Here is a 461,373-nt window from a genome sequence, read left to right on the forward strand (position 1 = left end):
TTGTTCTTCTCTAGCAATCGCGTATCGTTTGGCGACATTTTCCGCCGCAATCCCCATATCGGGATCACCATAGGAACTTGGAGTGAAGTGGGCGCGTGAATACAGCTGTGGTACGCCCATTAGCGTTTGGGGTTTACTCATTTTCCATGGTGCCCGGCTTGTACTTTCAACACCACCTGCTAAATAAATCTCGCCTGCTCCACTTTGAATTAAGCGTGCGGCTATATTTATAGCCTCAAGGCCTGAACCGCATTGACGATCAACCGTCACGCCCGGTACCGTAACAGGTAAGCCTGCTTCCAGCGCAGCAACTCGTGCAATGTTACCACCCGGACCTACGACATTACCAATGATGACATCGTCAATTCTATCCTTTGGTAAATTGGTCTCTGCTACGATGTGCTTAATAAGCGGTGTTAACAAGGATTCAGGTTCAAGTGTGCTTAATTTACCACCAATTTTTCCAATAGGCGTACGTTTAGCCATAACGATGACTGCCTCAATCATATCATCACTCTTTTCGTGTAATCTTTCATCGCCTGCCGCGCTATCTTCCCACTGCTAGTATAGATGAATTCATCCACTGTAATGATCTGTTTCGGGGCTTTATACATGGCTAAATACTGGCGACAGTAGTTCTTGATATCCTCGGTAGTTAAACGTAGTTGTCCACTCCACTTCACAAGCGCTATCACCTGCTCACCCCAATAATCATCTGGAACTCCTAACACCATCACTTCCGAGATTTCGGGAATTTGCTGCAGCACAGACTCTACTTCCTCAGGAAAAATATTGAGGCCACCAGAAACCATCCTATTTTTGGATCGACCAGTCAAATATAAGTAACCCTCATGATCCATATACATAATGTCACCCGTTATAAGCCACCCATCTCGAAAAACGGCCTCGGTTTCTTCTGGTAATTGATAATAGCCCTTAAACATCATGTCACTGCGAATATAGAGCTGTCCAATACCCCCTAGGGGTACCTCCTGCCCAAACTCGTTCCGAATTGATATTTGTACACCAGAAAAGGGTTTGCCAACAGAATTGGGTTTGATTTCGGATTGAATATCAAAGTAACTAATATAACTGGCTTCGGATGAGCCGTAATATTCATATAGCTTCGCCCCGACAAATACATCCTTGCACCTACTCTTTGATATCTCCGACCATTTCCCCCCTGAGCTAATCAAAGCTTGAATCTGACTCTGACCGGGGATCGCGTGATGTAATAGTGCTTCAATCATCGTAGGTACGACAAATAAGATCATATCAGGAATTTGATCACACAGCTGTAGGAGCTTTCCAGCATTGAAATCTTTTAAGATATGAAAGGTTGCACCACGGTTTAGGCTCTGCATAATGGCGAATAAGGATAAAGAGTGAACAAAAGGACCGGGAGCTACTATATGTTCCATGCTGTTGAGCTGGAAGGCTTCACTTGTTGCTTCAAAACTCTTCATCCAAGATACATGTGTCCGCATATAGCCCTTTGGTACCCCCGTTGTTCCTGAGGTAAAGCCTATAAATAATAATTCGTTGGTATGATTCAATTCTGCTTCTGGTTTCAAAGTAGTTAGCCATTGATCATAGGTACCTATTCCATCATTTGCAAGGGTGAGAAGTTGAACTTGTTTATCTTGTATGGATAGCTTCTTGACTAATGCTGTCTCTGCAAAAATCATCTTCGGCTGACAATGTTGTATAATATCGTTCATTTCCTTCGAACTCCATTTTGGATCCAAAGGAACAGGGATACATCCCGCATAAATAACCCCAAGAAAAACCTCTACGAATTCAATACGATTTGTAGACAAAATAATAACCTTATCATGGATCAGGCCATTATGATTTAGCCCCTGTGCAATTTGTTTCATCTTCTGTACCAATGCTGAATAAGTAATTCTGTTTGTACCCTCGGATAAGGCAACTTTGTCAGGCTGCTGCATTGCGTAATGAAGTAATGGTTCTACTAGATTCATGGTTTCTCACCTATTCAAAAATTCATATAATAGCATGAACTATTAGTTATTCAAGTTTTTCTTCGATTGGACTGACGGATTTTAACTGTACCGCAATGATGGCTGCAAGTAAGGCTTTAATACAATCACCTGGTACAAAAGAGACAGCCCCCACAAGACCAGCCCAGATGGATGTATGCGTGATAAGTGCCATAACCGGAGCACCAATGAGACTAACAAGTAGAACTCCAAACACAACATTGACCACAAAGAGCTTCCATGTTTTTATCTTGGTCCATAACTTTTCTGTTGCTAGTCCTATACAGAATGTCGCTATTGGCCAGCTTAGTAAGTATCCTGCAGTAGGGGCTACAAATACAGAAAGTCCTCCTCGACCACCAGATAATAATGGTAAACCTAAAGCGACTAATACGATAAATAAAATGATGCTAAGCGTACCGGTTTTCTTTCCTAAAAAGCATCCTGCCAACATAACGCCAAGGGTTTGTGCGGTAATGGGTACGGGGATAAAACCTAGTGGAATCGGTGGGATCATCCCTAATACTCCTAAGAGTGCAGCAAATAATGCAGCAAATACCATATCTTTTGTCTTCATCTTGTAACCTCCGTTGTTATAATCAAAATTTAAATCCCTACAAGAGTCGACATCTATGTATTATCTAAATCATATCTTGAAATCTAACTATTGTAAACCACAAATATTATTTTAGGTTAACAATTAAAATAAGACTTTCTAAAAATAAAAGACCTGATTTCAATGAGAAAGAAAATCGAGACGACACAAAAGTCGACCACGGAATGTGATCGACCTTTTCACGAGTAGGATTTACTGGACTGGACATTTATTCATTTACTAGTACGGCATATACGATTCCGGGACCATGTACCCCAATAGTCAGATCGTTCTCGATATCTGCGGAGCGGCTTGGTCCGGAGATAAAATGAATTCCAGCGGGAAGTCTCTCTTCGCCCAAATGATCGAACTCTACTAATTTTTCACCCAATCTGGTTACCAACAAATGAACGGGAATGATAGCGATGAGGGCAGTAGGTAAAAGACTGACTGACCGTCCTTTCTGTTGCCCAGATAACAAGATAATTGACCCGGTGTAGGCAACAGCACAATCTGCTATTACAATTCCGATATCCGCCTCAGCAGCGTTTGCTTTCCCGTCCTGAGACTTGTCACGGTTCCACACTGTGATCTCAGCACTCAGTAATGATGATTCCAAGTCGAGTGCTTCCAATTCCTCTTGATCTTGCCGCAGAATATGGTGAGCCCCAAGCTCAGTCGCTGTCTGTGCAATCCATCGTCCGGTCTCCTCCATCTTCTCGAATTGGACCACATGTCCTCCTGCTGCCTCAAAATTGGCGGTGAACATTTTTACTTTGGCTTCAGTTGAGTAGTCGAAGTTATTCCAGAATTCAGGAGCGCCACGAAACGGTTGATCTGGCTTCTCTATTATACGTGATCGTCCTAACTTGGAAGCTATTTTTTGTAGAAAAATCTCCTGTTTGTCCTTAGATGATTGATCCAATTGATGGAGCGAACTTTCCTGGGCATCATTCATGGCCGCTACCTCCCTTACCATCCGTTCGTTGTTTGATCAGCTTCTCCATCCGCGCTTTCATCTCGGGAGTCATATGTTGAAGATCTTGGCTAAGGTCAGCTTCAATTGTCTGGAAGTGATCCCGGAACGATTTATCTGCCAAGCTTGGGGCAATTCTGTATCGATTCCACCCTTTCAATGGTCCTAACTTGAGAGAAATACCACCATCACGAACGATCAGTTTCTGTCCAATCCTCCCTAACTTTATCGCCCTATTAAAACGTTTGGAGTTAGACATGACCGAGCCAAACCCGCGCATCCCCACGGTTTCCCACTTATTTCCGTATCCGTGCTCAACCTTTCGACGCCTTAATGAAACTAGCATATCATGGAGAGGTATTTTGACTGGACAAGCCTCATAGCAAGCACCACAAATACTAGATGCGTTTGCAATATCGTCCCATTCTGCGACATTTCCTTTGAGTGCTGGAGTAAGCACGGCCCCAATAGGTCCACTATACGTTCCTCCGTACGCATGGCCACCAATATGTCGATATACTGGACAAGCGTTCAAACAAGCGCCGCAGCGAATACAATGAAGGAGTTCCTGGAATTCGGGATCCCCTAACTGTATGGATCTACCATTATCCAAGATGATAATATGCATTTCTTCAGGACCATCTCCGTCATCCGTTCGTTTCGGTCCGGTGATCCCTGACATATAGACGGTCAGCTTCTGCCCGGTTGCGGACCTGGGCAACAATGTTGCCATCACCTCTAAATCGACCCAGGACGGAATGATCCGCTCCATGCCCATGAACGTAATCTGGGTCTTGGGAAGTGTGCTCACCATTCGGGCGTTACCTTCATTTTCGAACACAACCATCGATCCCGTCTCCGCAATCGCAAAATTACAGCCGGTGATCCCAATGTCGGCTTCCAGAAACTTTTCCCGCAGTTTTTTACGTACGTAACCGGCTAATACACTTGTCTCAGGCGGAAGTGATTCCCCCGCATCAACCGACAACAGCTCCGCGATTTGATATCGGTTCTTGTGAATCGCCGGTATGATAATATGCGACGGTGTTTCTCCCGCCAATTGGATGATATATTCACCAAGATCGGTTTCGATCGACTCGATCCCAATGGACTCGAGTGCTTGATTAAGATGAAGCTCCTCCGTTACCATGGATTTCGACTTGACGGCTGTTTTCGCCGATTTTCTTTGAGCGATCTCCAGTGCAATATCTAAAGCTTCCGTAGAATTATCGGCAAAATGTACATGCACTCCGTTCTTACGAGCCTGGTCTGCAAACCGTTCCAGATAATAATCAAGGTGCGCGATCGTATGCAGACGAATCTGTCTTCCACGCTCACGCCACTCCTCCCAGTTGCCAAGCTCATCCATCGCCTGCTTCTTGCTATTGCGTAATCTTTCGGTCGTAAACTTGACTGCATTACGCAAGAATTCATTATTCAGCGCGATTTCAGCGCGCTTCTTCACTGGATTGTCCGATTTTGGGGTCGATCCGCTCACGCTTTCATCACTCCTTCATACAGCAGTTCAGCAAGATGCATCACCCTAACCGGTTCATTCCGGTAACGTAGATTTCCAGCGATATTCATCAAGCAGGCCATATCCAATCCGACAAGAACCTCTGCTTCCGACTCTTTGAGATGATCGACTTTTTCCGTGACCATTGCCCCTGATATATCTGGCATCTTGATCGCGAATGTTCCACCGAACCCACAACAATCCTCGGAGAACGGAAGTGGGACAAACTCCAATTCCTTAACATGATTCAGCAGATCCAAGGGCTCACTCTTAATACCAAGTAGACGGCTTCCATGACAAGAAGGATGATACGTAACCTTATGGGGAAATCTTGCGCCGACATCTTTTACCCCGAGAACATTCACCAAAAATTGACTAAATTCAAAAGTTTTCCTTTGCAATTCTTGAGCCTCTATAAGCCATTCCGGTTCATCTTTGAATAGTTCTGAATAATGATGGATCATATAAGTGCATGAACCAGAGGGTGAAACAACAAAATCGCTATCATTAAAAGCGGTTAAGATCGTCTTGGCCGCCGTTTTTGCTTCCTCCCAATATCCGCTGTTATAGGCCGGTTGCCCGCAACAGGTCTGAATGCTAGGAAACTCCAGAAGTATCCCATATCTAGCCAACAATCGCATCATCGTTTCCCCAACCCGGGGATAAATGGCATCGCTTACACAAGTAATGAACATGGATACCTTCAAATGAATGACCTACCTTTTCTCCATAAAATACCCCGCAAAGTGACATGATGCCTTCCAGCGTAATTCCAATGTCTTTGCGGGGCTCTTTAGTTGCTATATCATCATAAGAATTCTATGCCAAGGTAACGGTAAGACCCGTTGCTATCAAAGAATCCAGAGTCTCTGAGCTCAAGCTTTTATCACTAATAATTAAGTCTACTTGAGCTAAATCCGTCACCTGGCTGAATGCCTGTACGCCGAATTTGCTAGCATCCGCGAGTAGAATGATCTGATCGGCCATTCCCATCATTTGCTGCTTTAGCCGAGCTTGGAGTTCCCCCGATTCACTAATACCGCGGTCCAAATGCACGCCTTTGCAGGAAAAAAACAACTTATCGACATGAAAGGAAACTAGCGATTTCTCAGCGAGTGGACCAACGAATGAGAGCGAGCGCGGAGATAGTCGGCCTCCGATCGAGATGACATCGATTTTCTCCTTGGTGCTTAGTTCCGTTACCACCTTGACCGAATTGGTCAATACCGTCATCGGCATATCCGGCATAATCTTTGCCATATACCAAGCGGATGTGCTTGCATCAAGCAAAATCTTATCATTTTCGGAGATCAGCTTTACTGCTTCTTCCGCAATCCGTTTCTTTTCTTCCGAACGTGTAATCTCCCGTTCGAAATAAGGAACCTCGAGTTGGGTTTCCTTTATGCTCACAGCCCCGCCATGGGATCTCTTTAATCGCCCTGTATGTTCCAGGCGATCCAAATCCCTGCGGATCGTCTCTTCGGTGACCGAGCACAGCTCGCTAAGTTCGGTTACTCGAATGCTTCCCCGATCATTCACAAGTTGAACGATTTTTTCGTAACGTTCTGCAACTAGCATTTGTCATCCTCTTTTCGATAACGGTATTAGATGAATAAATTATACAGTATATAGTCCGAAACCATCAAAGAAATGAGGGACAATCATTGAAGCGATCTGACGTTATCGTGTAAATGCTGCGGGAACCCCTCCGTCGATGGTTAACATGCATCCTGTTGTTTTGGATGATTTGGAAGATGCAAGAAAAGCGATTCCTTCGGCAATATCCCTTGGATAAATATTGACCTGAAGTGTCGTCCGTTTGCGATAATATTCTTCCAACTGCTCCGGTTCAATCCCGTATGCTGCAGCACGCTCATTACGCCAGCCGGAGTTCCATATCGCGGATCCTTGTAGTATTGCATCTGGTAGCACTGTGTTTACCCGAATTCCGTATTCGCCGCCTTCGGCTGCAATGCAGCGGGCCAAATGCGCTTCCAAAGCTTTGGCGGCACTGTATGCAGAGGCATTTTTTCCAGCATAGATCGAATTTTTTGAACCAACGAATACCATACTTCCGCCAAAAGCTTGCTGCTTCATCACCTTAAAAGCTTCTCGTGCCACCAAAAAATATCCTGTGCCTAACACATTGATATTCAGGTTCCATTCGCTAAGCGAAGTTTCATCGAATGGACTAGATGTGGCGAGACCCGCGTTATTTACGATAATATCAACGCCCCCATAGGCAAGAGTTGCTTCCATATATGCTCCTTGTACCTCTGCTTCTTTAGTAACATCCATCTTGACGGCAGTCGCACGTACCTCACCGAACTTCTCGTTGATTTCATTTGCAACTTTTTGCGCACCTTCTAGATTCAAATCGGCCAGGATAACATGAGCGCCTTCGGACACGAGGCGGCGAGCTGTTTCACTACCGATCCCACCTGCCCCACCTGTTATGAACGCGATCTGACGTGAGAATTCCGCTTCCGCAGGGGCAAGGGATAACTTATAGAGCTCAAGTGGCCAATATTCCACGTTATAAGATTCATTTTCACTCAGCGATACGAAATTCCCCAGTGCGGTTGCTCCCTTTATTACCGCGATGGCTCGGTGGTACAATGTCCCGCTGACTTTGGACATCGCATGGTTTTTTCCGGTATTAATCATACCGAGACCGGGAATTAGAATGACGCGCGGGGCAGGTTCGAACATGATGTCTCCATCATTTTTGTTCCGCTCAAAATAGGCTTTATATTGTTCTTTATAACTCTTGATCCCTTCTTTCAGCTTGTTCTTCAAGCCTTCCACATCTTCGACATTTGGCGTCCAGTCAATAAATAGTGGAGTCACCTTCGTATGTACAAGATGATCTGGGCAAGCAGCTCCGACTTGGGAGAGCACGGAGGAATTTTTGCCACAGGCAAAAGCCAACACGTCTTCATCATCGTCAAAGGTAAGGATCAATTTCTTCTCGCTACTGACAGCACCTCGGATTGTCGGCATCACAAGAGCTGCAAGGTTTCGGCGGGCATCAGCTGATAGCGGGGTATGCTTTCTCCCTCCGAATAGTTTGTCGTTATCAACTATTGATTCGATATAAGATTCCGCTAGGTTAATGATTTTAATAGTCTGGGCGTAACAAGCTTCAGAGGTATCTCCCCAAGTTACTAGACCATGCTTCTCCATCAGTACCAATTCAGCATTCGGATTAGCAAGCACGCCTTCCGCAATCATTTTTGATAGCGTAAATCCGGGACGTATATAGGGCACCCATACAAATCGATCTCCAAAAATCCGTTCAGCAATCTCCTTTCCGTTATCCGCACAGCAAATGCTGATAATTGCATCCGGATGGGTATGATCAACATGAGGAAATGGAAGGAAAGCATGCAGTAGTGTCTCGATTGAAGCTCTCGGGTGCTTGGCATCGAACATGCAATGACCCAAATATGCAACCATGTCCTCATCGTTCATTTCATCCAACTGAAATAATTGCGAGATATCCTCCAGCTTGAGCCCAGTAAAATTGTTGGCTTTCATTGTTGCCAGGTCTGAGCCGCTGCCCTTAACATACATTACTTCTATATCCCGCCCACGAAAATCCGTTATCGTGGTTTTGGATGAGGTATTCCCTCCTCCCCAATTACAAACCCGTCGATCAGATCCGATCAGATTGGAGCGGTAAACGAGTTGATCTAGTCCGTCATGCTGCTGCGGGGATTGGGTCTGATCCCACAGGTTTTGTACCATGTTTATTTCCTCCTCATTTGTTTTTATTTATTTTTATTTGTATTTGTTTGTTATATTAACATGTTTGTTTATATTTGAATATAACAATTTCAAAAATAAACAAAAGAGATATTTAAAATTTATTTAGCTTTAATAATCATTATTTGTTCCAAAGTGCAACACGTTCTTTGATGAGTGTTTTATAGATGTTACTCATTTTAAGCGCAAAAAAAGAGCTGCCTTTTGGCAGCTCCTAACCCAATTCTATTGGAAGCAGGACTACAATATGTGTGGGTACCAGCCTTTCAGTGGTTAATGATATCAACACAGTTCATTGTTAAATTAACACCAATCTTGTATTCGCCATATCTGTGTGACCCAACCCTGATAGAACTCCGGCTCATGCGAGACAAGTAGAATGGTACCTTTATATTTCTTGAGTGCTTCTTGAAGTGCCACTTTGGCGTGAACATCTAAATGGTTAGTGGGTTCATCTAGTACCAGCATATTGCTATTGGTTAGCATAAGCTCACTTAAACGAACTTTGGTTTGTTCTCCCCCACTCAAGGTGTTTAGTGGCTGCCTAATATGCTTTTCAGTCAGACCGGATCTGGCCAATATTTGCCGTACTTCTTTTTGGGCAAGATTGGGATGGGCTGACCAAACCCGCTCCAGCGCACTTTGTGAAGAGGCAAAGTCCTCTTGAACAAAATAAGCCGCATTCAAACGTTCTCCGAATTGGACTGTACCGCTAATCGGTCTCATATAACCGAGCAACGTTTTGAGCATGGTGGATTTACCAATTCCATTATAGCCAATGATGGCAATTTTATCGCCGCGTTTCACCAGGAGATCCAAAGGTCCGAATAATGGTTCGGTATATCCGATACGGATATTTGATGCCTCAAGTACCTTACTTACGGGATCGGTATGCACTTCAAATGCGAATTGAGGTTTTGGATTTGTTGTCGGTTTATCAATTCGCTCCATTCTTCCCAGCACTTTCTCACGACTTTGCGCTTGTTTGGCATTTCGATTTCGGTTTTTCCGAATGAAGCTTTCAAGCTTGTCGATTTCTTTTTGCTGCCGTTCGTATGTCTCGTACAATTGTTTCTTGCCTAGCTCATAATTTCTTTGGAATTCCACGTAATTCCCAGTGTAACGTTGAATTGTTTGATGCTCGAGATGATAGATCACGTTAGTAATTTGGTTTAGAAAGTGCTCATCATGCGAAACAACCAAATAAGCATGTTTATAATTTTTTAAATAGTTGGCCAGCCATTCAATATGGATGTCATCCAAATAATTAGTCGGTTCATCAAGCAACAGTACGTCCGGTTCTTCCAGTAATAACTTACCTAATAATAATTTGGTACGCTGACCGCCACTAAGCTGTTCGACATCACGATCTTTGCCAAGTTCTAGAATGCCTAACCCAGCAGCAACCTCTTCGATTTTCATATCGAGTTGATAGAAACCGGTATCCTCTAATTGATTCTGTAGCTTACCATATTGCGCTAGCATCTGTTCCAGTTGTTCTTCGTCTGAATTTGACATTTGATTGGCAAGCTGCAGTATGTTTCTTTCGAGATCATACAAATGGGTAAAAGCGCTTTGAAAATACTGCATAATTGTTGTTCCGGCCTGTAGATCGATATGCTGTTGCAGAAAACCTACTTTGACACGGGACATCCATTCTATTTTGCCTGCATCAGGTAGTATTTCCCCGGTAAGTATGCGCAGGAGTGTCGATTTTCCTGCACCATTACTACCTACTAGACCTGCTCGTTCTCCTGGGAGCAAACAGAAATCTATATTTTGAAAAATATGTTTATCCCCATATGCATGGGTCACTTGTGATACGGATAATATACTCAATTTTGTTCTCTCCTTTTTGCTTGTGTTCCAAGCCAACAAGAGAGAACAGCTTGATAAAGCTTATATTCATTTAATTTCTTGGCTCATAGAAAATAAACGCAAAAAATGGGTACAGCGAACTTACGCCATACCCATGACAAATCCTAATTTGCATGAAAGGAATAGGTTCTTTATCTACTGTTCTTCGGTTGGCTTATCGTTAAAATGGACAGACTTCACCCGTCTTAAGCCAGCTACCGTTTTAGAACAGTTGATAAAAAAAACATTTCCTTCCACCTCATTTAAATTCATTATTGTTACTAAGTCGAAATATTATTATAAATTGTTTACCCTGTCAAGAAGCTATATTTAAGATTCAAACCCAACTAGGCCGAATCCACTACCCCGCAATAAGTTGTTGCAGCTGTTCTAGCGTAACACGATCAATGAATTTCTTGAATTTTTCTTTTCCTTTGGCATTGTCCTTATAGAATTGGATCAATGTTGTCACCACTGAAACGATTTGATCTTCGGTTAGACCAGATACAAGCGATTGTGCGATTGAAGTCTTAAGACCTTTAGGTTCTCCTCCAACAAAAATCTCATAGGTATTACGCATTTTGACAACGCTGATGTCTTTCAACAAAGGTTCACTCGTCCCGAGTGCACAACCCGCATAACCAATCTTAAGTGGCATAGGTGTTTCAATACCTGCAATGGACTGATTTAATCGCCTCGCTACTTCCAGACCTGCTTCCTCAGCCCCCTTGCAAAAATTACAGGCGATTAAGCTTTTGGTCACAAAACCAGCAGGGTGAACTTCCATACCTGAACGCCTCAGTTCTTCTGTAATCAGCATTTGTTGTTCAAGAGGGACTTCCAAATAAAGCTGTTTAAAAGGTGTCATTTCGATTTTGGCATCTGTACCTAGGGCAGCTCCTATTGTAGCAAGCTGCTCTGGCGTAAATAAACTCCCTCCCACCTGAATTGGTGGGGATACCGCAATTTTCATCGTTTCTCCCATCATCGTTCTCCTCCCAATAGATGATTAGTTACGGATCTGCACACGTTGTAAACGAAGTGCATTAAGAACGACGGAAACCGAGCTGAGTGCCATTGCTGCACCTGCTACCCATGGAGCCAATAAACCGAGGGCAGCAATCGGAATACCAAGTGTGTTGTAACCGAGTGCCCAGAAGAGATTTTGTTTGATATTGGTCATGGTTTTACGACTCATATAAATGGCGTCCGGTATACTGGATAGATCGCCACGCATCAAAGTTACATCTGCAGCTTCCATTGCCACATCCGTACCTGTGCCGATAGCCATACCAATGTCTGCTGTTGCAAGAGCTGGTGCATCGTTGATGCCATCGCCAACCATGGCAACCTTCTTACCTTGTGCTTGTAATTTTTTTACTTCGTCCGCTTTACCTTCTGGAAGAACCTCAGCAAGTATATGATCAATACCAACTTGAGCCGCGATCGCTTTTGCCGTCCGTTCGTTATCTCCGGTGATCATGATGACCTCTATACCCATTTCCTTCAACCGACTGACCGCAGCCTTCGAGGTCTCTTTGATGGTATCTGCTACTGCTACCATACCCGCGTACCCTTTATCTATGGCAACAAGCATCGCTGTTTTTCCCGATTCTTCTAATGTAGACATTGTGTTATATGCATGGTCTGCATCTACACCGTACTTATCCATGAGACGTCTTGTGCCAATCAACAACTCTTTGCCTTCAACAATCGCCTTGATCCCAAAGCCCGGAATAGCTTCAAAAGATTCTGTTCCTGGTAGATCTATATTTCTGTCCATAATACCAGTAACAATGGCTTCTGCGAGTGGATGTTCAGAGTTTTTTTCCGCCGCACCCACAAGTCTAAGAAATTCCGTTTCATTTCCATTGACTAAGATATCAGTAAGTTCAGGTTTTCCTTTCGTTACGGTGCCTGTTTTATCGAGAATGATCGTGTCAATCTTATGTGTCTGTTCTAAATGCTCCCCACCCTTGAACAGGATTCCCAGCTCAGCTGCACGTCCGGAACCCGCCATAATGGAGGTAGGTGTTGCCAGGCCCAAAGCACAAGGACATGCAATAACAAGAATTGCGATTGCTTTTTCTAAGGAACCTGCAAAGTCACCCGGTGTTACGAAGAAGTACCATATCAAAAATGCAACTACGGCGATCCCTACAACAATAGGTACAAAGATTCCAGAAATGACGTCGGCAACCCTTTGAATAGGTGCTTTGGAACCTTGTGCTTCTTCTACAACTTTAATGATTTGCGCGAGTGCGGTTTCTTTCCCTACTTTAGTTGCCTTAATCCGCAGCATGCCGTTTTTGTTAATCGTCGCACCAATAACGGTATCTCCTGCTTTTTTCTCAACAGGGAGGCTTTCGCCTGTCAGCATTGATTCATCTACCGACGATATACCTTCTAGAACTTCACCGTCTACAGGTACTTTATTACCTGGGCGAACAAGTACAATATCACCTGCAACAACTTCCTCTACAGGAATGCTTAGCTCTTGACCCTCGCGGACAACCAAAGCAGTCTTGGCTTGCAGTCCCATCAGGGATTTAATCGCTTCAGACGTCCGGCCCTTTGCCATAGATTCAAACAATTTCCCCATGAGTACGAGGGTAATCAGTACAGCACTTGTTTCATAATACATCTCTGGTCCGTGATGTGCGTTACCGCCATCAATCGCCCAAACTATGGTTAGATATAGGCTATAAAAATAAGCCGCGGAGGTTCCGAGTGAAACCAGTACATCCATGTTGGCACTGCCGTTACGTAATGCTTTATAGGCACCGATATAAAATTGTCTGCCGATATAAAATTGAACCGGTGTTGCCAATATCAATTGGAACCATGGATTCATAAAGAGGTCCGGTAACCAAATCCACGATGTGAACGAAAAGTGGCTCACCATAGCCCATAACAAAGGTAATGACAGAATCGCAGAGATCAGGAGTTTACGCTTTTGTTTGGACAATTCTTTGTTCCGCTGTTCTGATGGATCACCTTGTTCTTGCTTCAGAATGGCTTTATATCCGATCTTCTCCACTCGCTTCTGCATATCGGACACGGTCACTTCAACCGGGTTATATTCGACATGAGCGAGTTCCATGGCAAAGTTAACGTTGGCCGTACTTACGCCCGGTATTTTGTTCAGCGTTTTCTCAATTCTCGTAGCGCAGGCAGCACAGGTCATACCTTCGAGTTGTAAATCTACAGACTCTTTCGCCGTACTATAGCCAAGTTTCTGAATGCTCTCTTCCATCTTATTAACATCAACTTTACTTGGGTCATAAGTTACGGTCGCTCTCTCCATGGCAAAGTTAACATTGGCTTCTGTTACACCTTCTAGTTTGTTTAAGCCCTTTTCAATACGGTTTGCACAAGCAGCACAAGTCATTCCCGTGATCTGTAATGAAGTTTGTGATTTTCCCGCTTCAGCAGTTGCCATTATATAAACACCTCACTTTTATATTGCGAATCCTTGTTTTCGTAAATTTAGTATACCCCCCTACCCTATATTCGTCAAGATATATTTTCATTAGCTCGTCTTGATATCCACCGTTACTATCAGTAATTTAGGGCGGTCCTCTTTGTTTGTATACCCAAAAATGAACGAACTTATCATGTTATTATGAATTGAAACAAACAAAAAAGGAGTCTCGCGAACTCCTTTTGTCCTACCTTATTTCAATAATTTTTTTACGGTAACCAATAACTCATCTATAACTTCATCTTCACCATCCTGAATACGTTCGATGACACAGCTCTTCATGTGATGCTCTAACAGGAGTTTGCCGACACCGTTCAGTGCGGATTGGACTGAAGCGATTTGATTGAGCACGTCGTCACAATAAGTGTCTTTTTCAATTAATCCCTTAATTCCTCTCACTTGACCTTCAATTCGGTTAAGGCGACTAATCAAGCTGTTTTTCGTTTTTTCAGAATGATGACTTTTTCGCTTATCTGTGTGACATGATCCATTCTCGTGAGTTAAATCTTCTTCCATCCTCCGAACACTCCTTCCTTCATACTATTATTATACTATAGCCCCCTATGCTATACAAAATTAAAATTTAACAAAAGCTTATGCGATCGGAGTGCCATTTTCAACGGGTACATCTGGCTTTAATAGAACAACGTCTCCCTCCGCTGGAGTACCACCAATAACTAATACCTCAGATTTAAAACCTGCGATACGTCTTACTGGAAAGTTAACTACCGCTATGACTTGACGACCAATAAGAAGTTCTGGTTCATATCTTTGCGTTATTTGAGCCGAAGATTGTTTAATACCCATCTCACCAAAATCAATTTCTAATTTTATTGCAGGTTTTCTGGCTTCAGGAAATGGTTCAGCTTTGATTACAGTGCCGACACGAATATCTAATTTTAAAAAGTCCTCAATGGTTACCACTTAAGTTACCTCCAATATTTTAATCAATCAAAATTCCCCATGATCATCTGATCTAATGTCGTTCCAGCGAGAACCATAGGATATACATTCTCTTCTTTGGGTATTACAAACTCAACAAGTACGGGTCCAGGAATTTTCAGAGCTTCTTGCCATATATGAGCCGCCTCCGCTTTATTACTTGCACGAAAGCCCTTAATTCCGTAAGCTTCGGCTAGCTTCACGAAATTTGGACTACCTGCTAAGTCTATCTGGCTATAACGTTTGTCGTATACGATTTCCTGTTGTTGTTTGACCATTCCGAGTACTTGATTGTTGATCACGACAATTTTAACAGGAATCTGATGAATTGCACAAATTGCCATTTCTTGAGCACACATCTGCATACCCCCATCACCGTTGACAGAGATCACAAGTCGGTCAGGGTTTCCGATCTGAGCACCAATAGCAGAGGGAAATCCAAATCCCATGGTTCCAAGTCCTCCTGAGGTGATGAGTGAACGCGGATGATTAAATTTGTAAAATTGGGCAACCCACATTTGGTGCTGGCCAACATCAGTGGTAATAATCGCTTCTCCTCCAGTTGTTTCATGAATCATCTCAATTACAAACTGTGGCTTCAGCTTCGACTCAGAGTCTTTATATCGCAATGGATGCTTTGTTTTATTTTCCTGGATCGTATCGATCCAACGATTGGATTGAGAAGGTACTGCTTTTGTATTGGCATATTTGAGAACATCCTTAATATCGCCTATACAAGCTATATTCGCTTTGATGTTCTTGCCAATTTCAGCTGGATCAATGTCAATATGGACAATTTGTTTGGCACAAGGAGCAAAACCATCTACTTTCATCGTAACTCGATCATCAAATCGTGATCCCATAGAAATGATCAAGTCAGCTTGCTGGATAGCCATGTTCGCCGTATACGTACCATGATGGCCAAGCATTCCCAGCCAGAGGTCGTGACCGCTTAGGAAACCTCCTAAGCCAAGTAATGTAGATGTTACAGGAATTTTAGTTAGCTCGACGAACTCAAGCAATTCATTTGATGCATTCGAATAAACGACCCCACCCCCAGCAATAATGATCGGTTTTTCGGCTGCGGCAATTGCCTGAATCAATCGATCTATCTCCATCCGATTAATACTTGGATAAGGATTATACCCTCGTAAATTTATATCAGTAGTAGGTTGATATAGCATTTTATAATTGGATACATCTTTTGGAATGTCGATTAATACGGGACCTTTCCTTCCCGTGTTGGCAATGTAAAATGCTTCATGGATGATTCGCGGAAGGTCATGTACATCACGTACCAAGTAACTATGCTTCGTAATGGACATGGTAATACTCATGATATCTGCTTCCTGAAATGCATCCATACCCATAACGGTTGTTGGCACATTACCTGTAATGATCACAAGCGGTACAGAATCCATATAAGCCGTGGCAATTCCAGTCACTAAGTTTGTCGCTCCTGGACCAGAGGTAGCGATGCACACACCTACTTTTCCTGTCGACCTAGCGTAACCATCTGCAGCGTGAATAGCCCCTTGCTCATGCCGGGTCAACACGTGTTTGAACTCTGGATTGTTCACCATGGCATCATAAATGTAAAGGACGTTACCTCCTGGGTACCCAAATACACACTCAACACCTTCCTTTAACAATCCGCGTAAAAGAACCTCTGAACCGGTTATTAATTCCTCAGAATGCTGAAGCGATTGAGCTTTAGATATCGATATCTTTTCCATTTGATGACCTCCTATAATATAAATAACCCCTCTCATCCAAAGGTGACAGCAATCAACTGCCAACCTAGGGACGAAAGGGGTAAACTTTCGTGGTACCACCCTGATTCACTGAAACCTTTCGATTCCAGTCTCATGAGGTAAAGGTCACCCTATACCTACAGCACGATAACGTGTGCCAATCCGTTTGAGTCTACTCACTGAACCAAAAGCTATGCTAAGATTCTGTTTTCGAACAAAAGCTCCGAGATGACATCATACAAGGCTTAAGGCAAAGGTTTCAGCATTCCCTTTACTCTCTGAACATAAGAACCTCTGTATTTTATTCTCATCATTGCTTTTTTGTATTGAAAAATAACAAACCCCTCTCATCTCAAGGCGACAGCATGCATCTGTCAACCTAGGGACGAAAGGGGTAAATTTTCGTGGTACCACCCTGATTCACTGAAACCTTACGATTTCAGTCTCATGAGGTAAAGGTCTCCCTCTACCTACAGCACGATAACGTGTGCTAATCCGTTTGAGTCTACTCACTGAACCTAAAGCTATGCTAAATGCTAAGATTCAGATTTCGAACAAAAGCTCCGAGATGACATCATACAAGGTTTATGGCGAAGGTTCCAGCATTCCCTTAGCTCTCTGAACATAAAGACCATTGTATTTTATTCTCATCATTGCTTTTTTTTGATTATGATATCACAAATTTAGAATGTTTCAAGTCCATGAATTATATAATTTATGTTTTTAAATGTTCTAGTTGACCTTCTGTTTAATATCCGATAAAATCACTGTATATTATCGGGATAAAGGAGATGTATTCCATGCCTCGTGTTTGCCCTCAATGCCAACAAGCCACTTCTCTGAATGATTTCATTTGTTCCCATTGTGGCGTCGAGCTTATCGATAACGGGGAACTCCTTAACTCGCTTAATCTAAACGATAATCCTTCCAAGCAACGGATGATCCCTACCATATTTATATTAGTCGTCATAGCTATTTCCGTATTCCTGTTGAAATTCCTATTATAATGATTCCTAATGATAACCATTAGTTATTTGTATTTGCCTTTCTATCATTCTTCTCTTACGATGTAAATTGATCATTCATCCAATAATACATCATTTGTGAGAGGAACCAACAGCATGACTACGTTAAGAAAATTAGTCCCCGGACTACTCCTCGTTATCGTCATCTCTATCATTTCTGCCCAATTAGGTTCTATTCTTCCCTTAGTCGGTGGTCCAGTTTTCGGTCTATTGATTGGTATTCTATTGAATAATTCGGTTGGTAAACCTAAAAATACCCTTAGCGGTGTCCAATTTAGCTCCAAGAAAGTACTGCAATGGTCGATTATCGTCATTGGTTGTAATATGAGTCTAGCTAGTGTTTGGAGTACGGGGGTACAATCGTTAGCTGTGTTATTATCTAGCTTACTTGCAGCATTTCTAGCTGCTTATTTTTTTGGGAAGCTCCTTAAAATACCTACTCGATTGAAAATACTCATTGGTGTCGGTACGGCGATATGCGGTGGATCGGCGATCGCAGCCACTTCCCCGATTATCGAAGCTGAAGAAACCGAGATTGCTTATTCCATTTCAACCATTTTTATGTTCAATATCGCAGCTGTGCTATTGTTTCCGTGGATTGGACACTTCATCGGGTTATCAGATACAGGCTTTGGATTGTGGGCAGGAACTGCGATTAACGACACGTCATCGGTCGTCGCAGCTGGGTATATGTATAGTAATGCCGCAGGAGACTATGCTACCATTGTCAAACTTGTTCGAACGACGTTTATTATACCGATTACGTTCTGTCTTGCTATGATTTTTGCGAGAAAGAAAAGACAGCAACAACAGATGGACGGCTCCACTGAAACCTATAATCCGCTGAAGGTTTTTCCGTGGTTTATCGTTTGGTTTTTAGTGGCTTCTCTATTAAACACGATTGGACTATTCGGAGAGGAATTCTTAACTTTCACAGGACATGCCTCGAAGTTCATGATTATCATGGCCTTAACGGCGATAGGTCTCAGCGCAAATTTTAGATCCATGCTAAAAACCGGGGTTCGTCCCATTCTATTTGGCCTCATCGTATGGTTTTCTGTTGCTGCAGTAAGCTTATCAGTTCAATGGATAAGTGCACAGTTGTAGTGCAAGTTACAGTAATTTAAAAAGGAGCTGGATACGTCCAACTCCTTTTTTGTGTATCAATCAGTGTTTGTGCCAAACAATAAATCTAGAATCTTCTCGTCCGCTTTACGATTGCTCCCTTTATAAGGATAACAGTGAATATGGATCGCTGGGTTAAAGTTGATTTCAATAAAACTATAATTAGATTCCGTTGCTTCTACTTCAATATTATCAATCATCATATCCACACCGCATATCGTTGCACCCGCAGCTTTAGCGGCTTGAATGGCGAGGTTCTTATAGCTATCAGGAATCTCATCTGTAAAATCAATGCTATCTCCACCGGTACTAATATTCGAATTCTCCCGCAAGTATATAATCTCTCCAGACTGAGGTATATCACGCCAACTGTTGGAATGATTTTTTAGGAACATCTCTTCAGCTTCACCTAATTGAATTTGTTCAAGCGGCGTCTTATATCCACGACCTCTTAGCGGATCTTTATTCTTGTCACGAACTAGCTCCTCTATTGTGTGAACCCCATCTCCTACTACATTGGCAGGAACACGATGGAGAATCCCAACAACCTCATCACCCATGACAAGGAAGCGATATTCTTTACCTGCTATGAACTCCTCTAGAAGAACAGTTCGATCATATTCAAAGGCGATTTGGAAAGCTTTTTGATAGTCTTCTTTAGAAAATTCACGATTAAAAATGGTGATTCCTAATCCGAAATTTGTTGATTTGGGTTTGATCACAATGGATTTGTCCAGGTATGATGGATATGTGGACATCGCTTCCTCAAGACTCTGAAATGCTTCTCCTTTTGGAACACGTATTCCGTGTTGCTGAAGGACTTTTTTCGTCACAATTTTATTCTCCATAATCAAAACCGTGCTATAGGAATCTAGTGATGTTTTCGTGGCTTGTTTTACATATTCGTTGCGGTCCCCTTTTGTCAGAAGCACAAAGTTTTCATCCCTATCCAGCATTTTAAACCTTATACCTCGTTTGACAGCAGCCTTTAAAAGTAACTGCGTTGATAATTCAAGATCCTCATATCCAACGAAGCGGTAACCGTTTTGGGCACTTTCTTTGGCATACTGCTTTGCTTTATCCAAATGATAAGATAGAAAGGATGATTCTTGAATGTCAGACTTTACGATGGCAGCAAAGCTCAATTCGGAATGAAGAATTTTTTCTTTTTCTTTATCTAAAATGTGTAAATACGCTTCTTTCTCCATAGGCATCAAGAGTGACACCATTTCCTGCATCTCTTCGATACAAATCAATGCGGTCTTCTCCATCGTTGCGCCATCATCGTCATGATCATGAAGACAACCCTTTATACCTTCCATGATCAATTGATCATGATTCAAGTCTGCCAGCTTTTGATCCTCTACACTAAAGGGCTCATCTTTCTTAAGCAGCATAAATACGATAAACAAGTGAATGAATTGCATCGTCTCTTTGCTAATTCCAATTTTAAATAGTGGATTCAAATCGATAAACCGAAGCTCTAAATATGCAACTCCAACATGTACAAGCTCCTGTAATGGATGTTCACCTTTCACTGTCTTCACTCTAACCGGACTGTAAAATTCCTTGACACTTAGAAGTTGCTGGGCATGAATCAACTCAGTCAAGTCATGAACATATTCATCCATCGAATTATAGGATACATATAGAGGTTTTTCATTCCGATAACCACATTCACTATTACGAAGTGAATTCATATTAGGGAAATGAACGCTATTGGGGTCAAGCGGCTCTCCTTTTGCGACGCATCTTTCAATATAGGTCTTATCAAATACAGGACTTGCTCCTGTTAAATAGATAAGAAGCCAACGATATCTCAATAAATTGCGTGCTACTTTAAAATAAATAGCATTTTTAAATTCCTTGTACTCTTTATATTCTTTGTGCCCAATATCTGTTTCATATAATTGTCTTAGAAATCTTTCGTCAAAAGAGAAGTTATAATGGATTCCGCTCAGTAACTGTCTTTTGCGACCATATTTGTCTGCCAGTTCAGCCCTATAGTTGTCCTCAATGGGGTCATTCATTTGCGCGATTGGTATTTCATGATCTTCAGGTAGTTGAGGTGGATTGCTGCTCGGCCATAGGAATTCACCATCCAGTTCCATTGACACAATGTCTTGCAAAGCTTCCATGAAACGATAGGTCTCATCGATTGAATCGAAAGACGGAGTGATCATTTCAATTTGACTTTCTGAGAAATCGGTTTGGATATAAGGGTTATCCAGTTTATTACCGAAAGCTTTAGGATGTGGTGTTATTGCCAATCTCCCGTCACGATCAACTCTAACATTTTCTTTTTCTAGACCAAATTGCCCTTTCATGAGTTCTTTACTTAATTTATGATCGATTAATTGCTGTATCCATTTATGATTCAACGAAGGCATTTTAACTACCGTCCTTTGATTAAATATGAATTTGCGATAGGTTTATTCTACGTAAAGTTACCCTAAACCATAAGACTAGAATAACTCCCTTGAAAATACTAGTCAGCGCTATGGACATCCACACACCGTTTAACCCGTAAGGACCCGATAATAGTATGGCCAGTGGTATCCTTAATGCTGTTAACAAAATGCTGAATATCGGAGGGATATGGGTTTTACCAATACCATTAAAAGCCCCCACTGTCATCAGTTCCATACACATGAACAATTGCGAATAACCAATGATACGCATATAATTGGCACCTAACTCTAGACTGGTCTGATCGGAAAGAAACAGTGAGAAGAGTTGTGCCGGGAATATAATAAACACTAGAGAAATGATGATACCAAAGATTGTTGTCAACATTAGAGCTTTGCGATAACCTTGCTTAATACGATCTAATCGGCGAGCTCCATAATTCTGGCCAAAGAAAGCGGCAATCGCTCCTTGAAGACCTCCAATAGTCATATAGGAGATAGATTCAATTTGAATTCCCACTTTTTGCACTGCAATCGCATCAGAACCAAATCGGACAATGATTTTAGCAATGATAATGGAGATGATTGTAAATGTAACTCGTTGAATCGTTATCGGTAGACCAATTCGGATGACTTCTTTCATTTGACGACGATCCCAACCGGTACGAGGAGAGATCAACTCCATGTTTCTTGTTTTGATAATAAATAAACTTGTCACTACGATATTAGCCGTTAATGTTGCAATGGCTGCCCCTGCCACTCCCCAACCAGCAAAACTACCGAACCCAAAGATGAAGAGTGGATCAAGGACGATATTCAACACTAGTCCAATCGTAAAGATCTGAAACGGTTGCTTACTATTACCCATGGAATTTAAGATCGTAGCATATAAGGTGTTGAGAATTGAAAATACAGTTCCGATGGTCGATATCAATAGAAATTGCTTCGCCATCCCTGCTACTTCCGGACTGCTAAGATCAAAGAATCCAATGAGCTGATTATTAGTGAACATGATGAAGATCATATAGATAAGTCCCATTAAGATAGACATGATAAACCCGTTCTTTATATACGTTTTAGCTTTATCATCTTGACCGGAACCCATACTTTGAGAAACTTTGATTCCTGTACCGATTGTGATCATGGTGGCTAGAGCGATTGCTAAATTAATGAAAAAGCTTGCAGTGCCAATCGCTGCAACGGGGCCACTTCCTAATCTCCCAACCCAAATCATATCGACAAGACCATAGGTCGTGGAGATGAAGTTCGTTGCAATAATGGGAATCGTTAATTTCATTAGGGTGCTCATAATAGAGCCTTGAGTCAAATCATTTGTGCCTTTCATGTCAAGTTGTACTCCTTCATAACCTCATTTAAAAACCGACCACAAGGGTCGGTTACTGCATGGATTATTTCCCTTCAGTTAAGAATTGTTCAATTCTTACCTTAATGGCATCTCGGACATTACGAAATTGATCCATAATTTCTTCTTCTGTGCCTGTAGCTTTCGCTGGATCATCAAATCCCCAATGCCATTTAATTACCTTCTCGTTCGATATGACCGGACAATGATCGTCTGCATGACCACAAAGTGTAATAATGTAATCTGCTCTGTTTAAGATGTTAGAATCAATAACATCGGAGGTATGATGGGTAATATCTATACCTGCTTCTTGCATTACAAGAATGGCCCTAGGATTTAGTCCATGAGATTCTAAGCCAGCACTTTTCACTTCATATCGGTCTCCACCGAGCATTTGCAAAAACCCATCCGCAATCTGACTTCGACATGAGTTTCCTGTGCAAAGAAAATAAACTAGTGGTTTGTTCATTATTATCTCTCCCTTTTATTTACTTCATGATGGTTTGAAATACTTTCGTTGGATCCAAAGTGATACATTTACAAGACCAATTAATACTGGGACTTCAACTAACGGACCAATAACGGCAGCAAAGGCAACTCCTGATTCCAATCCAAATACACCGATAGCTACTGCAATCGCTAATTCAAAATTGTTACTAGCAGCTGTAAATGATAATGAGGTTGCCACAGGATAAGATGTTCCAGATCTTTTAGACAAGAAAAAAGAAAGAACGAACATCAACACAAAATAGATCACCATCGGAATTGCAATTCGCACGACATCCAGTGGAAGTTGAACGATTAATTCTGCTTTTAGCGTAAACATCAACACAATCGTGAAAAGTAAAGCTATTAAAGCTAATGGGCTGATTCTTGGAATAAAAACTTGCTGATACCAACCTTCTCCTTTGAGCTTAATCCCAATTACACGTGTTAATAAGCCGGCAGCAAAGGGTATACCCAGATAAATGAGCACACTCTCCGCAATTTGTCCCATGGAAATGTCCACTACCGTTCCGCTTGCACCAAACCATCCAGGTAATACGGTGATGAACACATAAGTAAATACAGAGTAGAACAATATCTGAAATATGGAGTTGAAAGCGACAAGACCAGCAGTGTATTCTGGGTCTCCTTTCGCTAAATCACTCCAAACGAGTACCATTGCGATACACCTTGCAAGTCCGATCATGATCAATCCGATCATATATTCTGGCATATCACTTAGAAAAAGAATGGCTAATAAAAACATAAGTATCGGCCCAATGATCCAGTTTTGCACCAGGGACAATAATAGAACTTTCCAATCTTTAAACACTCGTCCAAGTTTCTCATACTTCACTTTTGCAAGCGGTGGATACATCATGATAATTAGGCCTATGGCGATGGGGATTGAAGTTGTTCCGACCTGCATACTTGATAATTCATCTGAGAAATTGGGGACGATGTATCCAAGGCCGATTCCGATAGCCATCGCTCCAAAAATCCAAAACGTGAGATAACGGTCCAAAAAGGATAATCTCTTTGGCTTTCCTTGATTCATATGTAGTTCCCCTCCTTACTCACATACTTTTGCGTTTATCATCAATTGCACCTCTTCAGATAACTTAGGTAAATATTGAAGCACATCATGTAAGTGTGGTTTATCCTCAATATGGAGTGAATAATAAATCCATTGTCCTCTACGCTCTTCTCGAACTAAACCCGCATCCTTTAGTTTACGAAGATGTTGGCTCATATTGGGTTGGGTAGTCTCAAGCAACTCCACCAGATGGCAGACACACATTTCTTGCTGATATAGAATAGACACGATTTTCAGTCGAGTTTTATCTCCTAGTAACTTAAACTGCTCCGCCATTTCTTCTATAGTAATCGTCACCTTGTACTCACTCCTTTCTAATTTCAGATTCATTATATAACTACATGCTTATATAATCAACTATTTATATGTTAATTTAATGAGCTGGTCATGTCTACGAAATCAAATGTACACCAAGTGGGAGATTTTAGGTGGATTTGTTCATGGGCAAATGGTAGATTGATCTAAGGATAATACTTTTATACTCATATTATTTATATTTGAGGAGAGTGTCTGCATGGACAATAATTCTGTTAATAGAACAAACATTATGGGCGCTGGCGAGGTTGGCTGCGCCATCTCGGTCGATATGGACAGGGATTCTATTCATAATACAAACAAAACCTTATGGGATACAAAAGGAAATGAAATCATAGGAACAACCGCGCTTCCTTTCTATGGATCATTTGTCTCAGAAGAAAAATGCCAACTTTTTGGCGATGTTTCAGGGAAAAAGATGCTAGAGATAGGCTGTGGAAGTGGTCAATCTTTGCAATATCAGGGAGAACACAAGGCATCAGAACTATGGGGTATGGATATATCAGAAAACCAACTCGAAAAAACAAGGGAATATTTGACGACATGCGGTCTTTCAGCAAAATTAATCTGTTCTCCCATGGAAGAGGAATGTGGTATACCCGAGGATTATTTTGACTTTGTTTATTCGATTTATGCCATAGGCTGGACCACCGACCTTGAGGGTACTTTTTGCCGAATTGCTTCTTATCTAAAAAAAGACGGCGTATTTATTTTCAGTTGGTCTCACCCTATACATAAATGTGTTGTTGCAGAAAATGATATGCTTGTTTTTAAAAAATGTTATTTCGATGAATCTTGGTATTCGGTAAGTCTTGACGAAAGTACGCTAACATTATCAGACCGTAAACTATCAACCTATGTGAATGCGCTCTCAAAAGCTGGGTTTGTCATTGAACAAATGATTGAGGAATCTGATGATGAAATTATGCAATCCCGGGATGATAACTTTTCAAAAAAAGCAAAGATGCTTCCTGTAACTTTTATAATCAAAGCAAGAAAACTATAGTATCCAATCAGCGGTTCCTCAGTTATAAAACAAGTGATCCCAACAAAAAGACCGCGTATCTACGTGGTCAAGCCCCAATATTGTAGACAATGACAAAAGCCCTATAAACTGAACTATTTAATGACAAAGCGGCATACCAAGAAAAAATTCTGGTCTGCCGCTTCAATGATTCCACTATCGTTCCCGTTAGAGTAACGACCTAGCCTGAGAATACTTTATCAAACACATCTTGAAGGAATATCGCTTAAACGGTCTAAATGTACCTAAAAAATAGTCTAGATAAGAGAATAAACTGTTTTTTTTGATGAAGAGGCATCGGCGTATGCCCATTTCCAGTGTAATAATCGTTTACCCTGTGAACAGAGTGAATTATGTTCGCAGGAAATTTTTATCCCAACACTAACTCAAAACGAGCGAAAATATCTTCTTCATACCACATCGTAAAATTAGTTCCCCATGTTGTATTCAATAGTGTAAACGTAAATTTATTGTTGTCTTGATGGTATTTGTTGTTATAACTTAGATTGTTATTTGTTCCGATTCCCAATAGAGGGGCATCAATAGGTTTAATATTGATTTTTTTATCGCTACCATCGTAAATTAACTCTTCAATCATGTGTTGCAACTTGTTCCCGTGACCTACCACTTCAAAAGGTGAAATAACGGTATCAATTTTACGAATCTTAGTTAAGTATGGCGAATTTAAACGTGGTGTAATGTCAAAAGAATAAATTTCTGGATAACGAATTGCATCTTTATCCTTTAATAAAAGTGCAATTTCAACTTTATCTCCAAATTGATATTTAACCTTTACAACTCTTGGAGCACCATACTCCTCCACAGCTCTTTGGCTATACTTTAAAGTTACAATAATCGAATCATTTTCCTTAACTAATTTCACAACATGTGGTGTAAAATTTTCATTCAATTGAATGCGTTTTTGAATTTCCATTCCTGGCTTTAAGAAGTCAATTGCCCACCAATTATGTTGTAATTCACGCAAATAGTTGTAACGTAGGTTATCATAGTCGTTTTGCCCAGCAATTGTATAGCTCAGAACCCCGAGTTTGTTGTCCTGATCAAAGTAAAGTGTTCCATCCTTTTCTAAGTGGTTAATTGAACCATCGCTAGTAAACATAACTTGATACCCGTTTACCGAAATCAATTCTTCCAAACCACATTCAATACCTTGGTTTTCAAAGATATGATATGGAACTTCGATAAGTTTTTTAATGTTATTTTGATCTTTAGGCTCCAAACAAGCTATTGCACGATCAACGTTCTTGCGTTGTTCTTTCCATGAAGACTCATAAAATTTGTACGAACGATCAGTCCACTCATTATAAGTGAATTGCATTTCGCCAACAGTTGCATCTTTAACAATTCCATAAGCGTAGGTTAAATCAAGATCGGTAATTTGGTCTAAACTACGCGCTCGCTCAAAGTCTTTCTTTTCATAATTCATATAGTCACTAAAATAGCGTTTGATATCCATTCCCCAAGTATGCTCTGGAACTAACATCGCATAGAAATTAGCATCATCATTTTCTATTTTGTTATCAAGCATGTAATTAGTTAAAATCCGATAATCACGAATGATTTTCGGATCAGACATCATTCCGTGAATCCAAGTGTCCCCAATCTCCTCTGTAATAACTGGCAGTTGGTCACGTACTTCCCAAATTTCATTAGCAAACTGATCCATTGAAGTCATTTCAAGCTCATAGTCTGGATACTCATTCGCCATTTTTGACAAAAAGACGTTAATTTTCTCTTTTGTTCCTGGACCACTATTATCATGAGTATGCATAAACGCCAGCTTGTTATCCATGCAATCAATTCCGATTACGCCACCATAGTCGTCTGAATAAGAGACAATGATCTCACTTTCGCCATTCTTCCATAGAAATGTATCTGGAACTTCTGGAATTGAGCTCGAGCCATTTACACCAATGTGTAGGAATTTAATTCCTTGACGATATAACTCATCAACAATCCCGATCGTATGTCCTGGGACGTCAGTCATCTTTGCGCTTGTTGTTTTGTATCCATAACGAGCATCTAACTTCTTTGAGATTGAAGTCATGTAATGTAAAGTTTGAGGTGTCATAGTTTCAGATTCAAACGTACACGGGATTGCGTGCCAGCGAATGTAACCTTTCTTTATGGCGTCGTCTAGCTTTTTACAAGCTTCTTCATCCATGTTTTTGAAGTAATATTCAATAATAAAGCTACCTGTTGTCCAAACAAAGTCTTTGCCCTCTTTTCTTAAGTCTTCAGCTAAAGTGATTGCGTTTTGAATGTAATCATGGCAATACTTGTGCAAGACATTTTCTGCTAAATCGGTAAAACCAATGTCAAAATGAGTTTTGTTTACCACATAGATTTTTTTCATTTCTATAATCACGCCTTTCTTAGTCATAATACGTCGTGAAATAATTGCTTTCAGGATTTTACTCCACTTTTGTTTTTACAAGATTCGGCCATTCCAATTCGGACTCTGAATCATGATCTCTCATAAAACACCTCTTAATAATTAATTATTGGTATTTCACTTAACATCTCTCCGCATATTGTGGGGTATTCGAATTAATAATAGCTCATTCCATACGTCAAGTATTTATTATATACAGACACATCTTTATAAAATCCGGACATTTTAATGTGTCTACCACCTCTTTCATACGATAAAATCTGATATAACCAAATCAATCGCGAAAAAGTCATTAATACACTAATTGAATTGTTTAATTAAACTGCCTGTTAGCTTAATGAAGTTCAGTTCACGATTCAAGAGGTTTGGAGAAACTCTGCTATCTGATTGCGCGGCTTGATAATTATTGAAGTAGGGACGTTTAGCGCGAATGATAGATCTAATACCCATTTCTTGCTTTGCATCAGACGTAATACTTTCTTATGGTTCACCTTATCATCGTACTGTCGTTCTAACTCACCTTGGATTCTCCTTTAGCCTTGCTTCCTAAACTTATACACCCATTTACGAACTCTATCTTTATCTTGTATTCCATACTTCTCAGTAATTTGCCTGTACGTCCATTTATCCTCCTCATGTAAACGTACGGCCTCCTTCTTTACTTCCTATGTATATGATTTATTGGGTGCTCTCTTTTTCTCAAAAAAAATACACCCCTTAAGTATCATCGGTTTCCCATATGGATTGGGTTTTTCCAATGTCTACTATAAGGGGTGCACATCAACGCGGTCCCAATGTTTATATGTTCTTGTCCTTAACTTGTGCATTTGAATTAAAGTAATAAACGCACTAATTATACTTTTTGATAAGTGAGTACAACGACACCAGATTCTAACGTCTTCGTATCCACCAATTTCAATACAGTTGTGTCTAGCCCTGCATCAAATAGGCGTCTTCCGTTTCCTACCACAATGGGGAACACCATGAGCCGATATTCATCGATCAAGTTAAGCTTCATGAGACTCTGCACGAGCGTACAGCTTCCAAAAACAAGAATGTCTTTGCCAGGCTGTTTTTTGAGGTTGCTGATTTCGTCTTCCAGATTACCTTGGATCAGGCTTGAATTTTTCCACTCCACCTGATCCAAGGTCGTAGATACTACATGTTTTGGATAATCGTTCATCCATTGCCCATATTCCCCTGTTTGTTCAAGCATATTTGGCCATGCGGCTGCAAATCCTTCATAAGTTACTCGTCCCAACAGTAGCGCGTCGCTTGATTTGAGTTCTTCGTACTTGAACTTCTCCTGTCCTTCACAGGCAAACTGGAAAGTCCAGCTTGGATCCTCCATGACACCATCTAAGGTTACAAACTCCGATACAACAATTTTTCTCATTACCATTCTCCTTAGTCTTCTAGGAATATTGTTTGTTTTATGGCGATCCTTAGGTTAGTATTTTAACTCAAAAAGTGGTAGTTTAAAACTGAAACGTTTTAAACTACCACTTTTCTCAATGAAGGTTATTGTACTAAGTCAATTGCATTGTTGTAATACAAGTATTGTCTTGTTCGAACGTGGAAATTTCGGACTCTGCCGTTTTACCATCTTGTTCGATTGTTATGCGATATTTTGTGTCACGCGGGAGCCATAGATCGATAAATCCGTTAGATTGCGATTTCATGGCTTGTTCCAATACTACGTTGCCTTTCATATCTTCAATGGTTACATTAAACTCTTCTTCCGTCAGCTCTCCTTGGCAGCCAGTCAAGCTATGGATTGCACAAGGGTGAGTTTCCTCTTTAAATGGTCCGATAGAAAGAAAAAACTCATCTTTAGGTAAGTTATAGGTTACCTTCTTTACGTTACCCTCACTGACGATAAGTTCCGTCGATGTAATGGAAGCAGATTGATCTTTTATGTTACCAATGCTGTAATCATGTACTAATTTCTTAATGTCTTGTGCATTCAGATTATTGTTATTGGGTGCTTTATCTTTGGAGCTTCCAACAATCAAAAACGCTCCAATTGCAACGACAACCAATCCAGTAGTAGCTACCAAGATCTTTCTTCTCAACTTGTACTCATCCCCTTGTCTCATTCAATTTATTATTATCTGATAGCAGCGTACCCTACATTATCTCTCTTAGTATAACGAGTAGAACCGAGCTAGTACAATAAGCGAACCAGACATATATGTGAAATATTTGCAAATTATGTATTGTTAACTAATTATGAATTAGATCATTTTCCCTTTTCGCACAACGGAAGTTCAACTCGAATTTCAAGCATATTCCCTTGTAGAGTAGCGTTTGTATTACCACCCATTTGCTCTGTTAACAGTTTAACTATAGATAATCCTAGTCCTGTCGAGTTTCTTCTTGCAGTGTCAGCAGTATAGAAACGTTCAAACAGCCGAGTGACCTCAATATCAGCATTGTTATTCACTGGATTTTTAAAAGTAAGGACTGCGTTTTGCTTCGCGGAAAGATTCACTTCAATGTCACCTGCAGAATGTGTAATACCATTTCGTATTAGATTTTGAATAATTCTGATTGTGTATTCCCGGTCAACCATGATAAACACCGGAACGGTTTCTTTATAATGTAATGTTAAATTATTGTCTTCAAAACTATGAATGGATTCCGCAAGACACTCCGTTAATAGGTTGGATAGATTAAGTTGATTCATAGCTAGCTTCGGCTCTGCATTTACATGAAGCGAATACTCGAAAAAATGCTCGATCAAGTCACCTAACTTGTCAGCATATTTTTGCGCAACCCGAAGCTTCTCTTGTTGTTCTTCTGAGAGTGAACCTTTTGCTAGAAGTTGCTGATAACCTTTTATAGCAGTAAGTGGTGTCCTTAAATCATGAGATATATTGGCAACTTGCTCCTTAAAGCGCTTTTCCTCACGAATGCTATTCACACGTAGAGTTTCTTCTGCTTTCAAGCATTTATTGATATTAATAGCCAAAGCATTAAGTTCACTATTGAGTAGTTCCAGACTGATTGGCTGGCGTGTATTTTCATTCAAGCGTTTCGCCAACTGTCGGTTGATATTAGCCAATTGTAGTTGGAGAAAGACGATATATGCCATAAATAAAACAACTAGGATACTCAAAACTCCAACTACAATCGCCAATATATTCACCATCCTTTCTGCTACTTTACTTCTGTTCTTCTGAATGCGCTATATGTGATCGCAAGCATTACTATAATAAATAACAGACTTGCAGCTATTGCTTTGATGATGTCTCCCGCCGAGGTATCCAATGTCGTAAAGGCGTAGTTACCTCCAAATGGTGTACAGGAGAAAATAGTATCAAATATCGGTGAACTTTCGCTTATTCTAATCAATTGAGCACTAAGAATAGAAAATCCATAATAAATAGCAACCACGAGGACAGGCTTTTTAAGCACAAAAGCAAGTGGTATACAGATGCTTAATTGTGCTGCGTATACGATCAAGAGGGTCAACATGACAGCCAATAACTTCCATATCTCTGGTGCTGAAAAGGTTGTACTACCCTCTGTTGTCAATAGATTCAGGAATCCCACTCCAACGGAGCCCATGTCAAACTTGGAACCTATGCTAAGAGCAAATCCCGTTACAATGACATAAGGAAGCAAGATTAACGTTAAGGCACCGCCGAATACGATTGCCTTACTAACGATGATAGCCCCCCTGCTACTACCGCCTGAAATGGAAGCATGTATGGTCTTATTGTCAAAATCGCCACAAATAAAAATACCTGCGATCACAGCTCCGAGAATGCTAATCATGTTGATATCAGAGAACATGAACCCGATTCCGGTCATACTGGCATCGATCTTACCCTGTGGTATGAGATATGCCATCACTGCCATAATAACTGCACTTACCGTTGTGATGCTTAATATAATCTTAATTCCCATTGCTTTGCGCAATTTAAATAAGTCCGCTGTAATCAAATTAAGCATTCTGATCACCACCGATCATCGAGATAAAGTAGTTCTCAAGTGTATCTCCCTCATGAGAAAGGTTAGTAAGGACAATCCCATGTTCAAAGAGGACTCTGGATACCTGTTCTTTATCGTCTAGATAATCATAGAGCTTAACCGTTTTATCAGGCATTACCTTGTATTTCGTAGTATGTAATTCAATTTCCAGAACACTAACCAACTTTTCTGGCTGGTCGCAGCTTATCAGAAGATGATGCTGGCAACATTCATCAAGCTCAGCTAGGGTAAGCGTCTGCTTAATCTCTCCGTTATGAATGATGATATAATCAGTCGCCGTTTGATATAACTCTGGCAAGTTATGACTGGATATGAGGATTGTGATTTGTCGTTCCTCGCAAAGTTGTTTTAACAAATGACGGATTTCTACCACACCCAATGGGTCAAGCCCATTAATTGGCTCGTCCAATATCAATAATTCGGGACTGCTTAGGAGAGCGATGGCGATGCCCAAGCGCTGCTTCATGCCAAGCGAAAAGTTTTTGGCTTTCTTGTTACCTGTATTCGTAAGTCCAACAAGCTCTAGCAGTTCATCTTGGACTTCTTGATTAGGAATCCCGCGCATGATCCTGTGAAGTTTCAGGTTATCTTTGGCGGTCATGTTAGGAGTCAGACTGGGAGACTCAATCATGCATCCAATCCTTTTTCGTTCAACCTGTAAAGCTTTTTCACCGGTATGACCAAATAGTTCTATACTTCCACTTGTGGGGTAACTTAGACCGGATATCAGTTTCATTAGTGTACTCTTCCCAGCACCATTTTGTCCGATTAAGCCGTATATTTTACCAGCTTCTAAAGTCAATGAGACCTCATGTAGGGCATTGGCACCGTGATAACTCTTTGTTAGGTTATTTGTTTTCAAAATTGGTTTTATCACTGTTATTCACCTATCCTTTCTACATATAAGCGTAATGCCCAGAGGTTTAGAAAAGGTTAAGAGCAGCAAGATAAGTGTCTAGAAAGAGATAATTTATTCGTGGCATAAACGATACCCTAGCCCCCATACAGTCTCGATATATTCCTCATTTGGATTTGCTTTTTTAAGTTTGGTTCGTAGATTGCTGATGTGTGTTTTAATCGCATTATCATCACCAAGATACTCAGCCTGCCAAAGAGATTCATAGAGATTAGCTTTCGTAAACACTTTGCCACGGTGCTTGATCAATAGTTCCAATATCATATATTCTTTGGCCGTAAGCTCCATCTCGTTATCGTCAACTGTAACACGTTTCGCGTTATCATCCAGCGATAGATCCTTATATTGAAACAGTTTATTGATATGTATCTGTTTATGAGCACGTCGTAAATTGGATTCTATCCGCGCGACTACCTCACCTAAGTCAAACGGCTTTGTAATATAATCATCCGCACCAATCTTCAATAGATCAATTTTCGTACCAACCATATCCTTTGCAGAAATAATAATGACAGGAACGTCGGAAAATGATCGTACTTCTTTAAGTATCTCATCACCGCTTTTATAAGGAAGCATAATGTCTAGTAAGATCAAATCATAGGTATGGTTTTGAATTTCGCTCAAACCCTCTGTTCCTGTGTAAATGGATTTCACTTCATAACCTGCATCGATCAATGTTTCTGCCAGCATCAGATTTATATCTCTGTTATCTTCAACAATTAGTATAGTCTCCAACTATTTTCCACATCCTTTGTAATTACCAAAACCATCTTTATTATAAAACACAAACGGATGGTCATTAACAACAATTAATGAACATCCGTTGGTTAATTACGAACTTATCGCGAATAGTTCTCCATAGGAATAAAACAAATACAACCAGGAGATTATAAATCCGATAATACATTAATTTCATGGAATGTGGAGGTTCGCATATGAAGAAAATCATCGTACTTGCATTAGTTGTCCTTGTTACAGGCTGCGCTTCCAATAGTAATATGTCACAAAAGCAAATCACTCCAAAAGCAACAAGAATTCCAGCTCAGACTCAGGTAAATAAACACCCTACAGCACCAAATGCTATGAAAACACAGGCATCCTCGACAGCAACATTGAAATCTGGGAAATCAACATATCAAGCCAAAGGAATACCTTCGAATTGGTTGGATTTCATTCAATCACCTTCTAAAAATCCAGTAAATCAAACGCCGACTAATAATACGCCACAAAAAGCACCAACAAAGCCAGCGGAACAAGTGCAGAATGGAAAAACAGATTCTTCTGCATTTGCACAGCAGGTTCTGGATCTAGTTAATGACGAAAGGTACAAAGCTGGATTAAATTCATTAACGATGGATGAAGAATTATCAAATATGGCCATGGTCAAAGCACAGGATATGTATAATAACAACTACTTTGATCATAATTCTCCAACACATGGATCTCCTTTTGATATGATGAATGAATTCGGAATTTCGTACAATACAGCTGGAGAAAATATTGCAAATGGTCAAACGACGCCTACTCAAGTTATGAAAGATTGGATGAATAGCCCAGGGCACAAAGCGAACATTCTGAATAGTAGTTATACTCATATCGGTATAGCCTTCTATAATAATGAATGGGTTCAGGAATTTACGGGTTAAATAATGTAAAATTGCTGTTCGGTTGTCATCAAACGTTTACAAACAGAAAAGCACCTCCTCAAGCAGAAACTTGGAGAGATGCTTTTTTTTATGTTGCGTACGGAGGAAAAGTGTATTAATCGACATAAAAGTGGAATTTTCAACATAATATCGGTATGATTAGACAAGATCATATAAAGGAGTGGAACAAGGATTTATGAAAAAGAAGTATGTAGTATTACCGTTAATACTCCTATTATCTGCGGCTCTCATGATAGGTGGCTGCGGTAAGAAGTACAACACTGAAACAGACCAAACAGCGGGGAATACGACAGAACAGACAACACCTGTTGAACCAACGCCGACACCGACACCGGAACCAGCAACACCGACACCAACACCAACTCACATGAGCTGGGACAGTCCTCCAGCTATGGAAATCGACAGTACTAAGTCCTATGAAGCTGAAGTCACGACGTCTAAAGGAACCTTCACCATCGAACTGTACGCGAAAGACGCTCCAAAGACAGTCAATAACTTTGTCTTCTTATCTAAACAAGGTTTCTATAAAGATGTGATCTTTCACCGGATTATAGAAACCTTTATGATACAGACTGGGGATCCAGAAGGAACTGGCATGGGTGGTCCTGGATACTCCTTCGAAGATGAGAAGACAAGCTATCAATATGAGCCTGGAATTGTAGCTATGGCAAACGCTGGACCAGATACGAACGGAAGCCAGTTCTTCATCTGTACTGGTGACGATAGTACCTCATTGAATATGCAACCGAATTACACAATCTTCGGTAAGGTTACAGATGGAATGGATGTCGTGAAGGAAATTGCTGCTACCCCAGTGGAAGTAGGTATAAGTGGTGAAATGAGTTCACCAACTGAAACCATTCAGATTAAGGAAATTAAGATTACTGAGAAATAGTACCGGAATGTTTATTTGACTAACAAAAGACCTCGTTACCCTATTAAGGGTTCACGAGGTCTTTTGTTATAACCGTATATTATTGAATGAATTTAATCAATTCGATGGAATCGTTTGATGAAACTTCCCGATCTTAATAAGGGAAATCGTCCCAGTCAATCTGTGTGGTTGCTCCCTCCATCCAATCACTGCGAAGAATCGCATACCCTATGGAGTCGTGGATCCTCCCATCCTCCGAAGGCCAAGATTTACGGTGCACTGCTTCTTTCACAAAACTAGCGTTGTGAAACGTCTTGCGCATGGCGAAGTTGTCGGCCCGTGTATTGCCTTCTATGCGGATTTTGTCGTCGTAATTCGTGAAAATATACTCAACTAGCTTGTTAACAGCTTGTAAGCCGTATCCTTGGCCGCTATGCTGCTGTCCAACTCGAATATCAAACAAAGGTGTTGGATCTTCGAGATCGAAGACCCGAAGTAGGCCGACCTTCTCCGAGTCATCTTTGATGATCCAGAACGTCTTTTGCTCAGTACCTGAATCATATCGACCATTCTCGATCTGTTCGCGCACGATCGTTTCCGTCATTGTCGCGATTCCGTGGAAAGGCCATATCTGTCCCGTCAGGAACGTGATCAAATCATCAGTTTCGTCTTTGTATGGTTGTAAGCTTATAGTCATATCAAACCCTCCAACTTCATCTATTAAATATATTTATCACTAGACCGGGCTAGCCGAAACCCAAGATCATCTATGTAAAAGGTTGGGTGGCTGCGACGACGACAAGAAGCCCCACATCCCCTGGCCTCTTCTGCCCAGCTGCCACCACGAAATATCCGGTAGGAGCCATACACTTTCTCATCATATAGATCCCAGCACCACTCCCATACGTTCCCTAACATATCATAGAGCCCCCATGCATTCGGCTCCTTTCCTCCAACTTTATGTATTTCTCCTCCGGAATTTTCCTCATACCAGGCAATCTTATCAATCTCACCGTATCTATATCCAGTAGTACCTGCTTTGCATGCATATTGCCACTCTGCTTCTGAAGGAAGACGATAGCCGTCTGCATCCCAATCACAAAGGATTTCTTCACCATCATTACTTATGGAGTAACACTCTTGTAATCCAGCACTCCTAGAAAGTAAATTACAAAAAGAGATGGCCTCATTCCATGAAATATTCACAACCGGCTTTTGAATTCCGTCGGAAGAAATTGCTGTTTTTTTCGTAATTGCTAAATATAACTCCATGGTTACAGGGAACTGGGCAAGCAGGAACGGTTTTATTTCAACTTTCCATTTCTGCTTTGTTCTATCGTCCCTTAACTCTATCTCACCTCCAGGAATGGTTGCCATTGGGTAAACAATATCGTACTTTAAACCATCTGACACTCAACATCCCCCCTCATTTTCAGAGTTAACTAGTGCTCAATTTATCAAGAGCTTGTTGTTCATTCGATAAGAAAAAGATGTCCTTCCCTTTGTTGCTCTCATAGATAAAGTCTTTGAAATTCTTACTTGAATACTCAGAGAAATCACCAACGATCGCAATTTTCACGTGGTAAATTATAAACTTTTGTAATATTTCTCCTGCAAGGCGTGTTGTTAAGTTAAAAAAGTCCTCATGGACGGCTGCCTTTTCCAGAATAATTCGATCACAACCAGCTTCATAATTTACGGTTGCAATCAAATCTAATGCCGACTGAACATCCCTTATCAATATTTCACTGCTATTTATAACGGCAATTTTTACATCATTTAATTTGACCTTAGTTATTTTCATATTCAGCCTCCTATTAGTGTGAATTAATAATATAGTGTTTTTTATGGTCTCTATTTATAACCTAGGTCAAGAAAAACTAGATTAGATTAATGTCTATTATATATTAACAATTATATATACATTTTCAAAACAACTACTTTAAAGCCCCCATTCACCTCATTTCTTTTGTATATTTTCAAATATTTTCCGGAATTCTGTATTCAACATACTTGATTGATCGGGATCTGTGAAGTAATTGACTACGAGAATAACAATGATTGAGCAAATTAAAAAGCAGCTGGCAGCAAACAAAGACGTCGTATATCAGAACTTTCTCATTCATGGACATCCGCTTGTTCTTATTTATAAAGATTCCATCATTAATGTTCATCCAATGCAGGAACGGATTGCCTATGTCATAATCAAAGAATCGGTCTTAGAACAGCTTCGCTGCTTGAAGGAAGGGCTGGAATTTTACAGGATGGTACACCATTAGCACTTCTAGTTCCTGTGACTCTATTCTCTCTCATGCAATCATCAGAGGATTATTACCAAAGTTATTTGGCGGCCAGTTGGATTCGACTGATTAGAATGTTCTTTGCGGCTATCTCCATGCTTCTTCCATCGCTTTATGTAACGATTACAACCTTCCAGACGGAGATGATCCCGACTGATCTGCTCTTGACGATCGCGTCAGCTCGTGAGAACATTCCATTCTCTGCTTTAACCGAAGCTTTAATTATGAAACTGACCTTTGAAGGTCTACGCGAAGCAGGAACCCGTATCCCCAAGCTTGTAATTGGTGGTGACCTTAATATGATATTAGTCCTCTGTACTTACAAATTGGGTAATTTGATGTCGGGACAATCCTGGGTAGAATTCGGAGAGAAAATGGACGGTAAGTGGGGGCATCGAGTAGTTCTTCTCTTGTTGGTATTCTGGGGTGTTTATTACGTCTCATTTGACATCGAACAGTTTACTTTATTTTATGGGACAATCTATATGAGGGAGACTCCACCTTGGTTTCTACAATTCATAATTGGAATCGTGATTTGGGTAACGGTCCGTTGGGGATTCTCTACACTGGTATATATTGCCGACGGAGCATTTATAATAACCCTTCTTGGGATTATCTTCTTATTAGTTATATTCTCAAGAGATGCTAATCTTCAAATGCTGCCAGCATTGGTAACTCATCATGACTTTCGAAACGTATATAAAGATGCCTTAGGTGTAGTTTCCTGGATCGGGGAATGGTTCATATTCCTGTTCATTATGCCGCACTATCCATTTGATAAGAAGATACTTAGATATCTTATGTTGTCGAATCTACTCGTGACTTTTGCTGTCTTGTTGACCTGGTTACTCGTACTACTCAACTTTGGTCCTCATTACGGAAGTAAACTTAAGTACCCTATTCTTGAATTAATCCTGAGTACATCCTCTGAAGGACTTGTCGGCAATGCAGATCCCTTATTCATTGGATTATGGGCATCATCCTTGATCATTCATGATGCTTTTCTGATCTATGTTGCCGTCTCATGTTTAAGTCGCCTTCTCAAGATTAAGGAAAGGAAGCCACTGATTACTTTACTGGTAGGTACAGCCACTGTAGCTGCATTTCAGTTTTCCCGGAATATCACTAGCTTTCAGAGTCAAAGCAGTGAACTTGGTTTCATTGCTTTTTGGATAATAGTTAATTGTATTCCGGTGTATTATTTAATCATTCTCCTTTTCCGTGGTCGGTTGAGCAAAAAGAAACTTACATAGGACGCTTAAAGGGATTTGTTATTTTAAAAAGTCTCCCCCACTCGGTTATTAGCCGATGCAGGGGAGATTGTTAGTATATATACTATGGTCCACTCACAGTGAGCTTTATTTCACCAACCAAAGTGCAGGAACGTTAGAAGGTTCCCAGCCAAGTAGTGATGTATGCGGTTGACGACAAATGTAGGTTTTCCCACCATAAGTTACTTCATCATTTACCTTATAGCTGACATTGGCTGCCCATGCTGGTGCACCACTTGGTGCGTCAGTTGTAACGCTAATACTTGCACTTGAAGAGACATTACCAGCAGCATCTTGAGCTGTAATGAAGAACTGATAACTTGTATTTGCATTTAGACCATTTATTATTGCAGTCGGGTTATTCACATGAATTGTGTTTGTTCCATAAGTAACTGTATAACCAGTTACACCTACATTATCCGTAGATGCAGTCCAGGTCAAAGTAACACTAGTTGTTGATTTGGCTGTCACTTGTACGTTTCCCGGCGTGGAAGGAGGCGTTAAATCACTTCCCGTGTTGATGGGATCTGTTTTAACAGTGAGCGGTGTACTAGCTATAGATTGATTTCCTTTGGCATCTATGGCTTTGACAGTAAATACATAGGTGGTATCTGGAACTAGATTAGTTATCATTGCATTAGTTTCCGTTACATTAACAGATTGAGAGCCATAAAAGACCGTATAACCTGTTACACCAACATTATCCGTTGATGCAGTCCAATTCAAATTAACACTAGTTGTGGATTTAGAGACTACTCCTACATTCGTTGGAACTGTCGGAGCTTGCGTATCCGGAACCGGTGGACTCAGTGCATCTAAATAAGCACGGTGGCTGTTAGAGAATTCAAAATTATTGAACTTATCCCAGTTGATTGACCATGTCATTAATCCACGTAATTCGGGGTAACCGGTTGTACTACCTCGAGTTTTATAGCTCGACAACTGTATGCCTTTGATTAATGCATCGAGTGCTTTTTGCACTTCGGCTACAGATGTGAAACCACCACCTGCATTAACGTTAGCTGGCAAACCTATTACGACTTGGTCCGGACGAAGTGCTGGGAAGACATTGTTGGGATTCTTGGCTATCGGAAAGCCAGTCAGTAGCATATCAACCATTGCGACATGAAAGTCCGCCGTACCCATATTATGATACTGATCGTCAAGTCCAGTGATCGGACCAGAATTATAGTTCTGCACTTGCAACCAGTCAAGAATATCTCTAGTAGCATAAATAACAGGCAAATAGGCTCCAGCACGGTTATCACAGCTGATGCAGCTACCACCATAAAAGCTGTAGCCTAACTGAACAAAGAATGTTTCAGGCGCCATTGTCAGATAAAAATTATTTGTGCCAAAGTGATCATTAATTGTTCGTAATGCCGAGATCAAGTTCACGATAACTGGTGTTGTCGGGTTCTTGAAGTCACTGTCTCCTGAATTCAAAAAGAGCGAATGCCCCTCGAAATCGACGTCCAGCCCATCGAAGCCGTATTTCTCAATGATCGACGTTACGGAGTTTATGAAATTATCACGAGCTGCTGTGCTTGCAAGTTGAACTTGTCCATTCGCACCCCCAATAGAAATAATAACTTTTTTACCTAAGCTTTGTAAGTATGCAACATCTGCTTTAAAATCAGTATCCGAATAATTGTAAGGAGTGAATCCAATCGTTCCATTGGTGACGCCTGAGGAAGGTTCAGCAAAAGATACGTTGATTACATCAAATTTGGTTGAGACGTCGCGCAGCTTGATAAAACCAGAGCCATTATCGAAATTGTGCCAATAGCCAACAATCGTCTTACTTGATACGGCAGCATGAGCTTGGGGAATATTACTTGACAGAATCTGAGGAAGCGACAGAAGTAGCACTGTAATCAAAATGATAATCCATGACTTGCGAAACGCAACACGGTTAACGATCATTCTTGATTTTCCTCCTTTAATAAGAAAAAGATAGCGTTTGCAGAAATGTTGTTTCTAAGAAAAATAGAATCCTCCCTTCTAGTTAGTGAGCTTTTCCTGCACCTTCATTATCAAGAAAAAGAGTTCACTACATAAGGGATAAAATTTCTATATTATGGGATAAATTCCTCCTATTCCTTGCCTCGATGAAGGTAACCAAGACCGACCACATACCATATCTACCGACAAATCTCATAAAATTTCCACCACATTGCACATCCTTTTGCAATTTATGAATGAATTCGCTAGAATAAACATGATTAATTACTCACACATCAAATATCTTTGTAACTATATATCTTGATCATTGAGGTATTTTTATTTTAAGAGGAGGTATTCCCTTTGACAAGCGAACAACAAGACCAAACTACAGATCCCAAGGAACGTTTTGTCACACTAATGCGTGGACTTGGAACTCGAACGATACTGTACCAACAAAATGTAGCTGCCTCTCTTGGGTTATACAATAATGATTTTATCTCTGTGGATCTCCTGTACGAAAAAGGGCCAATTACGGCCGGTGAGCTGTCCAAATTAACCGGACTTGCTACGGGCAGCATTACTGCATTAGTTGATCGACTAGAAAAAATCGGTTATGTACGTCGGCAAAATGACCCCACTGATCGGCGCAGAGTCATTATAGTGCCCGAGTATGAATCAAAAGAAGAGATTCAAAATACGTATGAGCCGCTCAACAACTCTATGATGAATCTCATTTCCTCTTACACAGCGGATGAGCTTGAACTTATTACGCAGTTTTTAGGCAAAGCATGTACGGTCCTGGATGAGCAAATACATGATCTCAGCACCAAAACACGCAACAAATCTAATTCTTAAACGATATTTGCAAATTCAAAAGGACGGTATCCTAAGAGTCGAATGACTTCAAGGTACCGTCCTTTATCCTTATTGAATATATTTATCACTAACTAGATCTCCAGCAATCGCCTCGGTTGGAATAACAAATTCAACTGAACCCATATAACCTGGGGCCACATCATACTTATTGAACACGATCACGAGCTTGCCTTGGTTATTGATATAGAAGCTTTGATCCTCAGCAATCGTCTTAAATTCTTCTGTCGGTGGAACATCATCGTCGGTTTCCGAGATCCAGTATACTTTATCAGGGTCTGCTTTCATCTGAGCCTTCATTTGCTCTTTAATATTGTCACTAATCCGCTCGATATATTGATTGTTCTTAAACAGCATAGGTAGCGTAATAAGAATTTGGTTCTGTTTATCAATCGTATCAAATGTAACTTCCATGGATGATGAGCCCGCAGTTTCGACAACATATCTGCCGATGGAGAAAATACGGTCATTATCCGTCTTGACTTCATAGCCTGTATCCAGCCCCAAATGCCCTCCACCTTGTTTCTTCAATTCATTCATTTCTGCCTGAAATTTATCGTAGAGAGCCTTGTTCTCACTTAAGTACTTATTATTTAATCCAAGTTCAAGGGCTTTGTTATCCATATTCGTAACGGCTGGAACCTTGAGATTGGCATCATAGTTTGGTTCCTTTACAATGTATTCCTTGAAAGTAAGTACTTTGATGATCCGGTCAACACCCGGAATAGAGGACAATGCGTTCGCTACGGATGTACTGGCATTGATTGCAATTAGGAAAATCAAGGCCGCTGCACTAGCACTTGCTAACCATTTATATGTTGATCTTTTGCTTCTATTAAACTTGAGGGATTGCTCAATTGACTTATTAACAATCCTATCTAGCTCTTCTGGAATCGGGATCTCATGATACTCTCTTTGCAACTGCTCAAGTTTGTTATTCATATTGCGTTATCTCCTTTGAGGGTTCATCATTCATTTTCACTCGAAGTAGCTGGAGTGCTTGATATAATCTTGTTTTAATCGTATTTATGTTCTCGTTGAGCACTTCTGCTACTTCATCTATCTTTAAATCTTCAAAATATCTTAGTATGATCACACTTCTATATTTCAACGGCAAATCTTCGAGGTTCCTTGTTAGGTCCATATCTCTGTATACATCCTCAGTTCCCGGACTATAGATTTCAATCATTTCGTGATCCATCGTGTCGACCTTCTTATTCCTCCGCAAAAAATCTAGTGATGTGTTCACGACAATCCGGTAAAACCAACTTTTCATCGCATCAGGATTTTTCAATCGATCAATATGGGTCATGGCTTTAAAAATGGAGTCCTGTACGATATCTAGCGCATCGTCTTTATTCCTAACATAGCTGTAAGCGAGCCGATATACATTTTCTTTATTTTCGGTGATACAGTGCATAAGTAATTTCTCAGTTTTCCTATTCAACATGGTCGACAATCCTTCTCTATATAATCTCTGGTGTTGTAACAGGAGTATGACGTATAGTGTGCATGAAAAAGTTTTGTAACCTGAAAAAAAGTTATGGTTTCTTTTACTCCAAGGCTTTTACTAGAATCGAGGCGTAATAGTTGGCACCCTCTCGTTTCAGATGCACGCCATCTTGGTAGAAATAATCGCCTTTGCCTTTACTAGCTGAGTACCAGTCTACTATTGTTGTATTGCTAAATTCACTGGAAACTTCTGCGATATCAGCATTCACGATATCCTGCCATTTCCTTGGAACCCGCGTATTAACCACAATAACCTGCTTTGCATCACGAAGTGAATGAAGTACTTTTCTTAATTGTTTTTTATTAAATGCGCCGTTCGTTCCTAGCTCAATGATGATCCGGTTCCCCAGTCGACCTTGTTCTTTAAGCCGATCAATGACCTCTGGAGCCTGCGACATCTGTCGTCCAACCTTGCCGTCGATCACAATGCCGGGTAGCATTTTTTCTAGAAAAGGAGCCGCATCTAAGATGACGGAGTCTCCAATGGCTGTGATACCTTTTCCTGATTGGGTGTCCACGAATTCTGGTTGCTCGGCATTTGCATTTGTCGTGTCTTGTACTACCGGAGGTGTTGAAGGTTTTTCAGGTTCCTTCTCTTCTTTTATGTTAGGTTCAACAGCTTCATCTTGAGATGGTGTTTCTATTTGTTCTTTATTGTCATTTGGCAAATCGGCCGCTTCAATCGTTGCCGTCGGTTCAGGCTTTAATTGGTGATTGCTAAAAATTATAGGAAAAAGGATTAACGGAATCACTGCAATCAGAACTAGAGGCCGGACAACATGACGCCGAGTCGCAAGTTTTATTGGCCGCAAAGCTCTGAATGACCCATGCCGAAACGGCTCCTCTACATACTTATAGGATAATGCCGCTAGAAGAAAGCTCCCAGCCAACTGAAGTATGATGCGAAGAACGCTAACTCCGTCAGCATTCCCACTTGGACTGGTCAGAATGATGATGGGATAATGCCAAATGTACAAGCTGTAGGACCGAACACCAATCCATCGTAAAGGTTTGCAGCCCATAATCCTTCCCAACCGGCTGGCCGGGTGAGCGAGTACAGCAATGACTATCGCAGTAATGCAAGATAATAATACAAACCCACCACGGTAGAGTGAATCAGCAAATTCATTACTTTGGTAGATTAGCACGATCAATAGAAAGAGCCCCAGTCCGCCAAAAATATCAAGCAAATTACGTTCCGCTCCAGAAACAGTATCTTGAAGCCTATGACTTGGCCATAGCACAGCTAAAGCTGCTCCAATCAATAGTGCAAATACGCGGGTATCCGTACCATAATAGACTCTACTTGGATCCGTACCTGGTACGTAGATCAAAGCCATGGCTAAAGCTGAAGCAGCTGCACAAGCAAGAATCCATGTGATGAGTCTTCCTCGTCGAGGTGCGATTGTTAACCCTATCAAGAGAATCAAAGGCCATAGAATATAAAATTGTTCCTCTATGGCTAGGGACCACAGATGACCGATTGGAGATGGTGGCCCAAAGCTCTCGAAGTACGATACCTTATGGAATATAAGCCACCAATTATTCACATAGAATAATGAAGATATGTAATCCCCCTTTAATGCATTCAATCTAGAAGGATCCGTGATCAAGAGCCATAACGCGACGAACAGCAGCATAGCTAGCATGGCTGGAAGCAACCTACGCGCTCTGCGGATCCAAAAGTCTAGAAGTTTCAAACTCCGATATCGCTCCCAATGGTTAATGATTTGATCAGTAATGAGATAGCCGGAAATGACGAAGAAGATTCCGACTCCCAGTAGTCCACCTGGAGCCCATTTCAAATTCAGGTGATAAGCAATGACTGCGAGTACCGACAATGCCCTTAGTCCATCAATCCCGGGCATATACCGCTTGCCACCAGTTGATTGTATAGGAGACACCCTCCCTATCATGTGTTGATTTCTGAATAGCCTCTTGTTGTCACTCATTATGTTTCAGTCCTTACCCTTTATTTGTTGTTCATAGGCAGGACGTGGTGGAGACTGCGAAAAGTTCTAAGGATTTCAGTGGAAAATGATGTGAAAATAAAAAAGCATCCACGCAGGGATAACCCACGGGATGCCATTACTTTGTTCATAAGTGCAATTAGTGCAGTATTTGAATCTGTAAAATATCTGAGACAAATTGGACGGGCACATATAATTTGTTATTTTGAAGCTCAGGGGCAGCGCCTAATGCTGTTGGAGCCATTTTCGCAAAGAAATAGGAATCCTTGCCGATAGACACACTCGTCCATTGCGCTTCCTTGCTCATCTCTGCCGTTTTGGTCGACTGGTTCCATTTCAAATCATAATTTAGTTGCTGAGCTACATCTCGCAAGGACACCATCGCAATACCAGACTTATTGGTGTAATTCGCAACCTTCTGTAAATCTAGTTTGACGTCATTATTGGGTTTTGTTTCTTCCGGGTTCGTAATGGTAGTATCGCTATTCTTCAAGCTGAAACTGAACTCCGGTGAGCCCACATAACCTGGGGCAATGCTGTATTTAGGGAATACGACAACTAAATTGCCCTTTTCAATATAAAATGTCTGCTCCTCGGCAGTCCCTTTGTATTCATCTAAGAAGTACTTCTCAGGATCTTCCTTCATCTTAGTTAAGATCTTGGCATCGAGCTTCTCTTTGTAATTGTCTCCGAGTAGTTCAGAGAGTGTAACGCGCTCTGCCTCAGCTGTATTCTTCACATTATAAGTATCGATTCGCGGCATGCTGGTTCCACCTTCTGACCCTTCAGTAACAACCTCCAAGGAAATAACTCCAGCTGGATTACCTGAGCCGTCAGACTTTAAGTTGTAACTAATGTAGAGGTCGTACGGATGAAACTCTTGATGATTTGCTTGTGCCTTTTTCGCAGTTTCCGCAGCATCCTTTTCCCACTTAGTCAGATCTTTTTCAGCATGAGACAAAATGATATCATTCAACTCTTCTTGATATTTCGTATCTAGCATTCCCGATAACTGCGGCACTTTGATATTCGTTGTCAGGTACTTACTCGTGGTACTAAGTACTTTTTCTTGCACTTTTACACTAGCAATCTTTTGAGCAGTAGGTAGTGCAGTAGTGGTGATGCTTGTGACGGGTTGTGTAGATGCCATAGCATGTATTGGTAAGCTTACTGCACTCACTCCGATCATTGCTGCACATCCCACGGCACTCATTTTAAATAGATTCTTTGTTTTCTGGTTCATTTCGCTTCATCCTCCATCGCTTTATATAAGTGTCTCACGATCACACTCATCTGCTAGGACGATGCAGGACAACTAAAAAGTTTGATTTTTATGAAAAAAGTTTATCCCCGGCATTTTTTATTTTTCATAGATAAGGCATCAAGATCTTGTCTTTTGATTTAACAAGAACTTAACGCCATATTAGGGATATTCCTCGTTGTACTTTCTGAAACCAACTATCCGTCAACAATATTAGTACACTTTTCTAGAATGGTACTCAACAATTGAGCAGACTGCCCTTTTTTCTTCGAAGCTCTCAATTTATTACGAATCGACCGCAGCGACCTTTTATATGTTTCTGGGCGTTTTCCTTGTACTAATTGCTTGGCAGCAATTTGTAACGTTCTTCTCGTCAACAAAGAAGTGGTTCGTTCAGACCTTGACCTCATTCCTCGGCGTATAACTCGTAGTGTATGTTTGTATGTTTCAACATCATTCCATGCTGGCATGATGGCTAATAAGTTCAATTCAGGATCCTTGAAGCCATTAGATCTGAACAGGATTCTCAAGTTTTCTAGATTCCCATCTTCCCCTCTATAAATATGCGGATGTTCCTGATGATACCCAAGAACCTGTTTAATGCTGTGAAAACGAATTTTTTTTCGATGCAACCTATATCCTAGATCCCAATCTTCAAGCCCATATTTGACAAATTGTTCGTTGAACCCTCCAACGCGAGTTAAATAACTACGTTTGATGGAAACACAGCGAGTAATCAGTTTTAGCCAAGGGGCAACATCTCTCTTGGCGAATTGCTTACGAACGTTTGGATCAATTTTCTCGGGAATGAGAAGTTGCGACAATCGATCCGTCTGATTAATCAGATCATCCGGAGTGAGTAGTGGAATGATGTGATCACTTCTTTCGAATTCATCGTTCCACAAGCCAACCTTTGTAAGTACATCCCGACACATTTGTTTCTCATCACTTGAGAAATCCGGGTAAAAATGAGTATAAGCATCGTTCCACGAAAATGGAATACCGGATAACACGGTTCTCGGATAAGCACGATGACAATCATCCAGTACTTGAAAAAATTCAGGCAGTACGAGAAAATCAGCATCGCAAAATACTACATATAACCCCTTCGCATGTCGCAATCCCAAATTCCGGGTGACAGACCTCCCCCTCTGTACATCATTGCATAAATAGGAAAGCGGGACTGCTGTCTGGAAACCCTCGACCAATGCTTGGGTTCCATCGGTAGAACCGTCGTCAACTACAATGATTTCGAATTGATCTTTCGCATAAGTTACTCTGTCGAACGAAACGAGCGTAAGTAGCAGCTGCTCCGCACGATTAAAGGTTGGGACGATGACGCTGTATCGAATGGCCAACGTTATAATACCCCTTTCTTCCTTAGAATAGGAATATGCCTGGGAAACTTATGCTATTGTATTCAATTCTTAGATCCTAAGTTTAGACAAACACCCGTTTTGCTACAAATAAATGTGCGGATCTAAGGATTACAGTGGAGTATTATGTGAAATACAAAAGGCATCCACGCAGGGGTACCCCCACGGGATGCCATTACTTTACAGCTCATTGCAATATGGGTGCTATTTTACCGTATAGCGCTCTTCAATTTTGAAGTATTTCCATATAAAAACGGCTAAACCCCATATAACCAAAAAAGTTACGACTAAGAAATAACCTAAATTACCGAAGTCGATTAATGCAATAACATCCCATAACCCACCTGATAAGTGAAGTTTATCGGTTGTTATTTGTACCAATTCAACTACTCCAACGGCTAAGGCTGCAACGACTGAAATCGCTGTAACAATTAAGTTATAGTAAATTTTTCGAACTGGTCGATCATTTGCCCAAGCATAACTTTTTGTCATCATCATCCCATCGAGTGTATCAAATAAGCTCATACCTGCAGCAAATAATAAAGGTAGTGCAATGATCCCAAGGACAGGAAGATGGTTGCTCGCTGCCCCTGCTGACATGGTTAACAATGAGATTTCTGTTGCTGTATCGAACCCAAGACCAAATAAGAATCCGATCGGGTAAATATGCCAGCTTTTTGTAACCATGTTAAACAATTTCCTGAAATAACGTGTGAAAAAGCCCTTCGCCTCGAACATTTTTTCTATTTCTGCTTCGTGAAGTTTTTCTTCTTTCATTTTACGAAACGTAGTCCATAGTTGTATAAATAAAATGAAGTTCAAAATAGCTAGGAACACTAGAAAAACACCGGATACCGTAACCCCGATAATACCGCCTATATTTTGCATGCTAGACATGTATTTTGCAACAAATTTAACGGAAATGGCGGTTAATACCGCTAATAAAAGGACAACGGTTGAATGACCTAATGAGAAGTAGAACCCTACTCCCCTTGGATCTTTTTTCTGTGCAATTAATTTACGGATTGTATTATCTACTGCAGCAATATGATCAATATCAAATGCATGACGAAGCCCAAAGACATACGCCGCGATTCCCATCCCAATAAAGGATGGATGAGCAGGTATTACTGTAAATAAGGCAATGAATCCGAGGATATGAATGACGAATACACCTAACATATAACGATTCCATATAAATTTCATACATCACCCATTCGTTTTAGAATTGTGAATCTCGCTCAAGTAAATGAACTACATCTGATTTATATGAAGGGATTACGCAAAAATTCATAGAAAAAACTCAGCAACCATTTTGATTGCTGGGCTTCGGACATTAGTATTTTCTTAAAAAGCTTGGGGTTGTATTAAAAAATTGTCGGGTGATGATTTCGTGGTATGTATTATGTATTTTCTCTATCGTTTGCGTCGAGTTAGCTAAAATTCTAATCATCATCCCGGCAACAGGTAGTAACGATAACCCCAACCTATATTGTTGTGGGTCTTCATCCATCGCGTGATACAACTGATCTAGAAGATCATGATTCACTTGCTCTCCAACTACAATCATGGATCCCAAATGCGAATATTCCTCCATAAAACCAATAGCAGCCATATGATGAATAACAGGATTTAATTTAATATGATCATAAGCTACCAATTCATCATCCAAATAGATCTCAGTAAATAATTGAAGCAGATTAAAACTAAATGGTGTTCCTTCCGGTGACCATCCCGAAGTAATCATATCTGAATAAAGGAATGTAGCCCCCTTCTCCATTCTTATGACCGTTTTTTGTTTATACCGTGCATCTTGATAACCGATAAGCGGATCCGTAATATACTCCAGATAACTGCCCTTCTTAAGGGTTATTTCTGTTTCTTGATAAGCGGGTTGGTTCGGTGTCTTGTATATTTTTGTAGCCGATAGTGTGGTTAATGTTAGCCGGGCCTGTTCCTTTAATGAAATTTTCATTTGATAACGATCCCCGTCTAAATATCCACCGCCTGGATTTAGAATATAGTAACAAGCTTGTCCAGAATCGTCATGATAAATAGGACGCATGACCTTAAGCGCCCCTTGAAAATACACCTTATTGGCGACTGTCTTTCCGTTCCTATCTTCTGCCTCTAATTGCAGAATTCCTGTCCAATCCTTCATCTATTCCAATCCCTTTAAGAATACATGCTCTTTAATCCAGGTGATGACTTGATCAAGGCCTGTATTATCTTTCAAGTTAGTAAATACAAAGGGCTTATTTCCGCGAAATACCTTCGTGTCAGACTCCATAACTTCAAGGCTTGCTCCAACATAAGGGGCTAAATCTGTTTTATTAATAATGAATAAATCAGATTTAATCATCCCTTGACCACCTTTACGCGGAATCTTCTCCCCTTGTGCTACATCGATTATGTAGATAGAGAAATCAACCAATTCAGGACTGAAGGTAGCCGCAAGATTATCGCCGCCGCTCTCCACAAAAATAAGCTCAACATCGGGATGTCTTTCTTTCAACTCATCAATCGCAGCAAAATTCATAGAAGCATCTTCACGGATTGCGGTATGAGGGCATCCACCTGTTTCAACACCTATAATACGATCTGCAGGTAGAACTCCATTTTCCATCAGAAATTTGGCATCTTCTTTGGTATAGATATCATTCGTTACCACCGCCATGCTGATATCACCCTCTAAGTGCCGGGTTAATTTCTCAACGAGCAATGTTTTTCCTGCTCCAACAGGCCCACCAACTCCGATTTTGATCGGTTCCATCATCATCCCCTGCTTCCTTTGACTAATATTAAGACATGAAAATCCGAATATTCACACGTTCATGTCTCATTTGCGATAATTCCAGACCTGGCGATGTGATGCCAAAATCTTCTTCGTCTAGACTTTGAATCTTGTCCGTTGCTTCCAATATCACACCTTGAAATTGTTGAATCGTTATCTGACCAGCAGTCTGACCTAAAGGGATAGCACGTACTGCATTTTGCACTAGACTGGTTATAACGGAGTACAAATAGTATATAAGCGTAGTTTGCTTCGAAACTCCAAGATGGTGCCCGATCATCGTAAATACGATGGCCGGATGTCCAAAGCTTTGCTTCTTATTGATCCTTTCCCTATATAAGGACAACACAGGTGCTTCATACAATGATCCAACTAGATTTAACATACGATCACCCATTTTCTGCGTGCCTTCTCTGGTTTCACGCGGCAAGTTTTGAACCGTTAACAGCCGATCAAACTTCCATACCGTATCCAGATCATTATCCTGTAATGCATCGAATATAAAGCGGGAAGCTAGTCCGTCGGAATAGACAAGCTGTTCATTTACATACACAAGTAGCCATTCGGTTAAAGTTGCTTGATCATGTACTTTGTTTTCCTGAATGTAACTCTCAAGACCATACGAATGACTAAATGCCCCTGTTGGAAAGTTTGAATCACAAAGTTGGAACAATAAGAGACAGTTCTTATCCATGACTATGGCCGATGTGACGGAATGCCTGTTTTACCTTCCTTTTTTCCCGGCTATAAGGGATGTTAAGTTGTTTCAATAAATCTTCAACAAGATAATCGTATTGAACCAACATTTCATTTTCTTCAAATTGGGCTGGGAGATGGCGATTCCCTAATTGATGGGCGATCGAACCCATCTCCTGCAAATTTCGTGGGCTTATCACGATTAAGTCGTCAGAGAGGACGTCGATCACAATGATGTTCTTATCATCCATGAATAGAATATCCCCTGCCACAAGGTCGCGCTGATCCTTTAAGCGAATTCCAATTTCTTTACCATGATCTGTTGTAACCCTTTGGATTCGTTTGGTTAAATCAGTACTTTCGAGATAAACCTTTTCTATATGATGTTTTTGAATTGTCGCTTTATCTAAGTTTTCAATATTGGTTACAATACTTTCGATAATCATAGTCCTCACCTCAAAATAAGAAATAGCGTTGCCCCATCGGTACCTTATCGACTGGTTCGCATGTAATGAGTTCTCCGTTTACCCTAACCTCGTACGTTTGTGGATCAACCGTAATATCAGGTGTTTCGAAGTTCAGCTTCATATCTTTTTTAGTTAGTTTTCTAATCCCATGCACCGGGAGAATGATTTTCTCTAATCCTAATCGCTCATGCACTTTGAGATCATAGGCGGATTGTGAGATAAAAGTGACAGAGCTTTTCGAAAGAGCCTTCCCATAGTGGGCATACATCGGACGATAGATATAAGGTTGTGGTGTTGGAATGGATGCATTGGCATCCCCCATTAACCCTTGAACTACCATTCCATTCTTAAGGATCATTTCAGGCTTCGCCCCAAAAAATGCGGGTGACCAAATGACAAGGTCAGCGATTTTTCCAATTTCAATAGAACCTACATACTCAGAAATTCCATGTGTAATGGCTGGATTGATCGTGTATTTGGCAATATAGCGCTTTGCACGAACATTATCTGACAGCTCGCTATCCCCTTGCATGCTACCTCTTTGTTTTTTCATTTTGTCAGCTGTTTGCCATGTCCGAATAATTACTTCACCAATTCGTCCCATAGCTTGCGCATCCGAGCTAACCATACTAAATACACCCATATCTTGAAGGACATCCTCCGCAGCAATGGTTTCGCGTCGAATTCGTGAGTCTGCAAAGGCAAGATCCTCTGGAATTGAGGGATTCAAATGGTGACACACCATTAACATGTCTAAATGTTCATCTATTGTATTTACCGTATAGGGTAAAGTTGGACTTGTAGATGACGGTAGAACATTCATATAGCTGGCCGATCTTATTAAATCTGGAGCATGCCCTCCGCCAGCACCTTCCGTATGGTACATATGAATAACGCGGTCTTTGATAGCAGCCATTGTGTTCTCCATGAAGCCACCTTCATTTAAGGTATCCGCGTGAACCGCTACTTGTACATCATATTTATCAGCAACTCTTAACGAATGATCAATTGCTGATGCTGTAGCTCCCCAGTCCTCATGGACCTTCAGTCCAATCGCGCCGGCACGGATTTGTTCCGCAAGTGGCTCTTCAGCTGCAGCTTGTCCTTTTCCTGTGAAACCTACATTAATGGGCATCCCCTCTGCTGCCTCCAGCATGCGATGGATATTCCATTCTCCAGGGGTAGCGGTCGTAGCTTTTGAACCCGCTGCAGGACCTGTACCTCCACCAATGAGAGTCGTAAGTCCTGAAGATAATGCCGTTTCTATTTGCCCAGGATTTATAAAGTGAACGTGAGTGTCTATTCCACCTGCAGTGACAATCATACCTTCGCCTGCAATGATCTCTGTTGAAGCTCCGATGATAATGGTCACGCTATCCATCACTAATGGATTACCAGCTTTTCCAATTCCCGCAATCTTACCATCACGGATCCCAATATCTGCTTTATAGATCCCGGTGTAATCCAATATTATTGCATTAGTAATAACCACGTCTGGGATTCCATCTCCGCGTGTTACTAAAGGATGTTGACCCATACCATCCCGAATGACTTTCCCGCCGCCAAACACGACTTCGTCGCCATACGAGGTATAATCTTTCTCAATTTGAATGATTAAATCTGTATCTGCGAGACGTACTGAATCCCCTGTTGTTGGTCCATACAATTGATTGTATTGGGTTCTAGGCATTCTGAAACTCATTGTTGGCAACCACTTTCCACGGATCCATCCGTCTTGTTGTTAAATCCATAAACACGGCGTTCACCTGCGTAATTAACGAGTTCAACCTCTTTTTCATCACCTGGTTCAAAACGGACCGCCGTACCCGCTGGGATGTTCAAATGTTTACCAAAACCATCTTCACGATTAAACTCAAGGGCTTCATTTACTTCATAAAAGTGAAAGTGAGATCCGACTTGAACTGGCCGATCTCCCTTGTTTTTCACTCTAGTTCTCGAGGCAGTTCTTCCAACATTACAAATAATATCTTCTTCTTTCAAAAAACATTGGCCGGGTATCATTTGAGTATTCCTTCTTCCTTCTATCTAATTTCTTAGTTATGAAATTGGACTATGTACAGTTACCAGCTTTGTCCCATCTGGAAAAGTGGCTTCGACTTGGATATCGTAAAGGATTTCCGGTATCCCCTCCATAACATCTTCACGCTTTAATATGGATGCGCCATACTCCATTAATTGAGTAACTGTTTTGCCATCCCGCGCCCCTTCTAGTACTTCATAGGTTATATAAGCAATAGCCTCTGGAATGTTTAGTTTGAGTCCTCTCTCTTTTCTCCGTTTGGCAAGATCAGCGGCTACTACGATCATAAGCTTGTCAATCTCACGTGGTAATAAGTGCATGGTTTAGCCTCCTTCATTTTTATTTAAAAATCTTTAATTTCCCTCTTTTATGTGAATACTAAATCAACCGAAAAATACAGACTTGATGACATTACCATTTACATAAACGTGTTAATGTATGCAAATATTGTTAAATTAATCTTGAAGAATGGGGATCATTATGCAAATAGACAAACGAATTATATTACGTGAAGGAACGTTATCTTCTTTGATTTCTGTTACCTTCAAAGGCATCTCCCAAGTCATATTGATTGAGAATGCTGTCACTGGATTCATTATTCTAATAGCAATCATGCTATCCTCTATTTCGTTAGGTTCTATCGTATTTCTATCAGCAGTCATGGCCACTTTAATTGGACGATTTGGTGGAGCCGATAAAACCATTATTAACCAGGGTCTACTCGGTTATAACCCGGTGTTAGCCGGAATCGCTTTATTCTTGAATTTAGAGGGGGGGCTGCGATGGGTATTCGCTTTGGCGGGAGCCGCAGTTGCAACTCTTTTTACGGCTGCTATGATGCATTTGATGCGAAACACAAAGATTCCGGTTCTTACGTTTCCTTATATCATATTGACTTGGTTTCTGTTTCTCGCTTCTTACCAATTGGAAATGTTCCAGTTAAGTCCAAGCCTCGTCCCTCAAGATCTTTCCCACTGGTTGCTACATCCAGGAGGTACAATGGATTGGATTCATGGACTGGTTAATGGGATTGGACAGGTATATTTCCAAGATAGATTGTGGTCTGGCATTTTGATTTTATTTGGGGTGTTTTGGGCAGATTGGAAGCTTGGTTTATATGCTGTCATAGGATCCTTCGTTGCTTTACTTACCGCCTATGGATTAGGAGCAGAGGTTTCACTACTAAATTCAGGACTTTACGGATTTAATGCCGTATTAACCATTCTGGCCGTCGGTGCTGTTTTTAGTACGAAGAACATCTTAGTTCCTGTGACTGGAATTATAGCATCCGTATTAACAGTACTTATTACAGCCGGCGTAGACACCTGGCTTGTGCCATATGGACTCCCAACTCTAACGATGCCATTTGTTCTATGTACCTGGCTTTTTCTGGCCGCAAGGAAAGTCCTTCCCCGAATATAAGAATTGTTCGCGCAAAAAAAACAACACGCCCTATTTAATATTCGGCGTGTTGTTTATATTGTTCATTACTTTGAAATGAATTATCTCCAATATATAAATCTGTGCTTAATTCATTCCATGTTCTTCACGGATTTTGTACAATCCTTGAAGCAGTAATTCTGAAGGATCTCGATTTAGCATTAAATGCGTAAACAATAAATGAACCGGAAAAGCACACACATTGTTTCCTTCCCGGATGGACGGGAATCCAGCTTCAATTACTGGACCGTGTTCTTCGTTCAATTCAAGCCCCGCATGAACCTTCTCCGGTGCGAATTCTTCTTGCACTGCCTTTACGCATTGTGGAACCAGCACCTTGTCGATAAGAGCGATTGTCTCCTCTTCACTTTCAGGTGGTTTCGGAAGCAAGTTGCCTCCTTTGGTCTTCATCAATTCGACGAAAAATGATGCCATCCATTCAGCTGGATTTCTATCCGACTGGAATAGAGTGATCAATTCGCGAAGGAAAAAGCCACATGCATAAACGTCATTTGAATCATCCTTCACTTGATAAATAAAGACCGGACCATACATCTCCTGATTTAACACTTGAACCTCGACTTCGTCAAAATGCTTTTTCAATGACACGAGGCCATTATGACGAACAGCCCTGATTAGTTCATCCCATTTCTCTTTGGACATGGTTTCTTGCTCGTTATTGCTTTCTGCATTTGTTTTTTCATTAGTCGTCATTTTCTTCACCCATAACCCATCATATCATTCGGCGGTTTGAATAGTCTAGTCCATCGCGAACAAGCCGGGTAAGGGAAAGCGTGATTAACTTTCTAGCATGTTACGCGCAAAACTAAGGACATCTGACTTGGCACTCTCTGCCCAAATCGTATAACGCACCTGATTTTCCGTATCCGACCAATCCAAATGGTCTAGTCCCTTCTTATCGTTTGTGTAGATGCACTCTATTCCGCCAATTTTAATGGCTTCCTCTGTTATATTAGGATTAGTAAACGGTACAGGTGTTCCATCTAGTGGCGATGAAGGCTGTATACGCGTTGCAACAACAACTACTTCTACTTTACCTTTTATATACTTAAGGACTGAACTGAATACTTCATTTGCCTCAAACTTTGTGGAGTAGATTGATTTTCCTCCCTTTGCCGCTTGTGCCTTTAGTTCTTTCTCTAGCTTCTTGTACAAATCCGATGATTTATCGGGATCCTGAAGATACAATAGCCCATTTGTAAATTTGTATCCTTTTGGAAGGTCTGCGGGCTGTGTAAGAGCCGGGGCATTCGTTTTCTTCGCTTTGACGAGATACGTGTTGTAATCCTGATACACAAAGCCTTTTCCCATAAAAGAGATTTGATCGAGCGGATTTTGCTTTTTGTCTTTAACATAATAAGCAATCATTTGACCTGGCTTTAGCCCAGCACTCAGTTTGTTGATTTGATCCTGGATTGAAAGTGTTTTCTCCGATTTAGCTTGTGTAACAGCAGACACCTGATTTAGTTCCAATTGCGATACTGATTTAGGTTTGGCGTATGCACTGGATGTTCCGGCGATCATCATAACCGCGGTCAGTGATAATATGACTTTTACCTTATTTGCTTTAGTTACATACATGTTCATTTCTGCTCCCTTCGGCCAATTGGCCTGATAAATTTTAAGTTCATTAGGTATAACACCTCATTTACCATAAAAGGGACAGTTTGTTAAAATCATATGAAAAGAAGTCTTTAGTTTATTGGTAAATCATACCTTCAGCAATTTTTGCAAAGATATCCCTTGATAAGGGGTCCTTCGGATCGTCCAGGATCATAAATAATGCATGTTTGTTCTCGTCAAGCCATGTGAGTCTATGACCAACTTGCTGGGTTTTAGAGCCCGTTGAATTCGTATAAAAGAGCATTTCTGTTCCACCGACGATCAACTTTTCCGCATTATTAGTATAAATCTGAGCCGGCGAATCCGAAGACTTAGCAAAGGCAATGATCGTTAACTCATGTTCTCCCTTTTGATACTTTATTATCGTGGATACGGCTTTTGACCATGGGACTATTTTATAAAATAGTGCTTTATCTTCTTGAGAAGTTTCTGCCATTCCCTTCAACTCATCAAGAATATTTTGATATTCCGGTGTATTAGCAAAATAATCGAATTGGGTTGAAATATTACCGCTCTCAAAGATGTAACCTTCGGGTACAAAAGTAGGTTCCTGGATAAATGGAGCATCTGTCTCCTTCATTTCTTTCGCCAAATCATCATAATTTCGGTGTAGAATTGGCCTATAATAATATCGAAGGGGATTCCATTTATCCGCTTCATTAATCTGCTCATCTTTTATATAGTAGACAGCAAGCTCTCCCGGATCCAACTTCTTCTTCAGTTCATCTAGATATTTGTTAAGTAGCTGGGCAAAATACTCCCCAAATTGATTGTACTGCTGCTCTTTTGTCGAAATGACGATCTTACCTTCCTTATTTCTGATATGTATCCATTGTGAACTGGCATACGCTGTTAAAGATGAAAGAAGAAGAACTGCGGATATGATGGTAATGAATACAGGTCTCCGGCCTTTAAATTTCCGTTTTGGCGTTTTGAAATGATGTACTTGATGTATTTTGTCCATAATAATGGGAGATACGTTGAAATCTTCTTCTATTTCTCTTATCTCCATGCTTCTCAAAACTTGATCTTGATCAGATTCTCCTGTATCTCGCATTGCTCCGCTCCTTTCTTCTCTTCGATCAGCTTCATGGTTTTTTGCCTAAGCCGCAAATATTTTTTCTTCACTGCCTCCGTATTTTTACCCAGAATTTCAGCGATTTCAGCGAAAGGCTTCTCTTCAAAAATTCTTAATACAAGTAAATTCCGCTCATCTACCGACAACTTGGACATAGCATATTCTAATGGTGCGCTAAACCATTGCTTATCTAGCTTTTGCTCCGTACTTTCTGTTATATCTAATGGTTTGAACAACTGCATTACCCGCTGATGGATGCGACGCTTACGCAATAAGTTAAGACAATGATGATAAGCGATTTTATATAGCCATGACGAGAATGATGCTCTTGGCTCATACAATTCCAGCTTCGTATATGCTTTGAATAGGATATCTTGAACAGCGTCTTGTGCGTCTTGCCGGCAACCAAGCATTCGGCAGCAATAGACATAGATCTGTCTTTGATACATTTCAACAATCGGCTGAAAATATTCCACCTCTCCAGCTTTGACTCGTCTCACGTATTCTTCTATAGAATCCAACTCTACGCTACACCTCGATTCATCCTTTTATTTGGTTTAACACTTCATGACTCGGAAAAGGGACATCAAATAAGAGCAAATAAAAAAATATTAACTCAACAAAACAATAGATCACATCCTAATGGATGTGATCTATGAAACAGCCATTCTTACTTGGAAATCCAAGGACTATCGGCTAAACATGGTTATGCATGTTACTTACGTACCTCAACGTTTCCTTCCTTCATCGTAAAATAACCATTCCTTACAAAGGACAAAATTCGACTTACACTGATTCCAGTTTGGTTCGAAAGATCCAAAACTATTGTATCTGGGTGAACCTCAACAATACTACGTATTTTGTTATACATCTCTTCGCAGTCCGCGCACATTTTTATGTAGTTTTTCTCAGTTAAATTCCCACAAAAATCACAAATTTGATAATTCCCCATGATGTCTCCTTCTATTTTGAGTCTGTATGTACAACTTATGTACTATTTGATGAGTCCTATATGTTATTATACTTGTATTTATAACTCACCGCTATATGTTGATCTTCTAGACTTTACCCTATCTATCCCCTATAATATAAAGGATAATTTAACAAAAATACGAACAATAAGGTGTATATTATGACAAAATATTCGCAAATTTTTCTAGGAACTGCTTTTTCCGCTAAGTCACCTAAAGAAGTAAGCATTCTAAAAGATCATCTGTTCTGCATCAATGCAAACGGGATGATCGAACAAGTCGTTGCCCCAGAAGATGCTGACTATCAGACCTTACTAGATGCTTATCAAGGCCAAGAGAACTTTCATCGTTTAACTGAAGGTCAATATTTCTTGCCTGGTTTTATTGATTTGCATGTCCATGCACCGCAATGGGCCCAATCGGGAACGGCCTTAGATATCCCACTCTCCGATTGGTTAAACACCTACACGTTTCCACTTGAGTCGAAATTTTCAGATGTAGATTTTGCCCAAAAAGTCTACCAAGATGTAGTAAGCACCTTGCTTGCAAACGGTACTACTACAGCACTATACTTTGCTACGGTTCACAAAGAAGCAAGTATATTGCTTGCTAAGATTTGTGCAGAGCAAGGACAACGTGGTTTGGTTGGAAAAGTAGTTATGGATCATCCAGAGAATACCCCAGACTATTATCGAGACAGAGATACGCAAACTGCGTTAGCGGATACAGAGGAATTTATTGTTGCAGTCAAGGAGTTAGCCAAAACATCGAAGCAAGGGGTCTACCCTGTCGTTACTCCACGGTTCATTCCAAGCTGTACGGATGAGGCTCTGCAAGGGCTTGGAGCTCTAGCTGCCAAATATGATACTCACATACAATCACATTGCAGTGAAAGTGATTGGGCACATGGTTATGTGAAGGATCGTTTCGACAAGAATGATGCATTTGCTTTACATGATTTTGGCTTATTAAGCGACAAATCGGTTATGGCTCATTGTAATTTCATAGATGATGCCGATGCAGACTTATTTGCTAATACGGGTACGGCGATATGTCATTGCCCTATCTCAAATGCTTATTTCGCTAATAGCGTAATTCCAATCGCGCATTTACATGCCAAAGAGGTTGAAATTGGATTAGGATCTGATATTTCTGGTGGTTTCTCGCCAAGTCTTTTCGATAATGCTAGACAAGCTGTCATCTCATCTCGAATGCTAGAAGATGGTGTGAATACGAAGCTTCCTGCTGAAGAACGTGGTGTATCGAATTCACGCATCACCATTAACGAAGCTTTCTATCTAGCTACCGCTGGAGGCGGTGAAAGCCTCAGCTTACCCATCGGCCGTATTGAAGCGAACTACGCTTGGGACGTACAAATTATCGATACGACATTAGCCTCTGCAAAAATACCAGTTTTTCAGACTAACGAGGAACTTGGTGATGTTTTCCAAAAGATTATGTATCTTGCCAGACCGGAGAACATCCGTGAAGTTTGGGTACAGGGAGAAAGAGTTCATTCTCGTAAGTCATAACATCAATCTAATATGCGATAATCAAGAGGTGGCTTCTGAATTTATCAGAAGTCATCTTTTTTTGGTCGATTGTTCGGTGTACAACACAAATGACCCGTAAGAGGGTCACTTTTTTCAAAGTTTCCATCTTACGGGTCTCAGTTTAGGAAGATGGTCAAGGTATTCTTGATCATCTTTCACAAAAAATTATTTATTTGAAATTTTCAAAACGAGGTTCTCACTGTTAGAAGTTTTTTTTCTGTTCTTGATGGCATCAGGCAGTACCATAAGCGCTGGAAGCAGCATGGGCAGAAAGATAAAGCAGAGTACAATTAGACCTACAATCGTCGCCACCGCTAATTCAATAAGCAAGATCAGACCTGATGGTGCCAACGTCGCAAGGGTCCCCCCTAGAATAATCATAGCTGAGATAACGACTCCGCCCACATGTTTCGCTGCGTGGATTATCGCTTCACCTATTGGCAAATCTTCATGTTCCTTATATCGCATCATGAGGAAGATACTATAGTCCACCCCGACAGCCACGATTATGATGAAGGAGAAGAACGGCACGAAGGAGGATACCCCATCCGCATGGATGATATATTCCGCGACGATGTTCGAAGCCGCCATAGCAACATAATACGAAGCTAACAATGACAGGATAATATACACGGACGGCCAGAACTTCCGAATAACGAATAATAATACTAAGAATATACCCGCAATGATAATAATCGCTGTACTACTGAACGATTCTACCTGAGCTGCATTCATATCATATGTCGTTGAACTTGGTCCTGTGGCCCCGAATTTAGCTTCGGCCAGTACCGTCCCATTCAAACCACTTCTCATTGTGTCGTTGATTTTCTCGATTGTCTCCAGCGCTACCGGAGAATAAGGATCATAATCTAAAATGACAATCCATTTCGAAATGGTTCGATCTTTTGACATGAAATTATTCAATGAACTCTTGAAATCCTCATTCGTCAAAGCTTCACGTGGAATAAAGAAGGTTTTGGATGAATTTAATTCAGTGATGAAGTTTCCTGTCTTATCAAGACCATCCGAGATATCCCCTAAACCGTTTCCGCTTTTGCCTAGTCCGTCTTTTAATTGCGTCATGCCATCGGATAGTTGGGATAACCCGGTTGAGAGCTTCTGTTGTCCATCTTTAACACCAGCAAGACCTTCATTCAACTTCTTCATATTCATAGCAATCTCACGGTTGCCTGCAGCGCCCTCCTTCAAACCATTCACGAGTGCATCCGTACCAGAGGATAAGCTTGCAAGGCCTGTAGTTATTTGGGTCTGCGCCCCTGCGATCTGCTGAAGCCCTTCTGAAGCCTTGGCAAAATTATCGTTCAGTTGCGTATAATTATTGTTCAGCTCTTGGAAACCACCAATAATCTGCGCCATCCCAGATTCAAGTCCTGTACCCGTCTGCTTCAACGTCAGGTAATCTGGATCTTGGCTCAAATCGCTATACTTAGCGCCCAGCCCTCCGATTAATCCATTCATTCCGGCAAGACCCTGCTGAATCGCTGGCAATTTACTCTCCAATTGATCATAACCATCACCCAAGGCTTTGTAACCCTGATTCAATTGCGCCATGCCGTTACTTAATGTCGCGGTTTCAGTTGCAACGGTATTAAGACCAGCATGGAGTCGTTTAATGCCATCCCGAAGATCTGCAGCACCACCCGCCCCTTGGTCGATACCTTGCGCCACTTGATTGATTGCATCGGTAATTTGGGTATAACCTTGCTGTACTTGACCCGTACCCGAGACAAGTTGGTCTACGCTAGAAAAGTCAGGGCTAACCAATTTCTCTTGCATCTGCTGGATACCATCCTGAATCTGATCTACGCCGTCTTTCGTATCATGAATGCCATCCGCGACTGTCTCTGTCTGCGAACTAATATAGAAGTCATCAATCGGCTCCGATTGCGGTTGGGTCACGCTCGCGACTTTTTTCACGCCATCGATTTCCTTTAATTTATCTGTCAATTTATCGATGACACCCAAGGACTCGTTATTATCCATAGCTTTGTTGTTCTCTACGACGACTGTCGTCGGCAGAGCCTGCCCCCGGCTGAAATGCTCAGCTACGATATTAAAGCCATGCGTCGAATCGTAACCGTCTCCCAATTCCTTCAATTGGTCGAAGGACAACTTTTGTCCACTGGATAACAGAACTGGAATCATCATGATAACGATGATAGCTGTCGTCAATACTGGGTATTTGACCGCTGTCGATGTCATCTTCGCCCAGAATTTGTTCTCCTTATGCCCAGTCACTTTCTTCGTTGGCCAGAATAATTTTGCTCCGAGTGTCTTCATAATAAACGGTGTTAATGTCAAGATCTCAAGCAATAGTATGACTGCTCCGATCGCAACGACATTAGCCGATTGATAGATCCCGAAGGTTGAGAAACTCAATCCTGCGAATGCGATAAAGACCGTTAAAATACTGTAAACAATGGTCTTACCTGCGGTCTTATATGTCGCAATAATAGCCTCATCCGTCGATTTCCCATGTGCGAGCTCTTCCTTAAACCGATTAAACAAGAGAATGTTATAGTCGGTCCCAATCCCGAATAGAATTGCGATAAGCAGCATTTGTGTCAAGCTGGTCAACGGGAAATGAAATTTATCGATGAGCTGGGCTGCAATCCCCATCGAACAGAGATAAGTAATGCCTACTGCGAGTAGCGAAACGAATGGTATGATGATCGAGCGGAACATAATAATTAATACAGCAAGAATAAAGATAACGGTTAGAATTGCACTCTTCTCGACACCCTTCTCAGATGCCTTCAGATAATCATTCTGAATGAATTCCTCGCCTGTTAAATAAAATGGTACCTTTACGTCCTTCAACGTTTGGTTGAATTCTTCCTTGATATCATCGATTTCGCGCTCTTTCTTATCCAGGCTAAAGCTTACCATTAAAGTCGTCTGATCTTCAGATATGAGGGACGATTTCGCATCCGGTATGGAAAACGGATCTAACATATCGCCGATGCCTAGCTCAGCTTCATTAGCCTTGATACTGCCAATTCCCGTCTCAATCTGTTTCATATCCTGTTCCGTTAATTTCTCCGGCTTATGGAACACGATGATGTTGCTCGAACCGCCCTTCGGACTCATCTTATTCAAGATCGAAGCTGCGACCTTCGACGGGCTGTTCTCTTTCAGCGGATCTTGACCTCTTTGACGTAGTATGGCATTCACGTCCGGTTGGAACACAGCTAATACGATTGTGACTACCAGCCACAAAGCGAGAATAACCCAACGCCATTTAATAACCTTTTGCATTCTTGCTATCCCCTCCTCTACTTTTTCCTATCCATAAAATAGATAATGAACAAGCGTTCATTTTTATCCCAAAAAAATTTAATTCTATATTTTTAATCTTGAAATAATCCCTGCACAGTATACTCGCATCAATTCGTCTACCAATTGTCGAACCGTCTCTCCGTCCTCATGATCGCGCAAAATAATACATGCACCTTCAATTAAGGTTCCCGCTAACATATGAGCCAAATTGTATTTTTCAATCATTGCTTTATCCTGCTGATCTCCACCGGGAATGAAGACCTGCTCCAGAATAAGGGCTGCCAATTGAATCAATTCCTGCTTCACGGGTTCATACGAAGAGCCGTTGCTCAAATTCAACAGAATGCGAAGCTCTACATTCGATTCTTTGAATAGTTCAACGATCGTGCTTTCTACTTTACGGAGATAATCAAGAGGATTGTTGGTATCTATCGCACAGTTATCATCTAAATCATCCTTGATCTCTATCATGTATTGAACGAACTTCTCATACACCGGATGAATCAACTCATGGAATAGATCTTCTTTATTCTTAAAATAACGATAGATATTACCTGTCGTGATCCCCGCCGAATTAGCAATTTGCCGCATGGAGGCATTTGAATAACCATGCCGTTTGAACTCCGACAAGGCCGCTTGAAGAATGCTGTTTTTTACGTCATCTTTTAAATATTGCATCAATGAACACCCGTTTACTTTTGTTTTTTTCATTATACTGAGCTCCAACGAGAAATACAACTACGACATTGAAAAACCCCTTGAAGAAATATCTTCAAGGGGACTGTTCATTACTGTACTAAGCTTTACGCATATATGCGCGTACTGTAATAGGTGCAAAGATCGCTACAATGACGACAGCGCCGATGAGAGAAATAGCCAAATCCCAACCTACGGTCCCTGAGTTAGTAAGATCTCGAACAGCGGTGACAAGATGCGAAATCGGATTGAATTTCACAAACCATTGGAGCCAGTTAGGTAAAGTATCTGCCGGTACGAACGCATTGGATAGAAACGTGAGCGGAAATAACACAATCATGGATATCCCTTGTACGCTTGAAGCCGTGCGAGCTATTACACCAAAGAAAGCGAAGATCCAACTGATCGACCAAGCACAGAAAATGACGAGTACAGCGGCGATGGCGACGTGACCTAGACCTCCGGCAGGGCGATAACCCATAATATATCCCATCGTAAAAGTAAGTACAGTTGCTATGGTATACCGAATAGTATCAGCCAAGAGTGCTCCTGCCAGCGGTGCAATACGTGCGATAGGCAGTGACTTGAATCGGTCAAATACACCTTTATCCATATCCTCTCGCAATTGAACGCCAGTGACGACCGAAGTCGTGATCACGGTCTGAACGAGGATTCCAGGAATGATGAGGGGCAAATAACTGAGTACATCACCAGAGATGGCTCCACCAAAGATGTAAGTAAACATCAAGGTAAAGATAATTGGCTGGAGTGTAACATCAAATAATTGCTCTGGTGTACGCCGAATCTTCAGCAGACCACGATAAGCCATCGTAAATGAATTTCTTACCGACTGACCAAAGCCCGTGTGGTTTTTCAGTTTACGTTCAACGCCTGGCTTGATTGAAGTAGTATTCATACTCCCGCCACCTCAGCTTTGTTTGATTTTTTGGCCACACCTGAAGTGTCCTCTTGGGCGTTCTTCTCCACGCCATGACCAGTAATGGCTAGAAACACCTCGTCGAGGGTCGGTTTCTGCACACTCATCTCATTTAATTGAATTCCTGTCTCCCGAAGAGCGATTAACAAATCTGTGACCAGATCCACATTCGCCATCGGTGCAGTTACTTTTCCGGCTTCAGCCGACACATTAGATTGGACCTTAAGGACTCGTTCAATGATCTTACAAACACTCGAAATATCCTGTGAATTTTGCACACTCAGATGCAATGACGAGGTACCTACAGAGGCTTTCAGTTCATCCGATGTACCTTCGGCAACGACGTGTCCTCGATCTATAACTGCGATCCGGTCAGCCAGTTGATCTGCTTCATCAAGGTATTGAGTTGTTAATAGTACGGTTGACCCCGTCTTCACTAGACGACGGATCGTATCCCACATCTGAGCACGAGTACGTGGGTCTAACCCAGTAGTCGGTTCGTCTAGAAAAATTAGCGGCGGCTGGGCAATAAGACTTGCGGCCAGATCCAGTCGCCGACGCATACCACCTGAGAAATTTCTGAGCGGCCGTCTTGCAGCTTCCGTTAAACCAAATTCCTCAAGCAACTCCTCTGCTTTTTGTCGTGCTGCTGCACGTCCCAATCCGAGTAGCCGGGAGAAGATGATCAGGTTCTCGGTTGCGCTGAGTGACTCGTCGACCGAAGCATATTGACCGGTCACACCGATCAATTGACGGACGATTTGCGACTCCTTCGTCACATCGTGCCCGAAGATTCGCGCCGATCCAGCATCCGGACGAAGTAAAGTGGCCAGCATACTAATTGTGGTAGTCTTCCCTGCCCCATTAGGTCCTAGCACGCCATAGATCGAACCAGTTCGCACGTTCAAATCTACACCATCCACCGCTACATTGTCGCCAAATGCTTTGACGAGTCCTTTTGCTTCAACAGCCCAATCACCATGTTTTGGTTCTATTCTTTTTCTGTCTAATTGATTCAATTAAACTCCTCCTCCAATCAACATTGTTTCTTATAATCGGATAGTAACACCCCTATTTAAACTGAATATAAACAACAAAGAAGCCAAGTTTGGAGGAATCTAAGGAGATCAACTATGTACACAAGCAATAAAAAAAACGAAAGCAAGAACCCCATGAGCAGGCACTAGCTTCCGTTTGTTTAATTAACCTCATTACTTATTAAAAATCATATTCCGCATCTTTCGCTTCCCTTATCTTCACATAGGCATCGACCAGGAGAACAGTATCTTCCACTAATCGCTCCATTCGGAAGATAACATCATCATTAATAATTTCCTTCCGATGGAAATCCTTTTCTTCAATAAATACGTAAGTTGGGACGATATGAGCCTTCATATACGATAAAATCGGTTTTAGTTGCTGCTCCACCATCAAATAATGTTTGGCCGTACCAGCCGTGACAAGCATACTGACGACTTTATCTCGGAACGCATGGACTGGTAATAAGTCAAAAATGTTCTTTAATGTCGCTGGAATAGAGGCTTGGAATATGGGGGTACCGATGATTAAGGCATCTGCTGCCATAATGGTCTCAGCAACAAATTTTGTATCCCCTTCATATTCCCTGTAATCACGTCCATCACTGAAGACCATTTGATATTCCGCAAGATCAAGTAATATCATTTCTGCATCCGGGTATTTCTCACGTGCCATTTTGAGTGTGTAATCCATTGCTGTTCTTGTTTTGGTTCCTACGTTTGAGCCGGAAATTCCTACTATCTTCATCCTATTCGCCTCTTACTTCTTCGCCGTATGTTTCTTAATCGCAGGCATAATTTCTGTAGCAATCAGCTCGATATTTTTGGCAATCTTATCAAAAGGCACGCCGCCAAAATCAATTTGTGCCATGAAGCGCTGATGACCATATAATTCATACTGGTAGAGCATTTTTTCAATTATTTGCTGTGGGCTACCAATCATTAATGCATCACGGTAATCGACCGCCTGTGCAAATTGTTGTTTGGGATAGCCACCACCACGTAATGATTGCATCCCCGTATCTAGATGAGGATAGTACTCACGAAGTGCATCCTTTGTATTTTCAGCTGTATAGAATAAGCTTGTTGTCGCAACAGGTAATGTTGCTGGATCAAATCCATTTTGTTCTGCTGCCATTCGATAAGCATCAACTGAGGTCTTAAAGCTAGTTGCAGGTCCACCAAGCGTTGTCAGCATCATCGGCACACCAGCAAAACCAGCCTTAATCGCACTTGCGGGCGGTCCCCCTACTGCACGCCAGAGAGGCATATGACCGTTCTGGGGTTGTGGCAAAATAGATGCATTTTTCAAAGGTGCACGGAATTGACCTTCCCATGTAATGTTGGCCTCGTTATTTAGCTTAATCAGAAGTTCCATTTTTTCTTCAAATAGTTCTTCATAATCACGAACATCATATCCAAGCAAGCTATATGCCCCCACACGAGAACCACGCCCAGCAACGATTTCTGCTCGCCCACCTGAGATTAAATCAAGCGTAGCGAAATCCTCATATACACGAACCGGATCCGATGTACTTAAGACAGTTGCCGAACTTGCAATTTTAATATTCTTAGTTGCCTGAGCGATTGCCCCTAATATGACTGTATGAGCTTGGGTCGTAAAATGACTTTGATGGCTTTCACCGACTGCAAAAACATCGAGTCCAGCCTCATCAGCAAGCTTACTTGCTTCAATTAATTCTTTAATACGTTGTTCAGCACTTATCATTGTTCCTGTATGCGGATTAGGTAAATGATCTCCAATCGAATATAATCCGAATTCGATTCCTTTGTTAGTATCTATACGATATTGTTCCATTGTTCTCTCTCCCTTTTTGAACACGCATTAATAATTAGTCTAATGGTATTAAATTTGCTTCAATTTCGGCACGTCGTTCTTCTAAAAAAGGTGGTAAATCTAATTCTTTGCCCAGTGCCTCGATCGATGAATCTACTGTAAATCCAGGACCATCTGTTGCAATTTCGAACAATATACCATTGGATTCTCTGAAATATAAGCTTTGGAAGTAGAATCGATTTACGATACCTGAGGTGTGGAAGCCACGTTCTTTAACAACCGTTTCCCAATTACGCAACTCGTCTTCATTTTTAACTCGAATGGCCAAATGATGAATACTTCCTCTCCCGGGTTTCTCACGGGGTCCATCAAGCTGTTTGATGACAATTTCTCCAAATGACTGTCCGGCAACCGATTGGTAGATCGCTTCTTGATCTGAGCGGGCAACTTCCGTATAACCAAACATCTCCGTTAAGGTTTTACCTAAACGATCTAAGTGACGTACAGTGATCTCCACTGCGCCCATTCCCAAAATACGATGTTGTTGCTCTATAATGGAGTCTTCCCAAGCTGACCATTTCTTAGGGACCGCTTCCCCGTTATTATTTAGTAAGACCATGCGCAAACCCTCTGAATCTTCAAAATGAAGAGCGTCTCGCCCAGCATACGTCGTAATTTCACCATGCGTAACTTCTAATGTTTCAAACCGTTCTTTCCAATAGATCAAACTTTCATATGACGGAACGAGTAAACCTATTTGTGTGATGGCATTGGTTCCACGGATGGTATTACCTACAATTGGCATTTCAAAAAACGATAACTCTGTTCCTGCACTTCCTGTTAAGTCCCCATAAAACAAATGATACATGGAAGGATCGTCTTGATTAACCGTCTTCTTAACTCTACGTAAGCCCAATACTTTTTGATAAAAATGATTATTTATTTTGGCGTCTTTGGTAAGCATTGAGATATGATGATGTCCTAAAATTGTATGCACGATTTTTCCTCCTCTGTGCTGTTAATTGACTAGTCAATTGATATAGTAAAAAAATTTACTTCGGTGGTATTTCTTTTCTTTGGCTATGTTTATGGACACGGGTCATTAATGAATATAATGTTGCTTGTTCTTCTTCATTTAATACTTCATCAAAAAATGATGTTTGAAATGCCAACTGTTCAGGCATCGCTTGTTCTAAAATAGACTCCGCTTTCGCTGTAAGACTAATCGTCTTCGTCTTCCAATCTTGCTTCCGTACAATGTAGCCTTCATTCTCAAGACGTACTAGCATACGCGAAATACCACCTTGCGTAACCGTCGCCTTGTCTGCTAACTCCATTTGTGTGAGTGGCTGATAAATTTGAATTTGCACAAGTACATCAAATTGAGCCGTCGTTAAATCAAAACGTTTCAAAAACTCATTCGACATCTGGTTACTTTGGTTCGTAAAACGCATTAAGCGTAACCAGATTAACGAGCCTAACGTATTATTACGCATTTCGTTTTTCCCTCCCCATCGTTAACCTTAATATCACTTTACTACGCAATTGATAAAATTGCAAGTAACACAGCTCTTTAGATTAGTCTAAAGAGCCTCACGTACAGAACAGCGCTTATTAAAGTAACTAGTAAAATGAAGCCAAAAACCTGGGTGGGTCCGAGCCAAGAAGATAGTAGAATCGTTATTGGGGCGAAAAAGCGGCCGATAGAATACTGTAAATTCGATGCCCCCATATACTGCCCTCTCGCATCCTCAGGTGCATAATCACTAACAAAACTCTGAGTCACCGGAGAGCGAGATAACTCCCCTATCGTAAAAATAAAAGTAAATGCAAATAATAACCATATATTTGTTGTTAAGCCGATCAGAAACATGCCGATTCCAAACAATACTGAGGATAAGATAAATACGTTGCGATCACTCCAATGTTCAAACCACTTCGTAACGGGAATGACTAATAGAACGAACATAAGACCATTTAGGCCAAGCATCCAACCGAATATCTCCGAATTACTAAGTGAAAAGGACCAGTCTTTAAACGCGAACAACGTCTGAGTTGGTACGTATTCTTTGACATAGGTAGCCAAATACATATCAAGCTGCATAAAAGCAATCGTTACTAAGATGCCTGCAACAATATATATTGCAAAAACTTTATCACGTAAAATAAGTCCATAGTTATGCCATTGTTCTTTGAAGACTTTGGATATCGTATACGATTCATTCGGAAGCTTATTCGTTTGCTGCGGCAACGTCTCTCTTATCTTCCATAAGATTACAAGAGAATAGAGTAACGTAACGAGAGTACATGTCCACAATAGCTCAGTTCGATAATGAATGAAAAATATAGATCCAAGCAGTGGACCAAATACAGCACCAATATTTTTCCCTGTTACAAACGTAGCGAATACCATTCTTCGATCCTTCTCAGGTGTAATGTCGGCTACCATTGCTGAGCTGGCTGGCGTATATATTGACCCACCTAACCCAACACCGATATACGCGATATACTCGAGCCATTGCGAAGAAGAAATTGCAAATAAGGCAAACATAGCCGATTGCATGAATGCTCCAAGAAGCATGGCTGGACGACGGCCTAGTCGATCAGATAGGTAACCACCAAACAAACCTCCAAGGATACCTACAAGTGGGATCACTGTCATTAACATACTTGCGATCGTTTTGCCAAAAGCATCACTAAAAAACAAGGTCATGAAAGGGAAATACATCCAGAAAAGCATGTTGAATAGTGTTTCCCCCATCAGCCTAATCTTCAGATTCAAATCCCATTTGAACCAACTCAACTTAGGTAGACCTCCAGTTCTTAGCTTCATCAAGACAATTAACTAAGCTAAACATCTATACTCGCAAGATTTTCAAGGTTTGTATGTACAATTCTCTCTACTACATTACGATTGAAATCCGGACAAAATCTAGGATATGTGCGATCCAGTCCATATGACCATTTTTCTAATAGAGACTCGTCATAAACTACCATTTCATCGATGATGAACTGAGGAATATAAACATTTCGGGTATGTATACCTATGCCCCCATCATACAGTTCTCCCGTAGGAAGACAAATACACACATGATCACATTCGTCACGTGAGGGTGTCATTACAAAGCAAATATGAACTTTGTGATCAAAAAGTTCATTCCACTTCAGAACAAAGATTTGGGCAAACACACCACATGGTCCATAATTAATGCGTGGAATTTCATCTTGAAAGCCATATTCTGCATTAATTTCCTCTTTGATCTTCTCTAAAATTTCTCTTGTCTTTAGATTCCTCAACATACTATTCAAAGAATACACTCGGATATTCTACAACTCCAGAAACATTAGCAAGAGCATTATCTTGCAGCTCTAATGCCATAAATGCATCATCCGGTACTTCGAATGGAGCCTCTATCCCCCAATTGGATGCAGCTTTGAAGCCAAATTTAGGATAATATTCTGGATGTCCTAATACGACAACAGAACTAAATCCAAGTTCTTTGGCTTGTTGTAATGCTTTGAGAATTAACAGCTTACCTATGCCTTTGTTTTGATACTCTGGCAAGACAGCAAGAGGAGCAAGTGCAAGTGATTCAACACTTTGCATACCACTTACAATTGTAATTTTAGATAACAAAATATGCCCAACAATTTCGTTATCATTCGTTGTAGTAGCTACTAAGGATAGTTCTGGAATAAAGACGTCTGCTAGTCTGATTCGAGCAACTAACTCATGCTCCTTCTTATCGCTAAGCTCCATATTCGCAAAAGCACGCTGTACGACTTCTTCGGTCATTTTATAATCATGAGGTAGTTCTTTTCGGATCGAAATATTCATGTTAACATCTCCTAATTAGGTTTTTGAGCTATGATGTGTAATATTATTTTAGTACAGTAATGACAAAAAGCAATGAGGAGTTGATATCCATGATGAGATGTGTTGTTGCCAAAAAGCCTGGTGGCGCTGACCAACTTGAAGTTGTTGAGCTACCCAAACCCATACCAGCCAGTGGTGAATTACTGATTCGTGTCCACACTACGGCGTTAAATCGTACAGATATATTAATGCGTGAAGGTAAAACAGGTTATGTATCAAATCCGATTATTGGTGTTGAAATTGCGGGCACCGTAGTTGAAATAAATGGAGTCAGCCCGTTTTCTATCGGTGATAAAGTCATGGGACTTGTCAATGGTGGCGGTTATGCTGAATATGTCGTTATGCCCATCGATCGTGCCATGAAGATACCGGAATCTTTTACTTTTGAAGAGGCGGCCGCTATTCCAGAAGTGTATCTAACTGCATATCAGACTCTGATTTGGATTGGTAAGCTTCAAGAACATGAGACCGTCTTAATTCACGCAGGTGCTAGCGGAGTTGGGACAGCGGCTATTCAATTGGCAAAAAAGCTGTGTAAAGCCAAAGTTATCGTTACTGCTGGTGCCATAGAGAAGTTAGATTTCTGTCAATCACTCGGTGCCGATGTAATTATTAATTACAAAGAACAGGCCTTTGATCAAGAGGTGCTTCGTGCTACCAATGGGCAAGGTGTGGATCTGATTCTAGATTTTATCGGTGCAGACTTTTGGGCGAAAAACCTAACAAGTATAAAAGTAGATGGGCGTTGGGTACTTATTGGCGTTCTAGGTGGAGCACAAATTGAAAAGGTCAATTTATTTGAAATTATGATGAAAAGAATACAACTAACTGGAACATTATTAACCCCCAGAAGCGATGAATATAAATCCCGCATAACGAATGAGTTCATCAGCACCGTAACTCCTTATTTTGAGCGGGGCGAAGTCTTTTCGGTCGTTGACAAAATATATCCACTCGAACAAGTTGCTGAGGCTCATAAACGTATGGAAGATAATCTCAATATCGGAAAGATCATTCTTCAAGTGAAAAAATAGCTTTATGGCTATTTGTGATACGGTTCACCGTAATGTATCCAAGCACAAAGTACAGTTTGACCATAAATATTTATATTAGTAATTAGACAAGAAGCCACTCCTAGATGGAGTGGCTTCTTGTGATTTAACTTTTTCTCCCAAAAGAAAGAAAGGAAATTTTATGGTCGCATTTCATAAAAACCATACTTAATAGAACTAACGAGCCAGCGATCGCCCTTCGTCACAAATAGACTTTCCTCCGTGTCATATCCTGCCCGTTGAAAACTTCTCTTTTGATTTTCAAAGTGATGTCGCTCGGATAGAAATACATATGAGTAGCTGCGTCCTGAAAACGAGCCGTTGGCTTCAACCCGCCTTCTCTAATCAGCGAGTTAATCATCGTGTCCGAAAAATACGGCTTCGGGTAGGCTCTTCTTTTGAGAAACGTTAGACATCGCTTTGCTGATAGCCCCCATTCAGCAGTGCAAACCCTTCAGTATCAATGATCGGCTGTATATAGACAATGATATAAGGCGCAATGTCTTCTAGGGAGGCATTGCGCCTATTTTTGTACCAATTTACATTAATCATCCTTCGTCACGGTCGCCGTCTTGTTTTGACTGCTCCAAATAACCTTAGCCCCTAACTTCTCACCGGCGATCGAGGCGGATACTCTTCCATTCTGTAGCTTACCTACGTAGATATTACGATCTACAGCCGCCTCAAAGCAACTCATCCATTATCGTTTCCCGTTAGTTTGAGTACGAATAGAGCAGTTTGCCAACCTTAGAGCCACTGTTTTCGATCATTAGAATAAAATTGTGTAGCAAGAAGAATCATCAAGGTTCTATTTTGTGCATATGGAATGTGACTTGGTTTCACCTTCTCTTCCATCAATAAATCCACCACATCGTACGCATCTTGGGATTTTCGAAATATTATCTTCATACTTTCTTAAAATATTTTTCCCCTTAGTCGAAACATGTTTATTTTCCCTAAAATCTAGATAAGGAAATCTCAACTGAATATTCTTAAATTCTTCATTACTACAAGCTTCTAAAACAGCCTTATAATAATCTGCGACTTCATCATACGCTTTCTTTGCTTGTCTCTTCTTCCTAGCTATTTCTTGTATATGTCTTTCATTTTCTACCAAATAATCTTCAAATTCTCTCCGATTATTAACAAACTGACTTAGTAAATCCTGATTCTCGATTAATAAACTCATAAATCGCATAAAACCATAGAATGAATTAGTTTTAAATTTTTGTGTAGCTCCATAAAAGTAAACTTGCTGATTAATATTAAGTTCATCTTGAACAAAGCAAAGTAAATTGAGTGCTTTTTCTTCCAAATCTTTTATTCCCAATTTCTCACCACTATCAACAATCTTCACAAAATTATATATTCTTGATATTACGAAGTCTTCATTTAACGAACCAGCCAGTGGGAAGTTTTTTAAGTGGAAAGAAAAATAAGGTATAAAGAGCCTGTTAAAAAGTTCCAGACTTTTCTCGCTTTGATCTCTGGAAGTTTGTCCAAGTCCATGAGACAGAATTGCCCTACTTAATTTAGATGTATCTAAGCTATCATTTTCAATCAGCTCTTTTTCATCTTCTGAAATCACGACACCTTGCTCATTAATTCTTATAAATGATTCCTTAACCTTTTCATAATTCCCAGTTACCCATTGAACAGCTATTGATCTTTTGGCAATAATTTGTTTTACTTGCTTGTACTTTTCATTTTTTGAAGCTTTTATTTCGTTGTAGCTACCGATTTTATCATTAATATATTCTTCGATTGCATTATGGTTACTATCAGATAATTGATTCTCTTTTCCATAATCGGAATTAACCCATGCAATTAGAGAACTTATTCTATGTGAACCATCAATAACGTATATTTCTCCATCTGAACTCTCCCATAGTATTATTGCAGGTATTAAGCCATCATCTAAAAATGTTATTATCAATTTTTCTAAACGTTCTACTGTCCATTGATTGGTATCTCGTTGAAATACAGGTTTTCTCAATTGATCGTAGAAAAACTGACCTTTTTCTAAGTCTGTTAAATTAAATCCACTTCGTCTATCAGACTGTAAAGCTATCTGATTATTATCACTCGCTTCTATGTTTCTTCTTGGAATCAAGTGTTCTAAATTACACTTCATCGTTGATATAAACAATTTTACTTTCACCTCATTATATATTAGTTTCAAAAACTCTTGTTTAGTAAGCCTTTTCTCAAGATAAAGGATTTGAGCATCCTGAATCAACAATATATCTTTCAAATAATATTTGGTTAATTTATTAGTTAAATCAATTAATACATTTAATGCGGTTCTTTTATTACCATCTGCAAACCCATGGATATTATGATGTGAAATAAATAATTCAATAATAAATTCTAACTCAGAACTAAAATATACCTTCTTTGCATAAGAGGATTCATAGGCGCTCTTATCTACATATAATCCAGGGCGAAAGTCAGCGTGCCTAAAGTTTACTAATTGTGCATAATTTAAAAAATCATCAATTTCATCTTGATTGGTTTCCAGAACGCTATTTTGCATAATTTGATATTTATTGTCTTTCGATAATACTTCTGTAATCCTCTCTATACTTTTTACTTTATATTCTCCACCATCATAATCTTTTAAGTTTTTATAAGCCTGCCTTTCGTCAGGTGTCATAGTTCTGTTTATTACGATATTATTTATGCTTCCCACAAATTTCACTCCCATTATTGCACTCATTCAAACGAAATACGACACTTATTTTTGAGTTGCTCTCATATTGGTTTTCTTGCACAAGTCAAGAGATACTTCCACTTGTCCACGGAAATATCAAATACAAAAATTATTATTCGACAGAAACACTGGAAAAACCTGCTTAATTGAAATGATGAGCATACTCTGGAGCGGGGTAACTCACCATTTGAGACTTCTTTTTTTGATATTTCCTCAATTTAATCCTTATTCTTGAAGTTATTCGCGGAATTGTTGAACTATCCTTCCCTTTAGCTTTAAACTGGTTCAAGTAAATTTTTAGACATATATCATATTCGTGACCCAGTTCCAAGCCCCCTTCCCTACGGGGGTCTTATTTATTTTTCAGGAGGGAAAAAGATGAGGAGAATCATCAAGACACAGCAGGATATTGATGTCCTGCACCGCTTCGAAATACTTACGGTGGCAATCCTCGGTGAGATCGACCGATAAGGTGAACGGGGCTTTTTCTTTCTCCAGATACAAGTACCCCTCACCCTTCACAATCGTGATCTAGGGTTAACTTCCCTTTCTTCCAAGCGTAAGTACCGTCAGAAGCGAGATTTTCTGCCAGCATCGACACTTCTGACACTTTTATTTCCCGGCCTCGGGGAGCCTCCTCCGGTTCTCAATACCCTCTTCCTTCCATGGGATGTGACGAGGAAGTTCCACTCAAAAAACGATAGCCCTATGTACCTTTCCAGCGTTACCATAGCCCGAAACCCACACACATATATACAAATAAATGCCCTGCAAGGAATTACGAAAAAAAACTTGCCCTTATTTAGGTACGGTTCACAGCGCATGATATTAAAATATGTTGTCCGTTAGCATGAAAAAGGCAACCGATAATAACGGTTGCCTTTTCCTGTCCGATTCCCTTTTCGTATTTCAACAGTTACAAATATCTCCTCTTATACAGCGAGGTAATTTGGCCCGCCATGTATTCAGAGCTATATTGAATACCATCTTTAATCCACCACATAATAATCCCGAGTAGTGAAGATGCCATAATATCAACTGAAACTGCGTCCCTTGGGGTTTCCGTATTTCTCGCGTTTCTTCGTGCCTCTATCGTACTTTTGATTAGATTAAACAAATGATTTTTGAATCCTTTATGCTCAACCAATACAGCAAAAATCTCTCGGTATTCATAAATATAATTTAAAAATGTAACCAACTGCTCCTGCTTGATGCTACTCTTTCCATGTAATATCGGTTCAATTTTCTGCGATAGGTCGTCAAAGATTTCGTGCACGTTCTGGCGCAACAAGTCGTTAATATCCTCATAGTGCAAATAAAACGTTGCCCGATTTAGTTCTGCACGGTTAGCAATTTTTTGAACGGTCAACGAAGAAATATCGTGATTTTCGGCTAACAATGAAAAAACGGCATTCTTCAGCATCTTTTTTGAGCGAATGGCACGTGGATCAGCTTTCTTTTTTGTAGACATTTCTTCCCTCGATTATCGTTTATTTGTCACTTCATTGACGATTTAACCAAATCTGTTGATTAGTCAACAGATTCAAAGCAATTGTAAATGGGCATCTTTCTTAAATTCTGATATCATACATTTTATTGACACAATGTCTAAAAAGCAATGAGAGAGGACCTACTCCATGGGAAAAGACAATAAGAAAGTAAATAACGGGATATTATTAACCATTTTAATCTTTGGTTGTTTCTTATCCACATTGAATCAAACGCTATTAAATATCGCTTTAAGTAATTTAATGGATGTATTTCACGTAACGGCAACAACAGTACAATGGATTTCAACTGGCTTTATGCTGATCAATGGGATATTGATTCCGATTACAGCTTATCTAATGAAACGCTTTACAACACGTCAACTATTCCTAAGTGCCATGTTATTCTTGTTATTCGGTTCGATTATTTGTGCTGCAGCACCAAGCTTTAGTGTGCTATTGGCAGGTCGTATGATTCAAGCTGCCGGTGCAGGGATTATTATGCCGCTCATGATGGGTGTCGTGCTTGCCATTTTCCCAGTTGAAAAACGTGGTAGTGCTATGGGACTTCTTGGCCTGGCGATCATTTTCGCACCTGCCATTGGACCGACACTTTCGGGATTTGTCATTCAATATCACTCTTGGCGTTGGTTATTTATCGGTTTAATACCACTTGTCATCATTGTTATTTTATTGGCATTAAAATATTTAGTGAATGTATCCGAAACGTCGAAGTCGAAGCTCGACGTGGTAAGTGTGTTTTTATCAACAATTGGATTTGGCTTTATTTTATACGGCTTCAGTAGTGCAGGTAGTAAAGGTTGGGACGACTTCGTTGTGATACTTTCATTAGTGATTGGTATCGTAGTAACGGGCCTCTTCTGTATTCGACAACTGAAGTCCGATGACCCATTATTGAACCTTTCTGTCTTTAAACATAAAGTCTTTACGACAACGTCTATAATTAACGTATTGATCACGATGATGATGTACGCCGACATGATCTTATTGCCGATCTATTTACAAAAGAGTCGTGGATTCACAGCATTTGATGCCGGGCTGTTATTATTGCCGGGTGCACTCGTGAATGCGTTTATGTCACCCATTACGGGTAAATTATACGATCGTTTTGGTGCGAAGCCGCTGTTTATCATTGGTTTACTGTTCATTATCCCATCCATGTGGGCGGTAACGGATTTAACTGAATCGACTACGTATATGTATTTAATGATTCGGACGATTTTCCTGCGAATTGGATTAAGCTTCATTACAATGCCACTCAATACGGCCGGACTTAATGCGCTACCCAAACAACTCGGTATGCACGGTTCAGCAGTGAATAATACCATTCGGCAAATTGCTGGTGCGATTGGTACGGCTGTCGTGATTACGATTTACACAGCGCAGGCAACAAGTCATGCAGCGTCAGTGATGCAGAGCAATCCTTCTACAACACCTGAGCTCCTAAAAACCCTTGCTTCGATTTTGGGCGCAAGTGATGCCTATTACTTCATGATGATCTTAGCCGTTGTCGCACTTGTTATCACATTATTTATGCCTATGAAAAAGAAGACAACGATAAAAGAAAATAGCATGAATTAGTCAAGCTGGCATGAAAAAGGCAACCGAATTTATGGTTGCCTTTTTTCTATGGATATTGAATCCATAATTCCTTCGATATCATTATCACTTAGGTTCTGTATTCAGAACATTGCCAATTATAGCTCTTAATTCAAGTAGATCATCAATGACTACATCCGCTTGAGCAAGCTCATCTTCATGGGAAAAGTCGAAACGACAGCCAATCGACATCAAATCATTGTTCTTTCCAGCAAGGATATCAGATAATCTATCACCGACCATTACAGCATGTTCGATATGATATTTCTGTAGAATCACACTCACTAAATCTGTCTTACTTAGCGTTTGGATCTGCGAAATACTGAAAGTTTCAGTTACCCAAGAATCAAGTTTATAAAAACTTAAGATCGCATTCAAATACTCAACTTGTCCATTACTAGCAATAAAGATAGAAATGCCTTCTTGTTTCAAGTAATCAAAAAGCTCATAGACATGATCATATAAGGCACCATTTCCATGATTAATATTGGATATTAACCTTTCATGGAAGAAATCATTCGCCTTATGTCTCAGCTCATTTGAATGATTCGGCAACAACGTTTCCCATACTACGGGTACAGGCGCCCCCATGATCTCATGATATTTTTGAAGTGGTGCTTCGCCTGACCACTCATTAAGCGACGTCAAATAAGCAAAAGTGTCTTCGACAGACATTCCTAATATTTTATTCGTCTGAAACAGCGTTCCATCCATGTCGAAAATAATTGATAATGGCATGTTACCTTCTCCTTAATCACGTGATAGTTTCCAATACTTGTAATTCTATATGAAATTACAATTGATTCATAGGCTATTAAATGTAAAAAAATAGTGAGTCGTCTCTGAATGACTTCTCACTGTTTGTGTTATTCTCGGCTTTTTATTTGATAAGTACATCTTTGTCCGCCATCGGCGAGACACTCCGTCCTCTTAACTTCTGCTTCGCCTAGTAACGATTCAAATAATTGGATTTCACATCTACATGCTTGTTGATACTTCGTTGCAACTTGCTCTATTGGACAATGATGCTCCTGAAGCAAAAACTCGGCATCATTGAGCTTTTTCAATTCAACCATATATCCATTTTCGTTCTGGATTTCAGCAAGTCGGAGGATTCGATCAGCAAAATCTTGGTTCTGCATGTCTTCAGCATATTTCTGAGCCAGCTTATTCTTACGTCCTGCAAAGACTTTCTCGACGCCGAATTCACCAAAATGATCTTCAATTTCTCTTAATATTTCAAGCGATAATGTCTGATATTGAATTGGAAAAAAATCCTTAGCTTGCTCAGTTAACCCATAAACAGCAGTAGGTCTGCCCATAGATTGTCTGATCGTCTTGGATGTAATGTGATTATCCCGTTCTAAAGACTGAATATGACGGCTGACAGCCATAACCGTTATGCCAAGCGTTTCCGAGAGTTCCTTGATACTTAATTCACCTTTTGTTTTAAGTAGTTGTACGATATGTTCCCGTGTTGAAAGCTTACTTTGATCGATTGGCGTCATGAAGCATCACCATCCCCGTCCAACCTCAAATTTATCGTGAACCGCGCAGTGATTACATTTGCTGGAAAACACTCTTTGCTTCGGCCATATCTTTTGTCATTTGTGCAATGAGGGAATCCAGACCTGAAAACTTGATTTCTCCTCGCATGAACTTTAAAAAGGATACAGAGACGGTTGCTCCATACAAATCCCCTGAGAAATCGAGCAAATGAGCTTCGATCAAATAACCACTCCCATTTACGGTTGGACGATATCCGGCACTAATGAGAACATTCCAGTTCGTCTGCGCAAAGTTACCATCATGGATCTCCACAGATCCCATATAGACACCAGGCTTAGGAAAGACGTACGAGTCAGTCCCTCCAAGGTTAATGGTTGGAAAACCAAGTTCCCTTCCCAATTTTCTACCATGGATCACAGTTCCGGTAACAGTATAAGGACGACCTAATAAGGCCCAAGCTTCATCCATATTACCGTCCTCGACGAGAGAACGTACATCACTGCTACAGATAATGTTTCCTTCTTCCTTTAGTAAAGGAACTACCGTGACAGCCACATTGATTTGGGCACAGAGCGATACGAGCTCTTCTATACTTGATTCACTGCCTTTTCCAAAATGGAATCCCTCTCCTACGACGATCCGTTTCACATGTAATCTAGAAATATGGTCTAGTATGAATTCCCGAGCTGTAATGTTGGCATATTCTTTCGTAAATTGAACTCGATAATAGCGCTGAACTCCCAAATCCTTGAGAATTTGAAATTTTTCAGCATCGGGCGTTAGTTTTTTCTCAAATTTAGGATCTTGTCTTAAAATCCATTGCGGGTGATCAGAAAAACTATACACAGCGAGTTGATCTTCTTCTTCCATAAGCTCTCTAGCAGTATCAAAAATCAATTGATGACCTTTATGAACTCCATCAAATTTGCCAATAACTAATACAACGGGTTCAAGATCATTGGGTGGAGTTGAGGTAACTTCAATTATTTCCACGGTATTCTCACCACTTCCATATTCATTTGTCTATTCCTCTCCAATAACAATAACTTCTGTCTCTAAATCAACATCAAACTGCTGTTTTACTGTATTTTTAATGACTTCAATTAAGTCAATGTAATCCTGGGATGCCGCATGGTCCACATTCACAATGAATCCAGCATGCTTCATAGATACCTCTGCCCCGCCAATTCGTTTCCCTTGTAGGCCACAGTCTTGGATCAGTTTACCGGCAAAATATCCCGGAGGACGCTTGAAAACACTGCCACACGATGGATATTCCAAAGGTTGTTTACTTTCCCTGGCCTCTGTGAACTCATCCATTTTTTCTTTAATCGTCGCATAATTGGCTTGTTGTAGTTGAAATTCAGCTTCCAATACAATGTAGTTTTGTTCAGAAATGATACTCTTACGATATCCAAATAATAAGTCTTTATTAGATAGGGTTAGCAGTTCACCACCTGGGGTCATAACTAACGCTTTTACAAGCACATCTGAGATTTGTCCACCATAGGCTCCAGCATTCATGAATAAAGCACCACCAACTGTACCGGGGATACCACAAGCAAACTCAAGTCCAGAAAGTTCCTTATCTAGTGCCCACCTTGATACCTCTATAATAGAAGCGCCAGCTTGCGCATAAATGGTGCCATTTTCGCTGCGGATTTCATTCATTTTATTTAAATTCATCGTAATTCCACGAAGGCCACCATCTCGAACAATGAGATTAGCGCCATGTCCGAGTAGCGTTACGGGTATTTGTTCTTCTTTCGCTATTCGCAGAATTGTACTAACTTCCTCATATTGGGATGGAGTAATGAAGACATCTGCCTCCCCACCAAGTTTTGTATACGCATGATTTTTAATCGGCTCCGAGAGCTTGATATCTAGTGATGGTAATTGTTCCATTAAGTATTTATAAAGATTGGATTCAGAATTCATTGAGTTCTTTCCCTTCGATCGTTATCATCAAGTGCTTCTATACTAATTGTATTAAGAGTTAACGAAAAAGTAAGCAGAGACCTTCAAACGTTCAATGACTGCAGCCTTAAGTTCTTCGGATTCAATCGTTTCATCAAGTGCTCTTCTCATACAGGATAACCACGCATCTGCATGTTCCGGTTTGATCGTAAATGGCATATGACGAGCCCTCATTCGTGGATGTCCGAACTCCGCTGTGTACAAATCGGGACCACCAAAAAACTGGCTTAAAAACATCTCCTGTTTGTCCATAATCGTAGCGATATCATTCGTAAATAGTGGAGCTAATAAGGGATCTTTCTTTACCTTAGGATAAAAGGCTTCAACAACTTTTCGTATGCCCGGCTGTCCACCAAGCTCATCATATAATATCATGAGTACCCCCTATTAGTTCGTTTATATGTAGACATTATATACACTAATGTTTAAAAAGTATATAATATAAAACTTTGTCCAGACAATAACAAAAAGAGCCGACTAAACGGCTCTCAATTCATACGTTCGATTGAATGAAGATGAAGTAATTCTCTATGTTGTATATTCTTGAACAAGCTGCTGAAGTGCTTGTCTTACATCGCCTTGAAATAAGCCGCCATGATAGCATATGATCTGCTCTATATCATAGTCGAGCAGTCGCCTAACGGAGCGGATCGCTTCATCTAAATCATCTGCAAATTGCGGATTAGCGATACCGAGCTTCCCTTGCTCGATCACGACTACATCTCCTGCGATTAATGTTTTGCTCGAAGGCAGATACAACGAAATATGACCGGGAACATGTCCAGGGGTGTGGATAATTTCGATGCCACCACACCAAGGTAGTATTTCACCATTCTTAACCGCCTGGTCAACCCGAACGGTTTCGACTGCCTTTAAAGTGTCCATAAACTGTTGTACATAAGATTTTGCCTCTTCAGGAAGTTCATTAAACGTTGACTCCGCCTGCTCAAGCCGGATGACTTTTTTGTTTCCTTCGATATAAGGTACTTCCATTTCATATGCAATAATTTGAATATGCGGATACGCCCATTTTATGGCTGCAAGCGAACCGACATGATCAATATCATGATGCGTCACAATCAATTTTGTGATCGAATCTAGTGTGACGTCATATTTGTTAACTGCTTGTTCAATGAGTCCCGTAAAATTGGGATAACCGCAGTCTATGAGGATCTTATCGTACTCATCTTGAAGAAGCGTTGGCGTAATAATCTGTTGTTGTCCGTTATGTTCAAACTCGATATCGAGTAGACAATAGTTCATGTATGGATCCTCCTGATTAAATATTTATAGATTAAGCCTAATGTAGAGGTCCATTTTTGTAAATGGCTTCTCGGATTATCAATCTTTTTATTCCCCAAAAAGCTTCGCATATGGATTTTCGACCTTTTGTTCGCTGTTCAACTTACCTGTACTATTTATCACATAATATTGATAGAAATGGCTCGAAAATATCAATGATTCGGATACTTTTTCCATATATATATCTGCAGCCTGATCCCTTGGTCCGTCTCCAGTCCAGAAATAATGCAGCATGAGACGATTCTGATTATAAGGATGTTTGACGATATAAGCCCCTGACTGATTCGACTTATTCATGATTTCCCGCCATTTAAAACCTATCGAATCGGTTCGTTTGATGATGCCGGACTTCAGGGCCTGTACGAATCCATTGGTATCCTGTTTACCGATTACAATGACATTGCTATTTCCAAGCTCACTCTTAAGCTTTTCTTTTAATACTTGACGATCCGTTATAACTGTTGGTTTTATACCAGTGATCTGTAAGAATCCTTGAATCTGATTGAGTACTTGATCTTGCTGTTCTTTCGTCTTATCGGCCATCAGTCCGTCACTTAAAATGATAGTTAGTGGTTCGCCCTGTAGTGATTTATCGATAATTCGGCTCATCGTTTCACTTGGCAATTCAGGAAACTGAGTAAATACTGAATGGTACACGGATTTGAATTGTTCGAGCATATAAGCTTTCTCTTCGTCCTCTGTTAGTCTATATTCCTGCTTCAAAGTATAATTAGGCTTACGTAAAGCCTCTTCCCAACTATCCCTAATTTCTTTGCCTGCCTTGTTCTCAACAATTTGTAACAACCCATCGATCGTCGCATTCTTGTGCACATACTGTTCGAAATATGTCTGCATCAATTCATCAAACTTCTCCTCACCTAGCGTACGATATAATTCATAAATCGCTTGTCGACCCTTCTTGTAAAAAATGGCGTCAGGAGAATCTCCAACCTTATCGTTGGTCGAATCAATCGTTTGATCAAATGGTACATCGTCATATTGAATCACCTTAAATCCATTCAGCATATCTCCTTGTTTCTCATAGAAATAAACCATAGAGAAATCTGCAAACCCTTCATCAAGGAAGGATTCTCTCTCAGAATCATTTCCGATTAAAGAATGGAACCATTGATGGGCAATTTCATGGACGAATGCAGCATCGTTCGAAACATCAGGCTGACCCTGGATCAAGCCCATCTGTATGACTCGAGAAAATTCAACAGCAAGCCCCTCGACGTAAGATTCAATAATCGTAAACTCCGGATAAGGATATTCACCGTATTTTTCTTCGAAAAAGTTTATGACCTTAAATGCTTGGTCGATATATTGATCAACAATCTTCTTTTTATCTTTTTGATTATCAAAGTAATAATAATGAACGGTCAGATCATCTCGTGTAACGCTTTCTACTTTAAAATCCGGGCTTGCGAAAAAGACAAATTCTCTTGTATTATTCGCCGTGGCTGTTATTGCCTTACGGCCTGCTTCAGCATCCTTAATGGTCAATGTGCCTGGCATGGAAACTTGATAATCTGCCGGAACATTCATGGTTACTTGGTAATCGGCAGAATCATAATAATCAGTTTCAAATGAAGTGCTATAAGGCGTTTTATCCCACATATGACTAGTAGGATCATAGACCGAAAGCACTGGGAACCAATGAGCCCCATTGATAATATTTTTGTAGTAGGATAACCGCTGTGAACCAAAAGGAATTTTCACTTCAAATTCTAGGTCTAAGGTGATGGACTGCCCTGGTTGTATGGCTTGTCCCAATTCAACTGTTAGAGCCTGATTGGTATTATCGAACTTCAAGGATTTATCTGATGCCTTCACATTGCTAATGTCAATACCACCAAGGAAATCATCAGGCTTCTTATCCGCATTCTCCTTTTGGATTTGCTTATTTGAATTTCTGAACAGACTTGACTGGGTTTCCGTTGAACGGTTTGCATCTGCAAAAGTATGAAAAACAACATTGTTCAGAGTATCCTTCGAGTTATTTCGATAAGTCACAGTTTCCGTACCTTGAATCGTCATCTCCTTCTCATCGAGCTTGGCGTCTACCTGATAACGAGCAAGATTATGTACAGCTGCATTTGCTACCGTTGATGTCTCATTCTGAATTGTTGGCTGCGCTGCCAAGACGATCCCTGTTCCAGAAATTGGGATAGCGATTAATACGACTACAAGTACACCGGCTATGATTTTCTTCGACAAAATAGTATTCCAATGTTTATTCATGCTGATCCTCCTTATAATAATTCACAATTGATGACCCTAGACCTGAAGTTCTGTCTGAAGAACAGTATAAGGTCTGAATCTTACACGATTATAATTGGAACCTTACATGATCCTTAAAAGAGAATGTAAAAAGGAAACCATCGGGTTTCCTTTTATAATTAAAATTTGTTAAAATTGCTTTTATCCTATCATGAATTTGTTTTATAGTTAGTCTATAGAAATATAAGACTTGACGATATAATAAGGAGATCATGTTATATGTTTGAGAACCAAGAATTTATAGAGTCTTTACAAGATAAGAATCGTCTCACTTTACGTGCTGACTGTGAGAACTGCTTCGGATTGTGCTGTGTAGCATTGCCCTTCCAGGCTTCAGTAGACTTTGCAATCGATAAAGACGCTGGACAGCCCTGCGGTAACCTGCAAGGCAACTTCCGTTGCGGTATTCATACAAAGCTTAGGGATCAAGGTTTTCGAGGCTGTACCGTTTATGATTGCTTTGGTGCTGGGCAAAAGCTATCCCAAGTCACCTATGATGGACAAGATTGGAGGCAAGCTCCAGATTCTGCGAAGCAAATGTTTGAAGTGTTCCCGACCATGTGGCAGCTTCAAGAACTGCTCTGGTATCTGACCGAGGCGCTAACATTGCAAGCAACTGAGTCGATCCACAGTGAGCTAATCGCCGCGCTTGAAGAGACGGAGCGCCTCACGCTCCTTAGTCCCGATGCTCTTCGGGTATTGGATGTGGCAGCTCACCGAGCTGAAGTTAACGTCTGGCTTCTTCGGACAAGCGAACTGGTTCGAGAAGAAGCCCGTCGTCAGCATAAGAACATCTCAGGACGTCAGAAGTCCTACGGCCGAGGTGCCGATCTGATCGGGGCAAAACTGAAGGGCGCCGACCTTAGGGGGGCGAACTTACGAGGGGCATATCTTATTGCCGCTGATCTCAGAGGAGCAGATCTTAGGATGGCTGACCTGATCGGTGCTGATTTACGCGACACAGACCTAAGAGGTGCCGATCTCTCAAACTGTTTATTTCTCACACAATCCCAGATCAACGCGGCAAAGGGTGATGGGAATACCAAGTTTCCAAAGTCGCTCTCTCGCCCAGAACACTGGTCATGATAGCATTAAATATAGAGATACCATTTGTACTATCGATCACTTTCTACGAATCGAACGCTTTGGACCTTATCGTTAGATGGATCAAATTCAATATAGACAAATACGCCAAACTCCTTGCCCTCTTTACTTCTAAGCCATAGTTTGAATTGCTCTTCAGATTTTTGTGCGGTCAAGTCAGTACGGCCAATGTGCTTATAATCGACGATCTCAGCTTGATAACGTTTTTGAGTTTCTTTCACTGCAAGAGCACCCCATTTTACGTAATCAGGGGCGGCTCCCACGGTTACGGTTGAGGCTATGAACAGAGCTATCAAGAAAAGCATCACTTTTCTCATATCTTGCACCTACCTTGTAGAGAGTTTACTTTGATTATTCCCCATAAGTTCCGGTAGTACCCTAAAACAGGCGATTCATATAAAGAGAAAAAAGGTCAGCCACGTGGCTGACCTTTCGAATTTGCTATGGCGAGTACCTTGCAGTCAAAGAGGTTCCTAATGATATTACGAGAGTAGGCCCATCTCATGTAATTTGTCAAAAATGAGTTGGCTAGCTGGAGATAGATCGTCTCGAACACTATAGTTTAACCAAGCCAGTTCTGCGATTTCAGAAGCTGGGTTCAGTTCCCCTTCAAAATCAGCGAAATAACAAGTCATTTTTACTAAAACACCTTCCGATTTACCATGAGCCCCAGCTTCGAATGTTCCAAAATACGAGATGGATTCTGACTTGATCTGAACCGATAATTCTTCCTCTACTTCTCTCACAAGCGTCTCGCTATCCGTTTCACCAGGCTCCCTTTTGCCTCCAGGTATATAAAAAATATCCTTACCTTTGGAACGAGCGCATAATAATTGACCATTAACAATGTGAATCAATGCAATTTTATCGATTATGGCTGCCATTTTATTTCCTCCACCCTTTATTTTTTTTAGACGATAGCTTTAGATACCTTCTTCGATGAAGGTTTGGCCTTACGGGCACCACCAAATTTAAATACAATGACGCCTCCGATGATAACCAACACACCAACCAACTTGTTCAATGTAAATGGAACCTTTTCTACACCTAACCAACCTAAGGAGTCCCACAACAAAGCGCATCCGAGCTGTGCTGTTAGGGAGATAGAAATCGCATACGTAGGACCTAATAATTTAATCCCATTGACAATACAAACTACTACCCCTACTCCAATCAATCCACTGAACCAGAACCAGGGTTGCATATTGTGTAAGGCAAACATTCCTTTACCTTCAAAGATGAGGCCAAGCGTCAGTGAGGCAATAAATCCCAAACCCAGCACTAAGGTCGTTGTTGACCAAGAACCTGCATGTACATTTACTTTATTGTTGAAAATATTTTGAATGCCGACCAAAGAGCCCGCAATACACGCTAAGAACAGACCAAGAATCATAACCGTTATTCCTTTCTTGATGATCCATTTTATTTATAGATATGATGATTTGCCAAGGCACTTAACCCTTCCTTATTCTTAACAAGGATGAACTCCTTAGTACGTTCAATTAGACCTTCAGCACATAGTTTTTGGATGACCCGATTCAGATGCCGATAGCTGGTGCCAATTAAGTTCGATACATCCGTAAGACTTGATGTACTTAATTGTCCTCTAAATAAGATATTCGTCTCGTCATAGGTAACCGATAGTATATAACTAGCTAATCTCACTTCCACAGGGTGCATCAAATTGAGGCTAAAGGAATTGGATTTGATCAGAAATTTCCGAGTAATGATATCCAATAAAAAATTCAATAGCGGGGCATAGTCACTGCTGTATTGTCTCAACCACCGATAATGAACACCAATCATATAAACCGGCGATACCGCCTCAACTGTATTGATTATATCGATTCCCTGTATATATTCAATGTCTCCAATCACTTCAAGCGGCGTCTTAAATGAAACCACGAGTCTTCTGCCTTCAGCAGATTGGTTATAGATCTTTAATTTCCCCTTTACTAGTACATAAAGCTGATCTGAAGGTTCACCTTGGGAACAAATGAGTTCTCCTTGATCGAAGCTGTACAACGCCAAATGTGGAATTATTGGTTCATTAAAAGTGGGCTCAAGTTGATGCGATTGTAAATAAGAATGTAGCAACTTACGATCATGAATTTCCTTCATTGCTTGGTTCCGCCTCCTACCTAATTCACCTTCATTTGTGCCTCAAAATTTTAAAATCACTACACCAGCGATCATCATCGCAATCCCAATGAATTGCGGTAGCCGCATATTTTGCTTCACGAGGCCAAACCAACCTTTACTATCTATTAAAAATGTTATACATAGCTGGGAAATCATTACAAGGGAAACGGTTAAAGTAACGCCGACATGTTGAATGGATGTAACATTAGAGAAAATAATGACCGCCGCAAAAGCGCCTCCAGCCAGATACAAGGGTTTCACTTGTTTAAATCCTTGCCAATTTTTCTCTCTCACGAACATCAAGATTAGAAATGCCGCTACAAATCCGGTGAACTGGGTAAGTGCCGCTGCTTGCCAAGTACCGATATTTTGACTAATTCTGGCATTCGCAACACCTTGTAACGTAATAAAGGCTCCACCTAAAAACGCTAATATGATTCCTCTCATGACTTTTCTCTCCTCAAATTAACTGTGTCTTAATTAAATGATAAATCCAGTCGGATGGGAAGGACATATGTCCTGAACATGGTAACATACTAATGTACATAATAAAAAGCCTGAAATCTCAGGCTTTCGTGATCAGGTTAGGATTCAATTGATTCAATTAGGTTCCTTAACCTCAAAGTAAATTAATGATTTCCATTGGGGTTTCAAATTTATATTTTGCAGGTATACACTCGTGATTCTTGCAGCCCCAAAGTGCTAACCCAAAATCAATTCCCGCGTCTCGTGCGCACTCATAATCATAAATCGTATCGCCTATATAAATAGACGATGTAGGTGTAGCTCCAGACTTCTCCATAAATTTTAATAACGGTTCAGGATTCGGCTTGTGTTTCTCCGTGTCATCCGCGCATACAATATGCGTTAAATAGCTCATTAGACCAAAGGGGACAAAGTCATTATTAAACTCCTCATAGGTCCTTGATGTTACTAGTCCTTGAGTGATCTCCCTGCTCGAAATGCTATTAAAAACATCTTGGATACCATTAAATAATTTGATCGAATGTTTAAAGTCTCTTACAAAGTAATTCCATCGAGCTTCTGCCATCGGTATGCTCATTTCATGTATACCTAATTGCCGTAGCGCAACAGTTCCAGGGATTCCTAGCACAAAATCTAACTGATCCATTTGAATGTCTCTGTCGTAATCTACTTTTAACATCTTTTGTAGTGATTTTTTTATCGATAATTCTGTATCGATCAGAGTCCCATCCACATCATAAATGAAAGTGTTATACATACCATCCATTCCTCCCATGTATTGTTTGTGTTTAGCACATGGTAATGTATGAAATGGATTTCATGTCAACACTTAGATTGATGAACGATGAATAATACGATAAGGGATTTTAACCTTATCTTTTGATTTGTTGATAATCAGCTCAAAAGCTTGTTCACCGACTTTAATTAATTGATGATCAACTGAAGAAAGACTCAATGCTATGCCAATAGGTTGATTTTCTTGTCCTATAATAGCTAAGTCATCTGGAACTTGAATATGTACGGACCTTGCATACTGATAAATCCCGCCAGCAACTTCATCTCCGTTGGCGTAAATTGCAGTTGGCCTTGAGTGTAAGTTCAGAAGCTTCTCACCAGCAAGTATCCCGTCCTCCATACTATAGCAATCCGAAATATAATGTTCGGGACGTAGCTCACCGAAGGTTTCCTTATATGCTGCAATCGTTTGTTGGGTACTAACACTTTGCATTCCTCTGGCGGCAGTAAATGCCACAGTCGTATGACCTTTAAGCTTGAGATATTGGAATACTTCAAGGTAAGAGGCGTATCGATCTATATACGCGCATCCAACCTCAGGATGTTCTGTATATTCGCATGAAACTACTTGTCCATAATTCGCATAGGGTACGATCGTCTTCCAATCGTTTGAACGCGATGTAATGATAATTCCATCAAGCCATTTGTTCTTAAGCATAGAGAGATACTCAATCTCTTTTTCTTTGTTGTATTGAGTAGGAAGTACTGTTATTGAAAATCCCTTCTCTACGGACTTATTAAGGACCCCATGCAACATTTGATCAAACGCTTGATTATTGTTGTAAGGAATAATGATCCCTATTGTCTTTGTTTCCCCCCGAATTAAGTCAATGGCATTCCGGTTAGGCGTATAATTCATATCATTAATTACTTTTAGAACCGCTGCCCTTTTTTCTTCAGATACATACTTATGATGGTTAAGTACCCTAGATACAGTCGATACAGATACACCGGATAACTTTGCGATCTCGCTAATATTAGCCATACTGACCTTCTCCTAAAGTAATATTTGATGAATGTATTATATCTTATTTCCCGAGTTAACCTGGAGTATTATAAAAAAATAGAACCCGCCACGTGGGCGAATTCTATTGTTAATGGAGATCAAATATTTAAGCGCTTTAACTTATGGTCATGACTTAACCAATTATTTTTTATTCGCAATATTTATTTCATTTCCCAACTTGTAACCTTAACAATTGCTGCATCTGCATTCTTCAGATCAGTTTCACCTTGGCTCAGTAATGTACTCCACTGCTTAACACGATTCTTCCCATTCGGTGGTTCGTTATAATCATTTGTATCAACTATTAAAGTACGTTTTGCATAGAAATTAGTCATAAATGTCTTCTCGTCCGTGCTACTTCCGGATTTCGATAAAAGTCCTTGAAGACTATTAGCATCTCCCGTAGCTCCATGATTCAAGGCCGCATCTACAAATGAACCAATGGTTAGAGCCGTTTTAAAACCTCGTTTATTAGCTTGTTCTACACTATATTTAATATAGACATTGTAGAAAGTTTTCCACATCGCTTCTCTCCAGGCTGGATCATTTTGCAATGCATTAATTTTCTTAATGAATGTACTATCACTGTCTTTAATGACTAAGATTGATCCACTCATGGAGCCATTAACACCAATTCGCTTCAGTGCGCCACTTACCGATGGATTAGTTGCTCCTTTTACACGGTCATATTCTATGAAGAGAGCAGGTCCATCCGGTCCGGTATCATTTGCACCACCTGTTGTTGCCCCAAATATTCCGATGGTAAAGCCGCGTTTATCAGGTAGTTTCTCACAATATCCGTAATACTTGGTCCAATTAAGATCATCCTGCTCCGGTTTGTTAACCAGCTTCATGATATTGTTCCACTGTTCACCATCAAGCCCTGTTTTTGATTGTAAAAATTGGAGAGTTGCCGGAGAAAAATTATCATTTGGGTTCGTTGCTGCAAAGCTCTTCGTTTGGAGTGGACTGGAAAAAAGGCTACATGAAATACTAATTATAAAGCTCAGCACAACCAATAAAGAAAACTTTAATTTCTTAGAACCTAAAATCCGTTTTGTCTCGAACAATTGAATCACTCCTCCTCAAAATAAAAGCGCTTTAACTTTTTGACCTGCAGGTTACCTCCTCATTTAGAGATATTCTACACGAATACAAAAATTCCTTTTTATTTATATATGACATAAAAATTATTTTTTGTTCCATATTTTAGGATCAACAATTCCTAAGAACATAAAGAAACTCCTAACAGAAAAGAAGCTTTCTCTGATAGGAGTTATATGATACTCATAACACTCTGATAATTAAGTATACTGACTGGACAGATAATTGATTACGGCCGCTTCGGCTTCGTCCAAATTGTTTACCGTAAACGTCACTTTCTCTGCTTCCTCATATTGTTGGGAAGAAAAGTCGTATCTTGGATCGTAATAATACTGCAATATCATTTCAATTGCTTCCGCGAACAAATCCGCATGCAGACACCGCTCAATTTCTGCTGCAATTGGAACATGTATCCGAGATTTGATTAACTGAAACGCAGTAATATACTGCTCCTTATATAGTTCTGGTTGGTAGTCTTCTATGATTTGTTGCACCCTTGATTGAAGTGGCATATCAATCCAAATCTGTGTGCCCACTGCTTTCTTGTGAACCATGAAAGGTGGTATAACAACCTTACCAATCCGTGCGCTCTCTGCTTCAAATAAAACATAAGGAGAATGCTCTAATTTGATAAGATCCTCCAGTAGAAGACTATCAAAGGTTTTCTGGTTATTCGCTTTAAGTCCGATCTGTCCGAAGATAGATCCCCGGTGTCCTGCTAATCCTTCTAAATCTAATACGGGATGACCTTGACCCTTCAAACGATGTAGTAGGTTTGTTTTACCTGTACCTGTATTTCCATGAATCACATAAGGCTTTGGATTAAAGTTGAAGGAATCCAGCGTGTCTAATACCCATTTACGGTAGGCTTTATATCCTCCAGCCAATCGATAAGCATGAATATCCATTAATGAGAGTACCGTTGCCGCAGTTCGGCTTCGCATGCCACCACGCCAACAGAACACAACCTTCTCTCCAGGAATGCCTGCAAACTCTGTAATAAAGGCAGGTAGTTTCGCTGAGAAAATTTCCAAACCGCGGTCTTTCGCAGCTTGGACACTTGTCTGCTTATACAACGTACCAACTTCAGCCCGTTCTTGATCATCAAATACAGGTATATTCAGACTGTACGGGAGTGTTGAGTCCTTATATTCAGAAGGAGACCGCACATCAACAATCGTCAGGTCCTTCCTATCTTTTAGCTTTCTTAACTCATCAATCGTAATATCCTGAAACAAAGCGCTCTCTCCTCTAGTTACTAACTGCGACGAATAAAGTCGACTGACGCAGATTCGATTTATACTTGGTCCGCGATTACTGTGATCTGTCCAGGATGATCCTCCGTTACTTCACCGATCATAGCTGCTTCTACTCCGCCTTCCTTTAGTTCAGCAAGCAGTTGCTCACTTTGCTCTGCGGCAACAGAGATTAACAATCCGCCTGAAGTTACGGCATCACACAGTATGTAACGATTAATTTGATCCATCTCTTCAGGGAAAAGGATGCTTCCTTCTAAATGTGCAAAGTTGTTCTTGGTACCTCCAGGTATAAACCCAGCTTCAGCCAGCTCTCTTACTCTCGGAAGTAAAGGTACTGCACCTTGATGGATTAGAAGTCCAAGTCCGCTTCCTTTGGCCATTTCCGAAGCATGTCCAAGTAATCCAAAGCCGGTTACGTCAGTACATGCATGAACATCATATGGTTCCATGATTTCGGCAGCCGATTTATTCAGCTTAGACATTACATTTATTAGTCTTGTTGTTTCTTCGGGTGATAACTGGTCTTTCTTTATCGAAGTAGTTAAGATACCGACTCCGATCGGTTTGGTCAAAATCAGTTTGTCCCCCGCGCGAGCGGCTGCATTTGTTCTAATTTTGTCCGGATGTATTAGTCCTGTAACGGATAAGCCAAATTTCGGCTCTTTATCATCAATAGAATGACCGCCTACTAGCGTAGCGCCTGCTTCCTGTACTTTATCGGCCGCACCACGCAGAATATCCGCGAGAATACTTTTGTCGAGAACTGAAATTGGAAAGGCTACAATATTAAGCACCGTCAGAGGTTTGCCCCCCATTGCATATATATCACTTAATGCATTAGCAGCAGCAATTTGACCAAATGAGTACGGGTCATCAACAATCGGTGTGAAAAAATCTAGAGTTTGTACTAGGGCTAGTTCATCATTTAAGCGGTACACTCCCGCATCGTCACTAGTATCCGTTCCGACTAATAGATCAGGATTAGGGACTGCTGGTGGTAGACTACGCAGCACTTGCATAAGATCAGCAGGACCAATTTTACAGCCGCAACCCCCTTTAGATGATAATGAAGTCAGCTTTACTGTTCCATCTTGTGACATGTTTGACTCAGCTCCTATGGATTTATGAACTTGTGAACTACTTCTTTAATTTTACACGATGTATTTATCATTGTACAAAAATAAAAGACACATTAACTCAGCGAGTTCAGTGTCTTTTATTTATTGCTCACTATATTTAAGAGGTGCGAATTCCTCTGCGACCCCATACTTCTACTGTTTCGTCTTTTTCATGATGAACGGCATCAGAATCAAGTGGGATAATGGACAAATCAATAGGATTAGATAAGGCATAACATTTGCCTTTGCTCCTGTAACAACATTTACGAGAAGTATGATCGCAAACAATATGATAGGTAATACGCAACATATGAACATCATGTAGTTACTTTTTTTTGATCGCAATGGAGAAAGCTCATTTCTTTCCCCATGGTCCTTATCATCATGCCTATGATCTCCACAACAATTCATCTACCATCTACTCCTTTTGCGATGTTTGATTTTCTTGAGTACCTTTATGGCGTTGACCTCGCATTCCAAACATCATGAGTATCATCATTAACGGACATATTAACGCCATTAACCAGGACCAATTCATAGGTTGACCTCCTTAATTACATCATGCCTCGCGAATGCATCATGTTCTGTGCATTAGAATTCTGTTTCTTAACATCCGTGTTGTTATGACAGTTGTTATACATATCGTTTAACTGCTTCTCATTCAAATCCGGATGAACTTGTTGCATATGTGGAAGCATGTCCTCATAATTATTATAGTTCCCTTCATTGTTACCTGCTGCAATTACAGCTGTTCCGATACTCATTGTCAACGCAATAACACTCAAACTTACGATTAATTTCTTCTTCATTTGTATCTCCTCCTTATGTCTTTCTATCTTAACTTATAAATTTGTGGAAATTGTGTAGTTCACTTTACTTAAATTCTTTGTATTAGTAATTTGGGTTTGTTATAATTCACTAGAGGTTGTTAAAAGTTTAAATACATATTAAAGGGGAAATCCATATGATAATTCAGCCAAAAACACGCGGCTTTATTTGTACTACTGCCCATCCCGATGGATGCGCTAAGCAAGTAGAAAGTCAAATTCAATATGTACAAGCTCAGAAAAAAATCGATGGACCAGCTAATGTCCTTGTTATCGGGGCTTCTACTGGTTACGGACTAGCATCACGTATTGCAGCCGCTTTTGGTGCAGGCGCAAATACAATTGGTGTTTTCTTTGACAAGGCGGCAGAGGGTCAACGTACTGCATCTGCTGGATGGTACAATTCAGCTGCTTTTGAACAAGAAGCTAAGAAGAAAGGTCTAAAATCCCACAGCATTGTTGGCGATGCTTTCTCTGATAGCATCAAAGAAAAAACGATTGAATTAATCAAAGCTGAGTATGGCACGATCGATCTAGTTGTCTATAGTGTCGCTTCTCCGCGTCGGACTCACCCAGTTACTGGAGAAACTTTCTCTTCTGTCATCAAACCAGTTGCGGAAGCCTATTCGAACAAAACATTGAATTTCCACAGTGGCGAAGTTTCAATGACTACAATCGAACCAGCTACAGAAGAAGAAGTTCGCCAAACGATCGCTGTTATGGGTGGCGAGGATTGGAAAATGTGGATGGATCAACTACTGGAAGCTGGTGTGCTTGCTGATGGTGCCACTACGGTTGCTTATTCTTATATCGGTCCAGAAATCACTCACCCTATTTACCGTGAAGGTACGATCGGTAAAGCGAAGAATGATCTTGAGCAAACAGCGAATAAACTGAACGACCTGCTGGCTCCAAAGAACGGACGAGCTTTTGTCTCGGTGAATAAAGCCTTAGTTACACAATCCAGCTCTGCGATTCCTGTAGTACCGTTATATATCTCTGCACTCTACAAAGTAATGAAAGAAAAAGGATTACATGAGAACTGTATCCAACAGATGTATCGTCTATTCTCCGAACATCTATATGGAGATAACCCGGCAACAGCTGAAGGTAGCAGCCTAATCCGTGTTGACGACTGGGAAATGCGTGAAGACGTTCAGACTGAAGTCATGAGACGTTGGAATGAACTTGAAACTGATAATGTACTTGAACTCGCTGATCTTGAAGGCTACCGTAAGGACTTCTTCCAACTCTTCGGCTTCCAGACGGAAAATGTAGATTTTGATGCGGATGTAGATCCTAACGTAGATATTCCAAACCTTGTTTAATCTCAATAACAATACTTTGGAACTTTAAGTAAATAGAAATAGCGGCAGACTTGGACAAGAAAGTAGAGTCCTAGGCTGCCGCTATTTTATTAACCTATCGTGTTCCGTTAGCGCTATGTGGTATAGTTTTGCAACCATTCCGTACAAGCATCTGCACGTAATTGTAGCTCATTATACAGCATCCCGGCATGGTAACCGTCGCAAACGGCATGGTGGAATTGTGCTGATAATGGCAACAGTATTTTTTCCTCATGCTGAAAATATTTCCCCATTGTAAAGATTGGTAGCAAATAGGTTCCCTCATTATAGATGTTCAGATTAAAGTCAGTGAAGCTCACCCAAGGAATGCTAGAAATGGGGACAGTGTTAGGTGGTTCGTTTATTTTAGGGGCAAATTGTTTAACACTTCTGTACTTTTTCATATCCTCAAGATAACGACAGTAGAAGTCATTAAAATCTTCATCGTACAAAGTCCATATGCTTGAAAATGTCTTATCATCATCATGGAAAATTGTATAACTAGGAGACAAACTATCCCAATAACCTAATGTTCCATCAGCATTAAAACATGTGCGAAATTCATCGTGGCGGTTTACCACCGTAGTTATCATGTGAATTAGAGCTGGATATAGTTTTATCCTCTGACTCTTAAGTTCTTTCAGTAGCCGGGAAATGTCAATATTTACTGTCATGCTAAAGGTGCATCTGATATTGTTTAAATAATGCTCAAAATAGGGTTTTCTACTCCAGTTATCAATGACAATCGGGTTGAATTTCATATATTATAACCTCCTAAAAATGATTACTTTTTCGTTTTAGGAGGTTATATCCACTGCCTTAACCATATCCTCATCACAATCCCAATAAATTATTTATCTACTGCCATTACATTGACTATGTTACGTTGAGTATACCATCTGCATTGTCAAAACAAAAAATATTGATTCCTGCTCACGCTTCCGTTCTTTGAACGCCTCACACCATAAAAGAACAATATCAACCTTTCCGGTAACTGAAATTTATTACAAAAAAGAAGGACTCTCGGTAAATTTCACCGAAACTCCTTCTCTTCCAAGCAGTATACTCCTCATCTTATTCGCTGGACAATTCCTTGAGCGATTTGATTTTATCATGGGGATGCTGTTGTTGCTTTCGAGACTTCCAGGCAGCTTCTTTCCTTCTCTTCTGGTGAGCCATAACAGATATCCTCCTTTGAAATTGATTTGTATACCACTTCCTTATATTGCTATTCGTCCGCTCTTTTCATTCATGAAAAAGTGTTCCGTTAGTTGAATGACCACCACTTATTTTTTTATTACAGGTATCCAAATCTCACTTCTGAAAGTTGGAGAGGATACCTCTTTACTCTCATTCCATAATATTTCCGGCCCTTTTGCCAACTCGTAACTCGCAGATGGAAACCACTCGGAATAAATACGTCCCCATACGTTCTGCAATGTATCCGGGAATGGGCCGATCGCTTCAAATACAGCCCAAGTTGCTTCAGAAACCTCGAGTTTCGTAAAATGCTCTGGACACTCCTTACTTGTAGCCACGCCGACATATTGATCAAGCGCTCCTTTCTCCTCCATACGCTCCTCGGAAAAATTCACCGATGCTGAAATCAATCCCCGTGGTTCATTATCCGAGAGAGCTTTTAGTTGAATGATGTCTTCTGAAGTTAAGCTTCTCCACATGGACTCGATTTCCGAGTTCACACCATTAAATTGAATGGGCACCCTCTTCATGATACCCACGATTCGGAATGGCCCCTTCTCTACAATACGATAATTCATTGCGTTTCCTCCCTGAATAGTTAGTTGAAAGGTCATTCGAGGATAGGCCTTTAATGAAGGTCCATTGGACTTTGCCGATGAGGGCGACATGCCATGCAGAGCCTGAAAAGCTCTTGAAAAAGCGTCTGCTGAGTTGTATCCATACTTCATTGCCACATCAATTATTCTTACATCGTTGGTTTGAAGCTCAAATGCAGCAAGTGTCAGGCGTCTCCTACGAATGTATTCCGATAGCGTAACCCCAGCAAGAAATGAAAACATCCTTGAAAAGTGATATTCGGAACAACAAGCCCGTCTGGCGGCTTCTTTCAAATCTATATCTTCTGTTAAATTTTCTTCGATGTAGAGCATAGCCTGGTTCAGATTCGTAAGCCAATCCAATTGAATAACCTCCCTTCAGGTACAGAATAGCAAAGTTCAATCATATGCATCCGACATTTCATGTACGATTCTGTAGGGTCGCAAAAGGAATATTTGTCCACCATATAGAATTATAATAACAAAAGGCGAAAATCCGTAATGAAAGCGGTGCTTTTAGCATGTTTGGGATCTTTGGCGTGTCTGGTCTTTCTTTCTTAATTGTAGCATTCTTTACACCACTACTCATTAGAGGGCTGCGCGCGCTAAAGCTAACGCAGCCAATTCGATCTGAGTTACCCCCTGACCATCAAGCCAAACATGGAACACCACTGATGGCTGGTCTGATCTTGCTTATCGGTGTGATAACGTCATTACAGTTTCATCCCGCCCCATTGATGATCTTTTTATGTGTTACGTTTCTCTTATTCAGTTCGGTCGGATTTATGGATGATTTCAAAAAGGCAGCATGGCAAGATCCATCCGGTATCTCCGGAAAGACGAAACTTGTGTTTCAATTCGCTTTTACTGGTGTGCTGCTATTCACATTGTTCCGTTCGTTCTCGCTGACGAGTGACATCACATTGTTCCACGGGGTTCAACTACACCTGCCCGTTTACGTGTACATCATAATAATGCTCCTGTTTGTAGTTGGTTCAGCGAACGCTATCAATTTTACGGATGGTCTAGACGGACTATTGATCAATGTTGCGATCCCAACTTATTTTTTCTTCTTTCTGATCTCAGACAAACCTGAAGTACAAACATTTTCGCTTGTCATGGTTGGCTGTCTGCTCGGCTTATTTCTCTACAATATTTATCCCGCTAGAGCGTTTATGGGTGATACTGGATCACTCGCAATTGGAGGTTCGCTTTCCTTTTTAGCGGTTATTGAAAAGGTTGAAATTTTAATCCCACTCCTGTTTTCAGTCTATCTCGCAGAACAATTTTCAGTCATTTTACAAGTCTGGTACTATAAACGTACAAAACTGCGCTTATTCAAAATGGCTCCGATCCATTATCATTTCAGCCTAAAATATGGCTGGAGCGAGAATAAGATCGTCATGGTGTTTGGTTTCATCTCATGGGTATCTGTTCTTATTTGTTGGCTTATTTGGAAGTTTGTCCTGTAGGCCAGTCACCTCTCTTGTGAAGAAACATAGATATGGCCCATTTGAGTTTGTATGGAAAAAGTTAGTCTTTGGCCGGAAGTTGCCTGTACAATCCTATCAATCAAAGTGATTGAATCCACCTTACGGTAACAAAAGATAATAATAAGAAAAGAAGACTGTCGGTCAATTTCGCCGATAGTCTTCACTTTATCAGGGGAATCTTTTTTTAATCCAATCTATTTTTCATATATGGGGTCATGATTAATATCGCTAAATTTTCCGGTTTTTTCATATCCACATAAACTCCAAAATTCACCCGCTTCATCTGAAGTAAGATAGATATGTTCTACCCCTTTGGCATAAAGCTCCTTTTCAGCATGAGCTACTATTTTTGCCCCTAGACCTTCACCTCTAAACCTGCGATTAATGTAAATTTCTCTAATAAATCCCCATCCTTCTCGTTCACACCAATCACTATTAGGATTATCGATTTGATAGCAGATAAACCCGACTAATTCCTCGTGAACTATAATCAAATCTACTGGGGTAATCTCGGAAACTGAATTATCTGCTATTTCTAGACATATTGCGTCTAATTTAATATCTGAAATTTCAATATTAAAATCATTTCTAAAGTAATCGCCAAACATTCCTTTAAAATCACACATATCATTATTACAAAACGGACGAATGTAAACATTTTCTAATATCATAACTTACCTCCAAAAAAATATTAGGAGGGTTAATTATGCGTAAACCCTCCATACACGCCTAAATATAAATTAAAATTTGCCATATAACATCATCCTTTCTATAAGAACAAAGTGCATACCATAATTATACAGCGTTTAATGAGAAATGCTATTATGATAATCACCCCAGCCGCTATCTACGGTTGGGGTGATTGTTTTATTGCCTGAAGCACATTTTCTTAGGTTCCAGGGTTTCTCGATAAAGCATTTATGTATTCAAAATATGAAAAAGCTGCGCTCAGCGCAGCTTTTGTTTTTGGTACTAATTTTGGCTACGCAGCTTCTCTTGCTTCTCCAAATAGTTGCGCATCCTGCGCATATTCTCGGGTGCGTCCATAGGATCCGCGGCGATCATTTCAATGAAACAGAGTCTTCCGCCGATGCGTTCCTTTTCAGCTTGAGTTATTGCCTGTTCAAGCTCTCCAGAGGTCCGGACAGTCACGGTAAACGCATCGCCTCCAAAAGCTTCAGCAAGCTTGGGGTATGACCAACGGGGAATATTATTATACTGCTGATCCTCTGTTTTGACATTCAAATATTTCTCGATCGTATAACCATCATTATTCAAAACGAAGATAATAGGCTTACATCCATAATAGAGCATGGAACTGATCTCTTGAGCTGTCAGCTGCAAGGAGCCGTCCCCCGTAAACAACAACACCCGACGGTCCGGCGCAGCAATACAGGCACCGAATGCCGAGGGTGTGGCATAACCGATAGACTCCCAGCCTCCCTGAGCGATATACGTCACATTGTGCGGTAGTCTCACCCGCGCCAGCCCGTTGTACAATGTACCGGTCTCGGCGATTATAATATCGCCCTCCATCAGCATCTGCTGAAAACGAGGATAATAAACGGCCCCGGTTAGCGAATCATCGGCACTACCGGTTATTTGGTCGTACGGGAATATCGTTTTTCTCGCCAAACTGTTACCTTTGTACCCAACTTTCTGTAACGCAAGCAACATGTCAGGTGCAAGGACATTTGGATATTCCGCTTCTGCAACCTTGACCATGTCCGGTTGAATATCGATTGTCACTAGTGGGTTCAGCTTCGCGGTGAAGTTTGCGGTATTGTTGTCCGCTCGTACCATACCAACCGCAATGACACAGTCCGCATTTTCTATCACGTTTTGGACTTCAGAACTTCCGAAAGAGCCTTCGTACATCCCGATATAATTCGGATGCGTTTCATCGAAAGCCCCCTTCCCAAATATCATTGATGCAACAGGCACGTTCATAGTGTCGGCCAAATTTCGAACTGCTGTCTCAAGGTTAAAACGCATCGTTTTGACATCAACCAGAATGACCGGGTGATGGGCTCGCTCTAGTAACTGACGGGCATGATCCATCGCTGCTTGAAGGGTTTTCAGATTGGACATTGGACGCGGTAGTTCCGGCTCTCTCCGGGTCATGATCGGCTTAGTCACTAGATCATTGGCCACAACTAGATACACCGGCTTCTTCTTTTCCTTTGCCATGTGAATGGCAGCTGGAATTTCAATCTCTGCGTTTTCCGGTGTAAGCACCGCGCTATAAGCTGTAATCAGCTCATACATTTTGTGGAAGACATTAAAATTTCCATCCATCATCGTGTGGTGCATTAGCTTGTGTGCCTTTTGATCCTTATCTGGGGGAGCACCTACAATGTGAATCAATGGCACATGCTCGCTGTTTGCTCCCGCTATCGGGTTACAGGCGCTGAGCTCCCCAACTCCGAAAGTCGTAATAAGCGCGGACATTTTTTTTATTCTGGCGTAGCCATCGGCTGCATAACCTGAGTTCAATTCGTTCCGTCCACTAACAAACCTGATACCGTTATACTGTTCTAGCGTATCTAACAATGTAAAATTATAGTCCCCGGCGACACCAAAAATTTCGTTAATGCCCTCCAGTTTCAAGCAATCGAACAAATACTGGCCAAGTGTTTTTTGAACCATTCCTGTTTGTGGGCTAGAACTTCCTCCCGCCGTCATGCTTCTCATTGCTTGCTCACTCCGCATCCATATTTACAGTTTTTTCTGTATAATGGTACCCGTTCATTGGATAGGTTATTCGGTAAGGGTTGAGCTTACTGGATCGCTCCAAAAAGATCATTTAGAGCTTCGCTGAAAGTAGGATGTGTGAAGATTTGATTTTTCAAAAATGTATAAGGTAGCCCAGCGTCCATAGCTATTTTTACGATATTGATCATCTCATACGATTCGGGACAAAATAGTGTTACACCTAATATTTGATCCGTTTTTCCGTCAATAACGGCTTTAAGCATTCCTTTGGGTTCTTGGATAACCTGTGCCTTTGGGATCGCGGCGACTGAGAGTTTAGCAACTTTCACATCAAATCCTTGTTCTTTTGCTTCTTTTTCACTTAAGCCAACTCGTGAGAATGCTGGATCGATAAATACGCTGTATGGAATATTGCGTTTGTCGGTGCTACGTTCACCATTACCCAGTAGTTGTTCCCTCACAATACGGTAATCGTCTAATGATACATAAGTGAATTGTAATCCACCAACTACATCCCCCATTGCCCATATGTTTGGAATATTGGTACGCAATAATTCATCCACTTTAACTGCGCCCTTTGGTGTGGTTACGATTCTTGCAGCAGCTAAGTTTAATTCCTCAGTATTCGGTTTTCTTCCCGTAGCTAACAGAATTGCATCCGCTGGATATTGCATATTCTCTCCACTTTGGGCATCTTTGTAGTGAAGGATAGCTTCTGTTCCATTATCGCTTAATGAGGTAGTTATAACTCCTAACTTGAACACAATTCCTTGTTCCATCATGACCTGTTTAACTTCGGCTGCAAGTTCATCATCCTCACGGGGAAGGAAATTCGCGGTATCTTGAAAGACGGTTACTTTGGAGCCAAAATTCGCGTAAATCGAGGCAAACTCCAGTCCAATATATCCTCCACCAATAATGGATAGCCTTGCTGGGAGCTTGGTTACATCTAACAAGGAATCGCTTAAGTACACCCGTTTGTTATCATGAATACCTTCAATATCAGGGATAATCGCCTTTGACCCAGTATTAATAAATATTTGTGTACCAAATAAATGAATCGTTTCTTGTTCCATTTCTACCTTAACTTCGTAACTAGATACAAACGAAGCCTTACCCGTATATATCACAACGTTGGGGTGGTCGTTTAATTTGTCGAAATTTTTAGTCCTAAGGTTAGCAGTTAATTTGTTTTTATCGGCAATTGCCTCTTTATAGAATTGTGACTTTTGTTCAAAGGTTTTAAACTGCTTATATTGGGATATCTTTGAGCTGTTCACAAGAGACTTAGTTGGTAAGCACCCTACATTGATACAGGTTCCACCATACATATATTTGGATTGCTCAATTAATGCAACCTTATTACCGTGGTTGGCTAAATCAGCCGCTAGTGTTTTACCTGCCTTTCCAAAACCAATAATAATAGCATCATAATTTTTCATTGGTGCACCCTACCCCTCAGTTGAATTCTCATGTTTGTTTTACTTTTACTACATTATTCTTTACTTATGTATTACCCATCTCAGGAATATTAATAACAAAAAGGTGGGTATCATCTGATTCAGATGATATCCACCTTCCATATTAATGTGATAACACTTTTTTGTAATATTTTATGGTATTCAAGTGCTGAGCCTCATGATATATACCAAAGATGAGGAACTGTTCCGGCGTTTCTAAGGTCATTCCGGATGATGTTGTATAAGGTGGATCAATCTTTTCCTGTAGACGTTGAGCGAGGGCTACTCGAATCCGTTCAGGTTGTTCCTGCAGCAAGATCTTTAACTCCTGAAAACTTGGAACAGGTACGGTATCTGGAGTCGTTAATGGTGAACTGCCTATTGCGAATTGTTCCTTAAATCCGTCTGGCAATTGCTCCGGAAGGTTCAAGAAATGAAAAGCGAATCGTTCCAGGATAATATAGATGTGCCCCAGATTCCAATGAATATTATTTCGGAATCCTTCGGGGATCTGGTCTGCCATTTCTTCAGAAACATCGTCCAACAATTTCAATATTTGTGCTCGAACAAAGGCGATCTGCTTGAATAAGAATGCTTCCATTATCCTCACTCCTATCGAATGATTAACATGTATTAATTTAAGGTATATTATAAAGCTACAAAAAAATAACCCACCAATGAGCACTTTGTTTAAAAGTGTTCATTGGTGAGTCATCGATAATGGTCTAAATAGTTTAATAAGCTAAGCTAAACAAAGCATGAATGTGGGACAAATAACGGATGTTACTTGCTTCCTTCATTAAGGATGCTGGTAAACCTTTTAATGGTGTAGAGTTAGCACCAACGATGGCAACCCCGTCTTTCCGTCCTAAGCTAGCAAGTGTACCCGAATTGATCGGACTAAAAGTTTCCATCGATTTATCATTCAAGTAAGCATATAGATTGTAACCGATTAGCTCACCCATTTGCCAAGCAATTTGAGCTGTTGGCGCATATGGACGACCGTCTGGCCCGAAGCAAACAGCGCTATCACCAGCAACGAATACATCTTTATGTGAAGTTGATTGCAAGAATTCATTTACAGTGGCACGTCCACGGTTAACTTCAAGACCTGATTCTCCTACGAGTGGGTTTCCTTGAACACCACCAGTCCAAACAAACGTGTTGGTCACAATCTTTTGTCCGTCTTTCAAATCAACAACATTGCCTTCCACATTGGTAACAGGAAGCCCCGTTAAGAATTTAACTCCACGTTTCTCAAGACTTGCTGTAGCCCGTTCAATCAATGGATCTGGCAAGACTGGAAGAATCTTTGGACCTGCTTCAACGAGCAGGAGTTTAATTTCCTTAGGATCAACACCATACTTTTTAACGAGTTGTGGTAGTACATCAGCAATTTCACCTACGAGCTCAACACCCGTTAGTCCACCACCACCAATGAGAATGGTTGCATCAGCCTCATTCTTCGTCTTGGCATATTCACGAATACGCTCTTCAATATGACCTTGAATTCGATTAGCATCTGCTGCTGATTTTAATACCATGCTATATTGTTCAAGCCCTGGAATTCCAAAGTAAGCAGTGGTACTTCCTAGACCTACAACAAGAGCATCATAGGTAAGATTGGAACCATCAGAAAGAGTAATCTGCTTATTATCAACAGAAAAAGTCTTTACTTTTGAAATCTTCAAATCGATATCTTTACCAGTAAAAAGTTTAGTAAGCGGCATAGAAATAGCACGTTCTGCAACACTACCTGCTGCAAGACGATGTAATTCTGTAATAATTTGATGTGTAGGGTATTGATTTATGACAGTAATTTTGGCTTGATCCTTATTCAAATACTTACGCACGGTTAAAGCACTTAGCAAACCACCATAACCTGCTCCTAAAATAACAATATGTTTAGACACGATGTTTCCTCCGTCCTTACGAATAAATTGTAGTGATAATTATTTAACCTGACTGCTGCGTTCGTTTGCGATTTGAAGATAAGCATTAACGAAACGGAACAGCTTCTGAGCTTGTGGATCCTTCATCATTTTCATCAGACCAAAAACACCAATCGTCTCTTGACTTGCATCGGCACGGTCTTTCGCCTCAATAACGGTTGCTGCCATATTTTTCACTGAGCCTATAACAGGTTCTGAAAGTTCTTTAATTGCACCAACGGTATCGCTCTTCAAAACATCATCCGTAGCTACCGATTGTACAAAGTCATAGGATTTGGTAAGTACATTAATAAGTTGCGTTATTTGGGGCAACTGGTTCACTAGAACAGTTAACGATTCCTGAACTTCTGGCTTTAAGAGCTGGTCTAGAACATTCAAATGTTCGTTAGTAACAGATACTTTTGGTGAATCTTGTTCAGAATCTGTTTGAATAATTACGTCTGACATATCTAACTCTCCTTCGTAGTAACTTTGCTGATTTTTAATTGTGAAAAAAACCTCAATAGGACCATTATACCACTATTGCAGCAACAAACGTCACATATTTTTTAAAAAAATACACCGATTATGTGATATTTATTACTTTAAAATTACAATGATCTTCGATCAGGCTTAGAGTAATGCGGTTTATCATTAAATGGACTACCAACATTTGGTAGGGTGTCCAAAGGGTATGAGTTTTATTTATAATGAAAGGTAACAAAAAATGGCCCTTCCGAGTTGATTAGTGGAAGGGCTGTATATTGCTATAGTAGTAAGATTAATGCTACTTCAGAACAAAATCTCTCGCTTATTTACTTTATGACCTGACAGGGACTGGTCGAACATATCAAGAATAATAAGAAATCTTTCTGCTTCACGAAACACATGATCCGCTAGAAGTGGATGAATTATGCTTTTGATTCTACATTGTTCAATCAAATCACTTGCTGTTTTCTTAAAGTCACGTAATGACTTAACCGATACTTTATTCTCATCAACAAATTGACTTAATAAGGGTACTGTTTGTGATTGCGGGCGCATGGAGCTTAGATCTATCGCTTGAAACACTAATTGATCAAATTCATGACTGAATTCCCGAGCTTGATCAACTAATTTGCGTTCTGAAGGATCAAGCAAATGACCAATAAATTTCGCGTGATCCGCCATGATTTTCAAGAAAAAGAGATTCTCGTCAATTATCGCATCATGTAATGGCTCTAATCTTCCGCGATTCAATTCATCTAATCGGTTTCGAAAATAGTTAGCCTCGCGGCTTACATGATCAACTAATAGGGGGAAATTAGTTCCCCCTGGAAGTTTACACTGCAGTATTAGACCAAGTATTCTCCTCTTAAACGCCCAGATGTGTGTAGCCGCATTTTGCACTTCTGTATTAAACGCCCTGATGGTCTGTGGGTCTGTATCCACTGAGAATACATGCGATCTTCTTTCGATATCCTCGAAAATCGCTTGAAAGTGATTTGCCTCCGCAATAAGTTGTGTATCTTCTGCTCGGAAGCCTAAACGTAGGAATAACGAATGTTCTTTCATGATCCGTGACCAAAACCGTATTTCGTCTAACGAACGAGTAACAAAAGCATCTGACATAAACAGCCCCTCCTATACGGTTCGAAGAAAGTTCAACCTCTTAGAAGATATGGCCTAGTCATTGTCCGATATGTCTCGTTTATATATTCTCCTGCTTTAAGGCATCGATGATATTCTCTTTTTTAACTTTTGAAATGGAGTATAGCATTGCAGAAGTAACCATGAGAAATACGGCAACAATTACATATGCAATACTATCCCATGGAAGTGAGAATCCGTAATCGAAACTGTTCGTGAGTGATCTATAAATCAGATACATGACAACAATACTGATTGGAAGACCATACAGCAATGACTTGATACCATAGAAGATACTCTCATAGTTAATCATCTTATTAAAGCCTTTGGGTGTCATCCCAATGGATTTTAACATTGCAAATTCACGTTTACGCAAGGTTATGCTCGTTGAGATCGTATTAAAGATATTTGCAATCGAAATCGCCGTAATTAATGCGATAAAACCATAAGTGAATACCGACATTAACATGATCATTTGTTCTTCTTGTTGTCTATTTTGATACACATTAATAACAGCAAAATTAGAAACCTTCATTTCTTCAATAGCCTGTTGTGTAGCCAATGGATTCTTACTTTTCAGGTACAAGGAATGATTAACATTCAAATCTTTCTTATCAGCGATCAATTGATCCATTACTGACTCGGAAACGATGATATTTAATCCCCCTACAATTGCTGGACGAATGCCCATTGGAAGCTGATCAGTCAATGCAGCAACTTCTACCTTATTTAAGTGTTTAGATTCCTCGGATTCTATATCATAATAAGTTAACTCAAGACTCTGACCAATTTCCGTCGTAATCGCCTTGGTTTCAACATACTTCTTGGCTATATCATCTTTGTAAGTGGTCTTATCAATTAAAATAGCGGATAGATGTTCTGGGTCTTGAAGTTTATCATAATTGACACCAATTGCTTGTGCATAAGCTTGAAGATTTTCGTCAGAAAGTGTATTTACACTGACAAAGTAAGGGTATTTACCTTCTACTAGCAGGCTTTTATCTTTCTTCACGGATTCACGTAATGGAGGTGCAATCGAACCCTCATCGATTAACGTATCTACACCTAGTTGTTTAATGGGGGTGGATTCCGTAACATCTTTTAATGAACTAATCGTCTTAAACTGATCATTTATTGACTGTTCCCCCCAATATATAACCTGGATATCATAATTCACACCATCCTGAGATAGTTCCAGTGATTTATGCAAATTAGACGTAAAAAAGGATACTGTAAGGAACAGAACAATGCTTATAATGAGTGAAAATACCGTTGCCTGGTACCTACGTTTATTTCTTTTTAAGTTTTTGAGCCCTATTTCGGCTTCGATTCCGAAGACTTTACGAATCAACTTGGATGTCTTCACAGATTTATCTGTCAGCTTAACATCCGTTGTCTGCCGAATTGCATCAATTGCAGAGATCTTGGAAGCTTTCCTAGCTGGTAGATACGTTGAAATGAATATCGTCAGCAGCGATATACCGCAAGCAGTCAATATGGATGAGGGTGTGACGATCACCGTCAAACTCTCTGTCATTCCCAATGCACCTTGGATGATTGAATTAATTAACCAAAAGGTTATTCCAATCCCAACTAGACCACTAATTACCCCAATTGGAATACTAATTAACCCAATGATAGCCCCCTCAAAGAACACTGAATTCCTCTTTTGCCTTTTGGTAGCACCTACACTTGAGAGCATACCTAAATGTCTAGCACGTTCTGATACGGAAATAGCGAACGCATTGTATATTAACGATACAGATCCTATTATAATAACCGTCATGATGATCACGGACAATGATAATATCATACCTCTTATTCCATCATCATTGGTTACACCATAATAGCGTAATAGCTCATTGTTAAATTTAACTGAGCTCTTGTCTATATGAATTGCCTTTGCGACATCTTCTGCATGAGTGAATAAAGAACCTTTAACTTTGTTTAATACAACCAAAGCATTAACTGTATCATCCGAACCTAGTATATTTTCATCCACATAACTAAGGACAGTATAACCAGGTGACCATGTCGGTTCCCATGTAGGACGTTCTATAAATCCAACAACAGTGTAAGTAGCCGATTTCTTCTTCCTCAAGTTTTCAGTTATTTTACCATCATCAGTTTGCAACTGATTGATTTGCGTTAACTCTACCTCATTACCCTCACCATCGTTCCCTAAGCGTTCACCAATATCAAGGGTTAAAGTATCACCAATCTTGTAATTTACTTTGGCATTGTTTGCAACTTCCTCAGAAATCACAACCTCATCAGCGGCTTGAGGAAGTCTTCCCTTATTCAGTTTAACCGGAAACTGTTTAAAGCCATGGGCATTATATTCTTTGATATACAAATAAGGTTTGTTTTCATTTTGGCCTTCTTTTAGAGGTGAGTATCCCAGGTCACGTGATATGATTAAAGCTTTTGTATCGTCATCATTCTTAATTGTCCCAAGTTGATTCTTATTAACATTCTTGTAAAGGACATGCCATTCACCTTCCGTTGCAATGGTTTGCCTTTGCATGAGCCCCATAAAGGAAATACCAAGCGTGGCAACAGCCGTAACCATAGCAACGGAAATTATAACCCCTATGATTGTGACTAGCGTTCGTCGTTTATTTTGTTTCAAATGCCTAATCGTTAATTTATTGACGATATTCATGGACGAATCACCTCGTCTTTGGCGATCCTTCCATCTTCAATGGCAATGACTCGATCCGCTTGCAATGCAATCCGTTCATCATGCGTAATCACGATTAGCGTCTGATTAAAGGTTTTATTAAACATCTTTAGCAAGTCGATGATTTCGTTACTATTTTTACTATCCAAATTACCCGTTGGCTCATCAGCCAGCATAATTGAGGGATTACTAATTAGAGCTCTACCGATCGATACTCGCTGCTGCTGTCCGCCGGACAATTGATTGGGCAGATGATTTAAGCGATCTTTTAGATTCAGAGTCTTTACGATATCAGCAAATTGCTTCTTGTCCACTCTATGTTGATCAAGCAACAATGGCAGAGTAATATTCTCTTCAACAGTTAAGACCGGAATCAAGTTAAAGAACTGATAAATCAGCCCGATCTGTCTGCGTCTAAAGATTGCTAGTTGGGATTCATTTAGGCTATAAATGTCCGTGTTATCTACATAAACTTTTCCACTCGTTGGTCGATCCACACCACCTAGCATATGTAGAATCGTTGATTTTCCTGAGCCAGACGGACCGATAATTGCGACGAACTCCCCTTTTTTTACCGAAAAAGAAACATCATCAAGTGCTTTTACCGCTGTCTCGCCTTTACCATATGTTTTAGACAGATGTTCTATCTTTAAAATATCCATTTATAAAAGACCTCCATTTGCGTGATGAGATCAGTATATCTGTCTATCATGACTTTCAAGTGACTGTTAAGTGACAGTATAGTCACTTAAGCAACCTATCGTTAAATAACTTGTTTATAAAACTTAATAACAAATTCGGTTCCCTTCCCTATTTCACTTCTCACATCAATAGCACCATGTTGACTTGTGATAATACTGTGTGCCAGAGCAAGTCCTATACCGACGCTCTCCTCACTCGCATTCTTTCCTTTATAGAATCGTTTGAAAATATAAGGCAAGTCTCCTTTGGGAATTCCTTTGCCAATATCAGCAATTATAATCTGTGTAAACAGGGCGTTCTCATGATAGGAAATTGAAATTTTCCCACCTACTCCCGTGTGTTCAACGCAGTTTTTTAGAATATTAATGATAGCCTCTGTTGTCCAATTAAGATCACCCATAAAAGATACGTTTTGCTCGCCTTCTATAGAGAGCGATTGCTCTTTAATGTCCATCGGAATGAGGACAGGAACTAGTGATTTCTGTATAAGCATGTCTACTGCTACCTGACTATGTTTAAATTGTGCTGTTCCTGCGTCAATTTTTGAGAACTTTAATAAAGAGGATACAAGCCAACCGATCCGCTCTAACTGGGTACGAATATTGTGTGTAAATTCGGTTCTTTTCTCAGCCGGTAGGTCTGTATCACTTAGTAGATCTGCCAACATGGTCATGGAGGTTAGCGGGGTTTTGAGCTGATGGGATATATCAGAAATCGCATTTGTAAGCTTGTCTTTATCATGTTGTAACAATGAACTCTGCTCAGATAACATGAGGGTTACTTTGTATATTTCATTCTTCAGAATACTAAGTTCGCCTTCCTGATTATCACGAACATCTAGCGAATAATCTCCTCCGATAATTTGGCGCAAATAACCGGATAGTTTCTCAATCTCACGGTATCTCCATCTCGTAAAAACAACACAGCAGCCGATAAGCAATACTGAGGAAATGATGATGAGTAGGACAGCAACTGTCGATATCATAGCTGCAATCGCAACCGCTATAAGACTGATCACGGACATGATTAGTAGAACCATCCGGTACTCTCGATTACGCAGCATATTAATCACCAACCTTATAGCCTAAACCACGCACTGTTTTGATGATCGTAGGTTCTTGCGGATTATCCTCTAGCTTTTCCCGCAACCTTTTGATGTACACAGTTAATGTATTATCGTTCACGAAGTCTCCTGCCACATCCCAAATTTGTTCTAGCAACTGATTTCTTGAAAGGATTTGTCCAATATGATTTGCGAAAATAAGTAATAAACGATACTCTAGCGCGGTCATAGAGATCTCTTCGTCATGCTTATAAACCTTACCTTCCAGTGTATTAATCCGCACATGATCTAGTTCAATCGTTGATTTAATCGGGCTCTGTTTATGGTATCTCCGCAAGACCGATTTAATCCGCGAGAGTAGCTCCCGTATCCGGAAAGGTTTTGTTATATAATCATCTGCACCCATATCAAGTCCCATCACGACATTAACTTCATCATCAATCGCCGTCAGAAAAATAACGGGAATATCGCTACGTTCTTTCACTAACTTACACAATTCATATCCACTTCCATCTGGTAAGGATAGATCAAATATACATAAAGTGAATTGCGCTAAATCTTCTGATAACACTTGTTTCGCGGATGTTGCATCATGGCAAAGCACCGTTTCAAATTGGTCTTGTTGCAGTGAATATTCAAGCCCAGAGGCAATCGTCTTATCGTCTTCCACCAGCAAAATTTTCATTTGATGACCATCCTAACTAATTTACTTTGTAAGAAACTGAAGTGTAGATGAGCGCTACCATGACGGATTATTCTTCCGAGGGCAAAGGCGAACGCTAACACTTCTTCAGAACAATTCCGCCCTCTCCACTCTGCATATTAGCAAGTACTAAATATGATTGTTGTGCAAATCTAATAATAATTTTTAATTGTATCATAATGACTAGTATTCCCATATTACAATTCAGGGGAACAACAAAAAACCGCCTCTAAGCAATTGGATTGCGCCTAAGGCAGTTGATCTAAAATATGACGTAAGGTTGACAAGAACCCGTGTACCAGTGGAATTTTGGAGGAATGTGGACAAGCGAAGCGTTCGCCTTTAAATGAGAATTTCTACCACTATAATCATGTATTTAGGAAATTCTCATTTAACAGCGATGGTAACATCCTCCAATATGTAACGATACTTCCTGTTTTATTTTGTCAAGCGTCGATTTATTAGTTTTGAGCCCTTTTCTAATTCAGTTTTTGCTCATATCGAACCTTGCCTTCTCGATCTAACCCTTGGATGGATACCCAATTTGAGTTAAGGTCTTTATCGTTCCATATGAATAGGAACATTTGATCATCGTTAATGTCCTGACTCATAGAGGCAGGCGTTCTTACATCACTATCGTCACCATTCAGAGTCAATGTGTTCAATACAACGGAGGTAATTTCCGGATCAGTTACATACCCATAAAACTGTGCAAGACTAAGTTTCTTATCACGGCTCGTGATGCCCCAGTTATAAGTGAGGGACTTACTACTGTCAATCTTCATGCCAGCAACTCCCCCACCTGGATACCAACCAAGTCCTTGCTTAATAACGGTATCGGCTGAGAACCAATCTTTGTATACTCCTAAATAAACGGTTGTGTTATCGTCAAAATGAACTTCCCTCACGATCTTCGATGGCCCATAATGATAGCTTCTTTCGGAAAGTTCATGTGCCTTCATTGGAGTTAAACTACCGAAATAGGCGTCATCTAGTCTGAAGAACAGGAACACCAAGACAATAGCAATACACCATTCCACGATAACAATTATCGTCTTCTTGCTCATTGCCCCTCACCATCCTTCGTCAGGGGAATCTCATATGTTGCATGCCGATCATACCAATCATATTTAATGGTAATATTCCCTGATGGATCTTTCAATTCGTCAAAATTGATATAACCCGTTGCACCCCAGTGATTTCCACTACTGCTGCCACTGTGCATGGTTAGTTCTTCACCATTAGAAGTAACTATCTTAATCGCTGATTCAGCAAAAGACCATCCACCCGGATCTTGCTTCTTTATTGAATATTCGAGCACGGTTTGTTTAGGTGTAGAATATAATTTCTTCAGCGTAAATTTGTCCCCATCCATATCCATGGTTTTATTAATTACGAACTTGTTGACGGGTCCATCCTGCTCCAATGATGTGATGAATGCTTTATCATTACTGTTCCAAGGAATCAGATTAATTGCTTCTATGATTAGTAAGATACCGAATATAACAATGACTACTCTCCTAATGATTGTTGCTATCATTTTAAGACTTTTCACGAATCAGACTCCTTTCAGTTGTATCTTGTTGTTATATGATACCACAATTAACCAAAGTGGTTTTGAGTTAAGTGAAATGAAAAGACCAGTCAGAACACATTTCCTAAGTGTTTTGACTGGTCCTTCATACTTTGTATTGGCTTGATATGACTCCTTATTTTCAAGAAAATTAGACTTTAATTATCCTCCTATTCCCGGAAGAAATTTTTCAAAAGTGGCGGTGTCACTAATGTTGTGATGATGACCATAATGATTACAGAGGTAAAATATTGCGGTAATAATAAACCGGCCTGTAGACCTGTTGCGGCGATAATTAAGGCTACCTCACCTCTGCTTACCATTCCGGAACCGATAATAAGTGAAGATTTCGAATTAAAACCGGTTAACCGTGCACCCGTCCATCCTCCTAATAACTTGGTTACGCAAGCAACAATTGTGATGACGATTAAGAACCACCACTGTTGACCTAGCCCCTCGAATGATACATTGAGACCAATACTAACAAAGAATACGGGTACAAAAATGGAGTAAGCAATTGGTTCGATTTTTTCTTCGACCGTGTGTTTATAATTCGTTTGTGAGATCGCGATCCCAGCAGCAAAGGCGCCGATAATTCCTGCCATCCCTAAATACTCTGCAAAGTACGCAAATCCAAAACAAATAAATAAGGCGGCTGAGATAAGTGCTTCCGTAACTTTTAAAGGTGCCATCCATTTCATAACCTTTGGAACGACATACCAACCTGCAAAGAAAGCAACGACGAAGAACAGGACTTTTTTACCGATTAAGAGACCAATAGAAATGTCATTGCCAGTTCCAACTATACTCATCATCACCGCAAGAAGGATGACAACAAGTACATCATCGATCACAGCTGCGCCCAGAATCGTAGTTCCTTCTCTTGAGTTCAACTTATTCATTTCCTTTAGTACTTGTACGGATATACTAACTGAGGTTGCGCAGAATATTACACCGAAGAACAAGGCGTAGTTCTGATCAAATCCAAATGCAAGTGCAGTACTATAACCCCCAAAGAAGGGAACGATAATTCCACCAACAGCTACTGCAAATGCAGACTTCCAATTTTTCTTCAGTTGCTCTAGATCCGTTTCTAAACCTGCGATAAACATTAAGAGAAGTACACCGATCTCTGAAAGTTCATCAATAAAGCTACTATTACCAATCCAACCAAGCACCGCGGGTCCTAATATAATACCGACGATTAGTTTACCAAGTACAGCCGGTTGACCAATACGTACGGATAAATCTCCTGCAACCTTCGTAAAAAATATAATTAATACTAAGTAAAGAATGAATTCCATGAACAAACCTCCAGATGTTATTGTATTGTTATTGTGTCCTGAAAATTAACAATCATGACCTCCCTTTTCATAATTTTTGAGCTCCCAGTTGTCTATTTTAGGACAAAAAAATAGAAGGAGCCCTTGGTGACTGGCTCCTCCTAATTACAATTACAAATATGCTGTTGTTAATTATGATACACAATAATTAATTTATATGCAAGTGATATAGTGAGTTATGTCACTCGCGAACAATTAGTCCTAACGGATTCATAATTTGGAAGTGAGTTCTAATTTTTTATATCTCCTAGGTGAAAGAACAATGGCTGAATCATCGGTATACAAACGGTATCTCTGGGGTTTATGGATTATGGTTATTCCAATACTTAAACCAATCATTCCCCAAATGGAATCCCTTTTTATCAACGTTTTCGTTTCTTCATAATCAAATAATATATAAGGGCAATGAAGCCAACGACTATAAATACCGCTATACAATAAGGTCCCATGGTACGTCCAAATTGGGAAAATGATATCTCACCAAAAGAATTAGCCGAAACAAGTAAACACATCAACCCCATACCTATAACGAATATCGCCAGAACCCATTCGATTCTCCTCATGCTGGTTCCTCCTGTTCGTCTCGAACAAACCTGATTTCAAACCTGGTACCCTGACCAATGGTACTGGTAACTAGCAACTCTCCACCCTGTAGTTCAATGAGCTTCTTGGCGATGGAAAGTCCTAACCCCGTTCCCCCATGTTGCCTGGATCGAGATTTCTCCACCCTATAAAAGCGGTCAAAGATGAACGGAACCTCGTCATCCGGAATACCTATTCCCGTATCTTCTACTGCTATGTATACAAAACCTGATTCCTCTTTTAAATAGACATTGATTTCACCTTTTTCCGTGTAGCGAACTGCATTTTCCAATAAATTAATCAGAACTTGCTCCGTACGTAGTCCATCCCCATAGATCAAAGGAACAACTCTACTTATATGAGTATTCAATTGTAATCCTTTTTCATTCGCTTTTAACTGAATCTTGCGTACCGCATTATCTGTGATCTCCGTAAGATCCATCCATTCTAAAGAAAGGCTAATCTTTCCTTCCTCCATCTTCGCTAATTCAAATAAATCATTCACTAAACGCTGTAAACGTTGGGATTCTTGGTGGATAATATCCAGATACTGATCTCTTTCAGCTTCCGTGTCATATAATCGATCCTTGATTACTTTAGAATATCCTTCTAGATACGTAATGGGAGTCCGTAGCTCATGGGATATATTCGCAAAAAATTCCTGTCTGGTATCCCGGTATCTTTGTAGGTCTTCTGCTAGGTTATTAATCGCCTCAGCCAAGGATCCAATTTCATCATTGCTGTTAATACTCAATCTAGCATCGAAATCACCCACGGCGATTTTGCGTGTCACATCCCGCATCTGTATCAACGGTCTCGAGAGAATTTGTGCGATGATCCATATGATCCCAAGCGCTAATAGGAATGCGCCGATTCCAGAGAGAACTAATAATTTGCGGATCGCAGCAATCGAGTCATCCATATGTTTCGTCGACGATAATACATACAGCGAAGAAGTGACGTTCTGTCCGCCTTCGGTAGGTATGGGCCTTGCAGCTACGAAGTAACGTTCCCCCGCCTTATTTGTATATTCAAGACTTACCGTCTTGCCTGAAAAAAGAGTCTTCACATCCCCTGAACGAATAAAAGATGTATCCGATGGATCGATTTCCCCTGAATGAGCTTGAATATTTCCCTTGTCATCAATATATACAATACTCACATTTGAAAAATCGGCGAACTTAAGTAACATCGTATCTGTTGAGACATTTGGCGATTCTGTCATCATCGTAAAATGTGTAGTTAGTTCATCGACTTCTGTTCGCATTTCAGTATTATAAAAATTCGTAAACATGCGATCAATGGCCAAACCAAGTGAGGTCAGGACAAGCACAAATACAGTCAAAATAACAAGTCCAAGCTTAAGTCCAATCCTATTCCTTATCACTCAGTACACCACCTCGATTAAACTTATATCCTACCCCCCATACAGTTTGAATCGGATTATATGGAAGCCCTGCCTTTTGCGTCTTATCTCGAATGTTCTTAATATGCGTATCAATAACACGGAAATCTCCTACATGTTCATACCCCCACAACAAGCTCACAAGTTCTTCTCTGTTAAATACCCGTTGCGGACTCTTCGCAAATTCCAGGATCAAATCGAATTCTTTTTGCGTGAAATCTACAAGCTCATCTTGAATATAAACTTCACGAGCTTCAGGAAAAATTCTAATTCCGTCAAAATCCACTGTCGTTTCTTGTTGTTGAATAGAGAAATGTGTTATAGCTGACCGTCGAATGATGGAGTAGACCCGGGCAATAAATTCTTCAGGTTCGAAAGGTTTGGTTAGATAATCATCAGCACCAATTCCCAGTCCATACACCTTGTCTTTCGTTTCTGAGCGGGCCGTCAGCATCAGTATGGCTACCTGATCCTGCTCGCGGATCGCTTTACATACCTGCCATCCATCCATATCTGGTAACATAACGTCTAATATAATAATGTCAAAAGCATGCTTTCCCGCCAGAGATAAAGCTTCATGCCCGTTAGATGCCTCTTTTACTTCAAATCCTTCCTTGGTTAAATAGATCCGTAATAAATTCCGCATATTCCATTCATCATCTACCACTAAGACTTGAAGTTTTGACACACGAACACCTTCCCTTAACCTTTATTACAAATAACAACTTTCGTTCCATACATTATAACTTAAAAAATAAACATCTTCAGCGAGCAGCCAATCTACTTAACTGAAAAAGAAAACACGATTCAATTGAACCGTGCTTCTTTCTCCTACTTACAGTTCAAAATCAAATTAGTGATGCATACCCGGCATGTTCTCATGTCCTTCTCCCGATTTAGATACGATTTCAAGCATGTTGTCGATTTCTCCTTGTCCCTTTAGACTAATCGAATCTTCAGACCCTATCAACCAAGCGTGATTATAAGGCCCTTCTGTTGGTGACAGCTCAAATTTCGGTTGCAGAGACATTACATAATTCATAACCGATTCAGGCATGGCGTCTTTGCTCGTCCAGAGCAGTGGAGCATGTTTTCCTAAATGGGAAAATGGAGCGCCCGCTATAGCCAAGGTAGGTGAATCGGAACTGACGAACGAGAAGTTGTGTCCCGGTGTTGTGATTCCCCATCCAAAGCCAGTGTTATTATCTTTAAATTGTGCAAAAGCTATAGCATTTGCGTAAGGGTCTTTCCCTGATATCCTTACGGTATTACCGTATTGTTGTAGTTCCTTCTCAACTTTAGCCGTGATCACGGACTCTGGTCCAAGGATATAAATATTGGCGTTGCCATCTCTCGTTTGGAGAGCTTCAATGGTCTCCTGTGGAACTTCATCCTTTTTCACGTAAAGTAATGGCTCAGGCATATGTGCGATCCAATTGATCGCAGGCATGGTGTATTCTTGACTCTCCATAGATCCAATGATCACAGAAGAGGGATTCTCCCCAGCTAAATTCGTGTAATAAGCATCTATAGCCTTGGCTAAGGCAGCTGGATTGTCACCCGTCACCTTATCGATCTTGAACCCAAGGTCTTTAGCTTGATCCTCAACCTTTTGATCCAGATCACCAACGAGGATCACCTGAACCCCGTTGTTGATTTCCACTCCTTTAGGCTGAAGACGATTAATTTCATTGACTGTAGTGGATGGAATTCCATCCTTAGTCACGAACAAGATCGGTCCATTGCTCGGATGATGGATTAAATCGGCACTAGCCACCGCGTTTTGCCAGTTATTGGGATCGGTAAGAATAATACTTCCCGGTCGGTTGTCCTTACTTGTCGCCATCCATAGCGATTGAGACGTAATCACCGCGGCTTCCACAGGATCGCTTGTATTTACCCGGGTCGTGTTCTTTGATGAAATCCACGGTTTCACAACTTGCTCTGCACTCACATTGGTTTGTTGTCCAGAGTCGGTAGATTTGTTATTGCTCGTACATGCTGATAATACAAACACAGCAGCAAGTGTTACTACACCAACTTTAAAAGCCTTTTTCATAAATCTCCCTCCTCCTGTTTCCTTATGAGTTTTCAAATTCAGTGACATCTAACACAGTTTAACCCTCAATTTTGTGGAAACTGTGTGGTTATATAGGAATTCGCAAGCACTTTTATAAATTAAAAAGCACGTACCGATGAAGATTCGGTACGCACTGCAACAAATATACGACTAATTTGATTTGCTTTGGTTACGCTTGATTAAGAAAATGCTGCGTTATATTTCGCAAATACTCTTCATCATCACAATCTTCCTTCATTTGGATGAGCATCTTGGCGTCATTACCAACAACATATCGGAATTGGCTTGTACCATCAGTTGCTGCTTGAAATATAGCTTCAGCGACAAGTTCTGGGGGAGAGGCATAGGTTGGGGATTTTTCCATCTCAGACAATTTCCCCAAAAATGCAGTTGTAAACTGTTTATAGTCCGTTGGTGAATCATCAAAAAAGAACTCCATCGATCTTCCGCCAAAGTCCGTATGTATAGCTCCTGGTTCAATCAATTTTACTTTTATGTTTTGTGATAACAACTCATAAGATAATGATTCAGAAAATCCCTCAACCGCAAATTTAGTTGAATGATACAGAGACATGGTAGGAAAGGTAACTATACCTCCCATAGATGAAATATTAATTAGCATTCCCTCTTGATTAGATCTGAAATGCGGCAGCATCGCTTTAGTCATACTGATCAAGCCAAAAACGTTCACTTCAAATTGCCTTCTAATCTGCTCATCCGTAGCTGCTTCAAGAATTCCCATTGTTCCATAACCAGCATTATTGAGAAGAACGTCAATTTTCCCAAAATGTTGGATAGATTCGGCTACCGCATTTTGAATCGTTTCTTTTTTCTCGACATCAAGCTTGAGCACCAACACATTATTTAATGGTATGAATTCAGCTTCTTTTTCCGGTGTTCGCATGGTTGCAACTACATTCCATCCTTTTTCTGCAAAGTGTCTGACTGCAGCTCTCCCAATTCCTGATGAAGCACCCGTGATAAATATTGTTTTCATTTTATAATTCCTCCCCTAAAGTTTGTTAGCATTAATTTAATTAACACTGCTCTTCTTCTATTGAGCTAACTTCTCTATGCTTAACAATCCTTGGGCGATAGTCTCAAGTTTAGCCTTATATTCATTGATCCCAATCTGGATACATATGATCTGAGCTGGATGCATTTCATCTCGATGAAGCGAATACCTCTCACTTAATTGATTTAAATTACTTTGTGCTTGCTCCTGTACTTGCTTTAACCATGTAATCACTTTGTCATACCCAACAAATTCACCGAAGTAAAGCCTCATCATAAAATCCGACTTTTTAGTACTATCTTCTTCCAGTGGCCCAAGTAAATAATCTTTAAAACACTCTCGTCCTTTATCCGTAATGTTTAAAACATTTTTGTTAGGCTTCCCCTCCTGAAGTACACTTTCCTTTGTGATCAACCCCTCCTTCTCAAGACGAGTAAGTGTGGGATAGATCGTTCCATAACTTGAACCATAGAAATATGAGAAAACATCTTCTAACAACTGTTTTATCTCGTAACCAGTCAACGACTCTTTCATAAGCATGCCTAAAATAACATCCTGACTGTTCAAAAAATAACCTCCATCTGAGTATTTAGAAATAATTGTATATCACAAGTCAAACTATATCAATCTGATATATATCATGTCAATATATACTTTGACTTGTGTTTACTTTTGTACAATGATGAACAATAAAAAAGCACGTACCGATGATTATTCGGTACGTGCTGTGAGCATGGTTGATGTTGATATTATTTTAGAGTATCTAAGTATTCTCTGATCTGAGATGGCGTCTTTGCAAACTTACTGTGTAAATGTGCTAACTTTTCACCATTCTTAAACACCAACAAGCTTGGGATCCCACGCACATCGTATTTACTTGCGAAATCCTCAAATTGTTCTGAATCTACAGCGTAGAAGTGCTTATCATCATGTTCCGTAATGATGTCGCCAATAAAGCGATCTAGATTTTTACAATCAGGACACCAGTTGGCATCAAATTTCATAACCGTGTACACATCTTCATTGATCTTTTCTACAAATTGCTCTGGGGACTCAATTCTCTTCATGTTGTATCTCTCCCTTATTGAAAGTAGGTTTCATTATACATTACAGCTCTTCAAGATGTTATCGCAGATTGCTTAATTAATAATCTTGCCCTTCCAAGAACCTATACCACCCGCAAGTTGATTCAACCTTGTATAACCATTCTTGCGAAGGATAAGTGCGGCATTCTTGCTCCGCATCCCACTTTTGCAATATAAAAAGATATCCTTGTCCTTCGGAATATCACTAATATAATGACTGAACTGGGACAAAGGGAAGTTCATAGCCCCGGGAATAAACCCGCTCTTATACTCACTTGGTTCTCTTACATCAATAAGTACCCGATCAGAAGATTGCTCCATCTCTTTCTGGAAATCTCCAGCTTTCAAAGTTCTTAATCCTTTTGTTGGTCCAAATCGAATATATAGAAAAACAAGTAAAAGAAGAACTACAAAAATGTTATAGAACATTGTACCGTTCATTTATTATCTACCTCGCAACCTGCTTATTTGATCTATCTTCAATCCCATTATGCGCAATATCGCTCATTCATCGCGTACAATGAATGAAACCCATGATTCTTCAAGATCCGTGCAGCTTTCTTGCTTTGGTATCGACTTTTAGATAGGATAAGTACTGAATCACCTGAGGATAGTTCTTTTTCCCAAACAAAAGGTAATCGTCCCAAAGATATGTTAATCGAACCTTCTACATGACACTGCTCAAAATCAACCGCATCACGAACATCGAGCATTTTCATCGTCTTGACCTTGTCTGAAGGTTCTTTAAGTATAGATACGTCTACAAAAGTAAGCTGGCGAACGGGCATAAAGATTCTTAATATCCAAATCATGATACTACTTAAAATGAGCAGTAAAACAATAGACATTGTCCGTTTCCTCCACCTTAAACTAATTCATCTGTCCAACTCATAAGTCCGCCTGTCATATTTACAACGTCAAACCCATTTTCACTGAGTAATTCACAGGCGAGTCCACTCCGACCACCACTTCTGCAGACGATGATCATTTCTTGGTTTTTATCTAGTTCATCCATTCTTTCAATCAACTGTCCAAGTGGGATATGTTTTGCACCAGCTATATGACCTTCTACCCATTCAGCTGGTTCTCTTACATCCACAATGATTGGGGATTCTCCATTTTTTAAACGGCTAGCGAGTTCAGAAGTTGAAATTTCTTTCGATATTTGAAATGACATGTATATCTCTCCTAAAGTGTATATGATGTTTAACCTAACGGCTTTTTACCAGTAGCTCAATTGCTTCTTTGACAACCTTGTCTGTATCTCTTCCAGCCTCTTGTTCTTCCAAAATACAATGTTGCAGGTTCTCTGCGACGATTTGAGCCATCGCTTTATCAGAGGCACTTCTAATCGCTGATAATTGACTCACTACATCTTTACAGCACTTACCTTCTTCCATCAGACGAAGGACTCCTCGCACCTGTCCTTCTATTCTTCTAAGGCGTGTCTTCATTTCATTACTGTAATTGTATTCCATAACGTATACCTCCTATCTCTCATAATACGTATACCCCTATGGGTATGATAATATACTCGTTATTAAAGTTTGTCAAATGATTCATCTCCGCATGCAAAAAAAGAACCGCTCGTTTGAGCGATCCTTTTTCGGTAAATATTCTGCAGTAAGATAATCCTTATTTCTTAGTATAAATAAGCTATATTATTCCGCCCAAACTAGCGCCTTTGATAAATAATCGCTCAATATTCTTCTCCACCGTAGGATCGGGGATTAGTGGAGGTGCTTGATGAGGTTTGGTACGGGCATCAATAATCACATTATCGCAAGCCCAATGCTTATTCTCATAGTGGCTGTTCACACCATATATATCATGGGAAGGGTTGCTTCGTGTAAATGTAGCCCAAAGAAAATTATGAATAGTCGCACTCATAAATGAGCTGTCGTCACAAAGAACGATCATCGGACATGATGGAAGCGGTCCTTTGTCATGAATCGCTTTACTGAGGCCTTCTATTTCCTGTGCTTCCTCAGCATAAGTAGTGAATTTAGGCGCTTGAATGACTACAACGCCTGGCATGACTAATTTGGCGTTCTCAAAGCCACGAATATCTTTCAAACTGTCAGGTACTTCTGTACATAATTCTCTCTTCTTGTCTCCATACGCAGCGAAAACAACTTTGCTCCCACTATTGATCCCTGTACCCGAATAATCAAGCGTATCAATTGTCGTATTCGTATAAAAATGAATATCTCGATGCAAATCTAAACGTTCCAAGATATACGTTAAGAAATTTATTTCATGATGTGAATCAATTGGTTGATCCTCTTCTGCCGTTATAAATAAATACTTTGCTAAGCTTAATTGTCCGGTTCCTAATATCCGATTAGCTAAAGTAAGAAGTTCGGCAGGTTGTTTGACTTTCTGATACGGCGTATACCGTTCACTACCAATGGCAAATAGTAGTGGATGTACACCTGCAGCATCGACGGCATGGACTTCTTTTACGCCGGGAATTTCTCCCTTGATGGCATCTCCCGTCAATTCATGAATAAGTTCACCAAATGAAGTATCCTCTTGCGGCGGTCGGCCAACAACTGTAAAAGGCCATATTGCATTGGGTTTGGCATACACTTTATGCACTTTCATGACCGGGAAAGGATGCGTGAGACTGTAATAGCCTAGATGATCACCAAAAGGCCCTTCTGGTTTCGTATCCCCAGGATGGATTTCTCCTGTTATAACAAAATCGGCATCACTACTGATACAGAAACCATCAACGTAGTTATAGCGGAAATTACGCCCAGCAAGCAATCCGGCAACCGTCATTTCACTGAGTCCCTCTGGTAACGGCATGATAGCAGCCAGAGTATGTGCGGGATGGCCACCTACAAAACAGCTTACCTTTAAAGGTTCTCCCCGTTTATTCGCCTTATCCTGATGAACTCCGATACCACGGTGAATCTGATAATGTAATCCAATCTCTTTGTTGAGCTCATATTCATTACCACTTAATTGCATACGATACATGCCTAGATTGGAATTCATAATTCCCGGTTTTTCTGGATCTTCGCTATATACCTGAGGCAATGTGACGAAGGCACCACCATCCATCGGCCAGTGATGTATCAAAGGAAGATCCGAAATTTGAATCTCCTGAGCGGTAACCGGCATGTTTCCAAATTTCTTCAAGGGAAGTGCTTTGAATGCGGCTAACCCATTGCTGATATTCTTAAAGGGATGCTTTACAGCTTTCATAGGGTCATCACGCAGCGCCATGACGTTCTGCACGGACTGCCAAGTATTCCGAAAGATAAACTTACTCCGCTCAATTGTTCCAAAAATATTCGATGCCACGCGAAATTTTGAACCTTTTACATTTTCAAATAACAACGCAGGCCCACCAGCTTCGTACACTTTCATATGAATAGCAGCCATTTCAAGATATGGATCCACTTCTTCACGAATACGAACTAAATGACCATGCTTCTCTAAATCGATGAGACAATCTTCTAAATTGCGATACATTATAGATACGCTCCATTCTCTAGAACATCATTGATCGGCTTTGTTTGCAGAAATCCCATAAAGGAACACATCAATTGCTTGCTTGTACAATTCAAGTGCCTCCGGCATACTTGCTTTGGATGATACCTGGCTAAGCCCGATGAACAAACCTTCAAAAATTAACGCAAGTCCATGTATATCTTTGCTGCTCGCGAATTCTCCACGATTAAGCCCTTCTTGAATCAATTGTTGATTAAACTCGATGTGGGAATCCATTAATTTATGAATCCGTTCCTCAATATCATGCTCTTTATCTTCTTTATTGAAGAACTCATTTGCAGCTTTGGTAAGCGGATGATTAAGATCCTCGAGTACCATATGTTCAGCGAAGCCGTAGAGCTTCTCTTTGACGGTCTTGAACTGAGATTCCTTCTCTTTCCATTTCTCGTTCCAGTCCCGCTCCCACTCATCGATCAGATAGAGGAACAGCCCCTCTTTACTCTTAAAATGATAATAAATATTGCCCTTACTACTGCCAGTTGCGGACACGATATCTTCAATCGAGGTTGCAGCAAACCCCTTTTGAACAAACAGAGCACGTGCAGAATCAGCCACCCGTTTCTTAGTCTGCAAGCTTTGTAATTGTCGCTTATTCATTACATTCAACTCCGATTAGGGTGATTGATGTCGGACCTATAATAACTAATCTAAAGTATAATCGATCTAGCATATTATATAAATACGATTAATTAAGGGTCAATCAAAATTACTGGTTGATATAACCCGCCTGAGTGGAGTTTTGGATGGTTCGCGCCTTAATTATAGGCCCTCATCAGGTTACTGTTACGAATGCTGAACTGATAGGCTTCTCTTTCTCGAAATAAGTGAAAGACCAAAACAAAGGAATAATACGATAGCAGCAGCTACATATGGGAAATTGATATTAACATCAAATAATAATCCAGCAACGATAGGCCCAATGATATTTCCTAGACTTGTATATGCAGAGTTCAGACCAGCAACAAATCCCTGCTGCTTTTCAGCCATTTTGGACATTTGCGTACTGATTGCTGGACGTAAGATGTCAATGGATAAGAAGAGAATGAATGTCACGGCCATGATCATCCAGTAAGTGTTCACAAACAGTGTTAATAAGACAAACAGACCCGATAAAAACAGACAAACGGAAATGACTTTTTTCTCGCCAAAACGGTTTAGAATCCATCCGAATATAGTTAACTGAACTACAGCTCCTGATATCGAACCAAACGTTATAATTACAGCAATATCTTGAGGCGTGAAGCCGAATTTATGATCGACAAACAATCCAAAGACAGTCTCATAATTAGCTAAGCCAAATGCCATAACGAATACAATAACTAAACTGAAAAAGTATGGAGCCTTGAATGAATATACGAGCTGTGAAACTAGACTTTGGGATTTCTCGGCATTCGCCTTCATTGCCACACGTTGCTCAGATGTTGTTGATTCTGGCAAGATGATTGTAGTGATCAAAGCAGCAATTGCACCAGCAGCACCCGCTGCATAAAAAGGAACACGTAGCCCGTATTCCGCTAAGAATCCACCAATACCGGGACCAATAATAAAGCCAGTAGTAATCGCGGCATTAATCAATCCCATCCCAGTTCCTCTCTCCTCAGTGGAAGAGATATCCGCTACATATGCCATTACAGAAGGCATGATAAGAGCGGCTCCAACTCCTCCCAACATTCTTGCTGCAAACAACAGAACGGGTGTACTAGCTAAACCGAACAATAATTCGGATACTGCAAAAATAACCATACCTGAAACGATAATTTTCTTCCGACCTAATGAATCGGATAGCCTACCTGCTAATGGAGAGAATAAGAGCTGAGTAAGTGAAAAAGCAGCAACCAATAGTCCTACAATACTGCCATTTATGTGCAGTTCGGTCATATACTTAGGCATGATCGGGATAACAAGACCAATACCAGTAAAGACAAGAAAAATATTGAGCATTAATAGCAATAAGGCTCCCTTGTTACGTGTTAACAAATGCATTGTGATTCCTCCATGATGTACGAGTTTTTATCTATACTGAACGTTCGTTCTGTGAAATATTATCACATACCTTAATATAATTTCAAGAAGAACTTATTATACTTTCGAATACTCTCTCCTCAACAACGAATAATGGTATTGATCGCATATTGTTCCATCTTCAAACCAAATAGACCGCGGATTAATTCCACGGTCTATTATCACAATATAGATCTCTGTTACATAACACCTAACAACTCGTTAATTTTATTAATTCCATCCATATGAGTGGGATCCAACTCTACAGATTTTTGATAATGCTGTAACGCTAGATTACGTTCTCCAGCAAGCAAATACATCTCACCGATACTGTCATGTAGGTTGGACGATCCTGGGAACATGTGAATCGAGAGCTGCAGAATCGCAATTCCCTCCTGAAGCCAACCTCTTTCCAACATCATATAAGCATAAGCATTGAATGAACCCTCAAGAACGAGATACTCTTCCATGCTGGACTCCTGAATCTGAGTGTATTCACTTATCGCAGCCTCAACACCAGATTCAATCGTAATTTTAGATAAATAAGTTGCTAGGCTCTTCTTTACATATGGAATGTCTTCACCAAGTATAATATCAAGGATTGCCTTACAAAGAACTTTATTACCTATAAAATCGGCATTCGTCATAATAGCTATAGCTATCCCATTCTCGGGTAAGAGTAGTAAATTACTACGGAACCCGGTATCCATGCCAGAATGAGAGCAAACGTTAAGCCCCTTATACTCTCCCAAGAACCATCCAAGGCCAATATCCTCTGACCAATCCCCATAATGAGTCAGTGCATACTTGCTCCACATTTCTTCATAACTGTTAGTTGTAAGAATTCGTACTCCCTCTGCTGTCTGGCCTAAGTTTAAATGGGTTAAAGCGTAATTGCATAACTCAACGACATTCGTGTACAAAGTGGAACTTGGACCATGTGCACGATGATAAGGGAATATTTCACTTAGCTCAGGACCAAATCCATCTTTAATCCCTAAGATATGTGGGGAGGCAAGTTTATGATCAGGAATCTCTTGCTTCAAGAATGAACTCATCAGCATGGACGAAGGAATCAGAATTCGCTCTTTCATAAACTGTTCAAATGATACTCCACTCACTTTAGCTATCACATCACCCAATATTTCGTAGCCAATATTACTGTAGTAAAAAGATTCCTTTGGTTCCTTAAGAAGTTTGAGGCCAGAGATACTTCTAACATATCTCTCCAGGCTTCCCTCATCATATTCAGGGCGGTCCCATCCAAAGTCGTCTTCATCTGGCATACCGGATGTATGATTTAAGAGCAGTCGAACTGTAATTTGTTGATACCTATCGTCTGTCAGTGCGAAGTAAGGAAGATAATTGGATACCGCAGTATCCAAATTAATTTTTCCTTCCTCCACAAGCTGCATAATCCCCGTCACAACGAAAGTTTTGGATACGGAGGCCATGTGAAACAAGGTATGTTCATCGATAGCTTCTCCAGTCTGCACATTCTTCACTCCAAAGCCCTTAGCATAGATCATCTGATGATCATACACGACACCAACGGCTAATCCAGGAGAGAGTTCATCTTGTAAAAATTGGGGCAGAATTTGATCCAAGTTATCAATAATACGCTGAATATCACTCATTGTAATACCTCCGATTAATGAATATGAAATTTTCAAATAGCATGAGGTTATAAAATACAATGTGTTATACCAACGGTTTCACGTCCCTTCAATATTCTTCCATAATAACACAAAATACTTTAGAGAAGAGCTGTATTTCTCACCCATACCAAAAACCTCCATCCCGAATTTGGAATGGAGGTTGAATGTCATGAATCAAGCACTCGTGTATATTTAGCTCAGCTTCATTTCAAATTATTCTGCACATCCTGTAGAGCCACTAAATCTTCATACAGATCCTCATTTACTCGCTCAAGCGGTTCTTGATTGATGCTTCCCTCTGAATGAGATATGGCATTTTGCAGTGCATTTTCAGCCTTGTAGGCTGCATTCTTAGCATTCTCAACCGTTTCTTCACTTGGATGGGACTGCGCTTGTTTCACAGCGCGATGAACTTTAACTACTGATTGCTGTGCATCAGCAATCGGGCTTTGTTCTTGCAAACTAGAATATGGGTTTTCCATTGTTACCCTCCTGGATTGTTGTGTTTAGAAATCAGTACCCTGTTAATTTGAGACTTAGGAAGAAATAATATACCCGATCGCATGAATCCATACATTACAAAGGGGATCTCGGTGCCAAGTTCTTGGCTTCGAGATCCCCTATATCTTTGCGAGTATTACTAAAACACCTTAGTCGTCCAGGATTCACAGTTCCATGTGTCTGTAACGATATCTCTATAAAATTCCGGTTCGTGGGAAATCAACAGGATGCTGCCTTTATAGGATTTGAGTGCACGTTTAAGTTCATCTTTCGCATCTACATCCAAGTGGTTCGTAGGCTCGTCCAATACGAGCAAATTGGTTTCGCGGTTGATCAGTTTACACAGACGTACCTTCGCCTTCTCACCACCACTAAGAACAGCGATCTTGCTCTCAATATGCTTGGTAGTAAGACCACACTTAGCTAACGCTGCACGTACTTCGAACTGAGAATATGAAGGGAATTCATTCCATACTTCTTCAATACACGTATTGTAGTTGGCATCCTTCATCTCTTGTTCAAAATATCCAATATCCAGGTTCTCACCAAGCTGAACAGATCCAGACAAAGCTGGGATTTCTCCTAAGATGCTACGAAGCAAGGTTGTTTTACCAATCCCGTTTGCACCGACTAGCGCGATTTTTTGGCCGCGTTCCATCCGTAGATCGAGTGGTCTTGATAGCGGACTATCATAACCGATGACGAGGTCCTTCGTTTCAAAGACCATTTTTCCAGAAGCTCTAGAATACATAAAGTTGAATTGTGGTTTTGGTTTTTCCTTCGCCAGTTCGATAACATCCATCTTATCGAGCTTCTTCTGTCTCGACATAGCCATGTTTCGTGTAGCTACACTTGCTTTGTTACGCGCAACAAAGTCTTTCAAATCGGCGATTTCCTGCTGTTGTCTCTTATATGCAGACTCAAGCTGTGATTTTTTCATTTCGTAAACCTGTTGGAAGTAGTCGTAATCTCCTACATAACGGTTTAACTCTTGATTCTCCATGTGGTAGATCAAGTTAATGACGCTGTTTAGGAACGGAATATCATGCGAAATAAGAATGAATGCATTCTCGTAGCCTTGCAAGTAACGCGTCAACCAATCAATATGAACCTCATCAAGATAGTTTGTTGGCTCGTCGAGGAGTAGAATATCCGGTTTTTCAAGCAAAAGCTTTGCTAATAATACCTTTGTCCGTTGTCCCCCACTAAGGTCATTAACATCCTTGTCCAGTCCAATATCGGTAATACCCAGACCACGTGCAGTTTCTTCGATCTTGGCATCGATCATGTAGAAATCTTGATTCGTGAGTGTGTCCTGAATCGTTCCAACATCTTCGAGCATTTGATCTAGTTCTTCAGGCGACACATCCCCCATCTTACCGTACATGTCGTTCATCTCTTGCTCCATATCGAATAGATATTGGAAAGCTCCCTTAAGTACATCACGGATTGTCATGCCTTGGGTAAGCACTGCATGTTGATCGAGATAGCCAACACGTACACGTTTGGACCATTCTACTTTTCCTTCATCGGGCTGGAGTTTTCCCGTGATGATGTTCATAAAAGTGGATTTACCTTCCCCGTTCGCACCAATGAGTCCAATATGCTCACCTTTGAGGAGGCGGAAGGATACGTCAGTAAATATAGCACGGTCTCCAAAGCCGTGACTTAGTCGTTCTACGTTTAATATACTCATGTATTGTTGACACCTTTTCTTTTATATACTTTTTTCTCGTTATATTATAAGCGGTATAGGGGGAATAACTCAATGCAAAACACAAATAAGGGTGCTAAGCGCACCCCTATCTTCCACTCAACCTATTTCATTAAGCCAATATCGCATCAATATGTGATAATTCTTCGTCCGTAAAGGACAGGTTGTTGATCGTACCTACGGCATCTTCAATTTGGCTGACCTTGCTTGCCCCGATTAACGCCGAAGTTACTATACCATCTCGTAGTACCCAGGCCAGTGCCATTTGAGAAAGCTTCTGTCCACGCTCTGCAGCCAAATCGTTTAGCTTAGATACTTTAGCGATCACTTCTTCTGTTAATTCATTCGGATTCATAAATACGCTTGGTCCTGCTGCTCTGGAGTCTGGAGCGATGCCATATAAATAACGATCCGTCAATATCCCTTTGTGCAGTGGTGAGAACGCAATAGAACCGATTCCCTCATTCTCTAACGTCTGAAGTAACCCTTGTTCAGGACCTCTTCCCATCATAGAATACTGTGGTTGGTGTATCAGACACGGAGTACCAAGTCTCTTCAGTATTTGTGAAGCTTCAAGGGTCATTTCAGGTGAATAATTAGAAAGTCCGACATACAGAGCTTTACCTTGACGAACGATCAAATCTAAGGCTGACATAGTCTCTTCAAGCGGTGTATCCTGATCTGGTCTATGATGATAGTAAATATCAACATAATCAAGTCCCATTCTTTTCAGGCTTTGATCAAGACTCGCGACTAAACTTTTCTTTGATCCCCATTCTCCATAAGGACCTGGCCACATGTAATAACCGGCCTTAGTAGATATGATCATTTCATCACGGTAGGCTTTCATATCATCTTGTAGAATACGACCGAAAGTCTCCTCTGCTGAGCCAGCTGGTGGTCCATAATTGTTAGCCAGGTCGAAATGAGTGATGCCTAGATCAAATGCTCTTCTGATCATGGCTCGTCCATTCTCATATTTATCAATGCCACCGAAATTATGCCATAGTCCTAATGAAATCGCCGGAAGCTTCAATCCGCTATTCCCGCATCTTCGATATGTCATCATTTCATATCTTTTATCATCTGCTGTATATACCATACTTATCTCTCCTTCAATACTGATAGACCTATTGTATCGATTGTTCTAGGATTATCCCATATCAAAAAGGATGACAAGTATGGACTAATGTCTGATTACGATTTCAAGGAAGGTTGAATTTACTCGGTGGTTGTCCTTTTACCTTCTTAAACATCCGCGAGAACAATAGAGGGTCTTGATAACCGACGGACCTTGCTACCTCACCTACCGTATAATTACCTGTACTTAATAACTCACAAGCTTTGTCCATACGATAATGCAACAAATATTCACGAGGAGGTATATCAAGTGCTTTCTTAAATACAACACTAAGATGCTTGCGATCGATCCCCATGCTATCAGCATGATTTGCTATAGAAATATCTTCACAGTAGTGGGTATGCAGAAATTCTAGCGTTTGGTGAACGTATCGATCTTGTTCCCTCGACATCGTCTTATTTGAAGTATTATTCGCTGTCGCTTCTATCCATACCGCCAAAAATTCGTAGAAAATACTATTCAATCGCAAATCCAGAGCGTTCTTTGAGGAGGAGGCGCCAGATAATTGATCGTATAATATTGGCATGATTTTATTGTCCATTGGAAAAACAGGTCTCGTGGGAGTGAGAGATGTTCGACTTAGCAGCTCTGGAACATCACGTCCTTCAAATCCAATCCATGAATAAGTCCATGGTTCAACATGGTCTGCTTCATAGTAATAGAGCACATTGGGACAGATTAAGAATCCTTGCCCTGCTACTAGCTCTTGAGTTTCCGAGCCAACACGTACAATTCCTTTACCTTTATGTACAAAATGGATTTTGTATACATCTCTCACTCCGGGTCCTACAGCATGTCCAGGAACACAATCTTCTTTGCCCCAAAAAAGAAGATGAAGATTCGGGGGATCTTCATCCAGTGAACGAAATGGATTATATTGGAATATGGCCATACCTTTAAAAGCCCCCTTGATCAGTATTTCTTAGTCTCTAGTTTAACTTAAGCGTCTCAGACAGGCCACAATTCTTGATAATAAGCCATATCCCAAAATTTATAATGGAATTTAGCTGTAATGATAAAAAACTCTTCTAACCGAGCTAGTTCCTCTTCCGACTTCCCTTGTGCTAATTGGTCCATTAGATTAATGCACCATTCAGTGAGCTTAACATATTCTTCTGAGCTATATGCGAGGACCCAATCCCGATAAATCGTATTGTTCAAGACTACTGGAAAATTGGCTAGGCTGGTTCCCATCTCACAGTAGCTCCAAAGACAAGGTAACATAGTAGCAAGTACCTCAATGAACGTACCTTGATTCGCAGCATCCAACATATACTTAGTAAATGCCAACGTTGTTGGTGCTGGCTGGGTGGCTTCCAATTCTTCTCTAGTAATATTGAATCGTTCCGCATACTGTCTATAAAGCTCCATCTCACCTATTAGACTTGAATGAAGCATCTCTCTAAATTTACTCATCGTTTCTAAATCTGGGGCCTTCATGGCAAATAGAGCGAACATTTTAGATGAATAAATGAGATACATATAATCTTGAGTCAAAAAATATCTGAAACGATCAGGGGAGAGTGTTCCTTCACTCAACTCCATAGTAAATGGATGTACATAAAATTTCTCTCGGATACTTTCCACCGAAAGATATAATCTTTCACTAAACCGCATCATATCTTTGGCTCCTCTTCATCGTAAATTACCCAGAAATAGATTAGTTAAATTGAGGTATATACGAACAAAAAACACTATGCCTAAGCACAGTGTTTACACACAGGTCCCTACGCTGGCATTATCCAACAGGTTCGAACGGTCTACGACGGTGTAGTCGTACTCTCAGCTTGCTTCCGCAGGCTCCCACCATTTTTTTCCGAGATTTATTCTAAATGCTTTAACGAAATAAAGCAATCTTTTTATATTTTTTCTGGGGCCTGTAGACCAATTAAACGTAAACCGTTCTGCAACGTAATTTTCACAGCTTGAACCAATGCAAGACGTACGTTGCGTAAAGCCAGTTCCTCAACTAGTATCGGACTATCGTGATAGAACCGATTAAATGCTTGAGCTAAATCAACAAGATAGCGACTGATCAATGACGGTTCAAGCTTTACTAAGGCCAGTTCTATCGTTTCGGGAAATAAAGAAAGCGCCTTTAGCAAGTTGAACTCCGTTTCGTTGTGCAGAAGAGCAGGATCATAGTCAACATTACTTTGCCCACGGGGAAGTGTCCCTTCCGCAGAATCAATGGCCTTTCGTAGAACACTGCAAGCACGGGCATGCGTGTATTGAACATATGGTCCTGTTTCCCCTTCAAAGCTAAGTGCTTCTTCCCAGGAGAACACGATATCCTTGATCCGGTTACCACTTAGATCATTAAAGATTACGGCGCCAACGCCCACCTGCTTCGCGATTTCTTCTTTATTGTCTAAATTCGGGTTCTTCGCTTCAATAATCTCCTTTATTTTAAGAATCGCCTGCTGCAGCAAATCCTCCAGCTTGATGACATTTCCTTTACGAGTAGAGAAACCGCTACCTTCCAAACTGACACGACCAAACGGTACATGGACTAAATCCTTTGCCCACGGGTAGTCCATCAATTCAATGATCTTGAACCACTGCTGGAAGTGCAAGTTCTGCGAATAATCCGTCACATAAATAGCTTTGTCAAAGTGATACGTTTCTTGTCTATAAATTGCGGCTGTCACATCACGCGTATGATATAACGAACTACCATCTTTCTTGAGCATCAAAGCAGGTGCCATATTGAATGAATCCAAACGAACTAACCAAGCACCCTGGTCCTCTTCCAACAAATTTTGCTCTTTAAGCTGTTGAATTACGGGGTCCATTTTATCGTTATAGAAGCTTTCACCCGCATAACTGTCAAATCGAACATCCAATAGATCATAAATTTTCTGAAATTCCTTCATACTAATATCAATAAACCAATTCCATAGATGTAAAGCTTCTGAATCTCCCTGCTCCATCTTTACGAACCAAGCACGAGCTTCATCATCTAATGCCGAATCTTTCTCCACTTCCTGATGGAATTTAACATATAACCTAAATAACTCGTCTATGGCGTCACGTTCAATATCCTCCGCATTGCCCCAACGTTGATATGCAACGATTAATTTACCAAACTGAGTTCCCCAGTCTCCGAGATGATTCACACCTACACATTTGTATCCAAGAAATGAATAGATTTGATACAGCGCATTACCTATTACTGTTGATCTCAAATGTCCTACATGGAAAGGCTTCGCAATATTAGGTGAAGAATAATCAATAACAATGGTTCGTCCTTGGCCGATATCACGAGAACCATACCGCTCTCCTTTGTTTAAAATATCGGATATAACGGTTTTGGCGAATTGCTCTTGATTGATGTAAAAATTTAAATATCCTGAGACGGACTCCATTCGTTCAACCGCTGTGATATTGATTTGTTCCTTTAATTGTTCAGCAATCTGGACGGGTGCCTTACGAAGTAATTTACTTAAACTGAAACAGGGTAGTGAAATATCTCCCATTTCAGATTTTGCAGGATATTCTAGCATTAACATCATGTCTTCTGTTGAGATGTCCTCAATCAAAGCAGAAACTTCGTCGGCAATAAGTTTTTTATAGTGTTGCATAGTTCCACCCTTCCTATATTTTGTTATACAAAAAAGCTCTCGCCTCTAAATAAGAGACGAGAGCTTCTAGCTTCCCGTGGTACCACTCTAAGTGTTAAATTCATCATTTAACCACTCTACTTTGATAACGGTCTATGACCGGATTTACCTACTGAAAAAGGGGTTCGGCAAATCATTTCCAGGGTCCGCTTCACTCATCATTTCTGCACCGGCTTCCACCTACCCGGCTCGCTGTGACTAGAAGGTAATGAGTTACTGTCCCTTTCATTAATGTTCTTCATTATTCATATTCAAATGCAGATTGTATGTAGATCATAGTTTATACTTTTTAAATTTATACCGAATATCAGAGTCGATGTCAAGAATCATTTGCCGCTCTCGACCATTCGAGTCACTTCCGATGTGATCTTATCCCCCCCAAGCCTTTTCCAATCTACTACGAAATCATCAAATGCACTGATCGGTAAGTCCCCAACGATGATATTCAGAAATGTTTCATTCTCCAGCTTCTCTAGCTTTGCCCAATTGTCTTTCATGGACAAGGTTGTACCAAAAAACACACTACGTACCTGTTCCATCGGTGTAGAAGCAAGAACACCCGCACCATATTCATAAGCATTGGCTACTTTCCAGCCCTCCATATTTTTCTTAGGCTGTTCTTTCTCAGTCATCCATTGCTGATAGATTTGCTTCGTTTCGGCATCTAAAGTTTCAGGATCCACTTTTCCATGAAGGGCCTGTTGTATTATGGAGTAACGTTTCTCTATAGCATCAGAATAGTCAATTAATAAATCAAATGGATAGTAATGTCGGGTTTGAATCCCTAATTGGGCCGCAAAATCATCCAATTTAGCAACATCCTCATTAGGGTCCAACCTTCGCTCTAGACGTGTGAAGGCATTTAATAGTTTAATCACTGCTTCCGGATGCTCATACCCTTTGCGTACAACCAAATAACGGTCGGTAACCGATGCCATATGTGTGACGAACTTCTGATCCACATCCAGTGGGGCCGCAAAAGCTCGCCATTCTGATTTCGTATCCGCAGATACAGCTTCGACTAATGGCCAATAAGGTGCCCACCATGGACCAAAGAACATCCCCGCCTGACCATCCAGAATTGGATCCCAAGTTTCTTTATACAGAGCAAATTGCTTATCAATAAGTCCTCTTTTATACCAATCTGCTAACTTGGACAAGGCATCTTTATTCTCGGGAGCAATTGAGCCGTATATAACATTTCCATCTTTATCCTTGATCCAATTCTTAGGAAATGCATGGTATGAATTAAATATGGCATCATATCCATTCATCTGTGGTTTGGTGCCGTAGACAACACCTTTATACCCCGTAAGACCTACCGTATCCCTTTTCCCATTGCCATCTGGATCACGATCGATGAACGCTTTAGCGATTTCTTCAACATCATCAAGGCTCTTAGGAGCTTGTAAATTAAGTTTATCCAGCCAGTCTTGACGGATCCAGAGTAGTGTTGGAGAATCCGAATTAAGCGCCACATTGGGTAATCCGAACAGCTTACCTCTTCTTGTTGCTTCAGCTAATGCAACTCCCTGCGTAGAATCATACATATCTTTGATCAGGTCTGAACCATATTGTTCAAAGGTAGCAGTTAAATCCTCTATCTTTCCTTGATCAATCAATTCCATAAGCTGATTACGAGTGACAACCATCGCATCGGGTAGATCCTCACTCTCAATGGCGAGATCCACTTTCTGCACATAGGCCTCGTCGCCTTTAGCTTCCCAAGCATGGATCACTTTAATATTCGTGATATCTTCAAGATACCGTGTGATAGGATTATTATCATTCGTATCGCCAGTCATTAACTTAGAATCGGGGATTTTGAACCCAATCCTTACTACAACTTGGTTATCATATACTCCATAAGCGGGGTCTTCCTTCATACTAATTCTACCGTCATGCCCGTCGTTCCCGGCTGATTGGGTGCCTTTTTGACATGAACTTAGGATCATGACAAATATCAAAATCAATGTCAATGGAAGAGTCTTGCTTGTAGCTTTCATAATTTTCCTCCATCACATCGGAATTCATTTGGTAATTTCCCCACACGCTCGCGAAACAGCTTGCTGAAATAACGATCATCCTCGAATCCTGCCAAAGAAGCAACTTCATATACGGGGTAAGTGGTCTCAAGTAATAGGGATTTTGCAAGATTCAGTCGCATTTGGCGAAGCTTCTCACCAAAAGTCTCCCCGGCAAATCTAGTGAAGCATTGGCTGAAATAGCTACGGCTCATATTAATATGTGCGGCGACATCGGCCTGGTTTATTTTCTCTCCAGCATGTCGATTCATATAGAGAATAGCCTTTATAAGACAGAACATAACTTCCTTAGTCAGCGAAAGTTCAACCATTCGTCTCTGCATTTGATCAGAGAAGCGGCGCAACCAAGTCTTCCAATGAGACCAGGTAATATTTCGTTCAATTGCAGCCTTTAATTGCACGATCTCATCGGAGCTAAATAATAGACCTTCCCAAGTTTGGCATAGCATGTGTCCAAATGTACTCAATACGGCTGCAGTCGGTCGATGTTTCCATACTTTATGAACAAAGAGCTCCCACTCAGTAGAATCCAAAGCCCATCTCAAATCATCTGCTTCTGCAAGTACATTCATCGTAAGCTCCATTGGTTTAGCATTGGGATGAATCATATCATGGTAGGTAAAAGTGATCAGACCTTCATTATCAGCCGCGTAGAATAGCATTTGAGGCAGATTATATTGTAAGGTGCGATTGACGGTCTCTAAGGCATGATTGGCAAGGCCCGTCACCACGACAGTCTGCCAGCGGCCTTCCAGATGATTCTTAATTTCATTCTGCAGTTCTTCCTTCGGAATGGAATGAACCAACGGCGACATCCACATATCATCTAGCACCAATAATTGATTTCGACGTACAACCGTTAATTGATACAAATCGCGTTCTTGGTTGTTTAAGAACAATGGAGTAAATATGAGGGCAGAATCGGCATTCATCATTTTCTCCTGGCCTACCATAGGAACAGATCGACGGGAGTCCTCCCAATTGATTCGATCTACGATGCGACGAATCACAATATCCGCATTCTCAACTTCAAGTAACGTCTTCACAATATAATCGACGGCTCCAAGACGTAGAGCTTCCTGTACATAATCGAATTCATGATGACAAGTCAATACAACGGAGAATATGGAAGGAAAGCACTGTCTGACATGTCTTATAAGATCAAATCCAGACATACCTGGCATCGTAATATCGACAAATAACAAATCCACTTCCCTTTGCTCGAGAAGTTCTAGTGCTGCTTTGCCATCTCCCGCCTCACCGACAATAATGATTCCAAGAGATGCCCAATCAATTAGCGATATAAATCCCTTACGTACAAGTCTCTCATCGTCAACGACCACGGCTCTAATCATGGAAATCCTCCTTCGATTTTCTCGGGATTACAATGGAGACTGTTGTACCCACACCAGGCTCACTTTGTACATCAAGCTGACCTTGTTCCCCATAATAATGCTTGAGCATACGCTTGACATAAGACAAACCAATTCCTAGACCACGTTTCTTTGCGTCATTCTCATCGTTGAACATTCTTTCTAACATCTCTGGTTCGATACCAGAACCATTGTCCTCGACACGAAGCAATACTTCGTTTGCGTTATGTGGGATGGCTGATACCTCAACCCTCCCACTAAGTTCGTTTACCCCATGATATATCGAGTTCTCGACCAAAGGCTGAAGAAGAAAACGAGGTACAGCAACAGACAACACTGCATCATTAACCTGTAAATGAAATTCAAATTCATAATTATAGCGGATCCGCTGTAATTCCATATAATTGCGCATCGCTTCGATTTCATCTTCGAGGGTGACAATCAGACTTTGCTTACCCAGATTGTAGTGGAGCACTTTAACCAATAGGGTGACTAGCTTGTCGATTTCCTTCTGCCCATTCAGCCGGGCCAACCATTGAACCGTATTGAGTGTATTATGTAAAAAATGAGGATTAATCTGACTCAGTAGCTTCTCGATTTCAAATTGGCTCTTTTGCTTTTCATTTTGAGACACTGCGAGGATAAGATCATTTACCTCATTCTTCATTTCCTGAAAGTTTTGTAATACAAAATCAAATTCTGTAACATTTGTGAACGAAACTGGAGATGTGCGGTTTTCTGTCATTCGGATGATTTCTGAGTTTACTTTGCGCAAAGGACGATAAACTTTTTTCCACAGAATTATCGCCAGAAACCCTGCGAACAGCAACGTAGAGATTGATAATAAGATCATTTTATAAAACCAAGCGTAAATTTCACTATTAAATGTTGATTTCTTCACGGCAGCGATCAGCTGCCATCCTTGAGGACTTTCGTAGCGAAAAATATGATATCCCCCTACTTCTTCATGCGGCTTGTCAGAACCTGCACCTGCTGCATCAATGACGGATTGGGGTAAGTTGACATCCTCCACATAGGTCGGCTTCCCTTGTTTATTTACTAAGAGATGAGTCACTTTCATTCCGTATGACTCTTGATTCAAAATTTTACGAAATAAGCTATAGTTTGTTTCCAAATAAACATACAGCTTCTGGTTTCCAGAGACCGAAACCGTGCGTTTCTCAGAGAATACTAGATTGTCTCCTACAACATACATCGTTTGATGAGGACCATAATAATTAGCACCATTATAACGAATGAAATCAGGTAACGTTTGTTGTAATGAATCCCGCTTCATACTCATATTTGTGAATAGCACCGGATCTTGGGCGTCAGGCATAATATAAGCCGTTAAACCAATGTACGGGTTCGTAAAATTAACCAAGTTGATCTTCTGATTAATCGAGGCCATGATTTGCGATTTCCGGTAAATCTGCTTCTCTTGAAGAAAATCAGAAACTTCAGCTACAATCCCTCCGTCAAGCGCAAACTGCTTGGAGGCAAAATCCAAGTTATCGATGGCATTTTCTAAGTTAAACGCCTCTTGCTTCAGACTGGCACTAATCCCACTATGTATTTTACCAGTTAGAATAGAGTGGATCGAGGCATACGTTACGATTCCTACCAATATTAGCGGAAGTAAGGATCCAATCATTAAATGAATCACTAATGTCCGCCTAAGCGATCGGGCTGGATTTCGTTGATCCCGAAGAGGAGATGCTGTCATTTAAGAGATCTTCTCCTTCAATAGTCATATTTTGTCATTGTCATCTATCAATACAATAACAGAATATATTAAATATGAGAACGCTCAGGCAGATCAGCGTGAATGCCAATCTACCTGAGGTTCGGGGGAAATTATATTTTATTGAACACTTTTGCGAGCTTCGAATAATTCTTCAGCTTTTTTAATCGAGAACTCCATGACGTCGGTATAGCCGAGACCATTAACTTTGTCATGCATTTCTTTATTCAACTTATCAAACTCCGCTTGATCCTTAGCGAATACCATCTTCCACGAATACTGCTGGATAACAGTACCGATTTGTTTGTTCTTCTGCTCTAACGATTTGTCCATAAGTAGTGGTTCTTTACCTGTAAAGCCTTGCGGTGCAATTGCAATCAGATTATTCTTAACAAAATATTCTTTAGGTGTAAGCACGCCCATCTTGTCTCTCCAATCGCTGTCGAGCTTGCTTGGGTTGCGTTCAAGCGTCGTCGTCCACAAATTGTGGTCGTATGGTTCATTCGTTTCCGGATTCGTCATCGCAGGAACTACAAAAGAGAAGTTCATTTGGTTTTGACCATAATAGTAATCGCCACTACCAAATTCTTCAGGAATTTGCGTGTTTTGTTGGTCTGCATAAGCATTCCAACCGAAATCAGTAACAAATGGCTTACCGTCAGCATTAATGTCCCAAGTCAATCCTTTTGGACCATTTGGAACAGCTGTACCACTACCAGCGGAGATCATAGCACCTTCAGGTGTATACATCCAGTTGATGAATTCCATAATCCGCTCTGGATCTTGCGCTTTGGCACCGATTGAAATAACGCCGTTACTTCCGTATACGTTAAAGCCTGTAGAATACATTAATTCACCTTTGAATGGAACAAGTGCAAAACCTTTTCCTGCAGCTTGATTCTCTTCGGTATTGTAGTTAGCTGCACCAAGCCATGGGAACCAAGAGAATAATAAACGTCCATCTTTATACTTAGCAACTACATCATCAAATTTTTGTGTTAAGGAATCTGGATCCACCAGTCCCATTTGATTGGCATCAAAGTAAAGTTGAAGTGACTTCATATACCAGCTTTCTGGAGATAGGAAATCGTAATACTTCTCTTCGTCTGCCTTCACATACACGGCCGTATCAGGAATTTCATCGTAACCCAACATGTTTGCGAACTGTTTGGCAAGCGTCAGCTTGTAGTTACCATCCCAATCAGACCAAAGTGAGAATGCGTATGTCTTTTTACCTTTTGAGTTCTTGGGTTCAAGCTCTTGCATTTTTTTCAATACAGGAAGGTAGTCTTCGATTGAATTGATTTCCGGCGCACCTACTTGTTGGTACAAATCCCAGCGCAAATCTGGGCCCCATGTCATGTCTTTCCCTTCGGAAGCACCTTTTGGATTGGAGGCTACATTGTTTCCTATTCCGTATATAGCAGTACCTCCACCAAAGGATATTTTTGCTTTTTCAGTAGCTTTGGGGAATGAAGCTGCGATGTCTTTGCCGTATTTGTTCAATAGATCGTCTTTGTTCCAATCGAGTAGCAAATTACCTTTGATGGCATTTGGATAATGGGTCTTGTCATCACCGAAAATGATGATATCTCCCAGATTCCCTGAAGCCATCATCGCTGCGATTTTCGTATCTCCACCTGTTAGATTGGAGGCAACAATATCAAGCTCAATGTTGAATTTATCCTTGATGATCTTGGCGAACCATCCAGTTTGTACTCCGCCATAGTTAGCGGTTGTTGAGAATACGGTTAGTTTGAGCGGTTTCGAATGGTCGAGTCCTGTCTCCTCAGGTGTTGTTGAATTAGCTGGATCGTTTTCTTTTTGAACGGTTGTACCTGAGTTACCTGTGTTGGCAGGTGCAGATTGTTTCGTATTATTTCCCCCGCCACAACCAGCCATGACGACAACCAGCAAAACTGTCATCATAATCAATAATGATTTCTTGAATCTCATAGGTCTGTAGAGCCTCCCCTTCTTACTGTTTATTAGCTCAACTTCGCTTAAGCGAAGATAAACCCAATCTCATTTTTTAGTGACTGTTATTGCCATCTTCTTATCCCTTAACTGCTCCGATCATAATTCCCTTTACAAAGAACCGTTGGAAGAAAGGATAGACAATCAGAATTGGCAACACCACGATCATCGTAACTGTCATTCTGACCGAGGTAGGTGTCTGCATGTTGGCTACACTTGCCGCCATATCCGTTGAATTACGAATTAAGGCAGCCAAGGAGCTTGATTCATTCAAATACCGCCATAACAAGAATTGCAGCGTGAAGTACTTCGTTTCTGTCATCAAGAAGGCAGTATCTATGAAGGAATTCCACTGATTTACCGCCGAGAAAATCGTAATAGTTGCTAGTATTGGCGTCGTCAAAGGAATGATGATGCTCCAGAATACTCGGAAATATCCAGCACCATCTAGCTGTGCCGATTCTTCTAAAGAAGCCGGGATGGCTTCAACAAACGTTTTGATCAGAATAATGTTAAATGGCGTAATAATGGTGGGCAGAATATATGCCAGGTAGTTATTGGTCAGGTGCAGGTTGTTCATCGTGATATACCAAGGAATAAGTCCTGCGCTGAAATACATCGTGACGACAATACTGCGATACCATACTTGCCGTCCCCACATTTCCTTCTTCGTAAACAGATATCCCAAGAAAGACGATGCTCCAACGGTTAAAAGAGTACCCACAACTGTCCGGTAAAGCGAGACAAGTGCCGCATGACTCAAACCACTGATATTTAGCACCTTCATGTAATTATCAAAATGAATTTCTCTTGGGTAGAAAGTGATGTACCCAGCTGAACTTAGATCATTGGAGCTAATCGTATTTATGAATAAATAGTAGAACGGATAAATACATGTCAGTGTAAACAGACCAAAGAGTGCGTACAGGATGATTTGAAAGAACACTTCTCCTGGCCCCATTTTTTTTCTCTTCATATCGATCCCCCTCGCTAGATGATGGATTCTCCACGAACCACCTTAGATAATTTGTTAGCCCCGAACAGCAAGATGACGCTGACAACCGACTTGAGCATGCTGACTGCGGTAGCAAATGGGAAATTGTTCGCAAAGGCAATGTTATACACATACAAATCTAGTACTTCGATGGAGTCCTTGTTCATCGCGTTCTGAAAAGCGAAATACTGCTCCATTCCGTTATTGACAAAGTTACCAATCGAGAGCAATAACAGAACGAAGAAGGTCGGAATGAGTCCTGGCACGGTAATATGCCATATTTTCCGAAAACGATTGGCCCCGTCTACTTCAGCAGCCTCGTACAATTCCTGATCTATTCCGGCAATCGCTGCTAGATAGAGAATGGCTCCCCAACCCAGGGATTTCCACCAATACCAGAGAATCATCGTAATCCAGACATTAGAACTGGAAGCCAGAAAGTTAACTCCTTCATCAATAAATCCTAATTTAATCAGTATGGTATTGACGACCCCGTTATCTACAGAGAACAAGGAGAACGCCAGCGCATAGACCAGAATCCAGCTAATAAAGTTCGGAATCGTAGTTAGCGTCTGAACAAACTTGCGGTACCATCCCGTCTTAATCTCAGATAATAGAATCGCAAAAACGACCGGGAATACTGAAGTAATAAGTCCTAGAGAGCTCATCGCTAGCGTATTCTTAAGGACACGTAGCACTTCACCTGTTTGCGTTGGATTGGAAACGATGGATTGGAACCATTTAAATCCTACATAAGGGGTGTCCTTCAAAGGAATGCCGGGAATGAAGTCATAGAACGCGTAAATCCACCCACTAATCGGCAAGTAATAGAAAATAAAGGTGATCACAAGAAACGGTAGCGCCATAAAGAACAATTTGTATTTGTTTGCTATTTTCCCACCGGACTTTTGGCTTAACAATGTGCCCCGGTCAAGTTCACCTGACGGTATCGCCATAAGCTGATATCTCCTATCCCAGAGAATTTTGTTTACGCTTTCATGATAGCAAGTTCACCTAGGCAATCGTGAGGGACAATAGATCTTCCTCAGGAGATAAACGTACGGGATCAGTGAACAGAATTCTCAGGATATCGAACCATTTTCGCAGGACAAAAAAATCCCCTTCAATCTCTTGGGGGCCAAGAAATCAAAGGGGAAACAAAAGCTAATTGATGTAACCTATTCAAATATTGCTAATTAGGATTCAGAAACCACCGTAAACCGTTCGTTCACGTGCTGTGGATTCTCGATTTCATCTACAACAGCTATAGCATAGTCTTCATAACTTACATAGCTTTCGCCTTTCGAATTAACTAATAGGTTATCTTTACCTGTTTGATAATTGCCTGTACGAGCACCAAGTGCGAAAAGTGCAGAAGGGCTGATAAACGTCCATTTGATATCCGTTGTTCCTTGAAGAATTTCTAAGTTTTTGCCCTGGTTGGATGCAGTCGGAAGGAACATCTCTGGGAAATCAGGAGTATCTAATACTCGGATTGTTTTTGCTTCATCAACATACAGGCTACCAGCTCCTCCAACCACAATCAATCTTGTGTTCGTAGCACCCTTTAACGCTTCAATTAGCACATTCCCTGCATCGACATGTAGATGTTCTTGCCCAAATGGTGCGCCATAAGCATTCACGACCACATCGAATTTCGTAAGATCCTCTGTTGTTAGAGCAAATATGTCCTTTTCTAGAAAAGGTACTTGCTTATCTTCCAGTTTGGAAGCATCACGAACGATAGCCGTCACCTCATGTCCCCGATCTACTGCTTCCTTAAGAATATTTCTTCCCGCTTTACCTGTTGCTCCAATAACTGCAATCTTTGCCATGATCATTTCCTCCTAATTATTAATTAATGTCATTAACTACTAGCTTAATGCCAATTCCAAAAGGATCTTCGAAACTTACCATATGATTTTGACGTTCAAATGGAATGCCTGCTTCAGAAATTCGGCTAACTACGTCATCAAGCTCATTCGTATTCGGAAGCGTAATTGTAAAATACCGTAGCCCAACCGCATTTTTCGGTGCTGCCGGCGCGCCTTTTCCTGCCCAAGTGTTCAATCCAATATGATGATGATATCCACCAGCTGAGATGAATAAAGCCTCTCCGCCATAATGCGCTACCACATCGAAACCAAGCGTATCCGTGTAAAATTGTTTCGCAATGCGCAAGTCTCCTACGTGAAAATGAACGTGTCCGATTACCGTAGCTGGGGGCAGACCCTGCCAATGTGCATCTGCTGATACAGTTAATAGACCATCAATGTCGACCGGATCTGTTGTCATGATGTACTCGCCTTGTTCATCCCGCTGCCATGTTTCTCGGGGACGATCGGCATAAATCTCAATACCATTACCATCGGGATCACTTAGATACAGTGCTTCGCTGACCAGATGATCACCTTGACCAATCGGTATATTATGTTTAGCTAAATTGCGTAATGATAACCCAAGGGATTTCCGATCAGGTACAAGAATAGCAAAATGATATAGCCCAGATACGTTGCGACTCATAAGTGAGTGAAACTGTTCGCTCTCCTCAAGAATGAGTAATACGTGAGTTCCATCCGTAGTAAGTTCTGCAATAGCTCCTTCATGTCTTAACACTTGAAAACCAATCACTTCGGTATAAAATGAAAGCGACGTTTGTAGGGATTTAACTTTCAAATGTACAGTCCCAATTGCAGCGCTGGGATGAAGCTGGTGTGATAGTCCCATAGGTCTCTTCGCTCCTTTATAATGTAGTATTTATTTAAGCTGTAATCGTTGTAGTTACACTACCTGTAATCAGTATAGTTACATCTATTGTTTATGTCAACACCTGAACAAAAAAAGGTTACCCGGTACATACCGAATAACCTGATTAGTCCTATTCATATTCAAAGCTAAATAGTATATTGAATATCAAAGATCCTTTGATGATATGTCATTAACTACATCTTGAAGCGTGACTGCTTGAAGGGTTTGTTCCATCGCTTTCTGCGCTGAGGAGAAGATCGGTTCAATCGTATCTTGTATGTTGCGTCCGACGGGACATTGAGGATTTGACTTCTCATGTATCGCAAATAAGGAATCCTCTTCCACAACATGAACTGCGCGATATATATCGAGTAACGTGATCTCAGACAGTTCACGCGATAGTTTGGTCCCAGCAACCCCTGGACGAACCTCAACAAATCCAGCTTTATTTAGCATACCCATAATTCTGCGAATGACTACTGGATTCGTATTTACACTGCCGGAGAGATACTCCGATGTATTGATGCCTTCTTTATTAAATTCAAGCAACGTCAGTATATGAATGGCAACGGCAAATCTTGAGCTGATCGTCATGCGTATCATCCCCCTTTCTATTCCGCCCGCTAATGTAACAATCTTAGTTACAAATCGGTTGGTTTGTCAATAGACCTAATATGAAAATTACTATTGACCCTCACATTAATGTGAGGGTTTATAATCAAGTTAACCCTACATCACTCGAAACGAAAGGTGACGCGATCCTAATGAAAATTGGTGAATTATCAAAGACAGCCGGCGTTAGTGTCCGCTCCCTACGCTACTATGAAGAGCAGGGTTTGATTACTTCAACTCGTTTGGAGAACGGCTATCGGGATTACAACAGCTTAATGGTTGAACAAGTGCAGACGATTCAATTCTATCTTAGTCTTGGCCTCACAACGAAACAAATAGGTGGATTTTTACATTGTGTGATGGCAAGTGAAGAAGCATTCTGCAAGGAGATCATGCCAGTGTATCGTGACAAACATAAGGAACTAAGCGATCAAATCTCCCTGCTATCTTCTATCAAGTCGAACCTTGAGGAAAGAATGGCTTACATTCTACAGCAAAACCCTACTATGAAGGAGGAAGCAAATAATGACGATCCAAAGAGTAACAGAACAGGAGTTTGATAGTAATTTATCTAAGCAGGGACTTACATTAGTTGATTTTGACGCCCCTTGGTGCCCACCATGCAAGGTGTTATCTCCTATACTTGAACAACTCCATTTTGAGCAGGATGGAAAGATTAACGTATTAAAAGTAAATTGCGATGATTCCCCGGCTTTAGCTTCAAAATATAGTGTGATGTCGATGCCTACAGTGATCTTATTTCAAGACGGGGTGCCGGTAGAGAAATTAGTTGGTTTGCGGCCAAAAGAAGTTTATTCGCATATGATTGCCAAATATGAAAAGGAGAATTCTTAAATTTCAAAAGGTAGGCCGTTTCCGCTCTATAAAAAAAAGGACACCCGGTTCGCATTCACATGCGAACCGATGTCCTTTTTGCTGCTTCAATCTCATTCATAAACCAGAATGCCTCGTAATTGCTTTGCTTGCTCAATGTAAGGGCCTTCAGATAAATTGTTAAAAGCGAGATGTGTAGCCCTTAGACAAAGTAGCCTATTCCCCACTTCCACACCAAATTGGTTCCACGTATGAAATGGGAGTGTAATATAACGATCTTTGTTCAGGTAAGTCCAGCAAAATATACGTTCGCGGAAAGTAATGGTTTGTCCTTCTGGGATCTCAAAATTCTGAACCTCAGGTACATTTGCGAATATAGAAGCCAGCGGTGAATTAGCTATTAAATCCTTACACACAACGCTAAACCCTTTGTTTGTATTACGGCCCGTCATAAGAATGACTTTGGAATCAGGTTTAATATTATATTCCTGCAGGGCTTGTTCCGGCAAGCAAAAAGATCCATCAGGAAGTATCTTGCTCCAAGCGTAAAAGTACTTTCCGCCTTTGGCGACTACTGCCATGCTCATCATCCCCCGAGATTTAATGATTAACTCTATGTTAAGTTAATCATCTACCATTCAAAGGGGCAGTAGATATGATTTTGATCACGATTCCAAAACAAATGGAATTAAATTGGAATTATTCTGTCAATTCCTCTGTCAGTTCCTCTATTTTATCACTCATAAATAACTCATATACTCGCACGACAATGATTTTGATCATCATATAGACGGGAATTGCTAGAATCATTCCGAGGATTCCACCGAAATCGCCTGCTACGAGGAGTAGAACAATCGTCGTTAACGGATGGATACTAATCGTTTTGCCATAGATATAGGGAGAGATCAAGTTCCCTTCAATCTGCTGCGCCACAACAACGATAATGATGACCCATAAAACCATCGATGGAGACACTGTAAATGCAACTATCACGCAAGGGATTGCTCCAAGAAGTGAACCAAAATAGGGAATAAAATTAAACAATGCCCCTACAACCGCTAATAGCAATGAATAAGGTAAACCGATCAACCAAAATCCGATAAAAGTCATGACGGCTAGTAAAAGTGCAGTGATCATTCTTCCGGCAATAAAACCTTTGAGCGCATGGTTGATTTCATGAATAACTTGCTCCGCATCGCCCCGATATTTCTTCGGTGTCATTTTTGACAGTGTTGGCGTTATCTTGTCGTCTTCCTTCAGCATGTAATACAACATGATAGGAACCGTACCAACTACAATGAAGAAATCGTTCAAGAACGAGAATACACGGGACATATACCCTGAGACAAATTCGAACCCTGAATTGATATATTCAGTGATTTTACTAGTTAGCTGTGTATCTTTGTTGTCAAACATGGAGAAGAACTTACTTCTCTGGATATCATTCATCTGGAGTTGTAATTCCTTAATCAATTTCGGAACATTATTTACAAACTCCGTTACTTGAAGCTGTAAAGGCGGCCAAATAACAAGAACGAAGATCGTTACTACGCCTGCTAGCAGTAAATAAATTAATAGAATAGAGAGCATGCGATTCAATTTCTTCTCTTCCAAAAAGTTCACGATTGGACGAAGCAAATAATAGAGAAAACCTGAAACAGTCAACGGTACAATCAAAATGCTAAACATCGTAACCAATGGGTTAAAGATAAAAGTGACCTTTGATAATAAAAATATGATCGTTAGGACCATGATGATCCCTAAACTGATCCGAAAAAAGGGTTTTTGCAGCAAAAGTAATTCCCCTCCTTATAACGTACTCCCCCTCTTATAGTAAGAGGGGGAACCGTCCATTATTCTTCTTCCATCGAGTTCCAGGCTGCATCTAGCAGATCGTCAAATCCTTCATCATCCTGTTCAATGTGAGCGTCAACTAACAACAGTTGATCCTCATCACCGGGTTCTCCAGCAAAATGCAAGCTATAATCCCAGTCACTCCCCTTCTTACTGTAGAAGGTTACTTCATAATTAGCCTTATGCGAATCAACTTGAAACACGGTTTTTCCTATGTAGGATCCATCCTCCTGTTTGTTCATCTCCGCATTAATAATATTTAATTTCATATCACTCTGGCTCTCCTTTTTTCGCTACTATTTCCCACAAATGTTACAATCTCCAGCTTATTTAGGCTATAATCGGAATATTCGGGATGTTTAGATATGTCCTTTATTGCTTACAATATCGTATCATGTTTTTGACTAATATCAAGTTAACTCTACATGAGGTGAAGTTGTAGTGCCCAAGAATATGAGGTCAAAAAAATACCTAACTCCAGCTAAAACCCTAACCTACGGATTCGCTATGATTATTACGATTGGGACCTTTCTTTTAACTCTTGGTCCTTCATCCGCAGATGGACAAAAACTCAACCTGATCGATGCTCTTTTTACCGCCACTTCGGCCACCTGCGTTACGGGTTTGGTGGTCGTCGACACAGGTTCGCAGTTCTCATTATTCGGGCAAATTATCCTCATGACCTTAACCCAAATCGGTGGACTAGGATTTATGACAATGGGAACACTGATCGCATTGGCCTTCAACCGCCGGATTTCTTTTCGAGACCGTCTCGTACTGCAGGAAGCCATGAATCACAATTCTATGGAGGGAATACTTTCGCTGATCCGCCGTGTCATGATATATTCACTTGTTATTGAATCAATTGGCGCTCTTATATTGGCAGCAAGATGGTCGTTTGAAATGCCCTTCTCACAAGCGCTTTACTTTGGAGTGTTTCACAGTATCTCTTTTTTCAATAACGGTGGGTTTGATTTATTTGGAACAATCCACGGACCATTCGGTAGTCTGACTAGATACACTGCAGATCCCATAGTTAATATGGTGGTCATGGTTATGGTATTCCTTGGAGGCATCGGATTCATTGTTATTTCTGACCTGGTAAACTATCGTAGCACCCGAAGATTATCTCTTCATTCTAAAGTGGTATTATCTATGTCTACTTTTCTTGTTGTATTTGGAGCTATTGTGATATTTGCCATGGAGGCTACAAATCCGGCTACCTTGAAATCGATGTCTGTTGGTGAGGGAATATTCGCCTCCTTCTTTCATTCCATTAATTCACGTTCAGGGGGATTAAGTACTTTAAGTGTGGCACAAATGAAAACCTCTACTCAGTTTCTAATTATCATCTTGATGTTTATCGGTGCTGCTCCAGGGTCGACCGGAGGTGGAATTAAAGTTACAGTATTCGCCGTCTTGGTCGGTACCATGTATGCGATGGTTCGAGGAAAAGAGGATATTGTCTTTTTCCGTAAACGTCTGGCTAAGGAATCTGTTTTTAAGGCGATCACACAGACTTGGCTAGCGCTATTCCTTGTTATTTTCGTGGCGATGATTTTATCCGTGTTTGAAGATCGGGATTTTCTTGTACTCCTATTTGAGACCACATCGGCTTTCGGCACCGTGGGTTTGAGCCTTGATCTCACTCCCACATTGAAGGAAATTAGTAAAGTTATTCTGAGTATCCTAATGTTCCTCGGCCGCCTTGGTCCGTTGACATTGGCCTATGCATTAACTTCAAGAGCAGCCAAGGATCCTTTTCGCTATCCAGAAGGAAAAATAACCATTGGTTAAATATCTTAAGGAAACTAATGGATTGGTAATTGCATTAGTAGTAAGATAGTAGTTGACCTATATTGAACAATTGGAGGAATAAACATGTCTCAATTTCAAGAAAAACTACAAAAATACGCAGAATTAGCCGTAAAAGTAGGTGTTAATGTTCAGAAGGGTCAGACACTAGTCGTCAACGCGACAATTGACTCTGCTGAGTTGGTACGCCTTATTGTAAAACAAGCTTATGAAGCAGGTGCAAGATTCGTTAAAGTGAACTGGAGCGACGACACAGTAACACGTCTACGTTACGACATGGCAGCGGAAGAGTCATTCAAAGACGAACCGAAATGGTATGCAGGTGAGATGACTGAGCTCGTTGAGAACGGCGCTGCCGTGCTCCATGTTATCTCTTCAGATCCCGATCTACTTAGCGGTGTATCCTCTGAGCGGTTAACGAATCATCAAATTTCTTACGGTAAGGCTATGAGCAAATATCGCGAATATCAAATGTCCGATAAATTCAGTTGGTCGATCGTTGCTGTTCCTTCAAAAGCATGGGCGGCTAAAGTATTCCCTAACCTTCCAGAAGATCAACAAATCGATGCACTATGGGAAGCTATCTTCCGTACTGTACGTATAGATCAAGAAGATACACTTGGCGCTTGGGAAGAGCATATCGCGAATTTGAATGCGAAGGCCGTATACTTGAACCAGAAGAAATTCCACAAGCTTCATTATGTAGCTAATGGAACGGATCTAACGATTGAATTGCCTAAGGGTCATCTATGGGTAGCCGCTGACAGCATTAATGAACAAGGAAATACTTTTGTAGCGAACCTACCAACAGAAGAAGTATTTACAGCTCCACAACGGAACGGTGTTAACGGTACTGTTGCAAGCACCAAACCTCTGAGCTACAACGGAAATATCATCGACAACTTCTCGATTACATTTGAGAATGGTCGCATTGTAAGCTTTAAGGCTGAAGTTGGCGAAGCTACATTGAAACAATTGATTGATCTGGATGAAGGTTCACATTATTTAGGAGAAGTGGCACTTGTTCCTCACGGCTCCCCGATCTCGCAATCAGGAATTTTGTTCTACAACACCCTGTTTGATGAGAATGCTTCTAATCACTTGGCTATCGGCAACGCCTACGCCTTTACACTTGAAGGCGGTAAATCAATGACGAAGGAAGAACAAGAGCAACATGGATTAAATTCAAGTTTGAATCATGTTGACTTTATGGTTGGCGCGGCTGATATGAACATTTTTGGTATTACTGAAGATGGCCAAGAAGAGCAAATCTTTGCTAACGGAAACTGGGCTATTTAATTCATAACATGAAAAAGACCTAGTCAGTGGAATCCACTTCCACTGACTAGGTCTTTTTTTTGATTCCATGACGTATAAAAGAAGCTGGATTTCCTTAACCTACAGGAAACCCAGCTTCTTATTCATTCCGAGATATTACTTATGCATTTTCTGTAGCCAACGCTGAATTAGCTTCTCCAGCCGGTTGAGGTGCAGTATCACTTACTTTGTTTGAAGTCCGTAGTGGAAGCTCCTTAAGGAAGAACACCAACACGAAGGCTACGACCAATATGAGCGTCCCTGTCAAGAATACTGTAGACAGTGTATCTCCAAGCGCACCGCGAATGTTATCAATAAATTGAGTGAACAATGGCTGTACATCTGTAGGTAGAGCTGCCTGAGTTTGTTCGATAACTGGCTTGTTCATAATCATACGTGGGTCCGCAAAGGACACTAGCTGCTGAGCAATCTGCGGATCCAGTGAACTTAAATCCGGTGCTTGTGGTGATTGCAAAGCACTCGTTAGATTTTTTGTAAGATTGTTAGACATAACTGTTCCCATCACTGCGATACCTATTGTACCACCCAGGTTACGGAACAACTGAGATGATGCTGTAGCGACACCCAAATCCTTATGAGACGCTGCGTTTTGGGTAGCTAACGAGAATACAGGCATGCCTAGACCAAGACCCATACCAAACACGATCATACTGAGTATAGCCATCCACACACTGTTCATGACGACCATGATCCCCATACCTGCGATCATAATCGGCATCCCTAGCATAGCATACCGTTTATACTTGCCACTCTTAGCAATCAATTGGCCAGTTATTGCGCTTGTTATAACCATAACAATGGACATCGGCATGGTCACATAGCCAGCGTAAGTAGCAGAAATACCTAATACACCTTGTACGAAGAATGAGATATAAATCATAGCTCCCATTAATCCGAAGTTCATAATAAACCCGATAATGTTAGAAACGGTAATGACACTATTCTTGAACAGATGCAACGGTAGTGCCGGGTTCTTCGCTCTTGATTCAACAAAGACAAAGAGAATTGCCGAAACAACTGTAGCCCCTAGCAGCCCAAGAATTTGTGCTGAACCCCAGTCGTATTCCGTACCAGCCCATGTGAATGCAAGCAACAGCGGAACAATTGACGTCGTCAGCAATAGAGAACCAAGGTAATCGATACTTACCTTAGGCTTACGTTCCACTTTCGGAAATAACATCAAGATCATGATGAATGCTACAATACCAAGTGGAAGGAAGATCCAGAACAACCAGTGCCAATCCACATGGTCAATCAAATAACCGCCGAGTGTTGGCCCAATTACACTGGAGAATCCAAAGACAGCCGTCATTAATCCCATCCATTTACCACGTTCGCGTGGTGCGAACAAATCGCCTACAGCTGTGAATGCTGTTGATTGAATAATCCCGGCACCAAGTCCTTGAATACCGCGATAGAAAATAAATTGAAAAACGTTATCAGAAGTACCTGTTAAGAAAGCACCAACCATAAACAATAATATCCCGATTAATATAAAGGGTTTGCGTCCGAACATGTCGGATAGCTTTCCGACGAGAATCGCCGCAATGGTTGATGTTAGTAAGTAAATGTTGATTGTCCAAGTGTAGTAGTCCATGCCATCGAGAATTGCGATAATCCGCGGCATCGCGGTACTCGTAATCGTCTGATTGATTGCGGCAAAGAACATCGCTGCCATGATGGCAATCATAATAGACAATTTACGTTTTTTAGATAAATGTTCCATATAACTTCCTCTCCATATCTCTTTAGTCTAGATGATCTATAGTTGAAAGAATCTTGTTGAAAATTCTTCTCAAATGTTCTATGTCCTCTTCGGGTAACACATCGAAGAAATGATGAATCGCTTCCTTCTGACTCTCGGTTACCTTCTGAATAATTTCCTCTCCTTTCTCTGTAATGGTGATATACACAATTCGCCGATCATCATGGGCACGTTCCCTCTTCACATAACCTTCTGCAAGTAATCTGTCGGTAACACCTGTAGCTGCTGCAGGTGTAATACTGAGTGATTCTGCCAATTGGGATACCTTCTGTGACCCATGCTGATTCAGCTTGTATAACGCTTTGAATTGAGCAAAGCTTAAACTAAACTCTCCTCTTTTGTTCCATTCCTTTGAGATGCCCTTAACAATTGCTCGGAAATTTGAGGAAACTTCGAACAATACTTCATTCTTGTTCAACCCTTATTCCTCCTCAAGTTTTGTGCTTCATTTGGAAGATTTGCTCGATATTATTTAATTACTATATTAATTAACTAGTTAACTAATTAGAAATTAATTATTAAAGCATCTAAAAATATATCTCTATTTTTACGACTAGTCAAGAAAAAAATGAATGAAACAAGCTGAAAAGTTTTAATTAGTATTGTCTTATTTACAGAAAAAGCACGTCAGGACTGTATTTCTACAGTTCCAACGTGCTTCTTAATCCTGCTTTGAATGAATCTCGACTGAGCTTAAGATTTATTAGGAATAGCTTTGACATGGAAGCGTTGAATGATCATAGCAACGATCCCAAGTAGTGTCAATACAGCAATGAAACCGGCAAGCATCCAAGCGGAGAAATCTGCACCGCCAATATCCATGCTTTTTCCCATAAGTAATGGAAGTACTGCACCACCCACACCACCTGAAGCGATCAGCATACTTGGTGTAGACTCTTCTGAACCAGGCAATAGCTTGTTAGCAAACACAAGTGCAATTGAGAACAAACCAGATAGAAATAAACCTATTAATAAGATGAGCACCGTCATCATCGTGATCCCCTTCGCGAAAGCGAATAAAGAGATCAAAGCAAAACTAATGACACAACTCCAAACAACATAACGACTATAAGTGATTTTCTCGGCAATGAAACCGGCAAAGAATCGTCCAATCGTCATCGCAATCCAGAACAAAGTAACACTAAAGGCAGCTGTAGACTTATCGGTTCCTAGCTTCTCAATGAGTAACGATGGAAGAAAATTAACAAAACTCATTTCCATACCAACATATAGGAAGAAAAACACAATGAACACGATCAATAATAGTCCCCGAACTCCTTGATATTGAGAAAGAAGACGTTTCTTCTCTTGTTTAACTTCTTCCTTGGAGTCTAGCAATTGATTGAGGTCACCAAAATTTCGCTTCAACCAGAAAATAAACATGATAAAAGCCATCGCACAGACAATCAGGAACGAGTATCTCCATATATCAGATTGAATGAGCCAACCTGCCAACAGTGGCATAACAAGTGCTCCAATGCCGAAGAAAACTTCTAATCGACTCATAGCAATCGCCGTACCTTCTTTAATTGCCACAATGATTAAGGTTCCTATCACGGCTTCGATCATGCCAAAGCCAAATCCTGCAACCGAACCCACAAGATACATCCATTCCCATGGAGGAAGCATAGTATAGCACAACTCGGCCAAGCATAAGAGGCCAATTGCAATGAGTAATCCCGTCCGTTTACCGAACTTTGATATTAGTAGTGGTGAGACGAGAACACCCACAAGAAAACCAGCAAATTGTGCGAAGATCAGACTGCCGCCAGCACTATAATCCTTCCCATAATGTAGAAGCAAGTCTGGCATGATCGAACCAACTACTACGTGAGCAAGGCCAATTAGTAAATAAGACCAGCAGCCCATCCAAATTAAAGTCTTCATTACTACTCCTTCCATGATGCATTTGGTCGTTGCTGTTACCTGGAGCACCATTATGTATATGTTCATATGCAACTTCTTCATTGTAGATGAAAGTTGGTATTACGTCACCCATCCCTACCATTTAGATGGTTATTTACCTTTAGTTCTGGAAAATCATACCTTTGATACTGATTATAAGGTAAAATAATGTAGGGAGAGTAAGAACACTGTCGTATGTTGCAATAGAGAGAGAGGAGACTATCATGCCGGAAAGGTTAAAATGGCTTCTTGTTGCAAATTTTCATGACCTGACCGATCATGTTCAGGAAGAAGTCTATTATGGATATTATGATTTTGTATACGGTTCCATTTATTATATTGTTAAAGACCATCAGATAAGTGAAGATATCATTCAGGAATCTTTTCTCAAGATGATCCATAAGATGCCTTTATTTGATAAAGAAAATGTAATGAAAGCCTGGATTAAAGTAGTGTCCCGTAATACAACCATTAATTATTTGCGAAAAAGTAAAAAATTCCGTAACCATAGTGACTATGACAGTGTCTATATGGATGTAGACCCATTTGACGCAAACGAACCTTCTGTGGAGAAGACAATTGAAATAAAAATGATGGAAGAATCCATTCAGAGTTATTTGCGTAAGCTAAAACCCGAGTATCAGTTGCTTATGGAGTACCGCTGGAAACAAGGAATGAGTTATAGGGAAATTGCTGAGCGACTGAACATTTGTGAAGATGTAGTCAAGCAGCGGCTCTATCGAACTCGTGAAGGGATCAAAAAGATGCTATTCAGAGAGTGGGGTTGTGATCATGAAACAATTCGATCCATACGATCCTGATTATCCACAAGAATATGATGAACTCTTTGAGAATGCTTTTGAGAAAGCGACTGATGCATTACCTTTACGCACAAATGAAGACAAACGTAATTCATGGTTAAAAATTCAGGCACGAATTCAGCATGATAAGAACCGTCGTAATCGTCACCGCAAATATCGATTAGTATTACTAGCTACTGCCTCCATGTTCATTGGAGGGATCCTGTTCAGTCAGCCGCTTTTAACCCAAGCCGTCTCTCCTATTTATCAAAAGATGACTCATTGGGGAAGCGACATGAATATTATGGTTTTCGGGAGTTATCATCAGGGTGATGATGATAAGGCAAAGACACCACCTCCACCCGATATCACGGAAGAATTAATTCAGGAGGTTGTGCCCCCCCCAACACTTGTTGCGTCTGGTAATGATATTCCAGTTGCTGTAAGTCTCAAAGAAGCTAGCAACAGACTGCCATTTCAACTTCCAGAGATAACCTATGTACCGGAACGGTTTTCTTTGGATACCGTTGAATTAATGGTACCTTCAATTCCCACACTAACAACTGAGAGTGTTAACTTGAGCTATTACAATCGTGATGGGGAGCAACTCAGAATGATCTTTCAACTTATTCACGAGAATGAAACCATCTCGATGATTACGGATGATCAGACCATTGAGCTCAAATTACATAACGACAGGATCGCATACTATTCACCTGGTGAGTTTTCTTCATTGACCTTTACTTTCGACAATGTGCTTGCCAAAGTCTTTGGTAATACGAATGAAGAAGAACTGCTCCAAATCGCAAATGGTTTTAAATAACAAAAGACGTAAGTCCCTGCTTGCTATCTGGGACTTACGTCTTTTGTATGTTAAGCGCTACAGTTACGCACCTGTAGCTTCTTCTAAAGGTATATATTGCTGTCTAAGCAATTTGACCCGAGAAATTCTTTTGTTATCCGTCTCCTCGACCATGTACAGATCACCCTCATATTGAAAGGATGCCCCAACCTGTGGTGGAAGAATTTCAATTCGAGCGTAAAGCCATCCACCAATCGTATCATAATCTTCAGAGTCAAGAGACAATCCAAAGCGGTCATTAATTGATTCAATCAGCATAAGGCCATCAATAGAATAAGAATCTTCACCATGTTGCTCGATCGCTGGACGTTCTTCATCAAATTCATCCTGAATCTCCCCAACAATCTCTTCCACAATGTCCTCCAATGTAACCATACCGGAAGTTCCACCATATTCATCAATTAAGATCGCGATTTGGGTTCTCCCCCGTTGCATCCGCTTCATCAGATCACTGATATGGATAGATTCGGGGACAGCCATGATGGGGCGAATCAAATTCAAATAATCTGGACTATTGGAACGAATTAAATCTTTAATATGAACAAAACCAATAATATGATCTTTATCATGATTGCACACTGGATAACGCGTTCGTGTCCCATCTAGAGCAATTTCTAAGTTTTCCTCTATTGAATGCCGGGTGTATAAACAAATCATCTCCGTCCGGGGAATCATAATTTCCCGAGCGGTTGTGTCACCGAATTCAAATATGTTGTCGACTAGTGACATCTCTGCACTGTCAATCAGCCCGCTCTCACTACTCTCTTTCATCATGATTCGAATTTCTTCTTCCGTATGCAATGAATCGAGACCAGAATCCCGAGAGAATCCGAAAAGCTTAAGCAAAGCTGTGGATAGAACATTAAGTACCCAAATGAACGGATACATCAGTAGATAGAACAGCTTCATCGGTCTAGCCAATAAGAGTGTAATCGTCTCAGCCTTTCGAACAGCAATCGTCTTAGGAGCTAATTCTCCAAGCACAATATGCAGCATTGCAATCAGCAGAAAAGAAATGGTGAGAGAAACAAAATGTAATGGCTTATCGCTTAAACCCAACTGTTCAAAGAGCGGATAGAGCATTGTCGCAACTATGGGCTCCCCAAGCCAACCAAGTCCTAACGAACAGAGCGTAATACCTACTTGGCAAGCTGATAAATAACCGTCCAAATGATTCAGTAAACTTTGTGCGATGATAGCACTCTTGCGTCCTTCTTCAGCCAGATTATCGATTCGCCCAGCCCTTATTTTGACAATTGCAAACTCGGCTGATACGAATAATCCGTTAAGTACAACCAATAGTACCATCAATCCCAATTGAAATAGACTCGGTAAAGGGTCACTCAATACATTTCCTATTCTCATTCATACCGCAGAGAATAGGTGCACCTCCTTCGTGGTTTGAAATGATAATGATGTTTGTTATTTTCATATATCGTCAATTTCCCAACGGATTCATCTCCTCGTTACTTTTTATTATATTATACACTACACAGTCAAACGCATCAGTATGACAGAAGTACGGGCGTGACAGCCTTTTTTAATTTGCAGAGCTTGGTATTCAACTGTCTGAATTCTTGTCCTTGAAATAATAGGGATTATGTCTTATAGTGAATGGTGTGTACTGTGTGTATGTTGATGATACACAGTTGGTTAAAATTATTGAGGAAGGAGGCTTTTAATGAAGATAATTATAAAAAATACTTCAGATCAACCTTTATATCAACAAATTAAAGATCAAATGAAGGATGCCATTCTAAGTAATGAATTAAAAGAGGATGAACTACTCCCTTCTATTCGTTCGTTAGCTACTGATTTACATGTGAGCGTGCTAACGACAAAAAGAGTATATGCAGAACTAGAAGCCGAAGGATTCATCATAACCAAAGTTGGTAAAGGTTCTTATGTTGCCTCAGAGAACTTGGAGCTGTTATCCGAATCCAAACGTCTGATGGTGGAATCCAAACTCACGGAAGCATGGAACATGGCCCGCACATTAGGGATTAATAAAGAGGAACTTTATTCTATGATGGACTTACTTTTTACAGAGGAGAATGAATGATGGATACCATTTTAGAGGTGAGTAACCTCAATAAGAAATTTACTGGTTTTAGTCTGAATAATGTTAGTTTCTCACTTAGAGAAGGCTGTATAACAGGGTTTATTGGTATTAATGGTTCTGGAAAGACGACAACGATCAAATCCATTCTCGGACTCATTCTTAAAGACGCGGGAAGCATTAAATTTCTTGGAGAAGAGATAACTGATCATGAACGAGAACTAAAAAACCGTATTGGTGTGGTCTTAGATGAAGGTTATTTCTATGAAGAGATGACACTGAAAGAAATGAAAAATGTTATTGCCCCTGCATATACAAATTGGGACGAGCCCGTATTTTTGAGCTATATGAAACGATTTAATTTAAAACTAAATCAAAAGATCTCTACCTTATCCAAAGGGATGCGGATGAAATATGCAATTGCCCTTGCGATATCCCATCATGCAGATTTATTAATTATGGATGAGCCTACAAGTGGTCTTGATCCATTAGTTCGAAGTGAATTGATGAGCATACTCTTAGAGTTCATGAAAGAAGATGGCAAAAGTGTATTTTTCTCAACACATATTACTTCTGACTTAGACAAAATAGCAGATATGCTTATTCTAATTGATAATGGAAACATTTTATTTAACGAAGAAAAAGATCAGCTACTAGAGTCGCATGCCATAGTTAAAGGTGATCATAAGTTATTGAATGAACAGACCCGGCAATTGTTCTTAACATTACATGAAACAACATACGGATTTGAAGGTATTACCCAAGATCTCCAGCAAGTACGCCAACAACTAAAGGATATTGTAATAGAAAGACCATCGATTGAGGATATTATGTTGGCTCATATAGGAGGTCCTACTCATGTTATTTAATCTTGTGAGAAAAGATTTTATCATAGCTAAAAAGTACTTATTGATCATGCTGGCTTTCGCAGTAATCGGTCCTATTTTTATCTCTTCTAAATTAGAAGTTCTTAATGGAAGCTTTATTAGTTTCCTGATCACTGTTATGTACATGGAATATATTTTGTTCAACACTGTGTCGATGGCAGAAGATAAATTCAAAGGTTCCTCTTTACTGAGTGCTACTCCTTATACGCGCACAACATTAGTCAAAGCCAAATATCTATTTGTCCTTGTTATTTTTATTATCAGCCTCATGATTTACACAATTACATCTCAGATAGCACCGCTAGGCTTAGAAAAATTGAATGTGACGAATGTTGGAGTATCTCTTCTGACTGTCTCCCTATTCTTAGGAATTTTAATCCCCGTCCAATTTAAGTTTGGATACGAGAAGACAAAGTTTATTTTCTTTATGGTTGTATTTCTAACACCGTTTCTAGTCCCGCTGATTATGCAGTGGCTACAATCTCATAATATGAGTATGAATATTACTGTAACTTTTCCTAATTTCATCTTGGAGATGCTCCCTAGCTTGATCGCACTTGTGATTGGCGTCATATCTATGAGGGTTTCAATCCAAATTTATGCCAAAAAGAATCTATAACGAACATCAAAGAGGGACCCCTGAAATCCAGGGGTCCCTTTGAGTTAAGGACGGTCCCTTAACTCAACTTTTATTTTTAATACTAATACCGTCATACCCTCATTGATCATTTGGGTTATTTGATTATTGTCTTCAGGGTCATAGGGTCGAAATGAATCTTTTACTTGCCGATAAATCCCTAATACTCGCGTTTCTCCTGATTCAAGAGCGACTTCTTCTTTGCCAATAGCATATTCCCATACGCTTCCCCCCACACCTTCTTGATTTAATACATTCTCTATCTTATGAGGTCGAATAGAAGCATCAGAGGAATATAAGAAAAGTAAGGGTACTTCACTTTCAGGATTAATGAGTCCCAGCCCCATGTGTCCTTCTGAAACGTGATTAGGATTATTACCATATGAAAGTTCATCCAAATGGAATGGTTCCATCTTCTCACCATTCTTGTAACCCTCTACCCAGATAGTTACCCAAGTTTTATCAGCTTGAGGAAGTTTCAAATGATAATTATATACATTTCCGAGGTGTAATTCATCAAAAGTCTTTTCGTAATGTATATCTTCCTTTATTGAAATATAAGCTATCTTCTCGTTACTGCTAGTTACTGGTTCTTTGCTACACCCGATAACTGTCAGACAAGTAAATATAACTACTAATAATGAAATGATGATTCGATTTATTTTCATGTGCGTCAATTCCCCTTTAATGAAATAAACGCTTTGGTCTTAACAAAAGTTGTGGTTAATTATGTAAGTTTAGTTGAACCAAGCAAACACCCATAAACAACACTAGACATAGGATGAATGGAGGAATTTCAAAGAAAGGGATAATGTTATGAAGTTAACTAAATTTGTTGATCCGCTGCCGATTCCCAAAATAATTAAACCGATTTACAAGAAAAAGGACGTTACACGTTACACGGTTAAAATGAAACAATTTTACACTTCCCTTCACCGTGATCTACCGAGAACAAAACTCTGGGGATTTAATGGATCCTACCCTGGCCCTACATTCGAAGTGCATAGGAGCGAGAATGTCCATGTGTTGTGGGAGAATAAATTACCGCTGAAACATCTGCTGCCTATCGATACAACGATCCATGGAGCAGGAGTAAAAGTTCCAAAAGTCCGTACGGTAGTACATCTACACGGTGCACGGGTACGTTCGAGTAGTGATGGATACCCTGAATCCTGGTTTACACGAGATTTCGCAACAACGGGACCTCAATTTAAAAATAGAATATACCGTTATACCAACAACCAGCGCGCAACCTCACTATGGTATCACGATCATACGATGGGAATTACCCGGCTTAATCTCTATGCAGGATTAGCTGGTTTATATTTGATTCGCGATAAAGTGGAAGACGCCTTACCACTACCAAAAGGCCCTTACGAAATTCCACTGATTATCTCTGATCGCACCTTTAAATCCGATGGTTCACTCTTTTATCCCAAACGACCGGATCGAAGTAGTTTGAAGAATCCGAAGGCTAAAATTCCATTTCCATCCGTGGTGCCTGAGTTTTTCGGAGAAACCATACTCGTTAACGGTAAGGTGTGGCCATATCTAAATGTTGAGCCAAGAAAATACCGCTTCCGCATTTTGAATTCATCTAATGCCCGTTTTTATAATTTGAAGCTAAAATCAGGCCCAACCTTTTATCAAATAGGAAGTGATGGAGGACTGCTAGAAAAACCAGTTAAATTAAATCAAATACTCATAGCACCTGCAGAACGCGTTGACGTTATCGTAGACTTCTCCAAAATGGCCGGTAAGACAATTACGTTAACCAATAATGCTTCAGCACCTTACCCTAGCGGTGATCCCGCTAACCTCGATCCGAATACAACAGGAATCGTCATGCAGTTCCGAGTAAAAGTCCCATTGAAGGGTAAGGACACTAGTAAAATTCCTGCCGTGTTGTCCGATATCGTGAAGTTGTCAACTAAGAATGTCCGAAAAATAAGAAATCTCACCTTAGACGAGACTTATGATGAATATGGTCGCTTATTACAGCTTGTAACGAATCGAATGTGGGATGATCCCGTGACCGAGAAGCCGGTCGTCGGTACCAAAGAAATTTGGAAATTGATTAATTTAACTATGGATACGCACCCAATTCATGTTCACCTTATCCAATTCCAAATCTTGCAGCGGCGTCCCTTTGATGTGAATCACTACAAAAAAACGAAGAAAATTCGTTTTACAGGTCCACCTCAGAAGCCTACTCCTAATGAAAGGGGATTTAAGGACACGGTTCGTGCAAAACCTGGTCATATCACTCAAATCATTGCCAGATTTGGACCTTACACCGGACAATATGTATGGCATTGCCATATGGCAGAGCATGAAGATCACGATATGATGCGGCCTTATAGGGTGGTTCCGAAGAAGAAATAGATGATTTTTTTCTATAGACATAAGCCAAAAGGTTTATGTCTATTCTCTTTTTTACATTAGTCGAAAAAAATTCATTTACTTATTCCAATAGATGCAATATATTCAATCTAGTTTGTTTTTTTATGGCAGTGTTAACCTTTTAGACTATTATACTAAACTAGAATTAGGAGCAATTATCATGTCAGCAATAACGAAACCACCACGTATCCACTATCTTGATTTTTTTCGTGCTGTCGCTATTTTAGCTGTAGTAACGATTCATTCTACCTCGCAACCTGTTTCTCTGTTTCCTAAATCGTCTTGGCAATACAACTATTATCATTTTTGGAACTCGGTTAGCCTCTTCGCTGTTCCATCATTTTTATTTCTCTGTTCGCTGGTGCTCTTCTACAACTATAGTTACAAAGATCGGATTACCTCCTGGATCGCAGGCTTTTATAAAAAGAGGATGTTGTACATCTTACTTCCTTATATACTTTGGTCCTTCATCTATTTCTTATTTAGAAATCTAAGTACTCCTCAGAGGGTCATTGTAGATTTGCCGTTATACTTTGAAAGACTGCTGACTGGAACGAACCACACACATCTATATTACTTCACCATTATCATTCAACTTTATTTGTTGTTTCCGTTCTTGATATGGTTGATGCGTTTCACTTGGATTCAAAGGCTGATGTTACCGCTTGGCATAGTTATACATATTGTCTTTTATTACTGCAACACGAATTACTGGCACATCCACCGCACGGCCAGTTTGTTACCTAGTTATTGGATGCATATTACACTCGGTGCATGGATTGGCATGAATTTTGATTTCATAATGTCCCTTGCAAAACGATATAAAATTCTAATTGGTGCTATTGGTGTAGCTAGTGCCTTAACTTATATTTACGGGTATGGCCTACATGTTGGGTCTTATAAGAGGGCTTATCACTTCTTCATTTATAACCTATTTACATTGTCTGCAAGCGTGTGCCTACTTCTACTAAGTCGTTACCTATTTCAATGGCTACATGCCGAGAAGATCAAGAGATTCATAAGTTCACTCGGAACAGAATCATTTGGGATTTTCCTAATTCACCCTCTGGTACTTGCTATTTGGAGAAAATTCGTTATGCCTATTATTTTTGATTATCATCTAGGGATCTGGTTAGGTGGTGCTGCAGCTTTATTCATTTCATGGTTGATTACATTAGTGATCCGGCGTTTTTCTATAGGATGGATTCTGGTCGGAAAATAAAACGTTGATATGATTACGAACAAAAGCCCCCTTGCTGCCAAGGGGGTTTTTGTTTGCTAGTTCTCCGTGGTATTTATCCTCTCATCCGTGGGTTACCAATCGCCCCCGGATATTGATACACGAGCGGCTCATCAAATGTAGCATAATTAAAATTGATCATTAGTAGCATCGTTCTTACTCCGGTTTGTGGATCACTAATAATGATATGATCTCGACCAGCCGCTTCAAGGACACCCTTGAATATTTTGGCATTCCACTCAGAGTTATTCTCGTAAGTCATATAAAACGTTCCTACCTTACCCAAATTCAAACGCAGGATATTCTCAATATATGATTGCTCAAATGCAGGAGGTGTTGGGGTCGTGACTACTTGCCCATAAGGTGTCATTGGACTTCCACTCGCAACTTGCGGTGGCATACTTGTCATCTGTCCTTGTACCTGTCCTTGTGGCATACTCGTCATCTGTCCCATTTGTCCTCCCTGCGTCATATAAGGATTGTTTCCAATTTTGTACGATACCGGACGATAAGGTTGATTTAACATTCATAATTCCTCCTTTAAATTTACATATTTAATGTTAATGACAACAATTACTAATAAACCGCTGGACAATCACCTTGAGAAGGCGCAAAGAAACAATGAGCTTTATAACGTCCGGTATTTGCCTGATTGTACCAGGTATTAGGGCAGTCTCCTTCTGGTCTAAAGAACCAGAGCGCGTTGCTCGCTGGATGTTGCCGTTCCCCATTAATGACGCGCTTTGCTAGACGAATATCGACATCACGGGCCGCCTGATAGAAATAACCTTTTTGGGTAGCTTCAAATCCGCCTGGACTCTGAAATACCATATCCGGTATGCTTCGAATATTTTTGAAATCGAGGCAATTTCCTAGAACCCGATTAACTCCTACATTGCCGACCATTAGCATGCCAAGCTCGCCTTCCCCTTCCGCCTCAGCGCGCATCAGTCGAGCTAACATTTTGACTTGCTCAGAATTCGTTTGTATGACAGCCAAGAAGAGTTCCTCCTTCATTTCTTATCTCAACGATATATCTTATGTGCATTTGCCTATAGAGGTTACAAAAAATGAAGTCGAATTCATAATTGAACAATTTGTGACTGTTTCTATGGACGCGCTTACATGAATAACATATACTATATGTGAATCCATGCTTTGGGTCACGATCTTAACCCTAAAGCTGCTCTGCCTACGGGGAGCGCTGCTTGCGCTTCACAAAGCTATTGGGAGGTACGACGTATGAAAATCGCAATTATTGGTGGTGGCCTGGCTGGGTTGACAGCAGCAGCATATTTATCTGACAACCTAGGTACAGAAGGTACTGTGTTTGAACGAAGTCCACAACTTGGGGGCCGTGCATTTACGTATCAGAAATCGGGGTTCACATTGAATTATGGAGCCCATGCGGTTTACGGAATTGACAGACATACGCTACAGCATATGGAGCAAGAATTGAAGCTTCAATTTCAGAGCAAACAGGTGGATAAGCGAAAAGTGATGTACGCCAAGCATGGAAATTTGACTCCCGCTCCACTAGATTTTATTAACATCATGAAGACGAATGTACTAAAGCCGTTCGAAAAGGTCAGATTTGTTGCAGAAATTGCTGCCGTGATCGGCAATATCCATCAATTGAAGCATTATCAAACCCTTGGTGAATATTTAGATCACTCCCATGCTTCTGCTGATGTCAAGGAATTGTGGGAGCACTTGGTCAGCTCTAACTTCTTCATTACACCGGAAGATGCTCGAAAAGTATCTGGTGAGGTTATAGCTGAGTATTACCATAATCTCTTTCTCTCCCACAAACCGGTGAATTATATTCTCGGTAGTTGGGCAACCATTACGGATCAGCTAATTCATAAAATCCGTGAGAATGACAAATGGGACATCGCATTAAAAGAAGGGGTCGAATCCATTTCTTTGGAGAATGGTAAATACCTACTGAACACGAAAACCCGTCAAGCTTTGGAATTTGATCATGTCATATTCGCCATGCCTGCACAGCAGGTTGTTAAATTGCTGGAGGATACCTCCTGGTCTTCGTTCTTAGATCCTTACAAGAACAACTCTTCAACTGAGGTTCTAGTCTACGATATTGGCTTCTCTAAGGTAGTTGCTCGTCCTTTCAGCTATATCAGCGATATGGATAACAAACTATTCATTAGTGATGTCTCGGCGACGGATCATACTGTAGCTCCAGAGACGGGTCAACTGCTACAAGGAATCGCTTATTTGAATGACGATTGTATGGAAGAAGATGAGAAGAAACAGTACCTAGATGGTAAGGTGCAGAAAATGGAGGCCATGTTCGATCAATATTATCCAGGTTGGCGAGATCATGTTGAAGTCAAACGTGTGTCTAAAAAGGCGATGGTCTCCAGCGTTAAGAATATTCGAGAGAATAAGCTTTTGCCAAATGAGATCGCTCAAGTCCCATTCTTATTCTGCGGTGATGGTTGTGAGGGCAAAGGAGAATTGGCTGAACGTGCATTCTCAAGTGGCCGCAAAGTAGCAAATCTTCTATTAAAAGATCAAGCCAACATCAAGTCCGTAGTGCATTAATCGAACTTATATTCTACTCATATCATTATATGTATAAGAAAAAGCTGCCTATCAAGGCAGCTTTTTGATATCTTATCCAATATTCAACTATAAGGATCTGCGAAATTCTCTGTAATCCTGTTGTTCCGTTCTATAAATCCTTCCTTGCCTTTCAAATCCAAGATAGCGACTACCTTGAAATGTTAGTTGTCCATCGTCTCCTTCAGCACTTTGCCCAAATTCCTCGCCACTTACGGAAAATTCCATGCGATCACCACTATCCACTTCAAACGTGAGGAAGTATTTACTATCGGAGCGGTTCACTGATGTTTCAACATTATACCGATGGGATACCTCCGTCCGTTTGCCAACAATAATGGAATGAACGACCAACTCGGGTTGTCTATTGTTCGACATGTACCGCTTCATACTACTCGCTACCGAAATGACTATAATCGATAAGATAACTACAATGAAAATGGGAATAGCCATATTCATCACTCCGAACATTTCGCCCCACGACTGCATTCTGCTTCCCCCCTAGTCAGTGATCATTTGAAAGATCAAGATGGACTTATCCTTCTTTCTTATGTATATGCCGTCCAAAGCGAAACTTGTTATTCCTCTTAGGAGTAAAATATGCTTACCTTGTCCTTTTTTTAACCAAAATAAATAACCTTCGGATTCTGAAGTCAGAAACCGAAGGTTATCGAGAATTTATGAAGTTTATTGAGTTATGCATAATAGAATTGGAGCAATTGTTTTGTTTCGTCAGCGCTGACAGCTTCTTCTTCATATAGTCCGTTCTCAGCCCAACAAGCCTTACAAATTTCTTCCGTTGTGCACAAATGAGCATCTTCGCAAGTGTAGCAAAATTGGAGCAAGTTGCGGGTAACGGTCTCTTGATTAGTTGTTTTCATCTCAATCACTCCTAAGTTTATTTTGGAGCTTAGCTCCTTTGTTTAATGATTAATATCACTACTATTGTCTACAAGTTAAATATATCACATACTTTGATTAGTGCACGTGATAAATTTCACAATATGATGAACATCACTATAAATAGTTAAAATGAACTGGGGAGCATCAACATTATAATATAAAACGGCGGTGCCAGAGACGCGTGCTTATAGCACACGCCAACTAACTCCACCGTTTTTAGTTTGTAGCAGTAGGGATCGTTTTTGATCCATTTTGGCGACAAGTAGCCAGCCAACATTTGAGGATATAAAGCGAAAGTTTACAACTTCAGGATAATCCTTCAGGATATCTTTCAACTTTGCACTCTCAGGTAAGGCCGTCCAACTCTGACCTTGGTCTATCGTATGAAAAACCGTTGTATCTTGTAGGGCCCATCCTTCTTTAGTGTTTAAGAAAGTAGGAGTCGAATTCTCATTCAAACCGGATTGCCAGGATAATTGAAAAGGCGAAAGTGTCCATGATTCCCCGGAATCATGGGTGAAGTACCCATTAAACTTTGTGGCATCTTCCCTACTACAACCAATTGGAATCCAACCGGTACTCTTATCATTAGTAAAGGATGTTATCTCTCCAACCTCAAAACGATCGCATGATTCGTATTTCTTAGGATTAAAGAATGTGGTATTTTCATCCCAGTCCATTCCTCCGTCATACGTCACATAGAGTGCAGGTTGCCCCGCTTTCAAAGTACTGATGAACCCCTCATTTTCATTCATAAACGTCATAGAAACAAAATTTCCAAATTTGGGTATTGAATGAACGCTACTATTCTTATTTGGACTTAGCTGAGTACTCATAATGTTGCTCCAAGTAGCTCCGCCATTCTCCGTTTGATATAATGTCTTCTCTTCACTGTCTGATGTACTATTGTCTACAGCAAGAATCCAACCATGAGCCTGATCAGTAAAATAGATCGACGCTACTTGGTCCGCTTCTTTCAAAGACGAAAGCTTCCAAGTTTCCCCGCCATCTCGAGTTCGAAGCACAATGGGATTACTTGAACCTGTCGAATTACGGACGATCCAACCATTTAACAAATCGATAAAAAATATTTCTTTACCATATACCGGATTGCTAGGGAATTGTACTGCATCTGCAGGTGAGATGTTTGTCCATGTTTCTCCGCTATCTTCTGTCCTGTATAGACGTAGCTCACCTTTGGTAGTACCCCAAGCTAATCCTGTAGTCTCATTAAGTAATTGAAAATCAGTCAGCCTGGTCTTAATCTGATATTTATCCGTGATAGACAAATTCATTACCGCATTATTTGTTGTGGTATCAGGAGGATTAATTATAGTTAATGTCTGTCCTTCTTCAGTTATCTCATTCGGAACCGATGATGCAACCTGAGGTTCTTCAGAGCTACACCCCGTAAGCAATATACAGGTTACCAGTATTGCCGCGGTTATTTTAGAACACCATTTCAAGTATGAACAACCTCACTTTCAAAATCTTGTTGCTTCCCTACCTTCTTAGGATTCTCTGCTATTAATTATAGCACAGTGAACTAGAGTCATCACAGACGTTCGTCTTTTGCAAAGTTAACAGATATATGTTGGTCAGGTTTATATACGGCAAAAGAATAACCTTTCTTGCTTAAATAATCGATAATATCCGCTAATACACTTACGGTTTGAGCTTTTTCATGCATGAGTATAACCTCAGTATTACGATGAACCTGGCGCTTAATTTCTTTCATAATCTTATCTGGACTGTGTGGGTAATTCCAATCCTTCGAATCAACGGTCCAGTCCCACATTTTAAAGTTAGCACCAGCAATATCATCTCTAAATTTCTTCCCTATTGCGGGTTGACTACCGTATGGAGCACGGATCAAAACTGGCGTCGTACCAATTATTTTCTTAATAAGTCCTTGTTCTTTCGTATATTCATTAATGAAGTTCTTCGAGCTGCCACTATCATATAGAATCTTCTTACTATGACTCATACTATGTAATCCTACATAATTACCCGCTTCATGGACACTCTTTACTTTTGATTCGTTACCTGAAAGATTATTTCCAATCATAAAAAAGGTAGCGTGTACTCCCTTTTCTTCTAAAATATCAAGGATCTCTTGGGTGTATTTACTTGGTCCATCATCAAATGTAAGATAAACAACCTTGGTTGTCTTGGCTGGTTTCTTCGTGTTCTCTTCTTCGTTTACCACTGCCCCATCGGGCTGTCCTGGTGAAGAGTCTGGCAAGATGGCTTCGGAATTTCCACCTTCTGGCTGTGTAGCTACACCCTTATTATTCGTAACATTATTTTCGATATGAGCTATCAGATTAGAAATTAAAGGATCTCTTCCAATATTTGATTGGATTAACTCTGGTGTCTTCTGACTTTGACCCACTAATTTGGGCGCCACAACCGTTGTGGTGTTAGAATTTTCTTTACCTACCGTTTTGACGACTACAATAGTCATAATAAACGAAATGACAGTCAGTGCTATAGCAGTGAAAATAACACGCTTGAAGATGAGGTCAGATCGTTTGTTTCTGATACTATTGTCTTTTTCTTTTTCCATTCTACTGATGTACGACATATCCGAATTCACCGATGTCCTCTCTCTTATGATATTACTAGAATAATATAAAGTAACGCTTACGTCCTTACAGAATAGTTACATCATTGGTTACAATGTTCTCATAAAACTAATCAATTGACATCACATTTTCAAAAAATATGTTCCAATTTGTTGTATTTACCATATGTGTAACTAATTATATCAAATATTAATCTAGTTTTTGATTCCAAAATATAGAAAAGGGACTTCTATGAGGAAGTCCCTTTGTCGAATATAACTAGTGATAAAGTTAGTTAAGGATGCTTGTAAGAATTAAGGTGCAGACAAGGTCTTTCCAGTGGTCCAGTTATGAAAGTAAGTTTGACCATGTATTACATATTTACCCTCGGCCATTGAAAAGTAATCAAATACTCACATTAGATCTTATAATATTAGTTTATTATATTATGAAACAGTTTGGACTCATTCCAATTTGTTTAAAAATATAAGATAGCGTACGTCACAATAAAATTTCAAATATTTTCTTTAAATTTTAACAAAATAACGTACAATAAAAGAGTATTTTACGATTATTAGATGTAAATAATGCGTATCCTATTGTGGGAATCAAAATGAAGGAGATGAATGAATGAAAACTCAATTACGCTCCAGCAGAGTCGTTATTATCGGAACTGGTGCTGTAGGTACAACAACTGCTTATACCTTATTGCTTCGGGAGCGTGTCTCCGAGCTCGTATTAATTGATGCCAATAAAGCAAAAGCGCTGGGCGAAGCACTTGATATGAACCATGGACTTCCGTTCACTGGAGGAGTCAAGCTATGGGCTGGTGATTACAGCGACTGTGCGGACGCAGACATTATTGTAATTGCTGCTGGTGCATCTCAACGCCCGGGTGAGACTAGAATTGATCTCCTTAAACGAAACTCCGCCATTTTCGACAGCATTGTAAAGGATATCATTAAATATAACGACCATGCTATTATTCTGGTGGCCACTAATCCAGTGGATATCCTATCTTATGTGACACTGAAAAAAAGTGGATTCCCCTCCAACCGGGTTATCGGCTCCGGTACGTTGCTTGACAGCGCTAGATTCCGTTATTTGATTGGTCAGAATAAAGAAATCAATCCACGTAGCATCCACGCTCATATTATTGGTGAACACGGTGATTCAGAGCTTCCATTATGGAGCTTGGCAAATGTGGCCGGGATCAACTTGGAGTTCTCTGAGCAGGAGCGTGAAGAAATCTTCAACAACACTAAGAATGCCGCCTATGAGATCATTAATGCCAAAGGAGCGACTTCCTACGCTATTGCGCTCGCACTTGATCGTATTGTGACTTCGATTCTTCAAGATGATGGATCCGTACTGAACGTCTCAACTTTGCTCACTGATTATAACGGCGTCTCTGATGTTTACCTTGGTGTCCCAAGTATCGTTGATGGTTCAGGTGTACGAAAAGTCCTTGATCTGCAGTTAAGTGATCAGGAACTCGTTCAATTCCAACAATCGGCGAACAAGCTCAAATCAGAAATTGCTAAGCTGGAACTTTAAACTTTAGTAGGCAGGTTAAGAAAGCCGTCCATATCGAGGACGGCTTTCTTTTTATTTTCTTCGACCTATATATAACAAGTGTGAGGAAGTTCCTAAAATGTATGGATTCTCAGCTTCTTGATAGATTAGGTCCATGACTTGATTAAATTCTTGATCCCCACATGAACGCCAATAATCAAATTGCTCGGAAGTGAATGATCCAGCAATACTGGAAGAGGCAATTAGTTTCACCCTTTCAAAACCATGTGCCTCCATGAACCCATTGATTTCATCAATATTAAAGTAGTAAGCTCCAGTAAACCTTCCTTCGTCCCGGTGATTAAAAACCCCTGTTTCTAGAAATGTTGAAATATCATGCATATTATCATTCGGTTGCCACTGCTTAGGGTACATAAGTGATGTTGTTAAGTGTCTTGTTCGAGTCATAAATGCAACAAATACATATCCCCCACGCTTCGTAACCCGATAAAGTTCTTGGACCGCCGCAATCCGATCTAATTCCTCTTGTAAGTGATACAGAGGACCAAGCATTAAAGATGCATCAAATTGTTGATCACTGAAGACGTTCAGATTTCTCGCATCGGCTACATGAAGGGCTTGGAAGCGCTCTGTTAAATTGAATTCTCTAACCTTGTCTGATGCAATTTCGACTAGTCTTGGAGTAAAATCAGTCAAAGTAACATCATAACCTTGCCTAGCTAATTCACATGAGTATTTCCCTGGGCCAGCACCGTTATCTAAAACATGCCCTTGCTTCGGAAGATACTTCGAAATAAAGTGCCAATTCACTAGAAACTCAATGGGTTCTCGGTCAAGACGTCCCCACTCGTCAAATCGGTTATAATAATCAATTACTTTGTCCATTTATTTCACCCTCACTCAATAACGATGTTTCCTTTACGCTCCAGAATGTTGCGACTTACAAGCCTGTTAACAGCATCAAGATAGGCTTTTGCACTTGCTTCCACAATATCAGTACTTACTCCTCTTCCAGATGCAGTTAGCTCTCCCTGTTTCAATACGACATGAACTTCTCCCTGTGCATCCGTTCCTTGCGTGACAGAATGAATAGTGTAATCCTCCAACTCTGCTTGAATCCCTGTTGCTTTTGCTAAAGCCTGATATACGGCATCCACCAAACCATTACCTTCGCCAGCTTCATCTACTGCATCTCCATCTTGCTTCACAATTCGTACACTTGCAGTCGATAGTGAATGCGTCTGGAATGAAACCTGAATATTATCGAGTGTGAATTGTTTCGGAACTTCAGCAATATTCTCTTCCATAAGAGCGCGGATATCCTCAGACAATACGTTCTTCTTGCGGTCGGCTAGATTTTTAAATTTAGCAAAAGCAATATTCAATTGCTCCTCGTCCAGGGTATAGCCGAGGTCAACAAGCTTTTCCTTAAAGGCATGACGCCCGGAATGTTTACCAAGCACCAACTTGCTAGAGCTAGCACCAATAGTCTCCGGCGCAATAATTTCATACGTACCACGGTGTTTCAGCATTCCATCTTGATGGATTCCGGATTCATGTGCAAATGCATTGGCTCCGACAATTGCCTTGTTCCCAGGTACATTCATCCCCGTTAATTTACTAACCATGCGACTGGTACGATAGAGTTCACTCAAATTCACGGTTGTTTTTGCCCCATAGAAATCACTTCTTGTTTCCAGTGCTAACGCCACTTCCTCTATACAGGTGTTACCCGCACGTTCACCAATGCCATTGATCGTTCCTTCAAATTGATCCACACCATTGGCAATGGCTGCAAGTGTGTTGGCTGTGGCCATCCCAAGATCATCATGACAATGTGTGCTAAGCTGAATCTTCTCAATTCCTGGTACAGTCTCTTTGATTGTCTTGAACATACGTCCAAACTCATCCGGTGTAGCAAAACCAACCGTATCAGGTAGATTGACAACAGATGCACCCGCACGAATCGCCATTGCGGTAACTTCACATAAGAAATCGATCTCCGTCCGACTGGCATCTTCCGCGGAGAACTCCACCTTATCAAAAAACTTCCGACCGTACCGAATCGCGGCTTCAGCTGTCTCCAACACCTTAGCTTTGTCCATACGAAGTTTATGTTCACGATGGATCGGCGATGTTGCCAGAACCAAATGTAAACAAGGATCCGCTGCATCCTTCAATGCTTGAACAACGGCGTCGATATCTTTGGTGTGGCAACGAGCTAAGCTTAACAGCGTAGCATTCTTGACGCGATTTGCTACAGCACGAATACTTTCGATTTCACCTGGAGATGTTGCCGCAAACCCCGCTTCAATTCGATCGATGCCGAGCCGCTCCAATTGAAGTGCGATCTCTACCTTTTCTTCCGTCGTCAAGCTTACACCTGGAGATTGCTCCCCATCCCGCAGAGTTGTGTCAAATACATAAATTTTACGCATGCTCATTACCACCTTTTCATTTTTATTTGATGGAGATCACTCCGTTTCACAAGTGATTCGACTAAGATCTCCGTCATTCATTAACAAAAAAACCTCTCTCGCCCCTGCAACGCACAAAACTAAAGCGTTGCAGGGGCGAAAGAGGTTATCATCCGCGGTACCACCCATGTTCACCGTCTATTTCACAATAAACGGTCTCCAGGAATTTGGAGGTTTGCTCCGAATTCCAGCACGATAACGGGTGCTACCGATGCTCCTTAGAGAGTAATTCTCTGTCGGGAGCACAGCTCCAAGGTGAGATAGCTAAGGGATTAAGACGGTGATTTCAGCGTGTTCACCGCTCTCTGAACATAAGAGCCCTTTGTGCCTGATCCTTGTCATTGCTATTGGTATCTTGATTTTTGAATTCAAAAAACCCCTCTCATCCCCGCATGCTAAACGTAGCATACTGTAGGGACGAAAGGGGTTAAGCTTCCGTGGTACCACCCATGTTCACCACACGTCCAAATTAACGTGCAGCCTCATGTAAATCAGGTGAGTTATTATCATCGAACCTGATCCACGCATCATAACGGTTGCTAACCGGTACACCCTACGCCTACTTACAGGTTCGGGATAACAGCTCCAAGGTGAGATGGCTTTGGGATTAAGTCGGTGATCTCAGCTTACTCACCGCTCTCTGAACATAAGGGCCCATACTGCCTATTCCTCTTCACAGCTTTTGTTTGTAAAACTTGGTGTTATTATATGCCAATAATCAAAAATTAGTCAACCATATTTTTTCTGAAATAAGAAAGCTATTATATTCTTGGTGTTAGTTTAAGGTTTTTCTTATGATGTGCTCCCAATTCGGCGGCAAATCATAAGTCTTTATATGTTCATAGCTTATAGATTTAATGTTCTTAGGTAATGTTGGATCTATTTGGAAAGTAATTAGATCTTTTCCTACTCCAATATGTGGTCCTACGACGGGTGACACTTCTAAGGTAATCAGAAATTCATACCCCCGAAATCTGGACCTTTTGATCTTTGTAATATCAACTTCATAGGGGTATACAATTGGCTTTTCAATTAAAAATTGAGCATAATATTTGGCTACCGCTTGATCTATATGAGGGAGAAGAAAGAGCATCAGCATATCTTGCAGTTGAACTTCTTTTGAGTCTGCTTGAGGTGCATTGAACAGCTTTTCAGCATGAGTATGAATAGAGATTGTCATCGTCATGACAATGATCATAAAACATGCAACAAAGAGTTTTTTCATGATGATGTTTGTCCTCTCAAGGTGATATTACTCTTCTTAAGTTTCTACATTCGTTAAATTATGATTCATAGTAACTCACTTTTATTTTTCAAATGAAAACAAAGAGCTGGACCCTAACTGGTCTAGCTCTTTCATAAGCATTCTATTATTTAATTTTGATGTTGATATCACCATGAATTCGGGCCGGGTAATCTACAATCGTAAGCGTTAATGGACTTTGATAGTCTGTATTTTTAATATAGTACTGGAACATACCCTGGGAAGCTCCCGACTGATTCGAATCAAATGATTGCCCTGACGCATCCTTGTAACTGTTAGAAAATAAATTGAACGTCCGATTCTCATCCAATGGATCGTCATTCTTTAGGCGAAAATCTAGAATGCTAATACCGATTTGATCGAGTGTGAGGCGTTCGTCTGGCCTAGTGAGTAACTCCTTGCGGTCTAGATCGACCTTAACCTCCAGCTTGCTTTTATCGAGTGCACGAATACTACTTGCTCGTAAATACAAACGGTTAGGTTGTTTGAAATAGTTACTCTGGAAGTAAAGCACCTCCCGATTCTCATCGATTTTACTACCAGAAACACCGTTTGTGATCGTACCAAACGTATCACCATGTTCATCTTTGATCCTTAGATCATCAAAATAGAACAATTTCTTCGAGTTGGACGGATCATAAACAACTTCCAAACCTATTCGTGTTGGATACACTGTCATTTTCTCAAAGGTTATGGATTGCCCCTCAATGGTAGCTGTTTCATTGATAGTATAAGTTTCTTTCAAACCTTCAAATTTTTCTTTATCAACCGGAATTACAAAATGCCATAGTGTACTGTTCGCTGTCGATACCCTATCCTTGCCAAGGTTGAGTTCCAGCTCCAGAGTATTGGGGATCTCTGCACCTTCTTGCAAATTTAACTCAATCGTTCCTTGCTTACTTACCCATTCTTTATTAAACTCTGATGACCCATAAGAGAGTGATGCTTCAATATCATTAACAATTTTAACATTTTGCAGGTTGATAACTTCTTTGCGCCCATCCAAATTATCCAAAGTATAGAATATGATCACTCTTGATTCATCAGCAAGTATACCGTCCACCGTAAACTTGATGCCATCATGTTCCTCGGAAATACCAACTTCTTGCATGAAGTTATTGTCTAATGCGAGTTGGAGGCCTTTATCATAATTGATAAGCTCAACAAGTGACCTAAGCCCCGGAATGTCACTGACATATGCGGCCACAACAGGTGAGAATCGCACGGAAGCTACGGAAATCAGGACAAGAAGGCACATGGTAGAATAAATAACTCGCATCCTCATCTGACGTTTTTTACGCTTACGACCGAGCCACATTCCTTGCTGAATCGCGTCCTTAACTGCAACAGGAACTGTAATCTGTTCCGTGTGTCCTTTCATTGCCTCGAGCTGAGGCCACTCCAAATCGTTATGTTCAGGATTGTTATGCATTCGTTTCACCGTCCTTCCCCAGCCTTTGGCGTAGCCCGCCAAGAGCTTTATGTAGCCAAGTTTTGATTGTACCTTCCGGCTTATTCAACGTTCTTGCTATCTCAATAATCGTTAGATCGTGATAATACTTTAATTGAATGACTTGTTGATATTTTTCATCCAATTGATCGACCGCCGCTTCCAGCAATATTTTCTCTAGTAATGCAGTTTCTCCGTTAGTCAACTGTTGCTCCACAGAAGCAGCTTCCACCGGTTGTCTACCTTCTCTACGCGTTCGTTTCTTGAGCTCGTCAACACAATAGTTCATTAGAATCCGAATAAGCCAGCTTCCAAAATAATTGGGTTCTTTCAACTTGCGAATTTGCATATATGCGCGACAAGTCGTCTCCTGTACCGCTTCTAGAGCATCTGCCTCATTCTTCAGGTAGGCATAGGCGATCCTGTACATTTTCTCTTCATGCTCTGTAATGAGGCTATAAAACGCGGCATCATCGCCGCGTTTAGCCGCAAGAGCCAGTAATTCGTTATTCATCCGTTTCCTCTCCTACCGCTGTGCATCTATAAATTAGACGTGATGGAGCATCAAACGGTTTTGCTAAACTGTCGAAACTTATTTTCTTAAAAATATTAGGTAGCGTTTTTTTGTGCGATGTGGTAGCTAATACTCTTTTGATACAGATGGTTAATTGTTGGTAGGTAACATGAACTGATGAATTAGGGTGTATGGGCTAGAGAATTATTTTGATTTTCTATTGTGAATTTTTCATATGTTGTAATTTTCGAATTATGATGCTTTCATTTGACTCGATTTCCTCACTTCTGTATATTTTAATGGAATCCTGAGATCTTCTCATTTCATAATCCATGGAGGTGTTACTTTTGAATGATGTAAATGATCCTGCCCAAGTTATTGAACGTGCCCTCACTCCTAGAGGCGAAATTCAACTGCAGAAACGTGGAGAATACTACGAAATTATTAGTAACGGCACGTTTCTTATGGCTACTTATAATGGGGAATCTGAGCGACTGCTCGTTCAAAGTGCTTTAAACAAAGCTAATTCTGTCAACCGTGTGCTCATTGGAGGACTTGGTGTAGGTTTCTCGCTCCAAACAGCATTGCGTGATCCAAGGGTTGAGCAGGTGACCGTAGTGGAAATTGAGCAAAAGGTGATCGAATGGAATAAATCCTTCCTCAGTTCTTGTCATGGTCATTCGCTATCCGATCCGCGAAGTAGGTTAATTCATGCAGATCTTATCAGCTGGATCTCAGAGACAGAGGAGACCTTTGACTTAATTTGTCTTGATATCGATAACGGACCCGATTGGACCGTGTTTGATAAGAACGCTTCTTTGTACCATGATTCTGGCTTACTAACGCTCAAGAAGCGCTTACGTCCAGGTGGATGTTTGACTTTCTGGAGCGCTACGCCTTCTCCGGAGTTTGCCGAAACTTTAAAGCGATATTTTGAAGATCATCATGTCGAGATTTATGAGGTGCCTCAGCAGCATGGTGATCCAGATTATATTTTCCTAGTACAGACTTAATTCTATAGCACATCGTACTTCCACATCATTCCTGCTTCTTTATGTTACAATGAAGTCAAGACCCTTGTCCTGAGTTGGAGGTACCTACAAATGAACATACAAAAAAAAATCGACCGCAAAAAACTGGATGAGAAAACGGTGTATATGCCCTGGTTTGTTCAGCAATTTATTGACTATAAGCTACCTGATCTATCTCCCTCTACTCTGCTGGAGTATATAAGAGATTATGAACAATTTTTTCAGTGGCTTCGTGCTGAAGGATTGTCTGCGGCTGAATCAAATGCTCAAGTTACGCTCAATGAACTCGAGACACTCCGCATGGAGAGTATCGTTGGCTATCGATTACATTTAACCACGAGAACGGAAGGGACGAATGCTAAAATTACCGTCTCGCGCAAAATGTCCTCCCTTCGCTCGATGTTCCATTATTTAAGTCAAATTGCGGAAGATGAGGACTTCTATCCATTACTTAAACGCAATATCATGGCTAAGGTAGAAATCAAGCGTATTCACAAACCAAAAGATACGGCTGCCAAGCTAAAAGGGAAAATATTAGAAGAGGACGAACTCATTGAATTCATCAGTTACATAGCGGAAGGATATGGCGAAGATATTCAAGATAATAAGCAAGCTCTCTATGCATATGAGCTTAATAGAGAACGAGATGCTTGTATCGCTAGTTTAATTCTAAATTCCGGACTTCGTGTATCTGAAGTTGTGAATCTCAATATTGATGATATAGATTTGGCCAACAAGATGATGTATGTGTACCGTAAAGGTAATAATGATGAGACATTCAAGACTCCAGTATATTTTCGCGAGCAATCGAAGGATGATTTAGCTCACTATATTACTTTGCGAGAGACACGTTACCGGACACCAAAGCGTGAGAAGGCATTGTTTATCGCTGTTCCTAATGGGCAAAAAGAAGGTAAACGAATGACCAAACGGGCCATTCAAGCCATGATTATTAAATATGCCAAACGATTTGGCAAACCATATTTGACCGTCCATAAGCTCCGGCATTCTTTTGCTACAGATTACTATTTACAAAATGATATTTACAAAACGAAGGAACAGCTTGGGCACGCTTCAACTGAGACCACCGAGGTGTACGCGCATCTCACCGATAAAACAATGTCTCAAGCAATTGAGCGTCGCACAGAAACCGGATCCTAATATAGGATCCGGTTTTTTTATTGCATATTCATGAGGTCAAATGACTCTTCAAAATCATCCCATTTTACTTTTAATTGTATTACTTCATCTTGATTTAATTTTGCTCCACCTTTTGAACGCCCCGCACTCTTAAATGTTACTGTTTTAGTGGGTTCCATGTATTCGTCTGAACTACTTCCTCCTTTACCATTTGTTTTAAACGAGTATTTGAGCTTTTTCATTATAGACAACTCTTCTAAAGACCCATATAAAGTTGGAATGAATTAATCGAATCTATTTGATTACATAGGTGTAGGCGGTCTTTGTGCCATCTTTATTTGTAAATTCGAATTGTAGCTCTGACGTGTTCACATCATTTCCAGTAAAATGAATCCCGTCGTTTTTGAACCCAGCCATATCGCTAGGATTAATATCGAACTCCTTATACAGAAGTATCGCTTGATTGGCTGTTGTATCAATTAGTGTTAGTAAGCCATCCTGAGAAGAACGAACGATCAAGAAATTCTCACCCATGGCTTCAACAGCGTAACTATCTTCAGGTACACCTGCTAACTTGGAAATGTTCCAAGTTCCCTTAACCGAAGCGTCGGGTGCAATTAATCGAACATTGTGGCCATCGTTCATTACTGCGTTACCCTTATACATTTTCAGATTATCAGGAGAAAACTGCCAATAATGGCCTTTTGATTGGCGCAAAATGACTTCTTTCTTCACAAATAGGTTAATTACCGTCAGGTTGATCGAAGGCTCTCCGCTAGAATTTTGAATAGTCACTAAATCCGCATCTTCAGAAACCGCAACGACAGTAATCTTGGTATCACCTATATAACCTGGTTCAAGCTTAGCAGTAGATACTCCTAGAGAGTGGACAACACCTGCTGTATCACGTTTATATAAAGTACCGCTCACACCATTTATAAAATATGCGTCATTACTTATCATGCCGCCTCCAACAAATTCAGGATAGCTAATAAACGCCTCACGGCTTTCCGGATTCCAATTCAGTGATCCTCCAATGGCATCATTAACAAAACGCAAAGGCAAGTATAGTTGCTTATTAATCTGCCTCGGCCCTTCGGAATAGGCAACTGCTTTACCATTAACTGTTGCATTCCGACTCCCGACTTTCATACTTCCATGTGTGAACATATTCGCTATGGAGATCATTTTCGTACGTTCATCGTAATTTACCGTTACCCCACTGATATATAGGCCATCCAACGGGAGCATAATCGTTCCATTTATCAATGTTGGAGCCCCTGATGAAGTTGTAATATTGTTAAGGTAGATACGAATAACGGATGTTTTGGAGGGCTGTGCTTTATCAGACGCTGCTGACACAATAGATGGGAAGGAATGAACTAAACCAATAATAATAATTATAATAATGCTGATACACATAATTTTTTTCAATCTTTTCAAAAGTAATCTCCCTCTTCCTCAATTGCATAATAACTGTTGTTCATTACGCAACCATTTACTATAATTATTTAATTTCGAATTTTAACATTTTTTCCCTCTTACATACAAACGAAGAATATAATCATAAGTTGCATTATCCTGCTCATTATCTTACTCAATCAACAATCTAACGAAAGTAGCAACCTTTATTTTATTTTTTTTGAAGGTCATTAAAATTCTAACGAAACTACAAGACCTTATATCTTCCAAATGATGCTCTCATGTATGAATTATGATGAAATAACGCCTGTTAGTTTCGTTAAAATCCATAACAATGGAATAAACCGTTAATAAGGTTGCTGAGGTTCGTTACAGCAATTCGCAATTATCTTCGCTTGATGGTCAATCGCTAAGGTAAGAAAATATAAAACAGCAAAAAAAGAGCCAAGTATGCGATGATTCTGCTACTTGGCTCATTTGTATTCAATTGATGCTATTGCTTTTTATATATTCATCAAGTAAGGTATTGGTCTTATCCGAGATCAATCTGATTTGTGCTAAATTCAGCCCATCGTAATGTATGCCCATTACAATGGTAACTGTCCTCTTGAGCTCCGTTGCAGCACGTCTAGCCATGTTGTCGGTCAGTGTGTGCTCCTTATGACCGGGTACAGAGGAGGTTAGAACTTCAACTTCTGAATCAGCCCAATAAGCGGTGGATGCTGCACCAATATGGGCTTCTCCTCCGGTGATAAGCAGTAACAGATCGCGTCCCATCGGTACGGCCTGTAGCTTCAAGTCGTCAAAAGTCATAGGGACACTCCCTTTTATAAGTTAATTCGATCGCTATTTTAATTATATGATTCCACGGATTTCATCCAAAGATGAAATGTTCTCACGTTCCATAAAGTGTTCCAAATCTTTAACCAATTGTTCGCCAGCGCGAAGATTCACAAAGTTGTGGGTTCCCACTTGAACCACTGCTGCACCCGCCATTATAAATTCAATGATGTCCTCTGCACTACTAATACCACCCATACCCATAACCGGAATAGTTACTGCACGGCTAACCTGATGAACCATACGTAGGGCGATCGGTTTGATCGCTGGACCTGACAATCCGGCATACAGATTCTCGAATACACTACGCCGCTTACGAATATCAATCTTCATCGCTGAGAACGTATTGATTAAAGAGACACCATCAGCCCCCTCTTCTTGGCACATAACTGCCATGCCAACAATATCCTCCGCATTAGGAGACAGCTTCACGACAAGTGGCAATGATGTTGTTGAACGAATTTGTCTAACTACCTCTCTCGCCGTTGCCGTTTGAATTCCGTATGCCATTCCTCCGGCTTTCACATTAGGGCAAGAAATGTTCAATTCGATCATATCCACTGCCTGACGTCCTGCAGCCATCCTTACAGCGCTATCTTCGTGAATGAGTCTTGCTCCCTCAACGTAATCCTCAATCGTGTTACCGCCTAAATTAACGATTCTGGCGAGGTCTAGCTTCTCCCACCTCGGACATTCCTCACGTAGAAAAGCCTCTACACCAGGATTCTCTAGTCCCACGCTGTTCAGCATACCAGATGGTGTCTCATACACTCGTATCCCATCATTACCTGGCTTAGCATGAAGAGTCAAACCTTTACCCGATATTCCCCCAAGTTGATTAATGTCATATAGCGCACCGTATTCTTGTCCGAATCCAAAAGTACCGGATGCCATGACAACCGGGTTCTTGAAATGTACTCCCGATATGTTACATGATAAATCTCTCATGCCAAGATCACCTCCTCAGCGCGGAATACTGGACCGTCGGTACACGCCTTCTTACGCTTATCTACACACTTGACGCTACATACTAGACAAGCGCCGATCCCACAAGCCATCCGATTCTCAAGAGAAACATATACATTTGCCGAAGTTCCTGAGCTCAATTGTTTATGTTGTACAGCCTGCAACATCCGGTGTGGGCCGCATGAAATGATCGTATCATAAGCGTTAAAATCTACTTGATCCAATACGATTCCTCCGATATTTACTTCAACTTTCCCCGAAGTCGCTTCTTGGAAAGCTTCTACCATATATGACTCCTTGCTATATCCTAGATAAACATCTGCATTGGGAATACTGCGTAAGGCGTAATAGAAAGGAGCAATACCAATCCCGCCACCGATAAATGCTGTCCTGCCTACTGCTTCAGGGAACCCATTTCCTAGTGGACCATCCAATGATACATTGTCCCCTGGTTGCAAACGAGCAAACATTTCTGTACCTTCACCAACGACTAAATATAGAAATTCTATTCTGTCCTCCGTAATATCAAAAATACTGATCGGTCTGGACAAAAGTGGATACTTGTCCCACGATCTCAACATATAAAATTGTCCCATTGTACCACTGAAATTGCCCGCTACCTGAAGTCTGAATACGTTCGAGGCAACTTGTGTATTTGCTATAACTTGTGCCATATGATTTCCTCTCCAATCCTTCCTTCTACCGTAAAAACGAACTATCTCTCTATGGTTTTAACTTATTTGCTTCATATAAGATGCTATTTTTGAGGCTTTAAGTCTGTGACATTTGTCACATGAGTGTTCAGAGCTTGCCTCTGGATCACCAATCACTCAGTTCTAGCCGCGATTAATTGGGGTAAATCTTTTCTCCCTTTTCAAGCATAGTAATAAACTGCTGGATTCGTTTCTCTCTTGTTTCTTGTTTTTTGGCTTGTTGGATTCTGAATAAAATCGCAAATTTATTAACGTTATTCAGAGTTTCATAAAACTCTTTCGCCTTTGCATTGTGCTCCAATATAATAGCAAAATCCTCTGGCATAGTCATTTTACTTTGTGATTCGTAAGCCTTATCCCACTGGCCATTTTCTTTGGCTACTTCAATCGCCTTGAATCCGGCGGGTTGCATCTTTCCTTCATTGATAAGATGCTCTGCTTTTTCTTTATTTATTTTTGACCAAATGCTTCTTGATCCCCGCGGTGTAAACCGTTGAAGCCACGTCTTCTCATCAAATGCTTCTTTTTGACTATCAATCCATCCATAACATAATGCTATTTCGAGTGCTTCACTATAACTTAGGGTAACAACTCCGGAGTTCTTCTTGGCAATATGTATTCGGATACCAAGTGAAGTGTCATGATTGTCTGCAAGCCAACGCTCAAAGGAACTTTGCTCATCAAATATCAAAATCGGCAATTCAATAGTTTTCTTGGGCAATCGAAACACCTCCTGTAATTAGTCTACATCATTATCTATAGAATTACCTCTTTTGCACAGGATGACATAAATTAGCCAAGATACGGGAATACCTAGATATAACATCATTCAGAAAAAGGAGAGGGTCTGCCGTGCCTAACATCAGAAGAGGACTTCTGATCGCCCTTACGGTTACGTTGACGTTATGTTTGTTGGATTGGTCTGTCGTTCTTGCTGACCCAGAACATAACAATTTAACGGACACCACCACTCCGGAGGCTACTTCAGCCGGTACCGAACCACTGACCCTGGGAGAACTACGTCGTAAATATTCAGAGACATTCAAATTTCGAGGTCCAGAGGTCAAACAAGTCGCGCTTACATTTGACGATGTACCTGACCCTAGATTTACACCACGTGTTCTGGATGAATTGAAGAAACAAGGAGTAAAAGCAACCTTTTTCATTGTCGGGAGTCGTGCTAAGAAACACCCTGAACTCGTACGCAGAATTCAACGTGAAGGACATGTCATTGGTAACCACTCTTTCAGTCATCCTCTGTTTAAAAATCGTTCAGTCGCACAATTCCAAAGTGAAATCCAGCGGACAGAGAGAATCATCCAAAGTATTGTCGGATACAAACCCAAGCTCATACGCCCACCTTATGGTGAAATTAACGAGGAACAAGTAAAATGGGCCAAAAAAAATGGCTATAAAATTGTAAATTGGAACGTTGACTCGCTTGATTGGAAGGGAATTAATAAGGAGCAAGTAAAAGAAAATGTACTTAGTGCAGTTGTTCCCGGCTCCATCGTTCTTCAACACGCTGGCGGTGGTGTAGGTTCAACCCTTAACGGTTCGATCGAAGCGATTCCTGAAATCATTCAGACCCTGCGAAAAAGAGGCTACCATTTTGTAAGTCTGACTGAGCTATTACAAACCAAAAAATATAAATAGCTTTCCATATTAAAAAATACAGCCCCCATCAGGGAGCTGTATTTAGTCATAACTTTTAGACTAGTCGATAATATACAATTTCACATCTTGATATCCGAAAGCATTTACTGAGCTGGCACTACCAGGAATAAAGATATCAATTCGGTTACCTTTAATTGCTCCACCTTGATCCGTTGCCGTGGCAACAAAAGCTTCTTTAGGAAGTCCTGGGTGACTATGGCCTGTAACAAGGACCTTCGTTCCCATAGGAATCACTTTTGGGTCTACAGCGATCGTTCCAAGTTTTAGAGGATTACCATAAAAATCAACCGCTCCCCATTTACCGTTCTCACCAGGTGCAGCGGAGTATGCCGTAGCTTTAACATTAATCGTGTCAGAGTAGTTAAAGGATTTTCCCCATGCCTCAACTACTTTTTCCGTAGAGAGTACTTTAAGTGTAGAATCAGATTCCACTTTTGAACTTAAGTTGTTCTCTCCATTTGTCGAGTTCGTTGTAATCTTGCCATCTGGAATCTTAATCGTCAATCCTTCATAGATGTTAGTTGCCTCGATATCAGGATTCGCACTTATCAGCTTGGCCAAATTTACGTTATACTTCTGAGAAAGAAGATAGAATGTATCTCCTTCCTTCACATTATGCAGAGAGTCTGCAGATGCTGGCAATGTCTGAAAAACTGAACTTAATCCTACCGCTATAATAGTAGCTTTAATTGTCTTAGTAAAATAATGATTTTTAAACATGTTGTACCTCCCATTTGTTAATGCACAATGAATATATCACATTTTTGTAACCATTTGCGGGTGTAATTGTTTCCAATTTGTAATAAATCCAGTGGTATCAACAAAAATTCGACTTTTCAACCCCACAATTTTGTTACCAAAACGCCAAAAAAGGCAAGTCTCGAGTGCCCGAGACTTGCCTTTTTTACTATGTTGCGCCAATAAAATTAGATATTAGAGTACTTTACCAAGGAAGTCCTTAGTACGCTGTTGACGTGGTGAACCGAAGAGCTGCTGAGGCGTACCTTGCTCTAGAATGACACCTTGGTCCATAAACAAGATCCGGTCCCCAACCTCACGAGCAAAGCCCATTTCATGAGTCACAATCACCATCGTCATACCTTTCTCAGCCAGCTTCTTCATAACATCAAGCACTTCACCGACCATTTCAGGGTCGAGCGCTGATGTGGGCTCGTCAAATAGCATGACATGTGGCTCCATTGCCAACGCTCTAGCTATAGCGATCCGTTGCTTCTGACCACCCGATAGTTGGGATGGATAAGCATCACGTTTATCTTCCAATCCAACCGTACGAAGTAGTTCCATCGCAAGGTCCTCTGCTTTACTCTTCTCCATTTTCTTAACACGAATCGGAGCAAGTGTAATGTTATCTATGACAGATTTATGTGGGAAGAGATTGAATTGCTGAAATACCATACCCATTTTCTCACGTGTTTTGTTAATGTTGTGGCGTTTTGCTGTGATCGATTCCCCTTCAAACTGAATCTCTCCCTGAGTAGGTTCTTCCAGCAAATTGATACAACGTAGAAAGGTACTTTTACCAGAACCACTAGGTCCGATTACAACTACGACCTCTCCTTGCTTTATCTCCAGATCAATCCCTTTCAAAATATGCAAAGGACCAAATTTCTTGTGTAAACCATTAACGGTAATCACTAGCCTTTAATCTCCTTTCAAACACACCCAGAATTCTCGAGAATGTAAATGTTAGTATAAAATACATCACGGCAACGATCAAATAGGGTGTCATTCCGTTATAAGTAATCCCTACAACCGAACCCGATTGGAACATTAATTCTGTGACTCCAATGAACGATACGATGGAAGATTCTTTAATAATCGTTATAAATTCATTCCCGATTGCCGGAAGGACTGATTTGATCGCCTGCGGGATAATAATAAATCGCATTGACATCCCTCTCGTCAGTCCAAGTGATCTTGCAGCTTCACCTTGTCCACGATCGACGCCTTGAATACCTGCACGGAATATTTCTGCTAAATAAGCTGAGCTATTGATGGATAGTGTGATTGCCCCTGATTGGATCGGACTGAAATTAATCCCAAACGTTGCGAGACCATAATGAATAATAAAGAGCTGTACAAGCATCGGTGTACCACGCAGGAACTCTACCCAAGCATGTCCAATAAATCGTACCCCCGCCCATTTTGACATACGAAGAAGAGCTACTAATAGGCCCAGAATAAATCCGCATAACACACCAATAGCAGCAAGCAACAGCGTATACTGTAACCCTGTCATAAAATAACTTCGATAATCCCAGAACATTGTTAAAAATTCCATAAAAAATTCATGCCTCCACTTCAAACACTATACTATTAAAATTCATCGTCACAAAAACAGAAAATAGCGAAACCTGTTCGCTATTTTCCGTAAATCTGAATATCTTCATCTTACAGGATCGTTCTATTTCTCAGCAAGAGCGCTAGCTTCGGCTACAAACTTGTCAATGCTTCCGTCTTTGATCAAACGATCAAGAGTTGCATTTACTTGGTCAAGCATTTCTGTATTGCCTTTCTTCACACCAACTACATAACCTTCGTCTTCTGTTACTGGATTTGCATCCGTGATCACGATACCTTCAACATTTTTCACAAATGATTTTGCTACTGGTCCTTCAATGATAGCAGCGTCTACACGTCCGGATGTTAGTTGCATAATAATATCATTTATTTTTGTTAGCGAAGTAATTTTTGCACCCGTAATTTCCTTAGCAATGTCCTCTTGGATTGAGCTCTTCTGAACGCCAATCTTTGCTCCTTCCAAAGATTCCATCGTAGCATACTTATCTTTGTTATCTGTCAGAGTTACAACTGCCTGCTCAGCATTATAGTAAATTTGCGACATATCAATTTGCTTAGCACGTGTTGGATCAGGACTTAGACCCGAAATGACCAAATCGATACGTCCAGTAGACAATTCATTTAACAAAGAATCAAAATTCATATCCTTAATGACTAACTCAGCACCCAAATCTTTAGCGATTTCCTTAGCGATTTCAACGTCGAAACCAACGATTTCATCCGCTCCACTCTCGTTCTTGATATGAAATTCATATGGAGGAAAGTCTGCACTTAATCCAAGTGTTAGTGTCTTTTTGGCACCTTCTGTACTTCCCTGAGCTTCCTTATTTCCATTTTCTTTATTTTGACCACATGCCGCAAGAATGCTAGTCACAGCAACTAAGCATAATATTAATATACCCCATTTTTTCATTTGACTCTCTCCTGTTGTCATATTATTTCAAATCATCTATTAACTTGGGATAATTATAAACTGATTTGTATATGTATGCAATCAATAATTCAGATTATTCACTGTTTATACACAAATTATGTATATTTTAGAGAGTTATTGATTACACGATAGAATGGGGATAATGATTCATACAATTACACTTTGGGTTATTAGTTACCTGAAATCAAATCCCTTATTCGGAGGTGGCCTCATGTTACTTGAAGCCTGTTATCATGTGCCAAGAGACAAGTGGGCTTATGCTTATGATGTAAACACAATTCATTTACGTGTACGTACCAAACGTGACGATATTGAGCATATTATTGCAATCACTGGTGATAAATACGATTGGAATCATACTTACCAAGATATACCAATGGAAAAAGCAGCTCACGATGAGATGTTTGATTATTGGGAGGTCGCCGTAAGACCAAAGTATAAACGGCTGTCCTATGCTTTCAAACTAACGGCAGGAACGGAATCTGTCTTTATGTTGGATACCGGAATTCAACATCAGGCTCCCAATCCACCTGGAGAGATGTACGAATTTTCGTACATACATGAAATCGATGTATTTAAAGTACCTGAATGGGCCAAGCAAGCCGTCTTCTATCAAATCATGCCCGAACGCTTTGCTAATGGTGATCCTTCCAATGATCCCGAGAACACCGCTGTTTGGGGCAGCAAACCTCAGATTGACAATTTCTTTGGAGGTGATTTACAAGGCATATTAGATCATTTAGATCATCTAAGTGATTTAGGGATTAATGCCATTTATTTCACTCCATTGTTTGTATCCCCATCCAATCACAAATACGATACGGTTGACTATAAGAAAGTTGATCCTCATTTTGGAGACAATGCCTTATTAAAAAAAGTCGTGGAATCATGTCATAATCGTGGAATTCGTGTCGTTTTAGATGCAGTGTTCAACCATTGTAGCGAACAATTCCTTCCGTTTCAAGATGTAATAAAGAACGGCAAAGATTCCAAGTACGCCGATTGGTTTCATATCAATGAATATCCCGCGTTGATTAAAGAGGGAATCCCAACATATGATACATTTGGTTTTTATGGCAATATGCCTAAATTTAATACGGCCAACCCCGAAGTAAAGGACTATCTGCTAGGCGTAGCCGAATACTGGATTAAGGAAATTAACTTAGATGGATGGCGCTTAGATGTAGCCAATGAGGTGGATCATCACTTTTGGAGGGATTTCCGCAAAATCGTTAAGAATGCAAATCCTGAAGCTTATATTATTGGTGAGGTATGGTCAGATTCACTAAATTGGCTCCTCGGAGATCAATTCGACTCTGTCATGAATTATCCCTTTGCTGATGCTGTTTTGCAGTTTTTCAACGGAGGTATGGACGCTTACAGCTTCTCCAATGAGATGGGTTCCCTTATTATGCGGTATCCACAACAAACAAACGAAGTCGTATTTAACATGCTCTGTAGCCATGATACCTCACGCTTGTTGAATCGTGTTGGAGGAGACAAACGGAAGCTCAAACTCTGTACTGTATTCTTATTCACCTATATGGGGACGCCTTGCATTTTCTACGGGGATGAGATCGGTCTGACAGGAAACGGTGATCCCGATTGCCGAAAGTGTATGGAATGGGACCCTAAGAAGCAAGATCGAGAGCTATTCGATTTCTACAGAATGATGATCTCGCTTCGTAAGAAACACACCGCCCTTACCCAAGGACGATTCCGCTTTCTTCAAGCTGGGGAGAAGGACGGTTGTATCGTCTACGAACGGATTGATGACACGATGCATTTTATCATTTGGATGAATAATACCGATAAATTCCGTACATTATCACATCGTATCGAAACCATTGATTGGCGAGATGCGTTATCTGAGGAAAAAGTGGAGCCTCAAAAAGGAAGTATGAATATTGGGTTGGATCCATTTGGTTTTCGAATATTGTATCGTCAATTGAAATCAAATTGAGGAATGAAAGGCTGGTAATTAAAATAAAAAAATGGGGTCTTTGAACCCCATTTTTGATAAACAATATCTAATTAAATCCTGGAAAATCTGATAAATGAGCTACGTTGAGGAAAAATACCACAAATGATACAACCCCTAAAAATATAATCGGGAAGGTTTGTTTTAATGAGTCCTTAACACGGATGTGGGTAAGTATTCCTCCTATTGAAGTAACCCCCAGTATTAGCGCCCCAACTGCTGCCCAGCTCTGCTCCCAAAATCCAACGATCATGGCAGCGGCACCAACGAGTTCAACGATACCCGTGACCACACGAAACCATTGTGGTAATCGCCATTTTTTAAAATTTTCAACATGCATCTTAGATCCTGATATCTTACCCACTGCCGCCATCAAGAACATGAGGCCTAGTACTGCCTGCAATACCATGGATACAATATCCAAATTACCCACCCCTTCACATTTAAATTGCAACCGAGACAAGCACATTAAAATCCAAAATAAAATTGCAGCCTTAACTGCAATTATCTTAAGCACAGTATAATGGAATTTTTTACATTTGCATAGTACCTTATTAAATTATATTTCAAAAAAGTCAATTCGGTTCATCACATCCGTAATTGTATAGTTACTTAAGTAATCAATGGTTTTCTGTTCCGCTTCATATAGAATTTTCTCTAATTCTACATCTAATTGTTCGCCGGCTCCTCCACAATCAACCTTAAGTTCTAAATCTCCAGACTCCGAACTTACTGCAGAGTAAATCTCACCTAATGTTATCTCATCAGCCGATTTCCGCAAAATATACCCACCTTCTCGGCCCCCCTTAGATTCTACGATACCAGCAGTCGTTAAAGCTTGCATGACTCTACGCATAAAAGTAGCATGCGAATTCACTTGATTTGCGATCATCGCACTCGATAAAATACCGTTGCTTTTCGCTAACCACACTATAGAATGAACGGCTATTTTAAACCGAGGGGGTCCAATGTTAACCCCACGATTGGCTGTACTCATTTTCATTTTCTCCTTTTGCCATACTGATGATGTGATGTGTAATTCATAATTGCAACTACTACACGCACATTATAGATTAACATCTGCTCACTTTCAAGTTAAAGGAATCGCAACACGAATACCAAATAAGCCCCCACGCTGGATCATGGAGGCTTAACTCATTGGAACCCTATAGTACTCTACAAGTTATTCCTGACGGCTGACTTGCTCATATATTTCAGTGTATTTTCCCGCCGACACATCCCAGCTGTAATCACCGGCAAAGGCATTGCTCACAATTTTCTTCCATTGCTCCTGATCCCTGTAAAAGGATATCCCTCGTCTGAGCGTATGCAGCAGATCGTGGGCATTGTAGTTGCGAAAAGTAAATCCATTGCCTTCACCTGAAAATTCGTTATATGAATGTACTGTATCATTTAAACCACCGGTTTCCCGAACAACGGGAATACTTCCATACCGTAGAGCAAGTAACTGGCTAATCCCACATGGCTCAAACTGGGATGGCATGAGGAATAGATCACTTCCTGCGTATATTCGACGAGACAGTCCATCATTAAATTTAATCTGAACCGACAACTTCTCAGGATGACGATAAGCCGCTTCGCGGAACCAATCCTCATAAGCTCGATCTCCCGTGCCAAGAATGACGAATTGAACATCGTCGAAGTGTAGCCATTCGTCAAGAATCCGCGTTACCAAATCAAGTCCTTTGGGCTCAACCAAGCGCGTAACCATAGCAACAAGTGGAGTATCTTCTGATTGAACAAGTCCTAATTCTTGCTGCAATTGAATTTTATTTTCCTTTTTCTTAGCTAGGCTACTCCGATAACGTACAGCTATCTGCTGGTCACTTACAGGATTAAATAATTTAGTATCGATTCCATTCACAATCCCTGAGAAACGCTCTCCTAGAGAGCGAAGAAGCCCATCTAAGCCATATCCATAATGAGAGTTCTTAATCTCCTCCGCATAGGTTGGACTCACTGTAGTTACATGGTCTGCAAACACCAGCCCAGCTTTCATAAAGCTGACATTTCCATTATATTCTACACCACCTACGGTGAAATAATGATCAGGTAAACCTAGTAAATCTCCTAACACAATATAAGGGAAAATCCCCTGGTACAGCAAGTTGTGGATGGTGAATACCGTACGAATATTTTGGTAAAACTCGTTGTGCCTGTAATGTTCATGCAGCAGCAATGGAATCATCGCCGTATGCCAATCGTGACAGTGAAGCACGTCCGGTTTGAAATCAAGCGCTGGGAGTACTTCCAGAACCGCGCGATCCAAGAAGGCGAACCGTTCTCCATCATCCCAGTGACCATATACCCCATCTCTTCCAAAATAGGATTCATTATCTAGAAAGTAGACCGGAATATCCTCGTACTCTAAAAATTGAATCCCACAATATTGACTACGCCAACCTACGGGGACATATACCTCACCAAGGTGTTGGAGTGAATCCTTATACTCTGCAGGAATTTCCTTGTATTTTGGCAAAATAATTCGCACATCATGCCCTGCTTGGTGCAATGCCTTAGGCAGTGCGCCAATAACATCGGCTAATCCCCCTGTTTTGATGAATGGAGCTACTTCAGCTGCAGCGAACAATATTTTCATTCCTTTATCCTCCTTTTAGAAGTCTTTTTCGGAACTCTTATGGCTTGTACTTTATCTGTATTGTCATCCAACATGACATGCTTTCGGTTGTTCCTGGCTGTCTTTTTCCAGATCGTTATGCTTAAAGGCGGAAGCGACATAACCACACTTTGTAACTGATCATGCCACGCTACTCGTTCACTGGGGATTCCATCATGCTGGACACGTCCCTCACCGCCAAAATCCTCATGATCACTATTGAAAATTTCCTTATAGAGTCCAAATTTAGGGACACCTACACGGTAATTATATCTAGCTACAGGTAAGAAATTAATGATCACAAGTACCGTATCCGTTGCCTTTTTACCTTTACGTAAATAGCAAATGACACTTTGCGAGGAGTCATGTGGGTTAATCCATTGATACCCTTCCATGTTGTGATCCAATTCCCATAACGCCCGCTCACTCAAATACAAATGATTTAAAGCAGCAGTGTAATTGGACATCTTCCGATGAGATTCATAATCATGTAAGAACCAGTCAAGCTCTCCTTGATCTCTCCACTCAATGAACTGACCAAATTCCCCGCCCATAAATAACAATTTTTTACCGGGTGAAGTCATTTGATAACCAAGCAACACCCGTAACCCTGCAAATTTTTCGCTATAATTACCGGGCATTTTATCCAGTAATGATTTCTTACCGTGAACCACTTCATCATGTGACAAGGGAAGTGTAAAATTCTCTGAATAGGCATAACAAATTGGAAAAGTTAATAACTGATGACTCTTTGGACGCTCTTCAAATGACTTCTCTATGTAATTCAACGTGTCATTCATCCAACCCATATTCCATTTGTAATTAAATCCTAACCCACCATCTTGTACTGATTTCGTGACACCCGGCCATGCGCTAGATTCTTCAGCCATCATTAATACATTAGGGTAATAGTGGAACACGACCTCATTTAGTTGACGTAAGAATGAAATCGCCTCTATATTTTCTACTCCACCCTGTTCATTGAGTCGATATTGACCTTCCGACTTCTCGAAGTCCAATCGAATCATACTCGTTACGGCATCTACGCGTAGGCCGTCAAAGTGATATAAATCCAGCCAATACAGAGCACTTGAAATTAAGAATGAGCGCACTTCCGGTTTCCCGAAATCAAAGCTGAGTGTACCCCAGCCAGGCTTTTCAGCTAATAATGGATCTCCATATTCATACAACGGAGTACCATCGAACATTCTAAGACCGTGGCTATCCTTCGTAAAGTGACCAGGCACCCAATCGAGTAGCACCCCAAGGCCCTCTCCATGACAACGATCAACGAAATACATCAGATCCTGCGGCGAACCATAACGACTTGTGGGTGCAAAATACCCCGTCGTTTGATATCCCCAAGACAGATCATATGGATGCTCCGTTATCGGCATAATTTCAATATGTGTAAACCCCATCTTTTTAACATATGGGATAAGTTCATCTGCCATTTCCAGGTAAGTAAACAAGCTACCGTCCGGTTTTCGTTTCCAAGTTCCAAAGTGGACTTCATAAATATTAATGGGCTTTTGATACGGATTACGATTATTACGACGCCATTGATCATCACTCCACTTATAACCATCTAATGATTGAATGATGGAAGCCGTATCCGGTCTGACCTCAGCATGGAAAGCATATGGATCTGCTTTGAGCATGATTTCCCCGCCGGGCCCAGTGATTTCATACTTGTAAAATGTACCTTCCGTAAGTCCCGGAAAAAAGCGAGTCCAAATCCCCGAATCGGGTATCTTATATAACAAATCGTTTTTTCCATGCCATGCATTAAAATCTGCTGCGAGTCCGACTTGCTGTGCATTTGGCGCCCAGACCGTAAATCTGACACCTTCCGTACCATTTTCACTATCCAAATGGGCACCAAACGTGTGGTAGCTTCGGTATAACGTACCTTCATGAAACAAATAAATATCATTAGAAGTAACGGGACTTGCTTGAATAAATTGCTTTGACAAATCATCACCTACTTTAGAATATAGTCCCACTTTCTATTTACCCAATACTTCCCTGCGTGAAAAAAGAAATGTGTTTATGAAAAGTATATGTAATATTTTCTTTTCAATTTCCATATTTTTAGATTCAACGGCATTTTATTTTGTTTATGTAGTACTACATAGGCGAAACCACACGGGAGGAATACAAAAATGGATAAAAAAAGTTGCATTGCAATGCTATTAGCCGGAGGTGAAGGTCGCAGACTATCTCCGCTTACTTCCAAGCAAGCGAAACCAGCGGTACCTTTTGGTGGTCACTATCGAATCATTGACTTTCCTCTCAGTAATTGTGTAAATTCTGGGATCGACACCATCGGCGTACTTACTCAGTACGAAGCCGAATCTTTACACGAACATATAGGAAAAGGTGAAGCATGGAAACTTCCAGAGACCGGAAACAGCGGGATCTCCTTGTTACCATCTTATAATGTTGGGGTGACTGAATATTCGGGAACAGCAGATGCTATTTACAAAAATATGGAGTATATTGACTCACATGAACCAGAAAATGTGCTTATTCTATCCGGTGATCACATTTATCACATGGATTATCGAGAAATGCTGGACTTCCATAATCACAGCAAGACGCGAGCGACTATTTCGGTTATGCCTGTTCCATGGGATGAAGCTCATCGTTTCGGTGTCATGTCTACAGACGAACATTACCGTATTACGGAATTCGCTGAGAAACCAGAGAAACCTGCCAGCAATTTAGCATCCATGGGAATTTATTTATTTAATTGGAAATATTTGAAGGAACATTTGGTTGCTGATGCAGCAGATCCTAACTCAAGCCATGATTTTGGGAAAGATATCATTCCAAAAATGCTGTCAGGCGAGGACCGGCTTCACGCTTTTGAATTTAAAGGGTACTGGCGTGATGTCGGTACCATCCACAGCTTATGGGAAGCCCATATGGACCTGCTCAGCAATAACCAGGACTGGCAGCTCTTAAAAGAAGAATGGCCAATGTACACTAGGGAAGTTCGTACGAAGCCTAATTCATTTACGCCACCGGCATTACAAGTTAAAAGCTGCATGATTCATGATTCATGCACTTTTGATGGTGTAGCAGAACGCTCCGTTATTTTTAACGGTGCCGAAATTGGCCGAAACACTAAAATTAAAGACAGTGTCATTATGCCTAATGCAAAAATTGGTCGAAATGTACTCATCGAGCGAGCGATTATTGGCGAAGGGGCCATAATTAAAGAAGGTGCTGTAATCAAAGGCAGTACCAGTGAAATCTCCGTCATCGGACCGTACGAAATGATTACTGCTAAACCAATACTTCGTCCCCAGCCTTCCCGTTTGCTCAAGGAAGTATACGACAAAACGGCTCGTCTACGTGCCGAGGGTCTATCTTCTTAAGCACATTTGAACATCAAGAAGACCGTCCGGGCTATCCGGACGGTCTTTTATTAGTGGAGTGATTATAAACTTTCGAATATTACTGGGTTCAATTCATATAAATTAACTGGGCGGCCATTGGGATTTTGTCCAAGGCCCTTATGTTGGAACCCAAGCTTCTGATACAACAGGTTTACTTTTTCGTTCTTTGTCCAACAATCCAGACGCAAGCCTAGTCTACCGAGTGCTTTGGTTCGCTTAGCAGCCCAATGAATCATGACACTGCCAAGTCCTTGTCCCTGGAAAGAAGATTTTACCGTGAGTCGATGTAAATAACTGTATCCTTCCACATGAAGAGAGCCCCAATAGTCCGGATCTTTCTCCTGCAATGTGAAAAAACCGATCGGTTCCTTTTCTTTTACAAGAAGATACAATTCACGAGAAGCATAATAAGAATCCACTTCTTCTACCGTAAATTGCTCCGGGTTCCATTGTGGAACGCCAACTGAGCCCATCCATACCGCCGCTTCAATTAACATTTGGCGTATCGTCTCTCGATCATCGGGCTTTGCAAGTACAACTTCAAGATCCCCTAGAGGAGTAACGATAGTATCTAGCACTTCACTCAAATCAGATCCTCCTCTCCATCTTGTCTATTAATTTGTTCAGCATCCTGTGAAGTGTTATCTCCTTGCCCCGGCACATCATCAGCTTCTGTCAGTTCAAGTAGAGGCAACATTACAGACACTGTCGTCCCCACTCCAAGTTCACTGTTAATATCCATCTGGCCATTATGAAGCTCGACCAATTGTTGACTAATCGCAAGCCCGAGACCCGTTCCTCCGCCTTGATGATTAACCTGGAAGAATCGATCCTTCACTTTCTTTAAATGCTCTTCACTAATACCTATCCCACTATCAATGACTTCAACTAGGACTTGATGATTGTCTGTAATTCTGAGCACAAGTTCAATCCAACTATTCTCATTCGAGAATTTAATGGCATTATCTACGATATTCAGGAAGACCTGCTTCAACCGATTACCGTCAGCAGTTACAAATACGGTTCGATTGGTTTTGTCATCTAGCTTCAACTGAATTTGTTTTTGTTCCGCTTTTGCCCATACATTAAGCATGATTTCCTGGAGAATTTCTTTCAGATTCACGCGAGTAATGACAAGTTTCATCTCATTCTGTTGCAACTTGGAGAAATCAAGAATTTCCTCTACCAAACCGATCAAACGGTCGGTCTCCTTAGCAATGATTCCAACCCCTATCTTTGTCTCCGCTGGATCAAAACCGCCGGATGTTAATGTCTCACTCCAGCCTTTAATACCTGTTAACGGCGTCCGAAGCTCATGTGAAATAGAGGAGATGAAATCATCTTTAATCTGATTACTTCGTACGATTTCCTGTGCCATATAATTAAGTGTGGATGCTAGCTCTCCCAACTCATACTTGTAATTTCCTTTGATCCGCTTATCAAACTTACCCCTAGCCATTTCAGCCGATACGGCCCTGATGTTGTTAATTGGCTTAACAATTGAATTGGCAAGCCCGATACTGAACAGGGTTACAAGCGCTAATACGGCACCCCCTATTCCAATTGAGAATATGGTAAGTGACATTAATTTTGAGTTCACTTCTTCTAGAGATGTGACATACCGAACAATATAACGGTTCTCACCTCTCACCTGAAGAGGCGTAGACACAGACATGACTAATTCACCAGTAGAGGCCTGTCGTCCGATCCATTTGCTACCCACCACACCAGCCATTGCCTGAGTAACATCGCTCGTCTGTATCGCCTTATCCGCTTGAAACTGTGTACTACTTGCTCGAACCTCGCCTTTATTATTAAGGATCATCAATTCCGTATTGCTCAGTTCAAAAGTACGTAGCATCTCCGTAAAATAGTTTGGATCTTTCTCAGCGTACAATCGTACGAATTTTTGAAAATAATCAGACGCCCAAGCCGAATGATTCGATATATGGTTATATATTGTATCGTAATAATACGTTCGGATGACAACAGCGAAAATACCCTCCACCATAAGCAGCGTGACAAACACTACGATAAAATAATGAAGAACGATTTGCCGTCCGATTCCTTTCTTAATCATTGTCCTTCGCCCTTCCACTTGTAGCCATGCCCCCATACCGTTTGCAGGAAGGCCGGTTCGGAAGGGTTATTCTCAATCTTCTGCCGGAGTCTACGAATATTCACATCGACGATCTTGGGATCCCCCATATATTCTTTGCCCCACACATGATCGAGCAATAGATCACGACTAAGTGGTGTATTCTCTTTCTCAAGGAAATATTGAATCAGAGAAAATTCCGTTGGCGTCAATTCGATAAGCTGTCCCAATTTCTTGAACTGTTTTGAAATGAGATCTAAGGTGAATGGACCAGAAGTAAATGACACCTTCGCGCTACTCTCCCGATAAACGTTCACTCTCCGAAGCAGTGACTGAATCCGAGCAATCAGCTCTGTTGGGCTGAATGGCTTACTAATGTGATCATCAGCACCCACGGATAGTGCGTAAACTTTATCCTGTTCCTGCACCTTAGCAGTCAGGAAAATAATCCCGATCCGTTCATTGGTCTCCCGAATACTACGACATACTTCGAAACCGTCAATCCCCGGAACCATCACGTCCAACAAGGCAATGTCAATGTCGGGTACACTTTGTAGTTGACTTAACGCTTCATGCCCATTAGCTGCCTCCAACACTTCAAATCCGTTACGTTTTAAGTTAATGACGATAAAGCTGCGAATTGATTCTTCATCTTCTAATATCAATACTTTGCTCAACAATAACTCCTCCTTTTCCAATATTAGCGATTATCGCTTAATTTCTTTTTCACCTTTATTTACTTTCAGATCGGTATGACTCAAGAACCCTATCACTTTATCCTTATCTCTGACGAGTAGCTCCCAATCAGATTTATAGCGTTCCCACTCGGATAAACTGAAGAAGCGGATTTCGGCGAGCGTCTCATTGTTGTCAATGCGAATGAACCTGAGGTACTCATTCTTGTCAGAATGCTCTGTATCAATCGTGACATTACCCCGCCATTCGTTTGGAAAACTGAAATAGAATCTTCCGAGCAAGTCCATATATTGCTGCATAACAAACTTCAAGCCTTTTTCCTCATCCCATTGGTAATAGGAGAACAACCAAGGAATTTCATCAAATGAGATGTACTCCCAGCCTTTAGGGATTTCTAAACGGCCAATTTCTAGAATACCATCGTCATTCACATCACCGCTCATGATCGGATATGCCTTATACGTAAAATCCTGATCCAATAAATCCACTAGCTTGTTATCTTTCATGACAATAATATGAGAATAGGCATCATTCGTGCCAAGAGCAGCATCTAGAATGATTCCTCTTACTTTTGAGGTAACATTGCCATGAACCACGTTATAGTATTCGCTGATGTGGTCTTCGAGTTGTATTTGATCCAGTTCTTGAAAAGAATCACTATATTGATAAGTCGTAACCGTAGAATATTGCTCTTTTTTTAGCGTCACTACAGTAATATCAGGTGCTCCATCATTATTGAGATCATCAATTACAAAGTGGTTGTATGGTAGGGACAGTAACTTTTCTACTGTTGATCCATTATAGCTATAAATGTTAAGGCCTTTTTGCAATTCACTGTCGCCACTTGAAAATCCGGCAATGATATTAATATGACCGTCACCAGTCATATCCTTGAGATCAAACGACTCAAGCACTTGACCTTCTCCATCAAAATGTACTTTCGGTTCCCAAGTGTCACCCTGCTTCTCAAGAATCAAACCATGGATTCGCACGGTTTCTTCAGGGGTTTCATAGAACACAACAGCTTCCATGATTCCATCTTTATTCAGATCCATTACCCGAATGGCACTGACATCACTTACATTTCGTGGCCTAACGAGTGGCGCACCTTTTAACTCTGCTTCAATGACACTTTTGAGACTCTCCTTCTCAGATGTCAATTCCGGCGTTTTCATGAGTGTTTTGGGATCGCTTATGAAGGTGCATCCACTTAAGAAAATTAGAAGTAGGCCACCTGCAATTACTGGAATCCATCGTTGCAGAGCCCACCCAATGACTCTGCTCATACCAAATCGATTGACCGCTTCTCATCCATTGTCAGCCGTCTTCCCTTCACATCGAGGCGTAACTCCCCGTCAATTATTCCCCATATCCGTGTGCAGAACTTCTCAGCGAGCTCTATTGGAAGTGCTGCGATCACAATCTTATCTTGCTCTTTACACAATGTTTTTAATGTATTTAAGACATGCTCCGCTGTCTTAGGATCAAGACCAATTACCGGCTCATCCGCCGCGATAAATCCCGCCCCATGCACTAGTGCACGGCAAATGGCAACACGTTGTTTCTCGCCACCACTGAGGTTACCAGCTTTTAGCTTCGCTTTATCAAGCAAACCGTATTTTTCTAGCTCATCCATAGCGCCCATATAATCATCTGACCGAACCATACCAACGAGTCGACGTAATCTTGATACTTGACCCGCTTGTCCAATCAAGACGTTTTTGAGAGCCGTTTTATCAATGATCAGCGACGGATTCTGTTCCAAATATGCACATTTGGAGCGGTATTTCTGAGGGCCACGTCCTCCACCCTTAATAACAGAATTTCCATCCCAAGTATATTCACCGTTATCCCATTTTTCACGCAGGGCGAGACAGCGAAGTAATGTACTTTTACCGCTACCGCTAGGACCAACAATTCCGATCATTTCGCCAGCTTCAAATTGAGTAGTTATCCCCTTTAAAATATGTCTTTTATTTCCTTCATCAGTCAAAGATTTATGCAAGTTATTTACCTTAATCATGTCCGATTCTCCTTTGATGTTTCCTCTATTATATATAGTGTATTGGAAATAGAACTGAAAATCTATTACACCGTCTTAATATTTGATTAATTTTTGGTCAGTTTTGGCCGGAAAAGTATACCAGAGGCCGTAAATACCAAATATGATGACCCTAGGATAATAAAAAGCAATGATGCGGAGCCCACATCCATGATCGCACCACCCAAGTTAGGCCCTACGATACTACCGAGATTAAAATGAAATGAGGCGATGACATTAGCTGCCGGTAATAAATTACGTGGTAAAATGTCCGCAGCATATGCGAGTCCTAGGGAGAAGAATGATCCCACAAGACCACCAGCCCCCATAAATAGTAACGCAAGCCCCATAAAACTATTTCCACATAACGGAACAGCAAGAAACATAAGCCCTCCGCCTACTCCAGCAGACATGAGCACGATTTTTCTCCCATAACGATCACTGAGATAACCAAGGGGTAGCTGAAGAATAAGTCCCCCCACGCCAAAGAAAGGTAGCAACGTAGATATTTGTCCCGAACTTAGTCCAGTGCGAAGTCCATAAATCGGAAAATTAGTGTTCATCACAGCTTCCATATAACCGTACAATAATGAAGGCAACAGTGCAAACCAGGCAAGCCGATAAATAAGGGAATATTTTTGTTTCCCTGCTCCTTCAATAGGTTCTGCCTTTTCTGGACGAGTATCCGGCATTTGATTATAGACAAGTAACGCCATCATCGCAGTTAGACAAGAAAGCAGAAAGAACGGTAACCATTCTCCATATGGAAGTAATCTAATCCCTAATGGACCAATGCTGAATCCTAGACCATAAGACATTCCATATATTGAAATATTTCTCCCCCGCTGACCCGGTGGGGAAATCAATAGCATCCATAGCTGTGAGGCAAAATGAATGGCGCTATCCCCAGCCCCAACAAGTAATCGAAGTACTAACCAAAATTTTAAATCTGATATCAAGGGAAACGCAGGTAGAGCTATAATAACTAGTGCGAGCCCCCCTAACAAAAGCTTCTTAAAGCCTGCTACACCAAGTAATCTCTCAGCTACTATCGACATGGCAAAGGAACCGATATACAATGCCGCAGCATGCATCCCATTAACCGATGACGATATCCCTCTTTCCTCCATGAAGATAGATAATACCGGAAGCAATAAGCCTTGGCTAAGTCCTGAGATCACAATGACTAAAATGAGAATCATAGAAGGTGGAATAGAACGCTTAGGTATAGATTCTGTGGCTGTCAATTATGTTGTCCTCCTGAAATGAAAGAAAATCGTCAGGCAGAGCTGACGACTTTCCGCTGCTATTGTAATATGTACAAATACTTAAACATTATAGTAGACAATTCTATGGCAAACAAGCCATAATGAAATTGTATGCAAAGATGTATGGGAGGTTTCTTGTCATGACTTATCTAGTGAAGGTCGACGTTTCTCCAATCTACGATCTGCTCAGCAGCTTTATGATATATACAACACGTAAATGGGTGAATAATCTCGATATCGGACCAGAATGGATTGATGAAATCAAAGTAAAATTTAGCCCGGAAGTGGACATATTATTCACGGAAGCGGCCTACTTTCCATTTGCCGATTATGATATTTTATATGCTCTAACTATTGAAAGAAATCCTTCTTCTGACATTCATAAATTTTTTGATGAACTCACGACAACAACAGTTGAGGCATTATATCATCAGCTGAAACCCTACATTCCTACAGTGACTACTGATGATATTGAACGAGTTATTCACCGTTACATTCCTCTGTTACGAATCTGGAATGACACGTACTTTAATGATGTTAAGCCACAGTTTCAACCGCTGTTGGAGGAAGATGCCGCCGAGAAAAATGAACTTCTTCATAAAATGGACGCGGATGCACTTCTTGAATATGCCACTGGGGGCCTCGTTCTGGAACCAAGGCCTGAACTTGATAAGGTGATTATTATTCCTTCGGTACATTTTAGACCGATTAATACTTACTGTTTCTACCCAAATGTGCTACTGATCCAGTATCCTATCGATCTTCCCGAAGTAAATGAGGACGAACCTCCAACTTGTCTCATTCGTCTAACTCGGGCACTTGCCAATCAAGAACGTTTACGCTTGCTAAGGTATATAGCAGATGATCCTAAATCCTTGCAGCAAATGATGGTGGATTTAAATCAATCCAAAGATAAATTAATGCATGATCTTATGAGGCTGAGGGTTGCAGGGCTCCTGCGCATCCATCTTATGGATCAAGACACAGAGAAATTCAGCATTCGTCCTGATGGTATTTCAGAATTGAATATTTTTCTCGAATCCTATATGCGATTATAGTCACGTCACAAGATATCTATAATCCAATATCGTCTTCCAATGGGGAATTTGCTCCGGGGGCATCACTTCTGCTATGGTATTATAGCAAATACTTAATTCTGATTTTCACACGATAAGGAGTGGTCGTCTCTGATGACAATACAGCAGCAACAACTTTTATTTGACCTTGACGATACGCTAATCCATTGTAATAAATACTTCGAATTGATTCTAAGCCAATATGCTGATTTGATGGTAGATTGGTTTCAATCCTATAGAGTGGATGTTGCAGAGATTCGAGCCAAGCAAGTTGAGATTGATGTTGCCGGAGTGGACAAAGTGGGCTTCGCTAGTCTCCATTTCCCGCAATCGCTTATCGATACTTACCGCTTTTTCTGCTCAGAGGTTGGTCGTGAACATACCGCGATGGAAGAAAATCATCTAATGAAGCTCGGTATGAGCGTGTACGAGCTACCCATTGAGCCCTATCCCGGTATGGTGGAAACGCTCGATTATCTTCAGAATCAAGGGCATGAGCTATCTTTGTATACGGGTGGCGAATCCGTCATTCAAAAACGTAAAATCGAACAGATGAAGCTCGGTGATTACTTCCAGGACCGGATATATATCCGTCAACATAAGAATTTCGAAGCTCTTGAAGGTATTCTAAACTCACGTTACTTTGAGCGTAAACATACTTGGATGATTGGTAACAGCTTACGAACTGATATTATGCCTGCCATCTCAGCTGGAATCAATACCGTGTATATCAAGTTACCCGATGAATGGTTATACAATATCGTTGAATTAAAGAAAAATACCGACACGTCCATGTATACTGTTTCTTCTTTAGAAGATGTGCCGCGAGTCATTCATGAGAGTCTAAAATTAAGTCAAAGATAATACAAAAATGGATAGAACGATCAGACCTCATCTGATGTTCTATCCATTTTTCTTTAGGTAAATATCCCCTATTCACTTTGGCACTCGCTTCGGCCGATTATAAGATCGATATCGTATAATAAGGATGATGACGAGTAATATAACACATAAAGACATCGTATTCGTGATCAAAAAAGCCACCCCAACACCTGTTCCTGCCAAATTTATAGCATACGCCTCCATCAGGCTAATCCCCAGTAACATGAGCAAATATGATTTAATATTTAAGTCAGCAACCGATTTTGTCTGCAATATTTGCATGATCTGTGGAATCCAGCCTAACGAAAGAATAACGCCGCCAATGAGTTGCATCACGGAAAACAACACGAAAAACACCCCGCTTTATATTTAATCCCAATCCAACTTCAACTTTAGATCAGGATATGCATCATCATTGACAGACGTTTCTATGGGTTTCATCATTCACTAGGGTATGTCTCTTTCAAAAACGTTACTGATTGGTCGATTAACTGTTTTAATACTTCAACGTTGATATCTGCTACTTTGTTAATGTACACACAGCCTTTTCCAGACGTATGTTTCCCAAGGTCTTGTAATAATTTATCCCGCTCAGTTTCCCCTGTTGCAAAATATAAACTAATCTTCGCTTTACGTGGTGAAAAGCCAACTAACGGTGCGTCGCCTTCATGACCAGATGCATATTTATAGTGATATGCTCCAAATCCGATAATACTCGGACCCCACATCTTTGCGGGATATCCCGTCGTCTCAGTGAAAATATCAACTAACTTATACGCATCTTCACGTTTCTTTATATTTTCAATGTCCTCAATAAACTCCATAACACTCTGGTCGGTTTCTTTCGTTTTTTGCTCGTACATGATTGGATACACTCCTCTTCTAATCGTCGACTTTGTTCAATTCAAGCCCACCAGTTGTCCGATTCGTCAAAATTATTCGAGCCTTGAAATCCCCTTCAGGATCTTTGAAGGTCAGTAGTTGCGTCTGCCCCTTATCCAACAATGTTTTTAGCATGGATTCCGTAATTTTTTTACCCGAGTACTCTTTCCAAATCACGAACCCACAACCCTGTTTATAATGAGTACAGCCAAATCCTTTACGACCTTCAATAAGCTGTCCCCCGCAGCCTTCACGTGGACAAGGAGCAAGTGGTGTTAACACACCGGGTTTAGACGTCGATTTGGCAGGGGTAGCTTTTGCACGTGAATTAGCCCCTGCTGAACTCTGTCGACTCCCCTTGCTCTTACTCGTACTCTTCTCCTCTTCACCCGCTTCGAACAAGGAAGCATCTGCTTTAGGTTGAGTACGCACCTTATCAATAATAGAGATTGCAAATCTCTTGACGTTATCCATAAATTTCTCACTGGCAGCTTCACCTTTGGAAATTTGGTACAGACGTCGCTCCCATTGGCCGGTCATTTCCGGAGAAGTCAACAATTCTACGCCTGCATGACGTATCAGCTCGATCGCTGTTCGTCCTTTTTGCGTTACTGTTATTCTTTTCCCCTGCATCGTAATGTATCCGACATTCTTAAGCCGCTCAATCGTCGCTGCCCGTGTAGCCGGTGTTCCAAGTCCTGCATCCTTCATCGCATCACGCAGTTCCTCGTTCTCTAGTTGCTTACCTGCGCTCTCCATCGCTCTTAACAAAGTACCTTCGGTATACGCTTTAGGGGGCTGGGTCGCCTTCTCTTTGGCCTCTGCATCTAGGCAGATAACGGGTTGGCCCTTATCGATCTGGAACGGTTCGCTTACCAGTTCTTCTTGTTCTTCTTCCTCTTCTTTCTTCTTACCCCGTCCAGAAGATTTCGCATTATCATCCCCGGGTTGACATATTTTCCAACCGAGCGACAGCAGTTCCTTCACATTGGTCTTGAACGTCTCGCCCTCTACTACCGTCAACACGGTATGCTGCTTATATTCAGCAGGAGGATAGAAATGCGATATGAATCTGCGAATAACTAAATCATAAATATGCTGCTCTTCTTTACTAAGATTAGCTCCACGTCTCAATGTGGGGAGAATCGCATGGTGATCTTCTACTCGCGTCGGATTGCAGACCGATTTGTTATTTACATGAACGAGTCCTGGGTTAGCACCATCCGCTAATTCTTTATATGAAGTTGACTTCAGCATATGAAGCGCCTTGTGCATCCCATCGATGTTCTGCTCCGTCACATAGTTGGAGCTTGTCCGTGGATAAGAGATCACCTTATGCTTCTCGTATAAAGCCTGAGCTAAATCAAGTGTCTTCTTCGCAGAATAACCATACTTTGCATTGGCTTCACGTTGCAATAGGGTTAAGTCATACAGTTTATAAGGATATTCTTTCGTATCCTTTACATCATATTCTGAAATACTACCCTTCTGGCCACGAACTTTATCAGCTAATGCCGCTGCTTTCTCTCCATCGGTCAACCGGTCTCCTTGCCATGTTCCTATGTACTTACGACCGGTTTGCTCAAATTCAGCCTTGATCTCGTAATAAGTGAGGGAATCGAAGCTTTCGATCTCCTTTTGGCGGTCGTAAATGAGCGCTAACACTGGAGTTTGTACACGGCCCACAGACAACAACGTATTATGTTTTGTCGTAAACGCACGTGAAGCATTCATACCGATAAGCCAATCCGCTTCGCTTCGTGCTCTAGCGGCTAAGGTCAAATTCTCAAATTCGGAGCTATCGTACAGTCCTTCGAAGCCTTTGGCTATACTCTCCGCAGTCAGGTCCGAAATCCACAATCTCTTTACAGGCTGATTTAGCTTCAACTGCTGTTGAATCAACGCAAAGATATATTGCCCTTCCCGCCCAGCATCGCAAGCATTGACAATGGCATCACATCGTTTAGCAACTTCTCCAATCGTTCCAAGTTGATCCTTCGTTCGTGGGTTTGGCACGATTTTGAAATGCACAGGTAAAATAGGTAAGTCTCCAAATTTCCATCTCTTATATTTGGCATCATAGGCATCTGGTTCAGCTAATCCAAGTAAATGGCCGATTGCCCAAGTAATAATATAACGGTCACCCTCTAGATAAGACCGATTGTTCTTCGCCTTTGGCTCGATTACGGCAGCAATCGTCCGCCCCATATCCGGTTTCTCGGCGATAACGAGCGTTTTCATCTTCACAAGCGCCCCTTTTCTTCATTAAAACTGTAAATCTCAAAAAAAGAGCCGCGCACCGCGCAGCTCTGTAGCTAAACTCTATTATATCATATTTTTAGTTGAAATGAGTTGACCAATTAAGGTAATACCGATGCACCCATTAAGAATTTATCTACTTCACGGGCTACTTCCCGCCCTTCATGAATGGCCCATACTACGAGACTTTGTCCACGACGCATGTCCCCGGCGGCAAACACTTTATCTGCATTCGTAGTGTATTTGCCATAACGTGCTTTCACATTACTCCGACGATCTTGTGCAAGCCCAAGCTCTTCGATAATCGTTGATTCAGGACCATCAAAGCCGATAGCGATCAATGCCATTTGTGCTGGAAAGACACGCTCTGTCCCTGGAATGGGTTGATATATCTTACGTCCTGTCTCATCAACGATCCGCTGAATATCGATCGTATGCAGTTCCTTCAATTGTCCCTCTTCATCGCCAACAAATCGCGTTGTCATGATTGAGAACTCACGAGGATCTTCCCCGAACAACGCTTTAGCTTCTTCATGAGCATAATCCAGCGTATATACATTGGGGAACTGAGGCCATGGATTCTGAAGTTGATCTCGTTGCATCGGTGCTTTAGTATGAGTACCAAACTGCGTGATACTTGTACAGCCATGGCGTAACGCCGTTGCTACACAATCTGATCCGGTATCCCCCCCACCAATGACAATCACATCTTTGTCTTTAGCAGATAAAAAATTGCCGTCACTTAGTCCCGAGTCGAGATAACTCTTAATGGTACCCGACAGAAATGGCATAGCGTAATGTACACCCTTCAATTGGCTACCTTCAATATTAAATTCACGTGGCTTCGTTGCTCCGCCGCATAGAACAACTGCAGCAAATTCATCAACGAGTTGCTGAGCCGGAATATCTTTGCCGATCTCCGTATTCGTCACGAATTTTACGCCTTCAGCAGCTAATAGATCTACACGACGTTGAACTACGGCTTTATCCAGTTTCATCGTCGGAATCCCGTACATGAGCAATCCCCCGATTCGGTCCGATCGTTCATAAACGGTTACTTCATGTCCCGCCTTGTTTAACTGAGCTGCACAAGCAAGCCCAGCCGGCCCAGAACCAACAACAGCTACCTTGTGTCCCGTTCGTTTCTCAGGAGGCTCAGGAACGACCCATCCCTCTTCAAATCCACGATCGATTATAGCTTGCTCTATCGTCTTAATAGCTACAGGCTGCCCGATCAACCCCACTGTACAAGATCCTTCACATGGTGCAGGGCATACCGTTCCTGTAAACTCAGGGAAATTGTTCGTCTTGTGTAGACGATCTAGCGCTTCTTTCCACAAATCACGGTAAATCAAGTGATTCCATTCGGGAATCAGATTATGCACCGGACAACCTGAAGTTCCACCTATCATATCAATCCCTGTGTGACAATAAGGTGTGCCGCAATCCATACAGCGAGATCCTTGTGTCCGCAGTTCTTCATCCGACATATGCTTATGAAATTGCTCCCAATCCTTGACCCGCTCGGAAGGGCTCCGGTCACCCGGAAGTTGACGTTTGAATTCCATAAAACCTGTTGGTGTAGACATTGTAACTTTCCCCCATCCGTTAACTATCAGTGTATCTTGATGTTAGCATTCGTGGGATATGTTATTAATGGATTAATAATATGATAATTTGCACTATTAAGTCTTTACGCTCGGCGTTTATAGATTAAAAACCGGTAATCATAAGGATTCTTCTCATCACGAATTCCCTGTGTCTCCCAGGTCAACTCGAAATCATTCCAGTCGAAATGAGGGAAGAATACATCCCCTTCGATATCTTCATCGATCCGGGTGACATAGAGCGTATCAGCTAAAGGTATAAAGTGTTGGAACACGCCAGCCCCGCCAATAATCATGAGTTCTCCATCTTTTGCATACTCCATAGCTTCATCTACTGAATACACAATGTCTGCACCCTCCGCCTGATAAGCACGATCCCCTGTTAACACAACGCTACGCCGATTTGGAAGTGGCTTGCTCCCCATGGATTCCCAAGTTTTCCGGCCCATAATCATTGTTTTCCCTGTGGTTTGCTCTTTAAAAAACTTCAAATCAGCAGGTAATCTCCAAGGTAGCTGATTATTGCGACCTATTGCTCCATTCTTGGCCATGGCCCATATTAGTGACACGCCCATTTGCATTGCCCCTCTCCAATAAATTAGACAGCTACCGTTGCCTTAATGGCAGGGTGATGTTCATAACCTTCAAACTCAAAATCCTCATACACATAGTCAAAAATAGATTCAGGTTTACGTTTGATCACAAGGCGAGGAAGAGCTAGTGGCTCTCTCTCCAATTGAGTCTGAACCTGTTCAAGATGGTTGGAGTAAATATGGACATCGCCACCCGACCAGATGAACTCACCAACCTCAAGTCCACACTGCTGTGCTACCATATGCGTCAGTAGCGAATAACTAGCAATATTAAACGGTAATCCGAGGAATGTATCTACTGAACGCATCGTTAGCATACAAGAAAGTTTGCCGTTCGCTACATAAAACTGGAATACGAAATGGCAAGGAGGCAGCTTCATGTTATCAACCTCACCCACATTCCAAGCACTCACCAAATGTCGACGAGAATCCGGGTTGTTCTTGATCGACTCGATCACATTAGCAATTTGGTCGATTTTACGCCCATCTGCAGATTCCCATGACCGCCACTGCGATCCATACACTGGACCGAGGTCACCGTTCTCGTCCGCCCACTCATCCCAGATTCGAACACCGTTCTCTTTTAAATATGAGATGTTGGTATCTCCTTTAAGGAACCAGAGAAGCTCGTGTACAACTGACTTCAAATGGATTCGTTTGGTCGTAACCAACGGAAATCCTTTGCTCAGATCAAAACGTAATTGACGTCCAAATACGGATCTAGTTCCCGTACCTGTTCGATCATCCTTTTGCGTTCCATTGTCTAATACATCTTGTAACAAATCTAAATAGTTTCTCATCTATCGTACACCCCGTATCATCGTTTAATTAACCTCATCCATTATAACAGAGTGTTCTTAAGGAATGGAACGAGTTGACCAAAACTCGACTAGGTAACTCTCTTCGAGGCAAGTATTATATATTTCCCTTGGGAAAATGCTCGTTTATTACATTCACGGAATCCTGCAACCACTCCGCTCGTTCTTCAGGTGTACTGTCTGCAACAACACAATACATCTTACGAATGACATGATTCAGACCACAAAAGTCGAATACGCACGACTTCCAAATTCTCTCGAGTGGATCTCCAAAGACGTTGATTTCCCGTTCAACAGGGGTATTCGAGGTGTTAAAGACCACACCAACTTTAGCTTTTAGTAGACCAATGGGCAGACCACCCCCACTATCTCCTGCATCAAAAGTATAAGCTACTTCTTGACGAAGAACCCGATCAATCCATCCTTTTAGAATGGCCGGTGGTTGTCCCCACCAATTCGGATGGATAATTACAATACCATCAGCTTCTTTAATCTGGTTACAATGAAATTGGACTAGTGGATCATCGCTTTTATCGCTAATCAGTTCTTGCGGCGTAATAATCGGATTAAATTGTTCCTGATACAGATCGTGGAAGGATACCTCATGTCCATTCCTCGCTAGAGTAGAGGTTACCTTTTCAGCAATTGCATGATTAAAACTTTTATCGTATGGATGGCCTAAGATGACGGATACTTTCATAATTGTTCCTCCTCGTCTTGGTCAAATACTAAATAACTCCCTCGTAAAAGTAAGTGACTTGCTGATTTTTCGCCACAATATTGCTTAATCCTTCCTTATAATAAGGCATCAATTCATCCGCCTGATTCAAATCAATCCAAGCGATTTCCAAAATTTCTTCCGGTAGCATTATTTCCTCTTGTCCACCTGTAATTTCTGCGTGAAAAGTAATTAAGACGAGATGCTCTTCATCTTCCTCCAAAATGACTTCATTTACCGCAACCACGCCATAGGTCATAATATCAAGTCCGGTTTCTTCCTTTGCCTCCCGCATAGCCGCCATCTGCAGCGTCTCATTTGGTTCCACCGTACCACCAGGTAGAGTCCAGGTGTTTCTACCACTATTTTTTACCATTAAGACCTTTGTATTGTCCGGGTTAGTAATTAACGAATATACGATATCAATTCTTTTCATGCTTGTTCCCTTTCTTCGTCTGTATAGAAATGAGTGCTCTACTAATCGGCTAAGTAAGCTGTTTCAGTAAGTTCATAATTTGCTTCATATGGTGTTGGTCATGCTCAATGAAATCCTGTAAAAATGCTACTATGCCGAAATTGTTACCGTCCTCATCCATATAAATTCCATCATATTGCTCCTCCGTCATGGAAGTTATATGTTCAATAATTTGCTTACGAACTTCAATAGTCTGTTCTGCTAATTTAGTGAGACTAATCTTTCTTCCTAACTCACATGCTTGTTCATTGAATTCGTCGTAATCCAAATGCTTAGAAGTAACAGGTTGATTGTGAGCAATCTTTACAATCGCTTCGTTTAAGAAATACATATCCCAATGCATAATATGACTCACTACATCTCGAACGGCCCATTTCTCTTCCGCAATAGGAGTATTCCATAGTGCCGTTTCCCGATCTTCGAGCATATGTACAAAGTTGACCCAATTATGGAACTGTTGCAGCAGTTGTGCTTTTTCCTCCATTCCTTATCACGACCCCCTATTTTTTCATTTACATACTTGTTCCAGTATAACTTATTTACTCTCTGCACTTAAAACTATTATGTTTGAACTAGGATGGCCCCCCATAGTCATAAACTTTTTAACTTAAATCGATTAAAACTTTAATAAATTTTGAATTTTGATCAATGTAACAAACATATTAAATAAAATACTATAATTTACTTATAAACTTACTATAGATATTGCATTGAAAGGTGGTAATTTTGTGGATCACATTGATTCTCAAATCATTGAGTTATTACAACAGAACAGCCGTATGACCAGCTCTGATATCAGTAAATGCATACATTTATCAGTACCGTCCGTGGCGGAGAGAATCAGGAAACTAGAAGATAAAGGAATCATTGAACGTTTCACATTGAAGTTGAATCGAAATGCAATAGGGCAAGCTTTAATGGCTTATGTATCCGTGATGCTCGAGCGAACCGAAAATATAGATTCTTTCAGAGCTACAATCATCCAATCACGATATGTGTTAGAGTGCCATCACCTGGCAGGGGAATATGATTACATGCTCAAGGTGGCTGTGCCCGATATCTCTACTTTGGAACAATTCATCTCGGTATCCCTAAAGAATATCCAAGGTGTATCGAAGACCAATACGGTCATTATCCTGTCCACTTTAAAGGAAGAATGAGGTGAGATGAAATGGACCAAAAGGAGTTACTTACATGGAACCATACATAATATTGAAAGGTCTGATCTTAGGTTTTTCCATTGCGGCCCCGATCGGTCCGATTGGAGTCATGTGCATTCGCACGACACTATCAAGCGGTCGACACATCGGAATAGCAGCTGGATTCGGCGCAGCTACGGCTGATGCCTGTTATGGATTGATTGCCGGTCTCGGACTAACAGCACTTTCTTCTTTTCTACTTCATTACGGTGATCTTATACACTTTTGCGGCGGTATATTTCTATGTTATCTTGGACTTCTTACATTTCTTCGTGAACCAGCTCATGTAATCGAGACTTCGGAGCACGCTATCCTAGGATCATTTGCCTCAACGTTCTTACTAACTCTTACCAATCCCGTGACCATTATATCCTTTGCTGGTATTTTTGCCGCAACAGGATTGACAGCATCTAATGGAAACGGCATACAAATAATAGGTCTCGTTAGCGGCGTATTTATAGGATCAGCTGTATGGTGGATTCTATTAAGTATAGGAGTAAGTCTGTTCCGTTCAGTGATCTTAACTTCTGCATCCCTCCGTCTCGTCAATCGTCTATCTGCTGTTATTCTCTTTGGGTTTGGTATGTGGACATTAATACATTGATCATAAAAAAACTGCCCTAAGGACAGTTTCAATAGTTCAAAACGAACAAGAACAAAGTCGTTTAGTTTCAGTTAAATCTATGGACAATTTCATAAGCATTTCCGCAAGGGTCTTCGAAATATACGGCATAGTAAGTAGGACTAATCGGAAAAAGTTGTGGCCCACTATTGATCTTACCACCCAATTCCTTGACCAATTCGGCGATACGATCTACTTCCTCTCGATTCTCGGCCCAGAACCCGATTAAATTTCCATTAGGCTTATGATTAGTATCCTCTATGATGGCGAAATATGGTGCACTAGGAAGCTCACCCTCCGCTGCAAAGACTCTCCAATTTGCACTATGAAAAGTTCTCGTAAATCCGAGGCTCGGAAGTAGCCCCTCGTAGAAGGGTAGTGCGATTTCAAGATTATGGACACGAAGGTCGATATGGCTAAATTTGTTCATCTGACCTTCTCCTTTTCATTTATTTTTACTCACACTTACTCAGCGATAATTCCATGATCTTGTTAACTACTTCCTCCCAGTGTTGTTTCATATCTTCTCTTACCCATGCATCTTGTAATTTTTCCTGATGAAAGCTAATGGTTGTCTTGTCAGCATTCGATGGATTAGGATATAGGCGAATTTGTAAAGTTGACGGCTTCTCCCAACCCTTCCTCTGCCATGACATCCGAAGCTGATGTAACGGCTTCACTACACGTAATTCACCATGAATACCATCCTTACTTGAAAACTTATGTCCCACTTGCAAATCTAATGATGGCAAATCGCCTAACCATACCTGTAACCCTTTGGAGGATAATAATAGTGCCCATGCTTGCTCTTGAGAGATCGGGAACGTTCTACGGACACCAACCTGGAACCCAACTGTAGCCGTTTGACCTTTCAAATTCATCACCCTTTTTATTAATTGTTAAGAATAACAAGTATTTTAAGAATAATATGCTGCGGTATAGAGGCCATATCGAACAAACCAACAACTTACAGAGGTGATGTATAACGACCGTATCTCGTTTCAAGGTCCTCTAACTTGTGGTTCTTTTCTAACAGGAATAAAGAGTTAACGCCTTCTGCTCCCCACCAATTCAAGCTTATTAAAATTCCGTCACTCGTGTTAGCAGCAAACATCATCGAGAAATTATCGGACGATACTTCACCGCCATCATCAACACGCCATACCGATGTAGTTTCTTTTTGCGTTGCTGGATAGTCTTTGAAAATAAGTTCATCCCCTCGTATCACAACAAGACTGAATAAGTGCTCTTCACCGACCGTTTCGAAATGTACTAAGTACAGCCCATCCGTACCTGCAATTTCAGTAAGAGTCCAAGCCTGCTCTATCTTACGATCATGAATTGTTGCCAATTGACTCAATAGTTGTTCATCGCTAACAGGTTCATTCTTCTCTTGAATGGCCAATAATGCTCCAGTATCAAACTCTGTATCGTTGATTAAATAATAAGTCTGATCCTGCTCAGCTGCACCCTCTTCCACTGTAAAAAGATATCCGGGTTCGTTTTCCATATTTATCGCAAGATCTCTTCCGTTATTAAGCTCGTCATTGCCTGCCTGCCACTTTAAATATTTAACGGACACAACAGCACCATTCGCACCAATAGCTTTATTTAGTTGTACCATTTTATTGTCCTGGTCCTTCTCTAAACCCGTCACAAGAATTTGCTGACCGTTAATCCCGGCAAAGCCAAAGATATTCCCTAATTTACTAGGGTCTATCACTGATGTATGAACAGGATCTTGTCCTGGTTCAACTTGATCTTGTTCTTGTTCAGGAATTGGTGTTGGCGACGGAGTTGGTGTAGCGGATGGTGACGGAGGCGGTGATGTAGATACTGTTGGTTTTACTTTTCCACTGGAGCAACCTACCAAGAAGATAAGAAGTAGCAGGGTAACAAAAAATAGCTTTCTCAAACAAAAACCTCCACTCTGTTAAATGCTTACATACTCCGTGACCGTAAGAGTCATTCTATTACGTCTTTTACGTCTATTACGTCTTTTACGCCTCTTCGTACTTGATCTAGCTCGAATAACTGGAATTTCTCCAGCTAATACGAATTGAAATACCAACCAGTGAACTACTTAACTGGAATTTCTCCAGCTAATGTAGCGTTTAAACCAATTGCAATGACGATTCGCTTGAATTAACTGGAGTTATTCCAGTTAATCGTAGAATTATGTACCCTCGCCACAAATTAGCTGGAGTATTTCCCTTTAAATGAAATACGTTTGCTTTAGAGCCTTATAGCTTCAAATAATAGTAATAAAATTCCTCATCTCTAATAAATCCAAATTGCTCATACAACCTTTGTGCACGACTGTTATCCCATGCCGTACTTAATTCAATTCCTTTCGCCTTCGTCTGGTGAGCAAATTCAGCCGCCTCCGTTAGGAGCATCTTGGCAATCCCTTGATTGCGGTAATCCTTCAAGACAAATAAATCATTTAAGATCCAAGACCTCTTCAACGAAATGGACGAGAATACGGGATATAACTGAGTATATCCAGCGCATTGACCCGAAACGGTATCCTTAGCCATAAATATGACGGATTCTCGATGTTCAAGGTGACTGAATAAAAATTGCCGCGCCCCTTCTACATCTGATTCTTGACCATAAAAAACTCGATACTCATCAAAAATAGGTACGATTTGATCTAAGTCTGCAATTGTAGCCTGATACGTTTGAATTGGATTGTTCATGATATGGTAAACGCTCCTCCAGTGTTATTTCCCGCTAATTCACCTAACAATTCTACCACAATATCCCATTAAATAAATCAGCCTACAGAATCGAAATCCGTAGGCTGTTTGTAGTCACTGTCCTATTTTCTTATAATATAAAACCGTCTCATGCAATGTTCCATCAGCAGACTGCGCAAAGTTTGGAATTCGCCCCGCCTCTATATAATCCAGTGAAAGATACAGCTTATTTGATGGATCGCCTGCTCGGGTATCCAGAATTAACAGGCTTCTGCCTTCCATCCTCGCCTGATCTTCAGCTGCTTGCATCAGCAATTGAGCAATGCCCTTCCTCCGATACTGGGGATGCACCATTAATTTGGCGATTTCAGCTCGATGACGAGCATTTTGTTTCTGAGCTAATTGAAGTTGTACCGTTCCTACTAAAGTATCATTCAGTACAGCCGCCCACAGAATAACCCCTGGTTCAATGACATCATTCCAATACTTTACGGCTTCATCCATGCTCAGTGGAGGAAGAAAGCCAATAGATGCTCCATCCTCTACGACTCTTATTAACAAATCTGAAAATTGATCTACAAGCGATGGCACTAAACAATCTATTGTGGTGATTTGAATTTCATTCCCCATGTTCTCCATACAATACTTTTTTCCCCCTATTATTGGCTATAGGTCTCTTCAATTCAATATTGAATTTATAATATCCTTCATGATGATCAAGCCAAATGCGACCGCCTTGCAGCTCAACAACATTTTTAGCAATGGATAGACCTAGGCCATATCCGGATGGCATGTTACCGTCGCTCTGTAATGTGTGCATCGTATAGAATCTTTCAAAAAGTTGTTCTTCTTGTTCTTTGGTTATAGGATTTCCTTGATTTTCAATAGACAGCTTAACAACTCTTCCACCTGAGAAGAGATTAACTCTAATTTCGCCGGGTATGATCGAAAATTTCAATGCATTCATGAGTAGATTATCTATGGCTCGAACCATTTTCTCAGCATCAATACTCATAATCACGGGATCAGGACTTAGTGCCTTAATGAGATTAACTCCCTGCTCTCTAGCAACCGGTTCAAATTCAGACAGCATCTGTTCAATCAAACTATGAAAATCGACTTCCTGAAAGTTCATTTGAACATCACCATGCGATAATCGCGTATATTCGAACAAATCATCGATCAATGTTTTGAGTTGCTGCGTTTTATTAAAGGCATTATGAATATAACGTTCACGTTCTTCTTCGCCTTGAAAAGCCTGCTTCTTAAGTAAATCCAGATATCCAATGATGCTCGTTAAAGGAGTCCTCAGATCATGAGATACATTGGTGATTAACTCCATTCTAGAACTCTCTAACTGTCGTTCACGTTCAACTTGTTTTTGTAATTGCTCTGCCATGTGATTGACGTTCTGTGAAACGGTCCCTAACTCATCTAACCTTGATGTAGGAAGTCGATAATCCAAATTCCCTCTTGCAATGACCATCAATCCATTGGACAGTTGCCAAAGAGTTCTAACGATATTTCGAGTGAGAAAGATGAAGCACAATATATAAATTCCAATAAACACCAAAAGCCCTATTGGTTTGTTTATGTTTGCAGAAACCAAGGAATATCCTGTAGTTGTTACAATGAAACAGATAAAGATCGCCCAGATCAGTTGCGCACGAATGCTTCTTTTTCCACTTATAAATACCCACATTTTATTTATCAATCCGATACCCCACTCCCCATACTGTCTTAATATATTGAGGGGTTCTTGGATTAACCTCGATCTTCTCACGAATGTTACGAATATGGACCATGACCGTATTTTCGGAGAAAAACGGAGTTTGTTCCTTCCATACTTTTTGATAAATTTTATCAATGCTAAATACTTGACCACGATGAGCCGCTAACAATTCTAGTATAGAAAATTCAATAGGTGTTAACGAAATCTCTTTGCCTCGCACCGTCACTTGATGATAGTCCTTGTTGATTACAAGATCGTCTATACAAATCTCACCTTCATTTGTCGGCTGAGCTAAGGAAGCATAATTTTGTCTCCTTAACAAGGCTTTGATTCTAGCTATTAATTCTAGAGGATTAAATGGCTTAGTCATATAGTCATCCCCACCTGTAGACAGACCAGTGATCTTATCCAGGTCCTCTCCTTTGGCTGAGAGCATGATGATGGGGATGCCCGAATTCTCTCTAATCTTAAGACAGGCGGAAATCCCATCTAAATGAGGCATCATAATATCTAATATAATGAGATCGAAAGCTTCTAGTTGCAACATTTCAAGTGCTTTGACCCCGTTCTCAGCCTCTACCACATGATACCCTTCATTGCGGAGATAAATATGCAGGATATCGCGAATCTCCCTGTCATCGTCAACAACTAATATTTTAACACTCATAAATTGGATCCCTCCAAGGGTCGCGTTATACCAGTAAATGAACTCAAGATGACAACATCATTTTATTATTCTATTGAAGATACAGCAAGCTCAAGCTAAGAAAGCAATAAGGTATCTATTCGTTCAATGGCTTATTTATCGAAGCTTTATTCTGCACTCGTAATTTAACTGGTAGCATTTTCCCTGTGAAGTAATATAATACTTGCACTATAAAAATTGCCCCGGCGATATCTAATATATAGTGCTGCTTCACAAAAAGTGTAGAAAGAACTATAGCGCCCATCATTACGCTGATTAACGAACGTGAGATGAATGATAAATCTTCACAATCTGCTGAACCCTTCCATACTAAATAGCTAGTCAAAACGTGGATACTAGGAAAACAATTGTAGGGTTGATCTGTCATATATATAAACCGCACAAGTGAGGGTATGACCCCATGTTCTGTAACTGGTGGGCGTGGTACGGTTGTCTGATAAAAGTAATAAATAACATAGGATACGACAAGTCCAACACATAAAGTGATCAACGTTTGATAATATGTCTTTTCACTTTTCCTAAAAATCACAATTAACATGACCATAATAAAGGGATACCACAACATATAAGGGATAATAAAGGCGGGTACAAATGGAATTTGCGCATCAAGTTCGGTCATCAAATTACTGACTCGTGACCCCTCATGGTTTAATAATCCGTAGCAAATATTCAACAATGGAATAATGAGTATCCATAAAAGCGGACGATACTTCGCCAACTTAGTGTCTTTATCCGGCGCCATCAGCTTACACCTCGTTTTCTACAAACATAGACGAAAGCTGGAGGAACATTTAAAGCTACAAATTTTATAGCTTCTATATCAAAGCGTTCAGACAATTGCTTTTTCATTTGATGTGAATATTGAAAAGCAAGGAACAGTCCCCCGTCCCTCAAGGAACTGATAACCTGATCCAGTAGCTGATATCGCATTTCTTGGGGGAAATTATAAAAAGGAAGTCCACTAATGACACAATCAAGCTGCTCAATCTTTTCCTGACCCAGGATAGATTGTAATCGGCAAGCATTCCTGTAACAAGGAAATTCCGAATATTGATATTTTAACGAACGATATAAAGTTCGGTCTTTCTCAAACAGCATTACTCGTGTATTGCTATTTACTGCCGACCGAATATATTTCGTTATGGCTCCTGTCCCCGACCCAAGCTCCGCTACATATTTGACCTCCTCCCACGGAACTGAATCAATCATTGCTCTGGCTAAATATTTGGAGCTTGGTGTCACACTTCCAATCTGTCCAGGTGACCGTAGAAACTTATAGAAAAATAAGAGCCTTTCTTGTACTACCCCACTTATACTTGTAATCACGTTGTCTCCCCCTTTTCAATTTCCACCATCATACTGAAATCTTCTTCAGATAAAGTCAGGAATAATCTGAATTAATTCTGAAGATCCATCATGATGGAATTAGGGAGAAATAAAAAAAGCAGCTCTGATGAGCTGCTTCTACCTTAACTATTATTCTTAGTGGAATATTCCGGCAATTCCGGCTACTAACACCACGACTGCAAAGATCATTCTGTAAATAGCGAATACTTTCATTGGTTTCTTTTGTAGATATGCAATAAACTTCTTGATGACGGCTAAAGCCACAATAAACGAAACGATAAAACCTGTAGCTAGTGAGATAAGTTCCTGTGATGATAGGCCAGCAAATCCACCCATCTTCATAATCTTCAAAAAACTCATGCCAACCATAACAGGGATTGCTAAGAAGAAAGAGAACTCAGCGGCAACGACCGTAGTAAGCCCTGATACCCAGCCACCGATAATGGTTGAAGCTGATCGTGACATCCCAGGAATAATAGCTAAGCATTGAAATAAACCGATAATAATCGCTTGCTTTACGGTTACGTTTAGCTCTTGTTCATCATTATTTAGATTGTTGTTTCTAAATTTAGATTCCGCGTACATCATCCATAGCGCACCACCAAACAAGGTAAACGCTACAATAACAGGCGTAAATAAATATTTATCAGCTAGATCATTGAATAGGATCCCGAAGACACCCCCAGGAACACAAGCGATGACGATCATTAGCCAAAATTTAAACCCTGATTTCTCATATCCTACTTTCTTAGGGGAGAAATTGACCAGGGTTCCTTTTATTTTGCGCCAATACAGTATGACTACCGCTAGGATCGCTCCAAGCTGAATCACATAAGTGTACATCTCAACAAAATTTGGATGGGTTCCTTTAAATCCTAGTAGATTTTCGAAAATAATTAGATGCCCTGTTGAAGATACAGGTAAAAATTCGGTTACACCTTCCACAATACCTAGGATGATTGATTTGATAATTTCAATAATGCTGTCCATCTAATTCTCCCTTCACCTATTCATTAATTGAAGATCGTTCTTCCTATTTCACATACTCTAATATACTATACATTATGCCTTTAAAAATTAAGAATTTATTAACTATTCGGATTTCGAAATTAATCGTCGTAGAAAGAGGAACTTCCACAACGCATGGAGAAATGGTAAATAAAACAAAATAGAATAATCAAAAACAGATAACGAATTTATTCAGGAGGGGATCCTATGTTAGGACATTTAGGATTTTCATATGTAGGTCTTCTATATTTATTGATGTTATTCATTCCTAATATCATTTGGAGTAAGAATCAACCCCTAGATTATGATTACACCCAAGAAAACAAAATATTACTGATGTTTGAACGTATAGGTCAGGTATTTTGCACGGTGTGTATGTTGATTTTTAAAGACTTTAATATAGCCTCATTTTCAACATGGAGCCTATGGCTTATCGTGTCATTTCTATTCATGATCCTGTATGAGATTTGCTGGATTAGATATTTCACTAATGAACGTACAGAGAAAAACTTTTATCGTAGTTTCTATGGAATACCTGTTCCACTTGCAAGCCTACCTGTCATAGCCTTTCTACTGTTAGGGATTTATGGAAAAGTGATATGGTTGATTGTGTCTGCCATCATCATTGGCATTGGGCATATCGGGATACATGTTCAGCATGTAAAAGGCAAATCAAGCAATAACAACTTCACTCACAATTAGATAAATAAGCTCTAGTTTATGACTGAGTTAATCTATAACAAAAGGCATGTCTGCGACTGTGCAGACATGCCTTCTCTATTCTATTAACATATCATATGAACGATTAATGGCTTCTCTTTACCAAATCAATAATTCGTGCAAAAGCTTCTTGAACATGAACAGACTCTTTCATGTTATGTTTCCGCAGGGTAAATTCAACATGCTCCTGTTCGGCATCTTTACCAATAACGATTCTTATTGGAATACCAATCAAATCAGAATCTTTAAATTTGACTCCTGGACGCTCATCTCTATCATCTAATAACACTTCAATACCTTGCTCAAGCAGAAGATGATACAACTTCTGAGCTAATTCCATTTGTTTATCGTCTTTAATAGATATCGGAATGAGGTGCACATGAAATGGTGCTAGAGTTATTGGCCAAGTGACTCCCTTGTCGTCATGATGCTGCTCAATCACTGCGGATAGTATCCGAGATATTCCAATACCATAGCAACCCATAATCAGAGTCTTTTCTTTACCCGATGGATCGATGAAATTAGCGCTTAGTTGCTCACTATATTTGGTTCCCAGTTTGAAGACATGGCCCAATTCAATACCACGATAGAATGTTAATCTCCCTTCAGTGCAACGAGGGCAGCTCTCTCCTTCATTTACATTTCGGAAATCACCAACATGTGTAAGCTCAATATCACGTATAGGATTTAGATTGCGAACATGATAATTTAACTCGTTAGCACCTGCTATACCACTAGTCATATTAGCTACTGTATGATCAACTAATACTGGGAATGGTAAATCCATAGGCCCTATAAATCCAGCGACTATACCGGGTATTTTCGCCAAGCTTTCCGAGTCAGCAATTGAAATGTCTTGAGCCCCCAGATAATTCTTCACTTTAATTTCGTTGATCTCATGATCACCTCTTACAGCAACAGCAATTAAATTATCATCAGCTTTAAATACAACCGTTTTGATGATATCAATAGGATTGATCTGTAGCGCCTCACCAAGCTGTTCAATCGAACGAATATCAGGCGTATAGAACTTCTCTAAGTCCCTTATTTCATCTGTAGAAATCATGTCATCCTCTTCTACATCAATTGCTCCAGATTCCGCCTTTTCCAGATTTGCAGCATAATCACAACATGTACAAACAACAATCGTATCTTCTCCTACATCGGCTAATGCCATAAATTCATGGGTTCCACCTTCGCCTCCAATGGTTCCACCATCAGCCTCCACAGCACGAAAGTTTATTCCTAATGTAGTAAATATGCGATTATAAGCCTCAAACATATTCCAATATGATTTATCTAATCCTTCCCAATCTATATCAAACGAATAAGCATCTTTCATTAGAAATTCTCTGCCACGCAGTAACCCAAAACGCGGACGTCTTTCGTCACGAAACTTGGTCTGAATTTGATACAAAGTTACTGGTAATCTGCGGTAAGAGTTAATTTCATTCTTCACTAAAGAAGTAATGACTTCCTCATGTGTTGGTCCTAAGGCAAATTCTCGATCATGTCGGTCCCTTAACCGAATTAACTCTGGTCCATATTGTGCATATCGTCCTGACTCTTTCCACAGTTCCGTTGGTTGCATTGCAGGCATTAACAATTCTTGAGCACCTGCACGTTCCATTTCAGCCCGTACAATCTGTTCCACTTTACGAAGTACCCGTCTACCTAGAGGCATATAGGTGTATATTCCTGCAGCTAATTGCCTGATAAACCCAGCGCGTAACATCAACTGATGGCTTACTGCTTCAGCGTCAGACGGTGATTCACGTAATGTATTATGAAATAATGTGCTTTGTCGCATGAGACATGCCCCCTCAAAATATTGTTCTAAAAAACAAAAAGACACATTCGTCAGGGACGAATGTGTCGTGATACCACCCTATATTTGACCGTCATGATCCTTCAAATGGTCCTTATTAAGATAACGGCACTCACCGGCAATGGAAGGTATTTTCCATTACAGCTCACAAGATAGGAGAAAGTTCATTCGCGTCAAGAAACCTTTCAGCCCGTGGGTTTCTTCTCTGTATAGCGATATGTTGAACTTTTTTGGTCTTGGTCTAAGCATTTTCAATATATAATTTCCAATTACACTACATGATAAATATTAACTAGTCAAGCAGTAGAATTATTGTGAGTATTAGCGTAAATCTACAACTGATTAAATCTACACCTTAAGCTCTAAATGAAGTATCGGAAATGGTCTTCCTGATCCGTCCAGTTCAGAACGCCCTATTTGTACACAATCATAACGTTTGTAAAAAGCATAGGCCTGTTCATTTTGCTCATTAACATCCACTTGAAGGATGTTCCCTTTGAGCTGTCCAGCGTGCTTCACTAAACGACTGCCCACACCTTGTCCATGGTAATCAGGATCAACGAATAACATTTCTATTTTGGCTCCATCAAGGCCTATAAACCCGAGTGGTTCTTGTTTTTCGTTCAATTCCACCCAAATCTCAACCTCGTTCAAAGCACCATTCTGAACCACATGATGATAAAACTGAATATCCTCTTCTTCTAAAAAAGTGTGGGTCTGGCGTACCGCCCTATGCCAAATATCGACTAGTTTATCATGGTATTTATCTTGGTAAAGGACAATTTCAGTTTGCATTTTAATCTCCTTTTTTCATTCATGATGCTTTCAATTGCATACTCATAAATAATTATAACCGACTCCTATTCACGTAACGCCATTTTCCCTAATTTATGTCCTAACAAGACTATAGGAAGCAATATCAATCCTGTTGGTGCATAATAAAGTACTTCCTTTAGCGAGACAAGCCCATCATTGATCATTCTATAGAACAAATATAAAGAGTATGGCAAAGTAAAGAGCAGAGCAGTTACTACTCCGGGCGTATAGGCTCTGAGAAGAATGGACTGACCTAAATGTGTAAATACATGAACAAGTAATAGTGCATTAAACCCGATAAACAACAAGTAGTTTTGCTGCTCGACAGCCAAGTATGTAACAGGTATAAAAACAATAAACTCTAAGGCAACAGCTACTGCGAATTGTGCTGAAGTTACCTCAGACATGTTCTTTACTAGCCTACGTGCTGGCGCAGGGATCCTCTCGTTAATTCTAGGATAATTCCTCTTCATCCAATACTCCACAAATATAATTTCTTCGAAATCATGAATCATAAAAACAGCTAGAAATAACCACATAACAGAATGAATCGTAATGAATGGGTCATTGATCACTCTGTATTACATCTCCTTTTGCAAATCTTAAGATACCTATATCTTTTATAGATACTTCTACTGGGTAGAACTTGGCTTTCTTGTGATTGGAGAAATACCATTCCCGATCCTTCTTGACCACAATCAAAAGCCCATGCTCGTCTCCAAGTGGAACAAAACTATCACTACCTTCTTTCCATTTCGGTATCATCATCGTATTCAATTTCTGGACAAGTGGTACGACCTCATCCGCAACAATCCCAACTTCACTAATACAAATGAAATCCTTAGCAGAAAATGAATGAGTAACTCCATTCTTCAAATGATGACGCGCGATAAATTCTACAATATTCCCACTAGGATCTTCACAATAGATCGAATCAGCGTTCCATGATTCAAAGAATACCTCATCAGAGCCATCTTCACTGATCAGAGGAACTCTGGAAGAGACCCAATCTTTTACCTCACGAAACTTATTATCTGGAACATTAATCGCAAAGTGATAAGAGGGTTCGTCATATAGATTTGTTGTCTTAAAAGTTAAGTTAGTAGACCCAATTTTCACTACAAAGTGTTCTATTTCATCTTCCAACAGTTCACATTCAACGATAGAGGTATAAAACGTCTTCATTTCATGAAGCTTACTGGTCAGTAAAGTTACTTGATCAATATACATTTTCAGTCCCCCCCAAGTAGTCTAATTCAAGTGTATTCCAAAAAATATATAACTATCCTGTATTGTTCTTGGATTAAAATCTAATTGTTCTCTAGGTATTCCATGAATTAATCCATATTGAATCACTTCAGACCATGTATTGGGATCCATTCTGACTTGAAATACTTGATCTTGATATACCACAACGACTTCATTGTCATGGAAGAAATGATTATACCAACAATCAATATTAGCATCAATCATATTAACTTGGAGTTCAGAGATCGTTTCAAGAAATTGCTGCTCTTTAACCCTCACAAACAAAAAATCCCAGGTACCCACATGTTTATGTGCCACGATATCCAATACATCAGCACTATTGTGATCCTTGAGTGATTGTTTAATTACAATCCCATAATAGTCTTCCATTGTTATTTTTCCCTTCGCTGAATGATGTTGAACTCCACTGAGACCCTCTACTATTTTTCAACAAACTGTGATCCATCGTATGTATACATTTTCACTGTTGTTATTGGCTCCCCTTTAACCGTGACTGCGTCATCCTCCAATTCACTGCGAGTTTGCCATGCATATAAAATATCATTCACTACTTGGAAGCTACCCGCAATAACATAGTAACTGCCACCTAACATCGCATTCATTTCTTTCAAAGTACCTTGCCAAACTTCCACAAGCTCCCCATGTTGAATGTCCATCAGGTGCGCTATTCGAACACTAATTCCTGAGCCACCAGTCATCTCCACAACCTCAAACAACTGCTTCTCGCCTACCTCGATCGGAGCACCAAAATCCAACGACGCTACCTTCCAACCTTTCTCGGCTAATAACTGATATTTACCAGGAGATGTTTTATCAAAAATATAGAAAACTCCAAGATGAACTCCACCATTAATCGCAGCTACAAGTTCCGGTTCATTATCGCCGTCTAGATCAACTTCCAGGTAGGAGAGTCCATTCCAATAATCCTCCCCATCAATTCCTTGTTTCCGAATCAAATCCTTCACTTGCTCTAGAGACAAAGCCTCGCTGGATTGTTGTTTCTCTACATTTACAGCTGTTGGTTGGGTCTGGTTCAGTACGTTTTCATTAGATGGCTCGGACGTATCCTCATTAATCAAATTCATTACGCCGATGGTAACGAGGACACAAACCAATAGAACGACAAATTGCATCACTCTCTTATTCCAACTCATATTCACTTCAACCCTTTCGAGTCCTTGTATTATTACACAAAAAAACCAACTCGTCCTTCTACTACTGACATTGTACCAGTAGAGTCATCTGACTTGGTTTTGTTTTTGTCATATTTTAGTATAAATAATTTAGTCCTTGTTTTGTTCATTGCTCCATCATTTATCCAACTGCTGCACCATTAGCACCTGTTCCATGTATACGTTAAAATCCAATTGCTTAAGTAATTCAATTAACAGGTTATTTGAAGCACGAATATTATGCGCATTACGTTTACAGGACAAGGTTGGCTGCCAAATTTCACACAATGTGGCCTTCATAATATCTTCCTTATCCTTGCGATTAGGCGCTACTTCACATCGAATAAGTGTAATTCCTGTCAGTTTACCGAATGAGTCAAATGACCGCCGAAATAGCCCATAACCAACCGCCACCTGTCCATCGTACACGACAACACTTTCGCCATCCTTAAGACTCGGTAATTGAGCTTGCCAAACCTCACCCGGGTTGTAGAACGATAATGATCCAGCTTCTATTGCCAACCCCTTCTTCACCGCAAATGAATGTGCAGACCAATCAGTCATTTCTAACTTCTGTTCGTTCGATAATAAAACAAGCCGATCCATTAGCTCATAATTCATGGTTTCATATAACCGGATCGCCGACTCATTTGTGCTAATCGCTTCCAAATAGGCGTATTCCACCGAAAGTCCTTCGTTGATCTCTTGGTTCTTTGCCATCATAGCTGAGCCGATCCGTTTACCACGAAAAGCTGGAACTACCGCAGTTCCTCCATTCCATGCAATTTTCTTACCTGAAAACTCACGGAATCCCTCCATAACGATACCTGCTTGCTCACCTTCTACATAACATGCAAACGAGTGTTCAAGCGATAATCCTTCACTAACTGTTCGCGCAATAAAACGATCCAGACTCATCGAGGCATTTACTATGTAACCTTCGAACGCTTTGTTCCAAAGTTCAGATACTTCCTTTAAAGGTAGTTCACTGAGTGGTTTATAGGTAATCATATGGATCCTCCTCCTATTCTGATGAAGCAAATAATCCAATCTTTTTTACAAAAGACAGACACCTGTGATAATCTCCAGATGCCTGTCATTATAGGTTATGCTATGCAATTGTGCTGTTACTAGAGAACCGTGTCGTCAACACTGTCTAACCAGCTCTCAATACTACCGATAACCGATGTGACACAGCCATCTTCAAACGGTGAGATCAATCCCGCCACCTTAACTAGCTCAGTAAAGGACTTGCTTCCACCTTGACGGCAAAGGTGCAAATAATCTGACCAAGCAGCCGTACGATCCTCGTGCATCTTCTTCCAGAATTGGAACGCACAAATTTGAGCAAGTGTGTAATCAATATAGTAGAATGGCGTACTGAAGATATGCCCTTGCTTCTGCCAGAAGGCACCTTGTTCTAAGTAATCATTGTCAGCATAATCACGATGCGGCAAATACTTACGTTCAATATTGCGCCATGCTGCCTTCCGCTCGGCTGGTGTAGCATCTGGATTGCTATATACAAAATGCTGGAATTCATCGACCGTCACACCATAAGGTATGAAGATCAAGGCACTTGCTAGATGATCAAAGCGATATTTATCCGCGTCTTCCTTGAAGAAGAGATCCATCCAAGGCCAAGTGAAGAATTCCATGCTCATGGAATGAATTTCACATGCTTCATAGGTTGGGAAGCTGTATTCAGGCACCTTGAAGCTTCTGCTCTCATACACTTGGAATGCGTGACCTGCTTCATGCGTCAAGACATCAATGTCTCCTGAAGTTCCGTTAAAGTTAGAGAAAATAAACGGGGCCTCATGTTCACTGATATAAGTACAGTACCCGCCACTTTGTTTCCCTTTCTTGCTAACGAGATCCATGAGCTCGTTGTCTTGCATAAAGGTGAAGAACTCGTTAGTCTCTGGAGACAACTCTGCGTACATCTTCTCCCCGTTCTTCACGATCCATTCCGGATCACCCTTCGGCGTTGCATTACCTGACTTAAAGCTGATGTTCTCATCATAATAGAGCAATTGATCCACGCCAATCCGATTACGTTGACGTTCCTTCAGCTTCGTCGTAACTGGAACGATATATTTCTGCACTTGATCGCGGAAATTGGACACCATCTCGGCATTATAATCCGTACGGGACATTCTAGCGTAACCAAGTTCAACAAAGTTATTATAACCGAGTTTCTTTGCCATCTTCGTCCGCACTTTAACCATATCGTCGTAAATACGATCGAATTTGTCCTCATTTTCGGACATGAATCCAGTTCTTGCCTCTTCAGCTCTCTTCCGAGTATCACGATCAGTAGATTGCGAAAAAGGTGTCAATTGAGATAAGGTGCGCTCTTCGCCTTCAAATTGAATCTTCGCAGATGCAATGAGCTGCGTGTATTCCGTTTGCAGCTTATTCTCCAATTGTAAATCCTCAATAATTTCTGGACTGAACGTTTTGAGCGACAATTCAGCAAGTTGGAATAGTTGAGTACCCCATTTTTTCTCTAATTCGGTTCTAAATGTCGATTGTACTAATGCCTTATAATAATCGTTTATGTATTCTTGAACAACCGGTCCAAACTCGTCAAAATAATCATTCTCAGCCTTGTAGAAATCGTCTGTCGTATCAATGGAATGACGGATACTTGCGATGGTTTGCATCGTATCGAACTCACTACGCAGTTTATTAATGTTAGTCATAGCAATGTCCTGCTCTTCATAGCTACTCGCGGAATTAAATGCAGCAAGTAACTCTTTAAATTTCAATTCGAAAGCTTTAACATCTGGACGTTCATAGCTATATTCCGTGTATTTCATCTGTTTATCTGTCCTCTCTCAAATCAAAATACAATTCTATCTAACCATTATATGCCACTAAAATAAAAAATTCTATCCTATGGTCAATTAATTAGTTTGAACAGATAACGGTCCCTCTACATCGTCGGTGCAAAAAACGTCCCTCTTCAGCAATGAAAGAGAGACGTTAATTACAATATTATACATAGGTAATTCCTAACTTTATATCCATCCTATTGTCTACTCACATCTAATGTTATTTCCTCCACCTCAACACCATGAGGTAACAACGCAAGGATCTTCTCTTTCACTGCGATATCCTTCATTTCTTCACCGAAAATAGTCACGACTCCTTGATCTTCACGAGTCCGGATCAACCGTCCGATCCCTTGCTTGAAACGAAGCAGCATGTGTGGCATGTCCACATCTGCAAAAGGAGACAGCGTATCTTTCCGCTTAGCCGCAAAGACAGGATCATTTGAAGGGAATGGTAATGACCAGATCATCACATGTGAGAGGGATGGTCCAGGCACATCCAGTCCTTCCCATAAGGTGACCGCACATAAAATACTCGCCTCATCATTTTGAAAACTTGAAATAAGGTGGCTAATTTCACCTGTACCCTCAAAGATAAATCGGAAAGCCGAAGCTACTTGCTCTAGGAGAATATCCTGCCTAAACTGCTCCATCTCCTCACGTGAAGGGAACAGAATAAGCGCTCTACCTTCGGACTGATGTAATAGATCTAACGCCAGCTGCATTTTTTCCACTTTATGATTATTCGTGACTAGCTTCGGTAGTACAACCTTCATCTTCTCTTGATATTCATATGGAGAGTCCACCGAAAAAGAAAGGTAATTTGAAATTCCTAAACTGTCTGCAATGTAAGTAAAGTCTCCGTTTAAGGAAAGTGTCGCTGAAGAAAAGACGATCGGCATCCGTTTGGAGAACACACGTTCTTCTAACACCTCTTTGACCAATTTCGGCATGATCACTAAATGAATGCCATCCTGACTCTCTTCAACCCATGAAATGAGACGATCTGGGTTCACAAACAAACCTAAAGCAAGATGGATCATCTCCAGATGCTCTTCAACGATCTTAAGCTGGTACTCATCCAATGAATAAAGCCCACTCTCGAACACCAATTCCTCTTCGACGATAGCAATCGTGTCCCGGAATCGGTTCACTTCTCGTAGCAAGTCATCATTTAGTATAATTTCTCGACGATCCGATGCAGGAACCTTGTGACTATGCTTTTCCAATGAGTGGAACATTTGTTCGCTTTGCGATATTGCATCTTCAATGGCGACGGCTAAAGACTCCCGCACTTCCCCTTCAAGCAAGCGAATAATGATACTTTCAAATACAGCATGCTTCAATTTGTAAGTGAGCGCGCTTTGTGCAGCGGTCTCTAACAAGTGGCCTTCATCGAAGACTACTGAGCTGTGCTCTGGTAACAATGGAAGTTGACCTTCTCTTTTTCTCGCCTCATAAGTCCATATGTGTTCCATATAGAAATCGTGAGAGCAAATAATGAGATCAGTCGACTTCCGGTAATGTTCACGGGAAAGCGTCTGCCCACAACGGTGCCGTCTACTGCACACCATACAATCTTGAAAAACGTCCCAGCCTAATTTACCCCATTGTTCATCATTTAGATTGGGATAATCCTTACGGTTCCCATAAGGGTAAAAAGCTTGCATCGTATCCGGAGAGTGAACAAAACTTGGAAGCCCTCGGTAGATTTCATGAGAAACTTCGTCGTCTTCTTGATTATTCAGGCTTGTTCTAAAATCATCCAGCTTATTTAAACAGAGATATTGATCTGGAGATTTGCCGAGTCTAGCATCAATGGTGAAATCAAGATGCTTGGCCAACTTAGCGATATCCCCTTCTGGCTTCACTAACTGTTCGATCAACGATTCATCCGCACAAGCAATCACGGCTGGTTTCCGGGTATATCGTGCATAACAGATCGCGTAAAGCAAATAAACCATCGTTTTCCCCGTTCCCACTCCCGCTTCCGCAAAGATGGTTTGCTTCTCGTTATAAGCTCGTTCCAATTGAAATGCCATATATATTTGTTCATCCCGCAGTTCAAGTCCAGCCTCAGGAAGCTTCTCATAAAAAACATCCGCAATCCAATCGCTGGCTTGCTGTACAAACGGTTGTTTCGGGTCAAATGTAAAAGGATAGTTATTCAATACGTCTTGCCTCCAATTTCATATCCAAACTGCAAATTCCAAACCCTTATTATAACGCATGAAAAAGGATTACGCGAATAGATTCTTCAAACGGAGACTATGATCTTCTCATCACTTTCATCCTGAAATATCACCATCGACTGGCTATGTGCTTCTTCAAGGAAGTATAATGGTAATATCATCATAGAGAATGCGCTTTCAATTCAATTTTTTTCAATATATTACTCGCGGAGGAATTGATATCATGAGAGTAGAACAAGATTTTCTTGGTACTAAAGACGTTCCAGATGAAGCATATTATGGTATCCAGACTATGCGTGCAGCAGAAAACTTTCCAATTACAGGGCAACGTATTCACCCCGAGTTGATCCGTGCCTTGGCCATGGTCAAAAAAGGGGCGGCTATCGCGAACATGGAAAGTAAAAGACTCCTCCCTGACAAAGGTAATGCAATTATCCAGGCAGCAGATGAAATTATAGGAGGTAAATGGTTTGATCAATTTATTATAGATCCCATTCAAGGTGGGGCTGGCACGTCAATCAATATGAATGCCAATGAAGTCATAGCTAATCGCGCCCTTGAGTTAATCGGTATGAAAAAAGGAAGTTATGAAGATATCAATCCAAACAATCATGTTAACATGGCACAGTCCACAAACGACTCCTTCCCATCAGCAGTACATATAGCGGTATTAATCATGATTGAGAAGCTTCTTGCAACAATGAAAGACTTGCATAAAGCACTCAGCGATAAAGCAGAACAGTTTGATAGTGTAATCAAAATGGGACGTACTCACTTGCAGGATGCCGTACCTATCCGTCTGGGACAGGAATTCCAAGCGTATGCGCGTGTTCTAGAGAGAGACATTAAGCGGGTAAGAAATACGAAAGATAATCTACTCATAATTAATATGGGTGCAACAGCCGTCGGTACTGGATTAAATGCAAACGTACACTATATTCAGCGAATTACGGAAATTCTTGCAGAACTAAGTAATTTTCCATTAGAGCCAGCCCATCATCTCGTAGATGCAACACAGAACACGGATGCATATACTGAAGTCTCAGCCGCACTTAAAATCTGCATGTTGAATATGTCGAAGGTAGCCAATGATATCCGGCTGATGGCTTCTGGTCCTCGGACTGGATTAGGAGAGCTTATTCTCCCCTCCCGTCAGCCAGGCTCATCCATTATGCCCGGAAAAGTGAATCCCGTTATGTGTGAGGTCATCAATCAGATTGCTTTTCAAGTCATGGGTAACGATCATACCATTTGCCTGGCATCAGAGGCAGGGCAACTAGAACTTAACGTCATGGAACCCGTTATGGTCTACAACTTATTACAATCCCTCGAAATAATGAATCAAGGCTTTCGGGTTTTCAGGGAGCATTGTATCGAAGGGATCCAGGCGAACATAGACCGATGTCAAGAATATGTGGAGAACAGTGTAGGTATTATTACTGCGCTAAATCCACACCTGGGTTATGAGGTGGTATCACGAATCGCTCGTGAGGCGATCAAGACAGGTCAATCGGTTCGTTCTCTATGTTTACTGTACAATGTCCTTACAGAAGAAGAACTAAACATCATTCTCGATCCTTATCAAATGACGAATCCCGGTATAGCGGGTGAAGCACTCTTGCAGAAACAGTGAAATGCTCCACGCTTGGAGAAGTTGATTAGATATTTATCCATACAAACTCAAATAGCAGTCTGAACCAGAATATCTGTTTCAGGCTGCTATAATATTGTTCAACATTATTTATGTTTAGTTGGATACTTCCATCATGCAGCGTTTTAAAGAGCCGTATCATCCACACAATCAAGCCAGCTCTCGATACTACCTATTACAGATCTTACGCACCCATCCTCAAATGGTGAGATCAGACCTGCTTCTTTAACCAATTCAGTAAAAGACAAACTTCCACCTTGACGGCAAAGATGCAAATATTGTGCCCATGCTGCAGTATGGTCCTCGTGCATCTTCTTCCAGAATTGGAATGCACATATCTGAGCAAGAGTATAGTCAATATAATAAAATGGTGCCGTGAAAATATGACTTTGCTTGTGCCAGAAAGCTCCTTGCTCTAAATAATCATTCTCCGCATAATTGCGAGTTGGAATATATTTTTTCTCAATATCACGCCATGCCTTCTTCCGCTCTGCAGGTGTAATGTCTGGATTTGCATAGACGAAATGTTGGAATTCATCAACCGATACACCATATGGAATGAAGGTCAAGGCACTGGCCAGATGTTTAAAACGGTATTTATCCGCATCTTCCTTGAAGAAGAGCTCCATCCAAGGCCAGGTGAAGAATTCCATACTCATCGAATGAATTTCAGCTGCGTCACTGCTTGGAAACAAGTATTCTGGAACTTGGAAATTTCTGCTCTCATACGCTTGGAAGGCATGACCTGCTTCATGTGTTAAGACATCAATGTCTGCAGAAGTACCATTAAAGTTGGAGAAAATAAAAGGAGCTCCTTGTTCAAATAAAAAGGTACAGTAGCCACCAAATTGCTTACCTTGTTTACTTTCGAGATCCATCAGCTCATGATTCTGCATAAAAGAGAAGAACTCATTCGTTTCCTCAGATAACTCAGCATACATTTTTGCCCCATTTGCTACGATCCAATCGGGATCACCCTTCGGCACTGCATTACCAGACTTAAAACTAAAATTCTCATCGTAATAGAGAAACTGATCTACTCCAATCCGGTTCCGCTGACGTTCCTTCAACTTTGCTATGACGGGAACGATGTATTGATGAACCTGATCACGGAAATTCGCTACCATCGCTGCGTTATAATCCGTCCGTAACATTCTCGCATAACCAACTTCAATAAAATTGCTATAACCGAGCTTCTGTGCGATCTTCGTTCGTACCTTGACCAGATCATCGTAGATTCGGTCAAACTCCTCTTCGTTGTCTGCCATAAAACCGGTTCTTGCTTCCTCTGCTCGTTTCCGAACATCACGATCCTTTGCCTCGGCGAATGGAAGTATCTGAGCGATTGTTCGCTCCTCACCTTCAAAGAGAATTTTTGCTGATGCTATAAGCTGTAAGTATTCAGTTTGTAACTTGTTCTCCAGCTGTAAATCCTCAATTATCTCAGGGCTAAATGTCTTTAAAGAAAGCTCAGCCAATTGAAATAGTTGCCTACCCCATTTCTTCTCCAAATCCATTCTATACTTGGAACCTACTAATGCTCGATAATATTCATTATTAAATTCTTCAAAGTAAGGAATTACTTCATCAAAATAATTTTTCTCCGTCTTATAGTATTCATCATTTGTATTCATAGTATGGCGAATGTAAACGATGCTCTGCATGGTGATAAACCCAGTACGAAGTTCATTAATACCCGTCATGGCTAGATCCTGTTCTTCATAGCTACTCGCTGAGGTAAACGAGTTAAGCTGTTCTTTAAACTTAAGTTCGAAATTTTTAATCTCTGGACGTTCATAGTGATATTCGCTAAATTTCATCATGTGCACCTGTCCTCTCTCAATTGAAAATCCATCTCTATTCATCCATTATATGCCATGTCATAGATTATATCTTTAAGCATGTGAGTAGGAATCAGTCTAAAGATGGATTGCTTATAAGTCCTAAGGACATACTTATGTCGACAATGATACAATCAAGGGACTAAATAAAACAAAAAGTTGAGGACATGACATCATGATGTTTCATATCACTTATATATCAGATGGGCTAAAGGTAAAGGGATATCTGTGTTTGCCGCATGGATTCGAACTCCCTATGTCGGATTTGCAAACATGGATAGAATCGCACTATTCTTCAACAGAATTACCCATAACACAGATCGCGAGCTCGATTAAACCAAACAAACAAGATATCAGAGTACAAAAGTGGCCTGTGCTTATATATTGCCGTGGTGGTATTGGAAGAGTCGGAAGCGTCAAGACACATTGGCTTGAGCAGTTTGCCAATTATGGACATATCATCTTTGCTCCTTCATATCGTGGGACAGAAGGTGGTGAAGGGCGCGATGAATTCGGCGGACAAGATCAAGAGGATGTCCTTGCTGGTTATCGACTGTTAACAAGTCTACCCTTTGTTGATGCCAATAGAATATCCGTAATGGGCTTCTCGAGAGGTTCAATTAATGCGACCTTAACGGTAGTAAATCAACCTCAGGTTAACAGTTGTATCTTCTGGAGTGGTGTATCTGACTTAGCTCAAACTTATGATGAACGTATCGACTTGCGCAAAATGCTCAAACGAGTCATCGGTGGATCGCCCATGAAGACTCCAGATTCTTACGTAGCTCGTTCCCCCATTGCCATGGCTGAGCAAATCCACTGTCCTGTGCTTGTCATTCATGGAACAGGAGATAATCAAGTGAACTTCAGCCATGGATTACAAATGAGGAACAAACTCCAAGAACTTGGTGCTGATGTCACGTTCCATCCTTATGAAGGACTTGGACATCATTTCCCTACAGATATTCATAATCGAGCTATTGAGCGAATGTATTCCTGGATAAACCAGTTCTCGACATCACCTCACTTCGCTGACGAACCATAGTCTGTAATATTTAATTTCACATCGTACGTAATTTCAGATTTACTAAAAGTCTCGTCCCAATCCTCTTTGACCTTTTTCCAAACCTGAGGGTGTTGTATTCGTAATCGATCACGGAATCCTGCAACATCAACACGGTATTCTGCTTGCAACTTGTGAATCACCTTATGGATCATATTGTTTAATTCTTCTTCGAAATATTGTGTTGTTTCCTTCAAATATTGGGAATCCGTGGGATACTGTGAAGTATTCCAATTCTCAATTAATCGACCTTCCGATTTGATATTCACATGAAAAGAGATATCGTCCCCCTCTACAATGGATTTAGTCTTAGTGTTTGCAGTTTTAATTTCATAAGCTAGAACCTGTCCCGACTTATCGTAAGTTTTTATTACTCCACCCTTGACTGTACCCATGATCCAAGACAACGCTTCAACATCGTGCTCACTTAATGCTCCAATATATTGATTCGTTTTTCCTTTAATAATTCCAGCACCAGAAAGTTCAACATTCCCTTTAGAGGAAATCACATTTTGCAGCATATAGCTTGATTTGGAGTTCATTATTCCATCTAATTTCGTAAGGTTCATAGGTGGTAATATTTTATTGGTTTTAGCTAGATTATCAATCAAACTTTTAAGATGAAATGCCGGGACCTCTCCTGGTTCATTCGTAAGAAGAGTATCTCTTGCTTTCTCCTTACTTATTAGTACATCACAACTAGGTCTGATATCGTTATCACGTAAAATATATTTTAACAACTTTTCTAAACTCATTTTTTGTAAAAGATCTGTGGAGACCACAATAACTTTCAAATGATGTCCAATAATATTACGATGCTTAATCAGCGTAAACTGACTCATGATTTGAAAGCCCGAGTCTCCTGTTTCCGTAACGTTCGTAAACTTCGTAGGAGCAGAACTCCCCGGTTGTTGTCCTTTCCCCCCACTCTGTTCAGGTATAAGTTGAATCGTTGAAGTAATCTTATTTTTTTTGGGATAACCCCCCCCCTCTTCAGCTAATTCTTGTTCTACCTGTGATTCTTCACCAACATCCATTGCTAAACCTACATTAACACTCAGATTATCAATTTCCTTACTGCTCCAGCACCCATTTAAGCTGAGCAATAAAATAATGGGAAATAATAAAGATACATGGCGCTTAATGCTATTCATTTTGCTCCACAGCTCCCTTTTTGAAGACTTTTGACATGAGGAGAAGGATTATGGAGACCAAGCCAACCAAATAGATTGAAATATTACCTATAAAATCACCAAACTCAAAAAGTTCATTCACATTTTTGGGTAACATGGCAACAAGAAAAATGATCGGTAACAAGAGGTACATTATGGGTTTAATTTTTTTATTCATAATTTGCGACAGACCTAAAGAGGCGGTATAATGACAGATCGAAAATGTCGAAAATATTTGCATAATCCAAATTACAAGTAAGAAAAATTCAAATCTTTCAAATAGTAGACCCGCGATTTCGAAACTTCGCATGAGATCAAGTGTTGGCCAAGTACTTCTAACGACCCCATCAATAGACATTGCACCAATAACCATAATAATAGTTACTATATACAAAAATATAGGGATACCTGTACCTATAACCATAGCTTTTACACCATCTTTAGGTTGTTGCATTTTCGCAGTGACAATCAGCATGACCTCATAACCTGCATATACAAGAATTGTTGACTTCAAACCTCTGATAACAGGAAGGATTCCATCCCCTAACACAGGGCGTAAATTATCAATATCAAATATTTTGTAGCTCAAAGCCATAGAAAATATAAACACAACAAATGTAATCGGTAATATAATCTCAAACAAACGAGCGATCGGATTAATTCCACCCGAAGCTAAATATAGTCCAATCCACATGAAGAACATAATAATCGCCCATAACGGAGTGCCTTCAAGCAAATAGAGCATGGTTACTTCAGCCATCACTCTGATCTCAAAAGCTGATAAACACATAAAATATAGGACCATCAATATCCCTAATAAATGACCAATCCAGCTCCCCACAATCTTTTTACCGAATTGAAAAAACGTTTCACCCGGAAATTGCTGACAAAGCTTCACGATACATATTCCAACGAGCATGATGATTAATCCACCCAATACAACAGTTATCCAACCATCTGGAGTCTTCATTTCCTCTGCTAATGTTCTTGGAAGAGTAAGAATCCCAGATCCCAGCATAAAGTTACTAACGATGACTATCGCCTGTGTCGTTGTTAGCTTTTCATCTGTTCGGACAAACATAGAATTCTCCTCCTTCACACTCCTATTTTTTGCGGTCAGAATCCTTAGTCTTCATCATCTGCGGTCTTTGTTTCATTACCCTAAAGGGCATACGTAATATAAAGTCCTTCCAATCACTAAATCGATAGGACGTTACTGGGCTTAAGTAGGGAACACCAAAACTTTTGAGCTTTACTAAATGACTACTGAGTAATAAGAAGAACAGAACCGTCCCATAAATCCCAAACATAGCTGCACAAAACATTGCCGCAAACCGTAATACACGAAGCGTTATTCCCGCACTATACGTAGGAATTGCAAATGAAGAAATGGCAGTTACGGCAACAACAATTACAAGAAATGGGCTGACTAAACCTGCATTTACAGCTGCATCACCAATGATTAGACCACCTACGATGCCCATTGCAGGACCGATTGGCTTCGGTAATCGGACTCCCGCCTCTCGGAGAATTTCAATCGCTATTTCCATAATTAATGCTTCAATGAGCGATGGAAAAGGTACACCTTGTCTTGCTTCAATAATCGTTATGACTAATTTTGTAGGTATTAAGCCTGGTTGAAAAGAAATAAACGAGATATACAAGGCAGGTGCGAACAGGGCGAAAAAAGTAGCGATGTATCGTAAAATTCTTAAGAGTGAACCTGGTATCCATCTTTCATAATAGTCCTCAGGGGACTGTATCAACATACTAAAGGTAACGGGTACAATCAGTGCAAACGGACTTCCGTCCAGCAAGATAGCTACTCGACCCTCCAACAATGCACTGATGACCCGATCTGGTCGCTCGGTGTTTTGCACTTGTTGAAACGGACTTAAACTATTATCCTCAATTAATTGTTCTACATAACCTGACTCTGCTAAATAATCCATGTTGATCGATTCTATTCGGCGTTGAACCTCCTTCACTAAATCTGAGTTAGCTATATCGCTTACATAAGCAATGACAAGGTCTTTCTTTACCCTTGTCCCTACTTCGAATTTGGTCAGTTGTAAGCATTCATTCTTACCATGTCTTCTTAATAAGGCAGTATTATCACTTAGAACTTCAGTGAACCCTTCACGCGGACCTCTTAACAATCCTTCAGATAACGGTTCTTCTATACTACGAGATTTCCCTTTCGCTGTTCCTAGAAGCAATACTTCTGCTATCCCATCAACCAAGAGTGCCGTAGAACCCATCAATATTTCCGTAACTACTTCCTCTAAGTTAAGAGTCTCCCTTATCTGACTAACAGGAAGCATTTTATTCATTAGGTTCGTTTTGGTCATCTTCGTGTCACCAGAAGAATTCTCTATTCCTTCAATATCATCAATCATCAACGGTTCCAGCACTTGAAACTCAATCAGATCTTTATCATAAAGTCCTTCGATATATATAACTGCTGCTCGTTTATCGGTGCCCCCAATCATAAACTCTCTAAAATGCACATCACAATTAGTGCCTATTCTTTGTTTAATAACAGCTAGGTCTGCTTCATAGTTTCCCATTATAAATGGATTAGCTTTAGCTTCTTCTGTATCCTTGTTATTTCTAGCTGAATTCTCTTCAGATTTATTCTCTGACTTTGTATTTTGTGAAATTTGCGAACCCATAGTAGATTGAAGCTTGTTGGCTATGACATAAATAACTATAGGAACGATCAATATCACTATCGCTTGTAAAAAAACCTGCCAATCCGGAATATAAGAAACCACCATTTGCCACATGTTCATCATCCCAACAACTTTCTAGCTAGAATTTTAAAAGATCAATATATGCCATGAGTACCTGTAGTGTTTCCAAAACTGTCCAAATCATACGAAGCGGCCTACTCAAAAAAATAACAAAAAAGCCCCCATTCGTCGGTAGTTAACCGAATCGAATAAGCGCTCAAATTTACTGCTCCAATAACTAAAATTCCCTTCCAAACCTCTCTTCAAATTCCTTGTTTATGATCTTTAATAGATCCGCATTAGGTTCGTAATAGGTGTTATTCACTGCATTTGGTATAAAATCCAGCTTAACTTCTTCTTGCTCATAAAATATTATTCGATAAATATACCCGGTGCGACCTTCTTGGTTCTTATCCGGAATCAATACTAGATCCTTAATATTAGAAATAAATGTCTGTATTTCCGCTTTATCTTGAATAGACTTCCTATAACCAGTTGAACCATCGACCAATTCTATCTTATCTACATTCATAATACTCCCTGAATACTCCTGAGCAACTGTTGTGGATCGTAATACATTAACGGTTTCAGATACTGAATTACAGGCCATTAAACCAGTCATAAGTATCATAGAAATCATAATTTTAAAAAGTTTCATCCCACTTCACTTCCCTTCAGGAATTTCCATGAACAAGAATTACCCATTATTATACTAAAGAATTTACCTCCCACGTATTGAATCAGACAAAAAAAGAAGGCAAGACCGTGTTCCGGTCTTGCCTCAAAAGTATACTTAGGAGATCCTGTCCTTAGGAGAAACAGGAGATAAAACGTATTAATTAACGGGAGATGACGTGAATTGGATGACCTTCAACCAATTCAGCAGTTTCCATTACAATCTCACCAAGAGTTGGGTGAGCATGAATTGTAAGGGAAACATCTTCAAGTGTTGCACCCATTTCAACCGCAAGACCAAGTTCTGCGATCAAGTTGGAAGCTTCAATACCAACAATTTGTGCTCCAAGAACAACATGGTTGTCGGCATTAGCTACAATTTTGATGAAGCCTTCAGGAGCATTCAAGGAAACAGCACGGCCATTACCCGCAAATGGGAATTTACCAGCTTTCACTTTGAAGCCTTTTTCCTTCGCTTCTTTCTCCGTGTAACCAACACTTGAAACTTCAGGATCCGTGAAGCATACAGCAGGCATACCTTTGTAGTCAACAACGGATGGAAGTCCGGAAATAGCTTCAGCAGCTACTTTACCTTCGTAAGAAGCTTTATGAGCAAGTGCCAAACCAGGAACGATATCGCCAATAGCGAAGATGTTCGGGTTGCTAGTACGACCTTGATGATCGACTTTAACCAATCCACGGTCTGTCAATTCTACTCCAGCTAGATCAAGACCAAGGTCACCGTCAGTGTTAGGACGACGACCAACCGTTACGAGCAAGTAATCTGCAGTAACTTCTTTGGTTTCACCTTTTACTGTATATTTCACTGTTACGTTCTTATCGGTTTGCTCAGCGCTCTCCGCTTTAGCGTCAGTAACGATTTCTACACCAGTCTTCTCCATGTTCTTCGCAACAAGACGAGTCATATCCTTATCGAAACCAGGAAGAACCATATCCGCGCCTTCGATGATCGTTACTTTTGTACCGAATTTGGAGAACATTTGACCAAGCTCAGCGCCGATATAACCGCCACCGATTACAACAAGGCTACTTGGAATTTCTTGCAATTCCAATGCTTCTGTGGACGACAAGATGCGACCGCCAAATGGGAAAGCTTTAAGTTCGATTGGACGGGAACCTGTTGCCAATATGCAATGTTTGAAACGGTAACGTGGTGATTCGTGATCGTTGAACGCACGAGCTTCATTTTCGTTGATGAACATCACTTCGCCGTTGAAGACTTCTACTTTATTACCTTTAAGCAGACCGCCAACACCTTGGGTCATTTTTTGAACAACACCGTTTTTGAAAGCTTGTGTTTTTGTGAAATCAACTTTTACATTCTCAGCTGAAATACCGAAAGCATCGCCATGTTGAGCATTCTCATATTGGTGAGCTGCCGAGATCAAAGCTTTGGAAGGAATACATCCACGGTTCAAGCACACACCGCCGAGTTCTGATTTATCTACGATAATAACCTTTTGGCCTAGTTGGGCGGCACGAATAGCCGCCACGTATCCACCAGGACCTGCACCAACAACCAATGTATCAATATCTAGAGAAGCATCTCCTACTACCATGTTGTTACACCTCCATAACTAGAAGCTCTGGGTTACCAAGCAACTGTTTAATGTAGTTCATAAAGTTTTGTGCTGTTGCACCATCGATCAGACGGTGGTCAAAGCTTAGTGACAATGCCATAACTGGAGCCACAACGATTTCACCATTCTTCACAACTGGTTTCTCGCTGATACGGCCTGTTCCAAGAATAGCCACTTCAGGATAGTTAATGATTGGAGTAAAGAACATACCGCCAGCAGAACCGATATTCGAGATCGAAATCGTGCTACCCTTCATTTCGTTAGCGGACAGCTTACCCTCACGGCCACGAAGTGCCAAGTCACTGATAGCATCAGCGATCATCCAGATGCTCTTACGGTCAGCGTCTTTGATAACTGGAACGATCAAGCCGTTATCCGTATCTGTTGCAATACCGATATCATAATGCTTCTTGTAGACGATTTCGTTGTTAACTTCGTCAATCGAAGCGTTAAGTGCTGGGAATTTACGTGAAGCTGCAACCAATGCCTTAACGATAAATGGCAAGTAAGTAACCTTAGTGCCTTTTTTCTCAGCGATTGGTTTCATGCGAGTACGGAATGCAACCAACTCAGTTACGTCAACTTCGTCCATAATCGTAACGTGAGGAGCTGTGTATGCCGATTTAACCATCGCGTTAGAGATCGCTTTACGGATACCTTTGAATGGTACGCGTTCTTCGTCAGTTCCAGCAGGGATCGCTGTAGGTGCGCTAGCTGCAGGAGCTGCTTGTGCACTAGTTGCATCAGCTGTTGCTGCTGCAGGAGCTGCTACGCTGCCACCATTTTTGAATGCTTCAACATCTTCGCGAGTTACTTTGCCAGCATTACCTGTACCCTTAACTTGAGCGATATCTACACCTTGTTCGCGTGCAAATTTACGTACGCTTGGTGTTGCAAGTACTTCGTGATTTGGAGCAGCAGGAGCTGCTGTATCATTTGCGCCACCTTGCTTAGCATCAGACGGGCTGTCAGCAGCTGGGGAATCCTTCGTGTCAGCTCCACCTTGTGCAGCGTCAGATTCTGGAGTTGCACCTTCTTGCTCAGGAATTTCTCCTTCTGCGTCGATAACAGCAACAACTTGGCCAACGCGGAAAATCGCACCGTCAGTACCAAACACCTCTGTTACAGTACCGTTAACTGGACAAGGAACCTCAATTACCGCCTTGTCATTTTGTACTTCCATTACGATATCATCATCAGTTACTTTATCTCCTGCTTTGATGTGCATTTTGATAATTTCGCCTTCATGCAATCCTTCACCAAGTTCAGGGAATCGATATTCAAACTTTGCCACTTATAGGACCTCCTAGATTGTATTTACTTAGAAATTAAGAACTTTATTAACAGCCGCGATTACACGGGCTGGTGATGGGAGCCATTGATCTTCAATTTGTGCAAATGGATATACTGTATCTGGACCAGCAACCCGAAGTACAGGAGCTTCCAAATGTAAGATAGCTTCTTCATTGATTTGAGCGATGATTTCTGCAGCCAAACCAGCGGATTTCTGAGCTTCTTGTACCACGATCGCACGATTTGTTTTCTTAATAGAGTTAACAATCGTTTCGATATCCAGTGGAACAAGCGTACGAAGATCGATAACCTCAGCTTTGATGCCGCTTTTTTCTAATTCTTCAGCTGCTTTCACCGATGTATGAACCATCATGCCGTAAGTAATGATCGTAACGTCAGAACCTTCACGTACCACATTAGCTTTACCAAGCTCAACCGTATATTCCCCTTCAGGAACTTCAGCACGGAATGCATGGTATAGATTAAGATGTTCCATGAAGAAGACAGGGTCATTGTCGCGAATCGCGGAAATCATCAAACCTTTGGCATCATAAGGATTAGATGGGATAACCAATTTGATCCCTGGAGTTTGAGCGATCAAACCTTCCAAAGAGTCGGTATGCAATTCAGCAGCTTTAACGCCGCCACCAAATGGAGTACGGAATACGATTGGTGCATTATAACGTCCACCAGAACGGAAACGTAGACGAGCTGCTTGCACTAGAATTTGATCCAATGCTTCAAAGATAAAACCAACAAATTGAATTTCAGCAATTGGACGGAATCCTTGAATCCCAAGACCAAGTGCCATACCACCAATCGCAGATTCTGCTAGCGGTGTATCGAAGACACGTTCCTCACCGAATTCTTTTTGTAGACCTTCTGTTACGCGGAATACACCACCAACATTACCCACGTCTTCGCCGAAAATTACTACATTCTTATCTCTTTCTAGTTCCACGCGCATTGCATCGCGGATTGCTTCTTTTAAGTTCATTTGTGCCATTGCTTCATATCCTCCTCATTAGAACAATCGACTTGCTATCATTTATAAACGCATCGTTATTATTGGAAATCGGCTTTTTGCTCTTCAAGATGTTTAGGTGTTGTTTCAAACATACTATCGATCAAACCAGCAACCGTCATTTTCTCGGTTTTTTCTGCTTTTTTGATTTCTTCATTTACTTTTGCTTTTGCTTCTTCTTTTACGCGTACTGTATCTTCTTCAGTCCATAGACCTTTTTTCTCCAAATACTTAGCAAGACGAGCAATCGGATCTTTTTCACTCCATTGTCCCTCTTCTTCTTTTGTACGATATTTTGAAGTATCATCAGAAAGGGAATGCGGACGGAAACGATAAGTTACCGCTTCAATCAATGTAGCTCCTTCGCCGTTACGAGCGCGTTCAGCAGCTTCTTGGACAGCATGAATTACTGCAAATACGTCCATTCCGTCAATCTTCACACCACGGATACCTGCTGCTACTGCTTTATGTGCAATAGATAGTGCAGCCGTTTGTTTTGAGAAAGGAGTCGTAATTGCATAACCGTTGTTTTGTACGAAGAAAATAGTAGGCAACTTATACACACCAGCATAGTTCAATGCTTCATAAAAATCGCCTTCAGAAGATCCACCGTCACCGGTATATGTGATAGCTACATGTTTTTGTTTCTTCAATTTATAACCCATAGCGATACCCATTGCATGTAGAACCTGAGCACCGATAATAATTTGCGGCATAAGTACGTTAACACCTTCAGGGATTTCACCACCGTGTTGATGACCACGGGAATATAGGAATGCTTGATACAATGGAAGACCGTGCCATACGAGTTGTGGCATATCGCGGTAACCTGGGCAAATAAAATCTTCTTTGTCCAACGCGAATTCACTACCTACCATGGTTGCTTCTTGTCCGGATACCGGAGCATAAAATCCTAAACGACCTTGACGACCGAGGTTAATAGCACGTTCGTCCCAAGTACGGGTAAATACCATACGATACATTAATTCTTTCAATTGATCATCAGTTAATTTAGGGGCGTATTCTTTATTTACAATTTCACCATCCGGCGAAAGTACGGACAACGTCTCGACTTCCTCCGTGTATACTTCATAAGGAATCTTACTCATTTTCTTCACCTCGACAAATAATTTGATTATCATGTACCTCTGTTATAGAATTATTATACAACTGTTTCACTCATTAAGTCAAAGATATTGGTCATATTTCCTCAATTTATTTATTTTTGTTTGTATAACAGTGCCTGATATTTAGTATAACAGTTTGGTGTTTGATGGATTACCTACCAAAACTTTTACACTCTTTTTACACTTATTTCAGTACTTAAATTATAAATTTAAAGAACAAGGAGCGTGTTATAGTCATGACAGATTCGCGATATTTAAAACGAACCATAGTTAAAGAGGAAATACACAGTAAGTACTTAGGAGAGAGCCGTTTTTTAAGAATTTATCTACCTCCAGGCTATAACGAGATTCTTAGTTATCCTGTTGTATATTGCCAAGACGGGGAAGAGTTTTTCAATTTCGGGCGGATTGCCACCCACGCCAACAGGTTGATATTAGATGAAGGAATTGATCCCTTCATTATAGTCGGCGTAGAAGTTGATACATCTGTACGAACCTCTGAGTACGCTCCTTTTGGCGAACGGTTTGAGGCCTATACGTCCAGTTTCGTCGAAGAGATTATTCCCTTTGTTGAACGTAATTATCCGGTTCGATGTGAGCCTAATGAAAGAATACTCGCGGGTGATTCACTAGGTGGGACAGTTTCTTTGCACCTCGCAATGAAAAACCCGCAACTGTTTTCCAAAATCATCAGTTTATCCGGTGCATATTACGAACCCTCACTGCAGCTGCTTGCTGCTGAACAGGATTTATCACATCTCTCATTGTTTATGATCGTCGGTTTACAGGAAGATCATTATACAACAGACACTGGAACTTACAATTTTGTGGAATTGAATCGCAAGGCTAAATTGCTACTTGAGGAGCGTGGAGCCAAAGTTCTCTACTTCGAGAAAGACGGCAAACATCTATGGGGTTTTTGGCAACTAGAGCTCCCAAACGCCCTGATCCATTTTTTGAAATAACAAGATAAAAAGAATATACAAACATTGTTCGCGCTTTCAATTCCATTGTTATAAAGAAGAGTGATGTTCAACCTTCGCTCTTCTTTCATTATACCATTATGATATATCAACTTTTTGCTCTGAATCAACAATCCCTGTTTTAAGCGAACGTCTGGGCAATTTCCATTTATAGTGAACGGATAACATTCGAAAGAATACAACGAGCACAAACAACAGAGTTAATTCAAGGGTAGAACTAATAATGCTAAGACCCACAGCAAGTCCCGCTAACATCGCCCATACCGCGTATATCTCATCCCGAAGCACGAGCGGCTTACGTCCTGCCAATAAGTCCCTAATAATTCCACCGCCAATTCCTGTTAGAACGGCAGCGACTAGAACAGCACTAAGTGGATGCTTCATATTTGTGGCGTATAATGCACCCTGGATCGCAAAAGCGGATAAGCCTATCGCATCAAAGAACGCTTCTGTTCTTTTCCAATGCCTGATCCAAGACAATGGTAGAATAAATGAAACAAAGATCGATAGGACAGCTAGAATAATGAGATCGCCTTGGCCCCATAATGTCGTCACCGGAACACCGATAAGTACATTACGAATTATTCCTCCACCAAAAGCAGTCACAAGTCCCAGTACGAGCACGCCCAAAATATCATATTCTTCTTCCATCGCCACAAAAGCTCCTGACATAGCAAACGCAATTGTACCAATTATGCTAAAAATGTCGAATATGTGCATGTATTTAGTTCTCCCCTACCCTCTCTTTCGCCCTCTTCTTTCTGCATCCATTGTAGTCCCGTGAGATTAAATTGTGCAAGCCTGAAATCTGCACTATACTGAACAAAACGATGAAGTTTCTGGCAGAAGGGAAGTCTTAATGATGAGTAAGCGTGTATTAATATTTGCCGGTGGAGAAATCGACCCAAAGGCAGTGCAAGAAATAGAGCAAGATGATTTCATTATTGGCGCGGACCGCGGAGCACTGTTTCTTGTCGAAAACGGTATTAAACCTCATATATCAGTTGGTGATTTTGACTCAGTTAATCCTGAAGAATTCTTGAGAATCAAAGAGTTCAGTGAGGATATCCTTTCCGTTGATGCAGTGAATAAAGACCTTACAGATACCGAACTCGCTTTTGATATTGCAATTGATCAGCAAGCTTCTGAGATCATCATGATTGGAGTTACCGGTACTAGACTTGATCATACACTCTCCAACATTCAGATGATGCTTCGAGGTTTGCAGCACCAAATAATCAGTAAAATCTGGGACCGTAACAATTATATTACTCTTACTGGATCTACTTCTATTATAGAAGATCGTGGTTATACCTATGTTTCTCTATTAGCACTTACCCCAGAAGTTACAGGGATTCATCTGGATGGTTTTCAGTACCCTTTGGTAGATGCTACGTTAAAAATGGGACAATCTATCGGCGTGAGTAATCGTTTATTAGGTTCAAAAGGAACTGTAACTATCGATAGTGGTCTATTGTTAATTATCCAAAGTAAGGATTAATTTTTTTAATATAATACATTTTTGTAACCACTAATATTAACGTAATATTCAGCCAAAAAACCTTGATAAATCAAGGTTTTTTCTTTGTTTTCAACTTTATTTTCTAGCATAATATTAATTTTTTGTAAATTTTAATTGTATTTTAATAATCGGCTTCAATCCCTTGGGAGATAAGTATTTCAGTTAGTTCTAGCAAAATATAGGAGGTTTCAAATCTGTTATACTTCGAATCAAGCCGGACAAACAAAAAAAAGATTTTGGAGGTACTACAACATGAATTATCGCAACATATTCCAAAAAGTATTGACGGTCGGCATCGTGTCAACTATCGGATTCGGAACGTTACTAGCAAGCGGTGCAGAAACAGTACAAGCGGCATCGTCATCATCAACTGAAGTTACAGCAACTGCTGTTTCAAAAGGTTCTCAAGTCGTTAACTACGGGAAAACATTTTTAGGTGTTCCTTATAAATTTGGTGCTTCTACATCAACTACAAAGGTTTTCGATTGCTCATCTTTTACGAAACATATCTTTAAGAAGTATGGCGTTACGCTTCCTCGTACATCTGCTGCCCAATCTAAAGTTGGTAAAGCCGTTTCGAAAGCTAATCTAAAAGCTGGTGATCTAGTATTCTTCTCCAGTGGCAGTCGTGCAAATGGTAAGAATGTAACCCACGTTGCAGTTTACGCTGGAAACGGAAAAATTCTGCATACTTATGGTAAACCAGGAGTTACGATCTCTGATCTTAATTCTGGAACTTGGAAGAAGACTTATTTGAAGGCACGTCGTGTCCTTTAATGTAAACTATGAAATAATAACATTTTAGATTAATAGAGTCCGCTTTTTGAAAAAGAGAGCTATACAAAGGGTACTAGATACCCAAAGTATAGCTCTTTCTTTCCCTACTTTTACGCTTAAATTTTTAATAGATTTTTCATAATCGCACTCAAAGCTATGAGAGATAAGGGTTATAGCTATCTATTACAATATTTAGGAGGTTACAAATCTGTTACACTTTAGTCATGCAAGGAACACAAATAAAATTCTGGAGGTAATACACCATGAATATACAGAAAGTATTCCAAAAGATTTTGACGGTTGGTATTGTATCAACTATCGGGTTTAGTACTCTACTTGCTACTAGTAATAACACTGTACAAGCACAGTCAATTGAAGCAAACGCTGGATCAACCATATCCACAGCAACAACAGTAGGATCACAAGTTGTTAATTACGGTAAACAATTTCTTGGAACTCCTTATGAGTTCGGCGCATCGACTACAACAACAAAAGTTTTCGACTGTTCATCCTTTATGAAATATATTTTTAATAAATACGGTGTTTCACTTCCACGAACATCTGCTGACCAAGCTAAACAAGGGACAAAAGTTAATAGAGCTGACTTACAAGTAGGTGATCTGGTGTTCTTCTCCAGCGGCAGTCGTTCCACCGGTAAGAACATTACACATGTTGCTGTATATGCCGGAGACGGAAAAATACTTCATACCTATGGTGCACCAGGAGTTACAGTATCCAATCTTAATTCTGGGAATTGGGATAGAACTTATGTGACCGCACGCCGAGTACTTTAAATAATCATTTATTAATCTGACGGATTATCAACCTAACTTAAATGGCTTGATGATCCGTCATTTATTGATCAACAATTTTAAATATATTACTGAAGCATATACCCCATTCCACGGGCCGTGTGAATTAGTTTGCGAATCCTTCCACGGTCCACCTTTCCCCTTAAATGCCGGATATACACATCGACTACATTAGTGTTCGTTAGAAAATCATGTCCCCACACCTCTTGCAGAATCGTATTTCGATGACAAACTGTATTCGCTCGTTTAGCCAAATAGAGCAGTAATTCATACTCTTTCGGTGTCAATTTAATGAGTTCTTCTCCACGATACACTTTACGACTCTTCAGTTCAATTTTGAGATCCTCATAAATGATATTCGTTATACTTTCATTAACTAACCGTTCGAATAAATGGAGGAGATTATCCACACGAGCCTTTAGTTCTTCGATGGAAATCGATGTACTAATCACATCATTCGCTCCAAGTTCAAATGCCAAGACGATCCCTGTTGTATCTGGGTTATTTAACATGACCATGATCGGAAATTCCCGTACTTTTCCTAACTGCCGAACCACGTCCATATTATTATTATTATCAGAAAGCTCCGTACCGATGAGGACCAAATTTGGTTTTTGAAGATTCACCTCTTCAAGTAACTCTGCCCCTGATGGAAACAAGTGCACCTCATATCCCGCTTCCTTTAACTGATTACTCCAATATTCCGCTTGAGCTTCATTCCCCTCAGCCCAAAGTACAGTAATATTCATAATTTCCAAGTCACCTCTATTACAAGACGTAATTTACCTATTCTATAGGATTCACAAGATATAAAAAAACCATTCCGATAACATCGAAATGGCCGTAAAATAACTCAATATCAAGTTATGTCATTACCGCGTAGACCACGATTCCACATCCCATACCTTGGTTACCCAATCCTCATAGAAATCAGGCTCATGTGAGACAAGCAGAACGGTTCCTTTAAACTCTTTGAGTGCTCGCTTTAATTCTTCCTTAGCTACTACATCCAAGTGATTCGTTGGCTCATCGAATAGAATCCAGTTGGTCTCCCGCATCATAAGCTTACAGAGTCGTACTTTGGCTTGTTCACCACCACTTAGCGCTTTTAATTGTCTTGTGATATGTTCGTTCTTCAAACCACAACGAGCTAGATGCCCACGGACTTCATTTTGAGTAAGATGTGAAAATTCATTCCATACATCATCGATCGGTGTTATATTACCCGCACGTACTTCCTGTTCGAAATACGCAGGAAATAAAAAATCACCCAAATATGTTTTACCGCTGATCGGAGGGGTTTTACCTAAAATCGTTTTCAGCAACGTCGATTTACCTACCCCGTTACATCCTACAATAGCAATCTTATCACCACGTTCAATCATCATACTCATTTTAGGAAGTAATGCCTGATCATACCCAATCTCGAAATCAACGCCTTCGAACACGGTCTTACCACTTGCCCGCGCTTCCTTAAAACCAAAGGTCGGTTTTGCTGCTTCCTCCGGCTTATCAATACGATCCAAACGATCCAACTGTTTCTCGCGGCTCTTAGCCCGTCCAGACGTTGAAGCACGTGCTTTATTCTTCTGAATAAAGTCTTCTTGCTTCTTAATATATTCCATCTGCTTCTCATAAGCTTCAATATGCTGAGCCTTGTTCATATCAGCCATCTCCAGAAACTTATCAAAGTTAGCAGAATAACGGTTTAATTTCGCAAACTCCAAGTGATAAATGGCATTTACGACCTTCTTCATAAATTCCGTATCATGCGAGATAAGAATGAATGCATAAGGATAGTTTTGCAGGTAGTTTGTTAACCACTGAATATGCTCAACATCCAAATAGTTGGTTGGTTCATCAAGCAATAATACATTAGGTTTCTCCAATAAAAGTTTGGCAAGCAACACTTTGGTCCGTTGACCACCACTAAGTGAAGTAACGTCTCGGTCCAGCCCGATAGCCGACAAACCGAGTCCATTCGCCATTTCTTCTACTTTAACATCTACTAAATAAAAATCTCCGATATCAAGCTGCTCCTGGATGTCCCCCATTTGAACCAATAGTTCTTCCAGCTGCTCGGGATTGGCTTCTGCCATTTGCTCCGTAATTTGCATCATCTCCTTCTCTAATTCGAGAAGAGGCAAGAATGCATCTTTTAGAACATCTCTTATCGTTTTGCCTGGAGTTAGCTTCGTATGCTGATCCAAATATCCGTAACGAACTCTCGGCGTCCATTCCACTTTACCTTCGTCTTTCAACAACTGACCCGTTAGGATATTCATTAGTGTTGATTTACCAACTCCATTTGCTCCTACAAGTCCAACATGTTCCCCTGCAAGCAAGCGAAAGGATACATTTCTAAACAACGTCCGATCTCCAAAATTATGCGAGACTTCTTCTACAGTTAGTAAACTCATAATAAATACGTAAACTCCTCTATGTGAATAAGTTACTTTGCACTAAAGAATAAGTTAATGCAAACATGTAAGATATCATTTTATCACATGAAGGTAAGCCTTCGTAAGCTAAGTACTGAAAATATATTGTAATTTTCAGAAAGTGTTGCGGGGACACGGTGCTTCAAAATACCCTTTTGCCGCAGCATCACGTTCATTAGTGAACACTTCTTCCGTCTTATAAGGCGCTGTGCATGAATCTCGGAAATAGTATTTAATCCCTGTATCGTTATCAGTTCCCGCCAAAATGGGGTGTCCTCTAACAAGTCGTCCTCCACCCAGCGCATAATTGTTGTAGTATCGGTCCCCGACCGGAATGCCTTGGAGAAAAATAAGTACACCTACATCATCTAACGTATTATTCCATTCTTCTTGTGAAATGACGGGAAGTGTAAACGTGTACGTTACCCCTAAATCTCTGGCGTATTTGTTGTGACGGTTAATAACAACGGCGAGATCATCTTCAATACTACGAACAATAACCGAACGCCGAACTTGCTGGAACTTCTCCGAGTCTTGTAATAGCGGGATCGACAATTCAGAACGTAATTCTTCCTGCAATCCATTTACCCATTCATTGCGTAATGCATCATAAGCAATTAAGTAATTATCCATAGTAAACGCGACACTATTGCCCCACTCATCAGCATAAGTATATGGTTTTTTAGGATGAAACCGCTGTTCTGCAATGATACTACCATCGGTCGCTATAGATTCCTCTACAGCATAAATAGAGTAGCCATCATAATCAATGACTACGATGGCTGGAATATAGACCATCAACATTTTTTGAGCTAATGGATCATCATCCACTCCAAAATTTAAGGCTAGTGAATGCTGTATTGCTAAAATTGCCGCTTCCTTATCTGTACGCATGAATTTGTCTGACGTGTACCCTGATTCAAAGATTTGCAATTCGTTCAAATTTAACGCACTCCCCCCATCTTGTGCCGCAGTCCTCAAGGAGGTTGTATATTGGATTTGGAGCCGGTTCACCTCTTGTAAATCTTCTGTTTGTAACTGACTAATCCACAACAGCGGAGAGATAATCAATAGAAAAACCACTGCCCAATCAGTAATCTTCATTTAGTACCATACCTCCATATGTCAATGAATCTGTTCCTTTACTGGATACCAGTCCATGGAGGAATCGATTAAGCACTTCATAGGAAGTAACAGAACGTTTCACTATAGTAACCGTAAAATAATCGCCCATCTCCATTTTATATTTACGTGTGGTAGTTTCAGTAGCGCCAACGCTTCCATCATTAGGATGAGAGTCCGGGAACAATCCCTTCAGCAGATCAGCAGTATAATAAGCATCATATTGCACGCTGAAATCATCCTGAAAACTAGCGGCATTTGCGGGGTCAAGGTATTCGGGATGATATTTCTTATGCCTGTGCTCTAGATCGATATTATACACATATCCGGTGGCCCCAATTTCCACAACAAAATCTTCATACATTTGCGCTGACAAATAACCTTTATTACGAACAGCATCCGTAAATTGAACAAGTGTATTGTATGCAGACAGGATGCGGATATCTTCCTCCCGCTCCGTAGCTTGGGTAGCTGGAACCAAATATAACAGAAGTACTGCAAGCAGCGCTGCCGTTATTTTAGATAAAGCATTCGTCATAACGGCTCACCCTATTTCTTATGAAATGTAATCTTCTCCAAATTTCCAACGTCATTATAGATGTAAGAAACCCCATATTCAGCCCCCACATCTATAATGGAAGGATCTCGGATTATTGGAGGAGCTTCAAAGTTTTCTTCGTCGCTATCCTCAAACTCGATAAGCCTATCGTCGACTTCTACCACTGTTCTTAAGTTATGAAGGTTCCGTAAGCTGTATAATATTTGGGTTCCGCTGTATTCCTCCATGGTGAACTCCTGATTCCCAGCACTCACAACTCGTTTCTGGCCTTGTGTAAACGGCACTAGATTGTCTAATACAGCCCCATGTATAGAGAGACTATATGTCGTATACAGCAAAGCAGCCACACAGAATGCCACCGAATAGAACAGCCACAACAAACTCTTTACGTTATCGAACATCTCAAAGATCACTACTTCCGGAATACTAATTTGAAACGACGGTCGTTTGAGTAAAGATAAGCCCGCGAACTACATTAGAATTATCTTTAATCACATGTGCTTTGAACTTGCCACTAGGGTTCACATACTCATTCAACACTTCATTCCATGCATTGTTCGTATTTCCCGTCTTGTTACCTATCACGGAACCGTAATCTTCAGCGGAATCTTGATTACTGACTCTAAGTACATTTCCATACCATTGCCCTCCACTGTTCTTGCCTGTTTTCACTTGAATACCAAACTGTTCCCGATCCTTAAATTTACGTAGCGCATTCGTGACTTGAGAGCCACTAATCGTCGTATCGTCATAAACAGTAAACGAAGCTTGCGACAACTCAGTCTGGATGTCGGAAAAATTGTTCTGCGCTGTCTTTGTTGCTTCCTGAGCGGAAACGAACAAAATGACCACAATCGTTATCAATGCGATGGTTAGAAAAATTCCGGCCGCTACTTTCAAAGCGGAAGATGCATTATTCATAATAAAGCCTCCTACATTATAATTTTTGAATTTGCGTGAAATAAATGTCCATCTGTTTGAAGCTCATCCAAATGAGCGGTATGACTAAATAGGCAAATATTAGAGAATACATAGGTGCAAAGCCAATCAAGCGACCAAGCCCGGCTTTGGTATCCAGCGACTTCTCATAATCAAGTCTTCGTTGCTCAAAATGATAGGACATGTCGCTCTCCAAATCATCAAACGCTCTCGCAATCGTGATCTTCTCAACCGCTAATAATAACTTGTCCGTCAGCCGCTGGAACTCTTCTAATTTCACCTCTTCCTTCATTTGCTGTAATGCAGCTTCTGCACCATGTCCATAATGAAGTAGACACTTCTGAATAGGCATTTTAAAAATAACCGCATAAGAATGCATCCACTCCAGAATTTCTTCCACTGAAATTCGCTCTAGTTCCTTTAGAATGGCTATCATCGTTCCAAACTGGTACACTTCATGTCTCATATCCATTAAAATCATTTTTCGGCGGAACCAGAGCATGATGTTGGGGATCATGTAACCGAGATACCCAGCAAACAGCGATAGAACAACTTCCCACCATTTTAAATACTCCCCATTCCAGCGATCTAATTTATCCAGAATCCGATTTACAGCTAAAGTTAATTGCTCATGGTTAGGCATGTTCCCTGTACTTCTCATGGCTGATGAAGTCAAATTTGCAACCGTATCGTAGGATGCTGCTCCCGACATCCCCGTCTTATTCATGACAATGGCATCCATTTCAACAGATTCTTTTGCCTTTTCTGACTCTTCGGGTGATACCTTACCAAATAGAACATAACCGGAAGGAGGTTCGTGTATAATTCCATTTTGACTAATCAGATGTAATGTAATTGCTGACCCCAGTGTAAATAATAAACAGATCATAAATAATACGATCCTCCTGACCTGGAGCCACTCCACACGGAGATGATGATTTGTATCTTTGAGTAATTGAGAGATCCGATAATATGCAGCAGATGAAGGTAGGGGTTGAAACCATTTAACTACTATCCTGACCCACTTCCATTGATACAGCCGTGACTCCCATGGCGCTTGCTCCCGACCCGCACGGTATGCCGTCTCTTCCTCGCTCTTCAACTTTTGGAGCAGCACATACGATATTAAGATAATAAGTAAAAGCAAAATTTTGATGATCATACCTGCTTTGCTGAGATAAAACTGATCCATTAGCGGAAAGTTACCTCGAGCCCACATTTCAACTGGTTTCGTAAAGAAAACGGGGACCAGCGCAATAATATGAAGCCCTTTAAGTAAATAATCCAATTTGCTGCGTCTAATTAAATCTAAATGAACTTCACCAGTTAATGTGGATATTCCCCGTAAATATAATGAGCCTTGTGCTCGCTTACGATCACCAAATTCCATAATCAAACGTGATATCCCCGCAAAAGCTTTCAGAAAACGGTTTGGTGCCGTCTCATAATATTTCTCTAATGCTTCATCTGGAGAGGCCGCGCTAATCGCTTCATAGATCCGTATGGCATGGAGACTTATATCTTGTCCAACAATTTCTCCAGCCTCATCAATCGCATCAGATACCATCCCATGACGATGATACGAATGCCTCACTGCAGCAAAGAATTCTAGCAATTGCTCTAGCAACTTCTTCTCCATTCGGTTGATATAACCGTCAAGTAACAATCCTTGAATTACAACAGCGGCTAAACAGAGCGTGATGAAAAATATCAAAGAAGGATTCAGTATAACCAAAACGATAATTCCGCCTCCTAAAGACCCAAACAATGCATATACGATCTTCATGCTATCTCGCCTTAATTTGAACTCATCATACATTTGCATGATCGCTAACCTTCTCCGAACTTTGAGTACATAGTAACGAAAGGGAGGTATCTTCATAAAGATTGAATATGATCTCATCAGGAACGCTGACCATGCTCTTCGTAAGGATTGAAATTGCAGCAAGCTACTCGGGTTATGAGCTTCGTCTGATGCGTCCTGCCCTCGTCTTCCCAACTCCCTACCAATTCCATATAAGAGGAAAAAACTTAGTAAAGAAAGACCTAGCACCCATACAAGGACCGATTTAAGCTCCAATGTTCTCCCTCCAACCAGAATGCAAAAACGCCTTAAATCGTTCTGCGTCTTCCGGAACCATTTCTTGGGCCATCTCTTCCTTACACCGCGCTGATATCGGATGAACAGCTACGTATGCTCCATTACGATATTCAACAATTACTCGCTCCTGATAACCACGAAGGGCCGAATAACTAAAACTATTCACATTATTTGCAGGGTTGTCTTCTTCAGCTCCCGCCGCATCATCCAAACGGGTACATTCAGTAATCCGTTCGATATACCGTTGGCCTGTAATATCTCTTCGCAGATGAACATCAAAATCAATTACTCCGGCTACCTGAAGCTCAGCGATTTCTTCATTACGAAACATCCCAGTCTTGAGCAGCGAATTGCGCAGGGATTCCATCAAGCTACGAAAGGTTTTTGCATGGTGAGTGAAAACGGTGAATAAGCTAGCTACCTGCGCCATCTGTATCATCCAAGCTGCGACTTCATCTGTAGAGACCTCCCCCAGAATGTTTACCGTCCCATCCGTCTTCTTTTGCAAATCAAGCCCAGCTTGACCTGACACATACTCCGTTTCCCTGAAGCTTAAAATGTTCCGCGAACTGTACATTTTCCGTAAGTTTAATTCAAATGACATCTCCTGCACACGCAGTGTATATGAGGCATAAATATGTTTGATCATTGCCATCAGCAGCGTCGTCTTACCGGAACCTTGTGATCCCGTGATGGCCGTAATTCGACTTCCCTTCATCAAATATTTCAACAAGCATACCGGAAGTTGAGCATTGTTCCCTTGAATAAGTTGCTCCAGCACAGCACTCTTCACGTCAAATTTCCGCACAAAAAATGCCCACGATTCGGCAAATGGAGGTCTAACGACGACCACACGAGAACCATCTTTCATTTCATTAACTTTGTATCCATTCGCCTCTGACAATTGGCCGGGTAAGTTAAACTTATAGATGTTCTGGCAAACTCGTTTCAACTCGAATGGACTTCCAAAGGAAAGAAAGGATAATCTCACACTTTTCCCTTTATAGAAAATCCAAACACTGTCCCACGTATGCGAGTATGTTTGTCCGTCCTCATCCAGCGAAAGCTCAGCTATGCCAATATCCCCGTGTCCTTCATGCCTAATAGACCCCATCTCCGGCATTCCGCTTACACCACCACTTACGCCGTCGATTCGTTGCTCCCGAATCTCATCTACAACAGAGAAACCTTTGTACTCCTGATAAATACGCTGTACAACAATATCCAATTTCTCAAGAAAGGAGAGTTGTCGATATTCCAAATAAAAAATATGTGAAATATCTTCGTCGTCGATATCATAAGAGTACGTACCATCTTCTTCGCTTGATGACTTAGGTTCAGCCAATTCATAAGATTCGATCAAAGTCGCTAGAGCCTCATCACCGTATCTTTGTGTAAATAGATATAATATGATCTCAAATCGATCTTGGGCCTTCAGTCTATCCCTGTTATGAAAAGGAAGAATCTCATCGATATTCTCCTCGTTCACGCCATATCCATCTAGTAACAAATCACGAATATACGATTTCACATACTGTTTATCGTTCTTGTCACCAAAAGAGCATCCCCTCAATGCTTGTCGAAGTTCTGCGCGCGTTTTTTGTTGTCGTTCCCAAGAATATTCGTTCATGCCCCAGTCATTTGAGCCTAAGCGACTTAGTTCATATAAACTGCGCTTCACATATCCAATTAAAGTTGGGAAGGTAAAGCGTTCATCCGAAGTTTTGGATTTCGCTGTCACCCCTGCCGAAGATCTTGCCTTCAACCAGAGATAAACCACACAAATCAGAAAAATCATAATAATTGCAACAAGATTAAAGAACACCATCAGACGTCAAGCCCCTTTCTCTTTCCGGTCTGAGAAAGTCCCACTTCCAGCTAGTTGTAAAATATTTCCGCTTAGTTCGTGATAGCTAGAGACCAACTCTAGTTTGTCTGGCCCTCGCCGATTCGTCAGTCGATGTCTCCTGAAAAAAGATAAAATATCTCTAGCGTTCCATGCGTCAGCAAATCCTGTGTGATATGGAATTCCATACATAGGAACCTCACAGTTATAACGGCGTTTGATATTCTGTAGGGTCCATCTAGAAGCGCGGTCATACTGACAAATCGCCAGAACTAACTTCTTCCCGGCAAATACCTTAGACTTGATTTGATCAGAAAAAAATGTGTCCAATTGAACGCGGCTCTGGCATAGTACAACAACCAATACATCATCTTCATCGTTATAAGCGAGTTGTTGCAATCCTTTTTCACCCATTGAGTGTAGGAGAACCAAATCATAATATTGCTCAGCGACAAGCAATATTTGTTCCACGTCGCTCTTTGAAGCGGCCATTCCAAGTAACCCCTCTGGCCCTATTTTTCTTCCCGAAACTAAATCAAGTCGTCCCCGTAATAGTGATAACGTATAGTCTGATATATTCCCTTTAGACAATCGCTGACATGCAGCTAGACGTAATAACGCATCCATCCCATACTCTGATAACAATGATGAATGATCACCCCCAAGTGGGAACCCTTCCTCAAATCCCGTATTAAAACGACCTCCATTGGCGAGGATCAATCTTTTATTAAAATGGAGGGATAATGTTATCGCAACGGAAGCTGCGATTTGAGCAGAACCCCCATGACTGGAATCCCAAAAAACAATTCTACTCATGCTTCTCTCCTTTTCGCCTGACGAAATGCCCTTCTAGCATCTGTCGTTCTCCACCCAACAAGTTGCTCCAATAAAACTAGCAACGCTCTTTGGTATGAGCGAGATATGCGATTCATTCGTAACGAACTTGAGTACTCATTTTCTAACTGTATGGCCATATTGTTTTCGTTCCAAGGGACTGTAATAGGCTCCGTGCTCCACTCAATAGGCAAGTCTTCCATAAATCCCATAATATAATCCTGATCCAAATAACTATCGACAGTTCGAATGTACAATTGATGCACTTTCATACCTTGAAGTTCTGGCCATTTGAGAAATAATTCACGAAACCATGCACAACTTCGCTCGACTTCATACCGATCGAACGAAGTAACCCACAAAATCTCATCTGTAACCAACCAAGGATCAATAGAGTTAAAATGCAGTGTATCCACGTCCATTAGCATGTAATCATAAACAGCAGATAGATTGCTGTTCTCGATAATTTCCTTCTCAAGCAAAGCTATATTAGTGAAACCCGTCGCTACATCAAAACCACAAAATTGAGTTATTTGTAAGGACGGATCAAGACCTCCGATCGAATAACTATACCTTTTGCCCTCTGTCGCATCAGTCAAAAGAACTTGATGTTTCGAAGATGCCAATACTTTACATAAATATAGGAGCAAGTCACGTTTATCACTTATACCAGCAAAAATCCATCGCTTCACTTTACGATCCCCTTTCATCATTTTGTATCCCACTCAAAACTATCTTCTGACTCAGAGGTCGTATTCTTGGATGACATCGATGATTGTAACCCAGAAAATTCAGCAGCACTCTGCGGTGAAATTACCAGTAAATCTTGTTCTAACGCAGTTCTAACCGATGTACTCAGTGCATGTTCAGCCTGTTTGACAATATTGGGATCTCTCTTGATCAATTGCAATACAGCTTCATTCGCCGGATAAGTCGGAACCGACTTACTCTGCAACTGGGGTTCCACGTAAGCTAGGGCATAAATAGAAGCTTTGTGTAAATAAGCATCCACAATCGCACTAGAAAGCGATAATATCTCCGTCTCGTCTAAGGTAACTGTTACTGTACCTGTTGTTAATCGCTCAACCTTCTTCTTGGATAATAGAATGTAATCCTGACCGGTTGGGAATTGAATTCGCACGTCTACAACGTCATATGACTCAAGTGCACTTGGTAACTGTACGAAGCTCATTTCACGCCACCTTAAATCATCTGGTGTTGGTTCTTCTTCATACAACAATGTCTCAGTTAAAAGTGTTTGCGGACGAAGCTTGATTTTGGCAATTTTCCCGGCGATTTGATCTCGTGACTTCACCCAATCACTAGGGATCTTGTCTGCCGGAAACTCAACAGATTTCAGATCTTCTACATGAATGAGGTGCCCGGCTGGAATTTCTTTTATCGGAACCCAGCCCGTAATTTTCTTATACTCCGCCTTCTTCTGTAAAGCAGCTATTTCCGCTTCATATTTGTGCTCTAATGAACTTCTAATCTCGCTAGCTTGATTCATTTGCCGGACTGCATAGACCCCAAAGATCAATCCCATTACCCCTGCACCAATCAATCCAGCATAGATTAGGTGTTTAGTCCGTTGTCTGATTCTGGTCATTTAATCACTCCCCTTCCGCCTTTTTCTCTTAAGTAACGTGTTCCTACTTTTGGAACCTTCAGGACGTAGCACCAGATCATCGTATAGGGACGACAAGGCTTTGACTGTTTCTTCTCCCAGTTCAAATGGATCTGGCTCCAATGGGATGGCATATACCCGCTGTAAGCCAATCTTGCGCCTTAATCGACGAAGGATGCTTGCTGTGGCTAACGGAATGCAGCACACCAAATTACGGCCCGGCATCTCTCTTGAAATGTCCATAAATTGTACCAAGTCTTCTTCTCTCCACTCAGCTCCAGAGCCAACCGCAACAGCCAAATCCGCACGGATGAACTCTTCGATCCATTCCTTTTTCCTGCTTGAACCTAGATCACAGACGACACAATCATAATTACCTGCGAGAAGACTAATTAGCTCCGTACGAGAAGGAGCTCGTACATACTGTACTCCAGCAAATCGGAATTTCCGGACTGAGCTAAGGTCGTAATCTTTACCATTAATCATAGTGGAGATTCTTTGAAAGGCTGTCGATTTGGGATCAAGTTCTGCGATAGCTACACGGATACCTGTACGAAACAAAGCACTCGCAAACATTATTGCCGTGTGAGTAGTACCTACCCCGGAAGAAGCCCCCGCTAGAGCAATAACAACACATCTTGTTCCTTTACCTTTCGTGTGGAAGGATTCCGTCTTGTTAACCTGCTGTTTAGACACAACTTGCGACCTTAACTCACGTAATTCATTACCAACCTCTGCCGCTGACCCATAACGGTCCTCAGGATGAAACTGAAGCAGGCGGTTAACAATGGGAAGCATCGCCTCATAACCATTTTGTTGAAATACCCAATGTGCCTCGCTCGACCATTCACTGAATTTATAGTCCGTACCCAAATACATCAAAACTGCACCCAAAGAGTACAGATCAGATCGACCATCACTCTGCCGTCCACCATATTGCTCTGGCGCAGCAAAACCAACCGTACCTAGCTTCACTGTGTCCTCAGATTGATCTTCCTTGTAGTTACGAGCTATCCCAAAATCGATAAAACGAATCTCCCCCTCCTCATCTACAAGTAAATTTGAAGGTTTTAAATCTCGGTGAATGACTGGTGGGTGATGACTGTGCAAATAATGTAGTCCTTCACAAATTTGCAGACCAATGACGATCAACCTTTCTAGCTGTAATCTCCCTTTCCGCTCTTTCACGAATTGATCCAAGTGAACCCCTTCGATGAAATCCATAATCATATAGGAGTACCCTTCAGCATCAGGAGAAATAAAATCAACGATCCGTGGCAGTCGATGATGATTCAATGAGATCAGCATGGATGCTTCCTCTTCCATTCGTACGCCTATGCCAGTATAGGATATACTCTCTTTCACGGCCCAAATCTTCCCTGTAAGCTTCAAGTCAGATGCTAGGTATACACGACTCATCCCACCATCACCTAATACTCGTCTGATTTGGTACCTTCCCGCCACAACATCCCCAAGTTCAAGATGAGGTATAAAATGCACCCGAACTCCTCCTCTCTAAGACAACAAAAAAAAGAGAAAGCACCCACGCGACTCTCTCACAGCGATTAAGCCGTAAGCAGAGGCATGGGATACTTTCCCTATGTAGCCTTTGTATAATTTTGGAATTAGTATATGGCAGAAGCCTTCGAAAAGTAAAGCATTTTTTTATAACATTTTATTCACGTCATTAATATTTAATCATATACAATGTAATCTCGTCACGATTATGAAAGAGCTGCTTTGCCCGTTGTACCTGCAACCGCGCCCCTTGGAAGATTTCGATAATCTCCTGAATCAAGCTCATTGGTTTCTTATGAAGTAGTTTCACAGTAACAATCGCTGTCCCACCTGGAGCCAGCGCATAGAGCAAATCCGTTACTAATTTGGCCGTCCCTTTCGGACTCCAACTCATATCGCACACAAGTAAATCAAATTGGTTATCCTTGAACTTAACGTTATCCGCATTCTTCCGCAAATAAGTTAGACGAGGTGAAGACAGTAAAGATGCATCCATCTTGGCAGGATCCACTGCCGTTACTTTCAGTCCTCTTTCCAATAGAAAAGAAGTCCAACCTCCCGGTGCTGCTCCAATATCCAGTGCCTCGCGGAAAGAGGCAAAGGGTATCCCAAACGCAACCTCAGCCTCAAGCAGCTTGAATTTTGCTCTTGAAATCTGTCCGTCTTCTCGTTGGAAGCGGATGGCACCTCCATTCCAGTCGGAAATATTATCAGCCGGTGAAGTAATTCCAGCAAAGACATATTCTTTACCTACAAAGACAGATATCACAAATTCGGCGTCTCTTACAACAAAATCGCCATTCAGTACTGATAAGGAGCTCTGAATCGATTCTTTAAATTCAGCGGCACTCCCTTCCCATAATGAAACCTCAGATTTACGAACCTGAACAGCAATTTTGGCCCTTGCTAGGTTCTCATCTGCGAGAATATAATCTGTAAGATCGCTTTTCCAGTTAGCTGTATCACCCTCACCCAATCTATACTCCCATCCTACTTGAAAGATGTGACGTAGAAAGATCGGTTCAGTTTTACTAATTTGCTCACGAACCACGTCAGCTGGATGTTGTAACGTTACAGCAAAGACTTCTCCTGGTACAAGCATCGTACTTTTTACGGAACCAAATAATCTATGCAATTCCTCTTGTGCATAAGGTGCGAATCCATGATTCGCTGTACAAACAAACTTTGATGTTACCACTTCCTTGACTTCCTCAGTTACTTCTTGATGACCTGCGTCACTCACCTTGTTAACCTCCAAATCGAATAATGCTGCGTGAAAAGTGTGGTGAAACGTAACTACGAGAAAATTTGGGCCTTCGATCGCTGTTATCCTCAGATTTCTTGAATTAATACCGCTATTTGCGGATGAAATCCGAGGATAAAGGCGAACGCGTCCGCTTCTCCAGCTCCAAATTTTTCTCTTCGTTACTAATCACCACACTTTAATAATAAATAATAGTACACTTGATCATTGCGATTTGATCAAGATAGCTCAAAACCATACTCATTTAAAGGGAATTTCTCCAGTTAAATTATTGAAAGGACTCATCGTTCCACGATTACCTGGAATAACTCCTGTTAATCTAACAGATTCTTGATCAAAATTGCAAGACACAGCAATATAGATGGAGGAATTCCAGTTAAGTTACCCGGTGGTTGAATGCTAGACAGATTAGATGGAGAATTTCCAGTTACTCATATTCCGTCAAACACTGACTTTGGCGTAGAGTGTAAAAAGTTAGTTAAGTTCATTGTCCATACTACGATAGGCGTGGAGTATTGTCTACGTATGGCTGCGTTTAGCTTCAATTGCAATATCATCCAGTCGATCAAACGGAATCGGGCCATTATGCAGGACGACGTGCTCAGGTTTATTTTGATGTAGTATTTCGTACATCTTATTCTTATCGTACATGCTAGAAGTATGCAAATAAATCTCCCGAGGGTACAATCCTTCCGCCGCTATTGCGGTTGCTACATAGGTTCCTGTTTTCTCTCCCGGGCCCATATCATGATCCAGTGACAAAATATCAATCTCCGCTACCCTTAGTAATTCTAGACATTCGTCGACAGAGCGTACCAAAGTAAATCCCTTTGGACATCGGCGTACATCATCCATATATACATGAATCAATCTATGATCTTCCCTTCCCTCGGTATTTCAGCATTAGGTCTCTATCCATCGCTTTACCAACCTAATATCTTCTCTATAGGTTCCATCTTCGCCAGTCCCACTTTCGAGAATCATTGGCGTATCTTGTAGTTCTTCTATTTGAAGTAAATGACGAAATCCGGATTCCCCAATATAACCTTGACCTACACGAGCATGGCGGTCCTTTCGCGAATGAACTGGATACTTCGAATCATTTAAATGAAGCGAGATTAAACCTTCCCAGAAATCCAAATCCTTTGCTTTCACAGCAAAATTGTTATCCTGCTCACCCGTCCACATTCCAGAAGCGAATGCGTGACACGTATCAAGGCAGTAACCGATAAGCTCAGGGGATTGGCACAGGCTGCGAATCTTAACCAGTTCTTCCATTGTCATTCCCATATCTCCATGATCTCCAGCTTGATTCTCGATCAGGAGTTTGGCTGAGCCATTCCAGCCTGAGAGTACTTCATTTATACATTGTATAATATTTTGATATCCTTGTAAGGGATTTAAATCCTTATTTGTGCCAAAATGAACAACAATTCCCAGAGATCCACACGCTTCAGCAATTTCTAAATCATTACGCAGTGAATTTACAGTTCGTTCAAAATGAGAGCCCTCTATATGACGTCCTACTGCCAAATTAGTTGGGTATGGAGTATGGGCAATGGAGACTAATCCATGCTCTTCACATAACTCTCGGCATTTACGTGCATCGAATGGGTCAAATTCTTTTACAGTAAGACTTCTAGGATTTTTAGGAAAGTACTGAAAAGCCGTTTCCCCTTGCAATAGAGATTGTTTTGCTGCACCATAAAATCCTGCACGGATACTATGATGACCACCAATTTTTAACTCAACGGTCATGTTGACATCCAGGGCTATAGAACACTTTACGGCCGTTCATTTCACCCTTGACGATTACATCACCACAACGTGGACAAGTCTCTCCCTCTCGATCGTAGACACGGCAGAGATCATTAGATCCACCAGTTAATGTGTCACCCACCTTGAACGACATTTCCATATATCCTCCCGCCTCAGTAGCTGAGATCATTACTTCTCTCATGGAATGATACAGTCGGGATAGATCCTCTTCACTAAACTGTTGTAGTTTAGCAGAAGGCAATAGCTCAGCAGTAAATGCAATTTCGTCTGCATAACAATTACCGATTCCCGCAATGACCTCTTGATTAAGAAGTGCTGTCTTAAGACTACCTCTCCGCTTGCGAAAAATCTCAATGAATCTAGACTCATTCATTTTACGATCCAGAGGCTCAGGTCCAAGATGAGACATAATCTCTTCTACTTCTTTGGCGCTGTGTACATGCAGGTGTCCAAGACGTAGACCAATGAAGTATAAGACCATTTCTTGACCGAATCCAATTTCAATTTGTGTTGTCCGGTCGGGTCGATCCGTTTTTGAGCCTAAATACATCAATCCCCCTAACATCAAGTGAAGGACCAGACGTCGACCATTATCAAGATGGAACACTAAGTGTTTTCCTCGACGTTCTACAAATATAACTTGTCGTCCAATTAATTCTGCTGAAAATGTCTCAGCATCTTTATTAATTGATTTCTCGCGATTAATAACGACTTCAGTGATAGGTAGATCCAAAATGTGTTTGGATAGTTGTATTCGGTAGTTTTCCATTTCCGGTAGTTCCGGCATGGCACATACCCCTTTCATTCTGTATATTACTTACTAGTGAGATTAATTCGATTTACATACTAGATCAAGAACTTCTATAAGGTCTTTACAAACTGTATCTGGACTCACACCAGAGGAAGTAACATAATGCTGTAAATTTTCCTCGGTCGTCACCCCAGTCAAAGTCAAGATCGTACCACAACCTGCATTGACACCCGCTGTGATATCCGTCAACATATTGTCACCGATAACAGCTGTCTGTTCATTAGCAAGCCCCAGACGCTCAATCGCATGTTTCATTAAGATCTCTGAGGGTTTCCCAACCACGATCGGCTCTACTCCGGTTGCAGCCTTAATCGCAGCTGATATCGTTCCTGCCCCAGGCATTAAACCTTCCTGTGATGGAAGAAGCAAATCTGGATTCGTTAGTACATACTTAGCACCACCACTAATCCAACGTGTCGCCTGCGTTAATTTGTCGTATGTAAAAGTACGGTCGATCCCTTGAATTACTACTTCCGGTGCTTCTAAGTCAACGTTCAGTCCAGCCGCTTTCAAAGCCTCAATCAAACCGTACTCGCCAATTGGCGCTACCTTACATCCGGGCATTAATTCGGCAACATATTCCGCCGCAGCAACTGCGGATGTACATACATCATTCGCTTCCGCAGGAATTCCCATCCCTTTTAAATGGAGTGCTACATCTTCTGGTGTCCGAGATGAATTGTTCGTCACAAACAAAAAAGGGATACCACGTTCCTTCATTGTATTAATCAATAGTTCTGCTCCTGGTATAATACGGCCCCCGTGGTATAAAGTTCCGTCTAGATCAATGAGATAAGCATCCCATGAATTCTTCATGTTGCTCCCCGCCTCTATTTGTAACTGTGTATTTATTTCATTGTACATACTGATACAAAGAGTATGCAAATCTCTTCAAATTCCCATTTCATGAGCAAATCTCTGTCAGATGAAGAGTTATTGAAGCTGGTTTAAGTCGAACGACATCGAAGTGTGATAAAATGGATGTCATTTCCTGCGCTTTCCCGGAAAATAATTATAATATTTCCTAACTATTCAGAGGCCGTTCTATCGGATATAGAACATGTTCTAATGCCAGCTTCGCTCCTGGGAAGGTCTCTTCTGCTTCATGTTGAATTTGCAGCATTTGTTCATTATTCTTGTATCGCGAGCTAAAATGTGTTAAGAATAGCTCTTTCACTCTAGCCTTCTTAGCGGTTTCCGCCGCCTGCTTTGCCGTACTATGATGGTATTTGTGTGCTATATCGGCAAGCTCATGTAGGAAGGTGGATTCATGAACTAATACATTTGCATCCGTCGCGAGTTCCAGCGCAGTTGGACAAGGTCTCGTATCCCCAAGTATGGTAACAATCCTACCTTTTTTGGATTCGCCAAGCACCTCAGCTGCGGTAACAGTCCGCTCGTTAGGCGCTTGTACGCTCTCGCCTCTTTTCAGCTTACCATATAGAGGTCCAGGTGAAATTCCATACTGCTTCAATAACGCAATATCCAATTTACCTGGCTGATCCTTCTCCATAACTCGATACCCATAGCTAGGTATTCGGTGATCCAATAAAGCCGACTCTACGCGAAATGAATCATCTTCAAACACTGTGCCTCCATCATGTTCAACAATGTCCATTTTATAGTTAATTCGTGATTCGCTTATTTCTAACACCGTAGTTATATACTTCTTTAATCCTACCGGTCCAAATATAGTTAGAGGTGTATCCCCTCCTTGGTATGCACGACTCGAGATGAGTCCCGGCAGACCAAAGAGATGATCTCCATGCAAATGGGTTATAAAAATATATTCAAGTTTGCTTAATTTCAGAGGTGAACGCAGAATCTGATGCTGCGTACCTTCTCCACAATCAAATAACCAAAAGGATCGTCTCTCATCCAGCAATCGTAGTGCCACAGAAGTCACATTACGTTCAAGAGAAGGAACTCCCGCATTGGTACCCATGAAATATAGTTCCATTTCTTATCCTCCTTTCACACTGTCATTTCCATACTCTTATATGCACTTATTATTACCAAAACCCTCCGAATACTCGGAGGGTTGGTTAACTTGATAATTTGCTTCAAATTCTGAGTATCCTAAGCCTTATCTACATTGAAATACTGAGCTTGCGGGTGCGCAAACACCATTGCTGATACAGAAGCTTCCGGTTCCATCATGAAACCTTCTGTCAATTCAATACCAATGTCCTCCGGTTTCATTAATTCAAACAACGGCGCTTGATACTCCAGATCTGGACAAGCAGGATACCCATAGGATACTCGTATTCCTTGATAGCGTGCGCCATGACGTTGTTTCATCGTCATCTCCTGCGGATCAGGGAATCCCCATGAATCGCGCATCATGTGATGAACTCGTTCCGCTGTAGCTTCTGCTAATTCAAGGGCAACAGACTGAAGTGCATGAGAATGGAGATAATCGCCTCTTAACTTCGATTGTTCTGACAGCTCACGAATCCCTTCTCCCGCCGTTACGACTAAGAACCCAACATAATCCATGACTCCGCTATCTACTGACTTCAAGAAGTCCGATAGGCATAAGTACGGTTCAACCCGCTGTCTCGGGAAAGCGAATGTCTTGAGAATCTTTGTGTGATCAGCCGGATCGTAAATAATAATATCATTCCCAGATGACTGGGCTGGGAAAAATCGATACATAACTTGTGCTTTGATAATTCCATCCGTCACGGCATCCATCAATATTTGATCAACAGTCTCTTTCAATTGTACTGCCTTGGGATCACCCGCTGCGAGTAATTGTTCTACCGATCCACGAAGTCCCAAATGATGGCCTAACAGCATTTGCATATTCATGTAAGGAATAATATGACCAATCGGATAGTTGCGCAGAACGTGCCGTTCTAGATCTGGTGGAATAAAGACCGGAGCATCAGTCGAAATCTTAGAAGACACCGCACGCGATAGTTCCGGCAGTGGCTGCGCCACAGCCACTTGTATATCAGCTTCTTTTTCCGCTTCCATTTCAAGACGCATTTGCTCCCGACTGTTTGGGTCCATCAACTTATTCGCCAAATCGAGCCCATCCATTGCGTCTTTGGCATATACGACCATTCCGTTATACTCTGGACGGATTCTCGTCTTCGTGAACTTACGCGTCAATGCAGCCCCACCGACCATAATCGGCACATCAATTCCAGCATTTCGTAAATCTTGAGCAGTCGATACCATTTGTTGCGCTGATTTCACCAAAAGACCAGACAAACCGATCGCATCCGCTTTCTCTTCACGATAGGCTTCAATGATACGTTCCGGTGGTACTTTTATACCCAAATTCACGATGTGGTAACCGTTATTGGATAGAATGATCTCCACTAGATTTTTTCCGATGTCATGAACATCGCCTTTGACCGTTGCAAGGAGAATTTTACCCTTTACTGAAGATTCGTTCTTCTCCATAAATTGTTCTAGATAGGATACCGAGGCCTTCATCACTTCCGCACTTTGCAATACTTCGGCCACGATCAGTTCATTGTTATTAAACAGCCGGCCGACTTCCTCCATACCCGCCATCAATGGCCCGTTAATAACTTCTAAAGCGGAATAACGAGTCAACGCTTCTTCTAGATCTGGAATTAATCCCTCTTTAGTTCCTTCCACTACATAGGATCCAAGTCGCTCTTCAAGCGACATATTAACGATCTTCTCTTTCTTCTCTACCTTCTTGTTACGGAAAGCAGCCACAAACTCAGCAAGCGTCTCGTCGTTCGTATTATATATGAGCTCTTCGGCAAGTCGACGTTCTTGCTCAGGGATGGAAGCGTATCTCTCTACCTTTTCTGTGTTCACAATAGCGTAATCTAATCCTGCTTTGGTGCACTCGTACAAAAAGACAGAGTTTAGTACTTCACGTCCAGCTTCAGGGAGTCCAAACGAGACATTACTAATACCGAGCACGGTGTGACAGGCAGGCAATGCCTCTTTGATCAGCCGGATACCTTCAATCGTCTCCTTAGCAGATCCGATATATTGTTCATCCCCAGTTCCCACAGGAAACACCAGTGGGTCAAAGATAATATCTTCCGCGTTCAATCCATATTTGTTCACCAATAAATCGTGAGAACGTTTCGCTACTTCCAGCTTGTCTTCACGAGTGATCGCTTGACCTCTTTCATCGATCGTACCTACGACGATTGCTGCACCATACTTATGGATTAACGGTGTCACATCTTCAAACTTTTCTACTCCATCCTCAAGGTTAATGGAATTAATGATCGTTTTACCTTGGCAATATTTCAAGGCCAGGTCCAGCACCTTAGGATCGGTGGTGTCGATCATGAGTGGAACCTTCACTTTTTTGACAACCAATTCTAAGAAAGCTTTAATGTCCTCTGTTTCATCCCGATCCGGGTCTTGAACGCAGACATCAATTACCTGTGCTCCGCTCTTCACTTGTGCACGAGCAATTTCTGAAGCTTCCTCATACTTGCCTTCAACGATCAAGCGCTTGAACTTACGCGAACCAAGAACATTCGTACGTTCACCAATCATGTAGGGACGGTTATCATACTCCACATATACTGGCTCGATCCCAGATAGCACTGGTGGATGTTGTCCATTCATAGGACGCGGTTCGTATTGGCTCATCATCTTCGCTAATGCAGAGATATGTGCAGGCGTAGTTCCGCAGCATCCACCTGCAATGTTAAGCCAGCCCTGCTCCGCGAATGCGGATAGTTTTTGCGCTAATGAATCTGGGGATTCATGATAGTTCCCGTTCTCGTCAGGAAGCCCTGCATTGGGATAACAGCTAACTCCAGTCTTGGCCATCTCAGACAAAGTTCGAATATGATCTCTCATGAATTCTGGTCCTGTAGCACAGTTCAATCCAAATGAGATCGGCTTCAGATGTTCTAACGAAATATAGAATGCTTCGATATTCTGACCTGCTAATGTGGTCCCCATCGGTTCGATTGTTCCTGAGATCATTAGTGGCAATTGTTTCCCCGTTACTTTAAATGCCCTGGAAATCCCAATACTTCCTGCCTTTACATTCAAAGTGTCCTGTGAGGTCTCCAGTAATAGAACATCTACACCCGCTTCGATTAATGCCTCTACTTGTTCCTGATAGCTATCAACCAATTCATCAAAAGTGACCCCGCCAGTAACAGAGAGTGTTTTGGTTGTTGGACCAAGTGCACCCACTACATATCTTGGGTGATCTGCTGTGCTGTATTTCTCGACAGCTGCGATTGCAAGCTTAGCGGCAGCAAGATTGATTTCACGCGCTTTATCCTGTATATCGTATTCTGCTAGCACAACTGAGGTTGCGCCAAACGTGTTCGTTTCAATTAAGTCAGCCCCCGCCTCCAGGTATTTCTCGTGAATATCCTGAATAACATCCGGACGGGTAAGCACTAACATTTCATTACAACCATCTAACTCTTCACCGCCAAAATCAGCCGGTGTTAAGTCCACTTGTTGGATCATGGTTCCCATTGCGCCATCAAGGATCAATATTCGTTCTTTCATTCTGGATTCCAAGCTAGGTTTACTCATGATCTAATCCCTCCCGTAAAACATTAACTTATAGTTTATCAGAATGAAGCATTTTAGAAAAGGGAAAATAACAATTCATTTTTCTTGGAATCTCAGCGCAGACTAGGGTTCAAGCAATTTTAGAAATGTGCCCGACAACAGGGAGCAGATCGGATCTAATTCTAATATAGCATTTGAACACAGAGAAATCCCATGGTTTATATGAGAATAATAAACACGAACGAAATTTCATCTAGAGAAGAAAAGGTTCGGAATTTTCCGAATCAATCTAAGGTTAATATGATAACGAAAAGAGCTGCTCTCCATTCGTAATAGAAATGGGAAGCAGCTCTTATTCATTGTGTTGACTACAATTCTGACGCCTATTTCACCGTAAACTTAACCATAGGCATAGAATGTTGGTCGTGGGCAGTTACGTGAGAAATAACATAATAGATACCAGGTTCGAGGAACGTTTCACCATGCTTATAAAGTCCTTGTCCTTCACTCGTTACAGTAACCTTGGTATGCTTCGCGTCATCGTTGCCTTCTTTCCAGAACTCAAATATGACCTCTTTCGCATCATCAACATTTTCGCCACCATAGGTTACCTTGGCTTCAAACGTGACAGGCTCTCCAGCACTAGGTTCATTTGGAGTGATCTGAAGGTTCACTTGAATTGGTTCTAATGCTCCTTCATCTGAATGCATACTATGATTTTCTTTACTACACCCACCAATAATCATCAATATTATCACCAGTGTAAGTATACTCGAGAGCTTAATTCTCAACGTAGATGCCCCCTTTCATCAAAACAATATTTGTAACATGATTTAATATAGTGAATTATGATTTCTTAGCAATAATGTCATGAAGCTCGGACAAGTGTTTAATTTCAAAATCAGGAACAATTTCGTCCGAACGCGTTCTACCATCTCTATTCACCCATACTGCAGTCATTCCCACACTGAGTGATCCACGAATATCAGTTGTTAGCTTGTCCCCTACCATAATACCTTCTTCTGGCTTGATTCCAAGTTGTTCCAATGCGTGGTGGAATATCGATGGATCCGGTTTGCCCTTACCAAACGTACCAGAAATAATCACCTCGTCAAAATAAGAAGCTAACTCCGGAACTCCATCAAGCTTTTCCTGTTGTAAAGCAGGACATCCGTTGGTCAGAAGGAGGAGTTTGTAATTCCCTTTTAATTCATTAAGTATATTAAATGTTTCTTCATACACATGAGGACGGGACCGTCTCTCTTGTCCAAATTGTTCTGCAAGTTCAGCAGCTAAGGCTTCATCATCAACACCAACAGCTAGAAGTCCACGCCGCCATGACTCTTTACGGTATGCAGGAGCTAATTGCTCTAATTTACGAAATTCAGGTTGCTCACCAGCAGAGAAATTAGCCCAAAGTCCCTCAAAAGGATTAATCCCAATCATTTTCGTGAAAGAAATAGTTTCGTAGGATTCATAGAGCGACCTAGCTTCTTTACGCACCTGTTCTTGAAGTTCGACTGGATCAACACCTTTTACTTCTTGCGCCCTCTTACAAGTTGCTTCAAATGCCTCCCTAACACTTCGATCATCCCAGAGCAACGTATCATCCAAATCAAAACATACCGCTTTAATAGTCATCGTAGACGTCCTCTCTCTCCCTTAGTTACCAAGGTCTGTTTAAGTGATTTTATATCACCTTATTGCTTTTCTATAGTAATGTGATTTGTGTGTGCAAATTCCCCAAGACGAAGTGCCATAGCTTCTGTATCAAAAAAGTTCCGGAACCGATAGAACACCCACTTTGATTCTTTTCCTTTTGGAACAATTACAATTTTACTTTTGTTATGAATGATCTTGCTAACGTTACTAGCATCGAGGTATTTATCTCGATTAAACTTGGAAGTGTACAATCGATTCTTGTCAACGCGTAAATACGGCTTTCTAAGGAAAATCACCACAGCTAAGAGTAAATACAGCCCAATTGTGACCCAAAATAGAGTCTGATTCTCTCCAGTCGCAGGTCCCATTAACCCAAGGGCAGCATACAGAATCGCTATCAAACTCAAAGCACCTGGTAATATGATCTTTCTGCCTTTAAAAATATCACCGTCACCTTTTGCACCAAAAGTTGGACTAGAGCCTTTACCCGATGCAGTTGCTTTTATAACAGGATTTTTCCCCTTTTTCTTCAACTTCACCATGTTCCGCTCTACTTTTCTGTCAAATGAACCCATACATGTTCCTCCTAAAGTTTGATGAAGCATCACCACTAGCATATGTAGGGCCAAGCCTTTCGGCAGGTCCTTTATTCATCCACCACTTCGATTGACTCGAGTTGTTGGCGAAAGTTACTTCTAATGTTATTCAAATACACTTCACGAAGCTGAGCTCTTTCCAGCTTTTCTTCTTCTGTTAGCCCTGATTCTTTATTCTTACGGGCTAATTCATTAATTCGCTGCACCAAAGCATCTATGTCCATAATTCCCTCCTGCTATGATTTTCTGTGCGTTTCACGGTAGTTCAATAAGCTACTTTAAACAAGCTTACAACTGCGTTCGTGTAAGGCATTCATTTCTTACTTTGACATGAGTAAAAGAGCTTGTCAAGGTGATACGACATCACTGTCGTTATCGTCACCAAAACAAGCTCTTACAATTATTCTAACAAATAAAACGTAAGCAAGAAATCTTCATAAACGGATTGTTAATATACTGAATTATTCCTTTTATTTAGGTGGAAGAATTAGAACATCGCCTGATCGAATTGCACTTGCTGTCAGTCCGTTGTAATCCTTGATATGTTCGATATAGATACGTGTATCCTTACCTCTTGGTTTGTGAGCCGTTGCAATCTGCCATAATGTATCCCCCGGCTGCACAATGACCTTCTCCAAGACCACGTCGTGATCTCCTTCAGAAGAAGCAGCAAATGCTGTCACCATTCCCGTACAAGTTATCGTCAACAAGAGAATCACTATCATAATTCTGCTCAAACCTTTATGTATCCCTCTTGATTGAATTCCACTAAGCATAGTTTTCTCCAAAGAAGGCTTATTATGAATACTTTGATATGAACTGTATTTTAACATTTTCCACCACTCCAAACGTGTGTTCTTGTTTATGAATAAACTATAACACGAACGTTTGTTTGATTCAATACTTTTTTAGAACAATTGTTCCCATGAATAAAAATATTCTTTTTCAACCAATTTAATAGATAAATGATAGATTTAGAACTTACGTTTGTACGAACGGTAGTTCTATGTTATAATTTTTCCAAACGTTACTAGATGGGGTTGATATGTTATGTCGAAGGTATCCAGCCGTCAGCAAGCAATTCTTGAATTTATACGCAACGAAGTCCGCATGAAGGGTTATCCTCCTTCTGTTAGAGAAATCGGCGAAGCTGTTGGTCTTGCTTCCAGTTCTACGGTGCATGGTCACCTGGACAGGCTGGAGAAAAAGGGGCTTATTCGCCGCGACCCTACTAAGCCACGGGCTATAGAGCTGCTGGGACAAGAGGATTCAGATCATCTCGGGCTATTCGCCCATTCCGTAGCTAGAGTACCCGTGATTGGTAAAGTAACTGCCGGTGTACCGATCACTGCTACTGAGAACATCGAGGATTATTTCCCACTTCCTCAACACTATGCTGGTGATGGTGAAGTTTTCATGCTCTCTGTCATGGGAGATAGTATGATTGAAGCGGGTATCCATAATGGAGACTATGTGATCGTTAGACAGCAACAGACGGCTAACAATGGAGATATTGTTGTTGCGATGACAGAAGAAGACGAGGCTACAGTTAAGACATTCTATAAGGAGAAAGACCATATTCGATTACAACCAGAGAACGCAACCATGGAGCCAATTCGTTTGAAGCATGTTAGTATTCTCGGTAAAGTCGTTGGTCTGTTCCGCGATTTCCACTAATATAGATGAGGTTCCTTATCTCTTTAAAGATCATAACGAACAAATAACAGCAAGTCGCCATGATCCATGGAGGCTTGCTGTTTGTTGTCTTTGTGTTTCAAATTCTTGTCTCAGTAATTAAGATCTATTGTTCCGCATCTCGTCTCCATACTTTCAAACTATAATCACGCCCAAATCCTATTTCTAGATTGCTGGCATTACATTCCCACCAGTCACAGGTATAAAGGCTCCGGTAATAAAGCTAGCTAAATCAGAGGCAAGGAACGCAACAGCATTAGCGATCTCCTGATCCACTCCCCTACGTTTCAAAGGAACTCCTTGAAGATAAGCTTCATCTGAACCTGCGTCATCACCACGATCCTTCTCACTGATCGTCCATCCCGGGGCTACTTGGTTCACTGTAATCTGGAATTCACCAACCTCTTTCGCAAGCACGCGATAAACACCATCCATTCCTCTTTTTCCAGCTACATAAGCTGATTGATTGGGGAAATTTTGCATTGAACACTCCGTATTAATCCCGATGAACCGCCCTGACCGCTTTGCCTGCATCGCAGGAATGAAAGCTTTCGCCAAATACACGCTTTGCATAACACAAGAATCAAATTGACTTTGATAGTCTTTCGGTGATTGTTCAAGAATGCTTGTCCAAGTATATTGGACAACTGCATTAGCTACGACAATATCAACTTCACCAAGTTCTGCGTCGATTTGTTGTTTCATATTTAGAATTGAAGCTTCTTTCGTAATATCACCTTGTACAATGATTGCCGTCCCACCATCATCCTGAATTTCTTCAAGCAGTTCCTCGGCCTTGGTTCTATTACTTAAATAATGGATAGCCACTTTAGCCCCACAATTTGCTAGAGTTCGTACCATAACGCGCCCCAGCTCCCCAGTCCCTCCAGTCACAAGTGCGATTTTTCCAGTTAAATCTATCTTCATCTTAACAACCCACTCTCTTATATGACTTAAATCTATTGTAACAGTGAGTTTTCAGAAGTGCTACGTAACAAAAATACCTCTACCATCAAAAAGGATGAAGGTAGAGGTACCTGTTTGAAGCTTTTACAGAATAAAAATCAGAAGTAGCAATTTGAATGTCGCCAAATGTTGCACCAGCGCCAGTCAGCAGGGCTGCAACCAGCAGTAGATCAACAGCCAACGTGAGGCTGGTACCCGCTGGGATTGCATAAGTGATTACAGGTGCGTTAACACGAGTGATGACGAGATCAATCGGATATAGACCAAGATTATTCACTGTTACAGTAGCATTCGCGCCTCCTCTTAGATCTTCATAGTAGGATTTATCAACATTGGGTCCGATATTGAAAAATTGTTGCGGTAATAGAATCGCCATTGTGATTCACCCCCCTTGCCCTTTCATAGTTTATTCTATGCTTCATATCTATGAATACATCGAATAATGACGTAGTAGAATAGCATAATTTAAGAGATTGATAAGGAAGATAGGGATAGATGATACTATGATCGTTTTATAGAAGCCCATTTCTAAATTTACTTAGTCAATTGTCTATACACGTTAGTCTAAATAAGCATACTGTGAATCGAGTCAATTAAAAATGTGGAGGTAGATCAATTTATGTCAGAATTCAATCATACAAGTACAGGTATTATCCTTGTTTTGTTTATTTTGTTAGTGATCGTTTCATGCGCATCTATGGGCCATCCTCATGTCGCTAAAGTTGCTGCCGTTACTCCGAATCAACCTTTTACACCAAATCAAGCTTTTGTATCAAACCAATCGTTCACGCCTAACCAATCCTTTATGCCTAATCAATCCTTCATGCCTAATCAATCTATCATGCCAAATTAATCCTCAAATCCGTTTTAATAATTCGGCTTATAAGGAGGTCTTAACCTAGCCATAAAAAAATCCCCCAGCGCAAATGCGCTAGGGGATGGCTCCTTTTTCTAGTACAACGTCATGTATTGGTCACGTTCCCAAGCGTGAACTTGCGTGCGGAACATATCCCATTCGATTTCTTTCAATTCATAGAAGTGAGTGAGGGCGTGATCGCCTAGTGCTTCACAAATAATCTCACTACGAAGCAATTCGTTCAGTGCTTCTTTCAAATCCGATGGCAAGCTAGGAATTCCTTCCTCAACCCGTTCTTCTTCGGACATTACATAGATATTACGGTCAATTGGCTCAACGAGCGGCAATTTATTCTTAATTCCATCAAGACCCGCTTTCAGCATTACAGCCAAAGCTAGATATGGGTTAGCAGCTGGATCCGGGTTACGAACTTCTACACGAGTACTAAGACCACGGGATGCTGGGATACGAATCATTGGGCTACGGTTACTAGAAGACCATGCAACGTAACAAGGAGCTTCATATCCAGGAACCAGACGTTTATATGAGTTAACTGTAGGGTTCGTGATTGCAGCAAATGCACGTGCATGTTTCATAATACCGGCCATATAATGACGTGCTTCTTCACTTAGACCCAAATTATCGCTCTCATCATAGAATATATTCTCTTTCCCTTTGAATAGCGATTGGTTACAGTGCATGCCCGAACCGTTAACACCAAACAATGGTTTTGCCATGAATGTAGCGTGCAAACCGTGGCTCCGAGCGAGTGTCTTAACTACCAATTTGAAAGTTTGAATTTGGTCTGCTGCTTTGATCGCATTAGCATATTTAAAGTCGATTTCGTGTTGTCCTGGAGCAACCTCATGGTGAGAAGCTTCAATTTCAAAGCCCATCTCTTCAAGTGTCAACACGATTTCACGGCGACAGTTCTCACCAAGATCTGTAGGCGCAAGGTCAAAATAACCACCTTGGTCATTTAACTCAGTTGTTGGATTGCCTTTTTCATCTGTCTTGAACAGGAAGAATTCCGGTTCTGGACCAACATTCATCGAAGTATAACCCATTTCTTCTGCTTCCTTCAATGCACGTTTCAAAATGTAACGTGGGTCTCCTTCAAATGGAGTTCCATCTGGCTTATAAACATCGCAAATCAAACGAGCAACGCGATCTTGCGTAACCCATGGGAAGATAACCCAAGTATCAAGATCAGGGAATAAGTACATGTCAGATTCTTCAATACGAACATATCCTTCAATGGATGAACCATCAAACATCATTTTGTTATCGAGTGCTTTTTCCAATTGGCTAACGGGGATCTCAACATTCTTAATAGTTCCTAGTAGATCTGTAAATTGCAAACGGATGAAGCGAACATTTTCCTCTTTAGCAATACGCAGAATATCTTCTTTTGAATAACTCACTATAACATCTCCCCATTTTATTTATATTTTGAAAAAGCGAGATAATTCTCCTTGGATCAGTGATACCTGACCCGGTCTTTTTCCTGTTACCAGTTCTTGTTTGAGCATACGGTATAACTGCGAATCAGACATTTCCTTGCGTTTCTCCTCTGTATCCTTGGAAATAACCGTAGCTTCCTGCGATCCTTTGGACATCGGATTCATAACCTGTTTAATCCCAGCAATATTGACGCCTTTATCAATCAAACTCTTAATTTCAAGCAACCGTTCAACATCAATAAAAGAAAACAACCGCTGATTTCCCGATGTACGTGCAGGTACTATCAATTCATGTTGTTCATAATAACGAATTTGCCTCGCCGTTAAATCGGTGAGTTTCATTACGATACCGATCGGAAAAAGTGCCATATTTCTGCGTATTTCGTCACTCATCGTTATCAACCTTCCACTTGAAGTTCATAGCTTCATTCTATGTTAACTATCCTAACATGTCAATACCTATGTCAGATTCTCTTACAGCAGATTTCGCTCTTTCATCGTTTGCAGTGCTGTCAACAAGCCATACTTAACATGAGCGTAAGTTAGCCCACCTTGCATATAAGCAATATAAGGTTCTCTAATGGGTGCATCTGCCGACAATTCTAGACTACCACCTTGTATAAATGTCCCGGCAGCCATAATCACGGGATGCTCATAACCAGGCATATCCCACGGCTCAGGGACTACATGACCATCTACCGCTGCTGCTCGTTGAATACCTTGAACAAAAGCGATCAATTGCTCAGAGCCACTAAACGCAATAGCCTGAATCAAATCTGTTCGTTGCTCATCCCAGCGTGGTCTACTTTCAAATCCAGCACGCTCGAACAAAGCCGCCGCAAGAACACTCCCCCTAACAGCTTGTCCAACAATTGTAGGAGCCATAAACAACCCTTGGTAAATACCTCGCGTAGTACCCAGCATAGCACCAACTTCGCCGCCAATCCCCGGTGCTGTGAGCCGGTACGAAGCTAATTCCACTAGAGCAGCTCGCCCACAGATGTAACCACCGGTTTCGGCCAATCCACCACCTGGGTTTTTAATCAAAGAACCCGCAATTAAGTCTGCTCCAACCTGTGTTGGTTCTTGTTCCTCCGTAAACTCACCATAGCAATTATCAACAAATACGATACAATTCGGATTCATGGCTTTGACTCTTGCTACCATTTCACCGATTTGACTCACCGAGAAAGAATCCCTCCAATCGTATCCGCGTGAGCGCTGAATGCCAATCACCTTGGTACGACCATTCATTTTTGTAGCTACTGTATCCCAATCCACCGAACCATCAGAGAGTAGAGCAACTTCGTCATATTGAACTCCGAAATCCATAAGTGAACCTGTCCCGTCTCCCGTAGTACCAATCACTTTATGTAATGTGTCATAAGGTGTCCCAGTAATATATATCAGTCCGTCTCCAGGACGTAATACACCAAATAAAGCTGTAGCAATCGTATGTGTTCCTGATGCAAAATGAGGACGAACCAATGCTGCCTCGGCACCGAAAACATCAGCGTATACTAGATCCAACACTTCACGACCACGATCATTATATGCATAGCCCGTGGAACCTGCGAAATGAAAATCACTTACCTGATGCCGTTGAAATGCTTCAATCACCTTCCACTGGTTACGATCTACAATTCTATCAATTTCGCGAAACCGTGATTGTACCTGTGATTCTGCATCTTCCATCCACCCAATGATCTCTTCACTAAAATTAGCCATGATCTATTAACTCTCCCTTTGCTGTATCCGTTATCTGTATTTTTCAATGATCTTCATTCGTTTTCACCCCAAATGGGGCAGGTGCTGATCCAAATTTAGTATAGTCAACTTCTTTCACTATAAACTCATAGCTCTAACGTCTTCATCAAAATGACTTTCCACAACCCGCCAACACGATAAAGAGCGGATATAAGATCCTCCGCTCTGTTGGAATACGAAATAAACGCTCACACTTAGGAGAAGATACATCGACTTCATGTAATAAAATAGAATCGGCCTCTCTCGCTCCTTAGGCACAGCACAGAACGCAGCTTCAAGATTGCGTTTCTTATTGCGGTTTGTTATCTAACTTCAAATCTTCCATACGAATCGTCATCAGTTCCAGCTTTCCTGGAGATCCACCACCATATTGACTAAGTAATCGAACCGCCTGCTGGCGAACGGAACGCTCAATAACATTACGCACATATCTGGCATTGCTGAACAAATGATCACTCTGACATTTCTCTTTTAATAAGTGTTGCTTAAGTTTGAGTATCGCCTGCGGCATCAAGATATAGTCACGATCCTTGGCCATTCCTTCAGATATTTGGATCAATTGGTCAATCGTATAGTCGGGAAAGTCCATTTGAATAGGAAACCTTGAAGGAAGCCCCGGGTTGCATTGCAGGAAGTAATCCATTTCATCGGAATAACCTGCCAAAATGAGAATGAATTGATTCTTTTGATCTTCCATCGACTTCACTAAAGTATCGATCGCTTCTTTGCCAAAATCCTTCTCTCCACCACGAGCCAAGCTATAAGCTTCATCAATGAACAGAATCCCGCCTATTGCTTTCTTAACCAAATCTCTCGTTTTTTGTGCGGTATGTCCGATATATTCACCGACAAGGTCTGCCCGCTCTACTTCAATTAAATGCCCTTTACTTAATACACCCATTCTCTGAAACATTCTAGCAACGATTCTGGCAACGGTTGTTTTGCCTGTACCTGGGTTCCCCTTAAATACCATATGATATACTTGAGAACCGGACAGCAACCCCGCATCGGAGCGCATAGAAGCGATTTGAAGTAGGGCATATATTTCATACATCAAATCTTTGATATGATCCAGTCCGATCAACTGATCTAGTTCTCTTTGAATTTCCAGAAACAAGCCTTGCTGTTGTTGAGACTTGGGTACAGGCTGCGACTCTGCATCCGAGATACTCTGAGAAATGACCGGTGCCTCGGTACTGCGCAAAATAACATTTATCTGTCTAGATGGTCTCTCATCTGCAGATCCACTCTTGGCCATAACACGCCCTGGCATGTGTAATCACCTTCTTTTTAGGGTAGGGGCTGAACTCGCACATATACAATGTATTCTCTCTCCCTGCCCGATATTAGAAGAATTACGATTTCAAGCCGATAGCCATCCCTAGTTGCTCCATTTTCCATTTAGTATAAGCTAGTACTTCTCTAGTCGTATTAAAGATGGGTTTGAGTACCTTAGTTTCGGTAAGTGAAAGCTTAGGATTGTCATAATGGAGACTCTTTGCAATCTCAAAAGCACGGTTACCGTGAAATGTATGCGTAATGATAAGCGCAGACTTCAGTTGCCGCTCCTCCATGATTTGCTGGCTGAATTTCAAATTCTCATACGTACTTGTTGCTTTATTCTCGAGAAGCATAATTTCACGAGGAACCCCATGCTCCTCCAAATAATTAGCCATACCTTCAGCTTCAGTGTATTTGGATTCCGCTGTGTCTAAACCACCAGTAAGTATGAAGTAGCGAAACTTTCCTTCACGGTAGTCCTTTAAAGCTTGCTGGAGTCGTTCTTCCAGTCCTGGACTTGGCACATCGCTCCACAAGGCAGCACCTAGAACAATACCAACATCATATGAAATAGAATTCGTACTCCATCCGGCCGTATTACGTTCCACACTGCCAATTTGAGCTAATACATACAACGTCCAAAGTATCCCCGCAAGAACAACTAGCAGAAACCATCTAAGCCATCTAGGAAGTTTACGTCGTCGGTTTTGACCTTTAGGTTGAAAAGAGACTCCCTTACCATAATAATTCATGGATACCCCCTAGATTTAAAAAGGTTACTGATTCATAAAACCGTTCTGATAGTGCTCAAGTGACATATCAAAATACGGAAAATGCCCTGACTTAATCACTTGCTGCACTTCCTTCGCTGTCTCCATCGCCATATCATAGTCTTTGACGGTGATCTGACCGCGACTTAAAGCTTCATCTAGTTCATCCTCATCCAATAAGAACATTTCCCCGTTCTTCAAGACCACGATGTCAAGATACAAATCATCAAACCAAGGGACACCCTGGTCCGTTACACCTTGATTTTTGCATACGTCAATATACCACTCCACAATGTCTCCCTTGTCATCAAACATGGAAGTCACCACGAAATGGGCTCCTTTGGGATAATACTGCAACCAGGTATAACCCTTGTCTGCAATACGGAAGGTATGTCCACCATACGTCTTCCAGAGTGGATCACGTAGCGCAAAAATACTGTACAAGGTTACAAACCCAGTAAAGATATCATTTTCGACAAACTTTGATTTGAACTGACGCTGCGTTACACGGCGCCAATTCGCACGATCACCAAATTTTCGCTTCATGGTATAAGCCCTTTCAACACAATGTACATTTAGCTTACCATATTTAATAGAGAGTCTCAAAACCCTAATTTCACATAAAAAAACGCCGACATTCTCTTCATAGAGAAATGTCGGCATTTTGCCTAAACTAACATAGGGAGTACACTACGTTATCACCCTGGATTATTCATGTCATTGCCCATGGCATTAGGGTCTGTATATGCATTATCCGTGCTTCCTTCAGTTGGTACTTCAGGTGGTTGTTCTCCGCCGGAGCCCTCACCTGGATTACCAGGAATTGTTCCACTTCCATTACCATTACCGTTTCCATTACCATTACCGTTTCCATTACCATTACCGTTTCCATTTCCGTTACCATTGCCAGGCGGATGAGTTGCTCCACCATTACCGTTACCAGGAGTTCCGCCTGGACCTGGTGTACCTTCAGTACCTCCGGTTCCACCTTGACCATTTTCCCCACCATTGCCATCAGGTGTTGGTTCCGTAATTGGAGGTTCTTCACTCTCAATCGTAACAGTTACCGTGTTTGTAGGCTTACTTTCCGTATCATTCACAGGATCATACACCCTTACGTAATACTCGTAGGTTAATCCAGGGACAACACTGATATCCTCAGCTTCTGTAGTTACAGAGTCCATGTAATGTACATAGTCACTATCCTCAGAAGATTTCCGATAAATACGATACGCGGTATCCATCTGATCAACACCAGTCCAGCTTAATGACACCGTAGCCGTATCAGGATTATAAGATGCGCTTAATCCACTTGCTGCCGGAACTTCAACTTCTTCAGGTGGTTCCGGTGTCTGGAGATTACCTGGTACTGGGAAGTCCTTAACAGGAACCCCTTCTAAGGCTTCTTTCATCACTGTCGCAAACAATGAAGCTACTTGACCACTGCTGCCGTTCAATAGATGGTCCTTATCCGGGTTATCGTATCCCATCCAAATGGATGCGGTCCACTCCGGCGTATAACCAACAAACCAAACATCGCGGTTCTTGCTACTAGTAAGTCCTGGTATCCCATGCTGCGTTGTACCTGTCTTACCTGCAACTGGACGGTTAATACGCGCTCGTTTACCCGTACCCTCATTAACAACATTTTGTAACATTTGCGTCATGTAGTATGCGGTCTGTTCGCTAATTACCTGCTTCGCTTTTGGTGGATTATATTTAAACACTTCTTTACCATCATGATCCACAATAGATTTGATCGAATACGGAGCATTGTATTTCCCTTGGTTAGCAAACACACTAAAGGCACCCGCCATTTCTAGCGTATTTGTACCGCGTGTCAGACCTCCAAGTGCGATCGCAAGGTTACGATCATCCTTATCCATCGTAATACCCATTTCTTCAGCATACTTGACGCCCGTCTTCACACCAACCTGATTCAGCAACCAAACGGCTGGAATATTCTCCGACTTCGTCAACGCTGTGGTCAAGTTAATCGTTTTAGAATATCCATGTAAGTTCCGTGGACAATAATCCCCGAAACACTGCTTCTCGTTACTGATCTGAGAATCCGGTCCAAATTTCCCCGACTCAAGTGCTGGAGCATACGACACGATTGGCTTGAACGCGGAACCCGGCTGTCTACGGCTATTCAGACGACTGAATCCTTTACGTTCATAATCACGGCCACCTAGTAACGCAACCAGACTGCCATTCTCATGATTCATAATAACGATAGAGCCTTGAACTTGTTTATCATCTTTACTCTTCTCAAAGAAATCGTCATTAGCAAATGCTTTCTCTACTGCCTTTTGCGCTTGAACGTCCATCGTCGTATAGATTTTATATCCGCCACGGTTCAACTCATCTTCGGTTAAACCATACTTCTCTTCTGCTTCCTGAGTTACGTAATCTTTAAATGCAAGGTACGCATCACTCTTAGCCGGTTGTTCATAATCATAATCAACTGCTTTCGCTTCATCACGTTCTGCAGCTGTAATGTAACCCTCTTGGAACATCAAATCGAGCACGACGCTTCGACGCTCCTTAGACAAGTCCGGATTACTAATCGGATTGTATTTGGAAGGTCCCTTAGGAATTGCCGCCAATGTGGCGATTTCCCAAATCTCCAGATCATTCAAATCACTTTTGCCGAAATAACGCTGGGAAGCCGCTTTAATCCCATACGCTTTCTGACCATAGAATATCCGGTTTAAATACAATGTAATAATATCATCCTTTGTATTGTGACGCTCTAGCGCCATGGCGATAGACATTTCTGTTGCTTTCCGGAAAAAGGTCTTATCGGAGCTTAGAAAAATGTTCTTGGCCAATTGTTGAGTAATCGTACTACCACCCTCAACCATCGAACGAGCTACGATGTCCTTTACCGCCGCACGGCCGATCGACCACAAATCCACCCCGTTATGCTCATTAAAACGTCTATCTTCTGTAGCGATAAAGGCATCCTTAACAAGCTGTGGTATTTGCTCGGAATCAACGGGCTCACTTTTATCGATGGACAGCTCTCCCATCATGACTCCCTTACGGTCATATACCTTTGATGTTTCATAAATAATCAATTTGTCTTCATTCTCAGATAATATTTTTTCACCGCTGATCGTAATGTACAAATACCCAGCTATCGCACAAAATACGGCAACAGCAACTGTAAAGAAGGAAATCAATAGAACGTGCTTTAACTTCAACTTCTTCTTTCTATTCTTCTTAGGTGTCTCCGCCTTCTTCTCTGGACGACTATTCCTTTCCACTCTGGAAGGTGGTCTCTTTGTAGCCATAATTTATCTCTAACCCCCTTATACTCCTACGGCATCTATCCTCGGAAAGAAAAGAACAACCTTATAAGGTTGCTCTGCATCTTTACCTATACCATTAAACGTATCGAATTTCAAAAAAGTTTCACTTTACACTTAAAGCGTTATGTTCAATAAGTGGAAATTAAGGCTGTTAGCCCTCGTTCTGTGATTCTTGCATAAGTGATACATTACGCTGCGGCTGGAACGTTGAAATTGCGTGCTTGTACACCATTTGCTGGCGTCCATCACTATCAATTACGATGGTAAAATTATCGAAAGCTTTGATCGTCCCTCTGATCTGAAAACCGTTCGTTAAGAAAACGGTAACTGGGATGCTATCTTTACGTAATTGGTTCAAGAACGTATCTTGGATGTTAATGGATTTGTTCATTAGTCGTACCCCCAATAGGAATCATTTAGTGTTTATAATTATATTCAAGATCAGTAGGAAACTTTCCTGCTATTATAGCATGTGCAGCCATTAAATTCCCGGAAAAGTTTTGACCATCCCCTACATCGATCCACGAAATATCCCGCATATGCCTGAACCAAGAGAGTTGTCTCTTAGCATAGCGCCGAGTATCCCGTTTCAACTTCTCTATCGCTGCCAGCAGTGGTACACCGTCTTCAAGATGTTCTACAATCTCTTTATATCCCAGTCCCTGCATCGAAACCAGATTTCGAGAGTACCCCTGATTCAGCAGATTTTGCACCTCATCTACAAGTCCAAGTGAGATCATCTCGTCGATTCGCTGCTCAATACGGTTATAAAGCATTTGACGGTCCATTGTCAAACCAACAAAACATAAATCATATGGAGACTCCTTGCTTTGCGACTCCAAACGCGAGGAGAGTGTCACTCCGGTCAGATGATAAATCTCCAGCGCTCGAATTACCCGCCGTACATCATTGTAGTGCAAACGGGCTGCCGAAACAGGATCGATGATCGCTAGCTTGGCGTGTAATGCTTCTGGACCGTTCTGTAGGGCAAATTGCTGCTGCGCTTCACGGAATTCATCATCCGCACCTGCCTCCGTAAATTGAAACTCATAACACACGGATTCAATGTACAGACCCGTACCCCCAACGATAAAAGGAAGCTTATTTCGCGCACTAATTTCTGGAATAAGTGTCTTGCACCAATCTTGGAATAATGCGACGGAAAAGTCTTCATCCGGATTCAAGACATCAACTAAATGATGTCGAACGCCATCCATTTCATCTCTGGTAATTTTGGCTGTCCCGATATCCATCCCCCGGTACACCTGCATGGAATCACCGGAAATGATTTCGCAGGAGAACGCCTTCGCGATCTCGATACTGAGCTTCGTCTTACCAACAGCAGTCGGTCCTAGAAGCACTAGCAGTTTTGGTTTCTTGTTAGTCATCAAGCGAAATCACTCCGTACGCAATTTTTGATTGTGAGCGACCTACGACTGTAAATCCCAGTCTATCAAATTCATCGCTCCCTTTTTTCTCTTTCAGTACTATTGTCTTACGCGCGACACGTCTTGCTTCAGCAATTGTTTCAAAACTCAAAGGGTCATTGTTAGCATACTTACGAAGCGGTGAGATTGAAGCTGATTCCAGAACCGGACTACGGAACATTGGATCAAAATATATAACATCTGCACTATTATCAGCTAGCCCGCGTAATACTTCTAAATGATCCGCACATCTTACTTCAATTCTTCGTAACGCCTCGTTAAATGGTTTAATTCTGCATTCGTAAGAAGATAAACCCTCGCGAAGCAAAGCCGAAAGAGAAAGTGAGGCTTCCAGAGCAAGTACATGCCCCTCTGGGCCTGCTCCTAGAGCAAACACCATGGAATCCGCTCCAAGTCCAGCTGTGCAATCGATAATAGTATCTCCAGGAGCTACACGCGCTGCTTCCAGCATATTATCAGGTTCGCCTTTAAGTAGCCGCTTTGCTCGAACGAAGGCCATACTAGGATGGAATATCATCGGCTCTTCTCCTTCGCGGAACAAACGAACCTCTTCCTTCAGAATGATCAGAATATCCTGACCACCATATGTTTCAGACAATTTAGACAGCGATGTACGGTTACGTGGTACATAGATAGCACCTGTTTCTTGAGCCAAAGTAACCGCACGCCTCTCCGTCTGTGGAGAACTTTGATCACCTGTTGTAATAATCACTATGGTTCTCCTTTCGTTTACATAACCCGCTTAAATAACTTCTCCAAATCGTAAGTAGAAAAAGATACAATAATCGGCCGACCATGCGGACAAGTATAAGGCTGCTTACAAGCAGCTAACCGCTGGATTAGCGTATTCGCCTCATCGGGTGTTAACTTTTGATTGGCTTTGATAGATGCTTTGCAAGACACAAGAATAGAGGACTTCTCCCGTAGCTTCGCTAAATCAATCGCACGCTCGCTTAGCACCCACTCTGCCATTTCCTCAATAATTGCTGCCTCATCCCCTGGTGGGAACCAATAGGGGTGGCTTACAACTCGAAATGTCCCGCCACCGAAATGTTCAAGAATAACTCCCGCACTCTCAAACCACTGAAGCCTGCTACTCAACTTCTGACTGTCTGATGGTGTGAATTCCATTGTAATCGGAATTAGTAGTTCCTGAGAAGCATCTGCCGGATGTCCAAATTTTTCATAATAATATTCATAATTAACCCGTTCATGGGCAGCATGTTGATCAATTAAATAAAGACCTTGCTCGTTCTGAGCGATCAGATACGTACCATGATGCTGCCCAATCAACGACAGCTCCGGGAACTCTGGAAGCTCTGGAGTCGCCTCAGACGATCCATATAACACTTCTGACGTATTTACTCCAACAGGAGCGTAAACGGGTCTATAATCTGTTGCAGAAACACTCAACCGACCAGGTTGCCCAGTTCTCTGCTGTCCCCCTGCGGAAGAACTATTAGCAGTACTTGAAGAACTAGGTTGAGAGTACCTCTCTACACCTTTTGCAGGTGCTGAACTGAAATTATTCGCAGGAGCACGTTCCCGCAAGGAATACCCATCTACTGATTGAACAGGAGCTGTAGGTTGGGGTGTTGCCCCTTTGCTTGCTGCATCTATGTTAGGAGACTGAAAATGGAACTGCTCTTGAATAATTGAGCCGCTTTTAGCCTTCCCAATATTCTGTTTTACGACCTGAGGAATCAGAACCTGTGCTGATAGCATCGCTCGCAGACTCTCCTCAAGAAATGTATTCAGCTCTGGCTCTTTACTGAAACGTACCTCCAGCTTAGCAGGGTGCACGTTAACGTCCACTAGGGAAGGATGCATCTCTAGACTAATGACACCCAATGGATAACGATTGATGGGTAACAGTGTATGATAAGCCCTTAATATCGCTTGATGAAGCCCTTGGTTACGAATATAACGCCCATTGACGATGGTTGACATACCGCCACGGTTTGAACGCGTAAGTTCTGGTCGACCAATATAGCCACTGATACGGTAGTCAAGATTTTCCGCTTCAATCGGAATCATCGCTTTCGAAGCATTCACACCGTATATTGATGCGATCACCTGAAGTAGACTTCCACCTCCAGGACTCTGTAACAATGTATTACCATTGTGTCTAAAAGTAAAAGCGATATCTGGATGCGCAAGGGCCTGACGATACATCACATCAGAAATGTGACCAAGCTCCGTCTGAATTGTTTTCATATATTTCAGCCTTGCCGGAGTATTGTAAAATAATTCTTTGATGATGATATCCGTTCCTTGGGGTGCAGCCGTCTCTTCATTCTGCTTCAGTGTGCCTCCCTCAATAGCGATGAGCCGTCCCAACCCTGTATCGTTATTGCATGAGACAAGCTGGACCTTCGACACAGCGGCAATACTTGGCAGTGCCTCACCGCGAAAACCGAGGCTGCGGATTTGGAACAAATCACGGCCGGATGACATTTTACTAGTAGCGTGACGGTAGAATGCCGTTTCGCAATCCTCGGGATCCATACCGGAGCCGTTATCCGTAACTCGGATCGATTGAAGTCCACCTTCTTCTGCTGTTACCTCAATTTTACGAGCTCCCGCATCAATCGCGTTCTCTACAAGTTCCTTCACGACCGACGACGGTCGTTCAACCACTTCACCGGCAGCGATTTGGTTCGCGATATGCTCGTCCAATACTATAATTTTGGCCATTGCTTTTGTCCCCCTCCGCTCCTCAATTCCCCATTTACATCTCTACAACAGCATCATAGGTCTTTAGCCTTCATCTTCCAATCATTGATCAACTGCATCGCCTGAAGTGGTGTCATATTCATGAGGTCAGCATTCTTCACCTGGTTGATAAGATGACGTACACCCGCATCCTCATGTGTAGACTTCACTTTCTTCACTGGGGGTTCTTCCCCAAAAATCGAAAGCTGTACAACCTCTGCACTCAAGGTAGTGTTCTCATCCTCAATAAGGGAGGCCTTGTCGACTATTTCTACTAGAGACACCGCTGGTTCATTAGTCTCAGTTACTTTTCCTTGTTCTGAGTTTACAGTTGCCGTAGCTGCAAACGTAGCCGTTGTAGCCGTTAGTTCAACCGCAGATTGCTCAATATTTTGCAATAACCCGTAGGCACGTTCAATGATTCCACCAGGAAGTCCGGCCAAACGAGCACAGTATATACCATAACTTGTATCTGCAGCACCTGGAATAAGTTTTCGTAAAAAGTGGACTTTATCGCCGCTCTCTTGAACAGCCATTCGGTAATTGCGTAGTCCTACAAGACTGCTCTCAAGATGGGCCAATTCATGGAAATGTGTCGATACCAGCGCTTTACAGCCGATATGATCATGGACGTATTCGATGACAGCCTGCGCAATCGCCATCCCTTCACTCGTCGATGTTCCCCGCCCTAATTCATCGATGATGATCAAACTGCGAGAGGTTGCTTTCTCCGTCATAACTTGAATATCAGCCATTTCCACCATGAATGTACTTTGACCACCGATTAGATCATCCGCAGCACCAATTCGCGTAAAGATACGGTCAACAAGTGGGATCTGAGCAGATGTTGCTGGTACAAAACTTCCGATTTGGGCCATAATCGCAATCAGTGCAACTTGACGCATATAAGTACTTTTACCAGCCATATTAGGTCCCGTAATCAACAGAATACTAGCTTCATCCTTACATAATTGAGTCCCATTAGCGATAAACGCAGAATCACTCATCACCGATTCAACGACAGGATGACGTCCTTGCTCCACCTTCAGGTCATAGCCATCAGTGAGTGTCGGTTTGACGAATCCATTCTCTGCAGCAACGGCTGATAATGAACGGTAGACATCAATTTCAGCAATATGTTCTGCTAGTGACTGCAAACGGGAAATTTCAGCTGCAACAGTCTCTCGCAGCTCAGTAAACAATGCAAATTCTAGATCGACCATTTTCTCTTCAGCTTCAAGAATGAGGGTTTCCTTCTCCTTTAACTCTGGAGTTACATAGCGCTCAGCATTGGCAAGTGTCTGTTTACGTTCGTAACGTCCTTCAGGTAGAGAAGCCAAATTCGATTTCGTCACTTCGATATAGTAGCCAAACACCTTGTTGTAGCCGATCTTCAACGACTTAATACCGGTAGCTTGCCGTTCAGCAGCTTCCAGCTCAGCAATCCAGCGCTTGCCGTTAACTCCAGCTTCACGGAGCTCGTCCAACCGTTCATGATAACCCGGCTTAATAATTCCACCGTCTCGGACCGATACAGGAGGTTCATCAGCGATCGCAGCATCTATTCGATCAGCCAAATCATCACATTGATCCATTTCCTCAGCAATCCGCCGGAGCGTAGCCGAGGAAGCACCCTGTAACAATGATTTGATCTCAGGTACTTGCCGAAGCGAAGACTTCAAAGCGATCATATCGCGACCGTTGGCATTACCGTATGCAATCCGGCCTACAAGCCGTTCTAAATCGTAAATCTCTTGGAGAGCTACCTTCAGGTCCTCTCGAAGAATAAACGCGCTATGCAGATGATCTACAGCTTCCAATCTATCTTCGATTGCGCTTCGCTTTAATAATGGCTTGTCTATCCAGCGCCGAAGCATACGAGCGCCCATTGAAGTCTCTGTACGGTCAAGCAACCACAATAGCGAACCCTTCTTCGAGCGCTCGCGCACCGTCTCTACAAGTTCAAGATTTCGACGGGTAAAGGGATCCAGAATCATAAAATGTTCTGGTTCGTACGAGGAAATCTTCGTTAATTGACCTAACTGACGCTTCTGCGTCTCACTAAGATATCCTACAAGCAATGCGATACAATCGCGACGTTCCGGTTCTAATCTAACCCATACCGCTTCACCAAATTGTTTCCTGCTGTTCTCTTCTTTCATCTTATCCCATGGAGTGTACACAACTGGTTTGCCTAGTGGGGTTGCTTGCCCAGCAATCCAATCCAGTAATTCTGCATCTCCAATCATTTCTGCGGGATCGTACAATCCAACCTCATCACGAAGCCACTGCTTATTGGATGGCGAAGATGTCACATAAAGCTCACCCGTTGATAAATCACAGGAAGTTACTGCCATGAGGCCTTGGCGTTCGGTCACGCAAAGTATATAGTTATTCGCCCGCTCCCCCATAACCTTGCCTTCCATCACCGTTCCGGGTGTTACCACACGGACGATTTCGCGACGAACGACTCCTTTGGCTGCAGCAGGATCTTCTACTTGTTCGCAAATAGCTACTTTGTAACCTTTTTCAATCAATCGATAGATATAATTATCCGCCGAATGATAGGGGACACCACACATCGGAATTTTCTCCTCAGTTCCGCCCCCTCGTCCGGTCAGCGTAATTTCTAGCTCTTTTGAAGCCAGAATAGCATCATCAAAAAACATCTCATAAAAATCACCCAAACGAAAAAACAAAAAAGCATCTTGAGCCCCGGCTTTGACGCTCAAATATTGTTCAATCATTGGTGTGTATGTTGGCGTACTCATAATCACCCTCCACTCATCGCAGTTATTCAAATAATCAGAAGCTGACTTTTTGAACTTCCACTCACAGATCTCTATTATACCAGAAAGGAAGGAGCGCTTACGAGGGGTTTTGTATTTTCCAATGCCTTCTTATGTCGGTGGATTCATCCCACGTTCGTCCTGACAATACCGCTTCAAAAAAAGGAGCGATATAGCTTGCGTATCGGGGATAAGCCTGAAGAGCGGTGATTTGATCTATTAGAGGAGGTAGAATGTCACGGATAACCTCTTGGCGGCCTTCATAAAAGGCAGAGTAAATTTGTTCATCTTGTAATGGTCTGGCTGTTAAAGCCTCCACATTCTCGGCGATAAGCCGTGATAATGCCACCACACCCTTCGTGACCAACGGAGAGATCAAAAAACTGGGGAGTGTACGATACTCGAAGCCACCATATGGTTGAATGCGAAAATCACCAAGAAACCCGTAACGTGGACGACGACGAAAACTTCGACTATCCTCCAATACGGATACAGGCAGTGCTAAATAGTTATCTAAGCTTCGTAACAGTTCAGCGCTGAGTGGTACTCCACTGAAATGTAAGTGTCCTCCAAGCGGGAAACCCTGCTGGGGCATACCCCCCGCCTGCCAAAGTAATCTTTTGTCTGAAATTGAGACCATGGCTGATCGGAAAGCGCGTAGTAAATGACTCATCACTTCACGCGGTTCATGTCCCGGTGCAGGACGTAGCTCGACAAGCGGAAATAACAAGCGGCCCTGTATCCGTAAGGAGTCACAACCTGCTTCACCGCGACGATCAAGGTACCTCGATGCCGGAACAACTCTGCTACTTTCTTTGTCATAAAGAATAAACTCTGGATCCATTCCGATGAGCAGCTCCTCCTTATCCAAATGATGACAGAGCCTATCTAGAGTCTCGTTTATGGCCCTGGCAAATAGGTGCGCTGCTTCAGTTCCACGTAAATCGGGTGTAGAGGTAACCCCCTCAACAGTGAATCTGCCCTCTTCACCTGCAGAAATTACAACCTCTCCCATTTCTAGTTCCAGCGCATATAGAGCCCTAACTGCCGTAGCTTCTAATCGCTTATCGAGCAAAGACTGTCTGTCTGAATGCTCTTCTCTACTGACAGATGGAAGGACCTCCATTTTTCCTATCGGAAGAATTTGTACCGCATGCAAATGAAACACACGAACAACAAAACGACGGAGATATCTTCCCGCTTGAGACGGTAACTTCCCTGGAAGTTCAGCCCTCAGACCGCAAGCTCTTAGTCTTGACTGCCAACTTTCCACTGATTTACCTTGAAAATAGTTAGCATGCTTGTTGATTGCCCATTTGGTCATCCGCGGAGCGAAAAAAGCATTCTGTGAGCCATATGAAATCCATTCCGAAGATGATGCTCCCTTACCTCCCTCCTGCCGCTTAATTGCCGGATCATGAAGGACTTGATAACGCCCACCATAGGATTCTAATACCCGCAAGAGGGATCTACGCGATGGACCAGGCTCCATCTTGATTCTCATTAATATACTCGACTCACGACTCAAGACTGACTCCTCCTCCATCACAGAAAGCCTGCAACTCAACTTTAAGAGGTAGTTCAAAAATAAAAATATAAAAAAAGAGGGCAGACGCCCTCGACGACGTCGCCCTTGCTGCATATATTGCACTATCATCGTGAAGCATGTTAATCACCACTACTTACAGTTCGTCGTCGAGGAGATCCGGGTCTAAATCCTCGTAATCCCCGGAATCAGAACCAAAATCATAATCCTTATCTTCGTAGTCGCCACCTGGAACAACAAGAACGTTAATCTTCGTCTCAGCTACCAACTCGACGGCGAATTCGCGTTCAACCCGGATCGACACACGGCCTTCTCCAGACACACTGGCTTCAATGGTACTTGGTTCTTGCGTTGCCTCCGCAGAAACCTCTACTGTTGAAGAACGGTGTCTGTTGTCAACAAAGTTTAATGGAACGTTCTCTACATAGGAAATCGTTTCTTTGGCAACTTCTGTCTGCGAGTTCTTGTCATAGGAGTACCAGATGTTGATATCGTAAGTACCAATAACTTCAATTCCGTCACCGGCTGCAACCGCTTCGTACTGGTGGTTAATAATCCAAGCCCCCAGAATACTCGTCGGTTTGTGAGGCGGAGTCACGGTATGTGTTACGGTAGAGAACTTACGACCTTTTCCACAGATCGCTTTCGTTATAATCTCTCTACTTTGATATTTCAATGACATGTTTGAACCTCCTCCATACATCATTCACTACAAGTGTATGCAGGACATGGGCGAATGTTGAATACCTTATGATAAATAAATATTGAATCCTTAATAAATATTGAAAAAATGCCTCAAACGAATCAAAAAAAGGCCTAATAACAGTCTAGGCTATTGTCTATTTTCACACCACAAACCAAATACATAAGAACAGGACATACTCCTAAGAGCATGTCCTGTCTTTAATCTTTATTTTTGGAGAGCTTTGAGCGCGGCCTCTACCTGTTTGAGTTCATTGTTAAATTTCTCAATTTGCGCATCATAGGATGCCAACTGATCCTCTTTCTTTTTTAACCCCTCTGTCGAGCCTGATTTTTTAAGTTTATCGATCTCATCAGCTAATGCTGCACGATCTTTTATAATTGGGGGTAACATCTCATCTTCCAGCAATTTTTTAGAAGCTTCTAACGATTGCTTGTCTTTGCCAATAAATATATTAACCGTATTTGGGTCAACGGGAGTCGTCGTCTCTTTAGAGCCTGCATTCGTAGTCACATTAATCGTTTTCCCCGTTACTTTAACTTCAGCTCCAATTGCATCAGCAAACGCACGAACAGGAATATTAGCTCGACTATCGATTATGGCACCTTTATCAGCCAATGTTACTGAGTTTACAATGACCGTGTATTCACCAGTAACTTGCTTACCTATTAAACTTTTGACCTGTGCTGCTAAGGCGCTTCCTGAAGTTGAAATCACTGCCCCGATCACAATACCACTCAATAGATACGCCCATTTTTTCATAGCTACTTACCTCCGTTTAGTATCGTTATGACCATCATACCATATCATCTGACTTTATTTGTACAGGCTCTTTGTATTTCTTGGCAATATTAAGGTAGATCCCTAATTCCCGGCAAACTTGCAGTATGGCTGAACGAATTTCAAATTCCTCACGCGTTGATGGTAACTCCATCATTTTGAACTCCTCTTGCATCATTTCAAGCAACCTCTCTGTTTTGCCCGTATAGGTTGTATCGACTACATCGATACTGAGTTGATCGAACAAAGTGGCTGCTACTTCGCCTTGCGGCATTCGTTGGTATACCCGGGAAATAAGCTCTAACATATATTCAACCCGTTCCAACTGTTGCTTGCGCATATAAAAATAAACATTCCAAGCATCATTGGGGTTAATCATCTGATTCTCTAAGGCATGGTTAGCTGTAGTCTGACCTTGGGCGATAAGTGTTCCCGCATCAATCAATTCTTGACCATTCCATACATGATATGGATCACGTAAAGAAACAGCAATTTGTTTGAAAATAACGGAGAATAGCTCGTCCACTTTGTTCCGAATATCACTGAGCTTGTGCTCATGCTTTGGCATATAAGCGAAATTTACAAGCGTTGCATAACCTAGACCGATCACGAGTAATTCAATTTGTGTTACCATCGTGTGGAAACTCAAATCTTCGCCACCAAACACACGAAATACAACTACAGAGCTTGTTACAATCCCGTCTTTAAAATTAGCGCGAGCCATTAATGGGAAAGCAATCATGATGTACAGGGCAAGTACCCAAAAATGAAACCCAAATAAATAAAATAACCCAAACGCAAGAATAAGACCGAGTATGGAAGCAAAAAAACGCGTTGAAACTGTATGTAGGCTGCGCTTGCGCGTTACATCCACCCCTAGAATAGCCAATAGCCCGGCGGATAAGGGATTTTCTACACCCAAACTATCTGCAGTTAAGATGGACAACAACGTTGCCACAGCTGTTTTGATCACCCTGAATCCCATGTAACCACCCTTTACTCCCTGTGCTGACAAATGATATGAAATCTATCCTACTTGATTTCTTATATTCGCACAATGACAGATTGTCCATATTGTTTGCAGAAAAAGGAGCGTTATCGCTCCCGAACTAACTTCCTTTCCACATAGACCACTAGCTGATACATCCCTGTAGCCACCACGGCAATAATAACTAAGCTTGAGATGACAAGAGTAAAATTGAATACCTGGAACCCATATACGATCAAATATCCAAGGCCAATTTTGGCAACGAGAAATTCACCGACGATAACACCAACCCAAGCCATCCCCACATTAACTTTCAGCGTGGATACGATCGTTGGAAATGAAGCTGGAAGAATGGCTTTCAAAAATACATCGCGACGTTTGCCCCCAAACGTGACAATAACTTTGATCAGGTTACTATCCACCTCGTTGAAGGCGTTATATACGACCAACGTCGTTATAATGACCGTAATCGAGAGCGTAGTCATAACGATTGCTGTAAATCCTGCGCCAAATAGGACTATAAAGATCGGTCCCAGTGCCACCTTTGGCATACTATTGAAGACAACCATATAAGGATCAAGCACTTTGGATAAGAACGGTGACCACCATATGAGCACGGCAAGTAACGTCCCTAATAGTGTACCCAGTAAGAACCCTATAGCTACCTCTCCAACCGTCATGGCTAGGTGAGGCCATAGTTCACCGCTTATCATATCCTTAATAATTTGTGCACCAACTTTAGAGGGATAACTAAAAATCAGTACATCAATCCACTTCATACGACCTGCGAGCTCCCATAGTAAAATAAAAGACAGAAGCATTAGCATCTGAACAGTAAATACCCAAAACTTTGTGCGGCGTTTCTGAAGTTTATATTGGATCCATTTCTCATGGAGCCACTGTTCTCGTGCGTGTCCCGACATTGTGGAATTGCTACGCTCCAATCGTTATCCCTCCTTTCGATTCGAATTGCCCGAACTGTCCGAGTCTTCTAGCTCTTTCCAAATTTCATGAAAAAGCTCATTGAAACCCGCCTCTTTCCGGGCAAAAAACGGTTGCGTCCTGGCAATATTGTCCGGGATATTGAATACGCCTTTGATTCTCCCTGGTTTAGCTGCTAGGACAATCACCCGGTCGCTAACTGCGATTGCTTCAGATAGATCATGAGTAACCAACACACCTGTCTTCTTCCGTTGTTTCAATGTATCGACTACAAGATCTTCAAGCTGCAGCTTCGTCTGATAATCCAATGCTGAGAAAGGCTCATCAAGCAGTAACAAGTCAGGATTCGTCGCAAGTGTTCTGACTAATGCCACCCGCTGACGCATCCCACCTGACAAATGGTTGGGATGCAGCTTCGCTGTGTCTGCTAGCCCCATCCCATCCAGCAATTCAAGTACAAAATCAGTGCTTTGATTATTTAATCGTCCTGTTAGTTCCAACCCAAGCAGCGCATTATCGAGTATAGTCCGCCAAGGGAACAAATAATCCTGCTGTAACATATACCCAACTTCTGGTGATGGACCTCCAACGGGCCTGCCGTGAAGTAATACCTCTCCATGTGAAGGAGGTATCAACCCAGCTATGAGTGACAACAGCGTGGTTTTGCCGCATCCACTAGGACCAACCAAACTAATCAACTCACCTGGCGCAACTGTCAGATTCATCCCCTCTAAGGCGAGAACCGCTTCTCGCCCTGTGACATATACGAGATCTACATCTCGCAGTTCGACGACTGGTGCCATGATTGACACACTCCTCCCTTATACCTCTATTTGTCTGATGATACTGCCGAATCTGCAAATGTGTTGTCCACCAGTTTCTCCGCTGGAACCCGTTCTTTCAATTCTCCCGCACTTTCCATAATATCAAGCAAATTGTTCCAAGCACTGTCAGTAAGCGCCGGGGACTCGGCATAGGAACCTTGCTCCAAATAACGTTTCACCGCACTTGCCAATATCGCTTGATCACTATCCTTGAAGAATGGAGAGATTGTTGTCGCTGTCTCTTCCGGTGAATGCTCCTTAATCCACAACTGTGCTTTGTGAATGGCATTCGTAAATTTCTGTACAACTTTCTGGTTCTTTTTTATATAGCTTTGCTTCGTCATAAAAACCGTATAGGGTAACTTACCACTTTCTGTTCCAAACGAAGCTACGACGTGCCCCTTACCTTCTGCCTCAAAGATCGATGCCTGTGGCTCAAAGAGCTGCACATATTGACCTGTGCCTGAAGCAAATGCCGCTGCAATGTTAGCAAATTCAATGTTCTGAATCAGCTCTAGATCTTGATGCGGATCAATATTATGTTTCTTCAAGGTAAATTCACCAGCCATTTGAGGCATCCCGCCTTTACGTTGGCCGAGGAACACAGAACCTTTTAATTTGGACCAGTCAAAATCAGTCATCTCATCCCTTGACACCAGGAACGTACCGTCCGTTTGTGTGAGCTGAGCAAAATTAATCACCGGGTCATCAGAGCCTTGTTGATACACATAAATTGACGTCTCTGCGCCGACCAGTGCAACATCGATAGCGCCAGATAATAAGGCTGTCATCGTCTTGTCACCACCAGGTGTGGTCTGAAGCTCTACATTAAGCCCCTCGTCTTTAAAAAAACCTTTTGCCAAAGCCACATACTGTGGCGCATAGAATACGGAACGCGTTACTTCACCAATCTTAACCGTTGGTATCTTGCCTCCAGTTCCTCCGCATCCACTGAGCGTTAAGGACAATGAGACCAACACCGCAAGCAACAGCGCAGCATATCGTTTTAACATATCGTTCACCTCTCCCTTTTGAATAGCAAGGCCATAACTTAATGTATGCTCCTGCCTATTAAAAGGTTAAGAATGCAAATACCCCCCGCCTGTTCGGCGAGGGGTAATAATGAACGTATAAATTATAATCCGTAAATTGCTGAGTATTTCTGCTCCAGATATTCAGCCAAATAATCCGGATTCAATTCTTCACCGGTAACCTTCATAATAATTTCCGATGGTTTCAATCCTTTACCATACTGATAAATCTTGTTCGAAAGCCACTCTTTGATCGGAGAAAGATTACCTTCTGCAATAAATCCTTCAAATTGTGGTAATTCTTTGCGGATCGTGTTCATAATTTGTGCGGCATACATATTTCCAAGTGCATAGGAAGGGAAGTAACCGAAGAGACCACCCGACCAGTGCACATCCTGTAATACGCCTAGACTATCATTTGGAGGTGTAAGACCTAGATACGAGCTATATTTCTCATTCCATACCTTAGGCAATTCGCTAACTGGAAGCCCTTCATTGAAGATTTGCTTCTCAATTTCATAACGGATAATGATATGCAAGTTATAGGTCAATTCGTCAGCTTCGATCCGGATCAAGGAGTTTTCTACGGCATTAATCGCCGGATAGAATTGATCCACGGTAATGTCCTTCAGTTGTTCCGGGAAATGCTGCTGTAAGTCACCGTAGAACCGCTCCCAGAATTGACGGCTGCGACCAACAAAGTTTTCCCAGAAACGAGATTGTGATTCGTGTATGCCCATCGATGAACCTTGGCCAATTGGCGTTCCAGCTAACTCTGGACTAATGTTCTGTTCATAGAGCGCATGGCCACCTTCGTGCAATGAACTAAAGACTGCACTAGTCACGTCATCTTGCAGATAATGTGTTGTGATCCGAACATCGCCATGATTCAGCGTGATTTCAAACGGATGAACACTTTCATCTACACGACCAGCCTCAAAGTCATAGCCAATTTGTTCCAATAGGAACGTTCCAAATTTTTCTTGTGCGGCTTTATCATATAGTTGGTCAAGAAAAGCTTTGTCTGGTTTGTTATTGGAAGCGGTAATTTTATCGACAAGTGGGACGAGGCGATCACGAAGCTGGCTAAATACTTGATCTAGCTTCTCTACTGTCAATCCTGGTTCATACATATGAAGTAGTGTGTCATACCTTGTTTCTTTAGGTCCCCAATAGTCGATAAACTCCTGCGTTTTAGCAACGATCTGCGTCAAATAGGGTTCAAACCCGGCGAAGTCACCACTTTCCTTGAAACCTTCCCACAACGTCTCTGCGTGTGCCGTAAGTTCGGTGTATTCACGATATTTTTGTGCCGGAATTTTGACACTTCGATCGTATTCTTCTTGAGTTTCTAACACGATTCTACGCTGAGTTTCACTAAGTTCATTGATCACTGTAGCGTGATTCAAATAAGAGAGGAATTTACCCATTTCAGTTGAAGTTTGTAGCTTGAACGCCTCGGTAGATAATAAACCTAGTGTCTCGGAACGAGTCTGAGCTCCTTTTTTTGGAGCACCCGTTCGTAAATCCCATGCCATTAATGCAACAGCCTCATTATAACTTGCAATTTTGGATAACAACTCACTAAATAATTCCCATTGCTCAGCAGTTTCCTGTTTCATATTTTTTTCCACCTCATTCTATAAATTTATGTACACCTCTTGATGATACTTATAACAAAACGTATAATCAAATTTTGAAACAGACTTTTTTTTAAACATTTTAAAATTTAGATTGATTATGTTTAAAAAATACTAAAAGGCTGACTCTTTTAGTAGACTCAAAAGAGTCGAATGTTACACAAACCGATAAGGAGGTAGACAAGTATGAGCCAAGTTCAAACGATTTTGGATTACAATCAGAAGTTTGTTGCCGATAAGGAGTATGAGAGCTATATAACGGATAAATTCCCACAGAAGAAGATGGTGATCGTGACATGCATGGACACCAGACTTGTAGAATTACTTCCGAAAGCAATGAATTTACGTAACGGCGATGCTAAAATTATTAAGAACGCCGGGGCCGTCATTTCCCAACCGTTTGGTAGTGTTATGCGTAGTCTACTAGTAGCTATTTATGAACTTAATGCAGAGGAAGTCTACATTATCGGTCATACAGGTTGCGGTATGGCGGCGCTCAATTCCGACCATATGATTAATTCGATGAAAGACAAGGGCATCTCAGAGGATGTTCTTAGCACGCTTGAGAACTCAGGGATCAAATTAAAAAAATGGTTACGCGGTTTCGACAATGAAAAAGAAGGGGTTATCCGCACGGTAGAAATAGTCAAGAAGCATCCACTATTACCACCAGGAGTCCCTATTCATGGTATGTTGATCGATTCTTTGACGGGTGGACTTGAACTCATTGTTGATGGTTATAACGAATAACCGAAAATATGACAACAGCGATTATCCATTCATGGATAATCGCTGTTTTGTGTTTTCTGGTCGATCGTGGCTTGCTTTCAGACAACTAATTTTCATCGATAGATGAATTCTATTTATTTTTTGTTGTTATTTGTTTGAGAGTTCGTAGCATTAGGATCCGTTGTATTAGGATCAGGCGTTTCGCTACCTAGAGGAGTATCATCATCCGTAGACAAAGCTCCACTTTGCGATACTTTCCACTCTGAAATGGCGTACCTCTTGTCTTGGACCGTAACCATGCTGCCTGTTGGAATGTACAACTTCTGTCCTAACGGTACAACAACTTTCCACGGGTACTCAGCTTGTCCACTATCCACAACATTTCCCGGTCCTACATCCATCAAGACAAACTGTTGTTTCTCTTGTCCAGGAATCTCTACGTATAGCGTGCTAGGATCAAATGTACGGCTCATTGACTCCTCCTGGAACAGAAACACAAGCTGTGTCATCTCCTCAGGAACACCAATTTCACTAACTGATCCGTCATCAGGAGTATTTGGGTCTGTTTGATTGTCATCAACGTTATTCGTTTTTTGGGGTTTCTCTGATGGATCAACACTCTGTTTGTTATTTAGATCAGCTGTATCCCCATCAGGCACCTTATTCTTCTCATGATCTACGGGTTCGTCATCTGCTGCACTACCTACAGCTATCTGCTCAGCGTATACGATCACCGTTTCAAGAACATTACTTCCAATACCACCGCTTGAAATATCTGGAGGTGCTGCTTCTGTTCCACGATCGAATACTCCAATCTTTTGCAACGTTAACAAGCATCCCAAGATCACGACCACAGCAAGTAGAACTACGCTTGAACTGATAATCAGCTTCTTCTGATTACGACTTATAAACTGAACCAGTGGTGAAGAGAGCTCGAACCGAGCTTTATCAAACACCTGTTCCAAAGCTGCAGAGGATTTGGAGAAATATCTATTACGGTAATCGCGGCTCTTAAAAGCATTTCGATCATGCTTTTTAAAATAAGCCAGAATCGCCGCAGAGTAAGCGGGCACGAGTCCACGTGGCCGAGCAAAATAGGGATGCCCCTGGGACCAAAGTAAAAACTCATAGATCGTTTCTTTGTCTGTAGCATTTTTTCGTAGATAGTCCAGCAAGGCACTGTACTCTACAAATCCAGTCTCTGTCTCATTGTAGTAAACAAGCGCCAGTTTGTTAAATTGGTTAGCAGTGATCTCACTTTGTAACCATTTACGTCCTAACTGCTGGACAGTATCGATTTCTTGTAATGACAGACCGTTAAAGATCGCTTCATCAGGTTTCGGTTCGGTAAACCATTGATAAGCAGAAGATAACACCATTGCATTACTACGAAGTCGTTGCTCTGTCTGATCCTTGCCTAGCTCTAATCCCTTGCCTTGCTTTAAGAAGTCTGCAGTTAGTAATTGTTCTCTAGTGAGTCTCTCCAAGTCAATCTCGCTCAGCAATACTCGTAGAGTCGTAGCTCGCAATTGCTCCAATATCGCGGAAGCAGCGAATGCTCGTCCATTCCCTAACTGTTGAGACTCTTTTTCCAACTTACTAATGCCTTCAAGTACACCATTTACAGCAGGCAGAAGAGATGGTTCGTCGCGTAACTTTCTCCCTAAAGCAATCTGAGCTGACTCCTGAAAAGGACCGTTATATAGCACTTCAGGGTGAGAGGTCGCCCAGCTTTGAACTAAGTTCAGCACATTTTTACTCTTTTGGAGGCTTAAAAACTTCTCCTGGATATAAGGCTCAAACAACATTCGAGCCAAACCTTCATTTTTTAATACCGTGTCAAAGAAATCCGCTTTAAGCCCGGGACTTCCTTCAATCAGTTCATATAGTGATGTCGCCAAATCCTTACGTTGATGTGCCAGTGTATTGTTCACAGCTCGGATAAAATAAGTTATGATTTTAACTTTTTCGCTGCCATCCACACCATTTGTAGTAATAATATGGAAATAATCACGGAAGCATTTGGCGACCCCTTGATCTGGAAGCATTCCTTGGCGCACTTCATCAAACTCACGATCAAATAGACCCATGAGCACATCGTTTAGTCTTTCTTTCGTATCAAGTGCACCTTCAGGTTTCAAGAATTCCAATAGTCCACTGAGTACATTTGCTTTATCAACTTCAAACAAACGGTAGTTCCCCTGTTCGATCTGATACAATATGGCAAGTTCATGGTAACTGGATACCGCTGTTTTCCGTACTCCCATCCCTTTTAGCATTTCATCGGCAAACTCTAGAAAAGGCTCTAGCGAGATTTGTTGTTCCAAATGATGCCACACAAAATCAAGATAAGGTTGTCTTCCATCCAAATCTATCTGTGTGGAGCGCCCCGTAGCCAAATCAAAGGTGTATTCTTTGTCCAGACTTCGATCCGTAACTCTTAAGCTTCCTCTTTCAACAAACTGAAGATGAACATACTTGCGGCTTTGCGGTTCCTTGGCATACGTAATGAATCCTAACCGTCTCCGAAATTCATAAGGAAGAACAGCATAGAGCAGTTCTAACAAACGACATGCTTGCTCATCTATTTGCTCCGGTGGTACGTCTAGGGACACGTATACTTTTTTGCGACCTTCCCCACAGGAGGTCATGACAGCTAATAACAATTGCTTAAATATCTGCTCATCTATTCTGAGCTCGTCCAGCAATGCTCTCCAAGTGGACATCACTGTTGATTCCGCAAGATTTGGATGAGGTAGCTCGTGCAATTCAGGTAATTCACTACCACTAGCTATATCATATTCCTTGGAAAATATAGCCCCGAACCACGCACGATAATCACTCACAACTTCACCAGATCGATTCGTAGGGATAACGTAGTTATGGGTCAAGAATGCGCTCCGCAAGCCAGTAAAATCTGCTGGTTGATATACACTACGCCCCAGTACCGTTTCGCCACTTTCTGTATGAAACAGATGAAGCGCTTCTGGATAAAGCGCCCCATCCTTCTCACCGCGCGTAGTAAGCTCTGTAGGAGCATCGTATGCGCAAAACGGATGAAGTGTTTTTTTGATAAACGAAGCATCAAGTCCTTCTGATTTAGCTACCGTGTCAAAACCTTCCGTAGATCGGAATAGACCACGCCGTTCCCGTGTATATATTTGTTGTTGAATGGGGAGAGAGCTTAGCTTCAATGGGTTTCTCTCCCCTCGATGTAGTTTAGTTGATAGAGCAGCCAAATAAACGGTTCGTCAACCCGAATCGGGCTAACCACGCCTTGCAGCTTCTGATCTACAGGATTACTACCTAGTGCCGATACGGCAAAATAAGCAGTATTCTTGAAATATACATCCATCGTTCCCTTAAACGGACGGTCAACTTTTTCAATAAAACGCCGGATTTCTCCATCGATATTTTGAAATTCGTCGATATTGAAATTTTTACGATGCACCACATTGTTGAAAATATTACTATTCGATTTGATATATTCGCCGTCCTCGTCTTTCAGAGAATGCAGCATATCACTTTTGGTCAATACGACGGCTGTTGGAATATCCGTCTTCCCCTTATCCTCGTATGCGATAAAGTCACCAAACATCGTCAACACGACATCACGTGGCTCGTCATACTGAGATACAAATTCACCTGGCTTATCACCCATATTGATGTGGATCTTCTCACGGATCGAGCGGATTTGCAGGGGATCGACCATGAATAATAGACCTGATGAATTTTTGATATGTTGTCCCTGTAACCCTAGATAGTCTTGATCTACCATACCTTCTCCGGCAACATCAAAGAACACCAGCGTTAACGGAGGTTTGCTCTCATCTTTGAACACGAATTGAAAAATAAACGGCTCCTGCATCCGTTCCTTTTGCGTAGACGCCAATAAATCTCCACGTTCAAATAGCGGCTCCTCATACAGCGTACGGAATTTACGACTAATCTCTGCATTTAGCGGCATGCAGGCTGCATCAAAATTCTCCGCCGTGGTATTTTGCAAGGTGTGGATCAAGGAGGTCATGTATACGGATTTACCTACCTGAGATGCACCGATAATCGAAATAATATTGCTTGGTACCTTACCAGCGGTCACTGGAAGCTCATTATGACAATGCGGGCATAATCTACGACGCGTGATCATCCCATAACGATCGTTGAGGCCCGTAACAACATGATCGGTATAAATTCGATGCTCCTCTGGCACATCTTGTGGATAAAGGATAGCTTCCATATCATAAACGGTATCCAAACCGAATCGTTCTCGATATTTATTGAGAGGTTCATCTTCACTTAAGGCGTAATCCTCATCATCTTCCCGATGGTGAGTAGCCCGGAATACGACCTCATCTGGAGAAAATTTACTGAAGCAATAAGGACATACAATATCATAAAACAGCGGCCGCTCTGCGGCTTGAGGCTTCTTCCTAAACACATCGAAAATACCCATTCCTATTTCCTCCTCTTACTCCGGTAGCAATTCATAGAACTGCCCGAACTTACGACCGTCCGTAAAAAACAAACGTACAAAGTCATCCCTGCCTACTTCAATTGCAGGTAATATGTTTCTGCCGGGTGCGAAATCACGGAGGAACGGATATTGCGTTCCGTCCTCCTTACTAGTGGGATATCCTCCCTGTTTCTTCACATAACAGAGAACCCCGCTTGGCACTTCGCATTCCGTTGTAACGGAAATATTCACCGTTTTAAATTTACGTAGCAACCCACTTTTATGACGAATCGAATATCTAATTTTTGATCGGCCTGTGCTGACCCCAATAGAATTCACTCCATCATGCTGCTCTATCAACATCATCTCGCCATCTTGTCTCTTCGCACCATAGACAATGTAGAGGAATTGCCCAATAAGATCAATTCGCTCATGATAGCCATTATTCGCTTTATATTCTTCCCTTGTATACAGCTTCAGACCGTCTAGAGATGTCGGTAAATCTGAGCTATGGCCAGCGGCTACCTTACGGATATATACGGCCTGAATTCCTTCAGGCCAGCGCCACCATAAGCTGCAGATATCTTCACCGACTTTGTAACTCAATTCGGTAATGGCATCGGTATCGTCTTCCGGTTCTATAAACCGCATCTCGCTTCGCTCCTCCGATACTAGAATCCCTTACTTTTATTATCACGTCGGCGTGGGTTGAACCCACCACCCGTACCTTCTTCAGTCCCATTCCGGCGTCGTCCCGTAAGACCAGCACCCTTGTCTTTCATGGGTACGATAAGTGTAAACATCGCAATTACCGCAGCTAGTATGAGACAGGCCAACAACCGGGTAACCCCATCTTGATAGGAAGAACCGTTTAGACCGAATTCCAACAATAAGCCTGCAATAAGTCCAGCAACTGCTCCACCTACGCTGAAGCTTCGTGCCAAATAGCGATTGTCAAACAGCAATCCAAGCGATAAACCTAGTGCTGCACCGATCAAGAGGATAAAGAATATACGCAACACCATATAATAAGTGCTATTCTCCGTCGTACCCGTCCGCTCTGTGACCAGAGTACGATCATCGATGTTGTCGTAAATTTGTTGAAATACCATAGACACATTCGCTGAGTCAGATACATCATAATATCGTCCGCCCGTGCGACTTGCTATGTCTTCTAAGAGTCCCGAACTTTGTTGATTCGTCAAGCCAAGCCCAATGGTATTTACAATGGTACCTCTGCTGACATAATCGGCAAGCGCTTGCTCTGTGTTCACTTCACTGAATCCATCCGACAGCAGAATCGCCATAGATCCACGCTTTGACCCTTCCTGCGACTGAATTTGTTTCATCGCTTCCTCCAAGGCCAAACCAATGTTGGTCCCGCCATCAGTTGAAGCAATTCCGTCCAATTGAGAGATCACTTGATCCTTGGTAGATTGATTATTCAAACGAACGAAAGGCTGTAGTATCTCCGCAGAATCATTAAATAGAATAACCGATGCTTCCTTGTCGCTGTCCATGTTGTTAATTAACTTCTTCGCCGCTTCGTAACGAGCATCATCAGGGTCTGTCTCCTGCATGCTTCCAGAGTTATCAATAATCAGGACAATATCCTTTATAGGCTTTTGCCCTCCAATATTTAACTCATACAGAAATTCTAATGCTGTACCTACTAACATCAGCAAGATCAACGTAGCAGGCAACAACATCTTCCACGATGTACTCATATAACGTTGCCGCCAAGATGAACCACTCAACTTTGGAGAGATCATCTCAGCAAGTAAGCAAGCAAATCCGATACATAGAGCGATGATCCCGAAGTAACAACCGATCAGGAACACCGCCCGCATTTCTCCCGAAAATTTATGCAGCCAAATCTCGCCGAAGGCAAATCCAACAGCGCCTCCGATCAAACTGAACAACAGCATGAGCCCATTGATTATACGTTGCATGTCCTTGGTTCCTTTCGACTAATATTTTTGTTTCGTTCCCGGTTAGTCGCTACCTTAGTTTGGGTAGATGCTCCAAGTCGATGCCGTGGAACTCATAACCATTGTTAACATACGTTTCATAGTACGTTTTACCGTTACGATAATATAGCAAATCCTCTGGGTGAAAACCGCCCATTAAATTTAGTTTCTCCACCCCGCTGCTACGCTTCTCATGCACACAGCCTAATCTGTACAGACGGGAAGTTTCATCCGCAGCGAAGACATAAGAAATAAATTCACTGTCAAAATCCCCGAATAAATATTTCTCCACGTATCGATGTTCTTGCGTGTAATCATACAGGCGGAGCTGCACTGCAGCATTATCTTCCAGCGTATGATACAGCCGCTTAAACAATTCGTCCTTCGACAGAACCGCTTTATTATCGTAGTCAATTGTTACATTGGAACGCTGTAGTAGCTCCTCTTCAAACGTTTGGTCAAAATGAGGCGAGTTTAACAGTAAATTACGACATACTGAGATTAACCTAGTGGTCAAAGCTTCCATTCCATGATCAAGGAGTTTCATGGGCGCACCTAGCTGATTCTCTTCAAAAAAGATGTGCTGTCCACGCTTGCTCTCTAACTGCACCATCAAGCTCTCGGTCACAGCTTCATAATACTCCATAATATTCTGACCGATGTATCCATCCGTTCGAGAAATGCTATCTATAGCGGACTGTCTCAGCCAAGCCTCAAGCCGTTCTAATTCCCCAGCTCGTTCTTTATAAAGTCGATGCAGACGTTCAAGTTCCTGTTCATACCGTAATAATAACTTCAGCTTCATTTCCAAGTTAACAATTTCGACTTTTTTGGTATATACGACTCCAAACAAATAGCGAATGAATCCACGTAAATTATGTTTATCCATTAGTGGGACACGTTGAAAAGGTTGATCTTCAACTCGCCCTTCTCGGAGCCCCTCCAACGTAGCTTTAGCCTTTTCAAGCTCTGCGCTTACTTCACGTCTTAGCATCTGTAACCCGGAAATGATCCCTTCCTGCACATTTCCTTCGTCACTCCAGTCTCTGACATGGAATAAACTGATATCGTCATGATGTTTCAATCCCTGCTGGACAGCTCTCGCGACATTCTCAGCAACATCAATACGATCAAGTCCTCTCAAGGCAGCTTCTTCATAGTTAGCATGAAAGAATGCACCCGCACCACTACCGAATATCGCTTCTTCGGCCTCATACAACGACATGCCCCGAATAGCAGCATAACTGATATCGTTAGTCATCAGACCATGCATCTCTTCAAGGCCATCTGCATGAGGAACAACAACCTCTGCCATCGAAGAAATGCTTGATGGACCTGCTCCAAAGAAATCAAGTCTTTGACTCACGTTAAGAGAGGAGCTTTTTCTCATCCGCTCTAATAGACCACGGTAGAAATGGTAGAGTACTGTAAGTGCAATCGGCTCGTGTGGACGTTTTACTTTGGAAAAGCCCGCAGTTACATATCCTTGTCTTCCCGATTCGGTCATCAAGTTATTTTTGAATGAAGTATTGTTATAGCTTGCATTACTCGCACTGTAGGTCTGCTCTCTTGGCTTGCGATTCTTCAACAGACTGACATGGCTAATTATTTCATAACAATTATGCAGGTCGTTATAAGAAGTCATACCAAGTTCATTCTTATCAGATAGCAAGTATACAAGATCAAATAGTGGTGAAGGAGGATGATGTACAGGAATCGACAGCCCTTCCTCGGTCACTCGCAGATTGCCAGTATACGTATATGAGGGTCCCTGTAAATAATCTAGCTCTCGCAAAAAGGCAAGACCTACTCCGCTAGAATATCCCGTACTCTCCCGTTCACTGATCAAAGCGTACAAATCGCTTTGCACCGACTTGAATGATTGGCTCAGAATAGCTCCAGCTAGAAGAGTGATTTCTGGCACCAATACATTTAGCGGGTCATCGACCCGCGTAATGACTGAGATATGAATGCGATCAAATGAAGCATACAAGCGTCCGTATTGTGATATGGCACTGCTAATTTGATGCAGCGCCATATTTAACTCATAAAGTCCTTTTCCATTATGTTGAAACTCATGGTACAAGTCAGGTCGTATGGTCTTCCCCTTCGCAGACTCCGAGGAAGGCTCAGCAATTACAAACTCGGTCAAAGGGGATGGCATCCCTTGGGTACCATCCGCTGTAGACACCTTTGTAGGAGCTTTATCGCTCTTAACATGAAAATACATGACGCCTTTGCTGTTATCCCATTTCTTATGATTCATTGCCATAACTTGCTGGACTGCGTCAGTCGACTTATCACCGATAAACAGAAAGAGCGCAGGATAATGAATGCTACTTTGGTCATCGCCTTTACCACTGAGGCGCTCTTCTGCGCGGTCATAATCTACTGCATAACGCTCCAGCAGATCTCTGATTTTGACCTCCGCCGCTGCCATTATTTCAACCTTCTGCGGATATCATTCAGCTTAGCCGCCACTTGCTTGTAGAATTGATACATTTCTTCACCGTTTGCATGCTCTACTTTTTCGTATTCTAAGGTGTCGCGTGCCTCCGTAAAGTTATCGCTTAATTCGTTCAACGTTGCTAACAACGGTTCAATATTCTCTAATGCCGTTAATTCTGCACTACGACGTGAAGTCTTACGAAGCAATATTGCCCGGTTCTTCTCTTCTAACCCACGGAAATGGGTGAACACTTCAAACTCGACGTAACTACGACTCTTCATTAGGTTAGCGAACGGCTCCCAAGCCTCTTCTTCTGCATCACGGTCATACACATATAGTGCACCCTTCTTCGTGATCGTACCGGTATAAAGTGATTCAATGAACTGTTCCAGCAAATTCTCTTCATCCTGGAATTGTCCAAGCACGGTTTCTAATTTGGTCACCATAGCAGCGATCGCTTCGTATTTGCTAAGTTCTGTACGTACACGAGCAATCAGTTCAGGTGAACGAATAAGGTTCTCTTGTGCGAGGTCTTCATTAATACTACCAAATATATCCTTAACCCCTTCGCGCTCTAGACCCTCGGAGAGCAGACGCTTTAATTCTATTACCGCTCTCTTCACCTCACCCAAATTCGGTTTAGCATTGTCTAGTCGCATATCATAAGCCTGGAGCTTCGAGTTCAAATCGAAAGATCTAGTGAATACTACTTCATAGCGTGTACTCGTATTCTGATCGATCCCTTTCTCCACAACCACACCCAGTGCTCGTGCACGTGCGAATTCTTCCCGCACTCTGGCGTTATATCCTTTTACACGCTCATTTACGTATACGTCACCCCATGATTTTTCCGGGATCGGCGAAGGTAGATACGTCCAGTTATTCTTATCTGTTTGTACCAAGTGACGTCCAATTCCCTCTTTATCAAGAATCGTCCGTTCATAGCTTTCCTCATAAACTTTCAGCGGAGTATAGACATAGAGCGGTACCCCGTTACGTGTATTCAACCAGAATATCCGGTTTTTCACTTGGCTTTCCTTCACCGTAAAGTGTGATTTCCCAACAGCGTTGTTCTGGTAATTGCGAATTCCCTTCAGGATGCTTGGCGCCTGTACTGGAACCGAGACAAACCCCCATGATGGGAAGTGCAGATTGCCCGTACTGTTCGCAAGGTGGAATACAGGAATGGCTTCTTCATCCAATTTACCAGCGATAAATCGCTCAACAAATTTATCGATGGATTCATCCTGACCGTATTTGATAACCAAGAAATCTTCCATCGACTTCGTAATCAAATCCCCAAACTTCTCGCTCAGGAACTCAGAAATCGACGAGACAATATCAATCTCTTGCTCTTTCACCCATTGGTTGGAGTTATTCAACAGTTCAGTAGAGAAATCGCGGATCAGGTCATCTACATCTTTCTGATCCATCAGATTGTTGACAACTTTTGAAATATCCGGAACACTGACAAGGTTCCAATAATATGTCTTGTTGCCTTTGTGATCTGACTGTTCTTCACCAGCAGTCAAAATATCGCCGTTCTTAGCAAAGATGGAGCTCAGTGCATTCAATATTTCTGTGAATACACTGTATATCCGGTTGTTCTCAGCATTAAGTAGAGCATATAAGTCCTCATAGAACTCGATGAGCTGCTCCGTCCGCTCAACATCCGCATGAAGCCAATATTCATTCATTTTTGCTTCAATATATACGTTCTTCTTCTTATCTTTGGATACAAACGCACTCTTCGCATCGCCTAGCTTCTCAGCAGCTTGATCCTGCGCTGCTTCAATATCACGTGGAATGTGAAGCAGGTTTTCGCGAAGTGTTTCGATGTAAGATAGTAGCATTTTCAACAGACAGAAACCTTTTTCCGTATAGATTAAGCGTGATACATAGAAAGGTCCTTGCTCTGGATGTAGGAACAATCGACGAATCTGGTCGCTGAACTGCGCTACAATTTCACCAGGAAGTTGTTTTTTAGCTTTAATATATTCTTCACGAGCACGGGACAAGAAGTTTTGTTCAAGTTCCGTATCAATGTTCACGACTTGTGCTTTTATCACATTATTGTAGCTGAGTCGTTCGCTGTTCTGATATCCAGGAAGTGGCTCTGGCACCCTAGATTCAAATGTTTTCTCCATCGTATCCAAATCAATTCCTAGCTTACGAGCAAACTTCTCAACATCCTCTTGTGACGGAGCCTTTTGGAACATTTTATCCATTTTGTCAAAGAGACGATACGCCAAATACGTAGTCATTTCTTCAATCGGTAGAACCGCTGAGGAAGCACCAATGATGTTATATTCGTAGTTAGCAGGATACAGCTTGTTCATTTGCGCAATATTGGTGCGAATATTACTAATGTAATCATGAATCGCGAACTCTTCACCAGACTGCTTCTCTTCACTCGCCATAAAGTTTGTAATATTCTCCGCTGTCACATTCATGCAGTAATCATAAGCATTTTCAAGCAATTTACCTTCCGTGTTCGTTGCTGAAATCAAATGACACAAATTAAATGGAGGAAGTGGAGAATTCACCGTCAAAATATTGCCGTATTGCTGTTTGAAACGCTCGCCTCGATTATCAACATTCATCCAGTAATCTAGTTCCTTAAGTGCAGCGTAGCCATTCTTCTTAATGTACTCACGCGTGTGTTCGCTAAGGCTCTTATTGGCCAAGTTAATATCAGGTGTGAACAAATAACCGAGTGTATTGACCCGATCGATCCCGGCAGATCCGTGATCGCGTTCAATAATTCCCCGAACAATATAGGCAATATCGAGGAAACATCCGCTTCCTGTACCACCGGACAAACCGGTTAATAGAAATACCATCAACTTTTTGTTTGTACCTACGGATAGGGTCTTGATTTTCTTATCGATCGCTTGCACAACTTGATTGATCTTTGTAAATAACAGAAGTCGTCCTGCTTGACGAACGCCAGCTGCACCGTTCATACCATCAGTAATGCTTAGCTCTGGTGATAACCAGTCTGTGATATAAGGCTCCAAGATACTACGATTTTGCAATAACCCGCCGATTTCTGCATTGGATAGCAATACGAATTCATTGATCGGATCTAGTCCAATTCCTTTATACCGCTTCGTACGATCTTGTTCATTCGTTTCAAAGGCTAGAAACTCCACATTGTCCGGCTTTTCCTGCTTCTTCTTGGAAAGTGGATCTTCCGGTAATTTGAAGCGGCGATTGATTTGGTACTTCAAGCGGAGCAGGGCATCGATCCCCGTCCCTCCAAGACCGATAATGAGAATCGGGTTATCAATCGTATCTACCCGGATTTTATCACTGACAATACCTCCGCCAAGCGATACATCCAATTGTTGAATATGCTCTCTGACGACTGGTTTCATGTACATTTCCCCCTAGACTTTCATAATAATATTAGTTAAAAAACAGATGCGTGAAGTAAACTACACAAGGTATTCCAAGAAAATCGTCTTATCACTCTGGTTCAATGGAACGGTAATTCGATCGCCGCCCTTGAGTTCAAGCCCCTTACTAATATCTACGGCACGACCTGACTTCTCTAGTGTCCCACCGCCTTGGCTACGGATGATAATTCGATCATTAGGGCCAGGCGTAAAGATGAAGCCCTCCGTTTCCTTCAGTTCTGGTGCAAGCTGAAGCAACTGGTGGAGATTAAATTTGCCTTTGAATGCCCCCAGTTTCTTATACTGTGGAAAACTCTTCTCATTCGTATTCTCATCACGTATTTCAATGACCAGTTGGCCAACAAACCCTTTATTTTCCTTGCGCACCATTCTCATAATGACAAAAGCAGCTATAAGTAGAACTATGATAATAAGCGCCCAGATAACGACGGTCATAACGGGAAATGGCTTGGCTTTCTCTACGTCAGTTGGTTTCGGAGTACTGGTTCCTGTACTTCCAGCAGAACTCGCTGATTTTGTACTGATCTTAACCGGTTCGGTTTCACGGTAGAAGCTTTTCTCCTCGGCTCTTACGACGAGTTCATAATCATGCTTGTCAGCTATGCTATAACTTCCCTCAAAGCTGTCCCCCGTGTTATTAAGTTTAATCTCTTCTGTATCTCCAGTATCTAAATCCTTAACAATCAGCACGGCATTCATGTTCGTATATAATTCAGTGTTCGGCAATTTCTGACCATTGCTAGTTAAGTAAGCTAGAATATCAATCTTATCGCCTTTTTTATACGTTTTGGAAGGAATAGGATCTAGATCCAGTTCCAGATCATAGTTAAACACCAAATTGATATCAATCTTATCCTTAGAAGCACCCTTCACTTTGAGCTTCCAATCTCCTTCTGCTGGTGTCAGAAGCTTGAGTAGAGAGTAACTCTTTGATTTCGATAACAAGACTTTATCCGAAGGAACCGCTACTTCTGTACCGTTCGGATCAACCAATACCGTTTCGACGGGTTTGGAGGACATAATTGAAATGTTGGCCTCAAGCACGTTGGCATTGGGCACATTGATCGTAACCTCTTGAAACTTGCCGTTCCCCGTCATGCTTGGAATAGGAACTACCTTTAGCTTCAAATGACTAGCGAATATTTCACTTAAGATTTGCGGTAGATCGTCTGCAGTGTTAGTAGAGAATGACTTACCATCCGTTTGCTTGGCGAGATCAGCTAGCGCTTCTTTATTCAATTTACCATCTGCGTTCAAGCCAATCGTATAGATTGGTATTCCAGCATCTTTAGCCTCTTGAACCGCTTGTGACAGTTCCTTATCCGACTCACTTTGCGTTCTGCCTGAGTTTTTATTGAAATCGTTGTTCCCATCAGCCAATAAGACGATCATTGGCTCGTGATTAGGATCAGCGCTATTCTGTAGCACTTTCATTGCCTCTCTTACCCCCACCGCAATATCGGTGTAAGGTCCTCTATTGAGCCCATCAATAAATTGCTTCAAATCTTCTTTGTCAGCCGGAGACTTAATTTCCAGAAGCGCCTTCTCCCGCTCGATTTTATCCGTATAGGCTACAATTCCTACTTTATCTCCTTTGGTTGATAACATATCAATAAACATCTTCATTGCTTCATTACCTATTTTCCCTGTGTCACTCTTATTCATAGAGTTGCTGACATCGACGACAAGAACAGCATCAATTTGTGATGTCTGACCTGTTCCAGCGGCGTCAGCACTAGGAAGACTGTGTGGAAAATAAATCAGTAGTAGAGAGAACACCAGAAGTAATCTCAGCGTAATTTTAGTAGTTCGAAACATAAGTTGTACTCCTTCACAGTAAAATCAAAACAAGAACAAGATTAGTCTATTATACCTAATAAACATTAAGAAAAGGTTAAGAATGCTTGTAACCATATCATGTCACGCGCTAAGTGACTGAAAGCTGCTAGCATTTATGACATTATGATATAATTAAACCCACAAAAGTTCAATTTATGCATACTATATCTACTAAAATCGCAGCTTATCCCTGAACAAGAAAGGAATTCTCTATGATTACAAACGTATTTTTAATCATTTTGTTACTATTAACCATTGTCAAATGGGTGAAATATTTACTCTCACGGAAACGCGTCACGACCTCAGAGCAGGTGAATCTGGCCTTGCTTAACTTGTTGAATGAGGAGCGCGAGCGACATGAATCCTAGACAACCTAAAGAAATCAACGCTGAACTCCCTAAACCTAATTTCCCTAGCGCAATAAAAAAGTCGAAATATGCCTATGAAAAGCTAAGGGTATGTAGCCATTGTGGTAGCTACACCGTGCTCCAAGAAACAGAATGTACTAGTTGCGGTAAAACGAATCTTCGTCCGATCACTTTGCATGCCGAGAAAGTAGTTCGACGTTCCATGCGAAATGAACTCTGGTTAATCCTATTCGTTATGTTAGTCGCCATCCTATTTAGTCGGGATGCTGGACAGATTGCCCTTAGCTGTGTCTGTGGGGCTGTAGTTCTTGTCGTTGTACGACTTCTTCAACGCAAAACACTGGATAATCGGACAAATGAACAATTAATAAAACACTTCGTACGTAACCGCCAGAGAATTATTGATGGATTAATCAAGAATCTCGATACAGCGGTTGAGGTCGGGAATAACAAGGACCATCGGCGTTCCTATGAAATGTTCCGTCAGGTTAGTTCCCTTGTACGAAATGATCATATTCGCATGCTACAAATTATCCAACTCCAGTCCTATGTCCTTCGCAGTGATATGGATTTGGAACTAGAACCTTTATTATTGAAACATTTCGATGGCCATCTTGCCGCCTATATTGGAGAAATAGCCAAGGTCAACCGCGAGTTGATCAAAGATAAAACTTTCCGCTACGTCATCAAATATGAAAATGAAATTCTAAAAATGAAAGATGGCTCTAACATCCTAATTGGCGTTGCAGGTGCCGCAGTCCGGAAGAAGCGTTATGTTGTGAATTATGCAGACTTTGTTGCTCGTTATGCTCGCAAACTACCCAAAGATCGTTTTCTACGTCTATACCGTGTCATTAGCGGTCACCCTGAGCAGCATTGGGGTGAACTAGGAGTCATCGTGTCCCAATACTATGAAGAGAAATATGAACCAGACCGAGAGTTTCAATCAAGCCTAACAAGGGGCCATTCCATATGACGATCAAAAAAATAATAACCCTGCAAAATCTGCTCATCACCTTATGTGCGATTGTTATTATCCTTATTGGATATAAGGGTTATCAGTTTCAATTAAAAGTTTCATGGGTCGCTGAAGCGGACCGTTTGTACGCTGAACACAAGCTGGTAGAGGCGGAAGCCTTATATACTAAGGCTCAGAATAACCGATTTCTCAACTATAAGGAGCAAGAGATTGCCGCAAAATTGACTGAATTGGCTCCGATTACGAAGATTAATGAACAGCTAGCCTCTTTAAATCATACCGCCCAAAATGCTACACGAAATCATGATTATGAGGGGCTTATACAAGTATACGAGCAGTGGAACAAAGTCAGTAGCACATATTTGGAGCCTGAAGAGAAATATTCACCTTATTATCGTCAAATCTCGGACATCGTTGGGATATCAGCTAATATGAAGTCATATTTCCAACAATTTGAGGAGCAATTCTTATCCGCAGCAAGTTCTAATCTAAAGAAAGCTCAATATAAGGATGAGACGTTTAAGTGGAATCTACTGCGTCTTCCTAGTGAGTTTTTTGGTGGGGAGAAGAAGTTTACAGCACAAATACTGGATGAGTTAAAAAATTATGACGAGACCAAAATGAACCAACTGGCCTCAGCTAATACTTACAACACGCTATACATCGAAGTATTGAATATGCTGAAACAATACGATGAGCATCAAATCGATGCAGATTGGGTAACTGCTGGCGTTGAGAACATCGGATTAGCTTTATTGAAAAAAGACCTTGAGAACAATAACTATAGAAATTTCGCCGAAGACGCCAAGCAATATGAAACCTTCGTTACTGACGCCGGCTTTAAATCATCCAAAGTGGTGAACTATATCGTAAATCGCTATAGTGAAATCATGAAAGAAGCTAAGAAACTTACAGCAAATCAAGAGTTTCAGCAAGCTATTAATATTTATGAACAACTTCATGCGTATAAAGATACTACAGATCTCATTAAGTCAGTAAAAATGGAATGGTTAAAAGCTGAACCTGCCCGAATCCTTCCAGAACAGCCACAAGGATATTTGCATGTTAGTGGAGGTACGGATCGATTTGAATCCAAGGTGTACGCCGCTGCTGCGGATCAAGGCAATCTCATCTATTTCGGACGTATGAATTCGAATGACGCTGTACAGGTATTGACCTACAGTGATTTACCAAGCAGTGAGCAGATACAAAACATGACGATAGATAAAGATTTGAGTACATCCTCAATACCTGTTCTACTCATTCAATCTGCTTCTGATAACCGAACTGCTATTTATACAGCACTTGAAGTTCGGAGCGATCAGATAGTATTGCTCTACCGTATTGAAGCCGATGAAATTACGGTTAATCCTGATGGCACACTGACTGTGATCAACCCTGTAGGTGAAGGTGCCGGGGAGACTACCATTTATGAACGACAAGGAGATAGTTATCATTTTGCTAAAGTTCAAGTGAACATTACGGACATTGATGGAAGCTTGCTTGCTGAATATCCTGGAATCAAGGTCAGATTCACATGTACGGTATTTATGGCTGGTGCCGGGGAGGTCATTGCTTTAGCAGGTAATAACTACATGATGTTAACAGGTAATTTCAATTTCTACGAAGGAGATATCACGGTTACAGGTACATTCTCACAGTTTAGAGATATCGATTTGTTTGGTGAACCCTTTACCGTGCCAGTGTTTGAGGTTGAAACGGTTCAGTAAATCAAGGAAGCTAGTGATAGTAACGGATTTATAGGAGCCACCTCGGCTGAGGTGGCTCCTTGTATTGTTTATATTATTATTCCGCTACCAACCACTCAACGTCCAGTCTTGTTAGCTGCGATTTCCACTCCACAGGTGCAGCTTTATCGCAGATTACAGTGTCTACCTGAGTAAGTTCAGAAATTCTGAACAATGTGCTGTTCCCGATTTTACTATAATCCGTCAGGACAAAATTCTGTTTGCTGTTCTTCATGAATTTACTAGCGAGAATGGCCCGGTCAGCGTCATAGCTAGTAATCCCTTGATCAAGTAACATTCCGTCAATAGTTATAAATGCTTTGTTCACAAAGAAACTATCCATCAGCTTCTCCGCAACAGAACCCGAGATCCGGCTATGCTTCGAATCTACTCGCCCACCAATAAAGTAGATATTTCCAGTGAACAGTTCTTTGTTCTGGTAATCAATCAACAAGTTTAGTCCCGGAACAGAATTCGTGACAATCGTCAGGTCCTTTTTGTACAAAAGATAATGTATCATCTGCAAGGAAGTTGAGCCATCGTCAATTGCGATCACATCATGATCTTGAACTAAGCTCGCAGCCAATCGACCGATCCGCTTCTTCTCATCCGCTCGCAACACTTCACGTTTCATATGAGGGAGCTCTTCCCACTCTAGATTCAACTTGACCGCACCACCATAGACGCGTTTCAGTAAGTTATCTGCTTCAAGTTCTTCTAAGTATCGACGAATGGTCTCTGAAGAAACCGATAGCTGGGTCACTAAATCGTTCGTTCTAACCTTTCCAGCATGGTTAAGTGCTTCAAGGATCATCGTTTTTCGTTCCACACTTAGTAATGACATATGCCCACCTCGTTCTTCTCTTTACCTGGTTGCATTAACCGATCTGTATTATTTCCTCATGAATTAGAATATTCCTTTTTTCCAGTTCAGCAAATATAGCCTGTGGCTCAAAAGCCTCCTCTGGAGTTACGATTCCCGTCTTCTTCACCGCTCCATTTGCGATCATTGTCGCGGCAATCGCCATCGGAATTCCTACGTTTCGGGTGTAGGCCCTTAGTTTCTCCCAACCTTCTACTGAGCCATCAGATAGCGGATGCGTGTGGGTGATGATATGTTGAATTCTCTTCCCTTCCTTGGTACCCGTCACTTCAATATGAAGTGCATAACCATAGAGCTGTGTTTCTCGGCCTTCAGGAGAGTTGTACAAATATTCCGAGATGCAATCCATAATACCAACCGCAGCCCCGTTAACCTGGATCAAATCGTTTCGTAGAATTCCATAGTCATACAATGCCTTAACGAGTTGCATATTCTGCGGTGGCCATGTACCGCGCACTTCGATCAGCTTTACATTTTTATGCGCAAGTGCCTTCGCCAACGTCTTGGTCTCTGCATGTGGAATAATGTACTGTACAGCAGTACCATATGGCTGTGGAAGTTCGATATCTCGCGGTCTGGAAAAAGGTGGTACTTGAATGAATTCACCATACTCATATACCACACGACCCGGAAGAGCAGGATCGTACTCATATGTCGTTGTTTCTGTGATCGACTTCGAGAATGCAATGGGCCGATAAGAGCCATGACTTACGCGAACTTCGTCCACTTCATCCAATTGATTGGCGGCATGCATGGCCATCATCTGTGTAACACCAGGTGTCATACCGAAGCCAGGTAGACAAGTTCGACCATGTTGCTCAAAGATTGGACCTGCGGCATCTTCTTCTCCGAAACCATTCAGGTTCACACCATGACAGCCAGCTTCGGCAATCGCTGCGGTAGATAAACCGTTCAAGGTAATAGTTGTCCCATCTATAACAACATCATAGCCCCTCATTTTGCTCACAGTATCTGCATGGTTTCTCACATCCACTTGTACAAAATCAACACGAGGATCATTCAACCAAGCAACCACTTCTCGTCCGGCCTCTGCGTTATAGTCCCCGATTGTTATCGTATGAAAAGAGGAGTACTGAACGAGATCCAAAACCGCTTCCCGACATATGTTACCCGCACCACCTAAGCAAAACACTTTCACACTGGCTTCCTCCTAAAAGTTTTGTTAGCAATGCTTCAATGAATACTCTTCGTACAAAACTTACTTCGGAAGCATCAACAAAGTTTTGATAGCAATGCTACGATGAATACTCTCCGTACAAAACTTACTTCGGAAGCATCAACTTCAAATATTCGTTCACCAGAAACAATTCTCTTCCATCACTTCAAGCAAGCGATGTATATCCTTCAAGTAGATTTCGCCAATGTTCCCAATTCGGAATGTATCCGCGGCACTAATCTTGCCAGGATAGATCACGAAACCACTATGTTTTAGTCGATGATATAGTATTTGAAAGTTGAATTGCTCACTGTCCGGATAAAGGAATGACGTAATGATTGGTGAATGAGCACTCTTTGGTAATAAGGAACGATATCCTAATCTCTCCATACCTATAGCTAGTGCATCCTGATTTTGCTTATACCGGACGTATCTTGCAGCCACGCCACCTTCCTCTTCAAGTTCTTGAAGCGCTTGTTTAAACGCGTGAACAACATGAGTTGGAGATGTGAAACGCCACTTACCACCACCGGATTCCATGGTCTCCCATTGGTCATATATATCTAGTGAAAGGGAGCGAGATATCCCTTTACACTGCTGTAATTCTTCTCTATTAGCTATAATGAAACCGAAACCAGGTACGCCTTGGATACATTTATTCGCACTACTGATAAGATAATCAATGCCTAGCTCATGCATATCAAGAGGAATCCCGCCGAAGCTACTCATTGCGTCCACAATGTATACTTTGCCATGTTCTTTAACGACCTGACCTACTTCTTCAATCGGATTCAGTAGGCCTGTCGTTGTCTCACAGTGAACCACAGCGACATGCGTAATATCCGGTTCTTCAACCAGACGTTGGATAAGGGGCTCCACTGTTACGGGTGTCACTTCACCGAAATCGATGATTGATGTGGAAATGCCATACATCTGCGCTATCTGTGCAATTCGTTTACCATAGGCTCCATTCGTCAACACGAGTAATTTGCCATTTGCCGGCACAGACGAGCCAATTACAGCTTCCACACAGAAGGAGCCGCTTCCCTGCATCAAGACAGACGTATACTTTTCAGGCGTAAGAGTGGCTAAGTCCACCAACTTTTGCCGAATTCCTTGTACGATTTGGTTATAATCCTCATCCCAAGTACATGAGTCACGGAGCATCGCTTCCTTCACGGAAGCCGAAGTTGACAAAGGACCTGGTGTCAGCAACAAATACGGTGTGCTCATGGACGCTCTCCTCCGGCCAACCGTTGATTAATCTCAGTGATTGCCCCATCTAGTTGCCCAATTGATTCAATGATCATGTGTGCACCAGCTGCTCTGAATCGCTCAGCAACTACCGCTTTACGTGATTCCAGCGTCTGCGGGTCACAATTTACTACTTCTTCCTCCGTCATCCCAAGCTCACTGCTACCCAATAGCACACCAACACTCCAACACCCAGCATGCACTCCTTCTAGGATATCACTGACAGTATCGCCTGCTTTCACAATGTGGTACATCGGATAGACATTCAATTGCATTGCGTTCTGATAGATCATCCACGGTGCAGGGCGCCCTGCGGGAACTTCGCTTGGTGTAACCAATGAATCCGGAGCGTAACCAAGCTTACTTGCTTCGGCTGTAACAATATCCATCATCTCTCTTGTATAACCTGTCGTAGAACCAATAGCGATACCTTGTGCCCGCAACCGCTCCACCAGTGCTACCGCACCGGGAATCGGCGTTGCATATTCGTGTAAAGTTTCAAACAATAGCGGCTCAAAATCTGCATATAACGCATCGATTTCAGCCTCTCCAGGAATACTACCAAATTTGTCTACCCATAGCTGACTCACGCGCTCCATTTGGCAAATCGCTTTGATATGATCACGCTTCAACATCCCCATTGGCGCACGCGCTTCATCTACGGTGATCGAAATATCTCTTCTATGAAATACCTCCATAAATACGTTAAGTGGCGCAAAACAACCATAGTCTACCATCGTTCCTGCCCAATCCAACATCACTGCTTTAATCATCTGCTTCACCTATCCCTCTCTTTTTTGCCAAGCCTGTGATTTCTTTCGTAATTGTTTCGTCAATAGCTCATACCCCAGTCGAACGACGATATTTGTGATTACAATGAGTATGGACATTGCAGCAGCTGGGGCAATATCCCCTGCATCATCCATGTTAACGATAGCTACTGAAGCTAATTTTAGATCGGCAGAGTACAGAAACATAACTGCAGAAATCGTAACCATCGAGTTTATAAAAAAGTACATTGCCATCTCCAGCACAGCAGGCAAACACATCGGAAGCGTGATTCGCCAGAAGGTCCGGTAAAATGGAACACTCATCGATTCCGAGACTAGCTCGAATTCCGGATCTAATTTTTTAAGTGCACTGGTTGCCGTAATGAAAGCTACAGAGTAGAAATGAACGATGTTTGCTAAGATCAAAATTCCTAACGTTCCATACATAAAATGCAGCGGATTATCAGCTCGGTTAAAGAAGAAAATATAAGCCAAACCGATTACCAATCCCGGCAGCGCAAGCGGAAGAATGGAAATGAAATATCCCGCTTGACGAATTCGCTTAAAATATCTCGGCTTCTCTACCAAATAAGCCCCAGCGAAAGTCACTGCCGTACCAATTGCGGCAGTCCAAGCCGCTAGCTTCAAGCTAGTCCAGTAGGGCTTTAACCCTTCCCCCGCAACCTTACTGAAGTTAAATTGGTTCATTGATAAGGTAAGATCATATGGCCACACCTTTATGACCGAAGCTGCAAACACAGTCAAAATCAAGGCAACTATAGCTAGAGAGATACACAGACAATAAACAAAATAAATGGAGTCACGTGAGGTATTCTTCACAATACGATAAGGAACCGCTCGTGAATTCACCGAGATGTTCTGCTTTCTCTCTATTATTCGATCTACGATAAACGCCAGGACAGCCGGAACGATTAATAGAATCCCGACGGCTGCACCCATGGCCATATTTTGCTGACCAATAACCTGCTTATAAATATCCGTTGCAAGTACGTTGAATTGCCCACCTACCACCTTTGGTGCGCCAAAATCGGTAAACGACAACGTGAATGCAACGAAAAATGAGCTTACTAATCCATACTTCACATTCGGGAGCGTCACCGTCAATAATTTCCTCAACTTACCCGCACCAAGTGTATCGGCCGCTTCATAAAGCGTGTAGTCTGCAAAAGATAAGGAAACGACCAGAATCAGATAAGCCTGCGGGAACGTATAGATAATCTCAGATAGAATAATTCCCACCGATCCGTATAAATGGATGTTCCATTCAAAGGGAAGAGCACCGAAGAATCCTGTTGTAATAAACCCTTGATTACCAAAAAGATACGTTAGCCCAATCCCATGCATCATGGTTGGAGCGAACAAAGGAAGCAACACGATGGTCTTAAATATTGCTTTACCCCGAATCCCCGTCCTCGTTAGTGCATATGCAAATAAAAAGGCACCAGTGACAGAAATAACAGAAGCCACAACCGAAATATATAACGTGTTTGTTATGGATTGAAGCAAAGCGGGTGTTGTGAAATAACGCATAAAATTATCAAGTCCAACATAATTCCCTTGTGAATCCATAAAGGCTTTACTAAATAATGAAAATAACGGGATTAAAACTACTGTCAGCAGCATGAGCAACATGAGCACCAATGCTGACTTTTGAATCCATTCTTCTTTTACGATAGTTCTCCGTGCGACAACTCTTTCCATTTGCCTCATAATATAGCCTCCGAAAGTACAGGTGTCGCCCCTTCAAAGCTAATTAAGTGTTGGTCTGGCAAATCAAAGTAAATTGCTTTACCGCGTTCTAACTTTAGTTGTTTCAGAACAGGTGCTAACAGATCGAGTGTAAGCTCATCAACCGTTAAGGAAGAATTGGTATATAAGGAAGGCTTCAATGTAATTCGATAAAAGGCGCCTCGGAATTCAATATCTGTGACTATTCCTCTAATACTATTCTTATTTGGATGTTCTACGATTTGAATGTGCTCCGGACGAATGGCCAAGGCTGTCTCAGTGGAAGAAGTTAGCTTCTGTATCTCCGAGCCGCTAATAAAATTAACCGCTCCGATGAAGTCCGCTACAAATGGAGAGTTTGGCTGGTCATAGACTTCTTCAGGTGTTCCAACCTGTACTACCTTTGCATTGTTCATCACAACAATTTTGTCAGCCATCGTCAAAGCTTCTTCTTGGTCATGTGTAACCATAACGGTCGTCATACCGAGTTGTTCGTGCAAACGACGGATTTCTTTACGCAGCTTTTGTCGTACCTTCGCATCCAATGCTGATAGTGGTTCATCGAGCAGTAGAAAATCCGGTGAAAGTGCAACTGCCCTAGCTAGAGCAATTCGCTGCTGCTGACCTCCGGACAACTGAGTGGGATATTTATCCGCAACAGTTTCCAGATCAACCATCTGTAGAACTTCCTTCACTTTATCTTTAATATCTGACTTCGTCATCTTCTTCTCTTTCAACCCATATGCGATATTCTGAGCAGCGGTAAGGTTAGGGAACAGGGCGTAAGATTGAAACATCATCCCAAAGTTCCGTTTGGACGGAGGAAGGGAAGTGATATCCTTCCCTCCTACGGTAATCCGTCCGTCTTCTGGTTGCTCAAGCCCGGCTATAATTCGGAGCAAAGTAGTCTTGCCGCAACCACTCGGTCCGAGCAAGCAGACAAACTCATTCTTATGGATGTCAATCGTGATAGGTTCAAGCGCTGAGAATTTTCCGAATGTCTTTGAAATGCCTTGAATAGACAGATAGGTATGTGACATAGGCTCCTCCTTCAGGGGCGTTGAGGTTAGTTCTTGGGTTCACTTTTCGATTGGTAACGTTTTTGCCATTCCGTAAGAACAGCCTCGCGGTCTTTTGCTGATTGCACAAGATCATTCTTAATTAATTGACTCATTGGATCAGCCTTGTATCCATCAGGGATAGCTCCATCCTCTTGCTTGATAGAAATAATCGCATAATTCTTGTTATACTCTTTCATTGGTTCGTCTGAAATCGCCCAATCTAGAAATTCCTTCGCTGCCGGGTTGATGTTTGCTTTCTTCATTAATCCGTTCGCTTCTACATCCCAGCCAGATCCTTCTTTAGGAAAGACAACTTCTACTGGAGCACCCTTCTTTTTCTCTTCGATCGCACGATAGCCGAAGGAAATCCCAATCGGATATTCACCTGCTGCAGCCATCTTCGCTGGTTTAGAACCAGATTGAGTGTATATTGCAATGTTGTCATTTAACTTATCCATATAGTTCCACGCCTCATCTGCACCCATCAGCTGTCTCAAACCTGATACAGTCAAGAATCCTGTACCTGAAGCAGCCGGGTCTGGCATAACAACCATCCCTTTATATTCAGGTTTAATTAGATCAGCGTAAGACTCTGGAATAGGAAGATTACTCTTTGCTAATTCTGTGGTATTTACCAAGAAAGCTGTCTCCCAAGCATCAATCCCTACCCAGTGTGTTGGCTCTTGAGTATCCTTGAATTCGGGTAGTACATTCTCAACACCCTTTGGTGAATATCCTTCTAGCATGCCGTTTTGATCCAATACTAGTAAGCTTGTTGCTGCAACGCCCCATACTACATCGGCTACTGGATTATCTTTTTCTGCAAGAAGCTTCGCTGTAATTACGCCAGTTGAGTCACGCACAATATTCACTTTCATATCGGGATGTGCTGATTTGTAAGAAGCTAAGTAAGCTTCAATTTGATCGTCTTCCAGTGCCGTATACACCGTAATCTCTTTACTCCCGGAGTCTGCCTTCTCATTTCCTGCTTTGTTCCCTTGACCACAAGCCGACAGCATCGAAACCAATACCATACAAGTTATGAAAAGACCCAACCATTTCTTCATGATTCCACTTCTCCTCCGATTTCTACTTATCTAATTTGGTTCGCCCTAACAAGGACAACTTTAGTATAAAATCGATTTGTAAAATCCAAAGTAGATCCATGTAAATATATTGTTTTTACTTTTATTTAATTGTTTTTAGTTGCGATTACAAAAAAAGGATACAAAAAAGACGTTATCGAGTTAAACCGAAAACGTCCTGCTACTAACTATCTCTTCTTAGTTAGCTATTCTTTAATACTTTCTCTGCCAGAGTAGGAAACCAGCGGTTGATCATCAAAAGTAGTTTTACCTTACCAATTGGTATCTCATATTTATCCTTTACAAAATAGTCCATAAACTCATTTGCCAGCTCTTCAGGAGATATTTTATTACTTCCCCTTCCCTTTGTCATCTCAGTATCAACTACCGGTGGAATCATCTCGAACACCTTGATGTTCGTTTGTTCTAACTGATATCGTAAGGATTTGCTGAATATATGAATTCCCGCTTTCGTCGCGTAGTACACTGGAGCGGATTTCTTGGGGACCATCCCTAAACCTGACGATACATTAACGATCGCAGCTTGTGAATGGCGGGAATTGTGAAGAAGTCTTGAGTAATAAAGAACCATAAGAGGCTACGAATTCATATTTCGTACAAAAACTTTTGTTTGAACTCATTTCCGTCAGGAGTTGAGTAATAAAGACGAAATAACCCGCTCACACAAAAACCGATAAAATCTGCAGGTTCGCCTGCTCGAACGAAATGATGTTTTTTCGTAACCGTTTTATGTACTGAAAGCGACTTAAAATGATCCCATTCTTCGCCCGGAATAGATGAATACTTTTGTAATGCAGAGTAGATGGATTCCCACATATTCTCCATAAAAGAACCTCACGCACATTTACTTGTTCTCCAACTTATGAGCCATCTCTTGAATAAGTTCGATTTCACGCTCTATCAAGCTGTGCGTATAGAAGTATAGTTCCTGCGAATAGATCTGATCTCTACCGTTTCCCACGACGGATGATAATTGTTCCAAATGTGTTATCTTCTCTTCCATGTAGGTTTTTCTGAAGGTTAGCAATTTTTGGCGAGTTGCATTATCCAAAAGTTCATAATAAGCCAGGCGAATAGACCATTCATCATCCGATTTAATTGTTTCTATGGTGAAATCGGTCAAGCAACGGTGGAAGGTCTCTTGCCCCAAACTAGTAATTGAATATACGTAGCGATTTGGTCTACGCTCCTGGAGCTCCAATTTGCTATTAACAAGTCCCCGTTCTTCAAATTGTTTCAGCTTTGGGTATAGCGTGTTGTTGTTAATGATTTTGCTGTTACTCATCACAAAAATGATATTCTTCTTAATCTCATATCCATGTTTCGGCCCTTGCATTAATTGAGCTAAGATTAAAACCTCGATATCCATACTGATCCTCCGCACTACCGGACCATGATCCGGATTTTATACATTTCTTCATTTTACTCTAACTAAGGAAACGTGCCAAATAACTTAATCATAAACATCGAAATAAATTAGTAACTCACACACACAAAGTTTGTGATGTTATTCACATTATATTCATTTAAGCTGATCTAATATATAGGTTAAAATAACCTATTTATATTTAACCTATAATTTGAGAGGATGTTGTGTAAAATGGCGTTCACACATTTATTCAGCAAAGCTAACATCGGAAATATGGAACTCAAAAATCGGGTGATCATGCCTGCCATGGGAACTAAAATGAACGAACCCGGTGGTTTTGTTAGTCAACAACTTATCGATTACCATGTGGCTCGTGCCAAGGGCGGATGTGGATTAAATACTGTAGAAGTAACTACGGTGCATCCTACCGCTGCTACCGACGATTCTCCAGCGCTATATGACGACAAATTTATTCCTGGAATGACTAATCTAGCACATGCAATCCGTGTGGCGAGTGGTAAAAGCTGTCTTCAATTATGGCACGGTGGCAAAGTGGCCTTTAATCCAAACCAAGTTTCCTCTTCTCCTGTTGCATTCGAAGGAATCCCTACTCCTCCACGGGAGCTTCAATTACACGAAATCGGTGAAATGGTTCAAGCCTACGCAGATACAGCGAGACGTGCACAACAAGCTGGCTTTGATAGCGTTGAGTTCCATGCCGGACATGGATATTTACCGCAACAATTTTTAAGTCCAGCCATGAACTTCCGTCAGGATGAATACGGTGGATCTTGGGAGAATCGTACGCGCTTTGCATTAGAATGTATTCGAGCTATTCGCAGTGCCGTAGGCGCCGGTTATCCGATCTTAATGAGAATATCCGCGATTGAAGATCTTCCCGGTGGATTAACACTGGAGGATATGAAGGCATTCTCGATCTTGGCCGAGCAAGCTGGCATCGACGCCATCAATGTTTCCCGCGGAGTACCTAGTGGAGCAGCCATTAAATATGAAGTTCCTCCCATCGACTTACCCGTAGGATTTAATGTCGATAATGCAGCTCAAATCAAGTCCGTTGTTAACATCCCAGTCATTGCTGTGGGCCGGATTAATGATCCAGCCGTTGCAGATCGCATCATAGCGGAAGGATTAGCTGATTTTATAGCAATCGGTCGGGCTCAGCTTGCCGATCCTGAGTTTTGTAACAAAGCGCAAGCTGGAGCTGAGCACACCATCGTTAAATGCGTAGGTTGCGACCAAGGTTGCTTCGATGGGTTCGTTAATCCGAACATACCTTTCATCAGTTGTTTATTTAACCCTGCTACTGGTCGTGAGAAAGAATATGAGTTACAACCTACAACTACGCCGAAGAAAGTACTTATAGCAGGCGGCGGTCCTGGTGGTCTGGAAGCAGCCGTTACATTGAAACGGAGAGGCCACTCCCCAATTCTGTGTGAGAAAAATGAGGTTCTTGGAGGTCAACTGTATATTGCTGGTGCTGCACCACGTAAGGAAGAGATGGCTGCGGCTGCTCTTAACATGGGTGAAGCTGCGAAGCGTGAAGGTATTGAAATTCGTATGAATACTGAGGTAACAGCGGAGTTGATTGCTGAAATCGGTCCTGACGAAGTAATCCTGGCCATCGGTTCATCTCCAATTATTCCGCCAGTTGATGGTGCAGATAGCAAGCATGTTATCAATTCACATGATGTATTATGGGGAACCGCGACTCCAGAAGGAAGGATCGTTATTATCGGAGGAGGTTTAGTTGGTCTAGAGGTAGCAGAACTGCTAGTTGAACGAGGGAATCAAGTTACTGTAGTTGAAATGCAAGCCGATGTAGCCAATGATCTCGGACTTCTTCGCAAAATTTGTGTTATGGAAAGTCTATACGGACACGGCGTTGAATTGTTGACGAATAGCAAATGCTGCGCGATCGAACAGGATGGTGTCGTCATTGAGAAAGACGGAAAACGCGTAAGCCTACCTGCAGATTATGTGGTTATGGCTGTAGGTTCACGTGCTCGCGACAAGCAATCGCTGGAAGCCTACCTTCAAGAGAGCAATATCCCTTATCATGTAATCGGTGATGCGATCCAGGCACGTAGAGCACTGAATGCGATTTGGGAAGGTGCAGAAGTGGCGAGACGAATCTAATCATTATATTCAGTAAGTATCAACAAGCCAGTTGGTCAGGGACCAACTGGCTTGTGTTGCTAGATTAATTTCTCTGGTTCGACTAACAAATCTCTTAATCTACAATAAATTCACCTGTTGGATTTAACGTCGATTGTTTGGTAATTCTTTTCAATACTCCTTGAATTACGCACATTCAAGGTCTGATTATCTCTAGTATCTTTATATATCGCTTTGTTTTCTCAGTTAAGTTCAAATCTTTATAGAGTTCAAACAATTCATCCTCCAGGCGTTTTACTACCTCAGCCCGTGTTATGAAAGAATCCATCTTCATAAATATGAGGATCTACTCCAGCAATTGCGGCAAAGCAATGGATTTTTACATAGCCTTAAGTGTCAATACCCTTTATTTTTTTCAAAATACCATCACACTATCTTGACTAAAGACATATTTATTATTCTTTTTATCTATTCAAAAATCTAATTTATTTGTCGATATTAGTGTATTACCTACATAATCAAAAGGTTAAATATACAACTACATACATATTATGGGTGGTATTTTTTTTAAACAACATTTAACACATCATCAGGGGGAATTAGTATGTCTTCAGTCAGAAGCAAACTTGTCGGATCGTTTACAATTGTCTTGGTATTTGTATTAGTATTGGCCTTTATCGGGTTGACACAGCTTGGAAAGATGAGAGATTTCACGGATGAAGTTACGGATCGATGGATGCACGGTATTGAATTGATTGATCAGGTTAACTTAAGTATTGAGCAATATGAAAGTACATATTATCAAAAATTTAGCACAAAAGATCCAAAACAATTGGAACTTTTAGATACCAAGATCAACTCTCTCTTTGTCCAAATCGATGATAGTATTTCGAAATATGGGGATATTGTTGTATCGGAAGTTGATAAAAATACCTTTGCTGAGCTAACTGAAGCTTGGGGAACATACAAGACTGGAATGGAGAAGTTAAACTCAGGTAAGGCAAGTCCCGAAGAAGTAGCTACAATTACAGCGGATCTAGGTATTGCGTTTGAGCAAATGAGAACATCCATCGATGTTTTGACTAAATCCACTAAAGACGGAATCGAACAAGTTGGAACGGATAGTAATGATGTATTTACTAGTACTGCTTCCGTTATTTTTTATTTAGGAATTGCTATTCTAATTGTGATTGCTGCTCTCGCTTGGTTACTTATCCGCAATATCACAAAACCATTGATCGCTACTACGGCCATGATGAATCAACTTGCTGACGGTGATTTGAGTGTACAACCAATGATCGTTAATCGTAAGGACGAATTTGGCAAGATGATGAATGCTGTCAATCGAACGCTATCGAATTTGCAGTTTTCGATCAAACATATACAGGATTCTTCCAACTCAATAGCAAGTTCATCGATCCAAATGTTTGCCAGCTCCGAGCAGAACTCGGAAGCAGCCAAGCAAGTGACGGAATCAATTCAGCAGCTTTCTTTTGGCTCTGAGGATCAAGCAAACACAGCTATGGAATGCGGTCGGGTAATTGATGAAATGGCACAAGGTGTTGGACGTATTGCGGAATCAACCAGTGAGTTTTCAGAATTGTCCCAACATGCCGCTAACCAGGCTAATATAGGATCTGAACAAATCGTAGACATATCAAACCGCATGAAGAAGCTTAGTGATTCTGTAACAGCAGCAAGTCAAACAATCCATAAGCTTGAACAACAATCCGAGAAAATTAGCGAGATGTCAAAGTTCATCGGGGAAATTGCTGTTCAGACGAACTTACTTGCGCTTAATGCAAACATTGAAGCTGCACGAGCCGGAGAGCACGGACGAGGCTTCGCTGTTGTTGCAGGAGAAGTCCGTAAGCTAGCTTCCCAAAGTGATGAATTATCACATGGAATTACAGAAATGATCCAATCTATCCAACAAGATACGATGTTCGCTGTATCCTCAATGAATCAAAGTCTTGTCGATGTTCACGAAGGTGTAGTGTCAGTAGAACAAGCAGAGTTAGCGTTTAAGGAAATCGTAGTTTTAACTAATGAAGTATCGACAAGGGTACAAGAGACTGCTGCCGCTACCGAACAGTTGGCCGCAAGTTCTGAAGAAGTAGCAGCTTCCATAACCAACATGGGGCACATCGCCAAACAGTCCGCAGGAATAACGCAGCAAGTTGCCGCATCAACTGAAGAACAACTGGCTTCAAGTGAGGAAATCACAAGTGCTTCGCATGCTCTATCTGGTATTTCCAAGGAACTGAAAGACTTGGTTAATAAGTTCACTTTGTAACATTTTGATTATGTCCAGAGAAATGATACAATTTTTAAATAAATCAATAGTTATCGATTTATAAATTCATGTTGAGGAGTGAAGTTAGTGGCTGTTGATGTTTATTTGTACTTTAATGGAAATTGTCGTGAAGCTGTGGAGTTTTATGCACAAGTGTTCGAAACAGAGAAACCACAAATCATGGCATACGGTGATAATCCACCAAATCCTGAATATCCACTTCCAGAAGAAGCCAAAAATTTAGTCATGCATTCACGACTTAACATTAACGGCAGTAATGTAATGTTTTCTGATGTATTCCCTGGCTCTCCATTTGTAGCAGGAAATAACATTGGACTCGCTTACGTTAGTAATAACATCGAAGACATCAAGAAATTTTTTAACAAACTGACCGATAGCGGTACAGTAAAAATGGTACTTCAAGAGACCTTCTGGAGCAAATGCTACGGTAGTGTAATAGATAAATTCGGAATCGAATGGCAACTCAGCCATGAGAGTGAATAACTGAATAACTGAATATCTAAGATTACAAAAAAAGGATATAGACCTCTTCCTCACATGGAAAAGAATCTATATCCTTTTTTGCATATTATTGAATCTCAAAAACACTAGTCAATCTAGTCAACTCAAAAATTTTCTTAACATTTGGATTCAAGGACTTTAACTTAATTCCCCCCCCATTCTCTACGCACTTCTTGTATGAACTGACGATAACGCCTAGCCCCGTACTATCAATAAATTGGCATTCACTAAAATCGATCAAAAAACGAAAGGCCCCCTTATTAATATCATTTTTGATGACTTCCCTAAAATGAACTGCTTCTTCAACTGCAAAATTGACTGGCATTTTAATGGTAATTTCACTCATGTTTTTCACCACCTCTGATTTTAAAATTCTGGGCAAGTTTCTCAAGTTCATCTGCCGTAACACTAACTTCCTCAGCAGTAGAAACAAAGTTGTTAACAGTCGCCGCTTGCTCTTCAATCGCACTCGATACAGATTCGCTATTAGTTGCAGTAAATTCCGAGATGGAGCCCATGGAATCGATTAACTTAATGATTTGGTCGGAGGTGGCTACTTCATCCTTGGTAATATCCAAAATTTCCTGGACATTTTCAGATATCATTTCAACGGATTCAATGATATGAACAAATGCATGGTCCGTTTCATGAACAATTTTTACACCTTCAGTAACGGATTCAGATGCTACTCTCATTGCACTAACAGCCAACTCGATTTTATTAATCATATTTTGAACCAAATCGGAAATTTCATTGGCTCGGGAATAGGATTCGTCAGATAACTTCCTTACCTCACCAGCCACCACTTTAAAGCCATTTCCGTGCTCTCCAGCTCTTGCCGCTTCAATTGCCGCATTTAGAGCGAGTAAATTCGTTTGCTTCGCGAGGGCATTGATCGTTTCAATAATCGTGAAGACTTTGTCCGTCATTTCATTGATTGATTGCAATATTTCCTCAGTCTCATTCGTACTACTATAAATAGAATCCATAGCTTTAACGGCATTTAAAATTCCCGTTCTTCCTAGTTGAGCGGCCTCATTGGTCGTAAACGCATTGCTTGTCGTAGCTATCGCTTTATTCTGAGCCATCTGCACTAAACTTGATAATTGTACAAGAACTTGTGAAGCATTAATCACCGATCTGTTATTGTTCTCTGCACCTGAAGCTATCTCTTGCGTGTTGGAGCTGATTTCTTGAATGGATGCGTTAATCTCTTCAGAAGAAGCAGCAATTTCTTCAGACATCGTGCTGAGCGTTTCAGAACCAGATCTTATTCTTTCAATTATAGCAGCCTGTTTATCTATCATCGTATTAAAAGACTCGCTCAGTAACTGAAGCTCATCACCTGTTCTTATAGATGTATGGACAGTTAAGTCGCCGTCGCCAGCAAGTACCATCGCATGCTTCAATTTACTAATTGGTTTAACAATATTCCGCGTTGCAAAGAAATATCCAATCAGCATAGCTAGAAAAATACACGATACGATGATCACGATCGTTTCATTGCGAATGTCCGTCGCTGGTTCCATATATTCTTTGTAATTAGCGGTAGTCGCAACAATCCACTTACCGGCTGGTTCAAAAGAGACAAACTTATAAACACCTTCATAGGTGTAAAAACCGTGAGATGTTATTCCTTCTTTCATCTGTTGCACAAGAGCACTGAGTTGTTTATTGCTATTTCCGTCCAGGCTTTCTGTAAGCACCTTATCTTGATTAGGATGAGAAACAATAAGACCGGTTCTATCGATCATATACGCATACCCAGATTCGCCAATCTTAACTGCTTGTGCTGAAGCCGTGATTGTTTCAAAGTTGATTGTGGCAATCAATGTACCTGTTGTCTGACCATTGTTCTGCAAAGGTACGGCGATGGCAACAACAGGATGATTCGTAGCTTTAGATATGATTACTTCACTAGTCGCTTCTGTCCCTTGAATCGCATTTTGGAAATATTCCCGGTCGTTAACGTTCAAATCTGGTGATTTAGAATCGCTTGTAATCAGCGCCTCGCCCATTTGATTTGTAATGAACAATGTTTCGATCAAGTCCACATTATCTTGTTGCATGCTTGCAATATACTTATAAGCACTATCTATTAATTTAGAATCAGTAGGGTTAACGGTAAGTTCTTCAAGTGTATTATTGTTGCTAGCAATCTTTAAATAGTTACTAGTTGTATGTAACTCTGTATCAATTGTTTTAGCTACAGAAGATGTTGTGTCTTGTAGTTGCTTCTCTATTGCTGTTTGTAGCCCATCTGATGTTAATTTATAAGACATTATTCCAGAAATAGATAATGGTATGCTTATGATTAGAAACAAGAGTATGCTTATTTTTACCTTTAGACTTAGTTTCACTGGTTTGCCCCCTTTAAAATCTCTTACGTATGACAACTTATATTTCTATTTATTGATTGGATAAGGTTATATCAATATGTATCGTATTGCTAATCATCTTCACTTTGTCAGACAAGCAACCCATCAGATATAGCCCCCTTCCTCCATCATCAAGTAGGCGGTTATGATCAATCTGCTTTGGAATGGTCGGGGGAGAAGTACCGTCTCCACAATCCTTCACTTGAATATTTAAATGTTTATCCTGTAGCACATATTTGATATTAATGAACTTCGAACAATCGCGCTTATTCCCATGAATATAAGCATTCATGATCGCCTCTGTTAAAATTAATTTAACATCGAAAACACGCTCTTCAATCTTGAGCTCTTCAATGATTTCATCAATGATATTCTGATGATGCTGTAAACAACAGATTATCACCTCATTTTGAACGGGCTCCATGATTCCCTCCTCTAATCACCTTATGTTCAGGCTTAGCCATGTACAATCATCTTGCAGAGGAGTATTCGCAATCATACTATGTAAATATTCGTACTCATTGCTCTCCTCATTTTCATTTAATAGAAATTCCATTCCATCACTATAAAAGCAGAATCTATCTCCTGATGAGAAAGGTATCACCACTTCATCAAATTCGCTATTGTCGAACATGCCGATCGGTGCCCCTTTAATGGTCTTCTTTTCTCCAAGATGATCCTTTTGTATGTAAATAAACTCATTGATACCGGCTCCTGCTGCCGTAAGCTTTCCTGCACAAAAATCCAAGTGGAAACAACACACGGCGATATAATCCTCGTCCAAATGCAGCATCGCCTTTTGATTCAAATCCTGCAAGACATGGATAGGCTCATGTGTAATATGTAAACTTTCCATAAATAACACCCTCATAGCGGAGATATTAAGAGCTGCTGTGATTCCTTTTCCTGTCACATCTCCAATAATTCCGATGACTTGCTCTTCATCAATCTTGTGAAAAATAAAGAAATCGCCACTCAGCGTAGCTGCGGGCACATATAACTTTTGTAAGTCTGCCTTACTCTCCAATGGGAACGAAATCGCATGACGCTGCTCCTGTATTCGCATAGCCCGGGCTAATTCGGCCTTACTTTCTGTTATATCTCGTATCACCAATTGAATAGCCTTTTCTTCCATATAGATAATTGGAATTCCTGATATCTCAAGATCAAAAATGCGCTGATCCGATCTAATAAATTGTTGTTCAAAGCGAAAAATTTGTTTGGCATATTCTTTGGAATTCGTCTTTTTGTATGGACCGGAATAAATAAATTCTTCGCTAAAAAAGGCGGATACACTTCTGCCTACAAGCTCATCTTTTATTAATCCAAATAGTATCTCTGCTTGATTATTCACAAACAAAATAGTCCCATTACTATGTACAAGAATTGGCTCTGGGCAAAGCTCAACTAAACGTTTATACCTCTCCTCACTCTCCTTAATCTTCCGCTCCGTCTTAACCCGCTCACTAATATCATGAATGACGGAATAGACACATTTCTTCCCCAGCATATTGATCAAACCCGTATGTATTTCCACATCAATGATTCTTCCGTTCGCTAAACGATGCCTTTCAATAAGTACCTGATTCCCACTATATCTTCCATTAGGTAGAGCCCTTTGCAAAAATCCCTCTTGTGTATCATGGTCTACTACAGTTAAATCAGAGATACAAAGTCTACTAAATTCCTCCGTTGTATATCCATAAAATGCACATGCTGCTTTATTGGCATCCACAATGTTACCATGAGTAAAATCAACAAGCAGTGTAACAAGATGATTATTCTCATAAATACATCCGTAATGATCTGCACATATCAAATAATTAGGAGAGTGCTTAAGATTTTTACAAACTTTATCATTTACCATTATCTAAATCCTCACAGTCATTTATGGAGAATATCTAGTGATTCGTGATTATTCCTCCATACCACGTCAATTACATTTTTGATAATTATATCCAAGATCAGGATATATTGATGTGATATTCGACATAAAACAACTAAAATCGCAGATACTATGTCGAATATTTTTCTCTGCAAAAAAAAGCAGACCAAGACTCGTAAATAAAGTCCTGGTCTGTCTTTTTAGTGATTAAATTCTATAATATACCAAGCATCACAAGCAAAATGTTCTGATCCCGCTAATGGAGCAGCTAAAGGTTGAAAACCTTTTTTTTCGTAAAAACGATTAGCCGCCTGCATCACTCTTAGCGTTTCTAAATAGCATTGATCATAGTATCCTTTTGCGAATTCTAAGGCTGTTGTCAGAAGTTTAGAAGCGATCCCTGTACCTCTAGCTTGCTCGGTTAGATACATTTTTTGTAATTCACAAATTTCGTTTGAATCAGCAAAAGGAGCAATCCCACATCCCCCAACGATCTTTCCGTCTTGTTCAGCAACCCAATAAGCTCTGCCTTCATAACTATAGAATTCGTGAAGTTTACTCAAGCTGCTATCCATCCATGCCAAACCTTCTCGATTACCACCAAATTCTATTAGGCACTCTCTAATTATAGACTCGATACTAGCATTATCCTGCGGTTGAATTAATCTTATGTTCATACCTAGTTGCCTCCACTTCTATTCATCCTCATTACCTGGGGTATACACCATACAATATTGTTCAATAGTACTGTTAGGTAGAGGAATGATCTTCACGATGTGATATTGATAATGTTCATAAATAGGTAAATTACTCTCTGTCTGTGTCTCTAGCGTACAAGCGATATTCTTCATCTGACATTCATCCAGCAGTGGTTTGATGATCTTCGATACATACCCTTGTCCACGATATGGTTCCTGTACGACTAACATATCCAGATGAATATATTGTTGATCTCCTAGGATCGATAACCACGAAGAACTCATACTATTTAAAATAGAAAGTCCTCGGATAAAGCCCCGCACCCCAATGATTCGGCAAATCGGTATTGATTTGAGTACGGCGAGTACAACCCTATTCATAAACTTAAGTTTCGAGCGTACTGTCCCTGGTTCACGTTCTGAATGGAACACCAAGGCCAGAGCTTCATACTTATCAGATGTCGTCAGCAAATCACAATAAGGATATAACATATCAATATAGCGATGAAAGAAAATGTTCAGCACTTGAGACCTCGTTGTCTCATCCGGTAAAATATGTCGATATAGCGGATCGTCCTCTGCGAAAGCTTGCGCCATCACACTAGCGGCCTGTGGAATGTCAGCTCGGCCAATTTTCAATAATGTACTACAAATAGTTCCACCTCATTAAGTGTTTTCGATACAGCTATTCTATTATAGAAACCTTTAATAGTAGATCGCGTTTATATATAAGGAAGTCTACTCAGCAAGCCATATAAGAATATTATAACTCGTATAGTCAAGGACGTATCATTAAAAAGCAGGAGGTAATAAACATTGGAGATTAAATGGTTAGAATGGGCAAAACAAATTCAGGCCATAGCTCAGACTGGGCTTACGTATACAAAAGACCCATATGACACTGAGCGATACGAGCAACTTAGACAAATAAGCATCGATATCCTTGCTAACTATACATCAATTGATGAGCAACAAATTAAACTTTCATTTGCCAATGAGACTGGGTATGCCACACCTAAGGTGGATGTACGAGGAGTAGTTTTTAACAACAATAAAATTCTTATGGTTCGAGAAAAAATCGATGGCGCATGGTCACTTCCAGGAGGTTGGGCTGACATTGGATATTCACCCTCCGAGATCGCTGTTAAAGAAATCAAGGAAGAATCGGGCTATGATGTTATTCCGGTTAGGCTATTAGCTGTTCTGGATAAGAAATTTCATCATCACCCACCCGAGCCATACCATGTATATAAGATTTTTATAGAGTGTAAAATCGTTGGAGGCGAAGCTACAACTAGCCTTGAAACAAGCGCAGTGGATTTTTTTGATGAGCAACATTTACCCGAGCTGTCATTGGAAAGAAACACACCACAACAAATTATTACCATGTTTGAGTTTTTGCATGATACAAATAAGAAAGTTATTCTAGATTGATCAGTTCAGACAGGAGGTATACCATGGTGATTAGAAAATTTCTTGAAAATGATATAACTCAGATTGTCACCTTGTTCTACGATACTGTGCATTCGGTTAATCAACGAGACTATTCGCCAGAGCAACTTGATGCCTGGGCCCCCAAAGATTTGCAGACACTCAAACTTCAAACCTGGAAAGACTCTATGAGCTACAATGTCACTTATGTTGCTGAGATCGACGGTGCAATTGTGGGCTTTACCGACATGACTCCTGAAGGTTACTTGGATCGTCTATACGTTCACAAGGATTATCAGAGACAAGGAATCGCTTCAGCATTACTGCACGCACTTGAATCAAAAGCAGTACAGCTAGATCTGAAAGAACTGTTAACGGATGCTAGTATCACCGCTAAACCCTTCTTTGAAAGCCACGGCTACAGAGTTATTCAATCGCAGTTAGTAGAACGTAGAGGCATAACATTAGGAAACTACAGGATGATCAAACCTCTTTAAATAGTTCGATCATCATCATGATCCCCAAACAAAAAACACACCATAAGCATAATGGTGTGTTCACTTTATTATTCGGAGGGACCCTAGCGAGCTCGAACCTTGAGTTTCCAAAGTCAAATGTTTTCGCCTCTACCGAAGATCATCTTCCTTTCTTCGGTCTAGGATGCAATGGCGCATGGCGCATCATCGGATAAGTGGCGAAAATAGCAACCAGACTCACCGCCCCAATTAAAGTAACTACCTCCATAGCATTCATCTCGACCCAAAACCCATTGAATATGTTTGAGAGAAATTTCCCGTAATATAGAAATAAACCTATGATCGTCACGGACATGAACATGACCAAACTGCGAGTGAATCCCACCCTGTACAGGATTGTATTTACGAGAAAAGTAAGACCGAATAAAGCCAGACCGACCATCAAGTCTACCCACAAATAAGGTAAAAATTGATACTCTTTCAGAAATAATCTCGCAGGATGCAGGATTTGCGCTTCAACCATAGATTGCTTATATACGGTCACCAACACAAATTGACAAACATTCAGGCATAATATGGTCAATGAGATTACAGCCAGACTTAAGCAATAAAACACTTTCATGAATTGTGTACGCGTACTTCCTGACGCTATTGCAAGTACAAAAAGCTGCTTGAAGCCAAGAATTGAGAACCCAGCAACAAAGAAATAGGTTGGCCCTGATATCGCAGCAATCGTAGTGTCGTTGAGACCAAAGAAAATTCCGAGGAGAATCCATACGATAGTCAATGGGATGGTTATATACAGTAGTAATAATTTTCCGAAATACCAATATACATCCTCAAACACTAGCCGAAATACACCCTTCCATGAACTCATGCAATCACCTCCGTATCCTCTGTAATATTCAGCAAGTAATCCTGTAAATCCACTTTTTCAATCGACAATCCAAGGGTATGAGCTTGTTCCTTCCACTGCTTCGTATATGGAACATCAAGCATGACTCTGATTTTTGACCCGAGTGTAGTTTGCTCTAGCACCCTATGACCGCTCGCGACGCTCATTATCGTGTTCTTTTCTCCAGCAAGCCATACTCCTTGCTCGCGAAGGTCTTCAATCGGTTGATGTAGCAACAGCTTACCATTGTGCATAACAATCAGTGCATCACATAGTGGTTGGACTTCCTCGATATGATGCGTGGAAATCAGAATGAGACGAGGTGTTTCCTCATGGCTTTCTCTTAATGCTTGATACATTTGTTTCCGCACTGCGGCATCCAAACCATTCGTCGGCTCGTCAAGTATCGTTACACTCGCATGACTAGATAGTCCAATAATAAACTGGAGTGCGGATTTCATCCCTTTTGACAGCTTGGATATTTTCTTATTTTCATCCAGTTTGAAGGCTTTAACTAGTCTATCTGCCGTTGGTTGATCCCAATTGGCGTTGAAGTACTTCCCGAATCGAAGCGCGTCATGCACGCTCCAAATCATACTGAATGGATGATCCTCTTGCATATAGCATATGTTCTGTATAATTGCAGAATTGCCGTACGGTGCTGAACCATTAATTTCAATAGCTCCACGATCAGGCCGCACATGACCAGCAAGCAGCCTCATCAACGTTGTTTTGCCTGCACCGTTACGCCCCCATAATCCCGTGATCACCGGCTCATTTTCTTCGAATGAGATACCTCGCAGAACTGAAACTTTATCGTATGAATAGGTTACCTCGTTAACACGAATCATCCATTCTCCTCCTCGATCAATTGAACTACTTCTTGCACACTTAGCCCAATTTTTTTCGCTTCTTCTAATAATGGAATAATATATTCTTCACGATATTGCTTCTGCCGTTCCTTTAACAATTGCAGCTTTGCTCCATTCTTTACAAACATGCCGATGCCGCGTTGTTTATAAATAAACCCTTTATCGGCCAATTCCTGAAGGCCTCTGCGAACAGTCGCCCGGTTAATGTTATAGAAGCGCGACAATTCATTCTCAGACGGTACTTGTTCCCCCTCCTTCAGTTGTCCTTCTACAATCTCATCCATAATCATTTGGGCAATCTGCTGAAAGATCGGCTGATTTTCATCCAAAATCGTCTTCATCAATAACCGCCTTTCCTGAACTAACAGTCGAAAACTTGTATGGTTGGTTACCTGTGTATACAACTATACATATGATGGAACATTTTGTAAATAGGGTTTAATTTATATTCGTCCATTTCACGACCCTTTGTTGCTACTTCACCTAACCATTTTACTTTCTGAAAATGCCCATTCGATGAAGCAGGTCGCAGAGATTAGACGCATCCCAGCAATCCTGTAAAACCAAGAAAGCCGACCTAAAGGTCGACTTCCTTAATTCTATCTATGAAAATACCTATGGCATGATCACTCGGTTAATCCTTGTTCAGTGGCTATACTCTATATTAATATAAATGTATGAAAGGATTAAAATTTTTCATAATCCTTTCAATACTAACGAGAGTGGTGGTCTTTTGACAGAGCGCAATTTTGATGGAAAAGTAATTATCGTAGCAGGTGGTAGCACAGGTATTGGCCGAGCGACAGCAATTCAGATCGCTCAGGAAGGTGGTAAAGTAGTTGTAGTTGCACGGACTCCTGCAGATGGTACGGAAGTAGTCGATACTATTAAAGCCGCTGGCGGTGAAGCAGTATATGTTAAAGGTGATGTGGCTGTTGAAGCTGATATCATCAATTATATTGATAAAACTATCGAAGCTTATGACCAAATTGATGGAGTCTTCCATTGCGCTGCTTATACCGGCAAGCCGCATTTATTAGCCGAATATCCTATCGAAGAATTCGATAAAGTCATGAAGACTAATTTATATAGCCAACTGCTGGGTGCGAAATATGCTATTCCCCATCTGCGCAAAACTAGCGGCGTAATTTTGAATTGTGCATCTATTCACGGGACCTTTGGCTTCGAGAACATGTGTGCCTACTCTGCAAGTAAGGCTGGTATTATTACACTTACTAAGTCCCTTGCTATTGAACTAGGTAAAGAAGGAATTCGGGTAAACGTATTATTACCAGGATCAACACACACACCAATGATGGATAATTTCGAAATTTCGTTAGGTGACCAAAACGCAGTTCGAGAGGCTATTGCTCAAGATAATGCGATCAAGCGTTATGCAGAGGCGCACGAAGTAGCCGAGCTTGCTTGCTTCCTTCTTAGTGAGAAAGCCTCAGCTTGCACAGGTGGCGAGTATAAAGCTGATATGGGTTATACTGCTGGATAAAATAAGGACAACATGTAAGAGACTAACTCACACTGTGATTAGCCTCTTTTTTTATACCTAAAGTATAAAAGCTCCGAATACGAAGCTGCACACATTTCCGATTTGACCCGTCGTTCCCATAAGGCCGTAGATCTCCTTCTTGTTGTTTCCGTTCGGATCGTCATTCCGAATTTTGACCGAGCTAGTTCAAGGCGCTCGGTACCATGAATAATTTACCTTCTTTAACAAACACTACGGAATAAAAGGAGGCTGATGGTTCATGTGTCAACGTTTTTCAATGGCGGCCGAACTTCCAGAAGTTAAGGAGCATTTTGAAATTAGCCGTGTGATGTACTACTATAAAGACCGCTATAACATTAGCCCCACGCAGGAAATGCCAGTCGTGTTACAGCAGGATGGAGAGCGAATTCTGGATGAGTTCCGCTGGGGATTCGTTCCTTATTGGGGAAAAGACGCGATCAATGCGGATCTCCGAAATGTGCATCAGAATCCAACCTACCCCAAAATGGTGGACAAGCAGCGCTGCATTATCCCGTGCAATGGATTTTACTATTGGAAAAAAGAAGGAAAGAAGACTTATCCAGTTCGGGTAGTTATGAAAAACCGCAGTATATTCGGAGTAGCAGGGCTATACGAAATTTGGCGTGATGCGCGTTGGGAACCTCTCCGTACCTGCACCCTGGTCATGACAGAAGCTAACCCACTAATTAGTGAATTTGAGAGTCGGATGCCGGCGATTTTGTCCCCGCAGGATATGAACCGTTGGCTTGATGAGGAGACAAATGACCTGGAAGCGCTGAACCCGATTCTGCGGCCTTATTCTGCAGAAGAAATGGAGGTTTACGCGGTCACTCCAATGATTGAAAACAATAGGCACGACTCAGTTGAATGTATTCGGGAAATGGATCTGAAAACGTCCTGGGTAAAGCCCTGAAATAATAGCAGAATTGTATTTGAACATCCTAAAAAATGGAAGCAGCGAGCGGCACTAGCGTTTAAAACATTATAAGAGCGGCCATTGAGGGCCGCCCTTGTTCTTGTTCTTATTTAGAATCGACCAGCCTATCATATGATGAATCATACGTCCACTTCAGTCCACGGTGAAAGTGGCGTTTTTTGATACTCATTGAAGGTTTCCGGGAGGGTTACCTCTAGCTTTTCCCATGACTGCCCGCTATCGCTGCTTCATCGAGTATTTACCTCCTGTAAAATTCGTTGACATAGCTAAATCCCGTATAGCCTTATTTTGTACGAATGATATGAAGGTGACTTTTTCCAAAAAGGAACTTGAAATATCAATTCATCATCCCCCGTTAACCCCTACTGTTACAACAATAGGCTGCGTCTCAATTAAGACATTACCTGCTACTGCTCTGGAGATCATACAGGACTGTTCTGCCATATGTGCCAGCCGCTCAGCTTTCGCCAGTTCGGCTTCTGTTGCATCACCTTTAAGCACGATCCGTGGTTTGTGCATGATCCGTTCGTACGTAAATACGTTATTCGTTACATCTACAGTCGCTTCAGACTCCAATGTCAGTTCCTGTGGTGTAATATCCGAACGTTCCAACATCGCTGCCAGAGTAATCAGATAGCAGGTCGACGCTGCTCCTAGGAGCATTTCGTCAGGGTTAGTACCTGTTCCCGGCCCCCCCATCTCCTGCGGAATCGAAATGATCGTTTTCAACCCGCCTGCATCAATATGTCCTTCACTGTTACGTCCACCATTCCATACTGCTTTCAAATGAAAAGGATGTTTCATCTCACTCATTCCTTTCGGTATTGTTATATAAATGTATATTGAAAAAGAAAACAAAATTTCAGCCAGTAAATGTATAATAATATTAACGCTCATTCACAGACAAGAGTTGCAAGATAGAATTAAGAATAAAAAACAAGCCATCCCTGCGCAAGATCTACGGGGATGGCTTATTCGTTTATACTTAGCATTCTCCTCTGCTTCATTTCTTTATTGCGCTTCTTCGTTCCGCTCAAAGCGCCGCAATCTGCTAACGCAAAGCCAACCAATCCATGCGAATTGTACCAGAGGCGACTTTTAGTTGAACTTGGTGTAACCCCTGCGACAAGGAAAGTTTATTGCTCAGTGGATATGTTCTCCACTCATCACCTTGAAGTACAATCGAATCCACTTGTTCATCATCTATGATGATAGTTAGGCAAGCGTCTTCACCTACAGCAGACATTTTCACATCCATGGCGTAGGAACTGTATTCTTGAGAGGACCGCACATTGATTTCGTATTTAAACCAATCACCCGAAGAAGCTTGCAGGCAAAGACGTTCATCATCGGACCAAGATTGTCCTTGTCCATGCTCGAAGTTAGGTGTTGTTCTCGTACTATCGATGAATCGGATATCGGTTCGATCCTGTACTCGGAAGTCAACATTCTGCTCTGCTTTGTTAGCTAACCTATAACTTATACCTTCTTTACGATATCCATAGAATATAGCAGGTATTTGTAATGATGGTCTACGAAATAGGGAATTCACCACTTCTGGGTGATAATCACAATTCTCTAACCGCATATTCTCTAGATACGATAACAATATCTTTCCAGCTGTCTCTGGATCAGGCTTATTTCCACCTTGCAGATAATCGATAAATAACTGCCATCCTTCTGGTTGTCTAATAGAACAAGGTGAATTGCTTGTATCCATCTTCTTCCATGTCCAGAAATTCCATGAGATCGATAGATCTTCATATAGGCTAAAGGCACCTACGTACCATTCGATATTGTTCTCTCCACCCTCTCCCATGAAGATAGGAACATTCCATTCATCACGTTTATCCAAAAATTTCTGAATACTCTCCTGATCTGGGTTATTCCAATATTTGTGGAATTGGAGCATCAAATTATCATCGAACTTATCCTCAAAAATAGTCCAATCCGTGGCCCAATGAACCCCTTCCAGAATAATCATATGCTTCTTGTCGATCTCACGAATGGCTTCTGTAATCTCCTTGTATAATGGCATTACCTGATCATTGTACTTATTAAACCACTCCGGTAATGGCTCATTGAGCAGGTCGTATCCAGCTATGATCCATTCATCTTTGTATCTTCTCGCTAAGGCCGCCCAAATTTCGATAGTAGCCTTTCGATGACTCTCTTCCATAAATAACTCAGGTTGATCATGCTCCGAATCATCAATATTGGTTCCCGTCTGTCCACCAGGTGCTCCATGGAGATCCAGAATCACGTAAAGTTTATAGGTTTTACACCAGTCAATCATACGATCAAGAATTTGAAAATGGTGTTCTTTAAAGCGAACCGGATAATCTTCTTCAATTAGAAATCTGGCATTGATCGGTAAACGTACTGAATTGAAGCCTTCTTCTGCTATACGCCGTATGTCCGCTTCTGAGCTGTGATAATCATAATAAGTTTCCCAGAATTGCTCTGCTTTTTCTTGCCCAATTACTTCTTCAATCATTTTCTCCATTCGACGAGGACGATCGCCTTGTTCCGGAAATTTCCACATGTATCCTTCAGGCAACAACCAGCTTCCGAGCCCTACACCACGCAGCAAAAATGGTTTTCCCTCACCATTCAAAATTTGTTGTCCCTCGGCTTTGACAAAGCCTGTCACTTCATTGCTTTGATGTATGTTCATTACTTTCTCTCCATCTTCAAGAATTATTTATCCTTTTACGGCACCGTCAACGACACCGTTCAGAATATATTTCTGTAGTAATAAATACAAAATAATGACTGGCAACATGGCTAAGATCAGTGATGCTAAAATTGCTGACCAATCATTGTTACCATATTGGCCAAAGAGCATATTTGTTGATAACAATAACGTATAGTGATCCGAGTCGGTCAACATTAGCAACGGCAGAAGAAAATCATTCCACATCCACAGTGCATTCAATATCGCAATGGTCGCAGTAATAGGAAGTAGCAACGGAAAAATAATTTTAAAGAACAGTCGCACTTCTCCACAGCCGTCTATGACAGCCGCTTCGTCCAATTCTCGCGGAACTGATTTCACGAATCCGTGATAGAGAAAAATGGCCATCGATACGCCTAGACCAATATAGATCAGTCCAAGGCCAATTGTAGAACCTTGCAAAGATAACACTTTAGCGATTTTGTTTAAGGTGATCATGACAGAGTGAAAAGGAACTAACATGGACATTACAAATAGCGAGAATAATACACTACTTAATTTTCCAGACGTACGAGACAATTTATATCCTGCCATCGAGGCGAAGATAATAATGCCAGCTAAACCAACGATAACTACGACACCCGTATTCCAAAGACTCTGCAGAAAGTTGATTTTATTAAAAGCATCTCTGTAATTGCTAAATTGAAATGTCTTAGGCCAAGCAAGAATGTTATTCAGCATTTCTCCTTCTGTCTTTAAGGAATTCAACAGCCCCATATAGATGGGGAATAATGTGAATGCTGCTGCAACTACAAGAAAGATAAATGTAAGGATCGAACCGAATTTCACTTTCCTTAGATAATGACTTGATTCCGGTGAACCTAGTGAAGCAGAATTGGCATTCGCCCGAATGGTACTCATGCTTCCACCTCTCTTTTCTTCATAATCCGCAATTGTATCATGGTAATGATGAATACAACGAGGAAGAGAATCATCGCTTTCGCACTCGCGTAACCATAACGGCTAGTCATCGAAAATGCTTCTTCGTAAATATTTAATGCTATGACTTGTGTTGCTCGACCTGGACCTCCGCCAGTTAGAGAGAATACGGCGTCAAATACTTTGAATGAATTATTCAAAGTTACAAATAGACCAATCGTCAACGCAGGAAAAATCATCGGTAATGTAACATTTTTAAAAACTTGAACCCCACTAGCTCCATCAATCTCAGCTGCTTCTTTCAATGTTTTGGGTACGCCTTGTAATGCAGCGATGTATATAACCATTAAGTACCCTACACCACCCCAAAGGGAGACTATTAATATCGAAAAGAATGAGTAAGCGGGATCTCCGATCCAAGATTGATCAATAAAGGTAAGGAAGGTGTGTTCCGCTATATAAGGAAGTACCTTCGTGAATATAAACATCCACATAAAACCACCGATAATCATGGAGATCATATTTGGCATGAAAAAGATCGTTCGAAACCACACTTTACTTCTGCCCTTTGATTCTATAAACACAGCTAATAATATAGCGAGAGCATTCTGCAAAATAACCATGAATATCACAAATTTTAAAGTGAACCATAATGAATCCCAAAAAACAGGATCTTGCTTAAAAACTTCCACGTAATTGGCCAGTCCAACAAAACTGTAATTCGGATTTAATCCATTCCAATCTGTTAAGCTATACCATACGCCCCCGAATGCGGGGGCGAGGAAGAATACAACATAACAAAGTAATGCAGGAAATACGAAGGCCAACAACGAAATGATTTTTTTACGTCCTTGATGTATCATCGTCGTATGTCACTCCCATTAAACTGATTTCGGAACTACAACTATTTCGAATTGAATTATTTGCTGTTCTGAACACCAGCGGCCCATGCTTTATCGAGCGCCTTAATGATCTCCTCTTTGGTCACACTTTTAGCAAAATAACTTTGTAATTGTTTAGCAGTTTCATCCGTCACGCCATTAGGTAGAGACAAATCTTGATAGGCCTTTCCTTTCGATACATATACGGATGCTTCATCAACCCATGGAAATGTCTTGTAATTGTGAACAGTGGATACAGGATTAAATTTAAGTTCTTCAAATAAAGCAGACGACTCTTTCTCATCAAGGATGAAATTTAACAATTCTAGGGCTACCTCTTTGTTCTTACTTGTTGGTGACACAGCCAGTGATGTCGATGTAGAGAGATTAATCATTGTACCGTCTGGATTATTACTTACAGGAAGTGGAGCAACCCCAATTTCCATATCCGGATTAACTTTTAGCAATGTTTCTGCCTGCCATGAGCCCTGTACCCACATCGCAGATTTTCCGTTTGCGAAGTCTGCTGAGCCTGTAGCTCCACTTACTTCAAAAGGCTTATCCGTACCGTTCTCCATAATTAAATCAATAATATTAAATACATCTTCTACATCCTTATACGATGCAGTACCCGCATTCATTTGTTCAATCCAATCTGGATGTTCTGAATTCACAATTCCCCCCAGCGACAGTGCCATCATTAACTGTGGAATCCAAGATTCCTGGAATGCGAGTTCAAATGGTTTAATCCCTTTAGCATTCAGCTTCTCTACAACCGCTTTCATTTCATCCAATGTTTGTGGTGGAGTTAACCCTAATTCAGTGAACATCTGTTTATTGTATAAATATCCCCATGATAAGCTTTCTAGTGGAAGTGCTACGACCTTCCCGTCGTATATGACGGTGTTCTTAACGCTCTCATACAGCCCACCAACGAATGGTTGATCTGACAAATCAGATAAATAACCAGCTTTGTAATAAGTAGGGATATCAGCAATCGCATGTAAGGTAAATAAATCTGGTGCATCATTAGATGACAACCGTGTCTGCAAGATTTGCTTCGCCTGATCCGAGTTAGGCATCTCAAGCTTGATCGATACATCAATATTTTGTTCAGCAAGCATTTTCGCTTTGAATTTTTCGAAGTAAGCATCAAACTGATCTTTAAATCTTGGGAAACTCATAAATACCTTTAATTCTACTTTTTTCGGTTTTTCGTTGGTTATACTACTGTTGGTGTTGTTAACACTATTCGCCGTATTGGATTTAGACCCACAACCAGCCAATACAGTCATGACTAATGCAGTGATAAGTGTCAATTTCAGCATTTTCTTCATGTTGTAACCTCCCTTAATATTTAACTTCACGCTAAGTATAAAGAAGATGGCCCTTAACATCTTTTGAATATATTAGCTTCTCCTATTGGACAATATTGAGATGCGAACGATACCTGAGATCCATTAATCTTCTTTGCGTAGGCTACCTGGAGGCATACCATAATGCTTTTTGAACACCCGGTAAAAATAAGCCAAATCATCATACCCCGATAATTGAGCTGCGTGTTTAATAGGCAAACCTTCTTCGACGATAAGCTCCCGAGCTTTCTCCATCCGCATGCGTACGATAAAATCAGATATGTTCTCCCCTGTTATATTCTTAAAACTTCTGCTTAGGTGTTCTTTACTTACAAAAAAATGACTCGCGATGGTCTCTAGAGAGATATCGTCCTGATAATGCTGTTCAATATATAATTTTACTTCCCCAAGATTAAGTCGATTGCGATTCTTCTGCAGTCCTTCAATACGATCAATAATATCAGCAAAAACACGGCTAAGCTCAGCTACCGCTTCATTAAAAGAGCTCCATTTTGTTTTATTATCCTCTGATTTAACTTCTTCCTCCATCCAAATCTGACCTAACTCCATGTCGTGCTCAGAGACAAATTTACTCAACATCAAGAAGAAGTCATGGCTAATCTGAGAAACGGGTTTCGCTCGATCTGAGTCCTTCGTCATACGTTCCATAAACTCTGCCAGCTTAGCAAATTCATGCGATACCATACTTTTATTCAAAGTTAGTAAGTGGCCGAATATTCTTTGTCGGTAGGCTAAGTATTCTTCTAATGCAATTCGATCTGTAAAAAAGAACGGTACCTCAGGTAACTCCTCATGTAGTCTATCGATCGCCTGCAAATTTTGGGAACATCTTAGTAAGGCGTCATTAAGTTCATTCTCATTTATCGGTTTTAATAGGTATTCTACCGCTCGTGAACGTATAGCTTCCTTCAGGTATACAAAATCATCATATCCACTCATGACAATAATCTCTTTTTCCGGATATTCAGCACTAATTTGACGTAGGAGTTCCACTCCCTCAATACCTGGCATTCGCATATCAGTAATAACAATGTGAGGTTGTAATTCCTCTATAAGTCTGAGCCCTTGTTTACCATCTTCTGCTTCTCCGATAACAGTCATATTCATCTTGTCCCATGCACCAAGTGCTTGTACAACTTGTCTAGACCAAGGTTCATCATCAATAATTAAAACTTTATAGTTAGGCATTCCTGCTTCTCCTTTATTAACCTAATGTAGTTGGTAAAATAGCAATAATTAGGGTTCCTTCACCATCTTTACTAAAGATCCTCAGACCGAATTTTGGGCCAAATTGAAGCTTCAAGCGTGAGTGTACATTCATCAATCCAATCCCATGTGGTCGTGCCAAGGAATGAATATGCTCCATACTCTTGTCTCGATATTCTCCATCTTTTAACCCTTGGCGGAGCTGTCTCTTACGTTCTTCTGACATTCCCACACCTTTGTCTTGAATGATCAGTGCTATCCGATTTCTAACACGTGTCACACGTATGTCAAGAACCCATGTTCCTTCCTGTGGTTGGAGACCATGCTCAAATGCATTTTCTATAAGGGGCTGCAACGTAAATTTGGGAAGTCTGACTTGCGACAATTCTGGATCCGAGGATATAGTTATCGAACATCGTCCACTGAATCTATTTTCTTGAATAAATATATAATTCCTTGTGTGCTTTATCTCATCTTCGAGGGTGACCAACTGATCCAGATCATTGTAACTAATTGAATAACGCAACAGTTCCCCAATGACATTCGTAATTATATAAATTTCGGGTGCTCCTTTCATCAGAGCCATTCCCCCAATCATATGAAGCGTGTTATTCAAAAAATGAGGGTTTATTTGGGCTTGTAATGCCATTAACTGAGCACTTTTCACATTGATTTCATGCTGGTATTCCTCTTCAATTAATTCTTTAATACGAAGCATCATATTGTTATATCCAACCTGAAGAAGTCCAATTTCATCCTGCGATTGGACAGACTTCTGTTCAAAGTTCGAGAAATTTGTCTTGTACATCGTTCTAGCTAATGAAATGATGGGACGAGTGATTTGTAAAGATACAAGAATTGATAATACAATAGATAGTGCCCCGAACAAAATACCGGTAAATATCCCTGCCTCTACTGTAGATTTTGCACTGGCTGTTACCGTAGAGATAGGAATGAATTTCACAATCGTGATTCCCCCTGCTCCAACCCTTTTCATGAAATAGAAACCGTCATTCGTCTTGCGAAAGTCTAACTCCGAATTTTGATCACTTAACTGAACAAATTGATCTGTTATGACAGTAGCATTGTCGATCCAATCATCCGTCCCAGAAAGAAGCTCTCCTTCATCATTGAGAAGATATACAGAGCTATCCGATTCGGATAATAGAAGGGTGCTAACTTCGTTCCAGACGTTCTGATTCAGATGGGTAGCAATTCCTCCAAGGAGCTTACGATCTTCAAATCTATTAATACTATGCAAAACATAAATCTCATGATCCTCTTGTGCGAAATACATATTTATCGGGCCTTGCTCCATCCGGCTCCATACTCCCTCATTCATTCCCATTCGTGTTGTAATCATCCCTGTATGATTCACGGTGTATGCTTCACCACTAGTAGCAATAGATAAGGTCAAATCATCAATCTTTCGGGAGTTTGAAAAAAAGGCTGTCGTCAATGTCTCACGAATTAGATTGTGGAAGCGATATTGAAAACCAACATCTTGATTGCTTTTATCCCTTATTCCATCCATTAAATCTTGATTAATTTGCAATGAATAAAATAAGGCATCCATTTGCTCCGTTAACTCGTTCAGATATTGATCAGCCCACAAAATACGCGCACGATTTCCTTCTATCAGTTCTTTCTCAACAGATTGCTTTGTGTTACTCGTGGCAATCCAAGTAATGGTGATCACTGGCAATAAAGTGAGACAAATCATGATTAGCATCAGTTTTATACGTATACTGGTTCGCTTCATTGGATCCCCCTGTCTCTTCTTTCTTATTGTGTTTTCAATTATCATATACTTTATCTAGTCAACTCGAAAGTTAATTACTAAATTAGAACGTCAAATTTATTAGGGAACTTTTGATCAAAAAAAAGCCATCCCTTCGCACGATCTAAGGAATGGCTTGTTCACTTATATTTTATTTTTCCATATTCCATTTACCCTCTAGTGCTGTTCTCCTCGCTCCGCTCAAAGCGCCGCAATCCGCTGCTGGATACGCGGAAACAGCCCAAAGGCATTCTCGTAAAAGACCTTCTCATGGTGCTGCTCAGGCACGAGTCGACGGATGAACTCAGCATACAGGTCAATTGGCGCAAGCGGCCAATCGGTTCCGAACAGCATTTTCTCGTAATGATCACAGTACACCAGCGCCCGGCGAAAATGATCCATGAAGAGGGGTTCGTTCATGAACCGTTCAAAATGGGGCCCATCACCGACAACGAGACCGGATAAATCGGCATATACGTTAGGATTTTTAGCCACCACTTCGGCAGCATCCATCACCCATGGGTCGCCTAGATGGCAGATCATAAAATTCACGTCTCGCTGCTGATAAGCTAATTCATCTACGGTAAGGGGATGCGAATACTTGAGCAAACCATTCATCGAGTACGTATCCCCGGTATGAATAACCACGGGTGTGCCGTACTTAGCAGCCAGCTCATAGACCGGTGTATAGATTTTGTCATAGACGTAGTGATGATAGTATCCAGCATACAGCTTAATTCCTGCTACCTCAGGAGCTTGCAGCCGTGCTTCGATTCGGTCCAATTCCTCCAATGCATGCTTGCCTATGAGCATGTTCGGATTGATACCAACACATTCCATTAAGAAAGGCGGAACACGATCTTCCAAGTCAAGTCCCATCGGATTGGGTGAAGTGGAATCGGGAAAAGCTCCCTTTGTCTGCTCCGTGACTCCCATTCCAATTCCGAGAACGACGTTGTTCTTGTCAAACTCAGCTTTGAGGCCAGTTGCAGTGTAATCGACTTTGGACAGATCCCTAGCTGTTTGATAAAAGCTGTCGATGTCCGACAGATGAATGTGAATATCAATGATCGGCATTTGAGGTCTCCTTTTCGTCAGTATGATTTGCAAAGGTAAGCTTAAGAAGGCCACGAACATCCTCTGGATTCAGAGCGATCTTCCCCATGATCAGAAATGTCGGCTGTGTCCAAGCAGTTTCTCCATTCAGAAGTGGAAGATGATGATTCACACCGTGCGTGAACACTTTATTGTTCACATAAACCGAGGCCCGCTGATTGGGATAACTATTCACAATATGCAGCAGGTCCTTACGCGACGTCGCACCAATTCGCATAATCCCCTTGGAATCAAGATGGGCTTCAACTTTCCCAAGAAGAAACTTGCCTTCCTCAGGGAGATCCATCCATCCTTCGGAAAAGACAGGTGAAGGCTTGAAGTAACTATCCTCCGTTAGCGAATAATGCGGCAGAGCCAATCCACTTCCATTAGTCACCGAATGCTGCACACATAACACTGGGACGCCGGGGAGCATAAGGTAATGCTGGTTAATGATAATTCCCCGATTCGATTCTTGCTTCTCTATGGAAGTGGTGATTCGCATTCCTTTCCAAATGTTTCCATGAGCGTCGATCCGCTCCACCCAAGTAGCGGTTCTTGGTTCCTGCAACCGACTGAATCCCCCCATGCCTGGAATCCCCACACCAAGTCCACCATGCCAAGGATTCCACCAGGAACGTGGAACTGCTTCTGGATAGGAACTGTCCAGCCATTCTTCTCCTTGGTATTTCAAGGAATGCACGACGCTCCCGAATTCAGGGGCAGCCGCGATTGATAGAGCTCCGTTACTCACCGTATACATGGGACCGGCAGGTCCTTCATCCAGCTCACAAGTGACGGTTGTCTCCGTCTGAGGGAACCAGAGAACCGATCGCTCCTGAACACGATCCTCACCGCGATAGACAGCCCGGACCTTCCGCCCGGATTCACCAAATCCCGTCGATTCTATCTCGTCAGAAGAGAGCTCAAAGTCCACTGAGCGCAAATCCTGCTCCCTTAGCAATGCCATTTCGGCGGCCTTTCGCTCCGCTCCACCATCTTTTTGTACATACAATTCCAGACTCCCAACAAGCGGAATCATCTTTCGTTCGATTAGTTCTGCGTGAAGCTCCCCTGTCGCAAAGAGATTTCCGCCGCCGATCGTTAATTCAAGATGATCATCCAGCACCGGGATCACCGAATTCCGCTGTTTCCGGGCGTAGGAACGGAATTCTGACCACTTGGTGAAGGTGTTCAAAGCAAACATCGTCGTCTTTGTCCGAACAACTTCTCCAGCGTTTAATAGGCCAAGATTATGCTCCAGCCCTAGTGGGTATTCCGGACGAAGCAGTTTCAGTGAAGGGTCCCAGCAAATCCCGCATGTGACGTTCTCTTCCTTACAGAACAGCCAGTTCTCCGTGATCTGAGCGCTGTCCCAATAACTCGGATCGCCTGAGTAAGCATCGCCCATGTCCACGTAATGGCCTTGGTATGGCAAGATAAGCCGCTTGCCGAAGAAACCAAAATTCGTCTGCACATACATATTCTCTTCCAGCGCTTTGCTACCGGTATTGCAGATCTCGTGATAAAATTCAGCAATTCCGTTTGCAAACAGCTTGACTACCGTTTTTATCTCCAAGCCTGGAAAGTCTTCCGACTCATAGAGAGCTTCTAGAACCTGACTCTCCCCTTCGAGATAAATCTTCACATCTTTGGCCTGCTTCTTGGAGAATTCGTCAGCGAACGGCTTGCCTAGCTTGGGATAGGCCCACCAGAAATTATGACTGGAACCCGGATATTCAATCCACATTCCATTATCAATCTTGTTCATATGGAGGGAGTATGCGCCGTTTACAGCGACCCATTGATCCCCAACTTGCCCGCCGAAGCGGCCATGCGTTCCCTTCATTAGGACGGACAACTTGCAAGTGAAGGTGACATCCTTCTTTCCAACCGGAGTGGCCTTAACCTCAATATCTCGTGAATAAAGACCGTAAGACCGCAGGGCGAAGGGTACCTTGACAGAGGCTTTGCTCTTAGCCGGAACCATGATGCGTACTTTAGGATCTACCCATTCCAGGAATTCATCCTCCGGCAAGTTAAAAACGAACTCCGCCTCCGAGGCAAAATTGTTCTCCACGTTCAGGTACATTTCGGCTGGAATGCCCGGATACAGCTCCCGAGTTGGCAACGCTATGTTTATCTTAGCTGGAAATTTGGGAGCGATGCCAATGCGAAACTCTGCCCGCTTACCACCGATGATCCATTTACTCATCACAACGGGATGCGTCTTCTTATCATTCTGCTCTTCCCGAACCGGATCAAGTTCGAAATCCCCCTCCACAATAATCGTTTCTCTTGGAGCGAGCTTAAGTGCAGCGGACAGGTCAAACCGGATATTTTTGTCGTTCTGACCTTTGATCTCAATCGCCAGCTCAGACTCCGAGCGATTCTTGATGAGGTAACGAATCTTGTAAGTCGATCCGAACACAAGATCATGTTCGTCAATCTCAGTGGAGATTTCATAGTCGGGAGTATCGAGTGCAGTCAACCCGCGGCCAGTCTTCTCGAATTCTGCGCGTAAGGAGAGTCCTCCCTTTTGCCAAGTATAATCAAAGAAATCAAAGTCATCATTTCGGCGACCATCCGGCTGGATGGGCAATTCGCGTGTGCTATCTGCGTACCAATCTAGTTCCTCGAAATAAGGAGCGAGTGCTTCCGTTTGCAGAACTGTTGGAATAAAGTTCATCAGATGGACGTAGTCGTCATTTCGTTCCCAGAAGAATCCACATTTTTTATACATCGGCACAGCTTTGGTATTACCTGCCCAAGTAAACAGATCGAGACGTGGCCAGCCCGCTTCAACTGTTTTACGAACAGCGTTCAATATTAGATTACGGCCGACCTTATAGCCGTGATAATCAGGGCGTACATTTAATAGCGGTACATATAAAGCTCCTTCGTCATGACGATAATGAGCGAAACTACAGAAACCAATTACCTCTTTACCATCGACCGCGAGAAACACATGAAGATTGGACGAAATCTCCATCTCTCTACGTACACTATCCTCTGTTCTATGATTGGTGCCGCCGCCCCAGCTTTCGTTACTGCGATTCCACATCTCAGCGACCGCTCCGGCGAAGGATGGGTCATATTCGATAATGCGAATTTGATTCGCTGTGGTATTTTCTGTCATGCTCTCATCTCCTTAACATCGATCTAAATTTATGTATTCGTACAGTGATACCCTATGAGTTATAGCCTTATCATACTATAAACTGGAAGAATTTAAGTATCTACTAAACAATTATAAATAAAAACTCCTGCCAAGAAACAAAATTTCCCAATAATAAAAAAGCCAAGATCCAAAAATCAGACCTTGGCTTTCGCTTATGTCATTATTACCTTTTATCACCTAAAGCAAGTTGTTTCGTTGCGGCGTCCCCTATTTTAAAACATCTAACATGCCAAGAATCAAAGTAACTGCTTCGGCTCTAGTTGTAGGAGCATTAGGATTAAATTTACCACTTCCATTTCCTTTTATTAATCCTGCTTCTGCAGCCACTGCTACATATGGTTTGGCCCAAACTGGAATCTGATCTGCATCATCAAATATCAATGTTACATCTTGATTTACTTCTAGGCCGAGTGCGCGAACAATAATAACAACTAATTCGCTTCTGGTGATTTCATGATTCGCACGGAATGTACCATTTTCATAACCTGAAATATATCCCGCCTTAGCAAGTGCCTGAATGAATGGTTGTGCCCATGCAGGTGTTTGGTCTTGATCCACAAACCCAAATTTTGTATCCGCTTGCTCTAATTTCAGCGCTCTTGCCAGCATTGTCGAAACCTCACCGCGAGTTACAGCGCCATTTGGTCTGAAAGCTCCATCTTCATAGCCTTTTACAAAACCAAGTTCAACTGCGGTTTCAATGGAAGCCTTAGCCCAATGATTTACGATATCAGACAAAGCAACTTTAGGTGTTCCTGGCCCCACAGGTTTCACTGGCTCTACTGGTCCAGCTGGTGTTGGCGTTGTTGGCGTTGTTGGCGTTGTTGGCGTTGTTGGTGCTGGATCCGGTGATTGCGTCGATCCGCCAGCCGTAGAGTTAGCTTCAGTTCTTACAGTTACACTGAGACCATCACTCCAGTTTCCTGCTGTATCGCCAGCTATAACCTCAAAGTTATAACTCGTGTTTGCTGATAGACCAGTGACCGTATAGCTAGTGATATTACCAGGTAATAGAATTAATTCACTGCTATTCTTGTAAATTTTATAGCTTGTTACACCCGTAGCATCTGTTGCTTCTCTCCATGAAAGGATTAGACTCGTCTTCCCAACACTTGAAGCTAATAATTGTACTCCTGTCGGCCATGTAGGTGCAGTCTTGTCAACAACTGCTTCATCTTTATAAGTTGCTGTTAATTTAACGGCTTCACCAGGCATAATAAATGTATACAAATTGGTGTTCGTTGCATCTTGATTTAACGTCAAGTTTGCTGGAGTTACAGCCCACTTGTCGAACTCTTTATCTACTGGCGTATCCAGCGTTATCGTTACAGTTTCACCTTTCTTAGCGATCTGTTTGTCTGCTGTTGCGCCTTCCACGGTAATGTTATAGGACTTTCCGAGATCAAATGTTGCACTGAACGTCTTACCGAGAGAACTCGCAGTGTTGACATCAATACTAACTCCGCCTTCTATTGGTGTAACTTTCATTCCAGTATCTGCAGTTAGCAGTGTCAGGTCCGGTTGGTGGACTTCAATCGTCACTGTGCTTTGTTTTTGCGTTGGATCGGAGATCGCAATTTTCATTCCACCACCGTCTTCTTCTTTCATGATGACAGCAGCCGCGGATTTAGCACTGATACTCCCCACAGAACCCGCACTCCAGAAATTCGCAGACGTCATGCCGAGATGCTTGTTACTCACAGCCTGTACTGTTGATGTATTGCTCAGTACTTCTACTGCTGGATGTTCACTATAAGCTTTTGTTTGTGCCGCCGTCTTACCAGGAAGCAATACATATTCGTAATTTTCTGATTGTGGATTGTTCCCATGTTCAAAGGCGATGCTAGCATAGTTGCGAGTTAGCTGATCTTTCGACTGCCCGTTGTTAATGTCATACCACGAGCCTGTTCTCCCTTCACGTATAACACGTAGAGTAGGTGCAGTTGGGAAGTAGTAGCCTACATCTGAACTAGAACCTACACTGTTACCCGCCAAATGCGCCCAGTTTACACCATCAATATCTTCCACGTAACCCAATGATGTAGGCAACGGCTCACCGTTAATCATAAATTCGTTATCACCGCTACTATTCAACTTTCGATTATCAACAATCGTTTCTACCGTTTTAGTTACAACCGATGTTTTACTAATACCTGTACCAAGAGCAACCACTTCATCATCGAACATGAACCATGATTTCCTACCACTTAAATCACTTCCAGTTACTTTCATTAATGAGAAATTCATACCGCTTGCGCTATACAAATGATCTAATGTTACACCGCCAACATGGCTTTCCGTATTGTAATAGTAAGCCCATTCGCCCGGTATCTTCCCTTCTCCAGAGCCGTCTGTCGTCGTGCCTGGCAAGCGGAAGCTATTCACCGTAGCCCAAAATCCATCGCGATATTGCAACAAGTCATTGTTATAAATATAGGTCATGCCAAGACCGGTATCCCAACCTTTTAAGTTTTCTTTATTACCCATTTCAAAGTCAGAGATACGGTCTGAGAACATACTTAGTCCAAAAGCGTAGTCCGGACGATGATGCGTAACCCGGGCCATACCGTTGAACATGTAACTCTGTGAGAGCTCACCGCGCGCCACAACGGTATCATCATTCATGACGCTCTTCAGTAACATCACGCTATAAATCGGTAAGCCTTTATAGTAATCAGCAAAGGTTGTATCCTTGCTCACCCATTCCTTAACCATACTACGAATATTAGCGCTTATTTCTGGTGGTGCCCCCTCTGCTAAACTTGCTAAGGCTACAATTGTACTACGAGCCGTTCCGGAATCGCTCCTAGAAATCCCTCGTCCGTTAACCATATCCATGTATAGCCCTTTGTAAATAACCGGTTCGAACGTATCAGTTACCCACTTGTAAATGTTAGCTACACGTGGGTCAGTCACTGCCCAAGGTGAATTGTTGAGCAAATAAGTGATGTCCGCCGTGCGGCTGAGCCAGACTGCTCCATAACCAGCAGTGTATGCGATATTCGCATGCTGAACCAGTGATCCATCTTCATATACGCCATCACCACTATTGACATAGTTGAATTCTGAGCCAATCGAATCCCGTCCTTGCGTGATCTTAGCACTATTCTTTCCAATAACACCGCGCAAAGTTACAACATGCGCTTTGTCCAGCAAATTACCGCCGGTCTCGATAACGTTGCTATTTTGTACCCGCTTTGTTGGGTCAGGACAATACTTATCAATAGTTCGCATAAAGTTCTCAATTTGCTGAGTGTTCAGCGCATCATACATAAGAATCAAACAATCATTTAGCAACTGCGGCGCACCGATTTCAAACCCCCACCAGCTGCTGGCGGTACTGTAGGAGAAACGTTCGTTATAACGCTTAGCGTACATCCAATCTAAAGCCCCAATAATTGCATCCCGCAATTGTAGATCTTGATAAAAACGAGAAGATTCCGTATTGTAAGCGATTGCCATTGTTTTAATACGTGTAAACTCACTAACGATGTTGTTAGCATGCTGCTCTTTCGTATCGGCGCTATCGGTAAGATCTGACCATAAGAATTTACGGCTGCTATCATTAACACTAAGTGTATCAAGATAACCTGTCTTAGTGGCATTGGATACACTATTGTCCATCTCAGCCACTAATGCCTGAATAGCAGGATCAGCAGCAAGGTTAGCATCTGCAGTTCCAACTAACTTCTGCTTCCAGCGTGTACGTAATTGATTGTAGGCAGCTGCTGTTTCTGCGGAATCTACGCTAATTTTGCTCTGTGCCTTGATCATCTGGTCATCTGTAGCAACAGTGACTGTCGCCACACCCGCAGCAACTGCTGTTACATTACCAACGCTATCAACAGTAGCTACATTCTCATCGCTAGTACTCCATATTAAATTAGGAGATGTTAGATCATTTGGAGTATAGGTTAATCTAAGAGGGTTCGTCTCCCCAACCGTCATCGTCATTGCCGTCGGTTCAAGCGTTAACCCTGTTATGCCGTCGTACTCCTCAAGCTGAACGTTATCAAACCACGCTTTACCGGTACTATTTTCAAAGAACAATTCAACAAAAAATTTGGCACCACCATCTGGCACCGTAATAAAGACTTGCTGCATCGTCCAATCGTTCGTACCATACACTTTAGTTGAAGTAGGCCCAGTTAATAACGCTTTTCCAGTAGAATCCACCACAGAAGTGCGATAATAAACGCCGCTGCCACCTGCAACCTTTTCGGTCTTATACCACACTTGCAAACGATACGATTTACCAGCCTCAACAGGCGCCTTGGCATTAATGGATACGCGACTCGTCTGGGAAGCATCAATCAGCAGCGATTGCTGACCACTATAATAATTATTAGTATCGACCGCTACGCTTACTGTCCTACCAGCTGGTTTACCAGAACCTACAGGAATCCATGTATCCCAATTAACAGGTGCTGGGTTCGTATCGGTATATTGAGTCCAAGTACCACTCGGCGTTACCGTCTCTTCGAAATCACCATTCGGAAATAGATTAACATAGGCGGACTCTTGGAGAGTCTCCTCCGCTACTAGTGGAAGTTCTGCGATGTTTTCCATCTCATCTTCGCTTTCTCCTAGCATGTTCTCCTCCGCTTGGCCATTATTATCAATACTACTAAGATTGTCATGATCACCATCAACTTCGATCGTATCGCTTACTATTTCATCTTCATTGCTTATGCTCTCAGCGTCCTCTCCAATTGTAAGCACTTCCAAATCTTGCTGCCAATTTCCTGCATCTGCTGACATCGCTGCACTTGTTCCAACAGGAAGCAATGTGATTACTAAGGTAACGGCTAGTAACAGGCATAGGACTCTCTTCATCGCTTTTTCCTCCATCCCACGATTCCTCATTTCTAAGGTATCCCGATAATGACTCATCTTCCGCATTCAACCCTTCTCTAACATAAAAAGAAAAGTGTTAGCGCTTACATCAAGATTAGTATGATTATAGTTTTCTTGCGTGTATTATTTTGCGCTTATGAAGTAACGATTTTGACCAATCGAATATATCTGTACTTGACCTATTTTTTTAAAAATTACCCTTATACCCGATTTCACGATTGTTGCTACCTTCAACTCTCCAACTTTCAAAATGACATTACAAAAATTGCATATAACGTATTACTTACGATTTTCATAAATATAAGGAATGCTATTGGATATCCTATTCAATGGAATTATCCTCTCATTTTTAAACAAAAGTAACTTATCCTTATACAGATCATTGCATATTCATAATCTACTTGAGACCTTTCTACTTCCATGGGTTCTTAGCCATCAAAAATAAGGGATTGCCTAAGCTCACCTAAATGAGATATAGTATTTTGATTATTGCAAAAGTAAGGATGGTATAGATGTTAAAGAAGCTGACTCACGATTTATTTTACTTAGTACTTGGAGCATTTCTGTTTGCCTTGGCGGTCAACGTATTTGTCATTCCCAATGAACTGGGAGAGGGTGGGGTTACTGGGGTTTCCATTATTCTCTATTATTTATTTCAATGGTCACCCAGTCTAGTCAACTTAATATTGAATTCTTTATTGCTAATTTTCGGATATCGATTCCTGGATAAGAAGATGATTATTTATACAATTATCGCCGTGTTACTAAATTCCATGTTTCTACACCTTACCCACGATTGGAATATTAACTCCGATGAATTGATTGTAAATGCGATATTTGGAGGCATACTTGTCGGAACAGGAATTGGGCTGATCATCCGGGTTGGCGGTAGTACCGCAGGTACAACCATTCTCGCAAAAATAGCTAATAAATATCTCAATTGGAATATTAGTTACGCCCTCTTATTTTTTGATTTGATCGTTGTATTTGCCTCTTACTTCATTATCGGGGCAGAAAAGCTTATGATAACCATCATTATGCTCTATGTCGGTACCAAAGTGATGGACTTTATTATTGAAGGACTAAACCCTAAAAAGGCAGTCACAATTATCTCCATGCAACAAGACAAAATCGCTGAACAGGTCAATTTAATCATGGACAGAGGTGTGACCGTACTACAAGGAAAGGGTTACTATAGCCAGGAGCCCAAAGAAGTACTCTACATTGTCATTAGTAAACAGGAAGTGTCCACACTCAAGAAAATCGTTGAAAATGCGGATAGAGAAGCCTTCCTCACCATTCATGATGTAAGAGATGTATTTGGAGAAGGTTTTGTAGAATTAGCAAAGTAAGTCCAAAAAATCCAAGACTAACATACGAAAACGACATGAAGAACTTAGCATGCCAAAAAGCCGACAGTTCCCCTGCAGGGAACTGTCGGCTTAATTTATTCAATAGATATCCTTATGTGGAGTTCAGCATAGTGGAAAAACATTCCGCTCCACTACTATTCCACCCACTCAACCACTTCTTGCATGCATCGACGTGTCTTCTCAGATGGATCATGTAAGCGATAGCCAAACGCAGCCATAACCGAAATGCCAAAATGTTCGGGGTCCATAATCCCTTCTGCAACTAATACTTCATTGATCTGTTCTCGATTAAAACCTTCCATTGGGCAAGAGTCTATCCCAATCAAAGCTGCAGCAGTCATCATGTTACCTAATGCAATATAAGTTTGACGGCAGGCCCACTCGAACATAACTCGCGGGTCGTCTTCAATAGCAAATCTTGTTTTTAAAAAATCATCATAGTTGTTCTGCTTCGCCTGTAGTATTTCGGGTGACAGCTTCTGAACATGCTCCAACATTCGCTGAATGTAATCTGAGCCCGCAACCATATCTTCTGGTAATCTCGTCAAAATGATCATAAAATGGCTAGCCGATTGTAATTGCTTTCGCGCTCCTGTTGCATACTCTGCAAGCTTGGCACGAACGTCCATATTTTGCACAATAACGAATTTCCATGGTTCAAATCCATATGAACTGGGAGACAAACGACCCGCCTCTAATATGTAGTCAAAATCAGAAGCGCTTATTTTCTTATTCGAATCAAACTCTTTAGTAGCATGTCTAAAATGAAATGCGGATAGAATCTCATTTTTCGTTATCTCTAGTTGACTCAATTTATTAACCCCTTCATTCATTTTTAATTTTCACGCCTCAACAGCTATTTTATCACATTTAAAAAACATTACATTTGTTATACTCCTGTTATGAATTTGAAAAATGGAGGGATTTTCTTGATTAAGCATGCTGTGGAAGTACTGTCGCAATATCCAATCTCAGAACCAGTTATTGAATTCATCAGACATAATGAGAATATCACTTTTAAAGTAACCGATAACAAGGACAGCAAAAATTATTTACTACGTATACATAAGCCCATAACAGAAGGTCTTTCAGGTATCCAACATACATTAAAAGGTTTAAGATCAGAAATACACCTACTTCAAGAACTGAATCAGAAAGATATCTTACAAGTCCAGACACCCGTTGCGAACTACTTTGGTGAGTTCGTGACAGAATATTATTCAGATGAATTTAATCGTAGTTATGCCACCCTACTAGAGTGGATTGAAGGTTCAGCACTATCCTTGGATGCAGATAACGTAGAGGATATTGCCTTCAAATTAGGAGAGCAGCTTGCGGATTTACACAAAGCTTCCTATGATTATAAACTGTTTGGGTTAGATCGGCCTGAATACGGTGCTCACAGCATAAATCATGTACTAGAAGAATTGAAATACGGAGTAGTGGAACATGTCTATAGTCAATCAGACTATGAGATCATCGCGGAGGTCCTTGAAGTAGTAAAGGGACAGATAACAGCTCTGAACGCTAGGGAACAACAATGGGGTATTATCCATGCTGACATTCAAATGAATAATGTGGTTGTTTCAGAGGGTAAGCCATGTCTCATTGATTATTGTCTGTCGGGGTACGGATATTATTTATTTGATCTAGGTAGTGCTGCTACGATTCTTAACAGTGAACAAAGAAACACCCTCCTACAAGGTTACGGTTCGAAAACAACCTTTTCTTATGACGATATTAGGAATATTGAGGGTTTCATATTCATGGACATTTTCATTAGTTATGCCATGTTTATCCATGATTCGAACAGAAACGGCTGGATCAAAGAACATATCGTAAAAACGATACCGTTATGCCGAGATTTTCTTGAGGGAAAAGAAGTGTTTTATTCATTTAAGTAAATGATTGCGATATAAGAAAATAATGCTATACTCAGGGCGCCTAAAGTTTTAGGCGCCTTACATATTTTATTTGTGTAAAAAACAATTAGAGTTGTTCTTTATCTTTACTAGTAAGCATCTAATTAATCTATAATTTAAAGCATAGGATTCACATGAATGAATTAAAAAAGACCCACTATCGAAAGTAGGAACTCTACATGGAACATATCTTTGGATTCAAAAATTTTATTAACGAAGAAGCAACGATACTTGATTTACAAGTTGCAATGGATAATGGAGAAATTACCTCAAGGGAACTTGTTATGTATTATATGAATCGGATCGCAAAGTTTGACCAGAGTGGGCCCATGATAAATTCTATTATGGAAATGAATCCTGATGCGATTTTTATTGCGGAAGCATTAGATATAGAAAGAAATTTAAGTGGAGCACGTAGTCCATTACACGGTGTGCCTGTAGTATTAAAAGGAAATATTGAAACCAATGACAAAATGCATACAAATGCTGGGGCATTAGCATTGGAACACCATATAAGCTCAAAAGATGCTTCCCTTGTCCAACAATTACGAACAGCAGGTGCAATTATTCTGGGAAAAACAAATATGACCGAATGGGCAAATGGGATGTCATCCTCTATGTGGGCTGGTTATAGTTCAGTTGGGGGACAAACCAAAAATCCATATGGGGATTATTTTCCCGGTGGTTCTAGTACGGGATCTGCCGCAGCTGTTGCAGCCAATCTTACTACAATTGCAATTGGTACAGAAACCTCTGCCTCTATTTTAAGCCCAGCTGTGCAGAACGCTATAGTTGGCATAAAGCCAACTGTAGGGTTAATTAGTCGATCTGGAATCATTCCGTGGAGCTATTCTCAGGATACCGCTGGACCCATGGCACGGACAGTCACGGATGCCGCGATCCTATTAAGTGCTCTTACGGGAAGAGATGAAAGTGATCCCGCTACTTGGAAGAATATACATGCTAATATGGACTATACAGATTTTTTGGATAAAGACGGATTAAGTACAGCAACCATAGGTATATTCAGGAATGTTCCACCCGAGAAATATCGTGACATTGGCGAATATGATGAAATATTATTTAATGATGCTGTGGCAAAACTCAAAGATTCTGGAGCCCATATAATAGAAGATATTGAAATTCCTTCCTTCAATAAAGAGTGGAATTATAACAAAATGAACCTTGAATTTAAGCATTCTGTTGAACGCTATTTGCAAAGTCTCCCCTCTCATATTCCTATTCATACTTTAAATGAACTAATTGATTGGAATGAGCAAAATACAGAGAAGGCTTTGAAATATGGACAAGATTCGTTGAAATATCGTGCACAACTAAATCATCCATTAAAGAATCAGAACTATATTTTAGAATCGATCACTGATCTATATGATTCGCAAAATATGGGGATAGACCATGCTATAGAAAAGTACGGTTTGGATGCCATCTTGTTTCCTTCCTATGTCGGTGCTGATATCAGTGCTAGAGCGGGTTATCCTTCCATAACAGTGCCTGCTGGATTTCAAGAGGATGGAAGACCATTTGGCATTACATTCGCAGGAACGGCATTTAGTGAACCAACACTGATTCGTATTGCCTATGCATTCGAACAAGCAACAAAACACAGAAGAATGCCAAATTTGAAGGATGAAATGAAATAAGAAGACTAAGAAGGATGGCTATTTTGCCATCTTTCTTATATTTAAGATATTACTAGTTTATTAGATAATATCATTGAAATAGTTCAAAATCGCTTCTTTAACTTGGTGTCTTGGTTCAAAAACATCATGCCCCGCATTCTGTACCCGTATAATAGTTGGGTTGTACTTCTCGTACAGATTTAACTGTTCCTCGTTCAATAGGGAACCTTCCTTAGTACCTTTAAGAACTAATAATTCTCCTCTAATGCTATCCAACGCCGATGATAGGTCACACTCTTGTGATTCGATATGCATACGCATTGGCAAATCCTTTGAATATCTTTTTCGGATAACTCCTTCATCTTCAATATAATAATCTTCTTTTTTATCTTTATTTACATCATACTATACTGTAAAAAAGTGGATTTTACATCCGGAATAATCAGAAATAAACAAAGCTACCCCGATTTCAAGTCAGGAATAGCTTTGTAAGGGTCCGTATAGTTTTATTCATTTCATTTGTCTAACTCAACAACAATCTAGTCTCGCTAGCAGCTGTTGCATTTGTTTGATGCCTTTGCATTGAGAGGATATGATGGCATACAGAATCGGCTTTAGCATCGGGCAGATATTGAAATGAAGTACGTTGTTTGACATGCGTACAGCTCCCTCGTGATGAGGAATCATTTCTCTCACAAAATTTGCATTTACACCATTTGTAATTTGGGCTGAGCCCATTTCGAAGAACATCGTTTCAGATATTTCCTTAAATCTATCCATGTAATGAGACCGTTCAAAATCAGTATTTGTCATTAAGCTACACTGTTGCTGTATGGCTTGCATATTCGCGATACTTTGTGTTTGTTCAGCAATAATGTTCAATGCGATACCTTGCAATTCAAGATTTGTAGTGTATTTCAGAATATTGTTAGACATTTCAATTGCTGCTAGGTGATGTGGAACCATCTGCCTAATAAAAATATCAGAAATACTATTGGTGAGATGTACACTTGTCATATTCTGAATCATGTTATTAAGTATTTTGAAGAAAGTATCAAGATAGGCCTTCGTCACAAGGCTCAGTTCGCAATGACTATTCATCAGGTTATAGGCTCCCTTTTTTTGAATAGTCTATTCTATTCATTAGGCTAATGTGTCTAACACTTGATCTAGGAAGACTGTATTCCCTCAAAAGCTACGGTCAGCAAATTCTTGATGAACGTATCATCCAGCTGTTCCCCTGTTATTAATAGTCTGTAGAAAATGGGTCCGAAAATTAGATCGATAGTTAATTCGATATCAAGCGTTTCCTTCAGTTCTTTCCGCTGAACTCCCCGTTCCAGAAGAAGCCGTGCTTCAAGACGACGATGATTAAAGTATCTGCTGCGGTAAGCTTCAGCCAGCCCCGGATCAAATTGTCCCTCACCAATCAGCTCCGTGATTATTTTACCTTCCCGGCTTGTCAGAAATCGGGCTAAATTAGAGGCATGAATTAATATATCGTTAAATACTGAGCCCGTATCGGGTACGGGTAGCCTTGCGGTGGCCGCAGACATAAAGCCATCCATAACAACGGCAGCCTTGTTGGACCACCATTTATATATGGTGGCTTTGCTGACCTGAGCCCGTTCGGCAATTTTATCAACCGTGACCGCCCCAAAGCCGATCTCCAGCAGCAAGTCGTAGGAAGCGTTAAGTATAGCCTTTTCGGCGTCAGCGTTACGGGGACGCCCTCTTTTGGTACTCATGGCAAATCCTCCTTATTGATGTTTCCGATTTACGATTCTCAGATAAATACTATACGTACATTATACAAAATATTTTCCTAAGAAGATAACAAAACAACTATTTACAATACTATATGTTCAGTATATTATATTGGTATCAATTAGTAAACTGAACGTACAGTATTTATAATGAGGAGGAATAACCATGAAACTCGAACGAGAAATTACACCCACTGTAAAAGAAACACAGGCTCAGCCTGAAAGTAAATCCGTACCCAACTGGATCATGATGTTGCTAGCCGTATCCTGCGGTATTATTGTCGCCAATCTGTATTATGCGCAAACTCTTGTTGGGCCTATTAGCACGGCAATGGGTCTCTCCCCCGGATCAGCAGGCTTAATTGTGACTTTGACTCAGGTGGGTTATGTTTTGGGTTTGCTGTTTATCGTTCCGCTCAGTGATATTATTGAGAATCGACGTCTGACTGTTGCAGCATTAATTATGGTCGTTGGCGCATTGGTTGCGGCTACTTTAGCTCCCAATTCGCTGATATTTCTGACTGCGTCCCTATTGATCGGACTTGGATCAGTAGCCGCTCAAATTCTGGTGCCATATGCCACCTATCTAGCCTCTGAACATCAACGCGGTCGTGTTGTAGGCAATGTAATGAGTGGGTTGCTGCTGGGAATCATGTTTGCTCGGCCGCTTGCGAGCTTCATCACAGATCTTTGGGGTTGGCAGGCCGTGTTTACGCTATCGGCGGTTCTGATAACTCTTTTGACAATACTGTTGTCCCATGCGCTGCCCAAACGCAAACCTGTACCTACCATGAATTATGGGCAGTTATTAGGTTCATTAGCTACTCTTTTAAAAGCAACACCAATTTTACGCCGCCGGGCGATTTATCAGGCCTGTCTATTTGGGGCTTTCAGTCTTTTTTGGACAGTTGTTCCTTTACGGTTAGCCGGTCACTATCATTTGTCACAGCAAGGCATCGCTTTGTTTGCCCTCGCCGGTGTTGCTGGAGCTGTCGCCGCACCTATTGCCGGGAGATTGGCTGACAAAGGTTTGTCCCATTTGATGAGCGGTCTAGCCATCGCGATTGCATTACTGGCTTTTGTAGTGACATATATATTTCAAAGCACTTCAAACACAGCTCTCATCCTGCTCGTTCTTGTTGCCATTCTGCTAGATATGGGGGTATCAGGAAGTCTCGTACTTGGCCAACGCGCCATTTATTCACTGGGAAATGAAACGAGAGGCCGCCTAAACGGATTATTTATGGCCATTTTCTTCGTGGGAGGAGCCATTGGATCGTTCATAGGAGCGTGGTCTTACGCTTACGGGGGCTGGACTTTGACCGTATTGCTAGGAATGAGTCTGCCTATTCTGGCCATGTTGTACTATTTTACGGAGAAAAGAACGGCTTGATTAATAGCTTCGCTGAGAAGAATGATTTGGCACAGTTGCTTTAATCTTAGAAAGGCAAAAAGACACTAACGAGGGGGTTAGTGTCTTTAACATGATCACGAGCTCAGTTCGGATTCATATTTTTCAAGCTTTTCAAAAACCTCATCAACCCATTTTGGGTCATCCCATAATTTTGGATTATCAACTTTTCTAACCGCAGGATGACCTGTTGCAACAGTATCCACACCATCTTTGTTTCCAAAGTACAAATCAACAATTTTTAATGACTTGTTATCAGATTGCACTAACAGTTTGCAGCTCATTCCAGACCCTTGGTTCGAAAAAGTTAAACTTAGGTAGTAAAGATCTTCATCAAGTTGCTGATACTCTGCTTCCTTAAACTCATTTTCTAAACCGAAATTTACACCCATGCCACCTATCAAATCTTGCTTTTGTTCTAATTCCAACATTTTATTTGTGAACTTAAGAAGATTCTCATTTAAGATGTAATGTTCAAATGATACTGTTTCTTGTTTCGCAACCGCTCCGGTATACAGGTTTACGAAAGCTTTTCCAAAGTTCATCATGGAATCGTAATCATCATCGCTGATCTGATCTTCTATACTTGCAATAGATTCTATCGGATTGTCTTTCAATTTTGCAATGTTTGAACTATCTTCCTTTTGTGAACAACCCACTAGGGCTAACAATACCAATATTACAAAACCAAACAGTAATTTTTTCATGGAAACTCCTTATAATACATTATGTTGGGGCGCTTATTCGAATCTCCTTGTGCTTGGCTAGTCTCTCATTTCTTTTTGCGTGTCATATTCAAAACAGCCAGCCCAAAACAGACAACCATTGTCACAATTAGCACAAGAATACTGATCCAAGCGGTTACCTTATAATCGCCAAAATAATAAGTTACCCCCATTGTTTTCTCGAATTCGATCAAAGTCTCTGCAGGCGCTCCCGAAAAGGCTTCAGAAAGGGGGACATCCATAATTACCTGCCTGAAAATGGCAACAGCATGTGATACAGGGAATATTTTGATCACAAACTGAACAGCATCCGGTAAAGAACCAACGGGGACGTAAATACCTGTCATAAACCCGATCAGTGTACCGATGATCGTACTTGCTGTAGCAAATGCATTATTGCTTTTAAAGAAGGATACTACCAAAAAGATGATGGCTGTATTTGCAAGGGTGCAAACCAAAATGAGCGCGACAACCTTACCCAATGCCACTGCAGACAGTATTTTTCCGCCGCTGACCACGATATATACTTCAATTAAAACAAGGGTAACAACACTCATGATACAACCGATCAGAAACGCACTAATCATATATCCACCCGCGATGCTACTTCTCCTTACAGGCGAGGAATTAAAATCCTTGATCATTTTCTTTTCCCGATCACTCACCATTGTACCAAAGGCACCCATAGTTGTTGTTACGGATGTCACTGCCAACAGCCCTGCCATAATCCAACTGTCCATAAGAAAGCGAATATTCCCTATTTCCTTATATTCACTCACCCAAACATCGCCTAGAAATAAGGCATATAAACCAATAATAATAAACACAGCAAGAAGCGAGAAGAATACGGTACTTTTATCTCTGAAGAAAAGGAGAAGATTTCGTTTAGCAAATCCAATCATTGTCTAAGCTCCTTTCCTGTTATACCGATAAAAGCATCATCCATCGTTCCATTTAAAACTTCAAAACCTGTAATATACGGTTTGCATTGTTCAAGAATCGGTAAAGCATCCAATGTGGATGGAATATTTATGGTTATTTTATCGACCTTTTGGGTAAATTCGATGTGGGAATCTGTCAGGAATTCAGTCAAAGTCTGGGTATCTCCCGCAAATAGGTTTAATTGATCGCTGGCATACCTATTTTTCAATTCGGACGGTGTTCCCTTTGCCGCTATGCTACCATTGTCGATCACGACTACATAATCCGCATCAGCCGCTTCTTCCATATAATGTGTAGTAAGAAACACGGTCATGTTATTTTCTTTTTGCAGCTTTTTAATGATCTCCCACACATTTTTTCTCGTTTGCGGATCAAGCCCCGTTGTTGGTTCATCTAATATTAAAATGGCTGGTGTATGTACAAGTGCGCGCGCAATATCGGCACGGCGGCGTTGACCGCCTGATAGATTTCCGTAGGGACGCTTCAAGAACTCCATAACACCTGCTGCCTCTGCAGCTTTTCGCACAGCGTCTGCTAGCGTCGTTCCTTTCGCCCCATAAAAACCGCCCCTGATTTTCATATTTTCTTCAACTGTCAGTAAACTATCTAGCAATCCGTCTTGAAACACAGCACCGATGACCGAGCGTATCTTATCATCGTCTTTGCCCAATTGGTATCCATCTATAATTATCGAGCCAGAGTCCGGTTGCAGAAATGTACAAATAATATCAATGGTTGTGGACTTCCCTGCCCCATTTGGTCCTAAAAAAGCGAACATCTTCCCCCTTTCTACGTAAAAACTGATATCTTTAACTGCCTGCAGCTTGCCATAGGATTTGCTTAAGTTCGTCACTTCTATAATTGGCTTCATGTTCAACTCACCTCACGTCCAATATATAACAACCCTTACAAAAACATTACTATGAAAAGATACAAAAAGTATATAGCTTTTATGGGATAAGAAAGCACTAACATGTGATCGAATAGAAAAAAAAGCTATCCTGATTTCAAGTCAGGATTAGCTTTGTAAAACAGTCATTATTTCATGGATAATGATGTTATGCCTTTGTTTTTAAATTTTTTAACCATTCATCCAGTTCTCTGTCGCGGTCTGCACCTACCGAGAATTCCTTAGAAGCAGCAATCTGACCATCTCTCATATAGAGTACTTTCCTTGCTTTGGCAGCGACACGCGGATCATGAGTAACGGTCATTATGGTCATTCCATCACGATTCAAATCGTCCAGGATTGCCAACACCTGATCCGTAGCTTCGGAATTCAGCGCACCTGTCGGTTCATCTAAAAACAGGATTTTGGGATTATTAATCATTGCGCGGCAAATAGAAGCACGTTGTAACTGTCCGCCTGATACTTCTCGTATATCACGCGCTTCGATTCCTTCAATTTCCATCCTCTTCATGATTTTTGATGCACGTTTTCTTATGTTATCCGCCGATTCTTTTTTGGCCACAAGACCAGGCAGCGTTATATTATCAAAGACAGAAAGATTCTTTAACATCTGGGCATTCTGAAATACAAAACCCATTTTGTTTAATCGAAATCTAGCTAAATCCTCTTCCTGCATTTCGGATATGTTTGTACCGTCAAAATACACCCTGCCATCGCTAATGCTATCCATTCCACTAATACTATAGAGAAGCGTCGACTTACCTGAGCCGGATGGACCCATAACCGCAATGAATTCTCCTTTAGTGATTTCGAAAGAGATGTCATGTAAAATCTGTGTATCTTTAAATGACTTACTAATCTTCTCAACTTTTATCATGGCTCTAAGCTCCCTATTCCATTATTTGATCTCTGATTGAAAAGCCTTTGACAACTCTGGTTCCTAGAATCACTGTAATGAAGACTACAAGCAACTGCGTTGCAGGGTAGACCAGATAGGCTGTTAATGGTTCAACTAACATCGTTATGTGGGATGCACCCATCGCTGAAAGCATCCATCCGAAAATAACCTCTCCCAAAGAGTTCGCGAGAATCGTCCCGACTATGATTGCTACAAATTGAATCGTAAGAATTCTAATTCCGAACTGTATCCTAATGTCACGATTGGAAAAACCAATCGCTTTCTTGATTGCGATGGCACTATGCTCCCTAGCCGTGATAAGCTGCAAGAACATTACGCTGATCAGCATAATTAACAGTAATGAAATCACGATAGCTGCACCTTCCACCAGGCTCATATTATCCTTAATGCCACCAAGTGTCTGTGACACGAACTCGCTGATTGGAGTTATTTTGATGTCTGTCAGAACGCTTCTCAATTCATCACTCTTTGTCTGAACCGTGACACCCTCTTTGACATTCAAATAAATATAATAGACTTCGATATCATCTTCCTTAAAATCAATAGCGGCTTTGGCCGTCTTTCCACCATAAGTTATATCCTGATAAATGCCACTTACGATAAACCTAAGTTCTTCTCCTTGATAAATCACAGTGAGGGAATCGCCAACTTCTTTTCCCAATTCCTTCGCATTCAGATATGATAGTGCAATTCCTTTATTATCCTCTGGGGCACTTCCCTTGAGATACTCCAATGGGAAGACAGATTCATCTCCATTTTGTACTCTAATGTATTCCCATTCCCCATCAGCATTCTGAATCTGTACGTATCCATTTCGATAAACTGCATATTTTTCAATTTCGGAATCATTCTTCAGATAGGATAAGGCGGCCTCTTTTTGTTCCGTCAATTTCTCGTTGTATTGTATATCTATACGAATATCGCTTTGTCCTACCCCCATATACGTCATGAAAGACGGATGATCAATCGTATTCTTCATGTTCATCGGAACCAGAATCAAGAACGACGAGAATACAAAAATGAAAAAGATAACAGAATATTCTTTCCATTTGCATTTCAATTCTCCAAAAGCAATCGTAAGATTGCGATGTTTTAACCCCGCCGAAGGTAATGAATAATGTCCCTCGTTCTTCATCTTCTCTTCCCCGCGCATTAGTTCCACAACCGTACTTTTCAGATTCTTGACAATGGTTCTGCGGCATCTGAACATGACGATTAGGCTAAGCAGGATGATTCCGATCATTGGAAATACCCATTTCATCCACTCCGTGGTACCCTCTCCGCAGTACATAATAACTGAGGACGATAAGAAATCTCCGAACGGGATGGCGATCAGATAACCGATAACTCCCGCTACCAGTACAAGCATTATGTATTTCACCTGATATAACTTCTTGATTGCTTTTCCGGGAAATCCAATGGCTTTCATCTCTCCGATGGTGTAATGCTCTTCTGCCATGGTTGCCCGAATGATATAGGATAAACATAGAATAGCAATCATGATTAATAGAAAGCTAATTGCGGTGATTATAAACGCTACCAAACCATAGGAAAAAGCATTCAGCATAGTTAGAAAGCTACCTGACAGACCAACACCGTTGGATGGCATACCCGCATCCATGTAATCCTTCTCCAACACGGTTGTAGATGTTCCATCCTTTAATTGGAATTCAAACAAGTATTCCCATTCTCCCATGTGAAGACTTAATTCATCTAGATCTGCCTGACTGATTAAGAATCGCTTTGAAGATGTGAGAGCAGCGTTCATCGCTGAATCGCGAATGATGGTTGATACAGTCAACTTTTTACTATAGTCACCTTCATGTAATGTGATCACATCTCCAGCCTGAATCCCAAGCTCTTCCGCATAATACACTGGCACTCCGATTTGCCCAGCCTGAACAATCGCAACTTCATTATTCATATTAAGGAGGAAATCAAATCCCTCATTCTGAACAACGAATCCGTTATCCATTAAATACTTTTCAAATGTTTCACCTTGATAACTAATATTTGCATTTCTGATATCCAGCATTTTTACGATTAACGAATCCTTAATATAATCATGGGTTGCTACAAAGTTCTTAAAGTCATCCTCATCATATGTTCCCTTATGCATCTGTAGATAATCGGTCGGTACCGCAAGTTCATTTAATCCATTCAGTGAAGATATCATGGTACCTGTTACTCTTAAGCCACCTGCCATAAAAATAGCCGAAAGGATCAGGAATACCGCTAAGGCAGTAGTGATAGCTTTGTTTCTTTTAAAATCCTTCCAACCAAGATTCAGTAATAGTTTCATTCTCTATTTAGTCTCCTCTCCAACGTTTTAACACTTTTCAGTCTGGAAACAATGACTCCGACAATTGCCAGAAGGATTCCTGCAATCAAAATCAGAAGCGCAATTCCTCTGCCCTCTCCGATACCGATCACCTTTCCAATTTGTATCGCGAACAAACTGTCTCCCAACATAAGAGGTTCAAAAACATAATCAGAAAGGACTCCTGATAATATGTAAGCAACAATATACCCCAGCTGCGTAATAAAACTGATCATGCCAAAAGCACGACCTTGAACCTCATTGTCAAGATTCTTTCGTATCAGCACTTCTGCTCCAATCTGTATTGCAGGCATAAATACAAACATCATGAATCCGAACATGGCAATCAATACTAAATTCTCCTTAACTCCCATCAGCGCAAAAAAGATTCCACAGCCAAGCAAACCGAGAGAAAGCAATCTCACATAAGATTGTGTATTCTTCATCAAGCTGATTGCGATACTACCGGCCAACATGCCAAATGCACAAACTGTGGTTAGAATACCGAGTTCTGTTTCACCTGCGAAAGCAAGTATTAGCGGCTTACTCAATATTTGTACGAATCCAAGGCAGAATACGACGATGGTCATAATCACAATCAGTGCTACAATACCTCTTTTCCCACGTATTGCTGCGATTCCTTCCTTCATTTCACTACGTAAGCTCAGATGGGCATCTTCCCTGCGTTTCGATACCATTCCTTTCTTCACAGCGGCTATTATCAATACAGTTGTAAAGAATGTAAGCATATCGATAATGATCAGCGTGCTGATCGTCGTAATCTGCAACAAGAATCCCGCTATGACTGGAGAAATGATAAGTTTAGCACTGCTTGCGATTTGAACCATGCCGCCAGCCTTAGCAAAATCTTCTTCCGATAATAAATCCGTAATAGTCGCTTTAAATGCCGGTTCCATCAAAGCTGTAAAAATAGAGCTAACGCCTACACCAACACAGATGACTGCAATTGAAGGATTTCCGCTCATAACGGAGACAAGACATATAACCAACCCAAGACCGGACAACAATTCTCCTAGAATCATCATCAACCTTCTATCATAACGATCCGCCAAGACACCTCCCACAGGAGCCAAAAGAATGGATGGGAGGAAGGCGCAAATACTGACAAGGGATGTTGCCGTAACTGAACCTGTTAGTGCCAATACATAGATGGCAATACCAAAGTCCGTTAATCCGCTACCAACACTTGATATCATCTGGCCAATCACCAGTAACCTAAACTTCTTCATTGCCACCTTCCTTTAATCCTATGTTTTTGTCACCGACCATCGGTCGATAGAGGGTAAAAAAATTATATACGAATGTCCTTCCATCTATGATAGTTGTCCAAACATCCGCATAAATTCTTGCAATTCTCCTTCTTTTGTTCCCAACATTCGTTCTGCATTACATAAAAACGCCTGTATTTTCCTAGGAAACTCCTCGTCTTTAAATTCCATAACATTACAATCAAACATCATATGTCCCAACAGTAATATGGACTCTGTGCATTCTATCGGGTAATCCATATGGAAAATCCCCTGGTCAATACCTTCTAACACAGGCTCTTGCAAAATCGGTGTCATACGCTTAAGCATTGCCCTTACATATAAATGTTCCAGCTTTGCATTTTCGACCTTATGAATTTCTTCTTTTATCTCATCCGATCCTTCAAACTCCGGTGTCTGTGCCATGATTGCCATCATAATACGACTTACTAACGGAATAGATTTATCCTTTACAATCTTCTCTGCCCTCCTGGCTCCTTCTTCAACGATATCAAGAATGATGGCTTCCAGTACTTCTTCCTTAGAAGTAAAGTAATAATAAAAGGTGCCTTTTGCAATATCCACAATCTTTAGAATATCGTTAATAGAAGTCTGATCATAACCTTTATTAACAAATAATTCACGCGCAGCAACTAAAATTTCTCGTCTTCGTACTTCTCCTTCTTTGACTGTTTTCATATCATACTCCATTTCTACCGACCGTCGGTCTATACATCCATAATATACCTGTTAAAAGGAATGTCAAGATATTAAATTCACCGTAAACGGAAATTGGCCGTCACCTGGTTGTTTGTCAGGTAACCTGCACATGGTCACGCACAATATAGGAATCTCTCCCTCATCTCATAAATATAGTGTAGTAGAGAGGGATGATGCACGTGGGTAACCTTAATGAACAAGCGCAATGGGCGATCTTTCTAGCTGCCATCTGTGAGCAGACCTATTCACAATTTTCAAATACAGATGGTTCATTCGTCGTTCCAGTGAATTATGAAATCTGTGATACAATTCAAGCGAAATCCATCAGTAATGTGTGGGAACCTTTTGGATTTATTCTACAATCACAACAAGACATTATTATAGCTTTTCGGGGAACTAGTTCAACGACCAATTGGATATCTAACGTACTCGCCTCACAAAAGAGATTCAAATATATTAAGGTAGATTGCTTAACACATCGCGGCTTTACAGGCATCTATTCGTCAGCTCGTAGTGAAATTATCTCCAGACTCTCTACTTTGTCTTCAGATAAGACATTATACGTTACAGGCCATAGTCTCGGGGGAGCGCTTGCTACCTTATGTGCTATTGATATTGCCGCCAATACCACCTTCAACTCGCCGAACTTGTTTACTTATGGTTCCCCACGTGTTGGCGATCCGGACTTTGCGAATGCATTTAAGAAATATATTTGTAACAGCTACCGTATTGCCAATCCCTTTGACGTTGTACCCCATGCTCCTCCAACGATCTACAAGCTGCCTAAGCGAGAAAAAAAATTCTATTACAGTCATGTTCAGACCCTTTCGTCACTGCCATTCCAGAATGGGTCCGTGAGTGCTAATCATATTATCGGAAGCTATTTCACAGAGCTTGCTAAGCTAGAGCCGCAATTTACAGAACAATTATGTGCAACGAATCCTGGATTCTGTCCAGCCACTGAGTTGAAATCAGAAGAGTAGGCCGAACGCTAACCTACTACTCTAATTTTTTACAGAGCCAACAATGTGATAAGTATAATGATTTCTCCGCAAGAAACTACAAAAGGTAACTTCAAATGAAGTTACCTTGGCATTAAATGAAATCCATTTTTATTAATGCTTCAATATGTGAAGGATGATACATAGCCATTCCGGTTTTCATCCTTCTAAATCCTTGTTCTTCATACCAAGAAATCGTATCTGGATGGGTATACAGCACGACATTACAGTTAGCGGTTTCTTCTAAAATCAATGAAATAATTTGTTTACCCAAGCCATGACGATGATAAGCTTCATCAACGGCAATGTTATAAATAGCTGCTTGTGAAATACCGTCAGATAAAGCTCTACCACAGCCAATCACTTTTTCTCCATCTACTATGAATACATTCACAGCACTATTCTCGAAAGCGAACTTCGTTTCAGCTGGTGTAAAATCCGTTAATCCAAAGCCATTCAATAGATCGGTTACTTGTGTCCAATCAATATTGTTTCGATTTTTTTGAAATATGTATGCCATATGGATCCCTCATTTAGATCGCAAATTCTGGTTCTTGATCACGATAATAATTAGCAAGAAATTGCTTGGTTCTTTCTGATTTCGGATGTGAAAATACTTCTTGCGGCGTTCCGTCTTCTACAATTCTACCTTGATCAAGAAATATAACTCTTGTGGCGACCTTACGAACAAAATTCATTTCGTGTGAAACTAGCAACATCGTATTTCCTTCTTCCGCCGTCTTCTTAATCGTGTCCAATACTTCGCCGACAAGCTCGGGGTCTAGTGCAGAGGTTGGTTCATCAAAGAGCAATATCTTGGGTTGCATGGCCAAAGCCCGAGCGATCGCTACACGTTGTTGTTGCCCACCAGATAACTGCTTGGGGTAATGATTCACCCTATCGGATAATCCCACTTTCGCAAGTTGTAAGTGAGCAATTTTCCGAGCTTCCTCCTTAGGTAATTTCTTCACTACAATTAATCCTTCCATCACATTTTCAAGCGCGGTCTTTTGACGGAACAGATTAAATTGTTGAAATACCATAGCCGTACTTTTTCTTAGCTCGATTACCTCTTTTTTCGTTTTCTTTGCTGTATTAACTATAAGCTCATCTATTCGAATCGTTCCTGCGTCTGGTACTTCGAGAAGATTAATGGCTCTTAATAATGTGGATTTCCCTGCACCTGACGAACCTATTACCGCAACAACATCGCCTCTTTTTATCGTCAAGTCTATATGGTCTAAGACCATATTATGATGGAATGATTTCGTTAATCCACTGATCTCAATCAAGGATGACATCTCCTTTTCTCTTTCTCAGGCTTTTAAAATCAATATCTAGTCGTCTTTCAAGCAGAGCAATCGCACGTTCAATCAATATCGTCATACCCCAATAAATTAAGGCCAAGGAACAGTAGGACTCGAAAAATCGAAGATTATTCCCGGCTAATATTCTAGATTGTGCCGTGATCTCAACTACAGAACATACAAAGGCGAGAGAGGTTCCCTTCATTAGACCAATCAGTGCATTCCCTAGCGTGGGTAGCGCAACAATAAAAGCTTCTGGAAGAATAATTCGTTTTAAGACTTGCCCATATGTCATGCCTAACGAATGTGCTGCCTCAATCTGTCCTTTATCAACTGATAGTAAGGCAGCCCGAATAATTTCAGAGCTATACGCTGCTTCATTCAGCGATAAGGCAAGCAATACATAAAATATAGAAGGAATAGAATTCACGTTATAACCTGTGTCATGATAAAAATTATAATATTTCAAAATTAATGGAATACCGGCATAAGTTAAGTACAATTGCACTAGAATCGGGGTTCCTCTTATAAAAGAAATAAAGACCACACTCAGTTGATAGAGAACGGGTATCTTTTTTATTTTGATAAGAGCTAGTAGGAGTCCTAAGAGGAGTCCTACTAGCATGGATATAGCTGTTAATTCAATTGTAACAGGCAGGTATTTAAGAAGTTTGGGGATCAGTGTAAACACTAATTCAATATCAAATATGTTTGGCATAGATTACATCCCCTATTGAATTTCCGGCGCAAAGTCACCATTCAGGTATTTTTCACTTAACTTTGAGATGGTTCCGTCTTCGATCAATTCTTTAATACGTTGATTAACATCTTTCGTTAACTGTTCACTATTCTTTCCTTTACTAAGAATTAGGTAACTGTAAGGTACCCCAATTCGATCCGAATCTTCTTGAGACAGGGGAATGGCTTTTAGCTTCAAACCATATTCTTTGATATACAATTGCAGCATTGCTGCATCAATTAAGTTAAAATCATCTGCACCACTTTCAACATTTTGCAAAACCGTAGCAAGCTCAGCTTCAGAATAATTTAGAACTACCGGTTTTTTAGCAAATTGCTTATTATAATTTTCCAAAGCCACGGTGTAATTCACGCTAGGACTTACTGAAGTCTTCTTCCCTTCCAAATCGGCAAAGGTTTTGATATCATCTCGGCCTTCAGCAACAGCAATCACGAACTGATTTTTAAATATCGGGTCGGAATAGATATATTTTTCTTTTCTCTCAGCGTTGCTAGCAAAATTGTTTGCGCCAATCTGATAACGATCTGAATCTAGTCCAGCAAATATCGATGGGAACTCTGTTTTTTCAATGTTAATCTTGTATTGGGGTAAGCCTTCGAAAATAGCCTTCACGACCTGAATGTCATAACCATCGATCTCATTACTATCATTTACATACGAGAATGGTTTTGGAGCACCACCCGTAGCAATATTAATCGTTGTTGTTTCCGTTTTTGCAGCATCAGCACTGGCACTGGCATTTTTATCAGATGAATTGCCATTTCCGCAAGCTACAACCCCGACGAACAACACAATTGCCGCGATACTTAACCCTAGTTTTCTCCACGTATTCATCTTCATTTCCCCCTATGTTCTACTCTTGAATTTATTCTCTGGGTCTGAACTTTTTTCTTGTCTATTTTGAGGTTCTGACCATAATCCATCAAAATCAATCTCATTCCAAAAACGTGTATTGTAATCAATAAAGATGGTTTCTTTATTCCCATTTGATTTAGCCAAATCCCGTAGATACGTGTTGTTCTTAAATGCTGGAACCTGATATAAATCACGCGCATAACCCCAAATGTTGTTAAAATCAATAATACGATTACGGATCGGACCCAAATTTTTGAAATAATATGTATCAAAGCGAGCTAGAGTTACAAATAAACGGACATCGGAATCTGTGACATAGTCCCCAAACAAAAATCGATTGGTTTCTAATCTTTCCTCAATAGAATCAAACGCTGCATACAGGTGATTGAACGCATCATTATATGCTTCTAAAGATTGGGCGAACATGGCCTTATAAACACCGTTATTGACGTGATCAAATAAGAAATCATTGTACTTATCAATTTCTTCTCTTAATTCCACCGGATATAAATCAGGTGCTCCTTCTTTATGAAATGGTGCAAATTCATTCTCTAAATAATTAGTCAACCAGACGTAATCGTTATTCACTACTTTCTTAGTCGTAATGTCAACCACTGCCGGTACGGTTGGTCTTCCTTTAAAATCAGGATCACCATTTGCGTAAAGTTCGCTTAGAAATTGCACACCTAATACTGGATCCGTATTATTCTCATCATTGACAAATTCCCATCCGAGATTTAGTTCATGCTTCCCGTGTCCTACTAGATTAATGCTGATTACATCTTCTAAGCCTAATAATTCTCTCACGATTGAGGCACGATTAGACCAATGGCATCCCTTCGCCCAAATTAACCGGTAACGACCTGCTTCCACAGGCAAGTTACCTTCTCCCTCTCCAAAGGGTGTATCAAAGCGATTCTTTTGCCGAATAAAGTATCCTTTTTCGTCGATTTCATGTTCTGTCTCTTTAGGTCTAACACGTACATTTGCACTTTGTGTCATTTACTTCTCCTCCTTAAATTTTAGTACTCTACCATGTTCCGTAAGCCACCCAGTTAAATCTGGACCTTTGGGTAAAATTTTCGAAAACGTACGGTTGGGATCATTCGTAATGGATAGATGATAATGCGCTTTAATCGCTGCAAAATCAGTTGTATCCCCAAAGCCTGGTGTTTGATATAAGTCTCTGGCATAACCCCATAAATTCGGAAAATCCACCAGCCGATTGCGATTGACTCTGAACGCTGTATTGTAGGCAATATCAAAGCGAGCAAGTGTCACATACAAACGAACGTCCGCATCCGTTAATTGACTGCCAAATAAATAACGCTGCGTAGCTAATCGTTCCTCTATCTCATCAAGTAATTGAAAGACTCCATCATAGGCTTGCTCATATGCCTCTTGAGAGCGGGCAAATCCTGCCTTATATACACCATTATTAATACCGTGAAAAATCCGCTCATTTAGCTCACGAATGTCTTGTTGTAATTCATCTGGAAATAAATCTGGTGCTCCCTCTTTGTGCAGCTCTTTCCAAGCTGTTGCCAAATAGTAGGTCAATTCGTGATAGTCATTATTGACTACGGTTTGTGTTGTAATATCAACGACAGCTGGTACAGTGGGCCTGCCTGCATATTCAGGTTCCGTATTGAAATAAACCTCACTGATATAATGAATACCTAATATCGGGTCCACGTTCTTGTCATCTAGTGTAAATGCCCAGTCCACTCGATCAATTTTCGGTCGTAGCGGATCCGCCGTCCCAACACTTATCACTTCTTCTAACCCAAGCAATTTTCTTACAATAATAGAACGATGCGCCCATGGACATACAGGTGACCATAATATTCGATATCGATTTGCTTCGACTGGCAGCTCTGCTTCGTTCTGTCCAAATGGAGTAGTAAAACGATTTTCCTGCCGTTTGAAGGCACCTGTTGTTTCGATTTCAGCAAGTTTTTCTGTCATCTGCGCATCCCTCCTCTTTAAAATCTATTTCTATCATGAGGTTCATTCCAAATAGATATATCAGGACCCTTAGCTAAAATTTGATATGGATTTTCCGCATGATTTCCTAAGTGATAACCTCTCTTTATGGAATCAAAATCTGTTGTATCTCCGAAACCTGGTGTCTGATATAAATCCTTTGCATAGTTCCAAATATTAGGGAAGTCAACGATTCGATTACGATTCGTTCTGAACACGGAATAGTAAGCCACATCAAAACGTACTAGTGTCACATAGAAACGAACATCTGCATCTGTGATTTTATCGCCAAATAAATATCTTCTAGATGAAAGTCTTTCTTCTAATTGATCTAATCTAGCAAATAACACATCATACGCTTGTTCATAGGCTTCTTGCGAATGAGCAAATCCGGCTTTGTACACGCCATTGTTCACTTCATGGAATAAGGTATCATTAAATTCATCAATATCAGCTCTTAAGTCCAGCGGATATAAATCAGGTGCATTTTCTTTATGAAATGGCTTAAAGGCTGTTTCAAAATAATTAGTTAATCTGAAGTAATCATTATTAACTACCTTTCTCGTAGTTACATCCACTACAGTCGGTACGGTTGCTCTTCCATGGTATGTGGGATCTGTCTCTGCATAAATTTCAGGTAAATAACGAATACCCAGTATAGGATCAACGCCACCTTCGTCTAACGAAAATTCCCAACCATTTTCAGTCCGAACAGGACTCGTGGTGCCAAGGCTAATCACATCTTGTAATCCCAACAATTCACGGACAATCACTGCACGATGTGCCCAAGGACAAATTCTTGCCCACAGTAAGCGATAGCGTCCTGCTTCAACCGATAGCTCTTCAGGTCCATCACCGAAAGGAGTCGTAAAGCGATTTTTCTGGCGATTAAAAGCACCTTCCTTTGTAATTTCATTAACATCTTCGTGATTAACGATTTGCGTATCCAAGATCGTATTATTTTCCTTTGTCATAATTACCTACCTCTTTTCAGTTGATTTCTTTTTCTGTATAAACAATGGGAATTGTGGATTCAATTTTTATTTCCGGTTTCGCGATATACCCTAAGCTTTCATAAAAGCCTACCGCTTGTTGTTGACTCGTAATTACAATCTTAGGATGACGACCAATTTCTGTTATCCACTTCTCGGCTGCCTCAATTACGATTCGTCCATATCCCTTATTCTGTAATTCCGGAATGACCCCTACCCTTTCAATCTTGGCGTACTCTTGGTGCTCTAAATTAATGCGTGCAGTTGCAACAGCGGTTTTATTGTCTTCTAGTAATATGTAATTGTATTTTTGACCATAAACTTCATCAAATTCTAATTCTTTTGGAATTCCCTGTCCGTTAACGAATGTTTTGTTCCTTACTTCGTAGACATCGGCTAATTGCCAAACCGAATCAACCCTGTAGACTTCCGTCATTCATACTACCCCCTAAAATAAAACTTCTCCGGTTTATTCAATGATTTGTACATCTTATATAACCTATTTAGTTCATCGAAATTATATTACTATAATTCCTACCTGTAAACTCGGTAATGTTTTTTTCCATATTATATGTATTGCTTTCTATTGTCAATACACAATTTGGAAGAATAAATAAAAAAATAAGCTGCTTCCGGCACTTTACCAGAAACAGCTTATTTTTTATTTACAAACAGAATTCAAGACTAGCATTAATCCGTTAAAATCGCGTTTGCGATTAGCCTGTCTAACCTGCGGATGTCCACTCCTTTTTGCAATTTCACTTTGATATGGCCCGCACGTGTCCACAATTCAACCTCAGCATTAACATCAAGAAACTTCCCTGCGTTCTCAGTGGACCACATATTAATTGAAGAATACGGCAAGGAGTAAATCTCCACCTTTTTGCCTGTAATCCCTTGTACATCTTTCACGATCAATCTTTTATTTGTAAAAATCGCGTTGTCTCGAATCGTTTTATAAGCAGCAACAGCTACTTCACCTGCCACTAACAAGTCACTAACATCTTGTGGGATAGGACACTCTGATACAAAAGTCCATTCTAACATAAATTGTAGTTCTGCCATCTACTTAACCTCCTAATAATAGGTTTATTCAATAAGCTATCATTCGACAGCATCTCCCAATTTCCTTCTTATTCCATATCGCAAATGATCAACACATGAAAAAAAGACACTAACTTAGGGGTTAGTGTCTTTACTAGTACCTTCTTATTCCTTCTCTACGACAACGCCAACATCGCGTTCATATCTTCCTCGGCAGTAGTAATCAACTTCAAGCCGAAGAGATCAACCAGCACATCCAGTACACCAGGCGAGATGAACTCGGGTGGCTTCGGCCCGATACGAATATCCTTAATACCAAGGCTAAACAATCCTAATAGGATAGCGACCGCTTTTTGCTCAAACCAAGACAATACGATGCTAACAGGTAAATCATTCACGGTACAGCCAAAAGCATCAGCCAATGCCAAAGCTATTTTCACAGTAGAACCGGAATTATTGCATTGTCCAAGGTCAATATAACGAGGGATACCCGTATCTCCCACGGTTCCATAGTCTATGTCATTAAAACGAAATTTCCCGCAAGAAGTGGTTAAGATAACCGTATCATTGGGTAGTGACGTCGCCAATTCACGATAGTAATTCCCACCAGCGCCTGGTGCGTCACAGCCTGCAATGACGAAAAAGCGGCGAATGTGACCGTCCTTGACGGCTTGAATAATTTCAGGGGCAAGGCCAATCACTGTTTCATGATGATATCCGGTCGTAAGTACCTGCTCAGATTCTACATCTGCCGAAGGTAGCGATAAAGCACGCTCAATTAGTGGAGTAAAATCGTCTCCAATGATCTTTGCAACACCTTCCAGCCCCGCAACTTCATAAGAGAAAAAGCGATCAGCATAGGTTCCTTTAATCGGCATAACGCAGTTCGTCGTCGCAAGAATTGCACCAGGGAACTGCTCGAACAATCTGCGCTGATCGTACCAGGCTTTCCCGATATTTCCTTTCAAATGCGAATATTTTCGGAGAGCCGGATAACCATGAGCAGGCAACATTTCCGAGTGGGTATAGATGTTAATACCCTTACCTTCTGTCTGCCGCAATAGTTCCTCGAGTGCATACAAATTATGTCCTGTTACTACAATACATTGTCCTTCAATTTTATTCTGACTGACGGTAGTCGGCTGAGGAATGCCAAATCGTTCTGTATGCGCACGATCTAATAAGTCCATAACTCGTACTGCAGCATTTCCTACCTTCATCGCCATATCCAGATGTTCCTGTGTATTAAAGTTGGAGTTCGTCAAGGTCATATACAGGGCTTCATGGGTAATACGATCCACCTCTGGATCAGTATATCCCAGTCCTCTCGCATGTGTTGCATACGCTGCTATTCCTTTTAATGCAAAAATCATTGTATCCTGCAAGCTCGCTATGGTCTCGTTTTTGCCACACACACCAACAACAGTGCACCCTCCATCAGGTGTCTGTTCACACTGATAACAGAACATATCATTATCCTCCATATCTAGATAATTATAGGAACCTATTGTTGATCACAGCGTAACAGAGCTCCATGCCGCAAGGTGTGATTGCACGCACATTTTTATAATAAATGATAACTCATGTCCATTATCTTAACGACAAAACTACTTCTTCACTTGTCCGAATTTTACCGATTCGGGGAAAGATAGTTTTACATACATAATCATGCTCTTCTTTAGTCCCCGCAGTCATAGCATCTTCCACAAAAATTTGATGATACCCCTGCTGGTAAGCTTCTCTTGCTGTCGTGTCTACACCGATAGAGGTAGAAATACCGCACAACACAATCGTATCAATTCCCCGGCGCCGTAACTGCAAATCAAGGTCAGTACCGAAGAATGCTCCCCATTGCCGTTTGGTAATCTTGTGAGCATTCGGGGTATCAGCTATTTCAGGTACAAATGAATCCCAGCCTTCGGGTAATTGCATCGGGGCCATTTTTAAATCTGTTTCCGGCTTTAACATATCCTTTCCATCCAAAGATGAGACTCTTACAAGAACTACAAATGCACCTTTCTCCGTAAATGCATGTACCAATTTACTCGCATTTTGAATAACCTGCGCACCTGTATAAGGGCCACTCTGACGACCATGAGCAATTCCATTCTGCAAGTCTATAACCACCAGTGCCGTTTTTGCAGCATTCAATTCAACTTCTACTCCTTTTAAATCCTCCATCTTCTTCTCTCCCATTCTATTCACTTATTATTTAATGCCAACTCATGTATGTTAAGTTTCGTATACACCTTAAAATAAACCCAGATCGCATTTAACAATAACAACGCACTGGTAATAAGGAATACATAATGGATACCAAACCACGCTGCCACTTGCCCACCTAACACCGAACCTGCAAATGTGCCTAAATATCCTGCCGACATGTTAAAACCAAATACTCTACCTGTAAGAGAGCTCGGCGTAATTTTTTTGATCAGGATATTAACAGAGGGAATCAGACCTGCTGCTGCCAACCCGAACAAAAAACGTAAACCCATTAACTCCCAAGGATTACGTACAAAAGCTTGGGGGATGAAAATGAGTCCTGCCGCAATTAGGGCGACTAATATCACTTTCTGTGCTCCTATTTTGTCAGAAAGCTTCCCGAGTCTTGGAGCAGCGATGATATTCGCCAGTCCTGATGCTGAGAATACGAATCCAGCTAACAGTGCGACATGACTTGTATTCCTTGATAACTGCGTAATATATACGGTTATAATAGGCTCTACAGAATACAAAGCCACCGTCAATACGAAAAAGGTAACAAACAAAGTAAGAGTCAAGCTTTTCTCAGGAACAATACTCCATACTTCCTTAATACTTAACGTCTTTTTGTGCTCACGAACAAAGTTTTCCTTTACTAAGAATACTGTCGTTATAAACGCAATCAAAAGGAGTGCACCCGTAATGAAAAATGAATGTTGTATACCAAAGTTCTCGGCAACATAACCACCAATCGTGGGCCCAAGTAAAGACCCAGCAATATTTGCCGTTGAAAGTGTGCCTAATGCCAACCCTGCATGTTCTTGGTCCGTCTGGGTTGCGATCAATGTTGTACAAGCTGTACTGTAACCGGTGATAGCCCCCTGCAACATTCTGAGTCCGATCAATACATATACATTGTGAGCAAACCCCATACTTCCTACCACTACCGCCATCCCTAGGCTTGCCCGCAAGAGCATAGGTTTTCGTCCGTATTTGTCAGCCGCCATACCCCAAATAGGTGAGAAAATTGCCGAGATGATAAACGTAATTCCAAAAGCTATACCGGAATATTGTGCAATAGAATTTGCATTATGAACTCCCAGTTGCTTGATATAAAGCGGCAAGATCGGCGCTAACTGACTCATTCCCACACCTGTTACAAACATCCCAAACCAGCAAACGATTAAATTCCGTTTCCAAATCGGCATAAATAAAAGCCTTCCTTCTGCTATGGTTCAATTATTGTACGGAATCACTTAACAATAACATCCTCATATTAACAGCCGGATCGGCTTCATTCCATGCATTATATTAAACTCCATGGACATTTTTGCTGTAGTATTCTGATGGACTTATTCCTTCAATTCTTTTGAATATCCTGCTGAAGTAAAATTCATCCGTAAATCCAAGTTCCCCAGCTACCTCTTTAATTTTTTTGTCACCTTCAAGAATCATTTCCTTAGCTTTATCCATTTTCATTTTATTAAAATACTCAATAACAGAATATCCTGTAACAACTTTGAATGCTCTCGATAAATAAGTAGAAGATAACTGAACTAAATCTGCTAATTCAGTTAAGGTGACTCTATGATTCATATGTTGATTCATGTATTGAATGATCTTCTCAATTTTTAAAGAAGTAGCGTAATTTTGATTTTGTTTTTTTACATTTTGAGCTATTGCAATGAATAATTGCTGGAGCAAAGTCTTTGACATAAACTCATATCCTGGTAGTTTCGCATTCCAGCAATCAAGTAATTTTTTAAACAAATCCTCAATTTGATAATAATCCTTTAAATGTTGTGCAGCGTCTAGCGAGAGCATTTGCACTTCGTCACAAACAGACCACTTACCTTCATTAAAGCTCACGTTTGCATAACTAAAGTGTACAGATTGAAAACAGATCGGAATTTCAGTATCTATCTCTATTGAATGCAATACATCAGGACAAATGTAGAATAGCATACCTTCTTTAAGCTGATAGCTTTTCTTACCAATGACTACGTTACCCTTCCCACCGGTAAAAAAGATAAGTTCATGATGTTGAAGAGTTCTAGTCAATTTCTTCAGATGTTTTCTTGGTTCTTTAAACTTCTTGCCGTTACAGTAGTGAATGTGAAAAAACAATTTATTAATATTCATATTTCCTCCATGATCAAAAAAAGTAGCGGTCATCAATCTATGTTTACAGCTGTTCAAACATTGACATATTTACGCAGGTAAAAATTGAATGCAACTGTTTTTTACCTGTTTTTTCAACAATGCAGCTGAGATAATAAATACAGAAAGTTCCTTCCAAAATATCCCGGAGGTGGTCGACGTGAAAACGATTAAAAGAATTACTTCAGATACAATAAGTGAGTTTGCAGAAAAGATTGAACAAGCTAAAGAGAATTTCATACCTATGTTACCCTTTGTTAGGATGCCACTGCATAATTTTGATATTTATAAATTTTTCAGTGACAAAGGTATTTATTTAATTGATTACATTGAAGATGAGTATTGTCTATACCATCTTTATCATTTAAGTGAGGGGGATGATACTTTAAGAGCAACGTTAATTCTTCCATCCAATTGGGATAAACGGTTCGAAATTATCGAACAATCTATTCCGCACATTAAAGAATGGTTCTTGGAGGAAGATGACTCTAAAAAGTTTATCATTCAATCGCTTGAATACGGTGAAATTGAATATTATCCTACACTTTCCCATTACTTAATTCCTACCATTGTTAGAAATGGATATGAACCAAAATACAGAATGTATATGAAAAGGGATGGGAGTCTCCCCCTTCCTCAAGTAACTGAACTCGATGAGGGCTTATCAGAAACAAATTATTCGGATGATCTTCTAGATGATGTTACAAACTTCTACTATGACTCTACCAGTAATTATCGCTATTTCACAAATTGTACTCATGATGAATTTCTGGAAATGCTAGAACAAGATTTCACTATTCGAAATTCAAAGTTTATAACCGATGATCAAGGTAAAATTGTGTCTGGTATTATTGTAACTCAAGACTTAGAGAAAGTATGGATTGATAATTTCTCAGTAAGTCCTGAATATAATAACAGCCATATCGGTGAGTACCTTTTAAGTAAGACAATTTTAGATTTGTCCAAAGATTACCCTGACGAGACACTTTATATTTATTTAAATAGAGACTGTTATGACGCGATTTCGGCTTGTGAGAACAATGGTTTTGTTCCGTTTGAATTCTGGACGGACATGATTTTTGAGAGATAATATCCTTTTATTAGCACTAATGGAGGTCTATTTATTGAATTATAAAAATGCTAAAGATATATTTCCTCCCGAATTGTTAAGAGAGATTCAAAACTATGTTCATGGTGAGCGAGTATATATTCCGCAACTGGAAAATGTGAGAACCGATTGGGGTAAAAAAAGTGGTTCAAGACAGGAGATCACTTTCCGAAATAATGAGATTTCAAAAAAGCACAAAGATGGATTAAGTATTGATGAATTATCTGAAATCTTCTGTTTGAGCAGTGAGTCCATTCGAAAGATCGTCTATAAAAACTTAAAAAATGCAAATAAATGCATAGAAGGAGATTCAAATGTCCAAAAATCATAGAGGCAAAGGATTGTATTCCTTACCTTCCAGAGGAAGAGGAACATGTCCTGTTTGTAAGGCAACGCGCATCAAAGTATTATATGCACTTCTAACTCAAAACGATGATAAATTGACTGTATGCAAGAGATGTCGTAATAAAACAGTAAATATTTGATGTTACAAACGCCTGAACATTGATGTTTGGGCGTTTTATTTTCAGGATTATAATATGGCGATCATCGCAAGTTCCTATTCTACAAATTATCTAGTACATCTTTATAATACTTTCTTAAATGTTCCTTTAAGATAATAGGTTCTACTATGTTGATGGATTTACCATAGCTAACCAGATAGTTAACTATGAACTCAACTTCATTTGGCTCATACCAACCAACAATATAGTTACTTTCATTCTCGGTGATTAGCTCCATAGATGGGAACTGTTGCTGTTGAAAATGCGCTACCCCATCTTGATCTATTAAGCACTTAAATTTAACTGCGTGTTCAGATGGTTTCCAGAGTGAATGTGCATTATGAACATTAATATCCGTTAAGTCAATTAACGGTTCAGTGTTCGTTATTTCCACTGAAGTAATACGATCGCAGCGGAATACGCGATAAGCTTGTTTCGTTACATCATAAGCCTGACAATACCAATAACCTTTCATTGCATAAATAGCGATTGGCTGAATGCTACGAGTTCCTTCTTGTTGCGTTGTTTGATAATAGATGTTCAATACTTCTTGTTTAATGGCTGCAAGCAATAAGGTTTCTAAATGTTCACTTTCTTTGATTTGCTCTGTGTTGCGAAAGATGACCCTGTCTTGAATTCTTTCTATATGCTGACGTTGTTTTTCTGCTAATGCGTTAATAAATTTCTCATGAATTGAATGGAATGATACTTGAAAAGGTAGATCCGAGAAGCTACGCAGTGCCTGCATTGCGAAATAAAGCGCATAAATTTCCTGACTGTTAAAAGAAATCGGGGGTAATGTCATTTGATTCAGTAAATAATAACCTCCATACCGACCGTATTCCACATAAATGGGTGCACCAATCTCCTCTAGTGACGAAATGTCTCGTAATGCTGTTCTCTTAGAAATATGAAATTCTTGCATTAAATCTTGCAACATAAACCGTTGTTTTTGATTGATAAAACGTAGCATTTGATTTAAACGTTCTGATTTTTTCATAAAACGACCTCTTAATGGTGCCGATTATTGTCACCTTTATTTTATATACTTGTTAGTGTAATAAAAAATTGATTGGGAGGCAATATCATGAATTTTGAAGTAATTACATTTCTATCGCTGAATGGTCAAGGCGCCGCTGCTATTGAGTTTTATAAGAAGTATTTAGGAGCGACTGTTCTTTTCAAGAAAAACTATAAAGAGATGAAGGAAATGAATCCTAATTTTACTTATGAAGAAGGTCAAGATGAGTATATTACACATTCCGTGTTACAAATCGGTGCGAATAAGCTAATGCTTGCCGAGGAAGCCATGGACACTACAAGGCCTTGGCAATTAGGCAATAGTGCATCTTTATGTATTCAGTCTCAAGACAAAGTCGTAATTAAGAATCTCTATGACTCGCTTATTCAACATGAAAGAGTTATCATTTTAGCACCCTATGAAGCTAATGCGTTTAGTCCAGGCTATGCCATTGTACGGGATCCATTTGGAGTTATTATTCAGCTTTGCGTAACGGTACATGATTTTTAACTATCATATTTGATTTTACAGACGCCCGAACATAATTGTTTGGGTGTTTTTTTATATGTAACAACGTTTTTTTTGTTGGAGTAAGAAGTCTATTCGAAAAAAGATACACATAAACTTAAAAGGCACAGAACTTTATATAAAAGGAGATTATTAAAATGTCAAAAAATCATAGAGGAAAAGCGCTTTGGAGATTACCTTCCAGAAGTAGAGGAACATGCCCTGTTTGTAAGGCAGAACGTATTAAACTACTATATACATTACTAACGGAAAACGGTACGAAACTAACGGTTTGCAAGCGATGTCAACATAAAATAGTCAGTGTGTAAATGCCCATAATACAACAGAACCATAGGTTAGAGAGTATAGTAGCAGCTGAGATTCCTTTCATTTGATTTATCTGTCAATTTGGGACGTAAACCTTCAAACACTTGGTTGACATCTATAGCCTATATCACAGGCAGAAAGGAAGTGACTCTAAGTCACTTCCTTTCTGCGCTAATAAACTATTTCAACCCCATTACTTCAAAGCCGTAAATTCTTGCTGCCGTATCTCCACCTTGCGTAGGCTTATTAATAACAAGACGTACATAGCGGGCTGAAGTTAATTCGATGGCATGTCTACTTTCACCTTGCGTATTATCGTTGACACTAACCGCATCGATCCATTTTTTCCCGTCAATGCTATACTGAATTTTATAATCACGAGTATTAAAAGCTGCTGGCTCGCCGCCCATCTCCGCATGTTTTATTACAAATTCGCTAATTTTATGTTCGGCATCCAAATCAACCGTCAATGTATGCGGTGCTTCGCCCACTGCACACCACTTCGTCTTGTCATTCGTGTCCAGCGCAAACTTCGGAGCCTCGTTGTCATTCACAAAGCTGGAAGCGCTCGCCGTCTTGTCAAGAGCTAAGTTAACGATACCGTTAGTCGCTTCTTTAGTTACGGTAATTAATTTCTTCTTCAACACATTTTCGCCAACACTATTTTTGGCTGTTAAGGTAACTTCGTAATTTCCTTCTTCTCTATAATTCACTTTCGGATTACGCTCCGTGCTGGACGACGGCTCGCCGCCTGGGAAACTCCAGTTCCATTGTTCCGTTACCTCGGAAGATAAATCCGTCAATTGAACCGTGTCGCCAGGAGCTATCAAGGTTTGTTCCGCTTTAAAGGCTGCGATCGGTTGTGGATACTCTGGCCATTTGAAGCTTACAGCCGCCCCTTTGCCTTGTTGATAATGACGGTTCACTGGTATTACCACTATTTTCGTCGATAACTCTTTATCCAATCGCTTCATTTCAGGAACATAATACACGTTATTACCGGTACTCCCTAACAGAATATATTTACCATCAGGCTGAACGCGATAGACCTGATAGTATAATACATCCGAATGATCTTCAGGCTCATTCCATGTCAAGCGGGCGTCTCCATAAATTCCGTCCCGGAACTCATTCTCCGTCACCTTTAATGTTGTTACAGCCTTCACCATTTTCGCATTAGCCTGATCTTTTGTACTTATTACTGACAACTGTCCGATATGAGCAACGTAATCCGCTTTCCCCTTCGTCGCCTCAAATTTCAACGATAGTCCTACGATTTTTCGTCCTTTATACTGTTCTAATGAAATACTTCCTTGTTTCCAAGCTCCCTGCTCCCCTACGGGTTCCCACTTCTTCGGTTCAAAAAATTCATATTCGTCAGGTGCATCAGAAAAAGCAGCACCAATCTTAACTTTACCCGCATCGGAGTTAGCCTGGTAAGTAACAGACAATTCCGTCGTTGCTGCTACAGGCATATTCGCTTTGTAAAGCTTGATATGAGTTGAGGAATCCTGCGCCAAATCACCTGCTACTTTCAGGGAGGTGCCACCATAAAAGGATTTATTAAAATCAAAGCTTGGTTTAAGAGTTCCACTTCCTACCGTTTCCGTAATCCAACGCCAGGTTGGCAATATGTCCTGCAAACTCCTGTTGCTCCAATCCTTGTCGCGCATAACTTTCCCATTGACAGCGAATATATGACCATTCCCCGTGTTAAAGTGCGTTATAAACTCGGAGCCTGACAGCACGGTCTTATCAACGATGTCATGGGCAATTCCTCTCCAAGAAAGGGGATCTGCACCTTCTGGTAGCGCTGTTTGCTCTGGATTTTTATTATTTCCGACCCAAAAAATTTGTTCTTTCTCCAAATATTCTTCATTACTCTTGGAACTGTTGAACGCCCAATCTGTTCGATATATTCCGAGTGAAGTGGTCCCCGCTTGGCCGTCCGGAAAAATCACTGGCCAGTTATAGCTGCCCTCGTACCCTTCAGCCTCCACATCGATACCAGCATATAAGTCATATGGGCTGCGCCCCAACTCTTTCGCCTTCGTAGAAGAATTCAGATACGGTGTAATGTAGTCGTACTTTCCATTCTTGTCATCCCTGTACTGCCAGCGGAAATCGATAAATAAGTTATCCGAAACACGCTGCCCCATATCCTGAAAAAACAATTTATTCTTATCCGTTAATGAACCTTGCCACTTGACTGGTCCATCATCAATCATCGAGTCGTACCAAATAATTTCCATCCTTGGCCCTTTAATTTGTTGCACATACTTTAGGAAGTTCACCATCTTCTGGGCATCCTCTGGCGTTCCCCCCTGCGTCTCCTGATTAATAAACCAACCGTCGAAGCCATAGTAATTCGCTACTTCGATAAGCTTATCACCTACCGGAAATGAACCGTCCTCATGTTGTGCTAATAAGTCATGCAACCAATCGATCCTACCACCATGCTCCGTTTGCGGCAAGAAAACGGTTCCATAAACCGGGACCCCGTTCTTATGAGCAGCATCGATTACGTCTGCACTCGGCGGTACAATCAACCCCTCACCAGCCGAGCCCCCCCACATCACTAATTTATCGATATATTGCCAGAAACTGAACGTATACGTATGAAACTCTTCCGAGCCTTGCGAAGGCGCCCCGCTCGTACTTGAATACATAGAAGATAAAGCAATTACTTTTGGATCGACTTGGGCATGCTCATTCACTTTGGCTCCTGTTACACGTCCCTCCTGCAGCTTTACTGATCCTCTGTTAAAGGCGGCATCCGGATCTTTGTCAGGTGACCACTTCAGAAGAGTGTTCGGGTACCAGTAAGATGAATGTGGCTGAGCAGCCTCGGCATGATCTGCAAATGCGAATAACGACACAGCCAACAGCGTTGTACCCGCCAGCAGTGCACACTTTTGCTTCCACTGGCTTCTTGAGAAATAGTTCGGTTTAATTTTCTTCATAAATATCCTCCTCGTATCCGCTTCTTACTGCTCTATTGTCCCAAGTAAGCGCTTCCGTGCACAAGTTGAAAAATACTAGATCATGATGGATAAACTAAAGATCTGCACACAAAAGAGAACTAAGCCCCATTCAGCCTACTCCTTCTCTTATTGAATTCCCTTCATTCCAACAACATCGCTATTCATTTTAATTTTTAATAAGTATAATTAGACTATTCAATTATTTAGATTATTAAAGGAGATTATTACTTTGGAAGACATAGGACATGGAAAACTGAGATCTTGTTATGCCGTTATTTTTTCAAGCCAACGCACTCCAGGAGATCATGGTTACAGCATGATGGCTGATAAAATGGATGAACTTGCATCCCAGCAGCCTGGTTACTTAGGGATGGAAAGTGTTAGAGATTCTTCAGGTGCCGGAATTACTATCTCCTATTGGGACAGTTTGGATGCTATAAGTAACTGGAAGAAAAATCAATCCCACATGATTGCTCAAGAGAAAGGCAAACAAGATTGGTACGAAAATTACTCGGTCAAGATTTGTAAAGTTGAAAGAGAATATCATAGTGGGCAATAATTGATATACACCTATTCAAAAAAATCCCCCTTACCGGGGGATTTTGCATAGTTATAAGTATCATAGAAACGATCTATCCATTTCTGATAACCACTCTATACATACTGGAATAAAATGCTTAAAAGCTCTTACTCTTAATCGTAAAATTACGTACTTTCATCCATTTCCCTGCAACAAATTCATCAATCGTTCCCGTCTTGGATCTCAGACAAAAGCGATGCTGCGTTCCTCTATCAAAACCCGAAGCTTCAAAAATCAAGTCATCACCGATTTGCTCCTTAAAATACACCTGCTTTAACCCCAATCGATTCAACATTTCAGTCTTTACATTCTCAATAAATGCACGTGAATAAACTTTTGCCATATGTGTTCCCCCTAGTAGTTAGTTATTCCAGCTGAATCAACAACCCTATTTCTGACGGTTGTAGAAGACATTATAAGCCCCCCTTCTTCACAAAATGTGTTGTATATTCTCCCTCTTCACTAATCTCCAAGCAATTTAAACTGAAGCCAAATACACAGCCACCGTCAATACCAATCTTATCCCCCATAGGACTAAACCAAATATCCTCACAATCATGAAGATTAACTACGGGTGTATGCCCGAATACAACTTTCTTTTGTAAGTTGGTTGCATGATTAAAGAACGCATCTCTTATCCATATATAATCGCGTAATGGCTGGCTTTCTCTCCAATTCTCATGTTCTGGATTAATTCCCGCATGTACAAATATGTGATGATCCGTTTCATAATAAAGAGGCAATGATTTTAGAAACTCGAGATGATTAGGGTAATTATTCTTTATGTATTCTTTACCTTCTATATATAAATCCCTTTCAGAGCCATCATCGGATAAATCCAAACCACTATAACTCTCAACAGTTTGAAATGCCCCATTTCTTATCCAACGTGCATCATCTTCTTCATTTTCCTTTTCAAGTGCGTCTACCATCATCTGATCATGATTTCCTCTAAGAGCGATTACTCCCCATTCTTCAACTAAAGATTTCACTTGCTCTACTACTTCTTTACTCTTTAACCCTCTATCAACATAATCACCTACTAGTATCAGTTGATCTAGCCCCTGCTTATACTCCACTTTTTTTAGGAGTTCATTGAACTCATCGTAACAACCATGTATATCACTGATCACTAGCGTTCTGATAATATTCCCTCCTAGTCACCCAAAGTAGAATAATCCTTGCTTACAAAGAATAACAAATAAGTGGAGGCAACTTCAAATTAAAATTTAAAGTGTTATTAGAATCAGGAGGGAAAATGATGATTAACTTAATTAGTGGCTTACTGGGTAATTATTCCGAGGTGTCCATTCCCGAATTAAAGAGCCAGTACGGAGCTTATCTTATGCCCCAAGAACAAATTCATATGGGCTTCAAGCTAATCCGTGACGCGTTTATTATTACAAATGACAGATTAATTCTTATCGACCATCAAGGGGTTACCGGAAAAAAAACTCGTGTCGCCTCAATCCACCTGAACTCTATTTATGAGGTTTCTATGGAAACAGGAGGCACCGGCTTTGATGATTGTGAAGTTACTATTCACTATATTACCTCTCCTTATCACAAAAGCAATAATTTACAGACCGCTGTCTACAAGTTTGAATTCGGCAAGAAATTCAATGTACAGCCACTGTATACAGCATTACTCAGTATTGCCGATGAGAATCTCCTGCGTTTGAACTCTTAATCTTCATACACCTTCCATTACAAACAAGGTCCCTCACCAGAGCACTGATGGGGGAACCTTGGTTTAGTTGACCTATTAATAGATCCCCTTCTTCATTTTCCTTTTCGTAATCAAACTTCCCAGGAACCAAAGTCCAACAATCCAAATCAGTATATAAGTTAGTTGTCCTTTAAATTCGAATATGCCGTTCCCCTTTTCGACCCCTTCAATAAGTGTCATATATTCCTTTTGCGGGAAAATACTAAAAATCGTATCAAGAACTTTGTTCTTCTCCGTGAAGGAATAGAAACAGCCCGCAAGTATGCTTGTTATGATATAAATCCCACTAGATACTAATGACATGTTACTTTCCAGAGTGGATGCAATAAACAGCGCTAATGCCGTAGATAGAGCACACACGATAACCATCAATATGGCTAACATTCCATAACTATAACCAATGTCTACCCCAAACACTCCCTTTGTAACAACAAGTGCAAGATAGGCTGGTATATACAGACAAATGAATGTGAAGATCCCTTGTACAAAAAGATATGTCCCTTCACTTACGGGAGCCGTTAAAACCCTTCGAAAGGTTCTTAAGATTCGATCCTCCGGAAATAGCGTTATTAGAGCAACCCCCTGCATCAAAATAATCATCAGAATGAACCCTAAGATATTCGCTCCTACGCCTCTTTTTGTAATATCACTTTGATTACTTTCCACAACTTTACTTGGGTCGAAAAAACTTTCAATTTTTTCCTTTTCTTCTTCGCTTTTTAATGTTGTTATCTCATAAGAACCATCGCTCTTTTCTTCCACAATGGCCGTATATTTGCCCAAAAGGAGACTAGATTTTGCTGGTTTCTCGTTCATTACTTTAATTTGTAACTTATCATTTTGAGTCATATTTGGAGCATGATCAGAAACCAAAGCGATATGAGCCTTCGTATTCGATTCCCCGGAAAATAATACAGCGATTCCAATCATTAGCGGTAAAATAGCTACAATGACAATAAATGCTTTTTTACTCAAAACTCTATTGAAATTATTTTTAAATAGCTGAATTACATTCATACGTATTCCTCCGGTTTAAAAATGATTTGACTGATAATGATGCAGACTAAAGAACCTATCAGCACAATTGAAAGTGTTGGTAGGTATATACTAAAGTCATGATCATAAATAATCCGAAAGGCACATTCTGTAACCCATTTGACTGGTGAGAGGTATGATATTTTCTCCACGACATTCCCAAGATAAGCCACAGGAAAGAAGACCCCTCCAAAAAAGACAAACAATAATACGACAAGTTGTTGGAATGTATTTGCTCCTTCTTCACTTTTAAGAATGCAGCAGAACAACGTTCCTATAGAGCAGCCAAATAACGTTAATATATTGATGAGTACCATAATATACAGTAGATTCTTTCCTCCATAATTAATATGGAAAAGTGATTGTCCTACAAGCAATATAATACTGAATGCAACCGTGCCTACAATATAAGTAGCTATTAATTTAGATAGATAGATTTGTGTCTTGGAAACGGGAGCATAGATGATACGGGTATTACCACTTTTCACCTTTTCCTCCATGAAAGTATTGGAAGCAGTCATGGCGATCAGTAGCGCTGTAAAGATCATCATCGTGACACCATAATAATCATAGGAACTGATATGATCTGCGCCATAACCACTCTTTGTTACAAAACCCATGACCATAATCATGATTAACGGAACAATTGTATTGGAAATGACGAGCGTCGGATTCTTAAGTATATTGCTCAAATCTAGTTTCAATATTTTGATGAAGTTCATATGATCCCTCCTAATCCCTCAGACTTCTTCCTGTCAATTCTAAGAATGTGGTCTCTAAAGATGCCACTTCGCTACTCATGTTTTCTATTTTGCAGCCATTTCCTAGTATTACAGCGATGATTTCATTTAGATTATCAATTGACTTGTCGGAAGTGATTTCAACCTTGTTGTCATAAATTTTAACTTTGGTTACGCCACTAATTCTGTTTAGCTGCTCTTCACTTAGTTCATCTAAATTGTTCACACTGAAATAATAGGTGATTTCATCATTTACTTTCTGGTTTAATTCTTCTTTGGTCCCTTCGGCAATAATCTTGCCGTCATTCATAATGATGATTCGATCAGAAATGGCTTCAACTTCTTCCATGTAGTGAGTGGAATAAATCACTGTGGCCCCTCTACTTTTCAGAGTCTTAATTGATTCCAATATATGATTTCTTGATTGTGGATCAATCCCCACTGTGGGTTCATCCATGATTATTACTTGTGGCTGATGAGCAATAGCGCAAGCAATATTTAATCTTCGTTTCATACCGCCGGAGAAGGTTTTGGGTTTATCATCTTTACGATCATAAAGCCCCACGAGTTCCAGAGCTTCCTTGACCTGGTTATCTAATTGATGCCCCTTAAGTTTATATAGACTGGCGAAAAAACGTACATTTTTCTCGGCCGAGATTTCTTCATAAATGGCCAGATCTTGAGGAACGATTCCAATCCCCTGTTTGATGAGTTTTGCGTCTTTTTTTAAGTCATGCCCCATAATCGTTACTTCGCCGTGATCAGCTGATAATATAGTGGCCAGAATATTGATTGTTGTACTCTTACCCGCCCCATTAGGGCCAAGCAAACCAAGGATCTCCCCTTTATTCACAACAAAATTGATCCCATCGACAGCTTTCTTCGATTGATAATTTTTTTCTAAATCTTTAACTGTAATCATGTTATTCATACCTATCTCCTCACTTTTCTGAATGAGTTCTTCGTCTTTTAAATTCATTAAATATTCTCATTTGTTCGCCTGATTGATCCTCTTCCATTTCCATAACAGCTTCTTCCTCAAAACCATCCTGCTCTACACCGTCAAAACGGTACAGTTTCTTTAACAAGCCCCACAAGGTTTCCATTTCATCCAACGTAAAATCTTTAAATACATCTGCGAAAAAGTAAATTCCTTGTTCACCACATTCCTGCGTAACCTGTTTTCCAGTGTTCGTCATTTTTACATTAATAGCGCGCTTATCCTTCTGGCTTGGTACCGTGCTGACGAAACCCTTATTCTCCATAACCGTGATCATTTGCTTCACACTCTGTTTGGTGGTACCTAACTTTCTCGCAATATTGTTGACGGTTGTTTCATCTTCCGGCAAGTGAAGAATGGCTACCATAGTCATAAACTGTCTTGATGTTAAGTTCTCCATGTATTTATCACCCTGTACCTGAAGCTTATTACTAAGCGAAAAAAGTGTCCCATATATTTGCTGCATCAAAAATAGCTCTCTTAAATGATCCATATTTCCTCCTCTGTTATTTGGACAATATACTGTCTAACTTAACCAGAATATACCACCTCATTTTTATTTAGTCAATATACTGTCTAATTTTTTTAAAAAAATATATCCTATCCTTGAATCCAAGAGAATAGTGAAATAGCTCATATATAATAGGAGAAAAAACAATATTCCCGTTAATAAAGAACGGTCAGGATTACGCAACTATATCCAAGCAGATAACGTAAATAATATATAATGCATTCGAAAGGATGAACCACTATTCTGGTTGTAGACTCCCCTAAAAGAAACAAACTTTCCTTAATGCTCCCCATCATTTGCATCATGATTTTGATCGGTTTTATTATTGTCATGGCTAATACCTATTTTTCCAAATCTGTGTTTTTTATAAATCAGCATAAGTATAAACAAGTCAGCTCGCAAAACAATACGATCAGCTACCGATCCGGCTCTGTAGACGCTCCAACCATCGATGTACATATCAATGACCAGAACAGAAAAATACTTATCAACAACGAAGCGTATTTTATTTATAATGCTAAAGGTATGGGAGTCAATAAATATTCAGTAACTTATCCTAATGGACATAAATATGAGGTTGTCGTGAATCAATCACAATTTTTTATGAGCTATGATGAACACGGGGAATACGTTTCAGAAATATCCTTTTATGTAAATGGTCAAAGAATTATCCAAGAAGGAGAAGAGGAATACCTGCCTAGTGCGTTGGTTATCGCGGCTTATTCGGAGCACCATACCAAACAAGGAAGTCTAGCGCTATTTATCTTATCGTGGCTTCTGCTCATTTACGGGTGGTGTGGATTCCGATATGAGAAATTTCAAAAATTCTTATTCCTCATCTCGCTTCGCTGGATTTGGACGAATGACCACGAACCGAGTGATTTTTATTATTTCATGAGTAAAGTAGGCGGAGTTCTTGTTATGATTGGATCCATCGTACTCGCCATCAAATCCTTTTTTATATACTGATGCATTTGTTTATTTCAAAGGTAGCGCTCATTTTTAAACTCTGAAATAATGTGCTAGTAATCAACTGTTCCTTTTTAGGACAGTTTTTTGTTTCTTCTACATCATTCATGGACTTTTACCACCTACCGGATAGAGAAATTCCCTACCCCCAGTGGAACCTTTAAGGGCTTAGATTACATAGAATCTCCCCCTGGTATTAATGTAACTATTTGTTGTTTCAAGCGTTAGATTTTATTAAGGAGCTGATCAAATGTCTGGTGTGGCGAATATTATTTTTGGATTATTTATTATGGCATTTGGTTTGTTTGCTATAAGGAAACCCGATTCATGGTGGTTTAGAAGATTAGGTGATGATTCTGATCAGAGCGAAGAACGCGTTTCTTATTTAAAAATTGTAGGAATACCTATTACTATTTTTGGATTATTAGTGATTGCAGCTGGCATTGTACAATGTTAATAAAGCTTCGTTTGTACTCAGTCATTAATAATCCCCGGCATGCTCCTGATTTCATGTTGTTATGTCACTTCTTCAATAGATCCCTACCTCTATCACAACGCTATTCAATAACATCCAATACGTCTCAATATCCTTGAAATATTATTCCGATGTTCCATAAAAAAAGGACATTCCTGAAATGCACCGGAAATGTCCTTCTTCGTTTATATTTACACTTTCGTATTAAGTATTACTTATAACGGGGAAGCCACAAGAGATCATCGCTCCTCCTTCCTCGCGGTTACCTGCTTGAATCAGGCCTCCACAACGCTCGACAATTGCCCTGGCGATTGCCAGTCCTAGCCCAGACTCACCATCCTTACCTTTGACAAATCGATGGAACATGTTGGGAAGCAATTCTGGTGGAATTCCAGGTCCATCATCCGATACGATTAGCTTAATAGTCCCTTTATCTAAATTAACATGGATATTGATCTGTTCATTCGCATATCTCACCGCATTGGTCACCACGTTCAACAGTGCTTGCAGCAACTTGTCCTGGTCAGCCATAATAATCAACTCTTCAACTTCCGGGTAGGTAAGATGCAAATGAAGTCCCTTCGATATCAGCAAAGGATTAACGCGTTCAACGGCTTCCGTCAATAATTCCTTTAAACACACTTTGGAAGGTCGAAAAATATCCTCCTCACTATCCAGCTTCGCAAGCAACGTCATTTCAGTTACAATCTTCCCCAATCTTCCGCTTTCGCTCAAAATAATATCCAGTCCCTTACGGATGTTCTCCCCTTCAAAAATACCGTCCCGTATCCCTTCCGCATAACCTGAGATGGACATTAGCGGAGTTTTCAGTTCATGGGAAGCATTCTGAAAAAATTGTTTCTGCACTTGATTAAATCGGTTGAGCTCATCCGCCATTTCATAGACTGTCTGTGCTACGGACCCTATTTCTCCACCTGCTTTAATCAACTTCACATCCGTAAAATGACGATCCTTCACCTTTCTTAACTCCATTTTCAAATTCATTAGTGGCTGGATTAGTCTTTTCGTAATAAATAGACTAAGTAAGAACATAATAGCCCCTACCACGACAAAAATAAGAATCAGCTTACCCAGTAGTGCCTGTTCAATTGATTTTATTTTGCTCATGGGTGTGTATAATGTCAGTTTTCCTTGTGGTATGGATTGAACCTCTACAAGATAGCGGCTATCATTGCCATCCCAAATACTTTGAAGACTCGATGTTGATGCTGTTATCTTCTGTAGCGGGAGTGCTTTAGTCTGTAGTTGGGTACTCTCAGGCAATGTTCCCGAAACAATGTTTCCTTGCTGATCCGAGACTATGGCTTCAACACCAGCGTATGCTGTTGATACTATGGAAGATTTCAAAGCCACAGTTTCTGCCATATTAAGCGAGGTCATACCAGACTTTTGAATGGTGGCTGACATCGCTGCTCCCAGCGTTCTTAAATCGTCTTTCTGCGTTCCAATAAAATGATCCATCAGCACATAGTGGATAATAATCGCCGTGATCGAGAGAATCAAAGCTAGCGACAATCCGAAGGCGAGATTAATTTGGTGTACAAGCTTCATACTATGACTCCCCCCTAGCAGTTCTCATGCGATAGCCATGTCCCCATACCGACTCGACAGGCAAATGTTCTATTTTTTTTCGCATCCGTTTAATCAAATGATCAACAGCACGATCGCTACCAAAATAGTCCTCTCCCCAAACAGAAGTCAACAGCTCGTCTCTTGTAAAAGCACGGTTTGGATGTTCGGCTAGCACTTTAAGCATCAAAAATTCTTTACTGGTCAGATCCACTTCTTCCCCGCACCAAATGGCACGTCTTTGCTCAAGCATGAGCTGAAGTTCTCCAAGATCTATCTGTGTAGGCTTAGCTTCATTAACAAGAGCCATAACTTCACTATTCGTTATTTTACTCCACCGTTCCAGTTGACGCTTAATACGGGCCACAAGTTCACGGGGGCTAAACGGCTTAACAAGATAATCATCACTGCCTAATTCTAGACCGAGTATTTTATCTACCTCATTATCTTTTGCAGAAATCATAATAATGGGTACCTCCGCTTCGTTCCGGATGCGTCTACACAATTCGTACCCATCCATTCCAGGAAGCATAATATCCATCACCCACATACTTGGGGGATTTGTTCTCCATAATGTCCAAGCTTCTTCAGCATTAGCCAAACCTATCGTACGGTAATTCTCCTTATGCAAATAGGCTTCAATTAGATTACGTATATTCTGGTCATCATCTACAACTGCGATGAGATAATCGTTGTTCATCAAGCGTACCTCCTGTGTTTACTTCTTTGTGATTATACCAAAGGAAATAGTAACAAGAGTGTCCTGCCATTGTTTTTCCACAAATCCACCAATATTGTGCCACACCTAATCTGTAAATTGATAACTGTAAGACAAACCACATCACAAGGAGTGTTTAGAAATGAAACCGAATCTGAAGTTCAAGCATGTTGCCATGTCCGCTCTACTAATATCCGCTATCGGAGCCCCAGTTGCTGCTAATGCAGCACCTCTTCCTCAAACAGGAGATATGGGCACAAATCAAATGATCAGTAAATTAGATGCAGGTCCAGCAACCAAGATGATTAGTTTAAGCCATTCTAACCCGCTAGAGCTGGCCAAAAAATACGCCCCTGAGACAGTTAGTGACTGGGAAAAAATATTGGATAAATATAATAAACTCAAACCCCAAGTTGAATTCTTATCATTAGATTTAGAAACTGTTCCTTCAGTTGCAGTTAAGACTGTTCCTTCGTTTGCTTCTGGGGCCCTACAGAAAGATCATGTGGCAATCACTCTAGATAAATCTATAGAAGTCACATCATCCGTTGAATCAGGTAAGACAGCAACATTAATAGAAGGAATCGCTCTTGAAGCTACTGAAGCAAAAAATATCACTACCATGTCAGCGGAACTTCCTTCCTTTATAAAGGCACAAATTGAGCTAGCCGAAGCTGCAGATTCCAAGGATTGGATCGTGATCAAAGCAGCGCTTAATCAACTTATGAAGGAATACAAACAACAAATTACCGAGCTCGAAAGCACCCATGCAGATACTACAACTACAGCACCACTTAAGAAATAAACAATACCTCGGATAAAGTAGATATAGAAAAAAGCTACAGCTGTAGCTTTATAAGATATGAAAAAAAGGACAATCCCCCAGCGGTTCTACTCGGGAGATTGTCCTTACATCATATAGTCAGTAATCACACGTGATATTTCTCTGTTGGTGCATTCAAAACCCATTCCAACATTTCTATTCTAATTAGAACTTGATCGGCCGCCTCTTGATTGTCTGCTGCCTCCATTCTCTGACAAGTCATACGCAGTTCATTGATCTTTCGTTTAATCTGATCTTCACTTCGCATCATATCACCTACTTATTATATTTATACCAAGGCTACTCTTGTCTTGAAATTACGAATACACTACCACAATGAGATTTAGGATAGAATTCACATTTACAGATGCCGATTAATTTAATAATCGTACCTCATATTTTTTTATATCCAGCAAAAGGGTACTCATCGTTCTGCTAACTTAATTGAACGGTTTGGTCATATCCATCTTCCCATAAATCAAACCCTAAATGATTTAACATCTATACTGCTCCTCATATGCAAGTTGATAATACGGAATAGTTATTGTCGGCTCAAAGCCCAATCTTTGAGCCAACTTGTAGGAACCTTCATTTTCCAATCGACATGCCCATACCGGTTCTAGCTGGTTTCCCAGACAATATTCGATTAATGCAGAACATACAACAAATGCGTATCCTTTTCCACGGTATGCTTCCACTGTCTCAATTCCGATCTCCAACTGATGTTCATTTCGAAAAGCTGAAAAAGCTGTCGAAGCTATTTCCCCTCCACTAAGCAAGCAGTAGCCAACCCCAATTGTAAGAAACTGATCCACATCACGCCAAAAATACTTTGGGACGACACTACCCATTTGGGACAAATACAATTCGTTGGTCATTCTCACAATGTCATAGTTAAGGTTGGGATCCTCTTGCCTTGTAGTTTTAAAATTTTCATAGTTAAAACTGAAATTGACCCTAGTATTTCTCATGATGGATGGCTGACTATCCACGAAGGATTCAATGATATCATTCCAGCCACTCGCCGGATCTACCTGTAGCCATTCTGGTTTGTGTCTAACAAGCCCTTTATTAGTTATGTATTCAAATAGCCCCTGACTAAATCTCTTATTGTCAGATTCACCAAATAACAGAGACATTCCATATGAATGTACCACATAAAAAGTGGTTGGTTCCAGGAGATCATCAACATAAATTACACCGGGAACACGTTGCTCAATAACTGCCTCCGCAAACAATGTATTTATTTTCACATCACTTAACGGCCTCATCGCTTTGTAGTAGTCCTTTTTTTCTAGTATTTTCATAATTCTTATCCCTCCGACATTTCTTTTTGCTATCCTATCACAAGGATTAAAATTTGTAATTATTTAGGAAGATAAGTCACCCGATCGATATTTTTTATATGATATAAATCTAGTTGATTTTTAACGCATCCATGTAATAAAATGAACTAATCTCAAAGCAAAGGAAGCGCGGAAATAATGTCGTTAGCTGTACCACGTACACTAAGTAAGAGATCCCTACTATTTTTTTCTTTAATCATGCTAGCAAAAAGTTATTTCGTTTGGTATTTTCTATTCGAAGACGGACCTACGTGGACCACATGGATAAAAGAAATTCCATTTGTTCTACTCGTATTTTGCTTGATTGAATGGTTCGCTACGAAACGAAAAATCGCCATCTATCTATGTGTCAATTTATTAATTACCATTTTGTTCTTTTCATTAATTGTGTATCACAATCACTTTGGGATCATCGCAACCTCTCAAGTATTGGGGCAAGTGAAACAAGTTGGAGCAGTAAAGAAGAGTATTTTTTCGGTCCTTCATCCACAATATATGCTCATCTTTTTAGATATCATTATCATTACCTTAGTGATGTTTAGACGTAAGAAGGCGCTCGATTGGAAACGATCGATGTCACGTCGAAGCAATCGTAAAGTAGTTGCTTCATTGTTCTGTATCTCCATCGTAATTTGTTCGTTGAATATTTTCCCGAACCGGGCAAGTATGAATGAGACGGTTAAAGCGGAACAAATGGGCATTCTCAATTATGAAGCCTATGCGCTATTGGCCAATCAAGAGGAAGAACCCCTTGAAGTTTCTGAAATTACGCAAACGGCTATTGATGAAACGAAAGGAATTCAACCTTCCTTTAATCCCGATTTATTTGGAGCAGCCAAAGGGAAAAACCTCATCATTATTCAAATGGAGTCTTTCCAGAACTTCTTAATTAATCTTTCAATAGATGGACAAGAAATTACGCCAAACATGAATCAATTCGCAGGAAGTAGTTTCTATTTCCCTCGTTTCTATCAACAAGTTGGGCAAGGTAATACATCTGATGCTGAATTTATTGTGAACACTTCGTTCTACGTTCCACCCGATGGCCCAGCTACTCAGATGTACGCACCAAAGGAGCTTCCAAGCTTACCGAAGCTGCTGCAAGAACAGGGTTACGACACGGCTACATTCCATACGAATGAAGTTGACTTTTGGAATCGTGGTGAACTTTATAGCGCATTAGGATTTGATCGTTTCTATGATAAGAACTACTTCGGTGAAGACGATACCGTATTCTATGGAGCGTCTGATGAAGTTCTATACGAGAAGACTGCTGCAGAACTTGCTCGAATGGATCAGCAGGATCAACCTTTCTATTCACATGTCATTTCGATGTCTGCGCATAATCCATTCTCCATACCAGAGAACAAATACAAAATGACACTTCCAGAACGATTCGAAGGAACGTTAGTAGGAGACTATATACGTGCTCAGAATTACGCTGATTATGCACTTGGTCTTTTTATCGATGAGCTCAAACAAAACGGGGTATGGGATAATAGCTTAATTGTGTTGTACGGAGATCATCGAGGGCTTCCTATCTTTTCTCTTGAAGAGGACGATCAGGTCTTATTGGAAGAAATTCTAGGTCATGAATATACCGAAAGTGAATTGATCAATATTCCGTTAATCATTTCATCAACGGGTGTTACGAATTCAAGCGTAAAAGAGCAGTTAGGTGGGCAGATTGATATCCTGCCTACTGTATCTAATTTATTGGGGGTCTCACTTGAAGATCACATCCATTTCGGACAAGATCTACTGAATCATGCAACATATAACTTACTTCCTCAGCGCTATTATTTGCCAACCGGTTCATTCGTCAATAACGAAGAGCTCTTCTTATCAGGCAGTGGGTTTGAGGATGGTCAACATTATACGTTAACTGGTGATGGTGTCACCCCACTCACAGCAACCGAAGATGAATTTGAACGTGCTCTTGAATTGCTTCACATGTCTGACAGCTACGTTACTCAATTGCCAGACCGAGTAGTCGAGGACTAAACGCATTATGACTTACTAAATAACCAAAACAAGCCGATGAGCAGCTCACATGCTTCCGGCTTGTTTTTTATTACTCTCTCTATATATCGGTTAGTTTACATTCTTCTAAAATTGCCCCAATTGTCTTTTTTGCACTCGTGGCGATTTCACAATCCGTATCATTGTACGTAATTAGAGCTTTCCACAAAGCCCAACCTCTAGCTCTATTCCATGTGTCTTCGTCGCAACCAAGTGAATTATAGAAAGTCCTCCTACTATCCTGATCGAAAAATGTCCAAGCCATTGCATAATCACAAGCTGGATCACCCATGCCTAGTATTCCAAAATCGATAACGCCACAAAGTTTTCCATTTTTCACAAGGAGATTTCCTGGTGCAATATCACCATGTACCCACACAGGGGTACTCTGCCACTTGGACTCCAATGCTAATGACCAGATATCATTTATTTTATCGGTTGGTAATTCTGACTTAAGCTCTTCCAAAGCGGTCTGCGTTTCATGATGATAGACAGATAGCAAACCACCTCGATAAAAGTTATGCTCGCCTGCAACAGGTCCTCCTGAAGTGTCAATTGATTGTAATTCCTTCAAAAGTGCTGCCAGATCAACAGCTAATTGATTTAAATCCGTAACCCTATTGTAATTTACTGTATCCCCTTCAATCCATAAATTGATCGACCAAGGAAATGGGTAATCCTTTGTTGATTCACCTTTTGCTAGAGGTGTTGATATCGGTAAAGAGAGAAATGGCTGTAGTTTGGGTAACCAAGCTAACTCTTTTACAACTTGTGGAGCGTACTCCGGTCCACTCGGCAGCCTGACAGTCCTTTTGTCTCCTAGATGAAATGTTCTGTTATCATGACCACTTTTTTCAACTGGGCTAATTAGTAAACCGGACCATTGAGGAAACTGTTGATCAATCAGTTGTTGTACCAATTCTTTATTTATCTCAACCATAACTCCCCCCCCCCTAACCTATGAATAATCTTATATACGAAATAGATCCTGAATGGCTGTATCCATCTTGGTATGATCCTTCGAGTTCAGCCAATGATCAGGAATGATGATATATTTGCTAGAACTACCTTGTAGATAGCTGTAGATGATCTGCGCCTCATCAATTTCATCGCGACTAACTCCGTTAGATAACGTATGCCCACCAATCTCGAAATGGTCCAGAATCTTTGTCCTTATCTTCTCATATAACGAAACCATCCCAGTAGGCGCTACTGAATATTTTCCACAAAAAAGAATTCTATTTCGTTTAATCAGAAAAAGCTTGATCAAATCTTCTGTTAAATATTCAACCACTACGATGTTGCGATTCTCTTCTACAAAATCAATCACTTTTTCTTTATTTAGCAAAAAGGTTACTGCTCCAATATAATCTCTATATCTCGCTGCCTTTTCAAAGTCATATTGCTCAGCAGCAGCCAGCATTCCTTGATTCATTTCTTCGTATAGACTAGGGTCCGTTCCATCGAGCAGAGCGATCAAACGATTTATGATGTGATTATATTGCGCAAGCGCCTCTCCTCCCAAACACATTCCTAAGCACAATCCTAGCGAATGATTTAAGCAGGCACCCTTTGTAGTAACGGACTGATTACAGTCGATTTTAAAATATCCCTTTATCCCTTGAATTGCTTTTTCAACCGAGTTTTTATTTGCTGTATAAGGACCAAAGTATTGATAATCATCATTAGAGAAAGGATCATTGGTTACTTCTAAACGGTTTAACCCTTCATTTTTCCATATTGCAATATATTGATAAGCAAGCGGATTTTTCATCTTCCTATTGTACATTGGTTTATGCCCATGAATTAACTGGCACTCCAACATAAAAGCTTCAAATTCAGTGTCTGTAAGGATGTATTCCAAATCTTTCACATGATTTACAAGCTTCTTAATTTTTGGAGAATGGGACTTGGAATTATGAAAATAAGATTGAACTCTATTCTTTAGATGTTTTGATTTACCGACATATAGGATATTACCACGTGAGTCTTTCATCAGATAAACTCCAGGTGACATGGGAAGGTTACGCACCTTTTCTTTTAGTAAAATATCAATGCCCTCCCTTTCTAGATATATGCCAATTATATCATCGGCTTGAGTTCAGCTGAAGTAGCTGTTCTTTTGATGATACGACTGCTGCTACCTCCCTTAATGTATGTAAAATCACTGACTGACTCACAACAAGCATACTAAATTGGTAAAGAGTGTATAGTATACCTAACCAATTTCAGGAGAGTGAATTCCATGATAAACAAGTGTTTTGTTCCATTTCCTATTTTAGAAACTGATAGATTGCTTCTTAGGTTAGTTGAGAAAACAGATGTGGAGCAATTATATGAAGTGCTAAGTGATGCTGAAGTAGCTAAATTCGATTATTTTCACCCTTTAACCTCCCTAGATCAAGCGCTCGAATTCATTGCTAGGTTTAAGAACGAATTAGAAGAAAATGAAGAGATCACGTGGGGAATTATATTAAAAGAAACCAACAGATTAATCGGAACATGTTGCTTAGGAAGTTTTGATGATGGGGCTAGACGAGTGGAAATTGGTTATGATATCGCTCAAGCTGAATGGGGTAAAGGCTATGCAACAGAAGCTTTGGGAGCAGTTATTAACTATGGATTTAATACTATGAATCTAAACAGGATTGAAGCTACGATTACACCTGGTAATGATGCATCTGTCAAAGTACTGAAGAAGCTTAATTTTGAACACGAGGGAATCGTTAGGGAGCGGGATTTAATCAAAGGAAAACTTGAGGACGGAATAATGATGTCTATTCTGCAGAGGGATTATGTATTGTTACATAAATAAGTTTTCTATCGAGATCATTTAAAAGTAGCTGACCTATGCCAAATGCAGGGCTTCTTCAATATGAATCGTCATATCAAGGGAGAACATCTACATACTGACGAATTGGAGCTGCCCATGAAAAACGATAAAAAACCTAGGAGATACAAAATTATTAATATTTCGCTTATCGCCCTCATTGTTATAACATGGATCGTTGTCTATGGGATTACTGGCTTACCAGGGGCATATGCCTGGTTTGCGCTTAAATTAGTATTTCCCTTTTTGGGATTGGCAGGTATTCTATTGAATCTGACTCTACTCATCATTCTTTTTTTCAACAAGAAGAAGATCAATAACACACTTATAGGTTTGCTTGTATGTACGATCTTAACACTGCACCTTGTATTGACGATGAATATCGCCCAACTTCCGTATCCGTCCCGTATTCAACAAGTGCAACCTTCAGTCACTGTGAATTGGCCGTTAGCTGAACAAACCGTGGTTGGCTGGGGTGGTGATTCTATTCATTCCAACTTGCCTCACGCGATATGGCCGTCTGAACGCTGGGCATACGATTTAGTCATGGAACCTTATAATACAGGGAGTACCAACTTAGAAGATTATGGCATCTGGAGTAAAGAAGTTCTTTCACCCACTTCAGGAACCATAATAGCTGCTTACGACAACGAACCCGATATAGTACCAGGAACCGAAGATATACATTCTATGGAAGGAAACCACGTATATCTCCAACTTGAGGAGACCGGAACCTACTTATTACTCAACCATCTTAAACAGGATAGTGTTACAGTAAAGGTTGGAGATCATGTAAATACAGGAGATGTACTTGGTCGGGTCGGAAATAGTGGTTCAACTTCGGAACCCCATTTGCACATTCATCATCAACGCCAAAATCCCATTAAGGCTCTCCATCCGATTTTAGCGGAAGGGCTTCCTCTTTACTTTAAAAGTACAGATACGGATCCTATGCCAGTAAAGGGGACTGTGGTGAATATTACAGCTCCACCTGACTAACAAATTGAGTCATTCAAATAACTAACATCAATAAGATGTATGTGGGAGAAAATGGTCTTAAAAGTGGTGCGTAATTCTGATGTTGCTATCCGCATTGTAATCATGGAATGATCTACATCGGTTAGCATAGATACGAATAATTGATTTGAATTCAAATGGTGTCGATACACAAGCTCCGTATTATTACAGCTGCTGTTAGTACATATTTAGTACGTTTTTTCACTCGTCTCGTCCCTCCAGGTCATGTAATGCCAATAAGGCTCTTGAAAGAAAAAATGTCTTACTGCATTGTATTTTGTTGCTTCAATACGGAATCCAGCGTGTTCATACAAATGAATCGCAGCGGGATTCTTAGCGGACACAAATAAAGTTAATTGCTCAAACTTGGAATGCTGATAGAAATCCTTAGCCCAAGCAAGAACCAGTTTACCGATCCCCTGATTGCGATATTTAGAATGAATGGCAATGTGCTCAATATAACATTCCTTCTGCTTAGGTTGGTACTGTAGCATTCCCATCCCAAGTAGGAATTTACATACATTAAAGAACCCAAATTGTTTATATAGAGTCGTATAACTTAAATTTGTCGTCGTTGTCCTCGGGGTTGGATCTTGATCTCTCCATTTCAAAAATATCGTGCCGATCATCTCCCCATTTTCTTTAACTACCATTTGATTCTCTGATGCACCTTCATATCCATTTAACCAAGTTTTGCTCAGTAATTCGATCATATCCTCATCATCTAATGTGACCAGCGAATGAAACTTCCCTTGAAATGACTCCACTAAAAGGCGGCAAATACTATCGTAGTCTTCCTTGTGATACGGAACAATACTAATATCTCGCATACTCATTCCACACCTACCTTTACTTGGATTTCATAGAGAAGGTCATGGTTGCTAAACATGGACAGATAAGATCGTTCAATTAAGATAGTTTCACCAATGAATGTATATTGACATTCCTTTTGCACCTCCCTAAGCTTGTCGATTTCTCGTAAAATATCGTCTTCTTCGGTTACAAGGAACCTCTTCGTGAGGTATTTCCCCTCTTCCAAACATACACTTGTTAATTCATTTGCTTCAAAACACAAGGTAACATTTTCTTCCCTATATAAATAATGTAGGTCAGATTCGAACAGATTCGTTAAGTGTCCCCGATTGTCATACAGATTTCTCGCGTTAATTGGTTCTTCAAGGCCGAATTTAATCCATTGGTTCATGAATCGAGTATTAAGATATTTAAATTCATAATCTCCAAAGGGATCATGTTGCGTTTCATTATGCTCAAATAGAGTTCTCTGTATAAATTGTTTCAGATGAATTAGTCGATCAATTTCAGATTCAATATCTATCAAAGAAGATTTTAAAAGCCCACGATAATCTTCGGTAGAATAAGACATGACAGACTCTTTAATTTGCCCAACCGGAATATTAAGTTTGCGGAGCAGCAACACATGAGACAGTTGATAGATTTCAGGAATGCCATACATACGGTATTGATTTGTATCCGTATACGCAGGATAAAGAACTCCCATTTCTTCAAAATATCGAATTTGATGAACCGAAACGCTCATTAGCTTAGAAAGCTCACTAATTGTGATGTACTCGTTCATTACGATGCTCCCATCTTTTAATTTATATTATCACTATAAACCTTAGGTCTGACCTAAGGTAAAGAGTTATTTAAAATAATTTTACAGTCAACAAAAAAATAGACATCAACCGTACTACACGGTGATGCCCAAGTAGCTATCTTTTGAAATTATAAGTACTTCCCCAACTCAGAAAAATACTTTCTACGGCTACTAAAGTAAAATGCGATTTGAAGCACCAAAAAGAGTAACGCCACCAAACCGGCTTGTCCAAGTAGTTGCAGAATGATCGTCTGATTACTGAACACGGTATAAAAATAATAGAGTCCCAGTCCTAGACCTAAGACAGTTGGCAGGAAGAATACAATGGCTAGCTCTTTGGATACGATCTTCTTTAATTCTACCGAAGTAACTCCGATTCTCTTCAGCGAGAGCATACTCTCCTTCTGTTCATCAATATCGGATAATACTTTGTGAAACAATACCACACCAGAAGCAATCACGAACAAAGCCCCAAGGAAGAGCATGATAAAGAATATCGTTCCTTTGGATTCCAGCTTGCCTTCCAGCAGTTCAACCTTGTAGACAGGCTTTAAATCTTCTAACTCTCCTCTTTCCACGTCTACCGAATCCACAGCACTTTGTGTGTAATTGTTCCAATAAGAGGAATCCAATCCGTTCCGCTCCTGCAAGGCATTTACCAAAGTATGAAAGCCTTCTTCATTGAAATTCCCTTTCAGCAAATGTACCTTTTTCACTTGTTCTTCACTTACACCGCTCTTGATCTGTTCATACACCGTGTCATCTACGACAAGGGCTTGTCCAAAATACTTACCCGCTGTCCTCACGTAGTTGATAAATGGTTCGTTAGCTTCCGAAATATTCTCGGACTTATACTCCGTGATAGGATATCCATCTAAAGCCTGTAACAATTCTTCTTTACTCATGTGATTCCAAAGCTTATCCTCGATCTGATCCGAACTCATGACGGGCAGGATCGTATCCGGCATTTCGAATTTTTGTTTTTCCTCATATGTCCTTACGAATAATGCTTGGTTTGGTGAAAGATCCACCTTAGTCCCCATATACCCGTTGAAATGACTCTTGCTGATAATCATCGAAACCGTATCCCAGAGTACCCAATTCCCTTTATAGTCCCGAAACTCAGGAATTTCCACAAATTCCAAGGTGCTGTTCTGATTTAAGGTTATACCCTTTCCAATCAACAGGTTCTCCACCTCATGGTCATCCAGTTGGTTGAAATGGTTCGTTTCCACAAACATCACGTCAAAAGGGGTTTCCCGATCATTCTCATCTTTACTTGTCGCGTACATGGAGTAAGTCATACCGATAAAAAAAAGCGCACCTGCAATTAGCAAGGTAACGAGATAAAGGGTCGTTTTATATGAAATGAATCGATGAGATAGATTGGACATGACAATGAGATTGTTGTTGTACGTTCGCTTGAACCGTTTCAGCACCGCCTTGATGACCACAATCAATGTCCCAATGATGACATAAGGGCACACAAAGGTCAGAGTGACAAGTATTCCGACTACGTTCGAGTTCCCATTGAACAAGCCTCCAAGTAAAATCTTCGGCAGGAGAATTGCGGATACTGTGAAAAGGATACTTGCAACGATACCTAATACAATGCTACTTTTACCAATCCCTTTTTTACTTGAAGCTTGAAATACTTCAGAGATCGATATTTTCCGAATATAGAGCATATTAAATATAAAGTTACACCCAAAGATAACCAAGAATATCCCACTACTTAACAACAGGCTCTGCCCATTTAATTCGAAACCAATTGGATTTTCATGCAATATTTGATTTAATCCCATATAGAACAAATTCCCGAATACGCCCCCTAAGATAAGCCCACTTACCAATGAGATCGCGACGATGACCACATTTTCGAGAAACAACATCTTAATAATATTTTTTGTCGTCATACCAAAGGTCATGTACATCCCAAACTCTTTACCTCTGTATTTCAAAAAAGAAACATTACTGTATGTAATGAACACAATGGAGAATAACACGACCCCAATCAGAGCCAAAGACACGATTTCATAAAGCGTAGTCTCTCCGACCTGCCGCATGATATCCGAATTATATAGCAAGCTACCAAACATGAACAAAATCGCAACAATAAGCGTATTTACAAAATAAAGAGATACATATTTTTTTATATTATAAAAGAGGTTCTTACGAACAATGGAAGAGAAGGTCATGCTCTCTCTCCTCCAATCACGCTTTGCGCTTCCAGAATCTTATCAAAGAACAACTTCCGATCCCCTGACGACCTCATTTCCATTTCAACGTTGCCGTCTTTAATGAACACAATTCGTTTGCAAAACGATGCTGCAAAAGGATCATGGGAGACCATGAGAATCGTACTGTTTAACTTGTCATTTAAGGATGACATGGTACTCATAAGATTGTTAGCTGACTTGGAATCTAGATTACCGGTAGGCTCGTCCGCAAAAATAACAGCGGGCTCATTAGCGATCGCACGCGCTGCCGCCACTCTTTGTTTCTGACCACCAGAGATATGGAACGGATACTTATCTTTCAGATCATCAATCCCCAAGAACTGCATTAATGGTGTAAGCTTGTCCTCTATTTCTTTCGGACTTTTCTTGTCTAAAATAAGAGGCAGCGCAATGTTCTCCTTAAGCGTCAAGCTGTCTAGTAAGTTGAAATCCTGAAAAATATATCCGATTCGCTCTCTCCTGAACAGTGCCATCTGATCCTTAGATAACTTCGTAATATCTTGTCCATCGATGATAACCTCACCTGAAGTTGCTTTGTCGACTCCCGACAAAATGTTTAGTAACGTTGTTTTTCCGCTTCCGCTGGGCCCCATAATCCCGACAAAGTCACCTTTCTCCACAGTTAAGCTCATTTCATCAATCGCGGTAATTCCCTTGACCCCTTTATACCCGTTATACACTTTCACCAGATGATTTATAGTAATTACATCCATTTTGATTCCCCCCATAACCTGATAAGAGAAGTATAAAAGAGAAATACTTGATCATGAATGCAATTCCCTTTCATAACCTTACACTTCTGAAAGGAAAGAAAGGGTGACCTCCGTTCCCACTCCTTTTTGCGAATCAATGCTGACCTTGTGTCCTAATTTATGTGCTATGTACTTCACCATATATAAGCCGATCCCAGTTGCGGAACGGTTGTCTCTACCATTCCTACCTGTGAAAAAAGGATCAAATACCCGCGGTAAATCCTCCTGATGGATCCCAATACCGTTGTCTTGAATGTTCAGAAGAATATGATCTTCTTGCACTTCACTGCGAATAGTCACCTGTTGATCTTTATCGCTGTATTTAATCGCATTAGACAACATTTGCTCTATCATATATCCACACCATTTCTCATCCGTGTAGACTTCTAATACTTCATCTATGTAGACTTTCGGATACACACCTTTATAAATAAAATCCCGTTTTTTACCGTTGATGACCTTGATGACAAGCTGATACAGATTTACCCTCTCCGGCATATAATCACGCGAAAAATCGTCTAGTCTGAGGACGTTTAAACATTCTTCCAGGTTCTGCATCAATTTGTTGTTCTCTTCTTTGATATCTTCTATAGCTTCTTGCGAACCTTGCTCTGAAGCCAGCCCGATAATCGAAATGGATACTTTCATATTGTGAATCCACTGGGAGAACAAGGTGTTTCTTTCTTTAACGGAGCTGCTCTGTTTGAATATTGTTGCGTTATATTGCTCATGTATCTCGTTGATCGTACTGAAAATGAGCTTGTCCTGCACATTAGTATCATCCACTTCGATTTGCGGGCTAACCTTAGATTCTGCCAATTTATCTGTAAACTTGTGATATCCAACGGCTGCGATCAGTAAGTATACAAACAAAATAAATAAGCTGACGCCGATCGGATACAGAATATCTTTGACACCATGGTACTGATAAGACACGAAAACAAGAATCATCGTGTTCAAGATGTAGACAGTGATCATTCCTTGTTTTAGGTGCAGCAGATTAACAATCCGTTGGATCAAAGACATAGCCCACACCCCGTTTGGTTGAAATTACGATAGGAATCCCATGCTCGTTCAGTTTCTTTTTGATCCGGGTGATATTTACCGTTAAGGTATTGTCATCGACAAACATTTGTTCATCCCATAACGCTTCCAGTAGTTCTTCACGGGAAATGACTTCGCCTGCCCGCTTCATGAACATGTTCATCAGCCGATACTCATTTTTGCTTAAGTCCATGTTCAGGTCTTTATACTGAAGCTTCATACTGTCGTTAAGCAGTTTAAGGCTACCCAGCACAAAGTTGGATTCCTCCTCGCGATGGTTAGTACGTCTGAGCACTGCGTTTATTTTCGCTAAGAGTATCCCTATACTGAAAGGTTTCGTGACATAGTCGTCCGCACCAAACTCCATGCCGCGGATTTGTTCTCCCTCATCACTACGTGCGGAAAGAATGATAATCGGCATATGGAACTTTTTTCGTAAAACTCGCAAATAATAGAACCCATCAAAGGTTGGAAGATTAATATCGAGCAGAATTAAATGGGGGTTACTCTCTTCAACCTGCTGGACGATCCTATTGAAATCCTTGACCATCTCTACCTCAAAATCGTAAGCCTGCAAATAGTCTTTGATATACTTCTGCAGTTTCAGATCATCTTCAATTACAAGTATTTTGTCCATGAGTTATGACCATACTCCTGTCGTTTTGGCATTATACGCCTTATTATAACTTGAAAAATTAGGAAGAGCAGTGATCAATCTGCCCCCCTTAGTCAATACAAAAAAATGACCGCCTGGGTATTCCTTCTCCCGAACGGTCATTTACATGTCTTATTCGTGCGAACTCATTTTATATCCACTTAATGAACTTAAAGAGGATTTGGATTTCCCTAATGACTTAGACTTAGCTGGTGGAGAATTTGATGTTTCGACATTTGTCCGATTCAGTAATTCTCTAAGAAAAGCATTGTTTTCTTCCAACAACTCATACATCATTCCAAAAGCAATAAATAAGATACCTGAAATAATGCCAGGGACAAACCATGAGAGGGCAGCTATAAATTGAAATCCATCAATAAAACCGAAAATCAGGCCTAAAAGAACTCCCAACCCTATAAATATTTGACCCATCACGATTAACAACCTAGACAATTTATTTCCTCCGCACCTAATATTTATTTATTACTTGTTCCAATACTTAAGCACCGCCGAGCACAACTTCACCAGTTGTTTTGTTCCACTGTAAACTTATACCCAATTGTTCACAGATGGTTTCAAGTGGGTACATTGTCGTATTGGACATGACTTGAATGTTCACGGTTTGACCCGTATTCTTACCATTCAATAACACTTCCGCTGGACTGCCTCCCTTAATCACCAGTGTTTTGTCCTCATAAGCAAATGTCTTGATTGAAGTCGAGCGTCCGTTTTGTTTGGGATCTAGTTCAGATTTGGAAGAAATCTTAACACCAAGTGCTTCAAATACACTTGTAAATGGTACATAGAGCTTTCCATTTATGATACCCGAAGTTCCGTAGAAGCTGATGCTTTGCCCCTTAACAGTCCATGAAAGAGGTGTCTGGACATTCACCGCATAAGCAGTCTCCTTTCCCTTATCAATAGTTGGAGAACCGCTACCCGTAGCCATTCCAGTATAATATCCATCCCCCCAGGCCATAAGCTTACCATCCTTACGCAACGCATAGCCAAATTGTCCCGTGCTTCCCCATATATCAGCTATGTTGCTAAGACTTTTAACTTGGAATGGTTTAGCCTTAGTTCCTGCGTTGTAGTTCCACTGCCAAATCGAACCGTTACTGTTAAGAGCATACAAACGTTTATAACCTGTTTGAATATTAGATATTCCTGTAAATCCACTAATCGTCGCCGTTTTCTTACTTTCTTCATTCCAGAGCGATACCGTGCCATTCTTGTTGAGTAAGAATGCATCTCTCCCGGAAGACACGATAGTGGAAATCGAGGACCGGATAGGTTGTACAGCGGGTAGTTCGTTCTCAGAACGATATCTCCCGTAAACGGTATTATATATGCTTAATGAACTAACCTTTCCATCACAGTCAAGAATCAGCACGGTATAGTCTAGAATTACCGCTGAACTTGCATTTGAAACCCCTTTTAAAGATACATATTTGGTGGTCACCGTCATGGGATCCGTGGGATCATGTGTCGGGTACCATAAAGTTGCTGTCCCATCGTTATGCACAGCTACTCCAGCAAACCCGTTTGTATCTATATTAGAAACCTGCTCTAATCCATCCATTTTGACGGGGAGACCACGTTTCTGGTACTGTAAGACAACATCTCCACTTACATAAGGAGAATAGCCATCTCCCCATGCCCATACTTCCCCATCCTTACTCAATGCAAATGAGATATCACGAGCTGCGGCAACCTGAACAATATTAGCTAATCCGTCAATTCGCTTCGGAACAAATTGATGAATACTTGTTCCGTCTCCGACTTGTCCGTATTTGTTGTAACCCCAGCCTGTCACAGTGCCATCACTCCATGCAGCAATACCGTGTCCGTCTCCACCTGCAACATTTACCGGAACCGGAACTGTTGAAGTAGCAGCGAACACCCCTTCTCCACTTATTAAGGCACAACTTCCGACAACCAGAATCGTGATCAACAGCTTGCCTATCCTACTGAATAATGACAACATGATCCCTCCATACTTTGGTATATATTTGTATATAATAACATGTTTTTAGAGACTCTTCTTCTTCAAACGGTAACAGTCACTTCCATTTATTTAATATATAAATTTCGTCCTTATCTGAATCATGTATTCCTATGATTTCATTACATCCAATCAATATATATTCAGTCCTATCTCTTTCGCTCATTCCTGTAATTTCTCTTGTTTCAATCTTCTTGCATTGAGTTTTATATTTCCCCTTATCTTTGCCACCATATTTATCTCTTGAACTATCGTAGGTATATTCAATTATGCCATTTTTGTATATTAAATCATTTAGAATTGGATCTCCTTCTTCAGTATAACTAGTTATTCTGATCTTACTTTCAACATCTTTTTTTATGTCTTCTATGAACTTATCGATTTTTTCAAAGTTTATTTCACCTGGAGGACCAGTAATAATATCACCGTTTTTCTTAGCTTCCTCGGATGAATATGAGTTATATGAGTTACATCCTGTCAGGAATAAAGCAAAAAGTAAGAAGGGATATAGTAATTTCATAGACACCTCCAATTTCACACTCCGGTGAACGATTCTGTATTCACGAAACGACCCAGCACTTAGATAGTTCTTATCTTAGGCTGGGTCATTTGTTGTCTGTTCTTTTTCCATGATTATACATATGATACAAGTGGCGGTAGCCCCACAGCGTGAATATAGTGTTAGATGATGTTGCTGACCTCTTTGAATTACTCAGGGTAGGCCATTGATGCTTCTATTAATTTTTCTTCTTCATCGAAAACTCTTAACACTCTTTCTATATCATTTGGTGGATCTATAATTACTCTGGATAAATTATTATGTAAACGCTCTGGTGTAAATACATACTCCATCGTCTTGATCCATCTGAATAGTACAGTGTAATCTCTATCCAAATTCCATTCACTCGCATTCACGCCCCTCCGTAGGAGGTTGTCCGCTGAATATACTTCTAAGAAGATGCTTCTTGCGGACCGAGTGGCCGTCAGTCCCGATGCTTGAATGCGGTGTTATAAGATGTCAGTGCCTTCTTCGAAATACCTACTCAATTTAATTATCGTTCACCGTTAGCGTAATCTACTTTAGGAGACAAGGTCATCTAACCGTCTGGTAAACGAGGCCTATGGCTCCTGAATCAAATGTCTTGTTTTCGATAAGTTTAAGATTGATCTTCTCCTTAAGACCTTGAAATAACGGCAACCCGCTGCCGATCAGGACGGGAGAAACCGTAATTTTGTACTCATCTATTAAATCAAGCTGCATAAGGTAGTGTGCCAACCTAGGACTGCCGAGGATGACCATATCCTTGCCTGGCTGCTGTTTGAGATTCTTGATCTCTTCCTCGACATCTTCTGTCACCAGTCTGGAATTGTTCCATTCGACTTTCTCCAGCGTCGTGGAAAAAACGATTTTGGCTGTCTTTTCGATCCACTCGGCATGATTCAGTTCATGCTGTGAAGCTGATGGGTTAGAAGGCACAGATGGCCAGTAACTGTACATCATCTGATAAGTCCCACGTCCCCAAATGACAGTGTCGGCAGTACTCAGAATGTCTTTCGCGTGTTTCTCCAAATCAGCATCGTAGGAAACCCAGCCAATGTCCATTTCACCGTTCGGCCCTTCTACAAAACCGTCAAGCGATGCGTGCAGAAATAGAACGAGTTTTCTCATTTTCAGTTCTCCTTTGTTTATGAGGGATATCCACATTATACTTCATTTTTGCATAATTAAAATTAGGATGGAGTTTTTACGTTGATTTCTTATAACGTTCTTGTATTCACGAAACGCCCAGCCTTAGATAGCTCTTATCTTAGGCTGGGGCGTTTGTTGTCTGCGCTTATTTCATGATTATCCATATGATAGGCAAGGGGCGGTAGCCCCACAGTTAAAATATTCTCACTCCCATATGTTCACCATTTTGATCGACTTCATTAAAGTAATTTACCTCTATAAAGTTGACTTAAGGGATAAAGCACCTTCATGATGTGGATCTTTAGCCAAAGCTTGATACACATAATCTCGGACAAGTTCTTCATTCCCAGTCTCATCATAGCAAATCGCCATATTATAGAGAACATCCGCACCAGCTTGATCCAGCTGTGAACGTTCAAAGAATTCTAGTGAAGCCTCATATTGATCCATTTCGAACAGCAACATGCCACAGTTTACTGCCAAGTCATGCTTCTCCCCCATCGGATAGTAGCCCGTCCACATCAAGTGGATCCCCGCTTGGAGATCAGCCAACTCTTCATCATCACTTGTTGGAAGTAAGTTCAGCATTCGATCAGCACTTCTTATGAACAATTCAGTATCATAGCGGCCCAATCTCCATAAGGAAAGAATCTGACGCAATTCCATTTGATCCAAATGCGCTTCAAACCATTCCTTTATCGTGAAAAAATCATCCGGTCCAAAGCGATTAACGAATCGCCGATAAGCAAGGCGTGAATGAGTATAACACATCGGATCTTGAAGCATCAGCATGCAGCCAACGTTTAAGTTTTTATAATGATGAGGAGTGAAAAAAGTTAAGGCTCCCTTATGTTCAAAATACGCTTGAATCGCATGGTAGTTCGCTGTTAACGAAAAGCTGCCGTGATGAATGAGTTCAGGAGGCTCAGCAAATTCCCAGTTCTCTATCCTGTGATCACCTTTGTCCGCTGTAAGCATAAGAAAACCATCCTGTGACAGCTGTCCCAGTCTTTCTAAACAGTCCAACCCCATAGCTGGAAAAAGAATATGTGAATCCTCTAACCGATGTTGATACAACTGGATAATATCTCGGTAAGGATATGATTCCTGCTCATATTCATCTGCCCTCAGATAATGGTACTCGGGTATGACTCTTTCTAATAATTCAGATGGACTAAGTTCGCTTACTTCATCAGGATATTGAAGAGATATCTTGCACTCATGGATTTTACCATCACCTACATAGATCAATTCTTGCGGAATACTATCAAAGAAATAATTCGCTATGACCAGCAGAGGTTGTTGTAAGTCTCCCCTTCGTATAATGGTGCCTGTCTCTGTTAAGGTTAGCTCTGTATCATGGGTAGCATCAAAGTGAGCAAAGTCTAAAATACCTTGATCAACAAAAGGCTTGAGACTACGGTGTTGCTGCCAAAAAGTGATATTTTTCAAGGCAAAATCACTCATGCAATAGCAAAAAGGAGGTAGTTGAATAACCACCGCTTCATCTCTTAACTCGCATAGTTCTTTCAACACATGAAAAGCTAAACGGCCTGAGCCCGCGCCAAGCTCAAGAATGATGACGGGTTCCGTTGTATGACCTAACCTAGCTCGATCTTGAAGAAATCCAAATATTATTTCTGCATATGAAGTAGCAATCATCGGATTATTCGTGATATATTGCGGCACTTCTTCACTCAACCAGGCTTTCAGTCCCTGGTCTTCATAGTAGGAGCGCTGCATTTCCCAGATGGGCGATTCACTGAACCGGTATATGACCTGCTCTTTATCTGTCATTCAAATTAACCTACCTTCTAAGATTGCTAAAATAACTCATTCTTTACTTTAATCGAATTTGATCTTTGTTATGGGAAGTCCAACAAAAGTGGCATAACGTTCAGCAGCTATGATCACTTGCTCTTCTTTATCTCCTATATATTCAAACGGGGTAATCACAAACTCAATCCCCTTACTCTTAATAGTTCTTTTCCATAGCCCCTTGACCTTTCCACCTGAGACCAGAGTCGGCAGGAACACCCCATTGTTACCAGGGACTATCATGGGCGTGTACTCAGGAGAAAGCACAGCACTACGGTCTTTATAACCAAGGATATATTCATCGAATCCTGGAAGCAGAAAGACTCCAGAATCTTCTAACATTTGTGTCTTTGATACTTCTCTGGACATCCAATACTGACTTCCATTTAATTGTTCAAAGTGGAGCTGACCTTTAACTTCCTCAAGGCCCATTCTAGCATCGGTTAGTGTGATACCTGACCACCAAGCGAAATCTTGAACCGTTGAAGGTCCATGTGCCGTGAAGTACCGCAGTGCAAGCTCCGCTATGGATTCCTCTAACGTTAACTCTCGTGCTTCCGGAACCCACTCATCAAGCAAGACAAAAGTCTGTTGTTTACCCATCTTAGGTCCAAAACAGATCAACCCTTGATAAGTTAAGTTCCATAATATTGTATAACCACGTTGTCCAGTTGTATTGATACCTACTTGCTCCAGCAATTGAAGCAAATCAGAGCGGGTTATCTGCTGATGACCCTTCAATGCTTCATAAATAATCTCTCTGCAACGCATTAAAGTTTGATCATCTACTCCAAGCTGTGTTAGCCTTTTCTGCCCTTGCCCCATGACTCGAGAAGCCGAAAGCTGTATCAGCCATTTCACATCTTCTGGCGGAACAAAATGTATCGTACCACGTAGTGCCCATGTTAGAACAATTTTCCGCTCAGCTATTGCTTGCTCAATATCCGCTAATGTCGAAGATGATGTACGTAGTCCTATAGCCCAAACTGCCTGCATATATTCCTGTGCCTGCATCGCAACAAGTTCTTGAACGACTTGTTCAGGCTTATTGATCATCGAATTGGCAATACACTGATTATTTAAGCGACGCTCAGCAATAACCTCGTTCATCACAGTTCTCCTCCTGGGCTTATAATTATTCACTCAGACAAGCTTCGCCCATAAGCTTACTTAATTCTTCGTTCATCCAACTTTTACTATATTCTAATTTTTTAAGGTCAGCCGCTAGCATTTGCACCTGTTGTCGTAACACATTAAATTCATCAGTTCCATTTAGAAAACGGCTCATAAAATGAAGAAACACATCCACTAATCGAAGAATCATAAGGTGCGGAATCGCAGCAACTTCTTCCGAAGATAGACGAGTCTTGGTAGCATAAGCAATACAAAACCTACGAACTATCTCTATTTCCTCATCATGACCAAGTAAGCCGGTAATGATAACAGCTGCCTCCATCGCCCTAACATCTATCGTGCAAAATTCAAAGTCGAGCAGCGCCGTTACTTCGCTTGTATGTTCCAAATCTACCAGCAGGTTAGATACGTTAAGATCACCGTGTACCAGCTGCTTAGGTAATTTCTCAATACCAGCTAGCGAATGACAGATATCTTCATAAGCAGCCCTTATTATTTGTAACTCCTCATATAAATCACCAAACTCTTTAGCTGGTTGTTCGCAAAAATCCAGCACATACTCCGGATTACAATTCGGATACGCTTGCAGTAATTCATAATACGGTCTATAAACAGGAGCTACCTTAGGAACGATCTTGGCAAGTACTGATGACAGTTCGCCCGCTGCTTCACCTAAAGAATAGGCAATCGGGTAACATCCCTCTACCGGAGACGTTCCTTCGATATACTCGAACAAGCAGGCATATTTCCCACTACCATCCTGAAGTTGTACAATCGTCTCGCCCGTTTCTGTCTTGATAGGAACAGGAATTCTGTAATTCAGCTGTGCTTGCTGAAGTGATTCTAGCACAGTGTGCTCAAATTCTACTTTTTCATGATCACTATGTGTATTATATATGCGTAGCACGGAGCTACGTTCCTCATTGTAAATAAAATATGTCGAATTGTTCCATCCACCAGTGCGCTCTTGCATCGTTCCATTCCACTTAGGCCAATATCGTCTCAGCATGGCTTCAATCATTACCTCATTCCTTTCTAGTATAGATTAACTACTTATTCCTGTTATGTCATGCGTTTAAAACAATAAAAGAATCCGCCATGCTTTTGCAAGGCGGATCGCTATGTATGTATATTTGATTCCAATCTATTTAAGCTAAGAGACTAATGACCCCGTATAAAATGCTAAAAATGCCAAGAATAAGACCTACAATGGCCATCCATCTGTTCTTTTCTAACTCAGCATTAAATGTTCCTAACCCTACACCACTAAATACACAAGCAACAATTCCAACTAACCCCCAAAAATTAATCAGCAAGGATACAAGTCCTAAGATAAAACCTACCAAAGCCATTGTGTTATTCTTCTTGTTCAAATTGCCCCTCCTATGAAAATGTTATGGAAAATACATGTAATACTATAATATAAAAATAAAATGAGAAATAGCAATACTTTCTGCATACTTTAATTCATTATTATTTTGTGATAATATTCACTTTGTAATATTTTGTTCATATTGCGTTCTTATTTCTCAGCTATACTTGGATTAACAATAAGTAATTAAAAATTACCATAGAGGAGACATTATGTATGAAGAAATTATATTATACTTCGTTTTTCTATGCCGTACTTGGTTTGTTGGCTGGAGTTTTTTACCGTGAAATTACAAAATACAATGATTTCAGTGGAGACACGGTATTAGTTGCACTTCACACCCACATTCTAGTGCTTGGATTCATCTTCTTCATTCTTTTGCTAATTCTAAGTAAGTTATTTAATATCCATGAAGCGAAATCATTTGGAGCCATGTACATTGTCTATAACATCGGTTTATTGATCACAATTGGCGCTATGACAACTCGTGGTATGCTGCAAATGAACGGTGATGATATCAGCTTCTTGCCACATATCGCCGGACTAGGTCATGCGATTCTAGGTGGAAGTATCATTTGGATGCTGGTTCTACTTGGTAAAAGAATTAAATAAATTGCGCTCGTGTAGGGACGTTGGAGAATGAGAATACTCCAGCGTCTCTTTGTTCTGCACTCAGCTCATTCAATATGAGAACTGCGCACTTTCATTTGACAATTCACATAAGATATCCCACAAGGCATATGCCTAAGCCTATACTAAATGAAGGGTCGGTAATAAAATGGCGGTTTCTTATATGGACTTTACTTCTCCAAATGTACAGTTTACTTATGATGTAAATAACAACTCATTCTTCAAAAAAGATGATCAGAACTATATTAATTTTCTGTCCATCAATCAGCTCAACACATTAGGGAATGTGTCCCTACTCGACATTTACCTCAGTACAGATAATGTAATTGAACCCCATACTCATCAAAATGCAACTGAATTAGTATTCTGTATTTCAGGTGCAGCTGTCGTCTCGATCATTAATCCATTTACCAAAAAACTGCTCAATTATTCAATTCAGCCGGGTCAAGTAGCTAATGTACCTCAGGGTTGGTGGCATTATGAAATTGCATCAGTTGATAACACACATTTATTAGCTATTTTCGATGCACCTGTTCCTGAATTCATCGGGGGTTCTGACCTGCTGAGATTAACGCCGGCAAGTGTGTTCGCCCATACCTACTGCCTCGATGAAGCAAAAGTAAAAAACACGTTCGCCCCGATTACAAATACGGTTGTCATCGGACCTCCTAACGATTGCAAGACAGGTCAAGTCCAAAGCAAAGTGAGTGAAAATTCAACACCCCATTCGAATCAGCCACATCTCAATCGTGCGTATGGTAACCAGCCTTTCATAGGTAATGGCTGGAGGTATTTGGATAATAACGAGGTGTAGAGATAACTTTACGGTAAGATTGCATTAAGACACACACCCATGAGCTGCGGACGAAGTGATTTTACGAATTCAAGGTCCGCAGCTACGGTGTTAATTATAGCTTGTAATGTTTTGATTCTAGCGACTACTGCTGACCAATGACAATTACACCATTATACCCCACTGCCAGGAACCGTTTGCCATCCCATGTGATATCTGTCAAGTCTTTCAATGTAGGTGATGCTATCTTGGTCCACGTTTTACCGTCTTCACAAAAGTAGATCATTCCTTTACTTCCGACAGTGGCAATTACTCCGTTACTACTAACCGCAAGGTCAGTGAAATAAGAATATTTTACTCTCATTTTCGTAATCCATGTAATGCCATCTACCGATTCAATCAATTCGCCGTTTTGAATACCAACAAACTTCTTCCCCGTCCAGACTGCCTTCTTTACCATGAAATCCGGCCAATTGGTGCTACCATCTAGGGTCGTTTTTGTTTTTTTCCAGAGTAAAGCATCCTTTGATGTATAATAGCCATCATCTTTGAATCCAATCCATAATTTTCCATTTCTAGCAACCGGAACGGCTTGAACACCCGACATTTTCTTCCACGTTATTCCATCCATACTTGTAGCTGTTGATGTACTGCCATAAACCCGCATTTCTCCGCCAATAACAGCCACGTCGTTAAACCTCTCCGGAATATAAGAATCTATATTTATGAGTTCTCCATCTCGATATAAATACTGAGGTACCGTTACATTACCTCGGGCTCTCTGCATGCAAGAAAATAAGAACAATCCCGATCCAGCAGTTTGTTCGAAGAACGAACTGCCTTCATTAACTCGCTCGTCGTCAATCGCATTCCATTCATCACCATTTGAGGATGTCCTAAAGGTACCCTCTCCGGTTATGACATATTTCCCGTTAGAATAATCTATCGCATACAAATCATTCAGACTGCCTGACGTTTCAACCTTCCACATTTCGTCCGAGTCATTTATAGAACGGATGGTTCCCAAGTTTCCTACCGCTAAGTAAGTGTCACCCATCTTGGAAATCCGGTTCACTTTGCTTTTGAGTCCCATGTATTTTATATAAAAGAGAGGATGCCTATATACTCCTCCTTCTTGCTCTGGTTCCATGGTCCACTTATTACCATCCGCGGAGTGGTAGATCGTACCATAATCACCAACAGCAATAAATTCTTCGCCATCCCACATGATACCCTCAATGGAAGTATTATTATCAAATAACGGGCTACTTACTTTTTTGTACTTTATTCCGTCATTGGAAATATAGACTGTCCCCGAGCTTGTTTTCCCATTATAACCGACTGTTACCATGGTCGTGCCATTGGTAGTAGCATCATTTATATCTCCATCAAATTTGGTTTCATAAAAAGTCCATTTCTTTAAGTCCTTGGATTCAAAAACACCTTCTGCCGCTACCGCTAACCATTTATTTTGAAATTTAACCACGGTAATTGGAGCCTCAAATAGATTTATATATGTAGTAGATTTGAGTGGTCTAATCTCCCATTCTGTCCCCTGGGTTGAAACGGCGACAAGGGGTTGCTCATATGTAAATTCTCCTTGCCATTTGGCACATGCGGTCGCGATGAACTGTTTACCGTCCCACATAACATCCAACCATTCGATATTCTTTTGGGTTAACTTTTGCTTACCCACTGCTTTACTCTTGTAATAGTCGTTATATTCACTCAATAGCAGGGTTCCTTTAATGCTCCCCTTTGTCCAAGTCAAACCATCCTTAGTACTCGCTATCGTTCCTTGATCATCTCCAATGATCGCAAGCGTTCCATTGGAAGTAGCCGTATTTATATTCCCTTTCCCCGGAGAGGGAACTATATTCCATGAACCTGGACTTTCACTACGTTGAATGGTAGCATCATCACCAACTGCCAGTTTCACGCCGCTATCTAAAGCTATAATGTCATGAAGTTCAGAGTTTACCTTCCCTGTCTGTTGCGTCCACTTCCAGCTTGATGCAGCGGCATCAACCGTCTTACCGCTTGGGAAGCATGTTGTTAATAGAACCATACAAATTGAAAGAATCCCCAAACGAATTAGAATATGTCTACATTTGTTGCCCATTGCCATTCCTCCGTATGTATAAGATTGTTGAAAATTAGTATCCCTCCACACTAGACTGAGATAAATTTACAATAATTCCAACATCCTTAATGTACATCAGATCTATATAGGTGACTACCATCTTATTTAAAAACAGACGGCAGAGGAGATGCTCCTCTACCGCTTATTTTCGTTTCATGCTGCGAATGATTGTTTTCGTTTCCTGATCCACACGGTAAGACTCTGTTATTTTCTGCAAGGCTTTATTATAAGTGAAATCGTCTAGACTGTTTCCTTTTAAGAAAGTCATGGTTGGTTCGGGCAACTTTACATAACAGATAGATACCGCCCAGGCAACCGCCATTTTGACATAATAGCCCTCATGATTGATCCTATCCAAACACTGTAATACCCTCTCGATGTATTCTTCATCAATGTAATAATCAAGCAGCATAACCACACCAAAACGAATTTCGTATTCTTTACCCGACATGAGATAAGGTTGTAGAAAATCCCAGACTCTTGCCCTATTTGTCTTCACGAATTTTAGCCCTACACAAAAACTATCACATACCGACCAATTATCTATTTTAGGAACAAAGTCACGTACATATTGCAGGATTTCTTCAATATCTGCTTTGATATAACCAATAACGATTCCTTGCAGCATGACTTCCTCAAAATAGTCTTGATCCGCATGTTCAAGATAAGTCCGCCAATCTCCCTTTACAATTTGTTTTGCTAGGTTGCGCAGTAATGGGATCCGAACACCCAATACATTATTTATATTAGGAATAAGTGACGCTGAAAATTTCTGATAATCCTCTTCTGCTAATTCCATGATCAGTTCTCTTATTGTTTGTTCCACTCTCGTTACTCCTTACTCATTCAAATGAAATCTCCCATAAATAGATCGAAGCAACGGAACCAAATGGTGAATATCTCAGCCGATATTGATCGAATTGCTCTTTGGTCAATGAACTCAATCCATATAGCTTCATCATCCCACGTCGTATAGCAATGTCACCCCAACTAACGACATCCGGACGTTCCATTGAATTGATCAACATCATCTCTGCCGTCCATTTACCTACACCATGTAATGTCATTAACTTCTTAATGACCTCTGTATCTGATAAGTCATAAAGGTCATCTAATTGAAAATCACCTTGTGCAATGGTTACAGCAATCTGATGAATACACACCGCTTTCTTCATGGTCATGCCGCATCCTTGAATATCATCAGCAGATTGTATGGCCAGGTTCTGTGGGGAGATTTCGCCAAACCGTTCCAGCATTCTACCCCAAATTGTCTGAACGGCTTTTACTGAAATAAGCTGTCCAACAATCGCATACACAAGTGCTGTGAACAGATCAGGAATAATGACACGTTCCAGCTTCCCAAGCCGTGATATTGCAGCGCCAAGTGCTTCATCAACGGTCTGCAAGTAATCTAACTCTTGTTGCCCATATTCGTAATGCTTGGTTTGAACGATTGGCATGCGGCATTTCCTCCTCAGATTCTTAATGATAATCAAAAGTATTATTACTATACCTTATCGAGCATAAATTGTACGGATAATCGAATAAGAGCACAAGATAACGAAATACATACAACAAATCAATTTATTAAAAATAGCAGTCCAGAACTTAAAACATAGTCCTAGACTGCCATTTTTTATCAAACGATGATGCATCTAAGGTGCATCACACAAGGAAGAGCCCCGTTTTATACTCCTTTGTAAGCACAAGTGAAAATACATCTTTCCAAACAATTGTTTCTCTAAATAAGTTATTCGCTTTTAATGAACTTTCTACCCAGTAACCACATGACGCCACTTATACTGAAGAAATAGATAGGCATCGTCACTAATGAATCATTATGAAGAAAGCTCATTCCCCATGTCGTTAGGCTAACTAGCAGGTAATATCCCAAGCTAAATATCGCGCCTGCTGTTCCAACATCTGCTTGAAAAGGAACAAGGGCGAGACTTAGACAGTTAGGTAAAGCCATGCCTGCACCCATTAACACGACAAACATAGTTATTAGAATACAAATGATAACTATCATATGGGGTAACGTTTCAAGCGTACTTGCAACAGCTAAGAGTAAAGCCCCAATCGTCATCACCAGGCAACCGATATGAATAATTTTTTCTGGCGTATAAACCGTCAATAATCTTTTTGAAATCATGGCGCCAATTATCGCAGCTAAGGCCACAATGATGCCTAGAAAGCCATAGATTCCTGGAGATAGTTGAAAATGGTCAATGAAAATAAACGGAGCTTCAGCATAGTAACTGAATAAGACCCCATTTATACCACCGATGAGTAACCCGAACACCAGTACACGTGGTAATAACACCATTTTTTTCATTATAGGTAGAATAGCAACCTTTTTCCTAACTGAAACATCTGTTGTTTCCGGCAGTTTTAGAAAGGCATACATAAACAACAAGACACTCATCACCACAAGTGTAAAGAAAACAGCTCTAAAGCCCAGAGCCTGGTCAACCCATCCACCAATAAGTGGCCCTACTGCGGGTGTAAAAGCTATGACAGCGGATATTTGAGCAAACATAGCATGTCGTTTATTGCCAGATACACTTTCCCGGAGAATCGTTTGGGTAATTATCGATCCTGTTGCTGCTCCAAATGCTTGAATGAAGCGGCTGACAAGAAGTAAGCTAATGGATTCAGCGTAACAACACATTAAGCTTCCAATCCCGTAGACGATGAGACCACCTAACATTGCAGGCCTCCGTCCAATAAAATCAGATAGCCACCCCCAAAAGAAAACGCCCAATGCAAATCCGATAAAGTAAATACTTAGCGTTAACTGTACGGAGCTATTGGAAATACCCAGCGCTGCAGAAATATCGGGTAATGACGGTGTATAGATAGTCTCGCTAATTTGTGGAAAAGCCACAAGAACAATCATTAAAAGTAAAGATGGTGCTACATGTTTTTTCATTATATATTCGCCCTCCTACAAGCGTAGATCTCAGAACAAAAATAACCTCTGAGCCTAGCTAGGGAAACGGGGGCATCATGATCGCGATACGACTAAATATCATCATGGTTAAGATAACCTTTCAAGTGTTAATAGTAGGAGGGTTTACTTAAATGACCATTAATCGTGATTAACAGTCATTGAAAAGTCTCGTCTCGTCATGAAGACGAAGCTGTTCCAACATTAACATGATACTCAGAGACAGGTCAAATTTTATCCCAGAAAAAGTAGATTGCTTATAAAATAAAACAAAGACCAGAGCACACACCTCTGATCTTTGTTTAACTAGCATTAATGAATGGGTTCAGTCATGAAAATTCAATCCTGAAGTCACTGCTTTTACATATCCAGTACGGATAACAAAATCGCCAAAATGCTCAGCTTGCTCTCGTTCTTTCGCATAACGGTGAATAATTGGTTCCAATATTTCCAAGATCTCTTGCTCTCCAATATTTTCACGGTATAGCTTATTTAGTCGATCTCCGACAAATCCAGCACCCATATACATATTATACTTACCGGCTGACTTGCCGATAAACGATATCTCACCTAATGCTGGTCTTGCGCAACCGTTAGGGCAACCTGTCATACGAATAACAATCTCGTCGTCTCGAAGTCCCGCTTGATCCAAGATAGGTTCGAGTTTATCGAGTAAGGAAGGCAAGTAACGCTCGGCTTCAGCCATCGCGAGTCCACAGGTTGGCAAGGCAACACAGGACAAGGAACTTCTGCGTAAGGCGGAATGATGGGCACCATCCGTAAGACCATATTGTGCAATCAGCTCTACCACTTTACGTTTTTTCTGGCCACTAACGTTGGCTATAACCAGATTCTGATTTGGCGTAAGCCGGAAATCGCCCGTATGGATCTTCGCAATTTCCCGCAGACCCGTCATCAATTGATAGTCACCCTCATCGTGAATTCGACCACTTTGGATAAAGAGGGTCAGATTCCATTTGCCGTTACTACCTTTCACCCAACCATACCGATCACCATTATGTTCGAAATGAAACGGACGTGCTTCTTCAAGCTCCCAGCCCAGTCTGTTATGAAGTTCACTGATGAACCACTCGATCCCATGTCGATCAATGGTATATTTAAACCTAGCATTCTTACGAACCGAACGGTTCCCGTAATCCCGCTGGATCGTAACGGTCTTCTCCGCTACATCAATCAGTTGCTCTGGTCTACAGAAGCCGATAATCCTACCTAGCTGAGGATATGTCGCCGTATCTCCATGAGTCATTCCCATACCGCCACCTGCTGTAATATTAAATCCAGCAAGCTTCCCATTTTCGATGATCGCAATGAAACCGAGATCCTGGGAATAGACATCTACATCATTAGATGGCGGTACTGCCATTCCAATTTTGAATTTACGTGGTAGGTACACCGGACCATAGATTGGCTCCACTTCTTCTACGTTATCCAGGCTGTCTACAACCTTCTCACCATCGAGCCAGATTTCATGGTACGCAGGGGTTCTAGGAGCTAGATGGTCGCTCACACGCTGGGCCCATTCGTACACCTCTGCATGAATTTCCGATTGATATGGGTTAGGATTACTCATGACATTACGATTCACATCACCACAGGCAGCGAGTGTAGTCATCAAAGTATCATTGATCCCTTTTATTGTCTTCTTTAAATTCCACTTCAATATACCGTGCATTTGAAATGCCTGTCTTGTCGTAATACGCATTGTATGATTACCATACTTCTGAGCAAGACCATCTAGATCAAGCCACTGCGTTGGTGTCACAACCCCACCAGGTGCAACGACACGAATCATGAACTGGTATGCAGGTTCTAACTTTGAGCGCTCACGTTCGTTACGCAAATCCCGGTCATCCTGCATATAGCTCCCGTGGAATTTTAATAATCGATTATCATCTTCAGGCAAACCACCCGTTATCGGGTTTCCGATGGTTTCAACAAGTGCTCCCCGCAAGTAATTACTTTCGCTCTTAATATGTTCAACGTCGCTCGGTGGTCCACCTATAGGCTTCACGCTTTGAATCTGCTCTTTCGCCATGATTACTATTCTCCCCTCGCACTCACTCTAGCATTATACAAATTTAATATACGTCACGTTGGAAACGTTGTTGTTCTCCCATTTCCGCAAGATAAGCTACTGCATCGTCATGGCTCAAGCCACCCTCATTCTCGAGAATGGTTACTAGAGCAGATTGAACATCATGGGCCATGTGCTTCTCATCGCCACAAATATACACATGTGCTCCTTCTTGCAACCACTCATAGAGTTCGCGGCCTCTCTCCAACATCCGATGCTGTACGTATACTTTTTCTTCTGTATCTCGAGAGAACGCTACATCCAGTCGATTTAGTACACCGTCTTTTAGCATCCGTTGCCAGTCTGTCTGATACAAGAAATCAGTTACAAAATGCCGATCACCATAGAACAACCACGTCTTCCCTTCAGCACCAAGCTCCTCACGTTCCTCTAGGAATGCTCGGAATGGAGCAACTCCTGTACCCGGTCCAATCATAATAATTGGTGTATCTGGATTTGCAGGGAGCTTGAAATTGGGGTTGTGCTGGATATAGATTGAGAGCGAATCACCTGGCTCCACGCGTTCTGAGCAATGTACTGAGCAGACTCCACTACGCTCACGACCATGAGCTTCATAACGTACCGCTCTAATTGTAAGATGCACTTCATCCGGATTGGCTTTGAAGCTGCTCGCAATAGAATATAAACGAGCAGGTAGCTTCCGTAATATGGCTATAAAGTCACGGGCAGATCCTCGCCATGGAGCGAATTCAGTAACCAGATCGAGTAAATCGCGTCCATTCAAGTAACTTTTCAATTCCTGTTCCCGTCCCGTAGTTAACAATGCTTGAAGCCCCTCATTAGATGAGAGTTGTGCAGCCTGAACAATAAGAGGTTTCGTCAATACAGTAATTTCATAATGGCGTAATAAAGCATCACGCAAAGAACGTTCTTCACCCTGCTTGTTCACAGGTACCAATTCATCAGACTTCCATCCCATAGCTTCAATTAGTGAATCTACTAATTCAGGAGAATTCTCCGGATAGATTCCTAAGCAATCACCAGGTTCAAATTGCAAATTCGAACCTTCGAGAGACAACTCTAGATGACGAGTTTCTCGATCGGATCCACGTCCATTTAGATTAATATTTGCAAGTACCTCAGCCTGAAAAGGATTCGTACGAGAATAAGCCGACTGTTCCAATGTTGTTTGGGATATGCTAGCTCCTGTGGATCCTCCTGCTGCCGAAACCGAGACATGAATACGTGCATTTAACGAGTTTAATACAGCCTCGATCCACTCTCCAGCCGGCTCGTCATAATCCAAATCACAGTCAACACGTGGACTTAATCGTTGACCACCAAGCTCTTCAAGTCTCCGATCAAAGTCCTTACCTGTCTGACAGAAAAATTCATAAGAGGTATCTCCAAGTGATAGTACTGAGAACCACAATTGATCTAATTGCGGTGCACGCTTACTATTCAGAAATTCATAGAAAGACCGAGCATTATCCGGCGGTTCCCCTTCTCCATGGGTACTCGCCAAGATAAGTAAATTTTCGACCTTCTTCAAGTTATTAGGCTTGAATTTATTCATAGCCGCTAGTGTTACTTGGAATCCATGCTCTTCTAACTTACGTGATAAACTACCGGCTAATCTCTGACAATTGCCCGTTTGAGAACCAAAGAGAATTGTAACTTCTCTTGAACCCCCAGACTGACTATTTGCCGTGTTAGATTCCTCCACACCTGCGACTATTGCAGAAGTAGTTTGGAGATCAGCAGGACGATTTTCAGCTAATACGTTTGTACTACTCATAGCAGATAAATATCCACAAAGCCAAATTTGCTGTGCTTCCGTTAATGATGGTAGAAGACGATTTAAAAGGTCGGCTTGCTCCAGATTAAAGGGACTGTTCGTTACTTGAAGTACCAACAAAATCCACCTCTCAAAATTACAATAAATTTCCTTATGAATATCAAACTAACACAACATGAGCAATCGAACAACGATCAGATTTCATACTTCATATGTATTTTATTCTATTTAATTACATTTTTTACATAATAATATTATAATTCAGGGTAAATTGCTATGATTTATAAGCTTTATTAATTAAAATGATTATTTCTATTAGAAAAAGTGATAACCGGATTATATAAAAATAAATAAAAAAAGTACTTGGAAGTTAAACTTCCAAGCACCTCTTTAAATTTTAAGCTTTATTTTTTAACCTCTGTCTTTCCTGTAACGGAACCATTATTTGCTGTCTTATACGAAGATTTGTACTCTTCATTGGCAAAATAAACGTTTCCTTCAATTTTTGCGTCATCCACAGTGAACCCATTTGCTTCAACATATATATCGCCTATAAAGTTCCCACCAACAAAGCTGGCATTTTCACTTTTTATCGTTAATTTAGGAGCTTTCAAAGTATATCTAGCTGTTTTATTTCGATTTTCATCTTGAGTGTACAGCGCTATTTTCCGTGCAATAACATCTTTATTTTTAAATTCACCTTCTAATACTAGATCTTTATCAATGGTCAGATCATTTAGTGTGGCTATTATCCATGTTCCATCTTTACTAATCGCCTTTAGAAAGTCTGCTTCACTGTTAACTATGGATGCAGTAGTTACGACATCAGGTGCTTGATTCTCGGGTGTTTGATTTTCTGGTGCTTGATTCTCAGGTGTTTGGTTTTCTGCTACTTGATTTTCTGGCACTTGATTTTCTGCCGCTGGTTCCTTATTACTGCACCCCGCTAGCAATGATAACCCCATAGCTATAACCAATACATATCCCAAAGACTTTTTCACAACAATTCCTCCTTAAGTTCTTCATGATGACTAGACCTATTTTACACCGTGATAAGAATCTCTATCGCGGTCAATGCAAACAAAAATGACAGCCTACTTGTAGACTGCCACTTTCGTACCCATATTATGCTTCTAACAAAATTTCTTCGATCACAATATCCCTTTCTCTCGACAGGTCTCGGAAGAAATCATCCACCTTAACCAGCGGCTTGAAAAAGTCCGTCGGATGATTAAATACAATGGTGCCCATTTCTCCATTACTGAGTAGTACATTCTTCCCAATAAAGTTCGGCAACAGATTATGAATTAAAGCTTGAACAGGTCTTTCGTTCAACTTACCGAATCCAAGTCCGTATACCTCACGGAGCACAGTGATCAGACTTTGTTTAGAATGTCCTTCGCTTGATGAAGTCAAATCCACGTAAACATTAGCAACGGCAACAATTTCTGCGTAAGGATGGATTTCATTCTTCCCAATTCCGAGTGGATACCCTGACCTGTCCTCATATTCATGATGCTGTAGCGCTACCAGGGCAGTCGTTTCATCATCAACCATGGAACTTCGAATAATATCATATCCATATTTAGTATGCCGTTTCATTTCCTCTAACTCTTCATCCACTAATTGGCCAGCCCGATTACGAATCGATTGGGAAATCTGACTTTTGCCGATATCATGCAAATATCCCGCTTTACTTATGTTGTAGACCTCTTCCTTAGAATAACCAAGCCATGTTGCTATGTAATAAGATAGTAATCCCACTTGTAGAGAGTGGTTATATATGTTAACGTCGTCACGCCCTAATGTCAGTAGGAGTGATACGACATCTTTACGATCATCTATCGTTTCCAAGAAGGGTTTAAGTTTATCGTCAACCATCGACTGATTAAATTTTCCCGTAGTTAATGCCTCTAAAAAAATAGACTGATACCCTTGTATCGTCAGATCAAAATTTTCTCTTAGTCGTTGACTAAAATCAACCTTGTCCGCAGGTTTAGTTAACTCCTCGCCCTCTCGAATCTCGATATCAACATAGTTAATATTTTGCCGAATCAACAAAGCAATTTCTTCACTTCGAATCGTTGTTCCCTTGGGAAGAACGTGTAGGCCCACTTTATTAAATGCGTCTGACTTAAGACGATCACCTTGTATAAGATCCATGATATGGGTTCTCAAGTTATACAGCCCCCTCCTAATAATTAATCCGTAAATACTTCTATACCTATTAATATCGAATCATAATTACATAATATTAATAGTTCTAAACACCCTTATTTACATATAGGAAATGATTCAAATGACACGAATGCTACATGCTATTCGTGACTAATGTTCTATAACGAAGAATATTCTTCACGTTATCCGCTCATCTTAATATTGGAAACCTAGCTTAATGGGAAGGAGGACTACATCATGTCATGGTGGAGAAGAAAAGAACCTAATAAACGTTCAAATAAACGTTCCAAAAAAGAAAATTCAACAGCATCTTCTCAAAAATCAGACCCTTCGACCTATCAAGTTGACCCTTCTTTCCCTAAAGGTAACTCTTTGGAAGATCGTCTTCATTGGTATGAGGACAAGTTCAAGAATTGTTCTGATGTTGTATATCGAAGATTTAATTTAAGGTCAGGGAAAAAGTGCGCTCTCATTTATTTAGATGGTATGACAGATCAAAAGACCATTTCTGAATCTATTTTGAACACGCTGCTTAATTATGCACCTGAGGACCCTAGTGATTTCGCTCAATATATATTTGACGATGAATCCGTCACCGTCTCCCAGAATAAGTTGATCTACGATCCCAATCATGGGGTGGACGGTGTGATGAATGCGAGTGTATTACTCCTAGTAGACGGGGATACGCGAATGATGCTGTATCCAGCAGCATCTTATGATAAAAGATCGATTGAGGAACCACCAAACGAAGCAGCTATTCGTGGTCCCAGAGAAGGATTCAATGAAAACCTCGATGTAAATATTACATTGATTCGTAGGAGAATAAGAAGTAGTGATTTCAAATCAGAGATTATACAGGTTGGAAGAGTAACTCATACCAAAATCGCGATTCTCTATATTGAGGGGATTTGTCAACCAGATCTAGTTAATGAAGTTAAGCGACGGTTGTCTTTTATCGATATTGACGGCGTCATAAGCTCCTCTTTTGTAGAAGAAACAATCGAAGACACCCCATTTTCTCCCTTTCCGCAGTTGCTATACACAGAGAGAGCGGATGCCGTTAATGCTTCACTGCTTGAAGGTCGCATCGGGATACTCGTTGATGGAACGCCCAGTGCACTCATTGCCCCCGTTACCTTGACCATGCTTATGCAAGCATCTGAGGATTATTACCAGCGTTTTATTGCTTCAAGCTGGATTCGCTGGATAAGATATATTTTTCTGTTCATCTCACTACTTTTACCTTCAATCTACATTGCTGTGACCACGTTCCATCCAGAGATGATTCCGTCAAAACTGCTCACTACGATCACTGTTTCTCGTGAGATTGTTCCTTTTCCAGCTATCTTGGAAGCATTAATTATGGAAATTTCCTTTGAGGCTCTCAGGGAAGCTTCGATCCGCATCCCTAAGTCAATCGGACAAGCTGTTTCGATTATTGGAGCCCTTATTATAGGAACTGCAGCAGTTCAAGCAGGTATTGTCTCGGCTGCAATGGTTATTATTGTCTCAGTAACCGGTATTGCTTCCTTTATTATCCCTAATTTCGCGTTGGGGCTTTCTTTCCGCTTACTTCGTTTTCCAATCATGATATTTGCTTCGATATTTGGTCTTTTCGGCATAGCCTGCTGTCTAATTATTTTCTATATTCACTTAATTAACCTCAAATCGTTCGGGGTTCCTTATTTATCTCCAATCGTACCCTTTAATAAGCAAGGACTAGCAGATACCGTATATCGTCCACCTTGGTGGGCCATAAAAACTAGACCTCCATTAATCACCAGCAATATACGAAGACAAGGGAATAATTCTCGCGCTTGGGCGACAGATAAGGAGGAGAATGAATGAAATCAAGATACTTCCGCTCTATGATGTTAGGTCTTACCCTGACACTATTCCTTCTCCTCACTGGCTGTTGGTCTTCACTTGAAATTAATAGCCGTGCGTTTGTGAATATTATGCTGGTCGATACAACGGATAATGGGGAAACTCAATTAACACTTGGCTTTCAACTCCCTAACCGTATGATACCCGGACAATCTGGTGGTTCAAGCCAGACTTCAGGTGAACCCTATGCCTTTATTTCGAAGAATGGCATAACACTTAGTGATGCTTACCGGAAAATACAAAGTGATTTATCTCGTAAAATTGCATTTGGACAAGCGCACATCATTGTGATTGGTAAAGGATTAGCTAAACAAGGAATCGACCCTGTTCTGGAATTTGTGCAAAGACAACCTGCCTTTCACATCAATGCAAATTTATTTGTTACTCAAAGTAAGGTGTTAGAAATCATCAACGCACCAACTCTTTTTGAACGATTTGTCTCTTCCATCCTTTTATCTTACATCGATGAAGAAGTTACCTTGAATACAACGGTCAGAGATTTCTTGGTTGCCCAATATAAATTGGGAGATGCCCTCCTCCCTGAGCTCGTATTTAAAAATGATCCTGGACTAAAAAATGAAAAGGACAAAACATGGATGGGCAGTGGTGGTGCCATTATTTTCAGAAATGGAAAGATGGTCTCTCCAACAATGGATAGCGATGAAATGCGCGCTGCTCTGTGGATTCTCTCGCAGATCAAAACTTCAGTAGTAAGTATCGAATCTCCTACCGACGGCAAAATCATTAGCTTCTTTTTGGAGAAGATGAAAACGAAGACGAAGCCTAGACTAGAGGATCAGAGCGCAGCCTTCACCATCAAAAGTAACGCCGAAGCCTATGTGCTATCCTCCGAATCAAAAATCGATTTAAGTAATGAAGAGAATATAGAACTATTACAGAAGGAGTTGGAAAATGAAGTGAAAAGTCGAATTCAGAAGGCCGTAGGCAAGACTAGACAAGCAAAAGCCGATGTATTTCGTCTGGGCGAGAAATTCGACTGGAAATATCCTGCGACATGGAAGAGACTACAGCCTTCTTGGCGCAAACTGTATGCTAATGAACTTCCCATCGATGTGGTCGTGGAGATTGAGCTTCTAAGAACTGGCGGAGCGTTTCAGTCAATAAAAGATAAGAGCAAATTTTAATCGGTGGAGGTGGATCATCATGTTTATGATTGGCCTGACCTTTGCTCTAGTTATGCTCTTTGAATGGAACAAAATGCGCAAACAAAATAAAGACAAAAGAACAATACTCATTGTTCAAGGAATTTCTTTGTTTTTCTTCATCTTACTAGAGGTACTGTATGCGTTCCAATACAACTATACTATACCGATTATTTTAAATATTTGTATTGAACAGATTCATGCTTGGATGCGCGGGAAATAACTAGAGGCGGAGGAATTACCTTGTTGAAACTAAATCACTTTCAAATTCTTTCACTCTTTACATTGTATCTTGTCAGTTCTTTCATAGCATTTTTAGTTGGTCTATTTGTTGAAAAAGGTCAGTTTTCTACCCCGGTTGGCAGCATTATCGGAGGCTTTGCAACCCTGCTTCTCATTTACCCTGCCTATAAAGTGACCCTCTCCAGACCTAATCAATTCATTGTCCAATATGGGCATCAAATCGTAGGGAGAGTTCCACATTTCATATTCATGTATATCATCATTGTTATTGCATTCATTCTAGCCACAAGCAATTTAAAGGAATTATGTGATTTTCTGATTCTTGTCTATCTCCCCGGAACTCCAGAGTGGGCTATCGTTGGCGCTTTCGGAATCTGTATCGTTTATGCGATTCGATCTGGTCTTCCCACGATCTTTCGTGCTTCACAGGGTATTCTCATCCTCAGTATTGGAGCATTTCTCATCTTCCCATATTTAGTAAGAAGTGAAATCGATTGGAACATGGCCCCAGCTTTAGTATCGCACCTAAATTTGAATCAAGTTGGTGCAAGTGCTTTTAATATGACCACTCTTTTCGGAGCTATCTCGCACCTCTTTCTAGTCATACCTTATGTACAATCACCAGAGAAGATCTATCGTCCGATCTTGGGAGCAATTATCACCTCACTTATCATTATCATGGCACATCTTATCCCCATATTACTTATTTTCGGTCCTGACTTATCAGGCAACCTTACCTATCCCGATTTAGAGCTGATTCGTTCCATGCGGCCTGGTTCTTTTGTCGAAACACTGGATCCCATTCTCATGATTCTATGGTTAGTATGTTTGTTTGTGAAGATTAGTTTTATTCTTTATATTGCTGTAATCTGTTTAACACATATTACGGGGATGACAGACTATCGACCTTTATGCCTACCTAGTACTGCGTTTTGCTGTATCTTATCCATTTATTTCGCAAGGTCACAACCCGAGTTAAACCAATTTATGATTGGTAGTCTCCCCCCTCTTCTGTTCACTATGGAGTTTTTCATTCCTACCATTTACTGGTTAGTCAGCCTAGTGCGAAAACGCCAATCGTCTACTTGATACAAAAAGCTGTCAAGTTAAATGCTTGACAGCTTTTGAACAATACATGTTATTGACCTGCACTTGTTGGAGTACTATTGCTGAACGACTGAATATCAATAAACGGTGTTGCGCCACCCGTTACTTGTGGAAGGTGTCCATCCCATTTCTCCACAGCCTTCTCCTGTACTTCAATTTGTTTCAACTGAACGAGTTCTGGAGTTACCTCCTGTTTCTTCAGCTTCAAAGATTCAGCTTCGGCCTGAGCCTGAGCAACTTTTTGCTGCGCTTCAATCTCAATCCGCTTCAGGTCGTTACTAGCTTTGAGTGCTTGCTGCTGAGCGACTTGCTTCGCTTCAATGGACTGGTTAAACGCATCAGAGAAGTTAAAGTTAACGATGTTGACTTCTCGTACGGTTAAATCATAAGCAGCTAATCGCTTCGTGAGTTCTTCATTAATCTTTCCAGCTACCTGATCACGAATAGAGATCAATTCCTCTGCTTGGAACCTTGCCGTTACCTCTTTCACAATTTCTTGTACAGCAGGGTTAATAACGATCGTGTCATAAGAACCCCCGATGTTATTCATCAGCTTATAAGCAGAATCTTCATTAACCGAGTAGTTCACAACAACATGCGTTGATACCGGTTGTAAGTCTTTTGATGATGCTGTCGTATCTGTTTCTGTCTTGGCAACCTGAGTATTGACCTGAATCACAGACTGAATAAATGGAACTTTTAGATGAATGCCTGGTCTTAGTACATTTTCATTCAATTTACCGAAGGTTTTGTATAATCCGACGTGTCCAAACTGTACTTGAGTGAAACTATTCATTCCCACAATAGCTAATACAAAGATGATCACAATAATTGTGGCGATACGTCCTGCATGCGTATTTTTCTTCGGATTCTGATTGACTACTGTTTCCATTTGTTTCCCTCCACTTAGCTAGTTACTGCCATGCTGTATAGCGGCATTATGAATTAATACGGAACAATATGGAAAAGGTAACAAAACGATTTTAGAAAATAATTCATTTTCTCGATAAACAGGCACGAGCAAAAAACACTTTTTTTCGTAGATAGCGCAAAAGAAGTAGCGATTTACTAGCATGCCATAGGAATAATGAGGTACAATAACATCCGAATGGTTAGATCCTAGGTGAAACGGCCCGGCCGTTCTTAATTCGGAAGGAAGGTTTATTATTATGTATGTAGCTAACGATTGGAAAGATTACGAAATCATTGATACTGGAGACGGCGAAAAACTGGAACGTTGGAATGACGTCATCTTGCGCCGACCAGATCCACAAATCATTTGGCCTCATGTCAATGAGAGCGGTCAATGGAATGATGTTCATGGACATTACCACCGCAGCTCATCAGGTGGTGGTCAATGGGATATGAAAAAACAAACTCCAGAACGATGGACGGTGTCTTATGACCGCCTGAAATTTTATATTCGTCCGACCAGCTTTAAACATACCGGTCTGTTCCCTGAACAAGCGGCAAACTGGCGTTGGATGATGGACAAGATTGCTGGTGCTAACCGTCCGATATCTGTGCTTAATCTGTTTGCATACACAGGCGGTGCAACGGTAGCCGCTGCGTCAGCTGGAGCTTCGGTGGTGCATGTTGATGCCGCAAAAGGTATGGTCCAGTGGGCTAAAGAAAATATAGCATTGTCCGGTCTAGAAGACCGTCATGTACGCTTCATTACAGACGACGTCTTCAAGTTCGTACAACGCGAGCAACGTCGCGGCAACCGCTATGACGCCATTATTATGGATCCCCCATCTTATGGTCGTGGACCCAATGGTGAGATGTGGAAGCTAGAGTCGAGTTTGTATCCGTTTGTAGAATCCTGTCTTTCCATATTGTCGGATCAACCTCTGTTCTTCCTCATCAACTCTTATACGACGGGTATTTCTCCATCGGTATTACAGAACATCCTGTCCATGACGGTGAAGAAGAAATACGGTGGACGTATTTCCGCTGGTGAGCTTGGCCTACCGATTACGAAATCGGGACTCAATCTTCCTTGCGGTATTCTTGGCCGCTGGGAGGAATAATACATGTATACGGGGAAATCCGTAACGACGGGTCAACCGCAAATGAGTATTTTATACGAAGATAATCATTTGCTTGGTATTGAGAAACCTGTTAACGTACCTACGCAGGAAGACGCAAGTGGGGACCCCGATCTGCTGAACCTGCTAAAGTCAGATATTAAAGAACGCTATCAGAAGCCAGGTAACGTCTATCTAGGACTTGTACATCGGTTGGACCGTCCGGTTGGGGGTGCGATGATTTTCGCCAAGACGTCCAAGGCAGCATCCCGATTATCGGAAGCTGTGCGAAGCCGGAATTTTGATAAAACCTACGTTGCTGTCGTACGTGGTACACCCCCTCAATCTCAAGGGCGACTCATCCATCACCTACTGAAGGACGAGCGTACCAACACGGTGTCCATCGTCCCTAAGGGGACACAGGGTAGTAAAGAGGCTATTCTGAATTATTCTGTACTTGGAACTTCAGCATTAGATGATAAGCTTACACTGGTCCAGGTTGAACTACTTACGGGACGTCCTCATCAAATTCGTGTTCAGATGAATGCGATCGGCTGCCCACTGTATGGAGATCAGAAGTATGGTTCAGCTCATAATAAACCAGGCCAACAAATTGCTTTATGGTCCTTGTATGTGGGCTTTCCCCACCCGGTAACTGGAGATCGGATTAATCTGATCTCGCTCCCCCCACGAGAGCATCCGTGGAACTGCTGGGAAGAGGATTTATTTGAGAAAGCTTTGCCCATACACAATTAATACAAAAACATCGTCACTCCTTTCGTGGAACGACGATGTTTTTTTGTTGCTATATAATCAGGTCACCACTTTAGAGTTCCTTACCGTACTTCACTTCTCAAGGTTTGATAAACTATTACCGCTAGACAGACAACCATTAGAATCCCATTTTCCCAGATCATCTGAAACATCGATAAACCACTTGTCGAATCGTCATACCACATAAATGGAAAGATAGGTCCACCAAATGGCAGACTATCTAAATAGCTGGTTTCTACCAAATATAAAAGAACAAACATAAAGATGATGGAGGTGGCAATAGGTACTATTATATTTCGACTAATCATTCCAATAAGAAAAAATAACGGAACGAGTGCTACTTGAAAGAGATAAGATATGAAGCCATTCATCAAATTATCAATTAAGTTATGTCCAGGAATCCACTCGCCTTTCACTATCATAATCAGAACATGACTAATGATGGTATCGATGAGGTTATATCCAAGCAAAAATAACGCGATTAAGATTAATTTTGCAGTAATAATAGTTAGTCGATGCACGGGATAGGTAAATAGAACGTTTAGCGTGTTGTCTCCGTGTTCCCGAACCCAAGCATAAGAAGATACGATCGCGATGACTAATAGACCAGCTATAAGTATAGATATAATCTTTTCGTTTTCGAGATAATCCGTCCAATTCAGTAAGCTCCGATCCTTTAGCGCCTTGAAATCCATGTCTGATATTTTTATTAGAAAGAATAGAATAGGACATAGTAATGCTAGACTAATCGTTACTCCAAACGCCGCAGACTTTCTCATTTTCCGCCATTCACAATATAAGACTTCTAGCATTTCTGATCTCCCCCCGTCAATTTGAGAAAATGATCCTCTAGCGATTCGGAACAAAGTGAGATTTCGTTGACGATAACTCCGCCCTCTTGCAAGGCCTTATTAATCATTCCAGTGTCCTCTAATTGTTCATATATGCGAATACATCCCTTTTCCCAAACCGTATAATCCCTAATATGTAATTGTTGTTCCAACAACCATGTCGCTCGTCCATCATCGTTCACCCTAATTTCAGCGTAGGTTCGAGTCCGGCGTTGCAACTCAGCATAATCAAGCTGTTCGATCATTTTTCCACCATGAATAATCCCAATACGATTCACCATCTGTCCAATCTCACCCAATATATGACTGGAAATCAAGATAGTCATCGACCGTTTATTTCGCAATTCTAGTAACAATTCACGTATGTCTCGAATCCCCTTTGGGTCTAAACCGTTCACCGGTTCGTCTAGAATCAGACAGTCAGGTCGATGTAACAATGCCCTCGCGATCCCTAACCTCTGTTTTGTTCCTAAAGATAATTTACCAACCTTCTGATTGCCCATTCCTTCCATACCCACCAGTTTCAGATGTTCATTTATAGTATGAATGTCCGTAACACCACACATCCGTCTATGAATGTCCAAATGCTCGTGAACCGTAAGATTAGGATAGAATCCCGGCGTTTCAATTAGCGAACCGATCCGACTGAACGTTGCAGTTGTTGGTTTCTCATCGAACCATTCTATAGTTCCTCGCAAAGGCTTAACCAATCCAAGCAACATCCGAAATACCGTCGTTTTCCCAGCCCCATTTTGTCCTAGAAAACCATAAATATCTCCAGGTTCTACTGCTAAATTTACATCCTCAACAATCAACCTTGTGCCATACTTCTTCGTCAATCCATAGCTCCTAAGTATATATTTCATTTCACGCCCCCCCCATTTTATTGTTTGAAATCAAAAAGGATGATGCTATAATCCTACAGCTTCATCCTTAACTCCTTCATTCAATTACCTTACATCTATCTTAAATAATTTCCCATATAGGATTAGATTTTGAGCGAAGATTTGGGTAAAGTGAAGAAGAAAGAAGTCCTTACATTCGGTAGAGATGTTCCCCACAATTTGCCCCCTTGTTTGGTTGCAAGCTCCATGGCAATAGCTAGTCCCAATCCGCTACCTTTTACAGGCCCATTTCGAGAGGAGTCCACTGTATATAATCTATCAAAAATATGAAGCAAATGATCCTCTGATATTCCCGGCCCCTTGTCCCAAATCTCGATGAGCACCTCATCCTCTCTTTGGGACAAAGTTAAACCAATAACACCGCCAGCCGCTCCATACTTTAAGCTGTTAGACAATAAATTCCCAAGAATTCGTTCCACTGAGATTCTGTCAGTGCTCACAATCAAATCATTATCCGGGAAGCAAACTTCTCCCTTCGTTCCAGCATCCTCAATCTGCGGAATGTAAGATAACCATATCTCTTTTATCATAGCACTCAAATTGATCTCAGATCGTCGAAGTCCTACCTCATCGTCGTCCAATTTGGCAAGCTGGAAGAATGACTCTGTAAGCTCATATAATCTATTAGACTTTTGCCATATGATTTCGGTATATTGTTCCCTTTCTACCTCAGAAATGCTAGTGTCCTTTCGCAAAACCTCTAGATAACCAAGTACAGAAGTCAGAGGCGTTCGCAAATCATGAGAGATATTAGTAATCAATTTCTTTCTGGCACTCTCAGATTTATGAAACTCCATTTCCGTCAGCTGAAACTGATCTAGTAAACCATTAATTTCGCTTGTTAAACGCTGAAATGAACGATCTCGCGAGTGTGATCGAATACGAACGTTCCGGCTACCTTCTCTGGTCTGCCGTAAAGATGCAGCAACCTTATCCATCCGTTTGCTGGTACAATACAACACTACTATGATGCTTAAGATACTCAACAACACGGACAAGAAAACAGCTAATCCTATGCTTATCATAGTTCACCCAATTTGTAACCGATCCCTCTCACCGTCTTGATTATGGACGGCTGTTCCGGTACATCTTCAATTTTTCCTCGCAGCCTGCTAATATGTACCATGACCGTATTGTCGCCTTCCACAATTTGATCATTCCATATATTAAGATATAGATTTTCCTTAGTGAATACTTTACGTGGATGTGTCATGAATAACTCAAGTAACTGATATTCTTTAGCTGTTAACGAAAGATGATGTCCCTTTTTTGTCACGAGACATTGTTCTCGATCTAAAGTAATGTCGCCTATATATAACAAAGACATTTGCTCATGCTCTAGAGAGGGTTTGTAGTATTCATTCCGTCTCAAATGAGCCTTGACTCTAGCCATTAGTTCAAATACGCTAAAGGGTTTGGTGACATAGTCATCTGCGCCGCAACCAAGTCCTATAATCTTATCCGTTTCTTCCCCTTTGGCAGTTAAAATAAGGACTGGTATTGTACTGTGTTCCCTAAGCCTTCTCAACACTTCAAATCCATCGATCATTGGCAGCATCAAATCAAGGATGACCAAGTCATAGCTACTACTCTCAATACACACCATCGCTTGCCGACCGTCAAAAGCCTGCTCACTCATAATGCCTTCTTTGCCCAGATAAATACTTATTAACTGGTTAATCTCCACATCATCTTCCACGACGAGAACTCTTGCCATACTTGCCATTCCCTTCAGAAATCAACTTCTGCATACTTTTCAAGCTCGCCTTGATAATAATTTACTTCTTCCCCGAAATCTTACCCATCAAAAAAACGAGCAATTGCTGGTTATGGGTTGATATTTTGTCTAATACTCCGCTCAAATAGGTATTACGGAGTTCAATGCCACGCTGTGACTCCTCATGGCCTTTATCCGTAATCGACACCCACACGATACGTCGATCACTTTCATCACGATCTCTTCGAATCAACTCAACTCGTTCCATCCGATCTAGCAACATCGTTACAGCTGCTGGAGTCGTGGATAGGAACGGAATCAAATCAGATGGCTTAAGACTTCCTTGTTGCTCCAACACTTCAAGCACAGCCAATTGCGAAGTTGTTAATGTCGGTGCTAAGTTTAATTCCATATGGCTCTGATAATCCTTATAGAGAATATCCAATTGTCGGGCAAATTCAACAGTATGCAACATGCTCGCCCACCTTCATCGTATAATTTATGACATAAACAATTCGCCACCTCTACATAAAAATCCTGCATAGTCCCAAATTAATCCATATGTTGCGGAAGTCTACTCGTCAAAATTCGAAGAATAATCCATCACTAAGTAAAACAATGATGGGGTGAATGTATACCGAAGAGATAGTTAGGTAAAGGGGAGCATTTAGGGGATGTGATCCAGTATGTTCAAAACTGGGCAGAACGAGTTGCAGTAAGCAATTCGCCATATCAAAGAGAATTATCGAAACGAATGGAGTTTACCCGGGGACAATCTTAATTAATCCATGCCCACATATCTTTAGAAATGAAGAGGTCAGTGAAGATGTCATATCCTCAGATTATTTTGTGGGCTATGGATTTAAGAAGAATTCAGTGCACTTGCAGCAAGCTATTATCCTATATTGCATGGGGATTCATTTAGATTACTTAACTTTAAAAGCCCAATTGTGAGAGTCTTCAAGTTGTCCACGCTGCAAGGCTGTAATTGTATCATAGAGCCTTTGGGATAATTCACCTGTTTTTCCACCAGAAATCTCTATATTCAAGTCACCTAAACTCAACGATCCTATTGGTGATATTACAGCGGCCGTACCCGTGCCGAAGGCTTCCTCAAGCAGCCCTTGAGCGCTAGCCTCGAATAATTCCTCTACCGAGATCACTCTTTCAATAACTGGATATCCCCAATCCTGTAGTAAAGTAATGACAGAATCGCGGGTGACCCCTGGTAGGATACTTCCTGTCAATGCAGGAGTAATGATCTCCCCATTTACTTTAAAAAATACATTCATACTTCCGACTTCTTCGATATATTTGTGTTCTTTTCCGTCTAACCATAGAACTTGAGAGAACCCTTTCGTCTTCGCAACTTCCTGAGCCTTGATCCCTGATGCATAGTTTCCAGATGTCTTTACTTCTCCTGTCCCACCACGAACCGCGCGCACGAATTGTTGCTCCACATATATCGAAACCGGATGTATCCCCTCAGGGTAATAGGCACCTACAGGTGACAGAATAACCATGAACTTATATTCCTTAGAAGCTCTAACACCAAGTGCCGGCTCAGTAGCAATCATGAACGGCCGAATATAGAGTGCATTCTCTTCCCCATCAGGTATCCATTCCTGATCAATTTCAACTAGCTTAGCAATGGCCTCTAGCACAAATTGAGTATCCACTTGCGGCATACTCATTCTTTCACAGGAGTTATTTAACCGCTGTAAATTCATATCGGGTCGGAACATTACAATCTCTTCTTGGGGTGTACGGTAAGCTTTCATCCCCTCAAATACCTCTTGCCCATAATGAAGTACCATAGCTGAAGGATCTAGAGCTATCGGTCCATATGGAACAATTCGAGCATCATGCCATCCGTTCTCATCGGTATAGTCCATAATAAACATATGGTCTGTAAAATATTTTCCAAAACCCAATTTGTCACTTGCCGGTTTGTCTTTTCGATTATCACTAAGGTTAATCTTCAGTTCACTCATCATTCATTTCCTCCCACGTCATGTTACTTTAATATTACTATATACATCTACGATCCATTGTTCAATATTATAATATCAATTATAATCATAGCTTCTGGCTATGGTGATCATCAACACAAAGAGCCCCACCAACCTAAGTCAGCGGAGCTCTGTACAAATGAATTATTAACTAATTAGATACATGCTCTGGAAACGATAACAAGAAGAATGAACAAGACCAAAATTACTCCAGTTGATGTCCATAATCCAACTCCGCCTAATTCGCCCATGTGTATCCCTTCTTTTTTCAGCTTACATTTCATCCTATTCTAATGTAGCTATATCGACAGGGCTTCTTGTACTACACTAGGCTTATTATACTGTCTAAATTATCAGAGCTTGTATTAACAAAAACAAACCCGTTGTTTATATAGACTTTTGGCATCATAATATCTATTATCATAGTTATTAACAATGAATGGAGCTGATACTCCTTGGAACATCGATTGTTAGAATATTTTGTAGCGGTTGGCGAAGAGCTACACTTTACTAAGGCTGCAGAAAAATTAAATATATCCCAACCTACGCTCAGTCAACAGATCCGTATACTGGAGCAAGAAATGGGAACACCTTTGTTTCATCGTTCAGGTAAGAAGAACTATTTGACGCAAGCAGGACATATCCTGATGGAACATGCACGTCGAGTGTTTCACGAAATAGATCAAGCGAAATTAGAAATAAATGAATTGGCGGGAATGAAGCGTGGCAAGTTGACCCTCGGTTGCTCGGGTAATCATTTGCTCCTGAATACACTCATTTCTTTTCACCGACAATTTCCTGGAATTGAGCTGACTATAACCGAATTGGCTACTGAGGAAACCTGTGAAGGATTACTACATAATAAACTTGATCTAGGTGTTGTTTTCTTACCCATAAAACACGAACAACTAGTAAGCACTGCACTTTATAACGAAGAACTGGTACTCGCCGTCTCATCTCTTCATCCTTACGCCCAATTGGCAAGCATCCGTTTGGAACAACTTTCTGAGCTTCCACTCATATTATTTCCACATAAATTTCTAGTTCGCCAAATACTCGATTCTGCTTGTGCGGAAATAGGCATCACATTACACCCCATCTTAGAATTATCCACCATGGAGTCCCAGTGGCAAATCGCTACGCAAAATATCGGAGGTACTGTGCTTCCAGCAACTTACGCCGGTACTATAAGAGACGAGCGAATCGTTATCGTTCCACTAGCCAAACCCACCCCACAGAAAAGCGTCGGAATCGTTCATCGCAGAGATATGTACATGGACTCAGTCACAATGGCATTCATTGATCATTTGACTCGAAATAATAGTTTTGGGGCAAGCGCCGTGTCTAGTTAAATTGGAATAATCGCCCGAATAGCCTTGAAACAGTCTAGTTTCAAGGCTCTATTTCATAGCTTTATGTATCGATTGGAAGTTTCATTTTATGAATATACTATGCTTATCTACTTCCAGCGCGCTCGATGTCAGATTAATGGCTAACTCCTCCAGTGCGGATAGGCTTGCCATAATACAGATTATATATAGTAGTACAGAAACTTGTAAGAAAGGCATTAATAATGGAAAGATGAACATCATCATACCTGTTATCTTGTTCCCATAAGTATGAAGAATAGCAAAGGACTTATATTTCATCAGAACAATAACTATCGATGATACTCGAATCAAACCAATAACAATAATCCAAATAACAATAACTTTTGTAAGATGAACAATTGGATACAATATGACGAATAACACAATGGTCATAATCAAGTCTGCTACAGTATCAAGCTTAGCGCCAAGCCTACTCGATACTCCTGTCCTTCTAGCAATATATCCATCCAACATATCACTTAACCCGCAAGCAATATACAAAACATAGAAAACAATGCTTAATGGCTTAACAACTAATAAAACTAAAGATAACAGCATTCTACTAAACGATAAGAAATTAGGAATGGATTTCATCGATTTCGGATAAGCAGATTGCCTAGCTCTATTTTCGTACCAGCGTGCGCTTGATTATTACATTCTAAGATGACCTCGACTCTATAGGTGCCGGAGTTAATAAATCGAATCGTTTGATTTCCAAGGCTAACCGTTAATACATCATCTTGTTCATCATAATCATCGAACAAAGCATATACGATTTCCTTGTCACCCTTAGTTAACTCACCGTATATAATGACTTCGGAAATTCCCTCAATGCCGTTCTCTCGACTATTAGGAACCATATATTGTTCCATATAGTTCTTTGACTTCTCATCATTTAGTTGTTGGAGAAAAAACTGAAAGGGTACCCCTTTAAATTCAGGCAAGTAGGAGTTCCGCCAAGGCATCGTCTTATTCAGAAGATTGAAGAACCAGCGGAATTTCAAAGGCTCAGGCGCAGAGACAGGAATATGATGGCGAAGAAGCTTGTGGTAGGTCTCATCAATATTCTCAACTTCTAATCCAAAACCAATCAAGCCTCTATGCCCAGCAAGATATTTAGTAGTCCAATCTGCAATCCATCCCCCGCCATCTTTCGTTTTGATTCTCACTAGCTCAAAATACTCATGTCCAATCCATATATTCGACACCTTGAATCCCTTAGTACCTTTTCCCCATTTAGGCTTATAAGGCAGTCCTATCGCATGAATTCTACTGATTATGTTGTTATCTTCTTGTATGGACTTATCAACATTGACTACTAAATGATCAATCTTCAAATGAACACCTCTCCATCGTTATGTACATTAAAATATATTAATTGTTGATATAGTGCAATCACAATCATTTTTCTCACAAATAAAAAAAGGCCTAGATAAACGGTTTATGCCGCTTACCTAGGCGTAAATTTACTACATAACTAACAATTCCACAACCTCGTCGTTCTTTTCTAGAGGGGCCATAGACTTGCCTATAGATTTACGATCACTAATCGGTGCTGATTCAGAACTGAACTGGTGTCTACCACCGTCCTTAGTTACTGCAATGATCGTCAATGCTTCCTTACAATGAAAACCACCAACCAAACGACTACCATTTGGCTTCACCCGTTTACCTTCTTTGAATTCAAAGCTTTGCATCCCTTTGCCACCACGGCTCTGCACAGGATAATCGAGCAGTAGACTACGTTTGGCATATGCAAGATCTGAGACGACGAGCAATTCACCCTCATCG

Annotated in this window: 442 protein-coding genes, 4 pseudogenes and 2 other annotated features (2 of these 448 only partly in view); of the genes and pseudogenes, 85 read left to right on the forward strand and 361 right to left on the reverse strand. The window is 40.9% G+C overall.

Annotation, left to right across the window (positions count from 1 at the left end):
• From IEW05_RS09350 to ilvB, 14 genes are all read right to left on the reverse strand, one after another.
• Positions 1-507, reverse strand: partial view of a thiolase family protein gene (locus IEW05_RS09350; RefSeq protein WP_188538013.1) — the 5' portion only. 645 nt of this gene lie to the left of the window's left edge; only the first 507 of its 1,152 coding nucleotides appear in the window; the start codon lies at positions 505-507; its stop codon lies beyond the left edge, outside the window.
• Positions 504-1,985: an AMP-binding protein gene (locus IEW05_RS09355; protein WP_188538015.1), complete on the reverse strand. Its 1,482-nt coding sequence runs from the start codon at positions 1,983-1,985 to the stop codon at positions 504-506. The genes IEW05_RS09350 and IEW05_RS09355 overlap by 4 nt, the downstream gene beginning before the upstream one ends.
• Before the next feature lie 46 nt (positions 1,986-2,031).
• Entirely contained in the window at positions 2,032-2,580 is a 549-nt protein-coding gene (locus IEW05_RS09360; protein ID WP_188538017.1) for a biotin transporter BioY, read from the reverse strand.
• Between the two features lie 247 nt (positions 2,581-2,827).
• Entirely contained in the window at positions 2,828-3,556 is a 729-nt protein-coding gene (locus IEW05_RS09365; RefSeq protein ID WP_188538019.1) for a LutC/YkgG family protein, read from the reverse strand.
• Complete coding sequence (locus IEW05_RS09370) at positions 3,549-5,072, reverse strand: LutB/LldF family L-lactate oxidation iron-sulfur protein (protein WP_229753317.1); 1,524 nt, start codon at positions 5,070-5,072, stop codon at positions 3,549-3,551. Before IEW05_RS09370 ends, IEW05_RS09365 begins: the two co-directional genes overlap by 8 nt.
• The gene (locus IEW05_RS09375) at positions 5,069-5,797 is read right to left on the reverse strand and encodes a (Fe-S)-binding protein (protein ID WP_188538021.1); all 729 of its coding nucleotides are present in this window, start codon (positions 5,795-5,797) and stop codon (positions 5,069-5,071) included. Before IEW05_RS09375 ends, IEW05_RS09370 begins: the two co-directional genes overlap by 4 nt.
• Positions 5,798-5,909: 112 nt before the next feature.
• A complete protein-coding gene (locus IEW05_RS09380; protein ID WP_188538023.1) occupies positions 5,910-6,668 on the reverse strand; it encodes a DeoR/GlpR family DNA-binding transcription regulator in 759 nt (252 codons plus the stop codon).
• 102 nt (positions 6,669-6,770) lie between these two features.
• Positions 6,771-8,840: a bifunctional aldolase/short-chain dehydrogenase gene (locus tag IEW05_RS09385; protein WP_188538025.1), complete on the reverse strand. Its 2,070-nt coding sequence runs from the start codon at positions 8,838-8,840 to the stop codon at positions 6,771-6,773.
• A 321-nt stretch (positions 8,841-9,161) separates the two neighbouring features.
• Entirely contained in the window at positions 9,162-10,697 is a 1,536-nt protein-coding gene (locus IEW05_RS09390) for an ABC-F family ATP-binding cassette domain-containing protein (protein WP_188538028.1), read from the reverse strand.
• A 379-nt stretch (positions 10,698-11,076) separates the two neighbouring features.
• Positions 11,077-11,703 (reverse strand): NAD(P)/FAD-dependent oxidoreductase, encoded by a 627-nt coding sequence (locus IEW05_RS09395; RefSeq protein ID WP_308420395.1) that lies wholly within the window; start codon positions 11,701-11,703, stop codon positions 11,077-11,079.
• A 21-nt stretch (positions 11,704-11,724) separates the two neighbouring features.
• Positions 11,725-14,157 (reverse strand): heavy metal translocating P-type ATPase, encoded by a 2,433-nt coding sequence (locus tag IEW05_RS09400; protein WP_188538030.1) that lies wholly within the window; start codon positions 14,155-14,157, stop codon positions 11,725-11,727.
• 234 nt (positions 14,158-14,391) lie between these two features.
• A complete protein-coding gene (locus tag IEW05_RS09405; RefSeq protein ID WP_188538032.1) occupies positions 14,392-14,715 on the reverse strand; it encodes a metal-sensitive transcriptional regulator in 324 nt (107 codons plus the stop codon).
• A gap of 78 nt (positions 14,716-14,793) precedes the next feature.
• Positions 14,794-15,123 (reverse strand): chaperone CsaA, encoded by a 330-nt coding sequence (gene csaA, locus IEW05_RS09410; RefSeq protein WP_188538034.1) that lies wholly within the window; start codon positions 15,121-15,123, stop codon positions 14,794-14,796.
• A 23-nt stretch (positions 15,124-15,146) separates the two neighbouring features.
• On the reverse strand, positions 15,147-16,877 hold the full coding sequence (gene ilvB / locus IEW05_RS09415) for a biosynthetic-type acetolactate synthase large subunit (protein WP_188538036.1): 1,731 nt from the start codon (positions 16,875-16,877) through the stop codon (positions 15,147-15,149).
• A gap of 396 nt (positions 16,878-17,273) precedes the next feature.
• Positions 17,274-17,558 (reverse strand) — a binding site (T-box leader).
• A 137-nt stretch (positions 17,559-17,695) separates the two neighbouring features.
• Between ilvB and IEW05_RS09420 the strand changes: the two genes are divergently transcribed.
• Both IEW05_RS09420 and IEW05_RS09425 read left to right on the forward strand, forming a co-directional pair.
• Positions 17,696-17,902: a hypothetical protein gene (locus IEW05_RS09420; RefSeq protein ID WP_188538038.1), complete on the forward strand. Its 207-nt coding sequence runs from the start codon at positions 17,696-17,698 to the stop codon at positions 17,900-17,902.
• A 114-nt stretch (positions 17,903-18,016) separates the two neighbouring features.
• Complete coding sequence (locus tag IEW05_RS09425) at positions 18,017-19,027, forward strand: YeiH family protein (RefSeq protein ID WP_188538040.1); 1,011 nt, start codon at positions 18,017-18,019, stop codon at positions 19,025-19,027.
• Between the two features lie 56 nt (positions 19,028-19,083).
• Here the strand turns inward: IEW05_RS09425 and gshAB are convergent, their stop codons facing one another.
• From gshAB to IEW05_RS09450, 5 genes are all read right to left on the reverse strand, one after another.
• Entirely contained in the window at positions 19,084-21,435 is a 2,352-nt protein-coding gene (gene gshAB, locus IEW05_RS09430) for a bifunctional glutamate--cysteine ligase GshA/glutathione synthetase GshB (RefSeq protein ID WP_188538042.1), read from the reverse strand.
• A gap of 19 nt (positions 21,436-21,454) precedes the next feature.
• Positions 21,455-22,798: an MATE family efflux transporter gene (locus IEW05_RS09435; RefSeq protein ID WP_188538044.1), complete on the reverse strand. Its 1,344-nt coding sequence runs from the start codon at positions 22,796-22,798 to the stop codon at positions 21,455-21,457.
• Positions 22,799-22,862: 64 nt separating this feature from the next.
• Positions 22,863-23,285 (reverse strand): arsenate reductase (thioredoxin), encoded by a 423-nt coding sequence (gene arsC, locus IEW05_RS09440; RefSeq protein WP_188538047.1) that lies wholly within the window; start codon positions 23,283-23,285, stop codon positions 22,863-22,865.
• A 24-nt stretch (positions 23,286-23,309) separates the two neighbouring features.
• A complete protein-coding gene (arsB, locus tag IEW05_RS09445) occupies positions 23,310-24,359 on the reverse strand; it encodes an ACR3 family arsenite efflux transporter (RefSeq protein WP_188538048.1) in 1,050 nt (349 codons plus the stop codon).
• Between the two features lie 15 nt (positions 24,360-24,374).
• Positions 24,375-24,695, reverse strand: coding sequence for an ArsR/SmtB family transcription factor (locus IEW05_RS09450; protein ID WP_229753318.1), 321 nt, complete (start codon positions 24,693-24,695; stop codon positions 24,375-24,377).
• Positions 24,696-24,912: 217 nt separating this feature from the next.
• Here IEW05_RS09450 and IEW05_RS09455 point away from each other — a divergent pair, with 217 nt between their 5' ends.
• Positions 24,913-25,719: a class I SAM-dependent methyltransferase gene (locus IEW05_RS09455; RefSeq protein ID WP_188538052.1), complete on the forward strand. Its 807-nt coding sequence runs from the start codon at positions 24,913-24,915 to the stop codon at positions 25,717-25,719.
• Between the two features lie 388 nt (positions 25,720-26,107).
• On the opposite strand, the gene IEW05_RS09460 is transcribed toward IEW05_RS09455, so the two are convergent.
• The 8 genes and pseudogenes from IEW05_RS09460 to IEW05_RS09495 all read right to left on the reverse strand — a co-directional run bounded on the left by IEW05_RS09460 (position 26,108) and on the right by IEW05_RS09495 (position 33,803).
• On the reverse strand, positions 26,108-28,141 hold the full coding sequence (locus tag IEW05_RS09460; protein ID WP_194434110.1) for a DUF5054 domain-containing protein: 2,034 nt from the start codon (positions 28,139-28,141) through the stop codon (positions 26,108-26,110).
• 545 nt (positions 28,142-28,686) lie between these two features.
• Positions 28,687-28,800 (reverse strand): annotated as a pseudogene (locus IEW05_RS26075) (helix-turn-helix domain-containing protein); the annotation flags it as partial.
• Between the two features lie 206 nt (positions 28,801-29,006).
• Complete coding sequence (locus IEW05_RS09470) at positions 29,007-29,549, reverse strand: dihydrofolate reductase family protein (protein ID WP_188538056.1); 543 nt, start codon at positions 29,547-29,549, stop codon at positions 29,007-29,009.
• Positions 29,550-29,682: 133 nt separating this feature from the next.
• Complete coding sequence (locus tag IEW05_RS09475; RefSeq protein WP_188538058.1) at positions 29,683-30,228, reverse strand: CueP family metal-binding protein; 546 nt, start codon at positions 30,226-30,228, stop codon at positions 29,683-29,685.
• A gap of 167 nt (positions 30,229-30,395) precedes the next feature.
• A complete protein-coding gene (locus IEW05_RS09480) occupies positions 30,396-31,304 on the reverse strand; it encodes a sensor histidine kinase (RefSeq protein ID WP_373285827.1) in 909 nt (302 codons plus the stop codon).
• An 11-nt stretch (positions 31,305-31,315) separates the two neighbouring features.
• Positions 31,316-32,125 (reverse strand): ABC transporter permease, encoded by an 810-nt coding sequence (locus IEW05_RS09485; protein ID WP_229753320.1) that lies wholly within the window; start codon positions 32,123-32,125, stop codon positions 31,316-31,318.
• Positions 32,106-33,014 (reverse strand): ABC transporter ATP-binding protein, encoded by a 909-nt coding sequence (locus IEW05_RS09490; protein ID WP_308420396.1) that lies wholly within the window; start codon positions 33,012-33,014, stop codon positions 32,106-32,108. The genes IEW05_RS09485 and IEW05_RS09490 overlap by 20 nt, the downstream gene beginning before the upstream one ends.
• Before the next feature lie 108 nt (positions 33,015-33,122).
• A complete protein-coding gene (locus IEW05_RS09495; RefSeq protein ID WP_188538066.1) occupies positions 33,123-33,803 on the reverse strand; it encodes a response regulator transcription factor in 681 nt (226 codons plus the stop codon).
• 200 nt (positions 33,804-34,003) lie between these two features.
• On the opposite strand from IEW05_RS09495, the gene IEW05_RS09500 reads away from it, so the two are divergent.
• Positions 34,004-34,714, forward strand: a complete 711-nt coding sequence (locus tag IEW05_RS09500) for a CAP domain-containing protein (protein ID WP_188538068.1) — start codon at positions 34,004-34,006, stop codon at positions 34,712-34,714.
• A gap of 196 nt (positions 34,715-34,910) precedes the next feature.
• Positions 34,911-35,630 carry a peptidylprolyl isomerase gene (locus tag IEW05_RS09505; RefSeq protein WP_188538070.1) on the forward strand — a complete coding sequence of 240 codons (720 nt, stop codon included), beginning with the start codon at positions 34,911-34,913 and terminating at the stop codon, positions 35,628-35,630.
• A gap of 133 nt (positions 35,631-35,763) precedes the next feature.
• On the opposite strand, the gene IEW05_RS09510 is transcribed toward IEW05_RS09505, so the two are convergent.
• The 3 genes from IEW05_RS09510 to IEW05_RS09520 form a co-directional block, all read right to left on the reverse strand.
• Complete coding sequence (locus IEW05_RS09510; protein WP_188538072.1) at positions 35,764-36,306, reverse strand: GNAT family N-acetyltransferase; 543 nt, start codon at positions 36,304-36,306, stop codon at positions 35,764-35,766.
• 23 nt (positions 36,307-36,329) lie between these two features.
• A complete protein-coding gene (locus IEW05_RS09515) occupies positions 36,330-36,986 on the reverse strand; it encodes a formylglycine-generating enzyme family protein (RefSeq protein ID WP_188540800.1) in 657 nt (218 codons plus the stop codon).
• A gap of 61 nt (positions 36,987-37,047) precedes the next feature.
• Positions 37,048-37,413, reverse strand: a complete 366-nt coding sequence (locus IEW05_RS09520) for a DUF4180 domain-containing protein (protein WP_188538073.1) — start codon at positions 37,411-37,413, stop codon at positions 37,048-37,050.
• Between the two features lie 253 nt (positions 37,414-37,666).
• Between IEW05_RS09520 and IEW05_RS09525 the strand changes: the two genes are divergently transcribed.
• A complete protein-coding gene (locus IEW05_RS09525) occupies positions 37,667-37,888 on the forward strand; it encodes a hypothetical protein (protein WP_188538075.1) in 222 nt (73 codons plus the stop codon).
• Positions 37,837-39,162: pseudogene (locus tag IEW05_RS25755) on the forward strand (GerAB/ArcD/ProY family transporter); the annotation flags it as partial. The gene IEW05_RS09525 and the pseudogene IEW05_RS25755, both read left to right, overlap by 52 nt.
• 105 nt (positions 39,163-39,267) lie before the next feature.
• On the opposite strand, the gene IEW05_RS26170 reads toward IEW05_RS25755, so the two are convergent.
• Positions 39,268-39,990: a fibronectin type III domain-containing protein gene (locus IEW05_RS26170; RefSeq protein WP_444543950.1), complete on the reverse strand. Its 723-nt coding sequence runs from the start codon at positions 39,988-39,990 to the stop codon at positions 39,268-39,270.
• A pseudogene (locus IEW05_RS26175) lies at positions 39,985-41,106 on the reverse strand (chitinase); the annotation flags it as partial. The pseudogene IEW05_RS26175 and the gene IEW05_RS26170, both read right to left, overlap by 6 nt.
• Positions 41,107-41,544: 438 nt before the next feature.
• On the opposite strand from IEW05_RS26175, the gene IEW05_RS09540 reads away from it, so the two are divergent.
• Entirely contained in the window at positions 41,545-41,982 is a 438-nt protein-coding gene (locus IEW05_RS09540; protein WP_188540801.1) for a MarR family winged helix-turn-helix transcriptional regulator, read from the forward strand.
• Between the two features lie 69 nt (positions 41,983-42,051).
• On the opposite strand, the gene rsiV is transcribed toward IEW05_RS09540, so the two are convergent.
• From rsiV to IEW05_RS09605, 13 genes are all read right to left on the reverse strand, one after another.
• Positions 42,052-42,942 carry an anti-sigma-V factor RsiV gene (gene rsiV / locus IEW05_RS09545; RefSeq protein WP_188538080.1) on the reverse strand — a complete coding sequence of 297 codons (891 nt, stop codon included), beginning with the start codon at positions 42,940-42,942 and terminating at the stop codon, positions 42,052-42,054.
• A complete protein-coding gene (sigV, locus tag IEW05_RS09550; protein WP_188538082.1) occupies positions 42,935-43,450 on the reverse strand; it encodes an RNA polymerase sigma factor SigV in 516 nt (171 codons plus the stop codon). Before sigV ends, rsiV begins: the two co-directional genes overlap by 8 nt.
• Positions 43,451-43,553: 103 nt before the next feature.
• Positions 43,554-45,464 (reverse strand): acyltransferase family protein, encoded by a 1,911-nt coding sequence (locus IEW05_RS09555; RefSeq protein ID WP_505817882.1) that lies wholly within the window; start codon positions 45,462-45,464, stop codon positions 43,554-43,556.
• A 157-nt stretch (positions 45,465-45,621) separates the two neighbouring features.
• A complete protein-coding gene (locus IEW05_RS09560) occupies positions 45,622-46,725 on the reverse strand; it encodes a stalk domain-containing protein (protein WP_188538084.1) in 1,104 nt (367 codons plus the stop codon).
• 215 nt (positions 46,726-46,940) lie between these two features.
• Positions 46,941-48,101: a glycosyltransferase family 2 protein gene (locus IEW05_RS09565; RefSeq protein WP_188538086.1), complete on the reverse strand. Its 1,161-nt coding sequence runs from the start codon at positions 48,099-48,101 to the stop codon at positions 46,941-46,943.
• Between the two features lie 222 nt (positions 48,102-48,323).
• Positions 48,324-49,325, reverse strand: a complete 1,002-nt coding sequence (locus IEW05_RS09570; protein ID WP_188538088.1) for a HoxN/HupN/NixA family nickel/cobalt transporter — start codon at positions 49,323-49,325, stop codon at positions 48,324-48,326.
• Between the two features lie 130 nt (positions 49,326-49,455).
• Positions 49,456-50,280: an urease accessory protein UreD gene (locus IEW05_RS09575; RefSeq protein ID WP_188538090.1), complete on the reverse strand. Its 825-nt coding sequence runs from the start codon at positions 50,278-50,280 to the stop codon at positions 49,456-49,458.
• On the reverse strand, positions 50,281-50,892 hold the full coding sequence (gene ureG, locus IEW05_RS09580) for an urease accessory protein UreG (RefSeq protein WP_188540803.1): 612 nt from the start codon (positions 50,890-50,892) through the stop codon (positions 50,281-50,283).
• A gap of 28 nt (positions 50,893-50,920) precedes the next feature.
• A complete protein-coding gene (locus IEW05_RS09585) occupies positions 50,921-51,607 on the reverse strand; it encodes an urease accessory protein UreF (RefSeq protein ID WP_188538092.1) in 687 nt (228 codons plus the stop codon).
• Positions 51,600-52,055, reverse strand: a complete 456-nt coding sequence (ureE, locus tag IEW05_RS09590) for an urease accessory protein UreE (RefSeq protein ID WP_188538094.1) — start codon at positions 52,053-52,055, stop codon at positions 51,600-51,602. Before ureE ends, IEW05_RS09585 begins: the two co-directional genes overlap by 8 nt.
• A gap of 10 nt (positions 52,056-52,065) precedes the next feature.
• The gene (ureC, locus tag IEW05_RS09595) at positions 52,066-53,778 is read right to left on the reverse strand and encodes an urease subunit alpha (RefSeq protein WP_188538096.1); all 1,713 of its coding nucleotides are present in this window, start codon (positions 53,776-53,778) and stop codon (positions 52,066-52,068) included.
• Positions 53,775-54,098, reverse strand: coding sequence for an urease subunit beta (locus IEW05_RS09600; protein WP_188538103.1), 324 nt, complete (start codon positions 54,096-54,098; stop codon positions 53,775-53,777). Before IEW05_RS09600 ends, ureC begins: the two co-directional genes overlap by 4 nt.
• A 36-nt stretch (positions 54,099-54,134) precedes the next feature.
• A complete protein-coding gene (locus IEW05_RS09605) occupies positions 54,135-54,437 on the reverse strand; it encodes an urease subunit gamma (RefSeq protein ID WP_188538105.1) in 303 nt (100 codons plus the stop codon).
• 160 nt (positions 54,438-54,597) lie between these two features.
• Between IEW05_RS09605 and IEW05_RS09610 the strand changes: the two genes are divergently transcribed.
• Entirely contained in the window at positions 54,598-55,539 is a 942-nt protein-coding gene (locus tag IEW05_RS09610; RefSeq protein WP_229753321.1) for an urea transporter, read from the forward strand.
• A gap of 105 nt (positions 55,540-55,644) precedes the next feature.
• On the opposite strand, the gene IEW05_RS09615 is transcribed toward IEW05_RS09610, so the two are convergent.
• The 5 genes from IEW05_RS09615 to IEW05_RS09635 all read right to left on the reverse strand — a co-directional run bounded on the left by IEW05_RS09615 (position 55,645) and on the right by IEW05_RS09635 (position 59,231).
• Positions 55,645-56,271 carry a hypothetical protein gene (locus IEW05_RS09615; protein ID WP_188538109.1) on the reverse strand — a complete coding sequence of 209 codons (627 nt, stop codon included), beginning with the start codon at positions 56,269-56,271 and terminating at the stop codon, positions 55,645-55,647.
• Positions 56,272-56,355: 84 nt separating this feature from the next.
• Positions 56,356-57,159: a hypothetical protein gene (locus tag IEW05_RS09620; RefSeq protein WP_188538111.1), complete on the reverse strand. Its 804-nt coding sequence runs from the start codon at positions 57,157-57,159 to the stop codon at positions 56,356-56,358.
• 118 nt (positions 57,160-57,277) lie between these two features.
• Positions 57,278-58,258 (reverse strand): hypothetical protein, encoded by a 981-nt coding sequence (locus IEW05_RS09625; protein ID WP_188538113.1) that lies wholly within the window; start codon positions 58,256-58,258, stop codon positions 57,278-57,280.
• On the reverse strand, positions 58,219-58,800 hold the full coding sequence (locus IEW05_RS09630) for an RNA polymerase sigma factor (RefSeq protein WP_188538115.1): 582 nt from the start codon (positions 58,798-58,800) through the stop codon (positions 58,219-58,221). Before IEW05_RS09630 ends, IEW05_RS09625 begins: the two co-directional genes overlap by 40 nt.
• A gap of 194 nt (positions 58,801-58,994) precedes the next feature.
• Positions 58,995-59,231, reverse strand: a complete 237-nt coding sequence (locus IEW05_RS09635; RefSeq protein ID WP_188538117.1) for a hypothetical protein — start codon at positions 59,229-59,231, stop codon at positions 58,995-58,997.
• Positions 59,232-59,411: 180 nt separating this feature from the next.
• Between IEW05_RS09635 and guaD the strand changes: the two genes are divergently transcribed.
• Positions 59,412-60,782: a guanine deaminase gene (gene guaD / locus IEW05_RS09640; RefSeq protein WP_188538119.1), complete on the forward strand. Its 1,371-nt coding sequence runs from the start codon at positions 59,412-59,414 to the stop codon at positions 60,780-60,782.
• Positions 60,783-60,968: 186 nt separating this feature from the next.
• On the opposite strand, the gene IEW05_RS09645 is transcribed toward guaD, so the two are convergent.
• The 11 genes from IEW05_RS09645 to IEW05_RS09695 form a co-directional block, all read right to left on the reverse strand.
• Positions 60,969-64,082: an MMPL family transporter gene (locus tag IEW05_RS09645; protein ID WP_188538121.1), complete on the reverse strand. Its 3,114-nt coding sequence runs from the start codon at positions 64,080-64,082 to the stop codon at positions 60,969-60,971.
• A gap of 84 nt (positions 64,083-64,166) precedes the next feature.
• A complete protein-coding gene (locus IEW05_RS09650; protein ID WP_188538123.1) occupies positions 64,167-64,814 on the reverse strand; it encodes a TetR/AcrR family transcriptional regulator in 648 nt (215 codons plus the stop codon).
• Between the two features lie 85 nt (positions 64,815-64,899).
• Complete coding sequence (locus IEW05_RS09655) at positions 64,900-65,715, reverse strand: ABC transporter permease (protein ID WP_188538125.1); 816 nt, start codon at positions 65,713-65,715, stop codon at positions 64,900-64,902.
• Complete coding sequence (locus IEW05_RS09660; protein ID WP_188538127.1) at positions 65,712-66,755, reverse strand: ATP-binding cassette domain-containing protein; 1,044 nt, start codon at positions 66,753-66,755, stop codon at positions 65,712-65,714. The genes IEW05_RS09655 and IEW05_RS09660 overlap by 4 nt, the downstream gene beginning before the upstream one ends.
• A gap of 199 nt (positions 66,756-66,954) precedes the next feature.
• Entirely contained in the window at positions 66,955-67,521 is a 567-nt protein-coding gene (locus IEW05_RS09665; RefSeq protein ID WP_188538129.1) for an NADPH-dependent FMN reductase, read from the reverse strand.
• 12 nt (positions 67,522-67,533) lie between these two features.
• Complete coding sequence (locus tag IEW05_RS09670; protein ID WP_188538131.1) at positions 67,534-68,592, reverse strand: LLM class flavin-dependent oxidoreductase; 1,059 nt, start codon at positions 68,590-68,592, stop codon at positions 67,534-67,536.
• Positions 68,593-68,626: 34 nt separating this feature from the next.
• On the reverse strand, positions 68,627-69,568 hold the full coding sequence (locus tag IEW05_RS09675; RefSeq protein ID WP_188538133.1) for a ring-cleaving dioxygenase: 942 nt from the start codon (positions 69,566-69,568) through the stop codon (positions 68,627-68,629).
• Positions 69,569-69,623: 55 nt separating this feature from the next.
• Positions 69,624-70,067, reverse strand: coding sequence for a MarR family winged helix-turn-helix transcriptional regulator (locus tag IEW05_RS09680; RefSeq protein ID WP_188538135.1), 444 nt, complete (start codon positions 70,065-70,067; stop codon positions 69,624-69,626).
• A 77-nt stretch (positions 70,068-70,144) separates the two neighbouring features.
• Positions 70,145-71,374, reverse strand: a complete 1,230-nt coding sequence (locus tag IEW05_RS09685; RefSeq protein ID WP_188538138.1) for an MDR family MFS transporter — start codon at positions 71,372-71,374, stop codon at positions 70,145-70,147.
• 47 nt (positions 71,375-71,421) lie between these two features.
• Positions 71,422-71,871 carry a hypothetical protein gene (locus IEW05_RS09690; protein WP_188540804.1) on the reverse strand — a complete coding sequence of 150 codons (450 nt, stop codon included), beginning with the start codon at positions 71,869-71,871 and terminating at the stop codon, positions 71,422-71,424.
• Position 71,872: 1 nt separating this feature from the next.
• Positions 71,873-72,409, reverse strand: coding sequence for a GNAT family N-acetyltransferase (locus IEW05_RS09695; protein WP_188538140.1), 537 nt, complete (start codon positions 72,407-72,409; stop codon positions 71,873-71,875).
• A gap of 92 nt (positions 72,410-72,501) precedes the next feature.
• On the opposite strand from IEW05_RS09695, the gene IEW05_RS09700 reads away from it, so the two are divergent.
• Positions 72,502-73,482 (forward strand): NAD(P)H-quinone oxidoreductase, encoded by a 981-nt coding sequence (locus IEW05_RS09700; protein ID WP_188540805.1) that lies wholly within the window; start codon positions 72,502-72,504, stop codon positions 73,480-73,482.
• Positions 73,483-73,702: 220 nt separating this feature from the next.
• Here IEW05_RS09700 and IEW05_RS25605 read toward each other — a convergent pair whose 3' ends face one another.
• The 4 genes from IEW05_RS25605 to IEW05_RS09715 form a co-directional block, all read right to left on the reverse strand.
• Positions 73,703-73,861, reverse strand: coding sequence for a hypothetical protein (locus IEW05_RS25605; protein WP_194434111.1), 159 nt, complete (start codon positions 73,859-73,861; stop codon positions 73,703-73,705).
• A gap of 183 nt (positions 73,862-74,044) precedes the next feature.
• Positions 74,045-74,197: a stalk domain-containing protein gene (locus tag IEW05_RS09705; protein WP_188538142.1), complete on the reverse strand. Its 153-nt coding sequence runs from the start codon at positions 74,195-74,197 to the stop codon at positions 74,045-74,047.
• Positions 74,198-74,308: 111 nt separating this feature from the next.
• Positions 74,309-76,219 (reverse strand): GmrSD restriction endonuclease domain-containing protein, encoded by a 1,911-nt coding sequence (locus IEW05_RS09710; protein ID WP_229753322.1) that lies wholly within the window; start codon positions 76,217-76,219, stop codon positions 74,309-74,311.
• Between the two features lie 910 nt (positions 76,220-77,129).
• A complete protein-coding gene (locus IEW05_RS09715; RefSeq protein WP_188538145.1) occupies positions 77,130-77,684 on the reverse strand; it encodes a TetR/AcrR family transcriptional regulator in 555 nt (184 codons plus the stop codon).
• A gap of 166 nt (positions 77,685-77,850) precedes the next feature.
• On the opposite strand from IEW05_RS09715, the gene IEW05_RS09720 reads away from it, so the two are divergent.
• Complete coding sequence (locus tag IEW05_RS09720; RefSeq protein WP_188538147.1) at positions 77,851-79,302, forward strand: DHA2 family efflux MFS transporter permease subunit; 1,452 nt, start codon at positions 77,851-77,853, stop codon at positions 79,300-79,302.
• Between the two features lie 84 nt (positions 79,303-79,386).
• Here IEW05_RS09720 and IEW05_RS09725 read toward each other — a convergent pair whose 3' ends face one another.
• The 7 genes from IEW05_RS09725 to IEW05_RS09755 all read right to left on the reverse strand — a co-directional run bounded on the left by IEW05_RS09725 (position 79,387) and on the right by IEW05_RS09755 (position 86,352).
• A complete protein-coding gene (locus IEW05_RS09725; protein WP_188538149.1) occupies positions 79,387-80,058 on the reverse strand; it encodes an HAD hydrolase-like protein in 672 nt (223 codons plus the stop codon).
• A gap of 128 nt (positions 80,059-80,186) precedes the next feature.
• Positions 80,187-80,828: a helix-turn-helix transcriptional regulator gene (locus tag IEW05_RS09730; protein WP_188538151.1), complete on the reverse strand. Its 642-nt coding sequence runs from the start codon at positions 80,826-80,828 to the stop codon at positions 80,187-80,189.
• 52 nt (positions 80,829-80,880) lie between these two features.
• Entirely contained in the window at positions 80,881-81,822 is a 942-nt protein-coding gene (locus IEW05_RS09735) for a bifunctional riboflavin kinase/FAD synthetase (RefSeq protein ID WP_188538153.1), read from the reverse strand.
• Positions 81,823-81,852: 30 nt separating this feature from the next.
• Positions 81,853-82,767 carry a UDP-N-acetylmuramate dehydrogenase gene (gene murB / locus IEW05_RS09740; protein WP_188538155.1) on the reverse strand — a complete coding sequence of 305 codons (915 nt, stop codon included), beginning with the start codon at positions 82,765-82,767 and terminating at the stop codon, positions 81,853-81,855.
• A 51-nt stretch (positions 82,768-82,818) separates the two neighbouring features.
• Complete coding sequence (locus tag IEW05_RS09745; RefSeq protein WP_188538157.1) at positions 82,819-83,181, reverse strand: globin domain-containing protein; 363 nt, start codon at positions 83,179-83,181, stop codon at positions 82,819-82,821.
• 153 nt (positions 83,182-83,334) lie between these two features.
• Complete coding sequence (locus IEW05_RS09750) at positions 83,335-84,069, reverse strand: MBL fold metallo-hydrolase (protein ID WP_188538159.1); 735 nt, start codon at positions 84,067-84,069, stop codon at positions 83,335-83,337.
• 87 nt (positions 84,070-84,156) lie between these two features.
• A complete protein-coding gene (locus IEW05_RS09755) occupies positions 84,157-86,352 on the reverse strand; it encodes a M1 family metallopeptidase (protein ID WP_188538160.1) in 2,196 nt (731 codons plus the stop codon).
• A 258-nt stretch (positions 86,353-86,610) separates the two neighbouring features.
• On the opposite strand from IEW05_RS09755, the gene IEW05_RS09760 reads away from it, so the two are divergent.
• The gene (locus IEW05_RS09760; RefSeq protein WP_188538162.1) at positions 86,611-87,477 is read left to right on the forward strand and encodes a pentapeptide repeat-containing protein; all 867 of its coding nucleotides are present in this window, start codon (positions 86,611-86,613) and stop codon (positions 87,475-87,477) included.
• Between the two features lie 29 nt (positions 87,478-87,506).
• On the opposite strand, the gene IEW05_RS09765 is transcribed toward IEW05_RS09760, so the two are convergent.
• The 12 genes from IEW05_RS09765 to IEW05_RS09825 all read right to left on the reverse strand — a co-directional run bounded on the left by IEW05_RS09765 (position 87,507) and on the right by IEW05_RS09825 (position 96,214).
• Positions 87,507-87,812 (reverse strand): DUF3889 domain-containing protein, encoded by a 306-nt coding sequence (locus IEW05_RS09765; RefSeq protein WP_188538164.1) that lies wholly within the window; start codon positions 87,810-87,812, stop codon positions 87,507-87,509.
• 165 nt (positions 87,813-87,977) lie between these two features.
• Positions 87,978-88,379, reverse strand: a complete 402-nt coding sequence (locus IEW05_RS09770) for an NUDIX hydrolase (protein ID WP_188538166.1) — start codon at positions 88,377-88,379, stop codon at positions 87,978-87,980.
• 26 nt (positions 88,380-88,405) lie between these two features.
• Entirely contained in the window at positions 88,406-88,888 is a 483-nt protein-coding gene (locus tag IEW05_RS09775; protein ID WP_188538168.1) for a DMT family transporter, read from the reverse strand.
• Positions 88,889-88,917: 29 nt separating this feature from the next.
• Positions 88,918-89,616, reverse strand: coding sequence for a Crp/Fnr family transcriptional regulator (locus IEW05_RS09780; RefSeq protein ID WP_188538170.1), 699 nt, complete (start codon positions 89,614-89,616; stop codon positions 88,918-88,920).
• Between the two features lie 42 nt (positions 89,617-89,658).
• Entirely contained in the window at positions 89,659-90,084 is a 426-nt protein-coding gene (locus IEW05_RS09785) for a DMT family transporter (protein ID WP_188538172.1), read from the reverse strand.
• A 172-nt stretch (positions 90,085-90,256) separates the two neighbouring features.
• Positions 90,257-90,880, reverse strand: coding sequence for an HAD family hydrolase (locus tag IEW05_RS09790; RefSeq protein ID WP_188538174.1), 624 nt, complete (start codon positions 90,878-90,880; stop codon positions 90,257-90,259).
• A 72-nt stretch (positions 90,881-90,952) separates the two neighbouring features.
• Positions 90,953-91,903 carry a LacI family DNA-binding transcriptional regulator gene (locus tag IEW05_RS09795; protein WP_188538176.1) on the reverse strand — a complete coding sequence of 317 codons (951 nt, stop codon included), beginning with the start codon at positions 91,901-91,903 and terminating at the stop codon, positions 90,953-90,955.
• Positions 91,904-92,085: 182 nt separating this feature from the next.
• A complete protein-coding gene (locus IEW05_RS09800; protein ID WP_229753323.1) occupies positions 92,086-92,994 on the reverse strand; it encodes a chitosanase in 909 nt (302 codons plus the stop codon).
• A gap of 234 nt (positions 92,995-93,228) precedes the next feature.
• Entirely contained in the window at positions 93,229-94,266 is a 1,038-nt protein-coding gene (gene mnmH / locus IEW05_RS09805; RefSeq protein ID WP_188538178.1) for a tRNA 2-selenouridine(34) synthase MnmH, read from the reverse strand.
• 59 nt (positions 94,267-94,325) lie between these two features.
• Complete coding sequence (gene selD / locus IEW05_RS09810; protein WP_188538180.1) at positions 94,326-95,387, reverse strand: selenide, water dikinase SelD; 1,062 nt, start codon at positions 95,385-95,387, stop codon at positions 94,326-94,328.
• 436 nt (positions 95,388-95,823) lie between these two features.
• Positions 95,824-95,943: a DUF2933 domain-containing protein gene (locus tag IEW05_RS09820; RefSeq protein WP_188538182.1), complete on the reverse strand. Its 120-nt coding sequence runs from the start codon at positions 95,941-95,943 to the stop codon at positions 95,824-95,826.
• A gap of 16 nt (positions 95,944-95,959) precedes the next feature.
• Positions 95,960-96,214: a hypothetical protein gene (locus tag IEW05_RS09825; RefSeq protein WP_188538183.1), complete on the reverse strand. Its 255-nt coding sequence runs from the start codon at positions 96,212-96,214 to the stop codon at positions 95,960-95,962.
• A gap of 155 nt (positions 96,215-96,369) precedes the next feature.
• Here IEW05_RS09825 and fabV point away from each other — a divergent pair, with 155 nt between their 5' ends.
• Complete coding sequence (fabV, locus tag IEW05_RS09830) at positions 96,370-97,560, forward strand: enoyl-ACP reductase FabV (protein WP_188538184.1); 1,191 nt, start codon at positions 96,370-96,372, stop codon at positions 97,558-97,560.
• A gap of 113 nt (positions 97,561-97,673) precedes the next feature.
• Here fabV and catA read toward each other — a convergent pair whose 3' ends face one another.
• The 3 genes from catA to IEW05_RS09840 all read right to left on the reverse strand — a co-directional run bounded on the left by catA (position 97,674) and on the right by IEW05_RS09840 (position 99,737).
• Positions 97,674-98,339 (reverse strand): type A chloramphenicol O-acetyltransferase, encoded by a 666-nt coding sequence (gene catA, locus IEW05_RS09835; RefSeq protein WP_188538185.1) that lies wholly within the window; start codon positions 98,337-98,339, stop codon positions 97,674-97,676.
• A gap of 313 nt (positions 98,340-98,652) precedes the next feature.
• The gene (locus IEW05_RS25760) at positions 98,653-98,757 is read right to left on the reverse strand and encodes a DUF6254 family protein (protein ID WP_229753324.1); all 105 of its coding nucleotides are present in this window, start codon (positions 98,755-98,757) and stop codon (positions 98,653-98,655) included.
• Positions 98,758-98,864: 107 nt separating this feature from the next.
• Positions 98,865-99,737 (reverse strand): AraC family transcriptional regulator, encoded by an 873-nt coding sequence (locus IEW05_RS09840; RefSeq protein WP_188538186.1) that lies wholly within the window; start codon positions 99,735-99,737, stop codon positions 98,865-98,867.
• A gap of 158 nt (positions 99,738-99,895) precedes the next feature.
• Here IEW05_RS09840 and mraY point away from each other — a divergent pair, with 158 nt between their 5' ends.
• Positions 99,896-100,846 carry a phospho-N-acetylmuramoyl-pentapeptide-transferase gene (gene mraY, locus IEW05_RS09845; RefSeq protein WP_188538187.1) on the forward strand — a complete coding sequence of 317 codons (951 nt, stop codon included), beginning with the start codon at positions 99,896-99,898 and terminating at the stop codon, positions 100,844-100,846.
• 215 nt (positions 100,847-101,061) lie between these two features.
• On the opposite strand, the gene IEW05_RS09850 is transcribed toward mraY, so the two are convergent.
• The 44 genes from IEW05_RS09850 to IEW05_RS10065 form a co-directional block, all read right to left on the reverse strand.
• Positions 101,062-101,538, reverse strand: coding sequence for a GNAT family N-acetyltransferase (locus IEW05_RS09850; protein WP_188538188.1), 477 nt, complete (start codon positions 101,536-101,538; stop codon positions 101,062-101,064).
• Between the two features lie 301 nt (positions 101,539-101,839).
• Entirely contained in the window at positions 101,840-103,561 is a 1,722-nt protein-coding gene (locus tag IEW05_RS09855) for an alpha-keto acid decarboxylase family protein (RefSeq protein ID WP_188538189.1), read from the reverse strand.
• An 86-nt stretch (positions 103,562-103,647) separates the two neighbouring features.
• A complete protein-coding gene (locus IEW05_RS09860; protein ID WP_188538190.1) occupies positions 103,648-105,024 on the reverse strand; it encodes an FAD-dependent oxidoreductase in 1,377 nt (458 codons plus the stop codon).
• A gap of 142 nt (positions 105,025-105,166) precedes the next feature.
• Positions 105,167-105,643, reverse strand: coding sequence for a DinB family protein (locus tag IEW05_RS09865; protein WP_188538191.1), 477 nt, complete (start codon positions 105,641-105,643; stop codon positions 105,167-105,169).
• A 133-nt stretch (positions 105,644-105,776) separates the two neighbouring features.
• Positions 105,777-106,955 carry an NAD(P)/FAD-dependent oxidoreductase gene (locus IEW05_RS09870; protein WP_188538192.1) on the reverse strand — a complete coding sequence of 393 codons (1,179 nt, stop codon included), beginning with the start codon at positions 106,953-106,955 and terminating at the stop codon, positions 105,777-105,779.
• Between the two features lie 39 nt (positions 106,956-106,994).
• The gene (locus tag IEW05_RS09875; protein WP_188538193.1) at positions 106,995-107,441 is read right to left on the reverse strand and encodes a helical membrane plugin domain-containing protein; all 447 of its coding nucleotides are present in this window, start codon (positions 107,439-107,441) and stop codon (positions 106,995-106,997) included.
• A gap of 324 nt (positions 107,442-107,765) precedes the next feature.
• On the reverse strand, positions 107,766-108,584 hold the full coding sequence (locus IEW05_RS09880) for a DUF2935 domain-containing protein (protein ID WP_188538194.1): 819 nt from the start codon (positions 108,582-108,584) through the stop codon (positions 107,766-107,768).
• Between the two features lie 79 nt (positions 108,585-108,663).
• Entirely contained in the window at positions 108,664-111,267 is a 2,604-nt protein-coding gene (locus IEW05_RS09885; RefSeq protein WP_188538195.1) for an FtsX-like permease family protein, read from the reverse strand.
• On the reverse strand, positions 111,264-111,947 hold the full coding sequence (locus tag IEW05_RS09890) for an ABC transporter ATP-binding protein (RefSeq protein WP_188538196.1): 684 nt from the start codon (positions 111,945-111,947) through the stop codon (positions 111,264-111,266). The genes IEW05_RS09885 and IEW05_RS09890 overlap by 4 nt, the downstream gene beginning before the upstream one ends.
• A 101-nt stretch (positions 111,948-112,048) precedes the next feature.
• Positions 112,049-113,050 (reverse strand): sensor histidine kinase, encoded by a 1,002-nt coding sequence (locus IEW05_RS09895; protein ID WP_188538198.1) that lies wholly within the window; start codon positions 113,048-113,050, stop codon positions 112,049-112,051.
• Position 113,051: 1 nt separating this feature from the next.
• On the reverse strand, positions 113,052-113,735 hold the full coding sequence (locus IEW05_RS09900) for a response regulator transcription factor (RefSeq protein ID WP_188538201.1): 684 nt from the start codon (positions 113,733-113,735) through the stop codon (positions 113,052-113,054).
• A 497-nt stretch (positions 113,736-114,232) separates the two neighbouring features.
• On the reverse strand, positions 114,233-114,820 hold the full coding sequence (locus tag IEW05_RS09905) for a hypothetical protein (RefSeq protein WP_188538203.1): 588 nt from the start codon (positions 114,818-114,820) through the stop codon (positions 114,233-114,235).
• On the reverse strand, positions 114,817-115,308 hold the full coding sequence (locus IEW05_RS09910; protein ID WP_188538205.1) for a DUF5643 domain-containing protein: 492 nt from the start codon (positions 115,306-115,308) through the stop codon (positions 114,817-114,819). Before IEW05_RS09910 ends, IEW05_RS09905 begins: the two co-directional genes overlap by 4 nt.
• A gap of 188 nt (positions 115,309-115,496) precedes the next feature.
• On the reverse strand, positions 115,497-116,630 hold the full coding sequence (locus IEW05_RS09915; protein ID WP_188538207.1) for a cation:proton antiporter: 1,134 nt from the start codon (positions 116,628-116,630) through the stop codon (positions 115,497-115,499).
• 401 nt (positions 116,631-117,031) lie between these two features.
• Positions 117,032-117,232: a hypothetical protein gene (locus IEW05_RS09920; protein WP_188538209.1), complete on the reverse strand. Its 201-nt coding sequence runs from the start codon at positions 117,230-117,232 to the stop codon at positions 117,032-117,034.
• Complete coding sequence (locus IEW05_RS09925) at positions 117,229-118,638, reverse strand: sensor histidine kinase (protein ID WP_188538212.1); 1,410 nt, start codon at positions 118,636-118,638, stop codon at positions 117,229-117,231. Before IEW05_RS09925 ends, IEW05_RS09920 begins: the two co-directional genes overlap by 4 nt.
• Positions 118,625-119,344: a response regulator transcription factor gene (locus IEW05_RS09930; protein ID WP_188538213.1), complete on the reverse strand. Its 720-nt coding sequence runs from the start codon at positions 119,342-119,344 to the stop codon at positions 118,625-118,627. The genes IEW05_RS09925 and IEW05_RS09930 overlap by 14 nt, the downstream gene beginning before the upstream one ends.
• A gap of 165 nt (positions 119,345-119,509) precedes the next feature.
• Entirely contained in the window at positions 119,510-120,715 is a 1,206-nt protein-coding gene (locus IEW05_RS09935) for a cell wall-binding repeat-containing protein (protein ID WP_188538215.1), read from the reverse strand.
• Between the two features lie 190 nt (positions 120,716-120,905).
• On the reverse strand, positions 120,906-121,733 hold the full coding sequence (locus IEW05_RS09940; protein ID WP_188538217.1) for an SDR family oxidoreductase: 828 nt from the start codon (positions 121,731-121,733) through the stop codon (positions 120,906-120,908).
• A gap of 57 nt (positions 121,734-121,790) precedes the next feature.
• Complete coding sequence (locus IEW05_RS09945; RefSeq protein ID WP_188538219.1) at positions 121,791-122,318, reverse strand: PadR family transcriptional regulator; 528 nt, start codon at positions 122,316-122,318, stop codon at positions 121,791-121,793.
• Positions 122,319-122,500: 182 nt separating this feature from the next.
• Positions 122,501-122,818: a thioredoxin family protein gene (locus tag IEW05_RS09950; RefSeq protein WP_188538221.1), complete on the reverse strand. Its 318-nt coding sequence runs from the start codon at positions 122,816-122,818 to the stop codon at positions 122,501-122,503.
• A 72-nt stretch (positions 122,819-122,890) separates the two neighbouring features.
• Positions 122,891-123,277 carry a rhodanese-like domain-containing protein gene (locus IEW05_RS09955; protein ID WP_188538223.1) on the reverse strand — a complete coding sequence of 129 codons (387 nt, stop codon included), beginning with the start codon at positions 123,275-123,277 and terminating at the stop codon, positions 122,891-122,893.
• Between the two features lie 47 nt (positions 123,278-123,324).
• The gene (locus IEW05_RS09960) at positions 123,325-123,684 is read right to left on the reverse strand and encodes a rhodanese-like domain-containing protein (RefSeq protein ID WP_188538225.1); all 360 of its coding nucleotides are present in this window, start codon (positions 123,682-123,684) and stop codon (positions 123,325-123,327) included.
• A 17-nt stretch (positions 123,685-123,701) separates the two neighbouring features.
• Entirely contained in the window at positions 123,702-124,013 is a 312-nt protein-coding gene (locus IEW05_RS09965) for a rhodanese-like domain-containing protein (protein ID WP_188538227.1), read from the reverse strand.
• A 34-nt stretch (positions 124,014-124,047) separates the two neighbouring features.
• Positions 124,048-124,314 (reverse strand): metal-sensitive transcriptional regulator, encoded by a 267-nt coding sequence (locus IEW05_RS09970; protein ID WP_188538229.1) that lies wholly within the window; start codon positions 124,312-124,314, stop codon positions 124,048-124,050.
• Positions 124,315-124,492: 178 nt separating this feature from the next.
• A complete protein-coding gene (locus IEW05_RS09975) occupies positions 124,493-126,322 on the reverse strand; it encodes a UbiD family decarboxylase (protein ID WP_188538231.1) in 1,830 nt (609 codons plus the stop codon).
• A gap of 27 nt (positions 126,323-126,349) precedes the next feature.
• The gene (locus IEW05_RS09980) at positions 126,350-126,958 is read right to left on the reverse strand and encodes a TetR/AcrR family transcriptional regulator (protein WP_188538233.1); all 609 of its coding nucleotides are present in this window, start codon (positions 126,956-126,958) and stop codon (positions 126,350-126,352) included.
• A 186-nt stretch (positions 126,959-127,144) separates the two neighbouring features.
• The gene (locus tag IEW05_RS09985) at positions 127,145-128,344 is read right to left on the reverse strand and encodes an MFS transporter (protein ID WP_188538235.1); all 1,200 of its coding nucleotides are present in this window, start codon (positions 128,342-128,344) and stop codon (positions 127,145-127,147) included.
• Positions 128,345-128,562: 218 nt separating this feature from the next.
• A complete protein-coding gene (locus tag IEW05_RS09990) occupies positions 128,563-129,999 on the reverse strand; it encodes a serine hydrolase (RefSeq protein WP_188538237.1) in 1,437 nt (478 codons plus the stop codon).
• A 224-nt stretch (positions 130,000-130,223) separates the two neighbouring features.
• Positions 130,224-130,502 (reverse strand): hypothetical protein, encoded by a 279-nt coding sequence (locus IEW05_RS09995; protein ID WP_188538239.1) that lies wholly within the window; start codon positions 130,500-130,502, stop codon positions 130,224-130,226.
• Between the two features lie 158 nt (positions 130,503-130,660).
• Positions 130,661-132,217, reverse strand: a complete 1,557-nt coding sequence (locus IEW05_RS10000; protein ID WP_188538241.1) for an ABC-F family ATP-binding cassette domain-containing protein — start codon at positions 132,215-132,217, stop codon at positions 130,661-130,663.
• Between the two features lie 130 nt (positions 132,218-132,347).
• Positions 132,348-133,337, reverse strand: a complete 990-nt coding sequence (locus tag IEW05_RS10005; RefSeq protein ID WP_188538243.1) for an aldo/keto reductase — start codon at positions 133,335-133,337, stop codon at positions 132,348-132,350.
• A 103-nt stretch (positions 133,338-133,440) separates the two neighbouring features.
• On the reverse strand, positions 133,441-134,268 hold the full coding sequence (locus IEW05_RS10010) for an AraC family transcriptional regulator (RefSeq protein ID WP_188538245.1): 828 nt from the start codon (positions 134,266-134,268) through the stop codon (positions 133,441-133,443).
• A 56-nt stretch (positions 134,269-134,324) separates the two neighbouring features.
• Positions 134,325-134,996 (reverse strand): thiaminase II, encoded by a 672-nt coding sequence (gene tenA / locus IEW05_RS10015; protein WP_188538247.1) that lies wholly within the window; start codon positions 134,994-134,996, stop codon positions 134,325-134,327.
• 239 nt (positions 134,997-135,235) lie between these two features.
• A complete protein-coding gene (argS, locus tag IEW05_RS10020) occupies positions 135,236-136,960 on the reverse strand; it encodes an arginine--tRNA ligase (protein WP_188538249.1) in 1,725 nt (574 codons plus the stop codon).
• Positions 136,961-137,009: 49 nt separating this feature from the next.
• Positions 137,010-137,237 (reverse strand) — a binding site (T-box leader).
• Positions 137,238-137,325: 88 nt separating this feature from the next.
• Entirely contained in the window at positions 137,326-139,005 is a 1,680-nt protein-coding gene (locus IEW05_RS10025; RefSeq protein WP_188538251.1) for an extracellular solute-binding protein, read from the reverse strand.
• Entirely contained in the window at positions 139,002-140,399 is a 1,398-nt protein-coding gene (locus tag IEW05_RS10030) for a response regulator transcription factor (RefSeq protein WP_188538253.1), read from the reverse strand. Before IEW05_RS10030 ends, IEW05_RS10025 begins: the two co-directional genes overlap by 4 nt.
• Complete coding sequence (locus tag IEW05_RS10035; RefSeq protein WP_188538255.1) at positions 140,392-142,143, reverse strand: sensor histidine kinase; 1,752 nt, start codon at positions 142,141-142,143, stop codon at positions 140,392-140,394. The genes IEW05_RS10030 and IEW05_RS10035 overlap by 8 nt, the downstream gene beginning before the upstream one ends.
• 138 nt (positions 142,144-142,281) lie before the next feature.
• Positions 142,282-144,117 (reverse strand): type 2 periplasmic-binding domain-containing protein, encoded by a 1,836-nt coding sequence (locus IEW05_RS10040; RefSeq protein WP_188538257.1) that lies wholly within the window; start codon positions 144,115-144,117, stop codon positions 142,282-142,284.
• Between the two features lie 100 nt (positions 144,118-144,217).
• Complete coding sequence (locus tag IEW05_RS10045) at positions 144,218-145,114, reverse strand: carbohydrate ABC transporter permease (protein WP_188538260.1); 897 nt, start codon at positions 145,112-145,114, stop codon at positions 144,218-144,220.
• Between the two features lie 14 nt (positions 145,115-145,128).
• Positions 145,129-146,088: an ABC transporter permease gene (locus IEW05_RS10050; protein ID WP_188538262.1), complete on the reverse strand. Its 960-nt coding sequence runs from the start codon at positions 146,086-146,088 to the stop codon at positions 145,129-145,131.
• Between the two features lie 240 nt (positions 146,089-146,328).
• Complete coding sequence (locus IEW05_RS10055; protein ID WP_188538263.1) at positions 146,329-146,967, reverse strand: NAD(P)-dependent oxidoreductase; 639 nt, start codon at positions 146,965-146,967, stop codon at positions 146,329-146,331.
• 19 nt (positions 146,968-146,986) lie between these two features.
• Positions 146,987-147,859 carry a VOC family protein gene (locus IEW05_RS10060; protein ID WP_188538264.1) on the reverse strand — a complete coding sequence of 291 codons (873 nt, stop codon included), beginning with the start codon at positions 147,857-147,859 and terminating at the stop codon, positions 146,987-146,989.
• Between the two features lie 186 nt (positions 147,860-148,045).
• Positions 148,046-148,474 (reverse strand): Rrf2 family transcriptional regulator, encoded by a 429-nt coding sequence (locus IEW05_RS10065; protein WP_188538265.1) that lies wholly within the window; start codon positions 148,472-148,474, stop codon positions 148,046-148,048.
• A 170-nt stretch (positions 148,475-148,644) separates the two neighbouring features.
• On the opposite strand from IEW05_RS10065, the gene IEW05_RS10070 reads away from it, so the two are divergent.
• Entirely contained in the window at positions 148,645-149,052 is a 408-nt protein-coding gene (locus tag IEW05_RS10070; protein WP_188538266.1) for a MerR family transcriptional regulator, read from the forward strand.
• Complete coding sequence (trxA, locus tag IEW05_RS10075; RefSeq protein WP_188538267.1) at positions 149,018-149,347, forward strand: thioredoxin; 330 nt, start codon at positions 149,018-149,020, stop codon at positions 149,345-149,347. The genes IEW05_RS10070 and trxA overlap by 35 nt, the downstream gene beginning before the upstream one ends.
• Positions 149,348-149,439: 92 nt before the next feature.
• Here the strand turns inward: trxA and IEW05_RS10080 are convergent, their stop codons facing one another.
• The 3 genes from IEW05_RS10080 to IEW05_RS10090 all read right to left on the reverse strand — a co-directional run bounded on the left by IEW05_RS10080 (position 149,440) and on the right by IEW05_RS10090 (position 151,449).
• A complete protein-coding gene (locus tag IEW05_RS10080) occupies positions 149,440-149,907 on the reverse strand; it encodes a hypothetical protein (protein WP_188538268.1) in 468 nt (155 codons plus the stop codon).
• Between the two features lie 118 nt (positions 149,908-150,025).
• Positions 150,026-151,120, reverse strand: a complete 1,095-nt coding sequence (locus tag IEW05_RS10085; protein ID WP_188538269.1) for an AI-2E family transporter — start codon at positions 151,118-151,120, stop codon at positions 150,026-150,028.
• A gap of 59 nt (positions 151,121-151,179) precedes the next feature.
• Positions 151,180-151,449 carry a hypothetical protein gene (locus tag IEW05_RS10090; RefSeq protein WP_188538271.1) on the reverse strand — a complete coding sequence of 90 codons (270 nt, stop codon included), beginning with the start codon at positions 151,447-151,449 and terminating at the stop codon, positions 151,180-151,182.
• Positions 151,450-151,633: 184 nt separating this feature from the next.
• Between IEW05_RS10090 and IEW05_RS10095 the strand changes: the two genes are divergently transcribed.
• Complete coding sequence (locus IEW05_RS10095) at positions 151,634-152,977, forward strand: TrkH family potassium uptake protein (RefSeq protein WP_188540808.1); 1,344 nt, start codon at positions 151,634-151,636, stop codon at positions 152,975-152,977.
• Positions 152,978-153,061: 84 nt separating this feature from the next.
• Positions 153,062-154,294, forward strand: a complete 1,233-nt coding sequence (locus IEW05_RS10100; RefSeq protein ID WP_188538273.1) for an aminopeptidase — start codon at positions 153,062-153,064, stop codon at positions 154,292-154,294.
• Positions 154,295-154,433: 139 nt separating this feature from the next.
• On the opposite strand, the gene IEW05_RS10105 is transcribed toward IEW05_RS10100, so the two are convergent.
• The 3 genes from IEW05_RS10105 to IEW05_RS10115 form a co-directional block, all read right to left on the reverse strand.
• A complete protein-coding gene (locus IEW05_RS10105; protein ID WP_188538275.1) occupies positions 154,434-156,059 on the reverse strand; it encodes an MDR family MFS transporter in 1,626 nt (541 codons plus the stop codon).
• A gap of 22 nt (positions 156,060-156,081) precedes the next feature.
• A complete protein-coding gene (locus IEW05_RS10110; protein WP_188538277.1) occupies positions 156,082-156,516 on the reverse strand; it encodes a MarR family winged helix-turn-helix transcriptional regulator in 435 nt (144 codons plus the stop codon).
• Between the two features lie 275 nt (positions 156,517-156,791).
• Positions 156,792-158,051, reverse strand: a complete 1,260-nt coding sequence (locus IEW05_RS10115) for an MFS transporter (RefSeq protein WP_308420397.1) — start codon at positions 158,049-158,051, stop codon at positions 156,792-156,794.
• Between the two features lie 176 nt (positions 158,052-158,227).
• Between IEW05_RS10115 and IEW05_RS10120 the strand changes: the two genes are divergently transcribed.
• Positions 158,228-158,824: an RNA polymerase sigma factor gene (locus IEW05_RS10120; protein WP_188538281.1), complete on the forward strand. Its 597-nt coding sequence runs from the start codon at positions 158,228-158,230 to the stop codon at positions 158,822-158,824.
• Positions 158,796-159,626, forward strand: coding sequence for a hypothetical protein (locus IEW05_RS10125; protein WP_188538283.1), 831 nt, complete (start codon positions 158,796-158,798; stop codon positions 159,624-159,626). The genes IEW05_RS10120 and IEW05_RS10125 overlap by 29 nt, the downstream gene beginning before the upstream one ends.
• 63 nt (positions 159,627-159,689) lie before the next feature.
• Here the strand turns inward: IEW05_RS10125 and IEW05_RS10130 are convergent, their stop codons facing one another.
• Entirely contained in the window at positions 159,690-161,030 is a 1,341-nt protein-coding gene (locus IEW05_RS10130) for a hemolysin family protein (protein WP_229753325.1), read from the reverse strand.
• Positions 161,031-161,346: 316 nt separating this feature from the next.
• Here IEW05_RS10130 and IEW05_RS10135 point away from each other — a divergent pair, with 316 nt between their 5' ends.
• The 3 genes from IEW05_RS10135 to IEW05_RS10145 are packed head-to-tail and all read left to right on the forward strand — an operon-like array spanning position 161,347 to position 163,230.
• Complete coding sequence (locus tag IEW05_RS10135) at positions 161,347-161,727, forward strand: GntR family transcriptional regulator (protein WP_188538285.1); 381 nt, start codon at positions 161,347-161,349, stop codon at positions 161,725-161,727.
• A complete protein-coding gene (locus tag IEW05_RS10140; protein ID WP_188540810.1) occupies positions 161,727-162,593 on the forward strand; it encodes an ABC transporter ATP-binding protein in 867 nt (288 codons plus the stop codon). The genes IEW05_RS10135 and IEW05_RS10140 overlap by 1 nt, the downstream gene beginning before the upstream one ends.
• A complete protein-coding gene (locus IEW05_RS10145) occupies positions 162,583-163,230 on the forward strand; it encodes an ABC-2 transporter permease (RefSeq protein WP_188538287.1) in 648 nt (215 codons plus the stop codon). The genes IEW05_RS10140 and IEW05_RS10145 overlap by 11 nt, the downstream gene beginning before the upstream one ends.
• 44 nt (positions 163,231-163,274) lie before the next feature.
• Here the strand turns inward: IEW05_RS10145 and IEW05_RS10150 are convergent, their stop codons facing one another.
• On the reverse strand, positions 163,275-163,916 hold the full coding sequence (locus IEW05_RS10150) for a hypothetical protein (protein ID WP_188538289.1): 642 nt from the start codon (positions 163,914-163,916) through the stop codon (positions 163,275-163,277).
• 148 nt (positions 163,917-164,064) lie between these two features.
• Here IEW05_RS10150 and IEW05_RS10155 point away from each other — a divergent pair, with 148 nt between their 5' ends.
• Both IEW05_RS10155 and IEW05_RS10160 read left to right on the forward strand, forming a co-directional pair.
• The gene (locus tag IEW05_RS10155) at positions 164,065-165,633 is read left to right on the forward strand and encodes a multicopper oxidase family protein (protein WP_188538291.1); all 1,569 of its coding nucleotides are present in this window, start codon (positions 164,065-164,067) and stop codon (positions 165,631-165,633) included.
• Positions 165,634-165,811: 178 nt separating this feature from the next.
• Positions 165,812-166,873, forward strand: coding sequence for an acyltransferase (locus tag IEW05_RS10160; protein ID WP_188538294.1), 1,062 nt, complete (start codon positions 165,812-165,814; stop codon positions 166,871-166,873).
• A gap of 73 nt (positions 166,874-166,946) precedes the next feature.
• Here the strand turns inward: IEW05_RS10160 and gerQ are convergent, their stop codons facing one another.
• Both gerQ and IEW05_RS10170 read right to left on the reverse strand, forming a co-directional pair.
• A complete protein-coding gene (gene gerQ, locus IEW05_RS10165) occupies positions 166,947-167,345 on the reverse strand; it encodes a spore coat protein GerQ (protein ID WP_373285828.1) in 399 nt (132 codons plus the stop codon).
• A 122-nt stretch (positions 167,346-167,467) separates the two neighbouring features.
• A complete protein-coding gene (locus tag IEW05_RS10170; RefSeq protein WP_229753326.1) occupies positions 167,468-167,890 on the reverse strand; it encodes a cell wall hydrolase in 423 nt (140 codons plus the stop codon).
• A 243-nt stretch (positions 167,891-168,133) separates the two neighbouring features.
• On the opposite strand from IEW05_RS10170, the gene IEW05_RS10175 reads away from it, so the two are divergent.
• Positions 168,134-169,459: an FAD-dependent oxidoreductase gene (locus tag IEW05_RS10175; RefSeq protein ID WP_188538300.1), complete on the forward strand. Its 1,326-nt coding sequence runs from the start codon at positions 168,134-168,136 to the stop codon at positions 169,457-169,459.
• An 87-nt stretch (positions 169,460-169,546) separates the two neighbouring features.
• Here the strand turns inward: IEW05_RS10175 and IEW05_RS10180 are convergent, their stop codons facing one another.
• The 4 genes from IEW05_RS10180 to IEW05_RS10195 form a co-directional block, all read right to left on the reverse strand.
• Positions 169,547-169,966 (reverse strand): DUF2500 domain-containing protein, encoded by a 420-nt coding sequence (locus IEW05_RS10180; RefSeq protein WP_188538303.1) that lies wholly within the window; start codon positions 169,964-169,966, stop codon positions 169,547-169,549.
• 206 nt (positions 169,967-170,172) lie between these two features.
• Complete coding sequence (locus IEW05_RS10185; RefSeq protein ID WP_188538304.1) at positions 170,173-170,358, reverse strand: hypothetical protein; 186 nt, start codon at positions 170,356-170,358, stop codon at positions 170,173-170,175.
• 207 nt (positions 170,359-170,565) lie between these two features.
• Entirely contained in the window at positions 170,566-171,846 is a 1,281-nt protein-coding gene (locus IEW05_RS10190) for a VPS10 domain-containing protein (RefSeq protein WP_188538306.1), read from the reverse strand.
• Positions 171,847-171,935: 89 nt separating this feature from the next.
• A complete protein-coding gene (locus tag IEW05_RS10195) occupies positions 171,936-172,949 on the reverse strand; it encodes a polysaccharide deacetylase family protein (protein WP_229753327.1) in 1,014 nt (337 codons plus the stop codon).
• Between the two features lie 628 nt (positions 172,950-173,577).
• On the opposite strand from IEW05_RS10195, the gene IEW05_RS10200 reads away from it, so the two are divergent.
• Positions 173,578-174,504, forward strand: coding sequence for an L-lactate dehydrogenase (locus IEW05_RS10200; protein WP_188538308.1), 927 nt, complete (start codon positions 173,578-173,580; stop codon positions 174,502-174,504).
• Positions 174,505-174,555: 51 nt separating this feature from the next.
• On the opposite strand, the gene IEW05_RS10205 is transcribed toward IEW05_RS10200, so the two are convergent.
• From IEW05_RS10205 to IEW05_RS10225, 5 genes are all read right to left on the reverse strand, one after another.
• Positions 174,556-175,368 carry a class I SAM-dependent methyltransferase gene (locus IEW05_RS10205; protein WP_188538310.1) on the reverse strand — a complete coding sequence of 271 codons (813 nt, stop codon included), beginning with the start codon at positions 175,366-175,368 and terminating at the stop codon, positions 174,556-174,558.
• Positions 175,369-175,379: 11 nt separating this feature from the next.
• Positions 175,380-176,921 carry a 2-isopropylmalate synthase gene (locus IEW05_RS10210; protein WP_188538312.1) on the reverse strand — a complete coding sequence of 514 codons (1,542 nt, stop codon included), beginning with the start codon at positions 176,919-176,921 and terminating at the stop codon, positions 175,380-175,382.
• Between the two features lie 814 nt (positions 176,922-177,735).
• Positions 177,736-178,185 carry a DUF3888 domain-containing protein gene (locus IEW05_RS10215; protein ID WP_188538315.1) on the reverse strand — a complete coding sequence of 150 codons (450 nt, stop codon included), beginning with the start codon at positions 178,183-178,185 and terminating at the stop codon, positions 177,736-177,738.
• 145 nt (positions 178,186-178,330) lie between these two features.
• Entirely contained in the window at positions 178,331-179,656 is a 1,326-nt protein-coding gene (locus tag IEW05_RS10220; RefSeq protein WP_229753427.1) for a DUF4179 domain-containing protein, read from the reverse strand.
• On the reverse strand, positions 179,649-180,188 hold the full coding sequence (locus IEW05_RS10225) for a sigma-70 family RNA polymerase sigma factor (RefSeq protein WP_188538318.1): 540 nt from the start codon (positions 180,186-180,188) through the stop codon (positions 179,649-179,651). Before IEW05_RS10225 ends, IEW05_RS10220 begins: the two co-directional genes overlap by 8 nt.
• Positions 180,189-180,526: 338 nt before the next feature.
• On the opposite strand from IEW05_RS10225, the gene IEW05_RS10230 reads away from it, so the two are divergent.
• Positions 180,527-181,201 (forward strand): spermine/spermidine synthase domain-containing protein, encoded by a 675-nt coding sequence (locus tag IEW05_RS10230; RefSeq protein WP_308420424.1) that lies wholly within the window; start codon positions 180,527-180,529, stop codon positions 181,199-181,201.
• Positions 181,202-181,291: 90 nt separating this feature from the next.
• Positions 181,292-182,380, forward strand: coding sequence for a tyrosine recombinase XerS (xerS, locus tag IEW05_RS10235; RefSeq protein WP_188538330.1), 1,089 nt, complete (start codon positions 181,292-181,294; stop codon positions 182,378-182,380).
• Positions 182,381-182,397: 17 nt separating this feature from the next.
• Here the strand turns inward: xerS and IEW05_RS10240 are convergent, their stop codons facing one another.
• The 6 genes from IEW05_RS10240 to IEW05_RS10265 all read right to left on the reverse strand — a co-directional run bounded on the left by IEW05_RS10240 (position 182,398) and on the right by IEW05_RS10265 (position 187,021).
• Positions 182,398-182,601 carry a hypothetical protein gene (locus IEW05_RS10240; RefSeq protein ID WP_188538333.1) on the reverse strand — a complete coding sequence of 68 codons (204 nt, stop codon included), beginning with the start codon at positions 182,599-182,601 and terminating at the stop codon, positions 182,398-182,400.
• A 52-nt stretch (positions 182,602-182,653) separates the two neighbouring features.
• Positions 182,654-183,802, reverse strand: coding sequence for a copper amine oxidase N-terminal domain-containing protein (locus tag IEW05_RS10245; RefSeq protein WP_188538335.1), 1,149 nt, complete (start codon positions 183,800-183,802; stop codon positions 182,654-182,656).
• 462 nt (positions 183,803-184,264) lie between these two features.
• A complete protein-coding gene (gene lpdD, locus IEW05_RS10250; RefSeq protein ID WP_188538337.1) occupies positions 184,265-184,594 on the reverse strand; it encodes a prenylated flavin chaperone LpdD in 330 nt (109 codons plus the stop codon).
• 42 nt (positions 184,595-184,636) lie between these two features.
• Positions 184,637-185,569: a dihydroorotate dehydrogenase gene (locus IEW05_RS10255; protein WP_188538339.1), complete on the reverse strand. Its 933-nt coding sequence runs from the start codon at positions 185,567-185,569 to the stop codon at positions 184,637-184,639.
• Entirely contained in the window at positions 185,566-186,261 is a 696-nt protein-coding gene (locus IEW05_RS10260) for a dihydroorotate dehydrogenase electron transfer subunit (RefSeq protein WP_188538341.1), read from the reverse strand. The genes IEW05_RS10255 and IEW05_RS10260 overlap by 4 nt, the downstream gene beginning before the upstream one ends.
• 172 nt (positions 186,262-186,433) lie before the next feature.
• Complete coding sequence (locus tag IEW05_RS10265) at positions 186,434-187,021, reverse strand: YdeI/OmpD-associated family protein (RefSeq protein WP_188538343.1); 588 nt, start codon at positions 187,019-187,021, stop codon at positions 186,434-186,436.
• Between the two features lie 131 nt (positions 187,022-187,152).
• Here IEW05_RS10265 and IEW05_RS10270 point away from each other — a divergent pair, with 131 nt between their 5' ends.
• Positions 187,153-187,956, forward strand: coding sequence for a polysaccharide deacetylase family protein (locus IEW05_RS10270; protein WP_229753329.1), 804 nt, complete (start codon positions 187,153-187,155; stop codon positions 187,954-187,956).
• A gap of 60 nt (positions 187,957-188,016) precedes the next feature.
• On the opposite strand, the gene IEW05_RS10275 is transcribed toward IEW05_RS10270, so the two are convergent.
• From IEW05_RS10275 to IEW05_RS26180, 3 genes and pseudogenes are all read right to left on the reverse strand, one after another.
• Positions 188,017-188,697 carry a 3D domain-containing protein gene (locus IEW05_RS10275; protein WP_188538346.1) on the reverse strand — a complete coding sequence of 227 codons (681 nt, stop codon included), beginning with the start codon at positions 188,695-188,697 and terminating at the stop codon, positions 188,017-188,019.
• Positions 188,698-188,910: 213 nt separating this feature from the next.
• A complete protein-coding gene (locus tag IEW05_RS10280) occupies positions 188,911-189,633 on the reverse strand; it encodes an amino acid ABC transporter ATP-binding protein (RefSeq protein WP_188538348.1) in 723 nt (240 codons plus the stop codon).
• Positions 189,620-191,212, reverse strand: a pseudogene (locus IEW05_RS26180) (ABC transporter substrate-binding protein/permease). Before IEW05_RS26180 ends, IEW05_RS10280 begins: the two are co-directional and overlap by 14 nt.
• Before the next feature lie 232 nt (positions 191,213-191,444).
• Between IEW05_RS26180 and IEW05_RS10295 the strand changes: the two are divergent.
• On the forward strand, positions 191,445-193,196 hold the full coding sequence (locus IEW05_RS10295; RefSeq protein ID WP_188538354.1) for an alpha-glycosidase: 1,752 nt from the start codon (positions 191,445-191,447) through the stop codon (positions 193,194-193,196).
• A 67-nt stretch (positions 193,197-193,263) separates the two neighbouring features.
• Here IEW05_RS10295 and IEW05_RS10300 read toward each other — a convergent pair whose 3' ends face one another.
• The 4 genes from IEW05_RS10300 to glgB all read right to left on the reverse strand — a co-directional run bounded on the left by IEW05_RS10300 (position 193,264) and on the right by glgB (position 197,828).
• Complete coding sequence (locus IEW05_RS10300; RefSeq protein ID WP_229753330.1) at positions 193,264-193,731, reverse strand: DoxX family protein; 468 nt, start codon at positions 193,729-193,731, stop codon at positions 193,264-193,266.
• Positions 193,732-193,773: 42 nt separating this feature from the next.
• Positions 193,774-194,211 (reverse strand): RrF2 family transcriptional regulator, encoded by a 438-nt coding sequence (locus IEW05_RS10305; protein WP_188538358.1) that lies wholly within the window; start codon positions 194,209-194,211, stop codon positions 193,774-193,776.
• Positions 194,212-194,397: 186 nt separating this feature from the next.
• Entirely contained in the window at positions 194,398-195,834 is a 1,437-nt protein-coding gene (gene glgA, locus IEW05_RS10310) for a glycogen synthase GlgA (protein ID WP_188538359.1), read from the reverse strand.
• Complete coding sequence (gene glgB / locus IEW05_RS10315) at positions 195,831-197,828, reverse strand: 1,4-alpha-glucan branching protein GlgB (protein WP_188538361.1); 1,998 nt, start codon at positions 197,826-197,828, stop codon at positions 195,831-195,833. Before glgB ends, glgA begins: the two co-directional genes overlap by 4 nt.
• Before the next feature lie 189 nt (positions 197,829-198,017).
• On the opposite strand from glgB, the gene IEW05_RS10320 reads away from it, so the two are divergent.
• Positions 198,018-199,238 (forward strand): glucose-1-phosphate adenylyltransferase, encoded by a 1,221-nt coding sequence (locus tag IEW05_RS10320; RefSeq protein WP_188538363.1) that lies wholly within the window; start codon positions 198,018-198,020, stop codon positions 199,236-199,238.
• Positions 199,239-199,300: 62 nt separating this feature from the next.
• Here IEW05_RS10320 and IEW05_RS10325 read toward each other — a convergent pair whose 3' ends face one another.
• The 6 genes from IEW05_RS10325 to IEW05_RS10350 all read right to left on the reverse strand — a co-directional run bounded on the left by IEW05_RS10325 (position 199,301) and on the right by IEW05_RS10350 (position 205,296).
• Complete coding sequence (locus tag IEW05_RS10325; protein ID WP_229753429.1) at positions 199,301-199,837, reverse strand: GNAT family N-acetyltransferase; 537 nt, start codon at positions 199,835-199,837, stop codon at positions 199,301-199,303.
• Between the two features lie 5 nt (positions 199,838-199,842).
• Entirely contained in the window at positions 199,843-201,339 is a 1,497-nt protein-coding gene (locus IEW05_RS10330; protein WP_188538366.1) for a sensor histidine kinase, read from the reverse strand.
• Positions 201,336-202,034: a response regulator transcription factor gene (locus IEW05_RS10335; protein WP_188538368.1), complete on the reverse strand. Its 699-nt coding sequence runs from the start codon at positions 202,032-202,034 to the stop codon at positions 201,336-201,338. The genes IEW05_RS10330 and IEW05_RS10335 overlap by 4 nt, the downstream gene beginning before the upstream one ends.
• 30 nt (positions 202,035-202,064) lie before the next feature.
• Positions 202,065-203,339 (reverse strand): hypothetical protein, encoded by a 1,275-nt coding sequence (locus IEW05_RS10340; protein ID WP_188538370.1) that lies wholly within the window; start codon positions 203,337-203,339, stop codon positions 202,065-202,067.
• Positions 203,336-204,076, reverse strand: coding sequence for a phosphonate ABC transporter ATP-binding protein (locus tag IEW05_RS10345; protein ID WP_188538373.1), 741 nt, complete (start codon positions 204,074-204,076; stop codon positions 203,336-203,338). Before IEW05_RS10345 ends, IEW05_RS10340 begins: the two co-directional genes overlap by 4 nt.
• Before the next feature lie 86 nt (positions 204,077-204,162).
• On the reverse strand, positions 204,163-205,296 hold the full coding sequence (locus tag IEW05_RS10350; protein WP_188540813.1) for an MFS transporter: 1,134 nt from the start codon (positions 205,294-205,296) through the stop codon (positions 204,163-204,165).
• A 206-nt stretch (positions 205,297-205,502) separates the two neighbouring features.
• Between IEW05_RS10350 and IEW05_RS10355 the strand changes: the two genes are divergently transcribed.
• Together IEW05_RS10355 and IEW05_RS10360 are read left to right on the forward strand one after the other, a co-directional pair.
• Positions 205,503-206,420 carry an ArsR family transcriptional regulator gene (locus tag IEW05_RS10355; RefSeq protein ID WP_188538375.1) on the forward strand — a complete coding sequence of 306 codons (918 nt, stop codon included), beginning with the start codon at positions 205,503-205,505 and terminating at the stop codon, positions 206,418-206,420.
• Between the two features lie 132 nt (positions 206,421-206,552).
• Positions 206,553-207,302, forward strand: a complete 750-nt coding sequence (locus IEW05_RS10360; protein ID WP_188538376.1) for an HAD family hydrolase — start codon at positions 206,553-206,555, stop codon at positions 207,300-207,302.
• Between the two features lie 72 nt (positions 207,303-207,374).
• Here IEW05_RS10360 and IEW05_RS10365 read toward each other — a convergent pair whose 3' ends face one another.
• The 9 genes from IEW05_RS10365 to IEW05_RS10405 all read right to left on the reverse strand — a co-directional run bounded on the left by IEW05_RS10365 (position 207,375) and on the right by IEW05_RS10405 (position 215,156).
• Positions 207,375-207,653 carry a PQ-loop domain-containing transporter gene (locus IEW05_RS10365; RefSeq protein WP_229753430.1) on the reverse strand — a complete coding sequence of 93 codons (279 nt, stop codon included), beginning with the start codon at positions 207,651-207,653 and terminating at the stop codon, positions 207,375-207,377.
• A gap of 107 nt (positions 207,654-207,760) precedes the next feature.
• On the reverse strand, positions 207,761-208,183 hold the full coding sequence (locus tag IEW05_RS10370) for a DUF1801 domain-containing protein (protein ID WP_188538382.1): 423 nt from the start codon (positions 208,181-208,183) through the stop codon (positions 207,761-207,763).
• Between the two features lie 19 nt (positions 208,184-208,202).
• A complete protein-coding gene (locus IEW05_RS10375; protein ID WP_188538384.1) occupies positions 208,203-210,443 on the reverse strand; it encodes a type IA DNA topoisomerase in 2,241 nt (746 codons plus the stop codon).
• A gap of 119 nt (positions 210,444-210,562) precedes the next feature.
• Positions 210,563-212,050 (reverse strand): glutamate synthase subunit beta, encoded by a 1,488-nt coding sequence (locus IEW05_RS10380; RefSeq protein ID WP_188538386.1) that lies wholly within the window; start codon positions 212,048-212,050, stop codon positions 210,563-210,565.
• Positions 212,051-212,154: 104 nt separating this feature from the next.
• Entirely contained in the window at positions 212,155-212,643 is a 489-nt protein-coding gene (locus IEW05_RS10385; RefSeq protein ID WP_188538388.1) for a dihydrofolate reductase, read from the reverse strand.
• 23 nt (positions 212,644-212,666) lie between these two features.
• The gene (gene thyA / locus IEW05_RS10390) at positions 212,667-213,461 is read right to left on the reverse strand and encodes a thymidylate synthase (protein WP_188538390.1); all 795 of its coding nucleotides are present in this window, start codon (positions 213,459-213,461) and stop codon (positions 212,667-212,669) included.
• Positions 213,462-213,576: 115 nt separating this feature from the next.
• Positions 213,577-214,179 carry an NAD(P)H-dependent oxidoreductase gene (locus IEW05_RS10395; protein WP_188538392.1) on the reverse strand — a complete coding sequence of 201 codons (603 nt, stop codon included), beginning with the start codon at positions 214,177-214,179 and terminating at the stop codon, positions 213,577-213,579.
• A 28-nt stretch (positions 214,180-214,207) separates the two neighbouring features.
• Positions 214,208-214,633, reverse strand: a complete 426-nt coding sequence (locus tag IEW05_RS10400; protein WP_188538394.1) for an NUDIX hydrolase — start codon at positions 214,631-214,633, stop codon at positions 214,208-214,210.
• Positions 214,634-214,682: 49 nt separating this feature from the next.
• Positions 214,683-215,156, reverse strand: a complete 474-nt coding sequence (locus tag IEW05_RS10405) for a DinB family protein (RefSeq protein ID WP_188538397.1) — start codon at positions 215,154-215,156, stop codon at positions 214,683-214,685.
• A gap of 244 nt (positions 215,157-215,400) precedes the next feature.
• Here IEW05_RS10405 and IEW05_RS10410 point away from each other — a divergent pair, with 244 nt between their 5' ends.
• Positions 215,401-215,832 carry an Lrp/AsnC family transcriptional regulator gene (locus IEW05_RS10410; RefSeq protein WP_188538398.1) on the forward strand — a complete coding sequence of 144 codons (432 nt, stop codon included), beginning with the start codon at positions 215,401-215,403 and terminating at the stop codon, positions 215,830-215,832.
• Between the two features lie 34 nt (positions 215,833-215,866).
• On the forward strand, positions 215,867-216,475 hold the full coding sequence (locus IEW05_RS10415) for a LysE family translocator (protein ID WP_188538400.1): 609 nt from the start codon (positions 215,867-215,869) through the stop codon (positions 216,473-216,475).
• 67 nt (positions 216,476-216,542) lie between these two features.
• On the opposite strand, the gene IEW05_RS10420 is transcribed toward IEW05_RS10415, so the two are convergent.
• The 10 genes from IEW05_RS10420 to IEW05_RS10465 form a co-directional block, all read right to left on the reverse strand.
• Positions 216,543-216,923 carry a VOC family protein gene (locus IEW05_RS10420; RefSeq protein ID WP_188538402.1) on the reverse strand — a complete coding sequence of 127 codons (381 nt, stop codon included), beginning with the start codon at positions 216,921-216,923 and terminating at the stop codon, positions 216,543-216,545.
• A gap of 25 nt (positions 216,924-216,948) precedes the next feature.
• Positions 216,949-217,368 carry an SRPBCC domain-containing protein gene (locus IEW05_RS10425; protein ID WP_373285791.1) on the reverse strand — a complete coding sequence of 140 codons (420 nt, stop codon included), beginning with the start codon at positions 217,366-217,368 and terminating at the stop codon, positions 216,949-216,951.
• 92 nt (positions 217,369-217,460) lie between these two features.
• Positions 217,461-218,408, reverse strand: coding sequence for a hypothetical protein (locus tag IEW05_RS10430; RefSeq protein WP_188538406.1), 948 nt, complete (start codon positions 218,406-218,408; stop codon positions 217,461-217,463).
• 328 nt (positions 218,409-218,736) lie between these two features.
• On the reverse strand, positions 218,737-219,195 hold the full coding sequence (locus IEW05_RS10435; protein ID WP_188538408.1) for a GNAT family N-acetyltransferase: 459 nt from the start codon (positions 219,193-219,195) through the stop codon (positions 218,737-218,739).
• A gap of 114 nt (positions 219,196-219,309) precedes the next feature.
• Positions 219,310-219,825 (reverse strand): GNAT family N-acetyltransferase, encoded by a 516-nt coding sequence (locus IEW05_RS10440; RefSeq protein WP_188540814.1) that lies wholly within the window; start codon positions 219,823-219,825, stop codon positions 219,310-219,312.
• Positions 219,815-220,897 carry a HAMP domain-containing sensor histidine kinase gene (locus IEW05_RS10445; protein ID WP_194434113.1) on the reverse strand — a complete coding sequence of 361 codons (1,083 nt, stop codon included), beginning with the start codon at positions 220,895-220,897 and terminating at the stop codon, positions 219,815-219,817. Before IEW05_RS10445 ends, IEW05_RS10440 begins: the two co-directional genes overlap by 11 nt.
• Position 220,898: 1 nt before the next feature.
• Positions 220,899-221,594 carry a response regulator transcription factor gene (locus tag IEW05_RS10450; RefSeq protein ID WP_188538412.1) on the reverse strand — a complete coding sequence of 232 codons (696 nt, stop codon included), beginning with the start codon at positions 221,592-221,594 and terminating at the stop codon, positions 220,899-220,901.
• Positions 221,595-221,709: 115 nt separating this feature from the next.
• Entirely contained in the window at positions 221,710-222,375 is a 666-nt protein-coding gene (locus IEW05_RS10455; RefSeq protein ID WP_188538414.1) for a phosphatase PAP2 family protein, read from the reverse strand.
• Entirely contained in the window at positions 222,375-222,956 is a 582-nt protein-coding gene (locus IEW05_RS10460) for a class I SAM-dependent methyltransferase (protein ID WP_188540815.1), read from the reverse strand. Before IEW05_RS10460 ends, IEW05_RS10455 begins: the two co-directional genes overlap by 1 nt.
• A gap of 159 nt (positions 222,957-223,115) precedes the next feature.
• Positions 223,116-223,970 carry an undecaprenyl-diphosphate phosphatase gene (locus IEW05_RS10465; protein ID WP_188538416.1) on the reverse strand — a complete coding sequence of 285 codons (855 nt, stop codon included), beginning with the start codon at positions 223,968-223,970 and terminating at the stop codon, positions 223,116-223,118.
• Positions 223,971-224,195: 225 nt separating this feature from the next.
• Here IEW05_RS10465 and IEW05_RS10470 point away from each other — a divergent pair, with 225 nt between their 5' ends.
• On the forward strand, positions 224,196-224,690 hold the full coding sequence (locus IEW05_RS10470; protein ID WP_188538418.1) for a hypothetical protein: 495 nt from the start codon (positions 224,196-224,198) through the stop codon (positions 224,688-224,690).
• A gap of 103 nt (positions 224,691-224,793) precedes the next feature.
• Here IEW05_RS10470 and IEW05_RS10475 read toward each other — a convergent pair whose 3' ends face one another.
• The 9 genes from IEW05_RS10475 to IEW05_RS10515 form a co-directional block, all read right to left on the reverse strand.
• The gene (locus IEW05_RS10475; RefSeq protein ID WP_188538420.1) at positions 224,794-226,518 is read right to left on the reverse strand and encodes a proline--tRNA ligase; all 1,725 of its coding nucleotides are present in this window, start codon (positions 226,516-226,518) and stop codon (positions 224,794-224,796) included.
• A gap of 366 nt (positions 226,519-226,884) precedes the next feature.
• A complete protein-coding gene (locus tag IEW05_RS10480) occupies positions 226,885-227,331 on the reverse strand; it encodes an acetyltransferase (RefSeq protein WP_188538422.1) in 447 nt (148 codons plus the stop codon).
• 65 nt (positions 227,332-227,396) lie between these two features.
• Positions 227,397-227,927, reverse strand: a complete 531-nt coding sequence (locus tag IEW05_RS10485) for an HXXEE domain-containing protein (protein WP_188538424.1) — start codon at positions 227,925-227,927, stop codon at positions 227,397-227,399.
• Positions 227,917-228,582: a VOC family protein gene (locus IEW05_RS10490; RefSeq protein WP_188538426.1), complete on the reverse strand. Its 666-nt coding sequence runs from the start codon at positions 228,580-228,582 to the stop codon at positions 227,917-227,919. The genes IEW05_RS10485 and IEW05_RS10490 overlap by 11 nt, the downstream gene beginning before the upstream one ends.
• A gap of 21 nt (positions 228,583-228,603) precedes the next feature.
• Positions 228,604-228,990, reverse strand: a complete 387-nt coding sequence (locus IEW05_RS10495) for a hypothetical protein (RefSeq protein ID WP_188538428.1) — start codon at positions 228,988-228,990, stop codon at positions 228,604-228,606.
• Between the two features lie 50 nt (positions 228,991-229,040).
• The gene (locus IEW05_RS10500; RefSeq protein WP_188538430.1) at positions 229,041-229,775 is read right to left on the reverse strand and encodes a hypothetical protein; all 735 of its coding nucleotides are present in this window, start codon (positions 229,773-229,775) and stop codon (positions 229,041-229,043) included.
• Positions 229,776-229,931: 156 nt separating this feature from the next.
• Positions 229,932-230,804, reverse strand: a complete 873-nt coding sequence (locus IEW05_RS10505; protein WP_188538432.1) for a GNAT family N-acetyltransferase — start codon at positions 230,802-230,804, stop codon at positions 229,932-229,934.
• A gap of 119 nt (positions 230,805-230,923) precedes the next feature.
• Entirely contained in the window at positions 230,924-232,618 is a 1,695-nt protein-coding gene (locus IEW05_RS10510; protein ID WP_188538434.1) for a M3 family oligoendopeptidase, read from the reverse strand.
• A 212-nt stretch (positions 232,619-232,830) separates the two neighbouring features.
• Positions 232,831-234,804, reverse strand: a complete 1,974-nt coding sequence (locus IEW05_RS10515; protein WP_188538438.1) for an ATP-dependent DNA helicase — start codon at positions 234,802-234,804, stop codon at positions 232,831-232,833.
• A gap of 244 nt (positions 234,805-235,048) precedes the next feature.
• On the opposite strand from IEW05_RS10515, the gene aspA reads away from it, so the two are divergent.
• On the forward strand, positions 235,049-236,458 hold the full coding sequence (aspA, locus tag IEW05_RS10520) for an aspartate ammonia-lyase (protein WP_188538440.1): 1,410 nt from the start codon (positions 235,049-235,051) through the stop codon (positions 236,456-236,458).
• A gap of 143 nt (positions 236,459-236,601) precedes the next feature.
• Here aspA and IEW05_RS10525 read toward each other — a convergent pair whose 3' ends face one another.
• Positions 236,602-238,296 (reverse strand): M3 family oligoendopeptidase, encoded by a 1,695-nt coding sequence (locus IEW05_RS10525; protein ID WP_188540816.1) that lies wholly within the window; start codon positions 238,294-238,296, stop codon positions 236,602-236,604.
• Between the two features lie 277 nt (positions 238,297-238,573).
• Between IEW05_RS10525 and IEW05_RS10530 the strand changes: the two genes are divergently transcribed.
• Entirely contained in the window at positions 238,574-239,362 is a 789-nt protein-coding gene (locus IEW05_RS10530) for an alpha/beta hydrolase family protein (RefSeq protein WP_308420398.1), read from the forward strand.
• On the opposite strand, the gene IEW05_RS10535 is transcribed toward IEW05_RS10530, so the two are convergent.
• From IEW05_RS10535 to pdhA, 8 genes are all read right to left on the reverse strand, one after another.
• Positions 239,341-240,534 (reverse strand): Ger(x)C family spore germination protein, encoded by a 1,194-nt coding sequence (locus tag IEW05_RS10535; protein WP_188538444.1) that lies wholly within the window; start codon positions 240,532-240,534, stop codon positions 239,341-239,343. The two genes, IEW05_RS10530 and IEW05_RS10535, sit on opposite strands and share 22 nt — an antisense overlap.
• Positions 240,527-241,633, reverse strand: a complete 1,107-nt coding sequence (locus IEW05_RS10540; RefSeq protein WP_188538446.1) for a spore germination protein — start codon at positions 241,631-241,633, stop codon at positions 240,527-240,529. Before IEW05_RS10540 ends, IEW05_RS10535 begins: the two co-directional genes overlap by 8 nt.
• A gap of 22 nt (positions 241,634-241,655) precedes the next feature.
• Positions 241,656-243,341 (reverse strand): spore germination protein, encoded by a 1,686-nt coding sequence (locus IEW05_RS10545; protein ID WP_188538448.1) that lies wholly within the window; start codon positions 243,339-243,341, stop codon positions 241,656-241,658.
• Positions 243,342-243,525: 184 nt separating this feature from the next.
• Positions 243,526-243,945 (reverse strand): hypothetical protein, encoded by a 420-nt coding sequence (locus IEW05_RS10550; protein WP_188538450.1) that lies wholly within the window; start codon positions 243,943-243,945, stop codon positions 243,526-243,528.
• Between the two features lie 181 nt (positions 243,946-244,126).
• Positions 244,127-245,542, reverse strand: coding sequence for a dihydrolipoyl dehydrogenase (gene lpdA / locus IEW05_RS10555; RefSeq protein WP_188538452.1), 1,416 nt, complete (start codon positions 245,540-245,542; stop codon positions 244,127-244,129).
• A 4-nt stretch (positions 245,543-245,546) separates the two neighbouring features.
• The gene (locus IEW05_RS10560) at positions 245,547-246,857 is read right to left on the reverse strand and encodes a dihydrolipoamide acetyltransferase family protein (RefSeq protein ID WP_188538454.1); all 1,311 of its coding nucleotides are present in this window, start codon (positions 246,855-246,857) and stop codon (positions 245,547-245,549) included.
• A gap of 27 nt (positions 246,858-246,884) precedes the next feature.
• A complete protein-coding gene (locus IEW05_RS10565) occupies positions 246,885-247,862 on the reverse strand; it encodes an alpha-ketoacid dehydrogenase subunit beta (protein WP_188538456.1) in 978 nt (325 codons plus the stop codon).
• Positions 247,863-247,921: 59 nt separating this feature from the next.
• Positions 247,922-248,989 (reverse strand): pyruvate dehydrogenase (acetyl-transferring) E1 component subunit alpha, encoded by a 1,068-nt coding sequence (pdhA, locus tag IEW05_RS10570; protein WP_188538458.1) that lies wholly within the window; start codon positions 248,987-248,989, stop codon positions 247,922-247,924.
• Positions 248,990-249,243: 254 nt separating this feature from the next.
• Between pdhA and IEW05_RS10575 the strand changes: the two genes are divergently transcribed.
• On the forward strand, positions 249,244-249,972 hold the full coding sequence (locus IEW05_RS10575; RefSeq protein ID WP_188538459.1) for an alpha/beta hydrolase: 729 nt from the start codon (positions 249,244-249,246) through the stop codon (positions 249,970-249,972).
• A gap of 96 nt (positions 249,973-250,068) precedes the next feature.
• Here IEW05_RS10575 and IEW05_RS10580 read toward each other — a convergent pair whose 3' ends face one another.
• Positions 250,069-250,710, reverse strand: coding sequence for a trimeric intracellular cation channel family protein (locus IEW05_RS10580; protein WP_188538461.1), 642 nt, complete (start codon positions 250,708-250,710; stop codon positions 250,069-250,071).
• A 139-nt stretch (positions 250,711-250,849) separates the two neighbouring features.
• On the opposite strand from IEW05_RS10580, the gene IEW05_RS10585 reads away from it, so the two are divergent.
• The 3 genes from IEW05_RS10585 to IEW05_RS10595 all read left to right on the forward strand — a co-directional run bounded on the left by IEW05_RS10585 (position 250,850) and on the right by IEW05_RS10595 (position 253,083).
• Entirely contained in the window at positions 250,850-251,491 is a 642-nt protein-coding gene (locus tag IEW05_RS10585; RefSeq protein WP_188538463.1) for a thiamine diphosphokinase, read from the forward strand.
• Between the two features lie 273 nt (positions 251,492-251,764).
• A complete protein-coding gene (locus IEW05_RS10590) occupies positions 251,765-252,289 on the forward strand; it encodes a C40 family peptidase (protein WP_188538465.1) in 525 nt (174 codons plus the stop codon).
• A 263-nt stretch (positions 252,290-252,552) separates the two neighbouring features.
• Entirely contained in the window at positions 252,553-253,083 is a 531-nt protein-coding gene (locus IEW05_RS10595; protein ID WP_188538467.1) for a C40 family peptidase, read from the forward strand.
• Positions 253,084-253,169: 86 nt separating this feature from the next.
• On the opposite strand, the gene IEW05_RS10600 is transcribed toward IEW05_RS10595, so the two are convergent.
• From IEW05_RS10600 to IEW05_RS10630, 7 genes are all read right to left on the reverse strand, one after another.
• Positions 253,170-253,850 (reverse strand): response regulator transcription factor, encoded by a 681-nt coding sequence (locus IEW05_RS10600; protein WP_188538469.1) that lies wholly within the window; start codon positions 253,848-253,850, stop codon positions 253,170-253,172.
• Positions 253,851-253,973: 123 nt separating this feature from the next.
• Positions 253,974-255,521 carry an ABC-F family ATP-binding cassette domain-containing protein gene (locus tag IEW05_RS10605; protein ID WP_188538471.1) on the reverse strand — a complete coding sequence of 516 codons (1,548 nt, stop codon included), beginning with the start codon at positions 255,519-255,521 and terminating at the stop codon, positions 253,974-253,976.
• Positions 255,522-255,656: 135 nt separating this feature from the next.
• Positions 255,657-256,646 carry a hypothetical protein gene (locus IEW05_RS10610; protein WP_188538473.1) on the reverse strand — a complete coding sequence of 330 codons (990 nt, stop codon included), beginning with the start codon at positions 256,644-256,646 and terminating at the stop codon, positions 255,657-255,659.
• The gene (locus IEW05_RS10615) at positions 256,633-257,202 is read right to left on the reverse strand and encodes a hypothetical protein (protein ID WP_188538475.1); all 570 of its coding nucleotides are present in this window, start codon (positions 257,200-257,202) and stop codon (positions 256,633-256,635) included. Before IEW05_RS10615 ends, IEW05_RS10610 begins: the two co-directional genes overlap by 14 nt.
• An 11-nt stretch (positions 257,203-257,213) precedes the next feature.
• Entirely contained in the window at positions 257,214-257,624 is a 411-nt protein-coding gene (locus IEW05_RS10620) for a hypothetical protein (protein ID WP_188538477.1), read from the reverse strand.
• Positions 257,625-257,649: 25 nt separating this feature from the next.
• The gene (locus IEW05_RS10625; protein WP_188538479.1) at positions 257,650-258,144 is read right to left on the reverse strand and encodes an ABC transporter permease; all 495 of its coding nucleotides are present in this window, start codon (positions 258,142-258,144) and stop codon (positions 257,650-257,652) included.
• 16 nt (positions 258,145-258,160) lie between these two features.
• Positions 258,161-259,987 carry a hypothetical protein gene (locus IEW05_RS10630; RefSeq protein ID WP_229753331.1) on the reverse strand — a complete coding sequence of 609 codons (1,827 nt, stop codon included), beginning with the start codon at positions 259,985-259,987 and terminating at the stop codon, positions 258,161-258,163.
• A gap of 68 nt (positions 259,988-260,055) precedes the next feature.
• Between IEW05_RS10630 and IEW05_RS25765 the strand changes: the two genes are divergently transcribed.
• Positions 260,056-260,235: a hypothetical protein gene (locus tag IEW05_RS25765; RefSeq protein ID WP_229753332.1), complete on the forward strand. Its 180-nt coding sequence runs from the start codon at positions 260,056-260,058 to the stop codon at positions 260,233-260,235.
• Here the strand turns inward: IEW05_RS25765 and IEW05_RS10635 are convergent.
• From IEW05_RS10635 to IEW05_RS10715, 17 genes are all read right to left on the reverse strand, one after another.
• Positions 260,232-262,091 carry an ATPase, T2SS/T4P/T4SS family gene (locus IEW05_RS10635; RefSeq protein ID WP_188538483.1) on the reverse strand — a complete coding sequence of 620 codons (1,860 nt, stop codon included), beginning with the start codon at positions 262,089-262,091 and terminating at the stop codon, positions 260,232-260,234. The genes IEW05_RS25765 and IEW05_RS10635 overlap by 4 nt on opposite strands.
• Positions 262,092-262,097: 6 nt before the next feature.
• Complete coding sequence (locus IEW05_RS10640) at positions 262,098-262,925, reverse strand: hypothetical protein (RefSeq protein WP_188538485.1); 828 nt, start codon at positions 262,923-262,925, stop codon at positions 262,098-262,100.
• Complete coding sequence (locus IEW05_RS10645) at positions 262,922-263,635, reverse strand: hypothetical protein (protein ID WP_188538487.1); 714 nt, start codon at positions 263,633-263,635, stop codon at positions 262,922-262,924. The genes IEW05_RS10640 and IEW05_RS10645 overlap by 4 nt, the downstream gene beginning before the upstream one ends.
• A 17-nt stretch (positions 263,636-263,652) precedes the next feature.
• Entirely contained in the window at positions 263,653-264,552 is a 900-nt protein-coding gene (locus IEW05_RS10650) for an SAF domain-containing protein (protein WP_188538489.1), read from the reverse strand.
• A complete protein-coding gene (locus IEW05_RS10655) occupies positions 264,553-266,070 on the reverse strand; it encodes a serine/threonine-protein kinase (protein WP_229753333.1) in 1,518 nt (505 codons plus the stop codon).
• 187 nt (positions 266,071-266,257) lie between these two features.
• Positions 266,258-267,331, reverse strand: a complete 1,074-nt coding sequence (locus tag IEW05_RS10660; protein ID WP_188538491.1) for an SAM-dependent methyltransferase — start codon at positions 267,329-267,331, stop codon at positions 266,258-266,260.
• 540 nt (positions 267,332-267,871) lie between these two features.
• A complete protein-coding gene (locus tag IEW05_RS10665) occupies positions 267,872-268,219 on the reverse strand; it encodes a cyclic-phosphate processing receiver domain-containing protein (protein WP_229753431.1) in 348 nt (115 codons plus the stop codon).
• Positions 268,220-268,255: 36 nt separating this feature from the next.
• On the reverse strand, positions 268,256-269,110 hold the full coding sequence (locus IEW05_RS10670) for a deoxyribonuclease IV (RefSeq protein ID WP_188538494.1): 855 nt from the start codon (positions 269,108-269,110) through the stop codon (positions 268,256-268,258).
• Entirely contained in the window at positions 269,100-269,918 is an 819-nt protein-coding gene (locus tag IEW05_RS10675) for an Fpg/Nei family DNA glycosylase (RefSeq protein WP_188538496.1), read from the reverse strand. The genes IEW05_RS10670 and IEW05_RS10675 overlap by 11 nt, the downstream gene beginning before the upstream one ends.
• Positions 269,919-269,960: 42 nt before the next feature.
• On the reverse strand, positions 269,961-270,758 hold the full coding sequence (locus IEW05_RS10680) for a TIGR01457 family HAD-type hydrolase (RefSeq protein ID WP_188538498.1): 798 nt from the start codon (positions 270,756-270,758) through the stop codon (positions 269,961-269,963).
• A 208-nt stretch (positions 270,759-270,966) separates the two neighbouring features.
• Positions 270,967-271,902, reverse strand: a complete 936-nt coding sequence (rnz, locus tag IEW05_RS10685; protein WP_188538500.1) for a ribonuclease Z — start codon at positions 271,900-271,902, stop codon at positions 270,967-270,969.
• Positions 271,903-272,021: 119 nt separating this feature from the next.
• On the reverse strand, positions 272,022-275,459 hold the full coding sequence (gene metH, locus IEW05_RS10690) for a methionine synthase (RefSeq protein ID WP_188538502.1): 3,438 nt from the start codon (positions 275,457-275,459) through the stop codon (positions 272,022-272,024).
• A 362-nt stretch (positions 275,460-275,821) separates the two neighbouring features.
• Positions 275,822-276,229: a FixH family protein gene (locus IEW05_RS10695; RefSeq protein ID WP_188538504.1), complete on the reverse strand. Its 408-nt coding sequence runs from the start codon at positions 276,227-276,229 to the stop codon at positions 275,822-275,824.
• A gap of 55 nt (positions 276,230-276,284) precedes the next feature.
• A complete protein-coding gene (locus IEW05_RS10700; protein WP_188538506.1) occupies positions 276,285-277,079 on the reverse strand; it encodes an HAD family hydrolase in 795 nt (264 codons plus the stop codon).
• A gap of 59 nt (positions 277,080-277,138) precedes the next feature.
• Positions 277,139-277,675: an LPXTG cell wall anchor domain-containing protein gene (locus IEW05_RS10705; protein ID WP_188538508.1), complete on the reverse strand. Its 537-nt coding sequence runs from the start codon at positions 277,673-277,675 to the stop codon at positions 277,139-277,141.
• 71 nt (positions 277,676-277,746) lie between these two features.
• Positions 277,747-277,920 carry a DUF896 domain-containing protein gene (locus tag IEW05_RS10710; protein WP_188538510.1) on the reverse strand — a complete coding sequence of 58 codons (174 nt, stop codon included), beginning with the start codon at positions 277,918-277,920 and terminating at the stop codon, positions 277,747-277,749.
• Positions 277,921-278,166: 246 nt separating this feature from the next.
• Positions 278,167-278,421, reverse strand: a complete 255-nt coding sequence (locus tag IEW05_RS10715; RefSeq protein WP_194434114.1) for a LysM peptidoglycan-binding domain-containing protein — start codon at positions 278,419-278,421, stop codon at positions 278,167-278,169.
• A 325-nt stretch (positions 278,422-278,746) separates the two neighbouring features.
• Here IEW05_RS10715 and lexA point away from each other — a divergent pair, with 325 nt between their 5' ends.
• Positions 278,747-279,373 (forward strand): transcriptional repressor LexA, encoded by a 627-nt coding sequence (gene lexA, locus IEW05_RS10720; protein WP_188538514.1) that lies wholly within the window; start codon positions 278,747-278,749, stop codon positions 279,371-279,373.
• Positions 279,374-279,556: 183 nt separating this feature from the next.
• Here lexA and IEW05_RS10725 read toward each other — a convergent pair whose 3' ends face one another.
• Positions 279,557-280,318 carry an SDR family NAD(P)-dependent oxidoreductase gene (locus IEW05_RS10725; protein ID WP_188538517.1) on the reverse strand — a complete coding sequence of 254 codons (762 nt, stop codon included), beginning with the start codon at positions 280,316-280,318 and terminating at the stop codon, positions 279,557-279,559.
• 85 nt (positions 280,319-280,403) lie between these two features.
• On the reverse strand, positions 280,404-280,733 hold the full coding sequence (locus IEW05_RS10730; RefSeq protein ID WP_188538520.1) for a hypothetical protein: 330 nt from the start codon (positions 280,731-280,733) through the stop codon (positions 280,404-280,406).
• 243 nt (positions 280,734-280,976) lie between these two features.
• Between IEW05_RS10730 and IEW05_RS25610 the strand changes: the two genes are divergently transcribed.
• The gene (locus IEW05_RS25610; RefSeq protein ID WP_194434115.1) at positions 280,977-281,210 is read left to right on the forward strand and encodes a hypothetical protein; all 234 of its coding nucleotides are present in this window, start codon (positions 280,977-280,979) and stop codon (positions 281,208-281,210) included.
• A 98-nt stretch (positions 281,211-281,308) separates the two neighbouring features.
• On the opposite strand, the gene glnA is transcribed toward IEW05_RS25610, so the two are convergent.
• From glnA to IEW05_RS10835, 20 genes are all read right to left on the reverse strand, one after another.
• On the reverse strand, positions 281,309-282,637 hold the full coding sequence (gene glnA, locus IEW05_RS10740; protein WP_188538522.1) for a type I glutamate--ammonia ligase: 1,329 nt from the start codon (positions 282,635-282,637) through the stop codon (positions 281,309-281,311).
• A 21-nt stretch (positions 282,638-282,658) separates the two neighbouring features.
• Complete coding sequence (locus IEW05_RS10745; protein WP_188538524.1) at positions 282,659-283,069, reverse strand: MerR family transcriptional regulator; 411 nt, start codon at positions 283,067-283,069, stop codon at positions 282,659-282,661.
• Positions 283,070-283,150: 81 nt separating this feature from the next.
• The gene (locus IEW05_RS10750; RefSeq protein ID WP_188538528.1) at positions 283,151-284,404 is read right to left on the reverse strand and encodes a methionine gamma-lyase family protein; all 1,254 of its coding nucleotides are present in this window, start codon (positions 284,402-284,404) and stop codon (positions 283,151-283,153) included.
• Positions 284,405-284,732: 328 nt separating this feature from the next.
• A complete protein-coding gene (locus IEW05_RS10755; protein WP_188538531.1) occupies positions 284,733-285,716 on the reverse strand; it encodes an AAA family ATPase in 984 nt (327 codons plus the stop codon).
• An 82-nt stretch (positions 285,717-285,798) separates the two neighbouring features.
• A complete protein-coding gene (locus IEW05_RS10760; protein ID WP_188538533.1) occupies positions 285,799-286,476 on the reverse strand; it encodes a YdcF family protein in 678 nt (225 codons plus the stop codon).
• A 24-nt stretch (positions 286,477-286,500) separates the two neighbouring features.
• Positions 286,501-287,040, reverse strand: a complete 540-nt coding sequence (locus IEW05_RS10765) for a ribonuclease FAU-1 family protein (RefSeq protein ID WP_188538535.1) — start codon at positions 287,038-287,040, stop codon at positions 286,501-286,503.
• Positions 287,041-287,192: 152 nt separating this feature from the next.
• Entirely contained in the window at positions 287,193-289,793 is a 2,601-nt protein-coding gene (locus tag IEW05_RS10770; protein WP_188538538.1) for a transglycosylase domain-containing protein, read from the reverse strand.
• 169 nt (positions 289,794-289,962) lie between these two features.
• The gene (hfq, locus tag IEW05_RS10775; RefSeq protein ID WP_188538540.1) at positions 289,963-290,202 is read right to left on the reverse strand and encodes an RNA chaperone Hfq; all 240 of its coding nucleotides are present in this window, start codon (positions 290,200-290,202) and stop codon (positions 289,963-289,965) included.
• Positions 290,203-290,227: 25 nt separating this feature from the next.
• The gene (miaA, locus tag IEW05_RS10780; RefSeq protein WP_373285792.1) at positions 290,228-291,202 is read right to left on the reverse strand and encodes a tRNA (adenosine(37)-N6)-dimethylallyltransferase MiaA; all 975 of its coding nucleotides are present in this window, start codon (positions 291,200-291,202) and stop codon (positions 290,228-290,230) included.
• Positions 291,192-291,971: a class I SAM-dependent methyltransferase gene (locus tag IEW05_RS10785; protein WP_188538544.1), complete on the reverse strand. Its 780-nt coding sequence runs from the start codon at positions 291,969-291,971 to the stop codon at positions 291,192-291,194. Before IEW05_RS10785 ends, miaA begins: the two co-directional genes overlap by 11 nt.
• A gap of 17 nt (positions 291,972-291,988) precedes the next feature.
• Positions 291,989-293,956 (reverse strand): DNA mismatch repair endonuclease MutL, encoded by a 1,968-nt coding sequence (mutL, locus tag IEW05_RS10790; protein WP_188538547.1) that lies wholly within the window; start codon positions 293,954-293,956, stop codon positions 291,989-291,991.
• Between the two features lie 53 nt (positions 293,957-294,009).
• Positions 294,010-296,745, reverse strand: a complete 2,736-nt coding sequence (mutS, locus tag IEW05_RS10795) for a DNA mismatch repair protein MutS (protein ID WP_188538549.1) — start codon at positions 296,743-296,745, stop codon at positions 294,010-294,012.
• 97 nt (positions 296,746-296,842) lie between these two features.
• Positions 296,843-298,291, reverse strand: coding sequence for a putative amidoligase domain-containing protein (locus IEW05_RS10800; protein ID WP_188538551.1), 1,449 nt, complete (start codon positions 298,289-298,291; stop codon positions 296,843-296,845).
• A 154-nt stretch (positions 298,292-298,445) separates the two neighbouring features.
• Positions 298,446-298,991 (reverse strand): outer spore coat protein CotE, encoded by a 546-nt coding sequence (gene cotE / locus IEW05_RS10805; RefSeq protein ID WP_188538553.1) that lies wholly within the window; start codon positions 298,989-298,991, stop codon positions 298,446-298,448.
• A gap of 228 nt (positions 298,992-299,219) precedes the next feature.
• Positions 299,220-299,774, reverse strand: coding sequence for a stalk domain-containing protein (locus tag IEW05_RS10810; protein WP_188538556.1), 555 nt, complete (start codon positions 299,772-299,774; stop codon positions 299,220-299,222).
• A gap of 34 nt (positions 299,775-299,808) precedes the next feature.
• Positions 299,809-300,777, reverse strand: coding sequence for an aromatic acid exporter family protein (locus tag IEW05_RS10815; RefSeq protein ID WP_188538558.1), 969 nt, complete (start codon positions 300,775-300,777; stop codon positions 299,809-299,811).
• A gap of 110 nt (positions 300,778-300,887) precedes the next feature.
• Positions 300,888-301,703: an ABC transporter permease gene (locus IEW05_RS10820; RefSeq protein WP_188540818.1), complete on the reverse strand. Its 816-nt coding sequence runs from the start codon at positions 301,701-301,703 to the stop codon at positions 300,888-300,890.
• 24 nt (positions 301,704-301,727) lie between these two features.
• The gene (locus IEW05_RS10825) at positions 301,728-302,525 is read right to left on the reverse strand and encodes an ABC transporter ATP-binding protein (RefSeq protein ID WP_188538560.1); all 798 of its coding nucleotides are present in this window, start codon (positions 302,523-302,525) and stop codon (positions 301,728-301,730) included.
• A gap of 26 nt (positions 302,526-302,551) precedes the next feature.
• Complete coding sequence (locus IEW05_RS10830; protein WP_188538562.1) at positions 302,552-303,559, reverse strand: ABC transporter substrate-binding protein; 1,008 nt, start codon at positions 303,557-303,559, stop codon at positions 302,552-302,554.
• 122 nt (positions 303,560-303,681) lie between these two features.
• The gene (locus IEW05_RS10835) at positions 303,682-305,199 is read right to left on the reverse strand and encodes a carboxypeptidase M32 (protein ID WP_188538565.1); all 1,518 of its coding nucleotides are present in this window, start codon (positions 305,197-305,199) and stop codon (positions 303,682-303,684) included.
• A 204-nt stretch (positions 305,200-305,403) separates the two neighbouring features.
• Between IEW05_RS10835 and IEW05_RS10840 the strand changes: the two genes are divergently transcribed.
• Positions 305,404-305,967, forward strand: a complete 564-nt coding sequence (locus IEW05_RS10840; RefSeq protein ID WP_188538567.1) for a beta-class carbonic anhydrase — start codon at positions 305,404-305,406, stop codon at positions 305,965-305,967.
• A gap of 113 nt (positions 305,968-306,080) precedes the next feature.
• Here the strand turns inward: IEW05_RS10840 and IEW05_RS10845 are convergent, their stop codons facing one another.
• From IEW05_RS10845 to IEW05_RS10875, 7 genes are read right to left on the reverse strand one after another with little or no spacing between them, the layout of a single operon-like run.
• Positions 306,081-309,140, reverse strand: a complete 3,060-nt coding sequence (locus IEW05_RS10845) for a GAP1-N2 domain-containing protein (protein ID WP_188538569.1) — start codon at positions 309,138-309,140, stop codon at positions 306,081-306,083.
• Complete coding sequence (locus IEW05_RS10850) at positions 309,137-310,399, reverse strand: hypothetical protein (protein ID WP_188538571.1); 1,263 nt, start codon at positions 310,397-310,399, stop codon at positions 309,137-309,139. Before IEW05_RS10850 ends, IEW05_RS10845 begins: the two co-directional genes overlap by 4 nt.
• Positions 310,400-310,414: 15 nt before the next feature.
• Complete coding sequence (locus IEW05_RS10855; RefSeq protein ID WP_188538574.1) at positions 310,415-311,050, reverse strand: beta-mannanase; 636 nt, start codon at positions 311,048-311,050, stop codon at positions 310,415-310,417.
• 20 nt (positions 311,051-311,070) lie between these two features.
• The gene (locus IEW05_RS10860) at positions 311,071-312,351 is read right to left on the reverse strand and encodes a vWA domain-containing protein (protein WP_188538576.1); all 1,281 of its coding nucleotides are present in this window, start codon (positions 312,349-312,351) and stop codon (positions 311,071-311,073) included.
• A 49-nt stretch (positions 312,352-312,400) separates the two neighbouring features.
• Entirely contained in the window at positions 312,401-314,809 is a 2,409-nt protein-coding gene (locus tag IEW05_RS10865; protein WP_229753334.1) for a tubulin-like doman-containing protein, read from the reverse strand.
• Positions 314,809-318,198 (reverse strand): tubulin-like doman-containing protein, encoded by a 3,390-nt coding sequence (locus tag IEW05_RS10870; RefSeq protein WP_188538577.1) that lies wholly within the window; start codon positions 318,196-318,198, stop codon positions 314,809-314,811. The genes IEW05_RS10865 and IEW05_RS10870 overlap by 1 nt, the downstream gene beginning before the upstream one ends.
• Before the next feature lie 60 nt (positions 318,199-318,258).
• The gene (locus IEW05_RS10875; protein ID WP_188538579.1) at positions 318,259-320,058 is read right to left on the reverse strand and encodes a vWA domain-containing protein; all 1,800 of its coding nucleotides are present in this window, start codon (positions 320,056-320,058) and stop codon (positions 318,259-318,261) included.
• 233 nt (positions 320,059-320,291) lie between these two features.
• Between IEW05_RS10875 and IEW05_RS10880 the strand changes: the two genes are divergently transcribed.
• The 3 genes from IEW05_RS10880 to IEW05_RS10890 are packed head-to-tail and all read left to right on the forward strand — an operon-like array spanning position 320,292 to position 323,156.
• Positions 320,292-320,447, forward strand: coding sequence for a hypothetical protein (locus IEW05_RS10880; protein ID WP_188538581.1), 156 nt, complete (start codon positions 320,292-320,294; stop codon positions 320,445-320,447).
• Positions 320,437-321,423: a hypothetical protein gene (locus tag IEW05_RS10885; protein ID WP_188538585.1), complete on the forward strand. Its 987-nt coding sequence runs from the start codon at positions 320,437-320,439 to the stop codon at positions 321,421-321,423. Before IEW05_RS10880 ends, IEW05_RS10885 begins: the two co-directional genes overlap by 11 nt.
• The gene (locus IEW05_RS10890) at positions 321,420-323,156 is read left to right on the forward strand and encodes a hypothetical protein (protein WP_188538587.1); all 1,737 of its coding nucleotides are present in this window, start codon (positions 321,420-321,422) and stop codon (positions 323,154-323,156) included. Before IEW05_RS10885 ends, IEW05_RS10890 begins: the two co-directional genes overlap by 4 nt.
• A 76-nt stretch (positions 323,157-323,232) precedes the next feature.
• Here the strand turns inward: IEW05_RS10890 and IEW05_RS10895 are convergent, their stop codons facing one another.
• The 10 genes from IEW05_RS10895 to IEW05_RS10940 all read right to left on the reverse strand — a co-directional run bounded on the left by IEW05_RS10895 (position 323,233) and on the right by IEW05_RS10940 (position 332,543).
• Positions 323,233-324,018: a DeoR/GlpR family DNA-binding transcription regulator gene (locus IEW05_RS10895; RefSeq protein ID WP_188538589.1), complete on the reverse strand. Its 786-nt coding sequence runs from the start codon at positions 324,016-324,018 to the stop codon at positions 323,233-323,235.
• A 34-nt stretch (positions 324,019-324,052) separates the two neighbouring features.
• The gene (locus tag IEW05_RS10900; RefSeq protein WP_188538591.1) at positions 324,053-325,216 is read right to left on the reverse strand and encodes a saccharopine dehydrogenase family protein; all 1,164 of its coding nucleotides are present in this window, start codon (positions 325,214-325,216) and stop codon (positions 324,053-324,055) included.
• A 156-nt stretch (positions 325,217-325,372) separates the two neighbouring features.
• A complete protein-coding gene (phnW, locus tag IEW05_RS10905; protein ID WP_188538593.1) occupies positions 325,373-326,467 on the reverse strand; it encodes a 2-aminoethylphosphonate--pyruvate transaminase in 1,095 nt (364 codons plus the stop codon).
• Complete coding sequence (phnX, locus tag IEW05_RS10910; protein ID WP_188540820.1) at positions 326,464-327,261, reverse strand: phosphonoacetaldehyde hydrolase; 798 nt, start codon at positions 327,259-327,261, stop codon at positions 326,464-326,466. Before phnX ends, phnW begins: the two co-directional genes overlap by 4 nt.
• A 9-nt stretch (positions 327,262-327,270) precedes the next feature.
• Positions 327,271-328,980, reverse strand: a complete 1,710-nt coding sequence (locus tag IEW05_RS10915; protein WP_188540821.1) for a putative 2-aminoethylphosphonate ABC transporter permease subunit — start codon at positions 328,978-328,980, stop codon at positions 327,271-327,273.
• 5 nt (positions 328,981-328,985) lie between these two features.
• Positions 328,986-330,047 (reverse strand): putative 2-aminoethylphosphonate ABC transporter ATP-binding protein, encoded by a 1,062-nt coding sequence (locus tag IEW05_RS10920; RefSeq protein ID WP_188538595.1) that lies wholly within the window; start codon positions 330,045-330,047, stop codon positions 328,986-328,988.
• A 26-nt stretch (positions 330,048-330,073) separates the two neighbouring features.
• Positions 330,074-331,135, reverse strand: a complete 1,062-nt coding sequence (locus tag IEW05_RS10925; protein ID WP_188538597.1) for a putative 2-aminoethylphosphonate ABC transporter substrate-binding protein — start codon at positions 331,133-331,135, stop codon at positions 330,074-330,076.
• Positions 331,136-331,355: 220 nt separating this feature from the next.
• A complete protein-coding gene (locus tag IEW05_RS10930; protein WP_188538599.1) occupies positions 331,356-331,745 on the reverse strand; it encodes an SDR family NAD(P)-dependent oxidoreductase in 390 nt (129 codons plus the stop codon).
• Between the two features lie 14 nt (positions 331,746-331,759).
• Positions 331,760-331,999, reverse strand: a complete 240-nt coding sequence (locus IEW05_RS10935) for a cyclic nucleotide-binding domain-containing protein (RefSeq protein ID WP_188538601.1) — start codon at positions 331,997-331,999, stop codon at positions 331,760-331,762.
• 19 nt (positions 332,000-332,018) lie between these two features.
• Positions 332,019-332,543: a PadR family transcriptional regulator gene (locus tag IEW05_RS10940; protein ID WP_188538603.1), complete on the reverse strand. Its 525-nt coding sequence runs from the start codon at positions 332,541-332,543 to the stop codon at positions 332,019-332,021.
• Between the two features lie 231 nt (positions 332,544-332,774).
• Here IEW05_RS10940 and baiCD point away from each other — a divergent pair, with 231 nt between their 5' ends.
• From baiCD to IEW05_RS10955, 3 genes are all read left to right on the forward strand, one after another.
• Positions 332,775-334,700 (forward strand): bile acid Fe-S flavoenzyme BaiCD, encoded by a 1,926-nt coding sequence (gene baiCD, locus IEW05_RS10945; protein WP_188538605.1) that lies wholly within the window; start codon positions 332,775-332,777, stop codon positions 334,698-334,700.
• Between the two features lie 583 nt (positions 334,701-335,283).
• Positions 335,284-336,975, forward strand: coding sequence for a methyl-accepting chemotaxis protein (locus tag IEW05_RS10950; RefSeq protein ID WP_188538607.1), 1,692 nt, complete (start codon positions 335,284-335,286; stop codon positions 336,973-336,975).
• Positions 336,976-337,062: 87 nt separating this feature from the next.
• Positions 337,063-337,479, forward strand: coding sequence for a VOC family protein (locus tag IEW05_RS10955; RefSeq protein ID WP_188538609.1), 417 nt, complete (start codon positions 337,063-337,065; stop codon positions 337,477-337,479).
• 85 nt (positions 337,480-337,564) lie between these two features.
• Here the strand turns inward: IEW05_RS10955 and IEW05_RS10960 are convergent, their stop codons facing one another.
• From IEW05_RS10960 to IEW05_RS10985, 6 genes are all read right to left on the reverse strand, one after another.
• On the reverse strand, positions 337,565-337,843 hold the full coding sequence (locus IEW05_RS10960; protein WP_188538611.1) for an STAS domain-containing protein: 279 nt from the start codon (positions 337,841-337,843) through the stop codon (positions 337,565-337,567).
• Positions 337,836-339,857, reverse strand: coding sequence for a methyl-accepting chemotaxis protein (locus IEW05_RS10965; protein WP_229753337.1), 2,022 nt, complete (start codon positions 339,855-339,857; stop codon positions 337,836-337,838). The genes IEW05_RS10960 and IEW05_RS10965 overlap by 8 nt, the downstream gene beginning before the upstream one ends.
• A 49-nt stretch (positions 339,858-339,906) precedes the next feature.
• On the reverse strand, positions 339,907-340,299 hold the full coding sequence (locus IEW05_RS10970) for an ATP-binding protein (RefSeq protein ID WP_188538613.1): 393 nt from the start codon (positions 340,297-340,299) through the stop codon (positions 339,907-339,909).
• Positions 340,300-340,314: 15 nt separating this feature from the next.
• Positions 340,315-341,742: a SpoIIE family protein phosphatase gene (locus tag IEW05_RS10975; protein WP_188538615.1), complete on the reverse strand. Its 1,428-nt coding sequence runs from the start codon at positions 341,740-341,742 to the stop codon at positions 340,315-340,317.
• A 218-nt stretch (positions 341,743-341,960) separates the two neighbouring features.
• Positions 341,961-342,437: a GNAT family N-acetyltransferase gene (locus IEW05_RS10980; RefSeq protein WP_188538618.1), complete on the reverse strand. Its 477-nt coding sequence runs from the start codon at positions 342,435-342,437 to the stop codon at positions 341,961-341,963.
• Between the two features lie 18 nt (positions 342,438-342,455).
• Positions 342,456-343,097, reverse strand: a complete 642-nt coding sequence (locus IEW05_RS10985) for a GNAT family N-acetyltransferase (protein ID WP_229753338.1) — start codon at positions 343,095-343,097, stop codon at positions 342,456-342,458.
• A 177-nt stretch (positions 343,098-343,274) separates the two neighbouring features.
• Here IEW05_RS10985 and IEW05_RS10990 point away from each other — a divergent pair, with 177 nt between their 5' ends.
• A complete protein-coding gene (locus tag IEW05_RS10990; RefSeq protein WP_188538619.1) occupies positions 343,275-343,892 on the forward strand; it encodes an NUDIX hydrolase in 618 nt (205 codons plus the stop codon).
• 23 nt (positions 343,893-343,915) lie between these two features.
• Entirely contained in the window at positions 343,916-344,386 is a 471-nt protein-coding gene (locus tag IEW05_RS10995) for a GNAT family N-acetyltransferase (protein WP_188538621.1), read from the forward strand.
• A 139-nt stretch (positions 344,387-344,525) separates the two neighbouring features.
• Here the strand turns inward: IEW05_RS10995 and IEW05_RS11000 are convergent, their stop codons facing one another.
• The 3 genes from IEW05_RS11000 to IEW05_RS11010 are packed head-to-tail and all read right to left on the reverse strand — an operon-like array spanning position 344,526 to position 346,473.
• Entirely contained in the window at positions 344,526-345,242 is a 717-nt protein-coding gene (locus IEW05_RS11000; protein WP_188538623.1) for a hypothetical protein, read from the reverse strand.
• The gene (locus IEW05_RS11005; RefSeq protein WP_188538625.1) at positions 345,239-346,111 is read right to left on the reverse strand and encodes an ABC transporter ATP-binding protein; all 873 of its coding nucleotides are present in this window, start codon (positions 346,109-346,111) and stop codon (positions 345,239-345,241) included. The genes IEW05_RS11000 and IEW05_RS11005 overlap by 4 nt, the downstream gene beginning before the upstream one ends.
• Positions 346,108-346,473: a GntR family transcriptional regulator gene (locus IEW05_RS11010; RefSeq protein WP_188538627.1), complete on the reverse strand. Its 366-nt coding sequence runs from the start codon at positions 346,471-346,473 to the stop codon at positions 346,108-346,110. Before IEW05_RS11010 ends, IEW05_RS11005 begins: the two co-directional genes overlap by 4 nt.
• 392 nt (positions 346,474-346,865) lie before the next feature.
• Between IEW05_RS11010 and IEW05_RS11015 the strand changes: the two genes are divergently transcribed.
• Entirely contained in the window at positions 346,866-347,636 is a 771-nt protein-coding gene (locus IEW05_RS11015; RefSeq protein WP_188538628.1) for an SDR family NAD(P)-dependent oxidoreductase, read from the forward strand.
• Positions 347,637-347,895: 259 nt separating this feature from the next.
• On the forward strand, positions 347,896-348,570 hold the full coding sequence (locus IEW05_RS11020) for an SOS response-associated peptidase (protein WP_188538630.1): 675 nt from the start codon (positions 347,896-347,898) through the stop codon (positions 348,568-348,570).
• A 369-nt stretch (positions 348,571-348,939) separates the two neighbouring features.
• Here the strand turns inward: IEW05_RS11020 and IEW05_RS11025 are convergent, their stop codons facing one another.
• The 10 genes from IEW05_RS11025 to IEW05_RS11070 form a co-directional block, all read right to left on the reverse strand.
• Positions 348,940-349,398 (reverse strand): OsmC family protein, encoded by a 459-nt coding sequence (locus tag IEW05_RS11025; protein WP_188538632.1) that lies wholly within the window; start codon positions 349,396-349,398, stop codon positions 348,940-348,942.
• Positions 349,399-349,645: 247 nt separating this feature from the next.
• Positions 349,646-351,271, reverse strand: a complete 1,626-nt coding sequence (locus tag IEW05_RS11030; protein ID WP_188538634.1) for a cellulase family glycosylhydrolase — start codon at positions 351,269-351,271, stop codon at positions 349,646-349,648.
• 27 nt (positions 351,272-351,298) lie between these two features.
• Positions 351,299-352,192, reverse strand: a complete 894-nt coding sequence (locus tag IEW05_RS11035; protein ID WP_188538637.1) for a carbohydrate ABC transporter permease — start codon at positions 352,190-352,192, stop codon at positions 351,299-351,301.
• Positions 352,189-353,073 (reverse strand): carbohydrate ABC transporter permease, encoded by an 885-nt coding sequence (locus IEW05_RS11040; protein WP_188538639.1) that lies wholly within the window; start codon positions 353,071-353,073, stop codon positions 352,189-352,191. Before IEW05_RS11040 ends, IEW05_RS11035 begins: the two co-directional genes overlap by 4 nt.
• A gap of 56 nt (positions 353,074-353,129) precedes the next feature.
• Positions 353,130-354,428, reverse strand: a complete 1,299-nt coding sequence (locus IEW05_RS11045; protein WP_188538641.1) for an ABC transporter substrate-binding protein — start codon at positions 354,426-354,428, stop codon at positions 353,130-353,132.
• A 123-nt stretch (positions 354,429-354,551) separates the two neighbouring features.
• A complete protein-coding gene (locus IEW05_RS11050) occupies positions 354,552-355,655 on the reverse strand; it encodes a response regulator (RefSeq protein ID WP_188538643.1) in 1,104 nt (367 codons plus the stop codon).
• Between the two features lie 16 nt (positions 355,656-355,671).
• Complete coding sequence (locus IEW05_RS11055) at positions 355,672-357,435, reverse strand: sensor histidine kinase (protein WP_188538645.1); 1,764 nt, start codon at positions 357,433-357,435, stop codon at positions 355,672-355,674.
• Between the two features lie 219 nt (positions 357,436-357,654).
• Positions 357,655-358,530: an amidohydrolase family protein gene (locus IEW05_RS11060; RefSeq protein WP_188538647.1), complete on the reverse strand. Its 876-nt coding sequence runs from the start codon at positions 358,528-358,530 to the stop codon at positions 357,655-357,657.
• Positions 358,517-361,687 (reverse strand): GNAT family N-acetyltransferase, encoded by a 3,171-nt coding sequence (locus IEW05_RS11065; protein WP_188538649.1) that lies wholly within the window; start codon positions 361,685-361,687, stop codon positions 358,517-358,519. Before IEW05_RS11065 ends, IEW05_RS11060 begins: the two co-directional genes overlap by 14 nt.
• Positions 361,688-361,936: 249 nt before the next feature.
• Positions 361,937-366,565: a polysaccharide lyase family 8 super-sandwich domain-containing protein gene (locus IEW05_RS11070; protein ID WP_188538651.1), complete on the reverse strand. Its 4,629-nt coding sequence runs from the start codon at positions 366,563-366,565 to the stop codon at positions 361,937-361,939.
• Between the two features lie 533 nt (positions 366,566-367,098).
• Between IEW05_RS11070 and IEW05_RS11075 the strand changes: the two genes are divergently transcribed.
• The gene (locus IEW05_RS11075) at positions 367,099-367,938 is read left to right on the forward strand and encodes a YitT family protein (RefSeq protein ID WP_188538653.1); all 840 of its coding nucleotides are present in this window, start codon (positions 367,099-367,101) and stop codon (positions 367,936-367,938) included.
• 155 nt (positions 367,939-368,093) lie between these two features.
• On the opposite strand, the gene IEW05_RS11080 is transcribed toward IEW05_RS11075, so the two are convergent.
• Positions 368,094-368,771 carry an NAD(P)H-dependent oxidoreductase gene (locus IEW05_RS11080; protein ID WP_229753339.1) on the reverse strand — a complete coding sequence of 226 codons (678 nt, stop codon included), beginning with the start codon at positions 368,769-368,771 and terminating at the stop codon, positions 368,094-368,096.
• Between the two features lie 117 nt (positions 368,772-368,888).
• On the opposite strand from IEW05_RS11080, the gene IEW05_RS11085 reads away from it, so the two are divergent.
• Both IEW05_RS11085 and IEW05_RS11090 read left to right on the forward strand, forming a co-directional pair.
• Positions 368,889-369,863 (forward strand): phosphotransferase enzyme family protein, encoded by a 975-nt coding sequence (locus IEW05_RS11085; RefSeq protein WP_188538657.1) that lies wholly within the window; start codon positions 368,889-368,891, stop codon positions 369,861-369,863.
• Positions 369,864-370,060: 197 nt separating this feature from the next.
• Positions 370,061-371,542 carry an amidase family protein gene (locus IEW05_RS11090; RefSeq protein WP_188538659.1) on the forward strand — a complete coding sequence of 494 codons (1,482 nt, stop codon included), beginning with the start codon at positions 370,061-370,063 and terminating at the stop codon, positions 371,540-371,542.
• Between the two features lie 60 nt (positions 371,543-371,602).
• Here the strand turns inward: IEW05_RS11090 and IEW05_RS11095 are convergent, their stop codons facing one another.
• From IEW05_RS11095 to IEW05_RS11105, 3 genes are all read right to left on the reverse strand, one after another.
• Positions 371,603-371,842, reverse strand: a complete 240-nt coding sequence (locus tag IEW05_RS11095; protein ID WP_188538661.1) for a hypothetical protein — start codon at positions 371,840-371,842, stop codon at positions 371,603-371,605.
• Between the two features lie 207 nt (positions 371,843-372,049).
• Positions 372,050-372,622 (reverse strand): DUF305 domain-containing protein, encoded by a 573-nt coding sequence (locus tag IEW05_RS11100; protein ID WP_188538663.1) that lies wholly within the window; start codon positions 372,620-372,622, stop codon positions 372,050-372,052.
• 68 nt (positions 372,623-372,690) lie between these two features.
• On the reverse strand, positions 372,691-373,269 hold the full coding sequence (locus IEW05_RS11105; RefSeq protein WP_188538665.1) for a TetR/AcrR family transcriptional regulator: 579 nt from the start codon (positions 373,267-373,269) through the stop codon (positions 372,691-372,693).
• A gap of 265 nt (positions 373,270-373,534) precedes the next feature.
• Here IEW05_RS11105 and IEW05_RS11110 point away from each other — a divergent pair, with 265 nt between their 5' ends.
• Positions 373,535-374,680, forward strand: a complete 1,146-nt coding sequence (locus IEW05_RS11110) for an MFS transporter (RefSeq protein ID WP_229753432.1) — start codon at positions 373,535-373,537, stop codon at positions 374,678-374,680.
• Positions 374,681-374,775: 95 nt separating this feature from the next.
• Here the strand turns inward: IEW05_RS11110 and IEW05_RS11115 are convergent, their stop codons facing one another.
• The 7 genes from IEW05_RS11115 to IEW05_RS11145 form a co-directional block, all read right to left on the reverse strand.
• Positions 374,776-375,405, reverse strand: coding sequence for a hypothetical protein (locus tag IEW05_RS11115; RefSeq protein WP_188538669.1), 630 nt, complete (start codon positions 375,403-375,405; stop codon positions 374,776-374,778).
• A gap of 65 nt (positions 375,406-375,470) precedes the next feature.
• Positions 375,471-376,325 (reverse strand): ABC transporter permease, encoded by an 855-nt coding sequence (locus IEW05_RS11120; protein WP_188538671.1) that lies wholly within the window; start codon positions 376,323-376,325, stop codon positions 375,471-375,473.
• Positions 376,322-377,236: an ABC transporter ATP-binding protein gene (locus tag IEW05_RS11125; RefSeq protein ID WP_188538673.1), complete on the reverse strand. Its 915-nt coding sequence runs from the start codon at positions 377,234-377,236 to the stop codon at positions 376,322-376,324. The genes IEW05_RS11120 and IEW05_RS11125 overlap by 4 nt, the downstream gene beginning before the upstream one ends.
• Positions 377,237-377,423: 187 nt before the next feature.
• Complete coding sequence (locus IEW05_RS11130) at positions 377,424-378,152, reverse strand: ABC transporter ATP-binding protein (protein ID WP_188538675.1); 729 nt, start codon at positions 378,150-378,152, stop codon at positions 377,424-377,426.
• 13 nt (positions 378,153-378,165) lie between these two features.
• On the reverse strand, positions 378,166-380,496 hold the full coding sequence (locus IEW05_RS11135) for an ABC transporter permease (RefSeq protein WP_188538676.1): 2,331 nt from the start codon (positions 380,494-380,496) through the stop codon (positions 378,166-378,168).
• Positions 380,493-381,764 (reverse strand): MFS transporter, encoded by a 1,272-nt coding sequence (locus tag IEW05_RS11140; protein WP_188538678.1) that lies wholly within the window; start codon positions 381,762-381,764, stop codon positions 380,493-380,495. Before IEW05_RS11140 ends, IEW05_RS11135 begins: the two co-directional genes overlap by 4 nt.
• An 84-nt stretch (positions 381,765-381,848) precedes the next feature.
• A complete protein-coding gene (locus tag IEW05_RS11145; protein ID WP_188538680.1) occupies positions 381,849-382,481 on the reverse strand; it encodes a TetR/AcrR family transcriptional regulator in 633 nt (210 codons plus the stop codon).
• Between the two features lie 200 nt (positions 382,482-382,681).
• Here IEW05_RS11145 and IEW05_RS11150 point away from each other — a divergent pair, with 200 nt between their 5' ends.
• A complete protein-coding gene (locus IEW05_RS11150; RefSeq protein ID WP_373285793.1) occupies positions 382,682-383,485 on the forward strand; it encodes a lipase family protein in 804 nt (267 codons plus the stop codon).
• A gap of 112 nt (positions 383,486-383,597) precedes the next feature.
• Here IEW05_RS11150 and IEW05_RS11155 read toward each other — a convergent pair whose 3' ends face one another.
• The 13 genes from IEW05_RS11155 to IEW05_RS11215 all read right to left on the reverse strand — a co-directional run bounded on the left by IEW05_RS11155 (position 383,598) and on the right by IEW05_RS11215 (position 394,794).
• Positions 383,598-384,023 carry a GNAT family N-acetyltransferase gene (locus IEW05_RS11155; RefSeq protein ID WP_188538682.1) on the reverse strand — a complete coding sequence of 142 codons (426 nt, stop codon included), beginning with the start codon at positions 384,021-384,023 and terminating at the stop codon, positions 383,598-383,600.
• Between the two features lie 13 nt (positions 384,024-384,036).
• A complete protein-coding gene (locus IEW05_RS11160; RefSeq protein WP_188538684.1) occupies positions 384,037-384,795 on the reverse strand; it encodes an amino acid ABC transporter ATP-binding protein in 759 nt (252 codons plus the stop codon).
• On the reverse strand, positions 384,788-385,528 hold the full coding sequence (locus IEW05_RS11165) for an amino acid ABC transporter permease (RefSeq protein WP_188538686.1): 741 nt from the start codon (positions 385,526-385,528) through the stop codon (positions 384,788-384,790). The genes IEW05_RS11160 and IEW05_RS11165 overlap by 8 nt, the downstream gene beginning before the upstream one ends.
• A gap of 12 nt (positions 385,529-385,540) precedes the next feature.
• Positions 385,541-386,404 carry a transporter substrate-binding domain-containing protein gene (locus IEW05_RS11170; RefSeq protein WP_188538689.1) on the reverse strand — a complete coding sequence of 288 codons (864 nt, stop codon included), beginning with the start codon at positions 386,402-386,404 and terminating at the stop codon, positions 385,541-385,543.
• A 12-nt stretch (positions 386,405-386,416) separates the two neighbouring features.
• The gene (locus IEW05_RS11175) at positions 386,417-387,427 is read right to left on the reverse strand and encodes a glutathione S-transferase C-terminal domain-containing protein (RefSeq protein WP_188538691.1); all 1,011 of its coding nucleotides are present in this window, start codon (positions 387,425-387,427) and stop codon (positions 386,417-386,419) included.
• Positions 387,428-388,393: a glutathione S-transferase family protein gene (locus IEW05_RS11180; RefSeq protein ID WP_188538693.1), complete on the reverse strand. Its 966-nt coding sequence runs from the start codon at positions 388,391-388,393 to the stop codon at positions 387,428-387,430. It lies immediately after the preceding gene.
• A gap of 17 nt (positions 388,394-388,410) precedes the next feature.
• Positions 388,411-389,385, reverse strand: coding sequence for a glutathione S-transferase family protein (locus tag IEW05_RS11185; protein ID WP_188538695.1), 975 nt, complete (start codon positions 389,383-389,385; stop codon positions 388,411-388,413).
• A 16-nt stretch (positions 389,386-389,401) separates the two neighbouring features.
• Positions 389,402-389,839, reverse strand: a complete 438-nt coding sequence (locus IEW05_RS11190) for a GNAT family N-acetyltransferase (RefSeq protein ID WP_188538697.1) — start codon at positions 389,837-389,839, stop codon at positions 389,402-389,404.
• A 254-nt stretch (positions 389,840-390,093) separates the two neighbouring features.
• Positions 390,094-390,468: a PH domain-containing protein gene (locus IEW05_RS11195; RefSeq protein WP_188538700.1), complete on the reverse strand. Its 375-nt coding sequence runs from the start codon at positions 390,466-390,468 to the stop codon at positions 390,094-390,096.
• 155 nt (positions 390,469-390,623) lie between these two features.
• Complete coding sequence (hcp, locus tag IEW05_RS11200) at positions 390,624-391,916, reverse strand: hydroxylamine reductase (RefSeq protein WP_188538701.1); 1,293 nt, start codon at positions 391,914-391,916, stop codon at positions 390,624-390,626.
• A gap of 121 nt (positions 391,917-392,037) precedes the next feature.
• Positions 392,038-392,643 carry a hydrolase gene (locus IEW05_RS11205; RefSeq protein ID WP_229753433.1) on the reverse strand — a complete coding sequence of 202 codons (606 nt, stop codon included), beginning with the start codon at positions 392,641-392,643 and terminating at the stop codon, positions 392,038-392,040.
• A 5-nt stretch (positions 392,644-392,648) separates the two neighbouring features.
• The gene (locus IEW05_RS11210) at positions 392,649-393,860 is read right to left on the reverse strand and encodes a multidrug efflux MFS transporter (RefSeq protein ID WP_188538705.1); all 1,212 of its coding nucleotides are present in this window, start codon (positions 393,858-393,860) and stop codon (positions 392,649-392,651) included.
• A 103-nt stretch (positions 393,861-393,963) separates the two neighbouring features.
• Complete coding sequence (locus tag IEW05_RS11215) at positions 393,964-394,794, reverse strand: AraC family transcriptional regulator (RefSeq protein WP_188538707.1); 831 nt, start codon at positions 394,792-394,794, stop codon at positions 393,964-393,966.
• A 178-nt stretch (positions 394,795-394,972) separates the two neighbouring features.
• Here IEW05_RS11215 and IEW05_RS11220 point away from each other — a divergent pair, with 178 nt between their 5' ends.
• Genes IEW05_RS11220 through IEW05_RS26205 form a run of 3 tightly spaced genes read left to right on the forward strand, consistent with a single transcriptional unit; the run spans position 394,973 to position 396,405 of the window.
• Positions 394,973-395,902 (forward strand): hypothetical protein, encoded by a 930-nt coding sequence (locus IEW05_RS11220; RefSeq protein WP_188538709.1) that lies wholly within the window; start codon positions 394,973-394,975, stop codon positions 395,900-395,902.
• A gap of 34 nt (positions 395,903-395,936) precedes the next feature.
• A complete protein-coding gene (locus IEW05_RS11225; RefSeq protein WP_188538711.1) occupies positions 395,937-396,251 on the forward strand; it encodes a CD3324 family protein in 315 nt (104 codons plus the stop codon).
• On the forward strand, positions 396,235-396,405 hold the full coding sequence (locus tag IEW05_RS26205; protein ID WP_505817983.1) for a hypothetical protein: 171 nt from the start codon (positions 396,235-396,237) through the stop codon (positions 396,403-396,405). Before IEW05_RS11225 ends, IEW05_RS26205 begins: the two co-directional genes overlap by 17 nt.
• Positions 396,406-396,484: 79 nt before the next feature.
• Here IEW05_RS26205 and IEW05_RS11230 read toward each other — a convergent pair whose 3' ends face one another.
• Positions 396,485-397,423 (reverse strand): helix-turn-helix transcriptional regulator, encoded by a 939-nt coding sequence (locus tag IEW05_RS11230; protein WP_188538713.1) that lies wholly within the window; start codon positions 397,421-397,423, stop codon positions 396,485-396,487.
• 87 nt (positions 397,424-397,510) lie between these two features.
• On the opposite strand from IEW05_RS11230, the gene IEW05_RS11235 reads away from it, so the two are divergent.
• Both IEW05_RS11235 and IEW05_RS26210 read left to right on the forward strand, forming a co-directional pair.
• Entirely contained in the window at positions 397,511-397,954 is a 444-nt protein-coding gene (locus IEW05_RS11235; RefSeq protein WP_188538715.1) for a VOC family protein, read from the forward strand.
• 155 nt (positions 397,955-398,109) lie between these two features.
• Complete coding sequence (locus tag IEW05_RS26210; protein WP_505817986.1) at positions 398,110-398,280, forward strand: hypothetical protein; 171 nt, start codon at positions 398,110-398,112, stop codon at positions 398,278-398,280.
• A gap of 177 nt (positions 398,281-398,457) precedes the next feature.
• Here the strand turns inward: IEW05_RS26210 and IEW05_RS11240 are convergent, their stop codons facing one another.
• Positions 398,458-401,241 carry an endo-beta-N-acetylglucosaminidase gene (locus IEW05_RS11240; RefSeq protein ID WP_188538718.1) on the reverse strand — a complete coding sequence of 928 codons (2,784 nt, stop codon included), beginning with the start codon at positions 401,239-401,241 and terminating at the stop codon, positions 398,458-398,460.
• 250 nt (positions 401,242-401,491) lie between these two features.
• Here IEW05_RS11240 and IEW05_RS11245 point away from each other — a divergent pair, with 250 nt between their 5' ends.
• Positions 401,492-401,821, forward strand: a complete 330-nt coding sequence (locus IEW05_RS11245; protein WP_229753340.1) for an antibiotic biosynthesis monooxygenase family protein — start codon at positions 401,492-401,494, stop codon at positions 401,819-401,821.
• 118 nt (positions 401,822-401,939) lie between these two features.
• On the opposite strand, the gene IEW05_RS11250 is transcribed toward IEW05_RS11245, so the two are convergent.
• Both IEW05_RS11250 and IEW05_RS11255 read right to left on the reverse strand, forming a co-directional pair.
• Positions 401,940-402,185: a hypothetical protein gene (locus IEW05_RS11250; protein WP_188538720.1), complete on the reverse strand. Its 246-nt coding sequence runs from the start codon at positions 402,183-402,185 to the stop codon at positions 401,940-401,942.
• Between the two features lie 70 nt (positions 402,186-402,255).
• Complete coding sequence (locus IEW05_RS11255; protein WP_229753341.1) at positions 402,256-402,975, reverse strand: metallophosphoesterase family protein; 720 nt, start codon at positions 402,973-402,975, stop codon at positions 402,256-402,258.
• Between the two features lie 128 nt (positions 402,976-403,103).
• On the opposite strand from IEW05_RS11255, the gene IEW05_RS11260 reads away from it, so the two are divergent.
• Positions 403,104-403,532, forward strand: a complete 429-nt coding sequence (locus IEW05_RS11260) for a PH domain-containing protein (RefSeq protein WP_188540827.1) — start codon at positions 403,104-403,106, stop codon at positions 403,530-403,532.
• 75 nt (positions 403,533-403,607) lie between these two features.
• On the opposite strand, the gene IEW05_RS11265 is transcribed toward IEW05_RS11260, so the two are convergent.
• The 4 genes from IEW05_RS11265 to IEW05_RS11280 are packed head-to-tail and all read right to left on the reverse strand — an operon-like array spanning position 403,608 to position 406,839.
• Complete coding sequence (locus tag IEW05_RS11265; protein WP_188538722.1) at positions 403,608-404,588, reverse strand: ABC transporter permease; 981 nt, start codon at positions 404,586-404,588, stop codon at positions 403,608-403,610.
• Positions 404,585-405,328 carry an ABC transporter permease gene (locus IEW05_RS11270; RefSeq protein ID WP_188538724.1) on the reverse strand — a complete coding sequence of 248 codons (744 nt, stop codon included), beginning with the start codon at positions 405,326-405,328 and terminating at the stop codon, positions 404,585-404,587. Before IEW05_RS11270 ends, IEW05_RS11265 begins: the two co-directional genes overlap by 4 nt.
• A gap of 10 nt (positions 405,329-405,338) precedes the next feature.
• Positions 405,339-406,277 carry an ABC transporter ATP-binding protein gene (locus tag IEW05_RS11275; protein ID WP_188540828.1) on the reverse strand — a complete coding sequence of 313 codons (939 nt, stop codon included), beginning with the start codon at positions 406,275-406,277 and terminating at the stop codon, positions 405,339-405,341.
• Positions 406,278-406,287: 10 nt separating this feature from the next.
• Positions 406,288-406,839 (reverse strand): MarR family winged helix-turn-helix transcriptional regulator, encoded by a 552-nt coding sequence (locus tag IEW05_RS11280; protein ID WP_188538726.1) that lies wholly within the window; start codon positions 406,837-406,839, stop codon positions 406,288-406,290.
• Between the two features lie 321 nt (positions 406,840-407,160).
• Between IEW05_RS11280 and IEW05_RS11285 the strand changes: the two genes are divergently transcribed.
• The gene (locus IEW05_RS11285; protein ID WP_194434116.1) at positions 407,161-407,826 is read left to right on the forward strand and encodes a DUF6199 family natural product biosynthesis protein; all 666 of its coding nucleotides are present in this window, start codon (positions 407,161-407,163) and stop codon (positions 407,824-407,826) included.
• 250 nt (positions 407,827-408,076) lie between these two features.
• Positions 408,077-408,283, forward strand: coding sequence for a DUF6199 family natural product biosynthesis protein (locus tag IEW05_RS11290; RefSeq protein ID WP_188538730.1), 207 nt, complete (start codon positions 408,077-408,079; stop codon positions 408,281-408,283).
• Between the two features lie 222 nt (positions 408,284-408,505).
• On the opposite strand, the gene IEW05_RS11295 is transcribed toward IEW05_RS11290, so the two are convergent.
• Both IEW05_RS11295 and IEW05_RS11300 read right to left on the reverse strand, forming a co-directional pair.
• Positions 408,506-409,873: a sensor histidine kinase gene (locus tag IEW05_RS11295; protein WP_188538732.1), complete on the reverse strand. Its 1,368-nt coding sequence runs from the start codon at positions 409,871-409,873 to the stop codon at positions 408,506-408,508.
• A 1-nt stretch (position 409,874) separates the two neighbouring features.
• Positions 409,875-410,591 carry a response regulator transcription factor gene (locus IEW05_RS11300; RefSeq protein WP_188538734.1) on the reverse strand — a complete coding sequence of 239 codons (717 nt, stop codon included), beginning with the start codon at positions 410,589-410,591 and terminating at the stop codon, positions 409,875-409,877.
• Positions 410,592-410,751: 160 nt separating this feature from the next.
• Between IEW05_RS11300 and IEW05_RS11305 the strand changes: the two genes are divergently transcribed.
• The gene (locus tag IEW05_RS11305; protein ID WP_188538736.1) at positions 410,752-411,414 is read left to right on the forward strand and encodes a hypothetical protein; all 663 of its coding nucleotides are present in this window, start codon (positions 410,752-410,754) and stop codon (positions 411,412-411,414) included.
• A 124-nt stretch (positions 411,415-411,538) separates the two neighbouring features.
• On the opposite strand, the gene IEW05_RS11310 is transcribed toward IEW05_RS11305, so the two are convergent.
• Positions 411,539-411,703 carry a hypothetical protein gene (locus tag IEW05_RS11310; RefSeq protein ID WP_188540911.1) on the reverse strand — a complete coding sequence of 55 codons (165 nt, stop codon included), beginning with the start codon at positions 411,701-411,703 and terminating at the stop codon, positions 411,539-411,541.
• 223 nt (positions 411,704-411,926) lie between these two features.
• Positions 411,927-412,739: a GNAT family N-acetyltransferase gene (locus tag IEW05_RS11315; RefSeq protein WP_188538738.1), complete on the reverse strand. Its 813-nt coding sequence runs from the start codon at positions 412,737-412,739 to the stop codon at positions 411,927-411,929.
• A 177-nt stretch (positions 412,740-412,916) separates the two neighbouring features.
• On the opposite strand from IEW05_RS11315, the gene IEW05_RS11320 reads away from it, so the two are divergent.
• On the forward strand, positions 412,917-414,782 hold the full coding sequence (locus IEW05_RS11320; RefSeq protein WP_188538740.1) for an LTA synthase family protein: 1,866 nt from the start codon (positions 412,917-412,919) through the stop codon (positions 414,780-414,782).
• Between the two features lie 79 nt (positions 414,783-414,861).
• Here the strand turns inward: IEW05_RS11320 and IEW05_RS11325 are convergent, their stop codons facing one another.
• Together IEW05_RS11325 and IEW05_RS11330 are read right to left on the reverse strand one after the other, a co-directional pair.
• Positions 414,862-415,740 carry an aminoglycoside phosphotransferase family protein gene (locus tag IEW05_RS11325; RefSeq protein WP_188538742.1) on the reverse strand — a complete coding sequence of 293 codons (879 nt, stop codon included), beginning with the start codon at positions 415,738-415,740 and terminating at the stop codon, positions 414,862-414,864.
• Positions 415,741-415,770: 30 nt separating this feature from the next.
• Positions 415,771-416,817: a GIY-YIG nuclease family protein gene (locus tag IEW05_RS11330; RefSeq protein WP_373285794.1), complete on the reverse strand. Its 1,047-nt coding sequence runs from the start codon at positions 416,815-416,817 to the stop codon at positions 415,771-415,773.
• Between the two features lie 228 nt (positions 416,818-417,045).
• Here IEW05_RS11330 and IEW05_RS11335 point away from each other — a divergent pair, with 228 nt between their 5' ends.
• Positions 417,046-417,615 carry a GNAT family N-acetyltransferase gene (locus tag IEW05_RS11335; RefSeq protein ID WP_188538746.1) on the forward strand — a complete coding sequence of 190 codons (570 nt, stop codon included), beginning with the start codon at positions 417,046-417,048 and terminating at the stop codon, positions 417,613-417,615.
• A 114-nt stretch (positions 417,616-417,729) separates the two neighbouring features.
• Complete coding sequence (locus IEW05_RS11340) at positions 417,730-418,629, forward strand: M23 family metallopeptidase (RefSeq protein WP_229753342.1); 900 nt, start codon at positions 417,730-417,732, stop codon at positions 418,627-418,629.
• A gap of 206 nt (positions 418,630-418,835) precedes the next feature.
• Here the strand turns inward: IEW05_RS11340 and IEW05_RS11345 are convergent, their stop codons facing one another.
• The 15 genes from IEW05_RS11345 to IEW05_RS11415 form a co-directional block, all read right to left on the reverse strand.
• Positions 418,836-419,483: a GNAT family N-acetyltransferase gene (locus IEW05_RS11345; RefSeq protein ID WP_188538748.1), complete on the reverse strand. Its 648-nt coding sequence runs from the start codon at positions 419,481-419,483 to the stop codon at positions 418,836-418,838.
• A complete protein-coding gene (locus tag IEW05_RS11350; protein WP_188538750.1) occupies positions 419,480-420,244 on the reverse strand; it encodes a MerR family transcriptional regulator in 765 nt (254 codons plus the stop codon). Before IEW05_RS11350 ends, IEW05_RS11345 begins: the two co-directional genes overlap by 4 nt.
• Positions 420,245-420,393: 149 nt before the next feature.
• Complete coding sequence (locus IEW05_RS11355) at positions 420,394-422,463, reverse strand: FtsX-like permease family protein (RefSeq protein WP_188538752.1); 2,070 nt, start codon at positions 422,461-422,463, stop codon at positions 420,394-420,396.
• Positions 422,460-423,218, reverse strand: a complete 759-nt coding sequence (locus tag IEW05_RS11360) for an ABC transporter ATP-binding protein (RefSeq protein WP_188538754.1) — start codon at positions 423,216-423,218, stop codon at positions 422,460-422,462. Before IEW05_RS11360 ends, IEW05_RS11355 begins: the two co-directional genes overlap by 4 nt.
• 78 nt (positions 423,219-423,296) lie before the next feature.
• On the reverse strand, positions 423,297-424,283 hold the full coding sequence (locus tag IEW05_RS11365) for a sensor histidine kinase (protein ID WP_188538756.1): 987 nt from the start codon (positions 424,281-424,283) through the stop codon (positions 423,297-423,299).
• Positions 424,258-424,938: a response regulator transcription factor gene (locus IEW05_RS11370; RefSeq protein ID WP_188538758.1), complete on the reverse strand. Its 681-nt coding sequence runs from the start codon at positions 424,936-424,938 to the stop codon at positions 424,258-424,260. The genes IEW05_RS11365 and IEW05_RS11370 overlap by 26 nt, the downstream gene beginning before the upstream one ends.
• A gap of 150 nt (positions 424,939-425,088) precedes the next feature.
• Entirely contained in the window at positions 425,089-425,388 is a 300-nt protein-coding gene (locus tag IEW05_RS11375) for a hypothetical protein (protein ID WP_194434117.1), read from the reverse strand.
• 67 nt (positions 425,389-425,455) lie between these two features.
• Positions 425,456-426,943 (reverse strand): stalk domain-containing protein, encoded by a 1,488-nt coding sequence (locus IEW05_RS11380; RefSeq protein WP_188538762.1) that lies wholly within the window; start codon positions 426,941-426,943, stop codon positions 425,456-425,458.
• 76 nt (positions 426,944-427,019) lie between these two features.
• A complete protein-coding gene (locus IEW05_RS11385) occupies positions 427,020-427,481 on the reverse strand; it encodes a DUF4362 domain-containing protein (RefSeq protein ID WP_188538764.1) in 462 nt (153 codons plus the stop codon).
• Positions 427,482-427,669: 188 nt separating this feature from the next.
• Complete coding sequence (locus IEW05_RS11390) at positions 427,670-427,813, reverse strand: hypothetical protein (RefSeq protein WP_188538765.1); 144 nt, start codon at positions 427,811-427,813, stop codon at positions 427,670-427,672.
• A gap of 241 nt (positions 427,814-428,054) precedes the next feature.
• Positions 428,055-428,630 carry a dihydrofolate reductase family protein gene (locus tag IEW05_RS11395; RefSeq protein WP_188538767.1) on the reverse strand — a complete coding sequence of 192 codons (576 nt, stop codon included), beginning with the start codon at positions 428,628-428,630 and terminating at the stop codon, positions 428,055-428,057.
• Positions 428,631-428,906: 276 nt separating this feature from the next.
• Entirely contained in the window at positions 428,907-430,448 is a 1,542-nt protein-coding gene (locus tag IEW05_RS11400) for a tetratricopeptide repeat protein (protein WP_188538769.1), read from the reverse strand.
• Positions 430,449-430,496: 48 nt separating this feature from the next.
• Entirely contained in the window at positions 430,497-431,579 is a 1,083-nt protein-coding gene (locus IEW05_RS11405; RefSeq protein ID WP_229753343.1) for a winged helix DNA-binding domain-containing protein, read from the reverse strand.
• Between the two features lie 25 nt (positions 431,580-431,604).
• A complete protein-coding gene (locus tag IEW05_RS11410; protein ID WP_373285795.1) occupies positions 431,605-432,612 on the reverse strand; it encodes a phosphotransferase enzyme family protein in 1,008 nt (335 codons plus the stop codon).
• A gap of 139 nt (positions 432,613-432,751) precedes the next feature.
• Positions 432,752-432,976: a hypothetical protein gene (locus IEW05_RS11415; protein ID WP_188538776.1), complete on the reverse strand. Its 225-nt coding sequence runs from the start codon at positions 432,974-432,976 to the stop codon at positions 432,752-432,754.
• Positions 432,977-433,191: 215 nt separating this feature from the next.
• Here IEW05_RS11415 and IEW05_RS11420 point away from each other — a divergent pair, with 215 nt between their 5' ends.
• Together IEW05_RS11420 and IEW05_RS11425 are read left to right on the forward strand one after the other, a co-directional pair.
• Positions 433,192-433,587, forward strand: a complete 396-nt coding sequence (locus IEW05_RS11420) for a DUF2871 domain-containing protein (protein WP_188538778.1) — start codon at positions 433,192-433,194, stop codon at positions 433,585-433,587.
• Between the two features lie 166 nt (positions 433,588-433,753).
• The gene (locus IEW05_RS11425; protein ID WP_188538780.1) at positions 433,754-434,419 is read left to right on the forward strand and encodes a cupin domain-containing protein; all 666 of its coding nucleotides are present in this window, start codon (positions 433,754-433,756) and stop codon (positions 434,417-434,419) included.
• A gap of 124 nt (positions 434,420-434,543) precedes the next feature.
• Here IEW05_RS11425 and IEW05_RS11430 read toward each other — a convergent pair whose 3' ends face one another.
• From IEW05_RS11430 to IEW05_RS11465, 8 genes are all read right to left on the reverse strand, one after another.
• Positions 434,544-436,520, reverse strand: coding sequence for a beta propeller repeat protein (locus IEW05_RS11430; protein ID WP_188538782.1), 1,977 nt, complete (start codon positions 436,518-436,520; stop codon positions 434,544-434,546).
• Positions 436,521-436,683: 163 nt separating this feature from the next.
• On the reverse strand, positions 436,684-437,367 hold the full coding sequence (locus tag IEW05_RS11435; RefSeq protein ID WP_188538784.1) for a DNA alkylation repair protein: 684 nt from the start codon (positions 437,365-437,367) through the stop codon (positions 436,684-436,686).
• A gap of 16 nt (positions 437,368-437,383) precedes the next feature.
• Entirely contained in the window at positions 437,384-438,001 is a 618-nt protein-coding gene (locus IEW05_RS11440; protein ID WP_188538786.1) for a DNA-3-methyladenine glycosylase family protein, read from the reverse strand.
• Positions 438,002-438,291: 290 nt separating this feature from the next.
• On the reverse strand, positions 438,292-439,473 hold the full coding sequence (locus IEW05_RS11445; protein WP_188538788.1) for a multidrug effflux MFS transporter: 1,182 nt from the start codon (positions 439,471-439,473) through the stop codon (positions 438,292-438,294).
• A 343-nt stretch (positions 439,474-439,816) separates the two neighbouring features.
• Positions 439,817-441,547, reverse strand: coding sequence for an assimilatory sulfite reductase (NADPH) hemoprotein subunit (cysI, locus tag IEW05_RS11450; RefSeq protein WP_188538790.1), 1,731 nt, complete (start codon positions 441,545-441,547; stop codon positions 439,817-439,819).
• Positions 441,548-441,590: 43 nt separating this feature from the next.
• Positions 441,591-443,462 (reverse strand): assimilatory sulfite reductase (NADPH) flavoprotein subunit, encoded by a 1,872-nt coding sequence (locus IEW05_RS11455; protein WP_188538792.1) that lies wholly within the window; start codon positions 443,460-443,462, stop codon positions 441,591-441,593.
• A 287-nt stretch (positions 443,463-443,749) separates the two neighbouring features.
• Positions 443,750-444,346 (reverse strand): hypothetical protein, encoded by a 597-nt coding sequence (locus tag IEW05_RS11460; RefSeq protein WP_229753344.1) that lies wholly within the window; start codon positions 444,344-444,346, stop codon positions 443,750-443,752.
• Between the two features lie 124 nt (positions 444,347-444,470).
• A complete protein-coding gene (locus IEW05_RS11465; RefSeq protein ID WP_188538794.1) occupies positions 444,471-445,523 on the reverse strand; it encodes an HD-GYP domain-containing protein in 1,053 nt (350 codons plus the stop codon).
• A 237-nt stretch (positions 445,524-445,760) separates the two neighbouring features.
• Here IEW05_RS11465 and IEW05_RS11470 point away from each other — a divergent pair, with 237 nt between their 5' ends.
• Genes IEW05_RS11470 through IEW05_RS11485 form a run of 4 tightly spaced genes read left to right on the forward strand, consistent with a single transcriptional unit; the run spans position 445,761 to position 449,905 of the window.
• The gene (locus tag IEW05_RS11470; RefSeq protein WP_188538795.1) at positions 445,761-447,371 is read left to right on the forward strand and encodes a spore germination protein; all 1,611 of its coding nucleotides are present in this window, start codon (positions 445,761-445,763) and stop codon (positions 447,369-447,371) included.
• The gene (locus IEW05_RS11475; protein ID WP_188538797.1) at positions 447,368-448,555 is read left to right on the forward strand and encodes a Ger(x)C family spore germination protein; all 1,188 of its coding nucleotides are present in this window, start codon (positions 447,368-447,370) and stop codon (positions 448,553-448,555) included. Before IEW05_RS11470 ends, IEW05_RS11475 begins: the two co-directional genes overlap by 4 nt.
• Positions 448,556-448,574: 19 nt before the next feature.
• Entirely contained in the window at positions 448,575-448,796 is a 222-nt protein-coding gene (locus IEW05_RS11480) for a hypothetical protein (protein ID WP_188538799.1), read from the forward strand.
• Between the two features lie 20 nt (positions 448,797-448,816).
• Positions 448,817-449,905: a GerAB/ArcD/ProY family transporter gene (locus IEW05_RS11485; RefSeq protein ID WP_188538801.1), complete on the forward strand. Its 1,089-nt coding sequence runs from the start codon at positions 448,817-448,819 to the stop codon at positions 449,903-449,905.
• Between the two features lie 49 nt (positions 449,906-449,954).
• Here the strand turns inward: IEW05_RS11485 and IEW05_RS11490 are convergent, their stop codons facing one another.
• On the reverse strand, positions 449,955-450,815 hold the full coding sequence (locus IEW05_RS11490; protein WP_188538803.1) for a prohibitin family protein: 861 nt from the start codon (positions 450,813-450,815) through the stop codon (positions 449,955-449,957).
• Between the two features lie 277 nt (positions 450,816-451,092).
• Between IEW05_RS11490 and IEW05_RS11495 the strand changes: the two genes are divergently transcribed.
• Positions 451,093-451,956 (forward strand): class I SAM-dependent methyltransferase, encoded by an 864-nt coding sequence (locus IEW05_RS11495; RefSeq protein WP_188538805.1) that lies wholly within the window; start codon positions 451,093-451,095, stop codon positions 451,954-451,956.
• A 3-nt stretch (positions 451,957-451,959) separates the two neighbouring features.
• Positions 451,960-452,709 (forward strand): RluA family pseudouridine synthase, encoded by a 750-nt coding sequence (locus IEW05_RS11500; RefSeq protein WP_188538807.1) that lies wholly within the window; start codon positions 451,960-451,962, stop codon positions 452,707-452,709.
• Between the two features lie 80 nt (positions 452,710-452,789).
• Here the strand turns inward: IEW05_RS11500 and IEW05_RS11505 are convergent, their stop codons facing one another.
• The 7 genes from IEW05_RS11505 to IEW05_RS25770 all read right to left on the reverse strand — a co-directional run bounded on the left by IEW05_RS11505 (position 452,790) and on the right by IEW05_RS25770 (position 458,463).
• A complete protein-coding gene (locus tag IEW05_RS11505) occupies positions 452,790-453,539 on the reverse strand; it encodes an ABC transporter permease (protein WP_188538809.1) in 750 nt (249 codons plus the stop codon).
• Positions 453,533-454,444 carry an ABC transporter ATP-binding protein gene (locus IEW05_RS11510; protein ID WP_188538811.1) on the reverse strand — a complete coding sequence of 304 codons (912 nt, stop codon included), beginning with the start codon at positions 454,442-454,444 and terminating at the stop codon, positions 453,533-453,535. Before IEW05_RS11510 ends, IEW05_RS11505 begins: the two co-directional genes overlap by 7 nt.
• A 122-nt stretch (positions 454,445-454,566) precedes the next feature.
• Positions 454,567-455,508: a sensor histidine kinase gene (locus tag IEW05_RS11515; protein ID WP_194434118.1), complete on the reverse strand. Its 942-nt coding sequence runs from the start codon at positions 455,506-455,508 to the stop codon at positions 454,567-454,569.
• Positions 455,505-456,200: a response regulator transcription factor gene (locus IEW05_RS11520; RefSeq protein WP_229753345.1), complete on the reverse strand. Its 696-nt coding sequence runs from the start codon at positions 456,198-456,200 to the stop codon at positions 455,505-455,507. Before IEW05_RS11520 ends, IEW05_RS11515 begins: the two co-directional genes overlap by 4 nt.
• Positions 456,201-456,261: 61 nt before the next feature.
• A complete protein-coding gene (locus IEW05_RS11525) occupies positions 456,262-456,672 on the reverse strand; it encodes a MarR family transcriptional regulator (RefSeq protein WP_188540831.1) in 411 nt (136 codons plus the stop codon).
• Between the two features lie 454 nt (positions 456,673-457,126).
• Complete coding sequence (locus IEW05_RS11530) at positions 457,127-458,197, reverse strand: branched-chain amino acid aminotransferase (protein ID WP_188538817.1); 1,071 nt, start codon at positions 458,195-458,197, stop codon at positions 457,127-457,129.
• A 170-nt stretch (positions 458,198-458,367) separates the two neighbouring features.
• Positions 458,368-458,463, reverse strand: coding sequence for a YjcZ family sporulation protein (locus IEW05_RS25770; RefSeq protein ID WP_229753346.1), 96 nt, complete (start codon positions 458,461-458,463; stop codon positions 458,368-458,370).
• Between the two features lie 204 nt (positions 458,464-458,667).
• On the opposite strand from IEW05_RS25770, the gene IEW05_RS11535 reads away from it, so the two are divergent.
• The gene (locus tag IEW05_RS11535; RefSeq protein ID WP_188538819.1) at positions 458,668-459,564 is read left to right on the forward strand and encodes a LysR family transcriptional regulator; all 897 of its coding nucleotides are present in this window, start codon (positions 458,668-458,670) and stop codon (positions 459,562-459,564) included.
• 81 nt (positions 459,565-459,645) lie between these two features.
• Here IEW05_RS11535 and IEW05_RS11540 read toward each other — a convergent pair whose 3' ends face one another.
• The 3 genes from IEW05_RS11540 to parC all read right to left on the reverse strand — a co-directional run.
• Positions 459,646-460,176 (reverse strand): CDP-alcohol phosphatidyltransferase family protein, encoded by a 531-nt coding sequence (locus tag IEW05_RS11540; protein WP_188538821.1) that lies wholly within the window; start codon positions 460,174-460,176, stop codon positions 459,646-459,648.
• A complete protein-coding gene (locus IEW05_RS11545) occupies positions 460,173-460,919 on the reverse strand; it encodes a hypothetical protein (RefSeq protein ID WP_188538823.1) in 747 nt (248 codons plus the stop codon). Before IEW05_RS11545 ends, IEW05_RS11540 begins: the two co-directional genes overlap by 4 nt.
• 132 nt (positions 460,920-461,051) lie before the next feature.
• Positions 461,052-461,373, reverse strand: the 3' end of a protein-coding gene (gene parC, locus IEW05_RS11550; protein ID WP_188538825.1) for a DNA topoisomerase IV subunit A. The gene runs 2,111 nt beyond the window's last position; the window shows 322 of its 2,433 coding nt (coding positions 2,112-2,433); its start codon lies beyond the right edge, outside the window — the gene reads right to left on this strand; it ends in the stop codon at positions 461,052-461,054.

Origin of the sequence: Paenibacillus segetis (genome assembly GCF_014639155.1) — a bacterium.
Lineage (GTDB): Bacteria > Bacillota > Bacilli > Paenibacillales > Paenibacillaceae > Fontibacillus > Fontibacillus segetis.

Coding starts and splice junctions, on each gene's coding strand:
- IEW05_RS09355 (WP_188538015.1), bottom strand. CDS start 1,985: ATGAATCTAGTAGAACCATTACTTCATTACGCAATGCAGCAGCCTGAC.
- IEW05_RS09360 (WP_188538017.1), bottom strand. CDS start 2,580: ATGAAGACAAAAGATATGGTATTTGCTGCATTATTTGCTGCACTCTTA.
- IEW05_RS09365 (WP_188538019.1), bottom strand. CDS start 3,556: ATGAATGATGCCCAGGAAAGTTCGCTCCATCAATTGGATCAATCATCT.
- IEW05_RS09380 (WP_188538023.1), bottom strand. CDS start 6,668: ATGCTAGTTGCAGAACGTTACGAAAAAATCGTTCAACTTGTGAATGAT.
- IEW05_RS09385 (WP_188538025.1), bottom strand. CDS start 8,840: ATGGTACAAAACCTGTGGGATCAGACCCAATCCCCGCAGCAGCATGAC.
- IEW05_RS09395 (WP_308420395.1), bottom strand. CDS start 11,703: ATGATGGGAGAAACGATGAAAATTGCGGTATCCCCACCAATTCAGGTG.
- IEW05_RS09400 (WP_188538030.1), bottom strand. CDS start 14,157: ATGGCAACTGCTGAAGCGGGAAAATCACAAACTTCATTACAGATCACG.
- IEW05_RS09405 (WP_188538032.1), bottom strand. CDS start 14,715: ATGGAAGAAGATTTAACTCACGAGAATGGATCATGTCACACAGATAAG.
- ilvB (WP_188538036.1), bottom strand. CDS start 16,877: ATGGAAAAGATATCGATATCTAAAGCTCAATCGCTTCAGCATTCTGAG.
- IEW05_RS09420 (WP_188538038.1), top strand. CDS start 17,696: ATGCCTCGTGTTTGCCCTCAATGCCAACAAGCCACTTCTCTGAATGAT.
- IEW05_RS09425 (WP_188538040.1), top strand. CDS start 18,017: ATGACTACGTTAAGAAAATTAGTCCCCGGACTACTCCTCGTTATCGTC.
- gshAB (WP_188538042.1), bottom strand. CDS start 21,435: ATGCCTTCGTTGAATCATAAATGGATACAGCAATTAATCGATCATAAA.
- IEW05_RS09435 (WP_188538044.1), bottom strand. CDS start 22,798: ATGAAAGGCACAAATGATTTGACTCAAGGCTCTATTATGAGCACCCTA.
- arsC (WP_188538047.1), bottom strand. CDS start 23,285: ATGAACAAACCACTAGTTTATTTTCTTTGCACAGGAAACTCATGTCGA.
- arsB (WP_188538048.1), bottom strand. CDS start 24,359: ATGAATCAAGGAAAGCCAAAGAGATTATCCTTTTTGGACCGTTATCTC.
- IEW05_RS09455 (WP_188538052.1), top strand. CDS start 24,913: ATGGACAATAATTCTGTTAATAGAACAAACATTATGGGCGCTGGCGAG.
- IEW05_RS09460 (WP_194434110.1), bottom strand. CDS start 28,141: ATGACTAAGAAAGGCGTGATTATAGAAATGAAAAAAATCTATGTGGTA.
- IEW05_RS09470 (WP_188538056.1), bottom strand. CDS start 29,549: ATGAGAAAAATTGTTGTATCGGAGTTTGTAACCTTAGATGGTGTCATG.
- IEW05_RS09500 (WP_188538068.1), top strand. CDS start 34,004: ATGAAGAAAATCATCGTACTTGCATTAGTTGTCCTTGTTACAGGCTGC.
- IEW05_RS09505 (WP_188538070.1), top strand. CDS start 34,911: ATGAAAAAGAAGTATGTAGTATTACCGTTAATACTCCTATTATCTGCG.
- IEW05_RS09510 (WP_188538072.1), bottom strand. CDS start 36,306: ATGACTATAAGCTTACAACCATACAAAGACGAAACTGATGATTTGATC.
- IEW05_RS09515 (WP_188540800.1), bottom strand. CDS start 36,986: ATGGCAACCATTCCTGGAGGTGAGATAGAGTTAAGGGACGATAGAACA.
- IEW05_RS09520 (WP_188538073.1), bottom strand. CDS start 37,413: ATGAAAATAACTAAGGTCAAATTAAATGATGTAAAAATTGCCGTTATA.
- IEW05_RS09525 (WP_188538075.1), top strand. CDS start 37,667: ATGATTGAGCAAATTAAAAAGCAGCTGGCAGCAAACAAAGACGTCGTA.
- IEW05_RS09540 (WP_188540801.1), top strand. CDS start 41,545: ATGCGTGGACTTGGAACTCGAACGATACTGTACCAACAAAATGTAGCT.
- rsiV (WP_188538080.1), bottom strand. CDS start 42,942: ATGAATAACAAACTTGAGCAGTTGCAAAGAGAGTATCATGAGATCCCG.
- sigV (WP_188538082.1), bottom strand. CDS start 43,450: ATGTTGAATAGGAAAACTGAGAAATTACTTATGCACTGTATCACCGAA.
- IEW05_RS09555 (WP_505817882.1), bottom strand. CDS start 45,464: ATGAGTGACAACAAGAGGCTATTCAGAAATCAACACATGATAGGGAGG.
- IEW05_RS09560 (WP_188538084.1), bottom strand. CDS start 46,725: ATGAACCAGAAAACAAAGAATCTATTTAAAATGAGTGCCGTGGGATGT.
- IEW05_RS09570 (WP_188538088.1), bottom strand. CDS start 49,325: ATGAAATTTATATGGAATCGTTATATGTTAGGTGTATTCGTCATTCAT.
- IEW05_RS09575 (WP_188538090.1), bottom strand. CDS start 50,280: ATGAAGGATTGGACAGGAATTCTGCAATTAGAGGCAGAAGATAGGAAC.
- ureG (WP_188540803.1), bottom strand. CDS start 50,892: ATGGAACCGATCAAAATCGGAGTTGGTGGGCCTGTTGGAGCAGGAAAA.
- IEW05_RS09585 (WP_188538092.1), bottom strand. CDS start 51,607: ATGGATAAGAACTGTCTCTTATTGTTCCAACTTTGTGATTCAAACTTT.
- ureE (WP_188538094.1), bottom strand. CDS start 52,055: ATGATTATCGAAAGTATTGTAACCAATATTGAAAACTTAGATAAAGCG.
- ureC (WP_188538096.1), bottom strand. CDS start 53,778: ATGAGTTTCAGAATGCCTAGAACCCAATACAATCAATTGTATGGACCA.
- IEW05_RS09600 (WP_188538103.1), bottom strand. CDS start 54,098: ATGATACCCGGCCAATGTTTTTTGAAAGAAGAAGATATTATTTGTAAT.
- IEW05_RS09605 (WP_188538105.1), bottom strand. CDS start 54,437: ATGCACTTATTACCACGTGAGATTGACAAGCTTATGATCGTAGTAGCC.
- IEW05_RS09610 (WP_229753321.1), top strand. CDS start 54,598: ATGCAAATAGACAAACGAATTATATTACGTGAAGGAACGTTATCTTCT.
- IEW05_RS09615 (WP_188538109.1), bottom strand. CDS start 56,271: ATGACGACTAATGAAAAAACAAATGCAGAAAGCAATAACGAGCAAGAA.
- IEW05_RS09620 (WP_188538111.1), bottom strand. CDS start 57,159: ATGTATGTAACTAAAGCAAATAAGGTAAAAGTCATATTATCACTGACC.
- IEW05_RS09625 (WP_188538113.1), bottom strand. CDS start 58,258: ATGCGAGATACAGGAGAATCTGATCAAGATCAAGTTTTGAGAAGCATG.
- IEW05_RS09635 (WP_188538117.1), bottom strand. CDS start 59,231: ATGGGGAATTATCAAATTTGTGATTTTTGTGGGAATTTAACTGAGAAA.
- guaD (WP_188538119.1), top strand. CDS start 59,412: ATGACAAAATATTCGCAAATTTTTCTAGGAACTGCTTTTTCCGCTAAG.
- IEW05_RS09645 (WP_188538121.1), bottom strand. CDS start 64,082: ATGCAAAAGGTTATTAAATGGCGTTGGGTTATTCTCGCTTTGTGGCTG.
- IEW05_RS09650 (WP_188538123.1), bottom strand. CDS start 64,814: ATGAAAAAAACAAAAGTAAACGGGTGTTCATTGATGCAATATTTAAAA.
- IEW05_RS09655 (WP_188538125.1), bottom strand. CDS start 65,715: ATGAATACTACTTCAATCAAGCCAGGCGTTGAACGTAAACTGAAAAAC.
- IEW05_RS09665 (WP_188538129.1), bottom strand. CDS start 67,521: ATGAAGATAGTAGGAATTTCCGGCTCAAACGTAGGAACCAAAACAAGA.
- IEW05_RS09670 (WP_188538131.1), bottom strand. CDS start 68,592: ATGGAACAATATCGTATAGATACTAACAAAGGAATCGAATTCGGATTA.
- IEW05_RS09680 (WP_188538135.1), bottom strand. CDS start 70,067: ATGCGTAATAATACGTTAGGCTCGTTAATCTGGTTACGCTTAATGCGT.
- IEW05_RS09690 (WP_188540804.1), bottom strand. CDS start 71,871: ATGTTGAGGAATCTAAAGACAAGAGAAATTTTAGAGAAGATCAAAGAG.
- IEW05_RS09695 (WP_188538140.1), bottom strand. CDS start 72,409: ATGAATATTTCGATCCGAAAAGAACTACCTCATGATTATAAAATGACC.
- IEW05_RS09700 (WP_188540805.1), top strand. CDS start 72,502: ATGAGATGTGTTGTTGCCAAAAAGCCTGGTGGCGCTGACCAACTTGAA.
- IEW05_RS25605 (WP_194434111.1), bottom strand. CDS start 73,861: ATGATTAACTCGCTGATTAGAGAAGGCGGGTTGAAGCCAACGGCTCGT.
- IEW05_RS09705 (WP_188538142.1), bottom strand. CDS start 74,197: ATGAGTTGCTTTGAGGCGGCTGTAGATCGTAATATCTACGTAGGTAAG.
- IEW05_RS09710 (WP_229753322.1), bottom strand. CDS start 76,219: ATGAGTGCAATAATGGGAGTGAAATTTGTGGGAAGCATAAATAATATC.
- IEW05_RS09715 (WP_188538145.1), bottom strand. CDS start 77,684: ATGTCTACAAAAAAGAAAGCTGATCCACGTGCCATTCGCTCAAAAAAG.
- IEW05_RS09720 (WP_188538147.1), top strand. CDS start 77,851: ATGGGAAAAGACAATAAGAAAGTAAATAACGGGATATTATTAACCATT.
- IEW05_RS09725 (WP_188538149.1), bottom strand. CDS start 80,058: ATGCCATTATCAATTATTTTCGACATGGATGGAACGCTGTTTCAGACG.
- IEW05_RS09730 (WP_188538151.1), bottom strand. CDS start 80,828: ATGACGCCAATCGATCAAAGTAAGCTTTCAACACGGGAACATATCGTA.
- murB (WP_188538155.1), bottom strand. CDS start 82,767: ATGAATTCTGAATCCAATCTTTATAAATACTTAATGGAACAATTACCA.
- IEW05_RS09745 (WP_188538157.1), bottom strand. CDS start 83,181: ATGATATTATATGATGAGCTTGGTGGACAGCCGGGCATACGAAAAGTT.
- IEW05_RS09750 (WP_188538159.1), bottom strand. CDS start 84,069: ATGAACTATTGTCTACTCGATATCGAGTTTGAACATAACGGACAACAA.
- IEW05_RS09755 (WP_188538160.1), bottom strand. CDS start 86,352: ATGAATAAACATTGGAATACTATTTTGTCGAAGAAAATCATAGCCGGT.
- IEW05_RS09760 (WP_188538162.1), top strand. CDS start 86,611: ATGTTTGAGAACCAAGAATTTATAGAGTCTTTACAAGATAAGAATCGT.
- IEW05_RS09765 (WP_188538164.1), bottom strand. CDS start 87,812: ATGAGAAAAGTGATGCTTTTCTTGATAGCTCTGTTCATAGCCTCAACC.
- IEW05_RS09770 (WP_188538166.1), bottom strand. CDS start 88,379: ATGGCAGCCATAATCGATAAAATTGCATTGATTCACATTGTTAATGGT.
- IEW05_RS09775 (WP_188538168.1), bottom strand. CDS start 88,888: ATGATTCTTGGTCTGTTCTTAGCGTGTATTGCGGGCTCTTTGGTCGGC.
- IEW05_RS09780 (WP_188538170.1), bottom strand. CDS start 89,616: ATGAAGGAAATTCATGATCGTAAGTTGCTACATTCTTATTTACAATCG.
- IEW05_RS09785 (WP_188538172.1), bottom strand. CDS start 90,084: ATGAGAGGAATCATATTAGCGTTTTTAGGTGGAGCCTTTATTACGTTA.
- IEW05_RS09790 (WP_188538174.1), bottom strand. CDS start 90,880: ATGTATAACACTTTCATTTATGATGTGGATGGGACTCTGATCGATACA.
- IEW05_RS09795 (WP_188538176.1), bottom strand. CDS start 91,903: ATGGCTAATATTAGCGAGATCGCAAAGTTATCCGGTGTATCTGTATCG.
- selD (WP_188538180.1), bottom strand. CDS start 95,387: ATGTCACAAGATGGAACAGTAAAGCTGACTTCATTATCATCTAAAGGG.
- IEW05_RS09820 (WP_188538182.1), bottom strand. CDS start 95,943: ATGAATTGGTCCTGGTTAATGGCGTTAATATGTCCGTTAATGATGATA.
- IEW05_RS09825 (WP_188538183.1), bottom strand. CDS start 96,214: ATGAAGAAGAAATTAATCGTAAGTTTGAGTGTTATTGCGTTGACAATG.
- fabV (WP_188538184.1), top strand. CDS start 96,370: ATGATAATTCAGCCAAAAACACGCGGCTTTATTTGTACTACTGCCCAT.
- catA (WP_188538185.1), bottom strand. CDS start 98,339: ATGAAATTCAACCCGATTGTCATTGATAACTGGAGTAGAAAACCCTAT.
- IEW05_RS25760 (WP_229753324.1), bottom strand. CDS start 98,757: ATGGCTCACCAGAAGAGAAGGAAAGAAGCTGCCTGGAAGTCTCGAAAG.
- mraY (WP_188538187.1), top strand. CDS start 99,896: ATGTTTGGGATCTTTGGCGTGTCTGGTCTTTCTTTCTTAATTGTAGCA.
- IEW05_RS09850 (WP_188538188.1), bottom strand. CDS start 101,538: ATGATATTAGAAAATGTTTACATTCGTCCGTTTTGTAATAATGATATG.
- IEW05_RS09855 (WP_188538189.1), bottom strand. CDS start 103,561: ATGAGAAGCATGACGGCGGGAGGAAGTTCTAGCCCACAAACAGGAATG.
- IEW05_RS09860 (WP_188538190.1), bottom strand. CDS start 105,024: ATGAAAAATTATGATGCTATTATTATTGGTTTTGGAAAGGCAGGTAAA.
- IEW05_RS09865 (WP_188538191.1), bottom strand. CDS start 105,643: ATGGAAGCATTCTTATTCAAGCAGATCGCCTTTGTTCGAGCACAAATA.
- IEW05_RS09875 (WP_188538193.1), bottom strand. CDS start 107,441: ATGTCAGACGTAATTATTCAAACAGATTCTGAACAAGATTCACCAAAA.
- IEW05_RS09880 (WP_188538194.1), bottom strand. CDS start 108,584: ATGTCAGATGCTTTTGTTACTCGTTCGTTAGACGAAATACGGTTTTGG.
- IEW05_RS09885 (WP_188538195.1), bottom strand. CDS start 111,267: ATGAATATCGTCAATAAATTAACGATTAGGCATTTGAAACAAAATAAA.
- IEW05_RS09890 (WP_188538196.1), bottom strand. CDS start 111,947: ATGGATATTTTAAAGATAGAACATCTGTCTAAAACATATGGTAAAGGC.
- IEW05_RS09895 (WP_188538198.1), bottom strand. CDS start 113,050: ATGCTGCGTAATCGAGAGTACCGGATGGTTCTACTAATCATGTCCGTG.
- IEW05_RS09900 (WP_188538201.1), bottom strand. CDS start 113,735: ATGAAAATTTTGCTGGTGGAAGACGATAAGACGATTGCCTCTGGGCTT.
- IEW05_RS09905 (WP_188538203.1), bottom strand. CDS start 114,820: ATGAGCAAGAAGACGATAATTGTTATCGTGGAATGGTGTATTGCTATT.
- IEW05_RS09915 (WP_188538207.1), bottom strand. CDS start 116,630: ATGGAATTCATTCTTTACTTAGTATTAATTATATTTTTTACGAAGGTT.
- IEW05_RS09920 (WP_188538209.1), bottom strand. CDS start 117,232: ATGAGGAGAATCGAATGGGTTCTGGCGATATTCGTTATAGGTATGGGG.
- IEW05_RS09935 (WP_188538215.1), bottom strand. CDS start 120,715: ATGAAAAAGGCTTTTAAAGTTGGTGTAGTAACACTTGCTGCTGTGTTT.
- IEW05_RS09940 (WP_188538217.1), bottom strand. CDS start 121,733: ATGAAAACAATATTTATCACGGGTGCTTCATCAGGAATTGGGAGAGCT.
- IEW05_RS09950 (WP_188538221.1), bottom strand. CDS start 122,818: ATGAAGAGAATTGAGTCCCCAGAGCAATTTGTAGAAAAGATCAATGAA.
- IEW05_RS09955 (WP_188538223.1), bottom strand. CDS start 123,277: ATGAACGGTACAATGTTCTATAACATTTTTGTAGTTCTTCTTTTACTT.
- IEW05_RS09960 (WP_188538225.1), bottom strand. CDS start 123,684: ATGTCTATTGTTTTACTGCTCATTTTAAGTAGTATCATGATTTGGATA.
- IEW05_RS09965 (WP_188538227.1), bottom strand. CDS start 124,013: ATGTCATTTCAAATATCGAAAGAAATTTCAACTTCTGAACTCGCTAGC.
- IEW05_RS09970 (WP_188538229.1), bottom strand. CDS start 124,314: ATGGAATACAATTACAGTAATGAAATGAAGACACGCCTTAGAAGAATA.
- IEW05_RS09975 (WP_188538231.1), bottom strand. CDS start 126,322: ATGTATCGCAATTTAGAAGATTGTCTCATCGATTTAGAGAAGCATGGT.
- IEW05_RS09980 (WP_188538233.1), bottom strand. CDS start 126,958: ATGAATAAGCGACAATTACAAAGCTTGCAGACTAAGAAACGGGTGGCT.
- IEW05_RS09985 (WP_188538235.1), bottom strand. CDS start 128,344: ATGCATTTGTTAACACGTAACAAGGGAGCCTTATTGCTATTAATGCTC.
- IEW05_RS09990 (WP_188538237.1), bottom strand. CDS start 129,999: ATGAGTGATATTCAGCGTATTATTGATAACTTGGATCAAATTCTGCCC.
- IEW05_RS09995 (WP_188538239.1), bottom strand. CDS start 130,502: ATGGAAAACCCATATTCTAGTTTGCAAGAACAAAGCCCGATTGCTGAT.
- IEW05_RS10000 (WP_188538241.1), bottom strand. CDS start 132,217: ATGAGTATATTAAACGTAGAACGACTAAGTCACGGCTTTGGAGACCGT.
- IEW05_RS10005 (WP_188538243.1), bottom strand. CDS start 133,337: ATGGTATATACAGCAGATGATAAAAGATATGAAATGATGACATATCGA.
- IEW05_RS10010 (WP_188538245.1), bottom strand. CDS start 134,268: ATGGCCATATTCCAATATAATCCATTTCGTTCACTGGATGAAGATCCC.
- tenA (WP_188538247.1), bottom strand. CDS start 134,996: ATGATGCGGTTTAGTGAAAGATTATATCTTTCGGTGGAAAGTATCCGA.
- argS (WP_188538249.1), bottom strand. CDS start 136,960: ATGCAACACTATAAAAAACTTATTGCCGACGAAGTTTCTGCTTTGATT.
- IEW05_RS10025 (WP_188538251.1), bottom strand. CDS start 139,005: ATGAAAGCTACAAGCAAGACTCTTCCATTGACATTGATTTTGATATTT.
- IEW05_RS10030 (WP_188538253.1), bottom strand. CDS start 140,399: ATGATTAGAGCCGTGGTCGTTGACGATGAGAGACTTGTACGTAAGGGA.
- IEW05_RS10035 (WP_188538255.1), bottom strand. CDS start 142,143: ATGACAGCATCTCCTCTTCGGGATCAACGAAATCCAGCCCGATCGCTT.
- IEW05_RS10040 (WP_188538257.1), bottom strand. CDS start 144,117: ATGAGATTCAAGAAATCATTATTGATTATGATGACAGTTTTGCTGGTT.
- IEW05_RS10045 (WP_188538260.1), bottom strand. CDS start 145,114: ATGAAGAGAAAAAAAATGGGGCCAGGAGAAGTGTTCTTTCAAATCATC.
- IEW05_RS10050 (WP_188538262.1), bottom strand. CDS start 146,088: ATGGCGATACCGTCAGGTGAACTTGACCGGGGCACATTGTTAAGCCAA.
- IEW05_RS10055 (WP_188538263.1), bottom strand. CDS start 146,967: ATGGCAAAGATTGCAGTTATTGGAGCAACAGGTAAAGCGGGAAGAAAT.
- IEW05_RS10060 (WP_188538264.1), bottom strand. CDS start 147,859: ATGGGACTATCACACCAGCTTCATCCCAGCGCTGCAATTGGGACTGTA.
- IEW05_RS10065 (WP_188538265.1), bottom strand. CDS start 148,474: ATGACGATCAGCTCAAGATTTGCCGTTGCCATTCATATACTGACGTTG.
- IEW05_RS10070 (WP_188538266.1), top strand. CDS start 148,645: ATGAAAATTGGTGAATTATCAAAGACAGCCGGCGTTAGTGTCCGCTCC.
- trxA (WP_188538267.1), top strand. CDS start 149,018: ATGACGATCCAAAGAGTAACAGAACAGGAGTTTGATAGTAATTTATCT.
- IEW05_RS10080 (WP_188538268.1), bottom strand. CDS start 149,907: ATGGCAGTAGTCGCCAAAGGCGGAAAGTACTTTTACGCTTGGAGCAAG.
- IEW05_RS10090 (WP_188538271.1), bottom strand. CDS start 151,449: ATGAAATTAAATATTATTAATGCGGAGATGAACAAACAGGAGGATGGA.
- IEW05_RS10095 (WP_188540808.1), top strand. CDS start 151,634: ATGAGGTCAAAAAAATACCTAACTCCAGCTAAAACCCTAACCTACGGA.
- IEW05_RS10100 (WP_188538273.1), top strand. CDS start 153,062: ATGTCTCAATTTCAAGAAAAACTACAAAAATACGCAGAATTAGCCGTA.
- IEW05_RS10105 (WP_188538275.1), bottom strand. CDS start 156,059: ATGGAACATTTATCTAAAAAACGTAAATTGTCTATTATGATTGCCATC.
- IEW05_RS10115 (WP_308420397.1), bottom strand. CDS start 158,051: ATGAACATATACATAATGGTGCTCCAGGTAACAGCAACGACCAAATGC.
- IEW05_RS10120 (WP_188538281.1), top strand. CDS start 158,228: ATGCCGGAAAGGTTAAAATGGCTTCTTGTTGCAAATTTTCATGACCTG.
- IEW05_RS10125 (WP_188538283.1), top strand. CDS start 158,796: ATGAAACAATTCGATCCATACGATCCTGATTATCCACAAGAATATGAT.
- IEW05_RS10130 (WP_229753325.1), bottom strand. CDS start 161,030: ATGAGAATAGGAAATGTATTGAGTGACCCTTTACCGAGTCTATTTCAA.
- IEW05_RS10135 (WP_188538285.1), top strand. CDS start 161,347: ATGAAGATAATTATAAAAAATACTTCAGATCAACCTTTATATCAACAA.
- IEW05_RS10140 (WP_188540810.1), top strand. CDS start 161,727: ATGGATACCATTTTAGAGGTGAGTAACCTCAATAAGAAATTTACTGGT.
- IEW05_RS10145 (WP_188538287.1), top strand. CDS start 162,583: ATGTTATTTAATCTTGTGAGAAAAGATTTTATCATAGCTAAAAAGTAC.
- IEW05_RS10150 (WP_188538289.1), bottom strand. CDS start 163,916: ATGAAAATAAATCGAATCATCATTTCATTATTAGTAGTTATATTTACT.
- IEW05_RS10155 (WP_188538291.1), top strand. CDS start 164,065: ATGAAGTTAACTAAATTTGTTGATCCGCTGCCGATTCCCAAAATAATT.
- IEW05_RS10160 (WP_188538294.1), top strand. CDS start 165,812: ATGTCAGCAATAACGAAACCACCACGTATCCACTATCTTGATTTTTTT.
- gerQ (WP_373285828.1), bottom strand. CDS start 167,345: ATGGGACAGATGACGAGTATGCCACAAGGACAGGTACAAGGACAGATG.
- IEW05_RS10175 (WP_188538300.1), top strand. CDS start 168,134: ATGAAAATCGCAATTATTGGTGGTGGCCTGGCTGGGTTGACAGCAGCA.
- IEW05_RS10180 (WP_188538303.1), bottom strand. CDS start 169,966: ATGCAGTCGTGGGGCGAAATGTTCGGAGTGATGAATATGGCTATTCCC.
- IEW05_RS10185 (WP_188538304.1), bottom strand. CDS start 170,358: ATGAAAACAACTAATCAAGAGACCGTTACCCGCAACTTGCTCCAATTT.
- IEW05_RS10195 (WP_229753327.1), bottom strand. CDS start 172,949: ATGGAAAAAGAAAAAGACAATAGTATCAGAAACAAACGATCTGACCTC.
- IEW05_RS10200 (WP_188538308.1), top strand. CDS start 173,578: ATGAAAACTCAATTACGCTCCAGCAGAGTCGTTATTATCGGAACTGGT.
- IEW05_RS10205 (WP_188538310.1), bottom strand. CDS start 175,368: ATGGACAAAGTAATTGATTATTATAACCGATTTGACGAGTGGGGACGT.
- IEW05_RS10210 (WP_188538312.1), bottom strand. CDS start 176,921: ATGCGTAAAATTTATGTATTTGACACAACTCTGCGGGATGGGGAGCAA.
- IEW05_RS10215 (WP_188538315.1), bottom strand. CDS start 178,185: ATGAAAAAACTCTTTGTTGCATGTTTTATGATCATTGTCATGACGATG.
- IEW05_RS10220 (WP_229753427.1), bottom strand. CDS start 179,656: ATGCATAACAATCCTGAACATAACGATTTGGAGTGGCCTCAGCTCGAG.
- IEW05_RS10225 (WP_188538318.1), bottom strand. CDS start 180,188: ATGAATAACGAATTACTGGCTCTTGCGGCTAAACGCGGCGATGATGCC.
- xerS (WP_188538330.1), top strand. CDS start 181,292: ATGAACATACAAAAAAAAATCGACCGCAAAAAACTGGATGAGAAAACG.
- IEW05_RS10240 (WP_188538333.1), bottom strand. CDS start 182,601: ATGAAAAAGCTCAAATACTCGTTTAAAACAAATGGTAAAGGAGGAAGT.
- lpdD (WP_188538337.1), bottom strand. CDS start 184,594: ATGACTTTTGACGACTTGAAGCTACAGGCCGTACCGATGGGACGCGAT.
- IEW05_RS10255 (WP_188538339.1), bottom strand. CDS start 185,569: ATGAGAGATTTATCATGTAACATATCGGGAGTACATTTCAAGAACCCG.
- IEW05_RS10260 (WP_188538341.1), bottom strand. CDS start 186,261: ATGGCACAAGTTATAGCAAATACACAAGTTGCCTCGAACGTATTCAGA.
- IEW05_RS10275 (WP_188538346.1), bottom strand. CDS start 188,697: ATGTTTAAAAATCATTATTTTACTAAGACAATTAAAGCTACTATTATA.
- IEW05_RS10295 (WP_188538354.1), top strand. CDS start 191,445: ATGTTACTTGAAGCCTGTTATCATGTGCCAAGAGACAAGTGGGCTTAT.
- IEW05_RS10305 (WP_188538358.1), bottom strand. CDS start 194,211: ATGAGTACAGCCAATCGTGGGGTTAACATTGGACCCCCTCGGTTTAAA.
- glgA (WP_188538359.1), bottom strand. CDS start 195,834: ATGAAAATATTGTTCGCTGCAGCTGAAGTAGCTCCATTCATCAAAACA.
- IEW05_RS10320 (WP_188538363.1), top strand. CDS start 198,018: ATGGATAAAAAAAGTTGCATTGCAATGCTATTAGCCGGAGGTGAAGGT.
- IEW05_RS10330 (WP_188538366.1), bottom strand. CDS start 201,339: ATGATTAAGAAAGGAATCGGACGGCAAATCGTTCTTCATTATTTTATC.
- IEW05_RS10340 (WP_188538370.1), bottom strand. CDS start 203,339: ATGAGCAGAGTCATTGGGTGGGCTCTGCAACGATGGATTCCAGTAATT.
- IEW05_RS10345 (WP_188538373.1), bottom strand. CDS start 204,076: ATGATTAAGGTAAATAACTTGCATAAATCTTTGACTGATGAAGGAAAT.
- IEW05_RS10350 (WP_188540813.1), bottom strand. CDS start 205,296: ATGATTCTCATTTTAGTCATTGTGATCTCAGGACTTAGCCAAGGCTTA.
- IEW05_RS10355 (WP_188538375.1), top strand. CDS start 205,503: ATGACTTATCTAGTGAAGGTCGACGTTTCTCCAATCTACGATCTGCTC.
- IEW05_RS10360 (WP_188538376.1), top strand. CDS start 206,553: ATGACAATACAGCAGCAACAACTTTTATTTGACCTTGACGATACGCTA.
- IEW05_RS10365 (WP_229753430.1), bottom strand. CDS start 207,653: ATGCAACTCATTGGCGGCGTTATTCTTTCGTTAGGCTGGATTCCACAG.
- IEW05_RS10370 (WP_188538382.1), bottom strand. CDS start 208,183: ATGTACGAGCAAAAAACGAAAGAAACCGACCAGAGTGTTATGGAGTTT.
- IEW05_RS10375 (WP_188538384.1), bottom strand. CDS start 210,443: ATGAAAACGCTCGTTATCGCCGAGAAACCGGATATGGGGCGGACGATT.
- IEW05_RS10380 (WP_188538386.1), bottom strand. CDS start 212,050: ATGTCTACACCAACAGGTTTTATGGAATTCAAACGTCAACTTCCGGGT.
- IEW05_RS10385 (WP_188538388.1), bottom strand. CDS start 212,643: ATGGGCGTGTCACTAATATGGGCCATGGCCAAGAATGGAGCAATAGGT.
- thyA (WP_188538390.1), bottom strand. CDS start 213,461: ATGAGAAACTATTTAGATTTGTTACAAGATGTATTAGACAATGGAACG.
- IEW05_RS10395 (WP_188538392.1), bottom strand. CDS start 214,179: ATGAAAGTATCCGTCATCTTAGGCCATCCATACGATAAAAGTTTTAAT.
- IEW05_RS10400 (WP_188538394.1), bottom strand. CDS start 214,633: ATGAAAAGAATTGATATCGTATATTCGTTAATTACTAACCCGGACAAT.
- IEW05_RS10405 (WP_188538397.1), bottom strand. CDS start 215,156: ATGGAGGAAAAAGCACAACTGCTGCAACAGTTCCATAATTGGGTCAAC.
- IEW05_RS10415 (WP_188538400.1), top strand. CDS start 215,867: ATGGAACCATACATAATATTGAAAGGTCTGATCTTAGGTTTTTCCATT.
- IEW05_RS10420 (WP_188538402.1), bottom strand. CDS start 216,923: ATGAACAAATTTAGCCATATCGACCTTCGTGTCCATAATCTTGAAATC.
- IEW05_RS10435 (WP_188538408.1), bottom strand. CDS start 219,195: ATGAACAATCCAATTCAAACGTATCAGGCTACAATTGCAGACTTAGAT.
- IEW05_RS10440 (WP_188540814.1), bottom strand. CDS start 219,825: ATGGGGAATGAAATTCAAATCACCACAATAGATTGTTTAGTGCCATCG.
- IEW05_RS10445 (WP_194434113.1), bottom strand. CDS start 220,897: ATGTGGGTATTTATAAGTGGAAAAAGAAGCATTCGTGCGCAACTGATC.
- IEW05_RS10450 (WP_188538412.1), bottom strand. CDS start 221,594: ATGAGTGTTAAAATATTAGTTGTTGACGATGACAGGGAGATTCGCGAT.
- IEW05_RS10455 (WP_188538414.1), bottom strand. CDS start 222,375: ATGGCGCCGGATAAAGACACTAAGTTGGCGAAGTATCGTCCGCTTTTA.
- IEW05_RS10465 (WP_188538416.1), bottom strand. CDS start 223,970: ATGGACAGCATTATTGAAATTATCAAATCAATCATCCTAGGTATTGTG.
- IEW05_RS10470 (WP_188538418.1), top strand. CDS start 224,196: ATGTTAGGACATTTAGGATTTTCATATGTAGGTCTTCTATATTTATTG.
- IEW05_RS10475 (WP_188538420.1), bottom strand. CDS start 226,518: ATGCGACAAAGCACATTATTTCATAATACATTACGTGAATCACCGTCT.
- IEW05_RS10480 (WP_188538422.1), bottom strand. CDS start 227,331: ATGCAAACTGAAATTGTCCTTTACCAAGATAAATACCATGATAAACTA.
- IEW05_RS10490 (WP_188538426.1), bottom strand. CDS start 228,582: ATGTATATTGATCAAGTAACTTTACTGACCAGTAAGCTTCATGAAATG.
- IEW05_RS10495 (WP_188538428.1), bottom strand. CDS start 228,990: ATGGAAGACTATTATGGGATTGTAATTAAACAATCACTCAAGGATCAC.
- IEW05_RS10500 (WP_188538430.1), bottom strand. CDS start 229,775: ATGAGTTGGAATAAGAGAGTGATGCAATTTGTCGTTCTATTGGTTTGT.
- IEW05_RS10505 (WP_188538432.1), bottom strand. CDS start 230,804: ATGATTACCTATAAACCACTCAGTGAACTACCTTTAAAGGAAGTATCT.
- IEW05_RS10510 (WP_188538434.1), bottom strand. CDS start 232,618: ATGAAATACACGGAATATAGCTATGAACGTCCAGATGTTAAAGCTTTC.
- aspA (WP_188538440.1), top strand. CDS start 235,049: ATGAGAGTAGAACAAGATTTTCTTGGTACTAAAGACGTTCCAGATGAA.
- IEW05_RS10525 (WP_188540816.1), bottom strand. CDS start 238,296: ATGAAATTTAGCGAATATCACTATGAACGTCCAGAGATTAAAAATTTC.
- IEW05_RS10530 (WP_308420398.1), top strand. CDS start 238,574: ATGTCGGATTTGCAAACATGGATAGAATCGCACTATTCTTCAACAGAA.
- IEW05_RS10535 (WP_188538444.1), bottom strand. CDS start 240,534: ATGAATAGCATTAAGCGCCATGTATCTTTATTATTTCCCATTATTTTA.
- IEW05_RS10540 (WP_188538446.1), bottom strand. CDS start 241,633: ATGTTTGTCCGAACAGATGAAAAGCTAACAACGACACAGGCGATAGTC.
- IEW05_RS10545 (WP_188538448.1), bottom strand. CDS start 243,341: ATGTGGCAAATGGTGGTTTCTTATATTCCGGATTGGCAGGTTTTTTTA.
- IEW05_RS10550 (WP_188538450.1), bottom strand. CDS start 243,945: ATGAAACTTTTTAAAATTATGATTTCTATGATACTTATGACTGGTTTA.
- lpdA (WP_188538452.1), bottom strand. CDS start 245,542: ATGGTAGTAGGAGATGCTTCTCTAGATATTGATACATTGGTTGTTGGT.
- IEW05_RS10565 (WP_188538456.1), bottom strand. CDS start 247,862: ATGGCACAAATGAACTTAAAAGAAGCAATCCGCGATGCAATGCGCGTG.
- pdhA (WP_188538458.1), bottom strand. CDS start 248,989: ATGAGTAAGATTCCTTATGAAGTATACACGGAGGAAGTCGAGACGTTG.
- IEW05_RS10575 (WP_188538459.1), top strand. CDS start 249,244: ATGACAGATTCGCGATATTTAAAACGAACCATAGTTAAAGAGGAAATA.
- IEW05_RS10580 (WP_188538461.1), bottom strand. CDS start 250,710: ATGCACATATTCGACATTTTTAGCATAATTGGTACAATTGCGTTTGCT.
- IEW05_RS10585 (WP_188538463.1), top strand. CDS start 250,850: ATGATGAGTAAGCGTGTATTAATATTTGCCGGTGGAGAAATCGACCCA.
- IEW05_RS10590 (WP_188538465.1), top strand. CDS start 251,765: ATGAATTATCGCAACATATTCCAAAAAGTATTGACGGTCGGCATCGTG.
- IEW05_RS10595 (WP_188538467.1), top strand. CDS start 252,553: ATGAATATACAGAAAGTATTCCAAAAGATTTTGACGGTTGGTATTGTA.
- IEW05_RS10600 (WP_188538469.1), bottom strand. CDS start 253,850: ATGAATATTACTGTACTTTGGGCTGAGGGGAATGAAGCTCAAGCGGAA.
- IEW05_RS10605 (WP_188538471.1), bottom strand. CDS start 255,521: ATGAGTTTACTAACTGTAGAAGAAGTCTCGCATAATTTTGGAGATCGG.
- IEW05_RS10610 (WP_188538473.1), bottom strand. CDS start 256,646: ATGAAGATTACTGATTGGGCAGTGGTTTTTCTATTGATTATCTCTCCG.
- IEW05_RS10615 (WP_188538475.1), bottom strand. CDS start 257,202: ATGACGAATGCTTTATCTAAAATAACGGCAGCGCTGCTTGCAGTACTT.
- IEW05_RS10620 (WP_188538477.1), bottom strand. CDS start 257,624: ATGTTCGATAACGTAAAGAGTTTGTTGTGGCTGTTCTATTCGGTGGCA.
- IEW05_RS10625 (WP_188538479.1), bottom strand. CDS start 258,144: ATGAATAATGCATCTTCCGCTTTGAAAGTAGCGGCCGGAATTTTTCTA.
- IEW05_RS10630 (WP_229753331.1), bottom strand. CDS start 259,987: ATGCAAATGTATGATGAGTTCAAATTAAGGCGAGATAGCATGAAGATC.
- IEW05_RS25765 (WP_229753332.1), top strand. CDS start 260,056: ATGATCTCATCAGGAACGCTGACCATGCTCTTCGTAAGGATTGAAATT.
- IEW05_RS10635 (WP_188538483.1), bottom strand. CDS start 262,091: ATGGTGTTCTTTAATCTTGTTGCAATTATTATGATTTTTCTGATTTGT.
- IEW05_RS10640 (WP_188538485.1), bottom strand. CDS start 262,925: ATGAGTAGAATTGTTTTTTGGGATTCCAGTCATGGGGGTTCTGCTCAA.
- IEW05_RS10650 (WP_188538489.1), bottom strand. CDS start 264,552: ATGACCAGAATCAGACAACGGACTAAACACCTAATCTATGCTGGATTG.
- IEW05_RS10670 (WP_188538494.1), bottom strand. CDS start 269,110: ATGACCGTTGAGTTAAAAATTGGTGGTCATCATAGTATCCGTGCAGGA.
- IEW05_RS10675 (WP_188538496.1), bottom strand. CDS start 269,918: ATGCCGGAACTACCGGAAATGGAAAACTACCGAATACAACTATCCAAA.
- IEW05_RS10680 (WP_188538498.1), bottom strand. CDS start 270,758: ATGAAGAATTCATGGGATGCTTATCTCATTGATCTAGACGGAACTTTA.
- rnz (WP_188538500.1), bottom strand. CDS start 271,902: ATGGAACTATATTTCATGGGTACCAATGCGGGAGTTCCTTCTCTTGAA.
- metH (WP_188538502.1), bottom strand. CDS start 275,459: ATGAGTAAACCTAGCTTGGAATCCAGAATGAAAGAACGAATATTGATC.
- IEW05_RS10700 (WP_188538506.1), bottom strand. CDS start 277,079: ATGACTATTAAAGCGGTATGTTTTGATTTGGATGATACGTTGCTCTGG.
- IEW05_RS10705 (WP_188538508.1), bottom strand. CDS start 277,675: ATGGGTTCATTTGACAGAAAAGTAGAGCGGAACATGGTGAAGTTGAAG.
- IEW05_RS10710 (WP_188538510.1), bottom strand. CDS start 277,920: ATGGACATAGATGCTTTGGTGCAGCGAATTAATGAATTAGCCCGTAAG.
- IEW05_RS10715 (WP_194434114.1), bottom strand. CDS start 278,421: ATGATAGTGATTCTCTTGTTGACGATAACTTGTACGGGAATGGTGACA.
- lexA (WP_188538514.1), top strand. CDS start 278,747: ATGTCGAAGGTATCCAGCCGTCAGCAAGCAATTCTTGAATTTATACGC.
- IEW05_RS10725 (WP_188538517.1), bottom strand. CDS start 280,318: ATGAAGATAGATTTAACTGGAAAAATCGCACTTGTGACTGGAGGGACT.
- IEW05_RS10730 (WP_188538520.1), bottom strand. CDS start 280,733: ATGGCGATTCTATTACCGCAACAATTTTTCAATATCGGACCCAATGTT.
- IEW05_RS25610 (WP_194434115.1), top strand. CDS start 280,977: ATGTCAGAATTCAATCATACAAGTACAGGTATTATCCTTGTTTTGTTT.
- IEW05_RS10745 (WP_188538524.1), bottom strand. CDS start 283,069: ATGAGTGACGAAATACGCAGAAATATGGCACTTTTTCCGATCGGTATC.
- IEW05_RS10750 (WP_188538528.1), bottom strand. CDS start 284,404: ATGGCTAATTTTAGTGAAGAGATCATTGGGTGGATGGAAGATGCAGAA.
- IEW05_RS10755 (WP_188538531.1), bottom strand. CDS start 285,716: ATGCCAGGGCGTGTTATGGCCAAGAGTGGATCTGCAGATGAGAGACCA.
- IEW05_RS10760 (WP_188538533.1), bottom strand. CDS start 286,476: ATGAATTATTATGGTAAGGGAGTCTCTTTTCAACCTAAAGGTCAAAAC.
- IEW05_RS10765 (WP_188538535.1), bottom strand. CDS start 287,040: ATGAAGCGAAAATTTGGTGATCGTGCGAATTGGCGCCGTGTAACGCAG.
- IEW05_RS10770 (WP_188538538.1), bottom strand. CDS start 289,793: ATGGCTACAAAGAGACCACCTTCCAGAGTGGAAAGGAATAGTCGTCCA.
- hfq (WP_188538540.1), bottom strand. CDS start 290,202: ATGAACAAATCCATTAACATCCAAGATACGTTCTTGAACCAATTACGT.
- mutL (WP_188538547.1), bottom strand. CDS start 293,956: ATGGCCAAAATTATAGTATTGGACGAGCATATCGCGAACCAAATCGCT.
- mutS (WP_188538549.1), bottom strand. CDS start 296,745: ATGAGTACGCCAACATACACACCAATGATTGAACAATATTTGAGCGTC.
- cotE (WP_188538553.1), bottom strand. CDS start 298,991: ATGTCATTGAAATATCAAAGTAGAGAGATTATAACGAAAGCGATCTGT.
- IEW05_RS10810 (WP_188538556.1), bottom strand. CDS start 299,774: ATGAAAAAATGGGCGTATCTATTGAGTGGTATTGTGATCGGGGCAGTG.
- IEW05_RS10815 (WP_188538558.1), bottom strand. CDS start 300,777: ATGGGATTCAGGGTGATCAAAACAGCTGTGGCAACGTTGTTGTCCATC.
- IEW05_RS10820 (WP_188540818.1), bottom strand. CDS start 301,703: ATGTCGGGACACGCACGAGAACAGTGGCTCCATGAGAAATGGATCCAA.
- IEW05_RS10825 (WP_188538560.1), bottom strand. CDS start 302,525: ATGGCACCAGTCGTCGAACTGCGAGATGTAGATCTCGTATATGTCACA.
- IEW05_RS10830 (WP_188538562.1), bottom strand. CDS start 303,559: ATGTTAAAACGATATGCTGCGCTGTTGCTTGCGGTGTTGGTCTCATTG.
- IEW05_RS10835 (WP_188538565.1), bottom strand. CDS start 305,199: ATGAAACAGGAAACTGCTGAGCAATGGGAATTATTTAGTGAGTTGTTA.
- IEW05_RS10840 (WP_188538567.1), top strand. CDS start 305,404: ATGAGCCAAGTTCAAACGATTTTGGATTACAATCAGAAGTTTGTTGCC.
- IEW05_RS10850 (WP_188538571.1), bottom strand. CDS start 310,399: ATGGGTATTTTCGATGTGTTTAGGAAGAAGCCTCAAGCCGCAGAGCGG.
- IEW05_RS10855 (WP_188538574.1), bottom strand. CDS start 311,050: ATGCGGTTTATAGAACCGGAAGACGATACCGATGCCATTACCGAATTG.
- IEW05_RS10860 (WP_188538576.1), bottom strand. CDS start 312,351: ATGCAACGTATAATCAATGGGCTCATGCTGTTGTTCAGTTTGATCGGA.
- IEW05_RS10865 (WP_229753334.1), bottom strand. CDS start 314,809: ATGGCAGCGGCGGAGGTCAAAATCAGAGATCTGCTGGAGCGTTATGCA.
- IEW05_RS10870 (WP_188538577.1), bottom strand. CDS start 318,198: ATGAAACCAGTCGTCAGAGAGCATATTCAACAATTGGATGTATCGCTT.
- IEW05_RS10875 (WP_188538579.1), bottom strand. CDS start 320,058: ATGTTTCGAACTACTAAAATTACGCTGAGATTACTTCTGGTGTTCTCT.
- IEW05_RS10880 (WP_188538581.1), top strand. CDS start 320,292: ATGATTACAAACGTATTTTTAATCATTTTGTTACTATTAACCATTGTC.
- IEW05_RS10885 (WP_188538585.1), top strand. CDS start 320,437: ATGAATCCTAGACAACCTAAAGAAATCAACGCTGAACTCCCTAAACCT.
- IEW05_RS10890 (WP_188538587.1), top strand. CDS start 321,420: ATGACGATCAAAAAAATAATAACCCTGCAAAATCTGCTCATCACCTTA.
- IEW05_RS10895 (WP_188538589.1), bottom strand. CDS start 324,018: ATGTCATTACTAAGTGTGGAACGAAAAACGATGATCCTTGAAGCACTT.
- phnW (WP_188538593.1), bottom strand. CDS start 326,467: ATGAGCACACCGTATTTGTTGCTGACACCAGGTCCTTTGTCAACTTCG.
- phnX (WP_188540820.1), bottom strand. CDS start 327,261: ATGATTAAAGCAGTGATGTTGGATTGGGCAGGAACGATGGTAGACTAT.
- IEW05_RS10915 (WP_188540821.1), bottom strand. CDS start 328,980: ATGGAAAGAGTTGTCGCACGGAGAACTATCGTAAAAGAAGAATGGATT.
- IEW05_RS10920 (WP_188538595.1), bottom strand. CDS start 330,047: ATGTCACATACCTATCTGTCTATTCAAGGCATTTCAAAGACATTCGGA.
- IEW05_RS10925 (WP_188538597.1), bottom strand. CDS start 331,135: ATGAAGAAATGGTTGGGTCTTTTCATAACTTGTATGGTATTGGTTTCG.
- IEW05_RS10930 (WP_188538599.1), bottom strand. CDS start 331,745: ATGGTTCTTTATTACTCAAGACTTCTTCACAATTCCCGCCATTCACAA.
- IEW05_RS10935 (WP_188538601.1), bottom strand. CDS start 331,999: ATGGAGAATATGTGGGAATCCATCTACTCTGCATTACAAAAGTATTCA.
- IEW05_RS10940 (WP_188538603.1), bottom strand. CDS start 332,543: ATGGATATCGAGGTTTTAATCTTAGCTCAATTAATGCAAGGGCCGAAA.
- baiCD (WP_188538605.1), top strand. CDS start 332,775: ATGGCGTTCACACATTTATTCAGCAAAGCTAACATCGGAAATATGGAA.
- IEW05_RS10950 (WP_188538607.1), top strand. CDS start 335,284: ATGTCTTCAGTCAGAAGCAAACTTGTCGGATCGTTTACAATTGTCTTG.
- IEW05_RS10960 (WP_188538611.1), bottom strand. CDS start 337,843: ATGAGTGAAATTACCATTAAAATGCCAGTCAATTTTGCAGTTGAAGAA.
- IEW05_RS10970 (WP_188538613.1), bottom strand. CDS start 340,299: ATGGAGCCCGTTCAAAATGAGGTGATAATCTGTTGTTTACAGCATCAT.
- IEW05_RS10975 (WP_188538615.1), bottom strand. CDS start 341,742: ATGGTAAATGATAAAGTTTGTAAAAATCTTAAGCACTCTCCTAATTAT.
- IEW05_RS10980 (WP_188538618.1), bottom strand. CDS start 342,437: ATGAACATAAGATTAATTCAACCGCAGGATAATGCTAGTATCGAGTCT.
- IEW05_RS10995 (WP_188538621.1), top strand. CDS start 343,916: ATGGTGATTAGAAAATTTCTTGAAAATGATATAACTCAGATTGTCACC.
- IEW05_RS11000 (WP_188538623.1), bottom strand. CDS start 345,242: ATGAGTTCATGGAAGGGTGTATTTCGGCTAGTGTTTGAGGATGTATAT.
- IEW05_RS11005 (WP_188538625.1), bottom strand. CDS start 346,111: ATGATTCGTGTTAACGAGGTAACCTATTCATACGATAAAGTTTCAGTT.
- IEW05_RS11010 (WP_188538627.1), bottom strand. CDS start 346,473: ATGAAGACGATTTTGGATGAAAATCAGCCGATCTTTCAGCAGATTGCC.
- IEW05_RS11020 (WP_188538630.1), top strand. CDS start 347,896: ATGTGTCAACGTTTTTCAATGGCGGCCGAACTTCCAGAAGTTAAGGAG.
- IEW05_RS11025 (WP_188538632.1), bottom strand. CDS start 349,398: ATGAAACATCCTTTTCATTTGAAAGCAGTATGGAATGGTGGACGTAAC.
- IEW05_RS11030 (WP_188538634.1), bottom strand. CDS start 351,271: ATGAACATACATCAAAGCAATGAAGTGACAGGCTTTGTCAAAGCCGAG.
- IEW05_RS11035 (WP_188538637.1), bottom strand. CDS start 352,192: ATGAGTACCATTCGGGCGAATGCCAATTCTGCTTCACTAGGTTCACCG.
- IEW05_RS11040 (WP_188538639.1), bottom strand. CDS start 353,073: ATGATACATCAAGGACGTAAAAAAATCATTTCGTTGTTGGCCTTCGTA.
- IEW05_RS11045 (WP_188538641.1), bottom strand. CDS start 354,428: ATGAAGAAAATGCTGAAATTGACACTTATCACTGCATTAGTCATGACT.
- IEW05_RS11050 (WP_188538643.1), bottom strand. CDS start 355,655: ATGCCTAACTATAAAGTTTTAATTATTGATGATGAACCTTGGTCTAGA.
- IEW05_RS11055 (WP_188538645.1), bottom strand. CDS start 357,435: ATGAAGCGAACCAGTATACGTATAAAACTGATGCTAATCATGATTTGT.
- IEW05_RS11060 (WP_188538647.1), bottom strand. CDS start 358,530: ATGCCGATCATTGATATTCACATTCATCTGTCGGACATCGACAGCTTT.
- IEW05_RS11065 (WP_188538649.1), bottom strand. CDS start 361,687: ATGACAGAAAATACCACAGCGAATCAAATTCGCATTATCGAATATGAC.
- IEW05_RS11070 (WP_188538651.1), bottom strand. CDS start 366,565: ATGAAGAGAGTCCTATGCCTGTTACTAGCCGTTACCTTAGTAATCACA.
- IEW05_RS11075 (WP_188538653.1), top strand. CDS start 367,099: ATGTTAAAGAAGCTGACTCACGATTTATTTTACTTAGTACTTGGAGCA.
- IEW05_RS11090 (WP_188538659.1), top strand. CDS start 370,061: ATGGAACATATCTTTGGATTCAAAAATTTTATTAACGAAGAAGCAACG.
- IEW05_RS11095 (WP_188538661.1), bottom strand. CDS start 371,842: ATGCGTATGCATATCGAATCACAAGAGTGTGACCTATCATCGGCGTTG.
- IEW05_RS11100 (WP_188538663.1), bottom strand. CDS start 372,622: ATGAATAGTCATTGCGAACTGAGCCTTGTGACGAAGGCCTATCTTGAT.
- IEW05_RS11105 (WP_188538665.1), bottom strand. CDS start 373,269: ATGAGTACCAAAAGAGGGCGTCCCCGTAACGCTGACGCCGAAAAGGCT.
- IEW05_RS11110 (WP_229753432.1), top strand. CDS start 373,535: ATGATGTTGCTAGCCGTATCCTGCGGTATTATTGTCGCCAATCTGTAT.
- IEW05_RS11115 (WP_188538669.1), bottom strand. CDS start 375,405: ATGAAAAAATTACTGTTTGGTTTTGTAATATTGGTATTGTTAGCCCTA.
- IEW05_RS11120 (WP_188538671.1), bottom strand. CDS start 376,325: ATGATTGGATTTGCTAAACGAAATCTTCTCCTTTTCTTCAGAGATAAA.
- IEW05_RS11125 (WP_188538673.1), bottom strand. CDS start 377,236: ATGAAGCCAATTATAGAAGTGACGAACTTAAGCAAATCCTATGGCAAG.
- IEW05_RS11130 (WP_188538675.1), bottom strand. CDS start 378,152: ATGATAAAAGTTGAGAAGATTAGTAAGTCATTTAAAGATACACAGATT.
- IEW05_RS11135 (WP_188538676.1), bottom strand. CDS start 380,496: ATGAAACTATTACTGAATCTTGGTTGGAAGGATTTTAAAAGAAACAAA.
- IEW05_RS11140 (WP_188538678.1), bottom strand. CDS start 381,764: ATGAAGAAGTTTAGGTTACTGGTGATTGGCCAGATGATATCAAGTGTT.
- IEW05_RS11145 (WP_188538680.1), bottom strand. CDS start 382,481: ATGAAAACAGTCAAAGAAGGAGAAGTACGAAGACGAGAAATTTTAGTT.
- IEW05_RS11155 (WP_188538682.1), bottom strand. CDS start 384,023: ATGGCATACATATTTCAAAAAAATCGAAACAATATTGATTGGACACAA.
- IEW05_RS11165 (WP_188538686.1), bottom strand. CDS start 385,528: ATGCCAAACATATTTGATATTGAATTAGTGTTTACACTGATCCCCAAA.
- IEW05_RS11170 (WP_188538689.1), bottom strand. CDS start 386,404: ATGAATACGTGGAGAAAACTAGGGTTAAGTATCGCGGCAATTGTGTTG.
- IEW05_RS11175 (WP_188538691.1), bottom strand. CDS start 387,427: ATGACACAAAGTGCAAATGTACGTGTTAGACCTAAAGAGACAGAACAT.
- IEW05_RS11180 (WP_188538693.1), bottom strand. CDS start 388,393: ATGACAGAAAAACTTGCTGAAATCGAAACAACAGGTGCCTTCAAACGG.
- IEW05_RS11185 (WP_188538695.1), bottom strand. CDS start 389,385: ATGACAAAGGAAAATAATACGATCTTGGATACGCAAATCGTTAATCAC.
- IEW05_RS11190 (WP_188538697.1), bottom strand. CDS start 389,839: ATGACGGAAGTCTACAGGGTTGATTCGGTTTGGCAATTAGCCGATGTC.
- IEW05_RS11195 (WP_188538700.1), bottom strand. CDS start 390,468: ATGGCAGAACTACAATTTATGTTAGAATGGACTTTTGTATCAGAGTGT.
- hcp (WP_188538701.1), bottom strand. CDS start 391,916: ATGTTCTGTTATCAGTGTGAACAGACACCTGATGGAGGGTGCACTGTT.
- IEW05_RS11205 (WP_229753433.1), bottom strand. CDS start 392,643: ATGGGAGAGAAGAAGATGGAGGATTTAAAAGGAGTAGAAGTTGAATTG.
- IEW05_RS11210 (WP_188538705.1), bottom strand. CDS start 393,860: ATGCCGATTTGGAAACGGAATTTAATCGTTTGCTGGTTTGGGATGTTT.
- IEW05_RS11215 (WP_188538707.1), bottom strand. CDS start 394,794: ATGAATATTAATAAATTGTTTTTTCACATTCACTACTGTAACGGCAAG.
- IEW05_RS26205 (WP_505817983.1), top strand. CDS start 396,235: ATGTCCAAAAATCATAGAGGCAAAGGATTGTATTCCTTACCTTCCAGA.
- IEW05_RS11230 (WP_188538713.1), bottom strand. CDS start 397,423: ATGAAAAAATCAGAACGTTTAAATCAAATGCTACGTTTTATCAATCAA.
- IEW05_RS11235 (WP_188538715.1), top strand. CDS start 397,511: ATGAATTTTGAAGTAATTACATTTCTATCGCTGAATGGTCAAGGCGCC.
- IEW05_RS26210 (WP_505817986.1), top strand. CDS start 398,110: ATGTCAAAAAATCATAGAGGAAAAGCGCTTTGGAGATTACCTTCCAGA.
- IEW05_RS11240 (WP_188538718.1), bottom strand. CDS start 401,241: ATGAAGAAAATTAAACCGAACTATTTCTCAAGAAGCCAGTGGAAGCAA.
- IEW05_RS11250 (WP_188538720.1), bottom strand. CDS start 402,185: ATGGCAAAAGTTTATTCACGTGCATTTATTGAGAATGTAAAGACTGAA.
- IEW05_RS11260 (WP_188540827.1), top strand. CDS start 403,104: ATGATTAACTTAATTAGTGGCTTACTGGGTAATTATTCCGAGGTGTCC.
- IEW05_RS11265 (WP_188538722.1), bottom strand. CDS start 404,588: ATGAATGTAATTCAGCTATTTAAAAATAATTTCAATAGAGTTTTGAGT.
- IEW05_RS11270 (WP_188538724.1), bottom strand. CDS start 405,328: ATGAACTTCATCAAAATATTGAAACTAGATTTGAGCAATATACTTAAG.
- IEW05_RS11275 (WP_188540828.1), bottom strand. CDS start 406,277: ATGAATAACATGATTACAGTTAAAGATTTAGAAAAAAATTATCAATCG.
- IEW05_RS11280 (WP_188538726.1), bottom strand. CDS start 406,839: ATGGATCATTTAAGAGAGCTATTTTTGATGCAGCAAATATATGGGACA.
- IEW05_RS11285 (WP_194434116.1), top strand. CDS start 407,161: ATGATTTTGATCGGTTTTATTATTGTCATGGCTAATACCTATTTTTCC.
- IEW05_RS11290 (WP_188538730.1), top strand. CDS start 408,077: ATGTCTGGTGTGGCGAATATTATTTTTGGATTATTTATTATGGCATTT.
- IEW05_RS11295 (WP_188538732.1), bottom strand. CDS start 409,873: ATGAAGCTTGTACACCAAATTAATCTCGCCTTCGGATTGTCGCTAGCT.
- IEW05_RS11300 (WP_188538734.1), bottom strand. CDS start 410,591: ATGAACAACGATTATCTCATCGCAGTTGTAGATGATGACCAGAATATA.
- IEW05_RS11305 (WP_188538736.1), top strand. CDS start 410,752: ATGAAACCGAATCTGAAGTTCAAGCATGTTGCCATGTCCGCTCTACTA.
- IEW05_RS11310 (WP_188540911.1), bottom strand. CDS start 411,703: ATGATGCGAAGTGAAGATCAGATTAAACGAAAGATCAATGAACTGCGT.
- IEW05_RS11315 (WP_188538738.1), bottom strand. CDS start 412,739: ATGAAAATACTAGAAAAAAAGGACTACTACAAAGCGATGAGGCCGTTA.
- IEW05_RS11320 (WP_188538740.1), top strand. CDS start 412,917: ATGTCGTTAGCTGTACCACGTACACTAAGTAAGAGATCCCTACTATTT.
- IEW05_RS11325 (WP_188538742.1), bottom strand. CDS start 415,740: ATGGTTGAGATAAATAAAGAATTGGTACAACAACTGATTGATCAACAG.
- IEW05_RS11330 (WP_373285794.1), bottom strand. CDS start 416,817: ATGTCACCTGGAGTTTATCTGATGAAAGACTCACGTGGTAATATCCTA.
- IEW05_RS11335 (WP_188538746.1), top strand. CDS start 417,046: ATGATAAACAAGTGTTTTGTTCCATTTCCTATTTTAGAAACTGATAGA.
- IEW05_RS11340 (WP_229753342.1), top strand. CDS start 417,730: ATGAAAAACGATAAAAAACCTAGGAGATACAAAATTATTAATATTTCG.
- IEW05_RS11345 (WP_188538748.1), bottom strand. CDS start 419,483: ATGAGTATGCGAGATATTAGTATTGTTCCGTATCACAAGGAAGACTAC.
- IEW05_RS11350 (WP_188538750.1), bottom strand. CDS start 420,244: ATGAACGAGTACATCACAATTAGTGAGCTTTCTAAGCTAATGAGCGTT.
- IEW05_RS11355 (WP_188538752.1), bottom strand. CDS start 422,463: ATGACCTTCTCTTCCATTGTTCGTAAGAACCTCTTTTATAATATAAAA.
- IEW05_RS11360 (WP_188538754.1), bottom strand. CDS start 423,218: ATGGATGTAATTACTATAAATCATCTGGTGAAAGTGTATAACGGGTAT.
- IEW05_RS11365 (WP_188538756.1), bottom strand. CDS start 424,283: ATGTCTTTGATCCAACGGATTGTTAATCTGCTGCACCTAAAACAAGGA.
- IEW05_RS11370 (WP_188538758.1), bottom strand. CDS start 424,938: ATGGACAAAATACTTGTAATTGAAGATGATCTGAAACTGCAGAAGTAT.
- IEW05_RS11375 (WP_194434117.1), bottom strand. CDS start 425,388: ATGGGTCAAATATTTATAGGGTTGGGAGTTCTTTTAGGCCTGATTTTC.
- IEW05_RS11380 (WP_188538762.1), bottom strand. CDS start 426,943: ATGTTGTCATTATTCAGTAGGATAGGCAAGCTGTTGATCACGATTCTG.
- IEW05_RS11385 (WP_188538764.1), bottom strand. CDS start 427,481: ATGAAATTACTATATCCCTTCTTACTTTTTGCTTTATTCCTGACAGGA.
- IEW05_RS11390 (WP_188538765.1), bottom strand. CDS start 427,813: ATGGAGTATGTATTTACACCAGAGCGTTTACATAATAATTTATCCAGA.
- IEW05_RS11395 (WP_188538767.1), bottom strand. CDS start 428,630: ATGAGAAAACTCGTTCTATTTCTGCACGCATCGCTTGACGGTTTTGTA.
- IEW05_RS11400 (WP_188538769.1), bottom strand. CDS start 430,448: ATGACAGATAAAGAGCAGGTCATATACCGGTTCAGTGAATCGCCCATC.
- IEW05_RS11405 (WP_229753343.1), bottom strand. CDS start 431,579: ATGAACGAGGTTATTGCTGAGCGTCGCTTAAATAATCAGTGTATTGCC.
- IEW05_RS11410 (WP_373285795.1), bottom strand. CDS start 432,612: ATGCTGAGACGATATTGGCCTAAGTGGAATGGAACGATGCAAGAGCGC.
- IEW05_RS11420 (WP_188538778.1), top strand. CDS start 433,192: ATGAAGAAATTATATTATACTTCGTTTTTCTATGCCGTACTTGGTTTG.
- IEW05_RS11425 (WP_188538780.1), top strand. CDS start 433,754: ATGGCGGTTTCTTATATGGACTTTACTTCTCCAAATGTACAGTTTACT.
- IEW05_RS11430 (WP_188538782.1), bottom strand. CDS start 436,520: ATGGGCAACAAATGTAGACATATTCTAATTCGTTTGGGGATTCTTTCA.
- IEW05_RS11440 (WP_188538786.1), bottom strand. CDS start 438,001: ATGCCAATCGTTCAAACCAAGCATTACGAATATGGGCAACAAGAGTTA.
- IEW05_RS11445 (WP_188538788.1), bottom strand. CDS start 439,473: ATGAAAAAACATGTAGCACCATCTTTACTTTTAATGATTGTTCTTGTG.
- cysI (WP_188538790.1), bottom strand. CDS start 441,547: ATGGCGAAAGAGCAGATTCAAAGCGTGAAGCCTATAGGTGGACCACCG.
- IEW05_RS11470 (WP_188538795.1), top strand. CDS start 445,761: ATGTCATGGTGGAGAAGAAAAGAACCTAATAAACGTTCAAATAAACGT.
- IEW05_RS11475 (WP_188538797.1), top strand. CDS start 447,368: ATGAAATCAAGATACTTCCGCTCTATGATGTTAGGTCTTACCCTGACA.
- IEW05_RS11480 (WP_188538799.1), top strand. CDS start 448,575: ATGTTTATGATTGGCCTGACCTTTGCTCTAGTTATGCTCTTTGAATGG.
- IEW05_RS11490 (WP_188538803.1), bottom strand. CDS start 450,815: ATGGAAACAGTAGTCAATCAGAATCCGAAGAAAAATACGCATGCAGGA.
- IEW05_RS11495 (WP_188538805.1), top strand. CDS start 451,093: ATGTATGTAGCTAACGATTGGAAAGATTACGAAATCATTGATACTGGA.
- IEW05_RS11500 (WP_188538807.1), top strand. CDS start 451,960: ATGTATACGGGGAAATCCGTAACGACGGGTCAACCGCAAATGAGTATT.
- IEW05_RS11505 (WP_188538809.1), bottom strand. CDS start 453,539: ATGCTAGAAGTCTTATATTGTGAATGGCGGAAAATGAGAAAGTCTGCG.
- IEW05_RS11510 (WP_188538811.1), bottom strand. CDS start 454,444: ATGAAATATATACTTAGGAGCTATGGATTGACGAAGAAGTATGGCACA.
- IEW05_RS11515 (WP_194434118.1), bottom strand. CDS start 455,508: ATGATAAGCATAGGATTAGCTGTTTTCTTGTCCGTGTTGTTGAGTATC.
- IEW05_RS11520 (WP_229753345.1), bottom strand. CDS start 456,200: ATGGCAAGAGTTCTCGTCGTGGAAGATGATGTGGAGATTAACCAGTTA.
- IEW05_RS11530 (WP_188538817.1), bottom strand. CDS start 458,197: ATGATGAGTGAACTGAAGATTAACCTTAGTGATAATCGAAAAGACAAA.
- IEW05_RS25770 (WP_229753346.1), bottom strand. CDS start 458,463: ATGGGCGAATTAGGCGGAGTTGGATTATGGACATCAACTGGAGTAATT.
- IEW05_RS11540 (WP_188538821.1), bottom strand. CDS start 460,176: ATGAAATCCATTCCTAATTTCTTATCGTTTAGTAGAATGCTGTTATCT.